Source organism: Chryseobacterium angstadtii, assembly GCF_001045465.1.
Classification (GTDB): domain Bacteria; phylum Bacteroidota; class Bacteroidia; order Flavobacteriales; family Weeksellaceae; genus Chryseobacterium; species Chryseobacterium angstadtii.
The window spans coordinates 864,502-1,211,525 of sequence record NZ_LFND01000001.1; the positions used below are offsets into that span (position 1 = coordinate 864,502).

The window sequence follows — 347,024 nt, forward strand, 5'->3', positions numbered from 1 at the left end:
GATCATAAAAATGATAAAGAGGAAAATAACAAAAACAATCAGTCTGATATTGTCTTTTTTTCGATCATTATTTTCATTATTTACACTTTTAATGATGTAGCTGTCTGCAATATCAAAATTTATTTTCAGCTCTTTCTGGATGAGTTCATTGTTTTCTTTATTGGTTTTAAGAAGTTTTTTCGAAGTTGTTATAAAATTCTGGATATCGTTTTTCTCAGAATAATACTCCAGAGCTATTTCGTACAGCTGAATCTTGTCCGCAGGTGCGTTCAGGTTGGGTTCTATAACTTTAAAGGAATTAATGACCGCCTCTGTCTTTGCAAGATCATAGTTTTTGATTTTATATAGTTTTATAAGCTCTTTTGATGCGTAAAGAGCCATCCGGTAGTTCCTGTTATTCAAAGAAAAGTTCAGTTCTGTAGATAAAAGCTCTTCAGCTTTTTTATCATCATTAGCCTGTAAAAAATATTGGGCTAAACTTCCTTTGATATAGTTAATGAAAACTTTTTCAGCATCGCTCAGGACCGTTTTTTTTTCCAGTAGATCAATAGCTTTTCCAGTTTCTGTGATGGCCAGATCAACCTTTTTCATCTTGTCGTAGCACATTCCGATATTGTTGTACATGGAAGCAACATACAGGACCTGTGTTCCGGGGTCATAGGCATGCAGGGCCTTATAAAAAAAATCTAAAGCACTTTTGTAGTCATTATTGTTGTACAACAATCTCCCTTTAAAATGATAAAGGTGAGGCAGATAATAATTTTTCCCGGTCTTTTCATCCAGCTCTATGGCTTTATCAATACATTTTAAAGACCATTCCGGAGAACTTTTTTCGAATTGGGAAGCCAGATTGAAATTACAGGCGATAGAAATATAACTGTATTTGCCGTTATTTAATCTCAGCAGCTCATATACCATGGGAATTTGTTTAAGCCTTTCATCAGCTTTTAATGGCAGTTCTGCATATTTACTGCCCAATAGGAAAAGCCTGTCACCTGTCTGTTGGTATTTCTGCAGTTCCCGGGAGTAGATTTTTTTTATTTCGTTCATCCTTTTACCCCGCAAAGGAGATATTTCTTTGTTTAAGGAATCAAAATATTCGTTGCCTTTCTCCGGGGAATGGCAGGAAATTATTAGGAAGAGGAATAATAAAAAAGGTAAAATTAATTTCATCTGTGGTTGGGGTGATCAAAAAATTATTAATGAGGTAAGCTGAGATACTTAAAATTATAAAATAAAATTAATTTACGCTAATTAATGTTATAAAAATTCAAAATTCTGATTATTAGTGGTTTATTGTTTTTAAATTAATGTTTTTTTTGAATTAAAAGGAATTTTATTAATGAAAATTAACGCCTTGATTTAGCCATATTTGCTTTTTACCAGTATAACTTTGTTGTCCGGACTAGAAGATTAATATTTTATTTGGGTCTTCCGGATGAAAAAAATACAACACAATTAAACATTGAATGGATGAAATTTATTTTGACAACCCTCATTCTTTTTGGGTGCATTCCCCTCCTGTATTCCCAAACAGGAAATGTTGGAATTGACACCAATGTTCCAGGCTCAAAGCTTACCGTTAATGGTTCTTTTGCAGCTGCTTATGGAAATGTAACAGCCAATACATTCGTGATTGGAGAAAATGACTTTTACCTTACATGGTCCGGAACAGCAAATGGAACTATGACTCTTCCGAATTCAACAACAGGCGTAACGAGAACAGGAAGAACCTACTATATTAAGAATGCATCATTGATGTATACAATTACTATTGATGCAGATGGGGCGGAACTTATTGATAATGTTCAGACTGTAGCTTTACAACCGGGAGAATCTGCTTTGATCGTAAAGACAGATGTGAATACTGCTTCCGGAACTACTTATCAGCTGGTTATGTTGGCTAAAACAGATCCAAGTTACATCTATGCGGTTTCTTCATCTACTGCAGAAACCCATGCACAGGGCGTTAATACAAAAGCGAATTTTACCTCTATAGATTTCAGTTCCAACGGGGGAGGAGACTTTAACCTTACTACTGATACCTGGACATGTCCACAATCCGGATCTTACAGAATTGAGTTTATGGAAACCGGTTTTCATAGTAGTACAAACGTAGCAGCGCATCGACTCATGTCAATTGTGAAAAATGGGGCAACACAAACACAGCAATACTACACGATGGTAGTTCTGGGTGTAGCTGCTTCCCAAAGATCCAGTGGATATGATTCTGTTGTTCTTAGTCTTCAACAGGGTGATAGCATCATAGAAAATCTTACGCTTTGCTTTGGCTGCGGAACAGCATCAATGACATCTTCGGTAAGAAGAATGGTGATTACAAGACTTTAATTAAAAAATCTCATCAATAATTTTGTTTTTCATAAAGGTTCTCTGTTATTTATAGCAGGGAACTTTTAATAATAGGAAATGTATTGAGGCTTTGATTACATTCTAAAATCTGACAGAGGGAGATTCCATTACATGATAAGGAAAATAAAAATTATGATCAAAAAGGAGTGAGAAATCTCCTCTGCCTGAAAAGTAATATAAAGAAATATGGTTTTGCTATCTGTTGATATTATATAATGCTTTGATTAAGAGAGTTTTTCAAATCTGATTTTTGTTTTTTTGTGAAATGTTTTGTTGAGAAATCAGCGTATTTAATGATGGATTCAAACTCTGTACGAAACACCATTGTATTTTTTTCCGGATCAAAATAGAAAGAAGTAATATCACTGTATGCAATAGGTGAAAAACGAAGAGGAACTTTTCCGGCTATAGAATATTCTTTGATCGAAATATGATCCTGATACATTCTTATCTCGAAATATTTTGTATTGAAAAATTTAATACTACAATACAAAATAGTAGCAAAGGCAAATAGGATGTAAGGCCAGCCACAATCAAAATAAAATAATAGGTAGGTAGCCATAAAAAGTACCAAAATCCATAAGAAATATTGAAGTAAGATTCTTTTTCTATTATTGATCTTCATTCTTGTCTTTTTTTAGTTAAATCTTTTTTTAAGACTCAAACTATATTTTACTGGCAAAATTAATTTTAGAAAAAGAAATATCTTGGTTTTGGAGGTTAATATTTTGTTAGTATTCAAAGCTTTTCACACATAAATATGTTAGCTCAATCTATTTTAAATCACTGATTTACAAAATATATGTTTGAAAAATATGTTAACTTGTTAGGAAGAAAATATGTATCACATAAAAATAATAAGCAGAATACAGATGTTCGTTTCAATCAGCCTGTACCCATAATAATAGTAACTTCTGTATCTGTATCCAAAATTAAATACTCCATAATTTTGTGTAAGCAAAAGAGAATAGTATGGAAACAATCATTCAACATCGGGAGCAGCTTCAATATGCTGAAGTTTATATTTCAGATATGCTGTTTCTAAAAAACTTCTTTCTTAAGTTACAGAATTATAGTACGTTAAATAAAAGCTTTGGGATCCCTTTTCTGGTCGCTAAAAAGAAAAATGAAATAGTCGCATTTGCCAGCCTGCTGATTAATGAAAAAGGAGAAATCACTTTTAAAATCTACAGCAAAAATAGTTTTGCTGAGACTGAAAATAGAGACTTCAGCCTTTATGCTGAACGTTATTTTAAAAAGAATAATACGCCGAACTTCCGGAATGCAGAGCAGCTGAAAAGCAGCATCAACAGAATGGTCAGCTGGCTGAATATAGGATAAAGCAGTCATAAAGTTGTACATTTACTTAAAACCACAATTGTATGTCCAAAGACGTTCTGTATCTTAAAATAGCAAAATCTGTCACAGAGCAAATCAAGAGTGATACGCTGCAGTTTGGAGACCGGCTTCCTTCGCTGAGAAGTGCTCAGAAACTTTATAATGTAAGCCTCAATACGGTGAAGCAGGCCTATATGGAGCTGGAAAGCCGCTCTTTGGTGGAAAGCCGCCCCAAATATGGATATTTTGTAAGCCAGACTTCTCAGAGAAAGCTGGCTTTGCCTTCTGTAGCTCCCATCCAGGTTACCGGAAAAAAGAATACTCCGGAAGACCTTATTGGTAAAGTGTTCGGGACGATAGATGGAACAGATGTCACCCAGTTTGCCCTGGGAATTCCCGGAAAAAATTTTCTTCCTTTAGCCAAGCTGAAGAAATCGATGATTAATGTAATCAAAAGAAAAAACGACAGCGGAACAGACTATGAACCGGTGCAGGGAAACGAAAGCCTTCGCCGGGAAGTAGCCAAATGGACCATGGTGATGGAAGGAAAAATTTCGGAAGATGATCTCGTAATTACCTCCGGAGCTATGAATGCCGTTTATACCTGCCTGATGGCTGTTACTAAGCCCGGAGATGCTGTTGCCGTGGAAAGTCCAGTTTATTTTGGAGTTCTTCAGGCGATTCAGCAGCTGGGTCTTAAAGTAGTGGAAATTCCTACACATCCTATTTATGGGATAGATCTGGATGAATTGAAAAAAGCACTTCCTACGCTGGCAGCCTGCTGTTTTGTAACGAATTTCAATAATCCGCTGGGCTTTCAGATGCCGGATGAAAACAAAAGGGCACTTGTAAAACTGATCACGGAATACAATGTTCCCCTGATTGAAGATGATATCTACGGCAACCTTTATTTTGGTGCAGAAAGGCCCAAACCGTGTAAGTTTTATGATGAAGCAGGTCTTGTCATGTGGATAGGATCTGTCTCAAAAGCGCTGGCTCCCGGTTATCGTGTGGGGTGGGTAGCTCCCGGAAAGTTTAAAGAGAAAGTAATCCGTCAGAAACTGATACAGACCGTCTGCAGTCCGTCCCTTTATTCCGATGTGATAGCAGATTTTCTTGAACATGGCCGCTACGATCATCACCTGCGGACATTCAGACATAAGCTGTATGCCAATTATCTTCAGATTCAGAAATCTGTGACGCAATATTTTCCGGATAATACCAAAATCTCTGAACCTAAAGGAGGCTTTATGCTTTGGCTGGAGCTGGACAAAAGAATCTGTACCGAAGACCTGTATGATGAAGCCTTCAGCCAGAAGATTACTTTTGCACCGGGAAGGATGTTCTCACAATACAACCAATACCAGAACTGTATGCGTCTGAATTATGCGCTGGAATGGACAGATAGGGTAGAAAGTGATCTGGAAAAACTGGCCAATATGATAAAAAAAAGAATTTAAAATAAACCCTAAAACAATGGATGAAAGTAATAATGAAGTAAAAATCGTTGACTACGAACCTCAATACAAGCAAGCCTTCAAAGCACTGAATGAGGAGTGGATCAGAACATTTTTCACCATGGAGGCAAGTGATTATAAACTGCTGGATAATCCGGAAGAAGAGATCATCAATAAAGGTGGGCACATTGTTTTTGCACTGCTCAATAATGAACCTGTCGGAACCTGTGCACTGGTGAAAATGAAGGATGAGCCGCTGGCTTTTGAGCTGTCAAAAATGGCGGTAAGCCCGAAAGCACAGGGAAAGAAAATTGGCTATCTTGTAGGACAGGCGTTGGTGGATAAAGCCCGTGAACTGAAAGCAGAAAGCATCTTCCTTGAAACCAATTCGGTTTTGGTACCGGCCATCAAACTCTATGAAAAGCTAGGCTTCGAGCATCTGCCGCTTTCAGGCTCTGCTTATGAGCGTTGCGACACTCAAATGTTATTGAAAATCAATGTTTAAACAAAAAAAGATATTAGAACGAGGATATCTCTATCCAAGTTCTAATATCAAAAATTAAATCTAAATCTGTACGTTTTTATTTCTTAATGAAAGTTTTGGTCAGAGACTTTTTGTTTCCTGTAATCTTCATAAAATAAGTCCCCGATGGAAGCCCTTGAAGGCTTATCTTTTCCTCGAAAAATCCGTTTTGGGATTTCAATTGTTTTACAGAAAGAATACTTCCTTTCATATCAATAACTTCGGCTGTAACGGCTCTGTCTTCAGTGGCATAGTGAATATGAATGCTTTCGGAAGCAGGGTTTGGATATACTTTAAAATCTTCAGCAATTTCTTTGGATTCTTTAACGGCCAAAGCTCCGTTTGAGCAGGCAGGCACCCGATTGGTCCCGTCTATTCCCCACGCAGCCTGAACCGGAATACAAAGCCAGTTAAAAACAGTAGGAAGATGGTCTGTTTCTCTCGTGGTTGATGTATAATTATTGATCTTAAAATTATGTACAGTTCCTGCTGCATAAGCCGGAGAACCGGTTACAGCGAGATGATTGGCATTCGGGCTTGAATCGGTCACTGTATTTCCGGAAGTTCCGTTGCATTTCCAGTCTGCCACTAATTGAGAATAGTAAGGATGGGATGAGGTGATATCCTGATTGGCCCAGTTCACAATGACATCATTCGGAAGAGCAGATTTCCATATTCTGATATCTTTATACGAAGCGGCAAGATTTTGTCCGTACACATTCGTTCCATCCTGATTGATGGTAAACGGAAGCCCGGAATCAATATTTCCGATGGTATTCATTTTCGCAAAAGTAACAGGAACTCCGTCTTCATACATCGTAACAAGTCCGTCCCTGTCAAAGCTTACGGCAATATGCTTCCATTTTCCCGTTTCTACTTTTCCGCCCACAAGATCTATTCTTTTACTGCCGTCCCCGATATTCATCTTAAAGGTCTGTCCGGAATACCCTGAAATGACAAAACCTTTATTCAAACCGCTTGCCCAGTTTTTATTGCTGATCATCACCGGATCACTGCTATAAGAAGCATTAGGTTTTACCCAGAATTCAATAGTAAAATCCTGGCTGGTTCCAAAGTTGAAAGGAGTCTGGCTCGTCGGTTTTGCATAGGTTCCCGCCGGAAAACTAAGCTGATTGAAGGTTTTGGAAGACTCAAGAACTGTTTTACTAATCTGCTGAGGAGTGAAACCGGGATTAGAGTATACGGTAAAAATATTACGCTCTGAAAGATTTCCTCCTCCATGAGAACTTTCTATGGCTCCATGATCCGTCGTTAAAACAACCATCCAGTTTTCATTATTGTAGGTAGCTCTGTTTTTCATGGCATTCACAATTTCTCCGATATAGCTGTCTGTGGTCTGAATAGAAGAAACATACTGTGGAACTGCAGATGAGAAGCCATAAGAATGTCCGGCGTGATCTACATCGTCAAAATCTACAAAAAGAATATCAGGATTATCATTTTGAAGAGCGTTCACGGCTGCATTTTTAACCGCAAGATCACTTCCCAGATTACTTTTTACATCGGCATTCTGGATAATTTTATCGTTAATGGGTGCCCAGTTGACTAGCGACATGGTTCTTAAAGCCGGATTGTAAGTTTCAGCCCGAGTCAGAAAATCCGGGTAATTCACATAATTCGGACTGGTGAAGCTATTATCCTGAACATTGTGTTTGGTATGCCAGACTCCTGTCAGCATGGTGCTCCATCCGTTTCCGCTCCAGGTCGTAGCGGCACATAAGCCATCCAGAGAATAGATGGATTGGTTGATCAGGCTCTGGATATTCGGAATGCTGCTGGACATCATCACGTCCGCACGGCATCCGTCAATACCGATAAAAAGAACTTTTTTGGTTTGTGCTCCAAGAAAGCAGCTTATAACCACTGCCGTTGAGAAGAGTTTTGTTTTCATGGGGATAAAGGTTTTAAAAAAGAAATGTTTACAAATAGTAATTTTATTTTAACTTCTGTAAAATTAATTTACTATTTGTAAACAAATGTGAATTTTAGGTTAATTAATTGATAATTAAGTGTTTGTGGGGTTAAAACGCAAACAGCACAAATATCTTCACGAATTTCCACGAATCATAAAGTGGTGTTATTTGTGAAGGTATTTGTGCCATTAGTGTTTCATTGGTTTTTAAATCCAATCCAGCTTAACTTCTTAATGTTTAAAAAAGTAAAACAATGAGGCTGAAAAAAGTAAGTATGATTTGAAAGAAGAGTTTAAATTAAATCTTCAGCCTCAGAAATTGTATTTAAAATATAATCGGGGGCGGCTTTTTCAAGCTCGGTTCTGCTTTGTGCTCCGGAAAGAACAGCCACCGTCATGCCGCAGCCTGCATTTTTACCTTCCTCAATGTCTATCACAGAATCTCCGGCTTTTAATACTTTCCCCGGTTCCTGGATATTGAATTTTTTCATAGCAAGATGGATCATTTCCGGACTTGGCCTGCTCTCCGAAACATCATCAGCCGTGATCAAAGCATCGAAGTGTACATTTTCTTTCCATTGAAGTTTGTCCAAAAGCTGGTGGGCAATTTCTGAAGTATATCCCGTATTAAGAACCACCTTTTTATTTTTAGCCTTCATTTTTAACAGGAAATCCTCAGTCCCGTTGATGGGCTTCACTTCCAGTTTCTGATAAGCTTCTTTCAGCTGATCCGAGAAGTTTTCAAAAATAGCGGGAGCATCGTCTTCATTCCCTTTAATTTCCCTCAGTAAACTTGTAATCGCTTCCAGTTTTTCCATTCCGGCACAGCTTGATAATACTTTGTCTAAAGTCACCTCATATCCGTAATCATTTACGGCATCCGTCAGGGTTTTATACACTACATTGTCTTCGTTAATGGTTGTTCCGGCCATATCCAGAACCAATAATTCTATATTTTTCATTGAAATTTATGCGTAAATTTTGTCTATATTAAATTTTGAAAAGCCTCCGCTTCCCGTCATTCCCTTTCCTCCTATACCGGTTACAATGTGGATATTCTGTGAAGGGCTGTGTTCAAAAATATCTTTTGTTTTGCATTGAGAATATACCCCGAACCATCTTCTCTGGATTTCATAAGTAGGCAGATCAATGATCTTTTTAGCTTCATGAATCATAAATTCATCAATTTCCATATTCAGATCATAGCCCAGATCGTCTGCATGTTTGGCGTCTGCATATTCATGAGAATCTCCTAAAATAATAGAGCCGTCCAAAGCCTGCTTGAATAAAATATGTATTCCGAACTTCTTTTCGAATGACTTTGGATCTTCTAACGATTTGATTTTCTGGAAAGAAGCACATTCACTGAACGATTCATATCTTCTGATGGAAAGTCCGGTCAGGATATTTCCCGGAAGCGAATAGATGCCCTGGGGTTTTGTCTGAAGCATCTGAAGCTTGCTTACTTCTAAGTCGCTTTCATTGAATATATTAGGGTAAAGTGTTTTAAACTCGTGCCCGCCGCAGATGATTATTTTTGAGGCAGTGAATTCATTTCCATCAGTAGCGATAGCCGTACAATGAGTTCCGTTTTCTCCTGTTTCCGTAATCGTGGTGTTATAGAAAATCTGAAGTCCCATTTTTTCCTGCAGAAGCTTATGAAGTTTAACGATCATGTCTGCGGAATCTACCGAGAGTTCCTGCGGGAAAAACAAACCTCCCTTACAGTAATCTGAACGAAGTCCGTCAAATTTCTTGATGCAGTCGTTTTTAGATAACAAAACAGATTCATAGCCGTTATTCCTGTTGATTTCATACAGCTCTTCAATAAGCTGAATTTCTTCGTCATTGGACGCGATATACACGGATCCGTTTTTTCTTATGGTAAGATCTGCCTGAGCATGAAGTTCGTTATAGATGTCCAGACTTTCCCTTCCGAAATTTTGCCACTTGAGATCCATGCCGGAGGGAACTACCTGTCCGAAATTTCTTACGGTAGCCCCTTGAGGAACAGAATTTCTTTCCAGTATAGCGACCCGGAGATTTTTCTTCAGAGCATGGTAGGCATGGAATGTTCCCAAAATACCTCCTCCTACAACGAGTAAATCAAATTTTGCTGTCATTTTTTTACTTTATTTATAAAATTTTCGACGTATCGAAATTGATGAATTGATTAGAATTTGATTTCGGTTTTGCCTTTTTTCTGAATGCCAGAAAAGCAATGACCGAAAGGATAAAAACAGCGGCCGTAATAATATAATTCAGATGAATATAAAAATTGAGCCACGAAGTCTGTGCAGAACCGAAGTTTTTGTACAGAAGGATCAGAACACTTCCCAGATAACCGAAAGAATCTACGGTATAAATCAGGAAACCTACATTGCCTTTAATGTCAAAAGCAGCAATCATCCGGTCAAAGTAAATTCCGTTGAAGGGAATATAACAGATATACATTCCGAAACCTGAAATCACCATCCACATAAAGGGAGAAAGTGAGGCATTCTGAAATAAATAGGTAGAGAATCCCACCGTCAGAATTCCTGCAAAAAGGATGTAATGATAATAGTCGAAAGCTTTTTTATTGTTTTTAACCTTCACCATAAATCCTAAAATCAGGAGAACCATTATTGCAATGGGAATTTCCGTCAGTGTAAAAACAGAACTGTCAAACTTGAAATGCAGGCCGTCCCAGATCTCGCGGTTGAAATTATCCCTGAAATCTCTTAAAACAGTCAAACAGACATACAGAAAAATAATGCAGACCACAGGAACAAAAAACCGACGGATCAGCTCCTTTCTTTCTGCTCTGTTCAAAGGCTCTCTTTTATTTTTAAGCTGAATATCTTCTTCTGTAGGTTGAGGAATCCTTTCCAGCAGAAAAGCGAAAATAACCAAAGGAATAATGAATATCAATCCGGTGCAGAAAGGCATCCAGAATTCTGAAACCGGAAACGTATCCATGATAAACTTTCCGGCAGATTTTGTAAAACCTGAAGAAACGACGAAGCTTGAGCATAAAAACAGCCCGATAATTTCCGTGGTTCTTCTTCCTTCAATATAAGAAAATACAATTCCCCAGATCATGCCCAGCGGAATTCCGTTGATGAACATGAAAACGATATTATAAGGAGCCGGAACTGCTGCAAATCCCAATAAAGCAAGCTCTGCCACACCAATAAACATCAACAGATAAACAATTCTCTTTTCCGGTTTCAGCTCAGAAATAAATTTGATACCGATAAATTTTGAAATAAAATATCCAACGGCCTGAGCAATAATAATCAGAATTTTATAATCTACTCCAAAGTAGGAAAGCCCTTCAAAAGAAGCTACAGTAAAAGGTTTTCTGAAGCCATACATGCAGAAGTAAACACCGAAAGCGGCAAAAGCTGCCTTCAGTGTTACTAATGTTTTTTTATTGATACTTTGAGCCATTATGCAGGTTTAAAAGTTCAGTTTTATTCCGAGGTTACATCTTACTCCGTAATATTCTACCTGCTCCGGGCGGTCTTCATTCTTTCCGAAATGATAGATGAGAGGTTTGTTCAGGATGTTGTTCACATCTGCGTACAGCATAAGGTGTTTGGTCAGTTGATAAGATCCTCCGAAATCCAGACTGCTGTACTTTCCGTAGTAAGAATCATTGAGATCGTCTTCAGCATATTCTACGGCATATTTTCCTTTGTAGTTGTACGCCAGTCTTGCATTAAATCCTTTTTTCTCAAAGAATAATTGTACGTTATAAAGTTCTTTTGCCTGGTAAGGAAGGGCTACTTTTCTTCCGCTTGGCTTTTCCATTTCAGAGGTCATAAAAGTAGCATTCACCTGAGTTCCGAAATATTGAAGGAAACCGGGAAGGAAATCAAACCTTTTGGTCGTTCCAAGCTCTATACCGCCTAGCCATGCTGCTTTCCCGTTGTTGGGTGCTGTAAACTGTACCCCATTCATTCCATTATAATTTCCTATAAAAGAATCCTGGAAAATAGGATCTGTAATCGATTTATAGAAAACACCTCCGCTTAGGATCCCGACATTTGAGAAGTAATATTCTCCCATCAGATCAAAGTTGAGTGAATAGGTAGGATTAAGATCCGGATTTCCACCTTTAAATTCATTATCAGCTTCAATATAGGTTCCGCCTGGTGTAAGATCTCCGAAGTTAGGTCTTGAAAAAGTTCTTGTTGCAGCAAAACGGATATTGGTTTTATCGTTTAAGGTATACTTTACATGAAGCATAGGAAGAACGGCGAGATAGTTTTTTGTTTTTTCAACCGGGGTCAGAACATCGTCTATCACATTGTATCCTTTTACTTTGGTGTTGGTATTGGACAACCGGATTCCTCCTAAAATAATGATCTTGTCATTCAGTTTATAGGTTCCCATTCCGTAGGCGTCCGCATGTTTTTCAAAAACATCAAAATTTCTGCCCAGTGCTTTATTGTATTCCAATGCTTCCGAATCTGCCGGATTGATTTTCAGATTCCCCTGATTCTGAAACCAGAACTGATCCATTCCCGTTGTAGAAAGCACAGGCCCGAAAGTATTTCCGATGTGGGCATTCATTTCACTTAAATATTTAGGACCGTTTGGCTGGGTAGTGATGTAGGGTGAATAATCAGATAGAAGAGGAGCAGTTCCCCCATTCCAGTTGTAGAAAATGTCAGAAAACCGGGCATTACGTTCCTTATCTCTGTATTTGAATCCGTATTTCAGAGTCAGTTTATCAGAAGTATTGATTTCATGATTGAAGGCTGCTACAATTTTATCTTTTTCTTCCACGAAAACTTTGTAGAATTCAAGATCTGTAAACCTCATTTGCGAAGCATCCATTTTAAAACCCGGATCGCTGTAGAAACTAAAAAGGGCATCTGGGTTTTTATAGTCCAGCTTTCCGCCATCTGCTTTCCAGTAAGCTCTTGGACCGTTTCCTCTGTTGGAAATATAATCTGAATTGATTCCTACTCCGGACTGGGTGTACTTGATTACATAATAAGAATTGTTTTGCTTATCGGGAATGTTTCCGTATTTAAATCTGTTGTCATAATACGATAAATCCCAGTCTATTTTTCCTTTGTTTAAAGTATGAACTCCGCCTAAAGAAACAGAAGTAAGCTCCGTGATCAGAAGGTTATGGATGTTCTGAAGCTCCACTCTTGCGGTATTATTGGCCGAACTGAATTTATCAAACCTGATTCTGTGTTTGTAATGCGTCTCATCATCCGAAAGTGTTCCGTACATTCCTTTTAGATAGAATGTATTTTTGGGAGAAAGAACATATTCAAAGGCAGCATTCACACCCGTTGTCTTTCTTACTCCGTTGTAATCGCGGAGTTCCATTCTGAAAACCCCTTCATCACCACTTCTTCTTGCCTCGAAATTATCGGTAGACCAGTTTCTGATAAAGTGCGCCACATTGAATAAATACCCGAATTTTTTATCTTTCGTTCTTCCTCCGTAAAGAAGGCCGAGGTTGTAAACTCCTTTATCTGATTTGGCATTATAACCGCTTCCCACAGTGGCTTTGAATTCCGTTTTCATGGGAGGTGTTTTCGTGATGAAATTCACACCGCCACCAATTCCGTCTGCTTCCATGTCCGGGGTAAATGATTTGTTGACATGTACATAAGAGATCAGCTCAGTAGGAAAGAAATCAAAGGCTGTGGCTCTGGAAGTAGTTTCTTCTTCTGCGGTAGGAAGCCTGTTTCCGTTGATGGTTGTAGATGCCCAAAACGGAGGAAGTCCTCTTAATGAAACAAATCTTCCTTCTCCCTGGTCCCTTTCGATGGAAACACCCTGAACACGCTGTACAGTTTCTGCAGCATTTCTGTCCGGTAGCTTTCCTATTCCGTCCGATGCAATTACGTTGGTAATATTCACTGCATTTTTCTGAAGGTTTAAAGCTCTTGCTTCAGTATTTTTCAAAGTTCCTGTTACGACAACTTCATCAATGTTTTTTCTTGGCTGGGAGAGTTTTACAGCGCCCAGATCCAATGTTTCTCCGGCTTTTATATCTATAGCAATATCAGAGGTTTCATAGCCGATGTAACTTATCTGTAAAGTATAATGGCCTTCTTTGATATCGTTAATGGTGAATTTTCCGTCAACATCTGTAGCTGTATTTTTGGGTAAACCATTTATTTTGACTGAAGCGCCGGGAAGGGGTTGGGCGTCATCAAATACGGTTCCTATAATTAACTGCTTTTGTGCCGAGACAAAAAGAGCAAGACAAACAAAAGCAAGGGTAAGTAATTTCTCTAAATTTGTTTTCATTTTTACATATATTAAATTTTTTATGCAAATCAAGCTAATAATTTTAATATATATAAATATTTTGTATTAAGTATTGTTTAACAAATCAGAGCGGTTTGTTACTTGTATTTTACTCTGTTTCTCCTTTGAAAAACAAGAATGAAAATCGCGAATCATTCTTTTAGTCCTTTGCTTTAAGGACTTATAAGACTTTTTGGAAATTTATTTTTAGTTGAAATTTTGATAAAGAATGTCCCTTTCGGTTAACATAACGTTAATTTTGAATGGAAACAGGAAAATTAAAAGTTTACTATTTGTAAACTTTTGGAATTGATTATAGAAATAAATGCTCGAAAAGAGCAATGAAAAGTGAAGAATTACTATGCCGTATAAAAGTAAAGAACAAGCATAATACAACTCTCATTGCTGATGCTTACCGGAACGTGCGGAAACTTCCCGTTGAAATAAAGAGAATCTCCTTCTTGTAAAATAATTTCCTCGTTGTCTATAATGTATTTTACTTCGCCTTTCAGAATATATTTGAATTCCCAGGCATCTGTAATCACTTTTTCTCTTTTGGAGTTGGGTTCAAGGGTAAGCAGGACTGCTTCGAAACCTAAAGAATGAAGGCTTTTGCTGAAGATGTGCATGTACTTAAAACCTTCGGCCTCTACTTCTTTTTCGATGACCTGCTGGCTGTCTTTGGGAAGATAAATAAACTTGGCGCTGGATTTTTTTTCCACTCCTTCAAAGAAATAGCTGGCATCAATCTCCAGAGACTGGATCATATCCAAAAGTACAGGGAGAGAAGGAATAGTTCTTCCGTTCTCGATCCTGGAAACAAGGCCATTGCTTACATTGGCTTTGGAGGCCAGTTCATTGATGGTTAAATTATTCTTTTTCCTGATATCTTTCAGTCGTTTACCGATACCTATTAAAAAATCATTCATAGTGTTTGCAATTTAACCTCAATTATTTTTTCTCATTATTATATAGAAGGACAAAGTTAGTATTATTCTATATAGGTTTTGTATGATGTGGAGTCAATTCATTGAAAATTGTTATTTGCCATCTTAGCTTTCTCAGCCTATTTGCCCTTGTATCCTTCCTTCATTTTGCCCTTTCACCCTTTTCCCTTACTTTTGTAACATTCCTTATTTCAATGAAAAAAATTATCCTTATTGAAGACGAAACCAGTGTGGTCTCTTTTATAAAAAAAGGGCTTCAGGAGAACGGATACGAAGTTTCCGTGGCTTTTGACGGGCGTACAGGTGTACAGCTGGTGCAGGCCAATGATTTTGATCTGGTGGTTTTGGATATTATGCTGCCGGAAATGAATGGGTTGGATGTCTGCAAAGAGATCAGGAAAACCAATCAGCATGTTCCGATTCTGTTTTTAACGGCATTGGGAACGTCTGAAAATATTGTACTGGGCCTGGAAAGTGGAGGAGATGATTATCTGGTAAAACCGTTTAAATTTATTGAATTGGTTGCCAGGGTGAAATCATTATTGAGAAGAAGCCTGGGAATAAGTGCTCAGGAAGCTATAGAGCCTGAACCTGATAACGAACATGTATTTCAGTTCTCGGATTTGATGGTGAATGATTATACAAAGAAAGTCACCCGCGCCGGCGAAGAAATTTCACTCACCTCTACAGAATATAAACTGCTGCTGTATTTCCTGAATAACCCGGAAAAAGTAATTTCAAGGGCTGAAATTCTGGATGCAGTTTGGGGCGTAAATTATGAACTGGGAACCAATGTAGTAGATGTTTATGTAAATTATCTGAGGAAAAAGCTGGATAGTCAGGATGATAATAAACTGATTCATACTGTGATAGGAATGGGATACGTATTGAAAAAACCTTGATGAATGTTTAATAAAGTTGTTACAAATCAGACCAAAACAATGGTGCTTCTTATGCTGGTGTTTACCGCCATCATACTGCTTTTCAGTGGGTTGGTTTATTTTTCAATTGTCAACTTTTCGCATCAGAGGTTTTATGAACTGCTTAAAATCCGTACCACTACCATTGTTCAGATTGAAAAAGGAAAAGAGCACCTCGATCTTCCGGAAAATTATATCCTCAATAGCCTGAACGATGAGGAACTTCCGATGGAAAGGGACTATGTTTTTGCTGTTCCCACAGATTCCAATTTCAAAAAAATATCGCAGGAAGTGCATATCCCCGATTATTTTTTCAAAAGTATTGTCAAAAAAGGAGAAGCCAATTATAATGATAAAGAGTTTTATTATATCGGGCAGACCTTTAAATATGACGATAAAGACTATATCGCGATTGCTTCGGCCAAAAACCATTATGTAATTTATTATCTCGGGTTTTTAAAAAGAACGCTGATCACGTGTATTGTGCTTTCACTGTTCTTCAGTATGATTTTTTCTTTTTATCTGTCTAAAACCTTATTCAGACCTATCCTGAAAATTACGGGGAAAGTAAAGGAAATCAGTTCCGAAAATCTCCACCTCAGACTGGAAGCCCAGCCGGATAATAAAGAACTGAACGAGCTGGTAGATACCTTCAATGGAATGCTCAACCGTATAGAAACGTCTTTTGAAACCCAGAATCATCTGATTGGAAATGTTTCGCACGAATTAAGAACTCCCTTAACTTCCATTATGGGAGAAGCGGATGTGGCTCTTTCCATCAACAGAACGGCAGACGAATATAAAGATACACTGGAAATTATTCTGGATGAAGCAGAAAAGCTGGATAAGAAAATCAAAGCCTTATTAATGATTGCCCAAACAGGTTTTGACGGGAAGATTCAGAAGATGGATAAGGTAAGAATTGATCAGCTGCTTTGGGATGTGATCGAGACTCTCAGAAAAATTGATGCAAGAAACAATATCTATCTGGATATCAGTATGCTCCCGGATAATCCGAAAAAATTAAAAGTCCAGGGGAACGAGCAGCTGCTGCATCTTGCGGTAGCCAATATCATCAACAATGGCTGTAAATATTCTAATTTTCAGCAGGTAAAAGTGTCGCTTGGCGCTACGGATACCGATGTCTATATTATTGTAAAAGATTTCGGAATCGGGATTCCGGAGGTTGAAATGAACAAAATCTACGATCCTTTCTTCAGGGCTTCTAATACCAAAAACTACGAAGGCTACGGAATCGGGCTTCCATTAGCCAGAAACATTGTAAGAATGCATCAGGGCGAATTAATTGTAAGTTCTCACGAAAACCAGGGAACGACCGTACAGATGCGTTTTCCGAATTTTTATAGTATGATGCCGGAGGGTGTTTAGATAATAGCTGCGTTTATTTTGCTGAGGTAGAAACCCGGGTCTGTTCTTTTATAAAATTCAAAAAATAGAACAATTACATAAAAGCCATTAAGATAATGTGGCTCACATGCCCTGTTTATTATCCCGAAAACCTCTTTACAAATTCACAATCCTCGTTTCCTCAGCCTTCTTCGCCATATTAGCCTTCTCAGCTTTCTTTGCCCTTAAACTTCCCATATTAACACCCCTTAACAATATTCTAATCTCATTCTAATCTCTTTAATCACATTTTAATTCCGTTCCAAAGAGCTTCTAATCTTGCCGCTTTAGTTTTGTATCATCAAAATAAGATAACACAAACTAAATCTAAAAGATATGACCAAAACAATCTTAATCGCAACGGATTACTCTCTTGAGTCACTGAACATATTAAAAAAAGTACTAAAAGAGAAAGAAGCTTCTGAAGATCAGAACCAGTATAATATTCTTCTGGTTTCAGGATATGAGGCCGGAGATTCTATCAGAGATCTTCTGTTCAACACAAAAAACACGGTTTTTAATAAAATCAGATCACAGGAGTTCTGCGATGCATACGGAATCATCAAAAATAAATACCCGCACTTAATCAATAAAATTATCTGCGACATTTTCACCGGAAGTTTCCAAAGAACCTTCAACAACTATGTGAAATCGGAGAATATTGAGGAGGCATATTACTCGCCATCTATTAAAAGTAAAGGTAAAGGAAAATTCGATATCGCTCCTTACATCAAAAAATGCAAAGAACTTCAGGTTCAGGAAATTAAGGTTGAGATGCCAGAAAGACTTCCGGAAAGAGGAAGACTGGCTGAGATCTTTGTGGAAGCTTAAAGTACAGTAAACACAATTTAAAAGAATAAAAAAATGTTAAGAAATTATAGTAACAGCAGAACGTTGGGAGACAATATCAGATTGGGGACGCTGACTGCATTCACTGCAGGGACTATAAATATTGCCTCTCTATTAATCTTTCTCTCTTTTACGTCGAACGTAACAGGGCACTACGCCATATTAGCGGCAGAAATCAGCAAAGGAAACTGGACACAGGTAGCTGTGGTAGGAGGATGGATTTTCCTCTTCTTCTTCGGAAGTTTTCTCTCTAATTTTATTGTAATCAATTTCAATAAGAGAAGTAAATACTTTGCCCATTCAATGCCGATTGCACTGGAAATCATCTGTTTGTTGTTTGTAGGAATATATGGACAGTTTTATTACCAGAAAACAGTTGCAGAAACGGAATATCTGGTAGCATTGATGCTTTTTGCAACAGGACTTCAGAACGGGCTTACCGCAAGTATCTCCAATTTCTCGGTGAAAACAACCCACCTTACGGGTACTACTACCGACCTCGGGATTCTGCTTTCCATGTTTACTAAAAAGAAATATAGAAAAAGCGGAGAACTGGTTGCAAGAGCAAAACTGTTGATAAGCATTATGATAGCTTATGTTTTAGGAGCGGTGTTCTCGGGACTTACGTATTATTATCTGGAATTCAGAGTGTTTTATGTGATAAGTCTTTGTCTCTTAATTGTGATTGGGTATGATGCCTATAAGATTCATGTGAGACACTTTAATACCAAATACCGCTACAGCAGGATTTATAAAAAACCGAATGTATTGGCCTTCTTGTACGACAAGATTCATGGTATTCCTAAAAGAAAAGAAAAAAGAACGCTTGTTTTTGATGAATAAGCGACAATATATAAAGTAAATATCAGTATTATTTTTGTGTAAACTAGCTGTGAGGCACCCCTTTTTGATGGTAGAAAAGGGGTGTTCTTTTTCCATCAACTCAGAAACCTAATCTGTTTGTTTAACGCAAAGTTTGATCGTAAAGCCTTTTATTTTTAGGTAGGCAAAGGAGGAATCAATCTCTGATTGATTCGATGAAGCGGATGGATAATGCATACGCTTAGTCAGTGGCGTAGCCACCTATCTTCGCCCACTTAAAACTTAAACAGATTATTTTTAGACTTTGCGATAAAAAGCAACCTGTTTTGTAGTAAAATACCTTTCTTTCAATATACAAATACACCGTCATTTTGTAACTTCAATCCTCAATCGGAGTTCTTTTGATGCCGGGATTAAGAGCAGAGCAAAAAATCAGAATGTGATTAAAATGTTGATAATTAAATTTTAATTCACGGTTTTAATGTTTTAATTACGGTTTCCATTGACTATTTTTGTAAGTTGATTAAACGTTTTATGTCAGATATTATTCAGCTTTTACCGGATCATGTAGCCAACCAAATTGCAGCAGGGGAAGTGGTGCAGAGGCCTGCATCCATTGTGAAAGAACTTTTGGAAAATGCTATTGATGCGGAAGCATCCAAGATAGAACTGATTATCAGGGATGCGGGAAAAAACCTGATTCAGGTGGTAGACGACGGCAAAGGAATGTCTGAAACTGATGCCAGGATGGCATTTGAAAGACATGCAACGTCTAAAATCAAAGGAACCGAAGATATCTTCAGAATCGCCACCAAAGGATTCAGAGGTGAAGCATTGGCTTCTATTGCTGCGGTTTCTCAGGTTGAACTGAGAACGAAACAGAATGATGCCAAAATAGGAACCAATATCTACATTGAAGGCGGAGTATTTCAGTTTCAGGACCCGATACAAACGGCAGACGGATCTAATTTTCTGGTGAAAAACCTTTTTTATAATGTTCCCGCCAGAAGAAAATTCCTTAAAAATAATAATGTTGAATTCAGACATGTGATTGATGAATTCCAGCGTGTCGCTTTGGCTCATGAAAATCTGGAATTTTCCCTGTTTCATGATGATGAAGCCGTTTTCAGACTGAGAAAAGGAAGCCAGATGCAGCGTATCGTGGATGTTTTCGGACGTAAACTTCAGCCACAGCTGATTCCTATCAAAGAAGATATTATCTGGTGTAAACTTCACGGATTTGTTGCTAAGCCTGAAGGCGCTAAAAAATCAAGAGGCGAGCAGTTCCTTTTCGTGAACGGGAGATATTTCAGAAGCCCGTATTTCAATAAAGCGGTTCAGGAAGCTTTTGAAGGACTGCTTCAACCGGGCTATGTTCCTACATTTTTCCTGTATCTGGAAATGGATCCGGAAAAGATAGATGTGAATATCCATCCTCAGAAAACAGAGGTAAAATTTGAAGACGAGCACCTTATTTTTGCCCTTCTCCGTTCTACCATTAAAAGATCTTTGGGAATTTACAACGTTTCTCCAAGTCTTGATTTTGATAAAGATCCTGAAATGGATGCCATGATGAACAAGCCTTTCCCAAGCAAGGGAAACAGCGGTGGCGGCGTGATTAAGATGCCTGAAATTATTGTAGACAAAGATTATAACCCGTTCATCGAAGAGAGAAATGTACGTCCGGAAGAAATTCAGAACCTTACGGAAATGTACCATCAGAATATTACCGCAGAACCTTCAAAAATTAATTTATTTGAAGACGAAGATTTCGATGAAGATCTGATGAGGCTGCCAAACGGTTACTGGCTGTTCAATAAAGGAGATGTAACTTTGATGCTGGATTTGGGGAGAATGCACCGGCTGGTGGTGTCAGAAAACAATAAAACATCGAAGAAAAACAATATCAATACCAACCCAAATAGTCACTCGCTTCTGTTTTCATTGGAGTACCATATGAATGAAATGGAGAAGAATAAATACAATTCTTTCAAAAAATTTCTTCCGGAACTCGGGTTTGACATGAAAATTGCACATGAAAGCGTACTGAGAATAGATGCTCTTCCGGAAGGACTCAAAGAAACACAGGCGATGAAGTTCCTGGAGAACCTTTTTGAGATCCTGGATTATAAAACCGAAGAAGAATTTATGCAGTATTATCTGAGCCAGTGGAATAAAATACAGTCGAAATCCAGGTTTGATTTTATCTACAAAAAAGATGCGGAACAAATGATTAAAGATTTTACGGCATTAGGCTTCCCGGAATTTTTACCGGATGGCAAAAGATGCTTTTATGAAGTTCCGTTTAATGATTTTAAAAACAAATTTTAAAAATGTTTAACAATATACCGCCCATCACAAGAAATATTATCATCATCAATGTTATCGTATTCATTGGTACTTATTTTCTTGGGGATAAGGTGATCGGCTATCTTGCCGGATTTTATCCTTTTTCTCCGTTTTTCCATTCATGGCAGATCATTACCCACATGTTTATGCATGGAAGTATTATGCATATTTTATTTAACATGCTGACGCTGTACAGCTTCGGACCTATTCTTGAGCAGACATTGGGAGACAGAAAATATCTGATCCTGTATTTTCTGAGTGGTTTGGGTGCTTTTTTCTTATTTAATTTGTGGAATTTTGTTGAGGTTCAGCAGATAACCAATGAATTGCAGCAATTCGGCTTTAATGTTAATGCTTATTTATCGGGAGCCAATGTAAACTTTAGTGGAAATGCAGAAGCCATTATTAAGCAGAAAGAGCTTGTTGAAAACCTGAAAGGAATCGTTGCCACACCTATGGTAGGAGCTTCCGGAGCCATTTTCGGAGTGGTAGCAGCTTTTGCTACCCTTTATCCTGATTCAAAGATTATGTTGATGTTTATCCCTGTTCCAATGAAGGTAAAATACCTGATGCCTATTGTAATTGTAGTGTCAGTATATCTGGGGGTTTCCGGAAACGGAGGAGGTATTGCTCACCTGGCACACGTTGGAGGAGCTTTAGTTGGCTGGATTCTTGCAAGGATATGGAAGAAACATCTGTATAGATTCAATTAAAATTCTGTGAAAATTTTCCGTCTTGTCATATTGATCCTGCATGTGGGCGTTTTGCTTATGCTGCTGGGTACTTTAATGAACGCTTATGTTCCGCCTAAAATATTTCCGTGGTTCAATCTGCTTTCTTTAGCATTCCCCGTTCTTATGATCCTGTATGCCGTATTTACGCTTTTCTGGCTCTTCAGCTGGAAAAAAAGAACTTTTGCATTCATGCTGATCGGGCTGGTTTTTATGATTCCTGTGCAGAGATGGGTGAATTTTTCTCCGGATAAAAAGAAAACGGCGGATCTGAAAGTGATTTCTTTTAATATTAAAGGAGGTTCATTAGGAGCTGCTGATATTCAGAATTATTTGAATAAAGCGGATGCTGATGTGGTTATGTTGCAGGAGTCCGGAATTAAAGTTTCTGTTCACGGGATGGAAAAAGCAGGTCAGGAAGGGATGCTTGCCATTTTTTCAAGACATAAAATTCTAAGCTCGAAAGAACTGATCAAAGGAGATTTTGAAAACAATAATGTGTATGCAGATCAGGCAGATATAGAAATTAAGGGAAAAGTTTACCGCTTCATCAATATTTACCTTGAACCTTTCAAATTTGAAAAAGGAATGATTAAAATGGCGGGAGATAAGGAGGAAGACGAGAAGAAACTCAAGAATATTGTTAAAAGGCTGATTCCGGTTTTTAAAAAGCATCAGGATCAGGTGAATATCATCAGGGAAGGAATAGAAAATTCTCCTTATCCTGTTGTTTTGGGTGGAGATTTTAATTCTGTTCCCAATTCTTACGAATATTATCATTTATCCGAAGGTTTGGAAGATGCTTTTGTAGAAGCAGGAAAAGGCAGCGGGACCAGCTTTCATGATTACAAATTTCCTATCAGAATCGACTATATTTTTACCTCAAAAACAATACAGGCCGTTACGTATAATGTAGACCGAATCACCAAGCTTTCAGATCATTATCCTGTAATTGGTGCATTTTCTTTAAAAAATTAATAATCATAAAATTAGTTAAAACTTCCAGGCTTGGTAGGATTTTTGATGAAATGAAAATCGTACCCTACATTGTTATTTCATGAAGCCGAGCCAATTATTGTTATTTATCCATATTGCCGTTTCCGTTTTGCTGCTAAGCACATTGGGAAATGCATGGATTCCCCCTAATTTTTTAGGATCTCTTAATCTCCTTTCGCTTGGTTTTCCTTATCTTATCATAGTGTATGTTCTTCTTACGCTGGTTTGGATCGTTAAAAGAAAGAAAATAGCAATCGCTTTTTTATTGGGATCATTCCTTTTTTATAATCCTGTAAGACGCTGGGTCAATTTTTCACCAAAAACAGAAAGCTTAAAATCCATCAGAGATATCAAAGTACTTACGTTTAATGTAAAGTATGGAGATTTCGGCTGGGATAAAGTTAAAAAATACATCACAGATCAGGATGCCGATATTATTCTGGTTCAGGAGAAGGATACCAACAGAGCCATCAGAAAGGACATGGTAAAATATCCTTCCGTAATTCTGAAGACCAAACATAAAATTTTAAGACAGGAAAAACTGATTGAAGAAAAAGCAAGAGGGAATTCTTTCTATGCAGACGTAGATATCAATGGGAAAATTATAAGAGTTGTCAATGTGTATCTGGAACCCTTCAGATTACACAAATCAATGCTTAAATTTGATGGATTGGCAAAAGAAGGCGGAAAAATTGCGAATCTTTTTTCTCACATGACTCCTACATTTAAAGCACATGAAGACCAGATCAGAAAGATCAGAAAAGTAATTGATTTTTCACCTTATCCTGTGATTTTAGCGGGAGATTTCAACTCTGTGCCCAATTCTTACGAATATTATAATTTGGGAAAAGATCTTCAGGATGCTTTTCTTACTGTAGGAAATGGGGCTTCTACCAGTTTTCATGATTATAAAGTCCCATTGAGAATTGATTATATATTCACTTCAAAATCAATCATTCCTTTAAGCTATAAAGTGGATCACTCTGTAAAATTATCGGATCACTATCCTGTAATTGCGGAATTTCTGCTAAATTAGTTCCATGAAAAATTTACTCTCAGCAGTTTTTGTTATCATTCTTTTGCTGTCCGCCTGTTCTAAAAAGGAAACGCCGGGTTTTGCGGCTGATCAGGATATAAAGATTCATTATGACACAACAGCTGTAGATTCGTTTTCTGCGGGAGCAACTTCAGTAGATATTGTTCGCCAGATCAGAATGTCATCCCAAAAATACCAGGATTCTGTAAAACAGGCTGAAAAACTTCTGAAAGAAGAGCAAAAGCTCAAAGAGGAACTCGAAAAAGAAAATAAAGAGAAGCTGGAAGAGGAGAAGAAAAAGGCAGACGCCGAAAAAGCGCCTAAAACAGCAGAGGTTTCAGCGGCTAAGACAGAATAAAACACCCCATTACAAACATTTAATAAAATATACAATATGAAAAAACAAATTTTAACAGCAGCTGCAGTAGCATTGTTTGCTGTATCATGTACCAAATCGACAACTAAAACAGAGCAGGTTGAAAATGCTGACGGATCTGTAACTACGACTACAACTACCGTTTCGGAATCTCCCGCTTCTATTGTAGACAGTTCTAAAATAGACAAAGCGAAGGAAGATGTAAAAGCCAAAGTAGACGCTGCAGGAAATAAAATTGATGAAGCTGCCCAGAAAACGAAAGAAGACCTTAACAAGGCAGGAAAAGACATCAAAGCCGGAGCCAAAGAAGTAGGGCAGGATGTGAAAGATGCAGCGGCAAAAGGCGCGGCCAAAGTAGAAGAGGGAGCAAAAAAGCTGAAAGAAGACTTAAAGAAATAGTCAATACTTAAATACATAAAAGAATACGCGGCCGGAATTCAGGTTGCGTTTTTTTGTTTTCATATGTCTTTTTGATATAAGCCGGAGGATGGGAGAAGGAAGTTGTTTTTGCCTTTAATTGTAAAATAACCCGATTATCGGAATCTGTTTTTCTAAACGTAAAACCAAATGAAAAAGTTTAATTTTTTGACTTTTAGCTATTAAAATGTGCCGGAGGGTGAAATGCTTCTTTACTTTGTATTACTTTTGATAAACGAAGTGGCTTTGTTTATCCTTGTGATCAATGAAAATATTTAAAATCAAATGATTACTCCTAATCCCGGGAAGGTTTTTTCTCCAACTATTGTTTTTTTTGAGCTATATAACTTCCTTCTTCCGGCATCAGACTTCCTTTCCTCTTTCTATCTGTTTAGCTCCAGCAAAGGATCTATATATTCCCTGTCGTTGCTGAGTCTCGGAACTTTATTCTGCCCGCCAAGCTTTCCTTTGGATTCCAGCCAGTGATAGAAAAGATCCGGTTTTGCAATATGTACAATTGGTCTTTTTAAAGTCAGATTGTTATATCTTTTTGCTTCGTAATCAGAGTTGATTGTTTTCAAATGAAGGTCAAATGCATCAGTAAACCGCTCCAGATCATCCGGATGGTGACTGAATTCGAAGATCCATTCGTGGGCACCGCTTTCGTTTTCTTTCATGAAAACCGGAGCTCCGGTAAAGTCTGTAATGCTTGCTCCTGTGGCTTCGCAGGCTTTTGAAAGAGCAGATTCCACATTGGTGATCATAAGCTCTTCCCCGAATGCATTGATATAATGTTTGGTTCTTCCCGTAATTTTTATTCTGAAAGGATTGATGGATGTAAATACCACGGTATCACCAATCAGATATCTCCAGAGACCGCCGTTGGTGGTGATTACCATAGCGTAGTTTTTTCCTGTTTCAACATCTTCCAGGCTGACTACTTTCGGGTTGGAGAAATGAAACTGATCCATCGGAATGAATTCATAAAAAATACCATAATCCAGCATCAGCAGCATTTCATCACTGTCCGACCTGTCCTGAATGCCGAAAAAGCCTTCGGAAGCATTGTAAATTTCGTAGTAATTGATCTTTTTTCCGATGATCTGTCTGTATTGATCCCTGTAGGGCTTAAAACTTATTCCGCCGTGAAAAAACACCTCTAAATTGGGCCAAAGCTCAGAAATGCTTCCGCTTCCGGTTTCTTTTAAAACCCTCTGAAGAAGGACCAGCATCCAGCTGGGTACGCCAAGGATACTTCCCACATCTTCATTTTTCACTTCTGAAGTAATGGCTTTAAGTTTACTTTCCCATTCAGACATGAGAGAGACTTTTTTGCTGGGGGTTGTGGTGATTTCTACCCAAAAAGGGAGATTATCAATTAAAATAGCGGAGAGATCCCCGAATTTGGTGTTGAAATCTGCATGAAGTTCGGAACTTCCTCCCAGTCTCAGGTTTTTATTGGTGAAAAGCTGGTTTTCGGGGTGGTTGTTGGCATATATGGAAACCATATCCTTTCCTGCTTTCATATGGCAGTATTCCAGGCTTTCTGTGGAAATAGGAATGAATTTACTTTTTGCATTGGTGGTTCCGGATGATTTGGCGAAATGCTTGATATATCCGGGCCAGCTTACATCTTTATGGCCCTGTCTTGCTTTTTCGATGTAGGGTTCAAAATCTTCATAAGTAACAATAGGAACCTTGTTTTTGAAGTCCTGATAGCTGGAAATTGAATTGAAACCATATGCTTTACCATACTCGGTGTCTTCCGCGTGAAACAGCTGCGAAAACAATATACCTTTCTGAGTTTCAATAGGATGATCCATGAAATTCTGAATCTGATCTATCCTTTGGCGGATAAACCAGTTGACGACCGTATTGAAGAGTGCCTTTGTTGCCATTCCAACAAATATAATAATATTTGGATTTTTACAGAATTTTTATTGTGTTAAATGAGAGATGCTCCAATTTGTAAAAGACATTATTAGATATAAATTATTTTTCCCCGAGGAGAAGTAGTAATAAATCTTTACTATTTTGGGTACACAAATTTTATAAATACGGGCTTTTTTATAGGTCTTTTTTGAATATTTTTTTAATAATTTACTCAGTCAGTTTATTTTATTTTTATAGAAATATTTTTTTTGAGTTATTTTGTTTATTTTCTTAATATTTAGCCTGATAAAAAAAATTTTCTATTTTCTTGAATGTTTAGTTTAATATCAATTTTTTGGTTTGATAAAATTGGAGTTATATATTTTTTTTAAATTTTTCACATTTGTGTGATATTTTTGTTTAATATTGCTGCAGTCAAAATTTTTACCGCTTTTTTAGCACGTATTTATTTTGCTATTTGTGATTGATTATTAAAATTAAAAGCAGGATTAGAAGTATGTCACCATACTCAAAACAAACTAATAACATGGCACTGAATCATAAGGGGAATTCGTCTTTAATAACCGCTTTGGCTTCTATCTTGGGCTGGGGAATGGTAGGTGTTTTTATAAGGCTCTCCAGTCTTCAATCACCATTGCTTATCATTTCCATCCGATTTATGATAACTTGTATTGCATTGTTTCTGGTGCTGTTCTTTCAAAGAAAAACCAGACAGGTTTTCAAAGATTTATTTTCGGATAAGGTCATACTTGTTTTAAGCTTAATTTTATTTCTGACTTATTTTTTTGGAACAATGGCTTTTATGCTTGCTCCAATTGGAGAAGTAACATTGCTGATAAGTATCTCCCCGTTTTTTGTTATTTTATTTAGAAGGCTTGCAGGAAATGTTATTTCAAGAAATGAATATATAGGGACTATTGTAGCTGTTTTAGGGGTTGCAACCATTATGTATCCTCACTTAAGTTCTCAACTGCATTTTTCCGGATCTTCCATATTAGGACACATCTTCGCTATATCAGGAGCTTTATTATTTGCCGTTTTTGTGATGATTTCTAACAGGCAAAATGTTTTAAATAAGCAAATAAATACTTTAAGTGTTACCCTGGGAACTTGCTTTTTTGGAATTTTGATATTTCTTTATATCATTCTTTTCAACAAAGTAGAATTTTCTTTAGCCTCTTTAAGTGGAGTAAATATAGCGAGCATTATTGCTTTAGGAGTCTTTTCAACGGCTATTCCCACTTTTGGATTTGCCTATGCATCTAAGAAACTGCCTCCTTTATTATTATCTAATCTGCTGCTGCTGGAGCCTGTTTTTGCTATTATTTTCGCGTATCTGTTCCTGTCCGAAGCACCCAACATTTATATATACCCAGGTATTTTATTAATTTTTATAGGTCTTTCAAAAGTATCAAAAAAGTGACAAACTAAGAATTTATGGAAACAGATTTTTCAATTTTAGATGTTTCTGGAGAAACATGCCCTATTCCAGTACTAAGACTAAAAAAGATATTGAAAACGATGCCAACAGGCGATAGAATTAAGCTGATAGCAACTGATCCTAATACAAAAACAGATGTTCAGAGGTTTTGTCAGAATGGGAAAAGTAATCTTCTGGAATACTCTGAACATGAAGGGATTTACTCTTTTTTAATTTTAAAGGTATAAATATATGATGAGCTTAACTAAAACAGCTTTTAGTGTCATTGAAACGGAACTGGAGCAAATTAAAGGAAAAAACCAATCAATTATTGCAGGCCATTATTGTATTGCAGATGGATTGGAAGATCTTTCTAACGAGGGAGAATCTGAGATTCATTCTTTCGAATTAGGTCTTGAATCATATAAATATCTGAGAAATAAAGGAAATAAAGTTTCTTTTAATTTATGGATCAATGATATAGGTATTGATATCTCTTTTAGAAAAGAATTCAAGGAAAATTATCAAATTCCGGAGAATTATCTGATGATTTTGGATAAATATGAAATAAAAACTTCAGAGATAGAGATTTTCTTTGAAAGCTCGGTCAGAAACAGAGCAATGCTGGAATTTAGGAAAAGATATAAAGTTTCACCGGAAAAATATACTCTGTTTAACAGCAATGATCAATCATTGGTGAGATGTATTAATAATGATCAGTGTGAAATAAGTGAAGCCAAAACAGCTTATACGATTGTAGGCCCGGATGGTAATCCAATAGTAATGAGAGAAGGAGCCAGCGTAAAATGTAATTTAATTTTAGCTACTCTGCTGCATTTGATTTATAATAAATATCAATCAGATGATATTATCCATATATCGAATGACATCTATGTAGATCGTGTCAGACTAGGAGAATTTGTAGCAACAGAGGTTTATCATTTAAAAAGCAACTGTCATAGTTTCTTTTGTGATGAGGATAGCATTTACAAAAAAGACTGGTAGCCGCCAGAGAAAGGAACTGAAACATTACTAAAAGTGTAACAATAGATAAATCTAAAAAATACATTCTTAAATTCTTTACAAAAACTTCTGTCATGAATTACAAAAAATTATTTATCGGAACGGGGTTTTCCATTAAATCAGCAGATCAAAAAGAAACTGAGCGAATTTATTTGGATTCTGCAGCCAGTAATCTGGCTTTAAGATCGTCACAAGAAATCACTCAGGAATATTTGAATTATTATGCCAATGCCCATACGAAAGTACATATGGCCGGCAAGTTTAGCACAGAACTCATTACATGGACAGAAAATACAATTAAAGATTTTTTAGGGGTAGATCATACCTATAGTGTGCTGTTTCTCGGAAATGGAGTAACCTCTCCATTGAACAGGTTGGCTCAGGGACTAAGCGCATTAAGACCGGATAAAGATACTGTTCTGATATCTTCCATGGAGCATCATTCCAACGATCTTCCCCATCGTGTTAACCATAAAAACGTAATGTATATTTCAGGCTTTAATGAGAAAGGGGATTACATAGGTTTTGATTTGGTTAAAATAAAAGAACAGCTGGAAAACTCATCCGGGAAAGTAGATTATATTGCTGTAACGGGAGCAAGTAATGTTTCCGGTGAGATATCTCCCTATCATGAAATTGCTAAACTTGCTCATCAATATGATGCTTATATCATCGTTGATGGAGCGCAATTGGTGGCACACGCACCTGTTTCATTAATGAGAGAGGAGGATCCTTTATCCAATATAGATTTTTTTGTTTTTTCGGGACATAAAATTTATACACCGGGATCACCGGGCGTGTTAGTTGGAAAGAAGGAAATCCTAGCCAGAATGGAGCCTGTATTGTATGGAGGAGGAATGGTAAGTTCTGTTACATTAAGCGATTTCACGGTTGCGGATCATCTCTTTGACAAAGAACATGCCGGGACCTTAAACATTCCCGGAATAATATCTCTAGGCTGTACGATCATGTTTATGCAACATTTAGGAATGGAGAATATTTATAATAAGGAACGAAATCTGACTAATTATTTATATTCGGAACTGAGCCGCATTCCGGAAGTAATCCTTTACCCGAAAGGAGATATAACAAATAAAATAGGAGTTGTGTGCTTTAATCTGCAATCTATACCTCATGAGCTGACCTCTTTAATTTTGAACGATTATTTTGGAATTGCAGTCAGGAATGAATGTTTCTGTTCTCATCCTTTTGTAAAAGATTGTTTAGTAGAGGAACTATGGGATATTGATGATGAATCCGACGTTAATCTTTACAGAGGTATGGTTAGAGCTAGTTTAGGTCTTTATACTACAGAAGAGGACTTAAATTTCTTTTTACAATCCATAAAAAGCATCATAGAAAATATAGATTTTTACAGGATGCAGTATGAGATCATCAATAAGACCCATTACAAGCATAAAACTTTCGATAACAATATCAAGGACTACTTCGATGTTGAAAAGAAAATAAAAAAATATTATGAAAAATCATACTCCTGATCAATAGGTCTGCTGTTTATACATAAAGAGAGATGGCTGAGTGGCTTAAAGCGTATTGTTCGTGTAACAATATATGCGTTCTTCGCATCAAAGGTTCGAATCCTTTTCTCTCTTCATTAATTGGCTTTCGCAGTTGACTATTACTGTTTAAGGTCTATAATTTTTTGATATACCCAGAGAGATGGCTGAGTGGCTTAAAGCGTATTGTTCGTGTAACAATATATGCGTTCTTCGCATCAAAGGTTCGAATCCTTTTCTCTCTTCATTAATTGGCTTTCGCAGTTGACTATTACTGTTTAAGGTCAATTATTTTTGATACATCCAGAGAGATGGCTGAGTGGCTTAAAGCGTATTGTTCATGTAGCAATATATGCGTTCTTCGCATCAAAGGTTCGAATCCTTTTCTCTCTTCATTTTATTGGATTTTTGCCGTTGTATTTTACCGGTAAAATCTGAATCTAAATTATAAATATCAGGATGATGAATCTTTGATTTGAACTATCCAAATTCGGGGGACCATAAAAAAACCGCTACAAATGCTGTAGCGGTTTATTCTTTAGATGTATTGTTTCTTAGCAGTACTCATCAAAAGCTGCCTGAAGATTAGCTGCAATAGCTCCTGCAGGGTTTCCTTCGATGTGATGTCTTTCCAGCATGTGCACAAGCTCACCGTCTTTGAAAAGAGCTACACAAGGAGAACTTGGAGGGAAAGGAGCAAGGTGTTTTCTTGCTTCCGCCACAGCTTCCGTATCAAATCCTGCGAAAACGGTTGTTAAATGATCAGGTTTTTTTTCTCCTGTCAAAGAATATACAACGCCCGGTCTTGCCGCTCCTGCTGCACATCCGCAAACGGAATTAATCACTAATAGGGTAGTTCCCGGCTGCTTTAAAGCCTCTTCTACCTGTGCTGGAGATGTTAAATCTTCGAAACCTTTATCTGTAAGTTCTGCCTTCATAGGCATTACTAAATCTGTTGGATACATATATTTTGTTTTTTATCGATACAAAGTTAATCATTTCTTAGCTTTTCTTCAATATATAAAAACTATCAATGGTTTAGTCAGATAAAATTAATGCAGTGTTAATATTTCAATGATATTGAAAAAAATATATAATAAACCTATTTATAATGAAAAATATTTGTTAAATTTGAAATGATTCTAAAAAACAAACGACCATGAAAAAAACACTAACCGCTTTCCCTCGAGCAATCAAATTGTTTAATACAACGTGATTACTACAGACCACAAACCTTTTTCAGTTTTTAAATTACAAAGAACTGATTTAATAATTATGAATATCCAAAAATGAATCCCGAAACGCTAGCGCTCCGGGATTCTTTAATCAAATCGATATGCAAAGGTTGGATATCCTGTTTTTGGGGTTCGTGTTTCGTGTTCCGGGGTTAGATCCCGGATCTCGCATCACGTATCCCGTTCTACGAAAGAAGCTTCTTCGCCATTTCGGAAATACTTTTTCCGTCTGACTTTCCTGCTAATGCTTTGGAAGCTGCTCCCATTACCTTTCCTAAGTCTTTGGCAGACTCGGCTCCGGTTTGTGCTATAATATTCTTAATTTCAGCTTCCAGTTCTTCCGGACTAAGCTGTTTAGGAAGGAATTGCTCAATCACTTTCATCTGGGCTTCTTCCACTTCCGCAAGGTCATTTCTTCCCTGTGCTGTAAACTGTTCGAAAGAATCTTTACGCTGTTTGATCATTCTCTGCAGAATAGCAATTTCCTGCTCCGGAGAAACTTCAACGCCTCTCGCTTCAGTGTGTAGATTTAAAATTTGAGCTTTTACAGCTCTCAGAGAGTCCAGAGCAACTCTGTCTTTTGCTCTCATGGCTGTTTTAATAGCTTCGCTTATGATATTTTCTAAACTCATGGTATTTAATTTATCAATGTAAAAGTGTATCAATGTACCAATTTGAACAAGCAATTGTTACACTGTTAAATTGATACATTGTTACACTATTTAGTCGACGTCTTTATTCAAAAATCTGTTTTCTCTCACCTGAACAGATCCGTTGTTGTCAGACAGATACGTATTGATATTCTGGTCTGATGCATTGGTTCCGTCAATAGAAATATTCTTTCTTTTGAAAGCCGGTACAGATTCGAATTCACTGGTGCTGTCAAAACTCTGATAGCGTGAATTGAATTCTTTTAATTTATTTCTTCTCTCTACGATTCTCTCCTGATCCACCGCTTTGTTCACAAACGTGAATTCGGATTCTGATGTTTTTGGAGTTTCAATTTCTATTTTTTCTTCAACAGGCTTTACTTCTGCCTTTGGCTCTTCCTGTCTTGTCTGGAAGAACGTTTCAGGAGTCTGAACCGGAATTTCAGTTACCGCACTCACAGGAGTGGTGAACTCAGCTTTCGGCTGCCCAAAATCTGTTTTAGGCTCACCTGAAGAAGGCTGATTGTTTACAAAGAAACTGAACTCCACCGGTTTTTCTTCTGAGAAAGCACTGTTTGTAGGAGAAGACGGAGTTTCCTCTTTTCTGGAATCAAAATCGAATTTAAAAGATTCTATTTCCAGATCATTAGGATCTTCTCCTTCTTCATCATAGGAGAATAAACTGTAAGACTCTTCCTGCGGTTCTTCCTCATTTCTCCAGTCGCGGGAAGCGTTATTTGGGGTATCTTCCTCTTTATCAAAGAATTTTATTTCTGTTTTAATCTCTTCTTCCTCAATAATCATTTTTTTTTCAGAGGAAGTCATGCCAAATTGTGGAGCATCACTGTCTTCATCATCGAGTCTGAAAGTATGCTTACCTCCGAAATCATGCGTTGTTTCAGAAGGTGTTTCTCTTTCTTCTCTTGTTTTAAAAGGAGAGGCTTTTGGAGTCTCAAGACTGTCATTAAGACTGATTCTGATCTTTTCTGTAGGACCTGCGAATTTTTTACTGTCATTAGAAAAACCTGTAGCAATAACAAGAACGCTTACAGAATCTCCTAATTCTTCATCAGCACCTACCCCGAAAATAATATCAGCCGTATTTCCTGCTTCTTTCTGGATATGATCCATAATTACCCCGATTTCATCCATGGTCACTTCTTCCGCGCCACTTCTGATCAATAGAAGAACGTTTTTAGCGCCTGTGATCTTGTTGTCATTCAACAACGGAGAATCCAATGCTTTTTTAACAGCTTCTTCGGCCTTGTTTTCTCCTGAAGCAATACCTGTAGACATCAAGGCGGTACCGGAGTTCTGAAGTACAGATTTGGCATCTCTAAAGTCAATGTTTACATCAAAATAACCGGTAATCACTTCTGCCATTCCTTTAGCGGCATTGGTTAAAACTTCATCGGCTTTTGAGAATCCCTGTTTGAATCCGAGGTTTCCGAACTGCTGTCTCAGTTTATCATTATTGATTACAATAAGTGAATCAACATTATTTCTTAATTTTTCAAGACCTATTTCGGCCTGTTCAAGTCTTCTTTTCCCTTCAAAACTGAAAGGAACGGTAACGATACCCACGGTAAGAATTCCCATGTCTTTGGCTACCTTAGCAATTACAGGGGCTGCTCCGGTACCTGTACCACCACCCATTCCGGCAGTGATGAACACCATTTTGGTATTCTGGCCCATAGAAGCTTTGATCTCTTCGATACTCTCAATAGCAGATTTTTCTCCTACTTCAGGATCTGCACCGGCACCAAGACCTTCTGTGATGGTAGTTCCCAACTGTACTTTGTTGGCAACGGGATTATTGTCTAATGTTTGGGCATCTGTATTGCAGACTACGAAATCTACCCCGTAGATTCCTTTCTCGTACATGTGTTTCAGAGCATTGTTTCCGCCGCCGCCTACACCGATTACTTTTATGATGGATGAATTTCCTTTTGGCAAATCAAATGAAAATCCTTGTGTACCTATATTTTCCATAACTATGCTTTTTATAATTGATAATTGATAAATAATAATTGATAAGGAAAAATCATTTATCGCTTATCATTCATCATTTATGCTTTATTCTACTTCTTCAAAGAATTTTTTTACTTTTTCCATAAGCGACTGCCCGAAAGTCAGTTTCGCTCTTCTGTTTTCCTGCTGCTCACTGACCGCGGACTGCTCCTGAACAACGGCTGCCGGCTGAACGGGCTGAACTGTTTCTGCCTGTGTTACAATAGCTTCTGTTTTTACAGGCTCTTCTTTCACAGGTTCTTCGGTTTCAATGATCTGTTTTTTGTCCCGAATCTTCAAACTCTCCATCAGTAAACCGATTGAGGTAGCAAATTCCGGGCCTTTCAGATACTGATTTTTATCGTTGGCAATGTACTCGTTCGCAAAACCGATTCTGCTGTCGAAACCTGTTGTATAATTAGCCAGCTGTCGAAGATGTTTTAAGTTGGATCCACCACCTGTAAGGACAATTCCGGCAATCAGCTTTTTCTTTTGTTCAAATGCTCCGTAAGCTTTTAGTTCTGTATTCACCATTTCCAGGATTTCTTCTACTCTGGCATTGATAATCTGTGCTAAAGTTTTAAGTGAAATCTCCTTATCCGGTCTTCCATGAAGTCCGGGAATGGTTACAAATGTGCTGTCTTTTTCCAGTTCCGGAACTGCAGATCCGAATTTTACTTTCAGCTGTTCTGCATGTTTCTCGATAATGGAGCAGCCTTCTTTGATGTCTTCCGTAATGATACCACCTCCGTAAGGGATTACGCAGGTATGACGGATGATATTATCTTTGAAGATAGCAATATCTGTAGTACCGCCGCCTATATCTACAATAGCAACGCCGGCTTCTTTTTCTTCTTTGGTTAATACAGCTTCTGAAGACGCTAAAGGTTCCAGGGTAAGGGCTTCCATTTCAAGGCCTGCCTCTCTTACACATCTTGCAATGTTTCTGATGCTTCCCATTTGCCCTACCACCACGTGAAAGTTGGCTTCCAAGCGTTTTCCGTGCATTCCCACAGGCTCCTGAATTTCGCCTTCGGAATCCACTTTATACTCCTGAGGAAGAACATGGATGATTTCTTCTCCGGGAAGCATAACCAGCTTTTTTACCTGATCTTTCAGTGCTTCGATGTCGTCGTCTGTAATAAATTTATCCGGATGCTCACGCATAATATAGTCGGAATGCTGCAGAGAACGGATGTGTTTTCCTGCAATACCTACTGTTACTTTACGGATAGGAACTCCTGCGCTGGACTGTGCTTCAGAAACGGCTGCCTTGATTGAATTAATGGTTTGTGAAATATTATTCACAATACCTTTATGAACTCCAAGACTTTTGGCCTTCCCAACGCCGAGAACTTCTATCTTCCCGTGTGCATTCCTCCTTCCGACTATCGCGACAATCTTCGTTGTCCCGATGTCCAGACCTACTGAATACTCTTGATTTTCCATTTTATGTCGATTTGATTTTTTTTCTTTATTCATTAATAAGACTGTGTCCTATCTTTTGTTAAATCATCCCTTTGGGACTCTTTTTATTCTATTTTTACTTTTGCTTTAGGCTTTGCAGCTGTTGGCTTTTTCTCTGTTTTTTTGGTTTCCTTTGGTTTGGCTGCCGTTTTGGGTTTTGGCTTTTCCTTCGGCTTAGCGGAAGGTGTTTTTGTTTTTTTTGTTTCTGATGCTGCTGTTTTAGGCAGAACATCCGGTTTCTTAACAGCTGCCATAAGCGGGGCTTTTGCCAGTTCTTTATTTCCTGCTTTCAGAATACTGTCGTTTTCTTTGAAATAAGGGTTTAAAGTGGTTACAATCTGGTTCTGGTATTTTACAGAGACCATGCTGTATTTCTGAGGATCCTGAAATACCAGGTATTTTTCCACAAAGGTTTTTAAGCCTTTTACTTTAAATTCGATGTTATCAAGATCTCCTATTTCTACTTTATAATTTCCGTCGCTGGTGAGAAGATTATAATCGTCTTTGCTTTTTGAGATTCCGATAAAGAATTTTTTACTGAAATCATCTTTGTCGATTTTCTTTACCAGTTCTGCCAGCTTCTCATATTCTTCCGGCTTTACATTTCCAGTAACCAGCATACAAGGATGGGAATAGGTTCTGGAAATCGGAAATTCTATTCCTTTTTCGTCTACATAAAAATCTTTTCCGTCTTTATTCAGCCTGAAAGCGGGGACTCTCTGCTTGATATCCAAATAGAGTTTTCCGTTCAGGTTCAAGTATACGTTGGCACTGTCTACCGCGGGAAGTGCATTGATCTTTTTTTCAAGCACAGGGATGTTCAGATCGCCTACTTTTCCGGAAGGGTTTTCTTTTTTTACAATATCCCGGATATCTTTTTCATCAATGAAGTATACGGGTGTTTTTTCATTCATTTTTACAGAAATCTTATTGTCCGTGATCTTCTGGCCGCTGAATCTCTTCAATGAGAAGCTCAGCAGTAATCCAAGGATGATCACAGTCACAACAATTTTTAATATTCTGTATTTATTTTTCATACTTTATTGTATTCATGTATTGATGTACCATGTATTCATGATTTTTTGTGTTTGTCATATCATGAATACTTAAATACATTGCTACTTTTTACAGTTTTTCAATCCATTCGGTAATAGGATCGTACAGGGTGTCAATGTTTCCTGCGCCTACTGTGAGAAGGATGTCAAATTCTTTTTCTTTTATTTTTTCAAAAGCACCGGATAAGTCCGATTTTTCTTTTTTATCTAAATTCACTTTTTCCAGCAGCCAATCTGAAGTTATTCCTTCGAAATTTTCCTGAAGTTCTCTTGCAGGATAAATGTCGAGAAGGATGAGTTCATCCGATTTACTGAGGCTTTCTGCAAATCCGTCTGCAAAATCTCTTGTTCTGCTGAAGAGATGCGGCTGGAAAACCACCAATAATTTTTTATCCGGATAAAATGTTCTTACAGAGCTCACTACCGCATTGATTTCTGTGGGGTGGTGGGCATAATCATCAATATAAATTTTACCGTTCGGATAAATATGTTTGGTATATCTTCTTTTAATTCCTTTAAAATTGGCAATCGCCTTTTTGAGCGTTTCAAAATCTACGCCTAAGTTGTGAAGAATGGCCAACGCTGCCGTCGCATTTTCCACATTATGGATTCCCGGAATTTCCCACACGAAGTCTTTTACGGTTTCGGAAGGGGTATGGAAATCAAAATAGATCTTATCATGATCCATTCGCAGGTTATCAGAATAATAATCTGCTTCTTCATTCACTGCATAAGTTTTGTGAGCTCTTCCCACATCCAGTCCTTTTCTTACAAATAACTGTTTGTCATCAGGAACCAATGCTGCAAACTGTCTGAAACCTTCTTCAATATGGCTTTTATCGCCGTAAATATCCAAATGATCTGCATCGGTAGAGGTTACTACCGCCCAGTCCGGAGAAAGGTTCAGGAAGCTTCTGTCGTATTCATCTGCTTCTACTACGGAATATTCTGTACCGTTATACAGGAAGTTTGATCTGAAATTTTCAGAAATACCTCCTAAAAAGCACGAAAACGGAAGATTGGCTTCTTTGCACAGGTGAGAAACCAATGTGGAAGTTGTTGTTTTTCCGTGGGTTCCTGCTACAGCAATACAGTTTGTATTTTCTGTGATAAGGCCTAAAACTTTAGCACGTTTTAAAACTTCGAATTGATTCTCATTAAAATAATCCCATATTCCCAGTGTTTTAATAGCAGGAGTATAGATCACAAGTGTATTTTCTTTCTGAAGTGAAGTGATTCTTTCGTCAATAAGGTCTTCAAAAACAATATCAATTCCTTCTTTCATCAGTTGGGTCGTAAGCTTGGTGTTGGTCTTGTCGTAGCCCAGCACTTTTTTGCCCGAAGCATTGAAATAGCGAGCCAAAGCACTCATTCCGATCCCTCCGATCCCTATGAAGTAATAATTTTGATATGTTTCCAGAATTTTCATTATTTATTAAAAAATTTAAAGATTAAATGATTAAAGCATTATCTATTATCAAGTTATCTCATTAATACACTAAATATATCGTCTACAATCTCTTTTGCGGCGTGAGGCTTGGCAAAATATTTCAGGTTGTCAGACATTTCTTTTCTTACCTTTTCACTGCTGCAGATCTCTTCCAGAGTGTTCCAGAATTTTTCATGCATTTCGGAGTCTTTTACCATTCTGGCTGCGTTTTTTTCAACCAGATTCATGGCATTTTTGGTCTGATGATCTTCCGCTGCAAAAGGGAAAGGTACCAGAAGAACAGGTTTTTCAGCTACGGCCAATTCCGAAATGGCAATGGCTCCTGCTCTTGAAACAATAATATCTGCTGCAGAATAAGCGAGCTCCATGTCTTTGATGAATTCTTTCAACAGAATCTGAGATCCGAGGTCCGAAATCCGGGATTCGTTGCTTAATTCACTGTAATCCAGTTTTCCGGTTTGCCAGATCAACTGATAGCCTTTTTCTTTAAGGTTTTCCAGGTTTTCTTTCCAACCATTGTTTAAGGTTCTGGAGCCTAAAGATCCGCCTACGGAAAGAATGGTAAGCTTGTCTTTGCTCAATCCCATCTTTTCTTTTGCCAGATCTGTTTCCTGCATTCCTGAAATAATATTCTCACGAATAGGATTTCCCAGGAACTTTATTTTTTCAGCAGGGAAGCCTTCCACTTTTGGATATGCTGTAAAGACTGCTTTGGCTTTTTTGCTCAGGATTTTATTGGTAACCCCGGCGTGGGCATTCTGCTCCTGAATGAAAATCGGGATCCCCAATTTACTTGCTTCATACAAAGCCGGTCCGCTGGCAAAACCTCCTGTTCCTACCGCAAAATCCGGAGCGAAACTTTTAATAATCTTTTTCGACTTCGAAAGGCTTTTCAAAATTTTGAAAGGCAGCCCTAAATTCGATAAGATGTTTCCTCTGTCGATTCCTGCAATGTCAATTCCTTCAATTTTATAACCGGCCTGGGGAACTTTTTCCATTTCCATTTTCCCGTTGGCTCCAATGAACAAAAATTCTGTATCAGGAAATCTTTTTCTGATTTCATCTGCAATAGCGATGGCCGGGAAGATGTGTCCTCCTGTTCCGCCGCCGGATAATAATACTTTTAGTTTTTTGTTCATTTCTTTTTTATATATGACAGAACTGTTTCTGTCTTTTGTTAAATCGTCCAGTTGGAACTCTTTTATGCAATATCATTAATTTCTGCTACGCTTTGTTTTTTGCCCATTCCTTCTTCATCGTATATCTGGATCCTGGAGCTTATATTTAAAATAATGCCAAGCTGGAGGTAGGTGACCAGCATGGAGGTTCCTCCGTAGCTTATCAGGGGAAGCGGCTGCCCTGTTACCGGGATCAGGTTAACTGCTACTGCAATATTGACGGATAGCTGTATAAAAATCATCACCCCGAGACTGAGCACGAGCAATGATCCGAAGAAGGCCGGCATTTTACTGGCGATCATCACAATCCGGATCATCATAATGAGATACAGAGAGATGAGAAAAGCGGCGCCAATGAGTCCGTATTCTTCTACGATTACGGCAAAAATAAAGTCGGAGGCAGACTGTGGAAGCATTTGTTTCAATGCACTTTTTCCTGGCCCCATTCCGGTAATTCCACCGTGAACAATAGCAGCTTTGGCCTGCATTACCTGATAGTTTTTGGCTTTTACACTTTCATCATCTACATCAGCTGTTTTTGCTTTACTGGATGTAAATGTCTCTATACGGCTCATCCATGTATGAACACGGTTTCCGCCTATGAGATTGGTATTTAATGCTATAATCAGGAAGAAAACAATGGCTACAAATGATGCGGAGATGAATCCTGCAATATATTTCCAGTGAAGCTGTCCTATGATGAGAACGATTACGGAAACCATCAGAATCATCAGTGCGGTAGAACCGTTGTCTTTCGCTACTAACACAAATACCAGCAGGATAGGTCCAAAGATGTACATAATGTTCTCTATCGGAAGTCTTTCCCTTGTTATTTTTTTCGTCAGATACCTGCAGAGATAAATGATGAGCATTAAAAAGGCAAATGACGAGGGCTGGAAAGAGATGGGTGTTCCGGGGATTTTCAACCATCTTGAAGCGCTGGCTCCGTCTATGGTTTGTCCTGTGAACATGGTAACAACAAGGAGAACAATCATCAGACCCAGCAAAATACTGCTGAGCTTTCCGATGTATTCATATTTTACCATTCCTACGACTCTCATGATGACCAGACCTAAGACCACAAAGAACATATGCTTAATGACGTGACCTGTTGTAGTCCCGTTATTAACAATATATTCCAGATTTGAACTTGCAGAGTAAACAGGGAAAATAGAGAAAATGGAGATCACAAGGATGACCATCCAAAGTACTTTATCGCCCTTTAGAAATTCAATTCTGCTTTCTGTGTTCTGTTCGTCCATGTTATTTAATGAATAATAAAAAGTGAATAATGAAAATTTTCAATATTATTAACTCTTCATTTTTAACTATTAATTTTTTAAAACCTGCTCTTTAAACTGTTTTCCTCTGTCTTCATAGCTTTTGAAGAGGTCAAAACTTGCACAACATGGGGAAAGTAAAACGGTATCTCCGCTTTTGGCCAGTGATTTTGATATTTTCACGGCTTCTTCCATGCTTGACGTATCATAAATGAATTCTTTTTTGTTTTTAAAGAAGTCTATGATCTTCGTATTGTCTATTCCCAAGCAAACAATTGCTTTTACTTTTCTTTTCACGAGATCCTCAATTTCCGAGTAATCGTTTCCTTTATCTAATCCTCCTACAATCCAGACTGTCGGAGTTTTCATGCTTTCTAAAGCGTAGTAGGTGGCGTTTACATTCGTTGCTTTGCTGTCGTTGATGTATTTCACACCGTTGGTCTCCGTCACGAATTCTAGTCTGTGCTCTACTGCCTGGAAAGTCATTAGTGAATTTCTGATGCTTTCGTTATTGATTTCCAATATTTTACCGGCAATAGATGCAGCTAAGCTGTTGGCAACATTGTGATTTCCAATTAGGGAAAGCTGATCAATTTTCATTGAGAATTCGCCCTTCGTTTTTACTACGATCTCTTCATTATCAACAAAACCCCCTTCCGACAGTTTCTCTTTTGTAGAGAAAGGGATCATTTTCGCTTTTATTTCCAGTTTTTCAAGGATGTTTTTGCTCATTTCGTCATCTTTGTTGTAGATGAAGAAATTATCATTCTCCTGATTTTCTGCAATTCTGAATTTAGCTAAAGCATATTCTTCATAATTGTAGTTGTACTGATCCAGATGATCCTGGGACAGATTCAACAACAGGGAAATGTAAGGTCTGAAGTTCTGAATATCATCCAGCTGGAAAGAACTTACTTCCAGTACATAATATTCATGGTTTTCATCCGCTACCTGTTTGGCGAAGCTGTATCCTATGTTTCCTCCCAATCCTACATTCAGTCCGTCATTTTTCAGGATGTAGTAGATCAGGGAAGTGGTTGTGGTTTTTCCGTTGCTTCCTGTAATGGCGATGATTTTAGCATCTGTAAACTCTGAAGCGAATTCAATTTCAGAAGAAAGTCTTATTCCTTTTTCGTGAATTTTGTGAACAATCTCTGCTTTTTTGGGAATTCCCGGGCTTTTTACAATCCAGTCGGCATTTAAAATTCTTTCTTCGTTGTGGTTTCCTTCTTCAAATTCAATTTCATTTTCGGCTAAAAACTGCTTGTAGTTATCCTTAATAGCTCCTTTGTCTGAAAGAAAAACCTCCAGACCTTGTTTTTTCGCTAAATAAGCAGCTCCGCATCCGCTCTCTCCACCTCCTAAAACAATTATTTTCATATCTATTCTTTTGTAAAATGTGTAATGTAAAATGTATTAATGTAATTTGGTTTTGTATTAATACTTCATACTTTACACAGGTTTTTATCTCATTTTTAATGTGATCAGGCATACAATAGCCAGCATTACTCCGATGATGATCATTCTGTTCACGATCTTACTCTCATGGAAACCTCCTTTCTGATAATGGTGGTGTAATGGTGACATTCTAAAAAATCTGTTATTCTGAGCATATTCCAGCCCGTATTTTCTTTTTCTGTATTTGAAAACCAATACCTGTAACATGACCGATACGTTTTCAATCAGGAAGATTCCGCATAATACCGGAATCAAAAGTTCTTTTCTCAGGATAATTGCTAAAACGGCGATTACTCCTCCGAGCATTAAACTTCCGGTATCACCCATAAAAACCTGGGCAGGATAGGTATTGTACCAGAAGAATCCTATTACAGCTCCCACCATAGCGACTGCAAAAATGGTGGTTTCACCCATATTCGGGAGGAACATGATATTAAGATAGTCTGCAAAAATAATGTTCCCGGAAAGGTAGGCGAACAGGGCGAGGGTAAGCAGTATAATAGCACTGGTTCCAGCCGCAAGGCCATCAATTCCATCTGTAATATTGGCTCCGTTGGACACCGCTGTAACGATGAAAATAACGATAGGGATAAAAACAATCCATGCCCACTCATGGGCATCTTTATCATTCATCCAAAATAGAATTCCGCTATAATCAAACTCGTTGTTCTTAGCAAACGGTACGGTAGAAACGGTAATTTTTTCTGTAGGCATGAAATTCTGTTCTACATTGTTTCTATTGACCACTTTTGCATCCGCATATTTTCTTTTAACCGTAATGTCCGGATGGAAATACATTGTAACTCCGACAATTAGCCCCAAACCAACCTGGCCTACAATTTTGAATTTTCCGCTCAGACCATCTTTGTTTTTCTTTACTTTCTTTAAATAATCATCTACGAAACCTATGGCACCCATCCACAACATGGAAACGAGCAGCAGAACGATATACACATTGGTGATCCTTGTGAAAAGCAGCACCGGAATGATGGTCGCGATGATGATAATCAATCCTCCCATCGTAGGTGTTCCTTCTTTCTGCTTTTGTCCGTCTAATCCCAGGTCACGTACCAATTCGCCCATTTGTTTTGCTCTCAGGTAATTGATGATCCTTTTACCGTAGACCAAAGCAATGACCAAAGAAAACAGCACTGCTATTCCTGCCCGGAAAGAGATGTATTTCAGCATTCCTAATCCCGGGATATGGATTCCCTGACTGGTTAGATATTCGTATAGATAGTATAGCATGTTCTTTTTTAATTTAAAAATTTAATTTATTTAAAGATTTAAAGATGGGGTTTCTCCATATTTTCACTTAAATACTTAATAAAGTTTGAAATATTAGAAGAAACTTCTCGTGAAAGATTAATGATTTCCTCAGCTTTATTTTCTTCTCCCAGTTTTAATCTTTTACTTACAATCATCATACTTCTAACTTCGGCACAACTGCCTTTTGCAATTTTTAAATATTTAATAAATTGTCTGTTATTATTATATTCCGAGCCTTCTGCAATATTGTTGGATATTGAAAATCCGGCTCTTTTTATTTGATTATTAAATTCAAATTCCCGTTCTAAATTTTCACTCTGGAGAAATTGATACACTTTTTCAATTAAATCTAAACTCTTGATGTAAACAGGGAAATTTTCAAAATTTTTGGTCATCATCAAATTTTTAAATCTTTAAATGAATTGAATCTTTTAATCTTTTTTTATTTACTCATTAACTTCCAAAGTTCGTTGATCGTTTCTTTGTCGTCAAAATGGTGTTTTACGCCATTGATGTCCTGATAGTTTTCGTGGCCTTTTCCGGCTACCAAAACAATATCTTTTGGTTCTGCAAACTTAATTGCCATTTTTATCGCTTCTTTTCTGTCCGGAATTGAAGTGTATTTGCTGAAGTTTTGAGGTTCAACGCCTGCTTCAATTTCTTTGATGATCTGTGCAGGATCTTCAGTTCTCGGATTGTCTGATGTGATGATTGCCAGGGTTGATTTTTTTGTGGCAATATTTCCCATTTCAGGTCTTTTGGAGTGATCCCTGTCGCCTCCGCATCCGAAAACGGTGATCAGTCTTTCATTTTTTGTTCTGATATCGTTGATGCTGTCCAGAATATTTTCCAAAGCATCCGGAGTGTGTGCATAATCTACGATGAAGAAAATTCCGCCATCTGATTTGAAGGTCTCAAATCTTCCGGAGACTCTTTTTAATTTACTGATGGCCTGCAAAATTTCATCCTGCTCAAAATCAAGTTCCGTTGCAATACCGAAAACCAGTAATAAATTATACACATTGAATTTTCCTGTCAGTGTTGTCCAGAATTCTTTGCCATTGAAGTTGAGTAGCATTCCGTTGAAATCTATTTCTAGAGATTTTCCGTGGTAATCTGCCATTGTTTTCAGGGCGTAAGACTTTTTCTTTGCTTTTGTATTCTGAAGCATCACCATTCCGTTTTTGTCATCCACATTGGTGATGGCAATAGCGGTATCTTCAAGTCCGTCAAAAAACCTTTTTTTGGTTTTCAGATACTCATCAAAGGTTTTATGATAATCAAGGTGGTCGTGGGTTAGGTTTGTAAATCCTGCTATTTTGAAATGCAGACCTTCGATCCTGTTTTGTGCAATTCCATGAGAACTCACTTCCATGAAGGCGAATTCACAACCTTTTTCAACCGCCTGTGCTAAAATTTTATTGATGGTAATAACATCCGGAGTGGTATGAGTAGCGGGAATGATTTCGTCCGCAATTCTGATTTCAACCGTGGAAAGCAGGGCCGAATCATATCCCAGATTTTTGAAAACATCAAAAAGAAGGGTAGATACAGACGTTTTCCCGTTTGTTCCGGTAACTCCGATTAATTTAAGCTTTTGAGAAGGATTTCCATAAAAGTTGGATGCCAGATGACCTAATGCTTTAGATGAATCTTTCACCTTGATGTAGGTTACGTTTTCATCCATAGTTTCAGGGAATTCTTCGCACACTACAGCTTTTGCACCTTTTTCAACAGATGATGCAATGTATGAATGTCCGTCTGCAACGGTTCCTCTCACGGCTACATAGAGTGAGTTTTCCGTAATCTTTCTGCTGTCGAAAACCAATTCTGAAATGTCACGGGCATCGTTGCCGTGAATTTCTAACACTGGGATTCTTTTTAATAATTCTGTTATTATCATTTTTTATCAATAGGATTTTATCCTATTCTTTGTTAAGTCGTCCATTTAGGACTCTGGTTTCTTATTTTAATTCTGCAGAGACAAATAAATTCTCTGATTCCTGCTGATCACGGTGCCTTCCAATGGGAACTGCTCTTTGATCCTTCCAACTCCTTTGAAGTCTACGCGGTAGCCTAAGTTTTCCAATTGAGGAATTACATTTTTACCGATAAGTCCTACTACGTTGGGCATCTGCTTATTATTAACTGCTACTTTAACGTTGGGCTCTACCATTTTGCTGAGGTTCACCTTTCTGTCTACGAGCATTTCTTTTTCTATGTTCTGAGGTGTTTTGAGGAATGTTTTTCCTGCAATTTCCTTAAATACCGGTGCTGAAACGGATCCTCCATAAAAACCTTTTGCTGTATTGGGTTCGCTGATCATTACATAACATGTATATTTTGGATGATCTGCGGGATAAAAGCCTGCAAATGAAGCCCGGTATTTCATGGGCCCCGGAAGCCAGTATTCAAATCTGGCGGTTCCTGTTTTCCCTGCCATTTTCAGGTTGGGTGTAAAAATGCTTCGTCCGGTTCCTTTTTCTACAGCTTTTGTCAGGGCGCTGGTCATCATTTTGATGGCTTTTTCGGATGCCATTTTGTTGACCATTACTTCCGGTTTTGCACTGTACATTACCTTTCCGTCTTTCATGATTTTATCAATGAAGAGAGGTTTAAGCATTTTACCGCCATTAGCAACTCCGTTGTAGAAGGTTGTTAATTGCAGAAGGTTGATGTTTGAGGAATATCCGTACGAGATTGAGGCTAGTGTTGCGGCATTCCATCTCTTATGTTGTGGAGTTAAGATCTTCGGTTTTGTGATTCCCGGAAGTTCTATGTCCATTTTATCGAATAATTTCCATCTTTTCAGGTGGTCGAGAAATATCTGTGGTTTTTCTGCGTAATACTTTGTGATCAGTTTGGCAGTTCCCACGTTGCTGGATTTTGCTAGAACATCACTTATATCGTATGTTCCTCCGCCGTGGCCGTCAGAAATTCTCTGTTTTGCATAGACCCAGACGCCATTTCCTACGTTTACGGTTGTATTTTCATCTATGAAACCATCGTCCATTGCTGCTAAAAGAGAAATCGTTTTAAAGGTAGAACCGGGTTCGATATTATCTTTTAATGCATAGTTGTAAGAATCTTCATAATCTCCAGATTCTGTTCTTCTTAGATTAACCAGAGCTTTTACTTTTCCGGTTTCCGTTTCCATAACGATTACAGTTCCATGTTTTGCTTCGAAAGTAACGAGCTGTTTCTCTAATGCGGAGTGTGCAATGTCCTGAATTCTAAGGTCTAAGGTGGTGTAAACATCTTCGCCGTCTACAGGTTCTTTTACTTTCCAGTAATCAATAGGTTTCCATTGAGATGAATTGATTCTCTGTTCCAGCCTTTTACCGTCTGTTCCGGTAAGGTACTTAGAGAAAGCGCCTTCCAGTCCGGCTTTTACTTCTCCGTTATCAACGCCAATGGTTCCTGCTCCGATTTCTGAAGTGGCAAGTTCTCTTTTATAGTTTCGGTCTACAATAAATCCTCCTTTGTTTTTCCCTTTTTTAAAGATGGGGAAGTTTCTGATTCTGTCGTACTGATCGAAATCAAGACCTTTTACCAAAGTATAGTATTGGTTTTTCTTTTTCTTCTGCTCATCAAACTTCTGTCTGAATTCTCCTCTGGATTTTCCGAACATTTTGCTTAAAGAATCTGTCAGCGCACCGATATTGTTGCTGTAGATGGTATCTTTCATTGTTTTAAAATCAAGATAGATATCATACCGCATTACAGTTGTGGCCAGAATAGATCCGTCTGAAGCGAAGAGGTTTCCGCGGGCAGCTTTCAGAGTGGCTTCGCGATAGTTTTTATTGATGTAATCGTCTTTAATTTCCTGAACATTAGTGTTTTGCAGGATTACGATCCTTGCAAGAAACATCACAAATACGCACAGAGCTCCCACTGCGAACAGGTAGCCCCATCTTAACGTTTTTTTACGTTTGTTATCGTACTCATTTTGTTTTTGCATCTGTACTGTCTAGTTTTATTAGCAGTTTATGAGGATGGTTTTCCAGGGTCATCAATGAATCCCTGGCTACTTCTTTCCCCAACTCCGATTCCATTTTCACTTTGATCAGCTTACTTTGAGCGTAAGCGTTTCTCGATTTATATTCTTCTGTTTCTTCTTTTAAAGCATTGACAATTTTTATTTTTTTGTTGACGAGGTGATTGCTGTAAATCATCGCCATCATCAGAATGAACAACAGTAAAAAATACTTGTAATGAGTTTTGATCTCATCACGGTTCAGAAAGTTTCCCTTTATAATATCTATAAAAGTGAGTTTTTTCTGAGGGCGATTTGTTGTTCTTTTTGCCAAAATTTTATGTCAATTTGTTTATAGTGAATTGGCTTTGCTTGTCAATGGTCAATTTTTTATGAACCTTCATTCATTTTTCACAATTGACAGTTCACCATCCACTTTTACACCTTTATTCCTGTTCTCATTTTTGCGCTTCGTGCCCTGGAGTTTTCTTCAATTTCCTTATCGTCCGGAATGATGGCTTTACTCTTTAGCAATTCAAATACCTTTTTATAGTTTCCGTAGATATCTCTTTGCTGCTCACCTTCAAACATTCCGTTTTTAAGAAATCTTTTTACCAATCTGTCTTCTAATGAATGGTAAGAGATCACAACCAGTCTTCCTTCCGGTTTCAATATATTCAAAGCCTGAACAAGCATTTCTTTTAATGCTTCAAGCTCCTGGTTCACTTCTATTCTTATCGCCTGAAAAAGTTGGGCGTAGAATTTATTCACTTTGTGAGGCGGAAGGTAGCTGAAAAGCTTCTTAAGATCCTCGGTTGTAGTGATGGTTTTTGTTTTTCTGTGATGAACAATATCTCTTGCCAGCTTTCTTGCTTCTCTTAATTCTCCGTAGTGGTAAAAGATATCGGCAAGTTCAGTTTCCTCATATTCATTGATCACTCTTTTGGCATCAAGATTCTGCATTACGTTCATCCTCATATCCAAAGGAGCATTGTTTCTGGTAGAGAATCCTCTTTCTGCTTCATCAAACTGATGGGACGAAACCCCAAGATCAGCCAATACACCATCTACCTGAGGAATACCATACATCAGCATAGAATTTTCCAAAAACCTGAAATTCTGATTGACGAGGGTAAATCTGGGATCATCAATTGTATTTTTAAGAGCATCCAGGTCCTGGTCAAAACTAAAAAGTTTTCCTTTTTCTGAAAGTCTGCTCAGGATTTCTCTTGAGTGGCCTCCTCCTCCAAAAGTGCAATCCACGTATATTCCGTCAGGATTCGTCACCAAATCATCAACGCTCTGCTTCAATAAAACGGGGTTGTGGTACATACTTAATTGTGTTTTTTACCTTGCCTTTTACAGCAAGCGCGGTTTATTCTTCATCGAAAGCGCCCATCACATCTTCGGCCAGGCTCGCAAAATCGGCTTCATTGGTAGAGATCACCTTTTCATAGGCTTCTTTATCCCAAATTTCAAAAAGCTCTCCTGCGCTGGTAATTACGGTGTCTTTCTGAAGGTTTGCAAAATGAACCAGATCTTTTGAGATCTGAAGTCTTCCTGCATTGTCCAGTTCCACAGTTTTTACCCCTGCCGTAAACATTCGAATGAAATCAGCATTCTTTTTAATGAATCTGTTTAGCTTATTAATTTTGCCCATCAGCTTGTCCCATGCATTCATGGGGTAGACTTCCAGGCAAGGTTGGAACACAGATCTCTTGACTACAAACGCCTTATCGTCGAAGTTTTCCATCTGGTTGATCAGGGAGGAGGGAACTTTTAACCGGCCTTTGTCGTCAATTTTACACTCATATGTTCCAATGAAATTTTTCATTTGGGACAAATTTATATAATAATTTCCAAAATTTCCCACTTTTTCCCACTTTTTGACTTAATGTTAATAAGTTTTATTAAAGATTCAATTTCAGAGGGGTAAGTGTTTGATATGTTGGGTGTTGTAAAAACTATTATTCAGGCCATAATAAAGGGGTTTTGAAAAAAGTCAATAAAAAGGGGAATATTATATTATTTTTACTTTAAATTAGGGTAATCAAAATATTTTTGAGGTTTAATTTGTATTTTTGCAGAGCTTTATTAAGGCATTTTATGATATTTAGTACAAAAAAAGAAAAGAAATATACTTTTGTAGAGGCGGGAGAAGGACATCCATTGGTGCTGTTGCACGGTTTAATGGGTGGTTTGAGTAATTTCGATAAGATGGTAGATTTTTTTTCGGAGAAGGGGTTCAAAGTATACGTTCCTCAATTACCTATCTACGATCTGCCGGTACTCAATACTAATCTTACCACGCTTGCAAAATATATTATCAAGTTTATAGAGAGTCATACTTCCGGACCTGTAACTATTGTAGGAAACTCAATGGGAGGACATGTAGGACTGATTCTGACTCTGGCAAGACCGGATTTGGTAAAGAATCTTGTGTTAACAGGAAGTTCCGGATTATATGAAAGAACTTTCGGAGACAGTTTTCCCAGAAAAAACGACCGTTCCTATATAAGAAAGAAAACTGAAGAAGTTTTCTACGATCCGGCTATTGCTACAGAAGATCTTGTAGACGAGGTTTTTTCTGTAGTGAATGACAGAATGAAAGGAATTAAAACGGTAATGCTGGCCAGAAGTGCCATTAAACACAATATGCTGAATGATCTTCCCAAGATTATGACTCCAACCTGTCTGATCTGGGGAAAACAGGATAATGTAACGCCTCCTGAGGTGGCAGAAGACATGCATAAATTTATTCCCAACTCAGATCTCTTCTGGATTGAGAAATGCGGGCATGCCGCAATGATGGAAAAACCGGATGAATTTAATGAAATTCTCTACAGCTGGTTAAAAGATAAAGTTTAAAACAAATAAAAAACAACCATTAAGAGCTTTTCTTAATGGTTTGTTTTTCTAAAAAATATTCGAAAGATGGTTATTAAAACAGCAAATTTTGTAAAGAGTAGCGGAAAATGGCAGGAATGCCCTGAACCTACGATGCCTGAATATGCTTTTATCGGAAGGTCCAATGTGGGGAAATCATCCCTGATCAATGCGATGATGAATCATAAAGATCTGGCAAAAACCTCCGGAACTCCGGGAAAAACACAGCTGATCAATCATTTTTTAGTGAATGAAGACTGGTATCTTACCGATTTACCGGGGTACGGATATGCAAAAGTTTCAAAGTCTATACGAAAGGATTTTGAGAAACTGATCACCAATTATATTTTAAACAGAAGAAATCTGGTGAATCTTTTTGTTTTGGTAGATTCCCGACACAGCCCGCAAAAGATAGATTTGGAATTTATCCAATGGTGTGGGGAAAGCGGAATTCCTTTTTCGATTGTTTTCACTAAAGCAGATAAGCTGAAACCTAATGTAGCCATTCAAAATATAGAAAATTATAAAAATGAGCTGCATAAAACGTGGGATGATCTTCCTGAACTGTATCTAACTTCTGCGGAAAAGAAAACAGGAGGTGATGAGATCCTGAATTTTATCCAAAAAACAAACGATTTTTTGAAAAATAATAAGGTAAACTTTGATGAGTAATATAATCTGGAAAATTAAAACCTTTGATGAGTTTACGGTTCCTGAATTGTATGCCATCCTGAAAGCCCGTATTGATGTTTTTGTGATTGAACAAAACTGTCCTTATCCCGATCTGGATAATAACGATCAGAAGGGAATTCATATCTGGGCGGAAGAAAACGGAGAGATCCTTGCCTACTGCCGTGTTTTTGATAAAGGAATTAAGTATGATGAAACCTCCTTTGGAAGGGTTCTTACCACAGAACAGGCAAGAGGTAAAAATCTGGGAAAACAGCTTATCAGATATGCTGTAGAAACCATAGAAAACCGTTTTCATACTTCAGAAATCAAAATTTCAGCACAGGATTATCTGCTAAGGTTTTATTCTGAATTTGGATTTATAGATACCGGAAAAAAATATTTAGAAGATGATATTCCCCATACGGAAATGATCAGAAAATAAAAAAGCGAAGACAGATCTTCGCTTTTTTTATGGTGAGTGGTTTTAGTTTTTTTTGATCAGTTACAGCCAGAGCAATAGGATCTGTCTACATATTGTTTGCTGCTTCCTGCATAATAATAACAGCCTCCTCTTGAACCTACATAGAGCTGGTTTCCATTATAAGTGCAACTTTTATTATTAGAGGAGTAAAAAGACCGTGGCTTTTTAGACCCCGAGCTTTTGTTGCTCTTCTTTGTTTTTTTCTTCTGCTTTTTGGGCGATAATTCTGTTTTGGAAGGCGAACTGTTTTCTGTTGCTATAAGGCTTGCGGGAAAAAGCAGGCCTGCTGCTAAAAGAGTTGTGAATAGGAGTTTTTTCATGGGATTAAAGTTTTCATGGTTATTAGTTTTATAAGCGGTTATATTTTAAATCAAACTTATTTTGTGACATGAAGATGAAAACAAAAAAATCAATGAATGCAATAAAAGCAGGGATAAAAGTCCAGCAGAAAATCAGATAAAATACGCCCATAACAGTTTGTCCCAAATAAAAACGGTGTATACCGATCCCTCCCAGGAAAAAAGAGAGTATAGCTGCCGTATTTTTTTCTTTTCGGCTTTTTTTCACGGCAGTAACATTTTGTGTCTGAGAAGATTTCAGTTTAATGATTTCATCCGTAGACATGGCTGTCAAGCGGGCTATATAGTTAACGATATTAACAATATGATCATTCGCATGGGTGACCTCATGAGGCTCGTTGAAAGTTCCCATCTTTCTTCTTATTTCTATCGTAATTTCGGTTTTGTTTTCTGATGTTGAATTGAGATTAATATCAATATAAACACCTAAACTGAGAAACTCATAAGATTCGTAGGTATATTGGTTGAAAATTTCATTTGAGCTATGGAGCCTGTACTTGGAGTTCATAAGCGTAATGTTTTTTACACTTTCTTTTACCCGGTCCATAGGGAAGTCGACATTTAATGTCTTTTTGGGGTTTGGGATTGCAAATACGGCCATATTAATAATTATCTAGTGTTTTAATAAGCTGTTCTTTGAAATTGTATATTTCATCAAGATTATTCAGAAGTACCTTTTCTCCTGCATCTTTTCCGTTGTGGAAGGTTTCGATATATTTATTGGCAGTGTTAAAATGAAATCTGCAGAGCGGTTTTCTGTTGTTGTCATCAAGAAGAACCCCAAAGTAAGATAGGGTATCTCTATAGGCAATCCTGTCGGAAGGAACTTTTTCTCTTAAAATGGCTTTTGCGATCTGGAAGGCTTCAAGCTCTTCTTCCGTAGTCACAATTTTAGAGTCATTATTTTCGTCAATAGGATTTGTTTTTACAGCTTCTTCCTGTTTTTCAATCTGTTCATTAATGCTTAATGCAGACTTTAGCCTGAAGCTTATGGATTCGTTGATTGAAAGGGTCAAAGCTTTTTTCGTATACTCTTTAAAAGAGACCATTCTGCTTGCGGTCATAGGTTTTTCGAAGAATCTTCCAACCAAAAGTTTTACCATTTCATCGGACGGATTTTCTATTTCCTTTTCAAATTCTTTTCTGATGGCCTTTATATATTTTAATGCTTCTGCAGAATCCAGGATGCTTTCCAGGTTGTAATCGCTTTTTGTAAAACTTTCCAATATTTTGATAGAGCTGTCTTTCAGATCTTCAATATTGATGGTGAAGAAAGGCTTTTCATCCATAATATTGGGTTTCTCCAGGTCGGTATAAAAATTGTAAACGATTCCGTTCGTCAGGATTCCAAATCTGGATTTCGAAACATGATAATATCTGTGAAGTTGCGAATTGTGGGCATCTGCACTTTCTTTCCAATGTTTACATTCAATAATTAAAATAGGATCATCATTCTTTCGGATCAAATAGTCTACCTTTTCTCCCTTTTTCGTTCCGATGTCACAAGTATGCTCGGGAATTACTTCTGTGGGGTTAAAAATGTCATAGCCTAAAATTTGTATGAATGGCATTACAAAGGCATTTTTTGTGGCTTCTTCAGTATTGATCTGATCTTTCAGTCCCACGACTTTCTGATGCAGCTGTTCTAATTTTAGTTTAAGATCCATAGTTTTGGTTATGTTTTAATTTCTGATTCAAAAGTATCCCTAGAAAAAAGGTTTTCCTTACGGATTCCCGTAAAACAAAAAACCTTTCAAACAATTCGAAAGGTTTACATGATATTTTAAAACAGAATTAAATAATTCCGAGATCTTTGCAGAAAGCCACCAACTGTTCGTTGCTGGATACTTCCAGGTCTTCTTTCAGGCTGCTCAGCTTCTTTTCTACACTGCTCAGGCTATAAGGTTTAATATCTTTTTCCTGAAGGTGTAAAGGAATGTTTTTTTGTAAAATGCCTTTGGAAAGCAAAGAGACCAAGACAATGTCATAGTTAGAAAATTCATAACTATTCAGTCTTTTAACATCCTTTTTCAAATCAAGAGATAAATAATTTTCATTGATGAAAACAGAAGCAATTGATTTCTTTAATTCTTTGGAGTCGTTTCTTGCTTTACGCACATAACCGTTGATTTTTAACTTATTAAACAGAGAATCAATAATTCCTGATTTATGTTCTGCAGAAAAGACAATTACTTTTAAGGAAGGCTGTAGCTCCTTCACCTGCTGTATTAAATCTCTGCCGTCTTTAAGCTTTTGCTGTCGATGATCTTCTTCATAGTAAAGGTCTGTGATCAGCAGGTCATAAGGAGCTTCCTCCCGGATGGCTTTTTGAATCTTGGCTAATGCATCATCACAATAATATACGTAATCAACATTGGGAATGTTGAGCTCTTCTAATGTCTTCTGGATAGAGATGCTGACGCTTTCGTGGTCTTCGGCTATTAAAATTTTTTTGAACATTCTTTTGGGGCTTTTAAGAAATAGGAAAAGAAATATAAATTTTCAGTCCCGTTTCAGATTTATTGTCAAAAGTAATTTCTCCATGGATAGCTGCAATACGGGTTCCCGTATTTGTAAGTCCGTTCTTATAGATCATATCTCCGGGAATACCTATTCCGTTGTCGGTGTATTGGATTTTAACAAGATGATCAGTTCGTTCAAATTTTAAAATAACCCGGGATGCCTGGCTGTGCTTTTTCATATTCACCATCAGCTCCCTAACGATATGATGTACTTCATCGAAAACAAACGGAGAAATACCACTCCAAATTTCTGCTTCGTTTCCTACAGTATAGGTTTCTGTACCTTCGTGCTTAAAAGAAGCAATTAGACCAGATATTTTGTCTTTGTACTCTTTTTTATCATTTCCGGACTCCGGTTTTTCATAGGAAATATCTCTGGATTTTTCATAGACGAATTCCAGTTCATCAAGTGCTGTTTCCTTATCAAAATCTTCCTGATTTTCTATTTTGGTCATTACCTGGTAAATACCGTTGGCTACAACATCATGAACTCTTTTGGAAAGTCTTAGCTGATCATTTTTGATCTTTATTTCGTTTTCCTGTTTCAATGTTGTTTGTCTTTTTCGATACCAAATAATAACCATGAAAGCCAAAATTAAAGCGACCAAAAGAATTAAAATATTAATTCCTTTCTGTGAATTATCTGCTTTTAATTTCTGATTGTCAGCATTTTTTTTCTCTACATCGTATCTAATAGCAGCGAATTGATTTTTTGCTTTAGTTCGGGAGACCTGTACACTGTCGTTAAGAGCCTGAAACTTTTCAAAATATTGTAAATAGTGTCCCGGATTAAGATTTATTATTTTTTGCAGTGCCTGTAACTGATCTTCGATGCTATTGTTTTTTTCTGCAGTGTTCAGCATTTTATTGGCAAAGAACAGTGCTTTCTTTTTATCAGAATAGAAAAAATAATTAGCTAAAGCGGAATAGCTGGAATTCTCGTCTCTCCCATTTCTTTCCCGTATTTCCAAAGCTTTGTAAAATTCAGGAAGAGGATTGTAATTCTGATTATCATAATGTTTTGCCCGGGCCATGTTATTGATGAACATAGCATAATTTAAACTGTCTTTGGTTTGTAGCGCAAGATTAATATTTTTTTGAGCTTCCTTATATTTTTTTAATGTTATCAATGCCGAACCCAGATTGTTGTAATACATATATCTGTTTTCTTCGTTATTAGAGTATTGAAGAGCTTTTTTGTAGTAATTAATAGATGCCTCAAAACTATAGAGATAAGACGAACAGATTGCCATATTGTTGAAATTGGAAGCAAGGATCAGTCTGCTTATACTGTCTGATTTTTTTTCCAGACAGCGATTGGCTTCCAGAGAAGTTTCTATACTCCCATAATAATCCCCTTTACTCTCCTGAATAATTGCCATATTAACTAATGACCTGGCAGCTTCTATAGAATCATTACCTTCGAAATAGGCATTTTTGGCTAGATTAAAATAATAGAATGAAGAGCCGGTGGTATCTACCTTTGCTTTGTCAAAATACGCTTTTGCAACGGCTATTTTTTCTGCCTTTTTATCATTACACGAAAAAAGTAGAACAGATAAAATGATGAAAAAAAATTTTTTCATGGAGATTGGTTTTTTTCATACAAAATAAAAAAAAAGAACAGATTATACAATCTGCCCTTTTTAAAATTAATAATTCCGATTATGGTTGAGGAGAAGGAGGTGTTTGGCCGGTATTTCCTCCGGTATTTCCTCCGTTTCCATGTCCGTTCCCATTTCCACCCCCGTCTTCCAGATTGGTCTGTTGAACGATTGTCTGAGGTTGAGGGTTATTATCTGTTGTCGTGTTTGCATTGTTATTTGAAAATGCTAATCCCAGTAGCATCAATATTAATTCTAACATTGGTTTAAAAATTTAAAAAATTGGCACTGGTGTTCTTCCCTGCGAAACAGATCGCAAGCAGTGTACACGGATAAAAATTTCGAAGCGCTTCTTAAATTTTTGGGAAGTAAACCTTCAAAAACGGAGAAGAAACATCTGCTTCCCAACCCGGAGTTTTCCTCCGTTTTATCAGGTGATTTTTGAAATCAGTTTTGTATTTTTGTTTTTGTAATGTTTTGTTTATCACTGATTTCTGAAGCAAAGGTGCGACAGATGTTGACGCATGTGTTAGACAAAGCATGGACACCGATGGACAGAAAAATGGACAGGAATTCCATTGCGGAAACCCGTAATGCGACATAGTCGAAAATCACCTATTTTGTAATTGCCGTTAAAAACTAACTATGTCCAAGAAAAAATTATTAATTCAGGAGGTGTTTGAAAAAGGTAAACGTGAGTCTGGAAAGGAAACGAAAAGTGCTGTAGCCGTTTATTTATGGTCTTATTTTGATGACCATTTTTCACCGAGTATTTCAGATAAAACATTTATCCGATATCACGATGCATTTATTCGTGACGATAGAGAAATCAATATAGACAGTGATACACTCAATAAAATGAGCCAATATCTGGGTTATAAAGATTTTCCGGACTTTTCCGGAACCTTTATTAAGAAGGATGAAGCGACTGACAAAACAACCGTTAAAATAAGTGTAGATAGGGATGAGGAAACGCTAAGTGAAAAGCTCTCTAATATTATCATCAATATTACCAACGAGCAGCACTTTAAAATGCCCGATTTTCTAAAACAAAATGGATTGGGAATTATGGAAATAGCTTTCCTTGCATGTCTTGTCACCGGAAATGTTGTTTTCTCTAATAATAAGAAAGTAGCTGATGGATTTTCTTCTCCATTAGGCTTTGTCTCCAATATGGAATCGGGTGCGGACAAAAAATATATGTATTGGAATGGGGAAAGGTATATTGCTACAGACAGCAGCTTCATAAGACCAGGGCTTGAAATAAAGGCAATGAATGTACATCAATGGCGAAACTTCAGAAAGGTGATGAGAAAGGACACCCTTACGGATGTAAATGCCCTTGGAAGAACCTGGTATTCGAAATATAATAATGAGGTGGAGTTTTTTACAGATGACGGTACAGACCCGGATAACGGAAGAGAATTGAGGAAATCCACTTCGCTTATTATCTACAAGTACGCTGGCAAACAGAAAGATTCAATAGGTGCTGAGGAATAATTTTGCACAAAAAAAAGCGAACATCTAACAGACATTCGCTTTTATTCTATGCTTCATTCAGCATGCCGAGCTCTCCAAAATATTTTTTAAACTTCTGAATCTTCGGGCCTACTACGGCGCTGCAGTAGGGCTGTGTAGGGTTTTCATTATAGTAACCCTGGTGATATTGTTCAGCGGGCCAGAATTTCTCAAGTTGTGTGATTTCGGTTACGTATTTTCCGGGCCATTTTCCTGATGCTTCAGATTTTTTAAGAGCTTCTTCAGCATTATGCTTTTCTGCTTCGTCTTTGTAATAAATTACGGAGCGGTATTGGGTGCCGATATCATTGCCTTGTCTGTTCAGCTGGGTTGGGTCGTGAAGGAAGAAAAAAACGTCCATCAGCTGTTCATAAGAGATGATGGACGGATCAAACGTGATCTGCACCACTTCGGCATGTCCGGTTTCTCCGGTACATACTTCCTGATAAGTAGGATTATCTTTATGACCACCGGAATATCCTGATATGGCGGAATGTACTCCTTTAAGCATATTGAAACAGCTCTCCACACACCAGAAGCATCCGCCTCCGAAAGTGATCTGCTCTAAATTATTATTATCCATTGTTTTTTGATTATTGTATTAGCGGCTTTTACGGTTCAATAATGATATAAAATCAGTAAAAAGCCAGTCAAAAGTATGAAAAACTTTTTCATTTCGGGTTAGAAATCCTATGATTTAAAACAGAATTGATATGCTGTTTTTCTGATTGTTGAGAAATATTATAGTCTGATTTAACCACAGATTTTCACAGATGATTACGTTAATGAGAAAGTTATTATAAAGAGGACATAAACATAATGCTGGAAAGAGGTAATGCGCAAACATCTGTGAAAATCTGTGTCATCCGTGGTAATATAAAATCATATAAACAGGATAAATGTAAAAGTGCATGGCAACCAAATGCTTCTGGCTAATTAAACAGCATAAAATAAGCATCATCCAATTTTATCGAAGATAAAATCCTAGCGCCTTAAAAAAATTCGAATCATAAAAAAACTAACGCCTTTGCGATAAACAAAAAGATATTAAAACTTTTCTACAATATAAATTTTAACATCAAAGAGAAACCAATCCACACCTACAACCCGGTTCAAACAAAAAAGCACCCCAAAGGATGCTTTATTTATATTTTAAAAAGAATTTTTCAGTTATTTCTCCCAAACTAAGGCGCTTGCTCCAAGAATAGCAGCATCAGCTTCGTCCAGTTCACTGAAAACCAGTTTTACTTTATTTCTAAAGATAGGAAGAAGATTTCTTTCCATATGTAGCTTTGCAGGCTTCAATATAAAGTCTCCCGCCTTGATAACGCCTCCAAATAAAAGAATGGCTTCAGGGGAGGAAAACATTACAAAATTGGCCAAAGCTTCACCCAGTTTCTGTCCGGTATATCTGAATACCTCGATAGCAATTGGATCTTCTTTCAACGCACATTCGTGTACCGTTTTTGAGTTGATGGCTTCTTCCGGATATTGATTAAGCATAGATTCAGGAAACTCGGCTCTCATTTTTTTGGCGGTAATGGCAATTCCTGTAGCAGAAGCATAAGCCTCAAGACTTCCTTCAGATCCTGTACTCCAGTGTTTTCTTCCGCCCGGTTTTACAATGGTGTGTCCCAGTTCTCCAGCGAATCCGTCATGCCCGTAAATGAGGCTTCCGTTAGAAATAATTCCGCTGCCTACGCCTGTTCCCAAAGTGATCATGATGAAATCTTTCATCCCTCTTGCTGCTCCGAAAAGCATTTCTCCAAGAGCTGCTGCATTGGCATCATTGGTAATGGTACACGGCAGGTTGAATTTAGCCTTCATCAAATCGCTGAAAGGGACTAATCCCTTCCATGGAAGATTGGGAGCCTGCTCTATAGTTCCTTTATAATAGTTGGCATTAGGGGCACCTACACCGATTCCGTCAAAGTTCTGTTCCGTCCCGTGTCTGTCGATCAGGGGTTTTAGCTTCTCGTATAGGGCATCGATAAAGTCTTCCACTCTTTCGTACTCATCTGTTCTGAGGCTCCCTTTTTCCAGAACTTCACCGCGGTGGTTTACTACTCCGAACTTGGTATTCGTTCCGCCGATATCAATTCCGAGAGCAACTTGTTTTGATAAATCTATTAATGACATTTCTATTTATAAATTCTAAAGGGTTAAAATTATAAAAAAGATTGTATTAATAGATTATTAACAAAACTTTTATTTAAAAAACTTTTAAGCTGTTTTTGCGGGTTTCTTTTTTCTTCTTCCCCACCAGATCATGAATCCTGTTACAGGAAGTGATGCACAGATGAGACTGACTATAAAAGCAATGATTTTTGTAGGAAGTCCTAAAATGGCTCCCACGTGGATATCATAATTGGCATTCACGGCTTTTTCACCAAAGTTCTTGTCCTTAGGATCATGCGTATGAAGAAGCTCCCCGGAATTCTCGTCAAAGATCAGGCTGCTGCTTTTGTGGTAAGAATAGGAAAGGTGTTTTACATACACTTCAAAATTCGGGTGCTCATGATCATCCATATGCTCATGGCCAAGATCGATGGCGAATCCGAATGCGTCTGGGTATTTTTGAATCACTGTATTAATGACTTTGTCAAGCGTTCCTTCTGTTCTCAGTTCTATCGGAGCTTTTGTTTTGATATGGGAAAAATCCGGATATTTTGTTTCCCCACCGGAAAATATCACATAGATCATGGCCTGCACCACAAAGTAAGCATAAAATAAACCTGTGATCGTAAAAACCAAAGCAAAGATGGATGCATAGAAGCCCAGCACGTTGTGCAGGTCATAATTTTTTCTTTTCCAGCTTTTTACATTTTTCCACTTGAAAGAGAAACGCTGTTTTCTTGCCGCCTTGTTTTTAGGCCACCATAGCACAATTCCGGTAATGAGCATGATCAGGAAAATAATAACCGGTATTCCTACAACATAAGGACCCCAGTCCTGCTTCAACAGGAAGCTCCAGTGAATCATTTTTACGATGTTGAAAAAACCGTTCTTTTCATCATAAACCCTTAGAACCTTTCCTGTGTAAGGATTTACATAGGCCGCTTTATAAACCGGAAGCTCTTCAAAGTAATTCCAGGCTTTCGTATTGTGTTCATACCAGTAAAATACGTACGATCTCTTTTTATCAATCGGAACGTTTACCCAATGAACCGGATATTTTTCTTTTACCTGCTCCACAACAGTTTTTTCCATCAGCCGGATAGGAAGAACTTTTTTCTGTTCTATATTCTGCTCATTGTGAAAGATCACATCTTTTCGGGTAAGATTTTCTATTTCGTCCTTAAAAACATAGAGTGCTCCCGTAATGGAAATGATAAAGATCAATGACCCAATCCCCAGACCAAACCACAGGTGCAGCTTGGCAGACCATTTTTTGAAGAAGCCCGGTTTGTTTTTATGATGATGTTTTTTCTTCATATCTCAGTTCAAAGTACCGCAAAGATAGGATTTACTTTTTATTTAGTTTAATTAAAATTTATATTCAAGCATCAGGGTTCCTCTTGCTCCTAATGAATTGACGAATTCACTGTCTCGCGCAGACCACCATGCAATAGCCGGCTGGTACATTTTGTTGAATACATTCTCAACTCCTAATGATACTCTCCAGTTTTTATTGACTTCGTAGCTTGATTTGAAATTAAAAACAGTGTATTCAGGGACGTAACCTTCTCCGTATACAAACATTCCTGTTTTTACATTGGGCTGGAATCTGTCCTGCTGGAAGGCATGCAGCATATCAAGACCGATAGATAACGTAGGAATCGGTTTAAACTGAACATAGGCCAGCACTTTAGGTGCAGAAATTCTGCTGTTGTTGATTTTTGCTGAATAATCTCCGTCATCTTTTAGAGAAGTAATGCCTTCCATCCAGCTGTAGCTTCCTCCGAAATTAACCCATTTTGCAGGAGTAATATGCAGGAATCCTTCAACTCCGTAAACAATTTCCGGTGATCTTTGTATGGTTAATGCTCTGTCCGGGCTCTGTACAAAAGAAGCACCGAGTTTTGAGGTACTTACATAAGAAGTGATCTCATAATTCACCCATTTGGAAATCTGTCCTGTTGCTCCGAATTCATAGTTGTTGACAATGATGGGTTTTGTTTCAAGATTCTGGATGGTTCCCTGCGTTGAGGTTCTCAGGATTCTTCCCAGCTCGTTGATAGAGTAGGACTGGGAAAAGCTACCGAACAGATTGATGAAAGGTTCAATATTATAACGCAGTCCTAAATTGGCTACTAATGCATTGTATTTTAGCTCTCCTCCGGTAACGAAAATACTGGTAGTAAACGTTCCGTCGCTTTTAATAGATGAAAGGGTATTGAAATCTCCGACTTTTACCTTCATGTTTTCATATCGAAGCCCTCCTTTGATCGTTAATTTTTTTAATAAATCAATTTTTACCAATAGGAAAGGCGCCAGGTTGGTCATATTCATATCGGGAGTCCAGTAACGGCCGTCTTCCAGTTTCTGAACGGTCTGGTCGTTCAGAATATCCATTCCGTACATCACTTCGGCCTGTGAATTTTGAGCATTCCAAAGCTTAGTATCAAAGTTGATTCTGGCACCATATTTTTTGGAAATCACATTAGACTGTCCTCCTCCGTAGAAAGTATCGCTGTAACCGTATACCGTTTTGAAATCCTGCATATAAGCATTGAAATTCAACGAAGTGGTTCCCCAGAAAAGGTTCTGGTTGTCATAGTTGATTCTGATATTGTGATTTTTCGGAGTTCCCTGAGGCGTTGTTTCAAGGTTTTTTCCCACTCCTTCTCCGATGGTAGGTTTTATGCCGTATTTTCCTGTTTTTAGTCCTAAGCTGAGGTCAGATCTGGATGAGTATCCGATGTAAGAAGCTTCAATTCTTTGATCTTTGTCAATGGTGTAGCCTACTTTTAGCATTCCGTTGTAATTGTCCATTTTTGCGGTGCTGTAAGTAGGGGTAAGGCTTACTCCGTCTGCATCTTTTATGTAGCCTGTTCTTTCGTAAGCAAGGGAGAAAACATAATCAAATCTGTTGATTTTTCCGGATAGAAGCTGGCTGGCTCTTACCCCCAGAGTTCCGCCATACGGCTGTCCTGTAAAGCCCACCTGAGAAATCCCGGAAATCTTTTTATCTGATTTGTTTGTTCTGGTAATATAATTGATAATTCCTCCATCAGCTCCGTTTCCGTAGATGGAAGATGCTCCTTTGATGACTTCAATTCTTTCAATAACGGATGGATCAATACTTCTGATATCTCTTGCTCCGTTTCTTAGCGGGGTAGACTGTGGAATTCCGTCAATTAAGACAAGAACCTGTCTTCCTCTTAACGTTTGCCCCGAATTGGAAGTTTGTCCTGTATTGGTTCCTAAACTGGGAACGGTATACTGAAGAATACTGGTGATATCGGAATTCACAGTCAGCTGAGACTGGATCTGCTTCTCTGCAACAACAGTTATTGAGCTTGGTATTTCTTTGATGCTTTCTTTTTTTCTGGAAGCAGTCATCACTACTTCATCCACATTATTGGTTTGGATGCTGTCTTTAACCTGTGCAAAAACGGCTGCCGATCCCAGGCATGCTGCTGATATAAGAGCTTTTTTCATTATATTTTCTTTCCTTGTTTTTTTTGTTTTCCCCACCATACCAAAAATCCTGTGACAGGAAGAGAGGTACAGATGAGCCCGGTAATGAACCAGAGAATTTTTCCGAACAGTCCGAAATAGGAACCTGTATGGATATCGTAATTGGCATTGGCATATTTTTCCGCATTGCTCAGTTTCTGATGAGGTTTTTCTGCCAATAATTTTCCTGAGTATTTGTCAAATATCAGGGTGTTCCTTTCGCTGAAACGCCCTTCTTCACCGTATATGGTGACCGGGATATTTTTCAGCTCCTTGCCTTTTTTATTTTTCCCGCTGAGTGGGATTCTGAAGCTTGAAGATGTAGGATATAATTTTTGGGTTTCCCGGACCGTAAGATCATAGATGGATGGATTTTTAGCGATTAAAGAGTCCGGGGATTTCATGTCTTTTTCTTTCGGAAGCTCCAGAGAACCGGAAAGGGTAAGGTTGAAGGTATTTTTTACATACGGATACGCAAAATAGATTCCTGTAACGCTCATCAGCAAAGCCAGAAATGAGGCATAAAAGCCAAGTACGTTGTGAAGATCGTAGTTTTTACGTTTCCAGGTTTTTACATTTTCCCAGCTGAACCAGAAGCGTCCTTTTCTTGCTTTTTTGTTTTTTGGCCACCACAAAACAATTCCTGTGATGAGCATGAAGATAAACAGGACCGTAGGAATTCCCACCACATATTTTCCCCACTCGGAATTCAGAAGAAGACTCCAGTGAATGTATTTTAAGATGTTGAAGAAACTGTATTTTTCGTTGTAAACAGCCAAGACTTTTCCCGTATACTGATCTACATACACGAGTTTATTGATCTTGACTTCTTCAAAGTAATTCCAGCCTTTTTTGTTCTTTTCGTAGTATGAAAAACGGTAAGACCTGTTTTTATCCAGTGAGATTTCTACTGCATTTAGCGGATACTTTTCATTGAGTTCCAAATTGACTTTTTCCTTCAGTACAGCGATAGAAAGAGGAGATGTAGCTGTTTTCTCTACATACATCGCTTCTTTCCGGAGGCTGTTCTGTATTTCGTCTTTAAAAACATACAGAGTTCCGGTAAGCGAAACGATAAAAACAATGATACCAACGGACAAACCAAACCACAAATGCAGCTTGGCAGACCATTTTTTTGTAAATGAAATTTTCTTCTTTGGGTGATGTTTCTTCTTCATAGCAAAAAGTTAACCTCCAAAGAGGCTAACTTTTGATTATTTAAAATTTATATCCTATTGAAAGTCTGAAGTTTGTTGGTGCTTCTGCCTGATAATAGTAATAATTAGCATAAGGAGAACCTGAATAAAGGTATCTGTTAAATATATTAAATACATTTAGTCCAACTCTGAATTTAGTATTTTCCCAAGACGCACCTGCATCAAATTTTACATAGTCGTTCATTTGTTTGGTATTGGTACCTCCCCAGTCCCAGCTGCTTCTATCTCCAAGATAGGTTCCTCCAAAGCTTAATCCAAACCCTTCTAATAATCCGTCAGTAAATGTGTAGTTCAGCCACCCATTTACCGTATGTTTTGCATAGCCGGGAACTCTTTTTCCTTCAGGATTGTTTTGAGGGTCGTTAGATTCTACAATTTTATTTTCAGTAAATGCATAGTTGAAGATAGTATTGAACCCTCTCGTAATTTCTCCTTTAAGGTCGAATTCTACTCCCTGAACCCTTGTTTTCCCAAGTAAAATTGAGAATTGCTCACTTGGGCTATTGGCAGGGTCATTTACCGTAGCGTTATTTTTTATGATGTTATAGGCAGAGATTGTTGTGTTCCATTTTCCTCCAAGCCAATCTTTCTTTACCCCAATTTCCATATTGTTCCCGGTGATGGGCTTTACAGTGCTTCCATCTCTGAAAATAGCAGCCTGTGGAACGAATGCCTGATCGTATAGACCATATACAGACATACTCTCATCAATAGAGTAACTGATGCCAATACGCGGAGTTACTTTATCAGCTACAGATTTGGTTCCATAGTTATTTTCCTTTACGTTGGTGTAACGTGCAGCAATGGTAAGCCTCAATTTATCATCTAAAAATCCTAATTCATCCTGTAAATATAAACCGGTATAATTTTGCTCAATAGTGCTTCCTGCTCCTGCTCTTACAGAAAGAGGTTTACTGGTTCCATCAAATGCTTTATACTCTCCGTTTGGACCGAAGTAAGCATTTGTGCCATTGATTCCATAGTTTTTTGTTTCTAAATTATACCAATAGTTGTGATCAGCAGGTGCATTGTAATCATCATTAGCATTATATTTATCAAGATTATAGCCTTGAGACCAGTCAGCCATATATTTTTTGCTTCCTAAATCCAGGCCTGCTAAAATCTTGTGAGAAACAAAGCCTGTTTTTGCATAACCATTTAAGAATACCTGTCCAAATTTCATTGTGTTATCAGCTTCCCAGTAATTAACGCGGCGGATCATATAGTTTCCTTCAAAATTACTTGGCCAGATGTCACTTCCCATAGTATATTCATTTACATACGTTAACTGGGAAGTTAACTTCCAATTTTCATTGAAGTTATGCTGTAAATTGATGTTTACCGTGTTATTGTCAACTTTTGTTGGATCAATGCTCGGGTCAGTGTGGGTATAACTTGCCGGCCTAGTTGCATATCCATCAAAACTGAAAACATAAGCAGAACCTACTTCAGACATTTTAGCTTTCTGATAAATATATTCTGCCGTTAAAGTAGTTTTATCAGTCAGGTTTACTTTTAGGGAAGGATTGATAATATATCTGTCATTGAATTCATAGTCTCTGAAACTGTTTCTGTTCTGAGCCATTAAATTTAATCTGAAAGCTACTTTTTCAGTAATTTTAGTGTCAACGTCAGCTTCTCCCCGGTACATATTATAGCTTCCAAGAGTTACTCTTGCCGTTCCGTTTAATGCATTCCCTGTAGGCTTCTTAGTGACAATATTATAAATACCGCTTGGTTCACCATTTGACATCAAGAAACCTGAAGGACCTTTGATGAACTCAATGTGATCTACAAAGCTCATATCCTCGCTTAATGGCCCCCAGTTAGAAGTTACGTTTACTCCGTTCATAAATGCAGCAGCTCTTGAACCTCTCATGTTTACTCTCGTATACATATCGCCCCAGTGCTCCAGTCTTTGTGCTCCGGCAACGTTTCTCAAAACACCGTCGCTTAAAGTGGTAACCTGTTGGTCTTCCAATGCACGGGCAGTAATAATGGAAATGTTTTGTGGAATCTTAATAAGGTCTTCATTCAGACGGAGAGAAGATGATCCCTGTTTTTCTACATATTTTTTATAATATCTTCCGTTGACAACCACTTCCTCAATATCATTCGATTTAAGGGTGTCTTTTTCCTGAGCTATAGCCAAAACAGATGTTAGTAATGCGGCTCCTATAGTTATTTTTTTCATTGTAAATCTAGCTGAAAACTTTTGAAATAATGAGTCTTTAGAATTTGTAGGTTACACTTCCCAAAGCATTGATAAGCGTCTGAGGATTCGCTGTTGTAAACCCTACCCAATAATGCTGGTTGGTAAAATTATCAACCTTTACACCGATTCTGAATTTCTTGGTGTCATAAAAAGCACTTGCATTGAGTACCAAATAGCTTGGAAGGATAAACACATCTCTTCCCGTAACATTTTTATTTACATCCAGAATATTATTATTTAAAATGGCATTCGCATTCGCATAGTTTCCGCCTAAACCAAATCCAAATCCTTTTAAGCTTCCTTCAAGAATCTGATAACTTGCATAGATGCTTGCTAACCATGGTGAGCCTGCAGTACCTGGCCTTCTTCCTTTTGTTGCCGCATCAGATTCCATATATTTTGAATCATTATAGCTAACACCTCCTACTAATGATAATCCTTTTAATAAATAGGCATTTACTTCCAATTCCACACCTTCACTTTTCAGTTGGCCTGCCTGGGTTTGAAGAGCATTTGCTCCTGAATATCCTGTTGTAACTAAAGAATTTTTTACTCGGATATTGTAATAGCTTAATGTTGCGTTTACTCTTCCTTTGAAGATACTTCCTTTAAAACCTCCTTCAAACTGATTGGCTCTTTCCGGATCTGATAGAACAGGATCTGTTCCGGCAGCTGTAAATATGTAGCCATTACTTTTGAAACTGTTCTGATAATTTCCGAAAACAGAGAATTTATCTTTTATAATCTGATAGGTTACCCCAAATTTTGGTGAAAATGCAGATTGATTGTATGCTTTGATATCATTTACCCAAAGTTTTCCTCCTTTGAAGTCATTGCTTTCATATCGAACGGAAGCCATAATATTTAATCCAGCAGTAGGAGTAAATACGTTGGAAATATAACCGCTGTAGGTATTCTGGTCATCTATCTGATCATAAACACTTTTAGGTAAATTTTGGTATGCCTGACTTAATGTATCAGAATTAAATGTTCCTGCATAATCATAACCACTTGTCGGAACATCAGGAGTTAAAAATCCTTGGGTAAAATAGACATAATGCAGCCTGTTTTTGATGGACATAAAATCAAAACCAACGACAGTTCTGTTACGCATATCATTTCCAAACTTATAGTCGAAATTAAAATTTTGCTGAACCTGGAAATATGTTTTTTTACTGTTATCTGTAGACTGATCCGCTCTTTTCACGTATAAGTTATTATCTGACGGATTTACAGTTATTGCAAAATACGGGTTATAACCGTTTGAAAAAGTATAAGCCGTGCTTACATTGGTTGAAGATCGGATATGCTCATCAATCTGATAATTAATTTGTCCTAAAATGTTTCTTACTTTTGACGTGGTATAAAGACCTTTTCCGGTGTACGATTGCTTGTAATCTAATCCTAATTTTTCCACATCTTTCATGTTCTCAACGTTAGTATATGGATCTCCCGGATAACCTGGATTTTTTTTAAGATAGAAGAAGGATTGCTCAGGATTTGCTCTTGTATCAAACATTTCATAATCCAGACTTAGGCTCAGTTTATCATTGACTTTATATAGCAATGAAGGAGCAAAAGCTGTAAATGAATTTTTAGCATCTGTTTTCTGGAAAGTTCCACTGTTTGTATAAGCGGTGTTTAATCGGAACATTAATTTTTTATCATTAGTCACGGGAGTATTAATATCCGCCTGTGCTCTGTAATAATTGTAGCTTCCACCAATCAATGAAACATTTCCTTCGAATTTATCATAGGGCTTTTTTGTAACTCTGTTAATTACTCCTCCGTAAGAGGTTACATTACTACCAAATAATGTTCCCGATGGTCCTTTCAGTACTTCCAGCTTTTCTACATTCACAGCATCAATAGAAGTGGTAACCGGAGCAACCAGACCATTTCTTAAAGAATTATTGGAAGTAAATCCTCTTAAAGATATATAAGCTCCACCATCTCCGGCTCTGTTGGTAGCACTCCACATTTTCTGAATACCCGTTACATTTCTGTAAGCATCGTCTACCGAATATATCATTTGATTTTCAAAAAATATTTTATCTACGGTAGAATAAGACTGTGGGTTTTCAATAGCCTTTAAAGGCATTTTATTGGTATACTCCGAATCTTTTTTAAGAATAGAGTTGATGATAACTTCTTCTATATTTTTAGAATTGACGCTGTCTTTTTCCTGCGCCAAAGCAAAGGCTCCTGATAGGATAGCGATGCTTAAAACTAATTTCTTCATTCAGTAGTAGTTTATTTTAAGTAATGTTTTATAATTAAAAATAGAGGGATGGATAATGTTAACCATCCTAATAGGTCCCATATGCCGTCACCCAGCAATGCTGCAATCAATCCGAATAAAGAGAGAAACGCCAGAACAAGAGGCATCCCCCAAAGTTTTAAGAATGTGTTTTTCATCTCTCTTCGTCTTTTGAAATGGTTTTCCACTGCTGCTTTTCCGCTCTTCTTCTCGCAATCCACAAATACAAACCTGTAATAAGTACAAGAATCGTAAAGACATCAAAAACTGTCCAGATAATTTTAAGTGCCAGACCACCGTAGTTTCCAAAATGAAGCGGCTCCGAAATAAAAAGGGCATTTACATACCACGGCATATCCCGTGAATCTGTAACATCTCCTGTTTTGGCATCTATCAGAACAGGTTTTAGTAATTTAGAAGTCAGTTCCGTATTGCCGTGCATAAAAACGGCATAGTGATGCTTACTCGTAAAAGGGGTCCCGGGAAAAACAATAATAGATACTTTCATATCCGTAATGGTTTTCTCGGCAGATTTTTTTGCTTCTTCAAGAGAGCTGAAATCTCCAGTAAGCGGTTTCTGGTTTTTATAAGGAGCAGTCATTTCTGCCAGCTGACCCTGCTGCCAAAGCCCTAAGATTACATCTGAAAGTGTATTGATTACCCCTGTAAATCCTACAACAGCCATCCATGCTGTAATGGCAATTCCCAATAAATTGTGGGTATCCAGCCATTTAAGTCTTTTAGAACGGTTTTTGCGGACCATTCCAAAATCAAATTTTTTCATAATAGGACCATATAAAACAATCCCTGAAAGAATGGAGATCATAAAGAGCATTCCCATCAGACCTAAAAACAGTTTTCCCGGAATTCCGAGAAACATATCTGTGTGAAGCTTTAGAATAATGTTCATAAGGCCATCTGTTTTAGGAGCACCTAAAACTTCGCCGGTATATTCATTTAAAACTAAATATTTGCTTTTTTCGTAAGGAGCATCAGGCTTATCGACAACGTCAAAAAGAACTTTATTTTTATCATTTTCGTCCCAGAAAACATATCTTACCTTTTCTCCTGGATATTTTGATTCTGCAATTGAGGCCAGTTTATCGAGACTTAATTTCTGCTGACCTGTAGTCACAGCTGTTTTGTTGTCTTCCAGAAGATGTTCAATTTCTTCATGGAAAATCAGCGGTAATCCTGTGATGCAGAGATATAGCAAAAAAACGGTACAGATAAGGCTTGTCCATTTATGCCAATTAAACCAACGCTTTGCAGTTTTTAGCTTCATGAAGCAGTCAAATTTTTTGCAAATATATTGTTTTTAATTGTTCTAAATAAATAACAAGATTGATATTTATCATGAAATTATTAAGTACTAAATAGCAAAACCCCGCTTCAGTCTGTGCTGAAGCGGGGTTTTTATGAGATTTTAATATTAATTCCTTAAGCGGGGATTTCTCCTTTGTATAAGAAAGAAATAATTTCTTTGTTCATTTTGTCTACCATTTCACTGAATAAGTGGAAGGATTCCTGTTTGTAAATTACCAAAGGATCTTTCTGTTCGTAAACGGCACCTTGAGAAGATCTTCTCAGATCATCCATTTCACGAAGGTGAAGTTTCCAGTTTTCATCAATGATGGATAAAGTAATGTTCTTTTCAAAATCATTGATCAGGCTTTCACACTGCGTATCATAAGCTTCTTTAAGATCTGCTACAATCGTCATGGTTTTGTGCCCGTCTGAGAAAGGAACCTGGATCATTTTGAACATGGATCCCTGATTTTGGAATACATTTTCGATAATAGGGAATGATTTTTCTTTCAACAGGTTCAGTTTCATTTTGTAATCTTCCTGAGCTGCCTTGAAAACAAGATCTGTCAGTTCCGGAATCTGCTTGCTCTTGAAATCGCTTTCAGAAACAGGAGCTTCCATGGTGAAATACTTAATGATATCAAATTCGAAATCTTTATAGTTTCCTGTAGCTTTTCCTTTAGCCACAATTGAATTGGAAACATCGAAGATCATATTCGTAATGTCATACTTCAGGTGATCACCGAAAAGAGCATTCTTTCTTCTCTTATAGATTACGTCCCGCTGTTTGTTCATCACGTCATCATATTCAAGAAGTCTCTTTCTGATACCGAAGTTATTTTCTTCTACTTTTTTCTGAGCTCTTTCGATAGACTTGCTGATCATGGAATGCTGAATCACTTCACCTTCCTTATGACCCATTCTGTCCATCATTTTTGCGATTCTCTCAGAACCGAAAAGACGCATCAGGTTATCTTCAAGAGATACATAGAACTGAGAGCTACCAGGGTCTCCCTGACGTCCCGCTCTACCTCTAAGCTGTCTGTCAACACGTCTTGAATCGTGTCTTTCAGTACCGATAATCGCTAAACCTCCGGCTTCTTTTACTTCTTTGGAAAGCTTGATATCAGTACCACGACCCGCCATGTTGGTTGCGATCGTTACAACGCCCGGCTGTCCGGCTCCGGCAACAATTTCCGCTTCTTTTTTGTGAAGTTTCGCGTTCAGTACTTGGTGTGGTATTTTTCTTAACTGAAGGGCTTTGGAAAGCAATTGAGAGATCTCAACAGAAGTAGTTCCCACAAGTACAGGTCTTTTCGCTTCCGTTAATTTTTCAATTTCTTCTATTACAGCATTGTATTTTTCACGGTTAGTTTTGAAAACTAAATCCTGTCTGTCATGTCTTAAAATAGGACGGTTGGTAGGAATTACCACTACATCCAGTTTGTAGATTTCCCAAAGTTCGCCCGCTTCTGTTTCAGCAGTACCCGTCATCCCCGCAAGTTTATTGTACATACGGAAATAGTTCTGAAGCGTTACCGTAGCAAAAGTTTGTGTGGCAGCTTCAATTTTTACGTTTTCTTTAGCTTCGATAGCCTGGTGAAGTCCGTCTGAATAACGTCTTCCTTCCATGATACGGCCTGTCTGCTCATCAACGATTTTTACTTCCCCGTCGATAACCACATACTCATCATCTTTTTCAAATAATGTGTAGGCTTTCAACAGCTGGCTCATGGTATGTACACGCTCAGATTTTTCTGCAAAATCAGAGAAAAGTCTTTCTTTAGCTTCGAATTCTTCTTCTTTGCTTAAGTTTTTAGCTTCTACTTCAGCAATTTCAGTTCCGATATCCGGAAGAACGAAGAAGTTAGCATCAGAATTCCCCTGAGACATATATTCCACTCCTTTATCCGTAAGATCAACCTGATTGTTTTTTTCCTCGATAACGAAGTAAAGATCTTTATCTACAATCGGCATATCACGGTTGTTGTCCTGCATGTATTGAGCTTCAACTTTCTGAAGCAATGCACGGTTCCCGCTTTCCGATAAGAATTTGATTAACTGTCTGTTTTTAGGAAGACCTCTGTATGCCTGAAGCAATTTGAAGCCTCCTTCTTTTGTGTTTCCTGCGCCAATTAATTTTTTGGCTTCATTAAAGATAGCAGAAACGGCTTTCTTTTGAACTTCAACAATTCTGTCGATAGAAGGTTTAAGAACATCAAATTCCTGTCTGTCTCCCTGAGGAACCGGACCTGAAATAATCAATGGTGTTCTGGCGTCATCTACCAATACAGAGTCAACTTCATCCACGATAGCAAAGTTTAATTCTCTCTGCACCAATTCTGAAGGAGATGTTACCATGTTGTCTCTCAGATAATCGAATCCGAATTCGTTATTCGTTCCGTAAGTAATATCTGAATTGTATGCTTTTCTTCTTCCGTCTGAATTCGGCTGGTGGTTGTCGATACAGTCGATAGACATTCCGTGGAACTGATAAAGAGGGCCCATCCAAGCGGAGTCTCTTTTCGCAAGGTAATCATTCACGGTTACTACGTGAACTCCTCTTTCAGGAAGTGAATTTAAGTAAATAGGTAATGTTCCTACCAAAGTTTTACCTTCACCGGTTGCCATTTCGGCAATTTTACCGCTGTGAAGAATAACCCCTCCGATAAACTGAACATCATAGTGGACCATATCCCAAACTACAGGAGTTCCGGCTGCGTCCCATGAGTTTTTCCAGATTGCAGTATCTCCCTGAACCTCTACGAAATCTTTACCGGCAGCAGCAAGCTGTCTGTCCCAGTCTGTTGCTTTGATACGGATTTCACCGTTCTGAGCCCATCTTCTGGCTGTTTCTTTTACCAGGGCAAAAGCTTCAGGAAGGATTTGGGCAAGAACTTTTTCTTCAATGTCGTATGATTCTTTCTTCAGAGATTCAATCTTTGAGAAAAGAGCTTCTTTTTCATCTACATTAGTTGAATTTTTTATCTGCTCTTTTACCTGTTCTATCTGCGCTGTAATTTTGCTGGTTGAAGATTTTATATTCTCTTTAAATTCAGCAGTTTTTTCTCTCAGTCCATCATCAGTCAACTGTTGAATGGCTGGTTCTACAGCTTTGATTTTTGTTACAACTTTTTTTACTTCTTTTAGGTCCTGCGCTTTTTTGTCTCCCAAAAACCCTTTAAGAACTTTGTTTAAAAAACTCATAAATTTTTTGCTTTATGCTTAAAACAATATGCTTTAAGCGTTTTACTGACACGCTTATCGTGTGAATTTTATATATAAAAAAGGGCAAAAAAGCTCTAAGCATGGGGCTCAAAGCTTATTGCTTTCATTAATATTCGTCTTCGTTCCAAAGGAAATCCTCGTCGGTAGGATAATCACTCCAAACCTCTTCGATAGATTCATAGATTTCTCCTTCGTCTTCAATTGCCTGAAGGTTTTCAACAACTTCCATTGGTGCACCAGTTCTGATGGCATAGTCAATAAGCTCTGCTTTTGTCATTGGCCAAGGTGCGTCACTTAGGTATGAGGCTAATTCTAATGTCCAGTACATAATTTTCTAATTTTTTTGCAAAAGTATAAAAATAGCTTATATTATACGCTTTTTTATCCTTGATTTTCAATTCTTTTTGATTAATTTTTGTTCATTGTCCGTCATAGACCGCCTTACAGCTGTGCTGGCAACTTACATGATGTCATTTTCTCAAAAACCATTCCACAAATTTTTTTATGCCATTTTGGAAGTTCGTGTCTGGTTTGTACCCTATTAATGTCTTGGCTTTTGTGATATCTGCATTGGTTTTCAGGACATCTCCCGGCTGCATTGGCAGAATTTTTTTAGTGGCAGAAATTCCGAGGGCATTTTCTATGGTCGCCAGCATTTCAGATAACGTCACTACTTCACTTTCCCCGAGATTAATAATTTCATACACCTGAGAATGAGCTTCTAAATAGACAATGGATTTCATGATTCCATCAATAATGTCATCAATATAGGTATAGTCTCTGGCCGTATTTCCGTCTCCATAGAACGGAATTTCCATGCCGTTGGAAATCAGTTTTGTAAATTTATGAATAGCCAGGTCAGGGCGCTGTCTTGGGCCGTAAACGGTGAAAAACCGGAGCTGGATCATGTCTATATGGTATAGCTTATGATAAACATGTCCTAAGATTTCACCACTTTTTTTGGTGGCGGCATAAGGGGAAATAGGGTTGTCTACATTATCCGTTTCCGTAAAAGGAGTTTTTTCATTGTTTCCGTAAACGCTTGATGAAGAGGCACATATGAATTTCTGAACGTTGAAATCTTTGCAGAGTTCCCAGAGATTCATCGTTCCACGTACATTTACTTCTTCGTATTCCAATGGTCTTTCAATGGAGGGACGAACGCCTGCCAATGCCGCAAGATGAATAACGAGATCAATGGTATGGGTTTTAAAAATGGCTTCAAGGCCCTTTTTATCCCGGATATCCTGATTATATAGTTGATAGGTTTCTGATTGGGAAATAGTAATTAAACGACTGATATCGGTCTCTTTGTCCGAAAATTCAAAATCCGAATTTTGATCAATAGACTCTAAAGTATTTTTAATTTTGATCTGATAGTTATAAAAATCATCAAAATTGTCAACGTTTATGACAGAATGTCCATTTCTTAATAATCGTTCAATTAAATGAGAGCCGATAAATCCGCTACCTCCAGTTACGAGATAAATCATTTGTTAAATTTGTTTTACAAATATATTCATAAACTGAAAAGAATCTCAGCTTTTTAATTGAGACTCTTTTTCAGTTTAAGTTTATTATTTTATTACTACTTTTTGAGATACGGTAGCTTTATTTTCTTCAACATTCAGAATATAAATGCCTTTGGGTAAGTTAGAAACATTTAATTCGTTTTTAATTGTCTTGTTGATAAGTAATCTTCCTGTCTTGTCGAAGACTTTCACTTTTTTATCAGAGTTTTTAACTGAAGTAATGAAAATTTTGCCTTCAGTTACCGAAGTAGGATAAATATTAAATTCTTTTTTATGGGTTTCTTGGGTTCCCAGACTGGTAGCGGTTCCGGTTAGTTTTATATCGTCGACCCTGAAACCTACATTAGAATCTATGACATTGGTCAATCTGATTCTCAAATTAGAAGTTGCGGGTATTGTTCCGGCCGGGCTTATCAAAATCCAGGTAGATGTTCCTGTCCCTGTAGGTCTGGTATAAGTTAACGGTGTCCATAGTGTTCCATCTGCACTTACCTCGATGGTAAGTTCGTTGCTTGAAGCATTGGTCCCTTTTTGATGACCTAAAGTCATTGCAATACCCGTGTAGTTGGTCGTATTGATTCCCTGGATTATCAATGTTTTTGCAGGATTTCCCGAGGCTGTCGTAACTGCCCCCAAAAATACACATCCATTTCCGCTGGATCCGGCGTATCCTTCTGATGGAGTAGATGTTCTTACATCTGCAGTTCCTGAATAAGCAACGGGGCTGGTGTTTTGATATCCCGAATAAGCTGTTAACAAAGTTGTTGTTGCTGGAGTTCCGAAATTTTCTGAATAGATAGTGGTTTGCGAAAAAAGGAACGTTGTCAATAAAATTGACAAAAAAGAGTGGATTTTTTTCATTTGAATGGGTTTTTAATTAAAGGTGAAATTATGAATTTGTTTTTAAATACCTGAAAAAAGGTTACATTTATATCTTTAATAATTAAATTTTTTTGAAATGTATTTTTCCGGGCAAATTTTAAAAATGACAAGCTACGACGCTAAGCCAATCCAATACTATCTCAATCTTTCCGGAGACCTTATCCATATGAATGAATTGTTTGGAAAAGAATTGAGTATAAAGCATACAGGATTTCAGTGTGTTAACTGCGGAGAGAATAAGCCCATCTACAGAATGGGATTCTGTAAAAGCTGCTTCTTTGAAAGTCCGTATGCAAGTGACACCATCATCCGTCCGGAACTTTCCACGGCACATTTGGGAGTCGCTGAACGCGATCTTGAAGTGGAAAAGCAAATCCAACTGCAACCTCACATCGTATATCTTGCTTACACAGGTGACGTAAAAGTGGGCGTAACGAGAAATACCCAGATTCCTACAAGATGGATTGATCAGGGAGCTACTTTTGCATTACCGATTGCCAGAACCGAAAACCGTTATGAAGCAGGAATGATAGAAGTTGCCTTAAAAGAACACCTTCCCGATAAAACCAACTGGAAAAAAATGCTGCAGGATGATTTTGAGGGCGAAATAGATCTTGCCGATTTTCAGCAGAAGATCAAGGCTTATTTTCCGGAAGACTTCCAGCAATTCTACAGTGAAGGGGAAGAGCTCTGGAAATTCGACTATCCTTTTGAAAAGCCTGCAAAAGTATCTTCATTCACACTGGATAAAAAGCCTGAATTTACAGGAAAGCTTACAGGAATTAAAGGACAGTATCTTAGTTTTGATGGGGGAGATTTTATGAACGTCAGAGGCCATGAAGGGTATGTGATAGAATTGGAAATAAAAAATTAATCTTACTTTAAGATAGTAAACACCAACCACAAATATGAGAAAATGGGTCAAAAAGTTATTAATAAGCTTTGGAATTCTGCTGCTTATCCTTCTTGCAGCGAATTTCGGACTTAATGTATGGCTTAAAACCCAGCTTCCGGATTATATCAGGAAAAACACAGATTATAAGGTTTCTTACAAAACATTGGATGTAGATCTGGGCTCAGGAAATATTTTTGCTGCAGGAATTACCGTCAACGCTAAAGATCCGCAGAATACAAATATTATTGGCCTTCAGGGAACAATAGACACCTTAAAGATCAGCCGTTTCGGGATTTTTGATGCTATTTTTAATAAAAGAATAAGTTCAACCGACCTTTTACTGGCCAAGCCTAATTTAAATATAAGCCTTGCTCAACCTGCAGACCGGAAAACCGGAAAGAAAAAAAATCCCGTTCTTTTTGAGAATATAAGAATCAATAAAGGAACCATTAATATCTTTAAGTATACGAAACAGAAATTTCTGTCTGTCCGTCAACTGGATCTTTTTGTAGAAAATCTTCAGATGACGGAAGATTTGGTAGAAGATAAGCTTCCTGTGGCATTTGATCGTTACAATATCAAAGGAAAAGATTTTTTCTTCCGCCCCAATAACGTATATGCAATCACTATCAATGAGATAAATACGACGGAAGCGCAGATGTCGGTTAAGAATCTCAAACTGATTCCGCTTCTGTCTTTTGAGCAGTTTAAACGGTTTTATCCCCAAAAGCCTAAGCTTTTTGAATTGTCTATTCCTCAAATGGATTTTAAGGATGTGGTTTTATCTAAAAATAAAATTTCACTGACCCATGCTGATTTTCAAAATCCTGTGCTTACGGTTTACAATACCGGAGTAAAACCTAAAAAAGCAGACAAAAAACTGAATTTTGAAGTTAATTTAGAAAATATTAAACTTATTAATGCGGGAGTACAGATTAACAAACCGGATGGAAGTACACTGCTTTCTGCCAAAACCCTGAATTTAAAAGTCAATCAGCTGAAATTTGACAAGGTGACGGCAGAAGAAGTAATTCCCGTTGGCTATGAAGATTTTCAGTTTTCAGGGAAAGATATAGAATACTCAAATCACCAGAGTTTTAAAGCAGAAAATATTGCCTTAACCCCAAAAAGCGGCGAGATCAGAAATCTTACTCTGTTTCCGGGAGCTCCGGCAGCGGGAAAAGGATCTATGGATCTGAAGAACGGACATATTGCTTTTAACATCAATCAATTTGAATTTGTTGATAAAAAACTTAATCTGGATATTAAGGATCTTCTCGTTGAAAATGTAAGCGGAACCATCAAGACAGGTGCTGGTGCTCCTAAGAAAAAATCCGGTCCGGGAATTATCAATTCGGTCATCGTCCGGAAAATGTCTCTTAAAAATTCTGACCTTGTTTATGATAAAGGAATGCAGCCACTGGCTTTTCATGATCTGAATGCAACGGTTAATACCATTGAAATTGCTCCAAAACCAAATAATGAGGGACTTTCTTTCAAGGTGAAGGATTATTTTCTTACCACAAGAAATTTCGCGTACAAAACGCAGTTTTATCATTTAAATGCAGGGCTTTTAAAACTGAATAAAAATAAGGTTCAGATTAATGATTTTGCCATGAAACCTCTCGTTTCGAGAGCACAGTTTATCAAAATGATACCGGTTGAAAGAGATTTGTATGATATCAAAGTTTCTCAGATTACGGCAGGTGGAAACTGGGATCTTTTTTCAAATAACAAATCAATTAATGCCTCTAATGTAACGGTTCTTAATGCGGATGCCAATATTTTCAGGAGTAAAATCCCGAATGACGATCCGAAAGTGAAGCCGCTCTATTCCAGGTTGCTGCGTTCTATAAAAATTCCTTTGACAGTCAATAATCTTGATCTGAAGAACTCTGTTCTGATCTATGAGGAAGATACTCCGGAAAGTGCAGGACCCGGCAAACTGACCTTCAGTAATTTCAATATGAATGTGAAAAACCTGAATTCAGCAAAAACAAAAGGCAAGCCTACAAAAGTTGATATCAGAATCAATTGTTCGTTTATGAATCTGGCTCCTCTTTCCGTCAACTGGAATTTTGATGTGGCAGATCACAATGACGGATTTGCCATTTCAGGGAAAACATCAAACCTTCCGGCCAATGGGATTAATCCGTTTATCAGACCTTATCTTCATGTAACGGCTACTTCGGGAACAATTCAGGAAATGCTGTTCAATTTTAAAGGAAATCCTTCAGGTTTGCACGGGACATTTAATCTGAAGCATAAAGACCTTAAAATTGCCGTTCTGGACAAGCATAACCATGAGAAAAAGGGAATGCTTACTGCGGTTGCTAATCTTTTTATCAGATCAGATTCCGGACGGTTTCCTGAGGCTGTTGCTGTTGAAAATGTTGAACGGGATCCTACAAAATCATTTTTCAATCTTTTCTGGAAGGGAATTGAACAAGGCTTGAAGAAAACGTTAATCGGAAAGAATATCGATAAGACAGAGAAAACGGTAAAGAGTGCCGTTTCTTCCGTAAAAGATGCAAAACAGACGGTGAAAGATATTAAACAGGAATTAAAAGGAAATAAAGAAGCTCCTAAACCGGAAGAAGAGAAAAAAGAAAAAAAGGGTTTTCTGAAGAACGTCTTCAGGAAAAAAGAAAAAACCGAAACTGAATAGTCCCGGAATATATGGTAATGTTCTGACGGATCAGGGGTCAGAAATTATATTCGTCACTCTCCTGAACAGGAATATCTCTTAAAAATTCATCAAATTTTTCACCCGGATAATTACTGTCTGCTCCGTAGGCGTCAATGATCATTCCACGGTTTCCCGCATTGTCTTTTACGACGTACAAAACGGCATTGTCATCAGGATTGCTGTCCCCTTCGAAGCGGTAGGTCTTTAGAATGGTAAGCTCAGAAGGCTGGTATATTTTTTCTGAATTTTCAAACTTCATCTCACACTTTTCATTCATTCTGAACTCTCTGTGTATCCCTCTTTCTGAAAGTGTATTCATCACCTGGCTTAAAGTGGTCATTTTGTCGGTATATTCTGAATTGTCCATAATCAATTATTTTTTTAATTTAATACAATAATTAAACCATTAGTCAGTCAAATTTAATAAAAAAGGCAATTGCATTTTTCATTGAAATAAAGTTTAATGTTAACAAAATTTATAATTAGAAACAGAAAAATAGGTATACTTTTTGCAATAGCTATTTTAATAAATCGGACAAAATATGAAAAAAGAAGTTGGAGTTTTACTGGCAGGGGGAGTTGGCCTTTTGGCAGTTTTAAGTTTTATTGGAATAAAAAAGATTTTAACTAAAAAAGATAAAAAATATAGTGATACCTATTCGGATTATCACAGACATTTTGATGGAAAAAATCACGACGACGAATATCACGGCGTGGAATTTTATGCACTGAAGTAGTAAAAGAATATATTTTAATTATGTTGAAATCCGGTTCCTTTGAAGGGGCCGGATTTTTTGTGGATAACTTTAGTGTTAAAACTCATTATTTTATAAGAAATGAATTCTAATTTTACATCAGGATGCAGAATGAAAACTTTAAAAAAGGACAAGGAGCGCAGCGGAACGTGATCAATCGTTTCGACAGGTATACCTATGAGCCTGAGGAAGAAGATTTCGAAACCATAAAGACTTCTTTTACGGAAGTTTTCCCCAAAACCATTGTCAATCAGGTGAAAAGTGAAGACCTTCCGATGGAGTATTCCATGAACCCGTATCAGGGTTGCGAGCATGGCTGTTCCTATTGTTTTGCAAGACCTACTCATGAATACTGGGGCTACAGCGCCGGAATTGATTTTGAAAGAAAGATCATGGTCAAGAAAAATGCTCCTGAACTTTTAGAGAAGTTTTTTCAGAAAAGAGGCTACCGGCCTGCACCCATTCTTCTCTCCGGAAATACCGACTGCTATCAGCCTGCGGAAAGACAGTTTGAGATCACCAGAAAGCTTCTTCAGGTCTGTCTGGATTACAGACATCCGGTTAATATTCTGACCAAAAATGCACTTGTCCTTAGAGATCTGGATATTTTAAAGCCAATGGCAGAACAGAACCTGGTCTCTGTTTCACTGAGCATACCTACTATTAATGAAGATCTTAGACGAAAGATGGAACCCAGAACAAGTTCAGCTCCCAATAAGATAAAAGCAATAGAAATTCTTACGGAAAATAAAATTCCGGTCCATGTTATGGTAGCACCTATTATTCCCGGTTTGAACAGTGAGGAGCCATTGAATATTTTGAAAACGATCTCGGATGCAGGTGCTCTGAGCTTTGGATATACTCTCGTAAGACTGAATGATACGGTAGAGCCTGTTTTTGTCAACTGGATTGAGGCTCATTTTCCGGACCGGGCACAAAAGGTTCTGAATCTCATCCGTTCTATGCGGGGCGGGAAACTTGGCGATAAAAGATATTTTCAACGGCAGAGAGGAGAAGGAAACGTGGCGGAAATGATTCACAATACTTTTAAGATCGGAAGAAAGAAGTTTTTTGAAGGCAAAGAATTTCCTAAACTTTCTAGTGCTAATTTTACGGGAACGAAAGATCAGCAGCTGAGGTTGTTTGATTAATAATAAGTATTGATTTTGAATAAAATAACGATATAAAAACAGAAAACCGCTCCAAAAAAGGAACGGTTTTCTTATTTGTTCTGATTTTCAATCTTACATAGTGTTATCCGGACATTTGAAATCATCGCTGCATGTTGCACAAACTACGGTGCCATTACAGTAATACATACAAAATTCTGGTTCCGGAACTTTAATTCCTCCTGCTCCGGAGATGCTTTTTAACTGGCTGTTGTTTAGTTTTTTTAAATTTTTCATATAGTTTTAATTAAAAATTTGATAGTAAAGTAAATATAATTAAAATTTTTTTAATTAAAATAAAATGTGGGATGTTTTAATTTTAATTTTTTATGAATCAGAAGATCAGGGTTCTGTTGTTTTAACAAATCCGCATCTTAAAATTCATTATGCGGTGAATAAATTGGTTTAAAAGTTTGATTATTAAATTAAAAGGAGTATTTTTAAAAAAAAACAAAGCGTTATCCGAAAAGCTTATAGAGTAGGAAATACCAAAATCAACAACCATGAAAAATTTCAGAAGACTATCAAGAGAAGACAAAAAGAAAATCTCAGCGGGAGACCTTGGTCCGGCTTCCTGTTTTGAAGGCGAAGGTCCGGGAACAGGAGGATGTAGAACGGGGCAAATCTGCTCAGGCGGAAGATGTGTACCTTATGTAGAACCGGGACCGGGAACCGGAGGACCTGGAGGTGGTGATACGTATACGTGTATCTGCCCTTGGGGAACCGTTACACAAACAACTCCTTGTCCGGAATTTTATTGCATTACAGGATAATTTTATAAAGTAAGGAAGATAGAAGTTATTGAGGCTATAAAGGTTTCTGATGTCTTCCGTAATTAATACAAACTAAAGACTATGAAAAATCTAAAGAAAATTGAAAGAAAAAATCTGAAAGAGATTATTGGAGGATCAAAAAAATGTTATGAAATAAGAGATACGCATGAAGATCCGTGTGCAGAGTTAAATAGTACGGGAATGGCATGTTACCGGTTTAACAGCTGTAGTCTTTCGTGTGAGCTGACACGCTGTGGAAGCGGTTTTTAACCAGTTTCCGATATAAAAATAAAAGTCAATAATTAATCTGAGGGCTACCAATAATGGGTAACCGGAATACAGATTAATTATTGACTTTCTTATGTTACTTTTTAATAAGTCCTAACTCTATAAGTCTTTCATGTAAAAACTCTCCTGCAGTTGTATCTTCATACAGTTTCGGATTGTTTTCGTCAATACAGTTTTCAAGAGCATTCAGAGACATTTCGCTTACCGGGTGCATAAAGAACGGGATAGAATATCTTGAAGTTCCCCATAGTTCTCTTGGCGGGTTTACCACTCTGTGAATTGTAGATTTCAGTTTGTTGTTCGTATGTCTTGATAACATATCTCCAACATTGATCATTAATTCGTCCGGTTCTGCAATAGCATCAATCCAGTCTCCTTTGTGATTCTGAACCTGAAGCCCTTTCCCCTGAGATCCCATCAAAAGGGTAATCAGGTTGATGTCTCCATGAGCGGCAGCTCTTACAGCATCATCCGGCTCCTGAGTGATTGGCGGGTAGTGGATAGGTCTCAGAATAGAGTTTCCTTCAGCGATCTTATCGTCAAAATAAAACTCATTCAAGCCGAGGTACAGCGCTAAAGCTCTCAGTACATACTGACCTGTTTTTTCAAGCATCTGGTAGGCTTCTTTACCTACTTCGTTGAATTTTGGAAGCTCATCTACGATTACGTTGTCAGGATACTCGGCTTTGTATTTTGAATCATCAGAGACATACTGTCCGAAATGCCAAAATTCTTTTAAATCACCTTTTTTGAAACCTTTAGCGGTTTCTTTACCGAATCCTACGTAACCTCTCTGGCCACCGATTCCTGGAATTTCATACTTCTGCTTCGTTTCTACAGGCTGGTCAAAAAAGTTTTTAACCTCTCCGTAGAGTTCATCTACTAGTTTGTCATCAAGAAAATGGCCTTTTAAGGCAACAAAACCAATTTCTTCATAAGCTTTTCCGATTTCATTTACAAATTTCTGTTTGCGTTCCGGGTTGTCCGAAAGGAAATCACGCAGGTCTACACTAGGTATTTTATCCATTTTTAGAAATTTACGAATTACAAAATTACATTTTTTTTAAATGAAATGATTTTAAAATAAGTATTTATCAATTAAATTTGCTGTATGAAAAAATATTCTTCTAAGAGAAGTATTCAGATACTTGCCCATCTCCTTCAGCAGTACGGAATTTCAGATATCATCATTTCCCCGGGATCCAGAAATGCACCTCTGGCGATTCATCTTTCAGAGATTGATGCTTTCAACTGCTACAGTATTGTAGACGAAAGAAGTGCAGCTTTTGTAGGAATCGGAATGGCTATTAGTGAGAAAAAACCTGTGGCAATCACCTGTACAAGCGGTTCTGCGGTAGCCAATTATTATCCGGCAGTAACAGAAGCTTTTTATCAGAATGTTCCGCTTTTAATCCTTACGGCAGACCGCCCTACGGATTATGTTGATATTTTTGACGGGCAGACGATCAGGCAGAAAGATATTTTTCATCAGCATTCTTACGGAGATTTCGAACTTTTGGAAGACAGTAAAGAGAATGCGGAAGACCTTAATTTTGATATCATTAAAAAGGCGATTGAGCTTTGTTTTGAAAAGCAAGGCCCTGTACATATCAATATTCCTTTAGAAGAACCTCTATATGATCTCGTTTCGGAACTTCCTTCCTTTCCTACGGTTGAAAAAACCATCAGACATAAAGAATATGAAATTCCTTCCAACCTGATTGCAGACTGGCATACTTCCCAAAGAATCATGCTTTTGGTAGGAACCAGAGATTACAGTCCTGAACTTGAAAATCAATTGACGCAGCTTGTAAAAAACCACTCTGTCGTTGTATTGAGTGAAGCGAATTCCAATCTGTATCATGAGAAGTTTTTCAGACATATTGACCGCTATATCTTTAATTTTACGGAAGAAGACTACAAAACCTATGCTCCTGATCTTTTGATTACGATAGGGCAGAATGTAGTATCCAAAAAAGTAAAGCAGTTCCTGAGAAATGCAAGACCAAAGCAGCACTGGCACCTGGATGAAGTATGGCAGCCGGATACCTATTTCTCTCTGACGGAAAAAATTGAGGTAAAACCTGAAGTTTTCTTTTCTAAGCTTTTGAAATTTATCAACCTTGAGCCAAGACCTTATTTCAACCTTTGGGATGTTTTAAGAGATAAAAAGGATGCCAGACATGAGCTTTTTCTGAATAAAGCAGAATTTTCAGATTTCTATTTCTTCAATAAAGCGTCGCAGACCATTCCTGAGAACTACAACATACATTTCAGTAATTCTTCAGCTATCAGATATGCGCAGCTGTTTGATTTCGGGAGGAAGAAAGTGTACTGTAACAGAGGAACAAGCGGGATAGACGGTTCTACTTCCACGGCTATGGGATTTGCGATTAAAAATGCCAATCCAACCCTGCTCATCACGGGAGACCTTAGTTTCTTCTATGACATTAATGGGCTTTGGAATCAATACATTCCTCCGTTTGTACGAATTATAATTTTCAATAACGGGGAAGGAAATATCTTTAAAATCATTCCGGGACCGGGCAATGCCAATCCCAATACACTGGATGAGTTTATAGCCACCAAGCACCGCAAACATGCCGAGCATCTGGCGAAACATTTTGGCTTTTCCTACATCAAAGTGGAAGACGAGCCAACGCTGGACAGGGTCTTGGAGAATTTCTTCAAACCGGATCTGCAGCCTAAAATCCTGGAAGTGAATACTTACGGAAAGAACAGTGCAGATGTGCAGAAGGCTTACTTCGAATTCATGAAAGGAAACTAAAGATCCAGATATTCTTCATTCCCCGGCAGATTGTTAATTCTGTCAATGGGATAAATAAACATATCATCAAAGTCATTCAGGGCATTAATCAGTTGAAAATGAGTAAACTGCTTAATGTTCTGAAGAGTGACTTCCGTTTCTTTTATCTTCTTGTTTTTCAGTAGATTCTGTCGCTGTACTCCGTTCAGAAGATAGGTGTTGGGGGTAAACCAGTCTTTCCCTTTAAGAAAGAGGATATTGGAAAAAGAAGTGTCGGTAATATGATTGTTCTTCACAATAATGATTTCCTCTGCCTTCGATTTCATCTTCATTTTTTCTAGTTCTTTACGGTCTTCAAATTTAAATGAATAATCGAAGCTGTTGTTTTCAATCAGCTGGAAACTCTGTATTTCAGGAATGGCATACGGAATCATCTGGGTACGCACCCTTTTATCGAGGTCGTAGGAAAGTCTCAGTTTGAAAAGGCCGTCCTCATCGTGTTCGAGGTTTTTGAAAATCTTGGCCAGATCAATAGAACCCTCTTTTCCGAAGTGGGCAAATGTCTGATTAACGCGTTTCTGATGTAGCTCCAAAAGGAAAATTTCCTGGTCTTCTACCTTTATGCTTTCAATGAATTGGGACATAGATTTTATTTTTCATTTCCTGATATTCGTCTTCTAACCTGCTCATATGCGTTATACCGCCGCCACTTTTGAAATAAAGACGGTCTTCCTCTTTTTCAATATAGCGTATCATGACGCAGCTGTCCAGGTTTTCACCATCAAACCAGCCGCATACACCGGTATAGTACCCTCTGTCATATCCTTCTGCGTCTAAGATGATTTCCAGCGTTTTAGGCTTTGGAGCTCCGAGAATAGATCCGGCGGGAAGCAGTTTTTTCATGATGCTGCCAATTTTTCTTTTAAATTCAGGCTTTATGGTTCCTGAAATTTCAGAACTCATGGCATATAGATCTTTCTGTCGGGTTCTGATGAGGTCTATCTGCTGGAACTGATCTACTTTTACATGATCTGCTACCATGCTGAGGTCATTCCGGAGAAGATCTACGACGGTATAATGCTCCGCTTTCTCTTTTTTATCATTTTTCAAAACTTCAGCCGCATTTTCCAAAGAGGCATCAATAGTGCCTTTCATGGGATAGGTTGAAATTTTGCTGTCTATAATCTTTACAAAAGTTTCAGGAGAAAAAAATACAAAAAAATCTTTATAAAAAACTTTATACTTCGCAATTGAGTGATAAAAAATTTCTTCAAGGCTTAAATTCGTCTGAACTTCAGTTTTTCTTGTATAATTTACTAAATAAGAATTTCCAAAATGAATATTTTTCTGCACTTTGTCAAATCCTTTTTTGAAGCTCTCCAGGGTTTCAGGAAAGGCTTTCCATTCCAGTTTTTTATGGAGATCATGCTTTTCTTTTGTGTTTGAAAAGCTTTGAAAATCAATTAATAAACCTGATTTTTTAATTTCATTTTCTTTATATATTTCTACATTCTCCCCCAGGAAATCGACTATGAAAAAATAGGGAACCTTCTGAAGAGAAAGTTCGTCCATTTCCATAAATTTTTGATGATTCATTGAAAACATTCTGCAAAAATAATTATTGATGATTACTTTTGTATAAATTTTTTTTGATGCAGAGCAGATATCCTCAGAAACCGGGAATAGATTTTATACTGAAGCAGGCTTTTTTCTACTGGAATAAGACACTTTTCTTTCAACTTATATTTTCAATTTTTTATTTTGGAATTTTTTTCACCGTGCTTTTCTTCTTTGATGGGAAGTATGGTATTTTAGAACAATATGCAGAAGCGGCAAAATATGCAAAAGATGGTTTGGAAGCCTATTCTGCACAGGTTATAAAAATGCAGTCTACTCCGGAATTTCAGTATTTTTCATGGGCTGTTTTAGGAACGTCTATCTTCCTGTACCCATTGAATATTGGTTTTTTCCAGATTTACAGAAAAATTGATCTGAATGAGAAGCTGGAACTGGGAGACTTGCTCGTCGGATACAATGGATTTAATTTTTTCAAATACATCGGCTATTATATTTTCTGGTCGTTTGTTTATTTGTACACCTTTCAGACTATTATTCTTGCCGTGATCTGGGTTTTTGTTACTGTCTTTGTAGCTCCGCTTATGTTTTTTACTAATAAGAGGATTTTTGAAGCCGTTTCATTGAATGTTCAAGCCTTGAGAAAGTATTTTCTGGAGATATTGGTATGCGCTATAGTCGCCGTTTTCTTTAAATATATTGGTTTTATGCTGTTTTTTGTAGGTGGCCTTTTTACATTCCCTTTTTGGAATGCAATGATTTATTCATTATACAAAACAGTTTTCTCTGAAAAAAGTTAAATTTTAAAGATGTTTAATATGTTTTTTTGTCAAAAAAAGTTAATTTTGGTGAAATCATTAAATATTAAACTATGTCAGAATTTAACGAATTTGACCAGCAGGGGTCCGTTCCGAACAGAGATACCGGATCTATCATTTCGCATTCCTTTGAAATGTATAAAGGAGTTTTCCTTTACGGGATTGTAGCGATGATCATTTATATTGTTGGAGGCTTTTTAATTCAGCTTGTCAGCGGTTTCAACTCTGCTTCCATGATGGAGGAGATGAGGGATGCCGGAGGAGATTATTCTACCTTTAGCTACTGGAATGTTCCGGGGTTTTCACTTTATCTTTCATTATCAGGTCTTTTGGGAATTTTACTGGCTCCTCTATATGTAGGTCTTATCTACATTGTTAATAAATACAATACGAAAAGCCAGATAGATTTTGCAGATCTTTTTATCGGATATAAGCAGAATTTTGTGAATATTCTGATCTACGGGATTATTTCGGGGATTATTTCCACTGTTGCTATGAGTCTGTGTTTCTTCCCTATTATCTTCGTTTATCCTTTCCTTTTATTGGGATATCCTATTTTATTATTCGAAAATGCATCAGCTACTGAGGCGTTAGGTAAATCTTTCAATATTGCAAAAGAAAATTATGGAACATTTCTTGGAGCTACCGTTGTAGGCGGGCTGGTTTCTATTGCAGGAGTTATTTTGTGTGGTATCGGTATTATTTTAACGGCACCATTTATGATGATCGTTATGTATTCTACCTACTGTGCTTTTTTAGGGAAGCCAAGACAGATTGCATTTAAAAACTAAAAATTAAATAAAGACGAATGATAAATAAGGATAAACAGATCAGCAGTGTTGCGATAAAACAGGTTGCGCTGATAACCATAATTCTGGTGCTTGCAGGTTTAATCTGCTTCAACCTTTCCCTGTTTATACCTTCTGTACTTGGAGCCATTACAATTTATGTAGTCTGCAGAAGATACAATTTCTACCTGCAGGAAGAGAAAAAATGGAAGCCGTGGCTTTCTTCTCTTGTGCTGATGCTGGCCAGTCTTATCATCCTTATTCTTCCCGTCTATTTTATTGCTGATCTGCTGATTGACAAATTAGGAAATGCCCAGGTGTACATGGCCAAGTTTAATGTATTTCTGGACAAAATCCATTCTTATATCTATTCCAAAACGAATTTTGATATTCTCAGCAAAGAAAATATGGATAAAGTAAAAAGTTCTGCCGGAAGGTTTTCCACTTCTGCACTCAGCGGAACTTTTAACACACTTACCGTAGTGATGTCCATGTATTTCATACTCTATTTTATGCTGGCGAGTCCAAGACTGTTTGAGCGGATTCTGAGTTCATCGGCACCGCTGAAAAGAGCCAATATTTCGTTGATTGGCGAGAAACTGAGAAAGCTGATTATGGCCAATGCAATAGGAATTCCTGTTGTAGCTCTGGGACAAGGGATTGTTGGGCTTATCGGGTACTTCATATTCGGAGCTCCCAGCCCGGTTCTTCTTTTTGCACTCACAGCAGCAGCATCCATGATTCCGGTTGTAGGAGCGGCCATTATTTATGTTCCGGTTTGTATCTTTATGATTGCAGAAGGGAATACAGGTCAGGGACTTGGTCTTGCGGCTTATTGTATAGTTGTGGTAGGACTTACAGATAATTTGTTGCGTTTTACACTCTTAAAAAAGCTGGAAAATATTCACCCGCTGAATACCGTATTCGGAATTATTATGGGGATGAATTTATTCGGTTTTATGGGGCTTATTTTCGGCCCGATTCTGATCTCGTTTACCCTGCTTCTTATTCAGGTTTACAGAAACGAATTTTCGGACGAAGACACGCCTCCTGAGCTCGAATTACCCAATAAAGATAAAGATCAGGGAAATAAAGTAGATTTAATTATATAAATGTGGAAGGACTCAATTCAGAAATACTAAAAGAAATATGCATCGTTAAGATGCCTTTTGGAAAATACAAAGGAATCGTACTCGCAGATCTCCCGATAAGCTATCTGGAATGGTTTAACAGAAAAGGAATGCCGCCCGGAAAACTGGGAATGCAACTTTCAACCGTTTACGAAATCAAACTGAATGGTTTAATGGAGCTTCTGATACCGATTAGAGCTTCAATAAAACGATAAAGAATTAGCGCTTGATTATTTTGATCAAGCGCTAATTTTTTATTTAAATATTTTCTAATCTACTTTCTTTTAGCTTTTAATTGCAAAAAATACGTTCAATAAAAATGAAGCTCCCCATTCACTGACAAAATTGTCTACCCGGGAAATACTAACAGTAAGCCTGGTCTTTCCGGATACATTCTGTAATGAGACAAAAGAAACGGCAAATAAATCTGAATATCCGGAATTATTCCCGGCTGTCATTGTCGGGAAAATTTTGGAGGTATCTGAAAATGGAGCTCCCTGATATTCATAAGTTATGGTCATACGCGCTGGAGACCTGTTAGAAACGGGAACAAATGATGTCTTTTGTATCACCCACCAATTGTCTGAGTCATAGGCCGTATTGGTATGATTATTAAAATCCGCTACAAAAGTATTATGTACGGGAATTATTAACTGAAAACTTTGGAGTGATATATTGGAAGCTTTAGTATAACCTAATGTACCATCTGTTCTCATTACAACTGCATTGGGAAAGTTTGTTACATTGCTTCCGTCCAAAGCGCTCCGTACCCTGATATTTCCTTGTATATCAATTTTCTCCGAAGGTGTATTTGTCCCAATCCCTACATTGCCAGAGGAAGTCACAACAAAATCATTGAGTTGTTGAGCAGTTGTGGGTGTTCCTGTGCTGGGGTTATCCTTTGCAGCATCCACATGTAGCACGCCTTGCGGGTTTGGGGTGTTGATTCCGACTTGAGAATACACTGACCCCGATAAAATAATAGAAAGAATAAGAATAATTTTTTTTTTCATCACGTAGTTTTTTTTATTGATTTATAGCTGTTTACAGTGTGTTAAAGTTATTTAACTAAGGCAAACTTATAAAGTTTGTCATTTTTTTCAAATTTAAAATGGGCAATTCATAGATTTGGCCTTTAAATGGTTCTTTTCCCGTATTTTAAATTGATTTTTTTTATAAAAAATTTGTAAAAATGAAAATTTTATAAATAGCTATTGCATTATTATTACAGGTTTTCAGTTTAATTCAACTAAAAACCAGAGCTTTATACCAAAATTATTTTTGAGTTATGCTAAAAATGGTTTATGTTAGCCTATGAAAGGCATTCTAGGACTATTTAATAGAGAAGTTAAAGTTTAATGGAAAACAGGGATATTATTTTCTGCCGTGTATAATATGAAATTACGAAGTTTAGCAGCTATAGAGAACATAACTGCTAGGTTATATATTGTATTGATAGGGCACGGGACTCTTCCTTTCCAATACTTGCGGAATAAGAGAGTCAGGGATTAAATAATGACTACAAAGTTTGGAATAATCCTTATGAGTTGATAAAAGTTTTGTGAAAAAACAGTTTCGGGCGGCATCTTCGATGCCGCCCGAAACTATTCTTATCAATAATTATTCTTTTAAAGCTGCAATCTCATCTCTGAGTTGGGCCGCTTTTATAAAGTCAAGGTTTTTGGCAGCTGCTTCCATTTCTTTCTGTTTCTGGCCAATCATTTTCTCAATATCTGCATCTCCGTAGTTGGCTTTTGTTTCCGCCACTTTTTGAAGGATTTCTTTCTGCGTATATTTTGGATCCGGGAAATCTTTGCTTCTTCCGACAAGGTTTTCAGAAATCTTTTTATTTAAGGCCTGAGGAACGAGTCCGTTGGCTTCATTGTGCTGCATTTGTTTGTTGCGTCGGTATTCTGTTTCATCAAGGGCTGCCTGCATAGATTTTGTAATTTTATCGGCGTACATGATGGCTTTTCCGTTGACGTTCCTTGCGGCACGTCCAACCGTCTGTATCATGGATCTTCTGCTTCTCAGCATCCCTTCTTTGTCGGCATCCAGAATCGCGACCAGAGATACTTCCGGAAGGTCCAATCCTTCCCTTAAAAGATTGACTCCAATCAGCACATCAAACAGTCCCAGACGAAGATCCTGCATAATCTGAATACGTTCAAGCGTTTCCACATCAGAGTGAATATATCTTGTTCTGATTCCAAATTTCATAAAATATTTCGTAAGCTCCTCCGCCATTTTCTTAGTCAATGTTGTTACCAGAACCCTTTCATCAGCATCAGCCCTTTTCCGGATTTCCTCCATTAAATCATCAATCTGATTTAAACTTGGTCTTACTTCGATGATAGGATCCAGAAGGCCTGTCGGACGGATAATCTGCTCAATATAAGCTCCTCCCGTTTTCTCCAGTTCATAATCTGCAGGGGTTGCAGAAACATAAATCACCTGGTTTTGCATACTCTCAAACTCTTCAAATTTAAGAGGTCTGTTGTCCATAGCGGCAGGAAGTCTGAACCCATATTCCACGAGCGATTCCTTTCGGCTTCGGTCGCCTCCGTACATCGCATGTACCTGCGGAACAGTTACGTGGCTTTCGTCAATAACCATCAAGAAATCCTTTGGGAAATAGTCGATAAGGCAGAAAGGTCTTGAACCGGGAAGTCTTCCATCCAGATATCTTGAATAGTTCTCAATTCCTGAACAATAACCTAGTTCCTTGATCATCTCAAGATCGAGCTCGGTTCTTTCCTGAAGTCTTTTGGCTTCCAGAGGTTTTTCAATAGAATGAAAGAAATCTACCTGCTTTACCATATCATCCTGAATACTTCTGATCGCTCCGTTTAAGGTTTCTTTTGAAGTAACGAAGAGATTGGCCGGATAAATTTGGATATGATCGAAATTAGACTCTACATTTCCGCTTACCGGATCAAAGCTTTGGATTTTTTCAATCTCATCACCAAAAAACTGAATTCTTACCGCATTGTCAGCATAAGCCGGGAAAACATCAATAACATCTCCTTTTACGCGGAAAGTTCCTCTTTGAAAATCTCCCAGTGTTCTGGCATACAATGCATTCACCAAAGAATGGAGCAGAGCAGTTCTTGTTACCTTCTCTCCGATGGCTAATGTAATCAACGATTTATGGAATTCAGAAGGGTTTCCGATACCGTAAATACATGAAACAGAGGCTACAATCAATACATCTCTTCTTCCCGAAAGCAGGCTGGCTGTTGCGGAAAGACGAAGTTTTTCCACTTCCTCATTAATGCTCAGATCTTTTTCGATATAAGTTCCGGTAGTGGCAATATAGGCTTCCGGCTGGTAATAGTCATAATAACTGACAAAATATTCAACAGCATTATCCGGAAAGAATTCTTTGAACTCCATGAATAGCTGAGCCGCAAGTGTTTTATTGTGAGCAAGAACCAGTGTTGGTCTTTGCACATTCTGTACGACATTGGCCACGGTAAAAGTCTTTCCGGATCCGGTTACACCGAGAAGGGTCTGATATTTTTCGCCGATCTCGATGCCTTCTGTAAGTTTCTCGATCGCCTGTGGCTGGTCGCCGGTAGGTTTATATTCTGATTGAAGATTAAAGTTCATAGGAGATGATGTATACAACAAAAATACGAAAGAAATTTTTAGCCTTCATAAAGTATTTGAAGATGACTGTTTTGGCTGTAAATTTTTCACCTCTTTGGAATGTATACAAAATAAAAAGCGCTAAAATAATAGCGCTCTTACGATATAACTTACTGAAAAGTCATGGTTGCAGGTAATTTGTATATGGTTGCTACTGCTTTTCCATCTTTTGTTGCAGGCTTCCAGCTGGCTTCACTGCTTATTGCTTTGGCAGTTCTTAAAAGCTCATTGGTAAATGCTTCATTATCGCCTGTAGCGGTTACTTGTGTTATTTTTCCGGTCTCATCAATATGGATATAAGCCGTTGATTTGAGCGTTCCTTTTTTGAAATCAAATATGCTTGTATCCATAGTGTTGACTACTTTTTTTCTTAATTCAAGTTGTCCGCCTGGATATTCTGCATCTGTAAAATTCTTATCCGTGTTGGTATTTGTGTTCTTACCTTCGTTACTTACTGTTTTCTTTGGTGGAATGGTATCTGCAATAGCTTTGATACTTTCCTTTTTAATTCCCATTGCGGTATGGGGTTGCTCATCCTTTATCTTTTTGAAATAATCATGAGTCATTAAACTTACCTGATAAGGCTGAGGATTTTTTCCTGTTCTGGCATTCTTACTCACTCCGCTTACCGTGATACGGGCAAAGTCCGACGCTTTATAATTGTTGAGACTGTTGTTTTCGATCTTTTTTGAGTCAATCCAAACGGCATAATTATTTTTGTTTAAATATAATTTCAATTCATCTTCCGTTGGAGTCTGTTTTTTTAAATCAGGGACATTGATGAAAGTCACCTTTTGCTCATTTCTCTGAGCATCGGTCAATTGTGGATACAATTCTTCCAGTCTTTTCTTATCACTGTCAGAGATTTTTTTAGAGAATTCTGCATATTTTCCGCTGTTTAAAAGATCAGCATATTTGCTTAAAATATCTTTGAATTCCTGATACGGATCAGATGTTGATAAACCGGTTGGCCGTTCGCTCTTGCTCAGTTGCGTATCTTTAAATTGTGCAGAATTGTCTGTATATGTTTTTTGAGCAAACAAAGCAGCAGCTGCAACGAGCGTCGTAATGCCGACTGCTTTTTTAAAGACAATGAATTTAGATTTTTTGGTGGTCATCATAATAAAACGTTTTTTGGTGTTGGTAAAATTAAATGAATGGGTAAAAGGCAGGTTTTGTGTGTTGATAATCTCCTCAAGAATCAGATTCTGATAGTCTTTCACATTATATCTGCTCTTCAAAACAGCTTCATCTGCAAGAAATTCATGATTGGTAACGATCGCTTTTTTATAAAGAAAAAGTAACGGATTAAACCATGTGAAAACCTTTAGAATATCCATTAGAATAAGGTCTGTGCTGTGCTTTTGATCCAAATGGCTCTTTTCATGGAGAAAAATCCTCGGATCTATTGTATTGCCGTTCATATAGCCTGTACCTAAGTAAATGGTGTTCCAGAAGCTAAAAGGCGACAGATTTTCCTTAGTAACGATCACATTGTAATTCTGATAAATAAGCCTTTCTCCCTCTATTTTTTTTATGGATCTGATAGCCAGAATACTTCTTATCAGTAAAACAAGGGTAATAGTTCCATAGAGGACCCATAACATATTGGTCCAATCGAAAGTTTCCTGCTCCGGCTGGGTAAGAATAATTTGCTGTGCAGCTTCTTCAAAGATAATCTGTGGCTTGTTTTCCGGTTTTGAAAGCTGTACCGGAATAGAAATAAACGGTATCACGTAAGAAAAAACCAGAGAAAATAACAGGTAAAACCGGTTGAATCGGTACATTTTCTCTCTTTGCAGCAATAGATAATATAGGGCAATAAATACAGAAGAGCACAAAATGATTTTTAAAATAACCGTCAACATCGCTATTCTTCTATTTGCTGATCTATAATGTCACGGAGTTCTTTCAGCTGTTTCTGACTTAATTTGGCATTAGAAGTAAAAAAAGAAGCAAACTGAGTCACAGAACTGTTGAAAAAACGGTCAATCATGGAGGTCATCTCCTCGTTGAAATATTCCCCTTTCTCTACTTTCGGATAGTATTCACGGGAATTTCCATATAGTTTGTATCCTACCAGATCCTTGTTTTGCATTCTTTTCAGCAGAGTAGCGATGGTAGTTGCTGCGGGTTTGGGCTCCGGATAAGAATCAAGGATATCTTTCATGAAGATGCGCTTCTTTTCCCAAAGGATTTCCATCAATTTTTTTTCGGAATCAGTTAATTTTATATCTTTCATTCTACAATGTTGTAATTTATTCTACAAATGTAGAATAAAAATTTATTTGTGCAAACTTTTATGGCATTATTTTTCTATTTATCTTTTTACACTAATCACAACCCTATGAAATTCAATTACCTTTATGTATCCGCAATCAGTTTTATTTTGTTTTTATCATCCTGCAATAAGAATAATGCTAACGCCCAGCAAACAGGAGCTGATGGCAGTGTAGAAACTGAAAAACCCAATACAGATTACAAGCCTGCCTTCAAAGGACAAACCAGAATCAAAGCTGTAAAGACTGCGGTGGCGTACAAAGTGGAGATCCTGAGAAAAGATCTTGGAAGACCCTGGGGAATCATCAATCTTCCGGACGGACAGTTTCTTGTTACCGATAAGAACGGCCATATGAATGTAATTTCTGCAGACGGAAAACAGATTTCCAAATTGGAAGGATTTCCGAAAATAGATTCAAAAGGGCAGGGAGGAATGCTGGATGTAGCGCTTGATCCCGATTTTAAATCTAACAATATCATCTATTTCAGCTTTTCGGAACCTTTTGGAAAAGGAAATCTCACTTCTGTAGCCAAAGGAAAACTTTCATCAGACCTGAAAAATATTTCAGAAGTAAAAGTGATTTTCCGTGCAGAACCTTCTTATGATGGGGATAAACATTACGGCAGCAGATTGGTATTTGACAAGGACGGAAACTTATTTGTAAGTACGGGAGAAAGATCTGACAAAGAAACAAGAGTTTACGCCCAGAAAACAGATAATTATTTAGGGAAAATACTGAAAATTACAAAAGACGGAAAACCAGCTCCGGGAAATCCTTTTATTGGAAAACCTGGATATAAGCCTGAAATTTACGCTTACGGAATAAGAAATCCACAGGGAATGGCGATAGATCCGAACGGAACGCTATGGGATGTTGAAATGGGCCCGAGAGGAGGGGATGAAATCAATCTGATACAGCCCGGAAAAAATTATGGCTGGGGTGATGTTACCTACGGAATTGAATATTCAGGAGCCAAAATCGCAAACGGAACTACCCGGAAAGACGGAACCGAACAGCCTGTTTACTATTGGGATCCCGTAATTTCTCCAAGCGGAATAACATTTTACACCGGAAATATGGAAGAATGGAAGGGAAATCTTATCATCGGATGCCTGAGCGGCGAACATATCAACAGAATCGTGATGAAAGATAATAAAGTGGTTGGGGAAGAGCGTCTTCTTGCCGATCAGAAAGAACGGTTCAGAGACGTTCTGAATGGAATGGACGGAAATCTTTACGCCGTAACCGATAGCGGAAAATTATATAAAATTTCTAAAAAATAAAAAAGAGACTGTTTCGATAGTGTATTTAATTTTAACGCAAAGTTTAATCTAATTATACATAGTGTAGGAGGCAAAGAAGGAATCAATGAAATTGATTCGATGAAGCGTAAGTATAAAACGTTCGCTTATTCTGTGGCGCAGCCACGTCTCTTAACCCACCTTAAAACTAGTACGTAATTAGATTAAACTTTGCGTTAAAATTAAACCCGTTATTCTATCAATGTTTTAAAACTTAAAATTAAGTCTTGCAAAAGCCTGTCTTCCCGCAAATCCCATCTGTACCGGATCAAAAATTCCTCCGGATTCAGTATTGCCATCTACAGAAGCGGTTTGCAGAGTCGGATAACGGTTAAATAAGTTCTTGCTTCCAATCGTAAGGTTGAAGTTTTTAGTAAACTCATAACCGAAAGAAATATCAGTGGTTACTTTTGCTCCATAAAGCTGATAGTCGTCTGCGCCATTGTATCCGATTAATTTCACTTTGTCAAATCTTACGAGCTGCACATTCGCGTTAAACTTATTGATTTTATAGTTTAAATTCAGGTTGATTTTTGTTTTTGGAGCTGAGGCCAGGATGAAAGCTCTTTCTCTAGGACTCAAATAGATTTCTTCTTTTCCTTGCAGCTTATCGGAAGTATTTACTTTAGTGATCTCCATTTCATTATAGTTTCCGGCTAAGGTAGCAGTCAGTTTTCCCATACCAATATTGTCTGCGTAGCTCACAATTACATCTACACCCTTTGTTCTGGTATCTATCGCATTCGTGAAAAACTGGGCTTGGTCAATATGATTGGCCACGAGAATGTCGCCAATTGCATCATCGTCCTGAGAGAAATTTCCGGTCAGTACAATTCTGTCTTTTACTTTAATATAATATCCGTCTACTGTTGCTGTAAATTTTCCCGTATTAAAAGTAAAGCCGGCACTTCCATTCAATGAAGTCTCTTGTTTTAGCTGTGGAATTCCCACTGTTTTTGCAAGGTCACTGTCATTAGAGGCAAGCTGAATAGTTACCAGATTTCCTCCTTGGAAATTGGTAAACTGCAGACTGTAATATTTCTGAGCCAGAGAAGGTGCTCTGAATCCTGTAGAAACCGATCCTCTGAATGCAAACTGCGGAGTAATGGCATATCGCGTAGCAAATTTACCATTGATCGTACTTCCGAAATCACTGTAGTTTTCAAATCTTCCCGCAACGCTGATCATCCATTTCTTCGTAATATCAAGTTCTGTGTCTATGTAAGCGGCAAAATTGTTTCTGTTTTTGTCCACAGTCTGAGAATAGCCCGGGAACCCCTGTGAACCGCCAGGTCTTATATCGCCGGAAATAGGATTGGTGACAAGCTGGCTTTGAGGAGTGTCTGCCGTTACAATATTTCCGTTAATGTCATACATGGCATAAGAAGCTTCCTCTCCTTTAATAATTTCAAATTTTTCATATCTGAATTCAGATCCAAAGGCAATATTCAACCCTTCCAGTACTTTAAATTGCTTGGTCGCATTGAATCCTGTTGTATTCTGAAGAAGAGAATGTCCTCCGGCATTAAAACGTCTCGGAGAGTTTGCTCCCAAAGTTGCGTTGATGGTATTGTCGATTTCATAGGTGAATCTGTTGCTTCCGAAAGCATTGTAGAAATCTACGTCCCATTCGGCAACTTTAAACTTCAGCCCATTATCAAAGGTAAAATCCGTAATGCTGGTATTCTGCAACGGATTGAATCCATTAGGGTATACTTCCGGGATATTTCCGTCTGCATCTGCAGATCTTGTCCAGGCATAGGCATTGGTTTTACGGTGAGAAAATCCTTGACGGGAATAAAATTTCAGTCCGTCAGACAAAGGAAGTTCTACATTTCCGAAGAAATAGACATTCTGAGACTTGGCATCGCCGAACTTTTCCCGCGGCGTAGAATACTTCTCCGGATTGGCATTTCGGATGGTACGTTCTTTATTGATAAATTCTACAGTGAAATTTCCAAAACCTCCTTTATTACCGATTTTTGTTCCCAGATTTCCACTGAAATCGAATAGGGTTCCGTCTATTTTACGTTCAGATACCACATCATTGTTTCCCGGACTTTTAAAAAGGTTCATTCCGTAAAATGCATTTCCTTCAAAACCCTGATTACGGTCATTCAGAATAACGTTAATGACCCCGGCAATTGCGTCCGAACCATATTGGGCAGAAGCTCCGTCACGCAAAACTTCAATTCTTTTGATCGCTCCGATAGGAATGGTATTCATATCAGATCCTGTGTTTCCACGCCCTTTTGTCCCAAAAAGATTGATGAGCGAAGATTGATGATATCTTTTTCCGTTGAGTAGAAGAAGGGTCTGATCCGGACCCAGACCACGAAGCGTAGCCGGATCTACCGCATCAGCTCCATCAGAACCGGACTGTTTATTAGAGTTAAAAGAAGGTGCTGCGAATTGTAAAAGTTGGTTGACCTCTATCTGTCCTGTAGACTGACTTACCTGCTTAATGTCAATAACGTCCACAGGAACAGGAGTATTAATGACCGTTCTCTTTTTGTTGCGGCTCCCGGTAACGGATATTTCGTCTATTTTTGATTCTTTTGAAATAGTATCATTGGTGCTTTGTGAATAAAACATAGATACGGCCCCTAAAAAAAGAACACTTGTGTATATTATTTTCATATTCCATATTGGATTTGGTGATTGTTTCAAAAATATTGAATTTTATTCTCAAATCAATATGAAAATATGTTATTGTGTATTAATTATTTAAATTAAGATTGTTTTTTGTTGGTTTTAGTAAAATATTAATTAATTTGATTAAAAATGTGAAAAATTTTAACTTAAAAACTTTTGATTATTCGCTCCAATCCTTCCTGTAAAATTTCCTGAGAAGTTGAAAAGCAAATTCTGATATGCCCTTCGGCTCCTTTTCCGAACCATCTTTCGGAACCGGGTACTACAGCTACTTTCCCGTACTTCAAAACATGTTGGGCGAATTCGTCACTGGTGAGGCTGTTGTTGATCTTGGGAAATAGGACAAAAGTCGCTTCCGGCAGATTAGGACTTAAAATTTCCGAGTTGTTCAGAATATTGAATGCAAGATCTCTGTTGTGCTGTAAGTGGTTGAGAAATTCTCTGTACCAGGGTTTTGCTCTTTCCAATGCTACACTGGCTGCAATTTGAGACAGCGTAGAAACACCTTCTATCGTTGAATTAAAATTCGATTTCTCTGTAAAATCATCCAGAATCTCCTGATCATTGCATAAAACAGCACCAATTCTCAAGCCCGCAATTCCAAATGATTTTGAAAAACCGTAAACCGTGAAGCTTTTTTTCTTTGCCTCCTCCGAAACAGAGGAATAGGTATGAAAATCTTTATGATCGTAAACAATGTCACTCCATATTTCATCACTCATGACCCAAAGATCATGGGCAGCAGCGATTTCTGAAATCTTCTTTAAAACCTCCTTCGGATATACTTTTCCAAGAGGGTTATGAGGATTGCAGATGCTGATCAGTTTTGTTTTCGGATTGATAAGTTGAACCAGCTTTTCAAAGTCAATGGCAGCTGTTGTATGGTCTACAGGACATAATTGTACCGTGCCGCCTGCAGCTTCTACCGATCTTTTGAACAGAAAATCCACAGGATCTAAAATAATGGCTTCGTCTCCCGGCTTCAGAACGTATGAAGCGATGAGGAACATTCCCTGAGCAGCACTGTTGACGGCCAGAATGTTTTCAGGGGTAAAGCTGCCGTGTTTATTCGTATTGAAATGCTCTGCAACATTTTTTTTGAATTCCGGAAGTCCGGAGAACGGACCATAGCTTAGGTAGCCGTCCTTTATATATTCAATGATTCCCTGCTCAATTTCCGGAGCGGTTCTGAAATCCGGATCTGCCGCGGTAAGAGGGATGATGCCTTCCTCAATGGTGGCCCATCTTCCGTTGTACGCTTTTCTTTTTAAGGCTTCAAAATTAATGTCGTTATTGCTGAACATAGCTTTTATTTATAAGATATGGGGATAATATTTTCTGTCTGCAGATGAAGAGGTTTTAGAAACTGATCCAGCAGGATTCTTCCGTTTCTGATGTGGATTTCTATTTCCGGTTTTCTTTCTGCTTCGTATTTTCTGAAAGCATCAGTTCTGTTTTTTTCTGATTTTAAATACCGGGTCAGAGTGGCAGAGTCCTTTAATGCTGAGGTGACTCCCTGGCTGGTAAAAGGAATGAGAGGATGGGCAGCATCGCCTATGAAAACAATGTGGTCTTTATAAAAAGGATTGAGCTGTTCCAGTTCATACACCTTCCACAGATGAATATTATCATAATTTGATCCTTTCACAATAGAAGAAACCATGGGGTCCCAGTCTTCAAAAATCTCAAACATATACTTTTTCAGATTTTCGGTGGTAGGTTCTTCGAAGATCCTGTATTTTTCGTTGTCAAACTGGGAATACCACAGAACGGTATCTTCAGAAATTTTAAGAATTCCAAACGTAAGACCTCCGTCTTCATGATGGTATTTCATGAAATTGCTTTCCAAACGGGCCGCAATATCCTTGCATTTGATGATATTCACGATTTCATTTTCTCTTACGGTTCTCATCGTCTCATCTTTGAACATCTCCCTTCTGATACGGCTTTTGGAGCCGTCTGAAACTATGGCCATATCAGCATCTATATAGGTTCCGTCCTGTTTTTTCAGTTTTCCTTTTTGAGTGGTGCATGGCACTACGGTTTCCCCATATGAGATTTTTTCCGGCGGAATATTTTGAGAAAGAATTCTGATCAGAGTGCTTCTTGAAATCACGAAAACATTTTGAAGGTCTTTTTCAGCCAGTATTTTTCCCTTGTGTGAATACCGGATGTATTTCTTTAAAAAATTACCCTGTTCAAAGAGTACAGACGGATCAATGATTTGTGAAAGATGTTCTATACCTTCTTTTGGAAGTAAAAATCCGTGGCCTGTAAGATCATCTTTTTTTCGTCTTTCATAAATGTGGTAATCCAGTTGGTATTTTTCTAAGTAATTCGCCATGCTTAGGCCGGAGATGCCGGCACCCACTACAGCAATTTTGTTCATTTCGGAATAATGGATTTTTTCAGTTAGTGTTTAAGCTTACGTTTTGTAAGTTGTTATTTTGATAAGTGCAAATGTAAATTAAAAACACTAACTATATGAAAAAAATAAATGAATTTAATTTGGAATTAATTAAACATAAAATAAAAAGAGATATGGTTGTGTTATTTTTAACGAACTGGATGGGTGTATTTTAAGTCAAAAAAACCGGGAAATAAATCCCGGTTGATTATTTATGCTTCTTCAAGCTGTACTGTAAAATGCCTTAGCAGATCAGGCTCCCAGGTGATTTTATATCCTGTGGAGATCTCCTCACGTCTTTCGTATACATTTTTAATTGCGGCTGCAATATAGTCCATATGGTTATTGGTATACGTTCTTCTTGGAATGGCAAGACGTACCAGTTCCAGTTTCGGATAGCGGTTTTCTCTGGTTTCAGGATCTCTGTCTGCCAGTAAGGTTCCGATTTCTACGGTTCTGATTCCTGCTTCCTTGTAAATTTCAAGGCCTAAGGTTTGTGCAGGATACTCCGCACGGGATACTTTAGGGAGGAAATTCAGAGAGTCAATGAAAACGGCATGTCCTCCGATAGGTTTTTGAACAGGGATTCCATATTCAATCAGTTTATTTCCAAGATATTCCACCTGTGAAATTCTGCTTTCCAGATAGGCGAATTCCGTAGCTTCGTCAAGACCTACAGCCAGAGCTGCCATATCTCTTCCGGCCATTCCTCCATACGTGATAAAGCCTTCGTAAATAATGGTAAAATTAGATGCTTTTCTGAAAATATCTTCACTGTTCAAAGCAATAAATCCTCCGATATTCACAAGACCGTCTTTCTTGGAACTCATGGTCATTCCATCTCCGTAAGAAAAAATTTCTTTACAGATCTCTTTGATGGTTCTGTTTTCCTGGCCCTGCTCTCTTTTCTTAATGAAATAAGCATTTTCCGCGAATCTTGCCGAATCAAAGAAAACAGGAATTCCATAACGGTTGGAAAGTTCTCTTATCGCTTTCATGTTTTCCAAAGAAACGGGTTGACCTCCTGAAGAATTACAGGTAATTGTAATCAGACAGAATGGAATGTTTTCTTTAGGGTGGCTTTTATAAACTTCTTCCAGTTTTTCAAGATTGATATTTCCTTTAAAAGGATGAAGGTCATTAATGTCAAAAGCTTCATCAATAGTACAGTCGATAGCGTGAGCTTTTCTGAACTCAATGTGTCCTTTTGTGGTATCGAAATGAGAGTTTCCAGGGACTACATCACCTTCTTTAACCAAAACCGAGAAAAGAACATTTTCAGCAGCTCTTCCCTGGTGGGTAGGCAATAAATATTTAAAACCGGTAATTTTTTCAACACTGTTCTGAAGCTGCTCAAAAGAACGGGATCCTGCGTAGCTTTCATCTCCGGTCATCAATGCGCCCCATTGTCTGTCAGACATTGCGCCCGTCCCTGAATCGGTAAGAAGGTCAATGAAAACCTGTGACGATTTCAGGTTGAAAAGGTTATAATTAGCTTCTTTAAGCCATTGTTCTCTTTCTTCTCTCGTCGATTGGCGGATTTCTTCCACCATTTTGATACGAAACGGTTCTGCGTATGGTAATTTCATGCGTTAAAATATTTTTTTAGATTGTTTGTAAAGAAAATTTGTTTGAAATAATTTCAAATTCATCAATGTATATTCAAAAGAAAGCAGAAGGAACTACTCAGGAGCTTTAAATATATTGTCGTCTGAGTGGAACCCGGCTACACCGCCGCTTACCGCAAACTTCATGGCAGAAGCAGCAGTCATTCCCACTACAGGTTTGATGTTTTTTTCTTCAGTAACAATTACCCATCCTGAAATAGCATAGGAGTGGGGAAGATATACCGCAACGTAATTATGTTTTTCGACGTCTGACATTTCCTTTTGAGTCAGGAAACCAATTCTCCAGATTTCAGGATTTTCGTTGGTTTTTACCCAGACAGGATCGTTAAATTTCTTTTTATCGCCCACAAAAGATGACATGACATCTTTTGTAGGGGTGTAAATATGCTTCACCCCCGGAGTTTTCTCCAGAAGGCTGTCCATCGTATCGAAAAAGAACCGTCCTACTACGAATTTATTTCCGAGATAGCCCAGAATCGCAGTGATCAGAATTGTTGAAACAAAAACCAATCCCGGAATTTCTTTGGCAACGGAAGGAATGATATTGTCAATAGCACTCACAATATACCAGATCACAAAGATAGTAAGCCCGATTGGCCCAATAATAACCAGCCCCTGAAAGAAATTTTTCAGGAAAAAGTTGGCTATATTTTCGAAGGTCGGTTTTTTCAACGTGGATTTTTTACTTTTTTTATTTTAACCGTGAATAGATTGTTTGTTTCCGTAAGATTTTATGATATTGGCTTCATATTCCAGCCATTCTTCCCAGCGCTTGTTTACCTTTTCCGGTTCGCCAAGCTGTCTTGCAAATCCTATAAAAGTGGTGTAATGATTGGCTTCTGAGATCATCAGTTCCTTATAGAATATTTTGAGTTCTTCGTCTTTAATATTTTCGGTAAGCACTTTAAATCTTTCGCAGCTTCTGGCTTCAATCATTGCTGCAAAAAGCATTTTGTCTACAATAAGATCTTCTCTGCTTCCCTGAACGACAAATTTGGCAAGTTCGTTTACATAGTCATCTTTTCTTGCTCTTCCGAAAGTATAGCCTCTTTTCTTGATGATATCATGAACCTGGCTGAAGTGATCCAGTTCTTCTTTTGCAATAACAAGAAGTTCGGTCACAATTTCAGTTTCTTCAGGCAGCATGGTGATCAAAGAAATGGCATTGGTTAAAGCTTTTTGCTCACACCAGGCATGGTCCGTTAAAATTTCTTCTATGTTTTCCTCCGCAATATTTGCCCACCTTGGATCGGTAGGAAGTTTCAACTTAAACATGTTTTGAATTTTCTGTAAAATTAAAATAAATTGCAATAAGAAATGGTTATTTTATTTCAAATTGTCTGCTAAAGTATTAAGTCGCTGTTTTTTTTCTTAAAAACTCCAAAACTTTCCAACCCATATCATCTACTTTTTTTAAGCCCGCGGCAATAATAAAAGCCAGAATAATATTAATGATATAAATGAGAATCATCAATGTCCACCAGGGCATATGGTCTTTTAAAGGAACCACAATAAAATAGACCAGAGAAGAGCTTAATCCCTGGGCGAAATAAAAGAATATGGCATTTTTCCCGATATAAGTCACAAAATTTTCTTTTGAGATCTTTAAACGGTTGTAAAGCACAAACAAAGTGGTAAGTGAAAACAGGCACCAGATAATGTATGGAATTCTTGGTGGGAATTTATTTTTATTGATTTTATAAAAGATCTCGCTTCCGTAATACCAGAACATCCAGATCAATGCTCCTGCAACGAGTGCATATAAAACAGGAATGATCTTTGTTGGGATTTTTTTGCCACGCATTCTGTTGGCAATCAAAAAAACGGCCAGATAAAATGCAACATAGCCTACCTGTCCCGTCGGATAGATTTCCGGAAAAAGATTAAAGATTAAAGTCAGTGAAAGACAGATTCCTATAAACCAGTTGACATGTTTGGGAAAGAATCTTAGAATCAATACCCCGAAAACAGCCAGAATAAAATACACTTTCAGATACCAGAAGCTTCCCATTACTACAGGGAAGGTGTCTGCATTGGTATATTGGTGAAGGTACCAGTTTCCGAGATTCTGCCATTGGGGAATATCTGAAACACTGGTTGCCGCATACTTTGAACCAAAAGTGGAATAAAAGCTCTGAAGCCATTCCATAGAGAAAAATGTTAAGCCAAAAACTTTGAAAAAGTAATCCATAAAGAACAGGAATGTTACAAAGATCATGTAGGTGATCTGAAGTTTCAACAGCCTGTAGAATGTTTTTTCTATGTTTGATCCGGAGGTGATTCCGCTCAGGGCGTAAAAAAGAGCCACATCAAATACGAGAGAAAATACTCGGACCTCTGCTGGAATATAAAATTGTCCGGACCAGAAAGCGGTGTGGATGAAGATGATGGAAAGAGTTGCCATTCCTTTGGCAAAATCAATGTAGAGATCTCTGTTCATTGTTGATGGATATAGTTCAAAAATAAATAAACTTTGGGATATGTATGAAATAAACTGAAAAGAGACAGAACATTGCTGCCTGCCTCCTTTGTTAAATATGCTAAAAATGAATGTTTACTTAAGCTGCTTGAATTCTTCTTCAGAAATTTCTCCGGTCTGGATTTTTCTGAGTTCATCCATGTACTGGCTCATATAGGCATCAATCTCCGGATTGACAGAGTTTTTACCCATTTTATAAGTTCCGTTTAATACACCCTGATAATAATAGAAGAAATTATAATCGAAATTGGCTGCATTAAGATCGTATTGACCCAGAAGGAATCCTAAACGTACCGCAGATCTTCTTTGCGGAGGAGTTCCGTGGTGATTGTAGCTGTTGGTCTGATAGTCTCCGATGCTTTGTGCAAACTCGTAAGCCGCTGCAATTTCAGAGAAATTTGTTTTGTTGTATCCGTTGGGTCTTCTTAGGTAATATCCTGCAAATCCGTCTGCTTCCAGTTCGTTTGGTCTTGCAGTAGATTCATTTACGGAAGGAAGGCCAAAAATATACTGAAGCTGATGTCCATATTCGTGGGCAAGGATCATGGCATTTACGATATCTCCGCCTTTGTTTTTTGCGTCAGCGTAGATGGCGTATCCGTAGTAAATTTTTCCTGAGGAATAAGAGATGGCATTGTATGTTGAATTGAAATTAGAAGGATCATCTACAAAACGAAGTGTAGGATTGCTTCTTCCCCAAAGACTTGCGATCTTGGTCATTTGCCCATTCATGAAGTTGGTATCTGCTGTGTTCTGAAGTCCGGTTTTCAGGACGGCTGTAGAGCTCCAGTTCTGATCTACGTAAGAACAGCTTTTTTCAAGGTCTCCCGGTTGATCAAGCTTGGCGCTTTCAGACTGAGATTCAGGAAGAACAGATTCTTCCATTTTGTCATCACGGCACGCTGACAGTGAGAAAGCGGCAATGGCTCCTGCCAGTAAGCAGAATTTGAAGTTTCTTTTCATATAAAATATTTTTGGTGGATACGAAGGTATAAAATTATCTCTTATATATGAGTACTTTAATGTTAAAAATTATTCAAAACATAGTGAAATGATTTTTATTAAAAAAATACAGATCTGATAGTAAGGTATTTAGAAATTTATTCATATATTTGCACCTCGAAATAACTAAAAATTTATAAACAATGTTTGCAATTGTAGAAATAGCAGGGCTTCAATACAAAGTTGAGCAAGACCAGAAGTTGTTTGTAAACCGTTTAAAAGGAGAAAAAGGAGACAAAGTTTCTTTTGACAAAATTCTTCTTACTGTAAACGGTTCAATCACTGTTGGCGCCCCAGCTGTAAGCGGTATCACTGTAGATGCAGAGATCCTAGACCACGTAAAAGCTGATAAAGTAATCGTTTTCAAAAAGAAAAGAAGAAAAGGTTATCAGGTGAAAAACGGTCACAGACAATCTTTAACTCAAATTAAAATCACTGGTATCACTGGTTTTGAAGGAGGATCTAAGAAAGCTGCTAAAAAAGAAACTGTGAAAGCTGAAGTTCTTTCAGACAACGCAACTGTTAACTTTGGTGAAGATCACGAACTGAACTATCACTTGAAGAAAAACAACTTGTCTCAGTCTAAAGAAAACAGAGAGACTTTAATTACTTTAGGTAAAGCAGTTAAAGTTGAATTAGAGAAAAAAATTCTTACTCACGAAGAAGTAGATGCTGCTATCGTTAAGAATATTGATCAATTTAAAGCACTTAACAAATAATCCAGTAATAAAATGGCACACAAGAAAGGAGTCGGTAGTTCCAAGAACGGTAGAGAGTCTCACTCTAAAAGATTAGGTGTGAAGATTTTCGGAGGACAAGAAGCTATTGCCGGAAATATTATTATCAGACAGAGAGGTACACAGCACCACCCGGGTGAAAACGTGGGAATGGGTAAAGACCACACTTTGTTTGCATTAGTAGACGGTAAAGTAGTTTTCAGAAAGAAAGCAAACAACAGATCTTTCGTATCTGTAGAAGCAAACGCATAATTTTAAGCGTTTTATAAAATTTAAACCTCGGCATTAGCTGAGGTTTTTTTTGTTTTTAATGCTACATAATAAAAATATTTTCATTAATATTCTAATTATTGTGAATTATTTATATATTTGTTATAACCAACTAACAAATCATTTGCGAATGCTGAAAAATAAATAAGTAAGTTTCGCATTAAAAACAAAAACTATTATGAAAAACCTGAAAAAACTTTCAAAGAAAGAATTAAAAACAATTGAAGGCGGTGCTTTGGCATGTCCGGTTCCTGCAACTACATGTGGTGAATGGTGCTCATGGACGGCGCAGCAAAGACTCCGTTGTCCTAATTTGGTTTCCGATCCCGAACCATGTGGATGTTAACATAAATAAAATAGTTATTGAAAATCCCCGGCATTGTCGGGGATATTTTATATAAGTTGGTCAGTAATTTAACCTGAGTGTGGGATTCGTGATATGGGTTTGAGAGTCGGAGGGTTTGAGGGTTTGAGGGTTTTAGCGTTTGAGAGTTTTAGTGTTTGAGAGTTTCGGGAAGTGATGAGTGATTTTATGCGTATCTTGGAGTTAGAGGATTTTTATATTTCACTTGCGTAGCAAAATTGGCCTTTGACTTTTCTAAATCTCAGCCTTAGCCTGGAGACCAGAAATCCTACTATCCCGAACTGAGGTTAATTTATGATATTGTGGAAAATTAAACAAGATTTCACACGACATGAAGCCGGTTAAAAAAAGCTCCCTGTTTCTGAGAACAAAGAGCTGATGTATTTTAAAATCCTACCTGGAATCCTGCTTTGACTCCAAATGTGGAAATGTCCGGCCGGTCGAGATAATTTCCTCTCCAGTTGAAATCTACCCTGAATATTCTGAGGTTTCCGATTCCGATGTTTTCAATTCCGAATCCGTATTCAAAATAGATCTGCTCACTTGGTGCAGAGTATTTAAATCCATCTACATTGATGGCTTTGGAAGCATCGCTTAAAGTTCCGTAAGCACTTCTGATAAATGCAATTTCACGAAGTTTAAGCTTTTTGATCAACGGAATAAATGAAAGGATCTTTCCGTTAAAATGATGCTCAAGGTGAAGCGTAGAGTAGGTATCCGCTACAAACTCATAATAATTAAGCTGAGCGAATGTATTTTGTGCCAAACTGTAAGACTGGTTTCCCGGAACTACGTTTTGTAAGGCCAGAGGAACAGTGTCAAAAGTTTTTCCAGCTTCAAAGCTTACAAGGGTTTTCCCCCAGCTTCCGATCAGTACAGGTTTGTAGAACATAAACTGAAGTCTGTTGTAGTTGAAATCTCCGTTAAACAGGCCTTCAATACCTCTTGTGTATTTCAATATGATGGTAGGTGCAAGAGTTCCGTGCTCATAACGGTCAACTCCGGTCTGAGAGAATTTGGCGCCCGGTCGTGCGATTAAACTAAGAGTTACGTGTGAATCATTCAGGGTTTTTCTCAAGTCACCGTTTCGATAATACATCAGACTGAATTTTTCGGGATTGGCAGATTTTATACTCTGTAAAGTTCCGTCTACTCTGATCTGGAAGTTTTTCCATGGTTCAAAAGAAGCGAAAATATTCGTTTTGTTAATTGAACTCAGTGACGCGTTTTCCCCTCTTGCAAAAAGGGTGGATGAGGCGAAAGTACGGGCCATAATACCATCATCGGTGGTAAGCTGCACCCCAAGCTGTTCTATATCTCTTTTGGTTCCTGCTCCGATCATAAATCGGCTGGCTCTGTTAAACATATAGCGTGCCTCGGCTCCATATTTTACCTGTTGATCTTTGAAGCCATAAGCTGTATAAAACTGAACCCTCCACGGATCGTTCTGTCCAAAGTAAGTTCTTGCGCCAAGTCTTATTCTGTCTCCTTCCACTTCATTTTTCCCATAAATAGAGAAGATCGGGCCGATGTCTATACCTTTAAATGCATTATAATAGCCGGAAGCAAGGGTTTCGTATAACTTAACAATACGGTTGAATTTTGGGGTCTGCTGAAGTCTGTCAAGCATTTCATAAACGCCCTGTTCAGATTTCGATAATGAGTCCGGTCTTGCTTTTACCCAGTAAGCATCATCTTTGTCTACGAATTTGTCGTCATATTCTTCCTCCTTCCTTGTAAATATCTTCGCATCCAGAGGTTTATTGAATTCATATTGTGAATAGTCAACGGATCGTTTGGCGATAATGCTTTTAGAGGTTCTCTTTTTGGCAAAAGGAGTAAGCTCTATCTCGGTGATGAATTTTTTGGGAAGGAATGTATTTTCATCAGGATTGTCATATTCAAGCTCTGTGGAAATACTGTTGATAAAGTTGACATTGATCTTCTGCGTGGATTTTAAAGTGGCGCCCAAAACGGCATAGCTGTCTGTGTCTATATAAAGATAGCCTTGGAAAGCTAAAACCTCCTTTCTTTTAGGTTGATACCTTATCTTATAAGCGCTTTCTCCACGAATCGAGATAGTGTCTGTTAAATTATAATCATAAGTACTGAACCCGCTTGAACCTACAGGACTCGGAAATCCGATGTCGAAATAGTTGAGCGTGTTGTCATAAATATTAATATCGCGGTATAAGTTTTTCGCTGTAATGGTAATCACCTGGTTGTCCTGAAATCCGGAAGTTTTCTGAGCTACCAGCATTCTTTTGGTCTTTTTTCCGGGTTTGTTTTCGCCGAAATTTTCATAAATAGATTCGTTCAGGAAGATCGGAAGTCCTATTTTTCCGCTTGCTGTGGAATCTGCATATTCAAAGATGAAATCCAGCTTATTGAAAATCTTTTTGCTCATAAAGGCGCTGTCCAGATTGTTGGCATCAAACTGAATTTTTTCGTACTCTTTGTAAGTATAAGTGTCGAATTTTTCTAAACCGTTGTTTCTTTTCCTTTTCCATACTTCCTGCATAATGGCATAGGCAGGATTTTCCTTCTTGTTTTTATATTTAGGTTTTTCGTTATGAATTACAATCTCATCAATGGTGCTTACTTTTTCCTGTGAAAGTTTTACAAAAATATTTTGCGCCGTTTCCGGAGTGATAGTTACCGTTTCGGTAGAGTAGTTCTTTTTGGAGAATCTTAATTTGTAGATAATGCTGTCCGACTGAACGCTGAAGCTTCCCTGTGAAGTTTTCAGAAGAGGTTCAGTATTGTCATTGATGAATATATCTACACCCGTAATTTCTTTGCTGGTTTTAGCATCAGTAATTCTTCCGTTGGCTGTATTTTGGGCGAACGTCAGACAAGAAATAAAGAGCAGAAAAAAGAGGTTATAATATTTAGAGTTGTTGTTTAACATCATTTGGTTCTTCAGGCAGTTAGCATAAACAAAAAGCGTGCAGTTTATTTAAAAAAGATCATAATTTTTAACGTTTTCTATGAAAAATCACAAAACTACAAATGTAACGAAAATAACAGTAAAAGATTGTGATAATTAATCGTTTAATCTTTATGAATTTCAGTAGTAAATAATCGCTTTTAATTCATCTGATTAAAAGAATAGTGAGCTTGATGAAATATAAGGTAAAATTTTACTATCCACAGTTTTTCCACAATCTATCCATAGGCTTTATAGGGATTGTTAATACGTTTTTAAGAGGTTTTCAAGGGGTTATTCACATGTTTTCCCTTAATTTATTGGGATTTACCAATAGCTTAATTACACCTTCCTGATATTCTATCCACAGGTTATTAACAATTGTATTTCATTGTATTATAGAATTTTATATTTATGATAGGATCTTTATCCACAAATTATAGTGATGATTTAATAGAATTGTAAAAAGGGTTGTTGACAATAGTTGTAATACTGTCCTTTATCTGTGGAAAACGATAAGATTGATGTTGATAAATAAACTGGAAATTCCAGACAATAAGGATAAGTTTTGAAATAGTTGTTTATGTTTATTGTAAAAACTGAGTAATGTTTAATTGATGACAGTGATATATTTGGAGTAAGCCCATAAAAAAAGACCTACATTTCTGTAAGTCTTTTTGCTCCTCCTGCTGGGCTCGAACCAGCGACCCTCTGATTAACAGTCAGATGCTCTAACCAACTGAGCTAAGGAGGAATTTTCCTTTGTTTAAGGTGTTGCAAATATAAAAGGAATATTCATATCAGGCAAGTTTTATCCTTAATTAACAGTGGATTTTGGCCAAAAATATTGACTTTCAGGAGGAAATATTTTTATTGTTTTAGATGATATTTGCTGAAAAGCCGTTTTGTGCCATGTTTCTCCATTTGTATTTACTGAAGAAAGTAGACAAATTAAAGTATAAAAGCAGGGATTTGTGAGTTAAACAGTAAAACCGGACGTAGAATTTGTGTCTCGTTAGGTCTAATGTAGGGTCTTTGTTTATTTATTCAATTGGTTTTTTTTAAAGGTTCTTCTTTTGCTTTTGAGGATTGTAGCAAACTCATGAGATGTAGTTTTTATTCTCTTATGCTAATTAGAGAGATGATTTTATCCTTTGTTTGATAAATGGCGTCTTTTTTCTATTTTAAATTGCTTTTAAAAACTATTTCTGCCGGATGCTGAAGCCTGTCATCTTATTTATCAAAAGCTATAAACAAAAAAAAGACCTACATTTCTGTAAGTCTTTTTGGCTCCTCCTGCTGGGCTCGAACCAGCGACCCTCTGATTAACAGTCAGATGCTCTAACCAACTGAGCTAAGGAGGAATGTCCTTTGTTTTAAGTGGTGCAAATATAGGACGAATATTTATACCCTACAAATATTTTTTAGAAAATTTTCAAAAAAATTATAAACTTCCCGTAAGTGCTTTAAAGATATCACTTCCGAAGATCAGTAACATCAATCCTAACAGGAAGATAACCCCGATCATCTGTGCGTTTTCCAGTACTTTCTGAGGAACAGGTTTTCCCGTAATCACTTCCCATAAGGTAAATAATACGTGACCACCGTCAAGACCAGGAATAGGAATAAGGTTAAGGAATGCCAACCATACAGAGAACATCGCCGTAAAGCTCCAGAACATGCTCCAGTTAATGGATACAGCTCCGTCCTTAGACTTCTCTACAGGCATGTTTTTGATGATCGCTAAAGGACCTCCCACTTTCTTATACCCCTGAACTTTTTTGTTGAATACCAGCTTAAACTGTTTTACCTGATATGTTAAGCTTTCAATACTTCTGGTAAACCCACGACCGATAGACTGGATTACAGTGAAATTCTGAGTGTTGGCATATTTTTGAAGCTGCTTGTAAGAAGCAATACCTAGCGTCCCTTCTTTAGATACCTCAAGGCTTAATGGCTGTAATGCACCGTCTCTTAGTACTTCTACACTGATCGGTTTTCCTGCATTTTTTACAACAGCACCCTGAAATTCGTCATAATAACTGATCTTCTGTCCATTCACAGAAACCACCTGATCGCCTATTTTTAAGCCGGCTGCAGCTGTTTTAGGATTTACAATCGTATCAATAACAGGGGCGTATCTCGGTGTAAGGAATGCTCTTGGGTTTTCATCTTTGAAAGCCAGTGCTTTTCCATCATCATTCGTATTGAAAGTGACATCTTTTCCGTTTCTTAGAACCGTTACCTGGTCACTTAATAAAATATCCAGAGAAAGCTTGTCCAGGTTGTTCTGAACCTTTCCGTCTACTTTTAAGATCTTGTCACCATCTTCAAATCCCATTGCTTTTGCAACCTGGGTATAATGCATTGGCGCTTCCACTTTTGTCGTGTCGAAAGAAGTTTCGCCATTAAAATAAGACAGACATCCGAAGATAATCCACGCCAGGAAAAAGTTAACTGTAACCCCTCCAAGCATGATAATAAGCCTCTGCCATGCCGGTTTTGATCTGAATTCCCATGGTTCGGCAGGTTTTTTCATCTGCTCGGTATCCATGCTTTCGTCTATCATTCCGGCAATTTTTACATAACCGCCGAAAGGAAGCCATCCGATTCCGTATTTCGTTTGCTCCGGATGTTTTCTCCAGTCGCTGTCTGAAAGTTTTGATATATCGATAGGAACTTCTTTCTCTTTTCCGTCTACTACAATAGTTTCTGTGTCCGGAAGGTTTTTGGAAAGAAATTTATACTGCCATTTTCCGTTGATCTTCTTCATAGAAAAGATCGAAAACCATGGATCGAAAAACAGGAAGAATTTCTCAGCTCTGGTCTTAAACCATTTTGCCGGTAAAAAGTGTCCAAGCTCATGAAGAACCACTAAAATAGAAATACTTAGTATGAACTGGAAAATCTTGATTGCTAATTCCATTAATAAATTTTAGATTTTAATTTGCAAAGGTAACAATTATCAAAACTATGCCAAATAAAAAAGCCTCTCTAAATGAGAAGCTTTGTCATATTTTGAAGGGATTTTACAGATTGAAAGAAACTCCGATACTGCCGTTGTTGCCAACTTCTGCGAAAACACCCACTTTCTCCGTGAAAAAGTAACGGGCTCCGATATGTGCCCCGATTCCGAAATCTTTGCCCAGAACGCCCACGTCTACACCCGGATAGATATCCCATTTAGAAGGAAGATCAAGCGCTTCCTGAAGATGGAAATTTACTCTTCCGAAAACAAAAACACGATTATCTTTGTCATGATCTTTATAATTTCCAAAATAGGCATTAAGACCTGCTCCTACCGATACCAGTTTGTTCAGTCCGTAATCATAGGTTCCGGTAACTCCCGTTCCGTATCCCCAGGCACTCAGTCCCAGCTGGATTTTATGATCTCCTTTTCCTGTGTAAGCCTGTGCATTTGCAGCGGTTCCCATAAAAGCGACCATCAGCACCAAAAACAATTTCTTCATAAACTTTACTTTTTAAATCATATTAATGAAAAATATCCTCATCAAAAATAGAACCGAAATCATTGGAAAATCGTATTTTTATTGAAGTTTTTTAACAAAGTTTATGAGAATTGCAGGACTTAATTTAGATATTGTCTGGAAAAATAAAGACAAAAATTTTCAATTGATCGAAGACCAGCTGAAAAATACGCAAGCAGATATTTTCCTACTTCCGGAGATGTTTTCTACGGGTTTTTGCATGGATGCAGCCGAAGTTTCCGATAGAAATAAAGAATCTCTGGAATTTCTGAAAAAGATGGCGAAAGAAAAGAATGCAGCTTTCTGCGGAAGTGCTCCTGTGGAAGATGAAGGAAATTTTTATAACAGAATGTATTTTGTTCAGCCGGATGGAGAAACGGTTTTCTATGATAAAAGACACCTCTTTTCCTTTTCGGGAGAAGATAAGGTATATACCCCCGGAAATAAGAGAGTGATTGTCAATTATAAAGGTTTCAGAATTTTATTGCAGGTTTGCTATGATCTTCGTTTTCCTGTTTTTGCAAGGAATAATGATGATTATGATGCTGTTTTATATATTGCCAACTGGCCGGAAAAAAGGGTAGGAGCCTGGGAACATCTTTTAAAAGCCAGAGCGATAGAGAATCTGTCTTTTGTATTCGGACTGAATAGAATCGGGACAGACGGGAATAGTCTTTTTTACCAGGAAAGTTCACACTGCTTCTTTGCAGACGGAAAGGAAATTTCCCAAAAGAACGGAAATATGGTGCTCGCAGAACTGAATAGGGATGAATTAAATGATTTCAGACAGCATTTTCAATTTCTGAATGACAGAGACCAGTTTTCCATTGAATTATAATAAATAGGTTGAGGCTAAGGTTTAGATTTAGTATGAGTCTAAACCTTAGTCTCAGTCTAATTAAGCATATTGTTTCAACAATTCGGTGAGGGTATTCACATCATGCACACCGCTTTCTTTCCAAAGAAGTTCTCCATTTTTGAAAACAGCTAATGTAGGTACACCGCGAACACCATATTCGGCAGCAAGTGCAGGATATTGGTCTACATCTACTTTGATGATTCTTGCTCCTTCCCCTATATTTTCTTTTACGGTATTCAAAACGGATGACTGTACTTTGCACGGCTGGCACCAGGTTGCAAAAAAGTCTATAAGTACCGGCCTTTCCGAATTAATGATTTCCTGAAATTTTTGTGACATAATTTTATTTTTATTTCCCGGGCTGATTATAAAGTTTTAGACTGGCATACAAAATCAGTAGTGGGCAGCTTTTCGGTCTTTTTGATTCCGTTGAAGCCTCCTTCTATTTCCGAGAAATTTCTAATACCGTGAGAGTTAAGTATACTTGCAGCAATCATGCTTCTGTATCCTCCGGCACAGTGTAGGAAGAAATGTTCGGAATCATCAATCGTATTTACCCAGTCGCTGATGGTATCAAGAGGTTTGTTAAACGCGTTATCCACATGTTCTGCAGAATATTCGCTCAGTTTTCTGACATCAATCACTCTGGCATTTTCCGTAAACTGTTCTGCAAACTCGGCAGGAGAAATTCTTTTGATTTCGTCAGTTTCTTTTCCTGCAGATTTCCATGCAGCAAAACTACCGTCAAGATATCCTAAAACATTATCGAAACCTACACGGCTTAGTCGGGTGATCACTTCTTCCTCCGTTCCCTCATCGGTCACAAGTAAAATCGGGTGTTTTACATCTACGATCATATTTCCAACCCAGGGTGCAAAATCTCCTTTCAGACCTATATTTACAGAATTTGGAATAAATCCTTTGTGAAATTCTGCCGGGCTTCTGGTATCTAAAATTAAAGCTCCTGTTTCTTCTGCGAAAGCTTCAAAGTCTTCTGCAGAAACAGGGTTTAAACCTTTGTTCATTACCACATCAAGACTCTCATATCCGCCTTTGTTCATTGCTACATTCATCCCGAAATATTTAGGTGGAGCGGTAAGGCCGTCGAGAACCTCCCGGATAAATGACTCTTTGTCCGGCTGGTTAAGGGCGTAATTCGTCTTTTTCTGATTACCTAAAATGTCCACCGTTTCCTTCTGCATATTCTTTCCGCAGGCAGAACCTGCACCATGCGCAGGATAAACCGTAATGCTGTCATCTAAAGGAAGGATTTTATTCTGAAGGCTGTCATACAGAATTCCGGCAAGATCTTCCTGAGTAAGATTGGTGGCTTTCTGTGCAAGATCCGGTCTGCCGACATCACCAAGAAATAAGGTGTCTCCCGTAAAAATTGCGGTTTCGGTTCCGTTTTCATCGATGAGCAGATAAGTTGTACTCTCCATCGTATGTCCCGGAGTATGAAGGACTTTTATTTTAATCTTTCCGATTTCGAAAATCTGGTTATCTTCGGCAATAATAGCTTCAAATGCAGGTTGGGCAGTAGGTCCGTAAACAATAGGAGCTCCTGTTTTTTTACTTAGATCCAAATGTCCTGAAACGAAATCAGCGTGGAAATGGGTTTCAAAAATATATTTTAAACTAACATGGTCTTTTTCAAGGCGATCCAGATAAGGTTTTACTTCTCTGAGAGGATCAATAATGGCTGCTTCATTTTCTGATACAATATAGTATGCTCCTTGCGCTAGGCATCCGGTATATATTTGTTCAACTTTCATCTTATTTATAAACAATTTTGTTATTGATATTAATCTACAAAAATCGGGTTTTATTTTTAAAACAGGTCAAAAATAGGAAAACTATAACGATAGAATAAATCTATATACTCTTTATTTATTCTAATTTACAATACGTTTTGTCAAGAATCTGATTCCTGGTTTGTCTATTTTGAATTCAATATAATTTTCTAGCCGACTCTGTTCATAATTTGATCAGCCAAACCGATTAATGTTAAATATGACCTTTAATTCTTCCGTTATCAGTTCTAAAAGGATCATTGACTAAGTTAAGTATTATTTAACAGAATGTAAAACTAAATTTAATCATGTAATATGACTTTAATGACCGAATATTTTACAAAAACTTTTATATTTATCAGTTAAAAAAAGATCAGATGGCAGATAAAACACAATTTATTGAAGAACTGAATGCAAGATATACTCCAAAGGGAGAACACATTATATTAGGAAAAGGAATGCTGGACGGAGAAGTGGTACCGGAAGTAAATGTTACAATTCCTTTGAAAACAATCAACCGTCACGGTCTTATTGCAGGAGCAACGGGAACAGGTAAAACAAAAACACTTCAGGTTTTTGCCGAGCAGCTTTCCCATGCAGGAGTTCCTTCTTTGGTGCTGGATATCAAAGGTGACTTTTCAGGAATAGCCGAAGCCGGGCAGATGAACCCTATTATTGAAGAAAGATATGCTAAAACCCAGCTTCCTTATAATCCGCAGGCATTTCCTGTAGAGCTGATGAGTATTTCAGGAGGAAAAGGAGTGAAATTAAGAGCTACTGTTACAGAATTCGGGCCGGTTTTATTAAGCAAAATCCTTGAGTTGAATGATACCCAGCAGAGTATTATGTCCATTGTCTTTAAATACTGTGACGATAAAGGGCTTCCTCTTATTGATCTGAACGACCTGAAGAAAGTTCTTCAGTATGTCACCGACAATGCTCAGGGGAAAGCTGAACTGGCTGCTAACTACGGATCTATAGCTTCCGCTTCTTTGGGAACGATCCTGAGATCTATTGTAGCATTGGAACAGCAGGGAGCATCTGATTTTTTTGGTGAACTTAGCTTTGATGTCCATGATCTTCTTGAAACCAGAGATGGAAAAGGGGTGGTGAATATTTTGAGAGTTGCCGAAATTCAGAGTAAGCCGCAGCTGTTTTCCACATTTATGCTTTCGCTGTTTGCTGAAATCTATATGACATTCCCTGAAGAAGGAGACAGTGGAAAACCCAAATTGGTTCTGTTTATAGATGAGGCTCACCTTATTTTCGATGAATCATCAAAAGCGTTGCTCTCACAGATAGAGACAATGGTGAAGCTGATCCGTTCCAAAGGAGTCGGGATCTATTTTATTACCCAGATTCCAGGGGATGTTCCGGAAAATGTTTTATCTCAGCTGGGACTGAAGATTCAGCATGCACTAAGAGGGTTCACCGCAAAAGATAAAAAAGAAATTACCAAAGCTGTAGAAAATTATCCTACAACGGAATTTTACAATGCATCAAGCCTGATTCAGAATCTGGGTATTGGAGAAGCATTTGTAACGGCTTTGGATGAAAAAGGAATTCCTACACCGCTGGTTCATACCTATCTGATTTCTCCAGAATCAAGAATGGACGTTTTAACTGACGCAGAAATTTCTGAATTAACAGGAAATTCTGCTTTAGTCGCTAAATATGAAGAGCCTGTTGACAAAGAATCAGCCTATGAAATACTGACCAACAGAATGGAGCAGGCCGCGCAGAATCCGGCCCCTACCCAAAGAGCAAAACCCGTAAAAGAAGAGCCAGGAATGTTTGAACAGGTCCTTCAGAGTAAAGCCGGAAGAACTTTTACAAGCACCTTAATGAGGGAAGGAGCCAAAGCCATTCTGGGAATGTTTGGTCTGGGCGGAAGAAAAAGATAGTACCATTTTAAATTGTATTTCATAAAAAAATCCTGCTATGAAAATAGGATCAGCTTTTTATTGATATATTTTTTATTATTTTAGCAGGATTGCCTTTATTGCTGTATAAAATCAACGGAAGAGAGTTGTTTTGTAAAAGAATCTGAATGTTTTTTTATAGTCCGATTTTTCCTGATTAAAGATTTTCAGCAGATGCAGCGCCAGCCGTTATGGGTCTATGGCATGGGTTATGTACTGAAATGATTGTACCTGACTTTAGGAATAAAGGCGCAGAAATTTAATAGTAATAAAAAAACAGCAGTATAACTACAACTCAATGTATTCAATTATAGATATAGAAAGTAATGGTGCAGGTTATAGAAATGAATGCATTATAGACATAGCCATCTACAGATATGATGGCCAGAAAATTACTGACCAGTTTATATCTCTCGTCAATCCCGAAAGTGACATCACTCCTTTTGTACAAAAACTGACAAGTATTACCCCTAAAATGGTAAAAACTGCCCCGAAATTTCATGAAATTGCGAAAAGAGTCATTGAAATCACAGAAAATACAACATTGGTAGGGCACAATATTGATTTTGATTACAGAATGCTCCGCCAGTCTTTCAAAAGGCTTGGCTATGAGTTTCAAATCAGTACTTTAGATACGATTCCTTTAGCGAAAAAAATGATTCCTGACGAAGTAAGCTATTCGTTGGGAAAACTCGTAAAATCATTGGGAATTCCGTTAACGAACCATCACAGGGCAGATGGTGATGCAAGGGCAACATTGGAACTGTTTAAACTTTTAATTTCAAAAGACACCGAAAATGAAATTATACAGAAGCAGCACGATGAAACCAATGCCAAAACTTACATCAATAAAATAAAAATCCTCACCCAGGATCTGCCTAATGAAAAAGGCTTTGTTTATTTTCAAAATGAGGACGGGAAAATCATTCTGTCCGATTATGTACAGGATATCAATAAGTTTTCAAAAAAAGTTTTTAATTCAAAATCTAAAAAATGGGAACACATCCAGAAGGAAGTGGAACAGATTAATTATGAACTTACAGGAACCGATATTATTGCTAAACTGATTCTCAATTCAAAAAATATCAAAAAGAGGGAAGTATTTCCTTTCGGACTTTATTTTAGGAATAATAAATACATCGTTGAAAAGAATAAGCTGAACAAAACGGAAAGACCGATTTTGAAATTTAAATCGTTTACGCAGGGTACAAAAGCTGTTCAGTTTATCAGTCAGCAGGAAGAGTTTAATGATGTGAATGTTTTCCTGAAAAAGATAGATTTTAGAAAAAGAAATGAACTTTGGCTCGGACAGGGAAGAAAACTAGGCGAAAAGATGTTCCTGATCATTGATAACGGGAAAGTAATTTCTTACGGTTTCTACGATCTGTTTACCCAGATTCAGACCATGAGCAAGCTTACAAAACTGAAAATCGATCTTCCTTTATCTTCTGTAGATCTGCATAATGACCTGCAGCTGGCGCTCCTTCGTGGAGATTTTGAGACATTGCCCTTACCGAAATAGATAGAATGACCAAAACTGGTTATTTTAAATTGATTTAAGACATAAAAATCACAAAACTATGATCAGTAAAAGACTGCTTACGACGCTGATGTTAAGTGTTTTCGCTGTTGTACTTCCAAAAGCGCAGAAAATATCTTTAAAATCCACAGATGTTATTCCATCTCAGGTAACAGCCAAAGAAGGGAATTATAAAGGCAAAAATGCTCTGGTTCTTGAAATTCAGGGAGAAGTAACCAATGAAAAGACATTGGCTTTAATCAAAAACATAGATTTTCATAACGGAACTATTGAAGCAACCATTTCGGGACAAACCAATTCAACAGCGAGTGAGACGGCCCGGGGTTTTGTAGGAATTGCTTTCCGCGTGGCCGGCGATATTTCTAAAATGGAAGTGTTTTACCTGCGTCCTACCAACGGACGTGCGAATGATCAGGTACGCAGAAACCATTCTACCCAATACATTTCCTGGCCCGGATATCCGTGGGAAAAATTAAGAAAAGAGACCCCGGAAAAGTATGAGGCTTATGCTGATATGGTTCCCGGTGAATGGATCAAAGTAAAAATAGAAGTTAAAGGGGAAACAGCCAAACTTTATGTAAACGGAGCCTCCCAGCCCACACTGATCGTTAATGACCTGAAACAGGGCGGAAAACTTCGTGGAGGAATAGGGCTTTGGATTGGCCCAGGAACACTGGGACATTTTACAGATCTTAAAATAATGAAAGAAGATTAATGACTTATTTTCTGAATTTATAAAAGAAATATCATATTATATACATTATACTCATTTCCTGAAATAAAAAATAAATAGTATTTTTGTAAAAAATAAAACGAAGCAATGCAAAATTTTAAACAAATTAAGACTGGAAAAAAGGGAGCTGTAAAGTTCTCTAAGGTTTGGAATATTTAAAAGAGTTGTCTTGCATAAAAAATAATTAATGTGGCAGACTCTTTTGGTAAGAATCTGCCTTTTTTTATGTTAAAATGAAATTATGAATTCAAAAGAATTATTAAAGATTGCCAATGAGTTTGGCACACCGGTGTACGTTTACGATGCGGAATCTATTAAAACTCAATACGAGAAACTTACATCTTCTTTTTTAAAACACACCAAGTTCTTTTATGCTGCTAAGGCATTGACAAATATTAACATCTTAAAGTACGTCAAGAACTTGGGTGCTTCTTTGGATTGTGTATCAATAAATGAAGTCAAATTAGGGCTGAAAGCAGGATTCCCTAAAGAAAAAATCCTTTTCACACCCAACTGTGTAGACCTTGCAGAAATTGAAGAAGCAATGGTGCTGGGGGTACACATTAATATTGACAATATCTCAATTCTTGAGCAGTTCGGGAATAAATTCGGAAACTCTTACCCTATTCTTGTAAGAATCAACCCACATATTTTCGCCGGCGGAAATTATAAAATTTCAACAGGCCATATCGACAGTAAGTTTGGTATTTCTATTCATCAGGTTCGTCATATCGAAAGAGTGATGAAAAGCACCAATCTTAATGTAGAAGGGCTTCACATGCATACGGGAAGCGAGATCAAAGATCCGGATGTTTTCCTTCAGGCACTGGATATCATGCTGGAACTGTCTGAGCATTTCCCTAATCTTAAATACCTGGATATGGGAAGCGGTTTCAAAATTCCTTACCAGGATAGTGAAGAAGAAACCGATGTAAAAACTTTAGGCAAGAAAGTAGAAAAAGTACTGTCCGAGTTTACAAAATCTACAGGAAGAAAGTTTGAATTGTGGTTCGAGCCGGGGAAATTCTTAGTAGGAAAAAGCGGTTATCTTTTAGTAAAAGCGAATGTAATCAAACAAACAACGGCGACTGTTTTTGTAGGGGTCAATTCAGGATTTAACCACCTGATCCGTCCGATGTTCTACGATTCTTACCACCTGATCGAAAACCTTTCCAATCCAAAAGGAGCAGAAAGAATTTATACCGTTGTAGGAAACATCTGTGAAACCGATACTTTTGCATGGGACAGAAAACTGAATGAAGTAAGAGAGGGAGACATTTTAGCCTTCCACAATGCAGGAGCTTACGGTTTTGAAATGAGCTCCAATTTCAATTCAAGATTAAAGCCTGCTGAAGTATTATTCTTAGACGGTAAAGCACACCTGATCCGTAAAAGAGATGAATTTGAAGACCTGTTGAGAAATCAGATAGAAGTAATTTAGTCTGAGCTCAGGTTTGAGAGTCGGAGGGTTTTAGGGGTGAAAAGTTTCGGGATACGAGATACCGGGTTTCGGGATGCGAAGTGCGGGATTGGAATGTTTCACATTTCACTTGCGTAGCAAAATTGACCATTGACCTTTCTAAATCTCAGCCTTAGCCTAAAAATCTGAAATCTTTCTATCCCGAACTCAAGTTAATCCAGATTCAGATATTAATAATAAAAAAGACTCCGTGGTAATCCCCGGAGTTTTTTTGTTTTGGCCACATTGGGACCTTAATTCATTGAAATTTTAATATTTTATTGACATAGAAAGTATAATTTATTAGCTAAATTTGAGAGAGATAAGATTTTTTAATACTAAAATTACCATTCATTTCTTATCCGGTTCAGTATTCTATAACCTAAACAAACACCAAAAAAATAGTAATTATGGCTAAAAATATTGCAGAGCAGATTGTTGAAATGCTCGAAAATGCCAATGTGAAAAGAATTTATGCAGTAACCGGCGACAGCCTTAATCATCTTAATATTGCCGTTAAAAAAAGCAGCATCCAGTGGATTCATGTCCGGCATGAAGAAGTAGGGGCTTATGCCGCCGCCGCTGAGGCTGAACTTGATGGTTTTGCCGTATGCGCAGGAAGCTGTGGACCGGGACATGTTCATCTCATCAACGGAGTCTATGAGGCACATAAATCCCATGTTCCGATGCTGGTGATAGCCTCCACCATTCCAAGCGATGAAATGGGGATGGACTATTTTCAGGAAACCAATACCATAAAGCTGTTTGACGATTGCAGCTATTATAATCAGATGATCACAAGGCCCGAGCAGGTACAGAGAACTTTGCAGACCGCCATTCAGCACGCGATTTCAAAAAAAGGAGTGGCTGTAATAGGACTTCCCGGAGATGTTTCGGAACTGGATGCCGAAGAAGGATCTACATCTGCACAGATATTCAGGACCAACCCCGTCATCAGGCCTTCTGATGATGAGCTGAAAAGTTTAGCCCATCTTATTAATGAAAGCAAAAAAGTGACCCTTTATTGTGGAATAGGAGCCGGAGAAGCCAATGCTGAGGTCATTGAACTGTCTCAATTTTTAAAAGCTCCCGTAGGATATTCTTTCCGTGGCAAAATGGCCATCCAGCCTAATAATCCCAATGAAGTGGGACTTACGGGATTGCTGGGTTTTCCTTCCGCTTATCATGCCATGCACGAAGCTGATCTTGTCATTCTCCTCGGAACCGATTTTCCTTACCAGAAATTTATGCCCGTAAAAAATAAAATTGTTCAGATCGACGAAAGCCCCGAAAGACTGGGAAGAAGAGCGAAACTGGATCTTGGACTGGCTGGAGACGTGAAAGAAACCATTAAAGCCCTGCTCCCGCTGCTTCAGGAGAAAACAGATGTTCACTTCCTGAATGAGCAGCTGGCATTTTATGAAAAGGTAAAAGAAAACCAGCTGGCCTATGTGAAAGATTTTGGTAAAGAAGATGCTATTCAGCCCGAATATGTGGCTCATACCTTAGACCGCTTAGCGAAGAAAGACGCTATTTTTACCGTAGATACGGGAATGTGCTGTGTCTGGGGCGCCAGATTTATAACAGGAACAGGAGAACGGAAAATGCTGGGTTCTTTCAACCACGGATCTATGGCCAATGCGATGCCGATGGCTATTGGAGCGGCTCTGGCTCATCCGGGCAGGGAAGTTATTGCCATGTGTGGCGACGGTGGCCTTTCGATGCTTCTGGGGGATATGGCGACTATCTTTCAGTATAAACTTCCGGTAAAACTGATAGTGTTCAACAACAGAACCCTCGGAATGGTAAAACTGGAAATGGAAGTGGGCGGCATGCCGGATAATGAAACCGATATGATCAACCCGGATTTTGCGATGGTGGCACAGGCAATGGGCTATCCCGGTAAAAATGTGCATCAGCCTGAAGAAGTAGAAGCTGCCATTAAAGAATGTCTCACTTACAACGGGCCTTATCTCCTGAATATCTTTACCAATCCCAATGCACTGGCGCTTCCGCCGAAGATCGACTTTGATCAGGTTCTGGGAATGACCAAATCTATGACTCAGCTCATGCTTGGCGGCAAGATGGAAGAAGTTCTGGAGACCGTAAAAACCAATTATAAACATATCAAAGGACTGCTATAGTGGTTTTGTTTTAAAAAAAATGTTTTGCAGCTCTGTTCCAGAGTGTATAATGGATATTGTTCATTAAAAATAATCACAATACTTAATTCTGCTTCAGGTGAAAACCTGAAGTTTTTGTTTTTACTAAAACGTTTAAATAATTAACTTTGTTAAAGTAATTTTAATAATTAATGAATTCATTTCTATGAAAGTTTTTACATTATTTATAGCACTCTTTACCGCCAATTTCATGTGGGCACAGCAGGACGTTGAAGACAGAGATGATAATCCGATCACGGAAATCAATAAGAATCTTTTGAAAATAGACATCAAAGAACCGCTTTTACAGGTAGCTGTGAAGAACTGTAATGATTTTAAACCTGCCGCATTTGAAGGAGGTGTGAAGGTTTATAAAGAAACTTTACAGAAATATATGTATGATTATCTGAATTCAGATTTTTATGTACTGAACGGAGATTTCACATTTACGCTTACCATCGATCAGACCGGAAAAGTAACCAATATTGAAGGAACGCCGAAAGTTTCCAACAGTAATTACTTTTTTGATGATATGAAATATGTGGTGAGGCGCATCAAAAAGAGCTGGACTCCTGCATCGTGCAATGGGCAGCCGGTTACCTCACAGATCAAACTTAAAATGAATTTTTCCTCTATAGCAACAGATCTGTAGGGAATTTATATGACCTGAGCGTAACCCAAATGGATGACGAAAACATTCAGAAAAAAAACGATTACTCCCAGTTATCAGATATCTTTAGGCCTTTAGTTTTCCTAAAATAATCTCCTGCCATTCTGTCACAATATTTTGTATCTTTGCAGACTAAACTGTTCAGACGTTAAATTCAGGAAATAAAATCCCGAACATGGAGTTCTGAACCTCAAATTGATTACTGTGCAGGAAAAATATATAGACGAAACAAAACAGGGAGAAGCTTTTGCCATCGCTGAAAGACCTGAAAATTCTAAAAAACTTTTTTTAGAAAGCTATGGCTGTCAGATGAACTTTTCTGATTCTGAAATTGTTGCATCTATCCTTAATGATCAGGGATACAATACCACCCTGAAAGTAGAAGAAGCAGACCTTATCCTTTTAAATACCTGTTCCATCCGTGAAAAGGCAGAGCAAACCGTAAGAATGCGTCTTGCCCAGTTCAAAAGGCTGAAGAAGGAAAAGCCAAGCATGACGGTCGGAGTGCTGGGATGTATGGCGGAACGTTTGAAAACCAAATTTTTGGAAGAAGAACAGCTGGTAGATCTTGTAGTAGGCCCCGATGCCTATAGAGATCTTCCCAACCTTCTGCAGGAAACCGAAGACGGAAGAGATGCCATCAATGTAATTCTTTCAAAAGAAGAGACCTATGCAGATATCAACCCGGTCCGTTTAGGCGGAAATGGGGTTACAGCTTTTGTAACCATTACCAGAGGTTGTGATAATATGTGTACATTCTGTGTAGTTCCATTTACAAGAGGAAGAGAAAGAAGCCGTGACCCGCATTCCATCATTGAAGAATGTAAGTCGCTTATGGACAACGGGTACAAGGAGATTACCCTTCTGGGCCAGAATGTAGACTCTTACTTATGGTACGGAGGAGGTCCTAAAAAAGACTTCGTTAAAGCTTCTGAAATGCAGAAAGCAACAGCCGTGAACTTTGCACAGCTCCTTGATTTGGTGGCGAAGGCTGTTCCGGAAATGAGAATCAGATTCTCTACCTCCAATCCTCAGGACATGAGCCTGGAGGTATTCAAAATGATTGCAAAACACGACAATATCTGCAAATATGTTCACCTTCCCGTACAAAGCGGAAGCAACAATATGCTTCTGGCGATGAACAGACAACATACCCGCGAAGAATATCTGGATTTAATTAAAAAAGCGAAGGAAATTGTTCCTGATATTGCTTTTTCTCAGGATATGATCATTGGTTTCTGCAATGAAACGGATCAGGATCATGAGGATACTTTAAGCCTGATGAAAGAAGTGGAATACGACTACGGATACATGTTCGCTTATTCCGAAAGACCGGGAACTCCTGCCCATAAGAAAATGGAAGACAATATTCCGGCTGATGTAAAACAGAAACGTCTTGCTGAGGTTATTGCCCTTCAGGGAGAGCTTTCCAGAAAAAGGATGCAATCTTATGTAGGAAGAAACCACCAGGTACTGATAGAAGGAACATCAAAAAAGAACAAAAAGCAGTGGAAAGGAAGAAATTCCCAGAATGCCGTATGTGTATTTGATGTGCTGGAAGGGCAGAAAATAGGTGACATTGTGGATGTTTTTGTTTATGACAACACGCAGGGCACACTTTTGGGGAGAACTGCGGAATAATTGAAAGTTTTGATAAGAGGAGCCTGTTTACTTGCCTTGCTTTCTTTTGTGCTGATGTCTTGTCAGACAGAGAAAAACGCCGGTAAATACCCTGTAACAGTCGGAGATATTGAATTCGATGAAAAACTGGATGATCCTGCATTTAAAAAATGTAATCCGGAGAAACTGATGAGTTTTCAGTATTACCAGGGATCAAAAGGATTTGATTACAAAGGGGAGAAAAGTGCGATCTTAGAAAAACTGGAAAAAGAAAAAATATCTTCCGAAAATAAAGTAAACGGTTATATTACCGTAAGATTTTTAGTAAATTGTGAAGGAAAAACAGGGCTGTTCAGAGTTCAGCAGATGAATGCGGAACTTAAAGAGGCTGTTTTGGATAAAGAACTGGAAAACAGATTGCTGCGGTTTGCAAAATCGCTGGACGGCTGGATTCCGAAAGAGATAAAAGGTTTCAAAGTAGGCTATTATCAATATTTAACCTATAAAATTGAAAATGGAAAAGTTTCAGAGGTATTACCTTAGCTTTTTGTTGCTTATCGTTTACACCAATACTATTGCACAGGTCAACTGTAATGCAGTAGAGGGTGAGAACTGCAAAAAAGCCTGCGAGTTATACAACTGGGCTTCAGACAGACAGGGCAGCCACGAATCTCAGGAAGCGTTTGACAAAGCCATTGGCCTCTGCCCCGATTTCTCGAACTCCTATATGGAAAAAGCCGTTCCATATCTTAAAAATGGAGACTTCGTAACCTGGAAAATTCTTATTGACAAAGCGGTAACTGCGGATCCTAAAATGCATTTGGGTTACAGAGGCTGGTGCAAATTCCAGTTTCTGAGGGATTACAGCGGCGCAGTCCGGGATTTAGAAGAATTAAAAAAATACTATCCCGAAGATCTTGGGAGATCCTTAAACGGAGATTATCATTTGGATGTGGTGAAAGCCATGTCCTACAGTGCTTTAGGTCAGAAAGAAAAAGCAGCCGCCATTATTGAAAAAGCTCTTGCTACAAAAGGCTATTTTAAAGGGATGTATGACCACTACCAGCTGGGAGTAACCTATTTCGAGCTGGGCAGATACGACAAAGCCTCAGAAAATTTTGAAAAACAGAGCAAAGAATATGACTTTGCGGAGAATATATATTTTAAAAGTAAAGTTTCTAAAATCAGAAACAAAGATTATTTGGATTTAAAGATGCTGGCATTAAGGACTTATGATGAAGGAAAGACCATGAAAGATGTCTACACCCATCACTTTAACAAAGTCTACAGGAATCAGATTGAAGCACTGTAGATTATTATTAGATCAATAATCAAAAATTTACTTATGAGCAACGACTTACAAAACATAAAAAACCGCTTTGGCATCATCGGAAACTTTCCTGCACTGAACAGGGCTCTGGAAAAAGCCATCCAGGTGGCACCTACAGATATCTCTGTACTCGTGATCGGGGAAAGTGGTGTGGGAAAAGAATTTATCCCGAAAATCATCCATTCAGAATCAAAAAGAAAACATCAGCCCTATATTGTGGTGAACTGCGGAGCGATTCCGGAAGGAACCATAGATTCCGAACTGTTTGGTCACGAAAAAGGAGCATTTACAGGAGCTACAGCGACCAGAAAAGGATATTTTGAAGTAGCGGATGGCGGAACCATTTTCCTTGATGAGGTAGGAGAACTTCCCCTGCAGACCCAGGTTCGTCTTTTGAGAGTATTGGAAAGCGGTGAATTTATGAAAGTAGGGTCTTCACAGGTTCAGAAAACCAATGTAAGAATTGTAGCGGCTACCAACGTGAATATGATGAAAGCGATTCATGACGGCCGTTTCCGTGAAGATTTATACTACCGTCTGAATACGGTTCAGATAGATATGCCTCCTTTAAGAGAAAGAAAAGGAGATATTCACTTACTGTTCAGAAAGTTTTCCATAGATTTTGCAGAAAAATACAGAATGCCGGAACTGGAGCTGGATCCAAGTGCAGTGCATTACATTGAAAATTATACCTTTCCGGGAAATGTACGTCAGCTGAGAAATCTGGTGGAACAAATGACCGTAGTGGAAAGAAACCGCGAGATCACCGTAGAAAAACTCGCAGAATATATTCCTATGGAAACCCATCTTCCAATGGTGGTAAACAACCAGACAGGAAATAAACAGAGTGATTTCGGAAGTGAAAGAGAAATTATGTATAAAATCCTCTTTGACATGAGAAGTGATATCAACGATTTAAAATCATTGACCTCGGAACTCATTAAAAACAGAGGAACCGCAGATCTCAGCAATCAGGAGAAAAATCTGATCAACAGAATCTATTCTGCGGAACAGGCCCAGCCCGTAGCTCAAAATTCACTGCTCTATTTTGAAGACCAGTCTCCGGTGGTACAGAATGCACCTACCATCATTTCAAATGCGGATGATAGCTATGAAGATATAGAAGATATCGAAATAGAAGAAAACAGACCGGAATCCTTATCCCTTCAGAATAATGAAAAGGATTTGATTATTAAAGCTTTAGAAAAGCATAAAGGAAGGAGAAACAGAGCCGCAGATGAGCTTGGAATTTCACAGAGAACCCTATACAGAAAAATAAAACAATATAACCTGGAAGACTAAAAAACACCATGAATAATTTAGAAATACAAAAGATAAAAGATTACGATTTCAATATCGGGAAATACCTTTCCCAGGGAACTGAGCTTTTCAAAAAAGACATCGGAGGCTTCATTGTAGCCACGCTGCTTCTGTTTGTGATGAGTTTTATTCCTTTTTGTAGCATTCTTGGACTTGGAAATTTCTATAAAATATGTAAAAAAGTAGATGAGGGTGAACAGGTTTCAGCAGGAGATATTTTCGACTTTACAGATTTTGTGGTGTATCTGAAATTGTTTCTGCTTATTTTCGCCATATGTATCGTTCTGATGATTCCAGTACAAATTTCACTTATTCCCCTGATTTTGGCTGCGGGAAATGAAGACGGGAATATGTCAGATACCGGGACTGCTTTATTTGCAGGCGGAATGGGACTTTGGATGATACTGCTATTTGTATTGCTTACCGTTCTTTCCATATCCATGTATTTCGTACAGCCTTTGATTTCGCTGCACAGAATGACCAGTGTAACGGAAGCTTTCAAACTTTCCTGGAAAATAGCCAGAAAAAACTTTTTTAAAATCTTATTATTCTCTATTGTGGTAGGATTTATTTCTCAACTCGGAATAATAGTATGCGGAATAGGAGTGCTGTTTTCAATACCTTTAGGCATCTGCATGAAGTATGCAGCCTATAAAGATACTTTAGGATCTATAAATCAAAAAATGGTATGAGTAAATTAAAAATAATATTCGGGTTTGTCATTCTTTCGCTGTTTCATCAGTGTTATTCCTTTACGGGATCATCACTCACGGATGAAAAGACCGTTCAGATCAATGAATTTCCGAACAATGCAGCGCTTGTGAATCCAACCCTTTCCCAGCAGTTTTCTACAGATATTCAGAACAGGTTTTTACAGAGAACTACATTAAAAGGGACAAAATCAAATCCTGATATTTTGATTGAAGGGGAAATTTCCGACTATGGTTTTTCACCTACTACAATCAGCTCCAATACAACCACAAACCCTTCGGGAGGTGTAGTACAGCAGGCTCAGAGCAAACTGACCATTTCTGTGAAAGTACATTATGAAAACAAAGTACATCCGGATTCCAGCTTTGACAGAACCTATACAGATGAAGCTGTTTTCAACAGTAACCTGACCCAAAGTGAGATCGAAGCTTCCCAAGTGAAGCTTGTGACAGACAGAATTATTAACAAGATATTTAACGATATTGTAGCCAATTGGTAAGATGAATCCCAGAGTTTTAGAATTATTAAAGAACCCCAAAAATATTCAGTCAGACGACCTCGGTCTTTTGAAAGAAGAAATTCATGCCTTTCCTTATGTTCAGAACATCAGGGCACTTCATTTGTTTGGGGTACACCTTTATGATAAAGAAAACTATCAGAAAGAACTCTCTACAACGGCGGCATATACCACAGATAAAAAACTCCTTTATCAGCTGATCAACGGGAAGATACAGCGCGAACCTAAGCCTGTTGCAGAAGAGAAAAAGCCTTCTAAACCGGCCGAAAAAGAAGTAAAACAATCTTCCTACACCCATAAAGCCTTCCCGATAAAAAGAGAAGAGTCTTCAGAAAAGCAGAAGGATAAATATGAAGAGGCAGCATGCATGATACCGCCTGCCCAGGAAATCAAGCCAGTGTATGTAAACGGGGAAAGAAACAGAATTTTATTTGAAGGAGAAGAAAACTTCCTGGATGAAACAAATTCTGAAGTAATAGACCTTGAATCTACCCTGGAATCCGGAGTACTGGTAACCCAGAAAACAGAGACCGTTACAGAAGAACCTAAAGAAGAAATCATACACGAAGCTGAAACAGCTAACGATCTTTCCGAAGATTCCGAAGCTGGTGCAGCATTCACTCCTGAATTGATTGTTGATGAAAATATCGACAGCCAGACAGAGAAAGAAGAGATCAATAAAGAAGAAGACCTAAGTTTCCATGAAGTGGAACCTATTATTCCGGAAGTAGAAGTTGTTGAAGAAAAGGAACAGGAGGAAACATTGAAGGATGAAGCCGTTTCTGATCAGGAAATAATCAATGAAGATGGAAGTGATGCTGAGGAGCCGGATGCGGAAATCAGTTTCCACGGAATGGATGAATTTCTTCCGGATGTTAAGATTCAGAGTAATACTGATGATGAAGTTGTAGCTCCGGATGTCTCTAAACCGAATGTGAATAAACATGAGGAAGAAATGAGACGCCTGATTGAAGAGGTGGAGAAGAAGATGAAAGAAGCGCAGTCAGCTCCTAAGATTGAAGATGAGGAGCCTGAAGCAGCCGATCACGAGATCAGCTTTGCAGAAACGCAGAACTTCCACTTCTGGTCCACGGAAAAAGAAGAACCAAAAGCCGAAGAATCCATCCCTGTAAAAGAAGAAGAGACAACCAGTCAGACCATTCAGCAGGAAGAACCTGTAAAGATTGAAGAAAAAGAGGAAGAACAGGAAACGGCTTCAGAAGAGATTTCCGCATGGAAACCAATGAGTCTGGAATCTAATCTTCCGGATTCTATGATCAGCAAGGAAAATGCAGCTCCGGTACCGCAAAAAGAAGCTCCGAAACAGGAAGAAGCTCCTGTTGCAGAAGAAAAAGCTCCTCCGGTTGTACAGGAATCTGAAAAAGAAGCTGAAACAGCCGCAGAAGATCATCCTGTTATTGAAGAAACGGTTGTCATTGCTGAAGAAAAAAATAAAGAAATGAATGCTTCAAACGAAACGGCCGAAATACATGCAGCCAAAGAAGAAGCACCTGTCATGAATGTTTCTTTCTTCGGTTCAGATATCTCAAGTTTGTCTGTAGAAAGAGAAGAGAAAGAAAAAGCAGCTCAGGAACCTGTACAGGAAATAAAATCGGAAAGCATTCCTCAGGCGAAGGCAGATAGCAATGTACCCGGATTTATCAATACATGGCAGAGCTGGCTTAAAATAGACAGGCCCGCAGAAATAGTTCCTGAAAAGGAGAAAACTGAAATTAAAGAAAAAGCAATTGAGACTTTCATCGAAAATAATCCGAGAATAAGCCAGTTGAAAGAAGAAAGCACGTATGTAGTCAAAGAGAAGAATGATGATATTTCACATCTTATGACAGAAACCCTTGCCAATCTTTATTTTGAACAGAAACTCTACACGAAAGCCATTAAAGCATTCGAAACTCTGATTAAGAAAACCCCGGAGAAAAAAGAGTATTTCCAATCTAAAATTCAGGAAATAAAAGACTTCAGAAGCAAAAACTAAACGGGTAAAAATAAAATAAAAAGGCTGAACATTTGCGTTCAGCCTTTCGTTTTTTATTCAGTAGGGGAAGCATTCTTGTTCCCACGGAGTTTACGCCATGCTTTCCGCCCGAAAACAATTACAAGGATAATCAGAACCACAGCGCAGATAGCTGCAATAACAGGAGCTGCCATAGCGAGGATGGACATAATTCCGGCTCCTGCCGTTTCAGTAGTCCCTACCACAGAATTTCCGAGGCCGCCCGTTGTCGCGGTAGAAGCTGCCCGGATTCCTGCAAAGCCAGAGCTGATCGTAGCTGCAGTGCCACCTCCTGCAATCAGTGCAAGTGCCCACTGCGGAAAAGTTCCCAGGTCGGCAAACTGGCTGGCAAATAAAACGGATCCTGCTACAGTAGCCAAAGGGACAGAAATCGTATCCAGCAGGTGATCTACAAAAGGGATGTAATAGGTTAAAATTTCAGCAATAGTGGCAATACCTGTCGTAATAAGTGCCGGAAGCCCTGAAAGCCATTCAAAATGTTCATTCATGGGGATCCAGTTAAAATAAGAAGCCAGGCTTACGGCAAACATAGGCAGGAAAACCCTGAAGCCTGTAGCGGCTGCCAGACCGATGCCGATAAAGGCACTCAGTACATAAGAGAAATAGGGAATATGATCTAACATTTTAATTTTCAGATTTATTGTTTTCCCTAAAATTACAAAAACTATGCAAGATTTTGTAAAAAATTACCGCTCTTATCCAAACGGAGTCTTTTTTATAATATCACACATTTTAAAACCGGAAGTAAGAAGGTGTTGAGATCGGGAACAGGGTGGAAAAAATAATCCTTGTCAAGGCTCTGAACCTTGACAAGGATATTAGTATAAATTCTTGCAGCGCCACGTATCCACAATCATCTGCGAAAATCCGTGTCAATCCGTGGTTAAAAATCCACTATTGTTACACTGCTACACTGCTTTATTGTTACATTATTAGGGTCTTTTCTGCATCTGGCAAAGCTTAATAAACTGGTCTTCTACCTCCTGAAACTTAGCAGGAATTTCAGATGAAACCCAGAACATCATGGCCAGTGTTTTTTCTCCGAAAGCATCCTTGAATAAATCTTTGTTCAGGCGGTAGCATTCCCTCAGAAGCCTTTTTACGCGGTTTCTGTGTACTGCCTTCTTGAAATATCTTTTAGAAACAGAAACTCCGAATTTGTGATGCTCCACCGGAAGATTCGGTTTGTCTTTCAGAATAATGATTCTCAGATTTCCACAACTCCTCCATTTACCTTTGTCAAAAAGTAAAGCAATCTCAGTGTTTTTCTTGAGTTTTTCTTCTCTGGAGTAGGTAAAATTCTGCATTAATCCTGTTTCACTAAATAATTAATCACTTCAGCTGCCGCATACAATCCGAAAATAGCGGGAATATAGCTGATGGTGCCGTAGAAAGATCTTTTGTAGTTCGCTCCATCTGTCATTTTAAGGCTTTCCTCCTGTTGAAGTTCATTAGAGAAAACACATCTGAAGCCTTTATTGATCTTTTCTTTTTTAAGTCTTTTTCTGATCTGTCTGGCAAGGAAACAGTTCTGTGTTTTGCTGATATCTCTTACCATAACCTTACTCGGATCGGTTTTTCCGCCGGCTCCCATAGAGCTTACGAGTTTTATTTTTCTTCGTTTTGCCGCTCTGATTAGAAACAGTTTAGGTGTAACACTGTCTATGCAGTCCAGAATGTAATCAAACTTATCCGCATCCAGAACTTCCTCCATTCTTTCAGGATTAAGAAATTCATTGATTTTGATCAGATTGATTTTTGGATTGATGTCCAGAAGTCTTTCCGCGACTACTTCTACCTTGTGTTTTCCTACGGTGGAATGCAATGCAGGAAGCTGCCTGTTGATATTGGTGATATCTACCGTATCTCCGTCTACAATAGTCATATTTCCTACACCCGCTCTGGCTAAAAACTCTGCAGCGAAAGAACCTACGCCTCCTAAACCTATTACCAGAACCTTTGCTTTATTAAGCTTTTCCAGTCCTTCTTCTTTTATCAGGAGCTCCGTTCTCTCCAGCCAGTACTTATCCATTCCTTATCGTATCTAAATTTTCTAAAATCTGTTCGTTCAGTTCTCCCAGGGAAATTCCTTTTATTTCAGCAACTTTTAAGTACAATTCTTCAATATTAAAAGATTCATTATCAGTCTCTAAAAAGATTCTGTTTAAGGGAGCATTCCTTACAATTTCCTGCAAAGATAATTGATACAAAACCGCTTTTCCAAAACTCAAATAAAAATTATTTTTCAGAAGGTCTTCCGCGATGCGCTGCTTTTTATTAAAACCATGAATGATAATGGCCTGTTCAGCTTTCTTTTTAAACGAAATCACCTCATAAAATTTTCTTACGCAGTGAACAATTATAGGTTTTTGGATTTCGTTGGAAATCATGATCTGTCTTAAAAAAAACTGTTCCTGGATTTTCTGAGGAACCGGAACCATAGAATCAAGCCCGCATTCTCCGATTGCCATACATTTTTCTGAAATATGAGACTCCAGCCAGCTGAACTGCTCTTCCTTAGAACCCACGAGGATATCTTTCGGATGTATACCAATAGAATAAGGCGATTCCGGTGGAACCGTTCCAAAATCTATATTGTAAATTCCAAACAGACTGTTCTTCTTATGATGGTGAAAATCAAAAAAATCCATTAACAAAAGTACGATTATCCAGAAAATTAATTTAAAATTATTAAACGAACGTTTATAAATGTGTTAAAAATTTCTTAACTTTACTCAAAGTGCACATTCATGAGAAAAAAATTTACAGAAAAACAGATCCATATATTGGATATTGCTGAGGAGCTTATAGCCAAAAAAGGATACGAGGGAACTTCTGTAAGAGATATCTGTTCCAAGGCCAATATCAATGTGGCCATGATTTCCTATTACTTCGGTTCCAAAGAAAAAATGATGTCTTACCTCTATCAGTACCGGGTTCTGAAAACCAGAGAGAACTTTTCAGAGTTTGCAGATACCATTAAAGATGGCAAGCCGGAAATGCAGCTGAGAGAAATCATCAAATATATTGTTTCCCAACTTTTCAAATACAACTATTTCCACGGGTTTGTTACCCAGGAACTCAGACATACAGAGAACCTAAAAGATGAGCTGCTGGACTTCTATCAGCTGTTTGTAAAGAAACTGGACGATGTTATTAAAAAAGGGGTGGCTTCAGGCGTATTTACCTTTACACCGAAACCGGAGGATATCCTTACCATGATTATCGGTTCCACATTATTTGTCATCAGAAATAAAAATTTCTATGAGCTCTATGTACCCAGCAAAAATGAGGAAGCATACACCAAAGAAGCAGAGAAAAAAGTAAGAATGAATCTTTTACTCAGTGTTTTTGCTATTTTGGGATACGCTGCAGACTAAATTTACGTTAAATATTCATAAAAAAAAATCTATTGGCAAAAAAGTTATATTTTTGCAAATTAGTAAATCGGCTGTATAATCCGAAAACTGTTGAACTTTTTATATGAAAAAATATATTTTAGGTCTTTTTGCCGTAGCAGTTATTTCCTCATGCGTAAGCCAGCAGGAAAAAGCAATGAAGAGTGCTGACAAGAATTTTATCTTAAAGGCAGCTAATGAAAATTTTGCCAAAAAGAAATGGAAAAATGCATTGGCTCTTTATGACAGGCTTACCAACCTTGTGGCAGGAACAGATGATTTTCCAAACGTAGGGTTTAACACAGCTTATGCCAATTACTATGACAAAAGTTATAAACTGGCGGGACATCAGTTTAAAAACTTTGCCGTAAACTTCTCTAAGGACCCGAGAGCTGAAGAAGCTGCATACATGTCCGCACTATGCTACTACGAAGGTTCTATGGATTATAACCTGGATCAGTCTACCACAGAAACCGCGATCAATGAACTTCAGGATTTCCTGACCAATTATCCGAATTCTGAAAGATCTAAAAATATTGGTCAGCTGGTTGATGAACTGTCCTATAAATTAGAATTTAAAGCCTATGAAAATGCAAGGCAGTATTTCAAAATGGGTGAATATAAAGCAGCCAACGTAGCTTTGGAAAATGTATTGGAAGATTTTCCGGGAACAAAACTTCGTCCGAAGATCTATGATTTTATCATGAAATCCCGTTACGAATTAGCGACAAAATCTATCTATGACCTTAAAGACGAGCGCCTTGAAAGCGCTTTATCTTATACAAAAATGGTAGAAAAAGAGTTTCCTAATACAGAATACGCGAAAACAGCAGCAGATCTTAAAGGAAAACTGGAAAAAGAAAAGCAGAACTTTGTTGTTGTTAAAAAACAGACAGAAGCAAGAATCGCATTGCTAACCGCAAAGCAAAAAAAGCAGGTTGAAAAGATGGAGGCGCAAAATAAAACGGATCAGCAGGTCAAAGATCAGATCAGCAATGAAAAGAAAGCAATGCAGATGCAGAGGGATAGTGCAGCGCTTCAGACCCCTCCTCCGGCAGCCACTTTCAAAATTCAAAGATAATTCGTAAATTTGCCATCTTAAAATAAAATAATTTTCTCAAAATGAGTGTAAAAGATACAAAAGCAGAAGTAAATACTATTACTTACGATAAAGACAAGATTGAAGATAAAGTAGGTTCAATCTATGAAGCTATTGTTATCATGGGAAAGAGAGCAGAGCAGGTAAATGCGGAGATCCGTACGGAACTTCACAATAAACTGGATGAATTTGCTGTGCACAATTCCACATTGGAAGAAGTTTTCGAAAACAGAGAACAGATTGAAATTTCTAAACATTACGAAAAACTTCCGAAGCCTACTTCTATTGCTATTGAAGAATGGCTGAATGAAGATATTTATTTCAGAAAGACAGAAGACAGAAAATAATTATTTGTGTTTTTTATATATGAGGGTCATAAAGGAAATCAGTTCTTTTATGACCTTTGTCTGTTTGTGTCCGTCTTTGTGCGAAAAAATAAGTAATTTAGTGTTTCAAAAATTAAAACTAAATGAGTGTTTCCGGTAAAAAGATACTTATCGCTGTTTCAGGAGGAATTGCGGCTTATAAAATTCATTTCCTGATCCGGGATTTTGTAAAAAAAGGAGCCGAGGTACAGGTCATTATGACGCCTGATACAGAGCAGTTTGTTACCAAATTAAGCCTGTCAACCCTTTCAAAAAAACCGGTCTATTCAGAATTCTATGGTGATAATGGTACCTGGAACAGCCATGTAGAGCTTGCCTTGTGGGCAGATGTAATGATTGTAGCTCCATGTACGGCAAATACCTTAGCTAAAATGACTCACGGGATGTGTGACAATCTCGTTATAGCCACCTATATGTCCGCCAAATGTCCGGTATTTATTGCTCCGGCAATGGATCTTGATATGTATGCGCATCCTTCCACCAAACAAAACCTGGAAATGGCTGAAGATTACGGTCATTTTATCATTCCGGCAGAAAGCGGGGAACTGGCCAGCGGCTTGATAGGGCAGGGAAGAATGGCAGAGCCTGAAACGGTTTTTAGAGCTGTTGAAAACTTCTTTGGAAATATTAATCCTGTCAAAAGTCTTGAAGGAAAAACAGTACTGATCACAGCCGGACCTACTTATGAAGCCATTGATCCCGTAAGATTTATCGGGAATCATTCCTCAGGGAAAATGGGGTTCTCTCTGGCTGAAGAAGCTTCAAAAAGAGGCGCAAAAGTGATTCTCATTTCCGGACCGAGTACTCAGACAACCGACGATAAAAATATTGAACTTCATAAAGTAATCTCTGCCAAAGAAATGCTGAATAAAGTGTTTGAATTTTATGACCGTGTAGATATTGGAATTGCCAGTGCGGCAGTCGCAGATTATGCACCAAAAGAAGTCGCCAGAGAGAAAATCAAGAAGAATGATGATAATTTAACCATTGAACTGGTTAAAAATCCGGATATTCTTAAAACCATGGGCGAAAAGAAAACCCATCAGTTTCTGGTAGGTTTTGCCCTGGAAACCCAAAATGAAGAAGAAAATGCCAAAGGAAAACTGGAAAAGAAAAATCTGGATATGATCGTATTGAATTCCCTGCGTGATGAAGGAGCCGGGTTTAAAAATGATACCAATAAAATCAAGATATTTACCAAAACCGGAAAGAAAGAATTCGACCTTAAATCAAAAGATAAAGTAGCCGTTGATATTCTGAATTTTGTTGAGTCTCAACTTTTAAAATAATTTTAATAAATTTCCGTTCTCAATTTTTAATAGATAATGAAAAAAATCATAAGCCTATTCTTACTGCTTTTTATATACAATCTGAGTTTTTCCCAGGAACTGCTTGCTACCGTACAGATCAACTCCCAACAATTGGGAGGAAGTAACCAGCAGGCCTATAAAGCACTGGAGAAAAGCCTTAGAGACTTTATCAATAATACCAGTTGGACCGGAAAGAAACTGCAGAATTTTGAAAAGATCAAGTGTAATTTCGCTGTTGTAATTGCAGAAAGAGACGGAAACAGATTCAAAGGAAGCATTGTGATTCAGGCGGTGCGTCCGGTGTATAATACCAATTATGAATCACCGTTAATCAACCTTCAGGACCAGAGATTTGCATTCGAGTATGTGGAAAACGAAAACCTTGTATTTAATGAAAGACAGTTTTCGGGAAAAAACCTCATTGATGTAGTCAGTTTTTATGTATACGTGATTTTAGGCTACGATGCAGACAGCTTCCAGTCTATGGGCGGAACACCGTGGTTTTCAAAAGCGCAGCAGATTGCTCAGAATTCACAGAACAGAAATTATGAAGGATGGAATGTGATCAATGAACCAAGAAGCCGCACCATACTGATCAATGAGATCATCAATCCGAACTGGAGCCAATTGCGTTCTACCATATATACCTACCACAGAGCGGGACTGGATAATCTTTTTAACCAGGACCAAACGGCGGCCAAAAAAGTAATTTTTGATGCCCTGATGCAGCTGAAAATGTATGAAAACTCTTTCCAGCAATCCTATTTTTTCAACCTGTTTCTGGATAATAAAAGCGATGAGATCTTCAATGTTTTCAACTCCGGAAACAATGGCGGACTTGTCATGAACGATCTTAAACAGCTGATGATGATCCTGTCTCCAAAAAATTCGGAGAATAAATGGAATAAGTGGAAATAAATATCTGCTGCTTTCCGGTATTGAATACTTAAATCTAAATTCTATATTTGCATTACTTAAAGTAATCCGCTATTATCAATGCTTTCGAGAATCTATATTAAAAACTTTGCCCTGATTGATACTCTTGAAGTATCATTACATAATGGTTTACAGGTGATTACCGGAGAAACCGGAGCCGGAAAATCCATTATTTTAGGAGCTTTAAGGCTGATTCTTGGTGAGCGGGCAGAAACAAAATCCATTTCTAAATCTGAAGAAAAAAGCATTGTAGAAACCGAATTTGCTTTAAATAATCAGTTCAAAAAATTCTTTATTGAAAATGATCTGGACTACGAGCATCAGACCATTATCAGAAGAGAAATTCTCCCTTCAGGAAAATCAAGGGCGTTCATCAATGATGTGCCTGTAACCCTTGACGTTCTTAAAGAGCTCTCTTCAAAACTGATTGATATTCACTCACAGTTCGAAACTTCCAATCTTTTTACCTCAGAATATCAGTTTAAAATTATCGACGGGCTTTCTGAAAACAAAACAGGAATTGAAGAGTACCAGAATGAATTTTCAGATTTTCAAAGCTTAAAAATACAGCTTAAAAGACTCCAGACCGAGCTTTCTGAAAACAGAAAAGAAAGTGATTACAAAGAATTTCTTTTAAACGAACTGGAAGAGCTGAAACTGGATGATGTAGATTATGAAGATCTTCAGAACCAACTTTCTATTCAGGAAAATGCCGAAATGATCTCAGAAAATCTGGTGCAGATTCTTTCAAGATTCCATCAGGAAGAAGTGGGAATTCTGTCTTTCTTTCATGAGGCGAAAAATAAACTATCCAGAATATCAGAAGTTTCAAATCGTTTTTCTGAGCTTGATGAAAGGCTGGAGACTTCTTTTGTAGAGCTTAAAGACATCATTTCCGAACTTGAAAACGAGTCGGAAAAAATAGAGATCAACCCCGCAAACCTGGCGATCCTTGTTGATCTTAATAATAAAATAAATGCATTGTTTCTGAAGCATAATGTTTCTGATATCAACGAACTGAGACAGCTCAGAGATGAGCTGGCCGGAGAACAGAAAGGAGCTTCGGAGCTTGAAAACCAGATTGCTGAGATCCAGGACAGTATTTCCAAAAAAGAAAAAACACTTCAGACCCTTGCGGAAAAACTGTCGAAAAACAGAAAAAAATCGGTTCCCGTATTTATCAAAAAAGCAGAAGAGCTTCTTAAAAAACTAGGCCTTGAAAAAGCTAAAGTAGATATTGAACTGGCAGATACCGCAGAATTTAATGCCTTCGGTAAAGAAAATATACAGTTACTTTTCCAGGCCAATTCCGGTTTTCCTTTAAAACCTATTCAAACCGCTATTTCCGGAGGAGAAAGATCCAGGGTAATGCTTGCCGTAAAGAAAATTATTGCGGAAAGTGATGAGCTTCCTACTCTTATTCTCGATGAAATTGATACCGGAGTTTCAGGAAAAGTAGCCGAGGAAATTGGAAATCTGATGCGGGAAATGTCTGCAGATATGCAGCTCATCGTTATTTCCCATCTCGCGCAGGTGGCGGCAAAAGGAAACAACAATTACAAAGTAGTGAAACATGATGTTTCCGGCAAGACACAATCTACCATCATCCCTCTGAATGATGATGAAAAACTGAATGAAATCGCTCAGCTTCTTTCCGGAAGTAAAATTACCGAGGCTGCGCTGGCACAGGCCAAAGAACTAATTGGCTAAAAATCTGTAACATATTTTACATTACACTGACTAATGTAAAAAACTAACATATGTTTCTAAAGTTCCTCAGACTGGAAATCAAAAGCTTTTTCCGCGGTACTTCTGTAGGGATGAATCTTGCTATGAAGATTCTTCGTCTTATAGGAATTGTTTATTTTATGGCCTGTCTGGCAGGTGGCGCATTTGCTGCATTTTTTTATATACACAAGGAAATGCACCAGGATCCTTTAAAAGTAGTCTCGAAATTTTTAATCATTGCCTGGGCGTTGGATCTGATCCTCAAATACATCTGGCAGGAAATGCCTACACAAAACATCAAACCTTTTCTTACACAAAACATCCGGAAGAATACGCTTGTAAACTATATGCTGGCCAAAACCTTTCTTTCGGCATTAAGCTGGCTGAATTCTATATTTTTTATTACATTTTCGGCCATTGCCCTATTCAAAGGATACAGTATTGTAGGAGTTCTGGCTTGGCTGATCGGTGTTTCTTTACTGTTCTATCTGAACAATTTCATCAATATTCTGTTTAACGATAAAGAAACGGTTGCCATTATTATTGCCGGCATTTTTGCTGTGGTGGCCGGACTTGGCTATTATAACTGGATACCCGTTCTCTCTTACTCGGAAAAACTCTTTTACGGATTTTATGAAAGTCCTTATTTAATTATTATTCCCATTATCCTGTTTTTCGGATTATGGAAGTTCTGTTTTAACTATGTTCGCCATGAATTTTATCTCGATCAGGGGCTGGAAGCGAAGAAACAGATCGGGAAAACAGAAAATATTGCTTTCCTTAACAAATACGGGGTCATTGGAACATTTATCAATAATGACATTAAAATGCTGAGACGAAATAAAGTAACAAAAGGAATTCTGATCGGAAGCTTTTTTTTCCTTTTCTACGGCTTATTGATGTTCACATCACCGGTTTACAAAACCCCTGCTATGATGATGTTCATGGGCTTGTTTGTTACAGGCGGGTTTCAGTTTCTCTTCGGGCAGAGGGTTCCGGCTTTCGACAGCTCCTATTATCCTCTCATGATGACGCTGAATGTTCCGTACAAAGAATACCTGAAAGCCAAATGGTGGCTCATCAACATCGTAACGGCAGCTTCCATTGTGGTGGCTTTGTTCTACGTGTATTTCGGCTGGAATCTTTACATCACTTTTTTTGCAGCCGGGCTCTATAATATCGGGGTCAATTCTCAGTTTACACTTTGGTCAGGAGCTTTCAATAAGACTCAGATCGATCTTAATTCAAAAGAAAAGAGAATAGGCCAGAAAAACAGTTTCAATATTAAAGCAATTCTTCTTCTGATTCCTAAAATGCTTCTGCCGATGGGTGTTTTTGCCGTATCAAAATACTTCTTCGGAATGACGGCAGGAGTTGTAAGCATTGCCGTTTTGGGGCTTATAGGATTTCTGTTTAGAGAAAAAATATTCGACATCATCGTTAAACAATATAAAAGCGAAAAATACAGTACGCTGGACGCATTTAAAAACAAAGATTAAACTATGATTACCATTAATAATTTATCCAAAACATATGGAACGGCTACGGTTCTTAATATTGAGCATCTTGAAATTCCTAACGGAGAAACATTTGGCCTTGTAGGAAACAACGGAGCAGGAAAAACCACGCTTTTCAGCCTGATGCTCGACCTTATTCAGCCTACTACAGGTTTTGTAAGCATCGGCGATATAAAAGTGAATGAATCTGAAGCCTGGAAAAATAAAGTCTCTGCTTTCGTAGATGATACCTTTCTGATTGGCTATCTCACTCCGGAAGAATATTTTTACTTCATTGGGGAATTGCGAGGACAGAACAAAGCTTCCGTAGATGAGTTTTTGAAACCATTCCATGATCTTTTCAACGGGGAAATTCTAAACTCAGGAAAATACATCCGCGATTTATCAAAAGGAAACCAGAAAAAAGTAGGAATTGTAGGAGCCATGATCGGAAATCCGGAAATCATTATTTTAGATGAACCATTTGCCAATCTGGACCCTTCTACCCAGATCAAACTTAAAAATCTGATCAAAGAGCTTTCAAAACAGGACGGAGTTACTTTTCTCATCTCCAGTCACGACCTTTCCCATACCACAGAGGTCTGCAATAGAATTGTTGTGGTAAATAAAGGCGTGCTTGTAAAAGATATCAAGACCAATCCCGAAACATTGAGAGACCTTGAACAGTATTTTGCAGATCAGGTGTCCACATCTCCTGCCGTTTAATTCAAATCCGGAATATAATAATGAGCATAGAATCACAAAACGTAACAGACTATCCCAACAGCAACACCATTTTTATGGTGTGGAAACTGAATGACAGCCCACAGCTTAAAGATATCTTTCAGCAGCTTTGTGCTTTGGTGCTGAACCTTAATAATTCAGCTTTCAACAGATTTCCGGACAGCAGAGTGAGCTGCGTTATGGGAATTGGCTATGAAGCCTGGAAAAAGCTGGAACTTCCTGTACCACTGCCTAAAGAACTCGTTCATTTCGAAGAGATCAAAGGAACAAAACATACTGCCGTTTCTACACCGGGAGATCTTCATTTTCATCTGAGAGCGGATAATAAAAGCTTAATCTTTGATATGGCAGTAGAAATATCAAAACTATTGGGCTCCGTTGCGGAAAGTATCCTTGAAATTCATGGATTTAAATATTGGGATGCCCGCTCTATTCTCGGTTTTGTAGACGGAACCGAAAATCCGCATGGCGAAGACCGGGATTATTTTGCGAAAATAGGAGACGAAGATCCTCAGTACAAAGGCGGAAGCTATTTATTTGTACAAAAATACCTTCACGATATGAATGCCTGGAAAAGCCTTTCTATGGAAGAGCAGGAAAAAGTAATCGGAAGATCAAAAGAAAATGATATTGAAATGTCAGACGATGTAAAACCTGCCAATTCCCATATTGCTTTAGCCAATATTGAAGGCGAAAATGGCGAGGAACTTAAAATCGTAAGAGATAATATGCCTTTCGGGAGCCCGTCTTCCAATGAATTCGGTACTTATTTTATTGCCTATGCAAGTACATTCGGAACAACGAAAAAAATGCTGACGAATATGTTCATAGGAAATCCGCCGGGTAATTACGACCGGATTTTAGATTTCAGTACAGCAGTCACAGGAACTCTTTTCTTTGTTCCCACCAGAAATATGCTGGATGAATTCTCGGGATAACAGCTCATAGACAGGAATTATTTCTGTCTTTTTTTATAATCACTTATCTTTTTTAGAAAAAAAATATTTTTTTGTGTAACCTTTTTTAATGTTCGTTGTCTTTAAAGTAGAAACAGATTGATCATGAAACTTTTGTTCGGAAATAAAAAAGAAGATTTGCTAAGCCGCCTGAAAAAACAGGATCCGGCTGCTCAGAAAATTTTTTATGAGCAAAATGTCAGGAAATATCTGAGCATTGCCAAAAGTTATGTAAGCGACTTGTATCAGGCGGAAGACTGTGTCATCAAAGCTTTCTGTAAAATTTTCAAACATATTGAAAGCTTTCGGAATGAAGGAAATTTTGAAGGCTGGGCCAGGAGAATTGTAGTCAATGAATGTCTCAACTTCATAAAAAGCCATAAGACTGTTTTTTATATTGACGATATCAATCCTTCTTTCTTAGTAGAAGTTCATGAAGAAGAAGTAGCCTTTGATTTCAATGCCCAGGAGCTTTTAGATCAACTTCCGGATGCCTACAGAATGGTTTTCAACTTATATGTTTTGGAAGGCCTCTCGCATCAGGAAATTTCTGATACGCTGCAGATTTCCGTCTCGGTAAGCAAGACTCAGCTGTTTCGTGCGAAAGAAAAGTTAAGAACACTTTATCTTCAACAAAAAAAGACAATGAAAAATGAACACATTCAGAGATAATTTTGAAAACGGCATAAAAAAGCAGATTGAGGAAAGAGAGATCGCTCCTTCAAGGGATCTCTGGGCCGATATTGCATTGCAGACAAGAAACCGCTCCTCAAAATATAATGTGAACTGGATTCTGGCAGCAGCCTGCCTGGTTCTTGTATGCGGATTAGGATTTGTACTCTTTTTTAATACCGAAAAAGAGAATACCAAAGATATAGACATTGCCGTAGTAAAAAAAGAAACACCTCAGACAGAGACTTCTACGGATGTAAAGCAAGAAACAAACCCGGTTTTGACAGATCGAAAGCAGCATATTGCACAGGAAAATAGCAGCAAAGCAGCTGAGGTTTCTGCTCCCAAAGCTTTGACAGAAGAGATTCAGAAACTTTCCATTAAAGAAAAAGGACCTTTGATTGCACCCGTCATTCCCAAGATGAATGCAGAAAAAATCATGGCACAATCTATAGATTCATCAAAGAGTCCGGTGAAAAGCAAAAAATATGTAGATCCTTCCACACTGCTCTTTTCTGTAGAGCATAAAGATATGATTCAGAAAACAAAAGAAAGCAATGTGGCTTCTGTAGATCTGAACGAAAGATAATCCTTTTTTTAACAATTAAAATTAATAATATGATCAAGAAATTTATCCTGATGGGATTCCTATGCCTGTTATCCAACTCGGTATATTCACAGAGAAAACCTCTTACATTGAACTTCCCTTCAAAAGAAGATAGCCAGGTAAGTCCTGTTGTAAAAGAAAAAGTAGATGAATATGCTAAACAGATAGATCTCATCATCCAGGAAGAAAAAAAGCAAATGGAAGTAGAGCTTCTTGAGTTACAAGGGAAAAACCTTGATAAAGCTGAATTTGATAAACAGAAAACAGCAGTGGCATCCAAATACGCAGAAAAGATTGATCAAAGAATTGAAGCGTTGGGATTTGATTTGGATACCGTCATTCAGAAACAGGTAAAATATTCACTTCTTAATTCTGATGTGACGTCAAAAGAAGAGCTTAAAGAAAAACTTCTGAAGAAATTCCGTCCTACAAAAAATGTGGGAGGATATATCTCATACGGAATTATGAATCTTACCAATTCCAAAGCAGACAACAGCCTGGATAAAAATATAGGCTATGCAGGAAATTTCGAATTCGGGCTTAAACTCAATTATCAGTTCAGCAGAACCAGCCCTTGGGGATTGATTTCAGGGATCGGGTTTTCCTGGAGAACCCTGAACATTGATAATAATATGTTCTTTGCTAAAGATGGAAATGCAGATGTGTTTCTGGACAATTACGGGAAAGATTTAAGCAAAAGTAAATTGAGAACCGGATACATTATGGTTCCGCTCGGACTGCAGTATAATTTTTCCAAACTGAAAAATGCCGGAATGGATGTTCAGTACAGAGACTATGACAAAGGATTTAAAGTAGGAGCCAATGTATATGGCGGGGTAAAAATGTCTACCAATAATATCATCAAAGGAGACGGGATCAGCCAGAGAGAAAGAGGGAATTATCAGGTTAATCCTTTTATTTATGGAGCTCAGTTCACCGTTTCTTACAACGATTTCAGCATTTTCGTGAAAAAAGACTTTGGTAATTTCTTTAAAGACAATCGTTTTGAAAATGACAAAGCTCTGGTTTTCGGAGTAGGGCTTTGGTGGTAAAAACACAGATACACATTCATATATTAACACGAAGAATCCGTCTCATTTTTGATGAGGCGGATTTTTTTGGACTATTTTTAATACACACAGAGACATTAGCCTATCCCTGTCAAGGTTCAAAACCTTGACAGGGATAACAGGGCGTTAATTCCCTTACCCCAAGATTAAATTAAATAGGATCTTCTTCTACCGGAACATTACACATATCCACATGCACCATACACATCGCCTGGTTACATGGATTATCTGTAGGAGCCTGGCAGCAGGCATAATAACCGTTGTATGGAATAAGATACCAGTTCGTAGGACAGCGAGGAGCAACCACTCCGCCAAAGAATTCTCTCAGGCTTTCCCGCGTGATTTTTTTCAGATTTTTCATAAAATTAGTTTTTAATTAGGTGTATCACGAATATAAGAAATTATCGTATAAAAAATTGAATATCATGGCTTTAAATACAAAAAACCTCAGGATAACTGAGGTTTTCTATTATTTAATCTGATGAGGTTTTATTTCAGACTTCCCACCATATCTTCAGGCTTCACCCACTCGTCAAACTGTTCAGCAGTTAAAAGACCAAGATTAACGGCTTCTTCTTTTAAAGTTGTTCCGTTTTTATGAGCGGTTTTGGCAATTTTTGCAGCATTTTCATAACCGATGTGTGTATTTAAAGCAGTAACAAGCATTAATGATTTGTCTACCAGTTCTTTGATTCTCTCATGATTTGGTTCAATACCTTCTGCACAGTGATCGTTGAATGAAATACATGCATCTGCAATAAGCTGGGCAGACTGAAGGAAATTGTAGGCCATCACAGGTTTAAAAACATTCAGTTCATAATTTCCCTGTGTTCCCGCAAAAGAAATCGTGGTATCATTTCCAAGAACCTGAGCGCAAACCATGGTCATCGCTTCATTCTGTGTAGGATTTACTTTGCCCGGCATAATAGAAGATCCCGGCTCGTTTTCAGGAATATGAATTTCCCCGATTCCGGAACGCGGCCCGGAAGCCAGCAATCTGATGTCCTGAGCAATTTTGAATAAAGAAACGGCCAGTTGCTTTAAAGCTCCGTGAGATTCTACAATCGCATCGTGAGCGGCTAAAGCTTCAAATTTATTCTCTGCCGTAACGAAAGGATGATTGGTAAACTGGGCAATATATTCCGCCACTTTTACATCATAACCACTTGGAGTATTCAGACCTGTTCCTACAGCTGTACCTCCCAGCGCAAGCTCGGAAAGATGAGGAAGGGTATTTTTTAAAGCTCTCAATCCGAATTCAAGCTGAGCTTTATATCCTGAAAACTCCTGCCCAAGCGTAAGAGGAGTGGCATCCATTAGATGGGTTCTCCCGATTTTTACAATATCTTTGAATGCTTCCGCTTTGACAGCAATCGTATTTTTTAGTTTTTCTACAGCAGGAATGGTTACTTCCACTACTTTTTTATAGGCAGCAACGTGCATGGCTGTAGGGTAAGTATCGTTGGAAGACTGGGATTTATTAACATCATCATTCGGGTGAATTTCAGATTTATCGCCCAAAGTCCCGCCATTGTTTACATGAGCTCTGTTGGAAACCACCTCATTGATATTCATATTCGACTGTGTTCCGGAACCTGTCTGCCAGATAACCAGTGGGAACTGATCGTTCAGCTTTCCTTCCAGGATTTCGTCGCATACTTTGGCAATCATATCTCTTTTTTCGGCCGGAAGAACGCCAAGATCTGTATTCGTATAAGCTGCTGCTTTCTTTAAATAAGCAAAAGCCTCAATGATTTCGTGAGGCATAGAACCCTCAGGCCCGATCTTAAAATTATTTCTTGAACGCTCAGTCTGTGCTCCCCAAAACTTGTCAGCAGGCACCTGAACCTCTCCCATAGTATCCTTTTCGATTCTGTAATTCATTGTGATTGAAATTTTTATAAAGTTAATCATAAACGCAGAATCCCGCAATTTATAACCATTATAAATATCGATATGGATGACTGATTTTACTCATGTTTTTTTAAGGATGACGTATTTTTGCACAAACAAAAATTGAATGGATTTTAGATATCAGGATCCGTATCCGATCCAGAAAGATGATACGGTGTATAAAAAGCTTACATCAGACTATGTAAAGGTTGAAAAATTAGGAGACAGGGAAATTTTAACCATTGACCCGAAAGGACTTGAGCTTTTGGCTGAAGAAGCGATGGCAGATGTTTCTTTTATGCTTCGTTCTTCACATCTTGAAAGTCTGAGAAGAATCATCGACGATCCGGAAGCTACGGATAATGACAGATTTGTGGCCTATAACCTGTTACAGAATGCTGCTGTTGCGGTGGAAGGTGCACTTCCTTCATGTCAGGATACGGGAACCGCTATCGTGATGGGGAAAAAAGGAGAAAATGTTTACACCGGAGTTGATGACGGAGAAGCCCTGAGCAAAGGAATTTACAATACCTATCAGAAAAGAAACCTTAGATATTCTCAAGTCGTTCCTTTAACGATGTTCGACGAAAAAAATTCAGGTTCAAATCTTCCGGCGCAGATTGATATTTATGCTAAAAAAGGAGATTACTACGAATTTTTATTTTTAACGAAAGGAGGAGGTTCTGCCAATAAAACATTCTTATACCAAAAGACAAAATCATTGCTGAATGAAAAGTCTCTTGAAGCCTTTGTAAAAGAAAGAATCTCTGATCTTGGAACTGCTGCATGCCCGCCTTATCACCTGGCTCTTGTGATTGGAGGAACTTCTGCTGAAGCCAATCTTGCCGCCGTGAAAAAAGCCTCTGCAAAATATTATGACAATCTTCCGACAGAAGGAAATGAAGGCGGACAGGCTTTCAGAGATCTTGAATGGGAAGCTAAAGTTCAGAAAATCTGCCAGGAAAGTGCTATCGGAGCACAGTTCGGAGGAAAATACCTTACCCACGATGTAAGAGTCATCAGACTTCCGCGTCATGCAGCGTCTTGCCCTGTAGGAATGGGAGTTTCTTGTTCTGCAGACAGAAATATCAAAGGGAAAATTACCAAAGAAGGGATCTTCCTTGAGCAGCTTGAACAGGATCCGAAAAGGTTTTTACCGGATACCCCTCCACACTTGGAAGAAGCTGTAGAAATCGATTTAAATAAACCAATGCCTGAAATACTGGCTGAACTTTCAAAATATCCAATCAAGACAAGATTGAAGTTGAACGGAACGCTGATCGTGGCCAGAGATATTGCCCATGCGAAGATCAAAGAAATTATCGACAGCGGACAACCGATGCCTGAATACTTTAAAAATCACCCGATTTACTACGCAGGACCTGCAAAAACTCCGGAAGGAATGGCTTCAGGAAGTTTCGGACCTACCACTGCCGGAAGAATGGATGTATATGTAGACGAATTTCAGAGCCATGGCGGAAGTATGATTATGCTCGCTAAAGGAAACAGAAGCAAAGATGTTACGAATGCATGTGGCAAATACGGAGGATTCTACCTGGGATCTATCGGAGGGCCGGCTGCCATTCTTGCCAAAGACAATATTGTATCGGTAGACGTAGTGGATTTCCCGGAATTAGGGATGGAAGCCGTAAGAAAAATCGAAGTGAAAGACTTCCCTGCATTCATTATTACCGATGATAAAGGAAACGATTTCTTCGCAGATCTTGCCCATTAATTAGTTTAAAATCAAAATAAATTATAAAATAGGGCTTGTATCTTTTGTATACACCACAAAAAAGTCCTATTTTTGCCTAAAATCTTTAAGAGAATGATAACGATTTTATCAGCATTTTGGCCGTTCTACCAGTTCCTTTGGACTGTATTCTTTATAATTATGTTCTTAGTGGGGTTCTGGTGTATCTTCATGTTCTTCGGTTTGGTAATCCCAATGTGGCTTACTGAAGGTCTGAAAGAATATTTTGGAAAAGTAAAACCTTTTGACCCTGAGGATATCAGAAGAAAAGAGCTTAACGAGCAGGAAGGTGTAGAAGTAATCTTCAGCAATCCTAAAGGGAACGGACCTTTCATTCACGATCACGGACATCACCATTAATGGATTGTCATTGCTTTTTCACCTGAATTCTGAAAAAGTAATATCAAAGCAAAACAACATATATAAACCGCTTAATTTTTTAGGCGGTTTTTTTATGATCCGTTTCTCAGTTTTTCCGGAGACATTCCGAACTTCTTTTTGAACGCCCGCGTGAAATTCTGTACATATTCATATCCGCATTCAATCGCAATTTCCTTGATCATAATCTCCTGGTCTACAATCATTTTCTTCGCTTTCAGCATTCTCAGCTCAGAAATATAATCTTTCACGGTCATCTGATACTGTGCTTTAAATTCTTTCCGGATCTTATTCTGATTAATTCCCGTAAGTTTTCCGATATCTTCTGCCCGGATATTCATGTGATAATTCTCATCAATGAACTTTTTTACCGCCAAAGGAATTTCGGGTTCCTGATGTACTGTATTTTTTTCGTTGAACTGTTCAAAAATAAGGATCAGGAGCTTAATGATCTTGGCCTCTACGAAAAGTCTCTGCATCATTCCCTTTTTAGAATAGTTGATGAGCTCTTTTAAAATCATATGCATTTCCACCGTCATATAAGGAGGCGTTCTTTGATGAAGAAAAATATAATTGTTCCTGATCATATTTTCCAGAATATCTGCATTTTCTTTACTCGACTCAGGATCAATGAGGTTGAAAATATATTTATAATTGATCTGGATCTGCAAATACTTTAACGCTTCGCTGCTTTCCGTCCATAATTCTGCGGTACTTTCCTTTGAGGAGTAATGCAGGATGTATTGATTTTTTCTGAACATGAATTTTGTTTCACAGTCATTAGCCTCAAGTCTGATATTGGAACTGAGAAGAAAAAGCAGGCTGAAACTCGCTTTGCTTTCAATCATATGTAATCTTGAAAACTTTTCAGGCTGGGGGGCTTCCTGCATGACGATCCTGATATTGTCGGAACTGAATAGCAATCCGCTCCTGGAGAGATTCTTCATAGGAAATGGTTTTACTGGCATGGTACAATTTGAGACAAAAGCCTTACATCGGATAACAAAAAGTTTGGAAATGATAACTCAGGGTTAAGAATGAAAGGTAATTTTGCGCAAAATTAAATTAAATTTAGAATAATTAAAAATAATATCTGATATGTTTCAAAATTTACATTTTGCGATCCGTAAAATAGGAGCTGGTTTGGCATTGCTAACCATCGCAGGAAGTTATCTATATGCCCAGCAATGGGAGGATGTAGGAGGTGTACCGGGAGTTTCGGCAGCGGGAAGCAGTTATAATAATTTAGTGGTAGATCAGTCAGGAAATTATTATCTTTCTTATTATGACACCTCGGTTTCTAAAGGTTCTGTACAGAAATTCAATGGAAATTCATGGTCATATGTAGGAGGAACCGCTGGAATTACAGAAGGAACCGCGACTTTTAATTCATTGTCTCTTGACGGCTCAGGAAATATTTTTTATACCAATCAGGTAGGGTATCCGGGATCAGGAATTGCAGTCCGACAGTTTAACGGAACTTCATGGACACAGCTTCCAAAAGTAACGGAATCTTCAGCCAACTATCATGCTTCTGCGGTTTCTCCGTCTAATGTACTCTTTACATTTGCGGGGCATAACTCAGGAACGGTACAGCGTTTTGTAAACGGAGTATGGGAACAGGTAGGAAATACAGGATTTTCTAACGGAGCTTCATTTGCCGAAATGGTGATAGGCTCCAATCAGAAAGTGTATACCTGCAATGTAGCAGGAGGAGTGAGAGTCTATGAAAACAGTACTTCTGCAACGGCTACAGATGCCTGGATGCTGGTGGGAGGAAGTATCGTAGATGCGGCGGCTTCTTCAGAGCAATATACCTCGGATATTGCTATAGATGGCAATAATAACCTGTATGTGGCCTATGTTTCAAGTTCAGCAAACGGACAGAAATTAAATGTTAAAAAATTTGACGGAAATGCTTGGGTACAGCTCGGTCAGGCTAATTTTTCAGACGGAAAGGTACAGCATGTAGCGATAACGGTAACTCCGTCCGGACAGCCTTTCGTAGCAGCAAGCCGTTTTGAGAATAATGATTTATTGAGAAACACGGTATATAAATTTGATACCTATGCACAGAACTGGACAACTTTCGGAGGAGATTTTATTTCTTCAGGAGAAGCTAAATTTAATGATCTGGCAGTAGACAGAGCCAACAATTATTTGGTACTGGCTTATTCAGAAGACGTTACTAAAGTTAAAAGAATCCCGTTAAACGGAACTCCACCGGGATGCAGCAATACAGACCCGGGCGCCAACGCAGGGGACACAGGCTGTGTTACCTTTACTTATCAGGGGCAACAGGTTACTTATTCCACAGTGAGAGGAAGGGACGGAAATATCTGGATGCAGCAAAACCTGGGAAGTTCTCAGGTGGCATCAGCAATGGGCGATGAGGCTTCCTACGGAGATCTTTTCCAGTGGGGAAGATGGGATGATGGTCATCAGCTGAGAAATTCAGCTACGGCGGCGCCTACTTCACCCAATTCACCGGATGGATTAGCAGGTGTAAATGCCTTTATCATTGGATCTACTTCATGGTGGGGCGTTTTCGCAGCAACGGATAAATGGACAGCTTCAAATCCCGCCAACGTATCCAATACTACCGGAGCAGATCCTTGTAAAGCAGTAGGCCCAGGCTGGAAAATGCCTTCTCAGGCAGAATGGGGCGGTATTGTAGGGGCAGAAAACATTGCTAATCCTGGAACAGCATATGACAGTTACTTAAAGCTTCCTGCATCAGGTTACAGAAGTTCTTCAAGCGGTGCGCTTACTTTTGCAGGGCAGAGAGGATACTTCTGGAGTTCGGATACTTCAAATTCAGGAGGAAAATATCTGTATGTAGGCTCTACTATTGCTAATCCTTCTTCAGGAGCTATGCGGGGACAGGGTTCTGCAGTAAGATGTATTAAGACAGGTTCTGCATTGGGAACATCAGACATCATCAGAAATACGGAAACTGTAGGTTTATATCCAAATCCTACCAACGGGATCCTTAATATCAAAGCAGATTCATTGATTGAAAGCGTGAATGTGATCAATATGGTAGGACAGAGACTGAACAATATACAGTTCTCGAACAACCAGATCAATCTGAACGGACTTCCGAATGGAATTTATATTGTAGAATTAAAGTTAAAGAACGGACAGGTTTTTTCTAAAAAAGTGATTAAAAACTAAGTCCAAATACGTTTGATTGATCGGCAGGGGGCTTTTTTAGGAAAGCCCTTTGTTGTAAAGACAAGAATCCATTTATTTTAAAGATAGTTCATTACAATTACTTTTATCGTAAGGGCTCATGAAATTTTTCATGGGTCTTTTTTATTCTGCCTTTTTTCAAATAAGAATAAATAAGTTAAAAGAAAATTAATCCTATATTCGATAAAAATAAAGAAATGAGAAAATTTTATTCCCTTGTTTGTCTTCTTATTGTAATGGCTGTTTCCGGGCAGATTAATTATACAATTACTCCGAATCCTTTCGGTGAAACAGATGTAATTACTTTAACGGTTCCCGGAAATCAGATTGATGAAACGGCCTGGGGAATTCCCGATAATTCCGTGTATATCTGGTCCTGGTCATTTGATACCAATTATCAGAACAGTCAGAACTGTCCTACCAACGGAAGCTGGAACAATTCCGATGACCTGAATAAGCTTACCTACAATGCTGCTACAGATACTTATTCCTTAACAATGACTCCCACTGTTTTCTTCGGAAGAACAGGAATCGGGAGGTTCGGGTTTCTGCTAAAAGATAAAACGGGAGCACATCAGACTTCGCCGGATATCTTTGTGAATGTCGGGATTTTAAATCTGACCCTGACCAATCCTGCTGCGAATAGCCTGACTACTGTTCCTGCGGGAACTGCCGTCAATATTACAGCGACAACAAATGAAAATGCTGCCTTTCAGTTAAAGGCAAACGGAACCGTTGTGAATACCGCATCCACACTTTCCCAGTCTTACAGCTATAGCTATACAGTGACTCAGGATTCCAATATGGAGCTGATAGCCACGGATGCCGGTTCCAATTCAAAAAATGCGACATTCACACTGCAGACTTCCAGAACGGTAATTTCAGAAGCGATTCCGGGCTGGATCAGACAGGGAATCAATTATCATGCAGCAGACCAGACCAGAGTGGGACTTGCCCTGTATGCTCCTCATAAAGATTTCGTACATGTGATCGGAAGTTTTAACAACTGGGCAGTCAATGATACTTATCTGATGAAAAGAGATACCGCCAATCCGGATCTTTACTGGATAGAATTAAATGGTCTTACTCCGCAGCAGCTCTATACTTTCCAATACAGAACCAATGATCTGAAGAAAGTAGCGGATCCTTACTCTCCTCAGATCTTATCTTCCTATGATGATCAGTGGATATCAAGCTCAACGTATCCGAATCTTCCTCCGTTCCCGGCAGGACAAAACTTTGAAGTATCCATGTTTAAAACGGGACAGGCTCCTTACAACTGGCAGATCACCAATTTTCAGAGACCAGCCAAAGAAGATCTGATGGTTTATGAATTATTACTGAGAGATTTTACTCAGGAAAAAAACTGGCAGTCACTCATCAATAAAATCTCCTATTTAAAAAATTTAAATATCAACGCCATTGAGCTGCTTCCTATTATGGAATTTGAAGGAAACCTTTCCTGGGGTTATAATACTTCTTTTCATTATGCTTTAGACAAAGCTTACGGAACACCGGAAAAGTTCAAAGAATTTGTTGATTTATGCCATCAGAACGGGATTGCGGTTATTTTAGATATTGCTTTTAACCATGCTACAGGCCGTTCTCCTTTGGCAAGACTATGGAATATTGATCCTGATGGTGACGGATTTGGAGACATTGCAGCTAATAATCCTTATTTCAATCAGGTTCCTAAACATGCTTATAATGTATTTAATGATTTTAACCATACCAGCCCGTCAACGCAATATTACGTTGAAAGAAGCCTTCAGCAGTGGCTTACTGAATATCGCATAGACGGATTCCGTTGGGATTTAACAAAAGGGTTTACCCAGAACTGCTCCGAAAGTGATGAAACCTGTACCAACGCCTACCAGCAGGATAGAGTAGATATCATGAAACAGTACGCGGACAAGCAGTGGGCTCTGGACCCGAATTCTTATATGATTTTTGAACATTTGGGAACAGATGCCGAAGAACAGCAATGGGCAAACTACAGAGTTGCTGAAGGAAAAGGAGTTTTACTTTGGAACAAACAGACCGATCCTTACAACCAAAATACAATGGGCTATGTAGAAAACAGTAATTATGATAGAATGAACCATACCCTTCACGGCTTTACCAATATGCGTGCTGTGGGATACGGGGAAAGTCATGATGAAGAGAGACTCATGTTTAAAAACCTCGCCTACGGAGCGGTTAATGGAGCTTACAATGTGACCAATCTGAATACAGCTCTTGAGAGAATGAAAACCTTCGGGGCTACATTTTTCACGATTCCGGGGCCCAAAATGATCTGGCAGTTTGGAGAATTAGGCTATGAATTCAGCATCAACAGATGTGCAGACGGAAGCATCAACAGCGGATGCAGAACAGATGAAAAACCTATTGCCTTTACATTAGGATACGATACCAATGCCAACAGAAAAGCAGTATACGATACCTGGGCAAAGATCATCGGTATCAGAAATGCCCACCAGGTTTTCAAATCAAAAACATACTCCATAGAATCTAACAATCTTACCAATGATCCGGATGGGCTTATCACAAGAATTTATGTGTATGACACTGCGATTAACGGAATGAAAAATATAGTGGTTCTGGCCAATTATGGCACTTCAGCCCGAAATGTTGTCCCTTATTTTCCTTATACAGGTCAATGGCAGAATCTGATGGACAACACCATTTCAAATATAGCTTCTACCACAGCTCCTATTACCCTTCAGCCGGGAGAATTCAGGATTTTCGGGAATTATGCAGGGGCACTTTCAACGGTTGATGTGAATGCAGAGCACAAACTCTCACTTCAGATTGCAGATAACCCTGTAAAAAACGGTTCAGCAAAATTCATTTACCATAAAGTAAAAAAAGGCGAGATCGTTATCTTCGATATGAGCGGGAAAAAACTGGATTCATTTAAACTCAATAAAGAAAACGGAGTGTATGAATTCAAAGCAGATTATCCGGCAGGAACTTATCTGGTGCATCTCCGCTCCGAAACAGGAGTGGCAGTACAAAAAATGATCATTAAATAAACCGGGTCTAGAGTAAGAAAAAGAGCAGAGCCGGAATAAGAAAGTTGAAAACTACTGTTATCCTTGTTAAGATTCAAAATCTTGGCAAGGATATTTTACATTCACCAATAAATCATACCATACAGAATCAACAGCTTTATTCAAAACAATCATCTGTGCCAATCCGTGAAATCCGTGGTTAATCAAGATTATTTCCGGATCATTACTAAGCCATTTCCTTTTTGGTCAATTAAAAATATTAGTCTACTTTTGCACTAGATTTATCAAGAAAGGTGGAGGGATTTGGCCCTATGAAACCTTAGCAACCTGCACGTCTCTAAAAAGTGTAAAGGTGCTAATTCCAACCCGTTGCGGGGAAGATGAGCAAAGTCGATATTCTGACAGCAATTCCATTTCTTGAAGTCTTTTATCTCTGCGGATGAGGTCCGTAGAAAGTATGTAGTATTAATTTATAAAACAAAGGATGAAAAAATTAAGCCTGTCTGTTATACTGCTTGGAGCTGTTTTAGTCAATGCACAGGAGCAGGAAAAAGGAACTCAGATTGAAGACGTAGTCATTGTAGGAAACCGGAATGCTAAAAGAACAAAACTGGAAACCCCGGTTCCTGTGGACATTATCAATATCGAAAAATTACAGAAATCTGCACCGCAGACTACCGTTCAGGATCTTCTGAACTATGTTATCCCTTCATTTAATGCGGTGAGACAGTCGGCATCAGATGGTACGGAACACATTGATCCCGTGACTTTACGGGGAATGGGCCCGGATCAGGTGCTGGTTTTGGTGAACGGAAAAAGAAGGCATACCACCTCACTGGTCAATTATCAGAATACAGTAGGAAACGGATCCGTAGGAACGGATCTCAGTACAATTCCTGTGATTGCTATTGACAGGATAGAAGTGCTGAGAGACGGAGCAGCAGCTCAGTATGGCTCAGATGCTATTGCCGGAGTCGTGAATATTATTCTTAAAAAAGATATCGGAGCAACGGCATCGGCATCCTATGGAATTAGTGGAAGAAATGACGGAGAAACTTATCAGGCGGGAATCAACTACGGATCTTCTTTAGGAAAAAAAGACGGCTATGTGAACCTTTCACTACAGCTGAGCCACAGAGGAAAAACCACAAGAACCCAAAATCATGATCTCGATATTTTCGGGAATAATTTTGCCTATGAATTTGCCGATGATCCCGCAGCAGCCAGAGAAGCCGATGATCAGGAATTAAGAGCAAGAGGATTGACCCGTGATGATTTTAATTTTCAGATCGGAGATGCACAAATCAGACAGGCTCAGTTGTTTTTTAATTCTGAATATCCTTTGAGTGAAAATTTCAGACTCTATTCTTTTGGTGGATTCAGTATTAAAGAGGGAAAGGGTTTTGGATTCAGAAGGCTGCCGAGTGAAACTTCCAATGTGGTGTCTTCCATTTATCCGAACGGATTTCAGGCTTCCCTGGGATCGCAGGTTTATGATTTTTCCTATGCCGTAGGCGCTAAATATAAGGAGAATAATTGGCTGGTTGATTTAAGCAATACCTTCGGGAGCAATACCTTCAACTACAATGTAAACAATACCAATAATGCTTCGCTGGGAGCAAAATCTCCCACAAGTTTTTATGCGGGAGCACACAGTTTCCTACAGAATACGATTAATCTTGATGTTTCTAAAAATATAGATAAGTTTAACGTTGCTTTTGGAGGAGAATTCCGTTTTGAACAATATGAAATCAAACCGGGAGACGAAGCTTCTTATACCAGATATGATATTAACGGAAATCCGGCTGGTCCCGGTTCTACCGTCATTGGAAATGGAGGTTCACAGTCGTTTATAGGTTTTTCTCCGGATAATGCTTTGAAAAAATCCAGACATTCAACAGCGGTGTATGCAGATGTTTCCTACGATCTTGCCAAAAAGCTGAATATTGATCTGGCAGGAAGATTTGAAAACTATTCAGATTTCGGAAATACCCTGAATGGAAAGCTGGCCGTACGGTATGAGTTTATAAAAGATTATGCAATAAGAGCGGCTGTGGGAACAGGCTTCAGGGCTCCGTCTCTTCAACAGCAGTATTTTAATAATTCTTATGCAGATATTTCCACTTCCGGATCAGGAATTGTAACCAAAGGAATTTTCAGAAATGATAGTGACGCCGCCAGAGCATTAGGATTTGATAAGTTAAAACAGGAAACCTCAGTAAATGCGAGTGCCGGATTTACGCTGAAACCTGCCAACAGATTGTTCATTACCGTAGACGGCTATTGGATCAGGGTAAAAGACAGAATTGTGATCACCAGCAATATTACCGATTCAAGACTGGCTGAATATAATGTAGAAAGCGGAAGGTTTTTCGCCAATGCCATTGATACCGAAACAAAAGGAGTGGATGTAGTCGTTACTTACGACTGGAAACTGGGCGGTGGAAACCTAAATATCAATCTGGCAGGAAATTATACGGAAACCAAAATCACAGATTTCCACTTTCCAGAAAAGCTGGTGCCTACGCAGGATCAGTTTTTCGGACCGGATCAGATCAATATCATAGAAACCCTTTCTCCCAAAACAAAAGCATCTTTAGGATTGAATTATACCACCGGAAAATTCAATTTCATGGTAAGAAATACGTATTTTGGCCAGGTGATACGCGACGGTTATCCTTTTGGAAAAGTTCAGACTTTTTCTCCGAAAGTAGTAACAGATGTGAGTGTAGGATATGATATAACAAAAAATATCAATCTGACGGTGGGGGCTAATAATGTTTTTGATGTTTTCCCGGACCTTCAGATTTACGAGAATTCATATTTCGGAGTCTTTAAATATGCACCTGTTCAGATGGGAACACTGGGGAATTATTTCTTCGGAAGGCTTAATTTTAATTTTTAACTGCTAAATGAGTACTGCTACACACCAGATAGGCTGGAAAACCGCCGCTGCCATTGTTGTTTCCAACATGATCGGGACGGGAATATTTACAACTTTAGGTTTTCAGCTGTCTGATATTACCAATACCTACAGCATTTTCCTGCTGTGGAGTATAGGAGGAATTCTGGCTTTGTTCGGAGCGTTTTGCTATGCCGAGCTGGGATCTTATTTTAAAGGAAATGGAGGAGATTATATTTATCTTAAAGAAACCTATCATCCCGTATTTGGATATCTGGTAAGCTGGATCTCCCTGATTATAGGGTTTTCGGCACCGGTGGCATTGGCTGCACTGGCTATGTCAAAATACCTTTCAGCCTTTCATTACACCTTTGGAAACGGTTTTGCCATCGGGATCATCTTCCTTGTGGCGGCTACATTGTCCTTCAGTCTTAAAACCTCGAGCAGGTTTCATAATTTTTTCACCTTCATCAAGATCGCTTTTATCATTGTTTTAGTGATTTTGGGAGTTGTACTTCCGGGATCCGAAGCAGGAAACAGTCTGGAATTTACTGATAGCTGGCAGAACGAGATCATGCTTCCTGCCTTCGCTACATCACTGGTTTTTGTTACTTATTCCTATACCGGATGGAATTCGGCATCTTATATCGCAGGAGAAATAAAGGATGTTAAGAAAAACCTTCCCAAAGCATTAATTGTAGGAACTGTTTTTGTGACGGTGAGCTATCTGCTGGTCAATTTTATCATGCTGAAACATGCTCCTGTAAGCCAGATGGCAGGAAAAGAAGATGTGATGGGTGAAGCGGCGAAGAATATGCTGGGCAGCAACTTTGGAAAAATTGTGAATATTTTCATAGCCTTACAGCTCATTGCCACCATCAGCGGGTATTTATGGGTGGGTTCCAGGCTCACACAGGCTTTTGCGAAAGAAAATCATTTGTGGAAATCCCTTGCGGTCAATAATAAAAAAGGAATTCCGGTACGGGCTATTTTTGCCCATGCGGTGATTGCTTCAGTGATTATTCTGACGGGAAGTTTTAAAGAAATTTTTGTCTATACGGCCTTTATTCTTCAGCTTTTTGCCAGCCTTGCCATTTCCACGGTTTTCTTTCTTAAAAAAGATCAGAGAACCATATTTAAATCCAATGCATTCTACATTTTTCCCGTAGTTTTTCTGCTTTTTAGCATCTATATTCTGTATTTTACCCTTATTCATAATCCTAAAGAGAGCATTATAGGACTGGGAATTGTCGCATTTGGATTGATTTTATATAGGATTGATAAGAGGTTTTTTAAGAATACAGGCTAGCGAAGAGAGATTTCCGGATCTTGAATTTTCCACTCTTTTGTTTCAGGACAAAAGAATACATGCCAAATACTTATGCTTTATAAAAATGGCATTGAGATTTGAATTAATAATTCTTATCTTTGCACTCTCAAAAATTGCAGAATGTCTAAATCATTAATTCCAAAACTAGAAGCTATTAAACAAAGATATAATGAGGTTGCAGATCTTATTATACAGCCTGATATTATTTCAGATCAAAAAAAATATTCTTCTCTGAACAAAGAATACAGTGATTTAGGGAAGATTGTAAAAGTCTACGACCAGTATAAAGGAGCTTTGGATGCTATTGAAGAATCCGAAGAAATCATTGCTGATGGTTCAGACAGAGATCTTGTAGACCTTGCCAAAGAGGAAAAACTGGAAGCTCAGGCTAAAATTCCGGGCTTTGAAGAAGAATTGAAAGTCCTGTTGATCCCTAAAGATCCTGCAGACGACAAAAACGTTATTGTTGAATTACGCGCAGGAACCGGTGGTGATGAAGCGGCTATTTTCGTAGAAGATGTCTACAGAATGTATACCATGTACTTCAAAACAAAAGGCTGGAGACATGAGGTGACAGATTCCAACGAAGCTGCCAAAGGATACAAAGAACTCATCATGAAAGTGGAAGGGGAAGGTGTTTACGGAATTATGAAATTCGAATCAGGAGTTCACCGTGTACAGCGTGTTCCTGAAACAGAATCCCAGGGAAGAGTTCATACCTCTGCCATTACCATTGCCGTTTTACCGGAAGCTGAAGAAGTAGATTTTGAACTGAATCCTGCAGATATTGAAATGCAGACATCCCGTTCAGGGGGAGCCGGAGGTCAGAACGTAAACAAGGTTGAAACAAAAGTTCAGCTGACGCACAAGCCTTCAGGGATGGTGGTGGTTTGTCAGCAGGCCCGTTCTCAGCTGGCTAACCGTGAACTGGCTATGGAAATGCTTAGAACCAAACTATACGATATCGAATTGCAAAAGGTTCAGGGTGATATTGCGGCACAGCGTAAATCAATGGTTTCCACAGGAGACCGTTCCGCAAAAATCAAAACCTACAACTATCCTCAGGGAAGGGTGACAGATCATAGAATCAACAAGTCTATGTACAATCTGGATGCCTATATGAACGGAGATATCTCTGAAATGATTGATGCCGTAATCATGGCGGAAAATGCAGAGAAGATGAAGGGAGAAGAAGACAACTATTAAAAGCAGATATAATCAATCAGGCTCTTGAATTTCAAGAGCCTTTTTTTGCTGTATGAAGCAGCAGACCTAAAATAATAAACTACACTATGAAAAGAACGATGAGAATTTTATTTCTGATAATGATCCTTTGTGTTCAAAACCTATGGGCACAGACGGAATCATTAAAGCCCGAGGCCGTATTCGGGATGTATTTTGATACTTTTGTAAAACAGGATGAGCGGGCTCTTCAGCAGCTTAACGACTATCTTACCCCATTTCTTGGCGCAGAAAATACCTATACCATAGATTTGAATAAATCTTTCAAAGATGAGGTGAAGAATCTTACCGGAAACTTCCTTGCCAACCTTCCAAAGGAAACTGCTGCAGGGTGTGAGGCTGAAACAGAAGAATATTTCAGAGCGCTTCTGTCCAATTTAAAGAATACACAGTACGCGGTGAAAAGCATGAAAGAAGTCAAAAATGAATATGCAGATCATAGTTTTGTGGCAGAACTCAATGTAGATCTCAGCTTTCCGGTTCCGGCAAAGATTGCTGAAATAAAGCTTGAAGAGGTGAAGAAAATGAAAGATCTTAGAAACTATTTAAAAAGCAAAACGAAGGCTTTTAGACAATCGGAAAAACAGACTACGGTTCAACAGAAATTTAAGCTTTACCAGGTTAAAAAAGACGGAAACATCTATTATTGGAACGGAGGTCCGCAGGAGCTGGTATGGAAGTTGAATGAATTGTATTTCAATAATTTAAGTCGCTAAAAATCAAAATAAAAGAATGAAGAATTTTAAAATAATTTTCCTTGTTATATTGGCCATATTCGGACAGAATCTAAGTGCTCAGACTGAAGTAAAGAAACCTTCGGAAGTTTTTGAAATGTATTTTGGAACCTTTGTGAATAACAATAGCGCTGTACTGGATAAGCTGAATGATTATCTGAGACCTACGGTAGAAGGTGAAACCGCCTATCAGGTAGATTTTAATGTCGTTTCGAAGGATATGATGAAAGAAAGTACGGATAATTTTTTATCGGTTTTTCCCAAAGCAACTGCAGATGCCTGCAGAAAAGAAGCTGAAGAATATTTTACAGCGATGATGGAGAATTTTAAAAATGGAAAACTCACCGTTAAAGAAGTAAAAGTAGTGCAGAATGAACACATAGAAGACCAGAAAATTGCTCATATCACCTATTCTGTAAGCTTCAAAGTTCCTGCAAAATTTTCCGATATTCCGCCCGGAGATATTAAAAATGTAAAGCCTGAAGAGCTTAAAAAATACCTGGTTCAGAGTGTAAAGGATTTTAAAGCGGCAGATAAAACAGTGGTTACAGAGCAGAAATTCAGTCTTTATCAACTCAATGAAGGAGGTAAAATATACTATTGGAATGGCAGTCCTGATGAAATTGTTTCTGGATTAACGGATTTTTACTTTGAAAGTTTCGGATCTAAATAATAATTCGTAGAAAATATTTTTTATTAAAAGCTCTGGTATCAGGGCTTTTTTTATGTCGTATACTTTGTGTATTTTTGATAAAACCCTTGATTATGAATTTCAAACCTATCTTATTAACCGCTGGAGTCTTATTTTCAGCGACTTTTTATTCTCAAAAAATGAATTATCCTAAAGCATTAAAAGGAAATCAGACAGATACTTATTTCGGAAACGCTGTTGCAGACCCATTCAGAGATCTGGAAAATGATTCTGACGCTACAAAAAAATGGGTAGACGATGAAGTAGCCTACAGCCAGAACTATCTTTCAAAAATTCCGTTCAGAAACAAAATCAAGGATCAGCTGAGAGATATCTGGAATTATGAGAAAATTTCAGCCCCTTTTAAAGAAGGAGATTACACCTACTATTATAAAAATGACGGCCTTCAGGCACAATCCATCCTTTACAGAACCAACAACAAAACCAAAGCAACGGAAATATTTTTGGATCCAAACAAGTTTTCAGATAAAGGAACAACTTCACTGTCTAATTTATCTTTCAATAAAAAAGGAAACCTGGCTGCCTATTCTATTTCTGAAGGGGGAAGCGACTGGAATAAAATCATCATTATTGATGCAATTACTAAAAAACAGATCGACGAAACGCTATTGGATGTAAAATTCAGCGGAATTTCGTGGCAGGGAGACGAAGGATTCTACTACTCAAGCTACGATAAACCAAAAGAAGGAACCGTTCTTTCCGGAATGACCGATAAACATAAAGTGTATTTCCATAAATTAGGAACAAAACAGTCTGAAGACAAGTTGATCTTCGGAGGAGATAAAACACCAAGAAGATATCTTGGAGCCGGAGTTTCTGAAGATCAGAGATACCTGATTATTTCTGCAGCGAATGCTACAAATGGGAACGAGTTGTATATCAAAGATTTAAAGAAAGGCGGAGATTTTGTTCAGATCAATAAAGGGTTTGATATTAATGTCAATATCGTAGATACACAAGGTGATGATCTGTTTATTTTTACAGATAAAGATGCCCCGAATATGCGTCTTGTAAAAACAACGATCGCGAATCCTTCACCGGAAACCTGGAAAGATGTGATTCCACAGACAGAAAATGTTCTGGGAGTATCTTCAGGAGGAGGTTATTTCTTTGCAACCTATATGATTGATGCTATAGATCAGGTAAAACAGTTTGACAAAACCGGAAAACTGGTAAGAGAAATTACACTTCCGGGAAAAGGAAATATCGGCGGTTTTGGCGGTAAGGAAGAGGAAAAAGAACTTTATTACTCTTTCAGTAACTACATTACACCGGGAACTACCTATAAATTTAATGCAGATTCAGGGAAATCAGAAGTGTACCAGAAACCGAAAGTGAAATTTAATCCGGATGATTATGTTTCCGAGCAGGTATTCTACACTTCAAAAGACGGAACCAAAGTTCCTATGATGATCAATTACAAGAAAGGAACCAAACTGAATGGTAAAAATCCTACGATCCTTTATTCTTACGGAGGTTTCAACATCAGCCTTCAGCCTTCATTCTCTGTAGTGAATGCCATCTGGATGGAAAACGGTGGAATTTACGCTGTTCCGAACATCCGTGGCGGTGGCGAATATGGTAAAAAGTGGCACGATGCAGGAACGAAAACGCAGAAGAAAAATGTTTTCGAAGACTTTATTGCTGCTGGAGAATATCTTCAAAGCAAAGGCTATACTTCAAAAGAATATATGGCATTGTCCGGAAGATCAAACGGAGGGCTTCTTGTAGGAGCTACCATGACCATGCGTCCTGATCTTGCGAAAGTAGCATTCCCGGGCGTAGGTGTTCTGGATATGCTGAGATACAATAAGTTTACGGCAGGTGCAGGATGGTCTTACGACTACGGAACTGCAGAAGACAGTAAAGAGATGTTTGAATATCTTAAATCTTATTCCCCGGTACATAACGTGAAAAAAGGAACATGCTATCCTTCTACCATGATTATTACCAGTGATCATGATGACAGAGTAGTTCCGGCACACTCTTTCAAATTCGGGGCTGAACTTCAGGAAAAACAGGGCTGTAAAAACCCGATTTTGTTAAGAATTGAGAAAAATGCAGGTCACGGCGCAGGAAGATCAACCGAACAGGTAATCAGTGAAAATGCGGACCTTATTTCTTTTGCTTTATATGAGATGGGAATTAATAAATAGTTATTAATAACAAAAAAAGAACCAAAATGGCTAATTTTATTGAAATTAGCCATTTTTTTTGATTGTACTATGCATTAAATTATTACTTTTGTCCTGGATATTTAAAATTTATTAATTCTATTCATGTAGTTCAGTTATGAAAAAAAGAATTTTACTAGTTTGTGCATTGGCAGGTAGTGTGGCCAGTGTAAATGCACAGAGGTGGGTACCTGCCTCCCAAAAAACTTCTGAAATTAGAAAAGAAGTTGAAGTTCAGTATTCTTACAAAGTAGATCTTGCATCGCTTAGAAATCTTTTAAAAGATGCGGTAGAAACGGGTAAAGGAGCAAAAGCTGTTATTGTTTCCCTTCCTACAGCAGAAGGAAAAGTTGAGAAATTTGCTGTATACAGCGATCCTGTTGTAGAGAAATCTATGGCAGACAGACACCAATTAGGATCATATGTTGGAGTAGGGGTAGACGATCCTTCCAAATATGTAAGATTCAGTACGGCTCCAACAGAATTGCAGTCTATGATCATCAAAGACGGCGTATTCCAGTTTATAGAGCCTATTACGACAGATAAGCAGACTTACGGAGTATTCTATAAAACGAAGAGAACGGCAAGTGATAACGGATTTGAGTGTTCTACGGAAGAAAAAGAGATTATTAAGGATATCAAGGCATTGGAGGCTAACGGTAAGAAGAATCTTTCTAACCTGGGAATTACCAACAGACCTGCTATTACAAAATACAGAACATACAGACTGGCACTTTCTACTACTGGAGAATACACAAAGAAATTTGACCCTTCAGGAGGAACTGCAAACACAGTGATCCAGATGAATGCTACCATGACCCGTGTAAACGGTATTTTTGAAAAAGAATTTGGTATTAAAGCAATCATTCAGGATCTTCCGGCTATCATATATACAGATCCTACATCAGATCCATATACTGGAAACTTAAACCTGAATCTTCAGCAGACTTTAACTAATATCGTAGGGAATGCTAATTACGATATGGGGCACGTATTCAATGCTGCAGGAGGAAACGGAAATGCCGGATCTATTGCATCAACATGTGTAGACCCCGCAACGACAACTACCTTAGCGAAAGGATCTGCATTTACTCAGAATACAAACCCTACGGGAGATCTTTTTGATATTGATTATGCTGCTCACGAAATGGGTCACCAGCTGGGAGCTAACCATACATTCTCTCACGTTTCAGAAGGATCCGGAGTAAATATTGAACCTGGTGGTGGTACAACTATCATGGGATATGCCGGAATTACAGGGGATAACGTACAGGCTACTACTGACGCTTATTTCCACTATTCTTCAATCAATCAGATCTTGAACAGTCTGGATGGTAAAGTCACTTGTGGAACTTCAGAAAATATTACAACAAACACAGCGCCTGTAATTACAGCGCTTACACCTTACAGCATTCCTAAAGGAACAGCTTATTATTTGGATGCATCTGCTACAGATACAGATCCTATTAAATATGCATGGGAACAGTATGACAGCGTTGACTCTTACAACTCTATTTCCGGAGACAGCGGATGGGGATATAGCGCACAGGGAGCATTATCAAGATCTTATTTCGGTACAGCAAGCGGAAGAAGATATTTCCCAAGTTTACCATTGGTAATGAGCGGAGTTTTAACTAACAAAACAGCTCCGGGTGCTACTACAACGCCAAACTGGGAAACGGTATCTTATGTTCCTAGAGTATTAAAGTATGCAGTAACAGTAAGAGATGAGAATGTAGGAAGACCAATGCTTTCTTCTGCTGAAACTACAGTAACAGTTGGAAACGACGGGCCTTTTAAATTTTCAGGAATTACAGCTTCTACAGTATTATATAACAATGCTGCGAATACAATAACCTGGGATGTTGCCAATACCACTGGAGCTCCTTATAACGTACCTAACGTAAAAATTGAGTATACTACAGATCTTACCAACGGTGCAACATGGACAGAACTAGTAGCTACTACTCCAAATACAGGAAGCTATACGGCACAAATGCCTGCCAGCTTAACAGGAGCAGTTAAACTTAAAATTTCTGCTATTGGAAACATATTCTATGCAGTATCTCCGCAAATAACTATTGGAACAGCGCCTACTTCTACTACAGCAGCGCCAACAGGTGTTTCTGCATTAAATGCTGAAATCTTTAAAACAACAGCAAGACTGTCTTGGAACAGTGTACCAGGTGCTACTTATTCCATCAACTATAGAAAAGTAGGACAAACTAACTGGTCAAACGCAACAAGCCCTACAAGCTCTGTTGTATTAAGCGGCCTTGAAGATGAATCTAATTACGAAGCTCAGGTAGCGGCAGTAGTAAATTCAGTTCCGGGAGCATTCTCCAATAACTATGCTTTCAAGACGAAAGGATTGAGAACAGGAGTAGATTACTGTTTAATGACTACCGGAGGAAACAGCTTTGCTAGTTTTTCTTATAACAGTGGTATGGCTGAAATGAATATCGCAAATCTTGCTTATTCAGAATTAACCTATAAGACTATTTTCAGTACTTATCGGGATTTCACTGAAGATGCAACTAAAGTGATTAACTTAACCAAAGGAACACAGTACACATTGTCTTATTTTAATGTAGGTACAACAGCTTCTACTTATAATGACAATATGGAAGTGTGGATAGATTATAACAGAAACGGTGTTTTTGAAACTTCTGAAAAAGTGGGTTCTGTAAGTACTGATCCACCTGCTAATGGTCAGTATACAGGAAACTTTACATTTACAGTTCCTGCTACAGCCTATGCTGGAGATAAGCTTTTAAGAATGAGAGTAGCAAACACTTTCTTTAACAAAGCTACCGGGCCATGTGGTAGTCCATCGGTGGGTGTAACCGGAGGAGGAGTTATTTCTCAGGGATCATTTAAAGATTTCTCTGTGAAAATCACAAGCGGATTGGCAGTAAATGATGTAAACGGTCCAAGCGCAACTGAAGTATCTATTTATCCAAACCCTGCAGATACTTTCGTAGAAGTGAAGAATCTGAAAGGAAAAGCTGATTACAGCATCTTCAGTGCAGACGGAAGATTGGTTCAGCAAGGTCAGCTAGATGGTAACAACAGAATTAATGTGGCATCATTGATCAAAGGTATGTATGTAGTTACTCTTAAAGATGACAAAAACACATACAATACGAAACTTATCAAAAAATAAGAAGTAAGTATATCTATAACTGAGACCGGGCATTTGTCCGGTCTTTTTTATGCCTTAAAATTCATTAAAACTGGATGTTAACATAAGTTTCATGTTTCGTTCAAAAAAATTAACTTTACGCAGACAAAAATTATTGGAATGCGAAAGACAATTTCTGTGAAAAAACCGGATTTTAGTATAGAACCTCAGAACAGAGAGATCTATAATTTTGAAAAAGACGGATTAGAGTTAAAATCATCATACACCCCAGCAGATGTTAAAAATGAATCTTTAACACAGACTTCTCCAGGAATTGTTCCTTATCTCAGAGGCCCGTATTCTACTATGTATGTACAGAAACCGTGGACGGTGAGACAGTATGCAGGTTTCTCCACAGCAGAAGAATCCAATGCGTTTTACAGAAGAAACCTGGCCGCAGGGCAAAAAGGACTATCCGTAGCATTCGATCTTGCGACCCACAGAGGATATGATTCAGATCATTCAAGAGTAGTGGGAGACGTAGGAAAAGCTGGTGTAGCCATAGATTCTGTGGAAGATATGAAGATCCTTTTCAATGAGATTCCTTTGGATCAGATTTCCGTATCTATGACAATGAACGGAGCCGTACTTCCCATTTTGTCTTTTTATATTGTAGCAGCCGAAGAACAGGGCGTAAAACAGGAATTACTTTCCGGAACCATCCAGAATGATATTTTGAAAGAGTTCATGGTAAGGAATACCTACATCTATCCGCCGGCTCCTTCCATGAAAATTATTGCCGATATCTTTGAATATACAGCCCAAAATATACCCAAATTCAACTCTATTTCCATCTCAGGATACCATATGCAGGAAGCGGGCGCAACACCCGTACTGGAAATGGCTTATACCCTTGCAGACGGTCTGGAATATGTAAGAACAGGGATTAAAGCAGGAATGAATGTAGATGATTTCGCCCCAAGACTCTCATTTTTCTGGGCAATCGGGATGAATCACTTTATGGAAATTGCAAAAATGAGAGCCGCAAGATACATCTGGGCTACCCTTTTACAGCAGTTCAATCCGCAGAATCCAAAATCTCTGGCTTTAAGAACCCACTCCCAGACATCCGGATGGTCACTTACAGAACAGGAACCATTTAATAATATTACGAGAACAGCTATTGAAGCCCTTTCTTCTGCTTTGGGCGGAACCCAGTCGCTGCATACCAACGCTCTGGACGAAGCCATTGCTCTTCCTACGGATTACTCTGCAAAAATCGCCAGAAATACCCAGATTATCCTTCAGCAGGAAAGCGGGATTTGTGATGTGGTAGATCCTATGGGAGGAAGCAGCCTCGTGGAAAGCCTTACCCAGCAGATGATTGAAGAAGCCATGAAATACATTGATGAGGTAGAGCAGGAAGGAGGAATGACAAAAGCCATTGAAGCCGGAATTCCGAAAATGAGGATTGAAGAAGCGGCCGCTAAAAAGCAGGCTAAAATTGACAGTGGTGAAGAATTCATCATTGGAGTCAATTCATTCAGAACAGCCCTGAAACAGGACGGAATTGAGATTCTGGACATCGATAATACGGAAGTGCGCAGAAAGCAGATCGAAAGACTGGAAAAAATAAAAGCAGAAAGAAACCCTGAAGCCGTTGCACAAATCCTGAATAAAATCCGCGAAAGTGCAAAATCAGGAAAAGGAAACCTTCTTGCCCTATGCATTGAAGCCGCAAGAAGAAGAGTTACCCTTGGTGAAATGAGCGATGCCATGGAAGAAACTTTCGGAAGATATAAAGCCAATATTAAAACCATCTCAGGAGTGTACGCTATGAATGCCGGGAAAAACGAATATTTTGAAAAAGCCCTTCATCTGACTCAGCAGTTTGAAGAAGCAGAAGGCCGCCGTCCGAGACTTATGGTCGCCAAAATGGGACAGGATGGGCACGACAGAGGAGCCAAAGTAGTCGCAACGGCATTTGCAGATATGGGATTTGATGTCGATGTGGCACCATTGTTCCAAACCCCTGAAGAAGTAGCCAAACAGGCCGTAGAAAACGATATTCACATCCTGGGTGTATCTTCTCTGGCGGCAGGACATAAAACCCTGGTTCCGCAGGTGGTGGAAGAACTGAAAAAATTAGGAGCAGATGATGTCACGATTGTAGTAGGAGGCGTTATTCCGCAGCAGGATTATGAATTCCTGTATGCGAATGGAGCCGACTTTATTTTCGGCCCGGGAACCAACCTTCCGAAATGTGCGGTGGAAATCTTACAGAAATTCTTAGAAAATTAAAATTAAACCTCACTCACTGTGTAGATTGACTGAAAAGTATTAATTTCAGTTCTTCAACCCTAAGTATACTGTGAGATGAATTTTAAAAATATAACAAAGCCTGCAGCCAATAAGATCATTATTGTTGCAGGCTTAATTTTTATAGCTGTGTTTTGTTTCGCAGCAGATTCAGAAAACCGTCCGGTTCAGAAATCTCCGGTACCGGCAGATATCAATTCGGTTAAAAAACATCTCACGGCCCTTACCCAAACGCCCGAATTCAGAAATCATAAAAATATAGACCAGTTGAATGCTGTGGCAGACTATATTAAAGAAGATTTCAGTAAATATGGGGACAGTACAACCTTTCAGGAATATAACGTTGATAGTAAAATCTATAAAAATATAATCACTTCTTTCGGAACAGAACATAAAAAAAGAATTATTATCGGAGCTCACTACGATGTTTGCGGCGACCAGCAGGGAGCAGACGATAATGCCACGGGAGTTACCGCTCTTCTGGAGCTTGCCAGAATGCTCAAAAACCAGAAACTTAACTACAGAATAGATCTTGTGGCATATACACTGGAAGAACCACCTTATTTCCGGACAGAAAATATGGGAAGTTATATTCACGCCAGGTACCTGAAAGATCATAAAATAGACGTGTACGGTATGGCTAGCGTGGAAATGATAGGATATTTCAAAGACGAGAAAAACTCACAAAGCTATCCGTTAGGAATTTTATCCTGGGTTTATGGAAATAAAGGAGATTTTATTACCCTCGTTAAAAAGTTTGGAGCAGGAGATTTTGTCAATAATTTCAGCGATCATTTTAAAGAAGCCAACCAGATAAAAACAGAAACCTTTACAGCTCCGAAATTTGTAAAGGGCACCGATTTTTCAGACCATCTTAATTATTGGAATTTGGGCTACTCTGCCCTGATGATCACAGATACATCATTCTTCAGAAACAAAAATTACCATGAATCCACAGATACTTTGGAAACGCTGGATCTCGGTAGAATGACCAAAGTAATAGACGGTATTTTTCTGAGCCTGATTCACTTGAAATAAAAAAAATAATTTTGATATTCAGAAAAAATATTATATTTGCACCTGAAAATCAAGTTTAACCCATTAAAAAACAACGAAGCAATGTTCAAAATGATACAGAATTCTACAGCTGGAGTACCCCTTATGGTGGTAAGGCTTCGTGGTTTGGTATACTCTTAGAATAATAGTACAACGAAATATCAAAACCCGGAGTCGTAAGATTTCGGGTTTTTTATTGCGCAATACAAAACTCCAGTTTCCCCGAAATTTTTTAGTGTTATCAGGAACAACATGAAAAGGTCTTTTGATGATCTGTTTCAGGCTGTTCATTATCGTAAACAAATCAACTTAAATTTTAGTTGAGTAAGAGAAGATGTAAACAGTCCAAGTCATTGGATTTTGTACCCTACATCTTGTGTCTTATCATTAATGGAAAATAATAACCTTCTGTTTCACCGCCTTAGAAGCGTAAGAAGCAGACAAAGAACAGGTAAAAAAGATGTAGAAAAACAGATAAGAAAAAAGTATAAACGTAGTAAGGAGCTTTGGCATCTCAGGAGGAATATTCCGTGGATTCCATTGGAAAAACCCTATCAGAGAGGTTTTGTAAGATTTTTTGTGCTGAATGATGATGTGAAAAGATCTGAAGATGCAGATTTCTTTGAAGGAATTCTGAAGAAGATCAACACATTTATGTATTCCGAAAGCCGGCTGTTTCTGAAAAAAAGAAAAAAGTTTGGGAGAAGGATCTATGTAGAAAAACCACAGAAACTCAACACCATTTCCTTTTATGCATGGACAGATCCAAAGTTTGGGCTAATCCCCAGAGAAAGACAGTATTTTCTTAGAAAAGAAGAATACAATCCGTTCCGAAAAAGAAGTGAAACTTACTACGAATTCCTCGAACCCTGGAGATTTGCTCTACGGATAAGACCCAATATGATCACGCACTACAAGCCTGTAGATCTGGATCTAGAAAATGAATATGCTGAATTGAAAGCCTATGTGGAACAGCATAAAATTGCGGGAATCATCCGGAAAAAAATCTATGGTAAATCAAATGCCTGGAAAAGAGAATATGAAACTGATCTTATCAAAAGCAGGAAATATGCGAACTGCATCAGGTCTGCAACAGAGATTGCAGACTATTTTGAGGACTTATAAGGTCCAATATCATTTAAAACAAAAACAATGGGAAATTTAAAACTAAAAGGAAAAGATATATTAAAACTCGGCTATCCAAACAATCAAAGTGTGAATGTGGCTCTGGAGGTTATGAAAAGAAATTTTGCAACGAAGAATATTCATCATGTAAAATCTATTTTAAAAGAAATCCTCGTGAATCCGGAACATTTTGAAAAAGACCTCACTTTCGGGCAGATTGCAGAATCGCTGCTGTCATCCAGAAAAACAGAAAAAAGAATGCTCAATACCCAGCGTGCTTCATTCCAGATCTTTGGAAACAATATTTCTGAAGAAGCAAAAAACCAGCTGTATACCGCATTAAAACTGCCAATTTCTGTACAGGGAGCCTTAATGCCGGATGCTCACAGTGGTTACGGACTCCCGATAGGTGGAGTTCTGGCTGTAGAAAATGCTGTAATCCCTTACGGAGTAGGAATGGATATCGGCTGCAGAATGAGTCTCAGTATTTTGGATATTCCGGTTTCATATCTTGACGGAGCAAGAGACAAATACGAAAAAGCACTTGCCGAGCACACAAAATTCGGGATGTACGAAACCCACAAATCTCATGTAGATCATGAAATCTTTGAACGGGATACTTTCGATATGATTCCAATTTTAAGAAGATTAAAGGGAAAAGCCATCAAGCAGATGGGATCATCCGGGGGCGGAAATCATTTCGTGGAATTCGGAGAAGTGGAGATCACGGAAGAAGATGTTCAGATCGGTCTGCCGAAAGGAAAATACCTGGGAATTCTTTCTCACAGCGGTTCCAGAGGTCTTGGGGCAGAAATTGCCCAGTATTATTCGAGAGTGGCGGCAGATCAATGCCCGTTGCCGAAAGAAGCGCAACAGTTTGCGTGGCTGGATCTGAGTACTCACCTCGGTCTGGAATACTGGACAGCGATGAACCTGGCCGGAGATTATGCTTCCGCCTGTCACGACGATATCCACAGAAGGCTGATAAAAGCGGTTGGCGGAAGAGTGAAGGCAAGAATTGAAAATCACCACAATTTCGCGTGGAAAGAAATTCACAACGGAAAAGAAGTGATTGTCCACAGAAAAGGAGCCACTCCTGCCAATGAAAATGAACTGGGAATGATTCCGGGCTCTATGACGGCAAAAGGTTTCATCGTAAGAGGAAAAGGAAATCCCGATGCGCTGAACTCAGCATCGCACGGAGCAGGAAGAGCCCATTCAAGAGGAGAATGCAGAAGCCTTTTCACTCAGAATGATATCAAAAAAGAGCTCAAACTGAAGAAAGTTACATTAATGGGTGGAAATACAGAAGAAGCACCAATGGCTTACAAAGACATTCATGAAGTGATGAATGCCCAAAGCGAACTGGTAGATATTCTCGGAACATTCCAGCCAAGAATTGTGAGAATGGATAAATAATAAACCTGCCCATTCAACCTTATAGGTTTCAAAAACCTATAAGGTTTTATAAAAAATCAGATGAATAGATAATTATCAATTCATTATTAATCAACAAAAAACAAAAAAATGGGAGCACCTCATAATATAAAAAGATACGGAGAAGTCTGGCCGGAATTTAGAATCCGCTATGGTCTCGAAATTTTAGATAAATTAAAAGACAAAGTCATTATATCTGGTGGCTGGGCATGGCATTTTATGTCAGAAAAAGGGCATACGGAACACAAACATGCTCATGACCACAAGGATATTGATGTTTTTGTAAAGAAAGAAAACGCAGCAGAAGTAGTGATCATTCTTCAGCAGGAAGGTTTCCTGAAAGTATGGACCCGCTACGACCATCTGCAGAGTGAAGAAAACTTCCGCAGGTATGAAAAAACAATAGAACTCGAAAACGGAAAGTCTAACAGAATTACCATAGATTTTTTTGAGAGAAATGATCTGGAAACTGTTGAAATTGATGGATTTACGATTGTTAAACCTTCAGTTTTACTGACTTTTTACAGAAACATCCATTCCAGTGACAAATGCTGGGCTGTAATGGCTGCTAAAGATTTACTGGAAAAAGGAATTGACCCTGTTGGTCATCCGAAATTAAGTGAAATTCCTAAAGTGAATTAAAAATGGAAAAAATCATACAAATAACCTCAGGAAGAGGACCTTTAGAATGCCAGTGGGTTACCGCTAAAATACTGAAGGTCTTCCTTGAGGAAGTTAAAAATAGCAACATAGATTACGAAATAATTCACCGCGAAAATGGTGATGAAAACCTGACTTTAAAATCCGTCACCCTGCTTTTAAAAGCAAAAGAACTGGATGGATTTTTAAAAACATGGCTGGGAAGTATATGCTGGACCGGGAAAAGCACGTTCAGGAAACTCCATAAAAGAAGCAACTGGTTTATTGGGGTTTTCGAACTCGAAGGTTTGGAGACAATCAATTTCAATGAAAAAGATATTCAGTTTCAGACTACCAGAAGCCAGGGAAGCGGAGGCCAGAACGTTAATAAAGTGAATACGGCGGTTCGTGCGATTCATCTGCCTACGGGAGAAAGTGTGTTTGCGCAGGATTCAAGGTCGCAGCTGGAGAATAAAAAGCTCGCCGTGATGCGCCTGAAAGAAAAAGTAGCAGGGCTGTATATCAAACAGCTTGAAAAAAGAATGCAGGACACTTGGAACAATCACCTGCAGGTACAGAGAGGAAATCCGGTCCGCACCTTTTCCGGAACAGATTTTAAAAAGAATCATCAGGATAAATCATTTAAAAAACAACGGAATATCCTGAAAAAAGAATTAAAAAACGAGAGACATGACCTTAACTAAAAGTAAATATTATTTTGAAGCACTGGATAATTATCCTTACAGTCTTCCGGATTGTCTGGAGGCTCTGAATTATACCCTGTCTTACGATCCCGAAGATGCAGACAGCCTTTGTCTGATGGGAAGAATCTACAGCGAAATGCTCACAGACTATGAAAAAGCCAAGCTCTATTTCGAAGAAGCGATGCAGTGCAATGTGGCCAATCTCAATACCCCACAGTATTATATCAAATGTCTTTTGGATAATGAAGATCTTGATGAAGCTGAAAAACTCATCAATTATGCGCTAAAGATCAAAGGAATTGATAAAGCCAGGATTTTGATCCAAAAATCACTGCTGTTGGAGATCAGACTGGAATATAAAAAATCGCTGGAGCCTTTAAAGGAGGCGAAAAAATACAGCTATAACCAGCCTATGATTGATTATCTGGATAATAGGGCAAAGCTGATCAAAGGTAAAATGACTAAAAACAAAAAGGAGAAGAAAAAAGAAAAAAAATAAATCTCCTTTGTTTGAAAATTTTCAGATTAAATATCTTTTATTGTTGAAAAAAACATAACTTTATTGCGGAAAAAACAAGTTTATGGATCAAAAATTATTTTTATTACCGGTATCGGTGGCTGTATTCTTTGCTTTTGGCAAAATGAATGCGCAAAATTCAAACACACTTATTCAGAATTACTATCAGAAAAGTGGACAGTTAACACAAAAGAACGGGACAAGTAATAACACAGGAGTTATTATTTTAAATGAAGACCCTTCCAAAAGCCTGGGAGCAAATATTGTGAATGTTCAGCAGACGTTTAACGGGCTAAGAGTCTACAATGCGCTGGGTAAAGTAATGATCAGGGAAGATAAAGTCGTCTCTGAAAAAAATGATTTTAAAAAAGATATTTCTGCAGCCGTTCAGGGCAAGTCCAAAGAACGGTTTTCAGAAGACCTTCTTAAACAAAACCTGAATCTGAACGAAATTTCCAAAGTGGATTATCTTCCCAACGTCTATTTCGAAAAGAACGGAGCTTATGTTTTAGCAAAAGAACTCTTTGTTTCGGATAAAAACTCCTCCGATGTATGGCATGTGATTGCCAATGCAGAAACAGGTGAAGTTCTTACAAAGGATAATTTAACGCTGGACTGTAATTTTACCCATGAAGATCACTTAGATAATGAATCAGAAGAACATATGGAACAACATGCAGGATTCGGATCTGACGTTACGGCTTTTGCGGGAGCTTTGAACAAAACTTCCGGAGCCAGCCTGCTGGTTCCTACGAATGCCTCTTATAATGTTTTTCCGCTTCCTACCGAAGCACCTACATTCGGAGGCCGTGCTGTACTTAATAATCCGTGGGATATCGCATTCTCTCCGGAAGGATGGCATTCTGACGGAACCAACAGCTATACCAATACAAGAGGGAACAACGTATACGCCTATTCCGATCAGAACAATGCCAATACGCCGGGATATTCGCCTGACGGAGGAAGTACGCTGAATTTTAATTTTCCTTTCGATGAAGGAAGGTACATCAGCCCTTTTACACACAGAGATGCAGCGATCACGAATCTGTTCTATATGAACAATAAGATGCATGATATTTTCTATAAATTCGGTTTTACAGAATCAGCAAGAAATTATCAGACTACCAATTTTACCAATTTGGGAATGGGAGGTGATGCTGTAAGGGCAGAAGCTTACGATGGCAGCGGTCTGAATAATGCCAATTTCAGCTCAGGTTATGAAACCACAATCAATGGGCAGGTTTATCTGGCGGCTCCAAGAATGCAGATGTATATTTACGACAGAATACAAACTGCTGCAGATCCTATTTCCAGATATCAGTATAATTCCCCGGCAATCGCTGTAAGCAGAGCTAAAGTAATGACAGGAAGCGCATCTTTTGGCCCTCTTTTGTTTGATGGACAAACGGTAACCGGAGATCTAGCTGTTTCGGCACCTGCAGATGCATGTACCCAGCCTGCGTTGGGAAGTCTTACCGGTAAGATCGCCATTATTACAAGTACAGGCTGTGAATATGGACTTAAAGTGTTAAACGCACAGAAAGCTGGCGCAGTGGGAGCTATTGTCTACAGGCCGACTACGGATACTCCTGCCACTATGGGAGGAGGAGCTTCAGGAGATCAGGTAACCATTCCTTCCATTAATATTGGAAAAACTGAAGGGCTGTATATCGTAGGAGAGCTTGGTAACGGAAATACAATCAATGCTACCTTAGGAAATGATTTTAACGGATTCAGACATTCAAGTTTAGATAACGGAATCATCGCCCATGAATACGGACACGGAATTTCAAACAGACTTACAGGCCAGGGCTACAGCTGTCTTTCTGCAACAAACAGTGCAGAGCAGATGGGTGAAGGATGGTCTGATTATTTTGCATTAATGCTGACAACAAGACCCGGCGATACTTCTGCTCTGGCAAGAGGAATGGGAACGTATGTAAAATGGCAGCCTACAACAGGAGTGGGAATCAGACCTGCAAAATACTCTCCGGATTTTGGCGTAAATAATTATACTTACGGAAATACAAATACGGTAACAGGCTCTCATGCCATAGGATTTATATGGGCGACCATGCTTTGGGATCTTACCTGGAAATACATCGAGAAATATGGGTATAACAGTGATGTGCTGGCAAGTACAACTTCTGGAAATGCAAAAGCACTGCAGATTGTTGTGGACGGCCTTAAACTACAGGCCTGCAGCCCGACATTTATTGATGGAAGAGACGCGATCCTTCAGGCTGATGCTACAGGAAACGCCGGACTTGATAAATGTATGATCTGGAATGCTTTTGCCAAGAGAGGATTAGGAGTTAATGCTTCTGCAGGAGTAAGAGCAACGGCCAATGATCAGGTGGAGAATTTTGATGTTCCTCAGGAATGTAAAACGTCTTTAGCAACTCAGGATGTGAAAACAGCAGATCATAAATTTATTGTATTCCCTAATCCTACTTATGACGAATTCTTTGTTGGTAATTTAGAAACATCCTCTAAAGAAGTTCAGATTAAAATGTTTGATATGTCCGGAAAACTGGTATTCTCAGACACCAGAGATGCACAGTCCAAAAAAGCAATTTCTACAAAGGGCTTTCAAAAAGGAGTGTATATGGTACACATCAAGCAGGGTGATAAAATTCAGACTGAAAAACTGATTGTACGATAAGCAAACCATTTAATCAATAAATAAAAGGGCCTGAAAAGGTCCTTTTTTTGTAGCTTTAAGATATGGAACTGTATTTTGAACTTAAAACACTTCAGCTGAAAGAAACGTTTTCAATTGCTTATGGGAATTACAACACAAGAGAAGCGCTGCTGGTGGAATTATCTTATTTAAACTCCAAAGGCTATGGAGAATGTGTTGCCATCGATTATTATCAGATTGATCTGAAAAAGTTCGTCATCAGGTTAAAAGAAATACAACCGCTACTGGAAAGCCTGTCCATTATCCATCCGACAGAATTTTTCAGCATTCTTTCCGGGATGAATCTGCATCCGTTTTTACTGTCAGCTTTAGATTGCGCTTATTGGGATCTCTTCGGAAAACTTGAAAATAAAAGTTTTATTGAACTGAATCATCTTCCTTCCCAAAACTTAGCTGAAAGTTCAATCACCATTTCTGTGGCGGATATTGAAGATCAGATCCGGAAAATAGAAAACAGCCGCTGGAACAAATTCAAAGTAAAATGCAAAGGACTCAATAAAGACAATATCGAAAAACTCTTGAGATTAGACCGGAATATAGCCATAGATTCCAATGCCAGCTTTACAGATGAAGATTGTATTTGGCTTCAGGAAAATGAAAAAATAAGTCGGTTCTCTTATCTGGAGCAGCCAAGACCTGTAGGAAACTACAAAATACTTCACAAAGAAAGCCTGGCCAACTGGATGGCAGATGAAGACTGTCAAGACCTTAATGCCCTTGAAAAACTGCTGCCTTATTATAAAAGCGTAAATATCAAGCTGATGAAATGTGGAGGTTTGACTCCTGCACTTACCATGATCAGAAAAGCAAAAGAATTAGGCTATAAAGTCATGATAGGCTGTATGACAGAATCTACCGTGGGTATTTCTGCCGGATGCGTATTGGCCGGAATGGTAGATTTTGCAGATCTGGACGGAGCCAACCTGATCTCCAATGACCAAGCCATCGGAAACTTTGTAGAAAACGGCAGAATAATCCTGTCCGGAAAAGCCGGATTGGGAATCAGTTTGAAATAAACCACAGGAAATGAAGAAGCATCAGCATTGAAAACTCCAACACCCAAAACCTCATACTCTCCAACACTCGAACTCTCAAACTCTCAAACCCTCCAACTCTACTTCTTATTCACCGAAATCAGATAATCATAAACCATCTGATGCTGGTCATCACTTAATTTCGCTTTAGGAGCCATTCTGCTCAGAGTTTTTATCCATCCCTGATCATCATGCTTGGCAGGGTCCGGAAGCTTGTGACATCGGGAGCATGAGTTTTCAAAAATAGTTTTACCCTGAACCAGCTGTTCAGAAGCAGTATATTTCGGACCTGTTACGGCTACACTTTTAGGCCCGCAGGATACCAGAAATGCAGCACCTGCAGCCATACTTAGAATTACCTTTTTCATATCCTTATCTTTGATTGGTTGATTATTTTTTGACCGAAACAATATAGTCGTAAACCCACTGATGCTGCTCGTCATTCAGTTTCGCTTTAGGCGCCATTGAATTCATGATTCCAACCCATTGTACAGAAGTATGTGCGGTAGGATCGGGCAGTTTGTGGCATCTTCCGCAGGCATTTTCAAAGATTGTTTTTCCCTGTGCAATCTGTTCTGCAGTAGAAACGGCAGGTCCAATTGGGGCAGCAGTAGATGCCTTTGGAGTACAAGAGGCCAGTAAAATACAGGTAAATAATGCCGCAGCGGATATTTTTTTCATGATCATTAATTTTGATTCATAACAAATGTAGGAATTTAGCCCTGCCGTTGATAAAGCAGCCTCTAGTTTTAATTTAGAAGAAATAAAATTAATGCCCGTTTATTGGGGAGTTTGAAGGTTATTTTTATACTTTTGAATCAATGAAATTTTCTACAGAAGAACTAATCGAAGGAATACGGTCAGGAAATAAACGCCTGATCGCAAAAGCTATTACATTAGTTGAAAGTAAAAAAGCCGAACACCGGATTGAGGCTGAGGAACTTCTGAAAAAAATAATGCCTTTCACGGGAAATTCCATCAGAGTAGGAATCACCGGGGTTCCGGGTGCGGGAAAATCTACATTTATTGAAAATTTTGGAAGGCTGATCATTGCGAACGGCAATAAAGTGGCTGTTCTGGCCATAGATCCAAGCTCCTCTATTAATAAAGGAAGTATTTTGGGCGACAAAACCAGAATGGAAGAACTGGCCAGAGAAGAGAATGCCTTTATCCGTCCTTCCCCAAGCTCCGGATTTTTAGGTGGTGTAGCCAATACCACTTTTGAAACCATGATGATCTGCGAAGCGGCCGGATACGACTATATTCTCATCGAAACGGTTGGAGTAGGACAGTCTGAAGTCCTTGTTGCTGATATTACCGACGTATTTCTGTTTCTGAAGATCATCGGCGGAGGAGACGAATTGCAAGGTATCAAACGGGGCATCATGGAAATGGTGGATCTTATCTTTATCAATAAAGTAGATCAGGACAATCTGCAGAAAGCCAAAAACACAAGACTGGAACTGAAGCGAGCACTGGATTTTATTCCTCCGAAAGAAAAAGGCTGGAAAATACCCGTACTTTTGGGCTCTGCTTTGAATAATGAAGGCTTGGGTGATATTTACACCAAAATAAATGAATTCATTGATCTTAAAAAGAAGGCAGGACGGTTTACGGAAGTTCGTACCCAGCAGGCAGAAAAGCGTTTTGAATATTGGGTTCAGGAATATATCCTGGCGATGATGAAAAGAAGCGGTTCTATGGAAGAAGCTTACCTGCAGCACAAAAAAAATGCTTCAGAAATGGTTTCTAATCCCAGCACTGAAGCAAAACTGTTTGTTGAAAAATTTTTATCTAAAGACTAAAGTTTATCCTTTTCTTTTGCGGTTTCCTCGTTTTTGGAAACATAGCCGTCATACGTGATCGGCTGTCTGTCGTTACTTCTCATGGAAACAAAAGCTTTCCCGTTTTTAAAGACTTCTATATTGATTTCATCAACATTTCTTACATCGTTCGGTTTGATTTTTAACGTCCAGTTTCCTTTTTTATTCTGAGATTTTTTGATGGTAAAGTCTTTTGAGGTAAAGCGATAACTGTTATCTGCGGTATTGTAGGAAGCATTGAACAGTCTTCCGAAGTAAGGAAGAGCCACGTCTAAATTATTTTTTTTAAGTTCAATAGTATAGCTTCCGTCCAGCTGTAGCATTCTGGCTGCCGGAGCGTTCGGAAGAGAGCCCATTACATTAATCACATCATAGTTCATGGGATTGGCTCGTTGGGCATAAAAAGTAAATTCGTCGGAATTTACCAGTGCATCTACTGTTTTGGAATCCAAAGAGGTCTGTGAGGAGCAGCTTTGGAAGAAAAAAAGAAATCCAAAAATAAATATAAATGAAATATACTTTTTCATAACCGTAATAATTGTTAAATTTAAATAGCAAAATGTATGCAAATATATTCCTTCTCAATCATTTTGGAACAAAAATTGTAAATGTTGAATTATTAACCACTCGAACTATGAAAATAACACATCTATTAGGAATGGGAGCAGTTGCTCTAACGATTGCAGCTTGTACCACCAACCCTATTACGGGCAGATCTTCATTACAGATTGCAAATAATTCTGAAATATTAACGATGTCTGCTCAGGAGTATAAGACCACGCTGTCTAAATCTAAGATTATCTCAGGAACTGCAGATGCCAAAAGAGTAGTGAGTGTAGGAAGCAGAATAAAAAGTGCAGCAGAAAGATATTATCAAAGCATTGGAAGATCTGCGGATCTTGCCAATTACAGCTGGGAATTTAACCTTATTCAGAGCAATGAGCTGAATGCATGGTGTATGCCCGGAGGAAAAGTAGCTGTGTATACTGGAATTCTTCCTGTGACAAAAAATGATAACGGACTTGCAGTGGTTCTGGGACATGAGGTTTCACATGCGCTTGCGGGACACGGAAATGAAAGAATTTCTCAGGCTATGGTAGCTCAATACGGAGGTTCTATTTTGGGTGGAACTATTTCCAACTCACAATGGGCCGGAATTTTTGAAAAAGTATATCCGATAGGCTCACAGGTAGCTCTATTGAAATATGGCAGAAATCAGGAATCTGAAGCAGATGAAATGGGACTTTACCTGATGTCTATGGCAGGTTATGACCCAAGAGAAGCTATTCCTTTCTGGAACAGGATGGAGGGAGCCTCTTCAGGAGCAAGACAACCGGAATTCTTATCTACCCACCCGAATCCGGAAACCAGAATTTCAGATATCAATAAAGACCTTCCTAAAGCTTTGGAATACTATAAAGCTGCCGGAGGGAAGATCTAAATATTCAGAATTTTAATCTTGTATAAAGCCTTATTTAATTTTTCACTAAATTGGGTAAGGCTTTTTTATGTAAACCACAAACACAATAATTTATGAAAAGTTTATCAATCACCGGACTTATATTGCTTGCCGTTTCAGCATTGCTTTTTTATCTGACCACCGATTTTACGGTTGAAAAAATTACAATGTCCCACGTAATGGGCGTAATGGCCGGAGTAGGAATAGGTCTTATTTTCGGAGGAATGGTAGGATACGTAAGCAAGGGAAGTGCAATAAAGGCTGAAGAGAAAAGAAAAGAATTCAAACAGCTGCAGAAAGATAAAGAAGAACTGGAAAAGCAGGCGGCAGAAATTGCCAAGCGTGAAGCAGAACTTCAGCAAAAAAATCAAAACCCTCAAATTTAAAATTTTGAGGGTTTTTTTATAGCTGTATTTTCAAATTTTGTTTAGAACTTGTAGCCTAAACCTACCATAAACAGGTTAGGTCTGTTATCATATCTTACTTCAGCACCGGAAACTTTGTTGATGAAGTTTCTCTCGTCCTTACTGAATGCTCCTTCATATCTTGCGTTGATAAGGAACTTTTTGATTTCCACCTGAGCCCCGAACTGGTAACCTACTGTGAAATTGTTTTTTGCATTTTCTTTAAAATCGTTGTACGTATTGTCTGTGCTCAGATTATAGCTTGCCACAGGGCCCACATACACACTCAGCATATTTCCCAAAACATTGTGTCCTAAAAGAACCGGAACATCAATACGGTTGCTTTTCACATCAAAAGTAGTATTCTCCGTAGTGAATTCATTTTTGAAGTGGGTGTAGTATACTTCGGGCATTACATAAAATGAAGCGGGAAGTGATACTTTTAAGGAAAGTCCTACATTGAAACCTGCATTGTTTTTTCCGGTTCCTTCAATAGCGTCATTTACTGTTCCTTTGATGTTTTTCCATGAAGGAGAGCCTGTAGGGAATATTAGGTTGGCCTTTCCTGCCAGTGAAATCTGTGCAGAAGCGAACATAGAAAACCCGATTAATGCTATACTAAATACCTTTTTCATTATCGTCTATTTTAGTGATTGTATTTTCAATCGTTTTATTATTTTCAAGTAAATATTCTCTCAGTTCTTTAAACAGTTCTGAAGAATAAACGAAGTCAATAAGATTTTTATTGCCTGCGGTGATCAGAACATCTTTATTTCCTTCCCATTCTTTGATCCCCAGTCTCAGGTATACAATTTTCTCGCCAATAGTCATCACAGAGTTCATATCGTGTGTATTGATAATGGTGGTGGTGTTGTATTCCTTCGTGATTTCAAGGAGAAGATCATCTATGATGTTGGAAGTGTAAGGGTCAAGACCAGAATTGGGTTCGTCACAAAACAGGTATTTAGGATTGTTGACAATGGCTCTCGCAATGGCAACACGCTTCTGCATTCCTCCTGAAATCTCAGAGGGGAATTTTCGGCCTGCCTTATCCAGATGCACCCTGCCTATTACTTCAAAAACCCTTTTCTTTTTTTCTCTGAACGTAAGATTCGTAAACATGTCCAGCGGAAACATAATATTTTCTTCCACAGTAAGTGAGTCGAAAAGAGCACTCCCCTGGAATACCGTTCCGATCTCAGAACGCAGATGTTGTTTCTGGTCTCTGCTCATGGTATTAATATCCGTACCGTCAAAAAGGATTTCTCCGGAAGACGGCTGGTATACATTCAGTAAGCTTTTCAGGAAAACAGTTTTCCCTGAACCACTCTGCCCGATGATGAGGTTTACCTTTCCCTTGTCAAAAGAAGTGGAAATTCCTTTGAGTACTTCAACATCGTCAAAACTCTTTTTAAGATTTTTAACTTCAATCATCAGCTTAATATTAATTGGGTTAAAATTAATTCAGAAATGATAATAAATACCATTGTCCATACTACTGCCTGAGTACTGGCTCTACCTACTTCCAGCGATCCGCCTTTTACATTATATCCGAAATAAGAAGGAACGGTAGCAATAATGAAAGCAAAGACCGTAGTTTTTGCAAATGCATAATAGATGAACAGATTCGGCATATACATCTGTATTCCGACAATATAGTCGTTCTCCGTCCAGTTTCCTGTAAGGATTCCCGCAATATATCCACCACCGATACCAAATACAATACTGATGGCAATCAGAAGAGGGTTGAAGATTACACAAGCTATAATTTTAGGGAATATCAGAAAATTGGGAGAGTTTACCCCCATGATATCCAGTGCGTCAATTTGTTCGGAAACCCTCATGGTCCCAATACTGGAAGCAATATAAGAACCTACTTTTCCGGCCAGAATCAGACTTATAATGGTAGGCGCAAATTCCAAAACAAGTACCGCTTTGGTAGCATATCCTACAAATGCAGGTGGGATTGGAAAAGAAGAAGCATCAAAGTTGTTGAACATCTGAATCGCAACAACCGCTCCCACGAAGATGGAAGTAAAGATGACAAGCCCGAAAGAATTGACTCCTAAATCATTAATCTCTCTCATAAACAGCTTCCAAAAAACCCTCATTTTCTGAGGCTTCTGTAAGGATTTGCCGAGGAGCATTATGTATTCTCCTACTGCTGTAAAAAACTTTTTTAACATGCTGCTAAATTAGACTTTTTTTATTTAATTAAAGTTAAGGCTCAAGGGAATACCTGAGGTTTATTTAACCTTAGAAGCAAATATGATTCCTCAATCTTAATCTTAACGTTTTCTTTGATTTATTTTGCGTTTTTATCGCCGCCGATCACCAATAAGACGGTTTTTAAAATAATAACAAGATCCAGAACAAAACTCCAGTTTCTTACATAGAACGTGTCTGCAAGGATCCTTTTTTTCATTTCTACCTCTACATCGCCGTAATCACCGCGCAGGCCACTTACCTGAGCAAGCCCTGTAATACCGGGAGAAACCATACTTCTTAAACTGTACCTTCCTATTTTAGGCTTGTAATAATTGTCAACAGCCAGCATATGAGGACGGGGCCCTACGATGGACATTTCCCCATTCAGTACATTGATAAACTGTGGAAGCTCATCAAGGCTGGTCTTTCTCAGGAATTTCCCGATTTTGGTGATTCTGGAGTCATTTTCAGCCGTGGTTTTGGTTGAAGATTCCTCATTCACAACCATGGTTCTGAATTTCAGACAGGAAAATACCTCTTCATGGAAACCATATCTTTTCTGAACAAAAAAAACAGGTCCTTTAGAGGTTGCTTTTATCAGAAGAGCAATGATGGGAAAGAGCCATGAGCAAAGTAAAACAAGTATGGTGATGGAAAAAGCAATATCAAAAGTTCTCTTCACCAGAAAATTGGAGTAATAGTCCAAAGGATATTTGGCCTGGCTCAGAATAGGCTGAGTCTGAATGTAGCCCAGATCATACAGGAAAAAATCACTTTGCGTGATGCTGGGAATCAGGGATACATGCACTTTATTGTCTTCAGCCAGTTTGAAAATTTCCTTTTCAACATCGTCACTATAAGGATTTTCTGTAGACAGAAACAGGGTGTGAATTCCGTTGTTTTTCCAAAAACCTACCAATTCATGTGGGTGAATATCAGAATTTTCGTACTCAAATATTCTATATCCGTAATCCCTTCTGTCTTTAAATATATTCTTTAATATCTCAGTAGAGCCTGTTTCCCCGAGAAACATTACATTTCTGTAGTTGATCCCCAATGAACGGAAATATTTGATGCTAAAATAAATGACCGATTTAGCGAAGAAAATAAAGAAAAAAAGATAGAACGAAAGCCAGTAAATATCTGAATTGAAAAATACGTTTCTGCTCACCTTTCCAATAAGGAGTACTCCCAGGATGAAAAAGAGAAAATGGATCAGAAGACGTTCCAGAAACAGCGTATAGGTAAGATTTCTCTGAATATTGTAAATTTTTGTTCTGCCACTTAAAAGGATCCAGAACAAAAACAGCAGAACCAGGGAAAAAATATTCTGATACCAGGTCTCCTGATGATATCTTAAACTTTCGTTTCTGCTTATAAAAAAGAATATAAAGATAGATGCTATAACCATAAGGTCAAGCAAAATGATAATCGATTTCACATATCTAGAGTATCGAATTCTCTGCATCTATCGGTGTTTATAAACGGGTACTGAAAGCTAAGGTACGTTTTTTTATGGTATGTTCAGATATTTATGAGTCTGAACCGATGCCTGCCATTCCGGATGGGCCAGAATAAAATCAGTGATCTTAGGATACATTTCATCGCGCTTGCTCCATTCGCTCTGCATATACAGTTTGCAGTTGGCGGAAACTTTCGCAGCCTGTTCCTGTGCAAACGTAAAATCATGCTGATTGAATATAATCACTTTAAGCTCACTGGCCTTCTCGTAAATTTCTTCTTTCGGAAGTCCTGTTTTCTTTGGTGAAAGTGTGATCCAGTCGATATGTCCGCTCATCGGATAAGCTCCGGATGTTTCTATATGTATGGTACATCCCAACTCCTTTAATTTAGATGTAAGGATATCAAGATTCCACATCAGCGGTTCTCCGCCGGTAAGAACGATTGTTTTGCAATGTTTTGCAGCTGTTTCTGCAATTTCCTCTGCATTCATCAATGGATGGAGGTTTGGGTCCCAGCTTTCTTTTACGTCACACCAGTGACATCCGACGTCGCATCCTCCCAATCTGATGAAATAGGATGCTTTTCCGGTGTGGGCTCCTTCTCCCTGCAAAGTGTAAAAATGCTCCATTACGGGGAGCATTTTACCTTCTTTTAATAAAATATCTTCTTCTTTGTTCATTATAAAATTAGTCGTTATAGACCGAAGTTTTGTATGCGATGATGGTGTTTTTCATCAGCATGGCTCTGGTCATAGGGCCTACACCTCCCGGTACAGGAGTGATCCAGCTTGCTTTGGCAGCACAGCTGTCAAAATCTACGTCACCAGCCAGGTAGTATCCTTTTGGAGAGTCGTCATCTACTCTTGTGATACCTACATCCACAATTACTGCTCCATCTTTAATCATATCGCCTTTTAAGAAATGAGGATCTCCTAAGGCTGTGATCACGATGTCTGCTTTTTTAGTATATTCTTCGATGTCTTTTGTGTACGAGTGAGTAAGAGTCACGGTAGAGTTACCCGGGAAATCTTTTCTTCCCATAAGAATACTCATCGGTCTTCCTACAATTTTACTTCTTCCGATAATTACACAGTCTTTTCCTTTGGTTTCAATATTGTATCTTTCCAGTAAAGTCAGAATTCCGAAAGGAGTAGCCGGCAGGAAAGTGTCCATTTCAAGAGCCATTTTCCCAAAATTTTCAGGGTGGAAACCATCTACATCTTTTCTTGGATCAATAGCCAGGATAATTTTTTCCTGATCAATCTGGTCCGGCAACGGAAGCTGTACGATAAAACCGTCTACGGCTTTTGATTTATTCAGCTCGTCAATTTTTTCCAATAATTCAGATTCAGAAACGGTGCTTGGGAATTTCAACAGGGTAGAACGGAATCCAACTTCTTCACAGTCTTTTACTTTACTGTTTACATAAGCTTTGCTCGCTCCGTTGTTTCCTACAAGAATTGCTACCAGATGTGGTGCTCTTTTCTTGTTTTCCAGAATTTTTTCTACTTCAAGCTTGATTTCTGCTTTTATTTCTTTGGATACTTTAAGTCCGTCAAGAATTTCTGCCATTTTTACTTTATTTACTTTTATTTAGATTTTATCGAATACAACAATATCCTGGAATTCATCGGCTCCTTCTTTCTCTACATCTGTTCTCCAGAATCCTCCTTTTATGGTGGTTACTTTTAATCCTGCTTCGGCGGCCATTTGGTTCAGCAGCGGAATGCTTACTGCAATATTGGCTGCAGTCACTTTATCATCCATAAGCCTGTATCCTTCATATTGATGCGGGAAAGGCATGGTACCATATTCCGTTTTGGAGTCATCATACAGGAAGAAGGTGGCTAAACACTGTCCGCCTCCGTTCAGAACCCTGCTGATCTCATTCAGGTATCTTTTGATTTCCGGAATCTGCATATGGGTGAAAACGGAAAACAGAAATACTTTATCAAACTGGGCATCCGCATAAGGAAATGTAAAATTTTCTGCTTTTTGGCTGAAAGTATTGTACAGATCATTATAAATTGGAGTAAACTTGAATTTAAAATTCGGATGCTTTTTACCGATATTTTTATTACACCAGTTGATTCCCTTTTCTACGGCATCAAAGCCATCGTAAGTTCCCTGATTCAAAACCTCCGTTAGAGCTACGGCCGTTCTTCCGATTCCGCATCCTACATCCAGTACGCGGTCTGTATTTTTTAAGGCAATGTATTTTTTAAGGGCGTTTACCTGACGGATCCCGTGAGGAATAAAATCGCTGCCTCCTACATAGATGTCCCCTTTTTTAGGTTCGTTTTTAGCTCTTTTTCCGGTAAGTCCGTCATAGAGATCTATTGGGAAATAATAAATCTTTCTCCCTAAAAGCCTGAGCCCGGGAGGAAGTTTATAATAATATGACCTTAATGCAGACATTCGTTATTTGTTTCCTTTATAATAATTGATCAATCCGTTGGTAGAACTGTCGTGAGAGCTGATTGCTTCACTGTTTTCAAGTTCCGGAAGGATCTTATTGGCTAATACTTTTCCTAATTCCACACCGAACTGGTCGAAGCTGAAAATATTCCAGATCACTCCCTGAACGAATATTTTGTGTTCATACATCGCGATTAACTGACCTAGTGAAAAAGGAGTTAATTCTTTGAATAATATGGAGTTAGTAGGTGTGTTTCCGTGGAAGACCTTAAAGTTTAACAATCTGTCGATTTCCTCATCAGATTTTCCTTCGTTTCTTAATTCTGCTTCTACTTCTTCTTCCGATTTTCCGAAAGCAAGAGCTTCTGTCTGTGCAAAGAAGTTAGCCAGAAGTTTGGGCTGGTGATCAGAAACGCTGTTGCTGCTCTTGGCATAGGCAATAAAATCAGCAGGAATAAGTTCCGTTCCCTGGTGAATCAGCTGATAGAAAGCATGTTGTCCGTTTGTTCCTGGTTCGCCCCAGATGATAGGTCCCGTTTCATACTCTACAAACTCTCCGTTTCTGTCCACACATTTTCCGTTACTTTCCATATCACCCTGCTGAAGATAAGCGGCAAATCTGTCCAGATACTGTGAATAAGGAAGAATCGCATAAGTGGTAGCTGCATAGAAATTGCGGTACCAGATTCCTAAAAGTCCCATAAGAACAGGAATGTTTTCTGAGAAATCTGCCGTCTGGAAATGAAGATCTGTATGCTGTGCTCCTTTTAAAAGCTCTTCAAAATGATCATATCCTACTGCCAGAACAATGCTGAGGCCAATAGCGCTCCAAAGAGAATATCTTCCGCCTACCCAGTCCCAGAACTCAAAAATATTTTCTTCTGCAATTCCGAACTTCTTAACAGCCTCAACGTTAGTGGATAAAGCCACGAAATGTTTAGCTACATCTTCTTCTTTTCCTGCTTTCAGGAACCAGTCTTTTGCAGAGTTGGCATTCGTCATCGTTTCCTGAGTGGTAAAAGTCTTGGATGCGATGATGAATAAAGTAGTTTCCGGATTCAGCTTTTTTACCGTTTCCGCAATATGATTTCCGTCCACATTAGAAACGAAGTGAACGTTTAATCTTGTTTTAAAATGCTTCAAAGCCGAACAAACCATTACCGGACCAAGATCTGAACCTCCGATTCCGATATTCACCACATCGGTGATTTCTTTTCCGCTGAAACCTTTGTGCTCTCCCGAAATAATTTTTTCGGAGAACGCTTTCATGTGGTCAAGAACTCTTCTGATCTGAGGTTTGATGTTTTCACCGTCTACAATGATTTCTTTATCGGAAAAATCCCTCAAAGCCGTATGAAGCACTGCTCTTCCTTCCGTTTCGTTGATCTTATCTCCCGAAAACATTTTGGAAATAGCGTCTTTCAGCTGGCATTCTTCTGCTAACTGAAGCAAAAGGCTTTTCGTTCTTGAATCAATCAGGTTTTTAGAATAATCAAAAAGGAAATTGTCCTGTTGCAGAGAAAATTCTCTAAAACGGTCAGGATTGTACTGAAAAAGACTTCTCATATCAAAGTCATTTCCTGCAAAATGTTCATCAAGGGCTTTCCAGGCGTTGGTTTGTATAGGATTTATTTTTGATAGCATATGGTAAGAATTTATAGGTTCAGAAGGGTGAAGGAGTGGATCTAATATGTCCAAAATCCATGTTATTTTATTTCTGATTTGCAAATTTAAGGAAAAATAAAACCTCAGATAAATTTGAGGCTGTTAAATAACATTTTTTTAAACAACAAACCCCAGAAATAATCTGAGGTTTCATGGTTATTGTCTTTTTTTAAGATGATAAAAGAATATTATTCGTCTGTTTCATTCAGTATACTTTCCAGTTGCTTCGCCTGGCGTCCGTAAATATATTTTGTCCATAAGACAATGCTGACTACGATGGCTAGGGTTCCAAAAAGCACAACCAGAATCAGAGTCTGCTGATAAGAATCTGCAATATTTCCTAAAGATTTTCCTTTTTCCTGTAATACATTATAAAATTCTAAGCCTAAAGTGATCATAAAATGCGGAAGGAGTAAAAATCCAAACGACTGGTATCGTTCCATGTTAAGTTTTAGTTCATGGTATATTTTCCAGAGGCTGTTTTTGGTATTTCCTGTGTACAGTCCTGTCTGCTTATAAAATTTGTAGAAGCCGTACAGATAATAGGAAGATATCACAACAAGCATGGCATAAGAGGTATAATAAATAACATACTGAGAGGAAGGGAATTTTAACTGCAAAGGGAAGAATGCAATCAGTATGACGGCTATAACCTGCATTGGAAATTCGGCCTTCATACTTTTCCGGATTTTTTCAATAGGATGCTTGCTTTTCTTTAACTGTTCTATGGTGTTGGGAATATGAACGCTGCTGCCATCTTCATTATTCCACTGTTCTTTTAATTGATCAAAATTCATAGCCTGATTTTTTTATGATTTGTTGTATTTTTTCTTTTGTTCTGTTGAGTTTTACACGGGCATTGCCTTCGCTAAGCCCCAGGTTTTCCCCGATTTCTTTGTGGGACATACCTTCCATGAAATAAAATATGACGGCCTTTTCAATAGCTTTAAGCTCCTGAACAGCGTTGTAAAAAATTTCCAGCTGTTTGTCTTTTACAGGATTATAGTCTTCCTGCTGAACTTCAAAATGAGTAGGGACATCCGCCTGATTGTGGGTGCGCCGTTTTTCTTTTTTTAAATAAGTAATAGCGGTGTTGATCGCCACACGGTACATCCAGGTGGAAAATTCACTGTTCCCCTGGAAGTTTTGATAAGATTTCCAAAGCTGGATCAGTATTTCCTGCTGGAGATCCTCCCGGTCTTCCACAGAATCGGCATAAATACGGGAGGCCTTGTACAGAATCCCTTTGTGCTGGTTGATGAGCTTTAAAAAAGCGGTTTCAGTTGGACTGCTCACGATAGTTTCATGGTTTGTTTATAGATTATAAGCTGGATATAGGTTTTACAGTGTATCCTTTTGATCTTAAAAGTTGGATAACCCCGTTTTCTCCCATAAGATGTGCTCCCCCGACTGCAAAGAAAGAACTTTCTTTTTTCATCATGTCCGGCATTTTTTCAATCCAGTTTTTATTTCTGTCTGTGAGCATGGCTTTTTCCTGTCTGGCATTCATTATTTTATCATCTTTAAAGAGCGTGTAGACCGATTGCAGATCTTCTTTTTTAAAGGCAGTAATCATTTTTTTAAGAAGAATTTCATATTCTTTTCCCATCTTCAGCTGGCCGATGACTGCTTTAAGATCGTATGCTGCATTAATGGATGTGAGCTGCTCTTGTACTTTCTCAAGCCCGGAGACTTTCTTTTTATTTTTAAGAGCATTTTGAAGAAGCTCTATTTCGTATAATTTGATTTCAGTTGGCGGGCATGGAATAGCTTTCGTTGAAATAAGTGCATACAGAGCCTGTGAACTGGAATGATCCATTTTCTTTAAATCGGTGCCATAATCTGCAAGAACTTTATCCAGTTCTTTTGCATCCTCAGGACTAAGCTGATCTGATATTTTTTGATCTGCCTGATACATTTTCTGCATGGCAGCCATTTCTGCCGGATCTGTATAATTGATTTCCATAACAAAATGATCAGATTTTTCGAGAGCCTTCATGACTTTTGGTTTAATCTCAAAATCCTGACTGCACATGATGTGAAATGTTCCCGCAAGATAAGAAGGTTTTGAAAGCCCGTTTCCGGAAACTTCCCAAAGTGTACTGTTTTCTGTGTTTTTGTTTTGTGCTTTTGCAGTTGCAACATTCAGGGTTAATAATACTGCGAACCCAAGTTTGATTACATTTTTCATATGATTAAGTTTTTGATTTCTTTATTATTTAAACAGTAGGTAAGGGCAGTATAATGATCGTTACAGTTTTTTTTCAAAAAAAATAAAAACCTCCCGGAAAGGAGGTCTGTAAAATCTAAAATTATGATGATAACCAGCTGGTTAGGATTGCTTTTGTCTTATTCCTGGATTTTGGTGTGCTCCGGTTTTGTAAGTTTTCTTTTTCTCAAAAAATAAATAACAGCAGCCAGGATTAATAATAGAGGCCATACGGTAATAAGCCCTACCGCTATCTTTTGGATCAGATAAAACCCTTCTACGAATGCATTTTTGGCGTCATAGATAAAATTGAATTTATATTTATTGTCAATATTCTGGGTATTGGTTACGGCAATTTCTGCAATGCGGAGTTTCGGTTCCTTAATGTAAATGTCTACCGTGCTGTATTTAATGTTGTCCGTAGTGTCCATATTGGCAAGCTGCTGCAGATTTCCTTCCGCCATGTTGTCGTTATCCAGCTTTACCTTGTCTTTGTTGCTTTTCAGCTGACTGATGTTTTCTCCTGTTTTTTTAATTCTTTTTCCTTCCATTTCCGCATACTTGATGTTTGAAGTCACATCTTCAGCATTGATTATTCTGGAATTCAGAAACAGCTTTTTATCATTAATTATGAACAGAAGGTCACCCAATTTTTCAGTAGGGACGCGTACCTGCATCGTATTTTCTGTCTGGTATTTTTTGATCAGCATCGCTTCATTCCCCGAAGTATTGTAAGTATCCTGCGAAACGACATTGCTCTGCAGATTGCTGTGAGTAACAAACCCTCCCAGATCCTGAACTGTTTTTTCAATAGAAATCGTAGCTTCATAAACATCCTTCACTTCCATATTCACATCTGCCGTTTTAATGAACTGTTTGTCTTTTACTTTCATGGTGGCGGCAGAAGAGATGCTGTCTGAAGTAATCACTGCGGCAGAATCTGCAACCGAATCTGCACGTTCATTATAAGAAGCGGTTGCCTCTCCTTTTTTACAGGAATAAATACCTAATAAAAGTACTGCGGATAGAGATAATTGAATGTAGGTCGTTTTCATAGCGTTGATTTTTATGGTTTTGCTTAGGTCAAAGTTCAGTCAGGATCCTTTGTAATATTTGAAAATCTGCCGTAAAAAGTTTGTAAAGAAATATTTCTGTTTTAATTTATTGTAAATGAGTGTTTTGTAAAATAGATTGCTGTTTTCAAAATTGTTTTCGGAGCAGTTTTTGCTTCACTTTTACAAACCAACCTACAAAACATTACTATGTCAAATACTTTTTCCAAAATCAGAAACGCAATAGAATTATTCAGATCCATAGATTTCGACCAGCTGAGTGCTATTTCTCAAAAAGTTGATCTGCCAAAACTGATGCAGAATTTCTCAAAACTGGATGATAAACAGCTGAACGGCATGATGAAAATGCTTGATCCTAACAAGAAGAAAAAGGAACTTCCCCCGATTGACGGAGACTTTTATGATATCTACCATACCCTTACTCCGGAACAGAGGGAAATTCAGCTTAAAGTAAGAGCGTTCATGGAAAAAGAAGTGAAACCTCTCGTAAATCATTACTGGCTCAGAGATGAATTCCCTTTTGAACTTATTCCGAAATTCCAGAAACTGGATATCTGTGGCGTCACCTATGAAGGCTATGGCTGTCCGGGAATGCCTTTTCTGATGGAAGGAGTTATTGCTATGGAAATGGCAAGAATAGATGCTTCCATTGCTACATTCTTTGGAGTACAGTCCGGTCTGGCTATGGGATCTATTTATATCTGCGGATCTGAAGAGCAGAAGCAGAAATGGCTTCCCCAGATGCAGAAATTTGAAAAAATTGGAGCGTTCGGCCTCACGGAGCCCGAAGTAGGATCAGGAGCAGCCGGCGGGCTTACTGTAACCTGTAAAAAAACACCGGAAGGATGGGTCTTGAACGGACAGAAAAAATGGATCGGGAATGCAACGTTTGCCGACCTGGTCATTATCTGGGCCAGAGATCTGGACAGCGGCGAAGTGAAAGGCTTTATCGTAGAAAAGGACAATCCGGGCTATTCCGTAGAGAAAATCAAAGGAAAAATGGCATTGAGGATTGTACAGAACGGACTGATCACTTTAAAAGACTGTTTAATAACCGAAGAAAACCGTCTCCAGCATGCAGATTCATTCAAGGACACCGGAAAAGTGTTGCGTATGACCCGTGCAGGAGTAGCGTGGATGGCTACGGGCTGCGCGAGAGGAGCCTATGAAAGTGCATTGCAGTATACCAGAACCAGAGAACAGTTTGGAAAACCTATTGCTTCATTCCAGATGATTCAGGGGCATCTGGTGGAAATGCTTTCAAACCTTACGGCTATGCAGACGATGGTATTCAGATTATCCGAAATGCAGGATGAAGGAATATTAAAAGACGAACATGCCTCGCTGGCCAAAGTATTCTGTACTCTGAGAACCAGAGATATTGTTTCCAGAGCAAGAGAAGTGATGGGTGGGAACGGTATTTTGCTGGAATATGATGTGGCAAGATTTGTGGCAGACTCCGAAGCTATTTATTCTTATGAAGGCACCAAAGAAATCAATTCCCTGATTGTGGGAAGATCTATCACAGGATTCAGTGCATTTGTATGATTTAGCAGGTTGCAGGTAGGAGATTATAGGTAGCAGGTTATCTATCTGCACTAGGTTACCTACTACCTGCAACCTATAATCTGCCACCTCTTAGCTGATCAAAGCTTTATACTTTTCCCGGTTATCAATAATGATCCAGATATTAATCAGGAACAGCACTACAGACATGATAATTCCTACCTGGCTTGGATCTCTGTATACATTGTGAATAAGAATTCCTGCCATCACGGGAAGGATAATGATAGCTCCCAAAGCTCTCGTCTTTGGAAATATAAACAATACACCTCCCAGAACTTCTACGGCACCCACCAGAGGCATGAGCCAGCCGATTTCTGCAAAAGCGGCAAAAAGTTTTTCCTGTGCTGCCGTCATTTTAGGCATTGGGGAGTAGTTGAAAAATTTGTTCAGCCCTGCATTGATGAAAACCAGTCCAAACAAAAGGCAAAAGATAAATTTTACGATTTTCATGATTGATGATTTTATATCAAATGTAAAACAAAAATGATATTCGTTTATTTATTTTGAATAAAATTTAAATAAGTTTTTCTGTTTATTTTATTTTTAATGTAATTTTTTAATTTGAATTAATATATTTGTTGTACAAATCAAACTAAACAATTGTATTATGCTGAAAAATATTCAGAAACTTGATCGCGAAAATTTAAAAAAAATTAATGGAGGAGGAAGAGAGCCTATCTGTGATATCGGACCGGTAGGTTGTCCTTGTATAATTCCAGCGGGAGATCCTTGTCTTGGCGGAGGCGGTGGAGGCACCAATCCGGGCACAGATTTAGGGTATTGTCCGGATAATCAGAGCTACATTCCTTGTGACCAGACCTGTCCAAGTGGAATGAGTCCATTCTGTGCATTATAAAATAACTATAGGAGCTGCTTCAACTGAAGCGGCTTTTTTTATGAGTAATAAGCAATGAACAATAAATAATAGTCCTCATTACTCATTGCTTATTACCCATTACTCATGATCAGTCCATTTCCTTCAGGGTAATATTCTTCGAAATCTTGTAGCTTTTCTTCTTTTTATTGGGTTTTTCCTCTTCTCCGAGCAGTTTTCCCCAGGGTTTTAAGCCATCTACTCTTTCAAAAATAATTTTAATGATGGCAATGGCCGGAATACACAGGAACATTCCTGCAATTCCCCAAAGGTGTTCTCCTAAAATAATTCCGATGAAAGAAAATAAAGCATTGATCTTTACTTTTGAGCCTACTACAAAAGGAAGTACGATATTTCCGTCAATAATATGTACGGCAATATACCCGATAGCTACATAAACACAGGTAGACGGAGTTCCGGTAGCAAATGCAATGAAACATGATATTAAGAGTGAAATGCAGATTCCAAGATAAGGAATCACATTTAAAAGACCTGTTAAGACGGCAAGCAATACCGCATATTTTACGCCCAAAACAGTAAGCACAATCGAGGAAAGAATAGAAACAATCAAAACCTGAAGACAAAGCCCGAAAATATATTTTTTCGTCATGACCCGGATTTCGGTAACCACTTCCTGTACGCTCGCTTTATGTTTTTCATTGAAAACAGTGACGATGAAATTATTAAGGATTCTTCTGTAATTTAAAATAAAGATAAAAAACAGGGTGAAAAATACAATAAAACCAAAACCGCTTGAGAATATACCGAATGTGAAGCCGAGAATTACACCGGAAGAAGATAAAAGTTTGTTTAATCCCTGGTTAATATAATCCAGCTGCTCATCAATCTTTACATTGAAAGTTTTTGATATCCAATGCTGAAGATTGTTAAAAACGGTAGTCATCTGGTCTCTCAGATGCGGAAGATCTTTGCTGAAGTCCGAAAGCTGTGATCCGAAAAAATAGATCAGTCCGGATAAAATAGCCAGCATGATAAACACCGATGTCATTGTGGATATAGATCTGGGAAATCTCAGTTTTTTTTCCATGAAAGTAGCAGCCGGAAGAAACAACATCGCCATTAAAAAAGCCAGGAAAAAAGGAGCTAAAATGCTCTGTCCCAATGCCAGTAAATAGCCAAGACCTATAATGGAAATAACTACAAGGGTAAGTTTCACAAGAAAAGGGAGTCTAAGAAAATTCATAATTTTTCAAATCTGTTGGATAAAAATAAGAAAACCCATCTAATTATGAACTCATTTTGACTTAATTAACATAATTCTTTTGATAAGTAATACTGATGGATAGGGAAATGTAGTATGTGCTTTCAAATTTGAGTTTTTGAGTTTGAAATGCTTTAAAATTCAATTTTAATTATTTTTATCTCCCGCTGATTTTGCAGATAAAGCAGATCTCAGAAATTAACTCATAAAATTTTTTTGATTTTTATAAAACTTAGGTGTACTTGCTGTGCATAAAGTATTTACTTAAAAGAACTAAGGTTTTCAAAAGCTTTTGTGGTTGATTTCTTTTTTTAACCACAGATTACACGAATTTTCACAGATGTTTAATGTATACTATTAAGTAAATAATCTTTGATTTTTTAAATACTTATGTGAGCTTTTCATTATACAATATTCAACTTTAGAATCACTGAAGTGTTCAAAAACTTTTGTGCCTTTTGTGGTTCAATAAAAAACGCATCCCAAATATAATCTGAGACGCGTTTCCTTATTGAGAGTTGATATGTTATGAATTATTTTTCTATTGCAAAATCAATCACTTCTTCCATTCTGTTCACATAATGTACAGTCAGGTTTTTCAGATAGTCCTTTTTGATCTCTTCCACATCCTTTCTGTTAGCCTCGCAGAGAATTACCTCTTTTATTCCGGCTCTGGTAGCTGCAAGGAGCTTTTCTTTAATTCCGCCTACAGGAAGTACTTTTCCTCTTAACGTTATTTCTCCTGTCATGGCAAGATGAGGTTTTACTTTCTTGTTTTTGAATGAAGAAACCATTGAGGTCAGCATGGCAATACCGGCAGAAGGTCCGTCTTTCGGGGTAGCACCTTCTGGAACGTGAACGTGGATGTTTTTCTTATCCAGATTTTCCTGAGCAATTCCCAGCTCATTATGCTTGGCTTTGATATATTCCAGAGCGATGGTGGCAGATTCTTTCATTACCGTACCGAGGTTTCCGGTCATGGTAAGGCTTCCTTTACCGTTGCTTAAAATACTTTCAATGTATAAAATATCTCCACCGACACTGGTCCACGCCAAACCGGTAACAACACCGGGTACTCCCGTGATTTCGGAAAGGCTTTTAGGTCTTGGAACCCCCAGAATTTCATCTACTTTATCAATAGTGATCTTTGGATCGTATTCTTTTGCCAGAGCAGTCTGAAGAGCTACCCATCTTGCAATGGATGCAATTCTTTTTTCCAGTGTTCTTACACCGCTTTCTGAAGTATGGGCTTCAATAATATGTTTAAGCTCGGGATTCCCTAATTTAAATGACTTGGCATCCAGACCGTTTTCTTCCTGTTGTTTTTTGATGAGGTGTCTTTTGGCAATCTCAGTTTTCTCTTCCATCGTGTAGCCGGCTATCTGAATGATTTCCGTTCTATCCAAAAGAGGTGTCTGGATGGTGGAAAGTGAATTGGCTGTCGCAATAAACATCACTTTAGACAAATCATAACCCATTTCCAGGAAATTATCATAGAAGGATTTATTTTGCTCAGGATCAAGAACTTCAAGAAGAGCAGAACTTGGATCGCCGTGAAGTCCCTGGCCTATTTTATCAATTTCATCAAGAACAATGACCGGATTAGAAGTTCCGGATTTCTTGATAGATTGCAGAATTCTTCCCGCCATAGCCCCGATATAGGTTTTTCTGTGTCCGCGGATCTCGCTTTCGTCGTGAAGGCCGCCCAGAGATAATCTTACATACTTTCTTCCGAGAGCATCAGCAACGGATTTTCCTAAAGAGGTTTTTCCTACTCCCGGAGGTCCTACAAGTAGTAGAATAGGGGATTTCATGTTGTTTTTTAACTTTAAAACAGCCATGTGCTCCAGGATTCTTTTCTTGATATCTTCCAATCCGAAATGCGCTTTATCTAAAGTTTTTTCAGCTTTGGCGATATCAAAAATATCCTTTGTGTAGGTTTCCCACGGAAGATCTGTAAAGAAATCAAGGTAATTTCTCTGTACATTATAATCCGGAGAATTAGGGTTCTGACGCTGCAGTCTGCTGATCTCCTTCTGGAAATGCTCTTCCACTTCCTGATTCCATTTTTTACTTTTTGCTTTGCGGATAAGGTCTTCCACATCACTTTCAGGTCCGCCGCCCAGTTCATCCTGGATGGTTCTGATCTGTTGGTTCAGGAAATATTCCCTCTGCTGTTTATCAAGATCCTTAGAGGTTTTCTGATGAATCTGGTTTCTTAATTCCAGTTTTCTGAAGTCCTCATGCATCATTTCATAGCATTTATTGGCTCTTTCTACAAGGCTTTTCTCCTCAAGCAGCTTCTGTTTTTCAGAAGAAGGGAAGCTGGCGTTGGTGCATATGAAATTAAGAAGATCATCATTGTTGTTGATGTTCTTAATCGCAAAATTGGCGGCATTCGGAATATTCGGGTCCAGTTCAATGATCTTTAAGGCGAGATCTTTGATGTTTTCCAGAAGAGCTTCATATTCTTCCTTGTTTTTAGGTCTGGAATCTTTCAGCTTGGTGATTTCAGCTTTGAAATAAGGCTGGCTTTCCACAATTTTTTTAATCTTAAAACGGTGGAAACCTTTGGTAATCGCTGTAATATTGCCTTCAGGCAGTTTGATGATTTTAATAATCTTGGCAAGCGTACCGGTCTGGTACATATCTTTTTCGGATGGCTGTTCCAGATCTGAATTTTTCTGGCTCACAATCCCGACGAAATCACCATTTTTCTGGGCTTCTTCAAGAAGCTGTATCGATGTTTTTCTTCCGGCGGTAATAGGAATTACTACGTTGGGAAACATGACCATATTTCTTACGGGAAGTATAGGGAATATTCTCTGTTCGGAATTCTTATCAGTCTCCGAGAAGTCTGAAAGATTGATCTCTTCGGCTACAATGTCAAATCCATCGCTGATCATTTCCTCTAAACTAATATCTTCAAATTCTGTCATACTTAATCAAATGACAAATTGTCATCTTCGTTTTAAATCGTTAAAATGATATTTTACAATATGCGCTGAAAACGTGCCGCGTATTATGGTCCGTTAAATTGCACAATACCTATGCCATTTGTTTTTTGCTTAAAAATATGGTCAAAATTTCCTTTTTTCAATAATCTTTCATTTTAAAAATTAAAATAAAGGAGTTCTGCTTCTCTAATTTCTTAAAAATGTGTATTTTCGCAAACTGATAAAAAACTATAATATATAAAATGGCAATTTTAGGACAGATTAGGAGTAAGCCTTGGCTTTTGATGGGAGTGATCGCATTGGCGCTTTTAGCGTTTTTGGTAAACCCGGAGAGTATCGACAAGGTTTTTGGAAAAAATCCTGACGTTTTAGGAAAAGTAAATGGTGAGAAAATCACCCGCGAAGAGTTCAATGATCAGCTTTTCGTGCTGCAGCAACAGGCTGAACAACAGGGTCGTCCGAAATCGGGACTTGAAGAGCAGGCTTGGCAGTTACTTGTACAATCTAAACTTATCAAGCAGCAGTTTGAGAAATTGGGCTTTGAGATGACTGATGATTATTTCTGGAACCAGATCCAGTACGATCAGATGTTTGCCCAGCAGCAGCAGTTCTTTGATGAGAAAGGTAATTTTAAAACTCAAGAGCTTAAAAAAGAAATTGAAACATTAAAAAACACCAACCCTGAAGGGTACAACCAATGGTTGAAAACCAGAAAATCTGTTGAATACAGACTGATGGCAAGACAGGTGTTTACTAATATTTCAGCAGGAATCACTACTGGTAAAAAAGAAGCTGAAGAGCTTATGAAACAGAGAGATCAGCTTGCTGACATCGATTTCGTGAAAGTAGACTATGCAGCATATCTTCAGAAAACGAAGATCAATGTTACTACGGCAGATCTTGAAAACTATATCAAGAAGCACCCTGTAATGTTTAAAGCAGACCCTAGCAGAAATATCGGAATTGTATATTTCCCTTCAAAGCCTAGTGCAGCAGATGATGCAGCCGCTCAGAAGGAGATCAACAAACTTTATTCCGGAGGCACGGATGCTAGCGGAGGTGTTGAAAACTTCCAGAATACAAAGAATGACTCTATGTTTGTAATGGCCAACTCAGATATGCCATTTAACAACCAATATGTAAAGCCGAATCAATTGCCTCAGACTATTCAGGCACAGATCCCATCGGCTGCTATCGGACAGGTTTTTGGTCCTTACAAGGAGCAGAACTTCTATGTAGTTTCAAAACTTCTGGATAAAAAGACTTCTGATTCTACCTTATCAAGACACATCCTTATTGCTTTCAAAGGAAGTCCTGCAGGAGAAGGAGTAACTAGATCCAAAGAACAAGCTAAGAAATTGGCAGATTCTATCGGAGCTATCGTAAAAGCGACCCCGGCTAAATTTACAGAGTTTATTAAACTTTCTAATGACCCGAATTCAGCAGCACAAGGAGGAAGCTTAGGATGGACAACTCCTGAGACGCCTTTCGTTCCTGAATTCCTTACTTACCTGGCAAACAATCCAAAAGGTGCTACAGGTGTTGTAGAAACTCAGTTTGGATACCATATCATCAATATTGAAGATAAGAAACCGGGAGCAATGAGCTATAAAATAGCTAATCTTGTGAAAGAAGTGAAAGCTTCTGATGCAACGGAAGCTGAGTCTGATAAAAAAGCAAGAAGATTTATCCAGCAGGTACAAGGGAAATCTTTCAACGATTTTGTGAATATTGCTAAAAAAGGAAACTACCAGTTCTCCAATCCTAAAACGGCAAAGAGATTTGACGGACAGCTTCAGGGACTTGGGACTGACAAAGACGGAGAAATCCTGGCTTGGGCTTTCGATAAGAAAAGATCAAAAGGAGATACGGAGTTCTTTACAGTAGAAGGGACTGGCGATAAAATTGTAGTATATCTTAACGGAAAACAGGAAGCAGGCCTTGCTGATCCTGAATCTGTAAGAGAGCAGATAGAAATGGTTGTTAAAAATAAATTGGCAGCAAAACAGATCTCTGATAAAATTGCTGGAGCTAAAGCTTCAAACCTGGATCAGATTGCTAAATTATTTGCTTCTACAAAACAAACTGCTCAGGTTAATATGCTTAACCCTTCAGTAGCAGGTTCTATGGAGCCTAAAGTAGCCGGAGCAGCATTCGGTGTTGCGAAAGGTAAGCTTTCTAACCCTATCGAAGGTGGAACAGGTGTTTATGTCCTGATCAAAAAATCAGAAACGGTAAACAAACAGCCTGGCGATCTTAAACAGTTTACAGAATCTATCAGTCAGAGAAATGCAGGAATGTTCGGACAGGCTTGGATGAAGAGCCTTCAGGATAATGCAGATATCAAAGATTACAGAATTGAGATCTGGAACAAGGTTGGAAATCAACAATAGTAAGAAATCAATTTTTACAGATATAAAAGCGGCAGAATTTTCTGCCGCTTTTTTTGTATTTAACGCAGAACAATAAAGAAAAAGATTAATTTAAAATGTGCTATATTTGCTCATTAGAAAAAATTTAGCAAGTGAAGTTCAGTAAAGAATTAAAAGCTGGTGTGATTGCACTTTTGGCTATTGTAGGCTTTGTGGTGTTGTTTCAATTCATGAAAGGCAGAAGTCTTTTTACTACCGATAATATATTTTACGCAAAATACGATAATGTAGAAGGGCTGGCACAGTCGTCTGCAGTTTCCATCAATGGTCTGAAAGTAGGGCAGGTTGATAAGATTATCCCGAGAACAACAAAAGACGGAAAAATCAGTTTTATCGTAAAAATTACGGTGGATGACAAATTCGAGTTTTCGAAAAATTCAACCCTTGAAATCTTTGAACCGGGGCTTATGTCCGGAAAAGAAATGAGGGTAAACCTGATGTACGGAGGCCCAACTGCAAAAGACGGTGATACACTTCAGGGAGCTTTCAAACTGGGAACTTTGGGAAGTCTTTCTTCTCAGGTAGGTCCGGTGAAAGATCAGCTGCAAACTGTTTTACACCGTGTAGACTCTCTGATGGCCAACGCCAATCAGTTGGTAGACGGACAAAACAGAGCAGAAATCAAAGCATTGCTTGCCAATCTTAATAAAACGGTAGGCGCTTTACAAACAACTGCAGGAAGTGTAAATAATCTTGTAGGTCATAATGATCCAAAACTTCAGAAAGTTCTGGATAATGCAGCTGTTACTATGCAGAGCGGTAAAGCAACATTAGATAAATACGGAAATCTTGCAGAAAGCATTGATACCAAAAAGCTGAATGCAACCATCGCCAATTTAGACGCTACCGTAGGAAAACTGAATCAGGTAATTGCCGGAGTTGATAACGGACAGGGAAGTTTAGGAAAACTAATGAAGGATGAACAGCTTTACAATAATCTGAATTCTGCATCTACGAATCTGAATTCATTGATTGAAGATATGAAAGCCAACCCTAAGAGATATATTAATTTCTCGGTTTTCGGTAAGAACAATAAAGACTAATCACCGTATGCAGTACATCGATAACATCATTTTTCTGATCTTATTAGTGGCAGGATTTGGTTTGTTTGCCAAAAGTCTGCAAAAGATCTACAGAAATATCAGGTTAGGAAGAGAAATAAACAGGAGCGACAGGAAATCTGAACGCTGGGAAACCATGGCCACAGTGGCGATGGGCCAGAGCAAGATGGGGAAACGCCCTGTAGCCGGTATTCTTCACCTTTTTGTCTATGTAGGTTTTGTTATTATCAATATCGAATTGATAGAAATTATTGTTGATGGAATCTTTGGAACGCACCGTTTCTTAGCTTCCATTTTCGGACATACTTTCTACAACTTCTTCACAGCCACACTGGAAATTCTGGCGTTGCTTGTTGTAATTGGAGTTGTTGTATTTTTCATCAGAAGAAACTTTTACGGGGTTAAAAGACTTACGATGAAAGAACTTTTCGGATGGCCGAAAAATGATGCCAACTGGATTCTTATCATTGAATTTGCCCTGATGATGGCATTCTTCAAAATGAACTCGGCAGATTATATTCTGCAGATGAGAGGAGCTCTTCCGGAACATGGAAGTTTTCCGATCAGCGAAATGACACTGGTTCCGTTTTTAGAGGTTTTCAGTTTTGATAACGGTTTCCTGATGTTCGTTGAAAAAGGAGCCTGGTGGTTCCACTTTGTGGGGATTCTTTTCTTCATGAACTATCTTTATTATTCAAAACATTTACATATTATTCTTGCGTTTCCAAGCACCTGGTATTCAAATCTTGATAAAAAAGGGAAATTCAATAACCTTGATTCTGTTACCAAAGAAATTAAACTCATGATGGATCCTAATGCAGACCCTTATGCCGCTCCGGCTGAAGGTGCAGAAGCAGATGTTCCGTCCAAGTTTGGTGCTGAAGATGTATTTGATCTGAATCAGGTACAGCTGCTTAATGCCTATTCCTGTACAGAGTGTGGAAGATGTACTTCCGTTTGTCCTGCCAATATCACCGGAAAAAAACTGTCTCCGAGACTGATTTTGATGAAAACTAGAGACAGACTGGAAGAAGTAGGCCGAAATATCGACAAGAACGGAAAGTTCGAAGACGATGGCAAGAAACTTCTGAATGATTATATTACCAAAGAAGAACTTTGGGCATGTACCACATGTAATGCATGTACAGAGGCATGTCCCGTACTGCTGGATCCGCTTTCTATTATTTTCGAAATGAGAAGATTCCTCGTGATGGAACAGTCTGCTGCTCCTCAGGAACTCAATCTGATGATGACGAATGTAGAAAACAATGCTGCTCCGTGGCAGTATAACCAGGCAGACCGTCTGAATTGGGCAAATGATTAATTAATGTAACAATGTAAAATAATGTAGCAATGTAGCAATCATTGGTAAACTGGTACATTGACATATTGGTAAATTTGAAAAAATGGATTTCAATATAAAAACAATGGCAGAATATGCTGCCGAAGGAAAATCCCCGGAAGTTTTGTTTTGGGTAGGGTGTGCAGGAAGTTTTGACGACCGCGCCAAAAAAATTACGAAAGCATTTTGCAAGATATTAAATAAAATAAACGTTGAATTTGCAGTTCTGGGACAGGAAGAAAGCTGTACCGGAGATCCTGCGAAAAGAGCCGGAAACGAATTTGTTTTTCAGATGATGGCCCTTACCAACATTGAAGTCCTGAATGCTTACGAAGTAAAAAAAATCGTGACGGCTTGTCCTCACTGCTTCAATACTCTTAAAAATGAGTATCCAAGTCTGGGAGGTCGCTATGAAGTAATTCACCATACCCAGTTCCTTAAAACATTAATGGAAGAAGGAAGACTGAAGATTGAAGGCGGTGCTTTTAAAGGGAAAAAGATCACTTTCCATGATCCTTGCTATCTGGGAAGAGCCAACGATGAATATGAAGCTCCGAGACTTCTTCTTGAAAAACTGGATGCCGAGCTTGTAGAAATGAAGCGTTGCAAAACCAACGGTCTATGCTGTGGAGCAGGAGGCGCGCAGATGTTTAAAGAGCCTGAAAAAGGAAATAAAGACATCAATATCGAAAGAACAGAAGAAGCATTATCTTTCCAGCCTAAAGTTATCGCCACAGGATGCCCTTTCTGTAATACGATGATGACAGACGGAGTAAAACACTTCAACAAAAACGAAGAAGTAGCCGTAAAAGATATTGTGGAACTTCTTGCAGAAGCAGAAGATTTGTAAGAATTACAATAAAAAATACATAAAAACTCAGGCTCAGGCTTGGGTTTTTCTTTATGAGAAACTCAGGAATATTTCTTAATTTTATACTTTAAAATTGACAGGATATGAAAATTGAAGAATCCAGTATAGTAGAAACCAACGACTACAGAGTCATTATATACCCCGCATCAAGACCTTTTGAAACCAAAGAGGCCAAAGCCATTACCGAAAAGCTATTCGATTTTCTGGCCACCTGGGCTGCACACGGAAAACCACTTGCTTCATCATTTAAAATTGAAAAAAATCAATTTATCATCGTATGTGTGGATGAAGAGAAAGAAATGGCTTCAGGATGCAGTATTGATGCCTTAGGGAAGATTATGCGTGAAATAGATGAGCAGTATCAGCTAGGTCTTTTCGACAGGATGAAGGCCAGCTTCGTGCAGAATGAAGAAGTAAAGACTCTGAAACTTCAGGAATTTAAATCTCAGCTGAGAAGCGGTGAGCTGCCGAAAGACATTCAGGTATTTGATTTTTCTAAAAATACGTATCTGGACTTTTTAAGCCATTTCCTTCTGCCATTGGAGAAAAGCTGGGCAGCAGGGATCGCTTAACAGAATAAAAAAATAATCAATCAGAACTTTAAATTGAGGCCTTCAGGCAATTTTCTGTTGAAAATAGTCTTCGTAAAGTCTTCAATATAAGGTTCTTTTTGTTTGATTACCTTACATGGATTTCCAACCGCTATGGAATTGGAAGGAATATCTTTGGCCACAATAGAACCGGCTCCTATCACTACATTATCCCCGATATTCACTCCCGGAAGAATGACAGAGTTAGTCCCTACAAAAACATTATTCCCTATAACAATTGGGCCGCATTCGTCATGAATACTGTGGTCGTTGTGATTATGGTTGGCAGATATCAGTGAAGTCCCTGCCCCGAAACCTACATTATTTCCAATGATAATCCCGTTATTTGCCTGAATGTAGATGTTGGGATTGTCTCCCGGATCGCACATAATTCCCTTCTTAATTTTTGTATGATTTCTTACTTCTGAGGTAAAATGAACCGGCCAGGGAACATTTCCGTTAATTCTCAGTATTTTTTGAGGAACCAGATAATGGAAAAAGAGAACATGCGGAAGCATATACTCATATTTCTGGCGGTAATACTGCGGATAGAAAAAATTATTAATTCTATGGAAAATCTGGTATTCAATAAACTTTTTAATCGGATTCATTTTTCTTCAGAATAAACATGATGTAAAAATACAAAAATCCGTAGCCTAAAAACAAAAACAGGGAAAAAACACCCACCAGATAAGATATTCCTTTTTCTCTTCCGATGAAGATCGCCGCGATATTGGCCAGAAAAAGATAGATGTTAAAAACCAGAGCTACATTGTTTCGCTTTAAGATGGTAAGAATATCTGCAATGGGATTGATAAGACTGCGGGTAAGATATCCGAAGGACATCAGGAAGATAAACAACCCCAGATGCTCCCAGTTTTTATTGAAAAACATTTTCAGGAGAGGAATCCCGGCTACATTCACCAGGATGTACAAGGCGAAAATAATGTAAAAATTCATTAAGCTCATCTTTTTGGTATATGCAAACAGTTCGCTTCTGCTTCGGCCTCTGTTGTTAAGCTCTGCAGCTCTCGGATAATAGACCGTAGCGATGGAAGAGGAGATCAGGAGAAGCGGTACAGACATGATTTTTACGGTTAAAGAATATTCTCCCAGCAGCGAATCTGCAAAATAAAGAGAAATCAGAATCGGCATGATATTATTGCCTAAAGCATTGATGAGCGTAGAAGGATAAGAATATTTAAAAAGCTCCGGACGTGTTTTTGCATGGGCTATATAACGCTTCATATCCGGTTTTACAAAATATTTTCTGGAATAATACAGTGCAGCAAGAAAAGCCACAATATAGCCAATAAAACTGCCGATTACCAGCCCGTTTTCAACCTTAATGAAGACAAACAGGACCTGAAAAAGAAAGCTGACCACAGAATCGATGATGGTAAGTACCGAAACCAGTTTGAACAGCTTTTTTTTGGCCAACAGAAATTTAGCATTATTGGTGATCAAATAAATAAAGCCTGTGAAAATTCCGAGGAACAAAATATCCTTCGGCACATGAAAAGGAATGAATACCAGAAATAAGGCTAAAACCGTAACTCCTGCTGAAATAATAAGGGCTGCACTGAAATTGTTATTCACATCCTTATCGTTGCCTTCCAGCATGATCATATGTTCCTGTGCAAGGCTCAGTACAACAGTAAATATGCTCATAATACTCAGATAGATACTGAAGATGCCGTATTCTGAAGAACCGTAATATTTAGCCAGCAAAAGACCTCCGATCACCAAAACAAACTTGGAAATAAAGTTTCCTTTAAAGATGGTGGTGATGTGGCTGCCGTTTAATCTTCTGAGTTTGTTTAAAAACATGGTAAAATATTACGAGAACAAATATATAATTATACATTTGCATAAAAAAGATTATTGAAAATTAACGAAAGATGAAAGGCAAGCTAAATCATATTTTCATACTTAAACTGATAGCGGTTCTTTTTATAACCGTTTCATGCGGAAGTGATGAAGATTCTTTACAGAGAATTGATCAGATCACGAATTTCTACATGAAAAATACAGCGGGACAGGATCTTCTGAACGCGAAAAAAGCCGGATCTTTTACCAGCTATTCCGTAAATGATAATAATGGATTGACAGATTCAGCGCCGGTATCTATTCCTCTTAAAATGACTACGGATTCTCTATACTATTTTGAATATATCAGAGGAGCAAGAAGAGTGATTCTGGATTCTGTAAGTCCGGAGAATAAAACCTATCGTTCGAATTTAACGTTCTCTCTTAACAGAACGGTCAATGGCCAGGCTGTTACAGTTACAGATGTTATGGAAATCCGCTACCGATGGACCCCTTCATTATTTCAGGTTTCTGAGGTTCTTTACAATAATCAGGTCGTATTTACCAAAGGCGCAGATGAACCCAATGCGATAAATACCTTTACTATCATAAAATAATTCTAAATTTGTAAAACTGTTAGCTTAGTATTTAAGTTTAACATCTAATATTTAACATCTAAATAAAATGTTACAAGTCAATTTTTTACGCGACAATAAAGAACGCGTTTTAGAAGGTCTTCAGAAAAGACAATTCAAGAATCTTGGGTTGGTAGACGACGCTGTTGCTGCCGACGACGAAAGAAAAAGAATTCAGTTTGAATTAGATTCCCAGCTTTCCGAAATCAACAAAATCTCCAAAGAAATCGGACTTTTGATGAAAGAAGGAAAAAAAGAGGAAGCGGAATCTGCAAAATCTAAAACAGCACAATTCAAAGAATCGAGTAAAGAACTGCAGTCCCAATTAGATGTAACGGAAAAAGCTTTACTGGATATTCTATACCAGATTCCAAATGTGCCTTACGAATTGGTAAAAAGCGGATCTTCTGCGGAAGACAACGAAAATATTTACCAGTCTCACGATGTGGCAGGACTTGGAGAAGGAGCTATTCCTCACTGGGAATTGGCCAAAAAATATAATTTGATTGATTTTGAACTTGGCGTGAAGATCGCCGGTGCCGGATTCCCTGTTTATCTGGGTAAAGGGGCAAGACTTCAGAGAGCTTTGGTTCAGTATTTCTTAGACAAAAACGTTGAGAAAGGGTATATGGAAGTAAATCCTCCTCACGTTGTGAATGAAGCTTCAGGATATGGAACCGGGCAGCTTCCGGATAAAGAAGGGCAGATGTATCATATTGGTTTAGATGATCTGTATCTGATTCCTACGGCAGAAGTTCCGGTAACCAACCTATACCGTGATGTATTGCTGGAAGAAAGAGATCTTCCTATTAAAAATACGGCATTCTCTCAGTGCTACAGAAGAGAAGCGGGAAGCTACGGAGCTCACGTAAGAGGATTGAACCGTCTTCACCAGTTTGAAAAAGTAGAGATTGTAAGACTTGAAAAGCCTGAAAACTCTTATGTTGCTTTAGAAGAAATGGTAGAACACATCAAGGAAATTCTTACAGATCTTGAACTTCCGTTCAGAGTATTGAGACTTTGCGGTGGAGATATGGGATTCACTTCAGCCATGACTTATGACTTTGAAGTATGGAGTGCAGCTCAGGAAATGTGGCTGGAAGTAAGCTCTGTATCTAACTTTGAAACTTTCCAGGCCAACCGTCTGAAATGCCGTTTCAAAACGGATGGAAAATCTCAGCTGGTGCATACCTTGAATGGTTCTGCAATGGCTCTTCCAAGAATTATGGCGGCGTTGCTTGAAAACAACCAGACTGCGGAAGGAATTAAACTTCCTAAGAAAATTGCAGAATATGCGAGATTCGATCTGATTAGCTAGAATAGATTTCTCTATCATAAATAATCCCCTTCCAGAACTGGAAGGGGATTTTTGTATGTTAAACGTAACAGGAATTCTATTCAGTGACGATCACAATGGTTTTATCAGCATTTTTAAACTTGGTTTCCGGATCGTACAGGGCTTTAATATCGTAGCTGATTCTTATGGTGTAATTGTCAATCTGCTTTACCCAGTCGTGTTTTCCGGTGATGGATTTGATTTTGTTTTCAAACTTCAGCGTGGTTCCGACGCTTTTGAAAAACATACTGATCATGCCTTCTATCTTTTCGGCTTCGTCTTTTGAGGTTTTGCTTCTCAGGGTTTCCTCAATATTTTTAAGATTTAAATTTTCTGTGTTTACGGTTAATGTTTTTCCGTCCCAGTTATTAAAAATATTCTGGTCCAGCGGAAGTTTTTCCTTTTTGTTGTAGCTGCTTAGAAATTGATAGTCAGCTTGTGTGAAATGATCCATTTTAAAAGAAAATCCTGCGAGTTCATTATTTTCTTTATTGGTTCTTACAAGAAATTTTTTCATGATTCTTACGGAGTCCGGATCTTTAGTCTCCTTTTTTCCTTGCTGTTTCTGGAAATCAAACAGACTTGTCCAGGTTGTCGGGAGCTGATCCAATTCACCTAATCCTTTCTGCTGTTCCAGAGAATCAGGAGTCATGGCTTTCATTTCGGCTATAAATTGCTTCATATCGATATCTGTCACAGAGGTAGAGGCAGAATCTTTGTGGTATACAATTTCAGAATTAATAGAACACGACTGCAATACAAAGAGAGCAGCAGTGAATAAAAAAAGTATTTTTTTCATGGAATTAGTTAGTTGTATTAATGACAGTTTGTAGAACTGTGATCGTGTCCTTCAATATGACAGTTGGCGCCATTATGATCTTTGGAAATGGTCATGGCTTCAGCTCTCGGAGAAATGTAAGGAATTCCCAGTTCAAGACCTCTGAGGATGAACAATCCTCCCAGAATAATCATAATTACCGGGACTGCTTTTAAAACCTTTACCCTGAAAGCCTGATTCATGAGGTTTCCGGCCAGAACTACAGCAAACATGAATGGAAGGGTTCCCAATCCGAATAAAGCCATATATGAAGCTCCCTGCCATATTCCTCCGCTTGCCAGGCTGGCGGTAAGAGCCATATACACCATTCCGCAAGGCAGAAAACCATTAAGGATTCCGGTTGTAAATCTAGAGCGGTAATCCGCTTTCTGCAAAAGTCTTCCCAAATTCGATTTTACGGAAAACAGAAATTTAGAAAGAAAAGGAATTCTGGAAGCGAAATCTTTTCCGCCAAATGAAAACAAAGCCATAATGATCAGAAGAACTCCTGCGATAATCGTAAGATACTGCTGAAAACCTGCCATCTCAAAACCTTCGCCCACAATCCCCAGAATCGCTCCCAATAAAGAATAGGTGAAAATCCTACCGAACTGATACGTGAGATTCTGAAGATAGAAATTAGTCGCCTGTTTTTTTGTCAATCCCATCGATAAAGCAATAGGTCCACACATTCCGATACAGTGAAAACCGGAAGCGAATCCTAATGCAATTGCCGATAAAATGAGTCCTATTTCCATATCACATCATAATCCATTCTATAGTCTGCCTTATCTTTTGTCCACATCAGTCTAAGGGTATAGTTTCCTACTTTCAACACCTGTGCAGGTATCACGAAAGTCTGATCGGCGCTAAGCTGTACAGATTTTTTTATGTCTAAATTCTGGTCGTCGGTTCTGTTTAAAACAAATTTTACCGTAGTATTGGTATTGTTATAGTCTTTTGGAAAAGTGATCTTGATTCCGCTTTTTTCCTGACTGTATGCAGGTTTTTCCTGTAAATCATCAGCTCTTTTTTTAGCATCAATAACGTCCTGGTATTTCAGCTCCTCTTCATAATAATTATCGGTTACCATTTCTGAATTCTTCTGCCCGTTCGGGAAAAGAAAAAGCATGGATAATATAAAAACAATGAATGCAAATAATGCAATTACAACACCGTGTCCCCAACTAAAGTTTTTCATTTCTTCCGGATTTTTATTTTTTATGGTTGTAAGACGACTTCATGATTTTTTAATGATGAAGTCGTCTTAAGATTAGAATTGTAGTTTGAAAGGTCCTTCGAAGTACGTCTGATAAGAATCGACAAGCTTGCCTTTCATATCATAAACTCCGATGGTAATATTTTGTTTGGAAAGTTTCATATCATTTTCAGGGAAGCTGATATTGATGGTTCCTTTCGAGATTTTATCCCTGTCTACCTGAATCTTGCTGGAAGCACTGTAGGTAATTTCTCCGTGTGCAGGCTCCAGTACTTTGATGGTAACGATTTTCTTATCGTTGGTCTTATTAAGGAAAGTGTAATTGTAAGTGTTGGTGATTTTTCCGTCTCTTACAAAGAAGGTACTTCCTGCAGGCTTAATGAATTTGGCTTCCATTTCACCTCTGCTGTAAAGAAGGAATCCTAAAAATCCTACCAATAAAACAAGAACCACAGCAAAACCTTTCATTCTTCCTGTAAACTTGAACTCAGTTTGATTTTCAATTTCGTTCTCAGAAGCATATCTTACCAATCCTTTTGGAAGGCCTACTTTTTCCATTACCTCGTCGCAGGCATCAATACAGGCTGTACAGTTTACACATTCCAGCTGCTGCCCGTCACGGATATCAATTCCTGTAGGACATACCACTACACACTGCTGACAGTCTATACAGTCGCCCTTTCCTGCTGCCTTACGGTCTTCGCCTTTTCTCCATTTGGATCTGTTTTCCCCTCTTTTGAAATCGTAGAAAACATTGATGGTGTCTTTATCAATTAAAACGCCCTGCAATCTTCCGTATGGACAAACCAATGTACAAACCTGCTCTCTGAACCAGGCAAATACAAAGTAGAATGCAGAAGTAAAGAGCACCATAATGATGAAATTGGTAGGATGGGCAAACGGTCCTTCAGAAATAATTCTGAATATTTCCTGGTACCCGACAATATACATCAGCATAAAATGGGTAATAATTAGGGAAATAACAACGTAAACTGTCCATTTAAGGCTTCTTTTCCAGATTTTCTCGCTATTCCATTCCTGTCTGTCCAGCTTCATCTGCTTGTTTCGGTCACCTTCAATAAGATATTCAATTTTACGAAAGATAGATTCCATAAAAATTGTCTGAGGGCATATCCACCCGCAGAAAATTCTTCCGAATGCAATCGTAAAAATGATAATAAAAATTAAAGACGCGATAGCACCTAAAGTAAGGATAAAAAAGTCCTGTGGATAGAAAGGCTGTCCGATAATGAAAAACTCCCTATCAATAACGTTGAATAAAAAGAAAGGATTTCCATTGACCTTGATGAAAGGAACAACGAAATAAATAATCAATAAAACATAACTTACAATGTTTCTATAGTTGGTGTATTTCCCTTTTGGTTTCCTCGGAAATACCCATTTTCTTTTACCGGATTGCTCCATTGTCCCTATAGAATCTCTGTAAGTCTCAGGGTCCAGAACCTGTCCCTGTCCGCCGCGTACTTCTATTTCTTCTATGTCTGACATTTGTACTATGTTTTAAAAAAGAAAAAACATAATTCGTTACTATTTTAATCTAATAACAAATTATGTTTTTTCATATGTTTCTAATCTTTTAAAATTATTCTTTTTCCCAATGCGCTTCGGTTCCCTGAGGAGCTGCTCCTCCCTGAGCCTGCGTCACCGGTGGTTTTTCCTGATTGATGTGATATACATACGCTGCAATCTTCTCAATTTCTGCTCCGGAAACTTCTCCGTTCTTACCAAATGCTCTCATCGCAGGGTTAGTAGGAGAACCATTCCAGTCCATGTGGAAAACAGTTTTAAATAGAGTCTTCTCCGGCTGGTTGATCCAATAGTTATCCGTAAGGTTTGGACCTATACCACCACTACCGTCTTCTTTGTGACAAGATGCACAGTTGGTTTTGAATAGTTCTTTTCCATCTGCAATATTGTCAGCAGAGTATTTTGCAGTTTCTATCGTTACAGGAGGCTGGTTCTTTTCATATTCAGCAATGCTTGCCATCTGTTCTTTATATTCCTGCTCATACTCGCTCAACGGGTGTGCGAAATCTGTGAAAGAGTAAGCTGCGATATATACAATACAAAAAGCAGTCCCAAAATAGAATAATCCTACCCACCATTTCGGAAGCTGATTATCCAATTCCATAATCCCGTCGAAACCGTGGTCGATAAGGATGTCTTTTTCCTCTGTAGCAGACTGTTTTTTGAAAGCACTGTCGTACATTCTTCTAAGGAAAGGAATTTTCTTTTCCGCAAGATAAGCTGCCTTTTCTTCCGGAGATAATTTTTTGAATTTATTGTTTTCAATCAAATCTCCGATAGCGCTGTGGATGTAGGCTAAAATACCACTGATTACCACAGTTCCCCAGAAATAAGGTGAAGCTAGGAACGAGTAGCTTTGTACAAACAAATAATAAAAAACTATTAGAAGTCCAGTTATTATTAAGATGTTTACAACAACAGGTGTTCTTTGTTTCATAATAAATAGTTTAATTTTTTAAATTAAAATCGTCATCCCCATCATCCCCAAGCGGTGCTTCTTCTTCCTCTTTGTAATATTTTTTAGGCCTGCTAAAAACATAGATTACCAGAGCTATGAAGAACAGCATAAAGAAAATCAGAGCCAGCGTCTGGTAAAGACCAGCGTTTTCTGTATTGGATAATATATCTTTAAAGTTCTGAGGAATCATGTGAACCTTTTAATGTTTAGTTAGTACTTGCTGTTTTTATTTCTGTAGTCTTGATATCTGTTCCTAATCTCTGAAGATAAGAGATAAGAGCTACAATCTCTTTTTTCTCCAATTCTCCCTGAGGTCTCTTGGCATATGCTACTTTAAGGTCATTCGCTTCAGAGAAAATATCTTTTACAATCTTTGTTGCCTGGTTATTCGCCCAAGTGTTGGCAGAATCTATTTCAGCTTTCGTATAAGGAACGTCAAATGCATTCTTCATAAGCTTCATTTTGTCCACCATTTTAGATCTGTCTAAGTTATTAGCAATCAACCAAGGGTAACGCGGCATGATAGAACCTGCAGAGGTAGATCTTGGGTTGTACATGTGCTTATAGTGCCAAGAACTTGGGTTTTTCCCTCCTTCTCTATGTAAATCCGGTCCTGTTCTCTTAGAACCCCATAAGAATGGTCTGTCATAAACGAATTCTCCTGCTTTGGAATACTGTCCGTTCTTACCGTTGAATCTGGTGATCTCATCTCTGAACGGTCTGATCATCTGAGAGTGACAAGCGTTACATCCTTCACGGATATAAAGATCTCTACCTTCTAATTCAAGTGGTGAATAGGGTTTTACAGCTGAAATCGTAGGTACACTTTTCTTTAAAGACAGTGTAGGAATAATTTCAATTGAACTACCGATGGAAATCGTGAAGAAAGATAAAATACCTAATAATAAAGGCATTCTTTCAAGCCATAGGTGAGTTCCTTCTCCTTCTTTACGTTTGTTTCCGATATTAGCCAATGCAGGTGCTTCAGCAGGTACTTCTTTCTGGAATGAACCTTGTCTTACCGTAGCAATTACGTTAACGATCATCAAGATAGATCCTGAAATATAGAACAGACCTCCAACGAATCTCATTTTGAAATAAGGGATAATCGCAGTTACGGTATCCAACCAGTTTTTCCATAATAGAGTTCCGTCCGGGTTGAACTGCTTCCACATTAATCCTTGTGTAAATCCGGAAATATACATTGGTACTGCATAGAAAATAATTCCTAATGTCCCTAACCAGAAGTGCCAGTTAGCTAATTTTACAGACCATATTTTTGTTCTCCACATAATTGGTACCAGATAGTAGATAACCCCGAATGCCATGAAACCATTCCATCCTAGAGCTCCTAAGTGTACGTGACCGATAACCCAGTCTGTAAAGTGACCAATTTTGTTGATGTTTTTTGTTGCCAATAGCGGACCTTCAAATGTCGCCATACCGTAACATGTTACAGCTACTACGAAGAATTTCAGGATAGGGTTTTCCCTTACTTTATCCCATGCTCCTCTCAGCGTAAGAAGACCGTTTAGCATTCCTCCCCAGGATGGTGCGATAAGCATGATAGAGAAACCTGTTCCCACAGCCTGTGCCCATGCAGGAAGTGCTGTATACTGAAGGTGGTGAGGACCAGCCCAGATATATACGAAAATTAATGACCAGAAGTGAATAATAGACAGTTTATAAGAGAAAACCGGTCTGTCTGCTGCCTTCGGAAGGAAGTAATACATCAAACCAAGAACCGGAGTTGTCAATACGAATGCTACCGCATTGTGTCCGTACCACCATTGTACAATAGCGTCTTTTACCCCTGCGTAAGCCGAATAAGATTTCCAGCCTGTGAAAGATAAAGGAACTTCAAGATTGTTGAAGATGTGAAGCATTGCTACTGCAATCCATGTTCCGATGTAGAACCAGATCGCTACATAAAGGTGTCTTACTCTTCTTTTTGAAATCGTCAGGAACATGTTGATCCCGAAAATAATCCATGAGAACGCAATCAATATGTCGATCGGCCACTCGTGTTCAGCATATTCTTTAGAGGTATTGATCCCCATAAAGAAGGTAACGAACGTAGCAACGATCATAAACTGCCAAGTCCAGAAATGTAACCATGACAATGTATCACTGTACATTCTTGTTTTTAATAATCTCTGTAATGAGTAATAAATACCGGTATAAACGATATTACATACAAATGCAAAGATCACGGTATTGGTATGAAGCATTCTGATTCTACCAAAACCAAATGCACCATGAGTGTTTATTAACCCTTGAATATTGCCTGATGCAAGACTCTTGATGGTTGTATCATCAGTACCGAATAAAAATTCCGGCAATTCCGGGTAGAAAAGCATTAATGCCGCCGTAAGCCCGAACGTAAATCCTATAAGACCGAAAACTAAGGTCGCATAAAGGAACGCACGGACAATACTGTTGTCATAACTAAACTTTTGTGTTTCCATATCAACTATTCACTTTTTTCTTCAATTTTATTATTCTCTCCTATTTTTTTCTCGTCTTTATCTTTGTTGCCTGATTCATCCTTTTCCTTGATTTCTCCATTATCAAAAAGGATTCTGACAGCCGGAGATTCATCATCTTCAAACTGTCCTTTTCGGGCATACACTATAAATACGACCAAGAAAATCGCAGCTAAGGAAACACTGCAGAGGATCATTAAATATAGAATATCCATTGGACAACAAAATTAACCTATTTTCGGGGTTCAAATTTAGTGAAAAATAATGACATTCATCACGAAATGCCGATTTCAGCTAATTTAAAATCAGTCTAAATAAGGGCTTCTACGCCTGTTTTTTAAAATGTTTTCTGCCCAAAATCCAGGTGGAAAGAGTAGTGAATGTAACCACAGTGATGGAACTGATTGGCATGATGATTGCTGCGAAGAGCGGATGCATATGGCCTGTAACTGCGTAACTTAAACCGACAATATTGTAGAGAAAACTGATTATGAATGTCATTTTTACAATGGTAATCGACCCTTTGCAGACATTCAGGTACTTGTCTAAAGTAACGACTTTATCACCGTTCATAATCACATCCGAAGAAGGCGTAAAGCTGTTTGTATCATCGGCAATAGCAATCCCCACATTGCTCTGTTTAAGGGCTCCGGCATCATTAAGACCATCTCCCAGCATCGCTACTTTCATGTGCTGATCCTGAAGGTTTTTGATGTAATTAAGCTTGTCTTCAGGGCTTTGGTTGAAAGCCATTCCATGGTAGTTAGGGATAAGTTCTTTAAGCTGGTTTTCCTCAGAAGAATTATCACCGCTCAGGATAAATATCTTGTATGTGCTGAGTTTGGTAAACAGTTCTTTTAATTTCGGACGGTATTCGTTTTTGAAAATGAATTTCCCGACAAACTCGTCATTTTTGCTGATGTAAACTGCTGTTTCAAGATTCTTAGGTTCCTGATTATTATAGCGTGCAGAGCCAATTTTATAAAGGTTTCCTCTTACGTTCGCCTCATATCCTTTTCCTGAAATTTCCTGGAAATTCTCAACCGTGAAATAGTCGTCATTTACCTCAATGAATTCATATAAAGACTTCGAAAGAGGGTGGTTGGAGTTCTTCAGCAGGGTTTTGATGTTCAACTGATCAAAATTATTGATTTCAGTTCCCTCGTATCTGATATTGGATTTTTTTCTGTGCGTGATGGTTCCTGTCTTATCAAAAACAATAGTATCCAGTTTTGCGATCTTCTCAATCGTTAAAGTATCTTTTACGTAAAATTTATTACGGCCCAGAATCCTCATAATATGCCCGAATGTAAACGGAGCAGACAATGCCAGTGCACATGGACACGCGATAATCAGAATTGCTGAAATAACCTGGAACATCACATTCAGATCAATAAATGCCCAATAAGTTCCTGAAACTGCAGCGATGCCTAAAATGATGAATGTGAAATACTTGCTGACGTTGTTGGTCAATGTGTCAAGACCTGTTTCATGTTTTTTGAAGGCTTCCTTGTTCCAAAGCTGTGTCAGATAACTTTGATCAACATCTTTAATGACTTCAAGCTCCAGAGAGGAGCCAATCTGCTTTCCACCTGCAAAAATTTTATCGCCGGGCTGCTTGCTGATGCTTTCGCTTTCTCCCGTAATAAAACTGTTGTCGATATTTCCTTCCCCGTTGATCAGAATAGCATCTACCGGAATGATTTCCTGATTTCTCACAAGAATTCGGTCACCCACTTTAATTTCAGAAAGAAGGATGTTGTCCTGTTTTCCATCGAAATCTACTTTCGTAACGGCAATAGGATAGAAGGATTTGTAATCTCTGTCGTAAGATAATGCGCTGTAGGTTCTTTTCTGGAAGATTTTCCCCATCAGCATGAAGAACAGAAGACCGCATAATGTATCAAAATAACCCGGTCCGTAGTCTGTGACCACTTCATAAATACTTCGTCCGAAAAGAACAAAGATTCCGAGAACAATAGGAACGTCAATGTTAACGATCTTGTTTTTCAGACCATACCATGCCGATTTATAATAATCCGAGGCAGAGTAAAATACAACAGGGCAGGCCAGCAGGAACATTAAAGTCCTGAAAAGCCCCTTGTAATGCTCCATCCAATAGTCTTCACCACCCACATATTCAGGGAAAGCCAGGAACATTCCGTTTCCGAAGGCAAAGCCTGCAATGGCAAATTTGATCAGAAGAGATTTGTCGAGATGATCTACATTTTTATCGGCTGTTTCAAGGCTGATAACGGGTTTGTAACCGAGATTGGTTAAAAAATTAGCGAGTTCGCTTAATTTCAGGTCATTATGATTGAATGAAATCTGTAGGGTCTTTCTGGTGAAATTCACCTGGGAATAATGGATGTGATCGTTCAGCGTATGAAGACTCTCTAGAAGCCAGATGCATGATGAACAGTGAATTACAGGGATCTTAAATGTGACAAGACTGGTGTTTCCTTCTGAGAAATCCGTGATCTTTTCGAAGATTTCCGGAGTATCAAGGTATTCGAACTGGGAAGAACTTTCATCACTGGGACGGATTCCGGCCCTTTTATTAAGCTCGTAAAAATTAGTTAAATTATTGATATTCAGAATTTCGTAGACAGACTTACATCCGTTGCAACAGAAAGTCTTTTCATCAAACAAAATTCTCTCTTTTTCTATCCCTTGACCACAATGAAAACAGTTCTCGCTCACCACATAATATATTGAACTACAAAATTATAACAATTTTTTTTGTTTATCGTGTTAAAAAGTTCTATTTTTGTGATAAATGTCATATAAAATGTCGCAGGAACAACAGATTGCAATTGAAGAGAGGTTCGCCAGAGTTTTTAATGATAAATCATTTAAGGAAAGACTTTCTAGCACTGATTTTGAAAAATATATTAACGGCAAGAAAAAATTGAGTTTTCAAAAGCACGACACTATTTTTGAAGACGGAGAAACTCCAAAAGGGGTGTTCGTCCTGGAAAAAGGGGCAGCTAAACTTTCAAAGTCCGGAGCTTTTGGAAAGGACCAGATTTTGAGATTTATCAAAGAGGGGGACATCATCGGCTATCGTTCATTGCTTTGCGGGGAAAATTTCCAGGCAAAGGCTGAGGCTATGACGGATATTGAATGCATTTTCCTTCCCGCAGACATCTTCATGTATCTTTTGGAAGTAGATCCGCAGCTTTCTTTTGCCATGCTTCAGAAAATCTCCTATGAATTGGGTGAATCATCCAATACCATTACCTTCCTGGCACAGAAAACAGTAAGAGAGAGACTGGCAGAAATTCTGATCCTTCTGGAACAGAAACTGGGAGTAGATCCTGAAGGGTTTATCAAAATCTCGCTTACCCGCGAAGAAATTGCCAACATCATCGGTACTGCTACAGAAAGTGCCATCCGTCTGATTTCCGAGTTCAAACAGGACAGTCTTATTGAAGTAGACGGAAGAAATATCAAAATTCTCAACCACGACAAGCTCATGAAACTGGGCCACGTAGTTTTATAAAAATCATACCAAAATTTAAGTCGGCGAAAGCCGACTTTTTAACTTTTAAACAATAGATACATTATGTCTGTTCATTCTGAAATTAAAAAAGTTACCACTGAAACCTTGCGTAAAATGAAATTCGACAAGGAAAAGATAACCATGCTTACGGCATACGATTTTACCACCGCTAAAATGGTAGATGCAGGAGGAGTTGATGCCATCTTAATAGGAGATTCCGCAGCTAATGTTATGGCGGGTTTTGAGACCACTTTGCCTATTACTTTAGATCAGATGATTTATCATGCTCAAAGCGTTGTTCGTGGAGTAGACAGAGCTTTGGTTATTGCCGATCTGCCTTTTGGTTCTTATCAGAGCAATCCGGAAAAGGCACTGGAATCTGCTGTAAGAATGATGAAAGAAGGAGGTGCACATGCCGTGAAAATTGAAGGAGGTAAGGAAATTTCAAAATCTATTAAAAAAATTGTGAATGCCGGAATTCCTGTGATGGGACATTTGGGATTAACCCCACAGTCCATCTATAAATTCGGAACCTATAAAGTAAGAGCGAAAGAAGAAGCCGAAGCTGAAAAATTGATCAGCGATGCACAGCTTTTGGAAGAACTTGGATGTTTCTCAGTTGTTTTGGAAAAAATTCCTGCTGATTTAGCCAAAAAAGTATCAGAAAGTATTTCCATTCCTACAATAGGTATTGGAGCGGGTGCAAACTGTGACGGGCAGGTTCTTGTATATCACGATATGGTTGGTATGAACCAGGGATTCAGCCCGAAATTCCTTAGAAGATACCTTGACCTTTACACAGAAATTACAGGAGCTGTGGCTCAATATGTAAAAGATGTGAAAAGTGTGGACTTCCCTAATGAAAATGAAAGCTATTAATCCATGAAAGGACAACAACAATCTATCCAGGGAATTTTATCCATAGCGGCTCTGATCTGCATGGCAATAGGGTGGTTTAACGTATTTTCGCCTGAGATCAACCATCTACTTTCCGGAAAAGTTTTTTACATACTGATAGGAGCGAGTTTCTTTATTCAGGCGCCTTTGCTTACCAATAAAAATTTCATGTACGCGATGTATGCGGCGGCTGGAGCCTGTGTATTGGGAGCATTCCTTCCCGCGGACTCTAAGCTTTCCGCACTTAAAACCATAGGACTTTTGGCCGGAGTTATCCTTTCGATATCCAACAGACGTCAATAATGAATTATGGAGGAACAGATTGTATATGAAGACAACCATCTGCTGGTCGTCAACAAAAAGGTAGGGCAGCTTGTTCAGGGTGATAAAACCGGAGACGAGTCCTTACTGGAATCCATTAAGAATTTTATAAAGAAAAGAGATGCTAAGCAGGGAAATGTTTTTCTCGGCTTAGTTCACCGTATAGACCGTCCAACTTCGGGTCTGGTTATTTATGCTAAAACTTCCAAAGCGCTTTCCCGCCTTACTCAGATGGTGAAAAATAGAGAAGTCAAGAAAACCTATTGGGCTGTGGTCGGAAAAGAAATGATTCCTCAGAGCCAAAGACTTATTCATTATTTAAAGAAAAACGAAAAAACCAATAAGGCCATCGTTTTCCCGAAAGTTACAGAAGGAGCAAAAGAAGCAATCCTGACGTATCATGTCATCAAGACTCTGGATAATTATATGCTTTTGGAAATTGATCTTGAAACGGGAAGACATCACCAGATCCGCGCGCAGCTATCCAAAACCGGAATTCCGATAAAAGGAGATCTGAAATACGGGGCCCCGAGGTCCAATCCTGATGGAGGAATCAATCTGCATGCAAGAAAACTGGAATTTATCCATCCGGTTACCAAAGAAGAAATGTTGATTACAGCCCCGGTTCCACAGAATGATGCGATTTGGAGAGCCTGTGAAGAGCAATAGAATTTTAAACTTCATCTTTACAGCTGACTTTCAGCAAATTTTAAATAGAAATAACGATCAAAATAATTAAGGCCTTTTCAATACTGAGAAGGTCTTTTTTGTTTCTGATAAAATTCAGATTTTGCGTATTTCAAAAAAATACCTACCTTCGTCACAACTTTAGGGGTGTCTGTAAAACTACAGACTGAGACTTTACCCTTTGAACCTGATCTGGATGATACCAGCGTAGGGAAAAGTAAATGACTTTTGCTGTACATTCTATTGTACAATAAGAGCCATTCCTAAAGTATATAAAAAACAATTAGGAATGGAGCTTACAATCAACCACACAACGAAAACATTTGAAGTACTTCCCGACAATCTGGAAGCACTCATGGCTATGGAGATACCCGATAAGAAAAAAGGAATTGCCGTAGCGGTCAACAACCGTATTATTCCACTGTCCGCCTGGGCAGAAACTTCTCTCAAAGACAAAGATTCAGTTTTAATTATTACCGCCACTCAGGGTGGATAGTCCTCATTTAATTTAATCATAAAAAATACTTATGGCTCATTCAATCACATGTTCGCCATTTCCGAACGCCAAAAAAATTTATGTTGAAGGGAAAATACACCCGATCAGCGTAGCAATGCGTGAAATTCATCTCAGCCCTACACGCCTTACCAATGGGACACTGGAAGAAAATCTGCCGGTAACCATTTATGATACTTCGGGGCCTTATACGGATGAAAACGCATCAATAGATATTATGAAAGGCCTTCCCAGAATCCGTGAACAGTGGATTCTGGATAGAAAAGATGTAGAAATCCTGACTGGAATTACCTCAGAATACGGAAAAGCCCGCCTTGCAGATTCCCGCCTCGATGAACTGCGTTTTGCTTACGACCACAAACCCAAAGTAGCCAAAGAAGGATTGGAGCTTACCCAGCTTTATTATGCAAAACAGGGAATCATCACCCCTGAAATGGAATACGTAGCCATTCGTGAGAACCAAAGGATTGAACAATTGGACACCGCTCCAAAAGAAATGGCATTTCAGCATCCGGGAAACAGTTTTGGTGCCCTTACCCCAAAAGGAAAGATCACTCCGGAATTTGTAAGAGACGAAATTGCCGCCGGAAGAGCAATCATTCCGAACAACATCAATCATCCTGAAAGCGAACCCATGATTATCGGCCGTAATTTCCTGGTTAAAATTAATGCCAACATCGGCAACAGTGCAGTATCCTCAAGCATTGAAGAAGAAGTGGAAAAAGCCGTTTGGGCCTGCCGTTGGGGGGCAGATACCATTATGGATCTCTCCACGGGAAAAAATATCCACGAAACCAGAGAATGGATCATCAGAAACAGCCCGGTTCCCATTGGGACGGTTCCTATTTATCAGGCACTGGAAAAGGTGAAGGGAGTTCCTGAAGACCTTACCTGGGAAGTATTTAAAGATACACTTATCGAGCAGGCAGAACAGGGAGTTTCTTATTTTACCATCCATGCAGGGGTATTATTAAGATACATTCATCTTACCGTGAAAAGAGTAACGGGAATTGTGTCCAGAGGAGGCTCTATTATGGCAAAATGGTGTCTGTATCATCATAAAGAAAACTTTTTGTACACGCATTTTGAGGAGATCTGCGAGATTATGAAAAAATATGATGTGGCTTTCTCCCTGGGAGACGGTCTTCGTCCGGGATCTATTGCAGATGCCAATGATGCCGCACAGTTTGCAGAACTGGAAACTTTAGGTGAACTCACCAAGATCGCATGGAAACATAATGTACAGGTCATGATCGAAGGGCCGGGCCACGTACCGATGCATATGATCAAAGAAAATATGGACAAGCAGCTGGAAGAATGCCATGAAGCACCGTTTTATACTTTAGGGCCGTTAACAACAGATATCGCACCGGGTTATGATCATATTACTTCCGGAATCGGAGCAGCCATGATTGGATGGTTCGGATGCGCCATGCTTTGCTACGTAACCCCGAAAGAACATTTGGGTCTTCCGAACAAAGAAGATGTAAAAGTGGGGGTGATTACTTACAAACTTGCTGCCCATGCTGCCGATTTGGCTAAAGGACATCCCGGAGCTCAGTACAGAGATAATGCATTAAGTAAAGCAAGATTTGAATTCAGATGGGAAGATCAGTTTAACCTGTCTTTGGATCCGGATACGGCAAGAGCTTATCACGACGAGACACTTCCCGCAGAAGGAGCTAAAATTGCCCATTTCTGTTCTATGTGCGGTCCAAAATTCTGTTCCATGAAAATTACTCAGGAGATCCGGTATTCCGCAGAAAAAGGAATGCTGGACAAATCGCAGGAATTTATCGAAAAAGGAAAAGAGATTTATATATGATCCTGGTGATTACTCCCGAAACACTCCTGAAAAATGAAACAGACATCATCAATGAGATGTTTCGTGAAGGATTGGATCTGCTTCATATAAGAAAACCTGTAATCAACCGGGAGGAAATGAAAACCTTTCTGGATGGTATTCACAGCGAATTTTACGATCAGCTAGTTTTACACGGATATTATGATCTGGGGACAGATTATACAGTTGCCAGACTTCATTTTAGGGAAGCAGATCGTTTAGCAGGAAATTATAAGCCTTATGCGGATAAAAATATCATATCTACTTCAGTACATGATATTGAAACTTTTAACGAGCTGGGAAAAGAGTGGGAGTATGCATTTATAAGTCCCTTTTTTCCAAGTATTTCCAAAAAAGGCTACGGTCTGGATTCTTCCATTATGGAGGATGTCAAACGAAATGCTAATCCGGATGTTAAGCTAGTTGCTTTGGGAGGAATCAACGAAAATAATATTGACAAGGTTTTTGAGAACGGAGCAGATGGAGCCGCTCTTCTAGGAGGAATATGGGAAAGTGATGAGCCGCTCAATGCGTTCAAAAAATGCAGAAAGAAAGTCCTTTTATCATAGAAAAAATCAAAGATCATTCAGTTGAATTAATAATGGAAAAATTACAATACATATCACAGGGACAGACAAGACATGAACAGGAACTGAATATTCGTGCTGCGCTGGATAATGGAATACAATGGATACAGGTTCGCTGGAAAAATGCCTCGGAAAAAGAATTGACGGAGCTCTGTACAATTTCACAGCAGCTTTGTTCAGAATATGGCGCAGTTTGCATCATCAACGATCATGTTCAGATCGCCAAAGAGATAGATGCGGATGGTGTTCATCTGGGGTTAGGCGACTTGTCAATCAGCATTGCCAGAGATATTCTGGGGAAAGATAAGATCATAGGAGGAACTGCCAACACCCTGACACATGTGATCCAAAGAATAGACGAGCAGTGCGATTATATTGGTCTTGGTCCATTGAGATATACAGCAACAAAGGAAAAACTAAGTCCGGTCTTAGGATGGGAAGGCTATCAGAATATCATTACATCTTTAAATGAAAAATCCATAGCCATTCCGAAAATATTTGCCATAGGAGGTGTTAAGCTTCAGGATATAGAACAGCTCCAGCAGATCGGGATATACGGAGTTGCGGTATCCGGTGAAATTACAAACCAGCCCTCTGTAATCAGTGAATTTAGAAAAACAATGATATGAATAATCAAAAATTAAAAATAGCGGACAGAATATTCGAATCCAGACTCTTCCTCGGAACCGGAAAATTCGGAAACCTTAATGAAATGGCTACCTCTGTAACCGCTTCAGGAACAGATATGGTGACTATGGCACTGAAAAGAATAGATTCCGGTGCAGCAGAAGACGGATTACTGGATTCGTTAAAAGAAACAAACGTTCATCTTCTTCCCAACACTTCCGGAGCCAGAACGGCAAAAGAAGCGGTATTGGCCGCCCAGCTAGCAAGGGAAGCACTGGAAACCAACTGGGTAAAACTGGAGATCCATCCCGATCCCAAATACCTTCTTCCCGATCCTATTGAAACATTATATGCTACGGAAGAACTGGCTAAACTTGGTTTTATCGTGATGCCTTACATTCATGCGGATCCTGTTTTGTGCAAACGCCTTGAAGATGCCGGAACAGCCGTAGTAATGCCTTTAGGAGCTCCCATTGGAACAAACAAAGGCCTGAGAACATTAGATTTTCTGGAAATCATTATCAGCCAGAGCAATGTTCCGGTTGTGGTAGATGCCGGAATCGGGGCTCCTTCAGATGCTGCAAAAGCAATGGAAATGGGGGCTGATGCTGTTCTTGTAAATACGGCGATTGCGGTGGCACAAAACCCGGTGAATATGGCTTTGGCCTTTAAAGAAGGAGTGATTGCAGGAAGAAGAGCTTTCGAATCAGGCTTGGGAGCCATTGCAAATCATGCCGAAGCATCAAGTCCGCTGACGTCTTTCTTGTTTGAATAATTGGTGAATAAATGAAGAGCTTTAAAGATATTTTCGAACGCTATCATTGGGATGAGATAAAAGCCAGACTCGGTGAAATCACCCATGCAGACGTACTTGCCAGCCTGCATAAGAAAAATAAAACGCTGGATGATTTCCTGAATTTACTTTCCCCCGCAGCAGCACAGGAACTGGAACTAATGGCCAGAATGACCCGCCAGCTCACCCAGAAGCGTTTCGGGAAAACTATTCAGCTTTACGCACCCATGTATCTCAGCAACGAATGCCAGAATATCTGTACCTATTGCGGTTTCAGCCTGGATAACAGTGTAAGACGGAAAACCCTTTCCGATACAGAAGTGATGGTGGAAGCCTCCGTTCTGAAATCTATGGGTGTGAATCATGTACTTCTGGTGAGTGGTGAAGCCAATAAAACAGTTGGAACTTCCTACTTTCTGAATGCGGTTCGTCTCTTGAGACCTCATTTTGCCAATATTTCAATAGAAGTACAGCCTTTATCGGAAGAAGAATATCTGCAGCTGCATCAGGAAGGCGTTTATTCGGTTTTGGTCTATCAGGAAACCTACCATCAGGAAGTCTATAAAGAATACCATCCCAAAGGAAAAAAATCAAACTTTCATTTCAGGATGGATACACCGGATAGGATTGGAAGAGCAGGTATTCATAAAATCGGACTTGGAGTTCTTCTTGGGCTTGAAGACTGGCGCGTAGACAGCTTTTTTAATGCTCTTCATATTGATTATCTCCAGAAACACTACTGGAAGAGCCGTTTTTCAGTATCGTTTCCCAGACTGAGACCTGCGGAAGGGATCATTGAACCCAACTTTATTATGGAAGATAGAGATCTGCTTCAGCTTATCTGTGCTTACAGAATATGGAATGAAGACCTGGAAATCTCAATATCCACCAGAGAAAACGAAAAATTCAGAGATCATATTATATCATTGGGAGCCACGTCGATGAGTGCTGCTTCCAAAACAAATCCCGGAGGTTATGCGGTAGATGTTGAATCTTTGGAACAGTTTGAAACCAGCGACGAGCGCAGCATGGAAGAGGTGAAAAACAGCATCAGAAAAGCAGGCTACGATCCTGTGATGAAGGACTGGGATCCTGCGTACAGTGGTTTTTTTAAACATTAAGCCATTAAGGATATATCTTAATATTCCTTCATAGCTTAAAAAAACTTAATGGTTAAAAGCATATAATTTAGAATGAAAAGCGAAGATATTTTTGCAAGATACAGCCGGCAGATATTCATCGAAGAAATTGGGTTGGAGGGACAGAAGAAAATCAGGTCGTCCAAAGTATTGGTCATTGGAGCAGGTGGCTTAGGAAGTCCCGTCATTCAATACCTTGCCGCTGCAGGAGTAGGAACTTTGGGAATAGCAGATTTTGATGAGGTGGAGCTTCACAACTTAAACCGCCAGATTATTCACAATGAAAATACAGTCGGGGCTTCTAAGATAAACAGTGCCGAACTTTTTGTGAAAAACCTGAACCATCATGTCGATGTGATAGGGATTAATCAAAAAATAGATCATTCAAATGCGGAAGAAATACTTTCGCAATACGATATTATTGCAGATGGTTCCGATAATTTTACGTCCAGATATTTAATTAATGATACCTGTGTGAAACTGGGAAAACCTTTAGTTTACGGAAGTATTTTGGCCTTTTCGGGACAAACCACCGTATTTAATTATAAAGGAAGTAAAAACCTGAGAGATCTCTTTCCGGAACCTCCTTTTGATGAAGACATCCCTGATTGTGACAGTCTTGGAGTATTGGGAGCATTGCCGGGTATTGTAGGAAGCATGATGGCGATGCAGACTTTAAAGATCATCACCGGACTTCCGGTACCTTCAGATCAGCTCACCCTCATCGACACCCTGAACTGGAGATTCCAGACCCTGGATTTTTAACTGTTTAATCATCAAATCCCCAAATACACTTCATTTTTCCAGCTTGTATTTCCTTGTTAAGCGTCAGCGCCCTTGTTTACCTTAAATCCGGGATTATATCAAAAAACCTTTGTGTATCCTTGCGATAAATAAAAAAATAAGGCCGTAAAATATCTTCACGGCCTTACTCTATAACTTTTGATTCTAAAAAATTACTGTCCCTGCTGCATCACACCAGTATCCTCTTTTTTAGTCTGATTCAGGATATTTGGATCTTCCTTCGCCAGTTTATTTCTTGTTGGAATTTTATAATTGATAGAAATACCAAAATTTCGGGTATCATACTTACTTCGGATCATTACAGGCTGTCCTTCAGGCGGATTGGAATACACCTGCATCACCTGTCCATTGAAAATATCATTTGCAAATACGGAAACCGTAAGGCGGTTATTCATAAACTTCTTCGTAAGTGTAATATCCAGATTATTGTTGAATGGTTTATCTGCGGTGAAGTAGAAATATCCTGCCTTTGGAGTCAGGTAGCTGTAGTTGGCTGTTAATTTAATATCTTTCGGTAGAAGTAACTGCGTCATGATATTAAAAATCCAGAAACCTTTGTTGTTTAAATTATCAATTTCATGCTTTTGATATCCTGCATACAGATACATGAAATTAATTTTATCAGGATTAAAATCAAACTTCATGATCTCACTCATCGGCTTACTGAAAATCATAAACGGAACCGGAAGACCAAAGTTGAAATTGTGAATTTTCATATTCGAAATATTCACCTGTCTGTTGAAAAGGTTCTTACCGTCTTTCATCACGATCTGCGCAACCTGATCTTTAGCCGAACTTACACTGTATCCGATAAAAGCATAATCAAAAGCTGAAACTTTTAATTCATAGTTATCAAATATTGTAGGCTGAAGATCCGGATTCCCCGTTACCTGTGTATTCGGGCTGCCGAATGTTACGTTATTCGGGTTAAGGGCGGAAATACTCGGAAGGCTGATCTTTTTGTTGTAGTTTGCTGCTACGTAAACCTGGTTCATCAGGTTGTACTGTACACTTGCATTAGGAAAAAGCTTAAACCTGTTAAAAGGAGTAAGATCTCTTTCTGTAACCACACCATCCTTTACCTGTCTTGTGATACCGGAAATATCATAATTTTCAGCTCTTGCCCCAAGAATAAAGTCGAATTTCTTCAACTTGGCCTGAAATTCAAGGTAAGTTGAAGCCGTTTGTCTCTGATACTCTAGATTCGTAAGACCTTTACTTTCCGTATCATAATTTTGTTTTTCGTACAAACCTCCTAAACTTACTTTTCCACCATCCATAAGCTTGATCGGCTGCGAGTAATCTATCTTGAAGTTGGCTATCCTCATATCCGACTCATTATTAAGTACTCCATTAATCCCCGGATTACGGAAAAACTGCCCGTTATCAGTATAATTTCCTTGCTGGAAAAAATTGTCCTGAGAGAATTTAGAATTGGATTTTGTATATCCAAACTGGAAATCCAGCTTTTGAGACTTGTCGCTGAAACGCTTCTGATAAGTTACAACAGCTTCCTGTCTCAGGTTATTGGTATGTGCAACATCTGATGCTTCATAATCCGCTTCTCTGTATTGGATAGGATTAACGTTGACAAGGATATCGGCAAGTCCTCTACTCGCAGTATAATTGTCGTTATTGTTGTGATAAATATCGTAGTTCAGCAATAATCGGTCCTGACCAAGATCAAATGTTACCCCGGATTTTGCAAAATATCCACGTCCAATTCTGTCCGTGTTATTGTGAAGAAGGACATCCTGATCCCCGTTCAGCATACTTTCACGGTAGTTTTGCCCTACATTCAGCTGCCAGCCGAAAAGTTTATTTCTTGCATTCAGATTGAGAGAGTGTGTGGTTCTGTTTCTGAACTTATCGTAATTGGTGAAAGAATAATTCCCTGAATAAGTAGCCGTTAAATACTTATTGGCATTTTTATTCGTGATGATATTCATGATGGCACCACCTGAAGTTGCAGGAAATTCAGCGCCTGGCTGAGTGATCACTTCAATTCTGTCTACCGAGTTGGCAGGCATCCCTTCAAGGAAAGAATTTAATTCATTCGAAGTAATATTTAAAGGCCTTCCGTTCAGATAAACATCCAGGATTTTCCCCTGATACATCATTCCGGCAATATCCGTAGAAACCAGCCCCGGAAGTTTTTTTATCCCTTCCAGAACATTCCCGTTATTAAGCTGTGGCTGTTCCGAAAAATCAAAAATAGTACGGTCGGCTTTTTGTTCAACGGCTTTTTTAGTTTTAGTAATAACTACGCCTTCAATTTGCTTTTCCTTCTCCGGGCCGTTGTTGCTTTTTTCCTGTGAATAGACGAAAAAAGATCCCAGCAGAGATAAAGTTAATATAGTTTTTCTCATAATGTTTTTTACTACTGTTCAGTTAGACGTAAAAAAAAGCAGTTTGTTACGGGAAAATTTGCGAAAAGTTAAAATTTTATGCATTTATTTTTTTATTTCCGAAATAATCATATCTTTGCCATGTAATTATCAAGAATCTCATAGATGGGATAGCAACCTGCAAAAACAAGCAAGGTGCTGAAATAGATAAGCCGGCCTGCCCGGAAAAAATGTTTATTTTCTATTTTTCTTCCCATCTTGAAATTTTTGTTTTAAAAAAATAAAATCAATGTTTAAAGACAAGGGAAACCACTTGACCCATTTTAATTTTCGTTTTTCAGATCATGAAGGAGCACTTCGTTATTCTGATCTCTTTTCATGCCATTTCTACATGCGCATGTGTTGTTGTTTCTAGACCTCGGATCAACTTCAAAACTTATGGGAGCGTATAAAGTTTTTTGACGCAAAGAAATTAATTATTCTATTGATAAAGGAGAAAATAAAGACAGAATCAATGAAATTGATTCGATTAAGCGGATGTTTTATACGATAGCTTAATCAGTGACGCAGTCACAGTCTTTGCCTTCCTCAAAAATTAAGCATTAATAAGATGAAACTTTGCGTTAAAAACCGTTTTCTCTTCCCCAGGTTTTGCCTGTGATCCCAATCTTTTTAAAAAAAATAATACAAATTCATTCCGGCTTTTACCGTAACCTTAAAATAAAGGTTGCAGGATAACTATGGCCTGAAATCAAATCAACAATCAGTAATAAAAAATAGAAAACACATGCGCAATTTCGAGAAAAAAACAATCATAGCTTCAGCAGCACTTATTTCAGCATTCTACTTCGGACAGTCAGATTCTACATCATCCAAAAAGATAGACGATGTGGTGATTCTGGGCTCAAGAGGGGCTGGAAGATCACTTACGGAAACTCCGGTTCCTGTGGATATCATCAATATATCAAAGATTTTAAGACAAAGTCCGGTTAATAATATAAGCCAGGCACTTAATTATGTGGTGCCTTCATTTTCTTCTACATCTCATACCGTTAATGACGGAACTGATTTTGTGGATCCTGCTCTTCTCAGAGGGCTTGGTCCGGATCAGGTTCTGGTGTTGCTCAACGGTAAAAGAAGATACCAGTCTTCACTCATCAATGTTACCTTAACGCCCGGAAGAGGCTCGGTAGGAACGGACCTTAATGCAATTCCTGCATTTGCATTGGAAAAAATAGAAGTATTAAGAGACGGTGCTTCTGCCCAGTATGGTTCAGATGCGATAGCCGGAGTCGTCAACTTAGGTCTTAAAAAGAGATTAGGTCTTTCGGGACAGGTATTTTTAGGAGGATATGCATCACCGGCCACGAATAATTTTTCTGGAGGAATAGATGGACAGACTATTTCTGCAGACCTTAATTATGGTGCTAAAATTGGAGATAAAGGTTTCGTAAATGTCACCGGATCCGTGCAGTACAGAGATCCGTATTCCAGAGCAGGAGTACGCCAGGGAAATATCTTTAATGCCTATAATGCCATTAATTACCGGGCATTACAAAGTGGAGTTAATATCGACGGGCTTTATAAGAACATCACCAATACCTCCAATACTCAGCAGATTATCAACACCGTAAAGCAGTACGCTTCTCAGGTTGATTATTTTTCACCGACTTTTCAGTCTCAGATATCCAATGCGGGAAGCATCTCTGAGTTGCAAGGATTATTAGGACAAGATTTTACAAATCAGGAGCTTAATTATAGAGGTCTGGAGAGGAAAGATTTCAGCCTCAGAGCGGGACAGTCTAAACTCCAGTCTGCCCAGCTTTTCTTTAATTCTGAAATTCCGGTGAATGAAGACTGGAAAGTGTATTCTTTCGGGGGATACAGTTATCGTCTCGGAAATGCAGGAGGTTTTTTCCGTTTACCGAATACAGAAAGAAATATCAATGCTGTCACACCGAACGGATATTTACCGCAGATTGAAGCGAGTGTGAATGATTATTCCTTAGCCGGAGGAATCAAAGGGAAATGGAACGGCTGGAATGTAGATCTCAGCAATACTTTTGGAAAGAACACCTTTAATTTCGGAGTGGTGAACACGTTCAACGCGTCGTTGGGAGATCTTTCACCACGAACCTTTGAAGCAGGAGGCTCAGAATTCCTACAAAATACCCTGAATCTGGATTTTTCCAAAAAATATGATGTGCTGCACGGCTTGAACCTGGCTTTTGGAGGGGAATACAGATACGAAAACTATAAAGTAAATGCAGGTAACGAAAACTCTTATGTATCCTACGATATTTATGGACGTGTCGTAACTGCTGCTACTCCTGAAAACGAAAAGGTTACCGATTTTTTTGGAAATGTAAGACCGGCAGGTTCTCAGGTATTTCCGGGCTTCAGTCCTGATAATGCCGTTTCCGGAAGCAGAAACAGCATTGCCGCCTACGCGGATGTTGAAATAGAGCCTACAGACTGGTGGTTATTGGAAGGAGCCGTTCGCTTCGAAAATTATTCAGATTTCGGGTCTACTTTTAACTATAAACTGGCAACCAATGTAAAGCTGGCCAATAATTTTAACTGGAGAGGGGCGGTTTCTACAGGATTCAGAGCTCCTTCACTTGCTCAGATTTACTACAGCTCAACATCTACATTAATTCAGCAGGGAAAAACCACACAGGTGGGAACCTTTAGAAATAATTCCGAGGCAGCTCAGGCATTAGGAATTCCAAAACTGAAACAGGAAACCTCCCAATCCTACAGTACAGGAATTACATGGAAGATTCCTTCTTTAAGCTTGGTATTTACGGCTGATGCTTATCTGATAAAAATTAAAGACAGAGTGGTGCTTACAGATTTGTTCTTTCGTCCGGAAGGAAGTTTTGAACCGGGATCAGATCAGGCAGTTCTTCAGGGAGCATTTGATTTAGCGAGAGCCAGTGCTGCCAATTTCTTTGCGAATGCGGTAGATTCCGAGACAAAAGGGTTAGATATTACCGTTTCCCAGACTTCGAGAATCTCTGAGGGAATCTCGTTGGAAAATAACCTGGGACTTAATCTTAATCAGACCAGAAGAGTCGGTGAAATTCACGCTTCACCTAAGTTGGTAAGTCAGATCAATAATTATTTTTCTGAACCCAACAGAGTATATTTTGAAGAAGCTGTGCCCCGTATAAAGGCGACTCTTGCCAATACCCTGAAGTTCTCATCTCTTACAATTGCTCTCAGAAATTCATACTTTGGAAAAGTGACGGATGCTGATGTACTGGATGCCAATTTTGATGGCGTTACCGAAAGCAGAGAACATTTCGTTTTAAATGACCGTTTTGTTACCGATCTTTCCGTAGGCTACGATTTCAACAAAAATATTTCAGCTACGATAGGGACGAACAATCTGTTCAATGTGCTTCCTTCCAAAAGCCCGAACATCAGTTCATTGACAGCAGATAATCAGTTTGTGTATTCCAGACAGGTTTCTCAATATGGTATAGGAGGACGTTTCGTTTTCGCGAGGGTAGAATTTAAATTTTAAAAACGGATAAGAATAAAACAAAAAAACAGAGAATCATTCTCTGTTTTTTTGTTTGGGTGGATAACATAAAGGATCAATTGCAAAAAGTAGGAACGGGTAGAGATCATATGATTTTAAAATTTCACGCAGATTAATCAGATGATGCAGATTTTTATTTTTGCTCATCTGCTATCTGCGAGAGAAAAAATTCAAGCCATTAAGATTCTGTTAAGCTTTTAAGAATATTAAGTTTTAGCTGCGCTTTAAGACCTACAACTAAAAAAATCAATATATATTTTAGAGAACGAAATCTTATAGGTTTTCAAAACCTATAAGATTTGATTGCATTTATTTTACTAACAAAGTTTTGAAACTGAGCCAGTAAAGCCTGCTATTACACTCTTTCTTTTTCTTCAAAATTGATATTTTTCTTACTAATTTTCTTTTTGCCGCTTCCAAAAGTATAATTAACACTTAAACGGAAACTTCTGCCATCCCAGTAGTTGTTCATGTATTGGGTGTTATCAGAGAAATACAGCTCTCCACGGTATCTTTGGGAAAAAATATTGGTAACCGTTGCATTGATCTGAAGTTTCTTTTCCATGAGTGAAACCTTTAATCCTGAAGTCAGTTCCGGGAAAGCATAGAAATAGGAATTTACATTTTTGTAAGGCAGACTGTGGCTGTAATTCAGGAAAAATACAAGCGTCTTATTTTTGTTTAAAGCCAACGTATTGTTGATGGAATAGGTGAATGAGCTTCCTTTCTGAGGTGTTGCATCAATATTAAATACGGATGAATTCTGAAGCGATGCATTCATCGAGATACTGGTTTCCCAAAATTTAAAAAAAGTATCCGTATAAGAGGCGTTCAGTCCCCAGAAATTATTGTTGTAATAGTTCAGGTAGGTTGAGATCTGGGAAAGATCATCAAGAGAAGAAATCTGGCCAAATGCATTCTTCATTCTCAGATAATATACACTGGCCGAAAATTTATTGTTAAACGTATAACCCAATTCCCAATTGTTGATATAAGCCGGAGTAAGCAGCGGATTTCCTGAATAATAGGAATAAGGGTTTGAATACCAGCGGAAAGGATTCAGATTGCCCATACTCGGTCTGTTAATTCTTCTGGAATAAGAAAAACTGAATACATTTTTATCTTCTTTGTAAGAAACATAGGCAGAAGGAAACCACTGTCCGTACTGGTATTTATTCCCGGAATTGGTGGCCGGGGTAAAGCTTTCTGCATTCGTATTTTCGTACCGGATACCTGCTTTTGTTTCCCAATGCTTTCCAAAATTTTTTGCAAAACTAAAGTAAGCAGCATAATTTTCCTCTCTGTACTCGAAAATATTGGCTCTGGAATAATCCGGAGTATATTGTCCACCGCTCAGATTATAATACTGAAGATCCGAATTGTTTTTAAACTGATTAAACTTCACTCCGGTTTCAATGGTTCCGAAAGAAAAAGGCAGCTCCAGGTCTCCCTGCACCGAAAAGATTTGAGGGGAAACCAGTGAAATGGTTTTCACGTCCTGTACAGAGTTGTCCGAGAGTTTGCGGGTAGAAAAATTAACCTCAGTATCAGAATTGTTTTTATAAAAATTTCCTGCTATACTCAGCTTTTTTCCCAGTGAGTCGAGTTTGAGATCATAATAGGCGCTTAAAGTGTGCGTCGGAAGCTTTTCACGGTGAAAAGTATGGGTCAGCAGGTTTTCTTCCTGAAGAGCTGAGGTTATATTTTTAGTGGTATTCACGATATCCATCCCGGATTTTTGATGAGCATAGATGTATTCCATTCCTATCTCAGCGTTCTTGCTGATTTTATAAGACAGATTAAGAGTTGGAGTCAGTTCCTTCCACATATCCCTGCGGATGGAATTGCTGTAGTTTTGAGTGGCCCCGATAATCGAATAATTTTCATCCGTACGCTTGGCTGAATCATAATACGTCAGTTTCAGGCTGCTGCTGAATTTTTCGGTCTGATAATTAAGCGAGCCATTGGAACTGAAGCCGGAGTAAGTTCGCTGGATGAGGTTGGAATTGATGTTTCCGCTGAAGCCTAAATTCGGATTCTTTTTCAGAATAATATTAATGAGGCCGCTGTTTCCCTGAGCTTCATATTTGGAAGGAGGTGTGGTGATCACCTCAATTTTTGAAATGTTTTCCGAACGGATGGACTTCAGATAATTTAAAAGTGCATTTCCTGAAAGATTCAGCATTCTCCCATTGATCATAACATTTACAGTACTTTTTCCGGCAATGGAAATAGAGCCCATATTATCATCTACTTTAAGCATCGGGACATTAGAAAGGGTTTCTGAGGCGTCCATACCCTGTGAAGCGATGGATGCCTCAACATTGAAGATCAGGCGGTCTGCTTTTCTTTCAATCAATTTTTTTTTCACCAGAAGATTGATCTGTTCCACATGCTGAATGCTGTCCTTGTTAACCTGTGCAGATAGTGAAACGGAAAAAAGACTGATGATGAATATATATTTTAGTTTCATGGTTTAAAATCTTGGGTCAAAGGTATGATCCGGAGCTTTCTGCTGAAACAGCATTTAGATTTGAGCGGGATTTCTTCCGTTCAAAATATTTTCATCGGAAAAAAACCGGGTTTCGTCGGAAATGTTTAGGAATGTCGGTGGGTCTATCCTTACATTTGGGCATGAAGCAAAAACAGATTTTTTTACTCCATTTTTCATATTGGCTGATTTTTATCGTCAACGCTTTCATTTCAAAGATGGTGTACGGTAAGGATAGTTTCGGGGTTTTGAATGTCACCATATTGATAGCTAATTTTCTGGGTTTTTATGTTAATTATTTTCTTTTGGCACCCAGGTTTTTCAATCCGAAGAAATTCTATTTGATGATCATTGGCTTTTTTATTGGTGTTTTCTTTTTTGTACTGTTCAGATATTCTATAGAAGAAATGTTGTTGCCGAGTCTGATGGGTTTTAGAAACTATGCTGAAGGAACCACTTTGGGTTTCTATTTTTATGATAACATTTATTACTCAAGCTTAACGATTTTCGTAAGTACGAATCTCTGGTTTTTCCAATATTATTTCACTGCCGAAGCAGAGCGAATCAAACTTATTGAAGAGAATAAACATGCCCAGCTTCAGGCCCTTAAAACCCAGATCAATCCTCATTTTATTTTTAATTCTTTAAATAATATCTATTCTCTGGTGTATCAGAATTCGGATAAGGCGCTTCCGGCCATTGAAAAACTGAGTGAATTGCTGAGGTACAGCACCAAAGATCTGGAAAAAGATGTGATCAGTCTGGACAAGGAGATAGGATACATTGAAAGCTTGATTGGCCTGGAAAAACTCAGAATTAAAAATCCGGAGATGCTGGTGATTGAAAAAAATATCAGTTATCCCAAGATCAATATTTCACCTATGTTGTTGGTGCCGTTTGTAGAAAATGCTTTTAAACATGGAGATTTTCGTGAAAAAGGATTTGTCTTAAAAGTTTCGGATGACAATAAAGTTCTTCATTTCTACCTTCACAATTATAAGAATCAGAAGACAAAAGATAAAGCGTCCGGAATTGGGATCGACAATGTGAAAAAGAGGCTGGAAATTCTGTACCCCAAGAAACATGAATTGTATATAAAAGACCTCGAATCTGAATTTATCGTAGATTTAAGAATTATTTTCCCTTATGAGAACGATTAAATGCATTATTGTAGATGACGAGCCGCTGGCCATATCGCTACTGGAAAACTATGTGAGGAAAATCCCTTTTCTGGAACTTGTTTTTTCTTCAGAAAATCCTATCTCCGCACTGGAATACATACAGCATCATGAGGCAGATCTGATCTTTCTGGATATTCAGATGCCTGAACTTACGGGAATCAATTTTATGAAGATTGTAGGGGATAAGAAAAAGTATATACTCACCACAGCGTACTCGGAATATGCACTGGAAGGCTATGAACATAATATTGTTGACTATCTTTTAAAACCTGTTTCCTTTGAAAGGTTTTACAAAAGTGCAGTAAAAGTACAGGAACGTTTTCCTTCCTCTGAAAACAGTGAAGATTCTTATTTCTTCGTGAAATCCTCAGGGCAGCAGCACCGGATTAATTTTAACGATATTCTGTATGTGGAAAGTATTAAAGACTATGTGAATATCCGCACGGAAACCGAAGAATATATTGTCCTGGATACTTTAAAATCTTTGGAAACCCAGCTTTCGGCAAGGTTTATCAGGATTCATAAATCATTTATCATCAATCTTGATAAAGCTAAAAATATAGGAGCCAGGAAAGTAGTTCTGTTCTCAGAAGATGAAGTCCCGATCGGGGATAGCTACCGCAGTGGTCTTCTGGATAAAATAAAATAAGAATCGGCGCCCAAAGGGCGCCGATTCTTTATGATTAATTCAATCTAACAATTAATTAATTTTCTTGTTGCTTAATCAGGTTAAGAGCGGAACCGGCTTTGAACCATTCGATCTGCTGATCGTTGTAAGTATGATTAGCCATGATAATATCCTTAGTTCCGTCCGCGTGAACGAATTCTAAAGTTAACTGCTTACCCGGAGCGAATTGATCAAGATCTAAGAAGTTAACGGTGTCATCTTCCTGGATTTTGTCATAATCAGCTTCATTGGCAAAAGTTAATCCCAGCATTCCTTGTTTTTTAAGGTTGGTTTCATGAATTCTTGCAAATGATTTTACCAGTACAGCTTTTACACCAAGATGTCTTGGTTCCATGGCAGCGTGCTCTCTTGAAGAACCTTCACCGTAGTTTTGGTCTCCTACAACAATCGTAGGAACGCCAGCGGCTTTATAAGCTCTCTGTACAGCCGGAACTTCACCATATTCTCCGGTAAGTTCGTTTTTAACCTTATTGGTTTCCATGTTGTAAGCATTTACAGCTCCTATCAACATATTGTTTGAAATATTATCAAGGTGACCTCTGTATTTCAACCATGGACCCGCCATAGAAATATGGTCGGTAGTACATTTTCCGAAGGCTTTGATCAGTACTTTAGCTCCAACAATGTTTTTACCGTCCCAGGCAGGGAATTCTTCTAAGAGTTGAAGCCTGTCTGAAGTAGGGCTTACATTAACAACAACGCTGGAACCGTCCTCAGATGGAGCCTGGTATCCGTTGTCGTCTACTGCAAATCCTTTGGCAGGTAATTCAAATCCTTTTGGTTCATCCAATTTTACCTGGTCACCGTTTTCAGCGGTTAAAGTATCTGTAATCGGGTTAAAATCAAGTCTTCCTGAGATCGCTACAGCAGCTACCATTTCCGGAGAAGCTACGAATGCGTGCGTATTCGGGTTACCGTCAGCTCTTTTTGCAAAGTTTCTGTTGAAAGAGTGAATGATGGAGTTTTTCTCTCCTTTTTCGGCACCTTCTCTGTCCCATTGTCCGATACAAGGTCCACAGGCATTGGTAAAGATTCTTGCATTTTCAAATTTTCTGAAAGAATTTAAGAATCCGTCCCTTTCTGCTGTGAATTTTACCTGCTCGGAGCCAGGGTTGATTCCTAATATTGCTTTTGGTTTTACTCCTTTTGCTACTGCATCTTCAACGATAGAGGCAGCTCTTGACAAATCTTCGTATGAAGAGTTGGTACATGAACCGATAAGAGCCCATTCTACTTCCAGCGGCCATCCGTTAGCTTCAGCTTTAGCTTTGAATTCTGCTACTGGTGTTGCCAGATCCGGAGTGAAAGGTCCGTTTAGGTGTGGCGTAAGTTCTGAAAGATTGATTTCAATCAGTTGATCAAAATACTGCTCTGGATTAGCATATACCTCTGCGTCTCCTGTTAAATGTTCTGCAATTTTGTCGGCAGCATCTACTACATCCTGTCTTCCTGTTGCCGCTAAGTATCTTCTCATGGAATCATCATATCCGAAAGTAGAAGTTGTAGCTCCGATTTCAGCGCCCATGTTACAGATGGTTCCTTTACCGGTTGCCGAAAGAGACTCAGCTCCTTCACCAAAATATTCTACGATGCATCCTGTTCCGCCTTTTACGGTAAGAATTCCGGCTACTTTCAGGATTACGTCTTTGGCAGAAGTCCATCCGTTCATTCTTCCGGTTAGTTTTACTCCGATAAGCTTAGGCATTTTAAGTTCCCAGGCCATTCCGGCCATAACGTCTACTGCATCGGCACCTCCTACCCCAATGGCTACCATTCCTAAACCTCCGGCATTTACTGTGTGAGAGTCGGTACCTATCATCATTCCACCTGGAAATGCATAATTTTCCAATACTACCTGGTGGATAATTCCTGCTCCCGGCTTCCAGAATCCTATCCCGTATTTATCACATACGGAACTCAGGAAATTGAATACCTCAGAGTTTTTATTGATACCTTCCTGTAAATCTGATTCAGCACCTATTCTCGCCTGGATCAGGTGATCTGCATGAGCTGTTGAAGGAACAGCCACTTTGGCTTTTCCGGCCTGCATAAACTGTAAAAGCGCCATCTGTGCGGTTGCATCTTGCATAGCCACTCTGTCCGGTGCGAAATCTACATAAGAGTTTCCTCTTTCGTGTGCCTGTGTAGCATTCCCTTCCCAAAGATGGGTGTAGAGAATTTTTTCTGAAAGTGTAAGCGGTTTTCCCACAATTTGTCTTGCCGCAGCAATTCTTTCAGGGTAACGCTCGTACACTTTTTTGATCATATCAATATCAAAAGTCATATCTTAATTTAATTTTTCTTTTTTTCAAATCAGTTTTTCCGTCATCAATTGGATAGTTAAAAAACGGAAAATATTCTTTTGTTACTACAATTCATCAAATTCTATTCCTTCGATCTATAAAAAGGATAATTCTTATAAATGATCAGAATGTTTTGTTTCTATCAAGTTAAGGAAAAAATGGAATTTTTTTCTTCTATTTCATTTAAAATAATTCTTAACGGGCCTTAAATGGAAAGGTTCTAAACAAAAAAAGAAAGATTTCAGATCCCGCAGGACTAAAATCTTTCAATCATATTATTTTTAAAAGTCCTGAGACTTTCGTTACATTGTATTAATGCCCAACCTGAACTAACTCCTTGATAGGCGGAGCAAATTTAGTAAGGTCGATACCTTCTACAGCTGCTTTGTATTCGTCTATGTTAGGAATTCTTCCGATAATGGCAGATAAAACAACAACCGGAGTTGAAGCCAGTAAAGATTCTCCTTTTTTACGTTCGGAATCTTCAACTACTCTTCCCTGGAAAAGACGGGTAGAAGTAGCTAATACCGTATCACCTTTTGCTGCTTTTTCCTGGTTACCCATACAAAGGTTACAGCCGGGACGCTCTAGATACATCATGTTTTTGTATTCTACACGAGCCTCGCCTTTAGGAGCATTATCGTCAAATTCAAAACCGGAATATTTCTCTAAAAATTCCCAGTCTCCTTCAGCTTTTAATTCATCAATGATATTATAAGTAGGAGCTGCTACTACAAGTGGTGCGTTGAATTCTACTTTCCCTTGTTGCTTTTCGATATTTCTAAGCATTTGAGAGACAATTTTTAAATCTCCTTTGTGAACCATACAAGATCCTACGAAACCAAGGTCTACTTTTTTCTCACCTCCATAGTAAGAAAGAGCTCTGATGGTATCATGGGTATATCTCTTGGAAACATCATCATTATTTACATCCGGGTCTGCAATCATTGGTTCTACAATCACATCAAGATCTACAACCACTTCAGCATAATATTTTGCATTGGAATCCGGAGTTAAAGCAGGTTTCTCACCAGATCTGATTTCTGCAATTCTCTTATTGGCTTTGTCAATCAGTCCCTGAAGAACCTGATTTTTATTGTCCATACCCTTTTCGATCATAATCTGGATTCTGCCTTTTGCAATTTCCAGTGATTCAATCAGCGTATTGTCTTCAGAAATATTGATAGACGCTTTTGCCTTCATTTCGGCTGTCCAGTCTGTAAATGTAAATGCCTGGTCAGCAGGAAGTGTTCCGATGTGAACCTCAATGATTCTTCCCTGGAATACGTTTTCTCCTCCGAACTGTTTAAGCATTTGAGCCTGGGTAGCATGAACCACATCACGGAAATCCATGTGTTCTTTCATATCTCCTTTGAAGGTCACTTTTACAGATTCCGGAATTGGCATAGATGCTTCACCAGTTGCCAGTGCAAGAGCTACTGTTCCTGAGTCTGCTCCAAAAGCCACCCCTTTAGACATTCTTGTGTGAGAGTCACCACCAATGATGATAGCCCACTCGTCTATGGTAATATCGTTAAGAACTTTGTGAATTACGTCTGTCATAGCGTGGTATTCACCTTTCGGGTCACGTGCTGTGATCAAACCGAAATCGTTCATGAACTTCATCAGTTTAGGAATATTCGCCTGAGCTTTTTTATCCCATACGGAAGCGGTGTGACATCCTGACTGGTATGCACCGTCTACAATTGGAGAAATGACAGTTGCCGCCATTGATTCAAGCTCCTGAGAAGTCATAAGACCTGTTGTGTCCTGAGAACCAACAATATTTACCTTCACACGAACGTCTGAACCTGCATGTAATACTTTCCCAGGTGTAGAACCTACCGCATTTCTGTTGAAGATTTTTTCTACCGCCGTAAGACCCTGTCCTTCGTGAGAAATCTCTTTAGACGGAGCAAAAACAAGAGGCGTTTCTATTCCTAAAAGCTCAGCAGCAAATGTCTGCAGCTTTTTACCGAATACGATAGCGTAAGATCCTCCGGCTTTGATGAATTCCATCTTCTGCGGAGTGAAAGATTTGGTAAGGTCAATTAATTCCTGATCTCCGTTATATAATTTCTTTTCTTTTGTATTAATCGTTAAAACAGTTCCTGTAGCGACTGAATAAGCTTCTTCAAGAACTACGTCACCGTTTTCGTTACGAACAGGATTTCCGTTTTCATCCAGTTTCTTTACCCAGTTTTTAAGGTCGATACCAATTCCTCCTGTAACGTCTACAGTCGTAAGGAAAATAGGAGAGATACCATTGGTTCCTCCCACAATCGGAGCGAAATTAACGAATGGTACATATGGGCTTGCCTGCTTACCTGTCCAAAGAGCCACATTGTTTACTCCTGACATTCTTGATGAACCAACCCCCATTGTTCCTTTTTCAGCAATAAGCATCACGCTTTTGTCAGGATGCTGTGCCTGAAGTGCTTTGATTTCTTCCTGTGCTTCAGGAGTAATCATACATTTTCCGTGAAGTTCACGGTCAGAACGGGAGTGAGCCTGGTTACCGGGAGAAAGTAAATCGGTGGAGATATCTCCTTCACCGGCAATAAAAGTAACTACTTTTATTTCTTCTGCAACTTCCGGTAGTTTTGTGAAAAACTCAGCCTGTGCATAGCTTTCAAGAATTTCTTTGGCAATTTCGTTACCGCTGTTGTAAGCCTCTTTCAGACGATTGGTATCAGCTTCGTAAAGGAAAACCTGTGTTTTAAGAACTTTTGCAGCTTCTTTAGCAACAGAAATATCATTACCTAAAGCAAGACCCAATAGTACCTCAATAGAAGGACCTCCTTTCATGTGAGATAATAATTCGAATGCATAAGCCTGTGATATTTCTTCTACTACGGATTCACCAAGGATGATCTCCTTTAAAAATTTAGCTTTTACACCTGCTGCACTTGTAGTTCCCGGCAATGTGTTGTAAATGAAAAATTGAAGAGAATCTGATCGGTCTGCATTACCTGAATCTTTAATTTGTGCGATGATTTCGCTTAGTAATTCAGCACCATCAATTGGCTTTGGATGAAGCCCCTGGGTTTTTCTTTCTTCAATCTCTTTGATGTAATCCTTATAAATGCTCATAATAATAGAAGTCTTTCAATTTTAAGGTAGATTAATAAATGTTTGTTTAGTACTGCAGCCTCCTTTTTCAGTCTGTATAAGTACAATAATGCCCATTTTGAGCTGTTGTATCCTGACACACAACACGGAATAAAGTAAAGCCAGCATAATCTACACCTTTTTTAAAACGTAAGATGATATTTTATTCCAAAACAGTTTTAAAAGATTTTTCCGAAAGAATTGGTGAAGTGTTTATCTACCATCCGTCTTGTCTTAAAACCTTTTTTTGGATAACGTTCTCATGTTTTTTTGACCATCAATGTCAAAAATCACATCTCAGAACGTTTTAAAATGATCATACAGTTCAAAATGTTCCCAAAATTACGAAATTTTACTATTTTATCAGAATGAAATTATTTAGATTCTTTATAAATATGAATTTGATAATTTCTATTTTTGGTCGTAATTTTGCAGACAAATGGTGAATATGAAAAATATCCTGAATTTTTTGTGCGTATTTATTTCGATTTTCGTTTTTTCCCAAACGAAATCCGTGAAAAAACTTCCGGTAAAGAAGGGAAAGAAAACTGTGGTAAATAAGCCATCTGCGGGAATTAAGAAGAATCCGGATCTTGTGATTATTAATCCTGATCTTCCGGTTCTGATCCCGAAAAAGGAAAACGGAAACTTCGGATATGTTAATCAGAAAGGAAAATTTATTATTCAGCCTGAATATCATATTGCCGTCTTTTTTTATGAAGACTGTAACCTTTTGAATTCACCCAACGAAAAAGCAAGAAAATTCGGATCAAAGGAATATGCTACCGTAGAAAAAGATATGATCTCTTACCGTGTTGATAAAACCGGAAAAAGAGTATATCAGTTCAAAGAATCGGATCTTGGAAAATGTAAATTTGAAGAGTATAAACAACAGCTCTACCAGGCTTATGTACTGAACGGATTCTATGGAATTATTGAAAAAGCAAAATTTGTAAATGCAGCCGATTACAGGGATTATCAGATCTATCCGCAGTATCAGTATTTGTATATCATGGAAGGGGATGATGTTGCCCATCCTATGATTGTTGCTTCCCACAATGACAAATTCGGAGTAATTGATGTGAATAATAAAGTGATTGTTCCTTTTGAATATTCCAATATCAAAAGAAATTTCAGCTGGAAATTGGGGAAAATGTTTGAAGTAACGAAAGACGGAGCTAACTATTACTATATTGATGCTGGAAATAAGACGTATTGATGCGATAGGCTATAAGCAGTAAGCTTCTGGCGGCTAGCTTTTGGCTTTTGGCTTTTTGAAATGGGGGATAAAATGAATTTTTTCATGTTTAAAGCCTCACTCCGATTTGGCTAATTACACTATTTTTATCATCCAATGGAGCATTGTAACTCGAAATCCTTTATCTCGTATTTCAAAACCCCGCATCCCGAAACCGTTACCCCGAACCTGCATCAACATCTCACATTTTTTTTGTAATTTCGCGGCTGAAATAAAGGGGTGCTTTAACAGGCTGAGATTATACCCAATGAACCTGGAACGGATAATGCTGTTTAGGGAAATTTGAAAATGTATCAATGGAATAGTATGATAATATACCAATCTCATTGCTAGACTGTTAAATTAGTAAATTGTTACATTATTTAATCCGCCCCTTTTATTCATTAAATTTTAAAGATTTATAGAATGAAAGGATTATTTTTTTTAGGCCTTACCGTAGGCGCTGCTGCCTTTGTCCAGGCGCAAAATAAAGATTCCCTGAAAACAAGGGAAATTGAGGCTGTCAGTTTTACAAAAAGACTTCCTGTTGCTAAGGAGATCATCAATGTACAGAAAGATTTAGACAGCAGAAATCTGGGTCAGGATCTTCCGATTCTCTTAAAAAATCAAACTTCTGTTATTTCTACTTCCGATGCTGGAAACGGAGTCGGGTATACCGGATTCAGAATTCGTGGGGTAGCTGGAAAAGGAATTAATGTGATGATGAACGGAGTTCCGTACAATGATTCTGAAAGTCAGGGGACATTTTTTGTTAATGTTCCGGATCTTACCAGCTCTGCGTCCCAGATTGTTATTCAAAGAGGAGTAGGGACTTCCAATAACGGAGTTTCTGCGTTTGGAGCAAGCATTAATGTGATTTCTAAAGAACCGGATGAGAAAATGTATTTTAAAACCGATGATAGTTACGGTTCATTTAATACCTATAAATATTCAGCGGAAGTAGGATCAGGGAAATTCTGGAAAAACAGGCTTTCTGTGATGGGAAGATATACGCGTATTCATTCCGATGGTTATATAGACAGGGCTTCATCTAATTTAGATTCCTATAATTTCACGGCATTGTTTGAGGAAGGTAAAACAAGGCTTCGTCTGATGGCTTTCGGAGGAAAAGAAAAAACCTACCAGGCGTGGAACGGGATAGACAGGGCAACCTGGGAAACCAATCCCAGATATAACTATGCAGGACAGTATACGGACCTTTTTACGGGAGAAGTAAAATTCTATGATAATGAAACGGATAATTACAGACAGAATCATTATCAGCTTTTATGGGAGCAGAAATTCAGTGATAGCTGGAGTCTGGAAACAACACTGCATTATACCAAAGGAAGAGGATATTATGAAAACTACAGAAGAGTTGATGAAACGGATCCGGAAGCAGAACATTATTCCAATTATAATTTACCGGTACCTATTGTCAATGGATCTCCTGTGGAAATAACCGATTTTATCAGAAAAAAATGGCTGGATAATGATTTTTACGGGGCTGTTTCCACTTTGTATGGAAAACTGGATAACGTAGATCTTAACTTTGGAGTGGTTGCCAACCAGTATTACGGAAGACATTTTGGAAATGTCACCGGAGTCTATTTTCCACAGATCAATGAGTATGAATATTACAGAAACCGTTCGGTGAAAACTGAACTGGCAGGTTTTGCAAAAGCTTTATGGAGAGCCGGGGAGCATTTTGAATTTTTCGGAGATCTTCAGATCAGAAATATTGATTATGATACTAAAATCCTTACTGCCGGAGACGGTGAAGGCGGAAACCTCGATAAAAACTGGCTGTTCTTCAATCCGAAAGCGGGAGTAAACTATAAAATCGGAAACGGAAAGGTTTTCCTTTCCTATGCACATGCCCATCGCGAGCCTAACAGAGACGATCTGATGAGTGACAATGAAGTGAAAGCTGAAAAGCTTCATGATTTTGAAGCGGGAATTGAAAAGCAGTTTGGTCTTTTATCTGTAACTGCTAACCTTTACTATATGTATTATGTGAATCAGTTGGTGCTGAACGGGCAGCTGAACAATGTAGGTGCATTTATCAGAACCAACTCCGGAGAGAGCTACAGAAGAGGAGTGGAAATCGGATTATTGGCAAAACTGTCCAAACAATGGGAAGTGAACGGGAATCTTAGTTTGAGCCAGAACAAGAATATTGATTTTCATATTAAAAACAATGGAAATCTTCAAAATCTTGGCGATACGGAGATCTCATTCTCGCCGAACATTATTGCCAATATCGGCCTGCAATTTAATCCAGTTAAGAGTTTCCAGTTTGCATTAACGAATCAGTATGTCGGTAAACAGTATCTGGATAATACGGACAATAAAAACCTGCAGCTTAAAGACTATTTCCTGACAGATTTTAATGCTCAGTATCAGTTTACGATAGCTAATAATGATATTGCTCTGAAACTGCTGGTGAATAATCTTTTTAACAAAAAATATGTGAATAATGGTGCCGTTTACAGTGGTGATCCTTATTATTTTGCCCAGGCAGGCACTAATTTTATGTTTGGGATTAGCTGGAAGATTCAATAGGATTTTGAGAAGAGGAGAAAGCTAAGATGGCAAAGAAAGCTGAGAAGGCTGAAGAGGCTGAGAAGTGAAAGGGTAAAAATGCAAAATAGCGGATTTTTAATTTTGTCTTTCAGTATTTTAACCTTTTTGTGTCTGTTTTAAATACTTAAATAATAGTATTCCTGTTTTATTGCAGAATATTCAAAAGACTGTTTCGGCAGTCTTTTTTTATATCCTACAAATCTCTTCAAAAAGTCATGAAAAAATTATAAATTTGCTGCTAAATGAATATTTCAGCTTACATTTTAGAATATCTGAAACAATTTGGAACTGTGACGGTTCCGGGTTTTGGCGTGTTTTCGCTTAAAAATTCCAAAGCAATTATTAATTCGGAGAACGGAAGTATCCTTCCCCCTGCAAGCGAAATCGTTTTTGCTGCGGATTATGAAATGCAGTCCGATGAACTGGCCGCCTTTATTGCGGAACAGAAGCAGATGTCTCTGGAAGCTTCCAAAAGTGACCTGAAAATTCAGACTGATTTTTGGAAGAAAAAACTTCAGGCAGATCAGGTTCTGGACATTCAAAATCTTGGAACCATCAATATTGAAGAAGATAAAACCTATTTCAAAGGGAAAAGAATAGAATCCGGGCACCCTGATTTTTATGGATTGGAAGAGATCAGAATCTCAGATATCAATAACGGAGAGAAAATCATCAGTACAGAGAACAGGGAAAAAGATTATCAATTTAAAAAAACGATCCTCTGGACTTTCCTGATTGCTGTTCCTGTAGCGGGAATTGCTTATCTGGCGTTTACCCAGCAAGAGCTTCTTTTCGGGAAAAAATCTTTCGAAAAAGTTTCCGTACAGACTTCTACCCACAGAATTGTGAAAGATACCATAAAAGTAATGGTTCATACTCCGGAAGCAGCAGTTTCAGATTCCCTGAAAAAAGATTCATTATCAAAACCGGCCGGAAAAAACATTCAACCGGCTCCGGCAGCTCAAAACAACACTAAGACTCAATGGCAAAAATAAAAAAAGCGTCAGAATCCCTGACCATTATGACCAATATTGTTCTTCCGAACGAAACCAATTCTTTAAGAAACCTTTTCGGAGGTGAACTTCTTGCAAAAATGGATCGTTGTGCTTCTATTTCCGCGGCAAGACATTGCGAAAGAAGAGTAGTAACAGCATCGGTAAACCACGTTTCTTTCAATCACCCGATTCCCGAAGGAGGAGTAGTGGTATTGGAATCTAAGGTTTCAAGAGCGTTTTCTACTTCTATGGAAATATATGTTGATGTTTGGTTGGATGATCCAATCAATCAGAAAAAAATCCATACGAATGCAGGGATTTATACTTTCGTGGCAGTTGATGAATTTAACCGTCCGATTCCTATCCCGGAAATGATCCCGGAAACAGATGAAGAAAAAGAAAGATTTGCAGCGGCATTCCGTAGAAAAGAACTTTCACTAATCCTTTCCGGAAGAATGAAGCCTCTGGAGTCTGTAGAGCTTAAAAAGCTTTTCCAGGAACCGGAAGAAACAAAGGAAGGTAAAAAAGAGAAGAAATAACCCGAACTTTTTTAACTCAAAATTTACTATACCTCATTTTAAATGCGGAGTAAAAAGAGTAATCAATGGTACACTATAAAACAAAATTCACATTAGTGTCATTTGTGAAATAATTAGTGTCATTAGTGTTTAAATTATTCGTGTTTAAAAAATGAAAATTCTCCTTTTAGATAAAAATCATCCCCTCATCACAGAACAGCTTTTAGCTAAAAATTTTGTGCTGGAAGAGGATTTTACGTCCTCTTATGATGAGGTTTGTAGTAAGATTTCAAATTACGACGGTATTATTATCAGAAGCCGTATTCCTTTGGATAAAAACTTCCTGGAAAATGGGAAAAATCTGAAATTTATTGCCAGAGTTGGTGCCGGAATGGAAAATATTGATATTCCGGTTGCTGAAAAGCTGGGTATTCAACTGATTAATTCTCCGGAAGGCAACAGAGATTCTGTAGCAGAACATGTTGTGGGAATGCTGTTGATCCTGATGAACCGCCTTTTTATCGCCTCTCAGGAAGTAAAAAACGGAATCTGGAAACGCGAAGAGAATAGAGGTGATGAGCTTCTGGGAAAGACGATAGGCCTTATCGGGTACGGAAATATGGGAAAAGCTACGGCAAAAAGATTTTCCGGCTTTGGATGTAAAGTCGTTTTTCATGATATCCTTCCAGGACTTGCAGATGAGTACGCTTCACAGGTTAGTCTGGAAGAACTGCAGCAGTCTGCAGATGTTTTAAGCCTGCATATCCCGCTTACTCCTGAAACCCATTACCTTATTGATGAAAAGTTTATTTCCGGAATGAAAAAAGACTTTTATTTCGTCAATACCGCAAGAGGAAAAAATGTAGAAACTGAATATTTAGTTGATGCTTTGAAATCCGGGAAAGTAAAAGGCGCGTGTCTCGATGTTCTGGAATACGAAAAATCTTCCTTCGAAAATCTTGAAACAGAAAATGAAGATCTCCGGTATCTCCTGGAATCTGAGAAAACCATCGTAACGCCGCATATTGCAGGTTGGACTCATCAAAGTAAGGAGAAGCTGGCACAGGTGATTGTAGATAAAATTGTGGAGAGGTTTGCAAGATAGTTAATCATCCTTGCTGAAGTTACTAATCGGTGTTAGAATATAGTTACAAATCTATTTTTGACGTAACCTTTCCAAATGATTTTCAGTAAATGATATTTTTAAATTATAAAAAAGCACAGATCCTACGATCTGTGCTTTTCCATTTATTGCCGGAAGCTGGTATATTTACATAGCAAAAGGCAACTTTTACTTATTGTTTATTTTTTTATGAGTTTGTGTATACTCTCAGATCCATCGGCTGTTGCAATTTTAATAAAATAGGTTCCGGTAGGAATTTGTTGTAGGTTTAATTGATTTGTTTCCCCAACTTTGTTCAATAATGCTTTTCCTGAAGCATCTAAAACTTGTACCGATTTAGTGATGTATTCTGATTTTATAAAGATCATTTCTGTGGCAGGATTTGGGTACAGCAGTAATTTTGTCTTGCCTGATTTTATTTCTTCAACAAGTAAAAAAGGCTCTGAGCAGTTTGGAGAAAAAATATCTCCAACAAATGTCCAGCCTTTGTTGTTAATTAATTGATTACGAAATGTTTGGCCGCCATTTCCATAAGTTCTTCCAACTGCTCCGACGAGTCTTCCAAGTGGAGAATTAGGATTTTCAGCCCAGCCTTTTAATGTAGCCCCATAATTTCCACAATCTAAGCCACTATAGCCAAAAATTTCTGTCAAATTGACTATTGGAGAAAGTGTCCAATTGCCTAAATTTTTATTAAAGTTATTGTTAGACCAAAACATACGAGACATATTGGTAACATTAGATACGTCCCAAGAGGAAATGTCCTGGTTAAAACTTGGATAAGAAAACATTTGAGACATATTTGTGACATTGGAAGTATTCCAGTTGTTTAATGGTTGGTTAAACGCTTGAGATGCTTCGAACATCAGTGACATATTCTGAACATTTGACACGTTCCAATTATTAATATTCTGGTTGAATGCCTTCGCACGATTAAACATTGAACTCATATTAGTCACATTTGAAACATTCCAATTGCCAATATCCTGATTGAATGCATCAGCATAAAAGAACATCTGGTTCATATCAGTAACTTTTGATGTATTCCAATTACCAATTGGCTTATTAAAAGCCTTGGCATTAAAGAATAAATTATTCATATTGGTCACGTTGCCCACATCCCAATTGTTAATATTGTTTACAATTGATAAGTTGGTGCAGCCTGAAAAAAACGAGCTGAGATTAGTAACTTGTGAAAAATCGGGAATATCAGTTGCTGTAATTTGAATATTCGCATATCCAGAAAACATTCCTGATAAATTAGTATTCCAGGTAATTTGCCCCCATTGTGTTAGTTCTACAACTTTATCTGCATCAGTTCCGGAACCAAGTCTAAAAGTGCCTGTAGGTGTAATTGAAATAGTATATGTTCCTATTGAAGGAACGCTTATTTCTGTTAAACCCGTGTATCCAGTTCCATTACCTGTAATAGCAGAGTTGTTGGTCTTTACATATGAGTAGTTGTAGATGCCTTGAGTATTTAATTTTATTTTTAGGTTGTTAACATCGGTCACCAAAAATTTTAATATAAGTGGCGTCTGTGCTCTTAGAGCAGTAATAACCAAAAAGAAGAAAGAGAAAAAGTAAATTTTTTTCAACATATTTTTATTTTTTATTGAGTGCAAAAATACATATTTCCCGCAAACAAGACATAAATGCAAAAAATAAAAATGCAAATAATCGCCTAAATTCAGTATAAATTATCTTTTTTATGATTAATTTGTTTAAAATATGTATTTCTAAAAAACTTTCTTAGTAAGTTTTACACTTTGAAAAATAAGTACTTAATCTAAATTATAAGAAAGTTTCTCCACATTGAGAAGATGTACGTCATATAATTTTATATTTTTCAAAAGTGTATTTAATAATGTTAAATAATTCATAATGTAGGTTGCAGATTGAAGATTTATTTTGAGTTTTATTAAATTGCTGCTCATTTTTTGATACTCATGACGACGCGTAATTTTGTACTTATTGTAACTGTTTTTTTATCCCTTATTTCCTGTAAAAAAGATGCTGAATCCAAAAAGGCTTCTGCTGAAAACACAACCAATCTTCCTAATTACGGAAACGTAGATCTGGGAACTGTATTTACCAAAGAGGACAGCCAGCTTGGGGATAAAGGATTACTCACGGGATACATTGATCAGTACTACAAAAAGATTTGGGAAGGAGGAGACCTGAGCGGAGGAATACTCGTGGCAAAAGGAGATGAAATTCTGTACGAAAATTACAGAGGTTTCGGAAGAGAAGGTAACCAGATGCCCATTGATAAAAATACGCCGCTGCATGTAGCTTCCGTATCTAAGACGCTTACCGCTATGGCCATGTTGAAATTGGTGGAAGCCGGAAAAATAAAACTTACCGATCATCTTACTCAATATTTTCCGGGATTTCCTTATCCGGACGTTACGGTACAAACCTTACTGGATCAAAGAAGCGGCCTTCCAAAATACGAATACTTCATTGCCAAAATACCACAGACTGCTGAGGAACTTTCAAAATCTTTCATTACCAATCAGGATGTGCTGAATATGATTATCAAATATAAGCCGGATCTGGCAAGAGATACGGATACAGGTTTTATGTACTGTAATACGAATTTCGCGATGCTGGCTTTGCTGATAGAAAAAGTTACGGGAACTCCTTTCCCTCAGGCAATGAAAGAAATGGTATTTCAGCCTTTGAAGATGGAGCATAGCTATATTTTCCAGGAGAAAGATATTCCTACGGCGGCACAGTCTTTCTACTATGGCGGAAACAGACTGTATCCTCTGGACAGGCTGGATCTTATTTATGGAGACAAAAATGTGTACACAACGCCAAGAGATCTTTATAATTTCTCAAAAGCTATGTTTTCTAAAGATTTCTTAAAGCCGGATCTGATGCAGATGGTTTTCACACCTTACAGCAATGAAAAAGCGGGAATGAATAATTATGGGCTAGGTTTCAGAATGAAAATCTTTGATAACGGGGAGAAGCTTACCTATCATAACGGCTGGTGGCATGGAACCAATTCCGTGTTTGCCCATCTTCTGAAATCAAAAGTAACGATTGTAGCCATTGGAAACAGATATTCAAACAAAGTATATACGGCATTGGCTCTCTCCGGATTATTCGAAAACTTTCCTGCCCAGAAAGATAAGCTGCACAGTGTAATGAACGACAATAAAGATACTTTGAACACAGGACATGAAGTTTTTGGAGAATAATGTTTAATTTTGCTTAAACATATATGAAAAGACTTCTTCTATTATTCGTTATCTGTTTTCTTGTACACTCATGTGCAAGAGTAGGAGCTCCTGTAGGCGGCCCTAAAGATACCCTGGCTCCAAAGTTTTTAAGTTCAAATATTGACACCACTAGAGTCAATGTGAAAAGAGATATTCATGAGCTCAGACTTGATTTTGACGAATATATTACTCTGAAAGACATCAATAAAAACCTGATTATTTCTCCGCCCATCAAAAACATAAAGCGGATTCTCCCTTCCAATATCGCCAATAAATTTGTGATGATTCAGTGGGAAGACACCCTTCAGGCCAATACAACCTATAATTTCAACTTTGGAAATTCAATTGTAGATAATAACGAAGCCAATATTCTCCGTTATTTTAATTTTGCTTTTTCTACTGGTGACAAGCTGGATGATCTTTATGTAAGTGGTGAAATCTCAGATGCCGTAGCGCTTAAAAAGAAGCAGGGAGAAAATAAACTGGTTGTAGGTCTTTATCAGGCAAAAGATACCATCAATTACAAACAGAAGCCTTACTATATCACAAAAGTGGATGAAGACGGGTATTATGAGCTTAATTACCTTACTCCGGGAAAATACAAAATTATTGCATTTGAAGATGAGAATGGAAATTCCATTTATGATCCGGGGAAAGAAAAAATTGGTTTCCAAAAAGAACCGTTAGATGTTGAAAAGTCGGTTTCAGGATTGAATTTAAAAGTATATCCTTCGAAAAAGCCGTTGAAATATATTGAAATGAAAGATAGCCCGGGTGGGGTTATTATGGCATTCGAAGGGAATCCGGAGACTGTGAAAGTAGCTTCCGTTAATGATAAGCTTCAGGATATTAAATTTACCCACAAACCAAAATCGGATACCGTACAGATCTGGTTCGATCCGATAAAAAGTGATGTTGGACAGACAGCCACCGAGAACCTGAAATTCAGTTACGATACCGGGAAAAAACAGGATACCGTATCCGTTTTCTATAAGTACAATAAGAAAAATGTGATGGATATTGAGAATGATAACGGAGGTCCGGGATTAGCTCCCAATTCAGATTTTAAGATAAGATCCAGCTATATCATCGACAAGATAAATCCTGAAAAGTGGGTGCTGAAAAGTGATAGCTTAACCACTCAGGAGTTTACGGCAAAAATTTCAGAAACCAATCCTTACCAGATTCTGATTCATTCGGATTTTGTACCGGGGAAAAAATACCAGCTTACCGTTCCTAAAGAAACCGTATCATCTTATTATGCTAAAAATGTTCAGTCGAAACGTTTCGATTTTGAGGCGGAAAAGGTAGATCAGTTCGGAAGCCTTGCATTTGTTATTCAGAATGCACCTGAGGCCAGTTACTGGATTCAGCTTCTGGACGCTTCGGATAAGGTGGTCTATTCAAGATATACAAAAGGAAATAACGTGAAATTTGATATCCTGAAGCCCGGTGAGTATATTGTAAGAATACTGGTAGACAACAACGGGAATAAATTCTGGGATGAAGCCGATTTTGAAACAGAAACCTTTGCGGAAGATTCTTATGTATTCTACAAGAAAGCTATTGTAAGGCCTTTATGGGAAACGAAAGAAGAATGGGACCTGAAAGATACCAGAACACTTGACAACCCTAAAGGAACCCTTCCTAAACCTGTTGTGCCTGGCGATGAGACTCCGGCAGGAACTGTTCCCACAGAAATCAAAAAAGAAGTGAAGTCAGATTCCGGAAATGCGGTATTGACTCCTGTAAAATAGAGGAATGAAAACAGTAAAAAAAGTATTGTTCTGGACGCTGGTGGTTTTTGCACTGATCCAGTTTATTCCTGTTGATAAAACGAATCAGCCTGTTGATGCTAAAGTTAATTTTGTGGATTCCAAAAAAACACCGGAAAAGATCAGCGGCCTTTTGAAAGGAGCATGTTACGACTGCCATTCCAATGAAACGGTATATCCTAAATATGCACATCTGGCGCCGGTTTCATGGTCGATAAAAAGCCATGTGAATGAAGGAAGAGAGCATCTTAACTTTTCTGTTTGGGGAACTTACAACAAAGAACTCAAGGAGAATATGCTGAACAAATCTATCCAGACCATTCAAAGCAAAACGATGCCTATGCCAGGCTATATCGTTTATCATAAAGAAGCCAATCTTTCCAATGCAGAAAGGGCGCTTCTGGTTCAGTATTTTGAAGAGATGCTGAAATCAAAATCTTACTGATATCCCCATAAAAATATCTCCCGCAGATCATGCAAAAGAGTATGATCTGCGGGAGAAAATTTTTTATAATAATTACTGACTATTCTTCAGATAATCCTCAAAAAACCTCTTCTGGGAATCAAAAGCAATATCATCAAGATCCAATGTATTCAAAGAGATCCACAATGCTTCTGATATTTCAGAGAGTTCAAGATTAACCTCGAATTTTTCCTGAACATTATATTCGTAAAAGAGATCAATGGTATTGTAATCAATATCTTTATACTGATAAATGTTGGGAAGACTGGTTAAGTATTTTAAATTTGAAATATCCACATCAAGCTGCAACTCTTCAAAAAGCTCTCTTTTGCATGTTTCCTCGGCGCTTTCCTTTGGATCTACAAAACCTCCTGCCAGATCGAGTTTTCCTTTTTTAGGATCCCGGTTTCTTCTGGTCAGATAAATTTCGTTACCACATCGGATAACAACAGCTACCGCACCGGCAACATTATTATAGAGAGTGAAACCACACTCGGGACAGCTCCATTTCTTTTCACCGTCCCAATGAAGGGTTTCTTTGCCGCAGTTGGGGCAGTATTTCAATAATTTCATTGAGTAATGTTAATATTTCTCGGGTGATAACTCAAAATCACATCCCGAAGTTCTTCTGTCTTCAGATGGGTATAGATCTCCGTGGTGGTAATACTGGAATGTCCCAGCATTTCCTGGATGTAGCGAAGGTCTGCTCCATTCTGTAACAGGTGTGTTGCAAAAGAATGTCTGAACGTATGTGGAGATATCTTTTTGCTTACGCCTGCTTTGTCCGTAAGTTCCTTGATGATCAGAAATACGATCACCCTGGACATAGATGTTCCGCGGCTGTTAAGAAACAGCGTATCCTCATATTTTTTATTGATCTTGTTGTTTGAACGTACTTCTTTGATGTAAGTTTCCAAAAGGTCAGCAGTATAATCTGCCAAAGGAACGAAGCGGGTTTTGTTTCCTTTTCCGTTTACTTTGATATACTGTTCTTTGAAATTAATGTTCGAAATTTTAAGGTCAATAAGTTCTGAGACACGTAACCCGCATCCGTAAAGAACTTCAATGATACAATGATTTCTCTTTCCGAGGTCAGAATTTGCCTCGATGGCTGCGATAATCTTATTGATATCAGGCAGGCTCAAGGTGTCAGGAAGATATAGTCCCAGTTTTGGTCCTTCAAGCAAAGCCGCAGGATTGTCTTCCCTGAACTCATCTTCAAGAAGAAACTTGAAGAAGGCTTTTATAGAAGAAATCCATCTTGCCTGAGATCTTTCACTGAACTTTTGTTTGGAAAGATTGAATATATACTCCTGTAAGTTTTCGTAGCCGATAGCGTCTGGACCGACGTTTTCCAGATCCACTTCTGCATAATCTTTTAATTTCCTGATGTCCCGAATATAGGCATCAAGGGTGTTTTCTGAAAAATTTCTTTCGAAACGAAGAAATATTTCAAAATCTTTGATCTTTTCATCCCAAGTCATTTGTGCTTATTTTTTTAGTTCACAGTCCGATATTTGTTCTATTTCAATGTTATGGTTCCTCAGGAACGATATCCCGTCGTCATCCGAATATTCATTAATAAACACCAATCTTGTAATTCCTGCCTGCAGAATCAGTTTGCTGCATTCTTTGCAGGGAGACAGCGTTAAATATAACGTGGCTCCTTTTGCAGACTGAGTGGAAGCGGCCAGCTTTAATATCGCATTGGCTTCCGCATGAAGTACATACCAGTGTGTTTTCCCCTCTTCATCTTCACAGCAGTTTTCGAACCCCGAAGGAGTTCCGTTGTAACCATCTGAAATAATCATCCTATCTTTTACGATAAGTGCTCCTACCTGTTTTCTCTTACAGTAGGATAGTTTTGCCCACTCTTGGGCCATTTTTAGATAAGCTTTGTCAAACTTATTCATACCGCAACATTAGTTTTTTCGAAATAATTTGGATTAAAAATCTTAGAAGCTAGGCTTTCTTTTCTCTATGAAAGCTGTAACTCCTTCTTTCTTGTCTGCCATGTCAAAAAGCTCTCCGAAATATTTGATTTCAGATTCAAAACCTTTATCCGTATCAGACAAGTTTACGGCTTGGATTGCCTTTGATATAGCCATCGGTGAGTTGTTGGCTATGATACTCGCTAATTCTTTTGTTTTGGTTAATAATTCTTCAATAGGGTATACTTCATTTACCAATCCTATTTCCTTTGCTTTTTGAGCAGGAATCATTTTGGCAGAGAAGATCATTTCGTTGGCGATGCCTTTTCCTACAAGTTTAGGAAGTCTTTGGGTTCCTCCGTAACCGGGAATTAATCCTAGTGTTACTTCCGGAAGCCCCAGTCTGGCATTCTCTGATGCATATCTGATATGACACGCCATAGCAAGCTCTAAACCTCCTCCTAGTGCAAATCCGTTTACGGCTGCAATAACAGGTTTAGACATATTTTCAATTTTGTTGAACAGGATGTTGTGTCCGTTTCTGGCCAATTCTTCGGCTTTTTCCTGTCCAAAATCACTGAATTCTTTTATATCAGCTCCGGCTACGAATGATTTTTCACCGCTTCCTGTAATAATGATTACTCTACAGGCTTGGTCCGCGGCAAGCTCATCCATCACTGAGCTGATCTCTTGAATCGTTTTTGCATTTAAAGCATTTAAGCTTTGTGGTCTGTTTATAATAACGACAGCCTGGCTGCCTTCCTTTTCTAATAATATATTTTCGTAACTCATTTTTCCACTTTAAAATATTATTTTCTGCAAATTATAAATTTTTTACAAAAAAAAGGAAAAAATATTGATTTTTTTTCCTTTTAATTGATTTATCTTTCAAAATACTATTTCGAATGATTCATCATATTTGCATCTATATTGATATTTAGCTGAGATGCTACTTTCATGCCAAGTTCAATATTAGCCCTGAAAAAGTGACATAGCTGCCGGTTAATAATCTCATCTTTTTTTGGTCCGGATATCCCTTTCATGCTTCCTACGATGTTGCTGATTAAGTGTTCTCTATCTTCAGCAGTCATGGATTTGGTATACAGTAAGCCGGGTTGGGTGTAATGGTCATCGTCATTTTCATTCCTGTTGTAGCTCGCCACATGGGCGCTGTCCAGTTCGTATTCATACCCTTTGTAAGCCGGGTCCGGTTTAATATCATCAAAGCTGTTTGGGTAATAATTCGGCTTGTCCTGATATTCACTGGAATCTGCCATAAAGCCATCTCTCTGATAGTTGTTGACTGCAAATGGACATCTGTTTACTTCCAGCTGATGAGCATTCACCCCAACTCTGTATCGGTGAGCATCCGGATAAGAGAACAGTCTTCCCTGAAGCATTTTATCCGGAGAAAAGCTGATTCCGTTGATCAGATTGCTTGGAGAGAACGTAGATTGTTCAACATGAGCAAAATAATTGACTGGAATTTCGTTCAGTTCCATTTCTCCCACTTCAATCAATGGAAAGTCATCATGGAACCACACTTTTGTAATGTCAAAAGGATTCCATCTGAAAGCTTTGGCTTGTTCCTCAGTCATTACCTGGATATACATCGTCCATTTTGGAAAATCTCCGTTTTCAATGGCATTGCAAAGATCTTCCTGAGCAAAATCCGGATTCTCTCCCGCCATTTTTGCCGCTTCAGCATCCGTAAAGTTTTTAATTCCCTGCTTTGTTTTGAAATGGAATTTTACCCATACTCTTTCATTTTTATCATTGATCATGGCAAAAGTATGAGACCCGAATCCATGCATATGTCTGTATCCGTGAGGTGTTCCTCTATCGGACATCAAAATAAGAACCTGGTGAAGAGATTCAGGGTTCAGGCTCCAGAAATCCCACATCATGGCTGCACTTTTCAAATTGGTTTTCGGAACCCTTTTCTGGGTATGAATAAAGTCCGGGAATTTTTTGGCATCCTTGATGAAAAATATCGGAGTATTGTTTCCTACCAGATCCCAGTTTCCTTCTTCCGTATAAAATTTTAAAGCAAAACCTCTTGGATCTCTTGCCGTGTCCGCACTTCCTTTTTCTCCTCCTACGGTAGAAAAGCGGGCAAACATTCTGCATGAGTTTCCTACTTTTGAAAATAATCCGGCTTTGGTATACTGGCTGATGTCATGGGTAACGGTAAATGTTCCATAAGCACCGCTTCCTTTAGCGTGTACAATTCTTTCAGGGATTCTTTCCCTAACAAAGTGCGCAAGATTTTCCTGAAGGATAAAATCCTGTAGCAGCACAGGGCCTCTTGGTCCTACGGTTTGTGAGTCCTGATGCTCAAAATAAGGAGCGCCATTGCTCAGCGTTAATTTTTTAGAATCCATATAGTTATGATTTGTTTGGTTGATTTCCCTTGTAAACTGTCTTATGCAGACGTATGAATTATCAAATTTACTTGAATTTTTGATTACAAATAGCAAAAACATTTTATCTTTGTAATAGATAATATTAATCAGATGAACATTCAGCAACTGGAGTATCTTATCGCTGTAGATAAGTACAAACATTTTGGTAAAGCGGCTCAGGCGTGCTTTATTACGCAGCCCACGTTAAGTGCGATGATACAAAAATTTGAGGATGAACTGGATGTGAAGGTGTTCGACAGAACTACACACCCGATCCGTACTACAGATGTGGGGCTTCAAATCATTGATCAGGCTAAGGTAATTATAGAATCTGTCAATGAGCTGAAAAATAAGGCTAATCTTTTGAATAATATTTTGGGCGGAACAATCAATTTAGGGATTATTCCTACCGTTTCTTCTTTCATTTTACCAACGGAAATCTTTAAATTTTTGGAAGAGAATCCTAAAATTCAGATGAACGTAAAAGAAATGACCACGGATAATATCATCAAAGCTTTAAAAGCGGGTGAGCTGGATGCGGGAATCATTTCAACGCCTTATGATACGGCGGACGAGTTTTATCAGGATTTCCTTTTCAATGAAGAACTGATGATCTACAGCTCCAATACGGAAGCCAATAAAAAGAACTCCTATATCATTCCTGAAGAGCTTAATGTTGAAAAAGTATGGCTTCTGGAAGAAGGAAACTGTTTGAGAAATCAGTTTGAGAATATCTGCCACCTGAAAGAAAATACACTGAAGCCAAAAAACCTGGATTTCCTGGCTTCCAATATTCAGACTTTGGTACATATGGTAGATAAGGTAGGAGGAATCAGCATTCTGCCGGAATTGGCATTGAGCCAGCTTTCTGAAGATCAGAAGGAGAATGTATTCAGATTCAAAAAACCTTTCCCTTACAGAGAAATTAAAATCATTTATTATAAGCCTACCTTCAAGCAGAAAATTATAGATGAATTATCCCATTCTATAAAAAGTTCTTTAGAGCTGAAGCTTAATTACCACATCAATCCTAAGGAATTTGTGAGCATTAAGCCGCAATGAACGAAGAAGGCAGCAAAGTGATATAAATCATTAATTTTAAGAATTTTATAATTTATAAGCGAAATTTTTGAGTATTAAAAAAATACTCCTTAAATTTGCAGACGTTTATAAACGAGGAAAAATTTGACCTGATTGCAACCTCTCTAAAAAAATGCTAAAACAGTATTCTTTTTCTGGGCAATTTATTCTTATTTTTCTTCACTTATTTTAATCTAAAAAAACAAAGAATAATATGTCTTATCTATTTACATCTGAATCCGTTTCAGAAGGACATCCGGATAAAATTGCCGATCAGATTTCCGATGCACTAATCGACCATTTCTTAGCATACGATAAAAATTCAAAAGTAGCGTGTGAAACTTTGGTAACTACCGGACAGGTTGTACTTGCCGGAGAAGTAAAGTCCGATGCTTACCTTGATGTTCAGACCATTGCAAGAGACGTGATCAACGGAATTGGCTATACCAAAGGAGAATATATGTTCAACGGTGATTCTTGCGGGGTAATCTCTGCGATTCATGAGCAGTCTCCGGATATCAATCAGGGAGTGGACAGAGCTGTAAACGACGAATCTTTCGAAGCGAAGGCTAACGCACAGGGTGCCGGTGACCAGGGAATGATGTTTGGATATGCAACCAACGAGACGGCTAATTATATGCCTCTTGCTTTGGATCTTGCCCACACGATCCTTAAAGAACTTTCTGTATTGAGAAGAGATGGAAGCGAAATTGCTTACCTTCGTCCGGATGCGAAAAGCCAGGTAACGATTGAGTATTCTGATGACCACAAGCCGGTAAGAATTGACTCTATCGTTGTATCTACACAGCATGATGACTTCGGAACTGAAGAAGAGATGCTGAACAAAATTCGTGAAGACATCAAAAATATTCTGGTTCCTAGAGTAATTGCTCAGCAGACTGAAGAAATCAAAGCGTTATTCAACGATCAGATCAAATACCACATCAACCCTACTGGGAAGTTTGTAATCGGTGGTCCTCACGGAGATACAGGTCTTACGGGAAGAAAAATTATTGTAGATACTTACGGAGGAAAAGGAGCTCACGGTGGTGGTGCTTTCTCAGGAAAAGATCCTTCTAAAGTAGACAGAAGTGCTGCGTATGCTACAAGACATATCGCCAAGAACTTAGTAGCTGCAGGAGTAGCAGACGAGGTTTTGGTACAGGTTTCTTACGCTATTGGTGTTGCTGAGCCTTGCGGTTTATACATCAATACTTACGGAACTTCAAAAGTGGCTCTTAACGACGGGGAAATTGCTAAGAAAGTTTCTACGATTTTCGATTTGAGACCTTATGCTATCGAGCAGAACCTGAAATTAAGAAACCCTATCTATCTGGAGACGGCTTCTTACGGGCACATGGGGAAAGAACACTATACCGCTGACAAAACATTTAATAAAGGTCAGAAAAATGAAATTACCCTTACAGGTCTTGAGTTCTTTACCTGGGAAAAACTAGACAAAGTAGACGAAATTAAAGCCGCTTTCGGTATTTAATTCTTCTGCGGAAATAATAAAATGGACTGCTTTATCTTTGGATAAGGCAGTTTTTTTTAATTTTACACCTTAAATAATTTAGAGATGATGAATTTTAGATCAGCAGTCACTGTACTTTTTATCTTTTTCCTGAGCATAGCGGCTAAGGCGCAGTACACCATGCACAAAATGGTGAGTGTAGGATATACCTACCAGAATCAGAGCTTTGGAGAGGTAGGAGGGAAGTTGCTTTTCCTGAAGAATGACGATGTGATCTACAGGCTTGGAGGATCTGCTTTAATGGGATCTGCCGGCTCTAAATTTGCCATCATGCCCAAACTGCAGGCAGATGTCATGCTGAATTTTGAAAAAAATGTAGATTTTTACCATGCTTATTATCTTTTATTAGGTGCTGAAGGAACCAATAAGTATATTGCTCCCAAAGTAGGAGTTACTCTTTTTGGTCTTTTAGACCTTACGGGAGGTTATGCTTTTCCCATTGGAGATGCCCGTCTGAACGGAAAGGAACTGAAAGGTTTAAATGTTAATTTAACATTAAATATCCCTACCGTATTTATTCATGATATGTTTAAATGATTTTTTTTATATTTTTCTCGTAAAAATTTAATAAAAGGTTAACAGTTATTAAAAAATTATTATATTTACACCCATAATAATTGTACCGCCTATTGATTTTACTTTACTCTAAAGAACTGTTTTGTATTTACAGCTAGGGCCAGATAAAATATCTGGAGAATTGCTGGTCTGCAAATTTTTTTATTATTGAGAAGAGTTATGAAATCAAAAACGGACAGCCTACTAATTTCCCTTTACCAAAAAGGAGACGAAGAAGCCCTATCGGCTCTTATTCATCGTCATCAGAGAGAACTGTTTACATTCATTTTTTACAAAATTAATGATGAAGACCTTGCCAACGATGTTTTCCAGGATACCTTTGTGAAAATCATCCTGATGCTGAAAGAAGGACGGTATAACGAAGAAGGCAAATTTATTCTTTGGGCCAAGAGAATTGCACACAACCTTATCATCGATCATTTCAGACTGAAATCGAAAAACGTAAAAGTTTCTGAAACCACTTTTGAAACAGACGAGTATTCTATTTTTGATCTGATCAGAGAGCCTTCTGAAAATATTGAAGATCAGCTGGTAAGCCTTCAGATCCAGGAAGATCTTTTGAAAATGCTTCAGTTTCTGCCACAGAACCAGCAGGAAGTCATTAAACTAAGATTTTTTGACGGGCTGAGCTTCAAGGAAATTGCAGATCATACCAATATGAGCATCAATACCACCCTGGGAAGAGTGCGTTATGCGCTCATTAACCTGAGAAAAATCATGGACGAAAATAATATTGTATTGACACGGTAGGATAATAAATTCAAAAAATTCACGTTTAAAGGAAAACATACTAGCCTATGAAAAAAAATGATTCCTTAAAAGTGAAAACTTTGAAACCTAAGAAACAAACAATTGATTTTTTACTGAATTTCTCAAAAAGTGTTGAAGTTGTAAAGACTAAAAGCAAGAATTTCCCGATTTCCAAAAATTAAAAAGAGTAATTTTGTGCTGTATGAAAATTCAGCACATTTTTTTTGATCTGGACAATACGCTCTGGGATCATCGTAAGAACGCCTATCTTACCATAAAAGACCTTTTTGAAAAGCAGGAAATTACCTTACATTATAACATCGACTTTGAAAGCTTCCATACGGTTTACCATGAGATCAATGAAAGGCTCTGGGAGCAGATCCGTGATGGCCTTATTGATAAAGAGTATCTGAGAAAGCATCGTTTCTATGATACTTTTAAACATTTTGGAGTAGATGATGAAGAACTTTCCCAGTATTTTGAAGAACATTTTCTGGATAAAATCCTTAACCACAACGAGCTGGTAGAAGGAGCGGAATACATTCTGGAATATCTGAAATCCAAACACTACACGCTGCACGTGATTTCCAACGGATTCCAGGAAGTTACGGAAAGAAAATGCATCTTATCCGGTATTGACAAGTATTTTAAAACCATTACCAGCGCAGATTCTGTAGGAGTGAGAAAACCCAATCCAAAAATCTTTGAATATTCATTAGGGCTTGCAGAAGCTCATAAGGAAGAAAGTATCCTGATTGGTGACGACTGGATTGCAGATGTGGTAGGTTCCCAAAATTTTGGACTGGATGTCATCTTCTTCGATGTTTATAAGGAAAACAGACAGGAAGAAGGATTGAAAGTCATTACCCATCTTTTACAGATCAAAGAATACCTATAAAATATTCTTACTACCCTTATCCTTGTCAAGGTTCAAAACCTTGACAAGGATAATAAAAACTATCCGGTAATTCAACAACTTCCGCCTTCTTGCTCGCATTTTCCTTTCATTATTGAAAACTCAGGCTAAAGTATTTTCTTAAACTCTTACCAGATCTTAAAGCTTCAATTATTTTTCACTATTCACTATTCACTATTCACTATTCACTTGTTCCTAATTCTTTCCTAAATTGATTCTGAACTTTGCTCCATCATAAAGACAGAAAAAATTTACATTATGAAAAATTTAAAAAAAATTACCGGAGCATTTGTTTTATTCTTTTTATTCGCAGGCGGATTTATTTTTGCACAGGACAGAGCGATTAATGCCAATCAGTTGCCTAAAACAGCCAAGAACTTCCTTGCCTTACATTTTAAAGGAATTGACGTGGGGTCGGCTACGGAAGACCGCGAGATCTATGGCGTTGATGAATACAAAGTATATCTGGCGAATGGAGTAAAAGTGGAATTCGACAGCAAAGGAAACTGGAAAGAGGTAGACGGAAAACATCAGAAACTTCCCTATGGATTTATTCCTGCTTCCATCAGAAACTATGCCGCTAAAAACTTCCCGAATACCTATGTGATCAAAATAGAAAAAGAAAGATGGTCTTATAAAGCTGAACTTTCTAACGGACTGGATCTTGAATTCGACAGAGATGGAAATTTCAAAAGAATTGATGATTAATTCAACAAAAAAATAGAGTTGAGGAAGTTGGAGAGTGGAAGTTTTTAAAGTGATAATATCTATTGTAAAAATAGCTATAAGAAGGAAGCCAAACGCGTTTTTTCCTGAAATAACTTCCACGCTCCGGTTTTTCTTCCTGCTTTGTATTCCCTATATTTGATAAGCCAATACTGCAGAATGAAGATATTAATAGTAGAAGATGAGCCGGAACTGAAAAATACAGTCCAGACTTTTTTGGAAGCAGAGCATTTTATTGTGGAATTTGCCCTTACCTATCATGCCGGACTTGAAAAAATTATTTCTTATGAATACGACTGTATTCTTCTGGATATTATGCTGCCGGACGGAAGCGGAATGGATCTGCTGAGAGAAATTAAAAAACTTCATAAAAAGGATCCCGTTATTATTTTGTCCGCAAAGGATTCCGTAGATGATAAAGTTGCCGGACTTGAGATAGGTGCGGATGATTATCTGGCGAAACCATTTCACCTTGCAGAGCTGATGGCCAGAATACGGTCTGTCATCAGAAGAAAAAACCAGGACGGTGAAAACACGATCTCTTATAAAAATATTGTCATTGATCCGGAAAACAGAACCGTTAAAGTAGGTAACGAAGATCTGATCCTAAACCGTAAAGAATATGATCTTCTCTACTATTTTGTGATTCATCCGGAGAAAACACTGCAGAAAACAACCCTGGCTGAAGCGATCTGGGGAGATTATATAGATCAGGCGGACAGTCTGGATTTTATTTACTCACAAATTAAAAATCTTCGTAAAAAGCTGAAAACACTCCATGCAGAAGCCGATTTTCAGGCGGTTTACGGAATAGGATATAAATTAGTCTGAATGAAAGTTTCGTTAAAATACTACACCATCAAATACCTGATCGTTATCCTGCTGCTTATTATTGCAGTGTGGGCGGCTCTGTTCTACGCCTATATTCTGGATGAGGTCTATGATAATGTAGATGATGGGCTTAAAGACAGAAAAATACAGATTATTAAAGCGGTATATCACGATCCTAAGCTCCTGGACAGCAAAGATTTCGGATTTAATGAGTTTACAATCAAAGCTGTTTCTGAAGCTGAGTATAAAGAAAAGAACAGATTATACAATAAGATGTTCTATATGGAATATGATGACAAGGACCAGCCTTACCGCGTATTGGAGACTGATTTTATCGACCAGTTCGGAAAACGCCAGCGCCTTGAAATACGAACATCCACCGTAGAGCAGGACGAGCTGGTGTATGATCTTACAACGGCTCTTATTGTGCTCTATATTCTGCTTGTCATAAGTATTGTAGCGGTTAATGGTTATCTCCTGAATAAAGCCATGCGTCCTTTTTATGTCATCTTGAATCGCCTCAAAAAATACCAGTTTGGCGCTTCATCTTCTTCACCGGAAATTCAGAATTATTCCATCAAAGAGTTTGAAGAGCTCAACGTAGAGATCGAAGAGATGATAGAGCGGAACGAACTTGTTTTTCATCAACAGAAACAGTTTATAGAAAATGCTTCTCATGAACTTCAGACACCTCTGGCTATCGTTACCAATAAAATTGATCTGGCCATTCAGAACAGCGATCTGGATGAAAGGAATATGAATTTCCTTACCGAAGTGAAAGGAGATCTGAGACGGATGGCAGGATTGAATAAATCCCTTCTGATGCTTTCAAAAATAGAGAACAGCCAGTTTAATAAAACCTCAAAAGTGGATTTCAATGAAATGATTACGGAGCTGGTTAAAAACTATGAAGATTTTATTGAATTCAAAAAAATAAAAGTCAGTATTATCGAAAAAGGATTCTTCGGTGCTGACTTTAACCGGGATCTTGCGGAAATTCTGCTTTCCAATCTGCTTAAAAATGCAGTCAGATATAATCGCCAGGAAGGCAGTGTGAAAATTATTATAGAAGAGAGCAGACTGATCTTTCAGAATAGCGGTAGTAGCGTTCCATTGGACAAAACACAGATCTTCAATCGTTTTTACAAACAGGGTTCAGATCACAGTTCTACCGGGCTGGGGCTGTCTATTATCAGGACTATAACAAAACAATATCCCGGTTGGGGTATCGTCTATGATTTTGAAGATGGGATGCACTGTTTTATTCTTTCTAAAAATCAAATGTAATTTATTTTTCCTGAATTAAAATATTGGGAAATGAAGCGGGATGATCTTTAAACAGATACCGGTATCTGGAATCTTCATAGATACTCATAATAAACCTGTCCCCATCATTGTTCTTAACTTGATGAAAGCTTTTAAGATCAATAAAATCTTTTAATTCAAAAACCTGGTCTTTGTATAGAACGTAGTTGAAAAAGCGGGTAACTTTTCCTGAGTCTTCGGGATTTCTGCTTTTAAGAATGATGGTATGTTTTAAGAACAAATCATTTTTATTTTTATAAATCAATTCGTCCTTAATATTCATGTAATGAGGTTCTTTTTTGCATGAAGTCAAAACAAGAAGAATAAGTAACCCTATATTTTTCATTACAATAAAATTACAAAAAAATAAAAGCCTTTCGATAGGAAAGGCTTTTTTTATATTTAAATAGCAGGGATTAAATTCCCAGGCTTGCTCTTACTCTTTTAATGGTTTCAGTAGCAACCACTCTTGTTTTTGATGCACCTTCCTGAAGTTTAGCTTCAAGCTCATCCAGGTTGTTCATATAGTAAGCGAACATTTCTCTTTCTTTGGCAAAACGGGTTAAAATCAGATTGAGCAGCTCAAGTTTAGCGTGTCCGTAACCGAAGTTTCCGGCCAGATATTTAGCTCTTAATTCTTCCGTTTGTTCAGGAGTGGCAATCAGTTCGTAAATCGCGAAAATCTTATCTGTTTCAGGATCTTTTGGTTCTTCCAGAGCTTTAGAATCGGTTTCTATGCTCATTACCTGCTTTTTCAGTTCCTTTTCCGGTAAGAAAATGTTGATGATATTTCCCATGGATTTAGACATTTTACGGCCATCTGTTCCGGGAACATATTTCGTGTCTTCCTGAAGCTCAGACTGAGGCAGTACAAAAACTTCCCCCATCTGATTGTTGAACCTTGAAGCTACATCACGCGCGATTTCCAAATGCTGAAGCTGATCTTTTCCAACGGGAACAATTTCCGCGTCATACAGTAAAATATCTGCTGCCATCAGAATAGGGTAAGTAAACAGTCCGGCGTTCACATCCTGAAGCCTGTCTGCCTTATCCTTAAATGAATGAGCAAGCGTTAATCTTTGATACGGAAAGAAACATGATAAATGCCAAGATAGTTCACAGGTTTCAGGGATATCACTCTGTCTGTAAAAATATGTTTTTTCTGTATCCAGTCCACAAGCAAGCCAAGCCGCAGCAATCTCGTAGGTATTCTGTTTTAAGACCTTCGCATCTTTAATCTGGGTAAGAGAGTGAAGATTCGCAATAAATAAAAATGATTCATTTCCTTCCTGCTTGGAAAGTTCAATAGCAGGAATAATCGCCCCAAGCAGATTTCCAAGATGGGGTGTTCCGGTGGCTTGAATGCCGGTAAGAATTCTTGACATTTGTTTTTTGTTTATTAAAAATTAATGAATAGCAAATTTACGAGGTTTTGCGGAATAAATCTGAAAAATTCAAGGATTAAAAAATGGTATGCAGAAAAAGAAAAAATTACCAAATCATCACATCGCCACATTAACACATCATCACATCCTATGAAGGAATCATAATCTTTTCCCCTCCGAATTTCGGCTGCACCCCGAAAAGCAGATCCCAGTACACCTTCGCCTTCGCAAGGTATTCTCTCAGGTTGGTTTTTAAGCCGGCATATTTGTTCACATCTGCCGCATTGAATCCGAAAGCTTCCATCCCGTTTTCTCTTGCCAGGAAAACAGCTCTCTCGTTGTGAAACTTCTGCGAAATGATCACCAGTTGATGCTGCCCGAAAATATCTTTAGCTCTGATAACAGAATCCAGGGTTCTGAATCCGGCATGATCCATTACAATTCTGTTCTGAGAGATACCGCGCTGCATCAGTGCAAGCTGCATATCTTCAGGTTCATTGTAGTCCTTGCGGCTGTTGTCTCCGCTTACGATGATGTATTCTATTTTTCCGCTTTTATAAAGATCTGCGGCAGCCTGTATTCTGTTATCAAAATAAGCGTTGGGCATTCCGTTGCTTAATGTTTTTCCGGTTCCGAGGAGTAGGGCCACTTTTGTTTTGGGAATATCAGCCATTTTGTAAGAAACAAATGTGCTGCTTTCTTTTTTGATGCTGTAGTTGGCCCAGACTATAAAAATAATTCCCGCCACAAGAAGAAGCAGGAAAAATTTAAAAATATTTTTGATTACTCTTTTCATTCGGAATACTGTTCTAAAACTCAAGTCCGTTCGGGAAAGCTTTTTTTCTGAATATTAATAAAAATGCAGCGCCTATCGTAATGGCAGAATCAGCTACATTGAAGATGTATTTAAAAAATTCAATATGCTTGCCCCCGATTAATGGGATGTTTTCAGGAACATACCAGTCTACCAGAGGAAAGTGAAGCATATCTACCACACATCCTTTCATGAAAGCAGAATAGCCCTGTCCTACAGGAACAAATTTTGAAATACCGCCGTATCCTATCCATCGGTCGATACTTGGGTCATAAACTGTTCCGCTGTCGAAAATAAGCCCGTAAAACATGCCGTCGATAATATTTCCGATAGCTCCGGCAAAAATAATAGCCATTGGAATCAGAAGATAATTGGAAGCCCCCTGTTTCAGCCATTTTTTGAACATATAAACCATTCCTCCAATCAGAAAAAGTCTCAGGATGACCAGGAAATATTTTCCGATAATTCCTCCGAAATGAAGCCCGTAAGCCATTCCCGGATTCTCTACGAAAGTCAGCTTAAAGCCCGGAAGAACAGAAACGCTGTCGTCCAGGTTGAAATGGGTTTTGATGTAAATTTTCGAAGCCTGATCAATTAACAATACCAGAAATGTTATAGCTAAGATCTTTTTCATTACAATCCTTTTGGTTTAGATGGTTTTTCAGGGTTTTTCTTATCGAAAACTTTCTTGGCCACCTTTTCTGTATGGAACGTGTTTTTGGTATGAGCCTTTTCAAATTTAATGTTCATTTCTTTTAAAACACTTTTCAGTGCGCTCAGTTCCATAGGATTTTTAGGATGTACTATGATAGATTCCATTTTCTTTTCTGTTTTAATATTACATTTTGGACAATTCGTCAAGTCTTTTCCTGTCTTTTTCCGAAAGGTCCCGAACTCCGTTTTTGCCCATCTTACTCAATAGTCTGTCAATTTCTTTTTCCCTTTCACGTTTGTCTGAATTAAACTGATCGTCTATGGTGTAGTTTCTGTGCTGTTCCGGAAAAAATCTGTTTTTGATTTTTGCCCAGTTAACAAATAGTAAAACTGCAGCAACGATGATCACTAAAATTAATACTTCGTTCATGGGTATACATTAAAAATTAGGTTTATAAAGTATCCGTGAATACGATATAAACCCAATATTATCTTTACAAACCTTTACGGCTTATTTCTGCATATTTTTTGCTTCAATGCTCAATGTAGCATGAGGAACGGCCAACAGTCTTTCTTTTGGAATCAGTTTTCCTGTTACTCTGCATACACCATAGGTTTTATTTTCGATTCTGATCAAGGCATTTTTAAGATCACGCACGAATTTTTCCTGGCGTCCTGCCAATATAGAGTTTTGCTCCTTGCTCAGTGTTTCTGCTCCTTCTTCAAAAGCTTTGAAGGTAGGGGAAGTATCATCGGTACCGTTGTTCTGGTCATTGATGAAGCTTTCTCTGATCAGCTGAAGATCTCTTTCTGCCTTTTCTATTTTTTCTCTTATAATCGCCTTAAATTCCTGTAAATCAGCATCGCTGTATCTAACTCTTTCGTCTGACATGTTCTTTTCTCTTTTTTAATAAAATTATGAAATGGAATTTGAAATACAATAACTATATGTTAATTCTTTTCGATATTTATCTTAAAATTAACCTCATCTATTTCGATTTCGTTAAAATTTGAAAGTGAAGATACAATTTCTATTTTATTTGACAAGACCTCCGAAGAAATATATTCCTCATTTTTCTTAACATCTTCAATGAAAGGTGAATTTTCTTCAATGAAGATTTTGATTCTGTCTGTCAGTTCAAAGTCCTTGTCTTTTCGCAGGTTCTGAATTCTGTTGATGAACTCTCTTGCGATCCCTTCAGATTTTAATTCTTCTGTTAACGTCAAATCTAATGCCACAGTTGTTTTCCCATCGGAAGTTACGGTCCATCCCGGGATATCTTTTGTAGAGATTTCCACATCTTCAAGGGTAATCTCATAGCCCTGGATGTCTGTTTTTCCTTCTTTTTCAAGAACGGCAATCTGTTCTGTATTAAGATTAGCGATCTCTCCTCCTACCGTTTTCATGTCTTTTCCTAATTTAGGACCCAGCGCTTTGAAATTCGGCTTGATCTGTTTGATGATAAGGTGAGAAGCTTCTTCTGCATTAATTAACTGTAATTCTTTAACGTTTACTTCCTGTTTGATAAGGTCTGCAACCGCTAATAACTGTTCTTCAGTTTTGGCATCCAGAACCGGAACCAAAACTTTCTGTAAAGGCTGGCGAACTTTTACGTTTTCCTTCTTTCTCAATGAGAAAACCATACTGGTGATATTCTGTGCCAGGTGGGTTTTTTCCACAAGATCCTGATCGATCAGGTTTTCGTCAGCAACCGGGAAATCTGTTAAATGTACAGACTCACAGTTTTCTTTTCCTGTTACTTTATTTAAATCCTGATACAATTGATCCATAAAGAACGGAGCAATAGGCGCGGATAATTTCGCCACTGTTTCAAGACATGTATATAGAGTCTGGTAAGCAGAGATCTTGTCATCACTGTAATCTCCTTTCCAGAAACGTCTTCTGCACAGTCTTACGTACCAGTTGCTCAGGTTATCATTTACAAATGTACTGATCGCTCTGGCTACTCTTGTTGGTTCGTAATCTTCGTAGAATGCTTTTACTTCTTTAATTAAAAGATTAAGCTCAGAAAGGATCCATCGGTCTATTTCCGGACGGTTTTCCACTTCTTTTTCTGTATAATTGAAGCCATCCACATTCGCATACAGGGCAAAGAATGAGTAAGTGTTGTAAAGTGTTCCGAAGAACTTTCTTCTCACTTCGTCTATTCCTTCGATGTCAAACTTCAGGTTTTCCCACGGATTGGCATTCGAGATCATGTACCATCTGGTAGCATCCGGACCGTATACGGAAAGGGTTTCGAACGGATCTACCGCATTTCCTAAACGTTTTGACATTTTTTGGCCGTTTTTATCCAGAACCAGTCCGTTACTCATTACATTTTTATAAGCAACAGAATCAAATACAGCCGTTCCGATTGCATGAAGTGTATAGAACCATCCACGAGTCTGGTCAACACCTTCTGCAATGAAATCAGCAGGGAATGCCTTATTATTGTCGATCATTTCTTTGTTCTCGAACGGATAATGCAGTTGTGCATAAGGCATAGATCCTGAATCGAACCAAACGTCAATAAGGTCGCTCTCACGGCTCATTGCTTTTCCTGAATCCGAAACAAGCACCACTTTGTCCACCACATTTTTGTGAAGATCTACCAGTGAATAATTCTGCTCAGACATATTCCCGATCACAAAACCTTTGAACGGATTTTCTTTCATGAATCCGGCCTCAATAGATTTTTCTATTTCGTTGTACAGTTCCTCTACAGATCCCATGATCTTTTCTTCTTTAAGATCTTCCGTTCTCCAGATCGGCAACGGAATACCCCAATATCTTGAACGGGATAAATTCCAGTCGTTCACATTTTCAAGCCAGTTCGCAAAACGTCCTTCTCCGGTCGCTTTCGGCTTCCAGTTGATTTCTTTGTTTAAATTAACCAGTCTGTCTTTTACAGCAGTCATTTTCACAAACCATGAATCAAGCGGATAATACAGTACAGGCTTGTCTGTTCTCCAGCAGTGTGGATAGCTGTGTACGTATTTCTCTACTTTGAAAGCTTTGTTTTCTGTTTTCAGAACGATAGCCAGTTCTACATCCCATGATTTCTCAGGAGCAGTTCCCTCATCATAATATTCGTTCTTGATATATTTTCCTGAAAATACTTCAGGTACATTTTCTCCTTTGATGAATTTACCCTGTAAGTCCACAAGAGGAACAAGGTTGTCATTTTCATCCTTCACCAACATCGGCGGGATTCCGTTTTCTTTTCCGACTCTGGCATCATCTGCACCAAACGTAGGAGCAATGTGAACGATACCTGTACCGTCCTCAGTCGTTACGAAATCTCCTATGATCACTCTGAATGCTTTCTCAGGCGAATCATTAGGGGTAAACCACGGGATGAGTTGTTCGTATTGAGTTCCGGCTAGCTTTTCTCCGGTGAATTCTTTTATAACTTTGAAAGGAATTACTTTACTTTCTGCAGTATACGCTGTGAAATCTTCATCCGTTCCTTCAGCATATTTTTTACCGAATACTTTAGGTACAAGCACTCTGGATAGAACAATCGTTATTGGTTCAAAAGTATATTGGTTGAATGTTTTTACCAAAACATATTCAATATCTCTTCCTACAGCAAGCGCTGTGTTGGATGGTAAAGTCCATGGAGTTGTTGTCCAGGCTAGAATGTGTACGTCTCCGTCTACATCAGTAAACAGTTCAGACGTTTCTTTCTTGGCTTTGAATTGTGCCACAACCGTTGTATCCGAAACATCACGGTACGTTCCCGGCTGATTAAGCTCGTGGGAAGAAAGTCCCGTTCCTGCTTTCGGAGAGTAAGGCTGGATCGTGTAACCTTTGTACAGCAAATCTTTTGTGTACAACTGCTTCAGCAACCACCAAACGGTTTCCATGTATTTTGACTTGTACGTGATGTAAGGATCATCCAGGTCTACCCAGTAACCAATCTTTTCCGTAAGGTCATTCCAAACATCTGTATATCTCATTACCGCTTCACGGCATGCTTTGTTGTAGTCTTCAATAGAGATCTTTTTGCCAATATCTTCTTTAGTAATTCCTAATTCTTTCTCTACGCCCAGTTCCACAGGAAGTCCATGTGTATCCCAGCCCGCTTTACGGAAAACCTGCTTTCCGTTCTGAGTCTGGAAACGACAAAAAATATCCTTTAATGCTCTGGCCATAACGTGGTGAATTCCGGGCATACCGTTTGCTGAAGGCGGACCCTCATAAAAAACAAACTCGGCATTACCCTCGCGAATCTCAACACTTTTACTGAACGTTTTATTCTGTTTCCAAAATTCCGCTACATTGTCGGCTATGTCAATAAGGTTGAGGTTTTTGTATTCTTTAAATTGGCTCATTGTAAATATCTCAATATCGTTGATTAATTAAGTCTGCAAATTTAGTGATTTTTGTCGGTTTATAAGATATGTTTTATTTAGCTTATATCTATTAAAAAGTTCAATTTCAGAAATATAAATGAGGGAGGCGATAAAAAGTGAATGGGGAATGGTGAATACTTCAATTTTTATTGAGGGTTTTATTATGTTTTTCTTATACTTCATTCAGTCTGTCATTCAATAGGAGCGGGCTTTAGCCCGCTTAAAAAATAGCCAAACTGCATTAGGGCTTTAGCCAAATCTTATCTTACAGAATATTCAGCTAATAAACCCCGATAATTTTTCCCGCAATCATCTGTGTACATCTGTGAAATCTGTGGTCAATAATAAAATTCACAGTTTTTAAAGAATATTATAGATTTTTGAATCCACAGCTCCATAAATAAAAATCCACAGCCTGTTGTATTCAATAGTAGCGGGCTTTAGCCAAATCTTATCTTACAGAATATTCAGCTAATAAACTCCGATAATTTTTCCCGCAATCATCTGTGTACATCCGTGCAATCCGTGGTTAAAAATAAAATACTCCATTTAGAAACCCAATAGAAACCCTAAAAACCCACGCAGAGTAATTAAAATTTTGTAAATTTAAGTAACCCACAAACCCAACCGCTTCATGAAAATCCTTTGCAAAGCTATATTCATCATTTGTTTCATCAGTACGATAGCCCTACCGGCTCAGAAAAACTATCCGCAAAACTATTTCCGGAATCCTCTGAATATTCCCATGCAGCTGGCCGCCAACTTTGGAGCTGTCCGTTCCAATCATTTTCACATGGGACTGGATTTACGGACCAACAGCCAGGAAAATTTGTCGGTTCTTGCAGCAGCAGATGGTTATGTGAGCAGGATAAAAGTAGAGCGTTACGGTTTCGGAAATGCAGTTTATATTACCCATCCGAACGGATATACCACGCTGTATGCCCATCTGAATACATATTATGACAAACTGGATGAATTCGTAAAAGAAAGACAATATAAAGAAGAAAAATGGGAACAGGATATCACCTTTTCTCCCGGGCAGTTTCCTGTAGCGAAAGGGCAGCTTATTGCTTTGAGTGGAAATACCGGAGGTTCTGCCGGGCCCCATTTGCATTTTGAAATCAGAGATACGAAAACGGAGGAATGCATCAATCCTTTGCTTTTCGGGTTTAATATTCCGGATAGTATATCACCCACTATCAGCGGATTTTATTGGTATGACCGACGTTTCAGTACGTATGAACCGGGAGCCAACGGTGTTGCTGTTAAAAAAGCAGGCGGGCTGTATACAACCGATGTGGTACAGGTGAGTTCGCCAACAATAAGCTTGGCTATAAAAGCTGTGGATAAGGCCAATCAGGGATTTAATCTGGGGATTTATCATGCAGAATTATTAATGGATGACCGTTTGATTTATAGTTTTTCCATTGATCAGGTAAGCTATGATGATACCAGGGATATCAATGGCTGTATAGATTATACCAGGTTTACAAGAGATAAAATGAGCATTCAGCACCTATCTTCTTTGCCGGGAATGACTTTGAAAAATTACAGCCAGCCGGATTTAAATGGATTGATCACACTTCAGGACGAAGATATTCACAATATTGAAATTGTATTGAAAGATGTCAATGGAAATACAAGCCGTTTGAAAACAAAAATTCGATTAAATAAAACTTCAGATAAAGTTTCACCTTCCGGAAAAGTAGTCATGCCAAACGAAGGGAAAACGATTACAACTGAAAATGCAGAGATCAGTTTCAGTAAAAATGCAGTGTACGATGCTGTGAATTTTCAGATGTCTGAAAAATCAAGTCCCAATGCAGACGGAATTTCAAATACAATTATTTTGCAGTCTCCCTACATTCCGGTGCGGGATGATTACACTTTAAAAATAAAACCCAACAGAAAATTAACCGGTGAAGAAAAAGGAAAAGCAATTGTTCTCTTTGATTATGCAAGTGATACAAAAGTGATCAAAGGAAAATGGGACGGGGACAGAATGGAGGTGCAGTTCAACAGATTGGGCACAGCAACATTACTATTGGATCAGAGTTTACCGTCTGTTTCTCAGGGTTGGAAGGATGGAACTCTGGTCAACAGCAGTACTTTACGATTGAGTGGGAAGACTAAAATTGGAGATATTGTATCATTCCGTGCGGAACTGGATGGGAAATGGCTCCGTTTTGCCCGTGTAAAAGATGATTTCGTATATGTTTTTGACGAGAAATGCCCAAAAGCTTCCGGCCTGCATACGTTAAAAGTAACTACCATTAACACAGCCGGAAATACAAATACCCAGACGTTCACCTTTCAGCGTTAAAATAATTAAGGGTCAGAATTTTTTAATCTTTTAATCATTGAATCTTTTAATTTTAAATAAATTTGCTCCATAAAATTAAAATCATTGGAATTCTATCCGGCCATCGAAAAATCAGATCTTCAGGAAATAAAAACATTTCAGGAGCAAAAACTCCGGGAACTTCTTGTTTATCTTGAAAATAATTCACCTTTTTATCAGAAACTGTTTCAGGAGAACAGGATCAATATCTCGGATATTCAGACACTGGAAGACCTGCAGAAAATTCCGACCACCACAAAAAACGATCTGCAACAGTATAACGACGATTTTTTCTGTATTACAACAGATAAAATTGTGGATTACAGCACTACGTCGGGAACATTAGGAGATCCGGTTACTTTTGGGCTGTCCGATGCTGATCTTGAAAGATTAGCCTATAATGAAGCCATTTCTTTTGCCTGTGCAGGAATTCAAAAAGGAGATGTGGTACAGATGATCACCACCATAGATAAAAGATTTATGGCTGGGTTGGCTTACTTTTTAGGATTAAGGAAAATGGGAGCCAGTGTGGTGAGAATGGGACCAGGGATTCCGGAGCTTCAATGGGACTCTATTTTCAGATATAAACCCAAATATCTTATCACAGTTCCGTCTTTTCTTTTAAAAATGATTGATTATGCCGAAAAACAGGGATTAGATTATAAAAACTCCAGTGTGTATGGCGCAGTCTGCATTGGGGAAAGTATCAAAAATCAGGATTTTACAGACAATATTCTATCCCAGAAGATTAAAGAAAAGTGGAATATTAAATTATTCTCAACCTACGCTTCCACAGAAATGAGTACAGCATTTACAGAATGCGAATTTCAGATAGGAGGGCATCATCACCCTGAATTAATTATTGCCGAAATTCTCGATGATAATGAAAAACCTGTTCAACAAGGTGAAAACGGAGAGTTAACCATCACTACTTTAGGCGTTGAAGCCATTCCTTTGCTGCGTTTTAAAACAGGAGATATCGTAAAAGCACATTATGAAGCTTGTGGTTGCGGAAGAAATACGATGAGGTTGGGCCCGGTTGTAGGAAGGAAGCAGCAGATGATCAAATATAAAGGGACAACACTGTATCCGCCGGCCATGAATGATATTTTAAATGATTTCAGTACCATTTTATGCTACCAGATCGTTATTCAGTCTAATGAAATCGGGCTGGATGAAATCATCATTAAACTAAGTACAGATCAGGAACATGAAAGCTTCGTGAATGAAGTCCGTGACCACTTCCGTGCAAAACTGAGAGTGAGCCCGAAAATTGAGATCATAGATTTTGAGGTTTTGTCTAAAACAGTATTCAATCCAAACAGCAGAAAACCGATTACATTTATAGATTTGAGGTAACTGTTTTTACATAATGGCAGAGTGTAGAATGCTAAACCAAAATTTTAAAAATGTTAGCCCTGAAAGCTATTATAAAGAAAAAAATAAAGTGAGATTGGTTTTTTATAATATATTTACAAAACTAAATTTAAAAACTAATTAAACGATGAAAAAGCTATTTTTTCTGGTACTGATTGCAGTTTCTACACTGGCAATGGCTCAAAAATTTAAAATTAAAAGCGGGGATACCAAATTCTTAAAAGGAACGGAAACGGTGAATGTTGTTTTTGACTACGCAAATATGAAACTGCTGAAAGAAAATTACACCGAAGCAGAATATATTCCAAGAAGAATTGAAGAACTGAACAAAAAAACGGAAGGAAGCGGAGAAATCTGGAAAAAACAGTGGGAACGTAGTAAAGAAGAACTTTGGAACCCGAAATTCATTACTATATTCAATAAAACGTTGTCGAAAGAAAATATCAATACAAAACTTAAAGAAAATGCCCAGAGTCCATACACCCTGATCGTTAAAGTAAAGTGGGTATATCCGGGTTGGGATGCAGGAATTATGAAACAGCCTGCAAAAGTAACCACAGAGCTTACATTTGTAGAAACAGCTTCTAAAAAAGTATTATGTGAAATAGAAAGCGTGGATGCACCGGGAGACCAGTGGGGAAGCAATTTTAACAACGAAACCCGTGTGGGGGAAGGATTTGCTAAAACAGGTAAAACACTAGCCCAGAGAATGGAAAGAGATTTAAAATAAAACAGAAAGCGGTCTGAAATTCAGACCGCTTTTTTTATGATTGTTCCTGTTGTTTTTCAAGTTTGATAAGAGTTGCCAGATTTTTGATCACCGAATCATGCTTCTTTACAAAAGGATTGTCTTTATTCCAGACATATCCCGCTAAAACAGCACATATTTTTTTCTTGACATCTGGATTTTCAGGTTGATGAAAAAATAATTCCTGAAGATTTCCCGTATACCATTCCTTTACATACGTAGTGAAAACATCTACACCATAAAGAATATAATCCGTGTATTCTGTCTGCCAGTCGATTTTTTCGCCGTTCAGCTGTCTTAAAGCCAGTTTAGCAGCAAGCATTCCGGATTCCGTGGCAAAGGCCATTCCTGAAGAAAAAACGGGATCTAAGAATTCAGAAGCATTTCCTGTCAGTGCATATCCGTCTCCGAATAGCTGTTTTACTGAACATGAGTAATCTTTCAGATGTCTCGGTTCAAAAAGAAAATCTACATTTCCGAAACGCTGTACATAATAATCAGAAAGAGAAATCGCTTTTCTTAGGGCTTCTGCAGTATCTCCATTTTCAGAAAGACGATCAATATAGTCTGTAGGACCTACAATTCCTACACTCGTATTTCCGTTGGAAAAAGGAATTACCCAAAGCCAGACTTCCGTTTCAATAATATCAAAAGAGATCAGTGTTCCTTCCTCACCTTCCTCTCTGTTAATATCTTCAACATGGGAAAATATGGCGGAATGAGGAGATAGTTTTGAAGGTTTTTCAAGATCAAGAAGTCTAGGCAGAACCCTTCCGTATCCACTTGAATCGATGACGAATTTAGAATGAATTTCTTTTATTTCTCCGTCTTTGGTTCTTACCGTAGTGATAGAATCTGTACCGTTAAACTGAATATCAAGCACCTCAGTTTCGAACTCAAGATCAATACCTTTGTTGATTACTTCCTGAGCCAGAGTGTTATCAAAATCTGCTCTTGGAACCTGCCAGGTCCAGTCCCAGCCTTCTCCGAATTTGTCGCTGAAATCAAAAATACAGACTTCTTCACCGCGAAGAAAACGGGCTCCCAGCTTTTTTTCAAAGCCCATTTTATCCAAAGCAGGAAAAAGTCCGGCCTCGTCAAAATGATCCATTACTCTGGGAATTAAGCTTTCGCCTACTACAAGTCTTGGGAATTTAGTCTTCTCAACAACTTTTACGTTGACATTGTTCTTCTTTAAGTATGAAGAAGATACGCATCCGGAAGGTCCAGCCCCGATTACGAGAACGTCAACAAATTCTTTGCTCATCTTGATTTTTTATTTTAATAATAACTTCTATCTTTGCCGCAAAATTAGTGACAATTAATTAATATTTTACAAAATTATCAACTATTACTTTTAATTGATGAAAATAAGCAACTTTTTAGAACTGAAGGATTTTCAAAAAATTATCATTGAGAATGAACAAATTGAACTGGACAAAGCACTTTTAGACAGAGTGGAAACAAGTTTTCAGTTTTTAAAAGAATTTTCGAAAAACAAAGTAATATATGGGGTGAATACCGGTTTTGGGCCTATGGCTCAGTTTAAAATCAGTGATGAAGATACCCATCAGCTTCAGTATAACCTTATTAGAAGTCATTCTTCAGGAATCGGAAATCCATTGCCTGCTCAGGAAGTAAAAGCCTGTATGCTGGCAAGAATGAATACCCTTTCGTTGGGACATTCAGGAGTTCACCAGTCTGTTGTTCATTTGCTTAAGGAATTGATCAACAGAGATATTACGCCTTTGATCTTTGAACACGGCGGAGTAGGTGCCAGCGGAGATTTAGTGCAGCTTGCTCATCTCGCTTTGGTTTTAATCGGAGAAGGAGAAGTTTTTTATAAAGGAGAAAGAACATCAACAAAAAAGGTTTTTGAGACAGAAGGATTGGAACCTATTAAAGTAGAAATCCGTGAAGGGCTTGCTTTAATGAACGGAACTTCCACAATGTCCGGAATCGGGATTGTTAATGCTTATAAAGCCAATCAGCTGACGGATATTTCCATCAGGCTTTCATGTGCCATCAACGAGATTGTTCAGGCGTATGATGATCATTTTTCCGAAGTTTTGAATGGGACGAAAAAACATCACGGTCAACAGAAAGTAGCAGAAAAGATGCGTGCCCATTTATCTGACAGCAAATTGATCAGAAAAAGAGAAGACCACCTTTATACACACTTTGAAGAGCAGGAAAAAGTATTTAAGGAAAAAGTTCAGGAATATTACTCTTTAAGATGTGTTCCGCAGATCTTGGGTGCTGTTTTAGATACTCTGGAATACACAGAGAATGTCCTTGAAAATGAAATTAATTCAGCCAATGACAATCCGATTATCAATGTAGAAGACAAACATGTATATCACGGAGGAAATTTCCACGGAGACTATATTTCGCTGGAAATGGATAAGCTGAAAATTGTTGTTACTAAACTTACCATGTTAGCTGAAAGGCAGTTGAACTACCTTTTAAATGCAAAGATCAACGAAATCTTACCTCCTTTTGTAAATTTAGGTAAATTAGGGTTCAATTTCGGAATGCAGGGAGTTCAGTTTACGGCTACTTCCACTACGGCGGAAAGCCAGATGCTGTCCAATTCCATGTATGTACACAGTATACCTAATAATAATGATAATCAGGATATTGTAAGCATGGGAACCAATGCCGCAGTGATCTGCAGAAAGGTGATTGAGAATGCGTTTGAAGTATTGGCTATTGAAGCAATAACCATTATCCAGGCAGTTGAATACCTCGGATTTCAGGATAAAGTTTCGTCCTCTACTAAAGAACTTTATGACGAAATAAGAAAGATTATTCCTGCATTCTCAGATGATATGGTGATGTATCCGTATCTGGAGGAAGTAAAAAAATACTTAAAGACAATGTAACTATCAGCAATGATAAATTGTCTTATAACTAAGGGATTAAAATATAACTTAAAAAAAACTAACTAAACACTAACACATGAAATGTGCAATTGTAACAGGCGGCTCCAGGGGAATTGGAAGAGCTGTCTGTCTAAAACTGGCAGAAGAAAAAAATTATCATATTCTGATTAACTACGCTTCAAATGAGGCTGCAGCAAAAGAAACTTTGTCTAAAATAGAAGAATTGGGAGCTACAGGAGAGATCCTTAAATTCGATGTAGCGAATGCCGAAGAAAGTCAGAATGTTTTAACGGAATGGCAGGACAGAAACCCCGATGCCATCGTTGAAGTGATTGTCAATAATGCCGGTATCACAAGAGACGGATTATTCATGTGGATGCAGAGCGAAGACTGGAACAGTGTGATCAATACAAGTCTGAACGGCTTTTTCAATGTCACCAATTTCTTTATCCAGAAACTTCTGCGCAATAAATACGGAAGAATTATCAATATGGTGTCTGTATCCGGAGTAAAAGGAACAGCCGGACAAACCAATTATTCCGCTGCAAAAGGAGCTTTAGTCGGGGCTACAAAAGCTTTGGCTCAGGAAGTGGCCAAAAGAAATATCACCGTAAATGCTGTGGCTCCCGGATTTATCAGAACAGATATGACTCAGGATTTTAACGAAGACGAACTTAAAGCCATGATTCCTGCCAACAGATTCGGAGAAGCGGAAGAAGTGGCTGATCTGGTTGCATTTTTAGCCTCCAGAAAAGCTTCATATATTACCGGTGAAGTCATCAATATTAACGGAGGAATTTACTCTTAAAGAATAGTGTAACAATATAACAATGTACCAGTGTAACAATGCGGCTGTGGTCTCAATATTGTTGTTACATTGCTAAACTGATACATTGTTAAATTAATAAAACAAATGGAAAATAGGGTTGTAATTACCGGAATGGGAATTTATTCTTGCATCGGGACCTCTCTGGAAGAAGTCAGAGAATCCCTATATCAAGGAAAATCCGGTATTGCTTTAGTGCAGGAAAGAAAAGAATTCGGATTCAGATCAGGCCTTACGGGCGTGGTTCCGAAACCGGATCTGAAAAACCTGCTCAACAGACGCCAGCGTATCAGCATGGGTGAGGAAAGTGAGTACGCTTACATCGCCACTACCGATGCCCTGAAACAGGCAGGAATAGACCAGGATTTTCTGGATGCTCATGAAGTGGGTATTTTATATGGAAACGACAGTGTTTCTCAGGCGGTTGTAGAATCTATAGACATCGCCAGAGAAAAAAAAGATACTACATTGATGGGATCCGGAGCGATCTTTAAATCAATGAACTCTACAGTGACCATGAACCTTTCAACAATTTTTAAACTGAAAGGGATCAATCTTACCATCAGTGCAGCCTGCGCAAGCGGTTCGCATTCTTTGGGACTGGCTTATATGATGATTAAAAACGGTTTTCAGGAGATGATCATCTGCGGAGGAGCTCAGGAAACCAATAAATATTCTATGGCAAGCTTTGACGGATTAGGAGTTTTCTCAGTAAGAGAAGACGAACCTACAAAAGCATCAAGACCTTTTGATTCCGGAAGAGACGGATTAATTCCGAGTGGAGGAGCAGCCAGCCTTATTGTAGAGAGTTTAGAATCTGCACAGAAAAGAGGGGCGAATATTCTCGCAGAAATTGTGGGCTACGGTTTCTCTTCAAACGGGGGACACATTTCAACGCCTAATGTTGACGGTCCGGCAATGGCGATGGACAGAGCTTTGAAACAGTCAGGATTAAAAGCTTCAGATATTGACTATATCAACGCACATGCTACTTCTACGCCTATCGGAGATGCCAATGAAGCCAAAGCGATTTATGAAATCTTCGGAAGTGAAGTTCCGGTAAGCTCCACCAAATCCATGACGGGGCATGAATGCTGGATGGCAGGCGCAAGTGAAGTGGTTTACTCTATTCTGATGATGCAGAATGATTTCGTAGCTCCCAATATCAATCTGGAAAACCCTGATGATGAGGCGAAAAAGATAAATTTAGTCGCAAAAACGAAAACTCAAAAAATTGACGTATTTTTGTCGAATTCTTTCGGATTTGGGGGAACCAACTCCGCATTAATAGTTAAAAAATTTGATTAAAAACATGGAAAGGGAAAAAATTGTTGACATCGTTAATGATTTCTTAGTAAACGAATTCGAAGTAGATGGTGATGAGATCAGCAATGATGCCAACCTGAAAAAAACGCTCGGACTGGACAGTCTGGACTATATTGACATGGTGGTAGTGATTGAATCTAATTTTGGAGTGAAATTAGGAGAAGCTGATTTTAAAAAAATGATCACGTTCGATGATTTCTACACGACAATTGAACAGAAAATTGCAGAAAAAAACGCATAACTATCGATTTAGCTTTATTCTTTTTAATAATGTAACGATAAAATAATGTACCAGTGTAACAATAACTTCAACAGAAATATTGTTACACTGGTATATTGATAAATTGGTAAATTGAAATATGAACAAGTGGAAAGGTAAATCTAAAGGAACCATAACAGGATATAAAATATTCGTCTGGTGTATTAGAAATATCGGGATCCGGAGTTCTTATTTTGTCCTTTATTTTGTAGCTTCCTACTACTTTTTATTCCTGAAAAAAAGCAACCGCTACATCTCCTATTATTTTCAGAAAAGACTTGAGTACGGATACTGGAAATCAAAAATGGCAGTCTTTAAAAGCTATTTCACCTTTGGAAAAGTACTTATCGACAAAACAGCTATTTCTGCAGGTCTGCGTGAAAAATATACCTACGAATTCGACGGTATTGAGAATCTGAGAAACCTTTTGGCAGAGAAAAGAGGTGGGGTTCTTATCAGTGCACATATCGGAAATTTTGAAATTGCAGAACATTTCTTTGCAGATATTGATTTAGACTGCCGGATCAATCTGGTGACTACTGATCAGGAAGTTACCGTTATTAAAGAATACCTTGAAAGCGTATCCGTTAAGCAGAGCTCTATCAAATTCATCTACGTGAAAGAAGATATGTCTCATATTTTTGAGATCAATCAAGCCCTTTCCGACAACGAACTCATCTGCTTCACCGGAGATCGTTATTTTGAAGGCTCCAAATATCTGGAAGCCGATCTGCTGGGCAAAAGTGCAAAATTTCCGGCGGGCCCGTTCCTGATTGCTTCCCGTCTTGGGGTTCCCGTGATATATGTATACGTAATGAAAGAAAAAAATCTGCATTACCATTTATACGCAAGAGTAGCGAAAAATATTAAAAACCGTGATTCTCAGGGACTTCTCAATTCCTATGTGCAGAATCTGGAATCCATGATCAGAAAATATCCCCTTCAGTGGTTCAATTATTTTGATTTTTGGGATGATATTGATTAATTTTTCTAATTTTATCCCTGAAAACTAATAAATAAATTCAAAATTAAAACCGATTTGAGAATTTGATCTATTTTAAATCAGACCCAATATTGATCTTTTTATTGACTGTTAAGCCTTTTGTATCTTTAAAACAGTCAGTGATCCGAAAAATTGAATGGGGTTTGCATTTAATCTTACCTTAATTCTGAAATCATACAAAACATAGCTTTTCTTCTTTTGAAAAAAGAATACGACATACTTGTGATCGGCAGCGGTTTGGGAGGTCTTGTTTCGGCTCTTATTTTGGCGAAAGAAGGTCTGAAAGTCTGTGTTCTGGAAAAAAATAATCAATATGGAGGAAATCTCCAGACCTTTTCACGAGATAAACTGATTTTTGATACAGGCGTTCATTATCTGGGCGGTCTTTCGGAAGGGCAGAATCTGCATCAGTTCTTTTCCTATCTTGGGATTATGGATGAGCTGGAACTTCAGAAAATGGACGAAGACGGCTATGATAAGATCTCTTTCGGAGATGAAAACATAGAATATCCCCACGCACAGGGCTACGAAAACTTTGTGGAACAGCTAAGCAGTTATTTCCCCGGCGAAAAACAGAACCTGGAAAGCTATTGTGAAGAAATTCAGTACGTTTGTGCCCAGTTTCCGCGTTATCAGGTTGTAGGAAAAGACAGTTACAACGAGGAGATCCTCCATCTTAATACCAAAAGATTCATAGAATCCGTTACCCAGAACAAAAAATTGCAGGCCGTATTGCTGGGCTCCAATTTTTTATATGCAGGAGATTCTGAAAATATTCCGTTTTACGTTCATGCGCTTACCGTGAATTCTTATATTCAGAGTGCTTACAAATGTGTCAGAGGAGGAAGTCAGATTACCAAACTCCTCATCAAAAAACTCAGAGAATACGGAGCGGAAGTACACAAACATGCGGAAGTTTCGGAATTTATCTTTAATGAAAATAATGCACTGTCTTCTGTTAAAATCAAATCCGGAAAAGAATATGCTGCCGGGAAATTTATTTCCAATATAGAAATCCGTTCAGCTATGAAGTTGATTGGGGAAGAGAGACTCAGGAAATCCTTTCTGAACCGATTGATGAGCTGGGAACCTGTTCCATCGTGTTTCAGTGTTTATCTGGTATTAAAACCACAGTCTTTTCCGAATTTTAACTATAATATTTACCACTTTTCATCAGAAGAAATGATCTGGAATGCCTCCCGTTACAGCAAAGATAGCTGGCCGGAAACGTATATGCTTTCTTCTACCTGTTCAAAACATCATCCTGATTATGCAGAAAGCCTTACCGCAATTTCGTATATGGATTTTGATGAGGTTAAAGCCTGGGAGAAAACGGTAAATACAGTAGCGGAAGAACACGAAAGAGGGCTGAAGTATGAACAGTTCAAACTGGAAAAAGCAGAAAAGATGATCACTGCATTGGAAAAGAAAATCCCGAATCTCAGACATTTCATAAAAAATATCTATACTTCATCACCTTTATCTTACAGAGATTATATCGGCAGTTTTGAAGGTAATATGTACGGATATATGAAAAACTCGGATAACCCTCTTAAAACAATGGTCTCGCCCCGTACAAAAACCGATAATCTGTTTCTTACAGGGCAGTCTGTAAATATGCACGGAATTCTGGGGGTGACAATTGGTGCTTTTAATACCTGCGCGGAAATTCTTGGAAAAGAGCTTATAGATGAACGTTTGAAACCAATGACGAATACCCATGAGAACAAATAGCAGGCTGGCATTACTATTTCGGGGAATTCAGTTATTAGTGTTCCTTTTCTTTATTTCATGCGGAATCTCAAAATCCGTTCATCATATTCCTGATATCAGCGGATATTCCCTGGAAACTCCTAAGGTTACTAAGGTCAATGATTCTACCTTCAGTTTCAACAAAAATTATTTAACCAAAAATAAACAGCAGCTGTGGGAACTTTATATCAAAGGAAATCCTCTGCAGCTGGGATACAACAATGGCGCTTTAACGCAAAACCTTATGCAGCAGCAGGAAGAAATTTTCTTTTCAAAAGTAGAAGGTTTTGTTCCGTCCCATTTTAAACAGAAACTGCTCAGAGGATTCCTGAAATGGTACAACAGAAAAATGTACCTGAATGTAAGAGAAGACTATCTGGCAGAATTGTACGGCCTTTCGCAATATTCTTCTGATAAATACAACTTTATTGCCCCGAAATACCTTCGTAACCTCTATCTTCACGGCGCTCACGACATCGGGCATGCCATGCAGGATCTGGCTATGGTAGGATGTACTTCTCTGGCGGTATGGAATGAAAATACTGAAGACGGAGAACTGCTCATCGGAAGAAATTTTGATTTTTATGTAGGTGATGATTTTGCGAAAAACAAACTGATAGAATTTGTAGAACCGGAAGCCGGAATACCTTATATGTCCGTAAGCTGGCCGGGAATGATAGGCGTAGTATCCGGAATGAATAAAGAAGGCATTACAGTAACCATCAATGCAGGAAAATCTAAAATTCCTCTGACGGCTAAAACACCGATCTCACTGGTGACAAGGGAAATTCTGCAGTATGCAAAAAATATTGATGAAGCGATTGCCATTGCAAAAAAAAGAAAGGTTTTTGTTTCCGAATCTATTCTTGTAGGCAGTGCCCATGATAAAAGTGCAGTGATCATAGAAGTTTCACCTGACAATTTCGGGATATATAAAGTAGAAAATACCAGCAGGGTTCTCTGTACCAATCATTTTCAGTCAGATGCTTATAAAAATGATAAGAGAAATCAAAAACATATTATAGAAAGCCATTCCGAATACCGTTACGAAAAACTTCAGGAGCTTCTTGAAGAAAAGAAAAAACTCAATCCTGAGAAAATGGCTGCCATTTTAAGAGAGAAATCTGGCCTTAAAAATAAAAAAATAGGGTATGGTAATGAGAAAGCAATTAATCAGCTGCTGGCCCATCATGCCGTGATATTTTCCCCTGAAAAAAGATTGGTTTGGGTTTCATCAAATCCTTATCAGCTGGGAGAATTTGTCTGCTATGATCTGAATGAAATCTTTTCCGGTAAAAAGCCGGAGGAAAGCCTGCTGGCCAAAACAACGCTGAATATTGCAAGAGATCCCTTTGCAGATTCTCAGGAATTCGAAAACTACCAGATATCTAAAATGCTTGGAGCAGAGGTAAGTGATGCTGCAGAAAACAAAGATATAGCGCTTACAGATGATTTCATTCCTTATTATCAGTCTATGAATCCGGATTTTTGGCAGGTTTATTACATGGCAGGAAAATATTATTTCAGTAATAATGAATTTTCAAAAGCAAAAACCGAATTTGAAAAGGCACTCACCAAAGAAATTACAACTGTTCCGGACAGACAGAATGTAGAAAAATACCTGAAAAAAACTTTAAAAAAGCTAAAATGATTCCTAAACATATCAAGCTGCTGTTCTGCATTCCTTTTGTAATTATCATTAGCTATACGGTCTATTTATTGACCAGATACGCGGCTCTTCCGGAGATAATCCCTATTCATGGATACGGAGGGAAAAATGACGGCTATGGAAGCAAACTCTTTCTTTTTGCCCCTATTATCCTGAATCTGGCCATTCTGTATTTCATCTGGCTGATCATCAGAAAACCGGATACCATCAAATTTACTTTTGAAGTGAAGGAGGAAGATCAGGAAAAGACCTATCACCAGTATCAATTGGTTTTAATCATTTTGGCCTTATTTGTAACCATCATAATGAGCCCGCTATCCTTTTCTGATATTGTCTTTAAATAAAAGGATAAAAAGCAGCCAAACTTCTTGCTATACCTATTTTATTCTTATGATTCTGAAATTCTCTTACGCGAGAGAATGTTTTGTTCTGTTTTATTACGATATGATGCTAATCTTTTGGATATTAATTGTTTATGAGGGTTGTCGATAGGCATAATGAGATATTCGGATAAGTGGGGCTATTTTAATTTTTTCATACATTAAAATGTTTTTTTTTAATACTTATTTAATTTAATATGTAAATTTTGTAACATTTTCTGCTTTTTTCTACTAACTGAGCAATCAAACCAATTTCTCGTTAAAAAGTAAAAAATATGAAAAGAATTCGACTTAGTGTAAAGCTTTTACTATTTTGTTCTTTTTTCGGTTTTGGCGTACTTTCTGCTCAAAAACATGAACAGACGATAAAAGATTACGTTAATTCTGAAAAAACATTCCAAAGGATAAATCCTGAGCTGAAAGCATTTACCATTGTAAACGTAGATCCTTCAACAAGTTTGAAAGGTGATGTTGTAGGAATACAGCAGACCATCAATGGAGTTCCGGTATTTGGAAGTTCAGCTAATGTTCTGATCAGAGATGGCAAAGTGTTGAGTTTTGCAGATACTTTTATTAAAACTTATCCGTCCCTTGTAAAAGGAAAGCAAAATGCCATGAAAAATTCTTTGGTAGCGGAAGCAGCCAAGAAATTTAACGGTTCAGCCACTTTTAAAAACAGTGAAGGAAAAGAAGAGCCTTTAAAAACCAATCTGGTTTATTTTGCAAAAGGCGGAGAATTGATTCTGGGCTATCATTTCAATATTCAAGAAAAAGGAACAAGCAATGTCTGGAGTCTGATCATCAGTTCAGATGACGGTTCTGTTTTGTATCAGGAAAATACGACACTTTCGTGTAATTTCCATGATGATGCTTATGAACACCTTCCTACGGAGCTGCCTGAATTGAAACAAGATACACCGGCTGCAATACTTCCGGCTTACATACAGAAACAAAATAGCACGATTAACAAGAATTTTGTTCTGGCACCGGATAACGCTTCTTACAATGTTTTTGCGTTTCCTGTTGAAGCTCCTACATTTGGAAACAGAACCCTTATTAACAATCCGTGGGATTTAACAGCTTCTCCGGAAGGATGGCATTCTGACGGAACCAATCACTATACCAATACCAGAGGAAATAATGCCTTTGCCTATACTGATGAGGCAGCCTCCGACACCCCTCAGTTTTCCCCTGACGGAGGAGCGGGAAGAGCATTTGATTTTCCATTGGATTTAACATTGGCTCACCAAAACTATACTTCTGCTGCAGTAACCAATTTGTTTTATACAACAAACAAAATGCATGATGTATTCTATAAATTTGGATTCACTGAGTCTGCAAGAAATTACCAGACCAATAACTTTACCAACGGAGGTGCCGGAAACGACCCTGTATTGGCCGAAGCCAGAGACGGGAGTGGTCTTGGAAATGCTAATTTTAATCCAGGTGCAGATGGAACCAGCGGAAGAATGCAGATGTTCCTTTTTTCACCTGCCAGTGCAAGATATCTTTACTACAATTCCCCTACAAGCTATGTATCCAGAACTCCGGTAGCAGCTACAGCAGCTTTCGGTCCTCAGATTATGGGTAACCCTGCTGTTACGGGAGACCTTGCTCTCTCAACACCGGCAGATGCCTGTACAGCTGTTGCAGCAGGAAGTCTGACAGGTAAGATAGCAGTGGTAACCGCAGCAACCTGTGGTTTTGCCGTTAAAACCAAAAATCTTCAAAATGCAGGAGCAATTGGAGTAATACAATATCACCCGACGAGTGATCAGCCCGTAGGAATGGGGGGAACAGACAATACCATCACCATTCCTACAATCATGGTAGGAAAAACAGAAGGTGAATTTTTAGTGAGTGAACTGACCAACGGTGTTGCAAGCAATGCTTCATTAAAAACAGATGCTGTTTATAAAGATGCAAGCTTGGATAACGGTGTTATATCCCACGAATACGGGCACGGAATTTCTAATCGTCTTACAGGTACGGGAAGTGGCTGTTTATCATTTTCTACATCCAACGAGCAAATGGGAGAAGGATGGTCTGATTTCTTCGCCTTGATGATTACCAACCGACCTGGAGATAATGCTTCGGTTCCAAGAGGAATTGGGACCTTTGTTAGTGACCAGCCGGTGAATGGTGGCGGTATACGCCCTGCGAGATATTCCCCGGATTTCACAGTTAATAATTATACCTATGGAAGAACAAACGGTATGAAAGTGAATAGCAGTATAATCGGAATTGCTATTACAGTACCAAATGTTCACAGTATTGGTTTTGTTTGGGCATCAATGCTTTGGGATCTTAACTGGAAATACGTAGACAAATATGGTTATAACAGCAATGTGCTGGCAGACCCGAACAGTGGTAGCGCCAGAGTACTGCAGCTTGTTATGGATGCTCTTAAACTTCAGCCATGTAATCCAAATTTTATACAGGGTAGAGATGCTATTCTTGCTGCTGATCAGGCTAGAACAGGAGGAGAAGATAAATGTATGATCTGGAGAACCTTTGCCAGAAGAGGATTGGGAGTAAATGCTGCTCCTGGTGGACTTAACGGTCTTTATATTGGTGCCAATCAGCCGGCTCCGGATTTAAGCGATCAGGTTGAAGATTTTACCATCCCTGCAGAATGTGGTGTATTGGCTGTAAATGAAGTGGCTTCAAATTCTAAAGGAATATCCATCTATCCGAATCCTGTGAAAACGGAATTTACAATCAAGACGCCTTCAGGAATGGATTTATCAGGAATTACTACGGTTTCTATCTATGATTTTACCGGAAAACTGGTTTCTTCAGAGAAAATCAATCTTAATAAGCAGAATACGGTGAATGTTAATACACTGTTGAAAGGTGTTTATATGGTGAAAATCAGCAGTAATTCAATTGATTACAGCCAGAAAATAATTGTTTCAAAATAAATTGTAAAAAGACTGAATTGTTTATGTCCCGGAGCTGATGCTTCGGGACTTTTTTTTGATATTATTTTAACGATACCTATTGCGTTTCAGATAAAAGTGATGTTTTTTGGATTATAAGTGATTGATTAATTGGTTATCCTAATCATTCTTTGCGCACATTTTCCCATGTTGAGGTTTATAAAAAGAGGTATTTTTTACATTTTTGATTGAATTTTTAAATTATTTTAATGTTAATTTCAATTTATCTGTCAATTGTTTGAATTTAATGCTTTTTTATTGTGTTTTTAAATTTCATAAATATATCTTACTCTGCAAAAATAAAATATGAAAAGAATTCGACTTAGTGTTAAATTTTTATTGCTTTGTTCTGTTTTCAGTTTTGGAGTATGGTCTGCTCAGAAACATGAGCAGGTGATCAGAGATTACGTTAATTCTGAAAAAACATTTCAAAGAATAAATCCTGAACTGAAAGCATTTGCCATAGTGAATGTAGATCCTTCAAAAAGTTTGAACGGAGATATAGTAGGTATACAGCAGATCATTAATAATATCCCTGTTTTTGGAAGTTCAGCAAACGTTCTGATTAGAGAAGGTAAAGTTCTTAGTTTTTCGGATACATTTATGAAAACTTATCCTTCCGTAGTAAAAGGAAAACAAAATGTTGGAAAAGAAAAACTGATACCTGAAGCCGCCCAAAGGCTTAATGCATTCCCAACTCAAAAGAACAGTGAAGGAAAACAGGTATCTTTAAAAAGTAATCTGGTTTATTTCGCGAAAGGAGGAGAGCTCATTCTCGGTTATCAGTTCAATATTGAAGAAAGGGAAACCGGTAATATGTGGAATGCGATCATCAGTACAGATGACGGTTCCGTTCTATATACAGAAAAACTCACACTTTCCTGCAGTTTTCATGATCATGCTTATGATCATGATTCAGAAGCATCCCATTCAATGCCGGATATCCAGCCTGTTCTGTTTCCTTCTAATATAAATTCAGCAGACAGTAAGCAGAATAAAAACTTTGTTCTGGTACCGGATAATGCATCATATAATGTTTTGCCTTTCCCTGTGGAAGCTCCTACCTTTGGAAGCAGAGCTCTAATTAATAATCCCTGGGATATTACCGCATCTCCGGAAGGATGGCATTCTGACGGGACCAACCATTATACCAATACCAGAGGAAATAATGTCTATGCTTATACCGATGAGAACGGAACCAATGCGCCTCAGTTTTCTCCCGATGGCGGAGCTGCCAGAGCTTTTGATTTTCCAATGGATATAAACTTGCCACCGCAGAACTATACATCCGCGTCGGTAACCAATTTATTTTATCTCAACAATAAGATACATGATGTATTTTATAAACTTGGATTTACAGAAACCGCAAGAAATTTTCAGGCCAGCAATTTTGGTAAAGGAGGAAACGAAAATGATGCTGTACGGGCAGAAGCAAGAGATGGAGGCGGATATAACAATGCTAATTTTGGTACCCCTTCAGATGGTAATGCACCAAGGATGCAAATGTATCTCTGGGAGCCTAAAGATATGCAGAACCTTTTCTATAATTCTCCAGCTAATTATGTGAATAGAGTATTTAAAAGTGCAACGGCCGGATTTGGTCCCAGACTGGAGGGAAATCCTCCGGTTACGGGGAATTTAGCTCTTACAACCCCTATTGATGGCTGTGCAGCCATTTCTCAGGATTTAACAGGGAAAATTGCCGTTATACAGAGAGGAGGATGTAACTTCACGGCTAAAGTTAAAAATGCCCAACTGAAAGGCGCTATAGGGGCTGTTATTTACAATGCACCTAATTCAGCAGCTATTGGGACAATGGGTGGAACAGATAATACAATTACAATTCCGTCTGTTTTGATTGAAAACCAGGAAGGTGCATTTTTGACAGGAGAAATAAACAATGGAGCTACTGTAAATGCCACACTGAAATATGATAAACTGAATTATGTTTACAAAGACGGAAGCCTGGATAACGGAATTGTTATACATGAATACGGGCATGGTATTTCCAACCGTTTGACAGGAACAGGAAACGGATGTCTTTCTACCTTCGCATCGAATGAGCAGATGGGTGAAGGATGGTCAGATTTCTTTGCCCTTATGCTCACCAACAGACCCGGAGATAACGCTGCAGTGGCCAGAGGAATGGGAACCTTTGCAGCAGAACAGCCTGTGACCGGAAGTGGAATCAGGCCTGCAAAATATTCACCGGATTTCAGTATCAATAATTATACGTACGGAAGAACCAACGGGATGCAGATAAATGAGACATCGTCTACAGGAGTACAATATACCACAGTAAGTGTACATAGCATCGGGTTTATTTGGGCTACCATGCTGTGGGATCTGCACTGGAAATATGTGGAGAAATATGGCTATAACAGCAATGTTTTAGCAGATCCGAACAGTGGAAGTGCCAGAGTTCTTCAGCTTGTGGTAGATGCGCTGAAACTACAGCCTTGTAATCCTAGTTTTATAGCGGGTAGAGATGCTATTATAGCTGCAGATCAGGCAAAAACCGGAGGCCAGGATAAATGCATGATCTGGAAAGCTTTTGCGAAAAGAGGATTGGGAGTAAATGCAGCTCCAGGCGGACTTTTAGGAGAGTGGTCCGGACATAATAATCCTGCTCCTGAAATCAATGATCAGGTAGAGGACTTTACAGTTCCTGCAGAATGTAATACGCTCTCAGTAGATGAGGTTACTGCATCCAAAGGAATATCCATCTATCCGAATCCTGTAAAAACTGAGTTTACCATCAAAACCCCTTCGGGAATGGATGTATCAGGAATTACTACGGTTTCTATTTATGATTTTACCGGGAAACTGGTTTCTTCAGAGAAAATTAATCTTAATAAACAGAATACAGTCAGTGTTAATAAGCTGCTGAATGGAGTATACATGGTAAAAATTAATGGAACTGCTATTGATTACAGCCAGAAAATAATTGTTTCAAAATAAGAATTAGGATCAACGACTTATTTTGCAGTCCCGGAGCTTATGTTTCGGGACTTTTTTTGTCTTGGAAATTAACACAGAATCTCAGGTTAATTAGCTATTCTCCGGATTCAGTTTGTTCAGAAGAAAGAATGAAGCAATTCCGGAAATAGCAGACATAGAGGTGGCAAGAATAGCACTTCCTATCACATACTGAAGCAGATTGTTTTTAATCAGTTCAAAATTCAGTTCGCTGTTCAGAATATTACTGTCGCCCGGTACGAAAGGAGATCCCAGAAACAGGGAAGCGGCAATTACAAAAGGAATAAAGGGCGGAAGACTCACGTTGGAAGCTACAAAGGCCAGTACTTTATTCAGTTTAAAAAGAACTGCCAGTGAGATCACAAGTAGCGTATGAAATCCCCAGAAAGGAGAAAATCCTATAAATACACCCAGAGCAATGGAAAATGCCTTAGTCCGGTTGCTGCCGTCACTTTCCAGAACATCTTCCTTTATGAACCTTTTAAAGCTTTTTTTTTTGAAATTATTCACGAAATTTCTTGGAATAATGTAAAGAAGGGTAATCGTCACCAAAATAGTATTCAGAATACTGATCCGGGTAAAATCTCTGAACGGCCTGAAATGAGAAACCCTTTCCGCCGGATCATACAAAACCTTAATCGGAACATTTTTTACAGGAACATGCCTCCATGCCGTTCTTACAATGATTTCGATCTCAAATTCAAATTTGGGAGTGAAATATTTTTTAGGAATTTTATGCAACGGATAGAGTCTGTAGCCGGATTGTGTATCTTCCAGCTTAATTCCTGTCTCAAACCAGAACCAGAAATTCGAAAAACGGTTCCCGAAGCTGCTTTTTTTCGGAATACCATCCTGGGACATATTTCTATTCCCGATCAGTAAAACATCTTGTTTTTCCCGAAGAACGGCCTGTATGAAAACGGGAATGTCATCTGGATAATGCTGCCCGTCTGAATCAATGGTGATAGTATGATGAAATCCCAGTTCTTTTGCCTTTCTGAAGCCTATTTTCAGTCCGTTTCCTTTTCCTTTGTTCTCGGGCAGTGAAATAACCGTAATCTGCGGATATTGTGCTAAGATCTGGGGAGTAGAGTCTGTAGAACCGTCATTGACCACAATAATATTTTCGGTATAGTCTAAAACACCGTCTATCACTCTTTTCAGAGTATTTTCGTTATTGTAGGTAGGTATTAAAACACAAATCTTTTTTAGAGAAATTGTATTTCGTACTTCAGGAAGGGTCATTGTTTTATTTTAAAGTAGCTCTTTCCGGATCTGTAAATGATTTGGACTGCATGGCAAACTTTTTAACATAGCTTTTCATGACTGTGTTTTGTTTACTGTAATTATTAATCAAAAAAGCCTTGTCATCTTTAATACTTCCGCGATAACCTACAATTTTAGGAATGTTTTCCTGTACGCTTAAACGGATCAGGCGCAGTTCGATATTATTGGGATTGGCTTTAATAATGCTCTCAAGATTGGTAGCGCCCGTTTTTACCAGCGCTTTTCTGTTTTGCTTCACGACTTTGGCTTCCATGATTTTCGCAGCCGCTTTATAGCCGCTGGTTACTGCATCAGAGCCGCTCTGCTTTTCAGCAAGATTGATAAAAGCTTCTGTGTTGTCATTGGAAAGATTGGCTTTCGCATAGCTGTTTCTTAACGCTTCCAGATCTGTCTGAAAGAAAAAGATAAAAGCTGTTATGAGGGACAGGAAAAGTTTCATGATGTTAATTTTTTATAGCTTACAGACATTTTCAATGCAATAGTCTCGCCAAAAGACGTTGTATTTTTTACTTTAACATCTTGTTCATTTTCAGTAATATCCAGTTGAAGTTTCAGATCCGGAGTTTCAAAAGGATTAATGATGGCCATAAACTTTACATTCGAGGCGCTTTTTAAAAATAATTTCGAAGCGGTGAATTCCTCCGTCAGTTCTTTTACGATCTGCATCATACAGACTCCCGGCGTTACCGGATTACCCGGAAAATGACCTTTGAAAATATCATGATCTTTATTCAGATGAATGTTTGCGGTGAAACTTCCATTTTCTCCTTTTTCGTAGGATTCTAAAGCATAAAAGTCTGTAAGAATGGTCTGCATAAGATTATTTTTTCATGTTAAAGGTATAATAAACCCCTGTCTGGAAGGTTACATTCGTATGGTCATTGTTAATATGTACAAAACCTTTTTTGATCCGGGCTTCTACCCCGAAGTTTTTCGTAATATCATATCCGGCTCCAAACAGCAGTCCTAAATCTGCGTCTGTAGGAGACTGAATATTTTTATGATCCGTAAGAAGCTCCAAAGTAGGTCCGAAATGAATATTGAACTGATCAAAATAGAATTTATTCACAATAGCACCTCCTACGTAAGAAAGGCTTACTGTTTTAGAGGCAACTGCAGGATTCTGGCTTTCAAATTTCGCTCCCTGTCTGGTATAATAAATTTCAGGTTGAAGAGCATAGAATTTAGCAAACCGGATATTCGCCTGGAAACCGATGTAAAAATCTACTTTCGACTTTATATCATAGGTATTCGTTCCGTTGTAATAATAATTTTGGCTGTCAGTATAATACCAATATTCGCGGGCAGGTCCATCAGAAAGATGGGAAATATTAGCTCCCACGCGTATTCCCGGGTTAAAAGTGACTTGGGCAAAAGACAAGCCTGAAATAAAAGCAATGGCTAAAAATAGAAGTTTCTTCATGTTAATTTTCTCCGGTTTCAGTTATTTGAAATAGTTTAATATTAATCTTAAAATCCTTGTGTTGCAGGTTTAAACTGTCCGAGAAGATATGTTTTTTTGCTTCAAAAGTAAAATCAATTTTTTCCTTCCTGTTCTTTGTGTAAATGATCTGTTGAAGCAGATTGCTGTTCTTATTGAAAAATAAATAGTAAGCTTTATTGTCCACTTTTGAAAGGTAGATCCTTGAGTGGTCATTTTCAAATGATTCACTTACAGGATAATTTTTTTTCAGAAGCTGCTGGAAATCGTTTTTTAGAAAATTGATGACTATTTTTTTATCCAGATCAGGAAGAACATAATTAAGTTTAAAATCATTCTCCGAAATCTCAAAATCTATTAATTTATTTCCAAAATCTGAAGTCATTGCCACGCGGTGTGTCTTTTCATTGAGCTTTTTAATGATCAGAATACCGCTGACATGGTTTTTATAAATATCCATCTGGCATTTATACACATAGTCTTCACCCGATGAAAAATATAAATTTTCAACAGTTTGAGCGGTGTTTTCAACAGGTTTTACATCTGCGAGGGTATACGTCTTGCAGGAGACAGCCAGTATAAGAATCAGACTATAAAGTAAACTCTGAAGCAGGAATCGTGGCATTGACCTTTGTATTTTTGAAAACTATATTCGTTGTATCACCGGAAGCTTCCGTCATATTCACTTGTGAAACCGTAGATTGGTTTTTAGGAAAATAAAGTTCAATCTGTTTGATGTATTTCAGCAGTTGGGCAGATTTAGGAATAAATTTAGCAACATTGCTGTTTCCGGTCTTAAAATAACTTACCGTAAACTCAGGATCATTGAACATTTTTCCGTTTGAACTTCCTACAATCAGCTTATTGATCTTTTCAAAAGTTTTACTCTTGGCATCTACCGAAGATTTTTTCCCCTGATCGTTGATGAAGATTTTATTATCCTTGAAAATAATGCTGTACTGATAAGGCTTTGTATATTTCCAGCTTAATGTGTTGGGCGTTTTTAATGACATTTTGCCGTACGTTACAATGCTTTTATCCAGAAAATCCATTTTTTTGGTCTGGGTAAAATCGCTTTGTAAAGTTTTGATTTCCTGGGTCTCAGAAGAAACTTTGGTCACAAATGCTTTTGCTTCTGCTCCGGACATCGCCGTCAGCTGTGCAGAGATGAAGCCGGAAACTAATAAAAATGCTCCAAAAGCAATATTTTTAATCATTTTTCTTTGATTTTGTAATTGAATCGACTGTAAATGTCGAATATTCTTTATTCTTTAAAAATAGCAATAAGTCTACCAACACATGAAAGGTCTTTTCTGAAGTGTCGTGAAGAAGGATAATGCTTCCTTTCTTCAGGTTTCCCGTTACTCTTTTGTAAATTTTCTTCTCGTTGTCAGTCACCGTATCCAGAGAACGTACATTCCAGCCGATGCTTTTTTTATGAGTTCTTTTAATCGCTTTAGCAATATTCGGATTGGTCACCCCGAAAGGAGGGCGGTACAGATCTGTTTTTATATGTCCTATCCGTTCTATGATTTCATCGCACTGCTCAATTTCCTCAATCATTTTGACTGTAGATAAAAATCCGGTGGTATTGGAATGGGATAGCGTATGATTTCCAACGGTATGGCCTTCAGAGATAATCCTTTGAAACGTTTCCGGGTATTTCTCAATCTGTTTTCCAATGCAGAAAAAAGTAGCTTTCACCTGATGTTCCTTCAATAGATCGAGAAATTGAGGTGTAAATTCGGTAGGGCCGTCATCAAAAGTCAGAGCCACTTCCTTAATTCTGGTTCTTTTATGAGTAATGCTGTTCACAAAATAGCCCAGCCCGATATCGAAAGAGCCCCATACCACAACCATTGAAAAAGCAATAAAACAAGCCAGATATACCCATAAACCTCCGTGAAACGCATAAATAAATACATTACAGAAAAGATAAAATAGAATGAATGGATAATGTTTCATCTCTTGTTTTTTATTGCAAAAGGGCAGGATTACCTTTTCGCAGTTTTACCCTTTAAGCTTTTTCCAGCAGGACTAAACTGTGATCATTTCCTGCCAGATGATTGTAAAGAAGAATATTTTTAATTTTTTCTTTTTTCACGTTATTGATCATCATGATCTCCGGAATATGCTGGTCTTTCAGAATATGGCAGGCCATAAAAGTTGAAAAACTGCTTGCCGTGTTGAATTCACCACTAAGATGTTTATAATACAACAGTGCAGATTCTTCGAAAAGATCCATAGCCTGAGTATAATACCCATCCGATTGAGCATCTCCACTGAATCCTAGAATCACAGCATCAATATCTTTATTGTTCAGATTATTTTTATCTAAAAAGTGGGTGATGAATTCCTGAACTTTTTCAGGATCTAATCTGTTGATGATCTGAATATCTTTTAGCTGAGCATAAGAATTTTCCGTTTTTTCCTTTCCTAAAACAAAGAAACCGGCTCCTTCTCCCCAAATAACTCCGTTAGTCACAGATTTCAGATAATCTGCAGGAAGATCACCTTCCGTTTTAATGGTATGATTAAGTCTGTACATCTCCATAGTACGGTCGGTCTGTTCATCTGCCGCACCTACAAGAACATGTTCAGCTTCTCCGTCGTTGATCTGAAGTTGAGCATCCAGAAGTGAAAACTCTAAGGATGAAGAGGTATTAACGTAGGTAAAATTATAGGCATGACACTGCAGACCCAGAGCAATCTGCCCCGCCACGGTGTTGTGGGTAGACTGGATGAAAAAAGTAGGCGTAAGAAACTCCTCCTGATTGTCGATTACATTTTTCAGAAACTTTTCAGAGTCCTGTGAGCAGCCCATTCCTGTCCCGACGATAATAGCATCCGGCTTTTCAATTCCGGCTTCTTTCAAAGCATAATGTGAAGCTACAGAGCTCATTTTTACCGTTTTAGACATTCTTCTGATCATGGCCGGAGGAATGAATTCTTTATAGTTCGGTTCTACCGCTTTTAAGATCTGAACAGTGTTTTCAGGAGCAAGGTCCCGGGAAAAATTGTCTTTTAAAGTGTCCTGAACGGAGATGCAGGATGCACTGTTGATGTATACCGTGCTCATGATCTTGAGAAAATTAAAGTGGAACAGTTTCCTCCAAACCCGAAAGAATTGGAAAGAACATGATGAATCTCTTTTTCTTTCAGCTCAGTTACCGGAGTTAAGTCGAATTCCTGCATTTTTGTTTTAAAATTCAGATTCGGGAAAATCATACGGTGCTGCATGGCAAGAATAGAAAAAACAGCTTCAATTCCTGCTGCTGCTGCCAGTGTATGGCCTGTAAAAGCTTTGGTAGAACTGAATTCAGGAACCTGTCCTTCACCAAATATTCGGATCATGGCAATTCCTTCCGAAAGATCATTATTAGGAGTTGCCGTTCCGTGAACGTTGATATAGTCTATATCTTCTTTATTTAAACCTGAGACATTTAAAGCCTTTTGCATGGCTAAGAACGCTCCCTGTCCATTTTCGGATGATGCAGTCTGATGGTGGGCATCATTCGCGTTCCCATAACCGGAAAGATAAGCCAGTACTTTTTTATTTTCCTTTTTTACCACTTCCTCAGATTCAAGAACGATGAAAGCTGCCGCTTCACCAAGATTTAACCCTTTTCTATCGTTATCAAATGGTGTGTTGTAAGAATCGGTAAGAATCATCAGCGTATTGAATCCGTTCAGTGTAAATTTCGAGAGAGAATCTGTTCCTCCTACAATAACACGGTCCAGTACTCCGTTTTTAATAAGTTTAGCCCCCATCATAATGGCATTGGCTGCCGAAGAACACGCAGTACTGATGGTGGATACCAAACCCTGCAGTCCCAAATAATCAGCAATGGCTAATGATGAGTTCCCTGCATCATGTGAATCAATATATTTTTGCTTTTCAGGAAAGTCTTCGTAAGAGTAGAAATACTTTTCAGTAATATCCATCCCGCCTACACTGGTAGAAGAGATCAGTCCGGTTCTGTATTGGTTGATATCTGAAATTCCTGCAGTTTCTACGGCTTCTTTTGCAGCGATCATTCCTAATAAAGAAGTTCTGGTGGCATTGTTGTCTTCAGGCAGCTGAAGTTTTTGTACCAGTTCTTCATTAGAAAATTTTATTTCGCCTGTTTTTATGGTCCCGGCGTGTCGGGTTTCAAACATCTCAATGTCTGAAATTCCATGTTTTCCGGATTGCAGCGAAACAAAATTTTCCTCCACATTGTTTCCGATGGAGGAAATGATACCCATTCCTGTGATGGCAATTTTTTTGTCCATTTATTATGTAATGTAACAGTATACCAATTTAACAATGTACCAATTATTGGTAAACTGGTACATTGTTAGATTGTTACATTGATTTTATTTTGTTCTGTTGGCCTCAACAAACTCAGCCATTGTATCAATAGACTGGAAAATTTCCTTTCCTTTTTTAGGATCGGCTAATTTTATTCCGTAGTCTTTGTCAAGAAGAACGATCAGTTCAAGGGCATCAATAGAATCCAGTCCAAGACCGCCTCCGAATAATGGATCTCCGTCTTTGATTTCCTCTACAGAAACGTCTTCAAGGTTAAGAACTTCAATAATTTTGTGCTTCAATTCTGTTTTTAAGTTTTCCATAAGATAGATTAATAGTGTATCAATGTATTTAATGTACCAGTGTAACAATGCATAAGTGTATCTATTATTGTTACATTGCTAAACTGTTACATTGTTACATTTATGTTATTACATTTTTATAAGGTTAGCAAATATACAAAAGCTTTGTAATTTTCCTGATATAGTTCTGTCCAGCCGCAGAGTACTTTTTCTGCTTTTCCGGACTGAAGGATCTGCTCTGCATAATCGTTTAAAAAATTTTCATCAAATTCATCCAAAACGAAAAAAGCATTCTCCGTCTGCATTTGATGTCTGATGCTGATTTCCCCCACGCAAATGTTGGGAAGCGTATAGACAAATACGGCAGGACTGGGGAAATAATTTTCCTGTGAATTGATGCTTTCCTGATATTTGAAATCCGTATCAAGACTGGATGATCTGTTGGCAAAAACCACTGCTGTTCTGCTTTGATCTTCATCTTTAAGAATCATTTCCGAGGCCAGAAAAGCGAGCTTGCTCAGGTTATCCATTTTGTGAAATTTAGGATAATTGAGTTCCAGTTTTTTATACGCTTCTTTCGCAAAATCATGAAAGTTTTCGCTCAGGCTTTCAAAAACAAGGTTTTCATTCACCGTTATTTTTGAATCTTCTATGATACAGTTGTCTGTTTTCTTCATCATCTTCCTATTAACATTTTTCCAGGACAATTGCGGCATTGCATCCGCCAAATCCTGAAGCGGTTTTCAAAATATACTGAATTTCCGCAGACTGGTTTTCAGTAATGATATGTAAGGGCTGGGAAACTCCCATCTCTTCAAAGTTTTTAGATGGAATCAACGTTCCGTGAAGAGCGCTTTCCATAGAAATAATGCTTTCCAGTAATCCGGATGCTCCCAGACAATGACCATAGTAACCTTTCATACTGTTCAAAGGAACATGTTGAAGGCTCATTCTGTTGAAAGCGATGGCTTCCATTTCGTCATTGTACAGAGTAGCGGTTCCGTGTGCCGAGATAAAATCAATCTGCTCAGACCTGACTTCAGCTTCTTTCATAGCATTGCGTATGCTGGCAAAAAGCCCGTCTCCGGTTCTTGAAGGTCCTGAAATATGATTGGCGTCGTTAACGGCAGATTCTCCCAATATCTTAAACCTAAACTTTTCGTTTTCAGTTGGAGCTGAAGTGATGTAAACCGCCGCTGCAGCTTCTCCGATATTGATTCCGTTTCTGTTTTGGTCATAAGGTTTACAGGGCTCCGTTCCAATAGCCTGGAAAGAATTGAATCCGGAGATTACAAATTCGGAAACCTCATCACCTGCGATTACGAAGGCGTTTTTATATTTTCCTGTCCCGATCATATTTTTGGCAACGGCAATCGCCATTACTCCCGAAACACAGGCATTGGAAACTACAATTGGTTTTGTTTTAAACCCGAAATGATCTGCTATTTTTTGAGCCAGAGCCGAAAGATAGACCCCTTCCGGTAATGCAGCCTGATTTTTTAATAAACTGATATTTCCTTTTGTTGTAGATAAAATAAAGGCTGTTTCATCTGTGATTTCATGTCTTTCTATCAATGGTTTTAAACTCAGAAGAAACATCTTTTCAAGTCTTGTGAAATCCTGAGGGCCAAAACGGCTGTTGAACTCTTCTTCCAGTTTGTCCGTATCAATGACAGATGCATAGAATGCGTCCTGATTTTCTATAACCTGATGAAGGGCCACACCTGACTTTCCTTCCACCAGATGATTCCAGTTGGAAGCAGCATCAAATCCTAAAGGAGTAACGCAGCTGTAGTCTGTAATATAAATTTCTTTCTTCATTATAATCCCATTTTATCTTTCCATGCCTGAAAAAAATCAGGATTATAGAGGCATAATCCTCCGTTGTTGTCCAGAAAAACCTGAATGGTTTCTCCGCTGCATACCAGCTGATCTTCCTGATTGAAAAGTTCATATCTGTAGATCAGTTTTGCAGAAACAGAATTGATAAACGTGGTAACAATTCTGAAGGTTTCTCCATATTTTAAAGGAAGAAAATGTTCACACGTACTTTTTACAATAGGCGTTACATATCCTGCTTTCTGAATATCGAGATAAGTAAGGCCGTGCTCACGTCCGAAAGCTTCTCTTCCGTCTTCAAAATACACGATATAATGTCCGTGCCAGACAATTCCCAGCGGATCTGTCTCGTTGAATCTTACACGGACCTGTTCTGTACAGGATAATATATTTTCGTTAGACTGCATTTTGTTTTCTTTCGTAAAAAATAGAGATAGTTACCATAGCAATATAAAATGCCAGCAAAAATGCCAGTTCTTTGGCAATTCCTCCGATACCGCTGTTTCTTAAAATAATATCGTAATACGCGTTCAGTCCCCAGTTCATAGGGGAGAATTTCGCGACGGTCTGCATAAATTCCGGCATCAAAAATACGGGAACCCAGATCCCTCCGATAGCGGCAAGCACCACCACCGAGGTAGCACCAAAAGGAGCAGACTGTTCCTGAGTGTCAGCTATTGTTCCCAATAAAACACCGAACCCGATGGCCGCAAGCCCCGAAAACAAGGTAACCACAATAAGCTGGAACATCTTTCCGGAAACATCAAACGCCGGAAGATCCATGTACGGGAAAAGGTAAATTCCTACTGCAACCATCAGCAAAAACTGAATAATACAGATGATAAGATAGGTAAATGTTTTCCCTAAAATATGTACAAAGTATGGTGTGGGGCTGATTCTGGCTCTTACGCTGGTGCCCTGACTTTTTTCTTTTACTAAATTGATGGAAAGTGGAACTACAATGAAGAAAATTGCAAAAAGAGTCCATGCAGGGACGTTGTGCTGAACGGAATTCGGCATAACATCCATTTCTCCTTTTTTGGGTGTGATCTCTTTGAAACTGATGAGGTTTTTATTTTCATCCAGATTTTCTGTAGTTCCCAGCTGATCCTGAAAAGCTTTGTAGATCTTTTTGTTTTCGATCTCAAAAACCATTTTATTCACAGAATTCATCACTGAGTTTTTAAATCCGGCATTGGTGGCAGGATCAAAATACAGGTGGATCTCTTTTGCTTTGGGAGCTGATTTTTTCGCAGCGGTTGTGTCACCTTCCAGCCCGAACGAACTTACGATCGTCTGAACTTTGGAATCAATATTTGAATTTAAATCTTTCGTTAAATTTTCAGGAATGACGATGGCCATCTGGTAATCTCCGGAAAACACGGCTTCCTGCGCTGACTTTTCGTTATAATTGGTCAGTAGCTGGAATGTTTTGCTGGTTTCCAGTTCCTGTTTTATATTTTTTGATACTTCGGATTTATCATTGTCAATAAAAATGATAGGGATTTTTGAGCCTTCAAGATTTTTAAAGGTAGAATCCTGAATCAGGGTGATCGTTACAATTAACAGTAACGGCATGACGAAAATAATGACAATTCCTCCGATGTCTCTTTTCAATAAGAGAATTTCCTTTACAAAGCTTCTCCAAAGTTTATACAACAACATCTCTTAATTCTTTTCCTGTTAATGAAATGAAAACATCTTCCAAGTTTTCGGCATTGGAAATCTGGGCTACCAGCTCTTCCGGTGTTCCTACGGCATGAATTCTTCCTCTGTCGATAATAGCGATTTTCGTACAGAACTCTTCTGCTTCGGAAAGGTGATGGGAAGTGTAAATGATGCACGTTCCGTTTTTATTCAGTTCCTGTAAGAAATCAATGATCACTTTTTTGGACTGTACATCAACCCCTACGGTAGGTTCATCCAGAAACAAAACCTTCGGATTATGAAGAGTGCCTGCAATCAGGTTACAGCGGCGTTTCATCCCTCCTGAAAATTGCTCTACCTTTTTGTCTGCAAATTTTGCAAGCCCCATGATCTCTAAAGATTCATCAATGGCTTTGCTGAGCTGTCTGTGCTTTAATCCGTACAGACTCCCGAAGAACATTAAGTTTTCTTTAGCGGTAAGCGTAGGATAAAGCGCATATTCCTGGGGAACGATTCCAATGATCTGTCTCAGTTTAAAACCATCTTTCTGAGGAGACAATCCATTGATTTTAAATTGCCCTGAAGTAGGTTTGATTAATCCTGAAAGCATAGAAATCAAAGTGGTTTTTCCGGCGCCGTTGGGTCCCAGAATTCCATAGATTTCTTGTTTGTCTATATTCAGCGAGATATCATTTACAGAAAATTCATCTGCATTTTTATATTTCTTGTATAAATTTTTAATCTCAATAATATGCTCTGCCATGATTAGATCGCTTTTCTCAGTTTTTTATAAAAAGCTTCTTCCAGATCAGCAATATGAAGCATCGACTTTGAAAGAGTGTTGTAGATGTCGCTTTTCGAATTCCTGTTCTTGTAAACACGGGCAATATCCACCGCAAAATCTCTCCACAGATCACCGATGGCGGTAATTTCTTTGGAAAGCTCTTTTAATTCGTCATTTTTAAGAATCACTGCGGCTTCCTGAAGAAAAGCACCGTAAATAAAGCGGAATCCACCTCCTCCGGTGCCAATTTCTTCCTGCATTCTGATAAGCTGTCCCAGATAATGATTGGTGACTTTGGTGCCTTTCTTCTCGGCCCATTTCGGAATGCTTCTGGCCACCCATCGCATGGCTTTTACCCCAATAAGCGGAACGGGAGCCAGCATATTCTTGCAGGTATCCTTGATTCCTTTTTTGATGGCTTCTTCTATATTTACATGGTCAGGAATGTAAGTTGGGTAGTACATATGCCCTTTCGGAGGAAGTGCTCCTTTGGCATATCTTACTTTTTCCAGCTCAGCTTCTGAAAGTGAGGTTGTATAATCCATCACCGGATCGCTGATCAGGAATTTCCCGTCTTCTTTTCCATACACCACAAGATTATGGGCATTGAAATGGAATTTATATTCTTCAGGAAAATAAGTAAGGTTAAAAACCCCTACCTGAAGTCCTGTAGGAATGTTCTGTTGTAGGTTTCTTTCCAGCGCGGACTGAGCGTCTTTAGGGTTGGAAAATTTTTCTCTTTTGATTTTAATTCCCAATCTTTTGGCTGCCTTGCTGAAAATAGCACCGGGCATCGGACGATAGCTGAAGCCGGGAGCGAAATTCACTTTCAAAAAGGGCAGGTAGACAAAAAACAGTCCCGAGCCGATCCCGAAGATCATGGGCTCACTGAGTTTTAGTCCTTTATTAAGTAACAGATTGGAGGCAACACCGTTTTCGCAATGTGCGGTCTGATGGTGTTCAAAGTTAAGTTTCATTTGCAGCTTTTATCTTTTTCATTGGCGAAAAGAAATTGGGCATAGCGTGTATGCTTTATTTCATGACTATTTTCCGTCAAAGTTTTTTAATTCATCCACTGAAATTCCAAATGCATCGGCATATTTTTTCAGTGTGTTTTCGTTGAGTGTTTTAAATATTTTCGGTTTTGCGTGTCTTTTCACTCTCCATTGCCACATTCCGACATAAGAGGAGAGAACGCTGAGGTCCATTTTATTCAGTTCCATGAAATAAATAATGGGACTTACCCTGTTGGCGGCCACCTCTTTTCTGGCCTCTTCAATTCTTTCATGAATAAGGTCCATAGATTCTTCCAGGGCTGCTTTTTTGGCTTCCCATCCGATGCTGTTGGCGGTCGTATAATTATCGTTTTCATCCGTCACATACAAGACTTCGGTCATGTTGGCGGACTTCAGATTGCTTTCATCCTGAGGGAGGTCTTGTTTTTTCATGTAAATACAGTTATTATTAAAATTTAAGATGGAAAAACGCTTTACCTTTCTGATTCTTTTTAATCAGTTGGCTAAAATAGTGAAAATACATTATATGTAAATCATATTAAAAAAGGATCTGTTTTTACAGGTCTGGTGAAGGGCTGTAAGGCTTTTTCTGTCAGTAAAGATATTGAAATGAATTAATGTGAAAACCAGATGATTCTTCTGAATAAGGTATGCTGTATTTTAAAAACAGGATAACTGGAAAAATTTCAATTATTTTCGATAAAATATGAAATATATTAATGTGTGGTAGATAGTAATGTCGCTGTCCATTGACAGTACTGTATTTTTATAGTAGATCTGATGTAACAAGTGCATAATAAATAGAGACTAATGAAGTTTAGAAATTAAGATTAAAATAAATAAGACTTATGAAGAAATTTTTTATTTCTGTATCACTTTTCTGTATGCTGCATGCAATGGCACAGAAATTTGAAACACAAAAGATGACAGACAGTCAGGGATTCACTTACGAAATGGTGAAGAATGATAAATCCGGAGTACGCGTATACACGCTGAAAAACGGACTGAAGGTTTATCTGGCAAAAAATGAGGATGCACCAAGAATCCAGACTTACATTCCGGTAAGAACAGGATCCAACAACGACCCAAGTGATAATACAGGTCTGGCTCACTATCTGGAGCATATGGTTTTTAAAGGAACCTCACATCTGGGAACACAGGACTGGGCAAAAGAAAAAGCTATTTTACAGCAGATTTCTGATCTTTACGAACAACATAAAGCAGAAAAAGATCCAGCCAAGAAAAAAGAACTGTATAAAAAAATTGATGAAGTTTCCCAGGAAGCTTCCAAATATGCTATTGCGAATGAGTACGACAAAGCGATCTCTTCATTGGGAGCAACTGGTACCAACGCGCATACATGGCTTGATGAAACGGTTTATAAAAACAACATTCCTTCCAACGAGCTTGAAAAATGGCTTAAAGTAGAAAAAGAACGTTTCTCTGAACTGGTTTTACGTCTTTTCCATACCGAACTGGAAGCAGTGTATGAGGAGTATAACAGAGCACAGGATAACGACGGACGTCTCGTGAACTATGCGATGATGGAAGCACTTTTCCCTAAGCATCCAAACGGGCAGCAAACCACAATCGGGACTTCGGAACACCTGAAAAGCCCTTCTATGGTAGCGATTCATAAATATTTCGATACCTACTATGTTCCTAATAATATGGCCGTAGTACTGGTAGGAGATATTGATTATGATAAAACCATCAAATTGGTTGACCAATATTTCGGAGCATTTAAGTACAAAGAACTTCCGATGAAAAAAATGGTGTCGGAAACTCCAATGACGCAGATTGTTTCCAGAACTGTAAAAAGTCCGAGTACTCCAAGAATGACTTTGGCATGGAGATCCGATTCTAATGGAAGTCAGAATGCAAGATTAGCGGATGTAGTTGCAGAAATTTTAAGTAACAGGGGAGATGCCGGTCTTATAGATCTTAACATGAACCAAACACAAAAAGTACTGGGTGCAGGCGCTTACGAATCTGCCTTTAAAACCTATGGTGCTTTTACGATGTCTGTAACTCCAAAAGAAGGACAGAGCTTTGATGATGCTAAGAAATTATTGTTAGATCAGTTGGATCTTGTAAAAAAAGGTCAGTTTCCGGATTGGATGCTGAAAGCGATCGTTAATGATAAGAAAGTACAGCGCATGAAGTCGTGGGAAACTGCGGACGGATTGGCTACTACATTGTACAGTACTTATATCAACGAGCAAACCTGGGAGCAGGAATTGGATGATATCAATCAGTACGAAAAGATCACGAAAGCAGATGTTGTAAAATTTGCCAATGAATTCTTTAAAGACAACTATGTGGTAGTCTACAAGGAAAAAGGGGTGAATGATAAATTAGTTCGTGTGGAAAACCCGGGAATTACCCCGATTAAACTGAACAGAGAAGCTCAGTCACCTTTCCTTAAAGATATTATCGGCACGAAGGTAGCAGAGATCAAACCGGAATTCGTTGATTATAAAACGGCTATTCAAACGTCTCAGATTAAAGACAAAAAGGTAAGCTTTGTAAAAAACATATACAATGAGGTAGCTCAGGTAAGTTATATTTTCCCTTTCGGAACAGATAATGATAAAGAGCTTCCGATTGCAATGACTCTTTTCGAATATCTTGGAACAGATAAATATACGCCGGAGCAGCTGAAAGAAGAGTTCTATAAATTAGGAATCTCTTACAGCTTCAGAGCAGGGAATGACCAGACTATGGTAACATTAAGCGGTCTTGAAGGTAATATGAAGAAGGGAACAGAGCTGATGAATCACTGGTTGACCAATGTAAAGGCAGACAAGGATATCTACGCCAAAACAGTAAAGACTATGCTTGAAGCAAGAGCTGCTGTTAAAAAAGATAAAAGCAGAATTATGGGAGCTCTTTCCAACTATGCTAAATTTGGGAAAAACTCCAGAATGTCTGATGTAGTGTCCAAAGAACGTCTTGAGAGCATTGATGCAGCAGAGCTGACGAAGAAAATCAAAGAACTGAGCCAATATCCTTATGAAGTTTTCCTTTACGGGCAGGATCAGTCCGGATTGGAGAAAGCAGTTAAGCCTTATATTTCCAATGCAAGTCTTCAACCGGCAAAAGCAAAAGAGTATCCTGAACAGGCTACTACAGGAAAAGTATACTTCACCAACTACGATATGGTACAAATGGAAATGTCTAAAGTAGCAAAAGGAGGTGAGGTAAATCTGACTAACTTCGGAAAAGCTAATGTTTTCAACGGTTATTTCGGATCAGGGCTTTCTTCTATTGTGTTCCAGGAAATCAGAGAAAGTAAGTCACTGGCCTATTCAGCTTATGTATACTATGCGAATGCTTCTGAAAAAGGACATGCCAACTATATAACGAATTATATTGGTACACAATCTAACAAACTTCCTTCTGCAGTGAATGCAATGAACGATTTGATGGCTTCCCTGCCACAGATTCCGGCACAGTTTGACAATTCAAAAGGTTCTGCACTGAAGCAGATTGCCTCCAACAGAATCAACAGAACCAATATTTTCTTCAGCCAGCTGGCTCTGAAAAAACTGGGGGTAGATTATGACATCAGAAAAAATACTTATGCTGAAATTCAGGGGCTGACATTACCACAGCTTACCAGCTTCTACAATACTGAAATCAAGCCTATGAAATACAATACGGCCATTATCGGTAAGAAAGAAAACCTGAATATGGAATCTATCAATAAAATGGGTGAGTTCCAGGAAGTGTCTCTTGAAGAGATCTTCGGATACTAATCTTTTATGATACCAATTTTTTGAACGGAGCAGAAATGCTCCGTTTTTTTATATCAGATTATCAAAAATCTACCTCCATCATCAGTCTATTTGTGGTAAATAAAAAATATAAACCACAAAAGTCACAAAAGTTTTTGAGCACTTCGATGATTCTAAAGTTGAATATTTTATGATGAAAAGCTCACATAAGTATTTAAAAAAATCAAAGATTATTTACTTAATAATATACTTCATAAGCATCTGTGAAAATCCGTGCAATCAGTGGTTAAAAAAGAAAAAAAAACAGGACTTTTCAGCTACATGCAATACTTCCATCAATAGAAACGGACTTTAGTCCATTCAATAAAAACATCAAAATCCAATCTGGCTTCAGCCAAAATAATAAAAAGAAAAACCGCACATCACTGTACGGTTTTATAGGGTTAAACTGAAATCCTTAGGTTAAGATTTCACCTCCTGAATAAACAGGTTGATCTCTGCCCTGATCAGCAGATCATCATTATTAAAAGTCTCACAAAAGATATTACAGATATTTTCATACTGCGAGATCAGCGAAGCCTTAGAAATGATTGTATCTCCTGTTTTAGGAAGCGCAAACAGTTCAATTTTTTTAATATTCGTAATAAAGCCGATTACTTTCGTATTCGCTTCGGGATTTTCGAAGAAGCTCTGTCCAAGAATAGAAGAACAGGTTTGAGCCAGATTCTCAATAAGGCCGGCCTCTGAAAGTTCATTGTTGTGGACAAATACATTGTCTTCTTTTATTTCAAAGGAAGTTACAACCTTTTCCTGGGTCAATTCCAGGATATAATCTGCCATCAGCATTGGTTCGCGGTGCGGCAGAAAGTTGTGTATATTGATGAGGTTGTTTTCCTTGATTTCCATGATACTTATTTTACAGCAGTTTTCATTTGGGATTTTGCGATAACGTTTCCGTTCAGTTTGGTAACGATGTCCACAAGAGTTACTCCCATCACTTCATTCAGAATGGTTACTTCTGAGGTGAGGCGGTCTCCGGTCTTTGGCAATACTTCGGCTTCAAAAGATTTAATAGCTCCGATATATCCTGTTGGTGCATCTTTTCCCAGAAGATAATACTTGTAGCCCGTATGCAAAGCCACGCTCTGTGCCTGATGCTCTATAAGTCCCGAGGCCTGAAAAGTTCCCTCCTGGATAAAAAGAGTATCATCTTTGATCTCAAATCCTGATACCAGATGGTTTTCAGAATACTCTGTAAGCTCATGAACCATGACAAACGGAAAACGCTGCGGAATAAGGCTTCCCACGAAATTCGGATCTGTTGTTGGCAGTTGGTTCTCCATTAGCAAACGGTTAATAAGGCACAAGAATAGGCAAATCTTCCGCTTTCAGGGACGCACAGCAATACTTTTTCTCCTTTTTTCAATGTTCCGGAATTCATTAATTCCTCCAGAGCAACAAAGATAGATCCAGCACCGATATTTCCAATGTCGGAAAGATTATAAAACCATTTTTCTGCCGGAAAATTCATTCCTTTTTTGGCAAATTCATCTTTTAAGCCTTCTTTGAAATAACCTGATGAAATGTGAGCCAGTACGTGATCTATCTTTTCCGGATCAAGTTGATGCTTGTCAAAAGAAGCCCTCAAACTTTCAGCTCCTTTTACCAGAATATATTTGTCCAGGATTTTTGTGTCCTGCTTTATTGCAAAAATAGACTGCTTCAGCCATTCATCAGAAGGATAATCTGCCCATGATTTAAGGCTTCCGTCTTCCAGCTTGTCACATCCGGCATACATACACGCTTCAATCTCATGAGCGTAGGAATAGAAATCGATGAACTCTATTTTTAAAGAAATACTGTTCTCTCTTGGTTTATTTTCAAGAAGAAACGATCCGGCACCATCAGAAAGCATCCATCTGAGGAATTCTCTCTTGAAGGCAACGATAGGTCTTTCTTCCAGCGCTTTTAAATTTTCAGCTTCATGGTTAAATTTATCCGCAGTCATCCACGCAGACATTCTTTCTGATCCTGCACACACGGCATTCTCATTCACCCCGGCTTTTACGGAAAGAAAACCATAATTCAGGGCATTCATCCCCGAGTTACAGAGACCTGTTGCGGTATTAATTTCAATAGATTTACCGATATTCAGCTCACCATGAACCATAGAAGCGTGCGAAGGCTGCATCTGATCCGGAGAAGTAGTTCCTACGGATAACAGCTTCATATCTTCCTTTCTGAAATGTTCATCGAAAAGTCCTTCAACTGCTTTTGCGGTCAGCTGCGCATTGGTATGAGTAGGATTTCCTTCTTTGTCCAAAGCATAATATCTTGTGGTGATCTTGTTGTTTCTTAAAATCAGTGATTTTGCTTTAGAAGGAGCGTCATTTATCAGACCAAGATAAGTCTCCATTTCATCATTTGCTACCGGGTTGTTAGGTAAGTATGTTGATGCTTTTGTTATAAATACGTCGTACATTCTATTTTAAATTAATTCCTTGTAAATATGTTTTTTGTTTTTGTCTTTTAGACCAAAATATAGGGGTTGTCAGCAGGTGTAAAACCAATACGACAGGAGAGATAATCCATATCGCAGCCATCAAATATACCTTAAAGAATTTTATCAGCAATGGACGTTTCTCTTTTTTCTTTATAATCAGATTAGACCATATCGTGAAAATTTTGTTGCCCACTTTTTCTACCCTTACTAAAAAAGGACGGATTTCTATGGCTCCGTTCTGTACCAGATCGGGTTGAAGGTCTGAAATATTTCCGGTACTGAAATGTTTTTCAATAATGTTGCCATACTTTACAGATCCGGAAATTTCCTCATCTGAAACCCCGGCGGCAGGCAGCATCCCCGCTTTTTCTTTTTGACCTGTAGTCAGCCAGCGTAAGATGGTAAGTACGCTTGTATAATTGTCATGTCGGTCTACTAAGGCAATATTACCCACCAGTTTTGCGCCAAGATCTTTTAAATATACCTTCAGTTTTTCCTGAGAAAGCATCCACATATTCCGCGTTCCGGAGATAGTCACTACATCTGTTCCCTTCAGTATTTTTTCGGCAAAACCACTCTTTAAAAAAGAAATGATGGGAATAGACGGGGTGAGGTACCACACCTGATAACCGAATAAGATGAGGTCATACTTTTTATTCAGAATGTCTTCAGAAGGTGGAAAAATCTCTTTCGGGATCTGAAGATAAGACTCCGGGAAAGTATTGAAGAAAACATCTTCAGGCCACGGGAAAGGAAAATCCTCTTTGAGCTGAATATTATAGTACGTAACATCATATTCCTCCTTTTTGGCTTCAAAAGGTTGGGCTACATTCTTCACAATATCTTCCAGCTGGCCGGTTTGTGAATAATAGATGACGAGTATATTTTTTTTCATTAATATTCTTTAGCGGTTACAAAAATATGCTTTTCATATTTATTTAGTGTTTTTTGAATATTTTTATTCCTTTTGAATTAAATTCTTCATAATAATCTGAATGATTTACATCTGAATGAATTGTATTCAGAAATATAATCGTTTCCGGAAGCCTTTCAAACGAAGAAATATTGAAATTTTGATCTGAAACCAGAAGGATATCAATATTCTTATTAACTTCAGAAAGACTTTTTATATAATGAATTTTCCTTCTTTTTACCAGATAAGTCTGCATGGCGGTCTGCCTTCTTTCATCGTTTTCAATATAGGAAAAAATTCTTCTTTCTGCCTGATAAAGCGTAAGAAGAACATCTTTCTGCCCATAATCATCAGACATATGCAGTATAGAGGCATCTTTAGAAATATGTTTATTCAGTTCAAAATAAACCGATCGGTTGGTATTGAAATCGTTTTTTACTTCCTGAACCACCTCGCTGTCTTTGAATAAATAGCTTAAAAAAAGTTTTTTTCTGAAATAGTTTTCATCTTCCAGTTCATTTCTCAGTGCTGCAAACTTTTCTCTGAAGTAAGCATTGATCTTTTTGGTTCTTTCGGAATAGTTTTTACCGAAATTCAGATCATCCTTGCTGATTCTTTCCCCTACTTTTACCGTAATGCTGCCGTCGTAGATAATGAAATCTCCCTTTGGCAGTACTTCGGAATTCCCGTGAATATAAATCGGGAGAATATCCAGTCCGAATTGCTCCGCAAGATAGAATGCCCCTTTGTGGAATCTTTTCACATCATTCGTGTAAGAACGCTCTGCTTCCGGAAAAACAACCAGAGAATATCCCTGATCAATTTTTTCCTTCAACTTTTCCATCCCGTTTTCTATTCCCTGCGAAACAGGATAAAACCCAAGTGCTTTTACCAGCTTTCCGAAAACCGGCGACTCATACACCCAGTCATTCACCAGATAAATAATTTTATGGGTAGCCATAGCAATGGCAAGTGTATCCAGAAAAGAAGTATGATTGGCAATAATGACAGCCGGTCTGCTGAAATCTTCTGCGGGATTTCTAATTACTCTTTTTCTCACAGATGGACTTGAGTACAATACAGATGTTAAAAATTTAGCTAAAATCAGCTTAATGATATCCAGTGTATTTCCTTTTGCCTTTTTGATGAAGAAGCTTCCTATTAATGAAAAGACAAGTCCTCCAAGCCCGTAATATAAAAATGAAATAACCGAGCGTAAGAACAGTCTGAAAGTGATAGGAGAAAGTCCTTTTTTAGCCCTGTTCGTAATCAGTAATCTAAACCAGAAAGGATAAAGGGTTGAAGTAATAATAATAACGGAGAACATCCCGATAAGAGCCACCAAAGCCAGCGAATGTAATGCGGGATGCTTAGCAAAGATCAGAGAACCAATAGATAAGATTGTAGTGAAAACCGCCAGAATAATAGACGTTCTGTAAGTAGGAAGTTCATTCTTTCCGGTGGTATGTTCCTTTTGCATGGCCTTTGTGAGGAAAATACTAAAATCATCTCCCACTCCGAAAACCAGCGTACAGACTACCGTGCTGAAAATATTCAGTTCCAGTCCTAAGAAATAAAGAATACCGGCCGTTACGACTCCAGTTAATACAATCGGAAACATCGTAAGAACCGTTAATTCAAAATTTCTGAAGAAAACAATAATCGTCAGAATAATAGCCAGAAGAGAATAGTTGATCAGTGTGCTGAAATCTCTTTTCAGCAGTCCCAAAAAGTTTTCATTCATCTGCTGGCGGTCGATAGCCAGTGCATCATGATTCTTTTCAACATCCTTGATGAAGGCGTCTCTTTTCTTTTCATCCACTTTCACCACATTGGAAACCGTGTAAAATCCGTTTTCATGGCTAAGGAATTCAGAGATTTGTAATGCTTTTACTTTCTCGTAGTCTTTTAGGCTTAGTTCAGTATAGTTTTTATTTAAAATTGTATTGAAATTGTCAAATGCGCTGCTGTTGAAACCAAATTGGGTTCCACTGTTCACCAGTTCAGAAATGGTTTTGTTTTTTTTATCCGTGTCCCAGAATTTTTTCCATGTTTCAATCCTCTGCTTCTGATCTTTTTCGGAAAGGACAACATTTCCAAGTGAATTGTAGCTCAGAATTTTCCCCTCCTGTTTTTCTTTGTCCAGGAAGCTGCTCAGGCGGGAATTTCTCGTTAAGGCTTCGTTTTCAGAATCTCCGTAAGAAATTGTATAAATAGATTTTGACGTGATGTCAGACAGCTTTTGCAGCTTCGCTTCACTTATTTTTAAATCCTTAGGAATATAGTTCAGATCACCGATATCTTCATTAAACCCAACATGTCTGAACCCGAAAAGGCAGGCAATAATAATGATGGAACAACCTATAATTAAAGGTTTGTTCTTTTCATAAGGATAGGAACCAATTTTATCTATAAAATTAGAATGATGCTTTTCTTCCGTTTTCTTAGGATGATAGAGCTGCGGAACAATAATCAATGCTGTAACTGAAGAAAGAATCACCGTGATCGCGGCAAAAAGCCCAAGATCCTTCAAAGCCTCGGAACGCACGAAGACCAGACAGAGAAAAGACACAGCTGTTGTAGCGCTGCTCAAAACGATAGGCTGAGTGATCTCTTTGTACAGTTCTTCTATATTGTTGTTGTGCTTATAATGGGTAAGGATATGAAGGGCATAATCTATGGTAATTCCAATAAGAATGGCACCTACACTCAAGGAAATGGCAGAGATCTTATCCTTGATGAAATAGAGAATCAGTAAAGCAAGCAGAACCGAAAATACAGTTGGCAGAAATACAATAATCGGGGTGAAAAAATTCCGGAAATAATAGATCAGCAGAATCAAAAGAACCGTCATTGATATGATAACGGTATTCTGAATGTCCTTTTTTATCTGTTGCGCATTGGCCACGGCAATTACCGGAGATCCGAAATAGCTGAGTTCAGTCTTTCCTTTAAACTGTTTGTTGATGCCGTCTTTTATTTCATTAAGGCGGTTGATGAAGACTTCATTGCCTTTCGTATCATTGCTTTTGTTTTTAGGATCAATGAAAAGGAGAAGATTTTTTCCGTCTTTGGTTACAATATAGTTGTCTTCAAGTTTGAAATCTTTACTGATGTTCAGGGCATTTAATTTCTTAATCCCTAAATATGTAATTCCAAGAGGGTCCTTCTTGATAAATTCTTTCGTTACGAGACTCGTAGGCGATACCAAAGAAACGTAATTGCTTTCTACCTGCTTCGAAATACTGTCTTTCTGCAGTTTCCTTTCAATTTCCTTATAATCATTTTCGTTGAGGAAAAGCGGGAGATTCTGATTGACAAAATCAAAGGTTTCCGAGATTTCACTGTCGTTTACCTTGCCCTGTACAGAACCGATATACTTTTTCAGAGATTCTGTTTTCTGAAGAAAGAGGTCTGCCGTTTCGGAAAGCTGAAAACTGTCTTCACGGGATTTGTTCTCTATAATGACAATGATTTTGTCCGAAAAGTTCAGCTGTTTAAGAACTTTTGCAGTAAGATCGGATTTTTCATTTTTAGGAATTATCTGGTTGATATCTTCTTCAAAATTAATTTTTGAAGCAAAAAAAGCGCATAAAACAGCTATTCCGGCAGCAATAAGTACGGAAAGGATCCTGTTTTTAGAAATAAGATAATATAGAAATATAAAAAAACGATGCATTACATTGTGAAATCAAGTCTGCAAATTTAATTTTTTCAGTATTAGTTCAAAACATTTAGGCTATAAGTTTTGTCTGAAAATCAACAAAATATTCTAGGCAGAATAAAAAAATATTCTACTTTTGCAAAAGTTCCCTTTCAATACATATATTTTAAATCCATATTATTATTAAAAAAAATAAGAATCTGTTTTAGATATGTTGAAAAATAATGATGAAAAATTAAACGGATTCCTATTCGCAATAGAATTCCCTTTTCTACTGTACTTCCTGTCTTTTTACAGACCTGGATCTTGTTTATATTGGATGTTCAAAAAAAACGATAGACGAGGATGAGCATATTACACCCTTATTTTATAGTGGCCATTGTCTATATGCTTTTTTTTAGTGTACAGGAAGTTTTCGGCAAAAAAGTAGACAAAAAGTGGTTTTGGTTTTTGGGAGTCTACCTTATTATCCTGGTAGGATTCCGGGACAATGTAGGTCCCGATTACGGAAGTTACAAAGGGCTTTATATTTATTCGGATACCAAGAGCTACAGCAGTATCTTTATGAAGATGCTTCATATGGAAGGTTCGGATCATCTGGATGTAGAATGGCTTTATACATTAATCAATAAGCTGTTGCTGAATGTTTTCAATGCCCCCTTTTATGTTCTGACCTTAGTTATTGCCATCTGTGCCATTTTTTTCAAAATAGAATATACTGAAGACAATACTTTTTATCCCTTTACATTTACCCTGTTCATGTTTGTTCCTTACTTTTTTGTAGGGGAGAGTGGACAAATCAGGCAGAATCTTGCGACATTTATTGTTTATTTTGCCATCCGGTATATCAAACGGCGGGAATTGTGGCATTACCTGTTCTTTATATTTCTGGCATCAGGGATACATACGGTAAGTTATCTTTTTCTTCCTATGTATTGGCTGGCCCGTGTTCCGCTCAACAAGACCATGATGCTGCTTCTCATCATATTCTCGATATTTCTTTCACCATTTGAGATTTATAGAGTATTTGGAGACTTCCTGAGTGGAATGGCCTCTGATAATATCTTGGTAGAAGGACTAAACGGCTACATGGACGAATCCATTGAAAGATTAAACGGAGGCTTTGGAATTCCTGAAGCCATGATGATGATTCTTACATTCTTCCTCTTCGCTTTTGATACCAAAATGAAAGAACTTTATCCCTATTATGAATACCACAGGAACTATGCAGTTGTAGGAATTTGTTTCTATTTTATTTTCAGAAACAACCCCGTGTTCTCATCCCGTCTTGTAGGTGCGTTTATCGGTTTTTCCTATGTAATAGTCCCGAATGCGATGTATGTGGTGTCAAGCGGAATGAAAAAAGCAATTTATTCTTTTATCATAGCGCTTGTTATTTTCAATATTGTGGTTTTCTCCTCATTCAACAACATCAAAATCGGAAGATTTACCATCGAGCTTTATAAAAATCATATTCTTCCATAAAAAAGAAACCGTGATCTATAATACAGAAGGCAGCTTTTCAGGCTGTCTTTTTTTTTTGTTTGCCCTTGCGATAAAATAATAGTGTTTTACCAATCTGTTGTTTAATATTTTTCTGCCTTTACATAATCACCTTATTAAGATTCATTCAATTTACACTTTCCGGTAAAATATATAAATCGAAAAAATTACTTTTGCAATTGAAAACGAATTGTGCCGTTTTTGTATCTATAAACTTTTAATGTTAAGTTATTGATAATGTAATTAATATATGATATTGTAATTTGTATTATTAATGAATTATTTACGGCAAAGGCTTAAAAGTTGTATTTCCTTTAATGGCACACAAGCCTAAGGATATGAAAAATTTAGTTAAAAATTTTGCGGCAATTTTTTGCTTAGTGTCGATTTGTACCTATTCCAGGAATAGCAGGGAATTAAATGAAATTCCACCTTCGTACAGATATACGGAGAGAGTAATACCGGCGGAAGATACATTACGTAAACCCGCAGGAAGACTGGCAGCGAAAGCGCCGGACTGGAAAAAAGCCCCCAACAGCTATATTTTCGATCCCGCTCAAAGCAGTGAAGGCCTTCTGGTTCCGGTGAGAAAGGCTTATGCGATGTGGAAAGACGATCAATACATTCAAAATGGAGGAATCCCTTCGGGGAATATGACGGCAGATGTGCTTTGGGAAGACGCACATGGGCTGATCAGGTCAGGAGCAGGATACTCATTGGAAATTCTGGATTCGGATCAGAATGCCAAAATAAAAGTACCGATTAATAAAGCTAAAAAAGGAAATGCTGTTATTGCGCTCAGAATAAATGGGGAGGTATACTGGAGCTGGCATATCTGGGTTACAGATGATCCCGGCAACGGATCAACCTACAAAAGTTTTGATAACATAACAAGAATGAAGAGCGACGGAACCACTGAGTCTATTCCGGATTCCGACTGGAAATGGATGGACCGTAATCTTGGCGCTCTGAATAGTTCCATTACTTCCTCAGATTGGAACAGAAGCATCGGGTTACTATACCAATGGGGAAGGAAAGACCCGATTCCGCCTTTGGTCACAAGAGGGAATGACTTCTATGAAGTGTCCGGCTCCATAGGAAGAGTGAGGCACAGAGGAGCCAAGAACTTCACAGGTGCAATGGCTATTGACAATCTTACAAAATACGTTCTGCTTGCCAATGCAGAAGTGGTCAATAACATAAGGCTTTCTGTGAAAAATCCGTTAAGTCTCATCTATGTAAACAAAGACGATAACAGCGGACAAGCCTATTACAATAACAACGTAAGCCTTCCGGTCAACTGGTTCGGGCGTGCCAATGGCCTGACAGACAACCGGCCTTCGGAGCTCAATCTTTGGTCCGATAATTCTCAGGGAATCATCAATACAGACTATAACAGTGACAACAGCGCACAGCCTTACAGGGATAAATCTCCTTATGATCCATGCCCGAACGGATGGAGAATGCCTTCAATGCTTGTCGCTAATTTAGGTTCACAGGCCTATGCAGACGATATCAGGATAGACTTTTCGCCTTTTGGCGTGAGAACCAATATGGCTAAAAATCTTTTTGAATCCAGTTCCTATCATCTCATAAAGCCTACTGATGCGGGCGTTCCTTCATTTATGACAGGATTTAAAGCATATCCCAATCTGGGGTTTGATCTGTCGGATGCCGGAGGAAACAATATGGGAATTTTTCCCGGAACAGGGCAGCTGATCAGAAGTGCACACTTGGGACAGTATACCGATCAGCATCATATAGCGCTTTGGACAGCTACTATGGCGAGGCATTTTGATGCTTCTCCGGCAGTAACAATCCGGGGACTTTATATGATTCCGGATAAAGATCAGCCGGATATCCAGGATCCCGCTTATCCCAACATCAAAGGAAGGTTTTTTTATATGCCGATGTCCGGAATGTACACTTCAGAAGCCAATGGATGCCGATGTATCAAAGATCCGCTTTATATCGTAAACAACTACGATTTTCCTTCTGAATATTTAGCTCCTGCAACAGAATACAGAGAAGGAATTGACAATCCCAATACGTATCAGGCGGTTAAAAATGCACAGCTTTTCACCATGGAAATTCCTGTGAGTAAAGCCTTTTCCGTTCAGAGCCAGCTTTTGAACAATCAGACCATTCTCAATCCTTCCGGTTTTAATAATTTAAAAGCAAACGTTCTATGGACTACCAATACTGCTTTGATCAATACAATTAAGGTCATTAACCCTTCTCCTTCTTCACTGCAGGACATCAGTAATACTTCAATTTCAGTTGAAATCAGGCCGAATCAGAGCGGAAACGCTGTAGTTACCCTTCATAATGGAAGTGTTTCTTCTCCGGTGTATTGGAGCTGGCATATCTGGATCACCGATTCTCCCTTGGGCTCTTCTGTTTACACCACAGAACTTCCGGTGTCTGATGCAGTCAACTATGTGAATTATGTCAATAAGGCGGATGAAGTTCTTCAGACTGAATTTATGGATAGAAACCTCGGAGCAACAGATGCATTCCCGATCGTAGCTAACAGTCTTACCCCTACAGCAGCAGAGCTGGCGAAGATAAGAGCATCCACAGGAATGCATTATCAGTGGGGAAGAAAAGATCCTATTCCCACATTCCAATACGCGGATAATAAAGCATCTTTTAATATATTTTTAGGAACAGCATCCGATAACGGGACTGTTGCTTACACAACACTCACTCCTGCGGTATACAACAATATGTCAGGAAATTATATGATTCCTTATAACAGCTATGCTTTGGCTTCCAATGTGCAGAGTACGGACAGACCTGCGGATAAAATTGCGAAGGTATTGTCTTACTCCGTAAAGAATCCGCTTGTATATATGATCCCAAGTTCTTTTGCACCTTTTAACAGTACAGTTCCTAATTATACGAATGGAACAGACTGGCTCGCCAATGAACCGAACCTGGCCGCAGACCGATGGGGAAGAGGAGGAAAGAAATCTCCTTTTGATCCGTGCCCTGCAGGTTGGAGAATTCCGGACCTTACCAGTGTGGCTTTAATTGCTAATCAGGATTTTGGACAGTCGCCCTGGTACAGAAAAGATAAAAATGCAGCCACTTTTTACAGTGCCATTGTGGATTATTCGGGAATCAGGGTGAGAAACCCTTCTACAACGTCTACTATAGGGTATATGTTTTTAAATGCAACATATGGAATTGGGAATTTTCCGGATTCGGGTTTACGGGGATACAGAAGTGTTCTGGCTAATCAATCGCCACAAGGGACATTCAATACCGTTAATTTTCAGTATCCGGGAGTCTGGACGGGAGCTTTGGCTGCCAATTATCTGGGAAGATCCATTAATGTTTTATTTGATGCAGCATCTACAGCCAACCGTTTTATTGCTTTTAATGATAATAATGATCCTTATTTCGGAGCGAGCTGCAGATGTGTGAAAATTAAATATGATGCGGAAGGAAATGAAGCGGGACCTATTGCAGAACTTCAGGTTACCACACCGGCTTTGGTTAAAGGAACTGCTGTTTTGAGTACAGCTGAAGTGAAAGAAAAAGTCAGTGAAAACCAATTTTCTTTATTTCCGAATCCTGTAAAAGACATGCTGTACATCAATGCACCGGAAAGAGACGGGTATTTTTATCAGATTTATAATATGTCCGGCCAGCTCATGAAGTCCGGGAAGTTTGAAAATGGAAAGACCAACCTTTCTGCTCTTATTTCAGGAATCTATCTCATAAGAATTAATAATTCAGAGAAAATGGTAAAAATAATCAAACAATAAAGTTTAAAAAGATCAATAACAAAGCAGAATAGGGTTTCCTGTTCTGCTTTTTTTATGGAGATATATATTCTGCATCTATCACTCCCGATGAAAAATTCTATAGCATCTATTTTATTAAGATGAAATTTACCGCTAAACCATACTCTTTAAAGGACTTGATAAGCCTTGAAATGCCCTCGGGAACGCTTGTTAAACCTATCTAAAAATTAAATTAAACCGTTTTAACAAAATGTATATAATAAAAAAGCTTTACTTTTGCAAAAAATTTTTAGAATGTCGAAAAATTTAGTAATCGTAGAGTCACCGGCAAAAGCAAAAACTATTCAGAAATATTTAGGGAAGGATTTTGAAGTGAAATCAAGTTTCGGACACATCCGTGATCTTCCAAAAAAAGGTATGGGAATAGATCTTGCCACATTCAGCCCTGATTACGAAGTTTCGGCGGATAAAAAGAAGTTGGTAACAGAATTGAAAGCTGCCGTAAAGAAAGCTGAAATGGTATGGCTGGCTTCCGATGAAGACCGCGAAGGGGAAGCTATTGCATGGCACCTGGCGGACGAATTGAAATTAAAGCCCGAAAACAGAAAAAGAATTGTTTTTCACGAGATTACTAAGAATGCTATTCTGAAAGCCATTGAAAATCCAAGAGATATTGATCAGAATCTGGTCAATGCCCAGCAGGCAAGAAGGGTTCTGGACAGAATTGTAGGTTTTGAAATGTCTCCGGTTCTCTGGAAAAAAGTAAAACCGGGTCTTTCTGCCGGAAGAGTACAGTCGGTAGCCGTAAGATTAATTGTTGAAAGAGAAAAAGAAATCCGTGAATTTGTTCCGAAAGCCAGCTTTAAACTGGATGGAATTTTCCTGAACAATACTGAGCAGGAAATTGCAGCTAAACTTAAAAAAGACTTCGAAAAAGAAGAAGAGGCAGAAAAATTCCTTGAAAAAGCAAAAACTACAGAATTCAAAGTTCTGAATGTTGAAACAAGACCGGGAACCCGCTCTGCATCTGCTCCGTTTACAACTTCTACACTGCAGCAGGAAGCATCTTCCAGATTAGGATATAATGTGACGAATACCATGCGTCTTGCCCAGAGACTGTATGAAGAAGGGTATATTACCTATATGAGAACGGACTCGGTAAACCTTTCTCAGGAAGCTATCGAAGGAGCGAAAAAACAGATCACTTCAGAATACGGAGCCGAATATTCTTCACCAAGAAACTATACAACGAAATCCGCATCTGCACAGGAAGCTCACGAAGCAATCCGTCCGACTGATTTTGCCGTAAAAAGTATCGGAGATGCTCAGTTAAACAGATTATATCAATTAATATACAGAAGAACGCTGGCTTCTCAGATGGCCAATGCCAAAATTGAAAAGACAGTCATTGAAATAGGGAATGCATCATTGCCACAGCACTTTGAAGCACAGGGTGAAGTGATTATCTTTGACGGTTTCCTGAAAGCTTACGGAATTGTAAAAACAGAAGATGATGATGAAGACAACAACGAAAAGCTTCTGCCTAAAGTAAAAGTAGGAGAAATCCTGAGCTATAAAAAAATCACAGCTTCAGAAAAATTCACCAGACCAAGCGCCAGATATACGGAAGCAGGATTGGTGAAAAAACTGGAAGAACTGGGAATTGGGCGTCCGTCTACTTATGCGCCTACCATTCAGACCATTCAGAACAGAGAGTATGTAGACAAAAGAGAGCTTGAGTCTCAGACCCGTGAGGTGATTAAAATGTCTCTTACAAAAGATAAAATCAAGAAAGAAGTCCTTGAAGAAAAATTCGGGGGCGATAAAAATAAATTTGTCCCTACAGATATAGGAGAGGTTGTTAATGATTTCCTGACAGATAATTTTAAAGAAATCCTGGACTACGGATTTACCGCAAGAGTGGAAGAAAGTTTTGACGAAATTGCGAACGGAGACCAGAAGTGGAAAGAAATGATGACCAATTTCTACTCGAAATTCCACCCGAGAATTGAAGACGTAGAAGAAAATGCAGACAGAGCCACCGGAGACAGACTTCTGGGAGTAGATCCTAAAACAGGGAAGAATGTTCACGCAAGAATCGGAAGATTCGGAGCTATGATCCAGATTGGAGAAACCGAAGATGAAGAAAAACCAATTTTCGCTTCGTTAATGGCAGGGCAGAATATTGCTACCATTTCTTTAGCTGAAGCACTTGAGCTTTTCAAATTACCGTTTGAACTTAACGAATTTGAAGGACAGCCTGTTTCTGTGGGAGTAGGAAGATTCGGACCTTATGTAAAGTGGGGAGAAACATTCATCAGCATTCCGAAAGGAGAAGATCCTCTTTCCGTAAGTCAGGCGCGTGCGGAAGAAATCATTGGGGAAAAGAAAAAAGCTGATGCTCCTATTGCTTCTTATAAAGGGGAGCCTGTAACGAAAGGATCTGGAAGATTTGGACCGTTTATCAAATACAAAGATCTGTTTATCAATGTTCCGAAAAGATATAATTTCGAGAATCTTTCACAAAGTGATATTGATGAGCTGATTGATGCTAAACTGGAAAAAGAGGCCAACCGATATATCCAGCAGTGGGAAAAAGAAAAAATTTCTATTGAAAACGGAAGATGGGGCCCATTCGTGAAATTCGGAAAAGCCATGTTCAAAATCCCGAAGAAAAAAGACGAGACGAAGTATGAAGCTGAAGAACTGAAGGAAGTGTCTCTGGATGAAGTGAAGAAATGGATCACAGATCAGGATAAAAATGCTTTTGCTGAAAAAAAGAAGCCGGCCGCTAAAAAAACAGCCGCCAAGAAAACAACAGCTGTGAAAAAAACAGCTGCTAAAAAGAAGTAGCAATAGAGCAAACGATATAAAAGCCGTTAACAATAGGTGTTGACGGCTTTTTTTATGAAGAAAAACACCACAGCATATGCACTTGCTGTGGTTTTTTTGTATGTTTGTTCGCTAAAGGAATTAATCAATTAACCCATTCTCAAGTTTTCAGATTAAAAATATGGATTTTGAAGATTTTATCATTTCACCAAGAAATTTCAAAGCAGAGAGCTGGCAGATCGGCAGCAGAATCACGAAAAATATAAAAGAAGACAGTATTGTTCTTCTCTTTGTTTCGGATTACAGAGGAGCAGGCGGAGATGCGGAAGTGCAGGATTTTACAGCGGTGAGAAAAGAGTTTTATAAACTTTCACAGCTGGATTTTGAAATTCCTGTGGTAGATCTTGGAGACCTTGTTTCCGGGAAATCTGTTCAGGATTCCCATTATATTTTGCAGGAAGTTTTGTCGGCATGTCATTACAAAAGAGCGCTTCCCGTAATTATCGGAGGCTCCAACGATTTTGCGTTCTCCTTATTTTCCACTTTGAATTTTCATAAAAAAAATATCAATTATACCCAGATCAGTAACATTATTTCCCTGAAACAGGGCGAAACCATTAATGAACATACTTTTTTAGGAAAAATTTTAGGATCAAAGAATTTTTCAATCAAGAATTATCACCATTTAGGCTATCAGAAACATTTGAACGAAACAGACTCAGTAAGGCTGATTAAAGAAGTAGAGTTTGATATTGTCCGTCTTGCTGAAATGATGAATTCCACTGAAAAAACAGAACCTTTTTTCAGAAAAGCAGATTTGGTAACCCTCAATTGTGATGCTGTTGAAAGTTTCAGCGAGCCTTTCTCGATGAATCCGCAGGTCAATGGATTAAACAGGAGAGAGATCTGTGCCTACATGAAAGAAATAGGATTAAGCGAAAACCTGAAATCTGTCGGTATTTTTAATTATAACATTTACTCGGAAAATCAGCTGAACAACCAACTCCTGGCCCAGATGATCTGGTATCTGATTGAAGGAATCAATATTCAGCGTTCCCATCCGAAAGAAAGACATTATGAGCTGTTCTATGTTTTGATAGATGAAGAACAGTATGCTTTTAAAAGAGATACATTCAGCAACTTATGGTATTTTGGGGACGATGACAATATAGATAACTGTATTCCGTGTTCCAGGAAAGATTTTGAAGAAGCAAAAAGAGGTTGGCTGAATCCCAGGCTTACCTTCTAAAAAAATACACAGATGAAAAAAAAGATTATAGTAAGTATTGTTCTGCTGGCCGGGCTTTTCTGCTTTTTGTATTTCTGGAACAAATATTCCTATGCAGGAGAAGAGAATTACTTTTCTTCGAATACAAAGCCGGAACCGGGATTGCAGATAGGCATCATCGGAGACAGCTGGGTAGTACGGCAGAATCTGGATTCCCTTGTAGAGAAGAAACTTTCTGATAAAGGAGTTCATGCGGAAATCTACTCATCCGGAAATCCGGGAGCTAAGACCAGCAGAATCTATGAAAACCTTTTTAAAGAAGATGCAGAAGAGTTTTCTTCCAGAAAAGTTATTGAAAAAAAGCCTGACTACTGCATTGTAACGGCAGGAGTGAATGATGCAGCCATGCATATGGGGCCAGATTTTTACAGCCATCACATGATGATGATCATTAAAACACTTTTACATTATAACATCAAACCGGTTGTAGTTTCCCTGCCGGAATTTGGAGTGGAAGAAGATTTTAAAAATAAAAATTTGATAAGCAGCCTCAGCAACAGAGGTGCAGAGTTGTTTTTAAATGGAGGAACTGCATTTACAATACAGGATTACAGAAATGCCTTGCAGGAAGAATTAAAAAACAGCGGACTTGATCAAAAAGTAGTGATCTTAAATTTTGATGAAGTAAGCAAAGATTTCGATAAAGACCGTAATCTCTACGCAGATCCGTTACATTTAAATAAACAGGGATATCAGAAATTCAGTGAGTTTCTGGCCAATGGAATCGTTAATTTAACAGAGACAAAATGAGGGTTTCGGTTATAGTTCCTGTATACAATGTAGAAAATTATCTGGCCAAATGTCTGGATTCACTGGTGGGGCAGACTCTTCAGGATATCGAGATTGTGGTGGTGAATGATGGTAGTAAAGATAATTCAGGATTGATTATCGAAGAATATGTGCAGAAGTTTCCGGAGAAGATAAAAGCTTTTACCAAAGAAAACGGAGGTCTGAGCGATGCCCGGAACTTCGGATTAGAAAAGGCTTCAGGGGAATATATAGGTTTTGTAGATAGTGATGACTACGTGAAAGAAACCATGTTTGAAGAAATGGTGCAGCTGGCAGAAAAACACCAGGCTAAAATGGTGATCTGTAATATCCAGAAAGTAGATCAGAACGGAGAAGTTACACAAAAGTTGACCCAAATTCCCAATATGCCTGAAAAGATAGAGCTGGATGATTATTTTTCTGTATTTTCGGATCTGAGTTATTTCGCCTGCAATAAGCTTTTTAAAAAAGAACTTTTTGACAGCAAAAGATTTAAGAAAGGCGTTCATTTTGAAGATATTCAGCTGATACCGCAGCTGCTTTTGGAGTGTAAAGTACTGGCGCAGACCCAGAATTTTCACTACCAGTATCTGGAACGTACGGATTCTATCACAAAAACCCACACCGAAAAAGGATTAGACATCCTGAAAGCGGTAAAAGATGTGGAAGCTGCATTTGAAAAATCCGGATATGCCCTCAAAAAAAAGGAACTGAAAAATTTTCAGATCTTTGAAGGCGTATACTCTTTTCTGGCTTATGTAGCCTTTGTGAAGAACGAAGATCTTTTTAATAAAATGGCGGCCGAACTGGCTGATTTTATTAAAGAAAGGGGAATAAAAATTCAAGATATATTGAACTATAGTCGTTTTGGTAAGAATTATCTTTTATCTTTGCCAGTGAAAAAAAAGATTTTTTATCTGTTATTTTTTGCCGGACAAAAGAAACTGATAAGAAAATTAATCTAACACAAATGATAAGTGCAATTATTTCCGTCATCACTAAAACTTTGACAGAAGGCTTCCTGTGAAGCATCCTGGTAGGTTTTACTACAGGCATTGATGATTGCTTGATTAAAAAAAATGAAGAATTTTGAATTGTTCTTAAGCGAATCAGGTATTTCTATTTTTTACGTGAAAATAGGATTGGGTTTTCTATTCGCTTTTTTAATTACCTTTTTCTCCATACCAACCATCATCAAGATATCCAGAAGGAAGAATCTGATGGATGAGCCCGGAGTAAGAAGTTCCCATCTCAGAAAAATTCCCAACCTGGGCGGTATTGCCATCTTTTATTCTATCGGGATCTGTGCATCTATTTTTGCTTACGAGCTTTTTGATCTGTATAAATTTCTGTTCGCATCCCTGATTATCCTATTGTATATCGGGGTGATGGATGATATTGTTGTGATGAGAGCTTATAAGAAACTCGTGGCACAGATTGTAGTGTCTTCTTTGGTGGTGATAGGTTCAGATATCAGGATCAGAAGCCTTTTCGGGATTTTCGGGATCTATGAGCTGGGTTATATTGTAAGTGTACTGTTCAGCATTATTACGTTTATTGTTCTTATCAATGCATTCAATCTTATAGATGGTATAGACGGTCTTGCGGGAGGTTACTCAGTGATTTGCAGCGCCCTGTTTGGGATTAGTTACTACAGACTTGGGGAGTATAATTTTCCTCTCGTTGTTTTGTCCGTGATTATTATAGGAACCGTACTGGCTTTCCTCTATTACAACCTATCCAATTACAGAACCAATAAAATATTCATGGGAGATACTGGGTCTATGCTTCTTGGCTTTCTGCTGGCATTTACCTCCATCTGTTTCATTGATATTTTTATAGATAAGGAGCTTCCCAATGTTCCGAGATACCACCTTCAGTCGGCTCCTGTAGTCGCGGTAGCTATTCTTATTCTGCCTATTGTGGATACCTTAAATGTAATTATTATAAGGCTTTGCAATAAAAAATCGCCTTTCGATGCCGATAAAAACCATATCCATCATAAACTTCTGAAACTGGATCTTACACACAGACGTTCCACATTTTATATTATTGTATATTACCTGATGATTGTAGCTGTAGCTTACTATCTGAGGCATATCAATATAAATCTGCTGTTGTTGATTGTCATTTTATTAGGATTTTTTGGGGCGTATTTGCCGGATTTGATTTATCGTTTACGAAATAATAAGAAAATAACAATTTAATTTTTACTTTTGCAATACATTCAAATATGATGAAGAACTTAAAGTATTTATTTTTAATATTCCCATTTTTTATTACATCCTGCATCACCAAAAACGATGTGAGGTATATGCAGCCCAGCGAAAGTCTGGTCATTAATGAAGAAGGATTGATTCCATACAACATCCCTACGTATAGAATTACCAAAAACGACATCCTCAATCTTAATATTGTAACCACTCCCAAAGGAGATGCGGCACAATTCTATTCTTCTCTGAACACTTCAGGCGGAGTAGGAGGCGGAGCAAACAATGCAGCAACACAAGGTGGAAGAGGCGCTTCTGGAGCAGGAGGAGGATCTTCCGTAGGGGGAAATATGAATTTTTATTTCAACGGACTGAAGGTAGACTCCAAAGGAGATATCAACGTATTCGGAATAGGATATGTGAAAGCGGAAGGAAGAACAGTGGAAGATGTTACCCAGGAGCTTCAGGAAAAAGTAAACGAAAATTTCCAGGAAGGAAAAGCTGAAGTAAGGCTGAATACAGACGGAATTACCTATTATATTCTGGGAGACGTAGAAACGACAGGTCTTTCAGGTGAAAAAGTAGCCCACAAAAATACACTCACGATCACCGAAGCATTAGCGATTAACGGAGGTTTGAACAGAACGATAGACCGTAGAAATATAGTGATTCACAGAAAATTGCCGGAAGGAATCAAAGTGGCTAAAATAGATCTTACCCGTGAAGATATCATGAACTCTCCTTTCTATTATGTACAGAATGGTGACGAGATCTACCTGAACACAAGAGGAAAGAGCCTGAACGGATTCGGAAAAGATCCGGTACAGACTTTAACTACCGGTGTATCCGTAATTACTACAGCACTATCCATTTATCTGCTTCTTAAAAACCTTTAACCATGATTCCAGAAAGAGACGCTAAAGCCGGCAAAAACGAATCACAGAAGGATAAGTACGGATCGTTTGCATTATTTGATATTGAACATTTCCTGAGAAGAATACTCAAAAACTGGTATTGGTTTGTATTCATGCTGTTTATAGGCTATATTATTTCCTGGGTATACAGTAAATATTATGCTCAGAGTATCTATGCCTCAGAATTGTCATTGAGTATATCCAACAATACCTCAAGCTATTTTACACCTACCCAGTCTATCAATTTTATCTGGGGACAAACCGGAAATCAGGACGGAGTTTATCTTAAAAAAATGCTTTTATCCAGATCTCATAACGAGTTTTTGGTGAAAGAGCTGGATCTTTTTGTGAACTACTCTACTAAAGGAGTGATCAAGTCTACTTATATCGATAAAACCGATTCACCTATATTCCTGCAGATTGATAAAAGCCATCTTCAGCAGATCAATTACCCGATTACCCTGATTCCGAAAGGAAATGATTCTTATGAAGTGATTCTTCCTGAAGAAGGGCAGTCTACCAACTTATACAGCTATGAATCGGAAGGTTTTCAGTCTATTAACGGCTACAGCAGACCTGCAAATAAAATTTTAAAAGTTAACGAATGGTATACTTCTCCGAATTTAAGATTCAGACTGATAAAAAATACAGAGACTCCTAAAATAAAAGTAGATAACATTATTGTAAGACTTAATTCTGTAAATCAGAGTGTAGGTGAGATTGTTTCTACGATAGGAGTGGACTTTGACAAGGAGATCGGGACCATTATGATTATCAATAAAAGAGGATTTAATCTTAACAGTACAGTCAATTTCCTAAATAAATCGGTTGCCGAGCTTCAGAAAAAAAGACTGGCCGACAAAAACATCGTTAATAAGAATACTGACCTTTATCTTCAGACCAATGTAGATAATATCCGTAAAAAACTGGATTCGAGTGCGGCTGTTCTGAACTATCTGAAAACATCGGAAAAATTGTACAACATTAAAGACAGAGATGAGAAATCTTTGGATAAAATAAAGGACCTTGAAGCGAAAAAAGCAGATATTGTAAGCAAAATCAGCTCATTGAACAATATTAAAGCAACCCTTCAGACACAGGATTTCGACAGAATGATCAGCACCAACGCTGCCGGTTTTGAAGACGGTTTCTTTTCTGCTACAGTTACAGAACTTAAAGCCCTGTATGCGAAGAGAAGAGAAATGGCTGCTATTTATAAGCCCAACTCTGAGCCTATGAAGGAAATAAACAGGCTGATCAATGAAGCAAGAACAGGTTCTTCAGGTGCTCTGACGAACTATTATACAAAATATTATGATGAGATCAATAAAATTGACAGACAGGTAGCAGAAGCCAATTCAGATCTTACCTCATATCCTGAAAAAGAAAGAAAATATCTGGACGCAGAAAGAGGCTACAATATGATTGAAGCCACTTATAACAGTCTTTTATCCAGACAGAACGAAGCACAGATGAAAGTGGCCACCAACCAGTCCGATATTACAGTAATTGACCCTGCCAAAAATCTGGGACAGTCTCCTATCGGGCCTAACGTAAAAGCAATAAAGCTTGCTATTATGAGCGGACTATTGCTGTTGCCTTTACTCTTCATACTGATTGGTGAAGTTCTGGACAATAAGATCAGAAACATCAAAGAACTCCTGAGCGCAACCAAAATCCCGCTTCTTGGTGTGATTGGAAACAACAGCAACGAAAGTATGCTTACTGTTTTGGAACAGCCTAAGTCTTCCGTATCGGAATCATTCAGAGGTATAAGAGCCAGCATAAGATTCCTGATGGAGAATAACAGAGAAGACGGAAAAGGAAAAACCATTCTGGTAACCTCTTCCATTGGAGGAGAAGGAAAAACCTATATTTCCATCAACCTGGCATCTGTAATTGGATTGAGTGACAAAAAAACCATTCTTCTCGGAATGGACCTTAGAAAACCTAAAATCTTCGGGGATTTTAAAATTGATAATAAATATGGAATCTCCAACTATCTTACAGGAGAAGTGGAAATAGATCAGATCATCAACAAGACTAAAATACCGAATCTTGATGTAGCGACTTCCGGGCCTATTCCACCAAACCCTTCCGAACTCTTGATGAGTGAAAGGAATATAAAATTCCTGGAAGAACTGAAAGAAAAATATGATTTCATCGTCATAGATTCTCCGCCGGTAGGTCTGGTAGCAGATTCCTATGAATTAATGAAATATTCCGATACCAATATTTATGTGGTACGTCATGAATATACCGAGAAATATATGCTGAAGATGATTACCGAGAAATATCATAATGAAGAGGTGGCTCATTTAGGACTTATTTATAATGATTATAATACGAAACAAGGGTATGGCTATGGATACGGTTATGGATACGGATACGGCTATTTTGATGAAGATAAAAATTATAAAGAACCGCTGCTGATTAGAATACGAAATAAGGTACAAACAATATTTAATAAAAAATAACGTTTTAAACCCTCAGCCAATGGGGGTTTTTTTATACAGCCCGTATTTGTAATCTAAGGAAAAAAGAATATTTTTGGCACTTTGCCGTTTACTTTATAACAAATTATGTTTTTTTGTTTATTTTTAACTATACATTAAGAATATCATTAATATAAAAATGTTTTATATTTGCAAAAATTAAATTTTAAAATAACCATAAATCCATATTCTTTTATGAATAAAAAATTATTGTTTAGCTTCCTTGCCTTCCTTGGAGTGGTAAGTGTTAAAGCACAAAGAAACGAATTGGGAGTTCGTCTAGGGATGAGTAACCTAGTGGGTGATGTAGGGAGGACCAATTATATTTTACAAAGGCCGTTGGATTTGGACAGGGTATCAGATTGGGGATTCCCGTTTTATGGAGGTTTATTATATAGATTTAATTTTAACCCGCACCAAACCGTGAGATTGGACTTAGGGTACAACCAGGTTCAGTTTAGCGATAAAGCTGCGAAAGAAGAATACAGAGTGAACAGAAACTCGTACGGAAAAAACAACGTATACGAAGCAAGCTTAATGTTCGAATACAATCTTTTCCCTGTGAATAATGAGCAGGTAAGCATGGTGAGCCCATACATCTTCGGTGGTATCGGGGCATTAATGTTTGATGCTCCTAAAGCCAATATGGTCAACGACTTTAGAAGAGATGCAGACGGAGTAGCACAGGCTCCTATTAATGAGCTGGACTTTAAAAGCACACCGGTATATTCATTAGGTAAAAAAGTAACGATGCATATCCCTTTCGGGGTAGGTTTAAAGTATAAGTTCAATCATAATTGGGCTATATTTGCAGAAGCTACATTTAGATATACCCTGACGGATCAGCTTGATCACAGCAGATTGCTTTCAAAAGATCTGACCTCCAGCTATAATGCAGATATCCTGGACCCTGCTACAGGGGCATCATTGCTGCAGTCAGGAAACTATTATGCAGTTTCAAAAGAAAGAGAACAAGAACTTCTTAACAAAAGAAACATAGGCGACGAAAGGTCTAAGGACTGGATGAATACTTTTAGTTTAGGACTTACCTATTCATTCGGAAGACCTCCGTGCTATTGTGATTAATGAATATGTCGTTGATTAAAGATAAAATAAATTCTGAGAATTTACCGAAACACGTAGCCATCATTATGGATGGCAATGGAAGATGGGCAAAAACTCGTGGAGAAGAAAGAACATTCGGCCACAAGAATGCCATTGATGCTGTAAGAAATGCTATTAATGCCTGTAATGAGATTAATATACCTTATTTAACGCTGTATACATTTTCTTCTGAAAACTGGAGCCGTCCGGCAGAAGAAGTAAGTACACTGATGAATCTGCTGGTAGAAACCCTTTTACTGGAAGCTGAAGAAATCTTTAGCAAAGGCCTTAGAATGCATGTAATAGGAAACCTTGAAAAACTGCCTCTTCTTGTGAGAGAACAGCTGGAACGTGTGGTAGAGCTTACAAAAGAAAATACAAAAGGAAACTTAGTACTGGCAATAAGCTACGGTTCGCAGAATGAAATATTGGAAGCTGTAAAAAGCATCAGTTCTGATGTGAAAGAAGGAAAAGTTGATGTTGAGAATATTGATGAAAAGCTATTCGAAAACTACCTTTATACAAAAGACTTTCCACCTGTAGACCTGTTGATAAGAACCAGCGGAGAAATAAGAATAAGCAACTTCCTTCTCTGGCAGATTGCGTATGCGGAACTACAGTTTTTAAATGTCCTATGGCCGGATTTTACAAAAGATATCTTCTTCCAGTGTATTGTGGATTATCAGAATAAAGAAAGAAGATACGGATTGACTGGCGATCAGATAAAAGCCCAATAAATTTAAAGAAAAGAAAGACTCGATAAAATGAAGTTTAGACTATTACCCATCATAATGTTTGCTGCTTCTGCACATTTTTATGGACAAGTAACTCCTCAGGACAGCACTAAAGTGAATAATGCTGTACATGCAGAAAATGAAACAGGAACTTACACGCTTAAAGACATCGTTGTAGATGGGGTAAAAAAATATACGCCGGCTCAGATCTTACGATTTACAGGCTTAACTAAAGGCGAGGTGGTAGATATTCCGGGACAGAAAATCAGCAACGCTGTTAAAAAACTTTGGGATACCCAGTCTTTTTCAGAAGTTGAAGTATACGTTCAGAGTATCGAAGGCCAAACCATCGTTTTAAGATTCTACCTGGAAGACCTTAAAGAACTTGGAGAAGTAAAATTCGCAGGTAAAGGGATCGGTAAATCTAAAAACGAAAAACTAATAAAAGACAACAATCTGAAACCGGGAACAAAGATCACTCAGAACCTGATCTCCGGTCTTAAAACCAAAGTTCCTAAAGATTACGTAAAGAAAGGTTTTGCAGATGCTAAAATTACCATCCAGGATAAAGTAAATGCCAACGATCCTTCTATGGTAGACTGGACCATCAATGTAGATAAAGGCAAAAGAATAAAAATTGACCATATCGAATTTGAAGGAAACCAAAGCGTTACCGATGCAAAACTTAGAAATAAAGCATTCAAAGAAACCAAGCAGAAAAGATTTGGGATCGGCGGAATTCTGAAATCTTCAAAATTCATTGAAGAAAAATACCAGGAAGACAAGCAGAGCCTTATCAGCTATTACAACTCTTTGGGCTACAGAGATGCTTCAATTGTTTCAGATTCCGTATGGAGAAACAAAAAAAATAACTACGAAATCAATGTAAAACTTAACGAAGGGAAGAAGTATTATATCGGAGATGTTACATTCACCGGAAATACCGTATACTCTACAGAATATTTACAGAGATTATTAGGATATAAAAAAGGAGATATCTACGATGCCGTAGGTTTCAACAAAAAAGTAGGGGAAGACGGTGGTAAAGAAGATGACTCGGATATCAAATCCGTGTACATGAACAACGGTTACCTGTTCTCTAATGTAACTCCGGTAGAAAAATCGGTGTCTGGAGATGCCGTGAACCTGGAAATCAGAATTAATGAAGGTGAGCAGGCTACCTGGAATAAAGTAACATGGCAGGGGAATACAACTACCCATGACCACGTTGTACTCAGAGCATTGAGAACGAAACCGGGAGAGCTTTTCAAGAAAACAGAAATCAAAAGAACTTACTTTGATCTGGCGGGAATGTCTTTCTTCGATCCTCAGCAGGTAGGCCAGGATATCCAGCCAAACCAGCAGGATAATACGGTAGACATCAACTGGAAACTGGTTGAAAAAGGATCTTCTCAGGTTCAGCTTCAGGCAGGTTACGGGGGTAACAGCTTTATCGGGACATTAGGACTTACGTTCAATAACTTCTCGTTGAAAAACTTCCTTAAATTTAAAGACTTTAAGCCGGTACCTCAGGGTGATGGTCAAACATTGTCTATCCAGGCACAGGCAGGTCAGTACTTCCAGAACTATGGAATTTCATTTACTGAGCCATGGTTATTCGGAACAAGACCGACTGCTCTTTCTGTAAGTTTAAATACATCCAGAGTAAAATATAACGACAGCAGCGGGAATGACCAGAAGCTTAATATCTTCTCGGCTTCAGTAGGTCTGAACAGACTATTAAACTGGCCGGATGACTATTTCTCTTTATACACAGGAATTCAGTTCCAGAAATATAAATTCAGCAACTATCCGTTCCAGTTTGGAGATACTACAGAATACTATGGGGATGCCAATAACCTGAGTCTTAACTTAGGATTAAGCAGAAACTCCGCAGGTATCGACCCTATTTTCCCGACAATGGGTTCAAATATTGAGCTTTCTGCAAAACTGACTGCTCCTTACTCATTGTTCAGCAATAAAGATTATTCCACCATGTCTCCTGTAGACAAATACAAATGGATGGAATTCTACAAAATCAAGTTCAAGGCCGATGTATACAACGAGGTAGCCGGAAAACTGGTATTGAGATCTTCTGCTGAAATGGGCTTCATGGACGGTTATAACAAACAGCTTGGGGCTCCGCCATTCGAAAGATTCTATGTAGGAGGTACCGGTTTATTTGGAGGTAGATATGATGGTCGTGAATTGATTCCGTTAAGAGGATATGAAAATGCTTCTACATACGGAGGAGAAATAGATGATATTACCCAGAGAGGGGGAGGTACTATCTACAACAGATTTACATTAGAATTGAGATACCCGATCTCTATGAGCCAGACTGCAAAGATCTATGCACTTACATTTGCTGAAGGAGGTAACGTATGGAACTCATGGAGTAGCTACAACCCATTCCAGCTGAAAAGATCCGTTGGGGTTGGGGTAAGAGTATACATGGGTGCTTTCGGTTTGATCGGATTTGACTTTGCTTATGGATTTGATAAAACGGTTTCCGGTACAGAACCATCTGGATGGAAAACACACTTCTTGATGAACCAATCATTATAATTCATACTTATGAAGAATTTTAAAATCATTTTCACATCAATATTATTCCTGCTTTTCGGGTTTTCAAATGCTCAGAAAATCGGAATAGTAGATACTGAATATATTTTAAATAAATTGCCTCAGTACAAAGAAGCCGAAGCAAGATTAAATGCTCAGATTGATACCTGGCAGTCGGAACTTCAGAACCTGCAGTCCGAATACGAAAGAAAAAAAGCAGCTTTCGAAAGCGAAAAAGTATTATTAATCGGAGATCAGCTGAAACTGAGAGAAAAAGAAGTAGTAGATCTCGATAAGAATATAAAAACTACTACCAGCTTACGTTTTGGAGCCAATGGCGAAATTACAAAGCTGAGAACAAATCTCGTTGTTCCTTTTCAGGATCAGATCTGGGGAGCTGTTAAAACTGTATTCGAAAAGAATGGCTTAGGCATAGTTATTGATAAAAGCAACACTAATGTGATTATCCATCAGCCAAGATACGATTACACAGAAAAAGTATTGGATGTCTTATTAAAAGGATCAAAAGGATCAGACAAAAAAGAAAAAACTAAAAGTAAAAAGTAACATAATTAACTTTTACTTAAATTTACAATCTAAAAACAAATTAAATTATTTATTCTACCAATTATGAAAAAATTAAGTGTATTATTTGCCGCGGTAATAATGGTTGTATCAGTAGGTATGGCAAAAGCTCAAAAAATCGCTACTGTCGATGTAATGGGGGTTCTTAATGCAATGCCTGAAAAGAAAAAAGCAGACGCTGATATAAAAACTTTCTTAGATTCAAAACAAGCTGAAATTAAGAAAAAAGCAGACGCTGGGCAGGCTAAATTGAAGCAGTACAGTGAGGAAGCTCCTAAGAAAACAGCTGACGAAAACAAAGCTAGAGAAACAGAACTTCAGAAACTTCAGGAAGAAATTGCTCAAATGCAGGACAAAGCTCAGAAAGATCTTCAGGCTAAGCAGGATGTTGCTTTCGGTCCAATTGAGAAAAAACTGAACGATGCTATCGAAAAAGTAGCAAAAGCTAACGGATACGAATTCATCATGGATGCAAACTCTGCAGCATTTGTTTACAAATCTGGTGCAGACGCTACAGCTGCTGTTAAGAAAGAATTAGGAATCAACTAATAAATTAACAAAGTTTTATAAATTAACCGCCTCTTTTAGGGGCGGTTTTTTTATTTTTGCCATATGGAAAGAGAAGTATCAACCACTGTAAAAGTAAGGTTCAGCGATTGTGATCCGATTGGACATTTGAACAACGTGAAATATCTGGAATATATGTTCAACGCCAGAGAAGATCATGTAGAAACCTTTTATGGATTCACCTATGAAGAATATACAAAAAAGACCGGATGTACGTGGATTGCCATTCAAAATGAAATTGCTTATTTGAAAGAAGTAAGGTACAATACTCAGGTTGTAATCAGCAGCAAAACCATAGAAGTACAGGACAGAACTGCCAAAGTGGAAATACTGATGAAAAGCCTGGACGAAAAAACCGTACATGCCGTATTATGGGTGACGGTGATTTATTTCAATGTGAAAACCAGAAAATCAGAAATTCATCCGGAAGATATAAAAGAGACTTTCCAGAAATTCTATGTAGACCTTGAGCAGAAAGAATTCCAGCCAAGAGTGAAATTTTTAAGATCTCAGAACGCAAAAAACTCATAACCATAATCCATAACGAAAAGAAAATAACCGCTTATGATTGATTAATGCATATTTTCTTACATATCGTTAAATAATAAAATTACAGATGAAAAAAATAGCTGTATTAGGAAGCAACGGACAGTTGGGGAACTGCATCAGAAAAATTGCTCCTGATTTTGAAAATTCATACGAAGTCATATTTACAGATTCAAAAACCTTAGATATTACAGATGAAGATCAGGTTAATGATTTCTTTTATGATAACAAACCGGACTATTGTATCAATGCTTCAGCCTATACTGCGGTTGATTTAGCCGAAAAAGAAAAAGATAAAGCATTTGCAGTAAATGCAGATGGAGTTGCCTACCTGGCTCAGGCCTGTGCAGACCATAAGACCATTCTTATTCATATCTCTACAGATTATGTATTCGATGGAGATACAAATCTTCCGTACTCAGAAGACGATTTTACAAGTCCTACCGGAGTTTATGGCGAATCCAAAAGGAAAGGAGAAGAGCTGGCTCTGGAAATTAATCCAAAGACTATTATTTTGAGAACCTCCTGGCTGTATTCAGAGTTTAATAAAAACTTTGTTAAAACAATGCTCAGCCTATTTTCCCAGAAAGACCAGCTTGGAATTGTAGCAGATCAGTTCGGCCAGCCTACCAATGCCAATGACCTTGCTGAAGCTATTATGGATATTATTCAGGCTCCCGGAAAAACCTTTGGGATCTTTCATTTTTCAAACTACCCGGAAACAACTTGGTTTGAGTTTGCGAAAAAAATTGCAGAATTTTCAAAATCTTCTATCCAGCTGAATGCTCTTACTACAGAGCAGTATCCTACTCCTGCAAAAAGGCCCGCGAGAAGCACAATGTCTTTGGATAAAATAGAAGAAATATATAAAATAGAACCGAAGCACTGGGAAAACAGCCTGGAAGAATCCGTAAAAATACTAATACAGAAATAATATGATAAAGAACCTCACAGTTGCCCTTTCCCTTTTCTGTGCACATCTCTTCTCTGCGCAGAATGTATACCTTTCGAAAGTTGAGAAAACCAATGACAATACAGATAAATTCCTGTATAAAAAAAGTGAGGCGGCTGTCGGGGCTGAATATTTAGGAGAGATTGAAGTTCAGGGATTCTCAAATGATGATGCCGCTGTCTTTTCTTTAATATATAAAAAGGCAAAAGAAATTGGGGCCAATACATTTGCATTTAAACCCTTTGAAAATATAGACGGAACTCCACAGCCTCTCAATCCTGCCAACTACAGAATTGCCCTTTATTACACACCAAAAGAAAAAGAAGAAGGAAAAAAAGGGAAATTATACGTTTTTGCTTCCTCAGATAAAGATCAGAAGATTAATATCAATAAAAAAGACTATTTGCTGGCTCCGAGATCTTATCTCACCCTGGATATTATAGCAGGAGAGGTCTATACGATATCAACAAAGAAACTTTTAGGCTCTACTATAAAGGTACAACCCAAAACCAGTGACGAAAACCTCTATTTCCAGGTTTCTTCATTAAAAGTAAAATCAGATACCTCCGGAACAGGCGGTTTGAATCTGAAATCCGGTGATATCATCGGACTGGAAAAGTCTTATGCAGAATTTCTAAGCCTTATTTATCTAAAGAATAAGCCATAAATATTCTGTAAAGAATGGTGAACTGCCATTTTTAGAATCGTACCATCCTGATTCAATCATGATTGAGCCTATTAAACAATCCTCTGCATCTTCATTAAAATTCACTAGGAGCGGGCTTTAGCCCGCTTACTAATACGATCCATTCCCCAGGCTTTAGCCAAACCCTAAAACCTTAAAAACATAAAATCCTCCCGAATACGATAATCATATCAACATCTGTGTCAATCTGTGCCATCTGTGGTCAATAAAATTAATCTTCTTGTCAAGAATAGGTATGACTTATCCATCAGCTTATAAAGAATCAATGAAATTAATTCTTTCCTTCTTCCCTTGTCTTCCTTTAGATAAGTTTACGCCTTTGTTTATCTTAAATCCGGCATTATATAAAAAATCTTTGACTATCCTTGCGATAATATTTTTTCACCTTGCTAAAAACAATCTTTACTATAAAGGTACAACCCCAAACGAACAACGAAAGCCTCTATTTCCAGGTTTCTTCATTAAAATTAAAATCAGATACCTCCGGAACAGGCGGTTTGACTCTTAAATCCCGAGATATTATCGGCCTGTAAAAGCCCTGCGCAGCATTTCTCAGCTTTATTTATAAAGAAAATAACCACTAAAGCATCGATTCAGAATGCAGCAATCAAAAAATTAAACAAAAGTTTAAAATTTTTCTCATTGCATACCAGTGCTTTACCCTTTTATAAGCCCGGAATATGAATTTTATGTTAAATAAATTTGTTTTGCGTTATTTAAAGG

300 protein-coding genes, 5 tRNA genes and 3 riboswitches (1 of these 308 running past the window's edge) are annotated in these 347,024 nt (G+C 38.3%); of the genes, 159 read left to right on the forward strand and 146 right to left on the reverse strand.

The window, feature by feature from the left end:
• Positions 1–1,050 carry the 5' portion of a hypothetical protein gene (locus ACM46_RS03845; RefSeq protein ID WP_048505262.1) on the reverse strand. 531 nt of this gene lie to the left of the window's left edge, so the window shows 1,050 of its 1,581 coding nt (coding positions 1–1,050); the start codon lies at positions 1,048–1,050; the stop codon falls past the left edge of the window.
• 423 nt (positions 1,051–1,473) lie between these two features.
• Between ACM46_RS03845 and ACM46_RS03850 the strand changes: the two genes are divergently transcribed.
• Positions 1,474–2,349, forward strand: coding sequence for a complement C1q domain-containing protein (locus ACM46_RS03850; protein ID WP_131707538.1), 876 nt, complete (start codon positions 1,474–1,476; stop codon positions 2,347–2,349).
• A 229-nt stretch (positions 2,350–2,578) separates the two neighbouring features.
• On the opposite strand, the gene ACM46_RS23180 is transcribed toward ACM46_RS03850, so the two are convergent.
• On the reverse strand, positions 2,579–2,995 hold the full coding sequence (locus ACM46_RS23180; RefSeq protein WP_131707539.1) for a hypothetical protein: 417 nt from the start codon (positions 2,993–2,995) through the stop codon (positions 2,579–2,581).
• A gap of 347 nt (positions 2,996–3,342) precedes the next feature.
• Here ACM46_RS23180 and ACM46_RS03860 point away from each other — a divergent pair, with 347 nt between their 5' ends.
• From ACM46_RS03860 to ACM46_RS03870, 3 genes are read left to right on the forward strand one after another with little or no spacing between them, the layout of a single operon-like run.
• Positions 3,343–3,711, forward strand: coding sequence for a hypothetical protein (locus ACM46_RS03860; RefSeq protein WP_048505265.1), 369 nt, complete (start codon positions 3,343–3,345; stop codon positions 3,709–3,711).
• A 41-nt stretch (positions 3,712–3,752) separates the two neighbouring features.
• On the forward strand, positions 3,753–5,168 hold the full coding sequence (locus tag ACM46_RS03865; protein ID WP_048505266.1) for an aminotransferase-like domain-containing protein: 1,416 nt from the start codon (positions 3,753–3,755) through the stop codon (positions 5,166–5,168).
• Between the two features lie 16 nt (positions 5,169–5,184).
• A complete protein-coding gene (locus tag ACM46_RS03870) occupies positions 5,185–5,670 on the forward strand; it encodes a GNAT family N-acetyltransferase (RefSeq protein WP_048505267.1) in 486 nt (161 codons plus the stop codon).
• Between the two features lie 76 nt (positions 5,671–5,746).
• On the opposite strand, the gene ACM46_RS03875 is transcribed toward ACM46_RS03870, so the two are convergent.
• From ACM46_RS03875 to ACM46_RS03900, 6 genes are all read right to left on the reverse strand, one after another.
• Complete coding sequence (locus ACM46_RS03875; protein WP_048505268.1) at positions 5,747–7,600, reverse strand: alkaline phosphatase family protein; 1,854 nt, start codon at positions 7,598–7,600, stop codon at positions 5,747–5,749.
• A 314-nt stretch (positions 7,601–7,914) separates the two neighbouring features.
• Positions 7,915–8,583 carry an HAD-IA family hydrolase gene (locus tag ACM46_RS03880; RefSeq protein ID WP_048505269.1) on the reverse strand — a complete coding sequence of 223 codons (669 nt, stop codon included), beginning with the start codon at positions 8,581–8,583 and terminating at the stop codon, positions 7,915–7,917.
• A 6-nt stretch (positions 8,584–8,589) separates the two neighbouring features.
• Positions 8,590–9,744: a TIGR03364 family FAD-dependent oxidoreductase gene (locus ACM46_RS03885; protein ID WP_048505270.1), complete on the reverse strand. Its 1,155-nt coding sequence runs from the start codon at positions 9,742–9,744 to the stop codon at positions 8,590–8,592.
• A 13-nt stretch (positions 9,745–9,757) separates the two neighbouring features.
• Positions 9,758–11,056: a DUF5690 family protein gene (locus tag ACM46_RS03890; RefSeq protein WP_053082662.1), complete on the reverse strand. Its 1,299-nt coding sequence runs from the start codon at positions 11,054–11,056 to the stop codon at positions 9,758–9,760.
• A 9-nt stretch (positions 11,057–11,065) separates the two neighbouring features.
• Positions 11,066–13,891 carry a TonB-dependent receptor gene (locus ACM46_RS03895; protein WP_048505271.1) on the reverse strand — a complete coding sequence of 942 codons (2,826 nt, stop codon included), beginning with the start codon at positions 13,889–13,891 and terminating at the stop codon, positions 11,066–11,068.
• A gap of 359 nt (positions 13,892–14,250) precedes the next feature.
• Complete coding sequence (locus tag ACM46_RS03900; protein ID WP_048505272.1) at positions 14,251–14,820, reverse strand: helix-turn-helix domain-containing protein; 570 nt, start codon at positions 14,818–14,820, stop codon at positions 14,251–14,253.
• A gap of 212 nt (positions 14,821–15,032) precedes the next feature.
• On the opposite strand from ACM46_RS03900, the gene ACM46_RS03905 reads away from it, so the two are divergent.
• From ACM46_RS03905 to ACM46_RS03950, 10 genes are all read left to right on the forward strand, one after another.
• Positions 15,033–15,740 carry a response regulator transcription factor gene (locus ACM46_RS03905; RefSeq protein WP_048505273.1) on the forward strand — a complete coding sequence of 236 codons (708 nt, stop codon included), beginning with the start codon at positions 15,033–15,035 and terminating at the stop codon, positions 15,738–15,740.
• 3 nt (positions 15,741–15,743) lie between these two features.
• Positions 15,744–17,147 (forward strand): sensor histidine kinase, encoded by a 1,404-nt coding sequence (locus ACM46_RS03910; RefSeq protein WP_048505274.1) that lies wholly within the window; start codon positions 15,744–15,746, stop codon positions 17,145–17,147.
• A gap of 354 nt (positions 17,148–17,501) precedes the next feature.
• On the forward strand, positions 17,502–17,996 hold the full coding sequence (locus ACM46_RS03915) for a hypothetical protein (RefSeq protein ID WP_048505275.1): 495 nt from the start codon (positions 17,502–17,504) through the stop codon (positions 17,994–17,996).
• Between the two features lie 33 nt (positions 17,997–18,029).
• Positions 18,030–18,857, forward strand: coding sequence for a YoaK family protein (locus ACM46_RS03920; RefSeq protein WP_048505276.1), 828 nt, complete (start codon positions 18,030–18,032; stop codon positions 18,855–18,857).
• A gap of 513 nt (positions 18,858–19,370) precedes the next feature.
• Entirely contained in the window at positions 19,371–21,167 is a 1,797-nt protein-coding gene (gene mutL, locus ACM46_RS03925) for a DNA mismatch repair endonuclease MutL (protein ID WP_048505277.1), read from the forward strand.
• Between the two features lie 2 nt (positions 21,168–21,169).
• A complete protein-coding gene (locus ACM46_RS03930) occupies positions 21,170–21,898 on the forward strand; it encodes a rhomboid family intramembrane serine protease (protein ID WP_048505278.1) in 729 nt (242 codons plus the stop codon).
• 6 nt (positions 21,899–21,904) lie between these two features.
• Positions 21,905–22,894 carry an endonuclease/exonuclease/phosphatase family protein gene (locus ACM46_RS03935; RefSeq protein WP_048505279.1) on the forward strand — a complete coding sequence of 330 codons (990 nt, stop codon included), beginning with the start codon at positions 21,905–21,907 and terminating at the stop codon, positions 22,892–22,894.
• A gap of 79 nt (positions 22,895–22,973) precedes the next feature.
• Positions 22,974–23,948: an endonuclease/exonuclease/phosphatase family protein gene (locus ACM46_RS03940; RefSeq protein WP_048505280.1), complete on the forward strand. Its 975-nt coding sequence runs from the start codon at positions 22,974–22,976 to the stop codon at positions 23,946–23,948.
• A 4-nt stretch (positions 23,949–23,952) separates the two neighbouring features.
• Entirely contained in the window at positions 23,953–24,306 is a 354-nt protein-coding gene (locus tag ACM46_RS03945) for a hypothetical protein (RefSeq protein WP_048505281.1), read from the forward strand.
• A 36-nt stretch (positions 24,307–24,342) separates the two neighbouring features.
• Entirely contained in the window at positions 24,343–24,723 is a 381-nt protein-coding gene (locus ACM46_RS03950; RefSeq protein ID WP_048505282.1) for a hypothetical protein, read from the forward strand.
• Positions 24,724–25,124: 401 nt separating this feature from the next.
• Here the strand turns inward: ACM46_RS03950 and ACM46_RS03955 are convergent, their stop codons facing one another.
• Positions 25,125–26,639, reverse strand: coding sequence for a GH3 auxin-responsive promoter family protein (locus ACM46_RS03955; protein ID WP_048505283.1), 1,515 nt, complete (start codon positions 26,637–26,639; stop codon positions 25,125–25,127).
• A 521-nt stretch (positions 26,640–27,160) separates the two neighbouring features.
• On the opposite strand from ACM46_RS03955, the gene ACM46_RS03960 reads away from it, so the two are divergent.
• The 7 genes from ACM46_RS03960 (at position 27,161) to ACM46_RS03980 (ending at position 30,987) form a co-directional block, all read left to right on the forward strand.
• Positions 27,161–28,057 (forward strand): DMT family transporter, encoded by an 897-nt coding sequence (locus ACM46_RS03960; RefSeq protein WP_173426465.1) that lies wholly within the window; start codon positions 27,161–27,163, stop codon positions 28,055–28,057.
• A gap of 14 nt (positions 28,058–28,071) precedes the next feature.
• Positions 28,072–28,302 (forward strand): sulfurtransferase TusA family protein, encoded by a 231-nt coding sequence (locus ACM46_RS03965; RefSeq protein ID WP_048505285.1) that lies wholly within the window; start codon positions 28,072–28,074, stop codon positions 28,300–28,302.
• Between the two features lie 4 nt (positions 28,303–28,306).
• A complete protein-coding gene (locus tag ACM46_RS03970; RefSeq protein ID WP_131707540.1) occupies positions 28,307–29,059 on the forward strand; it encodes a hypothetical protein in 753 nt (250 codons plus the stop codon).
• A 92-nt stretch (positions 29,060–29,151) separates the two neighbouring features.
• Positions 29,152–30,576, forward strand: a complete 1,425-nt coding sequence (locus ACM46_RS03975) for an aminotransferase class V-fold PLP-dependent enzyme (RefSeq protein ID WP_048505287.1) — start codon at positions 29,152–29,154, stop codon at positions 30,574–30,576.
• A gap of 26 nt (positions 30,577–30,602) precedes the next feature.
• Positions 30,603–30,690: transfer RNA gene (locus tag ACM46_RS23290), tRNA-OTHER, on the forward strand.
• A 61-nt stretch (positions 30,691–30,751) separates the two neighbouring features.
• Positions 30,752–30,839, forward strand: a tRNA-OTHER gene (locus tag ACM46_RS23295).
• Positions 30,840–30,899: 60 nt separating this feature from the next.
• Positions 30,900–30,987: transfer RNA gene (locus ACM46_RS03980), tRNA-OTHER, on the forward strand.
• Between the two features lie 161 nt (positions 30,988–31,148).
• Here ACM46_RS03980 and ACM46_RS03985 read toward each other — a convergent pair.
• The 16 genes from ACM46_RS03985 to mraZ form a co-directional block, all read right to left on the reverse strand.
• Positions 31,149–31,559: a BrxA/BrxB family bacilliredoxin gene (locus ACM46_RS03985; protein WP_048505288.1), complete on the reverse strand. Its 411-nt coding sequence runs from the start codon at positions 31,557–31,559 to the stop codon at positions 31,149–31,151.
• 455 nt (positions 31,560–32,014) lie between these two features.
• Positions 32,015–32,461 (reverse strand): GatB/YqeY domain-containing protein, encoded by a 447-nt coding sequence (locus ACM46_RS03990; RefSeq protein ID WP_048505289.1) that lies wholly within the window; start codon positions 32,459–32,461, stop codon positions 32,015–32,017.
• A 90-nt stretch (positions 32,462–32,551) separates the two neighbouring features.
• Entirely contained in the window at positions 32,552–34,471 is a 1,920-nt protein-coding gene (ftsZ, locus tag ACM46_RS03995; protein WP_048505290.1) for a cell division protein FtsZ, read from the reverse strand.
• An 84-nt stretch (positions 34,472–34,555) separates the two neighbouring features.
• Entirely contained in the window at positions 34,556–35,938 is a 1,383-nt protein-coding gene (ftsA, locus tag ACM46_RS04000) for a cell division protein FtsA (protein ID WP_048505600.1), read from the reverse strand.
• Positions 35,939–36,021: 83 nt separating this feature from the next.
• Positions 36,022–36,993 (reverse strand): cell division protein FtsQ/DivIB, encoded by a 972-nt coding sequence (locus ACM46_RS04005; protein ID WP_048505291.1) that lies wholly within the window; start codon positions 36,991–36,993, stop codon positions 36,022–36,024.
• A gap of 88 nt (positions 36,994–37,081) precedes the next feature.
• On the reverse strand, positions 37,082–38,440 hold the full coding sequence (gene murC / locus ACM46_RS04010) for a UDP-N-acetylmuramate--L-alanine ligase (protein WP_048505292.1): 1,359 nt from the start codon (positions 38,438–38,440) through the stop codon (positions 37,082–37,084).
• A 53-nt stretch (positions 38,441–38,493) separates the two neighbouring features.
• A complete protein-coding gene (gene murG / locus ACM46_RS04015; RefSeq protein ID WP_048505293.1) occupies positions 38,494–39,600 on the reverse strand; it encodes an undecaprenyldiphospho-muramoylpentapeptide beta-N-acetylglucosaminyltransferase in 1,107 nt (368 codons plus the stop codon).
• Positions 39,601–39,662: 62 nt separating this feature from the next.
• Positions 39,663–40,901 carry an FtsW/RodA/SpoVE family cell cycle protein gene (locus ACM46_RS04020; RefSeq protein WP_048505294.1) on the reverse strand — a complete coding sequence of 413 codons (1,239 nt, stop codon included), beginning with the start codon at positions 40,899–40,901 and terminating at the stop codon, positions 39,663–39,665.
• 69 nt (positions 40,902–40,970) lie between these two features.
• Complete coding sequence (gene murD / locus ACM46_RS04025) at positions 40,971–42,299, reverse strand: UDP-N-acetylmuramoyl-L-alanine--D-glutamate ligase (protein ID WP_048505295.1); 1,329 nt, start codon at positions 42,297–42,299, stop codon at positions 40,971–40,973.
• Between the two features lie 84 nt (positions 42,300–42,383).
• Positions 42,384–43,625, reverse strand: coding sequence for a phospho-N-acetylmuramoyl-pentapeptide-transferase (mraY, locus tag ACM46_RS04030; protein ID WP_048505296.1), 1,242 nt, complete (start codon positions 43,623–43,625; stop codon positions 42,384–42,386).
• A gap of 38 nt (positions 43,626–43,663) precedes the next feature.
• The gene (locus ACM46_RS04035) at positions 43,664–44,044 is read right to left on the reverse strand and encodes a four helix bundle protein (protein ID WP_241485964.1); all 381 of its coding nucleotides are present in this window, start codon (positions 44,042–44,044) and stop codon (positions 43,664–43,666) included.
• Between the two features lie 44 nt (positions 44,045–44,088).
• Positions 44,089–45,549, reverse strand: a complete 1,461-nt coding sequence (locus tag ACM46_RS04040) for a UDP-N-acetylmuramoyl-L-alanyl-D-glutamate--2,6-diaminopimelate ligase (protein WP_048505298.1) — start codon at positions 45,547–45,549, stop codon at positions 44,089–44,091.
• A 66-nt stretch (positions 45,550–45,615) separates the two neighbouring features.
• Entirely contained in the window at positions 45,616–47,607 is a 1,992-nt protein-coding gene (locus ACM46_RS04045; protein WP_048505299.1) for a penicillin-binding transpeptidase domain-containing protein, read from the reverse strand.
• Complete coding sequence (locus tag ACM46_RS04050) at positions 47,591–47,956, reverse strand: FtsL-like putative cell division protein (RefSeq protein WP_048505300.1); 366 nt, start codon at positions 47,954–47,956, stop codon at positions 47,591–47,593. The genes ACM46_RS04045 and ACM46_RS04050 overlap by 17 nt, the downstream gene beginning before the upstream one ends.
• A gap of 104 nt (positions 47,957–48,060) precedes the next feature.
• The gene (rsmH, locus tag ACM46_RS04055; protein WP_048505301.1) at positions 48,061–48,954 is read right to left on the reverse strand and encodes a 16S rRNA (cytosine(1402)-N(4))-methyltransferase RsmH; all 894 of its coding nucleotides are present in this window, start codon (positions 48,952–48,954) and stop codon (positions 48,061–48,063) included.
• A gap of 43 nt (positions 48,955–48,997) precedes the next feature.
• A complete protein-coding gene (gene mraZ, locus ACM46_RS04060) occupies positions 48,998–49,456 on the reverse strand; it encodes a division/cell wall cluster transcriptional repressor MraZ (protein WP_048505302.1) in 459 nt (152 codons plus the stop codon).
• Between the two features lie 272 nt (positions 49,457–49,728).
• On the opposite strand from mraZ, the gene ACM46_RS04065 reads away from it, so the two are divergent.
• The 3 genes from ACM46_RS04065 to ACM46_RS04075 all read left to right on the forward strand — a co-directional run bounded on the left by ACM46_RS04065 (position 49,729) and on the right by ACM46_RS04075 (position 51,622).
• On the forward strand, positions 49,729–50,490 hold the full coding sequence (locus ACM46_RS04065; protein ID WP_048505303.1) for an alpha/beta fold hydrolase: 762 nt from the start codon (positions 49,729–49,731) through the stop codon (positions 50,488–50,490).
• A 66-nt stretch (positions 50,491–50,556) separates the two neighbouring features.
• Positions 50,557–51,180: a ribosome biogenesis GTP-binding protein YihA/YsxC gene (yihA, locus tag ACM46_RS04070; protein WP_048505304.1), complete on the forward strand. Its 624-nt coding sequence runs from the start codon at positions 50,557–50,559 to the stop codon at positions 51,178–51,180.
• Positions 51,173–51,622 (forward strand): GNAT family N-acetyltransferase, encoded by a 450-nt coding sequence (locus ACM46_RS04075; RefSeq protein WP_048505305.1) that lies wholly within the window; start codon positions 51,173–51,175, stop codon positions 51,620–51,622. The genes yihA and ACM46_RS04075 overlap by 8 nt, the downstream gene beginning before the upstream one ends.
• A gap of 56 nt (positions 51,623–51,678) precedes the next feature.
• On the opposite strand, the gene ACM46_RS04080 is transcribed toward ACM46_RS04075, so the two are convergent.
• The 6 genes from ACM46_RS04080 to ACM46_RS04105 all read right to left on the reverse strand — a co-directional run bounded on the left by ACM46_RS04080 (position 51,679) and on the right by ACM46_RS04105 (position 56,408).
• Positions 51,679–51,981 (reverse strand): hypothetical protein, encoded by a 303-nt coding sequence (locus ACM46_RS04080; protein ID WP_048505306.1) that lies wholly within the window; start codon positions 51,979–51,981, stop codon positions 51,679–51,681.
• A 28-nt stretch (positions 51,982–52,009) separates the two neighbouring features.
• Complete coding sequence (locus ACM46_RS23615; RefSeq protein WP_241485965.1) at positions 52,010–52,528, reverse strand: TM2 domain-containing protein; 519 nt, start codon at positions 52,526–52,528, stop codon at positions 52,010–52,012.
• Positions 52,529–52,622: 94 nt separating this feature from the next.
• The gene (locus tag ACM46_RS04090; RefSeq protein ID WP_048505307.1) at positions 52,623–53,687 is read right to left on the reverse strand and encodes a type I restriction endonuclease; all 1,065 of its coding nucleotides are present in this window, start codon (positions 53,685–53,687) and stop codon (positions 52,623–52,625) included.
• Positions 53,688–53,814: 127 nt separating this feature from the next.
• On the reverse strand, positions 53,815–54,480 hold the full coding sequence (locus ACM46_RS04095) for a response regulator (protein ID WP_048505308.1): 666 nt from the start codon (positions 54,478–54,480) through the stop codon (positions 53,815–53,817).
• Positions 54,481–54,493: 13 nt separating this feature from the next.
• Positions 54,494–56,128 (reverse strand): tetratricopeptide repeat-containing sensor histidine kinase, encoded by a 1,635-nt coding sequence (locus tag ACM46_RS04100; RefSeq protein ID WP_048505309.1) that lies wholly within the window; start codon positions 56,126–56,128, stop codon positions 54,494–54,496.
• 79 nt (positions 56,129–56,207) lie between these two features.
• Entirely contained in the window at positions 56,208–56,408 is a 201-nt protein-coding gene (locus ACM46_RS04105; protein WP_131707541.1) for a hypothetical protein, read from the reverse strand.
• Between the two features lie 383 nt (positions 56,409–56,791).
• Between ACM46_RS04105 and ACM46_RS04110 the strand changes: the two genes are divergently transcribed.
• Positions 56,792–57,646 carry a hypothetical protein gene (locus tag ACM46_RS04110; protein WP_048505311.1) on the forward strand — a complete coding sequence of 285 codons (855 nt, stop codon included), beginning with the start codon at positions 56,792–56,794 and terminating at the stop codon, positions 57,644–57,646.
• A gap of 46 nt (positions 57,647–57,692) precedes the next feature.
• On the opposite strand, the gene msrA is transcribed toward ACM46_RS04110, so the two are convergent.
• The 13 genes from msrA to ACM46_RS04175 all read right to left on the reverse strand — a co-directional run bounded on the left by msrA (position 57,693) and on the right by ACM46_RS04175 (position 75,907).
• Entirely contained in the window at positions 57,693–58,247 is a 555-nt protein-coding gene (gene msrA, locus ACM46_RS04115; protein ID WP_048505312.1) for a peptide-methionine (S)-S-oxide reductase MsrA, read from the reverse strand.
• Positions 58,248–58,834: 587 nt separating this feature from the next.
• The gene (locus ACM46_RS04120; RefSeq protein WP_048505313.1) at positions 58,835–59,803 is read right to left on the reverse strand and encodes an ROK family protein; all 969 of its coding nucleotides are present in this window, start codon (positions 59,801–59,803) and stop codon (positions 58,835–58,837) included.
• A gap of 84 nt (positions 59,804–59,887) precedes the next feature.
• The gene (locus tag ACM46_RS04125) at positions 59,888–61,099 is read right to left on the reverse strand and encodes a PepSY-associated TM helix domain-containing protein (protein ID WP_048505314.1); all 1,212 of its coding nucleotides are present in this window, start codon (positions 61,097–61,099) and stop codon (positions 59,888–59,890) included.
• A gap of 51 nt (positions 61,100–61,150) precedes the next feature.
• Entirely contained in the window at positions 61,151–63,268 is a 2,118-nt protein-coding gene (locus ACM46_RS04130; protein ID WP_048505602.1) for a TonB-dependent receptor, read from the reverse strand.
• Complete coding sequence (locus ACM46_RS04135; RefSeq protein WP_048505315.1) at positions 63,268–64,464, reverse strand: PepSY-associated TM helix domain-containing protein; 1,197 nt, start codon at positions 64,462–64,464, stop codon at positions 63,268–63,270. The genes ACM46_RS04130 and ACM46_RS04135 overlap by 1 nt, the downstream gene beginning before the upstream one ends.
• Before the next feature lie 40 nt (positions 64,465–64,504).
• Positions 64,505–66,697 carry a TonB-dependent siderophore receptor gene (locus tag ACM46_RS04140; RefSeq protein WP_053082663.1) on the reverse strand — a complete coding sequence of 731 codons (2,193 nt, stop codon included), beginning with the start codon at positions 66,695–66,697 and terminating at the stop codon, positions 64,505–64,507.
• Between the two features lie 37 nt (positions 66,698–66,734).
• Positions 66,735–68,960, reverse strand: a complete 2,226-nt coding sequence (locus ACM46_RS04145; RefSeq protein WP_048505316.1) for a TonB-dependent siderophore receptor — start codon at positions 68,958–68,960, stop codon at positions 66,735–66,737.
• Between the two features lie 11 nt (positions 68,961–68,971).
• A complete protein-coding gene (locus ACM46_RS23475; protein ID WP_048505317.1) occupies positions 68,972–69,136 on the reverse strand; it encodes a hypothetical protein in 165 nt (54 codons plus the stop codon).
• A complete protein-coding gene (locus tag ACM46_RS04155; protein WP_048505318.1) occupies positions 69,133–70,263 on the reverse strand; it encodes a PepSY-associated TM helix domain-containing protein in 1,131 nt (376 codons plus the stop codon). Before ACM46_RS04155 ends, ACM46_RS23475 begins: the two co-directional genes overlap by 4 nt.
• A gap of 155 nt (positions 70,264–70,418) precedes the next feature.
• Positions 70,419–73,493, reverse strand: a complete 3,075-nt coding sequence (gene secA / locus ACM46_RS04160; RefSeq protein WP_048505319.1) for a preprotein translocase subunit SecA — start codon at positions 73,491–73,493, stop codon at positions 70,419–70,421.
• A gap of 127 nt (positions 73,494–73,620) precedes the next feature.
• Entirely contained in the window at positions 73,621–73,842 is a 222-nt protein-coding gene (locus ACM46_RS04165) for a DUF2795 domain-containing protein (protein WP_002662059.1), read from the reverse strand.
• 142 nt (positions 73,843–73,984) lie between these two features.
• On the reverse strand, positions 73,985–75,007 hold the full coding sequence (locus ACM46_RS04170; RefSeq protein WP_048505320.1) for a GDP-mannose 4,6-dehydratase: 1,023 nt from the start codon (positions 75,005–75,007) through the stop codon (positions 73,985–73,987).
• An 84-nt stretch (positions 75,008–75,091) separates the two neighbouring features.
• Entirely contained in the window at positions 75,092–75,907 is an 816-nt protein-coding gene (locus tag ACM46_RS04175; RefSeq protein WP_048505321.1) for a T9SS type A sorting domain-containing protein, read from the reverse strand.
• A gap of 97 nt (positions 75,908–76,004) precedes the next feature.
• On the opposite strand from ACM46_RS04175, the gene ACM46_RS04180 reads away from it, so the two are divergent.
• Positions 76,005–76,802, forward strand: a complete 798-nt coding sequence (locus ACM46_RS04180; RefSeq protein ID WP_048505322.1) for a DUF2797 domain-containing protein — start codon at positions 76,005–76,007, stop codon at positions 76,800–76,802.
• Between the two features lie 34 nt (positions 76,803–76,836).
• Positions 76,837–79,491, forward strand: coding sequence for a hypothetical protein (locus ACM46_RS04185; protein ID WP_048505323.1), 2,655 nt, complete (start codon positions 76,837–76,839; stop codon positions 79,489–79,491).
• Positions 79,492–79,528: 37 nt separating this feature from the next.
• On the opposite strand, the gene ACM46_RS04190 is transcribed toward ACM46_RS04185, so the two are convergent.
• A complete protein-coding gene (locus ACM46_RS04190) occupies positions 79,529–79,879 on the reverse strand; it encodes a hypothetical protein (RefSeq protein ID WP_048505324.1) in 351 nt (116 codons plus the stop codon).
• Positions 79,880–80,054: 175 nt separating this feature from the next.
• Here ACM46_RS04190 and ACM46_RS04195 point away from each other — a divergent pair, with 175 nt between their 5' ends.
• The gene (locus ACM46_RS04195; protein ID WP_048505325.1) at positions 80,055–80,249 is read left to right on the forward strand and encodes a hypothetical protein; all 195 of its coding nucleotides are present in this window, start codon (positions 80,055–80,057) and stop codon (positions 80,247–80,249) included.
• Positions 80,250–80,371: 122 nt separating this feature from the next.
• Positions 80,372–81,418 (forward strand): PA0069 family radical SAM protein, encoded by a 1,047-nt coding sequence (locus tag ACM46_RS04200; protein WP_048505326.1) that lies wholly within the window; start codon positions 80,372–80,374, stop codon positions 81,416–81,418.
• Between the two features lie 93 nt (positions 81,419–81,511).
• On the opposite strand, the gene ACM46_RS23480 is transcribed toward ACM46_RS04200, so the two are convergent.
• Complete coding sequence (locus ACM46_RS23480; protein WP_173426466.1) at positions 81,512–81,673, reverse strand: hypothetical protein; 162 nt, start codon at positions 81,671–81,673, stop codon at positions 81,512–81,514.
• Between the two features lie 266 nt (positions 81,674–81,939).
• Here ACM46_RS23480 and ACM46_RS04205 point away from each other — a divergent pair, with 266 nt between their 5' ends.
• Both ACM46_RS04205 and ACM46_RS23855 read left to right on the forward strand, forming a co-directional pair.
• Entirely contained in the window at positions 81,940–82,209 is a 270-nt protein-coding gene (locus tag ACM46_RS04205; RefSeq protein ID WP_048505327.1) for a hypothetical protein, read from the forward strand.
• 81 nt (positions 82,210–82,290) lie between these two features.
• Positions 82,291–82,479 carry a bacteriocin-like protein gene (locus tag ACM46_RS23855; RefSeq protein WP_048505328.1) on the forward strand — a complete coding sequence of 63 codons (189 nt, stop codon included), beginning with the start codon at positions 82,291–82,293 and terminating at the stop codon, positions 82,477–82,479.
• Positions 82,480–82,573: 94 nt separating this feature from the next.
• On the opposite strand, the gene ACM46_RS04215 is transcribed toward ACM46_RS23855, so the two are convergent.
• A complete protein-coding gene (locus ACM46_RS04215) occupies positions 82,574–83,524 on the reverse strand; it encodes an isopenicillin N synthase family dioxygenase (protein ID WP_048505329.1) in 951 nt (316 codons plus the stop codon).
• A gap of 84 nt (positions 83,525–83,608) precedes the next feature.
• Here ACM46_RS04215 and menD point away from each other — a divergent pair, with 84 nt between their 5' ends.
• Entirely contained in the window at positions 83,609–85,285 is a 1,677-nt protein-coding gene (menD, locus tag ACM46_RS04220; protein WP_048505330.1) for a 2-succinyl-5-enolpyruvyl-6-hydroxy-3-cyclohexene-1-carboxylic-acid synthase, read from the forward strand.
• Here menD and ACM46_RS04225 read toward each other — a convergent pair.
• Both ACM46_RS04225 and ACM46_RS04230 read right to left on the reverse strand, forming a co-directional pair.
• Positions 85,282–85,908 (reverse strand): aminotransferase class IV, encoded by a 627-nt coding sequence (locus tag ACM46_RS04225; protein WP_048505331.1) that lies wholly within the window; start codon positions 85,906–85,908, stop codon positions 85,282–85,284. The genes menD and ACM46_RS04225 overlap by 4 nt on opposite strands.
• Positions 85,892–86,869, reverse strand: a complete 978-nt coding sequence (locus ACM46_RS04230; protein WP_048505332.1) for an aminodeoxychorismate synthase component I — start codon at positions 86,867–86,869, stop codon at positions 85,892–85,894. Before ACM46_RS04230 ends, ACM46_RS04225 begins: the two co-directional genes overlap by 17 nt.
• Before the next feature lie 47 nt (positions 86,870–86,916).
• Here ACM46_RS04230 and ACM46_RS04235 point away from each other — a divergent pair, with 47 nt between their 5' ends.
• From ACM46_RS04235 to ACM46_RS04250, 4 genes are all read left to right on the forward strand, one after another.
• The gene (locus tag ACM46_RS04235) at positions 86,917–87,639 is read left to right on the forward strand and encodes a hypothetical protein (RefSeq protein WP_048505333.1); all 723 of its coding nucleotides are present in this window, start codon (positions 86,917–86,919) and stop codon (positions 87,637–87,639) included.
• A 71-nt stretch (positions 87,640–87,710) separates the two neighbouring features.
• Positions 87,711–88,448 carry a hypothetical protein gene (locus ACM46_RS04240; protein WP_048505334.1) on the forward strand — a complete coding sequence of 246 codons (738 nt, stop codon included), beginning with the start codon at positions 87,711–87,713 and terminating at the stop codon, positions 88,446–88,448.
• 17 nt (positions 88,449–88,465) lie between these two features.
• Positions 88,466–89,557 carry an AI-2E family transporter gene (locus ACM46_RS04245; RefSeq protein WP_048505335.1) on the forward strand — a complete coding sequence of 364 codons (1,092 nt, stop codon included), beginning with the start codon at positions 88,466–88,468 and terminating at the stop codon, positions 89,555–89,557.
• A 2-nt stretch (positions 89,558–89,559) separates the two neighbouring features.
• Positions 89,560–89,790, forward strand: a complete 231-nt coding sequence (locus ACM46_RS04250) for a DUF3820 family protein (RefSeq protein WP_083997332.1) — start codon at positions 89,560–89,562, stop codon at positions 89,788–89,790.
• A 69-nt stretch (positions 89,791–89,859) separates the two neighbouring features.
• Here the strand turns inward: ACM46_RS04250 and ACM46_RS04255 are convergent, their stop codons facing one another.
• The 4 genes from ACM46_RS04255 to ACM46_RS04270 all read right to left on the reverse strand — a co-directional run bounded on the left by ACM46_RS04255 (position 89,860) and on the right by ACM46_RS04270 (position 95,468).
• Positions 89,860–90,588, reverse strand: a complete 729-nt coding sequence (locus ACM46_RS04255) for a hypothetical protein (protein WP_048505337.1) — start codon at positions 90,586–90,588, stop codon at positions 89,860–89,862.
• 607 nt (positions 90,589–91,195) lie between these two features.
• Positions 91,196–93,187, reverse strand: coding sequence for an excinuclease ABC subunit UvrB (gene uvrB / locus ACM46_RS04260; RefSeq protein ID WP_048505338.1), 1,992 nt, complete (start codon positions 93,185–93,187; stop codon positions 91,196–91,198).
• A gap of 149 nt (positions 93,188–93,336) precedes the next feature.
• Positions 93,337–95,094, reverse strand: a complete 1,758-nt coding sequence (locus ACM46_RS04265) for a M56 family metallopeptidase (RefSeq protein ID WP_083997333.1) — start codon at positions 95,092–95,094, stop codon at positions 93,337–93,339.
• Positions 95,095–95,096: 2 nt separating this feature from the next.
• Positions 95,097–95,468, reverse strand: a complete 372-nt coding sequence (locus ACM46_RS04270) for a BlaI/MecI/CopY family transcriptional regulator (protein WP_048505340.1) — start codon at positions 95,466–95,468, stop codon at positions 95,097–95,099.
• A gap of 105 nt (positions 95,469–95,573) precedes the next feature.
• On the opposite strand from ACM46_RS04270, the gene ACM46_RS04275 reads away from it, so the two are divergent.
• Positions 95,574–96,791: a PQQ-dependent sugar dehydrogenase gene (locus tag ACM46_RS04275; RefSeq protein ID WP_048505604.1), complete on the forward strand. Its 1,218-nt coding sequence runs from the start codon at positions 95,574–95,576 to the stop codon at positions 96,789–96,791.
• 225 nt (positions 96,792–97,016) lie between these two features.
• On the opposite strand, the gene ACM46_RS04280 is transcribed toward ACM46_RS04275, so the two are convergent.
• From ACM46_RS04280 to ACM46_RS04315, 8 genes are all read right to left on the reverse strand, one after another.
• A complete protein-coding gene (locus ACM46_RS04280) occupies positions 97,017–99,449 on the reverse strand; it encodes a TonB-dependent receptor plug domain-containing protein (RefSeq protein WP_048505341.1) in 2,433 nt (810 codons plus the stop codon).
• Positions 99,450–99,610: 161 nt separating this feature from the next.
• Positions 99,611–100,768 carry a pyridoxal phosphate-dependent aminotransferase gene (locus ACM46_RS04285; RefSeq protein WP_048505342.1) on the reverse strand — a complete coding sequence of 386 codons (1,158 nt, stop codon included), beginning with the start codon at positions 100,766–100,768 and terminating at the stop codon, positions 99,611–99,613.
• Between the two features lie 5 nt (positions 100,769–100,773).
• Positions 100,774–101,853, reverse strand: a complete 1,080-nt coding sequence (locus ACM46_RS04290) for an FAD-dependent monooxygenase (RefSeq protein ID WP_048505343.1) — start codon at positions 101,851–101,853, stop codon at positions 100,774–100,776.
• 230 nt (positions 101,854–102,083) lie between these two features.
• A complete protein-coding gene (locus ACM46_RS04295; RefSeq protein WP_048505344.1) occupies positions 102,084–103,460 on the reverse strand; it encodes a tryptophanase TnaA in 1,377 nt (458 codons plus the stop codon).
• A gap of 93 nt (positions 103,461–103,553) precedes the next feature.
• The gene (locus tag ACM46_RS04300) at positions 103,554–104,171 is read right to left on the reverse strand and encodes a DUF502 domain-containing protein (RefSeq protein WP_048505345.1); all 618 of its coding nucleotides are present in this window, start codon (positions 104,169–104,171) and stop codon (positions 103,554–103,556) included.
• Between the two features lie 24 nt (positions 104,172–104,195).
• On the reverse strand, positions 104,196–104,774 hold the full coding sequence (locus ACM46_RS04305) for a MiaE family protein (RefSeq protein WP_048505346.1): 579 nt from the start codon (positions 104,772–104,774) through the stop codon (positions 104,196–104,198).
• A 76-nt stretch (positions 104,775–104,850) separates the two neighbouring features.
• Entirely contained in the window at positions 104,851–105,939 is a 1,089-nt protein-coding gene (locus ACM46_RS04310; protein ID WP_048505347.1) for an acyltransferase family protein, read from the reverse strand.
• Between the two features lie 114 nt (positions 105,940–106,053).
• Positions 106,054–106,941, reverse strand: a complete 888-nt coding sequence (locus ACM46_RS04315; RefSeq protein WP_048505348.1) for a neutral zinc metallopeptidase — start codon at positions 106,939–106,941, stop codon at positions 106,054–106,056.
• 182 nt (positions 106,942–107,123) lie between these two features.
• On the opposite strand from ACM46_RS04315, the gene rplU reads away from it, so the two are divergent.
• The 3 genes from rplU to ACM46_RS23090 all read left to right on the forward strand — a co-directional run bounded on the left by rplU (position 107,124) and on the right by ACM46_RS23090 (position 108,333).
• Positions 107,124–107,699, forward strand: coding sequence for a 50S ribosomal protein L21 (gene rplU, locus ACM46_RS22935; protein WP_083997334.1), 576 nt, complete (start codon positions 107,124–107,126; stop codon positions 107,697–107,699).
• 12 nt (positions 107,700–107,711) lie between these two features.
• Entirely contained in the window at positions 107,712–107,969 is a 258-nt protein-coding gene (rpmA, locus tag ACM46_RS04325; RefSeq protein WP_034726841.1) for a 50S ribosomal protein L27, read from the forward strand.
• Between the two features lie 196 nt (positions 107,970–108,165).
• Positions 108,166–108,333, forward strand: a complete 168-nt coding sequence (locus ACM46_RS23090; protein ID WP_117614418.1) for a bacteriocin-like protein — start codon at positions 108,166–108,168, stop codon at positions 108,331–108,333.
• A gap of 403 nt (positions 108,334–108,736) precedes the next feature.
• Here ACM46_RS23090 and ACM46_RS04330 read toward each other — a convergent pair whose 3' ends face one another.
• The 5 genes from ACM46_RS04330 to ACM46_RS04350 all read right to left on the reverse strand — a co-directional run bounded on the left by ACM46_RS04330 (position 108,737) and on the right by ACM46_RS04350 (position 114,750).
• The gene (locus tag ACM46_RS04330; protein WP_241485966.1) at positions 108,737–111,265 is read right to left on the reverse strand and encodes a DUF5686 family protein; all 2,529 of its coding nucleotides are present in this window, start codon (positions 111,263–111,265) and stop codon (positions 108,737–108,739) included.
• A 695-nt stretch (positions 111,266–111,960) separates the two neighbouring features.
• Positions 111,961–112,034: transfer RNA gene (locus tag ACM46_RS04335), tRNA-Asn, on the reverse strand.
• Between the two features lie 533 nt (positions 112,035–112,567).
• A tRNA-Asn gene (locus tag ACM46_RS04340) sits at positions 112,568–112,644 on the reverse strand.
• 80 nt (positions 112,645–112,724) lie between these two features.
• A complete protein-coding gene (rseP, locus tag ACM46_RS04345; protein WP_048505349.1) occupies positions 112,725–114,206 on the reverse strand; it encodes an RIP metalloprotease RseP in 1,482 nt (493 codons plus the stop codon).
• A 103-nt stretch (positions 114,207–114,309) separates the two neighbouring features.
• Positions 114,310–114,750 (reverse strand): DUF6646 family protein, encoded by a 441-nt coding sequence (locus ACM46_RS04350; protein WP_048505350.1) that lies wholly within the window; start codon positions 114,748–114,750, stop codon positions 114,310–114,312.
• Positions 114,751–114,853: 103 nt separating this feature from the next.
• On the opposite strand from ACM46_RS04350, the gene ACM46_RS04355 reads away from it, so the two are divergent.
• Positions 114,854–115,606 carry a nitrilase-related carbon-nitrogen hydrolase gene (locus ACM46_RS04355; protein ID WP_048505351.1) on the forward strand — a complete coding sequence of 251 codons (753 nt, stop codon included), beginning with the start codon at positions 114,854–114,856 and terminating at the stop codon, positions 115,604–115,606.
• A gap of 60 nt (positions 115,607–115,666) precedes the next feature.
• Here the strand turns inward: ACM46_RS04355 and ACM46_RS04360 are convergent, their stop codons facing one another.
• Both ACM46_RS04360 and ACM46_RS04365 read right to left on the reverse strand, forming a co-directional pair.
• Positions 115,667–115,966 (reverse strand): thioredoxin family protein, encoded by a 300-nt coding sequence (locus ACM46_RS04360; RefSeq protein WP_048505352.1) that lies wholly within the window; start codon positions 115,964–115,966, stop codon positions 115,667–115,669.
• A 26-nt stretch (positions 115,967–115,992) separates the two neighbouring features.
• Positions 115,993–117,402 (reverse strand): MBL fold metallo-hydrolase, encoded by a 1,410-nt coding sequence (locus ACM46_RS04365; protein ID WP_048505353.1) that lies wholly within the window; start codon positions 117,400–117,402, stop codon positions 115,993–115,995.
• 395 nt (positions 117,403–117,797) lie between these two features.
• On the opposite strand from ACM46_RS04365, the gene ACM46_RS04370 reads away from it, so the two are divergent.
• The 13 genes from ACM46_RS04370 to ACM46_RS04430 all read left to right on the forward strand — a co-directional run bounded on the left by ACM46_RS04370 (position 117,798) and on the right by ACM46_RS04430 (position 133,400).
• On the forward strand, positions 117,798–119,324 hold the full coding sequence (locus ACM46_RS04370) for a helicase HerA-like domain-containing protein (protein WP_048505354.1): 1,527 nt from the start codon (positions 117,798–117,800) through the stop codon (positions 119,322–119,324).
• Between the two features lie 316 nt (positions 119,325–119,640).
• Entirely contained in the window at positions 119,641–120,864 is a 1,224-nt protein-coding gene (locus ACM46_RS04375) for a 3'-5' exonuclease (RefSeq protein ID WP_048505355.1), read from the forward strand.
• A gap of 58 nt (positions 120,865–120,922) precedes the next feature.
• The gene (locus tag ACM46_RS04380; RefSeq protein ID WP_048505356.1) at positions 120,923–121,597 is read left to right on the forward strand and encodes a hypothetical protein; all 675 of its coding nucleotides are present in this window, start codon (positions 120,923–120,925) and stop codon (positions 121,595–121,597) included.
• A gap of 259 nt (positions 121,598–121,856) precedes the next feature.
• Complete coding sequence (lysA, locus tag ACM46_RS04385; protein WP_173426467.1) at positions 121,857–123,056, forward strand: diaminopimelate decarboxylase; 1,200 nt, start codon at positions 121,857–121,859, stop codon at positions 123,054–123,056.
• A gap of 428 nt (positions 123,057–123,484) precedes the next feature.
• Positions 123,485–125,218 carry a thiamine pyrophosphate-dependent enzyme gene (locus tag ACM46_RS04390; protein WP_048505358.1) on the forward strand — a complete coding sequence of 578 codons (1,734 nt, stop codon included), beginning with the start codon at positions 123,485–123,487 and terminating at the stop codon, positions 125,216–125,218.
• A 184-nt stretch (positions 125,219–125,402) separates the two neighbouring features.
• Complete coding sequence (locus ACM46_RS04395; RefSeq protein WP_048505359.1) at positions 125,403–125,888, forward strand: energy transducer TonB; 486 nt, start codon at positions 125,403–125,405, stop codon at positions 125,886–125,888.
• 222 nt (positions 125,889–126,110) lie between these two features.
• Positions 126,111–127,547 (forward strand): tRNA (N6-isopentenyl adenosine(37)-C2)-methylthiotransferase MiaB, encoded by a 1,437-nt coding sequence (gene miaB, locus ACM46_RS04400; RefSeq protein ID WP_048505360.1) that lies wholly within the window; start codon positions 126,111–126,113, stop codon positions 127,545–127,547.
• Positions 127,548–128,069: a hypothetical protein gene (locus tag ACM46_RS04405; protein WP_048505361.1), complete on the forward strand. Its 522-nt coding sequence runs from the start codon at positions 127,548–127,550 to the stop codon at positions 128,067–128,069. It begins immediately after the preceding gene.
• Positions 128,041–128,838 (forward strand): tetratricopeptide repeat protein, encoded by a 798-nt coding sequence (locus ACM46_RS04410; RefSeq protein WP_048505362.1) that lies wholly within the window; start codon positions 128,041–128,043, stop codon positions 128,836–128,838. Before ACM46_RS04405 ends, ACM46_RS04410 begins: the two co-directional genes overlap by 29 nt.
• Before the next feature lie 33 nt (positions 128,839–128,871).
• A complete protein-coding gene (locus ACM46_RS04415) occupies positions 128,872–130,158 on the forward strand; it encodes a sigma-54 interaction domain-containing protein (RefSeq protein WP_048505363.1) in 1,287 nt (428 codons plus the stop codon).
• Positions 130,159–130,166: 8 nt separating this feature from the next.
• A complete protein-coding gene (locus tag ACM46_RS04420; RefSeq protein WP_048505364.1) occupies positions 130,167–130,868 on the forward strand; it encodes a DUF4013 domain-containing protein in 702 nt (233 codons plus the stop codon).
• Positions 130,865–131,386 (forward strand): LPS assembly lipoprotein LptE, encoded by a 522-nt coding sequence (lptE, locus tag ACM46_RS04425; RefSeq protein WP_048505365.1) that lies wholly within the window; start codon positions 130,865–130,867, stop codon positions 131,384–131,386. Before ACM46_RS04420 ends, lptE begins: the two co-directional genes overlap by 4 nt.
• A 1-nt stretch (position 131,387) precedes the next feature.
• Positions 131,388–133,400: a hypothetical protein gene (locus ACM46_RS04430; RefSeq protein WP_048505366.1), complete on the forward strand. Its 2,013-nt coding sequence runs from the start codon at positions 131,388–131,390 to the stop codon at positions 133,398–133,400.
• A gap of 53 nt (positions 133,401–133,453) precedes the next feature.
• On the opposite strand, the gene ACM46_RS04435 is transcribed toward ACM46_RS04430, so the two are convergent.
• The 4 genes from ACM46_RS04435 to ACM46_RS04450 form a co-directional block, all read right to left on the reverse strand.
• The gene (locus ACM46_RS04435) at positions 133,454–134,062 is read right to left on the reverse strand and encodes a DUF4126 domain-containing protein (protein WP_048505367.1); all 609 of its coding nucleotides are present in this window, start codon (positions 134,060–134,062) and stop codon (positions 133,454–133,456) included.
• A 309-nt stretch (positions 134,063–134,371) separates the two neighbouring features.
• The gene (gene rnpA, locus ACM46_RS04440; protein WP_048505368.1) at positions 134,372–134,746 is read right to left on the reverse strand and encodes a ribonuclease P protein component; all 375 of its coding nucleotides are present in this window, start codon (positions 134,744–134,746) and stop codon (positions 134,372–134,374) included.
• On the reverse strand, positions 134,746–135,471 hold the full coding sequence (locus ACM46_RS04445; protein ID WP_048505369.1) for a tRNA threonylcarbamoyladenosine dehydratase: 726 nt from the start codon (positions 135,469–135,471) through the stop codon (positions 134,746–134,748). The genes rnpA and ACM46_RS04445 overlap by 1 nt, the downstream gene beginning before the upstream one ends.
• Positions 135,464–136,090, reverse strand: coding sequence for a TatD family hydrolase (locus ACM46_RS04450; RefSeq protein WP_048505370.1), 627 nt, complete (start codon positions 136,088–136,090; stop codon positions 135,464–135,466). Before ACM46_RS04450 ends, ACM46_RS04445 begins: the two co-directional genes overlap by 8 nt.
• 99 nt (positions 136,091–136,189) lie before the next feature.
• On the opposite strand from ACM46_RS04450, the gene ACM46_RS04455 reads away from it, so the two are divergent.
• From ACM46_RS04455 to ACM46_RS04510, 12 genes are all read left to right on the forward strand, one after another.
• Entirely contained in the window at positions 136,190–136,819 is a 630-nt protein-coding gene (locus ACM46_RS04455) for a TetR/AcrR family transcriptional regulator (RefSeq protein ID WP_034726870.1), read from the forward strand.
• Between the two features lie 103 nt (positions 136,820–136,922).
• Complete coding sequence (locus ACM46_RS04460; RefSeq protein WP_048505371.1) at positions 136,923–137,918, forward strand: outer membrane protein assembly factor BamD; 996 nt, start codon at positions 136,923–136,925, stop codon at positions 137,916–137,918.
• A gap of 41 nt (positions 137,919–137,959) precedes the next feature.
• Positions 137,960–138,283 carry a DNA-directed RNA polymerase subunit omega gene (locus ACM46_RS04465; RefSeq protein WP_048505372.1) on the forward strand — a complete coding sequence of 108 codons (324 nt, stop codon included), beginning with the start codon at positions 137,960–137,962 and terminating at the stop codon, positions 138,281–138,283.
• A 122-nt stretch (positions 138,284–138,405) separates the two neighbouring features.
• Complete coding sequence (gene coaBC / locus ACM46_RS04470; RefSeq protein ID WP_048505373.1) at positions 138,406–139,611, forward strand: bifunctional phosphopantothenoylcysteine decarboxylase/phosphopantothenate--cysteine ligase CoaBC; 1,206 nt, start codon at positions 138,406–138,408, stop codon at positions 139,609–139,611.
• Positions 139,612–139,647: 36 nt separating this feature from the next.
• Positions 139,648–140,550, forward strand: coding sequence for a type IX secretion system protein PorD (porD, locus tag ACM46_RS04475; RefSeq protein ID WP_048505374.1), 903 nt, complete (start codon positions 139,648–139,650; stop codon positions 140,548–140,550).
• Positions 140,551–140,628: 78 nt separating this feature from the next.
• Positions 140,629–142,278: a DNA repair protein RecN gene (locus ACM46_RS04480; protein WP_048505375.1), complete on the forward strand. Its 1,650-nt coding sequence runs from the start codon at positions 140,629–140,631 to the stop codon at positions 142,276–142,278.
• 50 nt (positions 142,279–142,328) lie between these two features.
• A complete protein-coding gene (locus ACM46_RS04485) occupies positions 142,329–143,795 on the forward strand; it encodes a DUF5687 family protein (protein WP_048505376.1) in 1,467 nt (488 codons plus the stop codon).
• Between the two features lie 3 nt (positions 143,796–143,798).
• Entirely contained in the window at positions 143,799–144,518 is a 720-nt protein-coding gene (locus ACM46_RS04490) for an ABC transporter ATP-binding protein (RefSeq protein ID WP_048505377.1), read from the forward strand.
• 20 nt (positions 144,519–144,538) lie between these two features.
• A complete protein-coding gene (locus tag ACM46_RS04495) occupies positions 144,539–145,474 on the forward strand; it encodes a Dyp-type peroxidase (RefSeq protein WP_048505378.1) in 936 nt (311 codons plus the stop codon).
• 123 nt (positions 145,475–145,597) lie between these two features.
• Complete coding sequence (locus tag ACM46_RS04500; protein WP_048505379.1) at positions 145,598–146,164, forward strand: RNA polymerase sigma factor; 567 nt, start codon at positions 145,598–145,600, stop codon at positions 146,162–146,164.
• A complete protein-coding gene (locus ACM46_RS04505) occupies positions 146,145–146,753 on the forward strand; it encodes a hypothetical protein (RefSeq protein ID WP_048505380.1) in 609 nt (202 codons plus the stop codon). Before ACM46_RS04500 ends, ACM46_RS04505 begins: the two co-directional genes overlap by 20 nt.
• Positions 146,754–146,782: 29 nt before the next feature.
• Positions 146,783–147,823 carry an outer membrane beta-barrel protein gene (locus ACM46_RS04510; RefSeq protein ID WP_048505381.1) on the forward strand — a complete coding sequence of 347 codons (1,041 nt, stop codon included), beginning with the start codon at positions 146,783–146,785 and terminating at the stop codon, positions 147,821–147,823.
• 169 nt (positions 147,824–147,992) lie between these two features.
• Here the strand turns inward: ACM46_RS04510 and ACM46_RS04515 are convergent, their stop codons facing one another.
• Positions 147,993–148,202 (reverse strand): bacteriocin-like protein, encoded by a 210-nt coding sequence (locus ACM46_RS04515; protein ID WP_048505382.1) that lies wholly within the window; start codon positions 148,200–148,202, stop codon positions 147,993–147,995.
• A gap of 128 nt (positions 148,203–148,330) precedes the next feature.
• Positions 148,331–149,725, reverse strand: a complete 1,395-nt coding sequence (gene fumC / locus ACM46_RS04520) for a class II fumarate hydratase (RefSeq protein WP_048505607.1) — start codon at positions 149,723–149,725, stop codon at positions 148,331–148,333.
• A gap of 136 nt (positions 149,726–149,861) precedes the next feature.
• Here fumC and ACM46_RS04525 point away from each other — a divergent pair, with 136 nt between their 5' ends.
• Entirely contained in the window at positions 149,862–151,469 is a 1,608-nt protein-coding gene (locus tag ACM46_RS04525) for a fumarate hydratase (protein WP_048505383.1), read from the forward strand.
• A 93-nt stretch (positions 151,470–151,562) separates the two neighbouring features.
• Positions 151,563–151,847 carry a hypothetical protein gene (locus ACM46_RS04530; RefSeq protein WP_173426468.1) on the forward strand — a complete coding sequence of 95 codons (285 nt, stop codon included), beginning with the start codon at positions 151,563–151,565 and terminating at the stop codon, positions 151,845–151,847.
• 92 nt (positions 151,848–151,939) lie between these two features.
• Here ACM46_RS04530 and ACM46_RS04535 read toward each other — a convergent pair whose 3' ends face one another.
• Positions 151,940–152,812, reverse strand: a complete 873-nt coding sequence (locus tag ACM46_RS04535; protein ID WP_157859424.1) for a helix-turn-helix transcriptional regulator — start codon at positions 152,810–152,812, stop codon at positions 151,940–151,942.
• A 151-nt stretch (positions 152,813–152,963) separates the two neighbouring features.
• Here ACM46_RS04535 and ACM46_RS04540 point away from each other — a divergent pair, with 151 nt between their 5' ends.
• The 18 genes from ACM46_RS04540 to ACM46_RS04625 all read left to right on the forward strand — a co-directional run bounded on the left by ACM46_RS04540 (position 152,964) and on the right by ACM46_RS04625 (position 181,809).
• Positions 152,964–155,042 (forward strand): T9SS type A sorting domain-containing protein, encoded by a 2,079-nt coding sequence (locus tag ACM46_RS04540; RefSeq protein ID WP_048505385.1) that lies wholly within the window; start codon positions 152,964–152,966, stop codon positions 155,040–155,042.
• A 215-nt stretch (positions 155,043–155,257) separates the two neighbouring features.
• The gene (locus ACM46_RS04545; protein ID WP_048505386.1) at positions 155,258–158,095 is read left to right on the forward strand and encodes an alpha-amylase family glycosyl hydrolase; all 2,838 of its coding nucleotides are present in this window, start codon (positions 155,258–155,260) and stop codon (positions 158,093–158,095) included.
• Between the two features lie 257 nt (positions 158,096–158,352).
• Positions 158,353–158,461: riboswitch (SAM riboswitch) on the forward strand.
• Positions 158,462–158,558: 97 nt separating this feature from the next.
• Entirely contained in the window at positions 158,559–160,979 is a 2,421-nt protein-coding gene (locus ACM46_RS04550; RefSeq protein ID WP_048505387.1) for a TonB-dependent receptor plug domain-containing protein, read from the forward strand.
• 7 nt (positions 160,980–160,986) lie between these two features.
• On the forward strand, positions 160,987–162,285 hold the full coding sequence (locus ACM46_RS04555; RefSeq protein WP_048505388.1) for an APC family permease: 1,299 nt from the start codon (positions 160,987–160,989) through the stop codon (positions 162,283–162,285).
• Positions 162,286–162,426: 141 nt separating this feature from the next.
• Complete coding sequence (gene prfA / locus ACM46_RS04560) at positions 162,427–163,512, forward strand: peptide chain release factor 1 (RefSeq protein WP_048505389.1); 1,086 nt, start codon at positions 162,427–162,429, stop codon at positions 163,510–163,512.
• 86 nt (positions 163,513–163,598) lie between these two features.
• Positions 163,599–164,264: a hypothetical protein gene (locus tag ACM46_RS04565; protein ID WP_131707542.1), complete on the forward strand. Its 666-nt coding sequence runs from the start codon at positions 163,599–163,601 to the stop codon at positions 164,262–164,264.
• A gap of 16 nt (positions 164,265–164,280) precedes the next feature.
• Positions 164,281–164,955 (forward strand): hypothetical protein, encoded by a 675-nt coding sequence (locus ACM46_RS04570; protein ID WP_048505391.1) that lies wholly within the window; start codon positions 164,281–164,283, stop codon positions 164,953–164,955.
• A gap of 158 nt (positions 164,956–165,113) precedes the next feature.
• Positions 165,114–167,150, forward strand: coding sequence for a prolyl oligopeptidase family serine peptidase (locus tag ACM46_RS04575; protein WP_241485969.1), 2,037 nt, complete (start codon positions 165,114–165,116; stop codon positions 167,148–167,150).
• A gap of 136 nt (positions 167,151–167,286) precedes the next feature.
• The gene (locus ACM46_RS04580; RefSeq protein ID WP_048505393.1) at positions 167,287–170,334 is read left to right on the forward strand and encodes a reprolysin-like metallopeptidase; all 3,048 of its coding nucleotides are present in this window, start codon (positions 167,287–167,289) and stop codon (positions 170,332–170,334) included.
• A gap of 138 nt (positions 170,335–170,472) precedes the next feature.
• Complete coding sequence (gene scpA, locus ACM46_RS04585) at positions 170,473–172,593, forward strand: methylmalonyl-CoA mutase (protein ID WP_048505394.1); 2,121 nt, start codon at positions 170,473–170,475, stop codon at positions 172,591–172,593.
• Positions 172,594–172,668: 75 nt separating this feature from the next.
• A complete protein-coding gene (locus ACM46_RS04590) occupies positions 172,669–173,649 on the forward strand; it encodes a M28 family peptidase (RefSeq protein WP_083997335.1) in 981 nt (326 codons plus the stop codon).
• A gap of 408 nt (positions 173,650–174,057) precedes the next feature.
• Positions 174,058–174,792 carry a hypothetical protein gene (locus tag ACM46_RS04595; protein ID WP_048505395.1) on the forward strand — a complete coding sequence of 245 codons (735 nt, stop codon included), beginning with the start codon at positions 174,058–174,060 and terminating at the stop codon, positions 174,790–174,792.
• A gap of 27 nt (positions 174,793–174,819) precedes the next feature.
• On the forward strand, positions 174,820–176,211 hold the full coding sequence (locus ACM46_RS04600) for an RtcB family protein (protein ID WP_048505396.1): 1,392 nt from the start codon (positions 174,820–174,822) through the stop codon (positions 176,209–176,211).
• Positions 176,212–176,319: 108 nt separating this feature from the next.
• On the forward strand, positions 176,320–176,871 hold the full coding sequence (locus ACM46_RS04605; RefSeq protein WP_048505397.1) for a nucleotidyltransferase domain-containing protein: 552 nt from the start codon (positions 176,320–176,322) through the stop codon (positions 176,869–176,871).
• 2 nt (positions 176,872–176,873) lie between these two features.
• Entirely contained in the window at positions 176,874–177,572 is a 699-nt protein-coding gene (gene prfH / locus ACM46_RS04610; protein WP_048505398.1) for a peptide chain release factor H, read from the forward strand.
• Positions 177,559–178,071: a tetratricopeptide repeat protein gene (locus tag ACM46_RS04615; RefSeq protein WP_048505399.1), complete on the forward strand. Its 513-nt coding sequence runs from the start codon at positions 177,559–177,561 to the stop codon at positions 178,069–178,071. Before prfH ends, ACM46_RS04615 begins: the two co-directional genes overlap by 14 nt.
• A gap of 82 nt (positions 178,072–178,153) precedes the next feature.
• Entirely contained in the window at positions 178,154–180,754 is a 2,601-nt protein-coding gene (locus ACM46_RS04620) for a T9SS-dependent M36 family metallopeptidase (protein WP_048505400.1), read from the forward strand.
• 62 nt (positions 180,755–180,816) lie between these two features.
• On the forward strand, positions 180,817–181,809 hold the full coding sequence (locus ACM46_RS04625) for an enolase C-terminal domain-like protein (protein ID WP_048505401.1): 993 nt from the start codon (positions 180,817–180,819) through the stop codon (positions 181,807–181,809).
• A gap of 98 nt (positions 181,810–181,907) precedes the next feature.
• On the opposite strand, the gene ACM46_RS04630 is transcribed toward ACM46_RS04625, so the two are convergent.
• Positions 181,908–182,195 (reverse strand): cytochrome c, encoded by a 288-nt coding sequence (locus tag ACM46_RS04630; RefSeq protein WP_048505402.1) that lies wholly within the window; start codon positions 182,193–182,195, stop codon positions 181,908–181,910.
• A gap of 22 nt (positions 182,196–182,217) precedes the next feature.
• Positions 182,218–182,508, reverse strand: coding sequence for a c-type cytochrome (locus tag ACM46_RS04635; protein ID WP_048505610.1), 291 nt, complete (start codon positions 182,506–182,508; stop codon positions 182,218–182,220).
• Positions 182,509–182,648: 140 nt separating this feature from the next.
• On the opposite strand from ACM46_RS04635, the gene meaB reads away from it, so the two are divergent.
• Positions 182,649–183,632, forward strand: a complete 984-nt coding sequence (meaB, locus tag ACM46_RS04640) for a methylmalonyl Co-A mutase-associated GTPase MeaB (RefSeq protein ID WP_048505403.1) — start codon at positions 182,649–182,651, stop codon at positions 183,630–183,632.
• Here meaB and ACM46_RS04645 read toward each other — a convergent pair.
• The gene (locus ACM46_RS04645; protein ID WP_048505404.1) at positions 183,629–184,177 is read right to left on the reverse strand and encodes a DUF4251 domain-containing protein; all 549 of its coding nucleotides are present in this window, start codon (positions 184,175–184,177) and stop codon (positions 183,629–183,631) included. The genes meaB and ACM46_RS04645 overlap by 4 nt on opposite strands.
• 107 nt (positions 184,178–184,284) lie before the next feature.
• Here ACM46_RS04645 and ACM46_RS04650 point away from each other — a divergent pair, with 107 nt between their 5' ends.
• Together ACM46_RS04650 and ACM46_RS04655 are read left to right on the forward strand one after the other, a co-directional pair.
• Positions 184,285–185,091 carry a M48 family metallopeptidase gene (locus ACM46_RS04650; protein WP_048505611.1) on the forward strand — a complete coding sequence of 269 codons (807 nt, stop codon included), beginning with the start codon at positions 184,285–184,287 and terminating at the stop codon, positions 185,089–185,091.
• A 92-nt stretch (positions 185,092–185,183) separates the two neighbouring features.
• A complete protein-coding gene (locus ACM46_RS04655) occupies positions 185,184–185,495 on the forward strand; it encodes a hypothetical protein (protein ID WP_048505405.1) in 312 nt (103 codons plus the stop codon).
• A gap of 41 nt (positions 185,496–185,536) precedes the next feature.
• On the opposite strand, the gene ACM46_RS04660 is transcribed toward ACM46_RS04655, so the two are convergent.
• From ACM46_RS04660 to ACM46_RS04715, 12 genes are all read right to left on the reverse strand, one after another.
• Positions 185,537–186,148 carry an outer membrane beta-barrel protein gene (locus ACM46_RS04660; RefSeq protein ID WP_048505406.1) on the reverse strand — a complete coding sequence of 204 codons (612 nt, stop codon included), beginning with the start codon at positions 186,146–186,148 and terminating at the stop codon, positions 185,537–185,539.
• The gene (locus tag ACM46_RS04665; protein ID WP_048505407.1) at positions 186,132–186,947 is read right to left on the reverse strand and encodes an ABC transporter ATP-binding protein; all 816 of its coding nucleotides are present in this window, start codon (positions 186,945–186,947) and stop codon (positions 186,132–186,134) included. The genes ACM46_RS04660 and ACM46_RS04665 overlap by 17 nt, the downstream gene beginning before the upstream one ends.
• On the reverse strand, positions 186,947–187,699 hold the full coding sequence (locus ACM46_RS04670; protein ID WP_048505408.1) for an MlaE family ABC transporter permease: 753 nt from the start codon (positions 187,697–187,699) through the stop codon (positions 186,947–186,949). The genes ACM46_RS04665 and ACM46_RS04670 overlap by 1 nt, the downstream gene beginning before the upstream one ends.
• A 119-nt stretch (positions 187,700–187,818) precedes the next feature.
• On the reverse strand, positions 187,819–189,189 hold the full coding sequence (locus ACM46_RS04675) for an exopolysaccharide biosynthesis polyprenyl glycosylphosphotransferase (protein WP_048505409.1): 1,371 nt from the start codon (positions 189,187–189,189) through the stop codon (positions 187,819–187,821).
• Between the two features lie 45 nt (positions 189,190–189,234).
• A complete protein-coding gene (locus tag ACM46_RS04680; RefSeq protein ID WP_048505410.1) occupies positions 189,235–189,864 on the reverse strand; it encodes a 7-carboxy-7-deazaguanine synthase QueE in 630 nt (209 codons plus the stop codon).
• A 7-nt stretch (positions 189,865–189,871) separates the two neighbouring features.
• Complete coding sequence (locus ACM46_RS04685) at positions 189,872–190,756, reverse strand: bifunctional 5,10-methylenetetrahydrofolate dehydrogenase/5,10-methenyltetrahydrofolate cyclohydrolase (RefSeq protein WP_048505411.1); 885 nt, start codon at positions 190,754–190,756, stop codon at positions 189,872–189,874.
• Between the two features lie 21 nt (positions 190,757–190,777).
• Complete coding sequence (locus ACM46_RS22770; protein WP_053082665.1) at positions 190,778–191,602, reverse strand: class I SAM-dependent methyltransferase; 825 nt, start codon at positions 191,600–191,602, stop codon at positions 190,778–190,780.
• A 3-nt stretch (positions 191,603–191,605) separates the two neighbouring features.
• On the reverse strand, positions 191,606–193,246 hold the full coding sequence (gene pgi / locus ACM46_RS04695; protein ID WP_048505613.1) for a glucose-6-phosphate isomerase: 1,641 nt from the start codon (positions 193,244–193,246) through the stop codon (positions 191,606–191,608).
• A gap of 209 nt (positions 193,247–193,455) precedes the next feature.
• Positions 193,456–194,064, reverse strand: a complete 609-nt coding sequence (locus ACM46_RS04700) for a hypothetical protein (RefSeq protein ID WP_048505412.1) — start codon at positions 194,062–194,064, stop codon at positions 193,456–193,458.
• The gene (locus ACM46_RS04705; protein WP_048505413.1) at positions 194,054–194,563 is read right to left on the reverse strand and encodes an RNA polymerase sigma factor; all 510 of its coding nucleotides are present in this window, start codon (positions 194,561–194,563) and stop codon (positions 194,054–194,056) included. The genes ACM46_RS04700 and ACM46_RS04705 overlap by 11 nt, the downstream gene beginning before the upstream one ends.
• Before the next feature lie 25 nt (positions 194,564–194,588).
• Complete coding sequence (locus tag ACM46_RS04710; RefSeq protein ID WP_048505414.1) at positions 194,589–195,458, reverse strand: TraB/GumN family protein; 870 nt, start codon at positions 195,456–195,458, stop codon at positions 194,589–194,591.
• A gap of 158 nt (positions 195,459–195,616) precedes the next feature.
• Complete coding sequence (locus ACM46_RS04715) at positions 195,617–196,531, reverse strand: DUF4349 domain-containing protein (RefSeq protein WP_048505415.1); 915 nt, start codon at positions 196,529–196,531, stop codon at positions 195,617–195,619.
• 207 nt (positions 196,532–196,738) lie between these two features.
• Here ACM46_RS04715 and ACM46_RS04720 point away from each other — a divergent pair, with 207 nt between their 5' ends.
• Positions 196,739–198,097, forward strand: a complete 1,359-nt coding sequence (locus ACM46_RS04720; protein WP_048505416.1) for an acyl-CoA dehydrogenase family protein — start codon at positions 196,739–196,741, stop codon at positions 198,095–198,097.
• 90 nt (positions 198,098–198,187) lie between these two features.
• Here ACM46_RS04720 and ACM46_RS04725 read toward each other — a convergent pair whose 3' ends face one another.
• Positions 198,188–198,565, reverse strand: a complete 378-nt coding sequence (locus tag ACM46_RS04725) for a MauE/DoxX family redox-associated membrane protein (RefSeq protein ID WP_048505417.1) — start codon at positions 198,563–198,565, stop codon at positions 198,188–198,190.
• A gap of 157 nt (positions 198,566–198,722) precedes the next feature.
• Here ACM46_RS04725 and ACM46_RS04730 point away from each other — a divergent pair, with 157 nt between their 5' ends.
• Positions 198,723–198,971: a bacteriocin-like protein gene (locus ACM46_RS04730; RefSeq protein ID WP_048505418.1), complete on the forward strand. Its 249-nt coding sequence runs from the start codon at positions 198,723–198,725 to the stop codon at positions 198,969–198,971.
• Positions 198,972–199,080: 109 nt separating this feature from the next.
• Here ACM46_RS04730 and ACM46_RS04735 read toward each other — a convergent pair whose 3' ends face one another.
• Together ACM46_RS04735 and lon are read right to left on the reverse strand one after the other, a co-directional pair.
• Positions 199,081–200,193, reverse strand: a complete 1,113-nt coding sequence (locus tag ACM46_RS04735; protein ID WP_048505419.1) for an AI-2E family transporter — start codon at positions 200,191–200,193, stop codon at positions 199,081–199,083.
• A gap of 551 nt (positions 200,194–200,744) precedes the next feature.
• Complete coding sequence (lon, locus tag ACM46_RS04740) at positions 200,745–203,150, reverse strand: endopeptidase La (RefSeq protein ID WP_048505420.1); 2,406 nt, start codon at positions 203,148–203,150, stop codon at positions 200,745–200,747.
• Between the two features lie 260 nt (positions 203,151–203,410).
• On the opposite strand from lon, the gene ACM46_RS04745 reads away from it, so the two are divergent.
• The 5 genes from ACM46_RS04745 (at position 203,411) to ACM46_RS04765 (ending at position 209,446) form a co-directional block, all read left to right on the forward strand.
• Complete coding sequence (locus ACM46_RS04745; RefSeq protein ID WP_048505421.1) at positions 203,411–205,561, forward strand: peptidylprolyl isomerase; 2,151 nt, start codon at positions 203,411–203,413, stop codon at positions 205,559–205,561.
• A 131-nt stretch (positions 205,562–205,692) separates the two neighbouring features.
• Positions 205,693–206,643 carry an MlaD family protein gene (locus ACM46_RS04750; RefSeq protein ID WP_048505422.1) on the forward strand — a complete coding sequence of 317 codons (951 nt, stop codon included), beginning with the start codon at positions 205,693–205,695 and terminating at the stop codon, positions 206,641–206,643.
• Between the two features lie 7 nt (positions 206,644–206,650).
• Positions 206,651–207,985 (forward strand): 4Fe-4S dicluster domain-containing protein, encoded by a 1,335-nt coding sequence (locus ACM46_RS04755; RefSeq protein ID WP_048505423.1) that lies wholly within the window; start codon positions 206,651–206,653, stop codon positions 207,983–207,985.
• Positions 207,986–208,067: 82 nt separating this feature from the next.
• Positions 208,068–208,853 (forward strand): (Fe-S)-binding protein, encoded by a 786-nt coding sequence (locus ACM46_RS04760; protein ID WP_048505424.1) that lies wholly within the window; start codon positions 208,068–208,070, stop codon positions 208,851–208,853.
• Between the two features lie 104 nt (positions 208,854–208,957).
• Entirely contained in the window at positions 208,958–209,446 is a 489-nt protein-coding gene (locus ACM46_RS04765) for a hypothetical protein (protein ID WP_048505425.1), read from the forward strand.
• 20 nt (positions 209,447–209,466) lie between these two features.
• On the opposite strand, the gene ACM46_RS22775 is transcribed toward ACM46_RS04765, so the two are convergent.
• Together ACM46_RS22775 and ACM46_RS04775 are read right to left on the reverse strand one after the other, a co-directional pair.
• Positions 209,467–210,075 carry an acyltransferase gene (locus ACM46_RS22775; protein ID WP_053082666.1) on the reverse strand — a complete coding sequence of 203 codons (609 nt, stop codon included), beginning with the start codon at positions 210,073–210,075 and terminating at the stop codon, positions 209,467–209,469.
• Positions 210,062–211,294 (reverse strand): lipopolysaccharide biosynthesis protein, encoded by a 1,233-nt coding sequence (locus tag ACM46_RS04775; RefSeq protein ID WP_048505426.1) that lies wholly within the window; start codon positions 211,292–211,294, stop codon positions 210,062–210,064. Before ACM46_RS04775 ends, ACM46_RS22775 begins: the two co-directional genes overlap by 14 nt.
• 71 nt (positions 211,295–211,365) lie before the next feature.
• Here ACM46_RS04775 and ACM46_RS04780 point away from each other — a divergent pair, with 71 nt between their 5' ends.
• Both ACM46_RS04780 and serS read left to right on the forward strand, forming a co-directional pair.
• Positions 211,366–211,890: a hypothetical protein gene (locus tag ACM46_RS04780; RefSeq protein WP_048505427.1), complete on the forward strand. Its 525-nt coding sequence runs from the start codon at positions 211,366–211,368 to the stop codon at positions 211,888–211,890.
• Positions 211,891–211,957: 67 nt separating this feature from the next.
• Positions 211,958–213,226, forward strand: a complete 1,269-nt coding sequence (serS, locus tag ACM46_RS04785) for a serine--tRNA ligase (protein WP_048505428.1) — start codon at positions 211,958–211,960, stop codon at positions 213,224–213,226.
• A 76-nt stretch (positions 213,227–213,302) separates the two neighbouring features.
• Here the strand turns inward: serS and ACM46_RS04790 are convergent, their stop codons facing one another.
• From ACM46_RS04790 to ACM46_RS04830, 9 genes are all read right to left on the reverse strand, one after another.
• Entirely contained in the window at positions 213,303–214,043 is a 741-nt protein-coding gene (locus ACM46_RS04790; protein ID WP_048505429.1) for a hypothetical protein, read from the reverse strand.
• Positions 214,044–214,060: 17 nt separating this feature from the next.
• Positions 214,061–214,819, reverse strand: coding sequence for a sulfite exporter TauE/SafE family protein (locus ACM46_RS04795; protein ID WP_048505430.1), 759 nt, complete (start codon positions 214,817–214,819; stop codon positions 214,061–214,063).
• Positions 214,810–215,262, reverse strand: coding sequence for a FixH family protein (locus ACM46_RS04800; protein ID WP_048505431.1), 453 nt, complete (start codon positions 215,260–215,262; stop codon positions 214,810–214,812). The genes ACM46_RS04795 and ACM46_RS04800 overlap by 10 nt, the downstream gene beginning before the upstream one ends.
• Positions 215,263–215,334: 72 nt before the next feature.
• Positions 215,335–216,789 (reverse strand): cytochrome c oxidase accessory protein CcoG, encoded by a 1,455-nt coding sequence (gene ccoG, locus ACM46_RS04805; protein ID WP_048505432.1) that lies wholly within the window; start codon positions 216,787–216,789, stop codon positions 215,335–215,337.
• A 94-nt stretch (positions 216,790–216,883) separates the two neighbouring features.
• The gene (locus ACM46_RS04810; protein WP_048505433.1) at positions 216,884–217,765 is read right to left on the reverse strand and encodes a cbb3-type cytochrome c oxidase N-terminal domain-containing protein; all 882 of its coding nucleotides are present in this window, start codon (positions 217,763–217,765) and stop codon (positions 216,884–216,886) included.
• Positions 217,766–217,775: 10 nt separating this feature from the next.
• Positions 217,776–217,976: a cbb3-type cytochrome oxidase subunit 3 gene (locus ACM46_RS04815; protein WP_048505434.1), complete on the reverse strand. Its 201-nt coding sequence runs from the start codon at positions 217,974–217,976 to the stop codon at positions 217,776–217,778.
• Positions 217,977–217,992: 16 nt separating this feature from the next.
• Positions 217,993–220,254, reverse strand: coding sequence for a cytochrome-c oxidase, cbb3-type subunit I (gene ccoN, locus ACM46_RS04820; RefSeq protein ID WP_048505435.1), 2,262 nt, complete (start codon positions 220,252–220,254; stop codon positions 217,993–217,995).
• 5 nt (positions 220,255–220,259) lie between these two features.
• Complete coding sequence (gene ccoS, locus ACM46_RS04825; protein WP_048505436.1) at positions 220,260–220,487, reverse strand: cbb3-type cytochrome oxidase assembly protein CcoS; 228 nt, start codon at positions 220,485–220,487, stop codon at positions 220,260–220,262.
• Between the two features lie 109 nt (positions 220,488–220,596).
• Complete coding sequence (locus tag ACM46_RS04830) at positions 220,597–222,975, reverse strand: heavy metal translocating P-type ATPase (RefSeq protein WP_048505437.1); 2,379 nt, start codon at positions 222,973–222,975, stop codon at positions 220,597–220,599.
• 88 nt (positions 222,976–223,063) lie between these two features.
• Between ACM46_RS04830 and ACM46_RS04835 the strand changes: the two genes are divergently transcribed.
• The 11 genes from ACM46_RS04835 (at position 223,064) to ACM46_RS04890 (ending at position 231,950) form a co-directional block, all read left to right on the forward strand.
• Positions 223,064–223,777, forward strand: a complete 714-nt coding sequence (locus tag ACM46_RS04835; protein ID WP_034740212.1) for a Crp/Fnr family transcriptional regulator — start codon at positions 223,064–223,066, stop codon at positions 223,775–223,777.
• 63 nt (positions 223,778–223,840) lie between these two features.
• Positions 223,841–224,656, forward strand: coding sequence for a 3-methyl-2-oxobutanoate hydroxymethyltransferase (gene panB, locus ACM46_RS04840; RefSeq protein ID WP_048505438.1), 816 nt, complete (start codon positions 223,841–223,843; stop codon positions 224,654–224,656).
• Between the two features lie 3 nt (positions 224,657–224,659).
• A complete protein-coding gene (locus ACM46_RS04845; protein ID WP_048505439.1) occupies positions 224,660–224,977 on the forward strand; it encodes a hypothetical protein in 318 nt (105 codons plus the stop codon).
• Positions 224,978–224,980: 3 nt separating this feature from the next.
• Positions 224,981–225,664: an RluA family pseudouridine synthase gene (locus ACM46_RS04850; protein ID WP_048505440.1), complete on the forward strand. Its 684-nt coding sequence runs from the start codon at positions 224,981–224,983 to the stop codon at positions 225,662–225,664.
• 151 nt (positions 225,665–225,815) lie between these two features.
• A riboswitch (TPP riboswitch) is annotated at positions 225,816–225,913 on the forward strand.
• 58 nt (positions 225,914–225,971) lie between these two features.
• Positions 225,972–226,178: a sulfur carrier protein ThiS gene (gene thiS / locus ACM46_RS04860; RefSeq protein ID WP_048505442.1), complete on the forward strand. Its 207-nt coding sequence runs from the start codon at positions 225,972–225,974 to the stop codon at positions 226,176–226,178.
• A 31-nt stretch (positions 226,179–226,209) separates the two neighbouring features.
• Positions 226,210–228,021, forward strand: a complete 1,812-nt coding sequence (gene thiC, locus ACM46_RS04865) for a phosphomethylpyrimidine synthase ThiC (RefSeq protein ID WP_048505443.1) — start codon at positions 226,210–226,212, stop codon at positions 228,019–228,021.
• The gene (locus tag ACM46_RS04870) at positions 228,018–228,608 is read left to right on the forward strand and encodes a thiamine phosphate synthase (RefSeq protein ID WP_048505444.1); all 591 of its coding nucleotides are present in this window, start codon (positions 228,018–228,020) and stop codon (positions 228,606–228,608) included. The genes thiC and ACM46_RS04870 overlap by 4 nt, the downstream gene beginning before the upstream one ends.
• A gap of 32 nt (positions 228,609–228,640) precedes the next feature.
• A complete protein-coding gene (locus tag ACM46_RS04875) occupies positions 228,641–229,255 on the forward strand; it encodes a thiamine phosphate synthase (RefSeq protein ID WP_048505615.1) in 615 nt (204 codons plus the stop codon).
• Positions 229,252–230,028, forward strand: a complete 777-nt coding sequence (locus ACM46_RS04880; protein ID WP_048505445.1) for a thiazole synthase — start codon at positions 229,252–229,254, stop codon at positions 230,026–230,028. The genes ACM46_RS04875 and ACM46_RS04880 overlap by 4 nt, the downstream gene beginning before the upstream one ends.
• A gap of 11 nt (positions 230,029–230,039) precedes the next feature.
• The gene (gene thiH, locus ACM46_RS04885) at positions 230,040–231,167 is read left to right on the forward strand and encodes a 2-iminoacetate synthase ThiH (RefSeq protein ID WP_048505446.1); all 1,128 of its coding nucleotides are present in this window, start codon (positions 230,040–230,042) and stop codon (positions 231,165–231,167) included.
• Positions 231,168–231,239: 72 nt separating this feature from the next.
• Complete coding sequence (locus ACM46_RS04890) at positions 231,240–231,950, forward strand: HesA/MoeB/ThiF family protein (RefSeq protein ID WP_048505447.1); 711 nt, start codon at positions 231,240–231,242, stop codon at positions 231,948–231,950.
• A gap of 191 nt (positions 231,951–232,141) precedes the next feature.
• On the opposite strand, the gene ACM46_RS04895 is transcribed toward ACM46_RS04890, so the two are convergent.
• Entirely contained in the window at positions 232,142–234,358 is a 2,217-nt protein-coding gene (locus tag ACM46_RS04895; RefSeq protein WP_048505448.1) for an outer membrane beta-barrel family protein, read from the reverse strand.
• A 121-nt stretch (positions 234,359–234,479) separates the two neighbouring features.
• Positions 234,480–234,578: riboswitch (SAM-I-IV-variant riboswitch) on the forward strand.
• Positions 234,579–235,124: 546 nt separating this feature from the next.
• Between ACM46_RS04895 and ACM46_RS04900 the strand changes: the two genes are divergently transcribed.
• The gene (locus tag ACM46_RS04900; protein WP_048505616.1) at positions 235,125–237,869 is read left to right on the forward strand and encodes a TonB-dependent receptor domain-containing protein; all 2,745 of its coding nucleotides are present in this window, start codon (positions 235,125–235,127) and stop codon (positions 237,867–237,869) included.
• A gap of 373 nt (positions 237,870–238,242) precedes the next feature.
• On the opposite strand, the gene ACM46_RS04905 is transcribed toward ACM46_RS04900, so the two are convergent.
• Both ACM46_RS04905 and ACM46_RS23485 read right to left on the reverse strand, forming a co-directional pair.
• Entirely contained in the window at positions 238,243–240,360 is a 2,118-nt protein-coding gene (locus tag ACM46_RS04905) for an outer membrane beta-barrel family protein (protein WP_048505449.1), read from the reverse strand.
• Between the two features lie 54 nt (positions 240,361–240,414).
• Positions 240,415–240,558: a hypothetical protein gene (locus tag ACM46_RS23485; protein ID WP_173426459.1), complete on the reverse strand. Its 144-nt coding sequence runs from the start codon at positions 240,556–240,558 to the stop codon at positions 240,415–240,417.
• 164 nt (positions 240,559–240,722) lie between these two features.
• On the opposite strand from ACM46_RS23485, the gene ACM46_RS04910 reads away from it, so the two are divergent.
• Both ACM46_RS04910 and ACM46_RS04915 read left to right on the forward strand, forming a co-directional pair.
• On the forward strand, positions 240,723–241,538 hold the full coding sequence (locus tag ACM46_RS04910; protein ID WP_241485967.1) for a sensor histidine kinase: 816 nt from the start codon (positions 240,723–240,725) through the stop codon (positions 241,536–241,538).
• On the forward strand, positions 241,525–242,208 hold the full coding sequence (locus ACM46_RS04915; protein WP_048505451.1) for a LytR/AlgR family response regulator transcription factor: 684 nt from the start codon (positions 241,525–241,527) through the stop codon (positions 242,206–242,208). The genes ACM46_RS04910 and ACM46_RS04915 overlap by 14 nt, the downstream gene beginning before the upstream one ends.
• Positions 242,209–242,263: 55 nt before the next feature.
• Here ACM46_RS04915 and ACM46_RS04920 read toward each other — a convergent pair whose 3' ends face one another.
• Together ACM46_RS04920 and ACM46_RS04925 are read right to left on the reverse strand one after the other, a co-directional pair.
• Positions 242,264–244,531 carry an aconitate hydratase gene (locus ACM46_RS04920; RefSeq protein WP_048505452.1) on the reverse strand — a complete coding sequence of 756 codons (2,268 nt, stop codon included), beginning with the start codon at positions 244,529–244,531 and terminating at the stop codon, positions 242,264–242,266.
• A gap of 331 nt (positions 244,532–244,862) precedes the next feature.
• Positions 244,863–247,643: a bifunctional aconitate hydratase 2/2-methylisocitrate dehydratase gene (locus ACM46_RS04925; protein WP_048505453.1), complete on the reverse strand. Its 2,781-nt coding sequence runs from the start codon at positions 247,641–247,643 to the stop codon at positions 244,863–244,865.
• Between the two features lie 466 nt (positions 247,644–248,109).
• Here ACM46_RS04925 and ACM46_RS04930 point away from each other — a divergent pair, with 466 nt between their 5' ends.
• From ACM46_RS04930 to ACM46_RS04955, 5 genes are all read left to right on the forward strand, one after another.
• A complete protein-coding gene (locus tag ACM46_RS04930; protein WP_048505617.1) occupies positions 248,110–248,880 on the forward strand; it encodes a WG repeat-containing protein in 771 nt (256 codons plus the stop codon).
• Between the two features lie 444 nt (positions 248,881–249,324).
• A complete protein-coding gene (locus tag ACM46_RS04940; protein WP_048505455.1) occupies positions 249,325–251,463 on the forward strand; it encodes a TonB-dependent receptor in 2,139 nt (712 codons plus the stop codon).
• 263 nt (positions 251,464–251,726) lie between these two features.
• The gene (locus ACM46_RS04945) at positions 251,727–252,479 is read left to right on the forward strand and encodes an HU domain-containing protein (protein WP_048505456.1); all 753 of its coding nucleotides are present in this window, start codon (positions 251,727–251,729) and stop codon (positions 252,477–252,479) included.
• Positions 252,467–253,018, forward strand: a complete 552-nt coding sequence (locus ACM46_RS04950) for an acyl-CoA thioesterase (RefSeq protein ID WP_048505457.1) — start codon at positions 252,467–252,469, stop codon at positions 253,016–253,018. Before ACM46_RS04945 ends, ACM46_RS04950 begins: the two co-directional genes overlap by 13 nt.
• A gap of 151 nt (positions 253,019–253,169) precedes the next feature.
• Entirely contained in the window at positions 253,170–254,102 is a 933-nt protein-coding gene (locus tag ACM46_RS04955) for a 2-hydroxyacid dehydrogenase (RefSeq protein WP_048505458.1), read from the forward strand.
• A gap of 197 nt (positions 254,103–254,299) precedes the next feature.
• Here the strand turns inward: ACM46_RS04955 and ACM46_RS22780 are convergent, their stop codons facing one another.
• Positions 254,300–255,721 (reverse strand): BspA family leucine-rich repeat surface protein, encoded by a 1,422-nt coding sequence (locus ACM46_RS22780; protein ID WP_053082667.1) that lies wholly within the window; start codon positions 255,719–255,721, stop codon positions 254,300–254,302.
• Between the two features lie 348 nt (positions 255,722–256,069).
• Between ACM46_RS22780 and ACM46_RS04965 the strand changes: the two genes are divergently transcribed.
• The 3 genes from ACM46_RS04965 to ACM46_RS04975 are packed head-to-tail and all read left to right on the forward strand — an operon-like array spanning position 256,070 to position 259,573.
• A complete protein-coding gene (locus ACM46_RS04965; protein WP_048505459.1) occupies positions 256,070–257,332 on the forward strand; it encodes a serine hydrolase domain-containing protein in 1,263 nt (420 codons plus the stop codon).
• A 23-nt stretch (positions 257,333–257,355) separates the two neighbouring features.
• Positions 257,356–259,110 carry an Ig-like domain-containing domain gene (locus ACM46_RS04970; RefSeq protein WP_048505460.1) on the forward strand — a complete coding sequence of 585 codons (1,755 nt, stop codon included), beginning with the start codon at positions 257,356–257,358 and terminating at the stop codon, positions 259,108–259,110.
• 4 nt (positions 259,111–259,114) lie between these two features.
• On the forward strand, positions 259,115–259,573 hold the full coding sequence (locus tag ACM46_RS04975; protein WP_048505461.1) for a heme-binding domain-containing protein: 459 nt from the start codon (positions 259,115–259,117) through the stop codon (positions 259,571–259,573).
• 72 nt (positions 259,574–259,645) lie between these two features.
• On the opposite strand, the gene ACM46_RS04980 is transcribed toward ACM46_RS04975, so the two are convergent.
• The 5 genes from ACM46_RS04980 to ACM46_RS05000 all read right to left on the reverse strand — a co-directional run bounded on the left by ACM46_RS04980 (position 259,646) and on the right by ACM46_RS05000 (position 263,906).
• Positions 259,646–260,164: an NUDIX domain-containing protein gene (locus tag ACM46_RS04980; protein WP_048505462.1), complete on the reverse strand. Its 519-nt coding sequence runs from the start codon at positions 260,162–260,164 to the stop codon at positions 259,646–259,648.
• Positions 260,161–261,075: a site-specific tyrosine recombinase XerD gene (xerD, locus tag ACM46_RS04985; RefSeq protein WP_048505463.1), complete on the reverse strand. Its 915-nt coding sequence runs from the start codon at positions 261,073–261,075 to the stop codon at positions 260,161–260,163. The genes ACM46_RS04980 and xerD overlap by 4 nt, the downstream gene beginning before the upstream one ends.
• A 6-nt stretch (positions 261,076–261,081) precedes the next feature.
• A complete protein-coding gene (locus tag ACM46_RS04990) occupies positions 261,082–261,504 on the reverse strand; it encodes a deoxycytidylate deaminase (RefSeq protein ID WP_048505464.1) in 423 nt (140 codons plus the stop codon).
• A 42-nt stretch (positions 261,505–261,546) separates the two neighbouring features.
• Entirely contained in the window at positions 261,547–262,314 is a 768-nt protein-coding gene (locus ACM46_RS04995; RefSeq protein WP_048505465.1) for an enoyl-CoA hydratase-related protein, read from the reverse strand.
• 104 nt (positions 262,315–262,418) lie between these two features.
• A complete protein-coding gene (locus ACM46_RS05000; protein WP_048505619.1) occupies positions 262,419–263,906 on the reverse strand; it encodes a catalase in 1,488 nt (495 codons plus the stop codon).
• A gap of 132 nt (positions 263,907–264,038) precedes the next feature.
• Here ACM46_RS05000 and ACM46_RS05005 point away from each other — a divergent pair, with 132 nt between their 5' ends.
• From ACM46_RS05005 to ACM46_RS05040, 8 genes are all read left to right on the forward strand, one after another.
• Positions 264,039–264,989, forward strand: coding sequence for a LysR substrate-binding domain-containing protein (locus ACM46_RS05005; protein WP_048505466.1), 951 nt, complete (start codon positions 264,039–264,041; stop codon positions 264,987–264,989).
• A gap of 232 nt (positions 264,990–265,221) precedes the next feature.
• Positions 265,222–266,502, forward strand: a complete 1,281-nt coding sequence (metK, locus tag ACM46_RS05010; RefSeq protein WP_048505467.1) for a methionine adenosyltransferase — start codon at positions 265,222–265,224, stop codon at positions 266,500–266,502.
• 84 nt (positions 266,503–266,586) lie between these two features.
• Positions 266,587–267,078, forward strand: a complete 492-nt coding sequence (locus ACM46_RS05015; protein ID WP_048505468.1) for a hypothetical protein — start codon at positions 266,587–266,589, stop codon at positions 267,076–267,078.
• Between the two features lie 198 nt (positions 267,079–267,276).
• On the forward strand, positions 267,277–267,867 hold the full coding sequence (locus ACM46_RS05020) for an RNA polymerase sigma factor (RefSeq protein ID WP_048505469.1): 591 nt from the start codon (positions 267,277–267,279) through the stop codon (positions 267,865–267,867).
• A gap of 202 nt (positions 267,868–268,069) precedes the next feature.
• Entirely contained in the window at positions 268,070–268,765 is a 696-nt protein-coding gene (locus ACM46_RS05025) for a YjjG family noncanonical pyrimidine nucleotidase (RefSeq protein ID WP_048505470.1), read from the forward strand.
• Between the two features lie 276 nt (positions 268,766–269,041).
• On the forward strand, positions 269,042–269,491 hold the full coding sequence (locus ACM46_RS05030) for a PepSY-like domain-containing protein (protein ID WP_048505471.1): 450 nt from the start codon (positions 269,042–269,044) through the stop codon (positions 269,489–269,491).
• Positions 269,492–269,668: 177 nt separating this feature from the next.
• A complete protein-coding gene (locus ACM46_RS05035; protein ID WP_048505472.1) occupies positions 269,669–270,340 on the forward strand; it encodes a response regulator transcription factor in 672 nt (223 codons plus the stop codon).
• Positions 270,341–271,627 carry a sensor histidine kinase gene (locus ACM46_RS05040; protein WP_048505473.1) on the forward strand — a complete coding sequence of 429 codons (1,287 nt, stop codon included), beginning with the start codon at positions 270,341–270,343 and terminating at the stop codon, positions 271,625–271,627.
• 1 nt (position 271,628) lies between these two features.
• Here the strand turns inward: ACM46_RS05040 and ACM46_RS05045 are convergent, their stop codons facing one another.
• The 8 genes from ACM46_RS05045 to ileS form a co-directional block, all read right to left on the reverse strand.
• The gene (locus ACM46_RS05045; protein ID WP_048505474.1) at positions 271,629–271,991 is read right to left on the reverse strand and encodes a hypothetical protein; all 363 of its coding nucleotides are present in this window, start codon (positions 271,989–271,991) and stop codon (positions 271,629–271,631) included.
• 70 nt (positions 271,992–272,061) lie between these two features.
• Complete coding sequence (gene trpS / locus ACM46_RS05050) at positions 272,062–273,030, reverse strand: tryptophan--tRNA ligase (RefSeq protein ID WP_048505475.1); 969 nt, start codon at positions 273,028–273,030, stop codon at positions 272,062–272,064.
• 148 nt (positions 273,031–273,178) lie between these two features.
• The gene (locus tag ACM46_RS05055) at positions 273,179–273,826 is read right to left on the reverse strand and encodes a SanA/YdcF family protein (protein ID WP_048505476.1); all 648 of its coding nucleotides are present in this window, start codon (positions 273,824–273,826) and stop codon (positions 273,179–273,181) included.
• 13 nt (positions 273,827–273,839) lie between these two features.
• Positions 273,840–274,478 carry a lipoprotein signal peptidase gene (locus ACM46_RS05060; RefSeq protein ID WP_048505477.1) on the reverse strand — a complete coding sequence of 213 codons (639 nt, stop codon included), beginning with the start codon at positions 274,476–274,478 and terminating at the stop codon, positions 273,840–273,842.
• Positions 274,478–274,663: a DUF2683 family protein gene (locus ACM46_RS05065; protein ID WP_048505478.1), complete on the reverse strand. Its 186-nt coding sequence runs from the start codon at positions 274,661–274,663 to the stop codon at positions 274,478–274,480. The genes ACM46_RS05060 and ACM46_RS05065 overlap by 1 nt, the downstream gene beginning before the upstream one ends.
• A 19-nt stretch (positions 274,664–274,682) precedes the next feature.
• Positions 274,683–274,928 carry a DUF6576 domain-containing protein gene (locus ACM46_RS05070; RefSeq protein WP_048505479.1) on the reverse strand — a complete coding sequence of 82 codons (246 nt, stop codon included), beginning with the start codon at positions 274,926–274,928 and terminating at the stop codon, positions 274,683–274,685.
• A gap of 81 nt (positions 274,929–275,009) precedes the next feature.
• Positions 275,010–275,390: a TraR/DksA family transcriptional regulator gene (locus tag ACM46_RS05075; RefSeq protein WP_048505480.1), complete on the reverse strand. Its 381-nt coding sequence runs from the start codon at positions 275,388–275,390 to the stop codon at positions 275,010–275,012.
• A gap of 59 nt (positions 275,391–275,449) precedes the next feature.
• On the reverse strand, positions 275,450–278,839 hold the full coding sequence (gene ileS, locus ACM46_RS05080) for an isoleucine--tRNA ligase (protein WP_048505481.1): 3,390 nt from the start codon (positions 278,837–278,839) through the stop codon (positions 275,450–275,452).
• Between the two features lie 655 nt (positions 278,840–279,494).
• Here ileS and ACM46_RS23780 point away from each other — a divergent pair.
• The 3 genes from ACM46_RS23780 (at position 279,495) to ACM46_RS05095 (ending at position 283,308) form a co-directional block, all read left to right on the forward strand.
• Complete coding sequence (locus ACM46_RS23780; RefSeq protein ID WP_048505482.1) at positions 279,495–281,183, forward strand: M23 family metallopeptidase; 1,689 nt, start codon at positions 279,495–279,497, stop codon at positions 281,181–281,183.
• 84 nt (positions 281,184–281,267) lie between these two features.
• Positions 281,268–282,560 (forward strand): flexirubin biosynthesis putative acyl-CoA ligase FlxY, encoded by a 1,293-nt coding sequence (gene flxY, locus ACM46_RS05090; RefSeq protein WP_048505483.1) that lies wholly within the window; start codon positions 281,268–281,270, stop codon positions 282,558–282,560.
• Positions 282,561–282,705: 145 nt separating this feature from the next.
• Complete coding sequence (locus tag ACM46_RS05095; protein ID WP_048505484.1) at positions 282,706–283,308, forward strand: hypothetical protein; 603 nt, start codon at positions 282,706–282,708, stop codon at positions 283,306–283,308.
• 34 nt (positions 283,309–283,342) lie between these two features.
• On the opposite strand, the gene ACM46_RS05100 is transcribed toward ACM46_RS05095, so the two are convergent.
• Positions 283,343–284,593, reverse strand: coding sequence for an NAD(P)/FAD-dependent oxidoreductase (locus tag ACM46_RS05100; RefSeq protein ID WP_048505485.1), 1,251 nt, complete (start codon positions 284,591–284,593; stop codon positions 283,343–283,345).
• A gap of 97 nt (positions 284,594–284,690) precedes the next feature.
• Here ACM46_RS05100 and flxA point away from each other — a divergent pair, with 97 nt between their 5' ends.
• The 10 genes from flxA (at position 284,691) to ACM46_RS05150 (ending at position 299,329) form a co-directional block, all read left to right on the forward strand.
• Positions 284,691–286,211: a flexirubin biosynthesis tyrosine ammonia-lyase FlxA gene (gene flxA / locus ACM46_RS05105; RefSeq protein WP_048505486.1), complete on the forward strand. Its 1,521-nt coding sequence runs from the start codon at positions 284,691–284,693 to the stop codon at positions 286,209–286,211.
• 76 nt (positions 286,212–286,287) lie between these two features.
• Positions 286,288–287,019, forward strand: coding sequence for a flexirubin biosynthesis SDR family reductase FlxB (gene flxB, locus ACM46_RS05110; protein WP_048505487.1), 732 nt, complete (start codon positions 286,288–286,290; stop codon positions 287,017–287,019).
• Between the two features lie 105 nt (positions 287,020–287,124).
• Positions 287,125–288,345, forward strand: coding sequence for a beta-ketoacyl-[acyl-carrier-protein] synthase family protein (locus ACM46_RS05115; RefSeq protein WP_048505488.1), 1,221 nt, complete (start codon positions 287,125–287,127; stop codon positions 288,343–288,345).
• 4 nt (positions 288,346–288,349) lie between these two features.
• Positions 288,350–288,604 carry an acyl carrier protein gene (locus ACM46_RS05120; RefSeq protein ID WP_048505620.1) on the forward strand — a complete coding sequence of 85 codons (255 nt, stop codon included), beginning with the start codon at positions 288,350–288,352 and terminating at the stop codon, positions 288,602–288,604.
• A gap of 118 nt (positions 288,605–288,722) precedes the next feature.
• The gene (locus ACM46_RS05125) at positions 288,723–289,607 is read left to right on the forward strand and encodes an LpxL/LpxP family acyltransferase (protein ID WP_048505489.1); all 885 of its coding nucleotides are present in this window, start codon (positions 288,723–288,725) and stop codon (positions 289,605–289,607) included.
• A gap of 216 nt (positions 289,608–289,823) precedes the next feature.
• Positions 289,824–291,359, forward strand: a complete 1,536-nt coding sequence (locus ACM46_RS05130) for a phytoene desaturase family protein (protein WP_048505490.1) — start codon at positions 289,824–289,826, stop codon at positions 291,357–291,359.
• Positions 291,346–293,028: an acyl-CoA--6-aminopenicillanic acid acyl-transferase gene (locus ACM46_RS05135; RefSeq protein ID WP_048505491.1), complete on the forward strand. Its 1,683-nt coding sequence runs from the start codon at positions 291,346–291,348 to the stop codon at positions 293,026–293,028. Before ACM46_RS05130 ends, ACM46_RS05135 begins: the two co-directional genes overlap by 14 nt.
• Positions 293,025–293,390 (forward strand): SdpI family protein, encoded by a 366-nt coding sequence (locus ACM46_RS05140; protein ID WP_048505492.1) that lies wholly within the window; start codon positions 293,025–293,027, stop codon positions 293,388–293,390. Before ACM46_RS05135 ends, ACM46_RS05140 begins: the two co-directional genes overlap by 4 nt.
• A gap of 311 nt (positions 293,391–293,701) precedes the next feature.
• Positions 293,702–296,350, forward strand: a complete 2,649-nt coding sequence (locus tag ACM46_RS05145) for a T9SS-dependent M36 family metallopeptidase (protein WP_048505493.1) — start codon at positions 293,702–293,704, stop codon at positions 296,348–296,350.
• A gap of 324 nt (positions 296,351–296,674) precedes the next feature.
• Positions 296,675–299,329: a T9SS-dependent M36 family metallopeptidase gene (locus ACM46_RS05150; protein ID WP_083997337.1), complete on the forward strand. Its 2,655-nt coding sequence runs from the start codon at positions 296,675–296,677 to the stop codon at positions 299,327–299,329.
• 90 nt (positions 299,330–299,419) lie between these two features.
• Here ACM46_RS05150 and ACM46_RS05155 read toward each other — a convergent pair whose 3' ends face one another.
• From ACM46_RS05155 to DarG, 17 genes are all read right to left on the reverse strand, one after another.
• The gene (locus ACM46_RS05155; RefSeq protein WP_048505495.1) at positions 299,420–300,592 is read right to left on the reverse strand and encodes a DUF2062 domain-containing protein; all 1,173 of its coding nucleotides are present in this window, start codon (positions 300,590–300,592) and stop codon (positions 299,420–299,422) included.
• 4 nt (positions 300,593–300,596) lie between these two features.
• Positions 300,597–301,073 (reverse strand): hypothetical protein, encoded by a 477-nt coding sequence (locus ACM46_RS05160; protein ID WP_048505496.1) that lies wholly within the window; start codon positions 301,071–301,073, stop codon positions 300,597–300,599.
• Positions 301,070–301,450 carry an ApeI family dehydratase gene (locus ACM46_RS05165; protein WP_048505497.1) on the reverse strand — a complete coding sequence of 127 codons (381 nt, stop codon included), beginning with the start codon at positions 301,448–301,450 and terminating at the stop codon, positions 301,070–301,072. The genes ACM46_RS05160 and ACM46_RS05165 overlap by 4 nt, the downstream gene beginning before the upstream one ends.
• Positions 301,451–301,454: 4 nt before the next feature.
• Positions 301,455–302,057, reverse strand: a complete 603-nt coding sequence (locus ACM46_RS05170) for an outer membrane beta-barrel protein (RefSeq protein WP_048505498.1) — start codon at positions 302,055–302,057, stop codon at positions 301,455–301,457.
• Between the two features lies 1 nt (position 302,058).
• Entirely contained in the window at positions 302,059–302,700 is a 642-nt protein-coding gene (gene lolB2, locus ACM46_RS05175) for a flexirubin biosynthesis protein LolB2 (RefSeq protein WP_048505499.1), read from the reverse strand.
• Positions 302,666–303,292: a flexirubin biosynthesis/transport protein LolA2 gene (gene lolA2 / locus ACM46_RS05180; protein WP_048505500.1), complete on the reverse strand. Its 627-nt coding sequence runs from the start codon at positions 303,290–303,292 to the stop codon at positions 302,666–302,668. Before lolA2 ends, lolB2 begins: the two co-directional genes overlap by 35 nt.
• Positions 303,285–304,040 (reverse strand): polysaccharide deacetylase family protein, encoded by a 756-nt coding sequence (locus ACM46_RS05185; RefSeq protein ID WP_053082668.1) that lies wholly within the window; start codon positions 304,038–304,040, stop codon positions 303,285–303,287. The genes lolA2 and ACM46_RS05185 overlap by 8 nt, the downstream gene beginning before the upstream one ends.
• A 52-nt stretch (positions 304,041–304,092) precedes the next feature.
• Positions 304,093–305,154 carry a beta-ketoacyl synthase N-terminal-like domain-containing protein gene (locus ACM46_RS05190; RefSeq protein ID WP_048505501.1) on the reverse strand — a complete coding sequence of 354 codons (1,062 nt, stop codon included), beginning with the start codon at positions 305,152–305,154 and terminating at the stop codon, positions 304,093–304,095.
• Entirely contained in the window at positions 305,151–306,350 is a 1,200-nt protein-coding gene (locus tag ACM46_RS05195; protein WP_048505502.1) for a beta-ketoacyl-[acyl-carrier-protein] synthase family protein, read from the reverse strand. Before ACM46_RS05195 ends, ACM46_RS05190 begins: the two co-directional genes overlap by 4 nt.
• Positions 306,351–306,434: 84 nt before the next feature.
• Positions 306,435–306,692 carry a phosphopantetheine-binding protein gene (locus tag ACM46_RS05200; protein ID WP_048505503.1) on the reverse strand — a complete coding sequence of 86 codons (258 nt, stop codon included), beginning with the start codon at positions 306,690–306,692 and terminating at the stop codon, positions 306,435–306,437.
• A gap of 116 nt (positions 306,693–306,808) precedes the next feature.
• The gene (locus ACM46_RS05205) at positions 306,809–307,351 is read right to left on the reverse strand and encodes a 3-oxoacyl-ACP synthase (RefSeq protein ID WP_083997343.1); all 543 of its coding nucleotides are present in this window, start codon (positions 307,349–307,351) and stop codon (positions 306,809–306,811) included.
• Positions 307,352–307,358: 7 nt separating this feature from the next.
• Positions 307,359–308,492, reverse strand: a complete 1,134-nt coding sequence (locus ACM46_RS05210) for a beta-ketoacyl synthase N-terminal-like domain-containing protein (protein ID WP_048505504.1) — start codon at positions 308,490–308,492, stop codon at positions 307,359–307,361.
• Entirely contained in the window at positions 308,492–308,917 is a 426-nt protein-coding gene (locus tag ACM46_RS05215; RefSeq protein ID WP_048505505.1) for an acyl-CoA thioesterase, read from the reverse strand. The genes ACM46_RS05210 and ACM46_RS05215 overlap by 1 nt, the downstream gene beginning before the upstream one ends.
• Positions 308,907–310,175 carry an ABC transporter permease gene (locus ACM46_RS05220; RefSeq protein ID WP_048505506.1) on the reverse strand — a complete coding sequence of 423 codons (1,269 nt, stop codon included), beginning with the start codon at positions 310,173–310,175 and terminating at the stop codon, positions 308,907–308,909. The genes ACM46_RS05215 and ACM46_RS05220 overlap by 11 nt, the downstream gene beginning before the upstream one ends.
• The gene (locus ACM46_RS05225; protein WP_048505507.1) at positions 310,162–310,920 is read right to left on the reverse strand and encodes an ABC transporter ATP-binding protein; all 759 of its coding nucleotides are present in this window, start codon (positions 310,918–310,920) and stop codon (positions 310,162–310,164) included. Before ACM46_RS05225 ends, ACM46_RS05220 begins: the two co-directional genes overlap by 14 nt.
• Before the next feature lie 2 nt (positions 310,921–310,922).
• Positions 310,923–311,918 carry a BtrH-related acyltransferase DarH gene (darH, locus tag ACM46_RS05230; RefSeq protein ID WP_048505508.1) on the reverse strand — a complete coding sequence of 332 codons (996 nt, stop codon included), beginning with the start codon at positions 311,916–311,918 and terminating at the stop codon, positions 310,923–310,925.
• Between the two features lie 66 nt (positions 311,919–311,984).
• The gene (DarG, locus tag ACM46_RS05235; protein WP_048505509.1) at positions 311,985–312,389 is read right to left on the reverse strand and encodes a flexirubin biosynthesis protein DarG; all 405 of its coding nucleotides are present in this window, start codon (positions 312,387–312,389) and stop codon (positions 311,985–311,987) included.
• Between the two features lie 416 nt (positions 312,390–312,805).
• Here DarG and ACM46_RS05240 point away from each other — a divergent pair, with 416 nt between their 5' ends.
• Positions 312,806–315,718 carry an insulinase family protein gene (locus ACM46_RS05240; RefSeq protein ID WP_048505510.1) on the forward strand — a complete coding sequence of 971 codons (2,913 nt, stop codon included), beginning with the start codon at positions 312,806–312,808 and terminating at the stop codon, positions 315,716–315,718.
• A gap of 441 nt (positions 315,719–316,159) precedes the next feature.
• On the opposite strand, the gene ACM46_RS05245 is transcribed toward ACM46_RS05240, so the two are convergent.
• From ACM46_RS05245 to ACM46_RS05265, 5 genes are read right to left on the reverse strand one after another with little or no spacing between them, the layout of a single operon-like run.
• Entirely contained in the window at positions 316,160–316,603 is a 444-nt protein-coding gene (locus tag ACM46_RS05245; RefSeq protein ID WP_048505511.1) for a hotdog family protein, read from the reverse strand.
• 5 nt (positions 316,604–316,608) lie between these two features.
• Positions 316,609–317,040: a hotdog family protein gene (locus ACM46_RS05250; protein ID WP_048505512.1), complete on the reverse strand. Its 432-nt coding sequence runs from the start codon at positions 317,038–317,040 to the stop codon at positions 316,609–316,611.
• The gene (darB, locus tag ACM46_RS05255) at positions 317,040–318,179 is read right to left on the reverse strand and encodes a dialkylresorcinol biosynthesis protein DarB (RefSeq protein WP_048505513.1); all 1,140 of its coding nucleotides are present in this window, start codon (positions 318,177–318,179) and stop codon (positions 317,040–317,042) included. Before darB ends, ACM46_RS05250 begins: the two co-directional genes overlap by 1 nt.
• Position 318,180: 1 nt before the next feature.
• Positions 318,181–319,095, reverse strand: coding sequence for an EVE domain-containing protein (locus ACM46_RS05260; protein ID WP_048505514.1), 915 nt, complete (start codon positions 319,093–319,095; stop codon positions 318,181–318,183).
• 43 nt (positions 319,096–319,138) lie between these two features.
• The gene (locus ACM46_RS05265) at positions 319,139–322,792 is read right to left on the reverse strand and encodes an MMPL family transporter (RefSeq protein ID WP_048505515.1); all 3,654 of its coding nucleotides are present in this window, start codon (positions 322,790–322,792) and stop codon (positions 319,139–319,141) included.
• A 330-nt stretch (positions 322,793–323,122) separates the two neighbouring features.
• Between ACM46_RS05265 and ACM46_RS05270 the strand changes: the two genes are divergently transcribed.
• The 17 genes from ACM46_RS05270 to ACM46_RS05350 all read left to right on the forward strand — a co-directional run bounded on the left by ACM46_RS05270 (position 323,123) and on the right by ACM46_RS05350 (position 346,262).
• On the forward strand, positions 323,123–324,262 hold the full coding sequence (locus ACM46_RS05270) for an EpsG family protein (protein ID WP_241485968.1): 1,140 nt from the start codon (positions 323,123–323,125) through the stop codon (positions 324,260–324,262).
• Positions 324,263–324,618: 356 nt separating this feature from the next.
• Complete coding sequence (locus ACM46_RS05275) at positions 324,619–328,056, forward strand: T9SS type A sorting domain-containing protein (RefSeq protein WP_157859425.1); 3,438 nt, start codon at positions 324,619–324,621, stop codon at positions 328,054–328,056.
• Between the two features lie 273 nt (positions 328,057–328,329).
• On the forward strand, positions 328,330–330,888 hold the full coding sequence (gene topA / locus ACM46_RS05280; RefSeq protein ID WP_048505518.1) for a type I DNA topoisomerase: 2,559 nt from the start codon (positions 328,330–328,332) through the stop codon (positions 330,886–330,888).
• Positions 330,889–331,048: 160 nt separating this feature from the next.
• A complete protein-coding gene (locus ACM46_RS05285) occupies positions 331,049–332,116 on the forward strand; it encodes a formimidoylglutamase (RefSeq protein WP_048505519.1) in 1,068 nt (355 codons plus the stop codon).
• 12 nt (positions 332,117–332,128) lie between these two features.
• Positions 332,129–332,905, forward strand: a complete 777-nt coding sequence (locus ACM46_RS05290) for an SGNH/GDSL hydrolase family protein (RefSeq protein ID WP_048505520.1) — start codon at positions 332,129–332,131, stop codon at positions 332,903–332,905.
• Complete coding sequence (locus ACM46_RS05295; protein ID WP_048505521.1) at positions 332,902–333,888, forward strand: glycosyltransferase family 2 protein; 987 nt, start codon at positions 332,902–332,904, stop codon at positions 333,886–333,888. The genes ACM46_RS05290 and ACM46_RS05295 overlap by 4 nt, the downstream gene beginning before the upstream one ends.
• Positions 333,889–334,002: 114 nt before the next feature.
• The gene (locus ACM46_RS05300) at positions 334,003–335,130 is read left to right on the forward strand and encodes a glycosyltransferase family 4 protein (protein WP_048505522.1); all 1,128 of its coding nucleotides are present in this window, start codon (positions 334,003–334,005) and stop codon (positions 335,128–335,130) included.
• Positions 335,131–335,156: 26 nt separating this feature from the next.
• Positions 335,157–336,029, forward strand: coding sequence for a polysaccharide biosynthesis/export family protein (locus ACM46_RS05305; protein WP_048505523.1), 873 nt, complete (start codon positions 335,157–335,159; stop codon positions 336,027–336,029).
• 2 nt (positions 336,030–336,031) lie between these two features.
• A complete protein-coding gene (locus ACM46_RS05310; protein ID WP_048505524.1) occupies positions 336,032–338,524 on the forward strand; it encodes an exopolysaccharide transport family protein in 2,493 nt (830 codons plus the stop codon).
• 213 nt (positions 338,525–338,737) lie between these two features.
• Positions 338,738–339,628 carry a type IX secretion system protein PorG gene (porG, locus tag ACM46_RS05315; protein WP_048505525.1) on the forward strand — a complete coding sequence of 297 codons (891 nt, stop codon included), beginning with the start codon at positions 338,738–338,740 and terminating at the stop codon, positions 339,626–339,628.
• Between the two features lie 5 nt (positions 339,629–339,633).
• Positions 339,634–340,383: an isoprenyl transferase gene (locus ACM46_RS05320; protein WP_048505623.1), complete on the forward strand. Its 750-nt coding sequence runs from the start codon at positions 339,634–339,636 to the stop codon at positions 340,381–340,383.
• Between the two features lie 27 nt (positions 340,384–340,410).
• Positions 340,411–342,948: an outer membrane protein assembly factor BamA gene (gene bamA / locus ACM46_RS05325; protein WP_048505526.1), complete on the forward strand. Its 2,538-nt coding sequence runs from the start codon at positions 340,411–340,413 to the stop codon at positions 342,946–342,948.
• A gap of 9 nt (positions 342,949–342,957) precedes the next feature.
• The gene (locus ACM46_RS05330) at positions 342,958–343,512 is read left to right on the forward strand and encodes an OmpH/Skp family outer membrane protein (protein ID WP_048505527.1); all 555 of its coding nucleotides are present in this window, start codon (positions 342,958–342,960) and stop codon (positions 343,510–343,512) included.
• A 63-nt stretch (positions 343,513–343,575) separates the two neighbouring features.
• The gene (locus ACM46_RS05335; RefSeq protein WP_048505528.1) at positions 343,576–344,079 is read left to right on the forward strand and encodes an OmpH/Skp family outer membrane protein; all 504 of its coding nucleotides are present in this window, start codon (positions 343,576–343,578) and stop codon (positions 344,077–344,079) included.
• Between the two features lie 63 nt (positions 344,080–344,142).
• Positions 344,143–344,628 carry an acyl-CoA thioesterase gene (locus tag ACM46_RS05340; protein ID WP_048505529.1) on the forward strand — a complete coding sequence of 162 codons (486 nt, stop codon included), beginning with the start codon at positions 344,143–344,145 and terminating at the stop codon, positions 344,626–344,628.
• Positions 344,629–344,713: 85 nt separating this feature from the next.
• On the forward strand, positions 344,714–345,577 hold the full coding sequence (rfbD, locus tag ACM46_RS05345) for a dTDP-4-dehydrorhamnose reductase (RefSeq protein WP_048505530.1): 864 nt from the start codon (positions 344,714–344,716) through the stop codon (positions 345,575–345,577).
• A 1-nt stretch (position 345,578) separates the two neighbouring features.
• Positions 345,579–346,262, forward strand: coding sequence for a hypothetical protein (locus ACM46_RS05350; RefSeq protein WP_048505531.1), 684 nt, complete (start codon positions 345,579–345,581; stop codon positions 346,260–346,262).
• Positions 346,263–347,024: the final 762 nt, after the last annotated feature.

Coding starts and splice junctions, on each gene's coding strand:
- ACM46_RS04105 (WP_131707541.1), bottom strand. CDS start 56,408: ATGTTAGAATTAATATTGATGCTACTGGGATTAGCATTTTCAAATAAC.
- ACM46_RS04775 (WP_048505426.1), bottom strand. CDS start 211,294: ATGTTTTTAAACAAACTCAGAAGATTAAACGGCAGCCACATCACCACC.
- metK (WP_048505467.1), top strand. CDS start 265,222: ATGTCTTATCTATTTACATCTGAATCCGTTTCAGAAGGACATCCGGAT.
- ACM46_RS04205 (WP_048505327.1), top strand. CDS start 81,940: ATGAAAAATTTCAGAAGACTATCAAGAGAAGACAAAAAGAAAATCTCA.
- ACM46_RS04790 (WP_048505429.1), bottom strand. CDS start 214,043: ATGAAAAAAATACTTTTTTTATTCACTGCTGCTCTCTTTGTATTGCAG.
- ACM46_RS04735 (WP_048505419.1), bottom strand. CDS start 200,193: ATGAATTTTCTTAGACTCCCTTTTCTTGTGAAACTTACCCTTGTAGTT.
- ACM46_RS04245 (WP_048505335.1), top strand. CDS start 88,466: ATGATAAATAAGGATAAACAGATCAGCAGTGTTGCGATAAAACAGGTT.
- DarG (WP_048505509.1), bottom strand. CDS start 312,389: ATGAAAAAACAAGACCTCCCTCAGGATGAAAGCAATCTGAAGTCCGCC.
- rpmA (WP_034726841.1), top strand. CDS start 107,712: ATGGCACACAAGAAAGGAGTCGGTAGTTCCAAGAACGGTAGAGAGTCT.
- ACM46_RS04565 (WP_131707542.1), top strand. CDS start 163,599: ATGAAAAGAACGATGAGAATTTTATTTCTGATAATGATCCTTTGTGTT.
- ACM46_RS04685 (WP_048505411.1), bottom strand. CDS start 190,756: ATGGCAGAAATTCTTGACGGACTTAAAGTATCCAAAGAAATAAAAGCA.
- ACM46_RS03945 (WP_048505281.1), top strand. CDS start 23,953: ATGAAAAATTTACTCTCAGCAGTTTTTGTTATCATTCTTTTGCTGTCC.
- ACM46_RS04360 (WP_048505352.1), bottom strand. CDS start 115,966: ATGTCACAAAAATTTCAGGAAATCATTAATTCGGAAAGGCCGGTACTT.
- ACM46_RS03860 (WP_048505265.1), top strand. CDS start 3,343: ATGGAAACAATCATTCAACATCGGGAGCAGCTTCAATATGCTGAAGTT.
- ACM46_RS04500 (WP_048505379.1), top strand. CDS start 145,598: ATGAAACTTTTGTTCGGAAATAAAAAAGAAGATTTGCTAAGCCGCCTG.
- ACM46_RS04315 (WP_048505348.1), bottom strand. CDS start 106,941: ATGAAAAGAAACTTCAAATTCTGCTTACTGGCAGGAGCCATTGCCGCT.
- ACM46_RS05065 (WP_048505478.1), bottom strand. CDS start 274,663: ATGGAATCTATCATAGTACATCCTAAAAATCCTATGGAACTGAGCGCA.
- ACM46_RS05095 (WP_048505484.1), top strand. CDS start 282,706: ATGAAAAAGCTATTTTTTCTGGTACTGATTGCAGTTTCTACACTGGCA.
- ACM46_RS04550 (WP_048505387.1), top strand. CDS start 158,559: ATGAAAAAATTAAGCCTGTCTGTTATACTGCTTGGAGCTGTTTTAGTC.
- ACM46_RS04975 (WP_048505461.1), top strand. CDS start 259,115: ATGAAAACAGTAAAAAAAGTATTGTTCTGGACGCTGGTGGTTTTTGCA.
- ACM46_RS23180 (WP_131707539.1), bottom strand. CDS start 2,995: ATGAAGATCAATAATAGAAAAAGAATCTTACTTCAATATTTCTTATGG.
- ACM46_RS03940 (WP_048505280.1), top strand. CDS start 22,974: ATGAAGCCGAGCCAATTATTGTTATTTATCCATATTGCCGTTTCCGTT.
- ACM46_RS05025 (WP_048505470.1), top strand. CDS start 268,070: ATGAAAATTCAGCACATTTTTTTTGATCTGGACAATACGCTCTGGGAT.
- ACM46_RS05240 (WP_048505510.1), top strand. CDS start 312,806: ATGAAGAAATTTTTTATTTCTGTATCACTTTTCTGTATGCTGCATGCA.
- ACM46_RS05205 (WP_083997343.1), bottom strand. CDS start 307,351: ATGATGAAGAAAACAGACAACTGTATCATAGAAGATTCAAAAATAACG.
- ACM46_RS05270 (WP_241485968.1), top strand. CDS start 323,123: ATGAGCATATTACACCCTTATTTTATAGTGGCCATTGTCTATATGCTT.
- ACM46_RS04895 (WP_048505448.1), bottom strand. CDS start 234,358: ATGAGAAAAACTATATTAACTTTATCTCTGCTGGGATCTTTTTTCGTC.
- ACM46_RS05040 (WP_048505473.1), top strand. CDS start 270,341: ATGAAAGTTTCGTTAAAATACTACACCATCAAATACCTGATCGTTATC.
- ACM46_RS04365 (WP_048505353.1), bottom strand. CDS start 117,402: ATGAAAGTTGAACAAATATATACCGGATGCCTAGCGCAAGGAGCATAC.
- ACM46_RS05310 (WP_048505524.1), top strand. CDS start 336,032: ATGATTCCAGAAAGAGACGCTAAAGCCGGCAAAAACGAATCACAGAAG.
- ACM46_RS03895 (WP_048505271.1), bottom strand. CDS start 13,891: ATGAAAACAAATTTAGAGAAATTACTTACCCTTGCTTTTGTTTGTCTT.
- ACM46_RS04605 (WP_048505397.1), top strand. CDS start 176,320: ATGGGAGCACCTCATAATATAAAAAGATACGGAGAAGTCTGGCCGGAA.
- ACM46_RS04600 (WP_048505396.1), top strand. CDS start 174,820: ATGGGAAATTTAAAACTAAAAGGAAAAGATATATTAAAACTCGGCTAT.
- ACM46_RS04890 (WP_048505447.1), top strand. CDS start 231,240: ATGAAAAGCGAAGATATTTTTGCAAGATACAGCCGGCAGATATTCATC.
- ACM46_RS04285 (WP_048505342.1), bottom strand. CDS start 100,768: ATGTTCAGCAATAACGACATTAATTTTGAAGCCTTAAAAAGAAAAGCG.
- ACM46_RS05295 (WP_048505521.1), top strand. CDS start 332,902: ATGAGGGTTTCGGTTATAGTTCCTGTATACAATGTAGAAAATTATCTG.
- prfH (WP_048505398.1), top strand. CDS start 176,874: ATGGAAAAAATCATACAAATAACCTCAGGAAGAGGACCTTTAGAATGC.
- ACM46_RS04925 (WP_048505453.1), bottom strand. CDS start 247,643: ATGAGCATTTATAAGGATTACATCAAAGAGATTGAAGAAAGAAAAACC.
- ACM46_RS23780 (WP_048505482.1), top strand. CDS start 279,495: ATGAAAATCCTTTGCAAAGCTATATTCATCATTTGTTTCATCAGTACG.
- ACM46_RS04175 (WP_048505321.1), bottom strand. CDS start 75,907: ATGAAAAAAATCCACTCTTTTTTGTCAATTTTATTGACAACGTTCCTT.
- ACM46_RS04515 (WP_048505382.1), bottom strand. CDS start 148,202: ATGAAAAATCTGAAAAAAATCACGCGGGAAAGCCTGAGAGAATTCTTT.
- ACM46_RS04955 (WP_048505458.1), top strand. CDS start 253,170: ATGAAAATTCTCCTTTTAGATAAAAATCATCCCCTCATCACAGAACAG.
- topA (WP_048505518.1), top strand. CDS start 328,330: ATGTCGAAAAATTTAGTAATCGTAGAGTCACCGGCAAAAGCAAAAACT.
- ACM46_RS03890 (WP_053082662.1), bottom strand. CDS start 11,056: ATGGCTCAAAGTATCAATAAAAAAACATTAGTAACACTGAAGGCAGCT.
- ACM46_RS03930 (WP_048505278.1), top strand. CDS start 21,170: ATGTTTAACAATATACCGCCCATCACAAGAAATATTATCATCATCAAT.
- ACM46_RS04310 (WP_048505347.1), bottom strand. CDS start 105,939: ATGAACAGAGATCTCTACATTGATTTTGCCAAAGGAATGGCAACTCTT.
- rplU (WP_083997334.1), top strand. CDS start 107,124: ATGTTTGCAATTGTAGAAATAGCAGGGCTTCAATACAAAGTTGAGCAA.
- ACM46_RS05070 (WP_048505479.1), bottom strand. CDS start 274,928: ATGAACGAAGTATTAATTTTAGTGATCATCGTTGCTGCAGTTTTACTA.
- ACM46_RS04180 (WP_048505322.1), top strand. CDS start 76,005: ATGTATTTTTCCGGGCAAATTTTAAAAATGACAAGCTACGACGCTAAG.
- fumC (WP_048505607.1), bottom strand. CDS start 149,725: ATGAATTACAGAATCGAAAAGGATACTATGGGAGAGGTTCAGGTGCCT.
- ACM46_RS04185 (WP_048505323.1), top strand. CDS start 76,837: ATGAGAAAATGGGTCAAAAAGTTATTAATAAGCTTTGGAATTCTGCTG.
- ACM46_RS04235 (WP_048505333.1), top strand. CDS start 86,917: ATGCAGAGCAGATATCCTCAGAAACCGGGAATAGATTTTATACTGAAG.
- ACM46_RS04980 (WP_048505462.1), bottom strand. CDS start 260,164: ATGAAATTATTGAAATACTGCCCCAACTGCGGCAAAGAAACCCTTCAT.
- ACM46_RS04760 (WP_048505424.1), top strand. CDS start 208,068: ATGGATTTCAATATAAAAACAATGGCAGAATATGCTGCCGAAGGAAAA.
- ACM46_RS04065 (WP_048505303.1), top strand. CDS start 49,729: ATGATATTTAGTACAAAAAAAGAAAAGAAATATACTTTTGTAGAGGCG.
- trpS (WP_048505475.1), bottom strand. CDS start 273,030: ATGTCAAGAATTCTTACCGGCATTCAAGCCACCGGAACACCCCATCTT.
- ACM46_RS04905 (WP_048505449.1), bottom strand. CDS start 240,360: ATGAAACTAAAATATATATTCATCATCAGTCTTTTTTCCGTTTCACTA.
- menD (WP_048505330.1), top strand. CDS start 83,609: ATGAAAAAATATTCTTCTAAGAGAAGTATTCAGATACTTGCCCATCTC.
- ACM46_RS05125 (WP_048505489.1), top strand. CDS start 288,723: ATGAACAAGTGGAAAGGTAAATCTAAAGGAACCATAACAGGATATAAA.
- ACM46_RS03960 (WP_173426465.1), top strand. CDS start 27,161: ATGGCACTGAATCATAAGGGGAATTCGTCTTTAATAACCGCTTTGGCT.
- ACM46_RS04940 (WP_048505455.1), top strand. CDS start 249,325: ATGAAAGGATTATTTTTTTTAGGCCTTACCGTAGGCGCTGCTGCCTTT.
- thiH (WP_048505446.1), top strand. CDS start 230,040: ATGAAGAGCTTTAAAGATATTTTCGAACGCTATCATTGGGATGAGATA.
- ACM46_RS04045 (WP_048505299.1), bottom strand. CDS start 47,607: ATGCAAAAACAAAATGAGTACGATAACAAACGTAAAAAAACGTTAAGA.
- ACM46_RS04645 (WP_048505404.1), bottom strand. CDS start 184,177: ATGAAAAAGTATATTTCATTTATATTTATTTTTGGATTTCTTTTTTTC.
- ACM46_RS04375 (WP_048505355.1), top strand. CDS start 119,641: ATGTATTCAATTATAGATATAGAAAGTAATGGTGCAGGTTATAGAAAT.
- ACM46_RS05115 (WP_048505488.1), top strand. CDS start 287,125: ATGGAAAATAGGGTTGTAATTACCGGAATGGGAATTTATTCTTGCATC.
- ACM46_RS05335 (WP_048505528.1), top strand. CDS start 343,576: ATGAAAAAATTAAGTGTATTATTTGCCGCGGTAATAATGGTTGTATCA.
- darB (WP_048505513.1), bottom strand. CDS start 318,179: ATGTACGACGTATTTATAACAAAAGCATCAACATACTTACCTAACAAC.
- ACM46_RS04510 (WP_048505381.1), top strand. CDS start 146,783: ATGATCAAGAAATTTATCCTGATGGGATTCCTATGCCTGTTATCCAAC.
- ACM46_RS04915 (WP_048505451.1), top strand. CDS start 241,525: ATGAGAACGATTAAATGCATTATTGTAGATGACGAGCCGCTGGCCATA.
- serS (WP_048505428.1), top strand. CDS start 211,958: ATGTTACAAGTCAATTTTTTACGCGACAATAAAGAACGCGTTTTAGAA.
- ACM46_RS04700 (WP_048505412.1), bottom strand. CDS start 194,064: ATGAATTTTGATCAATTAAAAGAACAGTGGAATAATGAAGATGGCAGC.
- ACM46_RS04455 (WP_034726870.1), top strand. CDS start 136,190: ATGAGAAAAAAATTTACAGAAAAACAGATCCATATATTGGATATTGCT.
- scpA (WP_048505394.1), top strand. CDS start 170,473: ATGCGAAAGACAATTTCTGTGAAAAAACCGGATTTTAGTATAGAACCT.
- ACM46_RS03950 (WP_048505282.1), top strand. CDS start 24,343: ATGAAAAAACAAATTTTAACAGCAGCTGCAGTAGCATTGTTTGCTGTA.
- ACM46_RS05055 (WP_048505476.1), bottom strand. CDS start 273,826: ATGAAAAGAGTAATCAAAAATATTTTTAAATTTTTCCTGCTTCTTCTT.
- ACM46_RS04920 (WP_048505452.1), bottom strand. CDS start 244,531: ATGACTTTTGATATTGATATGATCAAAAAAGTGTACGAGCGTTACCCT.
- ACM46_RS04950 (WP_048505457.1), top strand. CDS start 252,467: ATGGCAAAAATAAAAAAAGCGTCAGAATCCCTGACCATTATGACCAAT.
- bamA (WP_048505526.1), top strand. CDS start 340,411: ATGAAGTTTAGACTATTACCCATCATAATGTTTGCTGCTTCTGCACAT.
- ACM46_RS04095 (WP_048505308.1), bottom strand. CDS start 54,480: ATGTTCAAAAAAATTTTAATAGCCGAAGACCACGAAAGCGTCAGCATC.
- ACM46_RS04120 (WP_048505313.1), bottom strand. CDS start 59,803: ATGTCATTAATAGATTTATCAAAACAAGTTGCTCTCGGAATTGATATC.
- ACM46_RS05330 (WP_048505527.1), top strand. CDS start 342,958: ATGAAGAATTTTAAAATCATTTTCACATCAATATTATTCCTGCTTTTC.
- ACM46_RS23090 (WP_117614418.1), top strand. CDS start 108,166: ATGAAAAACCTGAAAAAACTTTCAAAGAAAGAATTAAAAACAATTGAA.
- ACM46_RS04595 (WP_048505395.1), top strand. CDS start 174,058: ATGGAAAATAATAACCTTCTGTTTCACCGCCTTAGAAGCGTAAGAAGC.
- ACM46_RS05215 (WP_048505505.1), bottom strand. CDS start 308,917: ATGCAGTCTAACGAAAATATATTATCCTGTACAGAACAGGTCCGTGTA.
- ACM46_RS03955 (WP_048505283.1), bottom strand. CDS start 26,639: ATGGCAACAAAGGCACTCTTCAATACGGTCGTCAACTGGTTTATCCGC.
- ACM46_RS04845 (WP_048505439.1), top strand. CDS start 224,660: ATGAAAGGACAACAACAATCTATCCAGGGAATTTTATCCATAGCGGCT.
- ACM46_RS04875 (WP_048505615.1), top strand. CDS start 228,641: ATGGAAAAATTACAATACATATCACAGGGACAGACAAGACATGAACAG.
- ACM46_RS05190 (WP_048505501.1), bottom strand. CDS start 305,154: ATGAGCACGGTATACATCAACAGTGCATCCTGCATCTCCGTTCAGGAC.
- ACM46_RS04540 (WP_048505385.1), top strand. CDS start 152,964: ATGTTTCAAAATTTACATTTTGCGATCCGTAAAATAGGAGCTGGTTTG.
- ACM46_RS04580 (WP_048505393.1), top strand. CDS start 167,287: ATGAAAAAAAGAATTTTACTAGTTTGTGCATTGGCAGGTAGTGTGGCC.
- ACM46_RS04195 (WP_048505325.1), top strand. CDS start 80,055: ATGAAAAAAGAAGTTGGAGTTTTACTGGCAGGGGGAGTTGGCCTTTTG.
- ACM46_RS04165 (WP_002662059.1), bottom strand. CDS start 73,842: ATGTACTGGACATTAGAATTAGCCTCATACCTAAGTGACGCACCTTGG.
- ACM46_RS04280 (WP_048505341.1), bottom strand. CDS start 99,449: ATGAAAATAATATACACAAGTGTTCTTTTTTTAGGGGCCGTATCTATG.
- ACM46_RS05285 (WP_048505519.1), top strand. CDS start 331,049: ATGGATTTTGAAGATTTTATCATTTCACCAAGAAATTTCAAAGCAGAG.
- ACM46_RS04380 (WP_048505356.1), top strand. CDS start 120,923: ATGATCAGTAAAAGACTGCTTACGACGCTGATGTTAAGTGTTTTCGCT.
- ACM46_RS04675 (WP_048505409.1), bottom strand. CDS start 189,189: ATGCAGAGAATTCGATACTCTAGATATGTGAAATCGATTATCATTTTG.
- ACM46_RS04665 (WP_048505407.1), bottom strand. CDS start 186,947: ATGATTGAAGTTAAAAATCTTAAAAAGAGTTTTGACGATGTTGAAGTA.
- ACM46_RS05000 (WP_048505619.1), bottom strand. CDS start 263,906: ATGGATTCTAAAAAATTAACGCTGAGCAATGGCGCTCCTTATTTTGAG.
- ACM46_RS04145 (WP_048505316.1), bottom strand. CDS start 68,960: ATGAAGAAATTAGTTTTAAGCATCGCTATCCTATCAGGAGCCTTTGCT.
- porD (WP_048505374.1), top strand. CDS start 139,648: ATGAAAAAAATCATAAGCCTATTCTTACTGCTTTTTATATACAATCTG.
- ACM46_RS04135 (WP_048505315.1), bottom strand. CDS start 64,464: ATGAAGAAGAAACATCACCCAAAGAAGAAAATTTCATTTACAAAAAAA.
- ACM46_RS03880 (WP_048505269.1), bottom strand. CDS start 8,583: ATGAAAAATATAGAATTATTGGTTCTGGATATGGCCGGAACAACCATT.
- ACM46_RS05250 (WP_048505512.1), bottom strand. CDS start 317,040: ATGGAGAACCAACTGCCAACAACAGATCCGAATTTCGTGGGAAGCCTT.
- rseP (WP_048505349.1), bottom strand. CDS start 114,206: ATGGAATTAGCAATCAAGATTTTCCAGTTCATACTAAGTATTTCTATT.
- ACM46_RS05160 (WP_048505496.1), bottom strand. CDS start 301,073: ATGAAACTTTTCCTGTCCCTCATAACAGCTTTTATCTTTTTCTTTCAG.
- ACM46_RS04370 (WP_048505354.1), top strand. CDS start 117,798: ATGGCAGATAAAACACAATTTATTGAAGAACTGAATGCAAGATATACT.
- ACM46_RS04350 (WP_048505350.1), bottom strand. CDS start 114,750: ATGAAGAAATTGTTTTTGGTGCTGATGGTCGCTTTTATGGGAACCGCT.
- murG (WP_048505293.1), bottom strand. CDS start 39,600: ATGAACAAAAAACTAAAAGTATTATTATCCGGCGGCGGAACAGGAGGA.
- ACM46_RS05075 (WP_048505480.1), bottom strand. CDS start 275,390: ATGTCAGACGAAAGAGTTAGATACAGCGATGCTGATTTACAGGAATTT.
- ACM46_RS04110 (WP_048505311.1), top strand. CDS start 56,792: ATGTCCAAGAAAAAATTATTAATTCAGGAGGTGTTTGAAAAAGGTAAA.
- ACM46_RS04970 (WP_048505460.1), top strand. CDS start 257,356: ATGAAAAGACTTCTTCTATTATTCGTTATCTGTTTTCTTGTACACTCA.
- ACM46_RS05275 (WP_157859425.1), top strand. CDS start 324,619: ATGAAAAATTTAGTTAAAAATTTTGCGGCAATTTTTTGCTTAGTGTCG.
- ACM46_RS05300 (WP_048505522.1), top strand. CDS start 334,003: ATGAAGAATTTTGAATTGTTCTTAAGCGAATCAGGTATTTCTATTTTT.
- ACM46_RS05120 (WP_048505620.1), top strand. CDS start 288,350: ATGGAAAGGGAAAAAATTGTTGACATCGTTAATGATTTCTTAGTAAAC.
- ACM46_RS03990 (WP_048505289.1), bottom strand. CDS start 32,461: ATGAGTTTAGAAAATATCATAAGCGAAGCTATTAAAACAGCCATGAGA.
- lysA (WP_173426467.1), top strand. CDS start 121,857: ATGAATTCAAAAGAATTATTAAAGATTGCCAATGAGTTTGGCACACCG.
- flxA (WP_048505486.1), top strand. CDS start 284,691: ATGAAAATAAGCAACTTTTTAGAACTGAAGGATTTTCAAAAAATTATC.
- ccoN (WP_048505435.1), bottom strand. CDS start 220,254: ATGGAAACACAAAAGTTTAGTTATGACAACAGTATTGTCCGTGCGTTC.
- ACM46_RS04945 (WP_048505456.1), top strand. CDS start 251,727: ATGAATATTTCAGCTTACATTTTAGAATATCTGAAACAATTTGGAACT.
- ACM46_RS22770 (WP_053082665.1), bottom strand. CDS start 191,602: ATGTCTGCATTAAGGTCATATTATTATAAACTTCCTCCCGGGCTCAGG.
- ACM46_RS04835 (WP_034740212.1), top strand. CDS start 223,064: ATGTCGCAGGAACAACAGATTGCAATTGAAGAGAGGTTCGCCAGAGTT.
- ACM46_RS04170 (WP_048505320.1), bottom strand. CDS start 75,007: ATGATTTATCTCGTAACTGGAGGTAGCGGATTTATCGGCTCTCATTTA.
- ACM46_RS04965 (WP_048505459.1), top strand. CDS start 256,070: ATGACGACGCGTAATTTTGTACTTATTGTAACTGTTTTTTTATCCCTT.
- ACM46_RS04450 (WP_048505370.1), bottom strand. CDS start 136,090: ATGGATTTTTTTGATTTTCACCATCATAAGAAGAACAGTCTGTTTGGA.
- ACM46_RS04130 (WP_048505602.1), bottom strand. CDS start 63,268: ATGAAAAAAGCTCTTATATCAGCAGCATGCCTGGGATCGGCAGCCGTT.
- ACM46_RS04445 (WP_048505369.1), bottom strand. CDS start 135,471: ATGGATAAGTACTGGCTGGAGAGAACGGAGCTCCTGATAAAAGAAGAA.
- ACM46_RS03885 (WP_048505270.1), bottom strand. CDS start 9,744: ATGACAGCAAAATTTGATTTACTCGTTGTAGGAGGAGGTATTTTGGGA.
- panB (WP_048505438.1), top strand. CDS start 223,841: ATGTCTGTTCATTCTGAAATTAAAAAAGTTACCACTGAAACCTTGCGT.
- ACM46_RS05015 (WP_048505468.1), top strand. CDS start 266,587: ATGATGAATTTTAGATCAGCAGTCACTGTACTTTTTATCTTTTTCCTG.
- ACM46_RS04265 (WP_083997333.1), bottom strand. CDS start 95,094: ATGTTGACGGTTATTTTAAAAATCATTTTGTGCTCTTCTGTATTTATT.
- ACM46_RS05005 (WP_048505466.1), top strand. CDS start 264,039: ATGAACATTCAGCAACTGGAGTATCTTATCGCTGTAGATAAGTACAAA.
- secA (WP_048505319.1), bottom strand. CDS start 73,493: ATGAGTTTTTTAAACAAAGTTCTTAAAGGGTTTTTGGGAGACAAAAAA.
- ftsZ (WP_048505290.1), bottom strand. CDS start 34,471: ATGGAAAATATAGGTACACAAGGATTTTCATTTGATTTGCCAAAAGGA.
- ACM46_RS04715 (WP_048505415.1), bottom strand. CDS start 196,531: ATGAAAACGACCTACATTCAATTATCTCTATCCGCAGTACTTTTATTA.
- ACM46_RS04495 (WP_048505378.1), top strand. CDS start 144,539: ATGAGCATAGAATCACAAAACGTAACAGACTATCCCAACAGCAACACC.
- ACM46_RS03850 (WP_131707538.1), top strand. CDS start 1,474: ATGAAATTTATTTTGACAACCCTCATTCTTTTTGGGTGCATTCCCCTC.
- coaBC (WP_048505373.1), top strand. CDS start 138,406: ATGAGTGTTTCCGGTAAAAAGATACTTATCGCTGTTTCAGGAGGAATT.
- ccoG (WP_048505432.1), bottom strand. CDS start 216,789: ATGTCAGACATAGAAGAAATAGAAGTACGCGGCGGACAGGGACAGGTT.
- ACM46_RS04725 (WP_048505417.1), bottom strand. CDS start 198,565: ATGAAAATCGTAAAATTTATCTTTTGCCTTTTGTTTGGACTGGTTTTC.
- ACM46_RS05220 (WP_048505506.1), bottom strand. CDS start 310,175: ATGTTGTTGTATAAACTTTGGAGAAGCTTTGTAAAGGAAATTCTCTTA.
- pgi (WP_048505613.1), bottom strand. CDS start 193,246: ATGCTATCAAAAATAAATCCTATACAAACCAACGCCTGGAAAGCCCTT.
- ACM46_RS04650 (WP_048505611.1), top strand. CDS start 184,285: ATGAAAATAACACATCTATTAGGAATGGGAGCAGTTGCTCTAACGATT.
- lon (WP_048505420.1), bottom strand. CDS start 203,150: ATGACAGAATTTGAAGATATTAGTTTAGAGGAAATGATCAGCGATGGA.
- meaB (WP_048505403.1), top strand. CDS start 182,649: ATGAAATTTTCTACAGAAGAACTAATCGAAGGAATACGGTCAGGAAAT.
- ACM46_RS04995 (WP_048505465.1), bottom strand. CDS start 262,314: ATGAGTTACGAAAATATATTATTAGAAAAGGAAGGCAGCCAGGCTGTC.
- ACM46_RS05245 (WP_048505511.1), bottom strand. CDS start 316,603: ATGGAAATCAAGGAAAACAACCTCATCAATATACACAACTTTCTGCCG.
- ACM46_RS03975 (WP_048505287.1), top strand. CDS start 29,152: ATGAATTACAAAAAATTATTTATCGGAACGGGGTTTTCCATTAAATCA.
- uvrB (WP_048505338.1), bottom strand. CDS start 93,187: ATGAACTTTAATCTTCAATCAGAATATAAACCTACCGGCGACCAGCCA.
- ACM46_RS04625 (WP_048505401.1), top strand. CDS start 180,817: ATGGAACTGTATTTTGAACTTAAAACACTTCAGCTGAAAGAAACGTTT.
- ACM46_RS04990 (WP_048505464.1), bottom strand. CDS start 261,504: ATGAATAAGTTTGACAAAGCTTATCTAAAAATGGCCCAAGAGTGGGCA.
- ACM46_RS04655 (WP_048505405.1), top strand. CDS start 185,184: ATGAAAAGTTTATCAATCACCGGACTTATATTGCTTGCCGTTTCAGCA.
- ACM46_RS04570 (WP_048505391.1), top strand. CDS start 164,281: ATGAAGAATTTTAAAATAATTTTCCTTGTTATATTGGCCATATTCGGA.
- ACM46_RS05200 (WP_048505503.1), bottom strand. CDS start 306,692: ATGGAAAACTTAAAAACAGAATTGAAGCACAAAATTATTGAAGTTCTT.
- ACM46_RS05155 (WP_048505495.1), bottom strand. CDS start 300,592: ATGACCCTTCCTGAAGTACGAAATACAATTTCTCTAAAAAAGATTTGT.
- ACM46_RS04005 (WP_048505291.1), bottom strand. CDS start 36,993: ATGAAAAATAAATACAGAATATTAAAAATTGTTGTGACTGTGATCATC.
- ACM46_RS04230 (WP_048505332.1), bottom strand. CDS start 86,869: ATGTTTTCAATGAATCATCAAAAATTTATGGAAATGGACGAACTTTCT.
- ACM46_RS05165 (WP_048505497.1), bottom strand. CDS start 301,450: ATGCAGACCATTCTTACAGACTTTTATGCTTTAGAATCCTACGAAAAA.
- ACM46_RS03865 (WP_048505266.1), top strand. CDS start 3,753: ATGTCCAAAGACGTTCTGTATCTTAAAATAGCAAAATCTGTCACAGAG.
- ACM46_RS05305 (WP_048505523.1), top strand. CDS start 335,157: ATGATGAAGAACTTAAAGTATTTATTTTTAATATTCCCATTTTTTATT.
- ACM46_RS05340 (WP_048505529.1), top strand. CDS start 344,143: ATGGAAAGAGAAGTATCAACCACTGTAAAAGTAAGGTTCAGCGATTGT.
- ACM46_RS05185 (WP_053082668.1), bottom strand. CDS start 304,040: ATGAAACATTATCCATTCATTCTATTTTATCTTTTCTGTAATGTATTT.
- mutL (WP_048505277.1), top strand. CDS start 19,371: ATGTCAGATATTATTCAGCTTTTACCGGATCATGTAGCCAACCAAATT.
- ACM46_RS04710 (WP_048505414.1), bottom strand. CDS start 195,458: ATGAAAAATGTAATCAAACTTGGGTTCGCAGTATTATTAACCCTGAAT.
- ACM46_RS05350 (WP_048505531.1), top strand. CDS start 345,579: ATGATAAAGAACCTCACAGTTGCCCTTTCCCTTTTCTGTGCACATCTC.
- ACM46_RS04355 (WP_048505351.1), top strand. CDS start 114,854: ATGAGAATTGCAGGACTTAATTTAGATATTGTCTGGAAAAATAAAGAC.
- ACM46_RS04225 (WP_048505331.1), bottom strand. CDS start 85,908: ATGTCCCAATTCATTGAAAGCATAAAGGTAGAAGACCAGGAAATTTTC.
- ACM46_RS03905 (WP_048505273.1), top strand. CDS start 15,033: ATGAAAAAAATTATCCTTATTGAAGACGAAACCAGTGTGGTCTCTTTT.
- ACM46_RS04780 (WP_048505427.1), top strand. CDS start 211,366: ATGAAAGGCAAGCTAAATCATATTTTCATACTTAAACTGATAGCGGTT.
- ACM46_RS04295 (WP_048505344.1), bottom strand. CDS start 103,460: ATGAAATTACCATACGCAGAACCGTTTCGTATCAAAATGGTGGAAGAA.
- ACM46_RS04900 (WP_048505616.1), top strand. CDS start 235,125: ATGCGCAATTTCGAGAAAAAAACAATCATAGCTTCAGCAGCACTTATT.
- ACM46_RS04635 (WP_048505610.1), bottom strand. CDS start 182,508: ATGAAAAAAATATCCGCTGCGGCATTATTTACCTGTATTTTACTGGCC.
- ACM46_RS04330 (WP_241485966.1), bottom strand. CDS start 111,265: ATGATGTTAAACAACAACTCTAAATATTATAACCTCTTTTTTCTGCTC.
- ACM46_RS03985 (WP_048505288.1), bottom strand. CDS start 31,559: ATGTATCCAACAGATTTAGTAATGCCTATGAAGGCAGAACTTACAGAT.
- ACM46_RS03870 (WP_048505267.1), top strand. CDS start 5,185: ATGGATGAAAGTAATAATGAAGTAAAAATCGTTGACTACGAACCTCAA.
- ACM46_RS04200 (WP_048505326.1), top strand. CDS start 80,372: ATGCAGAATGAAAACTTTAAAAAAGGACAAGGAGCGCAGCGGAACGTG.
- ACM46_RS03970 (WP_131707540.1), top strand. CDS start 28,307: ATGATGAGCTTAACTAAAACAGCTTTTAGTGTCATTGAAACGGAACTG.
- ACM46_RS04415 (WP_048505363.1), top strand. CDS start 128,872: ATGAGCAACGACTTACAAAACATAAAAAACCGCTTTGGCATCATCGGA.
- thiC (WP_048505443.1), top strand. CDS start 226,210: ATGGCTCATTCAATCACATGTTCGCCATTTCCGAACGCCAAAAAAATT.
- ACM46_RS04190 (WP_048505324.1), bottom strand. CDS start 79,879: ATGGACAATTCAGAATATACCGACAAAATGACCACTTTAAGCCAGGTG.
- ACM46_RS04390 (WP_048505358.1), top strand. CDS start 123,485: ATGGCTAAAAATATTGCAGAGCAGATTGTTGAAATGCTCGAAAATGCC.
- ACM46_RS04255 (WP_048505337.1), bottom strand. CDS start 90,588: ATGAAAAAAAAAATTATTCTTATTCTTTCTATTATTTTATCGGGGTCA.
- ACM46_RS23615 (WP_241485965.1), bottom strand. CDS start 52,528: ATGAACTCCAAGTACAGGCTCCATAGCTCAAATGAAATTTTCAACCAA.
- ACM46_RS04525 (WP_048505383.1), top strand. CDS start 149,862: ATGGATTTTAGATATCAGGATCCGTATCCGATCCAGAAAGATGATACG.
- lolA2 (WP_048505500.1), bottom strand. CDS start 303,292: ATGATTAAAAATATTGCTTTTGGAGCATTTTTATTAGTTTCCGGCTTC.
- ileS (WP_048505481.1), bottom strand. CDS start 278,839: ATGAGCCAATTTAAAGAATACAAAAACCTCAACCTTATTGACATAGCC.
- lptE (WP_048505365.1), top strand. CDS start 130,865: ATGAGTAAATTAAAAATAATATTCGGGTTTGTCATTCTTTCGCTGTTT.
- ACM46_RS03920 (WP_048505276.1), top strand. CDS start 18,030: ATGTTAAGAAATTATAGTAACAGCAGAACGTTGGGAGACAATATCAGA.
- ACM46_RS04275 (WP_048505604.1), top strand. CDS start 95,574: ATGAAATTCAATTACCTTTATGTATCCGCAATCAGTTTTATTTTGTTT.
- ACM46_RS05320 (WP_048505623.1), top strand. CDS start 339,634: ATGTCGTTGATTAAAGATAAAATAAATTCTGAGAATTTACCGAAACAC.
- murD (WP_048505295.1), bottom strand. CDS start 42,299: ATGAAAATAATTGTTTTAGGAGGTGGAGAGAGCGGATGCGGAGCTGCT.
- ACM46_RS05195 (WP_048505502.1), bottom strand. CDS start 306,350: ATGGACAAAAAAATTGCCATCACAGGAATGGGTATCATTTCCTCCATC.
- ACM46_RS04930 (WP_048505617.1), top strand. CDS start 248,110: ATGAAAAATATCCTGAATTTTTTGTGCGTATTTATTTCGATTTTCGTT.
- ACM46_RS04125 (WP_048505314.1), bottom strand. CDS start 61,099: ATGAAGAAAAAACATCATCATAAAAACAAACCGGGCTTCTTCAAAAAA.
- ACM46_RS23855 (WP_048505328.1), top strand. CDS start 82,291: ATGAAAAATCTAAAGAAAATTGAAAGAAAAAATCTGAAAGAGATTATT.
- ACM46_RS04035 (WP_241485964.1), bottom strand. CDS start 44,044: ATGATGACCAAAAATTTTGAAAATTTCCCTGTTTACATCAAGAGTTTA.
- ccoS (WP_048505436.1), bottom strand. CDS start 220,487: ATGGATATTCTATATTTAATGATCCTCTGCAGTGTTTCCTTAGCTGCG.
- ACM46_RS04410 (WP_048505362.1), top strand. CDS start 128,041: ATGGAAAAGTTTCAGAGGTATTACCTTAGCTTTTTGTTGCTTATCGTT.
- ACM46_RS04535 (WP_157859424.1), bottom strand. CDS start 152,812: ATGAAGAATCTCTCCAGGAGCGGATTGCTATTCAGTTCCGACAATATC.
- yihA (WP_048505304.1), top strand. CDS start 50,557: ATGGTTATTAAAACAGCAAATTTTGTAAAGAGTAGCGGAAAATGGCAG.
- ACM46_RS05035 (WP_048505472.1), top strand. CDS start 269,669: ATGAAGATATTAATAGTAGAAGATGAGCCGGAACTGAAAAATACAGTC.
- ACM46_RS23480 (WP_173426466.1), bottom strand. CDS start 81,673: ATGAAAAATTTAAAAAAACTAAACAACAGCCAGTTAAAAAGCATCTCC.
- ACM46_RS03900 (WP_048505272.1), bottom strand. CDS start 14,820: ATGAATGATTTTTTAATAGGTATCGGTAAACGACTGAAAGATATCAGG.
- ACM46_RS04615 (WP_048505399.1), top strand. CDS start 177,559: ATGACCTTAACTAAAAGTAAATATTATTTTGAAGCACTGGATAATTAT.
- ACM46_RS05045 (WP_048505474.1), bottom strand. CDS start 271,991: ATGAAAAATATAGGGTTACTTATTCTTCTTGTTTTGACTTCATGCAAA.
- ACM46_RS05020 (WP_048505469.1), top strand. CDS start 267,277: ATGAAATCAAAAACGGACAGCCTACTAATTTCCCTTTACCAAAAAGGA.
- ACM46_RS22780 (WP_053082667.1), bottom strand. CDS start 255,721: ATGTTGAAAAAAATTTACTTTTTCTCTTTCTTCTTTTTGGTTATTACT.
- ACM46_RS04660 (WP_048505406.1), bottom strand. CDS start 186,148: ATGAAAAAGGTATTTAGTATAGCATTAATCGGGTTTTCTATGTTCGCT.
- darH (WP_048505508.1), bottom strand. CDS start 311,918: ATGAAACTTAACTTTGAACACCATCAGACCGCACATTGCGAAAACGGT.
- ACM46_RS04040 (WP_048505298.1), bottom strand. CDS start 45,549: ATGATAATAACAGAATTATTAAAAAGAATCCCAGTGTTAGAAATTCAC.
- ACM46_RS04505 (WP_048505380.1), top strand. CDS start 146,145: ATGAACACATTCAGAGATAATTTTGAAAACGGCATAAAAAAGCAGATT.
- ACM46_RS05290 (WP_048505520.1), top strand. CDS start 332,129: ATGAAAAAAAAGATTATAGTAAGTATTGTTCTGCTGGCCGGGCTTTTC.
- ACM46_RS23485 (WP_173426459.1), bottom strand. CDS start 240,558: ATGAAAAATGGAGTAAAAAAATCTGTTTTTGCTTCATGCCCAAATGTA.
- ACM46_RS04545 (WP_048505386.1), top strand. CDS start 155,258: ATGAGAAAATTTTATTCCCTTGTTTGTCTTCTTATTGTAATGGCTGTT.
- ACM46_RS04555 (WP_048505388.1), top strand. CDS start 160,987: ATGAGTACTGCTACACACCAGATAGGCTGGAAAACCGCCGCTGCCATT.
- ACM46_RS05170 (WP_048505498.1), bottom strand. CDS start 302,057: ATGAAGAAACTTCTATTTTTAGCCATTGCTTTTATTTCAGGCTTGTCT.
- ACM46_RS04810 (WP_048505433.1), bottom strand. CDS start 217,765: ATGAAACAAAGAACACCTGTTGTTGTAAACATCTTAATAATAACTGGA.
- ACM46_RS04460 (WP_048505371.1), top strand. CDS start 136,923: ATGAAAAAATATATTTTAGGTCTTTTTGCCGTAGCAGTTATTTCCTCA.
- ACM46_RS04100 (WP_048505309.1), bottom strand. CDS start 56,128: ATGAAAAAATTTTTTTTCATCATTTTATCTGTTCTACTTTTTTCGTGT.
- mraZ (WP_048505302.1), bottom strand. CDS start 49,456: ATGAAAAATTTCATTGGAACATATGAGTGTAAAATTGACGACAAAGGC.
- ACM46_RS05060 (WP_048505477.1), bottom strand. CDS start 274,478: ATGAAAAAGATCTTAGCTATAACATTTCTGGTATTGTTAATTGATCAG.
- ACM46_RS03915 (WP_048505275.1), top strand. CDS start 17,502: ATGACCAAAACAATCTTAATCGCAACGGATTACTCTCTTGAGTCACTG.
- ftsA (WP_048505600.1), bottom strand. CDS start 35,938: ATGGAAAATCAAGAGTATTCAGTAGGTCTGGACATCGGGACAACGAAG.
- ACM46_RS04880 (WP_048505445.1), top strand. CDS start 229,252: ATGAATAATCAAAAATTAAAAATAGCGGACAGAATATTCGAATCCAGA.
- ACM46_RS03910 (WP_048505274.1), top strand. CDS start 15,744: ATGTTTAATAAAGTTGTTACAAATCAGACCAAAACAATGGTGCTTCTT.
- ACM46_RS04490 (WP_048505377.1), top strand. CDS start 143,799: ATGATTACCATTAATAATTTATCCAAAACATATGGAACGGCTACGGTT.
- flxB (WP_048505487.1), top strand. CDS start 286,288: ATGAAATGTGCAATTGTAACAGGCGGCTCCAGGGGAATTGGAAGAGCT.
- ACM46_RS05135 (WP_048505491.1), top strand. CDS start 291,346: ATGAGAACAAATAGCAGGCTGGCATTACTATTTCGGGGAATTCAGTTA.
- ACM46_RS04630 (WP_048505402.1), bottom strand. CDS start 182,195: ATGAAAAAGGTAATTCTAAGTATGGCTGCAGGTGCTGCATTTCTGGTA.
- thiS (WP_048505442.1), top strand. CDS start 225,972: ATGGAGCTTACAATCAACCACACAACGAAAACATTTGAAGTACTTCCC.
- mraY (WP_048505296.1), bottom strand. CDS start 43,625: ATGCTATACTATCTATACGAATATCTAACCAGTCAGGGAATCCATATC.
- ACM46_RS04800 (WP_048505431.1), bottom strand. CDS start 215,262: ATGAAAAACTTTAGTTGGGGACACGGTGTTGTAATTGCATTATTTGCA.
- ACM46_RS04755 (WP_048505423.1), top strand. CDS start 206,651: ATGCAGTACATCGATAACATCATTTTTCTGATCTTATTAGTGGCAGGA.
- ACM46_RS04765 (WP_048505425.1), top strand. CDS start 208,958: ATGAAAATTGAAGAATCCAGTATAGTAGAAACCAACGACTACAGAGTC.
- ACM46_RS05140 (WP_048505492.1), top strand. CDS start 293,025: ATGATTCCTAAACATATCAAGCTGCTGTTCTGCATTCCTTTTGTAATT.
- ACM46_RS04305 (WP_048505346.1), bottom strand. CDS start 104,774: ATGTTTAAGTTGAAACTTCCTACCGATCCAAGGTGGGCAAATATTGCG.
- xerD (WP_048505463.1), bottom strand. CDS start 261,075: ATGACTTGGGATGAAAAGATCAAAGATTTTGAAATATTTCTTCGTTTC.
- ACM46_RS04720 (WP_048505416.1), top strand. CDS start 196,739: ATGTCAAATACTTTTTCCAAAATCAGAAACGCAATAGAATTATTCAGA.
- ACM46_RS03875 (WP_048505268.1), bottom strand. CDS start 7,600: ATGAAAACAAAACTCTTCTCAACGGCAGTGGTTATAAGCTGCTTTCTT.
- ACM46_RS04680 (WP_048505410.1), bottom strand. CDS start 189,864: ATGAACAAAGAAGAAGATATTTTATTAAAAGAAGGTAAAATGCTCCCC.
- ACM46_RS04240 (WP_048505334.1), top strand. CDS start 87,711: ATGTCAGAATTTAACGAATTTGACCAGCAGGGGTCCGTTCCGAACAGA.
- ACM46_RS04090 (WP_048505307.1), bottom strand. CDS start 53,687: ATGGATCTTAAACTAAAATTAGAACAGCTGCATCAGAAAGTCGTGGGA.
- ACM46_RS04215 (WP_048505329.1), bottom strand. CDS start 83,524: ATGGATAAAATACCTAGTGTAGACCTGCGTGATTTCCTTTCGGACAAC.
- ACM46_RS04815 (WP_048505434.1), bottom strand. CDS start 217,976: ATGATTCCTCAGAACTTTAAAGATATATTATCCAATACAGAAAACGCT.
- prfA (WP_048505389.1), top strand. CDS start 162,427: ATGTCTAAATCATTAATTCCAAAACTAGAAGCTATTAAACAAAGATAT.
- ACM46_RS05150 (WP_083997337.1), top strand. CDS start 296,675: ATGAAAAGAATTCGACTTAGTGTTAAATTTTTATTGCTTTGTTCTGTT.
- ACM46_RS05145 (WP_048505493.1), top strand. CDS start 293,702: ATGAAAAGAATTCGACTTAGTGTAAAGCTTTTACTATTTTGTTCTTTT.
- ACM46_RS04140 (WP_053082663.1), bottom strand. CDS start 66,697: ATGAAAAAAATAACTATAGGAGCCGCATTACTAACATCTGTTTTGGCT.
- msrA (WP_048505312.1), bottom strand. CDS start 58,247: ATGGATAATAATAATTTAGAGCAGATCACTTTCGGAGGCGGATGCTTC.
- ACM46_RS04910 (WP_241485967.1), top strand. CDS start 240,723: ATGATCATTGGCTTTTTTATTGGTGTTTTCTTTTTTGTACTGTTCAGA.
- rnpA (WP_048505368.1), bottom strand. CDS start 134,746: ATGCAGAATTTTACCTACTCCAGAGAAGAAAAACTCAAGAAAAACACT.
- ACM46_RS03965 (WP_048505285.1), top strand. CDS start 28,072: ATGGAAACAGATTTTTCAATTTTAGATGTTTCTGGAGAAACATGCCCT.
- ACM46_RS04430 (WP_048505366.1), top strand. CDS start 131,388: ATGAATCCCAGAGTTTTAGAATTATTAAAGAACCCCAAAAATATTCAG.
- murC (WP_048505292.1), bottom strand. CDS start 38,440: ATGAAAATTCTGGAAACATATCAAAATTATTACTTCATAGGGATCGGA.
- ACM46_RS04795 (WP_048505430.1), bottom strand. CDS start 214,819: ATGGAAATAGGACTCATTTTATCGGCAATTGCATTAGGATTCGCTTCC.
- ACM46_RS04745 (WP_048505421.1), top strand. CDS start 203,411: ATGGCAATTTTAGGACAGATTAGGAGTAAGCCTTGGCTTTTGATGGGA.
- ACM46_RS04290 (WP_048505343.1), bottom strand. CDS start 101,853: ATGAACAAAATTGCTGTAGTGGGTGCCGGCATCTCCGGCCTAAGCATG.
- ACM46_RS05210 (WP_048505504.1), bottom strand. CDS start 308,492: ATGAAGAAAGAAATTTATATTACAGACTACAGCTGCGTTACTCCTTTA.
- rsmH (WP_048505301.1), bottom strand. CDS start 48,954: ATGTACCACAACCCCGTTTTATTGAAGCAGAGCGTTGATGATTTGGTG.
- ACM46_RS05265 (WP_048505515.1), bottom strand. CDS start 322,792: ATGCATCGTTTTTTTATATTTCTATATTATCTTATTTCTAAAAACAGG.
- ACM46_RS22775 (WP_053082666.1), bottom strand. CDS start 210,075: ATGAATCCGATTAAAAAGTTTATTGAATACCAGATTTTCCATAGAATT.
- rfbD (WP_048505530.1), top strand. CDS start 344,714: ATGAAAAAAATAGCTGTATTAGGAAGCAACGGACAGTTGGGGAACTGC.
- ACM46_RS04075 (WP_048505305.1), top strand. CDS start 51,173: ATGAGTAATATAATCTGGAAAATTAAAACCTTTGATGAGTTTACGGTT.
- ACM46_RS04435 (WP_048505367.1), bottom strand. CDS start 134,062: ATGTTAGATCATATTCCCTATTTCTCTTATGTACTGAGTGCCTTTATC.
- ACM46_RS04080 (WP_048505306.1), bottom strand. CDS start 51,981: ATGAAAAAACTCCTATTCACAACTCTTTTAGCAGCAGGCCTGCTTTTT.
- ACM46_RS05225 (WP_048505507.1), bottom strand. CDS start 310,920: ATGGCAGAGCATATTATTGAGATTAAAAATTTATACAAGAAATATAAA.
- ACM46_RS04480 (WP_048505375.1), top strand. CDS start 140,629: ATGCTTTCGAGAATCTATATTAAAAACTTTGCCCTGATTGATACTCTT.
- ACM46_RS04575 (WP_241485969.1), top strand. CDS start 165,114: ATGAATTATCCTAAAGCATTAAAAGGAAATCAGACAGATACTTATTTC.
- ACM46_RS04670 (WP_048505408.1), bottom strand. CDS start 187,699: ATGTTAAAAAAGTTTTTTACAGCAGTAGGAGAATACATAATGCTCCTC.
- ACM46_RS05260 (WP_048505514.1), bottom strand. CDS start 319,095: ATGAAAAAAAATATACTCGTCATCTATTATTCACAAACCGGCCAGCTG.
- ACM46_RS04395 (WP_048505359.1), top strand. CDS start 125,403: ATGAAAGTTTTTACATTATTTATAGCACTCTTTACCGCCAATTTCATG.
- porG (WP_048505525.1), top strand. CDS start 338,738: ATGAATAAAAAATTATTGTTTAGCTTCCTTGCCTTCCTTGGAGTGGTA.
- ACM46_RS04465 (WP_048505372.1), top strand. CDS start 137,960: ATGAGTGTAAAAGATACAAAAGCAGAAGTAAATACTATTACTTACGAT.
- ACM46_RS04730 (WP_048505418.1), top strand. CDS start 198,723: ATGCTGAAAAATATTCAGAAACTTGATCGCGAAAATTTAAAAAAAATT.
- ACM46_RS05100 (WP_048505485.1), bottom strand. CDS start 284,593: ATGAGCAAAGAATTTGTTGACGTTCTCGTAATCGGGGCTGGACCTTCC.
- lolB2 (WP_048505499.1), bottom strand. CDS start 302,700: ATGCCACGATTCCTGCTTCAGAGTTTACTTTATAGTCTGATTCTTATA.
- ACM46_RS04530 (WP_173426468.1), top strand. CDS start 151,563: ATGATAACGATTTTATCAGCATTTTGGCCGTTCTACCAGTTCCTTTGG.
- ACM46_RS04485 (WP_048505376.1), top strand. CDS start 142,329: ATGTTTCTAAAGTTCCTCAGACTGGAAATCAAAAGCTTTTTCCGCGGT.
- ACM46_RS04270 (WP_048505340.1), bottom strand. CDS start 95,468: ATGAAAGATATAAAATTAACTGATTCCGAAAAAAAATTGATGGAAATC.
- ACM46_RS04590 (WP_083997335.1), top strand. CDS start 172,669: ATGAATTTTAAAAATATAACAAAGCCTGCAGCCAATAAGATCATTATT.
- ACM46_RS04420 (WP_048505364.1), top strand. CDS start 130,167: ATGAATAATTTAGAAATACAAAAGATAAAAGATTACGATTTCAATATC.
- ACM46_RS23475 (WP_048505317.1), bottom strand. CDS start 69,136: ATGAAAAACACATTCTTAAAACTTTGGGGGATGCCTCTTGTTCTGGCG.
- ACM46_RS05030 (WP_048505471.1), top strand. CDS start 269,042: ATGAAAAATTTAAAAAAAATTACCGGAGCATTTGTTTTATTCTTTTTA.
- ACM46_RS04155 (WP_048505318.1), bottom strand. CDS start 70,263: ATGAAGCTAAAAACTGCAAAGCGTTGGTTTAATTGGCATAAATGGACA.
- ACM46_RS04020 (WP_048505294.1), bottom strand. CDS start 40,901: ATGGACGAACAGAACACAGAAAGCAGAATTGAATTTCTAAAGGGCGAT.
- ACM46_RS04870 (WP_048505444.1), top strand. CDS start 228,018: ATGATCCTGGTGATTACTCCCGAAACACTCCTGAAAAATGAAACAGAC.
- ACM46_RS04620 (WP_048505400.1), top strand. CDS start 178,154: ATGGATCAAAAATTATTTTTATTACCGGTATCGGTGGCTGTATTCTTT.